A 450399-nucleotide genomic window follows, 5' to 3' on the forward strand; every position below is an offset into this window, starting at 1 on the left:
AAGCCGTTGACCGAGACGGAGAAACCGAACCCGAAGTCCTCGCTGAACCACGGGATGATCATGAAGATCAGGTACGCGACGACGCTGCCGGCCACCACGTAGTCACCCAGGGACAGCTTCTTCGGGTCGAAGCCCACCGAACCGCCCGTCCCGGCCGGCCGGCCGTGCGGGTGCTGCCCGTACGGCTGCTGCTGCCCGTAGCCGGGCTGCTGCACGTAGGGCGGCTGGGGCTGCCCGTAGCCGGGCTGCTGCGGGGGCTGGGGCTGCCCGTAGCCGGGCTGCTGCGGGGGCTGGGGCTGCCCGTAGCCGGGCTGCTGCGGGGGCTGAGGCTGCCCGTAGGGCTGCTGCGGGGGCTGAGGCTGCCCGTAGGGCTGCTGCGGGGGCTGCGGCTGGCCGTAGCCCTCCGGCGCCTGGCCGTAGCCCTGGGGCGGCTGGCCGTAACCCTGGGGCGGCTGGCCGTAGCCCTCCGGCGTCGGCGAGCCGGACGGCTGCTGGCCCTGCCCGTACCCCCCGGGCTGCGACGGGGGCTGACTGGACGTCATCGTTCGGCTCTCCTCAGTAGTTGCTTTCCGCGTCGCGCATCGTGGTCGCACCGGTGCGGCGGGCGCAACACCGCCGCGCCCCGGTATACCCCCACGAGGGGAGACGCACCGGGCATCAGTCGAACAGCGCGGCGCACCGGCCGCGCAGCTCCTCCTGCGCACGTCCCCCGCAGGTGCTGCCGTACTCCTCGTAGGCGCTGCCGACGTCGGCCTGCAGGTAGAGGTCGTCGCACGCCGCCAGGGAGCCGTCCGCGCAGTCGTCGGCGAGCTGGTCCAGGCCGAACTCGAACTGCGGGTCGGACGGCTCGATCGGCAGGGGCACCGACGAGTCCCCGGGCGAGAACGCCTGCCCGGTGACCGGCTCGGCCGAGCCCGTGACGACCAGCGCCGCCCCGGCCACGGTCGCGACCACGAGGACCGCACCGGCCGCCACCCAGCCGGGTCCGCGGCCGACGACGGCGTCCGGGCCCGCACCGGCGGGGCGGGCGAGGACCCGGGCGACCGCCCGCTCCGCCGCCCGGCGCTCCCCCGCCCCGTACCAGCGCCGGGACGGGCCGGCACCGGCGAGGACGACGACCGCTCCGCCGGCGAGGACGAGCAGGGCACCGATCACCGTGCGGGCCACATCCCGGTCCTGCAGCAGCTCGGTGACCACGACGACGGTGGCCAGCACCGCCAGGCCGAGCGCCGATACCGCCAGCAGGCGCCCGCCCCGGCCGCCCAGCGCCGCGGCTCCGCCTCCGACCAGGCCAGCGACCGACGGCACGGCGAGGAGCGCGGGCAGCAGCTCGGCGTCGTGCCGCCACCAGCCGGCCTCCCCGAGCAGGTCGCCGAGCCCACCGGTGGCGGCGGCCAGCAGCACGGCCACGACCAGGAGGAAGCTCAGCCCGGCCGCGACGAGCAGCGTGGGCGGTGGGACCGGTGCGGCCGGCCGGCCCGGTGCGGGTGGGCGCAGGTTCACCACGCACCCCCGACCGGGGCGGTCACCGGGCGCTGCGCGGCCCGGTCGGCCAGCGGCGCGACGAGCAGGGCCACCAGCCCCGGCAGGCCGGCGATCAGGGCCAGGGTGGCCAGGACCCGCCCGGCGCCGGTGGCGGCGACCTCGGGGTCCTCGGCCGCGACGCGCACCAGGTCGAGGAAGTGCCCGGCGTAGCCGAGGACCAGCCAGACGACGCCGACCGTCACCGAGACGGCGAGGACGGCGGCCGCACCCGCGACGGTCCGCAGCCGCACCGACCACCGGGCGACGGCGGCGAGCACGGCGGCCGCCAGGAGCAGCACCGCGGCGGCGACCATCGGCAGGCCGAACTCCGGCGCCGGGAGGAAACCGGCCCCCGCGCCCCCCCAGCCGGTGGACGAGTAGCGGACCTCGCCCTCCCGGGCGACCGAGACCAGGTCGAGGAACGGGGCCAGCGCCAGCAGGGTGCCGCCGACCAGGAGCAGCCCCGCGGCGACCAGCCGCAGCACGCCCGCCACGTCCACCGAACGGCGCGGCAGCACGGGGCCACCGCCCCCCGGAGGCGCCGACGCGGCCCAGGCGACCGGGGACGGCGGCGCCGCCGGCTGCCCCCAGGGACCGGGCGCGCTCACCGGGCGCCCCACGGCACGTCGGCCGGGACGCCGGCCGGTGCCGGACGCATCCCCACCGTCGCGAGGACCGCTGCCCGGCCACGCCGCGCCGTCAGGGCGGCCGCCACGGCCAGCAGCGCCCCGGCCCCGGCCGCGCCCGGCACCGGCCCCCACCAGGTGGCGAACTCCTCCTGCGCGACGCCGAGGGCGAAGTCCGCGGAGCCCACGGCGACCTGCACCCCGGTCACCCCGGCGAGCAGCCCCCCACCGGCCAGGGCGAGCAGCTGCGCTGCCGTGGCCCACCGACCCGGCAGGTCGGCCCGCGCCCCCAGCAGCGCGGCCAGGGCGGCGGCGGTCAGCAGCAGCACGGCCGACGTCACCGGCCCGGTCCAGACGAGGGAGGGCCAGGCCCACGGGTCGCTGCCGTCGTAACCGGTGAGGACCTCGCCGCCGGCGACGCGCACGATCGACTCGGTGGCGCCCTCCTCGGCGGATCGCACCGTGCTCAGGCTCAGCCCCAGCGCCAGCGTTCCGGCGAGCGCGGCCGCGACCGCCAGGCCGGCCGACACCTGCCGCACCGCCACCGGGCGGAGCACCCGCACGCCCTGGGGCGAACCCTCCTGCCCCGCGACCGTCATCGCGCTCCTCCGCGCCGCACTGCACATCCCTCGATCCGGCCTGCGCACCGGTCGGCGCGAACCGAGGTCTTCCTACCCGGCCCGGGTGACACGGCCGGCCCGGCACGCCGCTCGCTACCGAGACGACGCGGGTCCGACTCCCCCGATCGGGGAAGCCGGACCCGCGTTGCGGTCCCGCGTGCTCAGGCGCCGGGTCGATGCGGCGCCTCTCGCTCAGGCGCCGACGATCTCCCGCATGAGGCGGGCGGTCTCCGACGGCGTCTTGCCCACGCGCACACCGGCGGCCTCGAGGGCCTCCTTCTTGGCCTGCGCGGTGCCGGCCGAGCCGGAGACGATGGCGCCGGCGTGGCCCATCGTCTTGCCCTCGGGCGCGGTGAAGCCGGCGACGTAGCCGACGACCGGCTTGGTCACGTTGGCCTTGATGAAGTCCGCGGCCCGCTCCTCGGCGTCGCCACCGATCTCACCGATCATCACGATGGCCTCGGTCTCCGGGTCGTCCTGGAAGGCCTGCAGGCAGTCGATGTGCGTGGTGCCGATGACCGGGTCGCCACCGATGCCGACGGCGGTGGAGAAACCGATGTCCCGGAGCTCGTACATCATCTGGTAGGTCAGCGTGCCGGACTTGCTGACCAGCCCGATCTTGCCCTGCTGGGTGATGTTGGCCGGGATGATGCCGGCGTTGGAGCGCCCGGGGCTGATCAGGCCGGGGCAGTTCGGGCCGATGATGCGGGTCGAGCCGCCCTGGGCGTGCGCCCAGAAGTAGGTCGAATCGTGCACCGGGATGCCCTCGGTGATGACGACGGCGAGCCCGATCTGGGCGTCGACGGCCTCGATGACGGCGTTCCTGGCGCCGGCCGGCGGCACGAAGATGACGCTGACGTCGGCGCCGGTCTCCTTCATCGCCTCGGCGACGCTGCCGAACACCGGCACGGCGGCGCCCTCGAAGTCGACCTTCTGGCCGGCCTTCTTGGGGTTCACGCCACCGACGATCGACGTGCCCGAGGCGAGCATGCGCTGGGTGTGCTTGCGCCCCTCGGAGCCGGTCATGCCCTGGACGATGACCTTGCTGTTCTCGTTGAGGAAGATCGACATCTCTCTGGTGTCCTGTCTGAGTAGAAGGACCTCGCCCTCCTCACCCCTCGCACGCTCGGGGCGAGCCTCTGGACGAGGCCGAAAGACGATTAGGCGGCGGCGAGCTCGGCGGCCCGGCGCGCGGCGCCGTCCATCGTGTCCACCAGGGTCACCAGCGGGTGGTTGGCCTCGGCGAGGATCCGCCGGCCCTCCTCCACGTTGTTGCCGTCGAGCCGGACGACCAGCGGCTTGGTGGCCTCGTCGCCGAGCAGCTGCAGGGCGTGCACGATGCCGTTGGCGACCGCGTCGCAGGCGGTGATGCCGCCGAAGACGTTGACGAACACGCTCTTCACGGCGGGGTCGGACAGGATGATGTGCAGGCCGTTGGCCATCACCTCGGCCGAGGCGCCACCGCCGATGTCGAGGAAGTTGGCCGGCTTGACGCCGCCGAACTCCTCACCGGCGTAGGCGACGACGTCCAGCGTGCTCATGACCAGGCCGGCACCGTTGCCGATGATGCCGACCTCGCCCTCGAGCTTGACGTAGTTGAGGTCCTTCTCCTTGGCCGCGGCCTCGAGCGGGTCGGCGGAGGCGGTGTCCTCCAGCTGCTCGTGGCCGGGGTGCCGGAAGCGGGCGTTGTCGTCGAGGGTGACCTTGGCGTCGAGCGCGAGGACGGTGCCGTCGGGGGCCTTGGCCAGCGGGTTGACCTCGACCAGCGTGGCGTCCTCCTTGCTGAAGACGTCCCACAGCTGCACCGCGATGGCGATGACCTGGTCGCGCACCTCGGCCGGGAAGCCGGCCGCGTCGACGATCTCGGCAGCCTTCTGGGTGTCGACGCCGACCGTGGCGTCCACGGGGATGCGGGCCAGCGCCTCGGGCTTGCTGACCGCGATCTCCTCGATCTCCATGCCGCCCTCGACGCTGGCCATGGCCAGGAAGGTGCGGTTGGCGCGGTCGAGCAGGTAGGAGAAGTAGTACTCCTCGGCGATGTCGCTGGCCTGGGCAACCATCACGCGGTGCGTGATGTGGCCCTTGATGTCCAGCCCGAGGATGTTCTGGGCGTGCTCCCGGGCACTCTCGGCGTCGTCGGCCAGCTTGACGCCGCCGGCCTTGCCGCGGCCGCCGGTCTTCACCTGCGCCTTGACGACGACGGGTGCGGCGATCTCCCGTGCGATCGCCTCCGCCTGCTGGGGGGTCTCGGCGACACCGCCGGGGAGAACGGGCACGCCGTGCGAGGCCAACAGGTCACGGGCCTGGTACTCGAAGAGATCCACGAGCAGTCACCGTAGCCCGCCGGTAACCGCCTCGCCGCCCCGGCGTTCGAGCGGTGGGCGGCATCACACCCGACCGGGTGCCGGCGTGGCCCGGTGGCGCGGAGCCCTCTGCTGACGACGGCGCTGCTCAGGCGCGCGCACGCGGTCAGCGGCGGACGGCCCCGGGACCGACCCGCTCGCGCAGCCAGCCGGCGATGTCCGCCACCGGGGCGGCCGGGGGGAAGAGCCGGGTGAGGCCGGGCAGCGCCATCCCGGTGTCCTCGCCGCCGCCGAACACGACCACGTCGTCGTCCACGCCCCGCTCGCGCATCAGCTCGGCGAGCCGGGCCAGCAGGGCGGCGGGCTCCGCGGGCAGGACCGGGAGGCCGACCGCGTCGGCGTCCTCCTGGACGAGGGTGTCGACGATCTGCTCGGGGGTCTGGTGGCGGCCGGCGTAGACGACCTCCATCCCGGCATCGCGCAGCGCACGGGCCACGGTCTCGGCCGCCCGGCCGTGCCCGTCCTCCCCCGGCGTGGCGATCACCACCCGGATGCGTTCCTCACCCACCCGGCCACCCTAGGCAGCAGGCGGGTGCGGCTCCCGTCAGCGCGGGCGGTGCACACGCTGGGCCAGCACGGTGAGCGCGGTGTACCCGAGGCCGGCCAGGAGCAGGCCGACCCCGGGCAGGGTCCACTCCAGCTCCGCGGAGACGGCGGCATCGCGCAGGCCCGCGAGCCCCGCGGCGAGGACGACGGCGGTGATGGCCAGCAGCCCGCCGACCGCCGCCAGCCGGGGCCGCAGCGAGGGGGCCAGCACCGAGCACAGCACGATGGCCCCGGCGAGCAGCAGGCCGCCGAGCAGCGCGAGCCCCGGCCGCTCCAGCAGGCCCTGCGCCCCCTCCTGCTCGACCACCGTCTGCAGGCCGGTCGACGGGTCGGTGACCAGCCGGTCGGGCACGTCGGCGGCCGGCAGGACGAGGCAGAGCACCGTGCCGACGCCGAGCAGCGCGGCGGCCCCCGCCAGCGCCGGGCGGGCGGGGTCGAGCGACCCGCCGTCCTCCATGACCGTGCGCCCCCACGACGCGAGGGCGAGCGCTCCGGCGAGCACGGTGAGCGCGAGCCCCACGGCGCCGAGCACCCAGCCGGGACCGATCTCGACCGAGCTGGTGAGCACCCGGCGGCCCGCGAGCACCTCGAGGCCGGGGCGGACGGTCGAGGTACTGGCCCGGTACAGCTCGATGAGCAGCAGGCCGAGCGCCAGCGCACCGCCCACGCCGGCGTACGCGAGGCCGAACCGGGGGACCCGGCCAGCGGCCAGCCCTGCCCCGACCAGCGCGCCGGCCACCGGCACGACGGCGGCGGCGAGCACGCTGCCGACCCCGGTCCCCAGCGAGACCTCCTGGCCCCCGACGACGAGGTAGGTCGGGAAGACGGCGACCAGGCCGGCCAGGCCGGCCAGGACCAGCAGCGCCCCCGCGATCCGCGCAGCCACCGGCGCTCCGCCCACGACCAGCTCGTCCCGCGGCGCGGGGCGGGTCGGAACGGCCGCGCGCGGCGAGCGCCGGGCCGTCGCCGTCCGGCCCCGTCCGGCACCGGCGGCGGGTCGGTTGCGGGTGGGCCCCTCACTGCGGCTGGCCACGGTCCCCTCCTCGGATGGGTCACGGATCGGCCTCGATCGGCCCGGCTGGACGACGGCTGTGTGACGACTGACACACCCGGGATTTACGGTTCGGTGAACCGGGCATTACCCGGAGGTGTCGCCGCAGGCCCGAGTCGAACCCCAGCTCCGCCGACGGCCCTGAACGGGAAGGGACGAACGATGCGTCCGCTCAGCGATCCGGGCTCGGATCCAGCGTCGCACACCGCGGACGCCGGGCCGGGGTCGCCACCAGGCTCTCGGCGCTCACTGGTCACCCGCGCCGCACTGACCGGTGGGATCACCGAACTGGCCCTCGTCGGGGCGCACGCGCTCATGTACCCGCTCGGCACCCGCACCGAGCAGTTGCGGCCCGATCCGCGCCGCCGGCCCGGCGAGCAACCGCCGAGCGTCCGCGCACTCTTCGCCGCCGACCCGCTGGCCGCCCGGGTGCCGGTCGTGCTCGTGCACGGCTTCATCGACAACCACTCGATCTTCGCGGTGATGCGCCGCGGCCTCCGCCGTCGCGGGTTCGCCCACGTCTGCTCCTGGAACTACAGCCCGCTGCTCGGCGACGTCGCCCGCGGTGCCCGTGACCTCGGCGCGCACCTCGAGCGGATCTGCGAGCAGACAGGGCATGACCGCGTGCACGTCGTCGGGCACAGCCTGGGCGGCCTGATCGCCCGCTACCACCTGCAGCGCCAGGGCGGCGACCGGTGGATGGAGTCCCTGGTGACCCTGGGGACCCCGCACCAGGGCACGCTGCTCGCGCACCTGGTGCCCTCGCCGCTGATCCGCCAGCTGCGGCCGGGGTCCCGGGTCCTGCGGGAGCTGGACGAGCCGGCCCCGGGCGTCCGCACACCGGTGACCGCGATCTACAGCGACCTGGACCAGGTGGTGCTGCCGACCACCGCCGGGCGCTGCGACCACCCGCACCTGCGCGTCCGCAACGTCCTCGTCCGCGGGGTGGGCCACATGTCCCTCCCGTTCCACCGCTCCGTGGTCGACGAGGTTGCCGCGACACTGGCCGGGCTGCGCCCCCACGGCGGGACCGCGCCGGCCCCTCTCGCGGTCGCCTGACCGCCTGACCCGCCACCCGGCTGCCGCAGCACTGCGGCGACCGGGCATGGGCTGCGCCACAGCGCCCGCACACCCGACCCAGCTCACACCGTGCAGACAAAGCGATACGGAGTGTCGCTGACGGGCGGCGACCTGACCGATCGTTACGGTCCGATCACGGCACCGGTAACCACCGGCGGGCGTCGCAGCACCGGACACCCTCGCCGCCGTCGCTCCCCTGGCGGGTTGCCCTCGGCACCCCGGCGGAGGCGCCGAGGGAAGGGGCTCCGGTGACACCGCAGACTGGTGCCGCGCTGCTGGAGCGGCGCGGGACCGACCGCGACGTCACCGCATCGGCGGCCCCGGCGCCCCGCACCGCCGTCCGCCCGCCGGCCCCCGCGGACGCCGGACCGACGCCCCCCGCGCGGCGGCGCGGCGTGCCCCGCCCGCCCGGCAGGCGCGGCCCGCTGTGGCTGGCGGCGCTGGTCGCCGGAGCGCTCGTCGCCGCCCTGCCCAGCACCATGACCGCCGAGTCCACGCCGGTGGCCGCCGGCGCCGCCGACTACGGCCTGGGCGTCGCCTCCGACCTCGGCGTGACCGGGGACATGGAGGACGCCAGCGTCCGCCAGGGCATCACCGAGGCGCAGGCCCGGGTGCGGCTGGAGGAGCTCGCCGCCTCCCGCGCCGCCCGCACCCCCGCCACCGTGCTCCCGGCCCAGGGCCGGCTCACCACCTGCTTCTGCATGCGCTGGGGCTCCATGCACTACGGGCTCGACCTCGCCGGCCCGCTCGGCACGCCGATCTACGCCTCCACCGACGGCGTGGTCATCCGGGCCGGCCGCGCCTCCGGCTACGGCAACGCGGTCTACATCCAGGACGCCGACGGCAACGTGCACATCTACGGCCACATGCGCTACTACGACGTGCAGGCCGGGGACCTGGTGCGCGCCGGGGACCAGATCGCCAAGATCGGCAACGAGGGCTTCTCGACCGGGCCGCACCTGCACTACGAGATCCACCGCGGCGGCATGACCGGCCGGCCCATCGACCCCCAGGAGTGGCTGGCCGAGCGCGGCGTCCACATCTGACGGCGCTACTTCACTTCGAGTTCTCCCAGGCGGCCATCGCCTCGTACATCCCCCGGCCGTAGAGGTAGGTGCCCACCGACCGCTCGAGGTCGCTGACGAAGGCGTGCAGCTGCGCGTCGGGTTCGGCCCAGTCGAAGCCGCCGGTCCCGTCCTCGTCACGGCCGTCGAGCGAGGTGATCGCCGTGTGGATCAGCGAGGCCACGTCGTCTCCCGGTCAGCAGGCGCCAGAGCGCCCCACTCCACCAGGGAGTGCTACAGCTTCACCAGCGGGGCGTAGCGCAGCACCAGACGCTTCGTGCCGCCGGAGCCGAAGTCGACGGTCGCCTGAGCCTTGTCGCCGATGCCGTTGACCTCGACGACCGTGCCGAGCCCGAACGCGTCATGGCTGACCCGGTCGCCCACCTCCACCGAGATCACCTGACGGTTGCCTGCACCGCCCCGCAGCCCCCCGGTGGACAGGCCGGTGGCCGCCACCCGCCGCTGCGCCGAGGAGTACCCGGTCGACGGTGCGGGCGCCGGCTCCTTGCCGGCCCACTGCACCGTGTCCCCGGGCAGCTCGTCGAGGAACCGCGAGGGCGGGTTGTAGGCCGGCTGGCCCCAGCTGGTGCGCACCTGGGCGCGGGAGAGGTGCAGCCGCTCCTGGGCGCGGGTGATGCCGACGTAGGCCAGCCGGCGCTCCTCCTCGAGCTCCCGCGGGTCGCCGAGGGCGCGCAGGTGCGGGAAGACGCCGTCCTCCATCCCGGTGAGGAACACGACCGGGAACTCCAGCCCCTTGGCGGTGTGCAACGTCATCAGCGTGACGACGCCGGCCTCGTCCCCGGCGACCGGGATCTGGTCGGCGTCGGCGACCAGCGACACCTGCTCGAGGAAGTCGGTGACCGTGCCGCCGGGGTTGGCCGCCTCGAACTCCGCGGCGACCGAGATGAGCTCGTTGAGGTTGTCGACCCGGCCCTCGTCCTGCGGGTCGGTGCTCGCCTGCAGCTCCGTGAGGTACCCGGTGCGGTCCAGGATGCTCTCCAGCAGCGCGGCCGGGCCCGACCCGGTCTCCGCCAGGTGCTCGAACTCCTCGAGCAGCGCGACGAACTCGCCGATCGCCTTCTGCGACCGGGTGGCCAGGCCGGGCACCTCCGCGGAGCGGCGCAGCGCCGAGGCGAAGGCGATCCGCTCCCGGTCGGCGAAGCCCTCGACGCAGGCCTCCGCCCGCTCCCCGATGCCGCGCTTGGGCGTGTTGAGGACCCGGCGCAGGCTCACCACGTCGGCAGGGTTGGCGACCACCTTGAGGTAGGCCAGCGCGTCGCGGACCTCCTTGCGCTCGTAGAAGCGCACTCCACCGACCACCTTGTAGGGCATGCCGACGCGGATGAACACCTCCTCGAAGACGCGGGAGGCGTTGTTGGTCCGGTAGAAGACGGCGATGTCCTTGGGCTGCGCCTTGCCCTCGTCGACCAGCGCGTCGATCTGCTCGGCGACCCAGGCGGCCTCGTCGTGCTCGTTCTCGGCGACGTAGCCCTCGATCAGCTCGCCGTCGCCGGCGTCGGTCCACAGGTTCTTCGGGCGGCGGCCGGTGTTCCTGGAGATGACCTGGTTGGCCGCCCTGAGGATGCGCTGGGTGGAGCGGTAGTTCTGCTCCAGCAGGATCGTCGTGGCGTCGGGGTAGTCGCGCTCGAACTCGTCGATGTTGCGGATCGTCGCGCCGCGGAAGGCGTAGATGGACTGGTCGGCGTCGCCCACCACGCACAGCTCGGCCGGCGGCACCGGGCCCTCCCCCGTGCCGACCAGCTCGCGGACCAGCACGTACTGGGCGTGGTTGGTGTCCTGGTACTCGTCGACCAGCACGTGCCGGAAGCGCCGGCGGTAGTGCTCGGCGACGTCGGGGAACGCCTGCAACAGGTGCACCGTCGTCATGATCAGGTCGTCGAAGTCCAGCGCGTGCGCCTGACGCAGCCGCTGCTGGTAGAGCCGGTAGGTCTCCGCGAGCACCTTCTCCGGCGCCGTCTGCGGGACGTAGCTCTCCTCGTCGATCAGCTCGTTCTTCAGGTTCGAGACCTGCGCGGCGAGGCTGCGGCCGGGGTAGCGCTTCGCGTCGAGGTCCAGATCGCGGGCGACCATGGTCATCAGCCGGACCGAGTCGCCCTGGTCGTAGATCGTGAACGAGGACTTCAGGCCCAGCTTGGCCGCCTCGGCGCGCAGGATGCGCACGCACATCGAGTGGAAGGTCGACACCCACATCGCCCGGGCGCGGGGCCCGACCAGCGCGGCGACCCGCTCCTTCATCTCGCCGGCGGCCTTGTTGGTGAAGGTGATCGCCAGCACCTCACCCGGCTGCACGCCGCGAGCGCCCAGCAGGTAGGCGATCCGGTGGGTGAGCACGCGGGTCTTGCCGGAGCCGGCGCCGGCGACGATGAGCAGCGGGCTGCCCTCGTGGGCGACGGCCTGGCGCTGCGGGCCGTTGAGCCCGGCGAGCATGCGGTCCAGTTCCCGCCCCACGGAACCGGAGGCGGAGCGCGGCAGCGCCTCCGTACCTGGGAGGGACTTCTGGGCACCGGGAAGGGCCTGCTGGATGCTGCTCATGACCCGCCCACTGTATGTCGGGCGGCCGACGAACCCGGCCCCCTCCGACCAGGCGCCACAGCGGTCCCGAGCGGCGCGCCCGACACACCGATCGGGGGCGGGGGTGGCGCTCGGCCCCCCGTCGTGCCAGACTTCCTGCCGTGCTCGCCTCGTTCAGCTTTTACTACGGCCACCGGGTTCCGGTGTCCGTCACCGCTGGCTGAGCACACGCCGCAACAGACGCCCCGGGCCCGAAGAGCCCGGGGCGTTTCTCGTTCCCGGGGTCCGAGAGCCTTCCGAACGCCCCGGAGGACCACCGCCATGACCAGCACGCTCGCCACCGACGCCGCTGCTTCCGCCGACGAGCAGATCGCCGGGCTGCGCGAGGAGATCGACGACTGCGACGCCGAGATCATCCGGCTGGTGCAGCGCCGGCTGGCCGTCTCCCAGCAGATCGGCGAGCTGCGGCGCGCCGCCGGCGGGACCCGCCTGTCGCTGTCCCGCGAGCAGAAGGTGCTGGCCCGCTTCCAGGCCGCCCTCGGCCGTGACGGCGCGACCCTCGGGATGATGCTGCTCCGCCAGGGCCGCGGCCGGCTCTAGAAGGACCCCGTCCTCCCCACCCGAACTGGCCCGCGGTCGGACCGTGGGCCCGCATGACGGCCGCCTAGGCTCCATCGGGTGACCGCATCCCTGTCCCGGAAGCCCGCCGAGCACGTCGAGCGCGCGCTGTGCGTGCTCGCCCACCCCGACGACGTCGACTTCGGCAGTGCCGGCACCGTCGCCACCTGGACGGCGGCGGGCACCGAGGTCACCTACTGCATCGTCACCGACGGTGACGCGGGCGGCTTCGACGACACCCCGCGGCACGAGATGGGGCCGCTGCGCCGGGCCGAGCAGGAGGCCGCCGCCGCAGCGGTCGGCGTGAAGGAGGTCCGGTTCCTCGGTTACCCCGACGGCCGGCTCGAGCTGACCCTCGACCTGCGGCGCGACATCGCCCGGGTGATCCGGGAGGTGCGCCCGCAGCGGGTGCTCACCAGCTCGCCGGAGCGGTTCTACGAGCGGATCGGCGCCAGCCACCCCGACCACATGACCGTCGGCGAGTCCACCCTGCGGGCGGTCTACCCCGACGCCCGCAACCCGTTCGCCTTCCCCGAGCTGCTCGCCGACGAGGGCCTGGAGGCGTGGACGGTCGACGAGGTGTGGTTGACCGCCAGTCCGCGCGCCGACCACGTCGTCGACGTCACCGACGTGGTGGAGCTGAAGTTCGCCGCGCTCAAGAGCCACGTCAGCCAGGTCGGGCACCTCGACGACCTCGAGGGGTTCGTCACCGGCTGGATGCGCGAGACCGCCCGCCGCCTGGGCCTGCCCGAGGGCCGGCTCGGCGAGGCCTTCCACGTCGTCCACACGGCATGATCCGGAGGGGCAGAAATGGCCATTTCTGCCCCTCCGGGCACGGATCAGAGCAGGCGGTTCGTGGCCGCCCAGCGGGTGAGCTCGTTGCGGTTGGACAGCTGCAGCTTGCGCAGCACGTTGGACGCGTGGGACTCCACCGTCTTCACCGAGATGAACAGCCGCGAGCCGATCTCCCGGTAGGTGTAGCCGCGGGCCAGCAGCTGCATGACCTCCCGCTCGCGGGCGCTGAGCAGGTCCAGCCCGGGATCGGTGGCGTCCTCGGGTTCCGGGGCGGACGCCGAGGTCGCGGCGAAGGCGTCCAGCACGAACCCGGCCAGCCGCGGGCTGAACACGACGTCGCCGTCGGCCACCCGGTTCACCGCGTCGCGCAGGTCCGGCCCGGAGATCGTCTTGGTGACGTAGCCGCGGGCGCCGGCCCGGATGACGGCGATGACGTCCTCGGCGGCGTCGGACACCGACAGGGCCAGCCAGCGCACCTCCGGCAGCTCGGCCCGCAGCGCCTCCAGGACCGCCCGGCCGCCACCGCCGGGCAGGTGCACGTCGAGCAGGACGACGTCCGGCACGGTGGCCCGGATGCCCTCGATCGCGCCGGAGACATCGGCGGCCTCGCCGACCACGGCGACGGCGTCCCCCAGCTCGGTGCGCACGCCGGACCGCACCATCGCGTGGTCATCGACGAGGAACACCCGCGTCCTCCCGGGCGAGTGCGCGAGCTCACTCATGCAGCGGCCTCCCTGGGCAGGAACAGCTCCACCTCGGTCCCCTCCCCCGGCGCCGAGCGCACGGTCGCCGTCCCGCCGAGCCGGGCCAGCCGGCCGGTCACCGAGTCCCGCAGCCCGCGCCGGTCGGCCGGCACCGCCGCCGGGTCGAACCCGGCGCCGCGGTCGCGGACGAACACCTCGACCCGTGCGGGGGTCACCTCGGTGTACAGGTCGGCCGACGTCGCGCCCGAGTGCTTCGCCGCGTTCACCAGTGCCTCCCGGGTGGCGGCGCCGAGGGCGACGAGCGCGTCGTCGACCGGGGCGTCCCCGACGACGACCGACTCCACGGTGAGCGCGTGGTCGGCCTCCACCTCGGCGACCATCCCCGCCACCAGCGACGCCCACGTGCCTTCGGTGGCCTTCTCCGGCTCGTAGAGCCAGATCCGCAGCTCCCGCTCCTGGCTGCGGGCCAGCCGGGCGACGGCCGTCGGGTCCTCGGCGTGCCGCTGGATGAGCGCGAGGGTCTGCAGCACCGAGTCGTGCAGGTGGGCGGCGACGGCGGCCCGCTCCTCGGACCGGACGCGGGCGGTGCGCTCGGCCTCCCGGGAGGCGAGCAGCCGGCGCCACAGCGGGGCGGTGGCCAGGGTGATGCCGACCAGGATCACCAGCGTCGCGGCGAAGCCGTTGCGGGCGTTGGCCAGCTGCCCGGTGGTGGCCAGCAGCAGGACCAGCCCGGCCACGCCGAGCAACACGCCACCCGCGAGCACCCAGCGCACCCTCGGGCGGGCCAACGTGCGGTCGGTGTCCAGCTGCCGCCAGATGACCGCCAGCCCGACGCCGACCAGCAACAACGGCAGGACGAGGCTGCCGCTGCCCCAGCTCGACAGCTGGGTCACCAGCACCAGCGCCCCGAGGCCGAGCAGCCCCAACCCCAGAGCCTGCCGGCGGGTGGGTTCCTCGGCCTCCCCCGGCACCACCGGCGAGGCCTCCACGTCGGCGACCGGCATGAAGAACCACAGCAGCGCGTAGGCCACGACGCCGATCCCGGTGGCGGCGAGGACGACGAAGGCCACCCGGACGACCAGCGGATCGGCACGCAGGTGGATCGCCGTCCCCGCGGCCACCCCGGCCAGCAACCGCCCGGAGCGCGGCCGCACCAGCGGCGGCCGCAGCGGCACGAGGGCGGTCGTCGTCACGGCACTGATCGTCGCACCGGCCCACCCTGCCCCGACACCGGTGATCCCCCGGGAGGGCGGACCAGGGTCGGATGGGGGCGTTCCCTGATGGATCCGGGCGCCCGGTGGCGGCAGGGTCGGTGCCATGACATCCGCACCTCCTCCCGCTCCGCCGTCGCCGGACCCACCGGCGACCGCGTACCCGCCGCCGCCCGGGCCGCCGGAGCGGTCGCCGCTGCGGCGCAGCCGCACCGACAAGGTCATCGGCGGCGTCTCCGGCGGCCTGGCCGAGTACAGCGGCATCGACGCGCTGCTCTGGCGGGTCGGCTTCGTCGCCCTCGCGCTGGCCGGCCCCGGCGTCCCCGTCTACCTGCTGCTGTGGATCTTCATGCCGGCCGGGACGACCGGCGCCGGCGAGCACGAGCGGCGCGCCGCCCGCTGGGCCGGGCCGCGCTCGGCGGTGCCGGGGCTGACCCTCGCCGGGCTGCTCATCGCCGTCGGTCTGCTCGCGGCGCTCACCCGGCTCACCGGCTGGGACGTCGGCCCCGTCGGCTTCTTCGGCACCGCGCTCCTGGTGGTAGGCCTCGGCCTGGTCGCCGCGGCCTTCTCCGGCGGACGGCGGGCCAAGGGCGGCCTGATCGCGCTCGGCGTCGTCCTCTCCGTGGCGCTGCTCGCCTCCACGGCCGACTGGAGGCACGTCGACGGTGACGTGGGCGACCGCACGTACCGCCCGCTGACCGCCGCCGACGTCCGCCCCTCCTACGACGGCGGGGTCGGCGACGTCACCCTCGACCTGTCCGACCTCGACGACCTCGGGGCCCTCGACCACCCGGTGACCACGCGGCTGGACGCCGGCGTCGGCGACGTGGAGGTCCTCCTCCCCCGCTCGGCCGACGTCCGGATCACCGTGGACAGCGGGATCGGTGACGTCGACATCCTGGACGGCAGCTCCGACGGCGGCTTCTTCCCGGGCAGAGGAGCGTCCTGGTCCGACGACAGCAGGGAAGAGATCGTGCTCACCATCGACGCCGGCATCGGCAACGTGGAGGTGGACCGTGGCTGACTACAGCGAGTTCCCGACGACGCCCACGGCCTGGCAGGAGCAGGCCTGGCAGGACGTCACCCCGCTGGAGACCGAGGACCCGCCGCAGCCGCACCGTCGCGGTGTCGACCTCACCGCCCTCGTCCCGGGCCTGGTGTTCGTGGTCCTGGCGATCGCCGTGATGGTCGGGGCGGTCCTGCCCTTCGACCTCCTGTTCGACGGGGGCCTGCTCTGGCTGGTGCTGATCGGCGGTGGCCTCGCGCTGCTGGTCACCGAACTACGCCGGGCCCGCCGCCGGCGGCGCTGACCCCGCGGGAGGGCGGAACGGGCGGAGGGCCGGGGAGCGATGCTCCCCGGCCCTCCGCCGTGTCAGGAGGCGATCCGGGCGAGGAACGCCAGGGCCCGGGACCACAGGAGCTCGGTGGCCGGCTCGTCGTACTCGGCCGGCAGGCTCGGGTCGGTGAACAGGTGGCCGGTGACCGGGTGGTCGACGAGCTCGACCGGGCTGCCGCTGCGCCGGACGTCGGAGACGAAGGCGTCCACCCACTCCGGGGAGCGGAGCGGGTCGCGCTCGCCGTAGTGGAGCTGCACGGGGACGCCCCCGGGCCAGGCGTCGGCGCCGAGCACCGCGAGCGGGAGGGCGCCGGAGAAGAGCAGCGCGCCGCCGCAGCGGCGCTGCGTGGCCACGTGCTCGGCCATCCCCGCGCCGTTGGAGAACCCCGCGGCGACGAACCCGTCGGGCAGGTCGCGGACGGCGTCCAGCGCCTGCTGCATCAGCGCCGGGAAACCGATCCGCTCGACGTACGCGGAGGCCTTCGCGTAGTCGTCGAACACCTGCCCGTCGCACTGGTCGACGACGAGCACGTCGTGGCCGGCGGCCCGCAGCCGGGCGGCGGCATCGGTGATGCCGGGGCGGACCCCGAGGGCGGAGTGGAAGAGAGCGATGGAAGCCATGGGAGGAGCGTGGCCGCTCCCTGGTGACACCGTCCTGTCACCGACTCCTGCGAGAATTGCGCCGTGAACCGCACCGACCGGTTGCACGCCCTCAGCGAGGAGCTGCGCCGGGCCGGGCCGCGCGGCCGGACGGCGGAGCGGCTGGCCCGGTGGCTGGAGGTCTCGACCCGGACGATCAAGCGGGACGTCGCCGCGCTGCAGCAGGCCGGGCTGCCGATCTGGGCGACGTCCGGCCCGGGGGGCGGGTACGTGCTCGATGCCGCCGCCACCTTGCCTCCGGTCAACCTCACGCCGGCCCAGGCGGTGGCGGTCGCCGTGGCACTGGCCGGAGCGGAGGACGCACCGTTCGCCGCCGACGGCCGGGCGGCGCTGGAGAAGGTGCTCGACGTCCTGGGCCCCACGGCTCGGCAGGAGGCCGAGCGGCTGGGCGGGCGGGTGTGGGTTCGCGCCCGGCAGCACACCCGCCCGGGGCCGGCAGCGGTCGTCGAGGAGGCACTGGTGCGACGCCGGGTCGCGGCGATCACCTACCGCGATGGAACCGGCCGCGTGTCCCGGCGCCGGGTCGAGCCGCAACTGGTGGCCCGCACGCAGGGCCGCTGGTACGTGCTGGCCTGGTGCCGCGCCCGGGACGCGCCGCGCTGGTTCCGCTGGGACCGCATCGAGGCCGCCGACCTCACCACGGAGACCGCCCCCGAACGCGATCCAGCGGTGTTCGGCACCCCGCCGGCAGACGCCCACGCCGTCCGGCGGCCGACGATCTAGCGGGGACTCACTCCCACTCGATGGTGCCCGGCGGCTTGCTGGTCACGTCGAGGACGACGCGATTGACCTCGGGCACCTCGTTGGTGATGCGGGTCGAGATCTTCGCCAGCACGTCGTAGGGCAGCCGCGTCCAGTCGGCGGTCATCGCGTCCTCGCTGGACACCGGGCGCAGCACGACCGGGTGCCCGTAGGTGCGCCCGTCGCCCTGGACGCCCACCGATCGGACGTCGGCCAGCAGCACCACCGGGCACTGCCAGATCTCGCGGTCCAGCCCGGCTGCGGTGAGCTCCTCGCGGGCGATCGCGTCGGCCCGACGCAGCACGTCCAGGCGCTCCTGGGTGACCTCGCCGACGATGCGGATGCCGAGCCCCGGGCCGGGGAACGGCTGCCGCCACACCAGCGACTCCGGCAGCCCCAGCTGCAGGCCGACCTCGCGGACCTCATCCTTGAACAGCGCCCGCAGCGGCTCGACGAGGGTGAAGGTGAGGTCCTCGGGGAGCCCACCGACGTTGTGGTGGCTCTTGATGTTCGCCGTCCCGGTGCCGCCGCCGGACTCGACGACGTCGGGGTACAGCGTGCCCTGCACGAGGAAGTCGACGGTCTCCCCGTGCGCCTGCGCATCGGCGACGACATCGAGCGCGGCCTGCTCGAAGACCCGGATGAACTCCCGGCCGATGATCTTCCGCTTCTCCTCCGGGTCGCTGACCCCGGCGAGTGCCGAGAGGAACTGCTCGCGGGCGTCGACCACCCGCAGGTCGGCGCCGGTGACGGCGACGAAGTCCCGCTCGATCTGCTCGGTCTCGCCCTCCCGCATCAGCCCGTGGTCGACGTAGACGCAGGTCAGCCGGTCACCGATGGCCCGCTGCACCAGGGCGGCTGCCACGGCGGAGTCCACCCCGCCCGACAGCGCGCACAGCGCCCGGCGGTCGCCGACCTGCACGCGGATCCGCTCCACCTGCTCCTCGACGACGTTGGCCATCGTCCAGGTCGGCTCGAGGCCGGCGATGTCGAAGAGGAAGTGCTCGAGCACCGTCTGCCCGTGCGCGGTGTGCCGCACCTCCGGATGGAACTGCACCCCGGCGAGCTTGCGGTCGACGTCCTCGAACGCCGCGACCGGCGCGCCGGTGGAGGTGGCCGTGACGGTGAACCCGGCCGGGGCCTGGGAGACGGCGTCCCCGTGGCTCATCCACACCGACTGCTCCACCGGCAGCGAGCCGAACAGCTTGCCCGGGGTGGTGACCGTCAGCGGCGTGCCGCCGTACTCGCGGTCGCCGGTGTGCGCCACGGTGCCACCCAGGCTCTGCGCCATCGCCTGGAAGCCGTAGCAGATGCCGAAGGCCGGCACCCCGCCCTCGAAGAGCGCCGGGTCGACCTGCGGAGCGCCCTCGGCGTACACGCTCGAGGGCCCGCCGGAGAGCACGATCGCCGCCGGCTTGCGGGCGAGGATCTCCTCGGCCGGGACGTCGGACGGGACGATCTCGGAGTACACCCCGGCCTCCCGGATGCGCCGGGCGATCAGCTGGGCGTACTGGGCGCCGAAGTCGACGACGAGAACGGTCGGGAAGTCCATCAGTCCGACCGGCCCCCCAGCACGAGGTCGACCCGCTGGAACTCCTTGAGGTCCCGGTAGCCGGTCTTGGCCATCGTGCGGCGCAGCGCCCCGAACAGGTTGGTCCGCCCGTCGGCGCTGTGCGCCTCGCCGAGCAGCACGTCGTGCAGCGACCCCACCGGGTCGACCGGCGCGGAGGTACCGCCGCGTGGCAGCCGCGGATGGGCGGCGACCGAGTCCCACCAGACGCCGCCGCCCGGCGCCTCGGCCGCCGCGCGCAGCGGCTCGCCCAGCTGCACGGCGTCCGCCCCGCAGGCCAGCGCCCGCGCGATGGCGCCGCTGGTCTCGATCCGGCCGTTGGCGATGACGTGCACGTACCGGCCGCCGGTCTCGTCCAGGTAGTCGCGGCGAGCCGCGGCGGCGTCGGCGATGGCGCTGGCCAGCGGCACCCGGATGCCCATGACGGTGTCGGTGGTGGAGTAGCTGTCGGCGCCCACGCCCACGATCACGCCGGCCGCGCCGGTGCGCATCAGGTGCAGGGCGGTCTGGTAGTTCGCCGCCCCGCCCACGATGACCGGGACGTCGAGGTCGGCGATGAACTCCTTGAGGTTGAGCGCGTCTCCGGAGGTGGTGACGTGCTCGGCGGAGACGATCGTGCCCTGGATGACCAGCAGGTCCACCCCGGCAGCCAGCACCGTGGGAGCCAGCTGCAGCGTGTGCTGCGGGGAGACCCGGACGGCGGTGGTGACGCCGGCCTCGCGGATCTCCTTGACCCGGGTGGTGACCAGGTCCGGCTTGACCGGCTCGGCGTAGACCTCCTGCAGCAGCGCCACCGGCGGGGCGCCGTCCCCGGCCGCCTCCCGCAGTCGCCGGTAGACCGGCTCCGGGTCGTCGTAGCGGGTCCACAACCCCTCGGCGTTGAGGACGCCCAGGCCGCCGGCCTGGCCGACGGCGATCGCCGTCGCCGGGCTGACGACGGCGTCCGAGGGGCTGGTCACCAACGGGAAGTCGAACCGGAAGGCGTCGATCTGCCAGGCGGTGGAGACGTCATCGACGTCCCGCGTGCGCCGCGAGGGGACGATGGAGACCTCGTCCAGGTCGTAGCCACGGCGGGCGGAGCGGTTCAGCCCGATGTCGACGGTGTCACGCATGTTCATGGTCAGCGCCCCCGGTAGTTCGGGGCTTCGATGGTCATCTGGATGTCGTGCGGGTGGCTCTCCACCAGCCCGGCCGAGGTGATCCGGGTCAGCTGGCCGCGGTCCTGCAGCTCGGCCACTGTCCCGGCCCCCGCGTACCCCATGGAGGCGCGCAGGCCACCGACGAGCTGGTGGGCCACGCCGGACAGCGGGCCGCGGTAGGGCACCTGGCCCTCGATCCCCTCGGGGACGAGCTTGTCGTCGGAGAGGACGTCGTCGGCGAAGTACCGGTCCCGGCTGAAGGACTGGTTGCCCCGCTTCTGCATCGCGCCCAGCGAGCCCATGCCGCGGTAGGTCTTGAACTGCTTGCCGTTGACGAAGATCAGCTCGCCCGGCGCCTCCTCGACGCCGGCGAACAGGCCGCCGATCATCACCGTGTCCGCGCCGGCGACCAGCGCCTTGGCGATGTCCCCGGAGTACTGCAGCCCGCCGTCGGCGATGACCGGCACCCCGGCCGGCTTGGCGGCCAGCGCGGCCTCGTAGATGGCGGTGACCTGCGGGACGCCGACGCCGGCGACCACCCGGGTGGTGCAGATCGAGCCCGGGCCGACGCCGACCTTGACCCCGTCCACCCCCGCGTCGATGAGGGCCTGCGCTCCGGCGCGGGTGGCGATGTTGCCGCCGACCACCTGCACCGGGAAGTCCTTCTTCACCCGGGCCACCATGTCCAGCACGGCCCGCTGGTGGCCGTGGGCGGTGTCGACCACGAGCACGTCCACGCCGGCCTCGACCAGCAGGCCGGCCCGCTTGTAGGCGTCCTCGCCCACGCCGAGCGCGGCGCCGACCATCAGTCGCCCGTCGGCGTCCTTGGTGGCGTCGGGGTACTGGTCGCGCTTGACGAAGTCCTTGACGGTGATCAGCCCGCGCAGCCGGCCGGCGTCGTCCACCAGCGGCAGCTTCTCGATCTTGTGCCGGCGCAGCAGGTCCAGCGCGGTGTCCGGGTCGACCCCCACCGGCGCGGTGACCAGCGGCATCGGCGTCATGACGTCGCGGACCAGCCGCCGCTGGTCGGTCTCGAACCGCATGTCCCGGTTGGTCACGATGCCCACGAGGACGCCGTCGCCGTCGACCACGGGCGCGCCGGAGATCCGGTAACGGCCCGACAGCGCGTCGACCTCGGCGAGGGTGTTGTCCGGCGAGCAGGTGATCGGGTTGGTCACCATCCCGGCCTCGGACCGCTTCACCAGGTCGACCTGCCCGGCCTGCTCCTCCGCGGCGAGGTTGCGGTGCAGGATGCCGATCCCGCCGACGCGGGCCATGGCGATCGCCATGCGCGCCTCGGTGACGGTGTCCATCGCGCTGGAGACCAGCGGCACGGCCAGCCGGATCCCACGGGTCAGCCGGCTGGCGGTGTCCACCTCGGCCGGGACCACGTCGGACGCGCCCGGGATGAGCAGGACGTCGTCGTAGGTGAGACCGAGCGGGGCGAACTTCGCCGGCAGCTCAGGTACGAACTCGTCGGGCTGCATGGATGCGGCCACCCCTCCGCGATCGGGCCGGCACCCTCCTGGGCGCGCGGGGAACCGATGTCGATCGTAGGCGGCAGCACGTCAGGGGCGGTGTGATCCCCGTCAGAGCACTACCGTGGCAGGCGTGAGTTCGTTCGATGACGGCCCCGACTTCGGGGGCACCGACCGGCCGGGTCCGCCGCCGCTGACCATGGAGGAGCGGGCCGGTGTGCTGGACGACCTCGCCGAGCTCGAGGTGTTCCGCACGCTGCTGGAGCCCAGCGGGATCAAGGGCATCGTCGTCGACTGCCCCGACTGCGACGAGGAACACCACGTCGACTGGGCGCTGATGCAGGCCAACCTGCGCCAGCTGCTCGAGGAGGGGCAGACCGGCCGGCACGAGCCGCCCTTCGACCCGGACCCCGACGACTACGTCAGCTGGGACTACGCCAGCGGCTACGCCGACGGCGTGGCGGCGATGGCCGAGCGCGAGGAGCCGGGCTCCGGCCGCAGCGGCAAGCACGCCCGCGACGACTGAGCACACCGCGGTCCTCCGGACCGCGGTGCCACCGCGTCACCGTCACCGCTGAGCCTGCCCGGACCGCGGGGCGACTGTGGGAGTGCTGTGGGTGTTCAGCCCTCGGGCGGGCGGCCGGCGATCTGCCCGTTGCTCAGGCCGGTCGCCCGCAGGCCGAGCACCTCCCGCTCGCGGTCGGTGAGCCCGGGGAACGCGCCGAGCGCGTCACCGTCGGGGCTCAGGCGGGCCAGCGCACCACCGCCGACCCCGCGGCCGAGGATCGTCTCGCCGTCGGCCACGGCCTCCAGCGCGCGGATCTGGGCCCGGCTGGCGCCCCTGACCAGGTAACCGCGGGTGGCGGTGCGACATCGTCCAGCTCCGCGTGACGGCAGTTGGCGGTCACTGGTCACATGCGTGCCGGCCTCGGGCGACGCGACGGGTGAACTCACACCATCTCCAGCCGTGAGCAGTGCGGAACCTTCCACAGCATCTGGCCACCGCGGTCCCGTTTCGGAATCATCACGCCGGCCTTCGGGACAACCGGCGCACCGGTGCACAGGGAGAACGATGAACAGGACAGGATTCATGCGGTCGGCAGCGGTTGCCCGGCTGCCGCGGAGCGCGTGTTGAGCACGCCCGGCGGCTGGCCTCCGCCCGAGCAGCGCGGCCCTGGGTGGAACGCTCCACGCTGGGACGACCGGACGGCCAGCCAGGAGCCGCCGCCGGGTCTTGCGCTCACCATCGTGATCACGGTCCTGTTCGGGCTGTTCGGCCTCATCCCCGCCGCGCTTGCGGCCAGCCGGGCACGGAAGACGGGCCACTCGGAGAACCGCTACTGGATCGCGTTCGGCGTCAGCCTCATCGGATCGGTGGCCCTGTACATCGTCGCCGTCTTGGGGGTGCTCTCCCTCTTCGTGACCACCGTCGGGAGCTCCGACACCCCCAGCGCCTTCACCCCCGACTCCGTCCCCGCGCCCTCCACCGACTACATCCCCGCGCCGACCGCGACCAATGCCGACGGCACCGTGGCGTGCAACTTCATCCCCGACACGTCGGGCAACGTCAACATCATCGACGTGGGCACCCCGCCGGACGCGGCGCGCACGCCCACCACCGGCACCTCCACGCTGTTGATGAGCACCGGGCAGGGCGACCTCACGCTCACCCTCGACCGGGCCACCGCGCCCTGCGCCGTGTCCAGCTTCACCTTCCTGGCTCAGCAGGGCTTCTTCGACGGCAGCCCATGCCACCGGGAGGTCAACCAGGAGACCTTCGGTGTGCTGCAGTGCGGCGACCCGTCGGGCACCGGGCAGGGCGGGCCGAGCTACAAGTACGGCCAGGAGGTCACCGCCTCCACGGCCTATCCGCGCGGCACGATCGCGATGGCGAACAGCGGCCAGGTGAACTCCACCGGCAGCCAGTTCTTCCTGTGCTTCACCGACACGCAACTGCCCCCCGACTACACCGCCGTCGGCACCGTCGACGAGGCCGGGCTGGCCGTGCTGGACACGATCGCCGCAGCGGGCAACGACGGATCATTCGAGCCCAGCCCCGGCGGCGGCGCACCCAACATCCCCGTGGTCATCACGGCGATGACCACACAAGACTGACCGACTTCGCCAGGAGGCGAAGTGACCCGTCCCGGCTGAGGGCACCTCCGCAGCCGGGTGACAGCAACCGGCTGCGGCTCCTGGTGGCTGGCTGATCGGTGGAGTACGTGGCCAGATCGACCGGATGTCCCACCGAGGACGTTGGTGCTGACTAGAGCTGGGAAGTGCCAACTGAAGGTGGGAATCTCAACCGCGTCACTGCATCATGCCGCGACGGAAGCCGGTGGCCACCGCCTCGGCGCGGTCCTTGGCGCCCAGCTTGCGGAACAGCCGGCGGGCGTGGGTCTTGATGGTGTCCTCGGAGAGGTAGAGCTCCCGGCCGATCTGGGCGTTGCTCTTGCCCTGGCTCATGCCGGTGAGCACCTGCATCTCCCGCATCGACAGGCTGACCGGCGCGACCTCGCGCACGGTGGAGCGCACCGTCGTGGGCGTACTCCCCGCCAGCGGGGAGGCGCCGTTCCAGGACGAGAAGGAGCCCGGACCGCCGGATGACGCGCCGACCGAGGCCAGCGGGACCGGCTGGTGCGGGATCGCCGGCGCCGGACCCCGCCCGTCCACGCGCAGGCCCACCCGGGAGAGCCCCAGGCCCATCTCGAGGGCGGTGGCGTCCCAGCGCAGGTAGCCGCGGGCACCGACGGCGACCGCCGCGCGCACGGTCTCGGCGTCGTCGGGCGCGCCGAGGACGAGAACGGGCAGCCGCGGATGGGCCCGCAGCGCCTGGGTGGCGACGGTGAGCCCGGAGTCGGTGGCCCGCTGGGTGCCGATCAGGAGGACGTCGGGCATCCGGGTGGCCAGCCGGGCCATGAGCGCCGCGGCCTCGCCGATGACCTCCACCCGGCCGACGAAGGGCAGCGCCACGAGGCGGCCCGCGATGTCGTCCCGGACCCGGCGACGCTCGTCGTAGACCCACACGGTGGTGGCACCGTGGCCGGGAACGCGCATCCTGTCGTCGATCACGCCTGCTCCTCGCTCTCCCGGCCGCACCGCGCCTGCCGGGTCCCCACCGCCCGGGGATTCCCCCGGTCGGGTGTCGCTCGGGCGGGCGGGCCCCGTAAGGGGCCCCCGTCGCCGTCACCGTGGTCACACCGCGCACCCGACGGGTGACGGGGTGTCCCACGCCGGTGTTCGGCACGACCTGAGGCCACCTTGATCGACTGCGGCGGGTGGCGACAGCGGCTCTCACCCAGCAGGGGGAGGAGGGAGCCGGGAAAATGCGGGGTCGCTGTGTGTTTGATCCAGGGATCCCTCGGGCACCGGCCCCCTTGCAGCCGGACCGCCCCCTCCGGCTCGCACCGAGCCGAGGAGGACCGACATGGCCGACATTCGCCGACTCCCCACCCCCGTTGCGGAGGTCTGGGATTGGCAGCTGCACGGAGCCTGCCGTGGCGAGAGCACGACCCTGTTCTTCCACCCCGACGGAGAGCGCGGCCCCGCCCGGGCCCGGCGCCAGGCGGCGGCCAAGGCCGTCTGCGCCCGCTGCCCCGTCGTCGACGCCTGCCTCCAGCACGCGCTGGCCGTCCGCGAGCCCTACGGGGTGTGGGGCGGGATGAGCGAGGAGGAGCGGGCCCGGCTGATCGCCGCGGAGCCCGCAGCGGTCGCCGCGGGGGTCTGAGCCTCCCCACACACGTACGAGAGGGCCCGGTCCAGACGATCTGGACCGGGCCCTCGTCGTTCGGTGCTGGAGCGGCCTCCTTCAGGGCCCCGCCGCGAGCCTGCGAGTGGTGGGGCCCTGAGGGAGGTCCTTCGTCAGTGGCTGTGCCCGTGGCCGTGCGAGTGGCCGTGGGTGTGGTGCCCGCCGCCGGCGTGCTCGTGCTCCACCTCCGGCGCCTCGACGACCGCCGAGTCGGTGGTGAGCACCATCGCGGCGATCGAGACGGCGTTGTTCAGCGCGGCCTTGGTCACCTTGACCGGGTCGATGACGCCCTGGGCGGCCAGGTCACCGAACTCCCCGGAGGCAGCGTTGAAGCCCTGGCCGACGCCGGCCTCGCGCACCTTGGCGACCACGACCGGGCCCTCGAAGCCGGCGTTGGCCGCGATCCGGGACAGCGGGGCGTCCAGCGCCCGCTGGACCGCCCGGGCACCGGTCAGCTCGTCGCCGGTCAGGTCGAGGGAGTCGACGGCCGCGGCGGCGTGCACCAGCGCCGAGCCGCCGCCGGGGACGACACCCTCCTCCACCGCGGCGCGGGTGGCGGCGATCGCGTCCTCGATGCGGTGCTTCTTCTCCTTCATCTCGACCTCGGTCGCCGCACCGACGCGGATGACACCGATGCCGCCGGCCAGCTTGGCCAGCCGCTCCTGCAGCTTCTCGCGGTCCCAGTCGGAGTCGGTGGCCTCGATCTCGCGGCGGAGCTGCGCCACGCGGTCGCCGATGGCCTCGCCGGTGCCGCCGCCGTCGACGATCGTGGTGTCGTCCTTGGTGACGGTGACCCGCCGGGCGGTGCCGAGCACCTCCAGGCCGACCGAGTCGAGCTTGAGGCCGACGTCCTCGCTGACCACCTGGCCGCCGGTGACGACGGCGAGGTCGGTCATGAACGCCTTGCGCCGGTCGCCGAAGTAGGGCGACTTGACCGCGACGACCTTGATCGTCTTGCGGATGGAGTTGACCACGAGGGTGGACAGCGCCTCGCCCTCGACGTCCTCGGCGACGATCACCAGCGGCCGGCCGCCGGTGGACATCACCTTCTCCAGCAGCGGGAGCAGGTCGGCGAGGGCGCTGATCTTGCCGCTGACCAGCAGCACGAGCGCGTCCTCGAAGACGGTCTCCATCGCCTCCTGGTCGGTGACGAAGTAGGGCGAGAGGTAGCCCTTGTCGAACTGCACGCCCTCGGTGACGTCGAGCTCGGTGGAGAGGGTGTTGCTCTCCTCGACGGTGATGACGCCGTCCTTGCCGACCCGCTCCATGGCCTCGCCGATCAGCCGGCCGACCTCGGCGTCCTGCGCGGAGATCGTCGCGACGCCGGCGATGGCGTCCTGCTCGAAGACGGGGATCGCGACCTTGTCCAGGGCCGTCGAGACGGCGCCGGCAGCCGCGCGCATGCCCGCGCCGAGGGCCATCGGGTTGGCGCCGGCGGCGACATTGCGCATGCCCTCGTGCACCAGGGCCTGGGCCAGCACGGTGGCGGTGGTGGTGCCGTCACCGGCGACGTCGTTGGTCTTGGTGGCAACGCTCTTGGCCAGCTGGGCGCCGAGGTTCTCGTACGGGTCCTCGAGGTCCACCTCGCGGGCGATGGTGACGCCGTCGTTGGTGATGGTGGGCGCGCCGAACTTCTTGTCGAGGACGACGTTGCGCCCGCGCGGGCCGAGGGTCACCTTGACCGCGTCGGCGAGCTTGTCCACACCGCGCTCGAGCGCACGGCGGGCGTCCTCGTTGAACTTGATGATCTTGGCCATGGGGCCCTTCCGCTCAGGGGGAACTGGAGGGAGACGCCGACCGCCCCGGGACCCGGTCTTGATCGGGTCGCCGGGGCGGTTGCGTGCGAGCTCGCGAGCTCAGGATCGAGGAGAGGTCACTTCTCCACGACGGCGAGCAGGTCGCGCGCGGCGAGCACGAGGTAGTCCTCGCCGCCGTAGATGATCTCGGTGCCGCCGTACTTGGAGTAGATGACCACGTCGCCGACCTTGACGTCGAGCGGGATGCGGCTGCCCTTGTCGTCGATGCGGCCGGGGCCCACGGCGACGACCGTGCCCTCCGTCGGCTTCTCCTTGGCGGTGTCGGGGATGACCAGGCCGGAAGCGGTCGTGGTCTCGGCCTCGTTGGCCTGGACCACCACCCGGTCCTCCAGCGGCTTGATGTTGACCTTGGTAGCGGTCGTCACGTCGGCGACGCCCCCTTCGGTGTCGGACGGCTGGTGAGTACTGACGTAGTGGCACGAGTACGGGCCTGCCGTCGCGGGGGTCAGGCACCTGCCCGTGTCGATTTGGCACTCTACCCACGAGAGTGCCAGCCACTCAATAGCGGTCCCCGACCGGGTGACAGCACAGCTCCTCACACCGTGCGCCAGGCTGGGGCGGTGCCGCCCGAGCCCTTCTCCGATGCTCTCGCCCAGCTCCGATGGCTGCGGACGGCGGAAGGGACGGCCGCCGCGGCCCGGGCCGGGGCCCTGCTCGCCGAGGGCGCCGACCTGCTCCCCGGCCTGGCGCGGCTGCGCGCCGAGGTGGGGCCGGGGCACGCCGGGCCGGCCTGGGAGCTGGCCCGGCTGCGGGCCCGGGCCCGGCCGGTCTTCGGCGCCGACGCCGACCGCCTGTTCCTCACCGCCGACTCCCTCGAGCAGGCCGGCCGGCCCGCGCTGGCCGCGCGGCGGGCGGCCCGGTTGCTGGCCGGCAGCACCGGCTCGGTGGCCGACCTCGGCTGCGCGGCGGGCACCGACACGATCGCGCTGGCCCGGGGCGGGGCGCACGTGACGGCGGTGGACCGGGACCCGGTCGCCCGGGAGCTCACCGCGGCCAACGTCGCGGCGCTCGGGCTGGCCGACCGGGTCCGGGTGGTCGACGGCGACGCCGTCGAGCTGGTCGCCGCGGCCGCGGGCGGCACGGTGGCCGGCTGCGCCGCCGCGACCCTGGACCCCGCCCGCCGGGCGGGCGGGCGGCGGCAGCTCGACCCGGACCGCTGGTCCCCGCCCTGGTCGACGGTCGCGACGCTGCTGGAGCGGGTCCCGACGACGGTGGTCAAGGTGGCCCCCGGGCTCGACCACGACCGGGTGCCGGCCGGGATCGAAGCCGAGTGGGTGTCGGTCGGCGGATCGATCGTCGAGGCGCTGCTGTGGGGCCGCGGCCGCGCGGAGACCTGGCGCCGGGCCACCCTGGTGCGGGACGGCGAGGTGCGGGAGCTGACCGCGGGCGCCGACCCGGGGCCGGCGCCGGTGGGGCCGGTCCGCGCCTGGCTGCACGAACCCGACCCGGCCGCGATCCGTTCCGGCCTGGTCTCCCTGGTCGCCGCCGACCTGGGCGCGACGCTGGTCGACCCGACGATCGCCTACCTCACCTCCGACTCGGCGTCGGACAGTCCGTGGGTGAGCTCCTACCGGGTCGACGAGGTGCTGCCCTTCAACCTCAAGAAGCTGAAGGCGCTGCTGCGGGTCCGCGGCGTCGGGCGGGTCACCGTGAAGAAGCGCGGCTCGGCGATCGAGCCCGAAACCCTCGCCCGGCAGCTGCGCGGCCCGGGCGGCGGGACGGCGACCGTCGTCGTCACCCGCGTCGCCGGCGCCCCCACCGCCCTGGTCTGCGGAGTGGATTCGTCCGCGTGACGCGGACGAATCCACTCCGCTCAGCGGGTGACGACCTCGATCGGCAGCGAGCTGTCGGCGCCGATGTCCGGGGCGGACGGCGCGACGCCGGCCTCGACCAGCCGCGAGCCCAGCGCGGCCACCATCGCACCGTTGTCGGTGCACAGCCGCGGGCTCGGCACGCGCAGCACGATGCCGGCGGCGGCGCAGCGCTCCTCGGCCAGGGCCCGCAGTCGCGAGTTGGCCGCCACGCCCCCGCCCAGCACCAGGTGGTCCACCCCGGCGTCCTTGCAGGCCCGCACCGCCTTGGCGGTCAGCACGTCGGCGACCGCCTCCTGGAACGAGGCCGCCACGTCGGCCACCGGCACCGGCTCGCCCGCCCGCTGCCGGGCCTCCACCCAGCGGGCGACGGCGGTCTTCAGCCCGGAGAAGGAGAAGTCGTAGGGGGCGTCGCGCGGGCCGGTCAGCCCGCGCGGGAAGTCGATCGCGTGCGGGTTCCCCGCGCGGGCCGCCTTGTCGATCGGCGGGCCGCCCGGGAAGGGCAGGCCGAGCACACGGGCCACCTTGTCGAAGGCCTCCCCCGCCGCGTCGTCGATGGTCCGGCCCAGCGACTGCACCTCCTGGGCCAGGTCGGGCACCAGCAGCAGCGAGCTGTGCCCGCCGGAGACCAGCAGCGCCATGGACGGCTCGGCCAGCCGGCCGTGCTGCAGCTCGTCGACGGCGACGTGCGCCGCCAGGTGATTCACCCCGTACAGCGGCTTGCCCAGCGCCAGCGCGTAGGCCTTGGCCGCGGCCAGCCCGACCAGCAGCGCCCCGGTCAGCCCCGGGCCGGCGGTCACCGCGATCGCGTCCACGTCGGAGGCCTCCACCCCGGCCTCGGCCAGTGCCCGGTGCACCGTGGGCACCATCGCCTCCAGGTGCGCCCGGGAGGCGATCTCCGGGACCACCCCGCCGAAGCGCTCGTGCTCGGCCATCGACGTGGCCAGCGCGTCGGACAGCAGCGTCTGCCCGCGCACGAGGCCGACGCCGGTCTCGTCGCACGAGGTCTCGAACCCGAGCACGAGTGGCTCGCTCACGACTTCTCCCGTTTCATCACGACGGCATCGGTGCCGCTGGGCTGGTAGTAGCGCGGCCGGCGGCCGACCTCGGTGAATCCGCGCCGCCGGTAGAGGCCCTGGGCGACCTCGTTGTCGGCGCGGACCTCCAGCAGCACCACCGGGCTGCGCCGGTCGGCCTCGGCCAGCAGGGCATCGAGCAGCAGGGCGCCGATGCCCTCCCGCTGCCGGGCGGCGGACACCCCGATCGTGGCCACGTGCGCCTCGTCGTCGTAGGCGATCAGGCCCGCGTAGCCCACGACCCGGTCCTCGTCCTCGTCCTCGGCGACCAGGTAGTACCGGGTGTCGGTGCGGGCGAGCTCGTCGCGGTACATCGCCGCCGTCCAGGTGTCCGGCGCGAAGAGCTCCTCCTCCAGCACCAGCACGGCCTCGAGGTCGCCCGGCCGCATCGGCCGCAGCCGGGCGCTCACGCGGTGGTCACCGGCTTGTACGACGTCGGCGGGACGGCGTCGGGACGGCGGAGGTACAGCGGCACCGGCGTCGGGCGGGTGCTGGCCGACAGCCCAGCCGGGTCGGCCAGCTGCGCCGCGGCCGCCCGGAGCAGCCCCGCCGTCGTCACCTCGGCCGGCGTCACCGGCACCCCGAGCCGGTCGGCGAACCGGGCGTCGCCCACCACCGGGCCGGCCGGGGCGAGCTCCTCCGGGAGGCTCACCCCCGGGCCGTCGGCGCGCGTGCCGTCGGCGGCGTAGGTGGCCCAGTAGACCTCCTTGCGTCGCGCGTCGGTCACCACCGTGCGGGCGCCGGACCCGATCGCGTCGAGCGAGCAGACGCCGACCACCGGCCGGTCCCGGGCATCGGCCAGCGCGGCCGCGGTGACGACGCCGACCCGCAGGCCGGTGAACGGCCCGGGCCCGAGGCCGGTCACGACGGCGTCGAGGTCGGCCATCGACAGCCCCGCGTCCGCGAGCACCTCGGTGACGGCGACGGTGAGCAGCTCGGCGTGCCGGTTCCCCGAGGGGACGGCGCGCTCGGCCAGCACCTCCGCGGCGCCATCGGGCGACCAGCGCGCCAGACCGGCGACGAGCGTCGACGTGGCGGTGTCGAGAGCGAGGACGAGCACGACCGCCCAGCGTAGTTGCGTCCACGGGACGGCGCCCGCGTCGGGCATGATCCCCTGGCGCACCCGCCCCGACGGAGAGGATCACTCCATGACCGCCACCCTGCTGCTCGTCCACGGCGCCTGGCACGGCTCCTGGTGCTGGGAGCCGCTGATCGACGCCCTCGACGGTGTGCCGGTCCGGACGGTGGACCTCCCCAGCGTGGGCAGCGACCCCGGCGCACTGGGTTCCCTGGACGACGACGCGCAGACGGTCCGCGGCGCCCTGGCCGACATCGAGGGGCCGGTGGTCGTCCTGGGGCACTCCTACGGGGGCATCCCGATCACCGAGGCAGCCACGGCCGAGGCCGGTGTCGCGCACCTGGTGTACCTGTGCGCCTTCCAGCTCGACGTCGGCGACTCGCTGGTGGGCAGCCTCGGCGGGGAGGTGCCGCCGTGGCAGGACGTGCAGGAGACCCACGTCCGGGTCACCACCCCCGAGCCGGTCTTCTACAACGGGGTGGACCCCGAGCTGACCGAGCGAGCGGTGAGCCGTCTCGGGCTGCACTCGGTCAGCGCGCTCACCCAGCCGCTCAGCCGCGCCGCCTGGACCGAACTGCCCAGCACCTACATCGTGTGCGAGCAGGACCAGGCGATCCCCGTCGTCGCCCAGGAGGCGATGGCGCAGCGCGCCGGGGAGGTGCTGCGGCTGGACGCCGGGCACTCGCCGTTCCTGTCCCAGCCGAAGGAGCTCGCCGCGCTGCTGCGGCCGATCCTCGACCGGGCCGGCTGACCCCGGTTCAGCCGGACAGGCGCTGCTCCCAGCCGGGCCCGTGCGGCACGAGCAGCGCCGTCCGGACGTCGTCGTCGCGCCGCTCCAGCCGCACCTCGAGGTGCTCGTCGGCGAGCTGCTCGACCAGGCCCTGCCCCCACTCCACGATGGTGACCGACTCCTCGGTGGAGGCGTCCAGGTCGAGGTCCTCGACATCGGCGACGCCGCCCAGCCGGTAGGCGTCGACGTGCACCAGCGGCACCCGCCCGCCGCGGTGCACCCGGGCGATCACGAAGGTCGGTGAGGTCACCGCCTCCCGCACGCCCAACCCGGCACCGAGGCCCTGGGTGAAGGCGGTCTTGCCCGCGCCCAGCGGGCCCACCAGGACGACGAGGTCACCGGCGCGGACGACCTCGGCCAGCGCGGCGCCGAGGGCGCGGGTGTCCTCCGGGGTCGGCAGCACGTGCTCGCGCTTCACGGCAGGCTCTCCGCCACGGCCCTCAGGTCGGCCAGCAGCCCGGCCCGCGGTGCCCCGTTCGGGCCGAACCGGAGCGCCGCCGACGGGTGGTAGGTGGCCCACACGGCGCGGCCGTCGACCTCGTGCGCCCGGCCGCGGACCGCGGCGAGCGTGATGCGGCGGCCGAGGAACCACTTGGCCGCCGACAGGCCCAGCGCCACCACCACCGGCGGGTCGAGCAGCTCCAGCTGGCGGCGCAGCCAGCCGCTGCAGCGGGCGACCTCGGAGGCCTTGGGCGTCCGGTTGCCCGGCGGCCGGCACTTCACCACGTTGAGCACCGCGGCGTGCCCGCGGTCCAGCCCGGCCTCGGCCAGAAGCTCGTCGAGCAGCGCCCCCGACCGGCCCACGAACGGCCGGCCGGTGGCGTCCTCCTGCGCACCCGGCGCCTCGCCGACCAGCGCGAACCGCGCCCGCCCGCCGGCCGGGACGTCACCGACGACGACGTGCCGGCGGGTGGCGGCCAGCTCCGGGCAGGCGACGCAGGACCGGGCGGCCGCAGCGAGCGTCGGCCAGTCCGGGGCCGCGGCGGCGATCCGGGCAACTTCCTCGGCGGAGGCGCCGACGCCGGGGGAACGGGTCACCGGCCCACCAGGGCCGGGAGCCGGGCAGCCACCCCGCGGAGCAGGGCCGACAGCGCCGCGGTGACCTCCTCGGGCTTCTCGAGCAGCACCATGTGGCCGGCGTCGGGGACGACGACGTACTCGCAGCCGGGCAGGCGCTCCGCGATGCGCTCGCTGTGCGCGGGCGGGATGAGCCTGTCCGCGTCGCCGGTGAGCACCAGGGTGGGGATCCGCCGCAGCGGCTCCAGCGCGCCGGTGTGGTCCAGGCCGGCCAGCGCCGGGTAGAACTCGGCGATGACGTCCACCGGCGTGCCGGCGATCATCGAGTCGACGTAGCGGCCGAGCGCCGGATCGACGTCGGTGGAGGCGAACGACAGCGACCAGGTCACTGACGAGATCAGCTCGGCGGCCAGCCGGCGGGTCCGCTCGGCCAGCCCCGGACGGCGCCGCATGGTGAACGCCGCGATCGGCAGCACCGCCGCCCGCAGCCGGGTGAGCAGCTCCGGCATGCCGAAGTCCAGCTCGGCGAGGTTGCCGCTGGAGGTGGACAGCAGGGCGGTGGCGACCACCCGGGAGCCGAACAGCTCGGGCCGCAGGGCGGCCAGGGCCATGATCGTCATCCCGCCCATCGAGTGCCCGGCGAGCACGATGGGGCCTCGGGGCACCCGGGTCTCGAGAACCGTCGCCAGGTCGCGGGCCAGCTGCTCCATCGTGGCGTTCGCGGCGCTGCCGCGGCCGGAGGCGCCGTGGCCGCGGTGGTCGTAGAAGACCAGCCGCGCCGTGGGCCGGGAGCCGTTGGCGGTGGCGAGCGCGGTGGCCAGCGCGCGCCGCTGGAACGTCCACGACGCCATCGACAGCGTGTAGCCGTGCACGAAGACGACGGTCAGCGGCGCGTCGAGCGGGCCGATCTCCTCCACGGCCAGCTGCACGCCGTCATCGGCGTGCACCACCGTCGTCCGGTCGGCGCGGCGGGAGGCGTGGCCGAGCGGGTCCTCCTCGCGGAGCTCGGCGTCCGACCGGCCCGGAGGGAGTCCGGCGGCCGAGCCCAGCCGCTCGGCACCGACCCGGCGGGCCGCCGCCCGGCTGACCGCGACGCCGACCGCCGTGCCCGCGGCGGCCAGCCCGACGACGGCGCCCACGATCCCGGCCCGAGGGCGGGCGCGGCCCCCGGGCGTGCGCCCCGCCATCAGACCGCCCCGGCCGAGCCCACGTGCCGGCGCACGAAGCGCCCGCCGATCCGGCTCACGAGCTCGTAGTGGATGGTGTCGACCGCGTCGGCCCACTGCTGTGCGGTGGGCTCGCCGTCGGTGCCCGGACCCCACAGCACCACGGGGTCACCGGGCGCCACGGGCGCGTCGCCGACGTCGAGGACGAACTGGTCCATGCAGACCCGGCCGGCGATGACCCGCTGCCGCCCGCCGGCCAGGACCGGCGCCCGGTTCCCGCCGGCGCGCGGCACCCCGTCGGCGTAGCCGACCGGCACCACGGCCAGGGTCGTCTCCGCCTGCGGGACGTAGGTGTGGCCGTAGGAGACGCCGACGCCGGCGGGCACCCGCTTGGTGTGCATCACCCGCGCCTGCACGGTCATCGCCGGGCGGAGGCCGTGGACCGCGGGGTCCCCGCCCAGGGGGTCCAGCCCGTAGAGGGCGACGCCGGGGCGGACCATGTCGAACCAGGTGTCCGGCAGGGCCACGGTGGCCGCGGAGTTGGCCAGGTGCCGGCGGGCCTCGGTGAGGCCCGCCTCGCGGGCGACGGTCACCGCCTGCTCGAAGACGCCGACCTGCAGGCCGATCGTCGGGTGGGTGGGCGCGTCGGCGTAGGCCAGGTGGCTCCACAGGCCGACCACCTCCACCGCGCCGTCGGCCTGGGCGCGGGCCGCGGCGGCGACCAGCGCGGGCCACTCCTCCGGCGTCGCCCCGCCCCGGGAGAGCCCGGTGTCGATCTTCAGGTGCAGGCGGGCGGTCCGGCCGGTGGCCCGGGCGGCGGCGACGACCTCCGCCAGCCCCCACACGGCGTTGACCGAGAGCTCCACGTCGGCGGCCAGCGCGGCCGCGAAGTCCTCCCCCGGCCCGTTGAGCCAGGCCAGCACGGGCGCGGTGACGCCGGCGGCGCGCAGCGCGAGGGCCTCCTCGATGACGGCGACGCCGAGCGCATCGGCGCCGCCGGCCAGCGCGGCCCGCGCCGCCGGGACCATGCCGTGGCCGTAGCCGTCGGCCTTGACCACCGCCATCAGCGGCCGCCCGACCCGCCCGCGCAGCACCGCCGTGTTGGCGGCGATGGCGTCCAGGTCGACGACCACCTCCGCCCGATGTCCGTTCGTCACGCCCCCGAGTCTCCCAGGCCGCCGGTCGGCGCCCGGTACAGGCGGGCCAGTGTCCCGGGAAGCCAGCGGACCAGGTCGCCGGCGATCAACGGGCCCCGCTCGTCGGCCAGCTGCCCGGTGCGCCCGTGCACGTGCGCGGCCACCGCGGCCGCCTCGACCGCCGGCAGCCCCATGGCCAGCAACGCGCCGCCGATGCCGGAGAGCACGTCGCCGGTGCCCGCGGTGGCCAGCCACGGGGTGCCCGTGCCGTTGACGAAGGCGGTCCCGTCCGCGTCGGCGACCACCGTGGCGTCGCCCTTGAGCAGGACGACGGCGCCGAGTGCGGCGGCCAGCCGGCGGGCCGCCCCGACCCGGTCGGGCCCGACCTCCTGCCCGAAGCGGGCGAACTCGCGGTCGTGCGGGGTGAGCACGGTCGGCGCCCGCCGGTCGCGGACCAGCGCCGGCTCGCGGGCGGCCAGCGTCAGCGCGTCGGCGTCCACCAGCACCGGCAGGTCGGTGGCCAGCACCTCGGCCAGCACGCCCGCCGCGGCGTCGTCGGTACCCATGCCCGGTCCGACCACCCAGGCCTGCACCCGGCCGGCGTCCCCGGGCCGGCCGGCGGTGACGATCGCCTCCGGCCAGGCCGCCCGCACGCCGTCGGCCGCCGTCCCGGCGTAGCGGACCAGCCCCGGCCGGGTCCGCAGCGCCGCCCCGGTGCACAGGACGGCCGCCCCCGGGTACGTCGAGGAGCCGGCGACGACGCCGGTGACGCCCCGGGAGTACTTGTCGTCCTCCGGCGTCGGCGGCGGGATCCGTGCGGCGGCGTCGGCGTCGGTGAGCTGCCGCGTGCGCGGCGGCGGCAGGTGCTCGCCGAGGCCGATGTCGACGAGGTGGACCACCCCGGCGTGGTGGCGGCCCTCCCCCACCGCCAGGCCGACCTTGACCGCGCCGAAGGTGACCGTGTGCTGCGCCGGGAAGGCCGCGCCGGGCACGGCCCCGGTGCTCGCGTCCACACCGCTGGGGACGTCGACGGCGACCCGCAGGCCCGGACCGGCGACGGCCTGCGCGACGAGCGCGGCGGCCGGCGGGCGCAGCCCCCCGGTGCCGCCGATGCCGACGATGCCGTCGAGCACCAGGTCGGCCCGGTCCAGCCCGGTCGGCCCCTCGGTTCCCGCGATGCGGCCGCCCGCCGCGCGCAGGGCGGCCAGCCCGGCCGGGTGCGCCCGGTCGGGGTCGAGCAGGACCGCGGTGACCCGTGCGCCGCGGCGGCCGAGGTGGGCGCCGGCGAAGAGCGCGTCGCCGCCGTTGTTGCCGGCACCGACCAGCACGGTGACCCGCACCCCGACGGCGCGGCCGAGCAGCCGCAGGCAGACCGTCGCCAGCCCGGTGGCGGCCCGCTGCATGAGGGCCCCCTCGCGGGTCCGCGTCAGCAGGACCGCCTCCGCCGCCCGCACCTCGGCGGCGGTGTACAGGCCGATCATGCGGTCGGGTCCTGCCGGGCGAGCCCCTCGGCGATGACCACGGCCGAGGCGATGCCGCCGTCGTGGCTCAGCGACAGGTGCCAGGACGTGATCCCCAGCTGCGCCGCCCGCCCGGCGACCGTGCCGCGGACCTGCAGGTGCGGGCGGCCGTTCTCGCTGGTGACCACCTCGGCGTCGTGCCAGCGCAGGTCGCCAGGAGCGCCGAGGGCCTTCACCAGCGCCTCCTTGGCGGCGAACCGGGCGGCCAGGGACTCACCCGTGCGGGGGGCGCCGGACGGCGTCCGCTGCTCGGCCGCGGTGAACAGCCGGTCGCGCAGCGCCGGAGTGCGGGTGAGCGACTCGGCGAACCGCTGCACGGGCACGACGTCGATCCCGACCCCGATGATCACCCGCTCAGTCTGCCCTGGCCGGGCACCGCCCGGGTCAGGCCGGGCGCTCCAGCTCCTCGAGGAAGCCGCGGACGGCCGCGGTGACACCCCGCTCATCGCCATGGACGGACGTTGCCATGCGCAACCAGCGAGCAGGCGGCGGCCGGGTCAGCGGGGCCCGGTGCTCACGGCACCGTCACTCGACGGTGACGCTCTTCGCGAGGTTGCGCGGCTGGTCGACGTCGAAGCCGCGGGTGTCGGCGATCTCGCAGGCCAGGATCTGCAGCGGCACCGTGGTCACCACGGGCGTGAGCAGGGTCGACGTGCGCGGCACGCGGATGAGGTGGTCGGCGTAGGGGACGACGGCCTCGTCGCCCTCCTCGGCGATCACGATGGTCCGCGCCCCCCGGGCCCGGACCTCCTGGATGTTGGAGACCACCTTGCTGTGCAGCACGCTGCGGCCCCGCGGCGACGGGACGACGACGACCACCGGGGTGCCCTCGTCGATGACCGCGATCGGCCCGTGCTTGAGCTCGCCGGCGGCGAAGCCCTCGGCGTGGATGTAGGCCAGCTCCTTGAGCTTGAGCGCGCCCTCGAGCGCCACGGGGAAGCCCACGTGCCGGCCGAGGAACAGGATCGTGCCGGCGTCGGCCAGGGAGCGGCCGAGCTCCCGCACCGGCTCCATCTGGGTGAGCACCCGCGCCACCGCGTCGGGCAGCTGGCGCAGCTCGTCGACGATCGCGGCGACCTCGTCGACGTACTTGACGCCGCGGACCTGGGCGAGGAAGAGGCCGACCAGGTAGCAGGCGACGATCTGCGCCAGGAAGCTCTTGGTCGAGGCGACGGCGATCTCCGGGCCGGCGTGGGTGTAGAGCACCGCGTCGGACTCGCGCGGGATGGTCGAACCGTTCACGTTGCAGATCGCCAGCACGCGGGCCTTCTGGTCCTTGGCGTGCCGCAGCGCCATCAGCGTGTCCATCGTCTCGCCGGACTGGCTGATGACCACCACCAGCGTGGAGCGGTCGAGCACCGGGTCGCGGTAGCGGAACTCGCTGGCCACCTCGACCTCGACCGGGATGCGGGTCCAGTGCTCGATGGCGTACTTGGCGATCAGCCCGGCATGGAACGAGGTACCGCAGGAGACGACGAAGATCTTGTCGATGTCGCGCAGCTCCTGGTCGGAGAGGCGCACCTCGTCGAGGACCAGTTCGCCGTCGTCGCCCAGCCGGCCGAGCAGGGTGTCGGCGATCGCCTGGGGCTGCTCGGCGATCTCCTTGAGCATGAACCAGTCGTGGCCGCCCTTCTCGGCGGCCTCGGCGTCCCAGTCGACGGTGAACGCCTTCGGCTCCACCGGGGTGCCGGCGAAGTCGGTGACGGTGAGCCCGCGCTGCCGGTCGATCTCGACGACCTGGTCCTGCCCGAGCTCGCGGGCCTCGCGGGTGTGCGCGATGAACGCGGCGACGTCGGAGCCCAGGAAGTACTCGCCGTCCCCGACCCCGACCACCAGGGGGCTGTTGCGCCGGGACGCGACGAGGGTGTCGGGCTCGGCGACGTGCGAGGCCACCAGGGTGAAGGCGCCCTCGAGTCGGCGGCTGACCGCGCGCATCGCCTCGGCCAGCCGGCCGGGACCCTCCGGCGTCCGGGTGTACTCGGCGGCGAGCAGGTGGGCCACGACCTCGGTGTCGGTCTCGGAGGCGAACTCGACCCCGGCCGCCTCGCACTCGCCGCGCAGCGCGGCGAAGTTCTCGATGATCCCGTTGTGGATCACCGCCACCGAGCCGTCCGCGGACAGGTGCGGGTGGGCGTTGCGGTCGGTGGGCCCGCCGTGGGTCGCCCACCTGGTGTGGCCGATGCCGATGGTCGCCTCGGGCAGCGGCTGCTCGGCGAGCACCTTCTCCAGGTTGGCCAGCTTGCCGGCCCGCTTGGCCGTGGCCATCCCCTCACCGGTGAGGACGGCGACTCCCGCCGAGTCGTATCCCCGGTACTCCAGCCGGCGCAGACCCTCCAGGACGACGTCCCGGGCGTTCTGCGGGCCGACGTAACCCACGATGCCGCACATTTCACCGAGGGTACCGGGGGCAGCAGGACCGACCGGCCCTTGTCGCGAGACGCTCGCCTCAGTTGCAGGCGGCCACGACGTCGGCCAGCCGCTTGGCCACCTGGTCGGCCAGCTCCTGGGTGGGTGCTTCGACCATGACCCGCACCAGCTGCTCGGTGCCGGAGGGGCGCAGCAGCACTCGGCCGTCGTCCCCGAGCTCGGCCTCGCAGGCGTTGACCGCGTCGGCCACCGACTCGCTCTCGACCACGGCCAGCCGGTCGCGCACCGGCACGTTGACCAGCGTCTGCGGCAGCCGCTGCACCACCGAGGCGAGCTCGGCGAGCGACGCCCCGGTCGCACCCATCCGCGACAGCAGCGACAGCCCGGTCAGCAGGCCGTCGCCGGTGGTGGCGTGGTCGAGGAACACCAGGTGGCCGCTCTGCTCGCCGCCCAGGCTCAGCCCGCGGGCCCGCAGCGCCTCGAGCACGTACCGGTCGCCGACGGCGGTGGTGTGCACCGCGATTCCGGCGTCGCGCATCGCGTGGTGGAAACCCAGGTTGCTCATCACCGTGGCGACCACGGTGTCCCCGGCCAGCTCGCCGCGCTCCTTGAGGGCCAGCGCGCACACGGCCAGGATCGCGTCGCCGTCGACCGGGTCCCCGGCGGCGGTCACCGCGAGGCAGCGGTCGGCGTCGCCGTCGTGAGCGATGCCGAGGTCGGCACCGTGCGCCCGCACGGCCTCGGTGAGCGGGCCGAGGTGGGTGGAGCCGATGCCGTCGTTGATGTTCCAGCCGTCGGGCTCGCCACCGATGACGTGCACGGTCGCGCCGGCCCGGCGGTAGACCTCCGGTGCGCACACGGCGGCCGAGCCGTGCGCGCAGTCGACCACGAGGGTGAGGCCGGACAGCGGCTGCGGCACCGTCGACAGCAGGTGCTCGATGTAGGTCTCGGCGGCGGCGGGGAGATCACGCACGCGGCCGATGTCGGCACCGGTCGGGCGGGGCCCGCCCGGGCCGCCTGCGGTGACGGCCTGCTCGATCGCGGCCTCGACGGCGTCGGGCAGCTTGTGCCCGCCGCGGCTGAACAACTTGATGCCGTTGTCCGGCATCGGGTTGTGGCTGGCGGAGATCATCACGCCGAGATCCGCGCCGGTCTGCCCGGTCAGGTGCGCGACCGCCGGGGTGGGCAGCACCCCGGCCCGCAGCACCTCGGCACCGGCGCTCGCGAGACCCGCCACGACGGCGGCCTCGAGCATCTCCCCGCTGGCGCGGGGGTCGCGGCCGACGACCGCGACGGGACGCGAGGTCCCGTCGCGGTCGGCGAGCACGCCGGCGGCAGCACGTGCCACCGAGAGGGCCAACTCCGGCGTGAGGTCGGCGTTGGCCCGACCCCGGACGCCGTCGGTCCCGAAGAGGCGACCCACGGGCGTACCGGTCAGCGCTTCGAGTACTGAGGCGCCTTGCGGGCCTTCTTGAGCCCGTACTTCTTGCGCTCGGTGACGCGGGCGTCACGGGTGAGGAAGCCGGCCTTCTTCAGGGCCGGGCGGTCGTCGGGCTCGACCTCGACGAGCGCGCGGGCGATCGCCAGGCGCAGCGCGCCGGCCTGCCCGCTGACGCCACCTCCGTGGAGGATGCCCACGACGTCGTACTGCTCGGCCTTCTCCAGGATCACGAACGGCTCACGGATGAGCTGCTGGTGCACCTTGTTGGGGAAGTAGTCCTCGATGGTGCGCCCGTTGAGCCGGAACTGGCCGGTGCCGGGCAGCAGCCGCACGCGGACGATGGCTTCCTTGCGGCGACCGACGGTCTGCACGGGACGCCCGTCGGCGTCGGTCACGGTCAGTGCGCTGGTCACTGGGCCACCTGCTTGATCTCGTAGGTCTGGGGCTGCTGCGCGGCATGCGGGTGCTCGGGCCCGGCGTACACCTTCAGCTTCTTGAGCATCTGACGGCCCAGGCTGTTGTGCGGCAGCATCCCCTTGATCGCGCGCTCGATGACGCGGTCGGGGTGGGTGCGCAGCTGGTCGCCCACGGGGATCGTCTTCAGCCCGCCCGGGTGACCCGAGTGGCGGTAGGCCATCTTCGTGTCCCGCTTGGTGCCGGTCAGTGCCACCTTGCCGGCGTTGACGATGACGACGAAGTCGCCGACGTCCACGTGCGGGGCGTACTGGGGCTTGTGCTTGCCGCGAAGCAGGATCGCGGTCTGGCTGGCGAGTCGACCGAGCACCACATCGGTGGCGTCGATGACGTGCCAGGCCCGGGCGACCTCGCCGGGCTTGGGGGTGTACGTGCGCATGGCGCTCGTGTCCTCCGTCGTCGTGGGGAACGGCTGGTGGGATCGCCTCACCGAGCACGGGAGACGGTGCAGCACGCGCGGGCACCAGCCGGCTCCGCGCGCCAGCCGGACACGATACCAGCCGGGCCGCCGGGCCACCCCGACCGCGGATCAGCCCTCCGCCGCGACCTCGCGCAGCCGCCCCGTGGCGACGTCGTAGACGGTGCCGCAGATCTCGCGGGAGAGCAGGTAGGGGCTCGCACGGAGTCGCCGGATCGATTCCCGGACGTCCTCGTCGACGTCGGTGAACGCCTGCGCCGGCCATGGCGGCCGGTGCCCGGTGGCCTGCTCGACGAGGTCGGCGAAGGCGGTGTCGTCGGTCTTCTGGAGACCGCAGTCCGTGTGGTGCACGAGCACGATCTCGCGGGTTCCGAGCAGGTGCTGGGAGATGGTCAGCGAACGGATGGTGTCCTCGGTCACCACGCCGCCCGCGTTGCGGATGACGTGCGCGTCACCGACCGCCAGCCCCAGCAGCGGGAACAGCGGCATGCGCGAGTCCATGCACGCGACCACGGCCACCGCCCGCCGGGGCCGCACCGGCAACTCGCCGGCGAAGTTCCGCGCCCACTCCTCGTTCGCCGTCAGCATCTGCTCGTACTCGGCCACGCCCACCCCTCCCACTGGCAACTGCCCCGACCCTAACCAGGCCGGACGCGACCGGAGGGGCGGGATCAGGCGGCCCGGCGGCGGCGCACGAGGTCCCGGCCCAGCTGTCCCAGCACCACGACGTCGGCCACGCGCTGTCCCTCCCCGGTGCGTCCAGCGGCGATCCGTCAGGATGTGCCCCGTGCGCACGGTCGAGGAACACCAGGCGGTCGTGGCCGCGCTGCTGCCCGCGCTGCCCGCGGAGGAGGTCGCGCTGGGGGCGGCGCACAACCGGGTCCTCGCCCGGGACGTCACCGCGCAGGTGGCGCTGCCCGGGTTCGACAACTCCGCCATGGACGGCTACGCGGCCCGCTGGTCGGAGATCACCGGCACCCCGGTCCGACTGCCGGTCGCCGACGACATCCCGGCCGGGCGCACCGACGTCCGCCCGCTCGCGCCGGGCACCGTGCAGCGCATCATGACCGGCGCGCCGCTGCCTCCCGGCGCGGACGTGGTCGTGCCCGTGGAGCTGACCGACGGCCGCACCGACGTGGTGGAGATCCGCGACGTTCCCGCCGCCGGCAGCCACCTGCGGCACGCCGGTGAGGACATCGCCGCCGGCGCGGTCGCGCTGACCGCCGGGACGCCGCTGGGCGCCGCGCAGCTGGGCCTGGCCGCCGCCGTCGGCGCGCGCAGCCTGTGGGTCCGGCGCCGGCCCCGCGTGCTGGTGCTCTCGACCGGCAGCGAGCTCGTCGACCCCGGGACGCCGCTGCTGCCCGGGCAGATCTACGAGTCCAACTCGGCGCTGCTGGCCGCCGCGGTGGAGGACGCGGGAGGGACGGCGCGGCGGCTGCACTTCGTGCCCGACGACGTCGACCAGTTCCTCACCACCGTGCGCGCCGAGCTGGGTGGGCGGGGGGATGGCCCGGCCGACCTGCTGCTCACCAGCGGCGGGGTCAGCGCCGGCGCCTACGAGGTCGTGAAGGACGCCTTCGGGGACCTGGGCACCGTGGAGTTCGTCAAGGTGGCCATGCAGCCCGGCGGCCCCCAGGGGGCGGGCACCGTGGACGGCGTCCCGGTCGTCACCCTGCCCGGCAACCCGGTGAGCTCGTTCGTCTCGTTCGAGGTCTTCGTCCGCCCCGCGCTGCGCCGCGCGCTCGGCCACGCGGCGCCGGGCCGGCTGCGCGCCCCGGCGACGCTCACCGCGCCCCTGCGCTCCCCCGCCGGGAAGCGCCAGTTCCTGCGCGGGCGCTACGACGCCGGCCAGGTCTCCCAGGTCGGCGGGCCCGGGTCGCACCTGGTCGCGCACCTGGCCCGCGCCAACTGCCTGGTCGCCGTCCCCGAGGACGTGACGGAACTGCCCGCCGGCGCCCAGGTGGACGTCGTGCTGATCGAAGGAGCCCTCCAGTGAGCGAACGGCGTCTGACCCACGTGGACGACGCGGGTGCCGCCCGGATGGTGGACGTCTCCGCCAAGCCGGTCACTGCCCGCGAGGCCACCGCCGCCGGCCGGGTTCTGGTGAGCCCCGAGGTGGTGGCGCTGCTGCGCGGCGAGGGGGTGCCGAAGGGGGACGCGGTCGCGGTCGCCCGGATCGCCGGCATCGCCGGGGCGAAGCGGACGCCGGACCTCGTGCCGCTGTGCCATCCGATCGCCCTGCACGGCGTCACGGTCGACATCGTGGTCGCCGACGACGCCGTGGAGATCACCGCGACGGCCCGCACCGCCGACCGCACCGGGGTGGAGATGGAGGCGCTCACCTCGGTGGCCGTCGCCGGGCTCACCGTCATCGACATGGTCAAGGCCGTCGACCCGCGGGCCGCGATCACCGACGTCCGGCTGCTCGCGAAGTCCGGCGGCAAGAGCGGGGAGTGGCGGCGGTGAGCTCCGAGCTGCCCGAGGGCGCGCGGGCCGTCGTCGTCACCGCGTCCAATCGCGCCGCCGCCGGGGTGTACGAGGACCGCAGCGGGCAGGCGCTCGCCGAGGGCCTGCGCCAGCTGGGCTTCGCGGTCGAGGGACCGCACGTGCGCCCCGACGACGTCGCCGAGCTGGAGGTGGCGCTGCGCCAGGCGGTCGCCTCCGGGGCGGACGTGGTCCTCACCACCGGCGGCACCGGGCTCTCCCCCACCGACGTCACCCCCGAGGCGACCCGCGCCGTGCTCGACCGGGAGGCCCCCGGGATCGCGGAGGCGATCCGCAGGCACGGGGCGGCCGCGGTGCCGACCGCGGTGCTCTCCCGCGGCCTGGCCGGCACCGCCGGGCAGACGCTGATCGTCAACCTGCCGGGCTCTCCCGGCGGGGTGCGCGACGGCCTGGCGGTGCTGGGGCCGCTGCTGCCGCACGTGGTCAGCCAGCTGCGCGGCGGCGACCACTGAGGAAGGACCCCGCTGCCCCCCACCGCTCGCAGGCTCGCGGCGGGGCCCTGCAGCGGGGCCGAACGCTCACACACCGGTCAGGCGGTCCTCGCGGGTGTAGACGTTGCAGCCGTCGCCGCGCAGGAACCCGACCAGGGTGATGCCCACGTCTGCGGCCAGCTCGACGGCCAGGGACGACGGCGCCGACACCGCCGCCAGCACCGGGATGCCCGCCATCGCGGCCTTCTGGGTGAGCTCGAAGCTGGCCCGCCCGCTGACCATCAGCACGTGCCCGGCCAGCGGCAGCCGGCCCGCGCAGACCGCGTCGCCGATCACCTTGTCCACGGCGTTGTGCCGGCCGACGTCCTCCCGCAGGGTCACCAGCTCGCCGTCGGCGGTGAACAGCCCCGCCGCGTGCAGCCCGCCGGTCTTGTCGAACACCCGCTGGGCGGCGCGCAGCCGGTCGGGCAGTGCGAGCAGGGTCTCCAGCGGCAGCCGCGTGGCGTCCGCGGCGACGTCGTGCCGGGTCCGGGTGCGGATGGCGTCGATGCTGGCCTTGCCGCAGACCCCGCAGGAGCTGGAGGTGTAGAAGTTGCGGTCCAGCGCGGTGTCCGGCGGCTCCACGCCCGGGGCCAGGTCGACGTCCACCACGTTGTAGGTGTTGCGCCCGTCGGCGTCCACGGAGTCGCAGTACCGCAGCCCGAGGACGTCGTCGCTGCCGGCGATCACGCCCTCGGTGGCGAGGAAGCCGTGCACCAGGTCGAAGTCGTGCCCCGGCGTACGCATGGTCACCGCCAGCGGGCTCCCCGAGAGCCGGATCTCCAGGGGTTCCTCGGCCGCGACGACGTCCGGGCGCGTCGTGCGGGCCGCGCCGCGGATGCGCAGCACCGGCGTTCGGCTGGTCACTCGTCCCACGCACGGGACGCTACCGACCCGGAACCCCTACGGTCGTCCCGTGCCCACGCTGCCGCCGTACGCCGCCGTCGTCCTCGCCGGTGGCCGGGCGGCCCGGATGGGCGGGCAGGCCAAGCCGCAGCTCGACGTCGGTGGCCGGACCATGCTCACCGCCGTGCTCGCCGCCGTCGCCGACGCCGCTGCGCGGATCGTCGTCGGCCCGCCGCAGCCGGCGCCCCCCGACGTCGTCGTCGTCCGGGAGGAGCCCCCGCGCGGCGGCCCGGTCGCCGCGATGCGGGCCGGCCTGGCCCCGGTGGAGACCGAGGTGGTCGCGCTCCTGGCCGGCGACCTGCCGTTCGTCACGCACGGCCTGATCCAGGCGCTCCGCGAGCGGCTCACCGGCGACGGGGTGCTCGTCATCGACGACACCGACCGCGACCAGCTGCTGCTCGGCGTGTGGCGGACCGCGGCCCTCCGGCACGCCGTCGCCGACGTCTCCGGCCCGACGTCGGTGCGCAAGGTGCTCGCCCCCCTGGCGGTGCGCCGGCTGCACCCCACCGTCGCGCCGGGGCAACCGCCGCCCTGGACCGACTGCGACACCCCCGCCGACCTTGCGCAGGCACGGGCGGCCGCGGCCGCCGCGGTGCGCACGGGACGGGTAGCCCACCGCCCGCCCGGGTAGCTCACCGCCGTGCGCATCGTCATCGCCGGGGGCCACGGGAAGGTCGCCCGCCGCCTCGGCCGCCTGCTGTCCCGCAGGGGGGACACGGCCGTGGGGCTCATCCGCAACCCAGACCACGAGGCCGACCTCGTGGGCGACGGGATGGAGCCGGTCGTCCTCGACCTGGAGCACACCGTGACCCATGACGTCGCCGACGTGCTGATCGGCGCGGACGCGGTCGTGTTCGCGGCGGGCGCCGGCCCGGGCAGCGGCATCGAGCGCAAGCTGACCGTCGACAAGGGCGCGGCGCTGCTCCTCGCCGACGCCGCCGACCAGGCCCGTGTCCGGCCCTACCTGCTGGTGTCCTCGATGGGGGTCGAGCTGGCCCGCCACGGAACCCCGCGCGGGATGGACCCCGTCTTCGCCGCGTACCTGCAGGCCAAGCTGGCCGCCGAGGACCGGATCCTGCCCCGGCCGGAGCTGGACACGGTCGTGCTGCGGCCCGGACGGCTCACCGACGACCCCGGCACCGGCCGGGTCACGCTCGACCACGGGGTCCCGCCCGGCGAGGTCCCCCGGGACGACGTGGCCGCGGTCCTGCTGGCCTTCCTCGACGCGGGGAAGCGGGACGTGGTGGTGGAGCTGGTGAGCGGGTCCACCCCGATCAGCGAGGCCGTGGCAGCGGTGCCGTGAACGCGGGCGCCGGTCAGCCGCGACGGGCGCGGGTGAGGCGCGCGCGGGCGGCGAGCATGTCGTCGGGCGGGTAGTCGGGCGGGTAGTCGGACGGTCAGCCGGCCCACCAGGCTGCGCACCCATCGAGTGGCAGAAGGCGTCCGCCGACGCGGACACGGTGTATCAGCAGCCCGTCCCGCCGTCCCTCGGGGAGGCGGTCAGCGCGGCGGTGGACCGACAGGACGCCTTGGTGGTACACCTGTATCATCAAGGCTCTGGAGGGCTTCCATGACGACGATCGACCGTCCGTCCGGCTTCACCAGCGACCGCGGCCGCGCGAGGTTCCTCGCTGCTTACGACAGGGCGTTCACGGCGTTGTGGCCCGTTCCGGTGTCGGCCGAGGACGTCCCGACGTCGCTGGGAGTCGTTCGCGCCTACCGGGCGGGGCCGTCGGGCCCAGATCCCGTCGTCCTGCTCAGCGGAGCCGGAGGCAACGCCCTCGGGTGGTACCGCCACGTGGCCGCCCTGAGCGCGCACCGACCGGTGCTGGCCGTCGATCCGCTCGGGGAGCCCGGCCGCTCGGTGCCGAGCCAGGCACTAGCGGACGGCGTGACGGCGGCGCGCTGGCTGGACGAGGTGCTGGCTGCTGTCGGCGCCGAGCGGGCGCACCTGGTCGGATCCTCCTACGGCGGATGGATCGCCCTGGAACACGAACGGCACCTGTCGGGACGGGTGAGCGCGGTGACGCTCGTCGACCCGGCCGGCCTGGCAGACCTGAGCGGCCGGTTCTACCGCTGGGTGATCCTCGGCGGACTGTCGGTTCTGCTGCCACGACCACTGCGCCACCGGGCCGCCCGCGCGCTGGTCAACGGCACGCTGACGGAGGACGAGTTGATGCGCCTGGGGCTCGCTGCCCGCTCGTTCCGCCGCCGGCTTCCCGCTCCACCGGTGTGGACCGATCCTGACCTGGCAGCGATCACCACGCCCGTGCAGCTACTCCTCGGCGCGCGGAGCGCGTTGCACGACTCCACCGCCGTGGCTCGACGGATCGCCACGGTAGCCCCCTCATGGCGGACCGAGGTGGTGCCCGCGACCGGGCATGCCCTTCCTCTCGAGGCGCCCGGGCTCGTCGTCGCCCGCGTGCTCGCCTTCCACCCGACCCGCGCCGGCGACGATCTCCCCGACGAGCTGACGTGCTCCTGAACGCCGCTGTCCTCTCCGTGGCCATCGACGTCTTGGCGGTGGCGATCGCGCACCCGTCCGCCCCGCGCGAGCCATGGCTGCACCGGCTGGTCTGCGTCGTCCCGTTGTCCGCCATCGCCGGAACAGTGCTCGCCCTGGCCGCGGGCGCCTGATGCCCCGCCGGGTCGATCACGAGGAGCGGCGGGCCCACATCACCGCCGCCCTCCTCCGCATTGCCGGCACCCGAGGCCTGCAGGCGGTGTCCATGCGGGAGGTTGCCGCCGAAGCGGGGATCTCCCTCCGCCTGGTCCAGTACTACGTCAGCGACAAGCCGACCCTGCTGCGGCTGGGGCTCGATGAGCTCGCAGCACGCCTCGACCGGCGGATCCGAGAGCGAGCCGCCGCCCGCGGGGCCGGGTTGGCGCCGCGGGCGGTCCTGGAGGTGGTGCTGACGAGCATCCTGCCCGTCGACGAGGCGAGCCGACTCGATCGGATGGCATGGAGCGCGTACTTCGCGGTCGCGCTCACCGATCCCGCCCTGCTCGCCGGCGCCACCAACCATCCCGACGCGCTGGAGGACTGGTTGACCACCGTGCTCGTGCGCGCCCGAGACTCGGGTGACGTGAACTCCGGCCGGGAACCACGCACGGAGGTGGCCGCCCTGCTGGCCCTCACCAACGGACTGAGCGACAGTGTCGTGGGCGGCCAGCGCGACGCCGATGCCGCGCTCGCGATCCTCGACTACCAGCTGGATCGGCTGTTCGACCGGTCTACGCCGGCCTAATCTCCCGACGGGCGCGGGTGAGGCGCGCGCGGGCGGCGAGCATGTCGTCGGGCGGGTAGTCGACCCGCACCAGCGTCAGGCCCGCGGCCGGCGCGACCGGGACCTCCCCGGCCCGCTCGGCGCGGGCCAGCAGCGCGGCCGGCCAGTTCACCGGCCGGCGGCCCTCCCCCACCACGGTCAGCCCGCCCACCAGGCTGCGCACCATCGAGTGGCAGAAGGCGTCCGCCGACGCGGACACGGTGATCAGCGGGCCCTCCCGGCGGACGTCCAGGGCCAGCAGAGCGCGGACCGTAGAGGCGCCCTCCCGCCGCCGGCAGAAGGCGGCGAAGTCGTGCTCGCCGAGCAGCAGGGCGGCGGCCACCGCCATCGCGTCGGCGTCCAGGCGCCGCGGCCAGCCGACCGTGTCGGCGCGGCGCAGCGGCGGCGGGCCCTCGGGGGCGTCGGTGAGCCGATAGACGTAGTGCCGCGCCAGCGCGCCGAACCGCGCGTCGAAATCCGCCGGCGCCTCCTCGACGGCGGTCACCGCGATGTCGGGCGGCAGCACCCCCCGCAGCCGCCGCACCAGGCGCTCGCGCTGCGCCTCCCACACCGGCCGGGGGACGTCGCAGTGCGCCACCTGCCCGGTGGCGTGCACCCCGGCGTCGGTCCGCCCGGCCACGGTGAGCGCAACAGGCACGCGCAGCACCCGGCTGAGGCCCTCCTCCAGGTCCCCCTGCACGGTGCGCTGTCCGGGCTGCCGGGCCCAGCCGTGCAGCCCGGCACCGTCGTACTGGACGCGCAGGCGGAGACGGACGAGCCCGCCACCGGAGTCGGTGGCGGGCTCATCGGGGTGCTGCTGGATGTTCAGGGGGTCACTTGGGGTCGGGCGCGGCCTCGCCGCCGGGGGCCTGCCGGCCCGCGGTCGCGGCGTCCTGGCTCTCGGCGGCCTCGATCTCGGCAGCCGCAGCGGCAGCCAGCTCGGGCGAGAGGTTCGGGTCGGACACCACGCCCGACTCCGCAGCCGTCGGCTGGGGCTCGACGTCCTGGTCGTCCAGGCGCTCACCGTCCGGGAGGAAGACGTCGGCGGCCACCTCGTCGGTGGTGTCCGCGGAGGCGGCGCCGTCCGCGCTGTCGGCGCTCTCGGCCGACTCGAGGGCGTCGGCCGTGACCTCACCGGCGGCGGCCGCGGCGCCGGTGCCGGAGGCGAACCGGGTGCCACGGGCGCGCTCGGCCTCGCCGACCGCCTGCTGGCCCACGGTCAGCGCCTCGACCAGCTCGATGACCGCCATCGGGGCGTTGTCACCCTTGCGGGGGCCCACCTTGGTGATCCGCGTGTAGCCGCCGGGCCGGTTCTCGTACCGGGGACCGATGTCGGCGAACAGGTGGTGGACGACGTCCTTGTCGCGGATGACGGTCATCACCTGACGGCGGGCGTGCAGGTCCCCGCGCTTGGCGAAGGTGACCAGCTTCTCCGCGAACGGACGCAGCCGCTTCGCCTTCGCCTCGGTGGTGGTGATCCGCCCGTGCTCGAACAGCGAGGTGGCCAGGTTGGCCAGCATCAGCCGCTCGTGCGCAGGGGACCCGCCGAGACGGGGGCCCTTGGTGGGGGTGGGCATGTCGGTCCTTCCTCAGGCGGCCGGGCGGTGCGTGCCGGGCTGCATCATCCGTGGTGCTGTCGTCGCTTCAGTGTGGCTGTCCGGACGACGGCGCCGGACGGCGGGTCACCCCGCCGCCCGGCACCGGACAGCCGTGCAGCTCAGAGCTGCTCGGTCTCCTGGTACGAGCCCTCGCCGTACTCACCGGCGTCGCCGTACTCGGCGGTGCCGTGGTAGGCGTCGGTCTCGTAGCCCTCGTCATAGCTCTCCACCGAGGTGGGGATGAACCCGGGCGGGCTGTCCTTGAGCGCCAGGCCCATCGCCGCCAGCTTCATCTTGACCTCGTCGATGGACTTGGCCCCGAAGTTGCGGATGTCGAGCAGGTCGGCCTCGGAGCGGGTGACGAGCTCACCGACGGTGTGCACGCCCTCGCGCTTGAGGCAGTTGTAGGACCGGACGGTGAGGTCCATGTCCTCGATCGGCATCGAGAAGTTCGCGATGTCCGCGGCCTCGGCCGGGCTGGGGCCGACCTCGATGCCCTCCGCGTCGATGTTCAGCTCGCGCAGCAGGCCGAACAGCTCGACGAGGGTGGACCCGGCGCTGGCGATCGCGTCGCGCGGGGCGATGGAGGGCTTGGTCTCGACGTCGACGACCAGGCGGTCGAAGTCGGTGCGCTGCTCGACACGGGTCGCCTCGACGGCGTAGGTCACCTTGAGGACCGGCGAGTAGATGGAGTCGACCGGGATCCGGCCGATCTCCTGGCCCGGCTGCTTGTTCTGCGGCGCCGGCACGTAGCCGCGGCCCCGCTCGACGACCAGCTCGATCTCCAGCCGGCCCTTGCCGTTGAGGGTGGCGATGTGCAGCTCGGGGTTGTGGACCTCGACGCCCGCGGGCGGCGCGATGTCGGCCGCGGTGACCTCACCCGGGCCCTGCTTGCGCAGGTACATGGTCACCGGCTCGTCGGAGTCGGAGCTGACCACGAGACCCTTGAGGTTCAGGATGATCTCGGTGACGTCCTCCTTGACCCCGGGCACGGTGGTGAACTCGTGCAGAGTGCCCTCGATCCGGATGCTGGTGACAGCAGCCCCGGGGATCGAGGAGAGGAGGGTGCGGCGCAGCGAGTTGCCGAGGGTGTAGCCGAAGCCCGGCTCCAGCGGCTCGATGACGAACCGTGAGCGCTGCTCGGTGATCGTCTCCTCGGTCAGCGTCGGACGCTGTGCGATGAGCATGGGAGTTCTCCTTCAGGTCCTCCGGCGCCCGCCATATGACGCCGTGAGGGGGGTGGTGCGGGCTCCGGCGGACATCGGTCCGCCCGCCGGAGCCTTGGCCCCTTCGCAGGGTCCCGCGCCGCGCGAAGCGTGGCGTGGGGGGCGAAGGGGCCCTTTCGTTACTTCGAGTAGAGCTCGACGATCAGCTGCTCCTGGACCGGCGTGTCGATGACCTGCCGGGCCGGGACGCCGTGGACCAGCACGCGCAGCTGGCTGCTGATGACCTCGAGCCACGCGGGCACGGGGCGCTCGCCGGCGCGGGCCTGGGCGACCTCGAACGGCAGCATCCGCCGCGACTTCTCGGCGACCTCGATGATGTCGTTGGCGCTCACCCGGTAGGACGGGATGTCGACCTTGCGGCCGTTGACCCGGATGTGGCCGTGGCGCACCAGCTGGCGGGCCATGTCACGGGACTCGGCGAAGCCGGCCCGGTACACCACGTTGTCCAGCCGCGACTCGAGGATCTGCAGCAGGACCTCACCGGTCTTGCCGGACTTCTTGTTGGCCTCTTCGTAGTAGCCGCGGAACTGCTTCTCCAGGACGCCGTAGATGCGGCGCGCCTTCTGCTTCTCACGCAGCTGCAGCAGGTACTCGCTGTCCTTGCTGCGGCCCCGGCCGTGCTCGCCCGGCGGGTAGGGCCGGATCTCGATCGGGCACTTCGGGGACTCGCACTTGCTGCCCTTGAGGAACAGCTTCATCTTCTCGCGCCGGCACAGGCGGCAGTCGGCTCCGGTGTAACGGGCCACGTCAGGTACTCCTCGTTCGTCTCGTCAGTGGCCGGTCAGACCCGGCGGCGCTTCTTGGGGCGGCAGCCGTTGTGCGGCTGCGGCGTGACGTCCTGGATCTGACCGACCTCGAGGCCGGTGGCCTGGAGGGACCGGATGGCGGTCTCGCGACCGGAGCCGGGGCCCTTGACGAAGACGTCGACCTTGCGCATGCCGTGCTCCTGCGCCTTGCGGGCAGCGTTCTCGGCCGCCATCTGCGCGGCGAACGGCGTGGACTTGCGCGAGCCCTTGAAGCCGACGTGGCCCGCGGAGGCCCAGCTGATCACGTTCCCGCTCGGGTCGGTGATCGAGACGATCGTGTTGTTGAACGTGCTCTTGATGTGCGCGGCGCCGTGGGCGACGTTCTTCTTTTCCTTGCGGCGGACCTTCTTGGCGCCGGCCGCGGCGCGAGCCCTGGGAGGCATGTCTCTCCGGTTTCCTTCAGATCAGTGGCCAGATGCGCACGCGCCGCGCGCCGTCGCTCCCGCCCTCCCGGGTCGCTGCGACGGCGCGCGATGCGGCTTACTTCCTGCCGGCCTTCTTCTTGCCGGCGATGGTCTTGCGCGGGCCCTTGCTCGAGCGCGCGTTGGTGCGGGTGCGCTGACCGTGGACGGGCAGCCCACGACGGTGACGCAGCCCCTGGTAGCAGCCGATCTCCACCTTGCGGCGGATGTCGGCGGCCACCTCACGGCGCAGGTCACCCTCGACGCGGAAGTGCTCGTCGATGTAGTCGCGCAGCTTCAGCAGGTCCTCGTCGCTGAGGTCCTTGGCGCGCAGGTCCGGGCTGACGCCCGTTGCGGCCAGGGTCTCCTTCGCGTGGGCCTTGCCGATGCCGTAGATGTAGGTGAGCGCGATCTCCATCCGCTTCTCGCGGGGCAGGTCGACGCCGGCCAGTCGTGCCATGTCCAGGTACTCCCTCAGCCCTGCCGCTGCTTGTGGCGGGCGTTGTCGCAGATGACCATGACCCGGCCGTGCCGGCGGATCACCTTGCACTTGTCGCAGATCTTCTTCACCGACGGCTGGACCTTCACCGGTGCCGCCCCTCATTCCTCAGATCGTGTGCCGAGCGCACTCCACCCGGGAGGGGTGGGCGCGCAGCGGCGGTTACTTGTACCGGTAGACGATGCGACCGCGGGTCAGGTCGTAGGGCGAGAGCTCCACGACCACGCGGTCCTCGGGCAGGATGCGGATGTAGTGCTGACGCATCTTGCCGCTGATGTGGGCGAGCACCCGGTGCCCGTTCTGCAGCTCGACCCGGAACATCGCGTTGGGCAGCGGCTCGACGACGCGACCCTCGACCTCGATGGCCCCGTCCTTCTTCGCCATGCCCGACACGGCCTCCCTGACTCGATGGTGCTGACGGTCCTCCCGCGCACGCCGGAGCGGCTGTCACGCGTTCGGTTGTGTGCAGAACAAGTGGTGCAGGCGCTCTCGCGAGGGCGCCCTGCGCCGCGCGGCCACAGCGCGGCGACAGGACGGCGCGAACGCCATCGGCCACTGTACCCCGCCTCGGCGCGCCCCTCCAACCCGGGGTCGTGTGATCCGGGAAGCTGGAGCGCTGACCTGGGCGGGACGCTTCAGGTGCGGCGAGGCACCGACGCTCAGGTGCGGCGAGGCACCGAAGCTCAGGTGCGAGGCGTGATCCCGAAGGGAGCAAGCCCTGCCACGCCGCCGTCCTCGGCCGTGAGGACCCAGGGGCCCTCCGGCGTGATGGCGACGGTGTGCTCGAAGTGGGCCGCACGCGACCCGTCCTTGGTGACGACCGTCCAGCCGTCCTCGAGCTCCACGGTGGCCGGGTCGCCCACGGTCACCATCGGCTCGATGGCCAGCGCCAGACCGGGGACCAGCTTCGGCCCCCGCCCCGGCCGGCCGTAGTTCAGCACGTGCGGGTCCTGGTGCATCTCGGTCCCGATGCCGTGTCCGCCGTAGTGGTCGACGATCCCGTATCCGTGCTGCTCCGCCACGATCGTCTGCTCCACGGCGTGGCTGATGTCGGTGAGCCGGCCGCCGGCGATCGCCCGGGCCAGCCCGGCCCACATGGACCGCTCGGTGACGTCGATCAGCGCGGCATCCTCGGCCGAGGGCTCCCCCACCGTCACGGTGACCGCGGAGTCCCCGTGCCAGCCCTGCAGGATGGCCCCGCAGTCGATGGAGATGTTGTCCCCCAGGGCGAGCGTCCGGCTCTTGTTCGGGATGCCGTGCACGATCTCGTCGTTGATCGACGCGCAGATGCTGCCGGTGAACCCGTGGTAGCCGAGGAAGGAGGGCACCGCCCCCGCGCTCCGGATGTGGTCCTCCGCGATGGCGTCGAGCTCCCCGGTGGTGACCCCGGGACGGACGGCCGCGCGGACGGCCCCGAGGGCGCCGGCCACGACCAGCCCGGCAGCGCGCATGAGCTCGAGCTCGTGCGGCGTCTTGATCTGGATCATGCGTCCACTCCACTTCGCCAGCAGCGGGAGGCGGCTGAGGATGCCGGCCGTCATCTGCGGCGCCGTTCCTCAGCCCGCGCTCTGCTGCCCGGTCGGCCCGTCGGACTGCCGGGTCGCGGCGGAGCCACCCTGCCCGAGGGCGTTCATGGCCCGCTCGGTGACCTCGTCCACCGTCCCGATCGCGTGGATCCGGGTCAGCAGCCCTTGTGAGTCGTAGAACCCCGACAGCGGTGCGGTCTGTTCCCGGTACACCCCGAGACGGTGACGCACGGTCTCGGGCTTGTCGTCCTCCCGCTGCACCCACTCGCCGTCGACGAGCATCCGCCGGCCGGAGAGCCGGCGGACCAGCTCGTCCTCGTCCACGACGAGCTCCAGGACCGAGTCCAGCCCGTGCCCGAGCTCCTGCAGCGACTCGCGCAACTGCTCGGCCTGGGCGATCGTCCGGGGGAAGCCGTCGAGCAGAAAGCCGGCCTTGGCATCCGGCTCGGCGAGCCGGTCCTTCACCATCGCCACCGTGATCTCGTCGGGCACCAGGTCACCGGCGTCCATGTAGACCTTGGCCTGCCGGCCCAGCTCCGTCTCACCGCTCACGTTCGCCCGGAAGATGTCCCCGGTGGAGATGGCCGGCACGCCCAGCCGGCCGGCGATGATCTGGGCCTGGGTGCCCTTACCCGCTCCGGGGGGGCCGAGCAGCACGACGCGCACTACTTCAGGAACCCTTCGTAGTTGCGCTGGTTGAGTTGCGTCTCGATCTGCTTCACCGTTTCCAACCCCACTCCCACCATGATGAGCACCGCGGTCCCGCCGAACGGGAAGTTCTGGTTCTGCCCCTCCTGCGTGATGGAGAGGAACAGGTTGGGCAGCACCGCCACGAGCCCCAGGTAGATCGACCCGGGCAGCGTGATCCGGGACAGCACGTACTGGAGGTACTCCGCGGTCGGTCTGCCCGGCCGGATACCGGGGATGAACCCGCCGTAGCGCTTCATGTCCTCGGCACGTTCCTCCGGGTTGAACGTGATCGACACGTAGAAGTACGTGAAGAACACGATCAGGCCGAAGTAGAGGGCGACGTGGACCGGGCTGCTCTGGTCGATGATGTAGTTCTCGAAGAACTGCCGGATCCGGCCTGTGTCGTTGCCCTGCAGCTGGCTGATCAGCTGGGGCAGGTAGAGCAGCGAGGACGCGAAGATCACCGGGATGACGCCCGCCTGGTTGACCTTCAGCGGCAGGTAGGTCGACGTCCCGCCGTACATGCGGCGCCCGACCATCCGCTTGGCGTACTGGACCGGGATCCGTCGCTGCGCCTGCTCGACGTAGATCACCGCACCGATGATCAGCAGCGCGAAGGCGCACACGACGGCGAAGACGAACGCTCCGCGGGTCTGCAGGATCGCGCCGCCCTCGGCCGGGATGCGCGCGGCGATCGAGGTGAAGATCAGCACGGACATGCCGTTGCCGATCCCCTTCTCGGTGAGCAGCTCGCCCAGCCACATGATCAACGCGGTGCCGGCGGTCAGCGCGACCACGAGGACGACCGTCGTCCAGATGGACTCCGACGGGATGATGCTCTGCGAGCAGCCCGGGAACAGCTGGCCGCTGCGGGCCAGGGCGATGATGCCGGTGCTCTGCAGGATCGCCAGCGCAATGGTCAGGTAGCGGGTGTACTGGGTCAGCTTCGCCTGACCCGACTGCCCTTCCTTCTTCAGCTGCTCGAACCGCGGGATGACCACGACCAGCAACTGCACGATGATGCTGGCCGTGATGTACGGCATGATGCCGAGCGCAAAGACCGACAGGCGCAGCAGCGCCCCGCCGGAGAACAGGTTGACCAGCGAGTAGAGGTCGCGCTGATCGGATGCCTGGGCCTGCTCGAGACAGCTGTTGATGGCCTCGACGGAGACCCCGGGCCCCGGGACGGCGGCGCCGAGCCGGTACACGGCGATGATCGCCAGGGAGAACAGCAGCTTGCGCCGGAGGTCTGGCGTCCGGAACGCCGCGGCGAACGCCTGCAGCACGTGCCCTCCCCTGCTCGGTCGGATGAGGTTAGCAACGAGCCCGTCCAGCAGAGGCGCGGGACGGGCAGCAGTCGACCCCCGGAGGCACGAAAGCCTCCGGGGGTCGACGGCGTCAGATGCGGGTGATGCTGCCCCCGGCCGCGCTGATCTTCTCCGCCGCGGAGGAGGAGAAGGCGTGCGCGTGCACGTGGACCTCGATGCCGCCCAGGTCACCGGTGCCGAGCACCTTGACCGGCTGGCCCCGGCGGACGGCGCCGGCCTCGGCCAGCGAGTCCGGGTTGATGGACCCGCCCTGGGGGAACAGCGCCGCGATCCGGTCGAGGTTGACGACCTGGAACACGACCTTGTTCGGGTTCTTGAAGCCCGAGAGCTTGGGCAGCCGCATGTGCAGCGGGGTCTGGCCGCCCTCGAAGCGCGGGTTCGTGTTCCCCCGGGCTCCGGTGCCCTTGGTGCCGCGACCGGCGGTCTTCCCCTTCGAGCCCTCACCGCGACCCACGCGGGTCTTGGGGGTGTGGGCGCCCGGGGCCGGACGCAGGTGGTGGACCTTGAGAGTCATGAGATGTCCCTACTCAGCCGCGGTCAGCTGATCTCTTCGACGGTGACCAGGTGCGGCACCGTCGCGACCATCCCGCGGATCTCGGGACGGTCCTCCTGCACGACCGAGTCGTTGATCCGCTTGAGCCCCAGGGAACGCAGCGTCTGACGCTGGTTCGGCTTGGTGCCGATCGCCGACCGGATCTGGGTGACCTTGAGCTGCGTCATGTCAGACCCCCTGGCCCGCACGCGCCCGCAGCATCGCCGCCGGAGCGACGTCCTCGAGCGGCAGACCACGGCGGGCCGCGATCTCCTCGGGACGCACGAGATCCTTCAGCGCCTGCATGGTCGCGTGCACGATGTTGATCGGGTTGGAGGACCCGAGGCTCTTGGACAGCACGTCGTGGATGCCCGCGCACTCCAGGACGGCGCGCACCGGGCCACCGGCGATGACCCCGGTACCGGGGCTGGCCGGCTTGAGCAGCACGACGCCCGCGGCCGCCTCACCCTGCACCGGGTGCGGGATGGTGCTGGCGATGCGGGGCACCTTGTAGAAGTGCTTCTTGGCCTCCTCGACGCCCTTGGCGATCGCCGCGGGCACCTCCTTGGCCTTGCCGTAGCCGACGCCCACGGTGCCGTCGCCGTCGCCCACGATCACCAGGGCGGTGAAGCTGAAGCGCCGACCGCCCTTGACCACCTTGGACACGCGGTTGATGGCCACCACGCGCTCGATGAAGTTGCTCTTCTCGGCAGGTGCGCCGCCGGGCCCCCGCCCGCCGTCACGACGGTCGCGGCGGTCGTTACCGCCGCCGGCGCCGCCGCCGCGTCGCTGTGGTCCTGGCATCAGACGTCCCTCTCGATCTGCTTGTTCGCGGTGCTGCTCATCAGAAGTCCAGACCACCCTCGCGGGCGGCGTCGGCCAGCGCAGCGATCCGGCCGTGGTAGCGGTTGCCGCCCCGGTCGAGGACGACCGCGGAGATGCCGATGGCCTTGGCCCGCTCGGCGACGAGCGCGCCGACCCGGCGGGCCAGGGACGACTTGTCGCCCTCGGCGCCACGCAGGCTCGGGTCCAGAGTGGAGGCACTGGCCAGCGTACGGCCGACGGTGTCGTCGACCAGCTGCACGTGGATGTGCCGCGAGCTGCGGTTGACCACCAGGCGCGGACGCTCCGGCGTGCCCGAGACCCGCTTGCGCAGCCGCTTGTGCCGGCGCTGGCGGGCCAACCGCCGCGCGGTGCTGATGTCGGTGCCGACGGGCTTGTGGACCCGAGCGGACTTCTCTGCCTGAGTCATCACTTACCCGTCTTCCCGACCTTGCGCTTGATGACCTCACCCTGGTACCGCACGCCCTTGCCCTTGTAGGGGTCGGGGCGGCGCAGCTTGCGGATGTTGGCCGCGATCTGGCCCACCTGCTGCTTGTCGATCCCGGTCACCCGCAGGCGGGTCGGGGACTCGACGGTGAAGGTGATGCCCTCGGGGGCCTTCACCGGCACCGGGTGGCTGTAGCCCAGGGCGAACTCGAGGTCCGAGCCTCGGGCCTGCACGCGGTACCCCACGCCGACGATCTCGAGGGTCTTGGTGTAGCCCTCGGTGACGCCGGTGATCATGTTGGCGATGAGCGTGCGCGACAGCCCGTGCAGGGCGCGGCTCTCCCGCGCGTCGTCGGGCCGCGCCACCGTCAGGGTGCCGTCCTCGCCGCGCGCGACGGTGATCGGCGCCGCGACGGTGTGGGCCAGGGAGCCCTTGGGCCCCTTCACGCTGACCGTCTGACCGTCGATGGCGACGTCCACCCCACCGGGCACGGGAATCGGGAGTCGTCCGATCCGTGACATCTGCTCGCTCCCTTACCAGACGTAGGCGAGGACTTCCCCGCCCACGCCCTTCTTGTTCGCCTGCCGGTCGGTCAGCAGCCCGGTCGAGGTGGAGATGATGGCCACCCCGAGGCCGCCGAGCACCTTGGGCAGCGCGTTGGACTTGGCGTACACCCGCAGACCGGGCTTGGAGACGCGCCGGACGCCGGCGATGCTCCGCTCACGGTTCGGGCCGTACTTGAGGTCGATCACCAGCTCCTTGCGGGTGGTGCCGTCCTTCTCGACCTCGTTGACGGTCCAGCCGGCGATGTAGCCCTCCTGCTGGAGGATCTCGGCGATGTGCGTCTTCAGCTTCGACGACGGCATGATCGCGCTGTCGTGGTACGCCTGATTGGCGTTCCGCAGCCGCGTGAGCATGTCCGCGATCGGGTCGGTCATCGTCATGGGTGTCGTGCCTCTCTCGCCGCGGTTCCTCACGCGATTCTGCGCGGGCCTCTCGGCGATCGGTGGTGCTCTGGGTGGACCGCCCCGTCGGGTCAGCGCGCGGGACGGGCGCTGGGGACTACCAGCTGGACTTGCTCACGCCCGGGAGCTCGCCGGCGTGGGCCATCTCCCGCAGGCAGATCCGGCACAGGCCGAACTTGCGGAAGACCGAGTGCGGACGACCGCACCGCTGGCAGCGGGTGTAGGCGCGGACCGCGAACTTGGGCTTGCGGGCCGCCTTGTTGATCAGAGCCTTCTTGGCCATCTGTCTGTCTCCTCGCCCCGGCTCAGCGGGTGGTGGTCACGACGGGCTGGCCGGCGAACGGGAAGCCCAGCAGGCGGAGGAGCTCGCGACCCTCCTCGTCGTTCGTGGCGGTGTTGACCAGCGTGATGTCCATGCCCCGGGGACGGTCGATCTTGTCGACGTCGATCTCCCGGAACATCGACTGCTCGGTCAGCCCGAACGTGTAGTTCCCGTGCCCGTCGAACTGCTTCGGGTTCAGGCCACGGAAGTCACGGATGCGGGGCAGGGCCAACGACAGGAGCCGGTCCAGGAACTCCCACATGCGGTCACCGCGGAGGGTGACCTTGGCGCCGATCGGCATGCCCTCGCGAAGCTTGAACTGCGCGATGGACTTGCGGGCCCGCACCACGGCCGGCCGCTGACCGGTGATGGCGGTGAGGTCGCGGACCGCGCCGTCCATCAGCTTGGCGTCACGGGTCGCCTCGCCGACGCCCATGTTGACGACGATCTTCGTCAGCCGCGGGATCTGCATGACGTTGCTGTAGTTGAACTCCGCCTGCAGCGCCGGCGCGATCTGCTCGCGGTAGTGGGCGAGCATGCGGGGCAGCTCACGGGTGGGTGCGCTCATGGCCGTCAGAGGTCCTTACCGGTGCGCCGCGACACCCGGATGCTGCGGCCTTCCTCGTCCTTGCGGAAACCGACCCGGGTCGGCGTGCCCTCGGAGTCGATCACCATCACGTTGCTCACGTGGATGGGCGCCTCCTGGGTGACGATCCCGCCCGACTGGGCACCGCGCTGGGTGGAGCTGATCCGGGTGTGCTTCTTCACCCGGCCGACGCCCTCGACCAGGACCTTCTGGAGCTTGGGGTAGGCGGCGATGACGCGGCCCTTGGCGCCCTTGTCCTTGCCCGACAGGACGACGACCGTGTCGCCCTTCTTGACCTTCAGCTTCGACGGGGTCTTGTCCGCCATGATCACAACACCTCCGGGGCGAGCGAGATGATCCGCATGAACCGCTTGTCGCGCAGCTCCCGGCCGACGGGGCCGAAGATGCGCGTCCCGCGGGGGTCGCCGCTGTCGCGGATGATGACCGCGGCGTTCTCGTCGAAGCGGATGTAGGACCCGTCGGGACGACGGCGCTCCTTCACCGTGCGGACGACGACGGCCTTGACCACGTCACCCCGCTTGACCCCGGCACCGGGCAGCGCGTCCTTCACGGTCGCGACGATGACGTCGCCGATGCCCGCGTAGCGTCGCCCCGAGCCGCCGAGCACTCGGATGCAGAGGATCTCCTTTGCCCCGGTGTTGTCGGCGACCCGCAGTCGCGACTCCTGCTGGATCACGTTGCTACTCCCAAATCTCAGTGGTGACAGCCGGGCCGGAACGGTGAACCGGCTGTCCGGTACCTACGTGCGGACGCACCGGCAGCCTGCGCCGCCGGTGCGTCCGAACACGGGTACCGGGATGCGGCGCGCACCCGGAGGGGCGCCGGTCGTCCAGGGTACCTGGTCCTGGGACGGCCCCGGAGGGCCGCGTCCTACTTGGCCTTCTCGACGACCTCGACCAGCCGCCACCGCTTGGTGGCCGACGTGGGCCGGGTCTCCATGATCTGCACGCGGTCACCGATGCCGGCGACCTCCTGCTCGTCGTGCGCCTTCAGCTTGCTCGTGCGACGGATGACCTTGCCGTAGAGACCGTGCTTCACCCGGTCCTCGACCTCGACCACGATGGTCTTGTTCATCTTGTCGCTGACCACGAGTCCTTCACGGACCTTGCGGTAACCCCGCCCGGCCAGGCCGGGGCCGGTCGCGGCCTGCGTCTCCTGGGCCTCGCTCATGCCACACCCTCAGTCGGGGCGACCGAGAGGCCCAGCTCGCGCTCGCGCATGATCGTGTAGATCCGGGCGATGTCGCGGCGGACGGTCTGCAGCCGCCGGTTGTTGTCCAGCTGGCCGGTGGCCACCTGGAACCGCAGGTTGAACAGTTCTTCCTTGGACTCGCGCAGCCGCGTGGCGAGCTCCTCGGGGGAGAGCTCACGCAGCTCGGAAGCGGTCAGCCCGGCGGCCATCACACCTCTCCTTCACGAGTGATGAAGCGGCACTTCATCGGGAGCTTGTGGATCGCTCGGCGCATGGCCTCGCGGGCCACCGGCTCGGCGACACCGGAGAGCTCGAACATGATGCGTCCGGGCTTGACGTTGGCGACCCACCACTCGGGCGAGCCCTTACCGGAACCCATGCGCGTCTCGGCCGGCTTCTTGGTCAGGGGGCGGTCCGGGTAGATCGAGATCCAGACCTTCCCACCGCGGCGGATGTGACGGGTCATGGCGATACGAGCGGACTCGATCTGCCGGTTGGTGACGTACGCCGGCTCGAGGGCCTGGATGGCGTACTCACCGAAGTTGATCTCGGTTCCGCCCTTGGCCCGGCCCTTGCGACTCGGGTGGTGCTGCTTGCGGTGCTTGACGCGCCGTGGGATCAGCACGTGTCAGCCCTCCGTGTTCTGCGCGGCCGTGTTCTCGGCCGCAGCGGTGGCCTCGGCGCCTGCGGCGTCCGAAACGGTCTGCTCGGTCGCGACCTCACCAGAGGTCGCGGCCACGGTGGAGTCGGCGGGCTCGGCGGCGGGGCCGGTCGAGGACTCGGCCGCGGCGCGACCGGCCTCGGTCCCGCCGGCGGTCGTGCCCGACGAGCCGGAGCGGCGCTGCGGGCGCTGGGCCCGCTCGCGACGCTGCTGGCGGGCGGCGAGGGCCTCGAGGGCATCGCGCTCGGCACGCGAGCCGCTGACGTCACCCTTGTAGATCCACACCTTCACGCCGATGCGGCCGAAGGTGGTGCGGGCCTCGTAGATGCCGTAGTCGATGTTCGCGCGGAGCGTGTGCAGCGGCACACGGCCCTCGCGGTAGAACTCCGACCGGCTCATCTCGGTGCCGCCCAGGCGACCCGAGCACTGCACCCGGATGCCCTTGACCTGCGGGCTGCGCTGCGCGGACTGCATCGCCTTGCGCATGGCGCGGCGGAAGCTGACCCGGCTGGAGAGCTGCTCGGCGACGCCCTGGGCGACCAGCTGCGCGTCGGCCTCGGGGTTCTTCACCTCGAGGATGTTCAGCTGCACCTGCTTGCCGGTGAGCTTCTCCAGCTCGCCCCGGATCCGGTCGGCCTCGGCGCCGCGGCGACCGATGACGATGCCCGGACGGGCGGTGTGGATGTCGACGCGGACCCGGTCACGGGTGCGCTCGATCTCCACCTTGGAGATGCCGGCCCGCTCCATGCCCTTGGACATGAGCTTGCGGATCGCGACGTCTTCCTTGACGTAGTCCTTGTACAGCTTGTCGGCGTACCACCGGGACTTGTAGTCGGTGGTGATGCCGAGCCGGAACCCGTGCGGGTTGACCTTCTGACCCACTAGCGGGTCCCTCCCCTCGTGTTGCTGCTCTGCTGCTGGGTGGCCGGACCGGACTGGCCGGTGCGGCGACGCGCCTCGCGGGACTTGCCGGCCAGCTCGGCGCTGCCGCCGACCTCGGCGACCTCGACGGTGATGTGGCAGGTCCGCTTGTTGATGCGGAAGGCCCGGCCCTGGGCGCGCGGGCGGATCCGCTTGAGCGTGGGCCCCTCGTCGACATACGCGGCGCTCACGACCAGGGCGGCCGGGTCCAGCCGCAGGTTGTGCTCGGCGTTGGCGACGGCGCTGGCCACGACCTTCAGGACCGGCTCGCTGGCCGCCTGCGGGGCGTAGCGCAGCAGCGCCAGCGCCTCGTCGGTGGGCAGGTAGCGGATGAGGTCCACCACCCGGCGTGCCTTCATGGGGGTGACGCGGACGAACCGGGCCGTAGCCCGGGCCGCCGGCGCCTCCTGTCCCAACTGGGAAGTCATCGAAATCTCTCTCTACCTGGTCAGCCGCGCCGCGACCGGCGGTCGTCCTTGACGTGCCCACGGAAGGTGCGCGTGGGCGCGAACTCGCCGAGCTTGTGCCCGACCATGGCCTCGGTCACGAAGACCGGGACGTGCTTGCGGCCGTCGTGCACGGCGAACGTGTGCCCGAGCATGTCGGGGATGATCGTCGAGCGACGCGACCAGGTGCGGATGACGGTCTTGGTGCCCTTTTCGTTCTGCGCGTCCACCTTCTTGAGCAGGTGGTCGTCGACGAACGGGCCCTTCTTGAGGCTGCGTGGCATGTCTGTCGGACTCCTCTACCCGCTCAGCGCTTCTTGTTGGTGCGCCGGCGGCGCACGATCATGGCGTCACTGGCCTTCCGCTTGCGCGTCCGGCCCTCGGGCTTGCCCTTCGGGTTCACCGGGTGGCGACCACCGGAGGTCTTGCCCTCACCACCGCCGTGCGGGTGGTCCACCGGGTTCATGGCCACACCGCGGACGGTCGGGCGCTTGCCCTTCCACCGCATCCGGCCGGCCTTGCCCCAGTTGATGTTCGACTGCTCGGCATTGCCCACCTCGCCGACGGTGGCGCGGCAGCGCACGTCGACGTTGCGGATCTCGCCCGACGGCATGCGCAGCTGGGCCAGGCGGCCCTCCCGCGCGACCAGCTGGACGCTGGTGCCGGCCGAGCGAGCGATCTTCGCGCCCCCACCGGGACGCAGCTCGATGGCATGAACCACGGTGCCGACCGGGATGTTCCGCAGCGGCAGGTTGTTGCCCGGCTTGATGTCGGCCCCGGGGCCGCACTCGACCGTGTCGCCCTGCTTGAGGCGGGCCGGCGCGATGATGTAGCGCTTCTCGCCGTCGGCGAAGTGCAGCAGCGCGATGCGCGAGGTGCGGTTGGGGTCGTACTCGATGTGCGCGACCTTCGCCGGCACGCCGTCCTTGTCGGCCCGGCGGAAGTCGATCAGCCGGTAGGCACGCTTGTGCCCACCACCCTGGTGACGGGCCGTGACCTTGCCGTGGACGTTGCGCCCACCGCGCCCGTGCAGCGGCCGGACCAGCGACTTCTCGGGATGGTCGCGGGTGACCTCGGCGAAGTCGGCGACGCTGGAGCCGCGGCGGCCCGGCGTCGTCGGCTTGTACTTGCGGATGCCCATGGGTCTGGAGTCCCTGTCTGTTCTCTCTGGTCCGGTCTGTGGGTGCGGTGGGCGCGCGGCGCAATCGCCGTCAGGCGCCCGGACCGCCGAAGATCTCGATGCGGTCGCCGGGGGCGAGCGAGACGATGGCGCGCTTGGTGTCCTTGCGCTTGCCGAGCTTGCTGCCCTTGCTCCGCTTGCGCTTGCCCTGGCGGTTGATCGTGTTCACGCCGAGGACCTTCACCTGGAAGATCTGCTCAACCGCGATCTTGATCTGGGTCTTGTTCGCCTCGGGCAGCACGATGAACGTGTACTGGTTCTCGTCCAGGAGCCCGTAGCTCTTCTCCGAGATGACCGGGGCGAGCAGCACGTCCCGGGGGTCGCGGACGCTCATGCGTTCTCCTCAGCGTCATCGGTGGCGAGGTCCAGGTCGGTCGTGCCCTGAACCGGCTCGATCGACGGGATGGCGCCGGGGATGTCCGGCGTCGTCAGGTCGGGCTTCTCGATCTCGTGACCCTTGCCCTTCGCCGGCCCGGCGACGAACTGGGCGAGCGCGGCCTCGGTGAAGACGACCTCGTCGGAGACCAGGACGTCGTAGGTGTTGAGCTGGCCGGCCTCGATCAGGTGCACCTGCGGCAGGTTGCGCAGGCTGACCCAGTTGAGGACGTCATCGCGGTCGAGGACCACGAGGACTCGCTTGGCCTGGGTGATCCCCTGGATGGTCGCCAGCGCGGCCTTGGTCTTGGGCGCGTCGCCCTCCACGAAGGTGCTCACCACGTGCACCCGGTTCTCGCGGGCCCGGTCGGAGAGGGCACCGCGCAGCGCGGCCGCCTTCATCTTCTTCGGGGTCTTCTGCGAGTAGTCGCGCGGCTGCGGGCCGTGGACGGTGCCACCGCCCTCGAACTGCGGCGCGCGGGTCGAGCCCTGCCGGGCGCGACCGGTGCCCTTCTGGCGGTAGGGCTTGGCGCCACCGCCACGGACCTGACCGCGGGTCTTGGTCGCGTGCGTGCCCTGGCGCGCGGCGGCCAGCTGGGCCACCACGACCTGGTGCATGAGCGAGACGTTCGCCGCCGCGTCGAAGAGCTCACCGGGCAGCGTCACGCTGCCGGAGGTCTCCCCCGCCGGGGTGCGGACGTCGACCTGGCGGTCGGTCCGGGTCTGGGTCGACTGGGTCACTGGTTGTCACTCCCCACGGGGCCGCCCTTGACGGCCGAGCGGACGAGCACGAGGCCGCCCTTCGGGCCGGGGATCGCGCCCTTGATCAGCAGCAGCCCGCGCTCGGCGTCCACCTTGTGCACGTTGAGCGAGAGCGTGGTCGTCTTGACCGCGCCCATGCGGCCGGCCATGCGCAGGCCCTTGAAGACGCGACCGGGGGTGGATGCGCCGCCGATGGAGCCCGGCGACCGGTGCTTGCGCTGGGTGCCGTGTGCGGCGCCGAGGCCCTTGAAGCCGTGACGCTTCATGACACCGGCGGTGCCCTTGCCCTTGCTGGTGCCGATGACGTCGACCTTCGCGACGCCGTCGAAGACCTCAGCGGTCAGCTCCTGGCCGACCGTGTAGTCCGAGGCGTCCGCGGTGCGCAGCTCGACCAGGTGCCGACGCGGCGTGACGCCCGCCTTGGCGAAGTGCCCGCCCTCGGGCTTGTTCACCTTGCGCGGGTCGATCTCGCCGAACCCGAGCTGGACGGCGGAGTAGCCGTCGACCTCGGGGGTCCGGACCTGGGTCACCACACACGGGCCCGCCTTCACGACGGTCACCGGCACGATGCGGTTGTTCTCGTCGAAGACCTGGGTCATGCCCAGCTTCTCGCCGAGGAGACCACGGAATGTGCTCGCCATGTCTGCTGACTGCCCTTACTGGATGTTGACGTCGACCGAGGCCGGCAGGTCGATGCGCATGAGCGCGTCGACCGTCTTCGGCGTCGGGTCGAGGATGTCGATGAGGCGCTTGTGGGTGCGCATCTCGAAGTGCTCCCGCGAGTCCTTGTACTTGTGCGGGGACCGGATGACGCAGTACACGTTCTTCTCCGTCGGCAGCGGCACCGGGCCGACGACGCGCGCACCGGTCTTGGTCACCGTGTCGACGATGCGCCGCGCCGAGGCGTCGATCGCCTCGTGGTCGTAGGCCTTCAGCCGGATGCGGATCTTCTGTCCCGCCATCGCTGTCTTCTGCTCCTGCCGATCGGTGTTCGAGTAGCTGTGGGGGTCGGGCGACCCGGTGGACGGGCGGTGGCCGGCGTGCGGCCACCGCCCGTCGCGGGGACTTACTTGAGGATCTTGGTGACGCGACCGGCGCCGACGGTGCGGCCACCCTCACGGATGGCGAACCGCAGGCCCTCCTCCATGGCGATCGGCTGGATCAGCTCGACCGTCATCTCGGTGTTGTCACCCGGCATGACCATCTCGGTGCCGGCGGGCAGGGTCACGACGCCCGTCACGTCCGTCGTCCGGAAGTAGAACTGGGGACGGTAGTTGTTGAAGAACGGCGTGTGACGGCCACCCTCGTCCTTCGAGAGGATGTAGACCGAGCCCTCGAAGTTGGTGTGCGGGGTGATCGACCCCGGCTTCACCACGACCTGGCCGCGCTCGACGTCCTCGCGCTTGATGCCGCGCAGCAGCAGGCCGACGTTGTCACCGGCCTGGCCCTGGTCGAGCAGCTTGCGGAACATCTCGACACCGGTGACGGTGGTCTTGGTCGAGGACGGGCGGATGCCGACGATCTCGACCTCCTCGTTCACCTTGACGATGCCGCGCTCCACGCGACCGGTGACGACGGTGCCGCGACCGGTGATGGTGAAGACGTCCTCGACGGGCATGAGGAACGGCTTGTCGATCTCACGCTCCGGCTCGGGGATCGCGGTGTCGACGGCGTTCATCAGCTCCATGAGGCGGTCGCCCCACTCGGCGTCGCCCTCGAGGGCCTTGAGCGCCGAGACGCGGACCACGGGGACGTCGTCACCCGGGAACTCGTACTCGCTCAGCAGCTCGCGGACCTCCAGCTCGACGAGCTCGAGGATCTCCTCGTCGTCGACCATGTCGGCCTTGTTCAGCGCCACGACGATGTAGGGGACACCGACCTGGCGGGCCAGGAGGACGTGCTCCTTGGTCTGCGGCATCGGGCCGTCGGTGGCGGCGACCACGAGGATGGCACCGTCCATCTGCGCCGCACCGGTGATCATGTTCTTGATGTAGTCGGCGTGCCCGGGGCAGTCGACGTGCGCGTAGTGCCGGTTCTCGGTCTGGTACTCGACGTGGGCGATCGAGATCGTGATGCCGCGGGCCTTCTCCTCGGGCGCCTTGTCGATCTGGTCGAAGGCCGACGCCTCGTTGAGGTCCGGGTACTTGTCGTGCAGCACCTTGGTGATCGCCGCGGTCAGCGTGGTCTTGCCGTGGTCGATGTGCCCGATGGTGCCGATGTTGACGTGCGGCTTGGTCCGCTCGAACTTGGCCTTGGCCACTGGGTTCCTCTCTCCGTGTCTTCGCAGTCGTGCGCGTGCTCTGGGGTGGGCAGTGCCCGGGGTCGGCGGACGAGGTCGCCCGCCGACCTGTTACTCGCCGGTCGCCTTGGCGATGATCTCCTTGGCGACGTTGGCCGGGACCTCGGCGTACGAGTCGAACACCATGGTGTAGCTCGCCCGTCCCTGGGTGCGGCTGCGCAGGTCGCCCACGTAGCCGAACATCTCCGAGAGCGGGACCAGGGCCCGGACGACGCGGGCGCCGGAGCGCTCCTCCATCGCCTGGATGGTCCCACGCCGGGAGTTCAGGTCGCCGATGACGTCACCCATGTAGTCCTCGGGCGTGACGACCTCGACGGCCATGAGCGGCTCGAGCAGGGCCGGACTGGCCTTGCGTGCGGCCTCCTTGAAGACCATCGAGCCGGCGATCTTGAAGGCCATCTCCGAGGAGTCGACCTCGTGGTACTGGCCGTCGACCAGCGTGGCCTTGACACCCACGAGCGGGTAACCGGCGAGGACGCCGTACTGCATCGCGTCCTGGATGCCCTGGTCGACCGAGGGGATGTACTCCTTGGGGATGCGCCCACCGGTGACGGCGTTCACGAACTCGTAGGTCGGGCCGTCGCCGGTGACCTCGAGCGGCTCCACGGTGACCTGCACCTTCGCGAACTGACCCGAACCACCGGTCTGCTTCTTGTGGGTGTAGTCGTACTTCTCGACGGCCTTGCGGATCGTCTCCCGGTAGGCCACCTGGGGCTTGCCGACGTTGGCCTCGACCTTGAACTCGCGCCGCATCCGGTCGACGAGGATCTCCAGGTGGAGCTCGCCCATGCCGGAGATGACGGTCTGGCCGGTCTCCTCGTCCAGCTTGACCTGGAAGGTCGGGTCCTCCTCGGCCAGCTTCTGGATGGCGGTGCCGAGCTTCTCCTGGTCGCTCTTGGTCTTCGGCTCGATCGCGACCGAGATGACCGGGGCCGGGAAGGTCATCGACTCCAGGATCACCGGCTTCTGCGGGTCGCTGAGCGTGTCACCCGTGGTGGTCTGCTTGAGACCCACGACCGCGACGATCTGGCCGGCGCCCACGCCTTCGCGCTCCTCGCGCTTGTTGGCGTGCATCTGGTAGATCTTGCCGATCCGCTCCTTGCGGTCCTTGGTGCTGTTGAGCACCGGGGACCCGGAGGAGACCCTGCCCGAGTAGACCCGGATGTAGGTCAGCTTGCCGAGGTGCTGGTCGGTCTGGATCTTGAAGGCCAGGGCCGAGAACGGCTCGTCCTCGTCGGCGTGCCGGAGCACCTCGGTCTCGCCGTCGAGCGCGGTGCCGACGATCGCCTCGATGTCCAGCGGGCTGGGCAGGTAGTCGGTGACCGCGTCGAGCAGCGGCTGGATGCCCTTGTTCTTGAACGCGGTGCCGGTGAGGACCGGGTTGATCTGGGCACCGATCGTGGCCTTGCGGATCGCGCCCTTGAGCCGGTCGACGGAGATCTCCTCGCCGCCGAGGTAGGCCTCCATGAGCTCGTCGTCGGTCTCCGCGACGGCCTCGAGCAGCTTCTCGCGGTACTCGGCGGCCTGGTCGGCCAGCTCGGCCGGGATCTCCTCGACCGCGTAGTCCTCACCCATCTGCGTCTCGCCACGCCAGGTGAGCGCGCGCATCTGGACCAGGTCCACGACGCCGATGAAGTCGGCCTCGGCACCGATCGGCAGCTGCAGCACGACGGGGTTGGCACCCAGCCGCTCGACCATCATGTCGACGCAGCGGAAGAAGTCGGCCCCGGTGCGGTCGAGCTTGTTGACGAAGCACATGCGCGGGACGCCGTACTTCTCCGCCTGCCGCCACACCTGCTCGGTCTGCGGCTCCACGCCGGCGACCCCGTCGTAGACGGCCACCGCACCGTCGAGCACCCGCAGCGACCGCTCCACCTCGACGGTGAAGTCGACGTGCCCCGGGGTGTCGATGATGTTGATGTCGTAGCCGTTCCAGGAGCACTTCGTCGCGGCCGACGTGATGGTGATGCCGCGCTCCTGCTCCTGCTCCATCCAGTCCATCGTGGCCGCGCCGTCGTGGACCTCACCGATCTTGTAGTTGATACCGGTGTAGAAGAGGATGCGCTCGGTCGTCGTGGTCTTGCCGGCGTCGATGTGCGCCATGATCCCGATGTTGCGGGTCGTGGCGAGCTGGGCCTTCGTGTCGGCCATCTCTGTCTCCTCTTTGGTTCGGGTCCGCGTGCGGGTCGTCCAGGGGTGGCCCGGACTTCCCGCCGGCCGCGGGGGCTGGTTGGACCAGCCGGGTGGCACTTACCAGCGGTAGTGCGCGAAGGCCTTGTTCGACTCGGCCATCTTGTGGGTGTCCTCGCGGCGCTTCACCGCGGCCCCCAGGCCGTTGCTCGCGTCGAGCAACTCGTTCATCAGGCGCTCGGTCATCGTCTTCTCGCGACGGGCGCGGCTGTACTGGATCAGCCAGCGCAGGCCCAGCGTGGTGCTCCGCGACGGGCGGACCTCGACCGGCACCTGGTAGGTCGCGCCACCGACGCGGCGGCTGCGCACCTCGAGGGCCGGCTTGACGTTGTCCAGCGCGCGCTTGAGCGTGACGACCGGGTCGGTGTCGGTCTTGGCGCGGGCGCCCTCGAGCGCGCCGTAGACGATCGCCTCGGCGACCGAGCGCTTGCCGTCGACCAGCACCTTGTTGACCAGCTGGGTCACCAGCGGCGACTGGTACACCGGGTCGGCGACCAGCGGACGGCGCGGCGCGGGGCCCTTGCGCGGCATTAGCTCTTCTCCTTCTTCGCGCCGTAGCGGCTGCGAGCCTGCTTGCGGTTCCGGACACCCTGGGTGTCGAGCGAGCCGCGGATGATCTTGTAACGCACGCCGGGGAGGTCCTTCACCCGGCCGCCGCGCACGAGCACCATCGAGTGCTCCTGCAGGTTGTGGCCGACACCCGGGATGTAGGCGGTCACCTCGATGCCACTCGTGAGACGCACGCGAGCGACCTTGCGCAGCGCCGAGTTCGGCTTCTTCGGCGTCGTCGTGTACACGCGGGTGCACACGCCACGACGCTGAGGGGAGCCCTTCAGCGCCGGGGTCTTGGTCTTCTCGACCTTGTCCTCGCGGCCCTTGCGGACCAGCTGGTTGATCGTGGGCATGGGTGGCCTGGATCTCCTACCTGCGCTGGGTCGTGCTGTGGACGGTGCTCTGCTCTGTCGCGCCTCGGGTGCCGGTCCTGCTGGGGTCGGCCCGATCCTGCCCGTGGACCACCACCGGTCCCCGCGGTCGGGCGTGTCGCCTTCCCCGGGACCGGCCGGCGATTCGAACCGGATCGGTCGCCCCCCGCGACTCGGCGCCACCACCTGTCGGCAGGCGCACCGCGAACGGGAGCAGGCCCAGGGCACCCTGGGCACGGCTGACCACGATACCCGTGTGCCCGGACCCGGTCAAAGCCGGGTCCGCCACATGTCGACAGGCGGTGGTCAGCCTCACCCGTCGGGGCCGTGCACCCGGGTCAACGTCGCTGCCTCCGGGCTATTCCCGGGGGCCACAGACCCGGCGGGCGACCCCGGCGGTGGCGGCGAATGTACCGGTACCGGGCCCGGCGCGGGAGCCTCCACGCGTGACACCCCGGCGATCTCCCCGGTGGGGTCGGCGGCGGGCGTCAGACCCCGGCCCTACGGTCTGTGCCAGGACGCCCACCGATCGCCACCGGAGTACGCCGTGCACCTCGACCTCGCCCGGGAACTCAAGGCCCACCTCTCGACGCGGCTGGCCGCGTCCGCCGCGCCGGTGACGGCCAGCGACCTGGCCGGGCGGTCCTGGGCCCGCCCGGCCCTCGGGCTCGCGCCGGTCGCCCCGGGCCAGGCCCACCTGGCGATCCGGCTGAGCAACAAGGACGACGTCGATCCGCTGGTCGAGGGCCTCCCCGACACGGTGCTCGGGGAGCTCGACATCCGGGTCATCGGCGCCGTGCACGCGCTCTCCTCCCCCGGGCAGCTGCAGCAGCGCACCCGGCCGCTCCACCCGGGACTGTCGGTGGGCCACCCGGCGGTGAGCGCGGGGACGCTGGGCGGCTTCGTCCACCGCGGGGGGCGGTTGGCGCTGCTCTCGAACAGCCACGTGCTGGCAGCCAGCGGCGCCGCCGTCCTGGGGGACGCGGTGCTGCAGCCCGGAACAGCGGACGGCGGCCGGGGGAATACCGACCGGGTGGCCTCGCTGTCGGCCTTCGAGCCGTTCCGGGCCGAGGGCGGCGCCAACCTCGTCGACGCCGCGGTGGCCGACCTGGACGCCGAGGTGCCGGTGGAGCCGGGCCGGCTGCCCGGTGGTCCGCTGATCGGCGCGGTCCTGCCGGTGGACGACGTCGACCCCGACGTGCAGGTGGAGAAGGTGGGACGGACGACCGGGCACACCCTCGGGCGGATCACCGCGATCGAGGTCGACGGTGTGACCGTGCAGTACGACGACGCGGTGCACGTGTTCGACGACCAGGTGGAGATCGAGGGACTGGCGGGGGCGTTCAGCGCCGGGGGCGACAGCGGGTCGGTCGTCTGGCGCAGCGGGGACCGGGCTCCCCTGGGTCTGCTCTTCGCGGGCAGCGATACCGGCGGGAGCAACGGCGGCGGCGTCACGTTCGCCAACCCGCTGGCGACGGTGCTGGAGGTTCTCGGCCTGGAGTGGCTTCCCGCCTGAGGGTGGTCCGGGTCCGGCGGGGGCTGTCGCGCCGGGCGGAACCAGGGCACCATGGGGGCGGTGACCGCGCGTGCGAGGTCACCGCCGGCCCAGCGTCGGCACCCGCCACCGAGGAGGGTCCGTGACCGATCGCGCCTCCGCCAGAGCCGCCAAGAGTGCCCTCACCGAGCGACTGGCCGCCGATCCCGCCGTCGTCGGGGTCGGGCTGGCCCGCAGGGAGAGCGGGTACGTGGTCAAGGTGAACCTGGCGGATGCGGGCGCGGCCGGGCGCGTGCCCCGCGACGTCGACGGCGTCCGCGTGGTCACCGAGGTCGTCGGCGCCGTCCGCGCTGTCTGAACGCCCTGCGAGACCCGCGCGGCGCTGCCGTTAGCGTCGGTCCACGGCGCCAACAGGGGCGCCGTGGACGTCAGGAGTGGACGTGCGCATCGGCATCCAGGCCAGTTACAGCGGGGGGTTCCGCGAGACCGCCGCAGAGATCCGCGACCTCGAATCAGCCGGGCTCGACCTGGCGATGGTGGCCGAGGTGTACACCTTCGACGCGGTCAGCCAGCTGGGCTACCTCGCCGCGGTGACCGAGCGGGTCGAGCTCATGAGCGGCATCTTCCCGATCTACAGCCGTACCCCGGCGCTGACCGCGATGACCGCGGCGGGGCTCGACTTCGTCTCCGACGGCCGGTTCACCCTCGGGCTGGGCGCCTCCGGCCCGCAGGTGATCGAGGGGTGGCACGGGGTCCCCTACGACGCCCCGCTGCAGCGCACCCGCGAGATCGTCGAGATCTGCCGGCGGGTGTGGCGCCGCGAGCGGCTGGCCCACGAGGGGCCGAAGTACAGCATTCCGCTGCCGCCCGAGCAGGGCACCGGCCTGGGCAAGCCGCTGAAGCTGATCAACACCCCGGTGCGCGAGCGGATCCCGGTGCTGCTGGCCGCGATCGGGCCGAAGAACGTGCAGATGGCCGCGGAGATCGCCGAGGCGTGGGAGCCGATCTTCTTCGTGCCGGAGAAGGCGGCGTCGGTCTGGGGCGAGTCGCTGGCCGCGGGGCGGGCCAAGCGGGACCCCGACCTGGGTGACCTGCAGGTCGTCGTGGGCGTCCCGGTCGCGGTCGGGGAGGACGCCGAGCCGATGCTCGACCTGGTGCGCCCGCAGCTCGCGCTCTACATCGGGGGCATGGGGGCCCGCGGCAAGAACTTCTACAACGACCTGGCGCGCCGCTACGGGTACGAGGCCGAGGCGGAGAAGATCCAGGACCTCTACCTCGACGGCCGCAAGGACGAGGCCGCGGCGGCGGTGCCCGAGGAGCTCGTGCGCGCCGTCTCGCTGATCGGACCGGAGTCCCACGTGGCCGAGCGGATCGCTGCCTTCGCCGAGGCGGGCGTCACCACGCTGATGCTGCAGCCCCTCGACGCCAGCCGCGAGGGTCGGCTGCGCACAGTGGAGACGATGAAGAGGCTGGCGGGGTAAGCCATGACGTCGCCGTCCTCCGGATGACAGACGAAAGGGCCCCCAGGTCGTTCGACCTGGGGGCCCTTTCGTCACTGCCGGCCTACCTCAGGGTCCCGCCGCGAGCGTGCGAGCGGTGGGGGAGGTAGGTGCTTTTCAGCCCCGCCAGTCGTACTCCTCGAGACGCACGGCCTCGCCGGTGCCCTGACCGAAGACGTCGGGGCTGTAGTACTGCCCGTCGTCGTAGCCGGCCATCGTGTAGACGGCGGCCCGGGCCTCCTCGGTGGGCTCGACCGTGATGTTCCGGTAACGGCTGATGCCCGTACCCGCCGGGATCAGCTTGCCGATGATCACGTTCTCCTTGAGGCCGAGCAGGCTGTCGCTCTTGCCCTGGATCGCGGCGTCGGTGAGCACCTTGGTCGTCTCCTGGAAGGAGGCGGCCGACAGCCACGACTCGGTCGCGAGCGAGGCCTTGGTGATGCCCATGAGCACCGGGCGGGCCGAGGCCGGCTCGCCACCCTCGGCGACGACCCGACGGTTCTCGGTCTCGAACAGCGTCCGCTCCACCAGCGCGCCGGGCAGGAACTCGGTGGAGCCCGAGTCGATGATGGTCACCCGCTTCAGCATCTGCCGGATGATCACCTCGATGTGCTTGTCGTGGATCGACACACCCTGGCTGCGGTAGACCTCCTGCACCTCGCGGACCAGGTGCAGCTGCACCTCGCGCGGGCCCATGATCCGCAGCACCTCGTGCGGGTCCACCGCACCCTCGGTGAGCTGCTCGCCGACCTCGACGTGCTGACCGTCCTCGACCCGCAGCCGCGCACGGCGCGACACCTTGTCGTAGACGACCTCGTCGGAGCCGTCGTCCGGGATGATGGTGATCTTCCGGAACTGCTCGCCGTCCTCGATCCGGACGGTGCCGGCCAGCTCGGCGATCGGGGCCTTGCCCTTGGGGACGCGGGCCTCGAAGAGCTCCACCACACGCGGCAGACCGTGGGTGATGTCCTCACCCGCGACACCACCGGTGTGGAAGGTGCGCATCGTCAGCTGGGTGCCGGGCTCACCGATCGACTGGGCGGCGATGATGCCGACCGCCTCGCCGACGTCCACCAGCTTGCCGGTCGCCAGCGAGCGGCCGTAGCAGGTGGCGCAGGTGCCGAGCAGCGACTCGCAGGTCAGGACACAGCGGACCTTGACCTCCGAGACACCGGCGTCGACGAGCGCCTGGATCAGCACGTCCCCCAGGTCCTGACCGGCCTGCGCGATGAGCGTGCCGTCCTCGGCCACCACGTCGGCGGCCAGTGCCCGGGCGTACACGCTGGTCTCCACGTGCGCGTCACGGGTGACCGTGCCGTCCACGACGGTGCCGATCGGCATGATCACGCCGCGGTCGGTCCCGCAGTCCTCCTCGCGGATGATGACGTCCTGGGAGACGTCGACCAGCCGGCGGGTGAGGTACCCGGAGTCCGCGGTCCGCAGCGCCGTGTCGGCCAGGCCCTTGCGCGCACCGTGCGTGGAGATGAAGTACTCCAGCACGGACAGACCCTCCCGGAAGTTGGCCTTGATCGGCCGCGGGATGATCTCGCCCTTCGGGTTGGCCACCAGGCCGCGCATGCCGGCGATCTGGCTGATCTGCATCATGTTGCCTCGGGCACCCGAGTTGACCATGACCCAGACCGGGTTGGTGGTCGGGAAGTTCTCCACCATCGCCTGGCTGACCTCGGCCCGGGCGCGGGTCCAGATCTCGATCAGCTCGGCACGACGCTCGGCGTCGGTGATGACGCCGCGCTCGTACTGCTTCTCGATCTGGCGCGCCTCGGCCTCGTGCCGGTCCAGGATCTCCTGCTTGGCCGGCGGGGTGACCACGTCGTCGATGGCGATCGTGATCCCCGCGCGGGTGGCCCAGTGGAACCCGGCGGACTTGAGGGCGTCCAGCGTCGCCGCGACCTGCACCTTGGGGTAGCGCTCGGCGAGGTCGTTGACGATCGCCCCGAGCTCCTTCTTCGGCACCTGGTAGTTGACGAAGCGGTAGTCCTCGGGCAGCGCCTCGTTGAACAGCACCCGGCCGAGGCTGGTGAGCACGCGCGCAGGGGCGCCCGGCGCCCAGTCCTCCGGCTGCTCCCACGCCTCGTTGACCGAGCCGTTGTCGACGCCGAAGACCTCGTCGAGGCGGATCCAGGCCCGCTCCTGCAGACCCAGCGAGCCCTTGTCGTAGGCCATGATCGCCTCGGCCGCAGACGAGAAGGACGCCGGCTGACCACCGTCGGCCTCGTGCCGGCTGGGCACCAGGGTCGTCAGGTGGTACAGGCCCAGCACCATGTCCTGGGTCGGCGCGGTGATCGGGCGACCGTCGGCCGGGCTCAGGATGTTGTTGCTCGACAGCATCAGGATCCGGGCCTCGGCCTGCGCCTCGGCGGACAGCGGCAGGTGCACCGCCATCTGGTCACCGTCGAAGTCCGCGTTGAACGCGGTGCAGACCAGCGGGTGGATCTGGATGGCCTTGCCCTCGACCAGCTGCGGCTCGAAGGCCTGGATGCCCAGTCGGTGCAGCGTCGGCGCCCGGTTGAGCAGCACCGGGTGCTCGGTGATGACCTCCTCCAGCACGTCCCAGACGACAGGACGGGCGCGCTCCACCATTCGCTTGGCGGACTTGATGTTCTGCGCGTGGTTGAGGTCGACCAGCCGCTTCATGACGAAGGGCTTGAACAGCTCCAGCGCCATCTGCTTGGGCAGACCGCACTGGTGCAGCTTCAGCTGCGGGCCGACGACGATGACCGAACGGCCGGAGTAGTCGACGCGCTTGCCCAGCAGGTTCTGCCGGAACCGCCCCTGCTTGCCCTTGAGCAGGTCGCTCAGGGACTTCAGGGGACGGTTGCCCGGGCCGGTGACGGGCCGGCCGCGGCGGCCGTTGTCGAACAGCGCGTCCACGGACTCCTGGAGCATCCGCTTCTCGTTGTTCACGATGATCTCGGGCGCACCGAGGTCGAGCAGCCGCTTCAGCCGGTTGTTCCGGTTGATCACCCGGCGGTACAGGTCGTTCATGTCGCTGGTCGCGAAGCGGCCACCGTCGAGCTGCACCATCGGGCGCAGGTCCGGCGGGATGACCGGGACGCAGTCCAGCACCATGCCCATGGGCGAGTTGCGGGTCTGCTGGAAGGCCGCGACGACCTTCAGCCGCTTGAGGGCCCGCAGCTTGCGCTGGCCCTTGCCGCTGCGGATGGTCTCCCGCAGCGAGGCCGCCTCGGCGTCGAGGTCGAAGTCGGCCAGCAGCTTCTGCAGCGCCGCGGCACCCATGCCGCCCTCGAAGTACTCGCCGAAGCGGTCGCGCAGCTCGCGGTAGAGGCTCTCATCGGCGATGAGCTGCTTGACCTCGAGCTTGCGGAAGGTGTCGAGCACCTCCTCGAGGCGGTCGATCTCCCGCTGGGCGCGGTCGCGCAGCTGGCGCATCTCGCGCTCGCCGCCCTCGCGGACCTTGCGGCGCACGTCGGACTTGGCACCCTCGGCCTCGAGCTCGGCGAGGTCGGCCTCCAGCTTCTGCTGGCGGGCCTCCACGTCGGCGTCGCGGCGGGACTCGAGGTTGTGCTTCTCCGCGCTGATCTCGGCCTCGATGGTCGGGAGGTCGCGGTGGCGTGCCTCGTCGTCGACCGAGGTGATCAGGTAAGCGGCGAAGTAGATGATCTTCTCGAGGTCCTTGGGCGCCAGGTCGAGCAGGTAGCCCAGGCGCGAGGGGACGCCCTTGAAGAACCAGATGTGGGTGACCGGCGCGGCCAGCTCGATGTGGCCCATCCGCTCACGGCGGACCTTGGCCCGGGTCACCTCGACGCCGCAGCGCTCGCAGATGATGCCCTTGAACCGGACCCGCTTGTACTTACCGCAGTAGCACTCCCAGTCCCGGGTGGGACCGAAGATCTTCTCGCAGAAGAGACCGTCCTTCTCCGGACGCAACGTCCGGTAGTTGATGGTCTCGGGCTTCTTCACCTCACCGTGCGACCACTGGCGGATGTCGTCGCCGGTGGCCAGCCCGATGCGGAGCTCGTCGAAGAAGTTGACGTCGAGCAAGGGGACCCCTTTCCCGGGGCTCGTTACTGAACTTCTCTATGAATGTCTTGGCTGGAAGGCCCCCTCCGGGACCCCCTGGGCGTGCGCAGGGGGTCCCGGAGGGGTCCCTTCTCAGACGTCCTCGACGGACGAGGGCTCGCGGCGGGACAGGTCGATGCCCAGCTCCTCCGCGGCCCGGAACACCTCGTCGTCGGTGTCACGCAGCTCGATCGCCTGCCCGTCACCGGAGAGGACCTCCACGTTGAGGCACAGCGACTGCAGCTCCTTGAGCAACACCTTGAACGACTCGGGAATGCCCGGCTCGGGGATGTTCTCGCCCTTGACGATCGCCTCGTAGACCTTGACGCGGCCCAGGATGTCGTCGGACTTGATGGTGAGCAGCTCCTGCAGCGCGTAGGCCGCGCCGTAGGCCTGCATCGCCCAGCACTCCATCTCACCGAAGCGCTGGCCACCGAACTGCGCCTTACCACCCAGCGGCTGCTGCGTGATCATCGAGTACGGGCCGGTCGACCGGGCGTGGATCTTGTCGTCGACCAGGTGCAGCAGCTTCAGGATGTAGACGTAACCCACCGAGATCGGCTCCGGGAAGGGCTCCCCGGACCGGCCGTCGAACAGCCGGGCCTTGCCGGTGGGCTCGACCATCCGGTTGCCGTCGCGGTTCGGGGTCGTCGAGCTCAGCAGGCCGACGATCTCCTCCTCGCGGGCGCCGTCGAACACCGGCGTCGCCGTCCGGGTGCCCGGTGCGGCGGAGTGCGCGGCCTCCGGCAGGTTCTTCGCCCACTCCGGGTTGCCCTCGACCTGCCAGCCGGACTTGGCGACCCATCCGAGGTGGGTCTCCAGGACCTGGCCGACGTTCATCCGGCCGGGCACGCCCAGCGGGTTGAGCACGATGTCCACCGGGGTGCCGTCCTCGAGGAACGGCATGTCCTCCTGCGGCAGGATCTTCGCGATGACGCCCTTGTTGCCGTGGCGGCCGGCGAGCTTGTCACCGTCGGAGATCTTGCGCATCTGGGCGACGTAGACCCGGATCAGCTCGTTGACGCCGGCGGGCAGCTCGTCGCCGTCCTCGCGCGAGAACACGCGGACGCCGATGACCTTGCCGGACTCACCGTGCTTGACCTTGAGGCTGGTGTCGCGGACCTCGCGGGCCTTCTCACCGAAGATCGCCCGCAGCAGCCGCTCCTCGGGGGTCAGCTCGGTCTCGCCCTTGGGCGTGACCTTGCCGACGAGGATGTCGCCGGGGACGACCTCGGCACCGATGCGGATGATGCCGCGCTCGTCGAGGTCGGCGAGGACCTCCTCGGAGACGTTCGGGATGTCCCGGGTGATCTCCTCGGCACCGAGCTTGGTGTCGCGGGCGTCGACCTCGAACTCCTCGATGTGGATCGAGGACAGGACGTCGTCCTGCACGAGGCGCTGCGACAGGATGATCGCGTCCTCGTAGTTGTGGCCCTCCCACGGCATGAAGGCGACGAGCAGGTTCTTGCCCAGCGCCATCTCACCCTGGTCGGTGCACGGCCCGTCGGCGATGACCTGGCCGACCTCGACCCGCTGGCCCTCGTCCACGACGGGGGTCTGGTTGATCGAGGTGCCCTGGTTCGAGCGGCGGAACTTCAGCAGCCGGTAGGTCTGCCGGGTGCCGTCGTCGGCCATGACGGTGACGTAGTCGGCGGTCGAGTCCTCGACCACACCGGCCTTCTCGGCCACCACGACGTCGCCCGCGTCGACCGCGGCCCGCAGCTCCATGCCGGTGCCGACCAGCGGCGCCTCGCTGCGCAGCAGCGGGACGGCCTGACGCTGCATGTTCGCGCCCATGAGCGCGCGGTTGGCGTCGTCGTGCTCGAGGAACGGGATCATCGCCGTCGCCACCGAGGTCATCTGCCGCGGGGAGACGTCCATGTAGTCGACGTTCTCCGGCGCGAGGTAGTCGACCTCACCGCCCTTGGTGCGGACCAGGACGCGGTCCTCGGCGAACCGGCCCTGCGCGTCCAGCGGCGAGTTGGCCTGGGCGACGACGAAACGGTCCTCCTCGTCGGCGGTCAGGTAGTCGATCTGGTCGGTGACGGTGCCGTTCTGGACCCGGCGGTACGGGGTCTCGATGAAGCCGAAGGCGTTCACCCGGCCGTAGGCCGACAGCGAGCCGATCAGGCCGATGTTCGGGCCTTCCGGGGTCTCGATCGGGCACATCCGGCCGTAGTGGCTCGGGTGCACGTCGCGGACCTCCATGCCGGCCCGCTCACGGGACAGACCGCCCGGACCCAGCGCCGACAGGCGGCGCTTGTGGGTCAGGCCCGCCAGGGGGTTGGTCTGGTCCATGAACTGGGACAGCTGGCTGGTGCCGAAGAACTCCTTGATGGAGGCGACGACCGGCCGGATGTTGATCAGGGTCTGCGGCGTGATCGCCTCGACGTCCTGGGTGGTCATCCGCTCGCGGACGACGCGCTCCATGCGGGAGAGGCCGACCCGGATCTGGTTCTGGATCAGCTCGCCGACGGTGCGCAGGCGGCGGTTGCCGAAGTGGTCGATGTCGTCGACACCGTGGTCGGGCTCGCCGGCGTGCAGCCGCACGACGTACTCGATGGTGGAGACGATGTCGTCCTCGGTGAGCGTCAGGGTGCTCTGCGGCACCTCGACACCGAGCTTCTTGTTGACCTTGTAGCGGCCGACCTTGGCCAGGTCGTAGCGCTTCGGGTTGAAGAAGAGGTTCTCCAGCAGCGCCTGGGCCGACTCGCGCGTCGGCGGCTCGCCCGGACGCAGCTTGCGGTAGATGTCGAGCAGCGCCTCGTCCTGGCCGGCGATGTGGTCCTTCTCCAGGGTCGCCAGCACCGTGGGCGACCACTGGAAGTGCTCGCGGATGCGGTCCTCGGTCCAGCCCAGCGCCTTGAGCAGCACCGTGACCGGCTGGCGGCGCTTGCGGTCGATGCGGACGCCGACGGTGTCGCGCTTGTCGACGTCGAACTCCAGCCACGCACCGCGGCTGGGGATGACCTTGGCGCTGAAGACGTCCTTGTCCGACGTCTTGTCCAGGGCCTTGTCGAAGTAGACGCCCGGGCTGCGGACGAGCTGGGACACGACGACCCGCTCGGTGCCGTTGATGACGAAGGTGCCCTTGCGGGTCATGATCGGGAAGTCGCCCATGAACACCGTCTGGCTCTTGATCTCACCAGTGGTGTTGTTCATGAACTCGGCGGTGACGAACAGCGGCGCCGCGTAGGTCATGTCCTTGTCCTTGCACTCCTCGAGGGACGCCTTGACGTCCTCGAAGCGCGGGTTGGAGAAGGACAGCGACATCGAGCCGCTGAAGTCCTCGATCGGCGAGATCTCCTCGAGGATCTCGGCGAGGCCTCCGACGGCGTCGGCCTGCTCCTCGGGGGCGAGGGTGGCCCGCCACTCGGGGCTGCCGACGAGCCAGTCGAAGGAGGCGGTCTGCAGCGCCAGCAGGTCCGGCACCTCGAGCGGCTCCGAGATCTTGGCGAAGGAGACGCGGAGCGGGGCGCCCGGGATCTTCTGCTGGTCGGCCTCGCCGGTGCGGGGGCCGGCCTGGGGGGGCTGCTGGGTCTTGCCGTACGTGGTACCGGACTCGGTGGTGCTGGCGGAGATGCTGGTGGGGCGAGAGCCTGCCAAGATGCGTCCTTCCAAGGACCTCACGACGTGCGGGCGGTGGGTGCGGGTCGTCCTGGGTCGTCGTCGGTAATGGCGGGGCTGTCCACCTGCCTGCTGAGGGGTCCGGCGCGGGCGGTCGACGGGCGTCCGGGCGTGGTTCCCCCGGGCACCCCAGGCGACCCGTCTCGGCGGGCAAGCAGTCAGGGGGCAGCGCAACAGAGAACCCTACCCCTGCTCCGGGAGGCTGTCCACGTCGGGGGGTCCGTAGCGATCAGGACCACACCCGGAAAGGTCAGCCGCCCCGCAGCGGGGCGGGATGGGCCATCTCCACGATGACACGGCCATGATGCCAGCCGGACGGCGACCGGAGGGCTGCCACGCCGCGGCGTCGCGGCTCCCCGGTCCCGCCCGGCCGCTCAGCTGGTGGTCAGCAGGGTCAGCTCGCTGATCTTCCACTCCCCGTCGACCTGCACGATGTCGACCTGGACCGTCTGGGTGCACGACTGCGCACCCTCGGGTGTGACGGTGCACTCCGAGCCCTCCGGCGGCGCCTGGGTCCCGCTGTTCACCGACTCCACGACGTACTGGCCGAACACCACGAGGGTGGCCGCGGTCTGGTCGTCGTCGACCTGCTGCAGGCCGATGTCGAGGACCTCGTAGCGGGTGGTCGCCGAGACCTGCTCGTAGGTGTCGATGATCCCGCCCTGCAGGTCGGCCGCGTACTGCTCGCGGAGGTCGCCGGTCAGGACGTCCAGCTTGCCCTGCACGCTGCGCTCCGAGTCGCGGTAGTCGTAGGCGTAGAGCGCCTCGACGCCGCCGCGCGCCGCGTCGAAGACCTCCGGGCGGACGTACTGCGGCTCCGGGCGCTGCCACAGGAGCACGCCGAGGGCCACGGCGGCGACCCCGCAGAGGACGCCGAGCACCAGCGCCGCACGCGGCCGGCGGCCCGGCGGCGGCGCGGGGGCGGCCGCCGCGGCACGGGCGCCGGCCTGCTCGGAACGGCGTGTGCCGGCTGCGACCGTCCCGGGCCGGGGCGGGGAGGACGGCGCCGCCTGTTCCCGGCCGGCGGGGTCGGCGGCCCGCCGCGGGCGCGGGCTGGGGCGGGTGCCGGCGACCCGGGCGCGCGGGGCGGGCCGGGCGGAGGCGGACGGCCGCGGGCGGGGGGTGGGCCGGGGGCGCTCGTCGGGGGTCTCGGGCACCTGCCTCACCGCCCCGTGATCCCGGAGAGCAGCCAGCGGCCGTCCTCCCGCACCAGCTCGACCTGGATCCGGTAGCGCAGCACCTGGGCCTGGGGGCCGGCCGTGCTCTGCTGGGTGGACTGGATCACCAGCAGCACCGTCGCCTCGTCCTCCTCAGCGCGGGTGACGCCGGCGCCGACCACCTCGGTGTTGACCACGGCCTGGATGTCTGTGAGCTCCTGGCGCCGGTCCTCCAGCTGGGCCAGGGACTCCTCCCGCAGGTCGCCGGTGGCGACCCGGCGCACCTGCTCGATGTCGTCGTCGAGGGTGACGTAGTCGAAGGAGGTCAGGTCCACCACCCCGGACCGGGCTGCCTGCAGCGCCTCGACATAGCTGCCGGTGCGGACCGAGGACTCCGGCGCGGCGAACCGGGGCCACAGCAGGTAGCCCACCGCGGCCAGCAGCAGCACCAGCAGGACGGCGAGGACCGGGACCAGCGGCAGCGTCGGGCGGACCCGCCCGAGCGGCGCCTCGTCGGCGGCCTCGGCGGTCGGCTCCGCCTCGGCGGTCGGCTCCGCCGCGGTGTCCCGCTCCTTCGCGTCGGCCTCCTGCGGCCGGGTATCGCTCGTCACGCGGGTCATCCTCCCGGCTCCTCTCGGTGTCGCGGTCGTCGGCATGCCGGCTCAGCCCTGGGTGCGGGCGAACGGCAGGGCGTCGAGCAGGCCGCCCACCACCTCGTCGAGCACCCCGGTGAGCGGCGCCCCCGTACCGAGCGCGCCCTGCGGCCCCGGCGGGCCGAGCCCGCCGTCCCGCCCGATGTTCTGCGCGCCGCGGATGGAGCTCCCGGTCTCGTCGACGCCGTCGCCCGGGTCGGGGTCCACGCCGTCGACCACGTCGCAGCGCACGGCGTCGGCGTCCACGGCGGCGACCGCCCCCGGGCTGGGAGTCTGGCCGGTGGAGACGTAGCCGCTGACGCACGCGTGCGGAGCGCCGGCGTTGAGGACGAACCCGAAGTGCGCCCGCATGGTCCCACCGTCGTTGCGGACGACGGTGAAGCCGCCGGACACCACGTCCGGGTAGGTGGTCAGCATCTGCTCGACGCCGTCCAGCCGCGGGATGGTGACCCCGTTGAGGACGTCGAGGTTGCGGACCAGGGAGCCCAGCCCCGGCCCGGCGTTGTCGACCAGCTGCTGCAGCGCCGCGCCCGCGTCCGGCGCGTTCACCACGAGGCTGCGCAGGTCGGGGTCGATCTCCACCAGGGTGTCGGTGAGCAGCCGCAGGTCGGACGCCCACTGCTCGATCGCCGAGCGGCTCGCCACCTGGGTGTCGAGGACGGTCTGCCCATCGGTGATCAGCTGCAGCGTCTGCGGCAGGGACTGCTCGGCCCGGGCCAGCAGCAGGTCGCCGTTGTCCAGGAGCCGCCCCAGGTCGTCCCCGGCCCCGGCGAACGCCTGGCCCAGCTCCTCGACGACGATCCGCAGGTCCTCGGCGTCCAGCGAGGTGACCAGGTCGTCGACGTTGAGGAGCAGCTGCTCCACCGGGATCGGGATGGCGGTGCGCGACTGCGGGATGACCGCGCCGTCGGCCAGATAGGGGCCGTCGTCGGCGGCCGGGCGCAGGTCGACGTACTGCTCCCCCACCGCGCTGCGGGTGGCGACCACCGCGTCGGTGTCGGCCGGGATCGGCTCGGTGTCGGGATCGATGGTGAGGGTCACCCGGACGCCGTCGTCGACCAGCTCCATGTCGGTGACCCGCCCCACGGCCACCCCGCGGTAGGTGACCTGGGCATTGACGAAGATGCCGCCGGAGTCCTCGAAGTCGGCGGCCACCTCGTAGCCGTTGCCCAGCAGCAGCCGGTCCAGCCCCACGTAGTTGAAGCCGACGTAGGAGATGCCCAGCAGGGCCACCGCGGCGAAGGCGAGCAGCTGGAGCCTGGTCTTGCGGGTGATCACGGCAGGCCTCCCAGGATCTCGGGCAGGCCGGGCGGGCCGGCGCCGGTACCCGGGGACGGGACCACTCCCTCGAGGCCGCCGAGGCCGGGGGCGAGGGAGGTCGGCCCCGAGCCGCCCGGCGTCCCGCTGGCATTGCCCGGCGGGGCGCCCGGCGCCCCACAGCCGTCCCCCGCCAGGTCCTGCGGTTCGAGCTCGACCACCGCGCCGGTGGCCGGGTCGACGACGTAACGGCAGAGCAGCTCGCGCAGGTCGAAGTTGAGCGTCGCGGTCATGTTGGTGAACAGCCCGTAGCCGCCGGTGCGCAGGTCCGGCCGGTACTGCAGGGCCGACAGCGAGCTGGCCGGGAACGGGTAGGTGAGCAGCAGGTCCAGCGAGCCGGCCAGGTTCGGCCCGGCCGCGGCCAGCTGGCTGAGGATCGGCTGGAGGAGCTGCAGGTCGGCCACGGTGTCGGCCCCGGCCTGGTTGATGACCCGGGTGCCGACGTCGCCGAGCCGGGCCAGGCTGTCGAGCATCGAGACCAGCAGCTCGCGCTGGTCGTCGATGACGTCCAGGCCCGGGCCGAGGGTGTCCAGGGCGGTCTCGATCGTCCCGGTGCGCGCGGCCAGGCTCTCGGCGAGGGCGTTCACGCTGTCCAGGGCCCGGCCGATCTCCTCGCGCTGCTGATCCAGCCCGCCGATGAAGGTGTCCAGCTCCCGCAGCGTGGTGCGGATGGCGTCCTCCCGGCCCTCCAGGGCGTCCCCGAGCTCGTGACTGATCGTCTGCAGCTGGGCCAGCCCGCCGCCGTTGAGCACGAGGGAGAGAGCGCCGAGCAGCTCCTCGACCTCCACGTTGCGGTTGGTCCGGTCGAGGGGGATCAGCGAGCCGTCGCCGAGCTCGCCCTCGGCCGGCTCGTTGCCCGGCGCGGCCAGCTCCACGAACTTCTCGCCGAGCAGGGAGGACTGGCCGATCATGGCCACGGCGTTGGCCGGCAGCTCGACGTCCCCGTCGACCTCGACGGTGACCAGCGCGGTCCAGTCCTCGCCGAGCTCGACCGCCCCGACCCGGCCGACCGGGACGTCGGCCACCCGGACGCCGGCCTGCGGCACCAGGTCCAGGACGTCGGCGAACTCGATCTGCACCGTGTAGGGGTCCTCCCCGAGGTCGGCGCCCCCGGGCAGGTCCAGCGAGTAGGCGCCGCGGAACCCGCAGCCGGACAGCAGCAGCACGCCGGCGAGCAGGGCCGGGACCCGGCGGGCGCTCACTGCTGGCTCCCCGTGCTGATCGGCGGCAGGCCGATGAGCGGCGTGCCGCTGCCCCCGGGGACCGTTCCGCCGCCGAACACGCGGGTGAGCAGGTCCTGCAGGTCGGGGACACCGTTGCCGTCGACGTCGTCGAGGGTGCCGTCGTTGCCCGGGTCGCCGGAGAGCAGCCGGATGCAGATCTGCTCGGTGGGCGGCAGCGAGAGGAACTGGGTCAGGTCGGTGAGGTCCACCCCGGCGACCTGCAGCCGGCCGGCCTGGGCCAGCAGCTGGCAGACGACCACCTCGGGCGCGGTGGACCCGACCGAGTTGTCGCGGGTGTCCAGGGTGCCGTAGTCGGGGTTGTAGGCGCGCGCGACGTTCCCCAGGGCCGCGGGGGCCACGTCGAGCACCTCGGCCAGTGCCGCCCGCTGCTGCACCAGCACCAGGGTGACGTCGGCGAGCCGGTCGACGTTGGTGGTCAGCAGCGACGTGTTGGTCTGCACGAAGGACGCCACCTCACCGAGGGCCTGGGACAGCAGCGCGACCGCCGCGGCGAGGTCCTCCCGCTCGCCCTCGAGCTGGTCGGTGACCGCCGCCATCGTGTCGTTGAACTGGCCGACCTGGGCGTCGATCGACGCCAGGGCGCTGGTGAACGTCTGCAGGTTCTCGATCGAGTCGAACAGGCCGTCACGGTTCTCCGCGAGGGTCTCCACCGCCTGGGAGAAGCCGGTGAGGGTGCGGTTGAGCGCCGCCCCGTTGCCCTCCAGGTTGTCCGCGCCGACCTCCAGCAGGTCCGACAGCGCACCGTCGGCGTTGGCCCCCGTCGGGCCGAGCGCCGCCGACAGCTCGTCGAGGGCGCCGTAGACGGCGTCCAGCTCGACCGGGACGGCGGTGCGGTCGACGTCGAGCTCCGCGCCGTCGGCCATCGTCGGACCGCCGCTGTAGACGGGGGCGAACTGGACGTACCGGTCGGACACGAGCGAGGGCGCCAGGATGACCGCGTTCGCGTCGGCGGGGATGTCGTAGTCGTCGTCGACGAGCATCTCGACCCGGACGCGGTCGCCGCTCGGCCGCACGTCGGTGACCTCGCCGACGTCGATGCCGAGGATGCGCACGTCCCCGCCCGGGTAGACGCCCACCGCCTGGGTGAACCAGGCCGTGACCCGGTACTGGCCGGCGGGACGGAGCACCGTCCAGCCGAGCGCGCCGAGCAGGACGACGGCGGCGGCCAGCGCGATGCCGCGCTGCAACGGGCCTGTCACGGTGCCTCCCCGCACGAGACGGTCCCGCCGGGCAGCTGCGCGCCCCCGCCGCAGACGGCAGTGCCGACCGCCCCGGGGAGGAGGTTCTCCACGAAGCTGTCGAACCAGCGCCCGTTGCCCAGGGTGTTGGCGAACACGGTGACGAACGGCGCCAGGTTGGCCACCGTCTCGCCGAGCGCGGCCCGGTTGCGGAACAGGATGTCGGTGACCGTCGCCAGCTGCTGCAGCGCGGGGGTGAGCGCCTCGCGGTTGTCGGCGACCAGCCCGGAGAGCTGCTCGGCCAGCTGCTGGGTGCTGGTGAGGATGGCGTCGATGAGCTCCCGGCGCTCCTGCACCTCGGTGAGCAGGGTGTTGGCGTCGACGATCAGCCGGGTGAACTCGCCGTTGCGGTCGGCGAGGACCTGGGTGACGTCGCGGGTGGCGGAGAGCAGCTGCTCGAGCTCCGCGTCGCGGGAGGCGATCGTGTCCGACAGCCGGGCCAGGCCCTCCAGCGAGGTCTGCACCTCCTCCGGCGTCTCGGCGAAGGTCTCCGCGAGCACCTCGAACGAGCCGGCCAGCTGGGCGGTGTCGATCTCGTCGACCGTGGTCGAGAGGTCGGCGAAGGCGGCCACGACGTCGTAGGGGGACGCCGTCCGGTCCAGCGGGATCCGCTGGTCGGGGTCCAGCGGGGCGCTGCCGCGCGGGACCAGCGCCAGGTACTTCGCCCCCAGCACCGTCTCGATCTTGATCGCCGCCTGCGAGCGGTCGCCGACGAAGGCGTCGCGGACGCGGAACTCCACGGTGACCGCGCCGTCCTCCAGCGCCAGGCTCTCCACCTGGCCCACCTTGACCCCGGCCACCCGCACCGGGTCGTCCGGCTTGAGGCCGGCGGCCTCGGAGAACTGCGCCCGGTACACCGTCCCGCCGCCGATCAGCGGCAGGGACTGCGCGTTGAACGCCAGCAGCACCAGGGCGGCGATCACCGTGAGGCTGACCGCGCCGATCACGACCGGGTTGCGGTCGCGGAACGGCTTCGCGTTCCGGGCCATCAGCCGCACCCCCCGGCGCCGGTGGACAGGCCGCCCTCGGGGATCTCGCTGCCGGTGGTCTGCCCCGGCAGGACGACGTAGCCCGACGCCCCGCACATGTAGAAGTTGAACCAGCTGCCGTTGACCGCGGTCCGGGTGATCAGGTCGATCTTGGTCGGTGCGAGTTGCAGGAACCCCTCCAGGACGTCTCCGGTGTCGGCCAGGTTGCCGGCCAGGTCGCCCAGCGACGCGATGTCGGCGGCCAACGGCGGCCGGCCCTGCTCGAGCAGCCCGCTGGTGGCCACCGCCAGCTCGTCGACCGTCTGCAGCGAGTCGAAGATCGCATCGCGGTCCTCGGCCAGGCCGGTGACGAACTGCTGCAGGCTCACGACCAGCGAGGAGAGCTGCTCGTCGCGGGCGGCCACGGTGCCCAGCACCGTGGACAGGTTGTCGATCACGCTGCCGATGACCGCGTCCCGGTCGGCCAGCGAGGAGGTCAGCGAGGCCACGTGGCCCAGCAGGCTCTGCACGGTGCCGCCCTCGCCCTGGAAGACCTGGATGATCTCGAAGGAGAGCCGGTTGACGTCGTCGGGCGACAGCGCCTGGAACAGCGGCTGGAAGCCGCCGAACAGGGTGGTGAGGTCCAGCGCCGGCCGGGTGCGGGCCAGCGGGATGACCGCCTCCTCCTCCAGGGTGCGCCCGGCCGAGCCCTCCCCCTCCGTCAGCGCGATGTACCGCTGGCCGACGAGGTTGCGGTAGCGGATCGTCGCCTCCACCCCGGCCGGCAGCGGGATGCCGGCGTCCACCTCCAGGGCCACCTCGGCCACCGGGCGGTCGGTCGCGTCGCTCAGCTCGATGCCGGTCACCTGGCCGACGCGGACGCCGGCGATGCGCACCTCGTCGCCCTCGACCAGCCCGGCGACGTCGGTGAACTGCGCCCGGTACGCCCGCTGCTCGCCGTACCCGGCATTGGTGATCGTGGTGATGAGCACGTAGCTGGCCAGCACGGTGACCAGCGCGAAGACGGCCAGCTTGGTCAGCGGCCCCGCCAGCGACTTCACTGCCCCACCCCCGGCCCGCTCACGGGACCACCACCCGGGTCCCCCGCAGCAGCGGCGCCAGCGTGGCGGCGGAGAGGTCCGGGACGTCCGCGGGCTTCGCACCGGTCTGGTAGGCCAGCAGGCTCCGGACGAAGTCCAGCTCCGCCGTGGACCCGGCCAGGATCGACGGCAGCGAGGTCCCCGCCGTCGGGTTCGGCTCGCCCGCGCCCTCCGGGACGTCGTCGGGGTTGCGGCCGCCCAGGCAGACCGGGTTGCCGGTCCACGCGTTGTCCACCGAGTCGATGCCGTCCTCCGGCGGGGTCGGGCAGTGGTACTCGCCCCGCTCGGCCGCGGCGATCATCCCGTCGATGTCCTCCAGGCCCTGGCAGTCCGGGCCGGACCGGTCCAGGTAGGCCGGCTGGTCGCCGGGCTGGTACGGGTTCCGCGGCGGGAAGCTGACGACGATGTTCAGGTTCAGCGCCGGGTCGCCGTCCCCGCCGAACGCCTCGGTGATCATGGGATGGAACCGGGTGAGGCCTTCGAGCAGGCACGGGTAGACCGGCGAGTACTCCGCGAACAGGCCGAGCACCGGGCGCGACGTGGCGGCCAGCGAGATCAGGTTGCGCTCGTTGGTCTCGAGGAAGCCGGCGGCGGTGGCCGCGGAGCTGTCGCCCACGGTGAACGTCCGGCGCAGCTGTTCGGACTGGTCGACCAGCGTGGTGGCGGTGACCGCCAGGTTGTCGAGGACGGCGAGCAGGTCGTCGGCCGCCGCCTCGTAGGTATCGGCGAAGTCCGCCAGCCCGGTGATGTCGGCCTGCAGCTGCGGCAGGACGGTGTTGAGCTCCTCGACGTAGTCCCCGACCGAGGCCAGGTTCTCACCGAGGGAGTCCCCGCGGCCGCGCAGCGCGTCGGCGACCGCCCCGAGGGTGTAGCTCAGGTCCTGCGGCTCGACGGCCTGCAGCAGCGGCAGCAGGTCGTCGATCACCCGCTGGAGCTCGATCGCGTTCTCGGTGCGGTCCTGCTCGATGACGTCGCCGTCGGCCAGCCGCTCGGCCGAGGGCTGGTCGGGCAGCTCCAGGGAGACGTACCGCTCCCCGAACAGGGTCTTGGGCAGCAGCCGCGCGCTGACGTCGGCCGGGATCTCGTCCAGGTGCTCCGGCAGGATCGCCAGCTCGACGCTGGCACCGGCGGCGCTCGCCGACACCTCCCGCACCTCGCCGACGATGACCCCGCGCACCTTGACGTCGGACGCCTCCTGCAGCTGGTTGCCCACGGTGTCGGTCTGCAGCGTCACGCGGGCCACCTCGGTGAACGCCTTCTGGTAGAGCGCCACCGACAGGCCCAGCAGCAGGGCGATGACGACGAGGAACGCCACCCCCTGCAGCCGCCGCCGCACCACGACCGCTCTCCCCCCGCTCATCCGGCGATCCGGACCGTCGTCGTCGAGCCCCAGATCGCCAGGCTCAGGAACAGGTCGATGACCATCACGGCCACGATCGAGAAGCGCACCGCCCGGCCCACGGCCAGGCCCACGCCCGCCGGGCCGCCGCCGGCGCGGTAGCCGTAGTAGCAGTGGCTCAGGATGATCACGACGGCGAAGACGAGGACCTTCACGAACGACCAGAGCACGTCCTGCGGCGGCAGGAACAGGTTGAAGTAGTGGTCGTAGGTGCCGGCGGACTGACCGTAGGCCTGCGTGGTGATCGTGCGGGTGGCGAAGTAGCTGGACAGCAGGCCGATGACGTAGAGCGGGATGACGGCGATGAAGCCGGCGACGATGCGGGTGGTGACCAGGAACGGCAGCGAGGGCACCCCCATGACCTCGAGGGCGTCGATCTCCTCGTTGATCCGCATGGCGCCGATCTGGGCGGTGAAGCCGCAGCCGACCGTGGCCGAGAGCGCCAGTCCGGCCACCAGCGGGGCGATCTCGCGGGTGTTGAAGTAGGCCGAGAGGAAGCCGGTGAACGCCGAGGTGCCCAGCTGGTCGAGCGCGGCGTAGCCCTGCAGGCCGACCTCGGTGCCGGTGAAGAAGGACAGGAAGGCGATGACGCCGACGGTGCCGCCGATGACGGCCAGCGCCCCGGTGCCGAAGCTGACCTCGGCCAGCAGCCGGAACGTCTCCCGCTTGTACCGCCGCAGCGTGCGCGGGGTCCAGGCCAGCGCGCGGCCGTAGAAGCTCAGCTGGTCGCCGAGGTCCTCGAGGGTGTCCATCGGCCGCCGGTACACCGTGCCGACCAGCCGGCGCGCCCCCAGGCGCACCCGGTCCACCGGGGAGAGCAGCGCCATCACGCCCCCTTCGGGGGGACGAGCTGGAAGTACACGGCGGTCATCACGAAGTTCACCGCGAACAGCAGCAGGAACGTGATGACCACCGACTGGTTGACCGCGTCACCCACGCCCTTGGGTCCGCCGCCGGCGTTGAGCCCCTTGTAGGAGGCGACGATGCCGGCGATCAACCCGAACACCAGTGCCTTGATCTCGCCGGACCAGAAGTCCTCGACCTGGGCGAGGGCACCGAAGGAGGCCAGGTAGGCCCCCGGTGTCCCGCCCTGGAGGACGACGTTGAAGAAGTAGCCGCCCGCGACACCGACCACGCTGACCAGCCCGTTGAGCAGGACGGCGACGAGCATCGCGGCGAGCACCCGCGGGACGACGAGGCGCTGGATGGGGCTGATGCCCAGGACCTCCATCGCGTCGATCTCGTCGCGGATCTTCCGCGCCCCGAGGTCGGCGCAGATGGCCGAGCCGCCCGCGCCGGCGATGAGCAGCGCGGTGACGATCGGGCTGGCCTCCCGCAGCACCGCGAGCACCGACGCCGACCCGGTGAAGGACTGGGCGCCGAGCTGGCGGGTGAGCGACCCCAGCTGCAGCGCGATCACCGCGCCGAAGGGGATCGCCACGAGCGCCGTGGGAAGGATCGTCACGCTGGCGACGAACCAGGTCTGCTGGACGAACTCCCGCACCTGGAAGGGCCGCCGGGGCAGCGCGCGGGCGACGTCGAGGGCGAAGGCGAAGAGGTTGCCGCTGGCCCGCAGCGGCCGGGTCGGGGAGAGCTTCCCGTCCAGCAGACCCGGCGCCTTCGGCTCGTCCCCGGCGCTCACCACTGTCCCCGCGGACCCGGCAGCACGCTGGTCGGCGGCTCGTCGGGTGACCGGTGCCGGCCGGCGACGTCGGGGCTCGACGCGAACACGCCGGCGTCGGCCCGGGCCAGCAGGTCGGGGGGCAGGGATTCCCGGATCGCCGCGGCGGTGGCCGGGTCGAAGGTGTGCAGCATGCGCGCGACCCGCTCCTGGCGGCGGCGGACGGCCCTGCGCTCGGGCAGCCCCGGTGAGGGCTCCAGCTGCGGTGGGACGGCGTCCCCGCCGGTGGCGCCCTTGGGGCCGACGCCGTTGTGCTGGTCGCCGCCGCGGGCCGCCAGAGCGGCCATCTCGGCCTCGACCTGGGCGACGTCCTTCTCCTCGCTCATGCCGATCGGTCCCTCACGGCGGCCGTTGAGGAACTGTTGCACGACCGGTTCCTGCGAGGTGAGCAGCTGTTCCCGGGGACCGAACATCGCCAGGTGCTTGCGGTAGAGCAGGCCCAGGTTGTCCGGCACGGTGCGGGCGGTGCCGATGTCGTGGGTGACGATCAGGAAGGTCGCGTCGATCTGCGCGTTGAGGTCGACGATCAGTTGGTTGAGGTAGGCGACCCGGACCGGGTCCAGACCGGAGTCCGGCTCGTCGAACAGGATGATCTCCGGGTCGAGGACCAGCGCCCGGGCCAGGCCGGCGCGCTTGCGCATCCCACCGGAGATCTCCCCCGGCAGCTTCCCCTCGGCGCCGGCGAGGCCGACCATGTCCATCTTCTCGAGGACGATGCGCCGGATCTCCGTCTCGCTCTTCTTCGTGTGCTCACGCAGCGGGAAGGCGACGTTGTCGAACAGGTTCATCGAGCCGAACAGCGCGCCGTCCTGGAACAGGACGCCGAAGAGCCGGCGGATCTCGTAGAGCTTGGCCTCGCTGCAGGTGACGATGTCGGCGTCGCTCAGGATGATCGAGCCCTTCTCGGGCTTGAGCAGGCCGACCAGCGACTTCAGGAACACCGACTTGCCGGTTCCCGACGGCCCGAGCAGGACCGAGATCTCCCCGGGCGGCAGGGTGAGCGTGACGTCGCTCCAGATGTTCTGGCTGCCGAAGGACTTGGTCAGCCCCTCGACCTGGACCGCGACGCCCACCTTCGACCTCCCCTTGCTCCGGCCTCGTCGCCGGTCCCGCCCCGCTCAAGATCCGCAGGCCTCCGGCAGTCTGCGGCGTCCCGCCCCCTCCCGCACCTCAGGAGCGGGCAGCAACACCTACCAGCCAGTAACGAGACGCCGACCCGGAGGTTACGTGGGTCACGCGAAGAGGGTGACGCCGGTCGCGGGCGGGTCCCCCGAACGACGCAGGGGCCGCCCTCCGAACGGAGGACGGCCCCTGCGGGTCGTGCGAGGTGGTGCTCACCCGGCGAGCGCCGGGTGGGGGGTCACTTGATGGTGACGGTGGCGCCGGCGCCCTCGAGAGCGGCCTTGGCCTTCTCGGCGGTGTCCTTGTCGACCTTCTCCAGGACCGGCTTCGGCGCGCCGTCGACCAGGTCCTTGGCCTCCTTGAGGCCGAGCGAGGTCAGGCCGCGCACCTCCTTGATGACCTGGATCTTCTTGTCACCGGCGTTCTCGAGGACGACGTCGAACTCGTCCTGCTCGGGAGCCTCCTCAGCGGCACCGCCGCCGCCACCGGCGGCCGGGGCGGCCGCGACGGCCACGGGGGCGGCAGCGGTGACGTCGAAGGTCTCCTCGAACTGCTTCACGAACTCGGACAGCTCGAGGAGGGTCATCTCCTTGAACGCGTCGAGCAGCTCCGCGGTGGACAGCTTGGCCATGATCTCTCCTTCTGGGTCAGTCGTTGCTGGCCGCGGCGTCGCCGGCGGCAGCGTCGGTGTCGGGGGTGGTGTCAGCAGCAGCGGAGTCGGCGCCCTCGGCGGACTTCTTCTCCTGCAGCGCGGCGGCCAGGCGGGCGACCTGGGACAGCGGAGCCTGGAACAGACCCGCAGCCTTGGTCAGGTTGCCCTTCATGGCGCCGGCCAGCTTGGCCAGCAGGACCTCGCGCGGCTCGACGTCGGCGAGGGCGGTGACCTCGGCGGCGTTGACCGTGCGGCCCTCGACCACGCCGCCCTTGACGACGAGCAGCGGGTTGGCGCGCGCGAAGTCACGGATGGCCTTGGCCGCGTTCACCGGGTCGCCCTCGATGAAAGCGATCGCGGTCGGGCCGTTGAGCAGCGGGGCGAGGTCGGAGTAACCGACCTGCTCCGCGGCTCGCTTCGTCAGGGTGTTCTTGACGACGGCGTAGCTGCTGCCCTCACCGAGGGAACGGCGCAGCTGGGTCAGCTGGGCCACGGTCAGCCCGCGGTACTCGGTGAGCACCGCTGCGCTGGACGACTGGAACCGCTCGGTGATCTCCTCGATCACCGCGGCCTTCGCCTGCGTGGGCATGGGCCTCCTCTCGTCTGTCGGGCGACCACCGGCCGGCGCACCGGACGCGGCCGGCCCCGGAGACGAGGAACGCCCCGGCGCAGGGCGCACGGGGCGAGGGGCGTACGCACAGGCGTCCGCCGATCGAACCGTCCTCCTGCGCGGGTCGCCCGGAACTCCGGGACCTTCGATCACACGCGGACGTGCGACGACCAGCGGTCTTGGGGGGAACATCGGCCAGCATACGCCATGCCGCGGGGGGCGCCGCTGGGGCCGCCCGCACCCCGTCCCCTGGCCGCGGGAACGAGGCCCTGGACGCACGGAGGCCCCGCAGCGCACGCGCGCTGCGGGGCCTCCGGGGGCTGTCGCTCAGACGCTGGGCTCGTCCACCGTCAGGTTGCGGGTGCGGTTCGGGTCGACCGGGACGCCCGGACCCATGGTCGTGGAGAAGGTGACCTTCTTCAGGTACCGGCCCTTGGCGGACGACGGCTTGGCCCGCAGGACCTCGTCGAGCGCCGCGGCGTAGTTCTCGACCAGCCTGGCCTCGTCGAAGGAGGTCTTGCCGATCACCAGGTGCAGGTTGGCCTGCTTGTCGACGCGGAAGTTGATCTTCCCGCCCTTGATGTCGTTGACCGCCTTGGTGACGTCGGGGGTCACCGTGCCGGTCTTCGGGTTCGGCATCAGGCCGCGCGGGCCGAGGATGCGGGCGATCCGGCCGACCTTGGCCATCTGGTCGGGGGTGGCGATCGCCGCGTCGAAGTCCAGGAAGCCGCCCTGGATGCGCTCGATCAGGTCGTCGGAGCCGACCACGTCGGCTCCGGCGGCCTCGGCCTCGGCGGCCTTGTCACCGGTCGCGAACACGATGACGCGGGCGGTCTTGCCGGTGCCGTGCGGCAGGTTGACCGTGCCGCGGACCATCTGGTCGGCCTTGCGCGGGTCGACGCCCAGGCGCATGGCCACCTCGACGGTGGCGTCGTAGGCGGTCGTCGACGTCTCCTTGGCCAGCGTGGCGGCCTGGAGCGGGCTGTACAGGGTGTCGCGGTCGACCTTCTCGGCCGCGGCACGGAACTTCTTGCCGTGCTTCGCCATGGTGGTTCCTCTCCTCCGGCTCATCGGCCGGGAGTCGTGTGGTGTGCGGGCCTGGCCGGCCCTCCCACGAACGGCCCCCTGCAGGGTCCCGCCGCGAGCGTGCGAGCGGTGGGGGGGCAGGGGGTCCTTCTACTGGACCGTGATGCCCATCGACCGGGCGGTGCCGGCGATGATCTTCTCGGCCTCGTCGAGGGAGTTGGCGTTGAGGTCGGCCATCTTGGTCTGGGCGATCTCGCGGACCTGGTCACGGGTGACCGTGGCGACCTTGGTCTTGTGCGGCTCGCCGGAGCCCTTCTCCACACCGGCCGCCTTGAGCAGCATGCGAGCCGCCGGCGGGGTCTTGGTGATGAAGGTGAACGAGCGGTCCTCGTAGACCGAGATCTCGACCGGGATCACGTTGCCGCGCTGCGACTCCGTGGCGGCGTTGTACGCCTTGCAGAACTCCATGATGTTGACGCCGTGCTGGCCGAGCGCCGGACCCACGGGCGGGGCGGGGGTGGCCGCACCGGCGTTGATCTGGAGCTTGATGACCGCGGTCAACCGCTTCCTGGGGGGCATGACTTCCTTCTTCTCAGCAGATCAGGTCGGACGGGTGTGACCGGATCAGATCTTCTGGACCTGGTTGAACGACAGCTCGACCGGGGTCTCGCGGCCGAAGATGGACACGAGCACCTGCAGCTTCTGCTGCTCGGCGTTGATCTCGTTGATCGTGGCCGGGAGCGTGGCGAAGGGGCCGTCCATGACGGTGACCGACTCGCCGACCTCGAAGTCGACCAGGGCCGTCGGCGCCGCGGCCGCGGTCGCGGTCTCGGCGGTCTTGGCCGCCTGCGGCGTGGTGGCCGGGGCGAGGATCTTGACGACCTCGTCGAGCGTGAGCGGTGAGGGGCGGGAGGTCGCGCCGACGAAGCCGGTCACACCCGGGGTGTTGCGGACCGCCCCCCAGGACTCGTCGTTGAGCTCCATGCGGACCAGCAGGTACCCGGGGAACACCTTGCGGTTGACCTGCGTCCGCTTGCCGTTCTTGATCTCGGTGACCTCCTCGGTGGGCACCTCGATCTGGTAGATGTAGTCCTCCATGTCGAGGGACTGGATGCGGGACTCGAGGTTGGTCTTCACCTTGTTCTCGTAGCCCGCGTAGGAGTGCACGACGTACCAGTCGCCGGGCGCGATCCGCAGCGCCTTGCGCAGCGCCTCGACCGGGTCCTCGTCCTCGGCAGCCTCGTCCTCGGCGATGTCGCTGTCGGCGGCCGGGGCCACCAGCGGGTCGCCCGCGACGCTGTCGGCGGCGCCGGACTCGACCTCGGGCGTCGCGTCGGCCACCTCGGTGAGGGCGTCCTGGTCGGCGGTGTCGGAAGAACCCTCGGCAGCACCGGGCTCGCCCGCGCCGGTCTCCACATCCGCGGCGCCGCGGACGTCGAAACGGGCGTCGTCGAGGTCGATCGGCTCGACGTCGCTGTCGGTGTCGAAGGGCTCGCGGGGGTCGGTCACGGGTGTCTCTTCCTTGTCGGTGGCGTGCAGGCGCGGGTGGGCTCAGCCGAAGACGGCGAGCACGCCCTGGGCGAAGAGCAGGTCCAGGCCGGCCACCAGCGCCACGATGAAGGCCACGAAGACGATGACGACGGTCGTGTAGGTGATCAGCTCCTTGCGGCCGGGCCAGATCACCTTGCGCAGCTCGGCGACGACCTCGCGGAGGAAGCGAGCCAGGCTGCGCTTCTGCCGCACCTCGTCCGCGCGGGCCCGCTCGGCGGCCGCCCGGGACCGCGTCCCCGCCCCCTCGCGTCCGGCCGGCCGCGACGAGGTGCGGGCGGCCCGCCGGGACCGTGAGGGAGCGGGCTCGTCGGCCTCGTCGTCCGACGGGGCGGTGATCCGCCCGCGACGGCGAGCCGGGCCGGCGACGACCTTGTCCTCGTCGGCCTCGGCCTCCTCGGCCACGGCGTCCTCGGCCGCCTCCAGCTCCCTGGCGTCGTCGACGCCCGGGGCCTCGCGGTCGAGCTGCTCGTCGGTCAGCTCGGCGTCGGAGGCGGCGCGGGGGTCGCCCCCGCTCTCCGGCTTCTCGTCGCTCACTGCGCCTCGCTCGCCTCGTGGTGGTGGCCGTTGCTCTCGGGCCGTCGGACCGATGTGGTGCTGTCGTGTCGCTCCGCCGGCGGTCGGCCGGCGGCACGGGCAGGGGTGACAGGACTTGAACCTGCAGCCTGCGGTTTTGGAGACCGCTGCTCTGCCAATTGAGCTACACCCCTATGCCCCGGGCTGCTGCCCTGAGCCGGGCCCGGAACGGCATCGCCCGCCCACGCCAGCACCGAGCCCCGGGAGAGGGATCCGGGGCACGCCGGTAGCGGGGTCAGCTGCCCCAGGGTTGCCAGTGTACGTGACCGCCACACCCGACGGCCAACGGCACCGGAGCGGTGCGGTGGGACACCGACGAATCCCGGCCCGTCCCATGATCCCACCTGCAGCCGGAACAGCCCAGGGAGGACGAGGTGGGCGAGCGGCTCCTCGGCGGGCTCGACGGCTGGAGCTGCGTCGAGTTCGTCGCGTCGCCGTCGGTGGCGCACGTGCGGCTGCGTCCGGACTGCGAGGTTCCGGGAACGGACGCGACCGGGGCCAGCGCACTTTGACACGATGGGGCCATGACAGCCGTCTCCCCGTCGGAGCCCGCCGCCACCACCGCCGGCCTCCCGCCCGCGCAGCGCCGCGTCTCCCGCCGGATCGCCGCGATCGCCGAGTCCGCCACCCTGGCCGTGGACGCGAAGGCCAAGGCGCTCAAGGCCGCGGGCAAGCCGGTGATCGGCTTCGGCGCCGGCGAGCCGGACTTCCCGACACCGGACTACATCGTCGAGGCCGCCGCGGCCGCGTGCCACCAGCCGGCGATGCACCGGTACACCCCCGCGGGCGGGCTGCCCGCGCTCAAGGAGGCGATCGTCGCCAAGACCGCGCGCGACTCCGGGCTGCAGGCCACCCCGGCGAACGTGCTGGTGACCAACGGCGGCAAGCAGGCGGTCTACGAGGCCTTCGCGACGATGCTGGACCCGGGCGACGAGGTCCTGCTGCCGGCGCCCTACTGGACGACCTACCCCGAGGCCATCGCGCTCGCCGGCGGCGTGCCGGTGCCGGTCGTCGCCGACGAGCAGAGCGGCTACCTCGTGTCGGTCGCCCAGCTGGAGGCGGCCCGGACGCCGCGGACCAAGGTCCTGCTGTTCTGCTCGCCGTCCAACCCGACCGGCGCCGTCTACCCGCCCGAGGTCGTCGAGGAGATCGGCCGCTGGGCGCTGGACAACGGGCTGTGGGTGCTCACCGACGAGATCTACGAGCACCTCGTGTACGACGGCGCGACGGCTCCCTCGATGCCCGTGCTGGTGCCCGAGCTCGCCGACCGCTGCGTCGTCGTCAACGGCGTCGCCAAGACCTACGCGATGACCGGCTGGCGGGTCGGCTGGATCCTCGGGCCGGCCGACGTGGTCAAGGCCGCGACCAACCTGCAGTCGCACGCCACGTCCAACGTCGCCAACGTGTCCCAGGCGGCCGCCATCGCCGCGCTGACCGGCGACCTGTCGGCCGTGGCCACCATGCGCGAGGCGTTCGACCGGCGCCGCCGGACGATCGTGTCCATGCTGCGGGAGATCCCCGGCGTGGCCTGCCCCGAGCCGCGGGGCGCCTTCTACGTCTACCCCTCGGTGAAGGCCCTGCTCGATCGGCCCATCGCCGGGCGCACCGCCGCGAACAGCGTCGAGCTGGCCGAGATCATCCTCGAGGAGGCCGAGGTCGCCGTCGTCCCGGGCGAGGCGTTCGGCACCCCCGGGTACCTGCGCATGTCCTACGCCCTGGGCGACGAGGACCTGATCGACGGCGTGAGCCGCATGCAGCGGCTGCTGGGGTCGGCCGGCTGAGCCCGCGGCGCCGACCTCCCCGGCCGGATCAGGCGGGGAGGTCGGCCGGCTGCAGTGCACCGGCGGCCAGGAGGACGTCGAGCGCCGCGGGTAGCGCGTCGAGGGCCGCGGCGAGGTCCTCTGGCGTGGCCGTCGTCCAGGCGTTGACCTGCACGTAGCAGCGCAGCGCGGCGTCGAACGCCTCGGCCCCGGCCGCCTCCCGGGCGGCGACGAGCGCAGCGCCGCCCTTGCCGTAGACCCGGGTGAAGTAGGCGCCACTGCCGGGGAACCCGTCCATGGCCGACCCGACATCGCCGGGGGTCGCCAGCCTCCGGGCCACCTCGGCCTCGTCGACCGGGTCGGCCACCGACTCGGCGTAGCTGGCGAAGGCCTCGTCGAGCCAGGGATCGCGGAACTGCGAGTCCCCGACCATCCCGTAGAACCACATGTGCGCGACCTCGTGCAGCAGCACCAGCTGGTTGGCGCCGGCCAGGAGGATCGAGCTCGGGTACTCGATGCCACCGCCGAGCGAGGGGAGCAGCGGCACGGTGAGCGTGTCGTAGGGGAAGGCGCCGAAGCGCTCCTCCAGGGCGCCGACGGCCTCGCGCGCCCACCCGGCGAGGGCCTCCGCGCTCACCTCCGGGTCCGGCAGCACCCCCGTCGTCACCTCGACCCCGCTCCCCGTGGTGACCGTGGCGGTGGTGAACCGGCCCACCGCGACGCTGACGTCCCGGGCGACCGGCTCGGTGGAGGTCCAGGTCCGGCGGCCGTCGCGCACCGCGGTGGGCTCGGCCTGGTCGCCGGTCATGAGGACGGCCAGCTCCGCCGGCGCGGAGACGCTGATCCGGGTGTCGGCGACCGGGCTGCTGGCCGTCTCCCCCACGACGTCGACGAAGGGGTCGCGGGCCCAGCCCACGCCGGGCTCCCAGGCCAGCAGCGGCGCACCGCTGGCCCACCAGGACACCCCTTCGGCGCTGCCCACGCGCTCGAAGCCGGCCGCCCCGAGCGAGAGGGTGAAGTCCAGTGCGACCTCCGTGGACTCCCCGGATGCGAGCTCCCGGTCCAACCGCACCTCGTAGAGGCCCCCTGGAGCGGCCGCCCGCGCGGCGACGTACCCGCCCTCGGCGACGTCCTCGCCGCGCACCGCGTCCACGGCGAGCCGGTTGCCACCGGCGGCCGCGCCGGGGGCGTTGGGCACCAGCCGGAACACCAGCTCGCCGGTGGGCAGGTCGGGGGTGAAGACGACGGTCTCGGTGCCGGTGACCGTGCGCAGATCGTCATCGAGGCGGAAGTCCAGGCTGACGACCGGGCGGTCGGGGTCGGGCTCGGCCCGCCGCTCGCAGCTGCCGCCGGGCTCGGGGACGGCCGCGGACGGCGCGTCCTCGGCGGCGAGGGTGTCGACGAAGGAGGAGCCGCACCCGGGGAGCAGCAGCAGCGCCGCGGCCGCCAGGGCCGCCGGCCCCCGCGCGCTCATCCCAGCTGGACGGTCGCGCGGGCCAGGGAGAGCACCTTGTCGCCGCCGCTGGTGACGGTCAGGTCGACCCGGGCCCGGCCGTCCTCCCCCACGGCGCCGACCTTGCCGCGGACGGTGACCTCGGCGCCGACGCCGTCGTCGGGGACGAGCACCGGGCGGCCGAAGCGGACGTGGTACTCCACGAGCGCGGCGGGATCGCCGGTCCAGGCGGTCACCGCCCGCGCCGCCAGGGCCATGGTCAGCATCCCGTGGGCGATGACGCCGGGAAGGCCGACCTCGGTGGCGACCCGCTCGCTCCAGTGGATCGGGTTGAAGTCGCCGGAGGCACCGGCGTAGCGCACCAGATCCGCGCGGGTGACCGGGAACGTCTGCTCGGGCAGTTCGGTGCCCGCGGCGACGTCGGCGGCCCGCACCGTGGCGGTCATGCGCTCCCCCGGGCGACGAGCATCGACGTCGCGGAGCAGACCGGCTCGCCGTCCTCGGAGGCGACGTCGACCCGCGTGGTGAGCAGGTCGTTGCCGGCGACGCTGCGCACGGCCTCGATCACCGGAGTGGCCACCAGCCGGTCCCCGGCGCGGATGGGCCGGTGGTGGACGAACTTCTGCTCGCCGTGCACCACCCGGCTGTAGTCCAGGTCGACGTCGGGGTCCTCCACCACCACGCCGGCCGCCGAGAGGGTCAGCACGATGGCGAAGGTGGGGGGCGCGATGACGTCGGGGTGGCCGGCGGCGCGGGCGGCGTCGGCGTCCCGGTGCACCACATCGGTCGCGCCGACAGCGGCGGCGAACTCGGCGATCTTCTCGCGGCCGACCTCGTAGACGGCGGAGGGCGGGTAGCTGCGCCCGACCAGTGCCGGATCAAGCGCCATGCTCCCGCCCTCCCTACCGCGTGGGCCGCTGGATCAGCGGGTCTCGCGGTGCAGCGTGTGCTTGCGCTCCCTGGGGCAGTACTTCTTCAGCTCGAGCCGGTCGGGGTCGTTGCGCCGGTTCTTGCGGGTGATGTAGTTGCGGTTCTTGCACTCCTGGCAGGCCAGGGTGATCTTCGGACGGATGTCGGTGGCTGCCACGGGTGCTCTCCTAGCCTTGTGGGTCCGGGTCGGCCGACCCGGCGTGCGGGCAGGGCGCCCACACGACGACGGACCCCGGGATGCGGGGTCCGTCGAGAGTAGCGGTGACCGGATTTGAACCGGTGACACAGCGATTATGAGCCGCTTGCTCTGCCTGGCTGAGCTACACCGCCGGGATGACCGCGCGGCCCGGTCTCACGACAGGACCGGTTGGTCGGAGCCCCTTTACGGAATCGAACCGTAGACCTTCTCCTTACCATGGAGACGCTCTGCCGACTGAGCTAAAGGGGCGGGCTTTGAGCCGTCGTGAACTCTACCTGACGCGCCCGGGGGCCTGACGCAGGGGGTCCTACGGGTCTCAGGTGCGGACGAACAGCCGCCGGTGCGGTGCCCCCGGTGCGGCCGAGCGCACCCCGGTACGGGCCAGCAGCCAGCTCTCCAGCCGCTCGTCGGGCAGCGGCCGGCTGACCAGGAAGCCCTGCAGCTTGTCGCATCCCATCTCGGCCAGCAGGTTGCGGGTCAGCTCGTCCTCGACCCCCTCGGCGACCACCCGCAGGCCCAGGTTGTGCGCGAGCTCGATGATCGAGCGGGCGATGAACGACTCCCCCTGACTGGTGGACATGCCCAGCACGAAGGACTTGTCGATCTTCACCTCGTCGATCGGCAGCTGCCGGAGCTGGGACAACGAGGAGTAGCCGGTGCCGAAGTCGTCCATGGACAGCCGCAGGCCCAGTGCGTGCAGGTCGGCGAGGACGGTGCTGCTGCGCACCGAGTCGTCGACCACGCTGCCCTCGGTGAGCTCGAGGGTGAGCAACTCCCCCGGCACGCCGTGGCGGCGCAGGGCCCGGCGCACACGGTCGACCAGGTCGGGCTCGGTGAGGCAGCGCGCGGAGAGGTTCACCGCCACGGACAGGGCGATGTCCTGGTCCAGCCACCGGCGGCAGCGAGCGAGGGCCAGGTCGAGCACGTGGTCGGTGAGCAGGCCGATCCGGCCGATCTGCTCGGCCAGGTGGATGAAGTCGTCCGGCGCGATCGCCCCGTAGCGGGGGTGCGCCCAGCGGACCAGCGTCTCCACGGACACGATGTCGGAGGTCCGGGCGTCGATGATGGGTTGGAAGACGACGCTGATCTGCCCCTCGGCCATGGCCTGCTCGAGCTCGGTGCCCAGCTGCAGCCGGCGGAGGCTCTGCTGGTCCAGCACGGGGTGGTAGCTGGCCACGCCACCGGCCCCGGAGCCGGCGAGCAGGGCCACGTCGGCCCGCTGCATCAGCGTGCCGGCGTCGGCGCCGTGGACGGGCGCGGCGGCGACGCCGATGGAGAGCGTCACCTCCAGGTCCAGCCCGGCGACGCGGGCGCGGGTGGACGTCGCCTCGCGCAGCCGGCGCGCGGCGCGCTCACTGGCCGTCAGGGACAGCCCGGGCAGCAGGACGGCGAACTGCTCGCCCTCCATGCGGGCCACCAGGGCCTGCGGCGGCGCGTGCTCGCGAAGCAGGCCGGCGGTGACCAGCAGCAGCTCGTCGCTGGCCGCGTGGCCGAGCGTGTCGGTGACCTCGGTGTAGTTGTCCAGGGCGGCCAGGATCAGGCCGCCGCGGGCCGCGACCGGGTCAGCGGCCAGCAGCGCGTCGATCTCGGCGGCCAACCGCTGCCGGTTGGGCAGCCCGGTGAGCCGGTCGTGGTCGGCGTCGTAGCGGATCTGGGTGAGCAGCTGCTGCTGCCGGATCGCCGCGTTGACGTGGGTGATCATGGAGTCCAGCGCGGCGCGGTCGTCGTCGGCGAAGGAGACGACGTCGCTGCGACGGTCGCAGATCTCCAGGTACCCGGGCTCCCCCGCGGCCGTAGCCACCGGCGCGGCGAGCAGGTCACGGACGCCCCGACGGGCGAGCGCGGCCGCCTCCGGCTCGGTCGCCCGGCTCAGCGAGACCAGCACCGGCCCGTCGACGAGGCCGTCGGTCGCCCGCCGGCGGATCAGGTCGTCGGGGTCGCCAGGCCCGTCGTACCAGGTCCGGCCATCCCCGGAGACCACGACCAGGCGCGGCCCCTCGTCCAGGTACGGGGGCAGCCAGAGGGCTACCCGGTCGGCGTTGAGCAGCTCCTGGACCGCCTCGACGATCCGCAGCGCGCCGTCCTCGTCCGCGCATACCTGCTCCACCCGCCGGGCGAACTCGTAGACCTGCTGGAGGCTCTCGCTCTCCCGCGTGACCCGCGCGAACCGGCGGTAGAGCAGGCCGAGGGTCAACAGGACGGGGACGAGCAGCAGCCAGGCCCAGGCCGTGTGGTCCACCAGCAACGAGCAGGCCAGGCCGACGACGACCGAGATCGGGTAGACGACCAGCACCGGAACGAACAGACGCGCCAGCCTTGCCCGTCCGGGGTTGCCCTGGGTGATCGTGATCGCTGCGACGACGACGAGGGTGCCCACCGCGGCAGCCGGCAGGATGGCCACCAGGTAGGCGAGCCACGTGCCGGGATCGGAGAGAGGGCCCGCGGGCAGCTGGTCGAGGATCAGGACGGCGACGCCGACCTGCAGCACGGTGACCGCGATGTTGACGAGGATCTTGGCCACGACGGTCCGGTCACGGACGCTGATGACACCGATCGCCCCGGCCCATGCCACGGCCGTCCAGGCGCCATCCATCTGCACGAGCGAGACGACGAGCACGGCCTCGCTGACGGAGCAGTTGAAGGTGTGTGAGCGCACCTCGATGGGCAGGGTGAGCGACTCCGCCACGAGGAATGCGGCGAAGAAGGCCACGACCGTCCACGGCTGGACGGACCGGCCGGCCACGTCAGCCAGCAGGACGACGAAGGGCAGAGCGAGGGCGCTCACCCCAGCGGCGACCACATCAGGCTGCCGGAGCGCCGACCACCGCTGGGTCGTGCGCGTGTCCAGGTCGGCCACGGTCACCCGGTCTCTCGGGAAGGGGGAGGAACGGCGGCGCAGAGGCTAACAGCCTCAGGCAGTCGTTCCGGGGCGTCGGAAAGGCCGCCCATACCCGAAGGGGGTAGCCGGCCACCTGACCGGCTACCCCCTTCGAAAGCGCTGGGGATCAGCTCCAGCGGGTGCCGCGGCTCCAGCGGGTGCCACGGCTCCACCGGGTACCGCGAGCGGAACTCACGTGCGCATTCGTGCTCATGACGCCTCCTCAGGCATGACGGACTGCAACGTGCGGCAGTCACCCAGGCGCGGGGGCAGAGCGTCGTTCGGTACGGACCGCGCCGGTGAGATTGCTGCCCGTCACCCGTCTGGGGCAAGCACCCACGATCATGGGTGGGTGACGTGTCGCAATGTCGTCACTCTCTGCTACCTGAGATAGGCAGAACGTCACCCAGCAGTGTGTCCCCCGGGGGGCGCCGGGACGCGTGGGTGCGTGGGGGCCGGCGAGGCACGAGGGGCCGTCATCCACCGGCACCCGGGAGTGGCGTCCACAGGGCCGGCGCCGGTCATCGGCCTCGGAACCGGGCGGGTCCACAGCCGTCCACAGTGCCGTCCACAGATCGTGGACAGGGCGCGGCAGCCCCTACGCTGCCCCGCGTGCAACGGGACCGGCAGGCGACCGAGCGGGGCTCCACGCTGCCGCTGGTCCTGGTGTGCTGGCTGGTCGCGGCGTTCATGGCCGTCGGGGCGATCGCCGCCTCCGACGCCTTCCTGGAGCAGCAGGAGGTGCAGTCGATCTGCGACGGCGCGGCCCTGGCCGCGGCCAACGCCACGGACGAGAGCGTCCTGTACACGGCGGGGGTCGGTTCGGCCCTGCCACTGACCCGCGCCAGCACGCAGGCCGCCGTCGCCGACCAGCTCGCCGACGGCGGGACACGCCTGGACGCCTGGTCGGCCGAGACCGATGGCGCCGAGGTGACCGTCCGCTGCACCCGCTGGGTCCAGATCGCCTTCGGCTGGTTGTTCCTCGGCGGGCAGCCGCTCGAGCGGACCGCCGTCGCGAGCGCCCGGGCGCCGACGGCCCCCTAGCTACCGGAACGAGAACGGCCCCCGACCTCGTGCGAGGTCGGGGGCCGCATGTACCTGTGGCGGGTGAAGGATTCGAACCTTCGTAGGCTAAGCCGACGGATTTACAGTCCGCTCCCATTGGCCACTCGGGCAACCCGCCGTGGTGGTACCCGGAGAGCCTACAAGATGCCGGACGGCGACCTGCGCCGGTGGGTGGCGGGTGGACGAACCGAGAGGAGCACCACACATGGCCGACTCATCCTTCGACGTGGTGAGCAAGGTCGACCGCCAGGAGGTCGACAACGCGTTGAACCAGGCCGCCAAGGAGCTCGGCCAGCGCTTCGACTTCCGCGGCACCAACGCCACGATCGCCTGGGCAGGGGAGGAAGGCGTCACCCTGCAGGCCGACACCGAGGAGCGGGTCAGCGCCGCCCTCGACGTGTTCAAGGACAAGCTGGTCAAGCGCAAGATCTCGCTGAAGTCCCTCGACGCCGACGAGCCGCAGTCCTCCGGCAAGAGTTACAAGATCTCCGCACGCATCAAGCAGGGCATCGAGTCCGAGGTCGCCAAGAAGATCGCCAAGATCATCCGCGACGAGGGCCCGAAGGGCGTGCAGGCGCAGATCCAGGGCGATCAGCTGCGGGTGAGCGGCAAGAAGCGCGACGACCTGCAGGCGGTCCAGCAGCTGCTCCGGAACCAGGATCTCGACGTCGCCCTGCAGTTCGACAACTACCGCTGATCAGCGCTGTCCCAGCTCACGGGCCATCCGCTCCAGCCGGGCGATCCGCTCGGCCATGGGCGGGTGGGTCGAGAACATCGACGCCAGGCCCTGCCCCCGGAACGGGTTGGCGATCATCAGGTGGCTCTGGGTGACCAGCCGGTCGTCCGGGGGCAGGGGGCGCACCGCCGTCCCCCGCTCGATCTTGCGCAGGGCGCTGGCCAGCGCGAGCGGATCGTGGGAGAGCCGCGCCCCGGTCGCGTCGGCCTGGAACTCGCGGCTGCGGCTGACCGCCATGTGGATCAGCCCGGCGGCGACCGGGCCGAGCAGCATCAGCAGCAGCCCGCCCAGCGCGTTGCCGCCACCCCGGCCCTCGTCGGACCGCCCGCCGAACAGCGAGGCGAACATCGCCATGTGCGCCAGGTAGGTGATGACCGCGGCCATGGCGCCGGCCACGGAGCTGATCAGGATGTCGCGGTTGTAGACGTGGGCGAGCTCGTGCGCGAGGACGGCGCGCAGCTCCCGGCGGTCGAGCAGCTCGAGGATGCCCTGGGTGACGCAGACAGCGGCATTGCGCGGGTTGCGCCCGGTGGCGAAGGCGTTGGGCTGGGCGACCGGACTGACGTAGAGCCGGGGCATCGGCTGGCGGGCCTCGGTGGCCAACTCCCGGACGATCGCGTACAGCTGCGGCGCCTGCGTCTCGGTCACCGGAAAGGCCCGCATCGCGCGCAGCGCCAGCTTGTCGGAGTTGAACCAGGCGTAGCCGTTCATCGCGACAGCGATCACCAGGGCGATCAGCAGCCCGCTCCGCCCGCCGATCAGCGCGCCGGCGGCGAGGATCAGTCCGCCCATGAGACCGAGGAGGACCGCGGTCTTCAGTCCGTTGCTCCAGCGCTGCACGCCCGTCCCAACGTGGGCCGCGGGAACGCCGTTCCCGGGTTCGACCCCGGTCGCGGCCCCGGTCGCCGCTGGCCGCGACCGGGGTCACGGAATGGCAGCGCGGGGCGCAGAGTTGGCAGACGCAGGCGACCGGGCACATCGCCGGCCGGGCCGGCTGTGGCTCCCGTCATAGACCTGTAGATGAAACTGCCACGTAATCTCGGCCGGTGGAGGTACACCACTGATGACTGCGACCAACCCGCACCTCACCGACCCCGAGGCGGGCAGCTCAGCGCCCGGCGGACTGGTGAAGAGCGTCGTCGAGCTGGACCGGGTGGTCATCCGGCTGGCCGGTGACTCCGGCGACGGCATGCAGCTGACCGGTAACCGGTTCACCAGCGAGACCGCGTCCTTCGGCAACGACCTCTCGACGCTGCCGAACTTCCCGGCCGAGATCCGCGCGCCGACGGGGACCCTGCCCGGTGTCAGCTCCTTCCAGCTGCACTTCGCCGACCACGACATCATGACCCCGGGCGACGCCCCGGACGTGCTGGTCGCGATGAACCCGGCCGCGCTGAAGGCCAACCTGGCCGACCTGCCCGGCGGTGGGTTGCTGATCGTCGACTCCGACGAGTTCACCCCGCGCAACCTGGCGAAGGTCGGCTACGCCACCAGCCCGCTGGAGGACGGCTCGCTGGAGGGCTGGCAGACGGTGGCCGTGCCGCTGACCTCCATGACGCTGGACGCGCTGACCGGCTCCGGTCTGGGTAAGAAGGAGGCCGAGCGCAGCAAGAACATGTTCACCCTCGGCCTGCTGTCCTGGATGTACCACCGGCCGACCGAGGGCACCATCCGCTTCCTGGAGCGCCAGTTCCGCCGCAAGCCGGAGATCGCCGCGGCCAACATCGCCGCCTTCCGGGCCGGCTACAACTACGGCGAGACGACCGAGGCGTTCGCGGTCTCCTACGAGATCAAGCCCGCCCCGATGGCGCCGGGCCGGTACCGGAACATCTCCGGCAACCAGGCCCTCGCCCTCGGCCTGGTGGCCGCCGGACAGCGCGCGGGCCTGCCGCTGTTCCTGGGCGCGTACCCGATCACCCCGGCGTCGGACATCCTGCACGAGCTGTCCAAGCACAAGGCCTTCGGCGTGCGGACCTTCCAGGCCGAGGACGAGATCGCCGGGGTCGCCGCGGCGATCGGCGCGTCCTTCGGCGGGGCGCTGGGCGTCACGACGACGTCCGGCCCGGGGATCTCGCTGAAGTCCGAGGCGATCGGGCTGGCGGTGATGACCGAGCTGCCGCTGCTCGTCGTCGACGTGCAGCGCGGCGGCCCCTCCACCGGGCTGCCGACCAAGACCGAGCAGTCCGACCTGCTGCAGGCGATGTTCGGCCGCAACGGCGAGGCCCCCCTGCCGGTGATCGCGCCGCGCTCCCCCGGCGACTGCTTCGACGCCGCGCTGGAGGCCGCGAGGATCGCGCTGACCTACCGCACCCCGGTGATCCTGCTCTCGGACGGCTACCTGGCCAACGGCGCCGAGCCATGGGCGGTCCCGGCCGCCGACGCGCTGCCGGACCTGACCGGCGCGGTGGGGTTCGCCACCGAGCCCAACGGTGCCGACGGCGAGTTCCTGCCCTACCTGCGCGACCCGGAGACCCTCGCCCGGCCGTGGGCCATCCCCGGCACCGCGGGCATGCAGCACCGGATCGGCGGGCTGGAGAAGGCCGACAAGACCGGCAACATCTCCTACGACCCGGCCAACCACGACCTGATGACCCGGCTGCGCCAGGCAAAGGTCGACGGCATCGCGGCGAGCCTGCCGCCCACCGAGGTCGATGACCCCGACGGTGACGCGACGGTCGCGGTCATCGGCTGGGGTTCCACCTACGGGCCGATCGGCGCGGCCTGCCGGCGGATCCGCCGCTCGGGCCGGTCGGTGGCGCAGCTCCACCTGCGGCACCTCAACCCGATGCCGGCCGACCTCGGCGACATCCTGGCCCGCTACGAGCGGGTGATCTGCCCGGAGATGAACCTCGGGCAGCTGGCCCTGCTGCTGCGCGCCAAATTCCTGATCGACGTCGTCAGCCACACCCAGGTCCGCGGGCTGCCCTTCCGGGCGGCCGAGCTGGCCGCGGTGATCCAGGACGTCATCGACTCCACGAGCGGCACTCCGCTCGCCGCCGACCCCACCGGAGGAGCGGAATGAGCACCATCGATCTCGGCATGCCCGCCGACGGTCCCATCGCGGACGCCATCAGCGCGTCCGTGACGGCCCAGGGTGAGAAGCAGACCGCGCTGAAGGCCAAGGACTTCAAGACCGATCAGGAGGTGCGCTGGTGCCCCGGGTGCGGTGACTACGTCATCCTCAACGCGGTCCAGAGCTTCCTGCCCAGCCTCGGCATCGCCCGCGAGGACATGGTCATCGTCTCCGGCATCGGCTGCTCCTCGCGTTTCCCGTACTACATGAACACCTACGGGATGCACTCGATCCACGGCCGCGCGCCGGCGATCGCCACCGGCCTGGCCGCCTCCCGCCCCGACCTGTCGGTGTGGGTGGTGACCGGGGACGGCGACGCGCTCTCCATCGGCGGCAACCACCTGATCCACGCGCTGCGGCGCAACGTGAACATGACGATCCTGCTGTTCAACAACCGGATCTACGGCCTCACCAAGGGCCAGTACTCGCCTACCAGCGAGGTCGGCAAGGTCACCAAGTCCACCCCGATGGGCTCCCTGGACCACCCGTTCAACCCGGTGTCGCTGGCCCTGGGCGCGGACGCCACGTTCGTCGGCCGCGCGATGGATTCCGATCGCAAGGGCCTCACCGACGTGCTGCGGCAGGCCGCCGAGCACCAGGGCACCGCGCTGGTGGAGATCTACCAGAACTGCAACATCTTCAACGACGGCGCCTTCGACCTGCTCAAGGATCCGGCCACCGGCCCCCAGTGGACGATCCCGCTGGAGCACGGCAAGCCGCTGGTGTTCGGCCCCGAGGGCGCCTCCTGCGTGGTCCGCGACGAGTTCGGCGGCCTGCGGATCGCCGAGACCAGCCAGGTCGACGCCACCGAGATCGTGGTGCACGACGCGACCCGCGAGGACCCGTCGTACGCCTTCGCGCTGTCCCGCCTGTCCAGCCAGGACCTCCGCTACACCCCGATGGGCGTCTTCCGCGCCGTGCAGAAGCCGACCTACGAGGCGATGATGGCCGAGCAGCTCCACGCTGCCGGCACCGGGTCGCCGGCCGACCTCGACGCGCTGCTCGCCGGCGGCGACACCTGGACCGTGCAGGGCTGAGGCAGGTCGGGCTCCACCCCTGTCACGACAGGGCGCCCGGGAACGCACGTTCCCGGGCGCCCTTCGCGTTCCCCGGGCATCCCGGCAGGGCGCTCAGGAGCGCGGGCTCTCAGAACGTGGCGTGACCCGCAGCAGCCGGTCCGTGCCGTCCCCGTTGTCGGTGGTCACGTAGAGGGCGCCGTCGGTCCCCTGCTGCACGGTGCGGATGCGGCCGTAGGCGCCCTCGAGCTCGGGCACCCGGAACTGCTCCTGGAGGGTGCCGTCGTCGGCCAGCCGCAGGGCGAGCACGCCCTCCCCCCGCAGGAGGCCGAGCAGCAGCAGGCCGTCGTAGGTCTGCCACTGGTCCCCGTCGAGGAAGGTCGCGCCGGAGGGGGCGACCGTCGGGGCTCCCGAGGCCCAGGTGGGCGGCATGACGTCGGGCAGGGCGGGGTCCGTCATCGGCACGAACTCCCCGTAGCCGGGCCCGTGGGGGGCGAAGCCGCCGTTGCCGCCCGGCCGCAGCAGGGTGACCTCGTCGTCCCGGTCGGGGCCGTGCTCGGCGGCGAACACCTGGCCGGACCCGGGGCGCACGGCCAGGCCCTGGACGTTCCGGTGCCCGTAGGTGAACAGACGGGCCGCCGCACCGTCCTGGCCGGCGAACGGGTTGCCCGTGGCCGGCTCGCCGGTGGCCGGGTCGATCCGCAGCACCTTGCCGGCCAGCGTGCCGCGGTCCTGCGCGTTGCGGGAGTCGGCGTTGTCCCCGGTGCTCACCAGCAGGGCGCCGGTGGGGTCGAACCGCAGGCGGCACCCCCCGTGCCGGCCCGAGCCCTCGTTGACCGGGATGCCCCCCAGCAGCGGGTCGGCGACCCGGGTGGCCGCGCGCCAGTCGGGGTCGACGGTCCAGGCGACGACGGCGATCGAGGCGTCCCCGCCGTCACGCCGCCCCTGACAGGTGTAGAACCGCCGGTTGTCCGCGAACCCGGGGTCGAGCACCAGCCCCATCAGGCCGGTCTCCCCGCGGGCGAACAGGTCGTCGAAGTCGGCCTCGACCTCCTGCACGGTGCCGTCGGGCCGGACGGCGGACAGCCCGCCACCGCGCTCGTCGACGAGCAGGGTGCCGTCGGGGGCCTGGCCGACGTCCCACGGGTGGTCCAGGCCGTCGGCGAGCTCGGTGACCTCGAGGGCGGGCGGCGCGCTCGGGGAGGTCAGCGGTGGGGTGCTCACCGACGCCGACGTCGCGGCGGCCCGGCCGTCGGACCCGGTCCCGGTACAGCCGGCGAGCAGCAGGCTCACGGCGACCAGGCCGGTCAGGAGGCGCGGCACCCGCCCAGCATGCCCCCTCCCGGGCTCAGCTGGTGCGCGTGACGACGTACTCGCAGAGGGCCGAGAGCGCCTCGCGGACCGGCCCCTCCGGCACGCCGCCCAACCGGGCACGCGCGCGGTCGGCGTACTCGCGCAGCACCTCGGTGGTCCGCTCCAGCGCCGCCGAGGCGCGGAGCAGGGCCAGCGCCTCGGCGTGCTCGTCGTCGTCGGTGATCGGGCCGGAGACCAGTTCCCGCAGCCGAGCCTCGGCCGGGTCGTCGCCGGCCAGGGCGAACAGGGCGGGCAGCGTGGCCACGCCCTCCCGCAGGTCGGTGCCGGGCGACTTCCCCGAGGCGCCGTCCTGGCTGACGATGTCGAGGACGTCGTCGGAGAGCTGGAAGGCGACCCCGACCTCCTCCCCGAACGCGGTCAGGGCGGCCACGAGCTCGTCGTCCACCCCCGCGAAGGCGGCGCCGAACCGGGCGGAGGTCGCCACCAGCGAGCCGGTCTTGTCAGCCAGCACCTCGAGGTAGTGCGCGACCGGGTCGTCGCCGGGCCGGGCGCCGATGGTCTCCCGCAGCTGCCCGGTCACCAGCCGCTCGTAGGTGCGCGCCTGGACCCGCACCGCCTCGGGACCGAGGTCGGCCAGCAGATCGGAGGCGCGGGCGAAGAGCAGGTCGCCGGTGAGGATGGCGATGCTGTTGCTCCACCGGCTGTTGGCGCTGGGCGCCCCGCGGCGCACGGCCGCCTCGTCCATGACGTCGTCGTGGTACAGCGTCGCGAGGTGGGTGAGCTCGCAGACGACGGCCGCGCGGGTCACCTCGGGGAAGGTCGGGTCGCCCAGCTGCGCGGCCAGGAGGGCCAGCATCGGCCGGAACCGCTTGCCCCCGGCCGCCATGAGGTGGCCCGCGGCCTCCCGCACGAACGGGTGCTCGCTGTCGACGGCCTCGAGCAGGGCGATCTCCACGCGCGCCAGCCCCTCGGCGAGGCGCGCCCCGAGGTCACCGTCGGGCAGCCAGGGCCCGATGGTCGAGGCGGGGGTCGAGATCCGCTGCCAGGTCTCGACCGGAGTGGTCCCGTCCACGGTGGCGCTGGCTCCGGTCATCAACCGACGAAGATAGCCGCCTGCTCGGCGATATCGAGCACCGCCCCGGGCGCGATCCCCAGGACGAGGGTCGCCGTGACCGTCACGGCCAGCACGATCGTGGTCGGGAGGCCGGGGACGGCGACGGTCGGGCCGTCCTCCGCGGGCTCGGAGAAGTACATGAGCACGATGACCCGCAGGTAGAAGAACGCCGCCACCGCGCTGGCCAGGACCGCGACGACCACCAGCGGCCAGGCGCCGTCCTCGATCGCCGCCCGGAAGACGGCGAACTTGCCGGTGAAGCCGCTGGTGAGCGGGATTCCGGCCAGGGCCAGGAGGAACAGCGCCATCACCGCCGCGGTCAGCGGCGAGCGCCGGGCCAGGCCCGCCCACTGGGAGAGGTGACTGGCCTCGCCGTCGCCGTCCCGGACCAGGGTGAGGACGGCGAAGGCGCCGACCGTCGTGAGCCCGTAGGCGAGCAGGTAGAACATCGTGGCGGCCAGCCCGGACCCGCCGCCGTCCGGGGACAGGCCGATGACGCCGGTGAGCAGGAAGCCCGCGTGCGCGATCGAGGAGTAGGCGAGCATCCGCTTGAGATCGGTCTGGGTGAGCGCGAGTACAGCGCCGACGACCATCGAGATGATCGCGATGCCGTAGACCAGCGGCCGCCAGGTCCACTCGCTGGTACCGAAGGCGACGTAGAGCAGCCGCAGGATGGCGCCGAACGCGGCGACCTTCGTGCAGGCGGCCATGAACGCGGTGACGGGCGTGGGCGCGCCCTGGTAGACGTCGGGCGTCCAGGCGTGGAACGGGGCGACGCTGGCCTTGAACATCAGGCCGACGATCAGCAGGGCCAGGCCCAGGACCAGCAGGACGTCGCTGCCGCTCTCCGTGGTGGCGGCGCGGATGTCGGCCAGCCCGATGCTCCCGGTCGCGCCGTAGACCAGCGCCAGGCCGTAGAGGAAGAACGCCGAGGCGAAGGCGCCCAGGAGGAAGTACTTGACCGCCGCCTCCTGCGACAGCAGCCGCCGGCGGCGGGCCAGCCCGCTGATCAGGTACAGCGGCAGGCTGAGCACCTCGAGCGCCACGAACATGATCAGCAGGTCGTTGGCGGCGACGAAGAGCATCATGCCGCCGATGGCGAAGGTCGCCAGCGGGTAGACCTCGGTCTGCACCCGCGGGGCGGTCATCAGCTCGCGGTCGCGCGGGCTGCCGACCGGCACCGCCGCGGCGGCGACGAACGCCGAGCGCGCGGGGTCGAGGGAGCGCTCGGCGAACAGCAGGATCGCCAGCGCCCCGAGGCCGGTGATCGTGGCCTGCAGGAAGACCGCCGGCCCGTCCACGGCCAGGGCGCCGGCAGCGGTCACCTCCCGCTCCCCCGCCAGCAGCAGGCTGGTCACCAGGCCGCCGAGCGTCCCGACCAGCGCGAGGGTCACCTGCACGGCGTGGCGGCGCTCCCGCGGCCCGAACGCCTCGACGAGCACCCCGAGGCAGGCGGCACCGAAGACGAACAGCAGGGGCGCGAGCGCCGCCAGCGACAGGTCGGGGGCCTCGATCATCAGTCGGTCCCCCCGGCGTCGGTGGTGGCGGGCGCGATCCCGGCCGGGGCGGCGCCGACGTCCTGCATCGTGGCGGCGACCGCCGGCTCGATCAGGTCGATCAGTGGTTGCGGGTAGAAGCCGAGCACGATGATCAGGGCGACCATCGGGGCGGCTACGGCCATCTCCAGCCGGTCGAGGTCGCGGACCCGCAGCCGGGCCGGGGCGGGCGCGGTCAGGGTGGCGGTGGCACCGTCCGTACCAGCGGGCTCCGGCGTCCCGTCGTCCACGAGCAGCACGCCGCGCGGCGGGCCGTGCATGGTGCGCTGGTACACGATCAGCACGTACAGGGCAGCGAGGATCATGCCGAGCGTCGCCAGGACCGTGAAGAGCGGCACCGCCGGGAACGAGCCGACCAGCACGAGGAACTCGCTGACGAAGCTGTTGGTGCCCGGCAGCGCGAGCGAGGCGAGGCCGGCGATCAGGAACACCCCGGCCAGCCGCGGGGCCTGCGTGGCGACGCCCCCGTAGTCGCTGATCCGCCGGGAGCCACCGCGGGCGATCAGCATGCCGACCACCAGGAACAGCAGCCCCGTGGCGATGCCGTGGTTGACCATGTAGAGCACGGCCCCGGTCGCCGCCTCGGTGGTGAAGGCGAAGATGCCCAGGGTGATGAACCCGAAGTGCGCGATCGAGGTGTAGGAGACCAGCCGCTTCAGGTCGGTCTGCCCCATCGCCAGCAGCGCGGCGTAGAGGATCCCGGCGACCGCGAGCACCAGCACGAACGGCGCGAGGTCCCGGGCGGCGTCGGGGAACAGCGGCAGGCAGTAGCGGATGAGGCCGAAGGTGCCGACCTTGTCGAGGACGCCGACCAGCAGCACCGCGCCCCCGATCGGCGCCTCGGCACCGGCGTCGGGCAGCCAGGTGTGGAAGGGCACCAGCGGGGCCTTGATCGCGAAGGCGATGAAGAAGCCGAGGAACAGCAGCTTCTGCACGCCCGGATCGATGTCGAGCTGGCGCAGCGCGTCGAAGGCGAAGGTGCCCTGGCCCAGCTCGCTGGTGCTCACCACGTAGAGACCGATGACCGCGGCGAGCATGATCAGGCCGCCGACCAGGCTGTAGAGGAAGAACTTGATCGCCGCGTACTGCCGTCGCGGCCCGCCGAAGCTGCCGATCAGGAAGTACATCGGGACGAGCATCGCCTCGAAGAAGACGTAGAAGAGGAAGACGTCGGTCGCGGCGAAGACGCCGACCATCATCGCCTCGAGCAGCAGCACCCAGGCGAAGAAGGTGCGCATCGAGCGCCGGCCGGGTGCGGTGTCCCGCCACGAGGCGAGGACGACCACCGGGACGAGCACGCCGACCAGCAGCAGCAGCACCAGCGCGATGCCGTCCACGCCGAGGGCGAAGTCGACGCCGAAGTCCGGGATCCAGGACGCCGACATCGTCAGCTGGAAGCGCTCGCCGTCGGGGTCGAAGGCGACGGTGGCCAGCACCGCGAGCAGCAGGACGACGGCGCTGATGCCGAGGGCCAGCCGCTTGGCCAGCTCGTCGCTGCCCCTCGGCAACGCGGCCACGACCGCGGCGCCGACCGCCGGGACGGCGATCATCGCGAGCAGGAACGGGAAGTCAGTCACGCCGTCGTCGCCTCTCGTTCCGTGGAGGAGCCGCTCATCCGGCCGTCACCGCCAGCAGGGCGCCCGCGACGACGACCGCGCCGCCGAGCATCCCCAGGGCGTAGGAGCGCACGAACCCGGTCTGCGTGCGGCCCAGCCGGGACGACGAGCCGCCCAGCGCCGCGGCCAGGCCGTTGACCGCGCCGTCGACGCCGCGGTTGTCGAGGAACACCAGCGCCCGGGTGAGCCACTGGCCCGGGCGCATGAACAGCGACTCGTTGACCGTGTCCGCGTACAGGGCGCGGCGGGCAGCGAGGACCACCGGCGAGACCCGCGCCGGGGCGGTCACCGGCACCTCGCGCCGGCCGACGAACATCCACGCCGAGGCCACCCCGAGCAGCATCACGACGGTCACCAGCGCGCTGACCACCAGCGGCGCGACCACGTGCTCGGCCGCCTCGGGCCGGCCGAACACCGGGACCAGCCACTCCTCCAGCGGGAAGGCCACCACCAGCAGGTAGCCGGCCAGCACCGAGCCGAGGGCGAGCAGCACCATCGGCGCGGTCATCACCGACGGCGACTCGTGCGGGTGGACGCCCTCGTCCCACCGCGGCCGGCCGAAGAAGGTCATCAGCATCAGCCGGGTCATGTAGAAGGCGGTGAGCCCGGCGGCGAGGATCGCCACCCCGCCCAGCACGTAGCCCCAGCCGTCGCCCCGGTCGAACGCGGCCTCGATGATCGCGTCCTTGGTGTAGAAGCCCGACAGGAACGGGAAGCCGATCAGGGCCAGGTAGCCCAGCCCGAAGGTGACGAAGGTGATCCGCATCCGGGAGGCCAGCCCGCCGAACCGGCGCATGTCCACCGCGTCGTTCATGGCGTGCATGACCGACCCGGCGCCGAGGAACAGTCCGGCCTTGAAGAAGCCGTGGGTGAGCAGGTGGGCCAGGCCCGCGACGTAGCCGGCCGGCCCCAGCCCGACGGCCAGGAACATGTAGCCGATCTGGCTGACCGTCGAATAGGCCAGCACCTTCTTGATGTCGTCCTGGGCGCAGCCGACGATCGCCCCGATCAGCAGGGTGATCGCGCCGACGGCGAGGACGACGGCGCGGGCGGTCGGCGTCTCGTCGTAGATCGGGGCGCTGCGGGCGATCAAGTAGACGCCGGCGGTGACCATGGTGGCAGCGTGGATGAGCGCCGAGACCGGCGTCGGGCCCTCCATGGCGTCGGGCAGCCACGCCTGGAGCGGGAACTGGCCGGACTTGCCGCAGGCGCCCAGCAGGAGCAGCAGGCCGATCGCGGTGACCGTGCCGCCGGCCAGCGCCCCCACCGAACCGAAGACGCCGTCGTAGGTGACCGTGCCCAGCTGGGCGAACATCAGGAAGATCGCCAGGGCCAGCCCCACGTCGCCGACCCGGTTCATGATGAACGCCTTCTTCGCGGCGGTCGCCGCCGCCGGGCGCTCGTGCCAGAAGGCGATGAGCAGGTAGGACGCGAGGCCCACGCCCTCCCAGCCGACGTAGAGCACCACGAAGTTGTCGCCGAGGACCAGCAGGAGCATCGCGGCGACGAACAGGTTGAGGTAGGCGAAGAAGCGCCGCCGCCGCGGGTCGTGGGCCATGTAGCCGATCGAGTAGATGTGGATCAGCGCGCCGACGCCGGTGATCAGCAGCACGAAGACCGCCGAGAGCGGGTCGAACAGCAGGCCCACCGGCACGTCCAGCGATCCGGTCTCGATGAACGTCCACAGCTCGACCGAGACCGGCCGGCCGCCGGCGTCGGCCAGCTGCAGGGTGCACAGCAGACCGAGCACGAAGGCGGTCACGACCGTCCCGGTGCCCAGCAGGTGACCCCACCGGTCGGTGCGGCGGCCCCCGAGTAGCAGCACGGCGGCGCCGGCCAGGGGCAGGGCGATCAGCAGCCAGGACCAGGCGAGCAGGCCGTCGGCGGCCACGGTGTCCATCTACCGGCTCCCCGTCTCGTCAGTACTTGAGCAGGTTGGCGTCGTCGACCGACGCCGACCGGCGGGTCCGGTAGATCGACATGATGATCGCGAGGCCGACGACGACCTCGGCCGCGGCGACGACCATGACGAAGAACGCCATGACCTGGCCGTCGAGGGTGCCGCCGGCCCGCGCGAAGGTGACCAGGGTGAGGTTCACCGAGTTGAGCATCAGCTCGATGCACATGAACACGACGATCGCGTTGCGCCGCACCAGGACGCCGACCGCGCCGATGGTGAACAGGATCGCGGCCAGCACCAGGTAGTGCGTGAGCGTCATGGCTGACGGCCTCCGTCCAGGGGCGCCGGGTCGAGGGTGCCCAGCGCCGCATCGGGGCTGCCGAGCTGGGCCCGGCCGGTCGGACGCGGCATCTGGTCGACCTCCTGGGGATCGATCCCGGTGGCGAAGCTGTCCTCGGCCGGCCGGCCGTCGGGCAGCAGCGCCGGCGCGGCGACGGAGTTGGCGCGGGCGTGCACGCCCGGCCCGGGCAGGGTCTGCGGCCGGTCGGTGAGGAAGCGGGCCCGCGACAGCTCCTTCTGGGTGCGGCGGGTGCCCGGTTCCCGCTCGATGTGGGCGAGCACCATCGCGCCGACCGCGGCGGTGATGAGCAGCGCGCTGGTGACCTCGAAGGCGAGCAGGTACCGGGTGAACAGCAGCTGCGCGATCGCCTCGATGTTGCTGGTGTCCCCGCCCTGCACCGCGTCCAGGCCGGCGACCGGCAGGTCCCGGGTGGCCCGGGCGATGCCCGCGCCGACCAGCCCGGCGAAGCCGATGCCCAGCAGGATCGCCGCGACCCGCTGCCCCCGCAGGGTCTCCACCACCGAGTCGGAGGTGTCGCGGCCGACCAGCATGAGCACGAACAGGAAGAGGATCATGATCGCGCCGGTGTAGACGATGATCTGCACCGCGCCGAGGAACGGCGCCTCCTGGACGACGTAGAAGACGCCCAGCGCCAGCATCGTGTTGATCAGCCACAGCGCCGAGTGGACGGCGTTGCGCGAGAGCACCATGCCCAGCGCCCCGGCCAGCGCGAGCGGCCCCAGGATCCAGAAGACGACGGCCTCGCCGGTGCCGATGACGACGTCGTTCATGCCTGCTCCACCGGCCGTGCCGCCGCCCGCCCCGCCACCCCGAGGGCATCGGTGGGCTGGGCGGTGTCGGGCGTCCGGACGTAGTAGTCGCGCTCGTCGTCCCCGAGCCGCATGGGGTGCGGCGGGGCCTCCATGCCGGGCAGGAGCGGAGCCATGAGCTGCTCCTTGGTGTAGATCAGGTCCTGCCGGTTGTCGTCGGCGAGCTCGAAGTCGTTGCTCATGGTCAGCGAGCGGGTCGGGCAGGCCTCGATGCACAGCCCGCAGAAGATGCAACGCAGGTAGTTGATCTGGTAGATCCGCCCGTACCGCTCCCCGGGCGAGTAGCGCTCCTCCGCGGTGTTGTCCCCGCCCTCGACGTAGATGGCGTCGGCCGGGCAGGCCCAGGCGCACAGCTCGCAGCCGACGCACTTCTCCAGCCCGTCGGGGTGCCGGTTGAGCACGTGCCGCCCGTGGTAGCGCGGCTTGGTCACCTTGGGCACCTCGGGGTACTCCTCGGTGGTCACCTTGCGGAAGATCTGCGCGAAGGTGACGCCGAAGCCCTGGCCGGGTGCCGGCAGCCGGCTCGCCCGCTTGGCCGGGACATCGCCGCGGCGGGGCCGCTCGACCGCCCCGTTGGCGCGCGGGGACACGGCCCCGCGCCCGTCGCGCTCACTCATCGACGTCCTCCTCCGGGGTGGCGCCCGCACCGCGGCGGCCGGTGCCGACCACGCCGCCGGCGGCGACGGTCTCCCGGCTGCGCAGCCGCGGGGACGGGGGCACCTTCAGGTCCATGGGCGGGATGGGGAAGCCGCCCTCGGCGCGGCTGGGGCCACCGCCCCGGGCGGGCCGGTGCCGTGGCCCCGCCGGCGGCAGGACCTCCGGCTCGGCCTCGGTGGGGTGGATCGACCCGGCCGCCGCCTCACGAGCCGCGAGCCGGGTGGCGCGGTTGCTCGCCCGGCTGGCGATCAGCAACCCCGCCAGCACCAGCAGGGCGATCGGGACGCCGACGAACAGCGCCACCTCGCCGGTGGACAGGTCGGCCTCCCGGGCGACGGTGCGCATGGTGGCGACGGCGAGGATCCACACCAGGGCGGTGGGGACCAGCACCTTCCAGCCGAAGCGCATGAACTGGTCGTAGCGGAGCCGGGGCAGGGTGCCCCGCAGCCAGATGAAGACGAACAGCGCGGCGACGACCTTGAGGAAGAACCACAGCAGCGGCCACCAGCCGGTGTTCGCGCCGTCCCAGAGCGAGATCGGCCACGGCGCCCGCCAGCCGCCGAGGAACAGCGTGGCGGCCAGCGCCGAGACGGTGACCATGTTGATGTACTCGGCCAGGAAGAACAGCGCGAACTTCAGCGACGAGTACTCGGTGTGGAAGCCGCCGACCAGCTCGCTCTCGGCCTCGGGCAGGTCGAACGGGGCGCGGTTGGTCTCGCCCACCACGGCAACCACGTAGATCACGAAGGAGACCGGCAGCAGGATCGCGTACCAGCTCGGTCCGGTGAACTCCACTCCGGCCAAGGACAACCGGCTGCCGTCGGCCTGGGCGGCGACGATCTCCGAGGTGGACATCGTGCCCGCGTAGAGGAACACCGCGACGATCGACAGGCCCATCGCGATCTCGTAGCTGACCATCTGCGCGGCGCTGCGCAGGCTGCCCAGCAGCGGGTAGGTCGACCCCGAGGCCCAGCCGCCCAGCACGATGCCGTAGACGCCCATCGCCGAGCAGGCCAGCACCACCAGGACACCGATGGGGGCGTCGGTGAGCTGCAGGGGGGTCTGCTGGCCGAAGATGCTCACCGTCGGCCCGAGCGGGATCACCGAGAAGGCCAGGAACGCCGGGATGGTGGCGATGACCGGCGCGAGGAAGTAGACCGGCTTGTCGGCCAGCGCCGGCATGATGTCTTCCTTGAACGCCAGCTTCAGCCCGTCGGCGAGGCTCTGCAGGTAGCCGCGGGGGCCGACCCGGTTGGGACCGATCCGCTGCTGCATCCGGGCGACGACCTTGCGCTCGAAGACGATGGCGAACAGCGTCAGCAGCACGAGGACGGCGAAGACGCCGACGATCTTGATGAGGACGATCCACCAGACGTCGGTGCCGAAGTCCTCGAGGGTGGGCTGGTCGGCCGCGGCGAGCACGTTCATGCGGTACCTCCGGCGATGAGGCGGACGACCCCGCCGGGTGGGGTGCCCAGAGCCGCGCGGAGCTCGCTGCCGGGCGAGCGCATCGGCAGCCAGACGACCTGGTCGGGCATCTCGGTGACCCGCACCGGCAGGGTCACCTGGCCCATCTCGCCGCAGACGGTGACCCGGTCGCCGTCGGCCAGGCCGAGCCGGCGGGCCGCGTCCTTGCCCAGGCGGGCGACCGGTGGGCGGGCGGTGCCGGCGAGCTCGGGCTCGTCCCGCTGGAGGGTGCCGGCGTCGAGCAGCTGCCGCCAGGAGGCGAGCACCGCCTCGTCCTCGGCGAGCTCCGGGTCCGCCGGGGCGGGGACGTCCAGGCCGGCGCCGTCGGCGCGGCGCTGCGCCACCCCGAGGGCGGCGAGCTCCGCGCGGGCGACCTCGGGTGCGGGCAGCCGCAGGTCGACGTCCAGCGCGTCGGCCAGCCCCTGCAGCACGCGGCCGTCGGGCAGCTGGCCGGTGCCGTGCAGGGTGGCGTCGAAGGAGCGCGGCCGGCCCTCCCAGTCCAGGTAGCTGCCGGCCTTCTCCGGGGCGGCGGCGACCGGCAGCACGACGTCGGCGTGCGCGGTGACCGCGCTGGGGAACAGCTCGAGGCTGACCACGAACTGCGCGGCGGCCAGCGCGGCCTCCGCCAGCCGCGGGTCGGGGAGGTCGGCCGGGTCGACGCCGCCGACCAGCAGGCCGGCGAGCTCCCCGTGGGTGACGGCGGCCAGGATGCCGGTGAGATCGCGCCCGGGACCGGCCGGCAGCTCGCCGACGCCCCAGACGGCGGCGACCTCGGCGCGGGCGGCGGCGTCGGTGACCGGGCGCCCGCCGGGCAGCAGGGTGGGCAGCGCGCCGGCCTCGACCGCGCCGCGCTCACCGGCCCGCCGCGGCACCCACGCCACCCGGGCGCCGGTCGCCCGGGCCAGGGCGGCCAGCGCGGAGAACGCGCCAGGGGCCTCGGCCAGGCGCTCCCCGGCGAGCACGACGGCGCCGGGCTGCCGCAGCGCCTCGACCGCCGGGCCGCCCCAGCTGCCCTCGGCCAGCGCCGCGAGCGAGCGCGCCTCGGTGCCGGGCAGCGTGGTCAGCACCGTGGCCTGCAGCTTCTCCGCGGCCCGGGTGACGAAGGGGGCGAGGTCGAAGACCGGCAGCGTGCGGGTGCGCACCGCGCGGCGCAGCCGCAGGAAGACGATCGGCGACTCCTCCTCCGGCTCGAACCCGGCGAGCAGCACCGCCGGGGCGGCGGCGAGGTCTGCGTAGGTGACGGCACCGTCGTCCGGGCCGGCGCCGGCGACGTGGGTGGCGAGAAAGGCCAGCTCCTCGGCCGAGTGCGCGCGGGCCCGGGCGTCGACATCGTTGGTGCCCAGCGCCACCCGGGCGAACTTGGCGTAGGCGTAGGCGTCCTCGACGGTCAGCCGGCCGCCGGGCAGGACGCCGACCCCGCCGGCCTCCCGCGCGGCGCGCAGCCCCTCGGCGGCCACCGCCCAGGCCTCGGGCCAGGACGCCGGCTGCAGCACCCCGTCCCGGCGGACCAGCGGCTGGGTCAGCCGGTCGTTGGCCGTCGCGTAGCGGAACGCGAAGCGGCCCTTGTCGCAGTTCCACTCCTCGTTGACGGCCGGATCCTCGCCGGCCAGCCGGCGCAGCACCTTGCCGCGGCGGTAGTCGGTGCGCTGGGCGCAGCCGGAAGCGCAGTGCTCGCAGACGCTGGGCTCGCTGCGCAGGTCGAACGGGCGGGACCGGAACCGGTACTGGGCGCTGGTCAGTGCGCCGACCGGGCAGATCTGGGTGGTGTTGCCGGAGAAGTAGGACTCGAAGGGCTCGTCCTCGTAGACCGCGACCTGCTCCAGCGCGCCGCGCTCGAACAGCTCGATGAACGGATCGCCGGCCACCTGCTGCGAGAAGCGGGTGCAGCGGGCACACAGCACGCAGCGCTCCCGGTCGAGCAGGATCTCGCTGCTGATCGGCAGCGGCTTGGGGTAGGTCCGCTTGACGTCGACGAACCGGCTCTCGGCGCGGCCGTTGCTCATCGCCTGGTTCTGCAGCGGGCACTCCCCGCCCTTGTCGCAGACCGGGCAGTCCAGCGGGTGGTTGATCAGCAGCAGCTCCATCGTGCCCTGCTGGGCCTTGTCGGCCACCGGGCTGGTGAGCTGGGTCTTCACCACCATGCCGTCGGTGACCGGCATGGTGCAGGAGGCCACCGGCTTGCGCTGGCCCTCCACCTCGACCAGGCACTGGCGGCAGGCGCCGACCGGCTCGAGCAGCGGGTGGTCGCAGAACCGGGGGATCTGGACGCCGATCATCTCGGCCGCCCGGATGATCAGCGTCCCCTTGGGCACGGCGACGTCGAAGCCGTCGATGGTGCAGTGGACGGCGTCCGGGGGTGTGTGCGGACCGGGCGCTCCGGGCGGGACCGCGGGCGAGGGCTGGGGGCTCGTCGGGGTCAGAGTCACGAGGCAACTCCCACGGGCTCGATCGGGAGGCTGCGGCCGAGGCGCGCCTGCTCCTCCGGGGGCAGCAGGGCGACGTAGTCGTCCTTGAAGTACTTCAGCGAGCTGGAGATGCAGCTGGTCGCGCCGTCACCGAGAGCGCAGAACGAGCGGCCCAGGATGTTGTCGCAGGTGTCGACCAGCAGGTCGAGGTCGGCGGCCCGGCCGTCGCCCTCCACCAGCCGCTGCAGGATCTGCACCAGCCAGTAGGTCCCCTCCCGGCACGGGGTGCACTTGCCGCAGCTCTCGTGCGCGTAGAACTCGGTGAACCGCAGCGTGGCCTCGACGATGGAGTCGGTCTCGTCGAAGACCATCAGCGCGGTGGTGCCGAGCATCGAGCCCGCGGCCGCCACCGAGTCGAAGTCGAGCGGGACGTCGAGGTGCGCAGAGGTGAAGTACGGCGTCGAGGAGCCGCCCGGCGTCCAGAACTTCAGCTCGTGCCCGGGCCGGATGCCGCCGGCCATCTCCAGCAGCTCGCGCATCGTCGTCCCCATGGGGGCCTCGTACTGGCCGGGCCGGACGACGCGGCCGGACAGCGAGTAGATCTTCGGCCCGGGCGACTTCTCCGGGCCGAACTCCTTGAACCAGTCCGATCCGCCGCGGACGACGAACGGCACGGTGGCCAGGGTCTCCACGTTGTTGATGACCGTCGGCGCGCCGTAGAGGCCGGCGACGGCGGGGAACGGCGGCTTGAGGCGGGGCTGGCCGCGGTAGCCCTCGAGGGAATCCAGCAGCGCCGTCTCCTCGCCGCAGATGTAGGCGCCGGCGCCGGCGTGCACGATCAGCTCGAGGTCGTAGCCCGAGCCGAGGATGTCCGTGCCGAGGTAGCCGGCCGCGTAGGCCTCCTCGACCGCTGCGGTCAGCCGGCGGTGGGCGTGCACCGCCTCGCCGCGGACGTAGATGACCGCCAGGTGCGACCGGATCGCGTAGGCCGAGATGATCACGCCCTCGATCAGCGAGTGCGGGTCGGCCATCATCAACGGCAGGTCCTTGCAGGTGCCCGGCTCGCCCTCGTCGGCGTTCACCACCAGGTACTTGGGCATCGCCGCGGGCCCGGTGGGCGTCTCCCCCGGCTTGGGCTGCGGGATGAAGCTCCACTTCATGCCGGTCGGGAAGCCGGCACCGCCTCGGCCGCGCAGGCCGGAGTCCTTGACCAGGGCGACGAGCTCGTCGGGGGCCATCGTGAGGGCGGTGCGCAGCGCGGCGTAGCCGTCGAGCGACTCGTAGGTCGACAGCCGCCAGGACCGCTCGGCGCCCCAGCGGGTGGTGAGCACGGGGGTGAGGGGCATCGGGTCAGGCCTCCCTGGTGGCGGGGCCCTGCCCGGACGTCCCGGGCTCGGTCCCCGCAGGGGTCTCGGTACCGGCACGGCCGTTGCCGGTGTCGCGACCGGCCGGCTCCGGGGCGTCGCGCTGGGCCTGCTCGAAGCCGGCCGCTTCGGCCGCCGGGGCGCCGGATGACGAGGAGGCGGGGCGCGGCATGGGCGGCGCGGTCTCCCCCCGCTGCTCGGCCAGCCGCAGTCCCACGAGCGTCGGCCCGAGGCGACCCGGCGCGTCGACGGCGGCGCGGGCCGCGCCCTCGTCGGCGTGCTGGGAGAACCCGGCCAGCTGGCGGGAGACCCCGCGGAAGTCGGTCAGCGGGGCGCCGCGAGTGGGCAGCGGCTTCTCGCCGCGGCGCAGGGCGGCGACCAGCTCACGGGCGCTCTCGACGTCCTGCTGGTCGTAGAACTCGTAGTCGACGGTCACGACCGGCGCGTAGTCGCAGGCGGCCAGGCACTCGGCGTGCTCGAGGGTGATCGAGCCGTCGGCGGTGGTCTCGTCGTGGTGGACGCCGAGGTCGGCGCTGACCGCGTCGAAGATCCGCTGCCCGCCGAGGACGGCGCACAGCGTGTTGGTGCACACGCTGACCAGGTGCCGGCCGGTGGGGCGGCGCTTGTACATCGTGTAGAAGGTCGCGACCGCGCCCACCTCGGCCTTGGTGAGCCCGAGCTCCTCGGCGCACAGCGCGACGCCCTCCGGCGTCACGTAGCCCTGGTAGCTCTGCACCAGGTGCAGCATCGGCAGCAGGGCCGAGCGCGGCTGCGGGTAGCGGGCGATGATCTCCCGCGCCTCGAGCCGGGCCTGCTCGGTCAGCGGCGGCAGCGCGGCCAGCGTCTCCGGGCGGGCGTCCACGGGGCTCGAGTCGAGCCCGGTCACGGCGGTGCCGGGACCACTTCCGGGTAGGGCGCTCATCGGTCGCATCCCCCCATGACCGGGTCGAGGGAGGCGATGGCCGCGATGACGTCGGCGATCATGCCGCCCTCGCTCATCGCCGCCGTCGCCTGCAGGTTGACGAAGCTGGGGTCGCGCACGTGGACCCGCCACGGTCGGGTGCCACCGTCGCTGACCACGTGGTAGCCGAGCTCGCCGCGGGGGGACTCGATCGGCACGTAGACCTGCCCGGCCGGCACCCGGAAGCCCTCGGTGACCAGCTTGAAGTGGTGGATCAGGGCCTCCATCGACTGGCCCATGATGTGCTTGACGTACTCGGTGGAGTTGCCCATGCCGTCGGGGCCGAGCGACAGCTGCGCCGGCCAGGCGATCTTCTTGTCCTGCACCATCACCGGGCCCGGCTCCAGCCGGTCGAGCGCCTGCTCGATGATCTTCAGCGACTCGTTCACCTCGGCCATGCGGACCAGGTAGCGGCCCCACGCGTCGCAGGTGTCGGCGGTGGGCACCTCGAAGTCGTAGGTCTCGTACCCGAGGTAGGGCTCGACCTTGCGCAGGTCCCACGGCAGGCCGGCGGCGCGCAGCACCGGGCCGGTGACACCGAGGGCGACGCAGCCGGTGACGTCGAGGTAGCCGGCGTCCTTGAGCCGGGCCTGCCAGATCGGCTGGCCGGTGAGGAGCTTGTGGAAGTCGGCCACCCGGTCGGGCATGACCTGCAGGAACTCGCGGATGTGCTCGACCGCGCCCTCGGGCAGGTCCTGCGCCAGGCCCCCGGGGCGGATGTAGGCGTGGTTCATCCGCAGGCCGGTGATCTCCTCGAGCAGGTCGAGGACCATCTCCCGCTCGCGGAAGCCGTTGGTCATGCCGGTGAGCGCGCCCATCTCCATGCCGAAGGTGGCCAGCGCGACCAGGTGCGAGGCGATCCGGTTGAGCTCCATGACCAGCACGCGGATGGTCTGCGCCCGCGGCGGCGCCTCGACGCCCAGCAGCTTCTCCACGGCCAGGCAGTAGCCGGCCTCGTTGTACAGCGGGGCCAGGTAGTCCATCCGGGTCACGAACGTCGTGCCCTGGGTCCAGGTGCGGTACTCGGTGTTCTTCTCGATGCCGGTGTGCAGGTAGCCGATGACCACCCGCGCCTTGGTGACCGTCTCGCCCTCGAGGTCGAGCACCAGCCGGAGCACGCCGTGGGTGGACGGGTGCTGCGGGCCCATGTTGACGACGAGGCGCTCCTCGCCGTAGGCCTCGGTGCCCAGCGTCTGGTCCCAGTCGCCGCCGGTGACGGTGTAGACGCGGCCCTCGGTGGTCTCGTAGGAGCCGGCGTACGGATCGCTGGGGTCGTAGTCCTGATAGGTGGTGCTCATCGGTAGCTCCGCCGGGTGTCCGGGGGCGGGATCGTGGCGTCGTGGTACTCGACCGGGACCCCGCCGAGCGGGTAGTCCTTGCGCTGGGGGTGGCCGTCCCAGTCGTCGGGCATGAGGATCCGGGTCAGCGCCGGGTGGCCGTCGAAGACGACGCCGAACATGTCGTAGGTCTCCCGCTCGTGCCAGTCCGCGGTCGGGTAGACGCCGGTGACCGACGGGACGTGCGGGTCCTCGGCGGTCACCGCCACCTCCAGCCGGATGCGGCGCCGGTAGGTCATCGAGGTCAGGTGGTAGACGACGTGCAGCCGTGGCCGGCCGGCGGTCGCCGCCGGGCCGCCGCTGTCGAGGTAGTCGACGCCGGAGACGCTGCTGCACAGCTCGAAGCGCAGGGCCTCGTCGTCGCGCAGGGCCTGCACGAGGGGAAGCAGGTGCTCGCGGGCGACGAAGTAGGTGATCTCCCCGCGGTCGACGAGCACCCGCTGCACGGCGGCGTCGTAGGTGGCCTGCCCGACCGCCTCGGCCAGCGCGTCGGTGACCTCGTCGAACCAGCCGCCGTAGGGCCGGTCGGTGGAGTGCAGGGCGACGGCCCCGCCGGGCTCGACGCGGACCAGCCCGCCGAAGCCGGAGGTGTCGCCGCTGCCGCTGACCCCGAACGCGCCCTTCCGGAAGCCACCCGACGGCGCTGCCGCCCCCTGGCCGGCGTCCTGGCCGCTGCGGTCCCCGGGCCCGGTCACCGGTCGCTCCGGACGTAGGGCTCGGGCAGCAGGACCGCGTTCCCGCCGCGCTGCTCGATCGCGAACTGGCCGGTGCGCCGCTCGGCGGCGGCCCGCTCGTAGGCCGCGCGGGCGGCCTTGTCCACCCGGACGCTGGAGGGCATCTCGACGTGCAGGTCGGTGGCTGCGCCGTCGGCCTGCGCCTGGGCCAGCTGCCGCACCCGCTTGGGTCCCAGCGGCTCGTTCATGATCTTGTGGTGCAGCTTGAGGATGGCGTCGACGAGCATCTCCGGCCGCGGCGGGCAACCGGGCAGGTACATGTCCACCGGGACGATGTGGTCGACGCCCTGCACGATCGCGTAGTTGTTGAACATGCCGCCGGAGCTGGCGCACACGCCCATCGACAGGACCCACCGCGGCTCGGGCATCTGGTCGTAGATCTGCCGCAGGACCGGCGCCATCTTCTGGCTCACCCGGCCGGCCACGATCATCAGGTCGGCCTGGCGGGGCGAGGCGCGGAAGACCTCCATGCCGAACCGGGCCAGGTCGTAGCGGCCGGCACCGGTGGCCATCATCTCGATCGCGCAGCAGGCCAGGCCGAAGGTGGCCGGCCACAGCGACGACTTGCGGGTCCAGTTGACCAGCTTCTCCACCGTGGTCAGCAGGACGCCGCTCGGCAGCTTCTCCTCGAGTCCCATGTGTCAGCCCCCCGTCAGTCCCAGTCGAGCCCGCCGCGGCGCCACACGTAGGCGTAGGCGATGAACACGGTGCCGATGAAGACGACCATCTCGACCAGCCCGAAGACACCGAGTGCGTCGTTGGCGACGGCCCACGGGTAGAGGAAGACGATCTCGATGTCGAAGACGATGAACAACATCGCGGTCAGGTAGTACTTGACCGGGAAGCGGCCACCGACCAGCGGCTGGTCGGCCGGCTCGATGCCGCACTCGTAGGCCGCCAGCTTGGCCCGGTTGTACCGGCGCGGCCCCACGTACGGGGCGACGGTGACCGAGAACAGCGCGAACGCCGCGGCCAACGCGAACAGCCCGACGATCGGGACGTACATCGAGAGCATCAGCGGCACCCTACGGTGGCAGAGATCACAGGCTCGGCAGGTGATGACCCCGGACACAGCGTGTCGAGGCGGTCTCGATCGGTGAGGGCGCGCACGGTCAGACCGCCGGGGCCAGCCGGGTGAGGACGGCGACGGCGCGGTCGAACCGGTCGCCGTCCCGCCCGTCGGACAGGTTGCCCATGAGCCGCAGCGCGGCGTGCACCATGGCCGGCCGCGTGAGCCCGTGCGCGGTGGCGAAGCGGACCAGACCCGGCCGCCCCAGGAGGGCGAGGAATGCCGTGCCCAGCCGGTGGTGCCGCCCGTACTCCTCGCGCAGCCGGTCGGGGTAGCGGCGCAGCGCCGCCTCGCGGGCGGGTCCCTCCGGCCGGGCCAGCGCCTCGGCGGCCGCCTCGGCAGCCATCCGGCCGGTCTCCATCGCGTAGCTGATGCCCTCGCCGTTGAACGGGTTGACCGTGCCGGCGGCGTCGCCGGCCATCAGCAGCCCGCGGCTGTAGGCCGGCTGGCGGTGCAGGGCCATGGGGAGGCCGGCGCCCCGCAGCGGGGTGACCGCATGCTCCTCCCCGAACTGCCACTCCGCCGGCAGCGTGGCCAGCCACTCGCGGAGCACCACCCGCGGCTCGGCCCCGGTGCCGCGGCGGCGGTCGAGCAGGCCGAATCCGATGTTGGTGGTGCCGTCGCCCATGCCGAACGCCCAGCCGTAGCCGGGCATGGAGTCCGCGCTGGGGCCGGCAGCGGACAGGTCGAAGGAGATGTCGAGGTAGTCGTCGTCGGTGCGCGGTGAGCGCACGTACCGGCGGACGGCGACGCCCAGCGGGCGGTCCTCCCGGCGGACCAGGCCCAGCGCCTTGCCCAGCCGCCCGGACAGCCCCTCGGCGGAGACGACCAGCGGCGCCCGCCAGGTCGCCGGCTCCCTGCCCGGGCCGACGAGGGCCTGCACGCCCGCGACCCGGCCGGCGTCGTCGAGCAGCGGGCCGGTGACGGTGACCTCCTGCAGCACGCGGGCGCCGGCGGCCCCGGCGTGCGCGGCGAGCCGGGCGTCGAGATCGCGGCGGTTGCACACCAGGCTGTGGGCGGGCCAGGAGTCCAGCCTTGGCCAGTCGACCTCGATCACCTGGCCGCCGCCGGTGACCCGCAGGCCCCTGTGCCGGACCCAGCCGGCCGTGTCGACGCCCATGTCGGCCAGCGCCTTGACCCCGCGGGGGGTCAGCCCGTCGCCGCAGACCTTCTCGCGGGGGAAGCGCGCCTTCTCCAGGACCACCACGTCCAGGCCGGCCCGGGCCAGGTGCCAGGCGGCCGAGGAGCCGGCCGGGCCGGCGCCGACGACCACCACGTCGGCCCGCCGATCAGCGCTGTCCACACCCGCCCCCTCCCGGAGCTCCCGGGGACTTTGTGAATTGGTTCACAAAGTCTGCCGTCCCCACTCTAGGCCTGGATGTGACCTTGGTGACAAGTCCGGGTCGGGGAGACGCACGTCACAGTTCCGATACGGCCGGCCGCGCGCGTCGAGATCGACGGCCTGGTCGCCACAGCACGCGGGAAGCGCCGAGACCGGCGATCTCGGCGCTGCGGAAGGGGGTGGGTCAGTCGCGCGGCTTGCGGCCGCGGTGCAGGGCGACGATCCCGCCGGTGAGGTTCCGCCAGCCGACGTCCGCCCAGCCGGCCGACTGCAGCCGCGCGGCGAGCGCCGGCTGGTCGGGCCAGGCCCGGATCGACTCGGCCAGGTACCCGTAGGCGTCCGGGTTGCTGCTCACCGCCCGGGCGATCCGCGGCAGCGCGCGCATCAGGTACTCGGTGTAGACGGTGCGGAACGGGGTCCAGGTCGGGCTGGAGAACTCGCAGACGACGAGCGTGCCGCCGGGGCGGGTCACCCGCCGGAACTCGCGCAGCGCGGCGTCGGGGTCGGCCACGTTGCGCAGGCCGAAGGAGATGACGACGCCGTCGACGCTCTCGTCGGCCAGGGGCAGGGCCATGGCGTCGCCGGCCACCTTCGGCACCGGCCGGGCCGCCCCGGCCCGCAGCATGCCCTGGGAGAAGTCGCAGGCGACGGCGTGCACGCCGCCGGCCGCGAGCTCCACGGTGGACACCGCCGTCCCGGCGGCGACGTCCAGCACCGTCTGCCCCGGGCGGGCGCCGAGCGCCGCGCGGGTGGCCCGCCGCCACGAGGCGTCCAGCCCCCCGGAGAGGACCGTGTTGGTGAGGTCGTAGCGCTGGGCGACCCGGTCGAACATGGCCGCGACGTCCGCCGGCCGCTTGGCCAGATCCGCCCGCAGCCCCCCGGTGTGCGCGGCCTCTCCCCGGTCTCCCACGGCGGCGACGCTACCGGGCTGCCTAGGCTGGGCTGGTGACAGCGGCCGCCGTGACCTCCCCGGACGCTGCCGCACCGGTCGTCACGACCACCCCGGTGCCCGCCGCGCCCCCGCTGCTGGACCTGCTGCCGGCCGCCGGGGCGCTCTCCTGGGTGCGCCGCGGCGAGGGGCTCGTCGGCTGGGGGGAGGCGGCGCGGCTGGAGGTCTCCGGCCCCGGTGCGCTCGCCGAGGCGGCCGCCTGGTGGGACGGGTACAGCGGCGGCCTCGCGGTCGACGACCGGCTGGCCGTGCCGGGCTCGGGTCCCGTCGTGTTCGCCAGCATCGCCTTCGACCCCGTCGCCGGGACGTCGGTGTTCGTCGTCCCCCGGGTCGTGGTCGGCCGGCGCGACGGCGTCGCCTGGGTGACCACCGTCGGGGACGCCGACCCGGCCGAGGTTCTGGCCGCTCCCCCCGCCCCCCCGCCCGCGCCGCTCGGCCGGCTGCGCTACGCCGACGGCGCCCTGGACCCCGCGTCCTGGTGCTCGGCGGTCGAGGCGGCCGTGCAGCGGATCGACGCGGGTGACCTGGCCAAGGTGGTGCTCGCCCGCGACCTGCTGGTGACCGCCGACGCCCCGCTGGACCCGCGGCGGCTGCTGGCCCGGCTGGCCGCCCGGTTCCCCGACTGCTGGACCTTCGCCGTCGACGGCCTGCTCGGCGCGACACCGGAGCTGCTGCTGCGCCGCACCGGGCGGGAGCTGTCGGCCCGGGTGCTCGCCGGGACCGCCCCGCGCGGGGCCGGTGCCGACGACGACCGGCTGGCCGCCGCGCTGCTCGCCTCCGCCAAGGACCGCGCCGAGCACGCGCTGGCGGTGGACTCGCTGGTCGCGGCGCTGGAGCCCTACTGCGCGCGCCTCACCGCCCCGCAGGAACCGGAGCTGCTCACCCTCGCCAACGTGCGCCACCTGGCCACCGCCGTCACCGGCACCCAGTGGCGCGGCGGTCCGCACGGCCGCGCGGGGCTCCTGGAACTGGTCGGGGCGGTCCACCCCACGGCCGCGGTGTGCGGCACCCCGACCGCGGCCGCCGCGACGGTCCTCGACGAGCTCGAGAGCCTGGACCGGGGCCGCTACGCCGGGCCGGTGGGCTGGCTGGACGCCCGGGGCGACGGCGAGTTCGGCCTGGCGCTGCGGTGCGCGCAGCTGTCCGAGGAGGACCCGGCGTCCGCGCGGCTGTTCGCCGGCTGCGGGATCGTGGCCGGCTCCGACCCCGCCACCGAGCTCGCCGAGACGCAGGCGAAGTTCGCCGCCTTCCAGGCCGCCCTCGAGGGCTGAGCGGGCGATCGGCCGGGGTCAGCCGCCGCGGCTCCCCGCGGGGTGCTCGTCCACGCTCCCCGGGGCGGCCGTCAGCCCAGCGCCTCGGCCGTGACGGCGCCCAGCCGGACCGCCAGGTCCGCCTCCGTCCGCTGGTCGGTGCGGACGACGACCACCCGCGGGCCGCCCTTCGCCAGGACGTCCGGGAGGTCCGCCGCCTCCTCGAGGCGAACGGCCGGCCAGCCCAGCACGTCGGCCACCGCCACCAGGTCGCGGCCGTGCGGGGTGCCGAACACCCGCCGGTAGCCCGCCGCATGCTCCGGCCGGCCCGGCTCCAGCTGCGCGAAGATGCCGCCGCCGTCGTTGTCGGGCACCACCACGGTGAGGTCCGGCCGCGGTTCGCCGTCCCCACCCAGCAGGCCCTGCAGGTCGTGCAGGAACGTCAGGTCGCCCATCAGCGCGAACGCCGGCCCGCCGCCGGCCCGCTGGTGCGCCAGGGCCGCACCGACCGCGGAGGAGATCGTCCCGTCGATGCCGGCCACCCCGCGGTTGGCCAGCACGGTCAGCCCGCCGCGCGGCCGGGCCAGCCGGTCGACGTCGCGCACCGGGGTGGAGGACCCGAGGAACAGCAGCGCTCCGTCGGGCAGCTCCTCGACCAGATCGCGGGCGAGCCGGGCCGCGGTCAGCACCGGGCCGGCGTCGAGCAGCCCCTCGACGGCCTTCCCCACCCGCTCGGCGGCATCGGCCCAGGCCGCCCGCCACGCCGGGTCGGCCGGCGCCCCGGGGGCGGGCAGGGCGCCCACCAGCGCCGTCGACCGGCCCGCGTCCGGCCAGCGCGGGGCCGCGGCGACCGACTCCACCCGGATGGCGGGATCGGCCAGCAGCGCGGACACCGGCCGGGAGAGGGTGGGCCGACCCACGACCAGCACCCGCTCGGGGCGGTGCGCGGCCAGCCACCCGGGCACCCCGAGCAGCAGCGCGCCGCCGCGGACCGATGCCGCCCAGGCCCCGCTGCTCGGCTCGGCGAGGACCGGCCAGCCGCCCGCCGCGGCCAGCTCCGCGGCGGCCCGGCCGAGCGCCGGGGGCGCGTCGCCGACGAGGACGAGGGTGCGCTCGGGCCCGCCGTCGACGGTCGCAGCGGGGTGCGCGACCGATCCCGTCGTCCACGGCGCGCCGCCCGGCCGGCCCGCCCACGGCTCGGCGAGCTCGGGCCCGAGGGCGGCGCCGGGCAGCAGCGGCTCCCGAAACGGCAGGTTCAGGTGCACCGGCCCCGGATCCCCGGACAGCACCCCGCGGGCCACCAGCAGCGCCTTGGCCACCAGCGACCGCCAGTACCGGTTCTGCGCCGCCTCCCGGCCGGCCTCGGGGACGCCGACGTCGACGGCCGACCGGACCGCGGTCCCGTAGAGCCCGGGCTGCGCGATCGTCTGGTTGGCCCCCGTGTCGCGCAGCTCAGGCGGCCGGTCGGCGGTCAGGGCCAGCAGCGGCACGCCGGCGGCGTCGGCCTCCAGCACCGCGGCGTGCAGGTGCGCCGCCGCCGTCCCGGAGGTGGTGAGCACCGGCACCGGCCGGCCCGACATCTTCGCCAGGCCGAGCGCGAGAAAGGCCGCCGTCCGCTCGTCGATGCGCACGTGCAGCTGCAGCCGACCGGCCCGCTCCGCCTCGGCGAGCGCGAGCGCGACCGGCGCGGAGCGCGAGCCGGGCGCCAGGACGGCGTCGGTGACGCCGCCGCGGACGAGCTCGTCGACGAGCACGCGGGCGAACGCGGTGGACGGGTTCATGAGGCGACCACCGCGGCCAGCCGGGCCCTCCACCGCGCCCGGGTGACCGGGTCGGCGGCGACCTCCTCGAGCCGGTCGGGCTCGACGCGGGTGACCGGGAGCGCGCCGTCGACCGGCAGCAGCGGGGAGCTGGTGACGTCCTCGGCGAGCAGCGCGACGGTGGCCAGCCCGCAGGCGAAGGGCAGCTCCGGCAGCGCGGCGGCCAGCGCGACGCCGGCGGCGATCCCGACCGAGGACTCCAGCGCGGAGGAGACCACGCAGGGCAGGCCGTGCGCCTCGGCCACGCGCAGCGCCGCCCGCACGCCGCCGAGCGGCTGCACCTTCAGGACCACGACATCGGCCGCTTCCCGCAGGTCCACCCGCAGCGGGTCATCGGAGCGCCGGACGCCCTCGTCGACGGCGACCCGGACGTCGACCCGGCGGCGCAGCGCCGCCAGCTCGGCGAGCGTGGCGCACGGCTGCTCGACGTACTCCAGGCCCATCCGGTCCAGCGCCCGGATGCGGGCGACGGCGGTGTCGACGTCCCACGCGGCGTTGGCGTCCACCCGGATCGCGCCGTCGGGGCCCAGCGCGTCGCGGACCGCCTCCACCCGCGCGAGGTCCTCCTCCGGCGTCTGCCCGGGCTCGGCGACCTTCACCTTCGCCGTGCGGCACCCGGAGGCGGTGACGATCCCGTGGGCCCGCGCCGGCTCCACGGCGGGGACGGTGACGTTGACCGGCACCGAGGCGCGCACCGGCGCCGGCCAGCCGGCCAGCGCGGCCTCCTCCGCGGCGGCCCACCAGCGGCGGCTCTCGGCGACGTCGTAGTCCCAGAACGGGGAGAACTCGCCCCATCCGGCCGGTCCGCGCACCAGGACGCCGTCGCGGACGGTGATCCCCCGGAAGCGAGTGCGCATCGGCACCCGGTAGACCCGCGCCTCCGGCGCCGGCCCGGTGCCGCCGGCGGGGGCAGGGATCACGCCCGACAGCCTAGATCGGCAGGCCCGTACCCTTGCCCCTCGTGGCCAGGCACCTCACCCTCGTGCCCGCCGCCGAGCTCTCCGAGGTCGACGTCGCCGCCGCCCTGGACGGGAACCGCCCGCTCGCGGTGCTGCCCGCCGGCCCTCCGGCCGCAGTGGACGCAGCGCGCGCCGTGCTGCGGCCCGACGAGCCGCTGGAGGACGGCGCCGACCTCGTCGTCGTCACCTCCGGTTCGACCGGGACCGGCCGCGGGGTGCTGCTGCCGGCGGCGGCGCTGCGGGCCTCCGGCGAGGCGACCCTGCGGCGTCTCGGCGGGCCGGGCGGCTGGCTGCTGGCGCTGCCGGTGTCGGCGATCGCCGGGCTGCAGGTGCTGTGCCGATCCCTGCTCGCGGGCACCAGCCCCACCGTGCTCGGCCCGGGCGAGCACCTGGCCGACGCGGTCGCCCGCATGCCCCGCGGACGGCGCTACACCGCCCTCGTGCCCACCCAGCTGCGCCGCCAGCTGGACGCCGCACCGGACGGGCTGCGCGCCTTCGACGCGGTGCTCGTCGGCGGGGCGGCCACCGATCCGGCGCTGCTGCAGCGGGCGCGCGGCGAGGGAGTGGCCGTGGTGACCACCTACGGCATGACCGAGACCGCCGGCGGCTGCGTGTACGACGGCCGGCCGCTGGACGACGTGCAGGTGCGGGTGCGCGACGGCGTCGAGCTGGCCGGCCCGGTGCTGGCGTTGGGCTACCGGCTCGACCCGGCCGGCACCGCCGCCGCCTTCGGTCCCGACGGCTGGTTCCGCACCCGCGACGCGGGCGCGCTCGACGCCGAGGGCCGGCTCACCGTCGCCGGCCGGCTGGACGAGGTGATCATCACCGGCGGGGTCAACGTGGCCCCGCCCGCGGTGGAGGGTGCGCTGCGCACCCATCCCGCCGTCCTCGACGCCGTCGTGTTCGGCCGCCCCGACCCGGAGTGGGGGCAGCGGGTCGTCGCCGCCGTCGTCCCCGTCCCGGGGGCGGTGCCCGACCTGGCGGTGCTGCGGCCGTGGGTGACCGAACGGCTCGGTGGGCCGGCCGCCCCGCGGGAGCTGCACCTCGTCGCCGCCGTCCCCACCCTGCACACCGGCAAGCCCGACCGCCGCGCCGTCGCCGCGGCGCTGCTCCAGGAGGCGCACTGACCGTGGCCACCCCCGCCCAGTGGCTGGCCGGCGCCCGCCCCCGCACGCTGCCCGCCGCGCTCGCGCCGGTGCTCGTCGGCACCGGCGCCGCCGTGGCCCTCGACGGCTTCCGGCTGGTTCCCGCGCTGCTGGCGCTGCTGGTGGCCCTGGCCCTGCAGGTGGCGGTCAACTACGCCAACGACTACTCCGACGGCCGGCGCGGCACCGACGCCCAGCGGGTCGGGCCGATGCGGCTGGTCGGCTCCGGCGCGGCGACCCCGCGGCAGGTGCTGCTCGCGGCGGGGGCCGCGTTCGGGCTCGCCGCCCTCGCCGGGCTGGCGCTGGCCGCGCTCTCCAGCTGGTGGCTGGTCGCCGTCGGCGCGGTCTGCATCGTGGCGGCCTGGACCTACACCGGCGGTCCGCTCCCCTACGGCTACCGGGCGCTGGGCGAGGTCTTCGTCTTCGTGTTCTTCGGCCTCGTGGCGGTCGTGGGGACGACGTTCGCGCAGACCGGCTCGGTCGACGCGCTGGCCGTCGCGGCGGCGGTGCCGATCGGCCTGCTGTCGGTGGCGCTGCTGGTGGTCAACAACCTGCGCGACCTCGACGGCGATGCGGCCGTGGGCAAGCGCACCATGGCGGTGCTGCTCGGCGACCGCGGCACCCGCCTCGCCTACGCGGCTCTGCCGGTGGTCGCGTTCGCCGTGGTCGTCGGGATCGGGCTCGAGCGGCCATGGGCGCTGCTGGCGCTGCTCGCCGTCCCCCTCGCCGTGCCGCCGGTGCGGATCGTGCTGACCGGAGGCCGCGGGCCGGTGCTCATCGCCGCGCTGCAGGGCACCGGCCTGCTCACCCTCGCCACCGGCGTCCTGCTGGGTGCGGGCCTCGCGCTGAGCGGCTGACCCGCGCTCGCAGAGGTCAGGAGCCGTCGCCGGTGAGGCGCTCGGTCAGGTTCTGCTTGGCCTGCCTGCGGGCGACGCTGCGGGCGGCCAGGCCCTCGGTCAGCCGCTCGCGAGAGGGCCGCAGCAGCAGGTAGGACACCGGCATCGACAGCAGCAGCCCGAACAGCAGGCCGGGGAAGCCCTCCAGCCCGAGCCACCACAGCAGCAGCACCAGCGCGGCGGCGATGGCGAAGCGGCCCACTGTGTAGATGACCAGCCAGGGGGCGATCCGCGGCGGGGTCGCCGGCCCCCCGGTCGGCGCCGCTGGCACGCCCTTCTCAGGCTTCTCGGCCATGCCGGCCCTCCCACTTCGTCGACAGCACAACGGTCGTGCGGGTGCGCGCGACACCCCTGATCCTGTTCAACGCGCTGAGGGTCGCCTCCAGTGCCGGGATGTCGCTCACGCGGACCTTCAGCACGTACCCCTCGCTGCCGGCCACCCGCCAGCAGTCCTCGACCTCGGGCATGGCGTGCAGCGCCTCCTCGATGCCGGTGTCGTCGACCGCGTCGCTCTCGATGACGCTCACCAGCGCGGTCACGTTCAGCCCCAACGCCGACGGATCGACGATCGCCCGGTAGCCGGTGACGACGCCGGCCGCCTCCAGCTTGCCCACCCGCTCGTGCACCGCCGGGGACGAGAGCCCCACCTGCCGGGCCAGTTCCGCGTAGCTCGCCCGCCCGTTCGCGCGCAGGAGATCGATCAGCTGCCGGTCAACGGTGTCGATGGCGCTCTCCGTTCTCGCGCGGGGGGCGGCGGGATCCCCGCCGTCCGGTCGAGTATCACCGCGGACGTACGCTGGACAGCACTCGGGCTCGACGGACGAGGGGGTGTGGCGAGTGGCGTTCCTGGTGGTGCTGGTGGTCGCGGTCGCCGTGGTGGTCCTGGTGATGCGCGCCGCATCTGCCGGCGGTCCCGGCGGGAGCTTCGGCCGGCCGCCGCGGCCACGCCAGCCCCGGCCGCCGCGCAGTTCCCGGCCGGTGGCCCCCGACGACGACCCCGAGTTCCTGCGGGAGCTCGAGCGGCGCAGCCGTCGGGACGGCGGCTCGCCGGCGTAACGGCCCGTCGCCGAGGACGGGCTCCTCTTTTCAGGCGGCCCGGAAGAAGCGCCGCCAGCCGCGCGGGCGCGCCGGCGGCTCCGGCGGGGCCGGGACAGCGGAGTCGCGGGCCGGGGACATGTCCCCGGGCCAGCCCAGCCCCTCGTGCGTGGTGGACGTGCCCGGCCAGCCGAGCCCGCTCTGCGTGTCCTCGCTCTGCAGCTGACCGTGGCGGCGGGCGGGCAGGCCGGCCGGCCGCTGCTCCAGCGCGGCGGCGATGACCGGGTCGACGGCGGCGTCCTCGGCCGCCGAGTGCCTACCCACGGTCGCCCCCCCGACGCTGCGTCATGGGGGCATGGAAGCACGCGGTACCCGCCGCCGTCAGCCTCCCGTTCCTCACTCCGGGTGAGCTGTCACCCGGAGTGAGGAGGCGTCCCGCTCAGCTCACCCCGGCGTAGCTGTGCAGCCCGGTCGAGACCATGTTCACGTAGAGCAGGTTGAAGACCATGACGACCAGGCCCACGACGTTCACCCAGGCCGCGGGCCGCCCGCGCCACCCGGCCGTCGTCCGGGCGTGCAGATAGCCGGCGTAGACCACCCAGGCGATGAAGGCCCAGGTCTCCTTGGGGTCCCAGCCCCAGAACCGGCCCCAGGCGCTCTCGGCCCAGATGGCACCGGCGATGACCGCGAAGGTCCACACCGGGAACCCGAAGACGGCGGTGCGGTGGGCGACCCGGTCCAGGGTCGCCGCGGCCGGCAGCCGGGAGAGCACCGACGAGGACCCGCCGGTGGCGTCGTGCCGGACCCTCAGCAGGTACAGGACGCTGGCGATCCCGCTGACGAAGAAGACGCCGAAGCCGAGGATCGCGCTGCTGACGTGCACGGCCAGCCAGCTCGAGCGCAGCGCCGCGACCAGCGGGCCGGTCTCGGTGTAGAGGAACAGCCCGATCGCGACCAGGGAGAGCACCACCGGCGCGAGCACGAACGCGCCCATGGTGCGCACCCCCGGCACACGCACGGCCAGCACGACGAAGGAGACCACCCCGACGAGGACGACGGCGGTGGCGAACTCGTACATGTTGCCCCACGGCAGCCGGTCGGCGGCCATGCCGCGGGTGACCAGCACGGCGGCGTGGACCAGCGCCCCGAGGGCGGTGAGGGCCAGGCCGATCAGCCCCCAGCGGGAGCTGGGCGCCCGGCCCGCCCCGGGGATGGACGTTCCGTCCGGGCCCGCGCCGACCGCCGCCCCGACCAGCTCCCGGGCCGGCCGGCGGCCGAACGCGAGCTGCGCGGAGAAGGCCACGACGGCCACCGAGTAGACGGCGACGCTGATCGAGAACAGGGTGTCCGACAGGTCGGCCAGCGACTGGTCAACGCTCACTCGGGAGAGCCTCCGCTTCCGGGTGCGGCCCCGCCGGAGGACGGGGCGGGGGGTTCGGGGGAACGGGCAGCCAGCGCCGTCCGCAGCTCACCGGTCAGCTCCGCGAAGCGGGTGGCGCTCTCGCCGCCACCCCGGGTCAGCGAGCCGACCGTGAGCACGGTACCGCCGTCCTCGGCGGCCGCGCCGACGCGCGCGAAGAAGCGTTCGCGGCGGAGCAGCAGGAGCGCGAGCAGGCCCACCAGCAGGGCGATCGCCGAGACGAGCACCCACACCTGGCCGGGGTCGTGCGAGAACTGCAGGGCGGCGAACTGCGAGACACCGGTGAAGGTGATCGTCGTGCCGTCCGGCAGCGTCAACGACTCGCCGGCCGCCAGGTTGGCGCGGCCCACCTCGCTGAGGCTGCCCCGCTCGATCTGGCTGGCGTCGAGGGAGTAGACCGACTGCGGCAGCCCCGAGTCCAGGCCGAGGTAGCCCTGGTAGGCGATGATCGCCACCTGCGGGGCCAGGGCCCGTGGGTCGATCGAGGTGAGGATGCCGCCCTGCAGCACCCCCGTGGGGGCGAAGAACCCCTCGATGGCCAGCTGGTCGTCCACGCCGGCCCCGAGGTCGGGCAGCTTGAGCGCGCCTTCGCTGGACATCGTCGCCTGGTCGGCGGGGAGGAACGGTGCCGAGACGTCCTCGAACACCGTCCCGTCCGGCAGGGTCACCGTGAAGCGCGGGCTGTAGCCGTGGCCGGTGACGTAGACCCGGTCGCCGTCGATGCGCAGCGGGTCGTTGACGCCGATCGTCGTCGGCCGCCCCTCCTCGCCCGGGGCGCCGTAGGTGATGTCCGCGGTGAACGAGGCCGCGGTGAGGTTCTCCTCGTACTCGGCGCGGAAGTCCTCCAGGTCGACGCACAGCGGGGAGAGGTCGCTGCCCTCCACCAGCGGGCCGGCCGAGTAGGTGTCGTACTGCTGGAACGAGTTGCAGAAGCCCTGCCCCTCGGTGACCAGGATGCTGCCCTCGTAGCCCCACAGCTTGCCGCCGGCCAGCCCCAGCAGGAGCGCGACGAGGGAGAGGTGGAACAGGAGGTTGCCGGTCTCCTTCCAGAAGCCCTTCTCGGCCGACAGCTCCTCCCCGTCCCTGCCGGAGCGGCGGACGACGCGGAACCGGCGGACCCGCAGCTCCTCCTCGACCACGTCGAGGGTGGCCGGCCCGGCCAGCGGGGTGGTCAGCTCGGCGGAGTCGGGCAGCCGCAGCAGCCGCCGGGGGGCCGGTGGCGGAGCCGCGCGGAGCGCGCGGGCGTGCTCGACGGCCCGGGGCACCACGCAGCCGATCAGCGAGATGAACAGCAGCAGGTAGACCGCGGCGAACCACGGCGAGCTGAAGACGTCGAAGGCGTAGAGCCGGTCGAGCACCGGCGCGAGCGTGGGGTGCTCGGCGAAGTACTGCCGGACCGCGTTCTGGTTGAGCGTGCGCTGAGGCAGCAGCGAGCCCGGGATCGCGGCGAGCGCGAGCAGGAACAGCAGGATGATCGCCGTCCGCATGGCGGTCAGCCGCCGCCACCAGCGCAGCCACAGCCCGAGCGCGCGGCGGCCGGCCGAGGGGCGGGCGGGCGGTTGCGGGGCCGCGGCCGGGCGCGGCGGGGCCGTGATCGTCACAGGGAGGTCTCCGCGAAACCGGTCGCGGCCAGCCAGGAGCGCAGCCAGCCCATCATCTCCGTCCAGGCGCCGGTGACCAGCAGGAGCCCGACCAGCACCAGCAGCGCCCCCCCGACGCGGGTCACGCTGCGGGCGTGCCGGCGCAGGAACGACGTCGTCCCCAGGGCCCACCGCGCACCGAGGGCGACCAGCACGAACGGCACGCCCAGGCCCAGGCAGTAGGCGATCCCGAGGAACGCGCCGCGGCCGGCGGTGGCCTCGACATAGGCCAGCGAGTTGACCGCGGCCAGCGTCGGCCCGAGGCACGGCGTCCAGCCGAGGCCGAAGACGACGCCGAGCAGCGGCGCCCCGGCCAGCCCGGTGACCGGGCGGGCCGACAGCCGCGCGGTGCGCTGGAGGAGGGGCAGCCAGCCGAGGAAGGCCAGCCCCATGACGATCGTGACCACACCGAACACCCGGGTGAGCACGTCGGCGTACTCGAGCAGCAGCCGGCCGAGCCCGCCGAAGGCCGCACCGAACGCGACGAAGACCGTGGTGAACCCGAGGACGAACAACAGCGCGCCGAGCACCATCCGGCCGCGGGAGGAGCGCTCGTCGACGTCCGTGCGCACGGCCGTGGCCGTCGTACCGCCCCCGGCGGGTGCCGGCGCCGCGGCGCGGGCACCGGTGCCGGCCAGACCGGTCACGTACGAGAGGTAGCCGGGCACCAGCGGCAGCACGCACGGCGAGGCGAAGCTGACCACCCCGACCAGGGCGGCCACGGCGGCCGCGACCAGCAGGGGGCCGTCGGTGACCAGGCCGCTGAAGGTCTCCCCCATCGCTCAGTCCCCCTCCGCCAGCAGCCGGTCGAGCATCGCGCGCAGGTCGTCCTGAGCGACCTCGCCGGTGTACACCGCGGCCACCCTCCCCTGCCGGTCCAGCACGATGGTCGAGGGGATCGCGTTGGCCGGGTAGTCCCGGAACGCCAGCGCCACCTCGCCGCGCGGATCGAAGATCGAGGGGAACTCGATGCCCTCGCTGTCGACGAAGGCCTGCGCGAACTGCTCGCTGGTCTCCTTGACGTTGAGGCCGAGGAACTCGACGCCCCGGTCACGGACGTCGGCGTAGACCGCCTGGAACTCCGGCGTCTCCACCCGGCAGGGCGGGCACCACGAGCCCCAGAAGTTGAGGACGGCGATGTTCCCGGACAGCTCGCCGGAGTCGAAGGTGCCCCCACCGAGCAGGGTGCCGCCGAACTCGGGGGCAGCGGCACGCTCGCCGTCGGGGATGACCTCGCCGGCGGGCGTGCCGGCGACGAACCGGAACTCGCCCCCGTTGTTGACGTCGACGGCGTCGGCGCCGGTCGAGCAGCCGGCGAGGAGCAGGGCCCCGGCCAGGGCGCCGAGCAGCCGCCGCCTCATGCGCCGGGCACCGCGTCGGGGTCGGTCGCCCCCGCGGGCTCCGCGTAGGACAGGCCCGCGAACCGGTCGCCCTCGTAGCGCAGCGAGGTGACGCTGGCCAGGCCGCACTGCCGGCGACGCGGGTCGTGCACGTAGCGGCGGCCCTCCAGGTGCAGCCGCAGTGTCCAGATCGGCAGCTGGTGGCTGACCAGCACCGCCGCGGACCCGCGGGCGGCGTCCCGGGCGGCCTCCACCGCGGCGAGCATGCGGGCGGCGATCTCCACGTACGGCTCGCCCCACGAGGGGCGGAAGGGATTGCGCAGCTTCCACCAGTGCTGCGGCATGCGCAGGGCACCGTCCCCGACGCCGACCCGCAGGCCCTCGAAGGCGTTACCGGCCTCGATCAGCCGCTCGTCGATCGTCACCGGCAGCGACAGCTTCTCGGCGATCGGCGCGGCGGTCTGCTGGGCCCGCTCCAGCGGGCTGGACACCAGGCATGTCACGCCCTTGCCCACGAGCCACTCGGCGGCGGCCAGTGCCATCGCCTCGCCGGTCTCGGACAGCCGGTAGCCGGGCAGCCGGCCGTAGAGGATCTTCTCCGGGTTGAAGACCTCCCCGTGGCGCAGCACGTGGACGACGGTCGTCTCCGCCATCAGCTGCTCACCTCGGCCGGGTCCTCGGCACGGCGGGTCGCCGCGGGCTCGACCGCGGCGGCGGCGCGGGCCGCGGCCGGCAGGGCGGCGAGCACCCGCTCGACGGCCTCGTCGTCCAGGGCGGCGCTGACGAACCACGCCTCGAACGCCGAGGGCGGGAGGTACACCCCGCGGGCGAGCATGGCGTGGAAGAAGGCGGTGTAGCGGGCGGCGTCCTGGGACCGGGCGTCGTCGTAGTTCCGCACCTGGCGCTCGTCGGGCACGAAGAACACCGAGAACATCGACCCGGCCTGCTGCACGCGGTGCGGCACACCCGCGGCGAACAGCGCGGCGCTGGCCGCACCGCGCAGGGTGACCGCGACCTCGTCGCAGCGGGCGTAGACCTCGTCGGTGCAGTGCCGCAACGTGGCCAGCCCGGCGGCGACGGCCACCGGGTTCCCCGACAGCGTGCCCGCTTGGTAGACCGGCCCGGCCGGGGCGAGATGGTCCATGAGGTCCGCCCGGCCGCCGAAGGCCGCCGCGGGCAGGCCGCCGCCCATGACCTTGCCGAAGGTGAACAGGTCGGCGTCGACCGGGTCCAGGCCGTACCAGCCCGAACGGGAGACCCGGAATCCGGTCATGACCTCGTCGAGGATCAGCAGCGCGCCGTGCTCGGCGGTGATCCGCCGCAGCGCCTGGTTGAACCCGTCCAGCGGCGGCACGACGCCCATGTTGCCGACCGCGGCCTCGGTGATCACCGCGGCGATCCGGTCGCCGCGCTCGGCGAACACCGCCTCCACGGCGGCGACGTCGTTGTAGGGGAGCACGACGGTGTCGGCGGCGGCGCCGGTGGTGACGCCGGGGGTGTCGGGCAGCCCCAGGGTGGCCACCCCGGAACCGGCCGCGGCCAGCAGCGCGTCGACGTGGCCGTGGTAGCAGCCGGCGAACTTGACCACCAGCGGGCGGCCGGTGACCCCGCGGGCCAGCCGGACCGCCGAGAGCACCGCCTCGGTGCCGGAGTTGACCAGCCGCACCCGCTCGACCGGGGGCATCCGGTCGATGATCTCCTCGGCCAGCTCCAGCTCGCCCTCGGTGGGCGCGCCGAAGGACAGCCCGCGGCGGGCCGCGGCGGTGACCGCCTCGACCACCGCGGGGTGGGCGTGGCCGAGGATCAGCGGCCCCCACGAGGCCACGAGGTCGACGTAGCGGCGGCCGTCGGCGTCGGTGATCCACGGGCCGGAGCCCTCGACCATGAACCGCGGGGTGCCGCCGACCGCCTGGAACGCGCGGACCGGGCTGTTCACCCCGCCGGGGATGAGTTTCCGCCCGCGGGTGAACAGGTCGGCCGAGACCGGGGCCTCGTAGTCGTACGGGAGGCTGTCCAGCGAGGTCACGAGCCCAGTGTCCCCTTCCCTGCTGAGGAGCTGTCGGGGGTCCCGCCCGCGCCTGCCGCGAGCAGCGCGGTGGTGAGCGCGGCCGGATCCCGGCTCGGGACGAGTACGGTGCGCCCGTCGACCATCCGTAGCGGCAGCCCCGAGCGCCCGCGCGGCACCGACCAGCCCCCGCCGAGGACGGGGGCACCGGCGTCCACACCCGCCGTGCCGGCAGCGACCGCGCGCAGGTGGGCGGCGTCGACGTCGGCCAGCAGCACCCGCTCCCGGCCGACGGTGAGCGCCGGCTCCGCGTCCTCGGCGTCCACCCGGACGGTCCATGCGCGCCGGGCCGAGAGCACCCCGGCCGCCACGATGCCGAGGACGGCGAGCAGCGCCAGCGCCCAGACCAGCGGCGGCACGTCCGGACCGGGCAGCACCAGGTCCAGGACGACGAAGAACCCGAGCGCCCCGGCGACCAGCCAGAACGGCCGCCAGGAGCCCCCGGGCTCGACGTACGAACTCAGCGGAGCCAGCGCGCTGCCTCCACCGCCCAGTAGGTCAGCACGGTGCCCGCGCCGGCCCGCCGGATCGCGGTGAGCGTCTCGAGGATCGCCCGCTGCCGGTCGACCCAGCCGTTGGCCGCGGCCGCCTCGACCATCGCGTACTCGCCGCTGACCTGGTAGGCGCTGACCGGGACGTCGACGGCGTCGGCCACCCGGGCGACGATGTCCAGGTAGGGCAGCGCCGGCTTGACCATGACGGCGTCGGCGCCCTCGGCGAGGTCCTGCGCCACCTCGCGCAGCGCCTCGTCGGCGTTGGGCGGGTCCATCTGGTAGGTCGAGCGGTCGCCGAACTGCGGGGCGCCCTCGGCGGCCTCGCGGAACGGCCCGTAGAAGCCGGAGGCGTACTTCGCGGCGTAGGCGAGGATCGGCGTCTCGGTGAACCCGGCGGCATCCAGCCCGGCGCGGATCGCCGCGACCTGGCCGTCCATCATCCCGCTGGGGGCCACCACGTGGGCGCCGGCCCGGGCCTGGGCGACGGCGACCGCGGCGTAGCGGTCCAGCGTCGGGTCGTTGTCGACGACGCCCGCGGGGGTGACGACGCCGCAGTGCCCGTGGTCGGTGTACTCGCACAGGCACAGGTCGGCCATCAGCACCAGCTCGTCGCCGAGGTCGGCACGCAGCTGCTGCAGCGCGACGTTGACGATGCCGTCGGCCGCGTCGGCCTGCGAGCCGATCGGGTCCTTCTCGGCGGGGATGCCGAAGAGCATCAGCCCGCCGATGCCGGCCTCGGCCGCCTCGTGCGCGGCCTTGCGCAGCGAGTCGGTCGTGTGCTGGACGACGCCGGGCATCGAGCTGATCGGCACCGGCTCGGAGATGCCCTCCTTGACGAACACCGGCAGCACGAAGTCGGCCGGGGCCAGCCGGGTCTGGGCGGTGAGGCGCCGCAGCGCGGGCGTCGACCGGAGCCGACGCCCGCGCGCGAAGCCCGCGCTCACTTGGAGTCCCCGTCCTCCGCCTCGCGCAGCGAGAGGGCGTACTCGGCCAGGGCGTCCACCAGCGGGGCGACCGCGGCGGTCTCCGGCTGGACGTCGACCCGCAGGCCGAACTCCTGCGCGGTGGCCGCGGTCTGCGGGCCGATCACCGCAACGACGGTCTTGGCGTGCGGCTTGCCGGCGATGCCGACCAGGTTGCGCACCGTGCTCGACGAGGTGAAGCACACCGCGTCGAAGCCGCCGCCCTTGATCGCCTCGCGCACCGGGGCGGGCGGCGGGGCGGCCCGGACGGTGCGGTAGGCCGTCACGTCGTCGACCTCCCAGCCGCGCTCCACCAGACCCGCGGCGAGGGCCTCGGTCGCGATGTCGGCGTGCGGCAGCAGCACCCGGTTGATCGGGTCCAGCACGTCGTCGTACTCCGGGAAGTCGGCCAGCAGGCCCTGGCTGGACTGCTCGCCGGTCGGCACGAGCTCCGGGACGATGCCGAAGTCGCGGACGGCCTGGGCGGTCTGCTCGCCGACGCAGGCGACCTTCACGCCGGCGAACGCGCGCGCGTCGAGGCCCAGGTCGGTGAACTTCTCGCGCACGGCCTTCACCGCGTTCACCGAGGTGAACACGATCCAGCCGTAGCGGCCGGTGACCAGGCCCTTGATCGCGCGGTCCATCTGCGCCGGGCTGCGCGGCGGCTCGACGGCGATGGTCGGCACCTCGACCGGGACGGCGCCGTAGGCGCGCAGCCGGTCGCTCATCTCACCTGCCTGGTCCTTGGTGCGCGGCACCAGCACCCGCCAGCCGAACAGCGGCCGGCTCTCCCACCAGGACAGCCGCCCGCGCTTGTCGACGACGGCGCCGACGGTCGCCACGACCGGCCCGGCGAAGGCGTCCAGCCCGGCGGTCTTCTCGGCGACGGCGGCGAGCTTGGCCACCACGCTCTTCTGGCCGGTGCCCGAGCCGCCGGTGGTCACCACCACGGGCGTGGACCCGGACAGCCCGCCCTCGACCAGCCGGGCAGCGGCGTCGGGGAGGTCCTCGGCGTTGCCCTGCAGCACCAGCGGCGCCCCGAGGCCGGTGGCGGCCGTGGCCAGCGCGGTCAGGTCGACCTCGCCGCCGCGCAGGTCGGCGGTGAGCGAGGTGCCGCCCAGCGCCACCCCGGCGAACGCCGGCACGGCGGTGGACGGGGCCACACCCGGCACGACGTCGAAGCCGACCGAGGTGCGGCCGACGGCCAGCACCTCCTTGACGGCGGCGTCGGAGGTGAACGGGTCACCGGCGACCAGGCGGACGACGGTGTCGCCGTGCTTGGCCGCGGCGACGGCGGCCTTGGCGATCTCGGCCGGCTCCCCGGTGACGGAGGTCAGCTCGAGGTCCGGGCGGTCGGCCCGGACGGCGTCCTGGAGGTTCTGGGGGACGTCGGGGTCGACCAGGATGGCGCCGGCGTCGGCGAGGGCCGCGGTGGCCCGGGCGGTGAGCATCCCGGGATCACCGGGGCCGGCACCGACGAAGACGACCTTGCCGGCCGCCCCGTTCTGCTTGCGGAAGCGCGTCATCGCGTGCTCCTGTCTAGGGCCCGGAAGGGCTCGTGTGCGGGGGTTCGAGGGGCCGGGGCGGACTGCCCGGCTTGGAGGGAGGAGGTCATCGGGATGCGGCCATCAGCTCGGCCGCGCCGCGATCGAGCAGCTCGGCGGCCAGCGCGCGCCCCAGTCGCTCGGCGTCCTCGGGCGGGCCGGTGAGCGAGCCGCGGACCCCGTCGCTGCCGTCGAGGGCGGTGACGGAGGCGCGGAGGAACAGCTCCGCCCCGTCCTCGCCCTCGGCCAGCTCGGCGTAGGCGGCCACCGGCGCGCTGCAGCCGGCCTCGAGCGTGGCCAGGGTGGTCCGCTCGGCGAGCACGCAGGCCCGGCTGGCGGCGTCGTCCAGCGCGGCGAGCAGCTCCCGGGTGCGGGCGTCGTCGGTGCGGCACTCGACGGCGAGTGCGCCCTGGGCCGGGGCCGGCAGCACCTGCAACGGGTCCAGGGTCTCGGTCACCGCGGCGAGCCGGCCCAGCCGGGAGAGCCCGGCCCGGGCCAGCACCACCGCGTCGAGGTCGCCCGGCGCCACCCGCCCCATGCGGGTGTCGACGTTGCCCCGGATCGGCACGACCTCCAGGCCGAGGCCGAGGGCGCGCAGCTGCGCCACCCGCCGGGGGGCGCCGGTGCCCACCTTCGCGCCCGGCGGGAGCTCGCCGAGGGTGAGCCCGTCGCGGGCGACGAGCGCGTCGCGCGGGTCCGCCCGCCGCGGGACGGCGGCCACGGTGAGCCCCGGCTCGGGCTGGGTCGGCAGGTCCTTGTAGCTGTGGACGGCGACGTCGACGGTGCCCTCGAGCAGCGCCTGGCGCAGCGCGGCGACGAAGACGCCGGTCCCGCCCAGCTGCGCGATGGGGGCCGCCGAGCGGTCACCCTCGGTGCTGATGTGCACCAGCTCCACGGGGACGCCGCTGGCCGCGGTGATCGCGTCGGCCACCGTCTGCGACTGGGTGTGCGCGAGCTGGCTGGCCCGGGTGCCCAGGCGCAGGGTCGCGGTGCTCGTGCTCGTGCTCCAGCTCATGCGCCACCTCCCGGGCGCAGCTCCTCGGGGTCGACGGTGACGGCCTCGGCGAGGTTGGTCCGCTCCGGGGCGACCTCCGCGTCGATGCCCAGGCCGAACAGGGCTCGCAGCGCGTCGGCGTAGTCCACCCCGCCCGGGGTGCTGGCCAGCTCCTTGACCCGCACGGTGGGCTCGTGCAGCAGCTTGTCGACGACGCGGTGCACCGTCCGGGCCACCTCGAGGCGGGCCTTGGCGTCCAGATCGGGCAGCCGGGTGGAGAGCCGCAGCAGCTCGGCGTCGACCACCCCGGCCGCCTGGCTCCGCAGCGCGGAGACCGTGGGGGCGACGGCGGCGGCCTGCCGCTCGGCGCGCAGCAGCGCGGTCTCGGCCTCGATGAGGGTGTGCGCCGCGGCGATGTCGTCGATGGCCACGCCGCCGGCGACCGGGTGCTCGCCGGCGGCCGAGCGCTCGCCCTGCAGGAGGGCCAGATCGACCACGTGCACACCGGGCAACCCGGCCACCCCCGGGGCGACGTCGCGCGGCAGCGCCAGGTCGATGACGACCAGCGGCCGGTCCGGCCGGCCGGTCATCGCCTCGGTGACCGTCTCGGTGCCGACGACCAGCCCGCGCGCCCCGGTGCAGGTGACCAGCACGTCCGCGGCGGCGAGCTCGTCGGGCAGCCGGGACAGCGCGGCCGCGCGGCCCTCGACGGCGGTGGCCAGCCGCTCGGCGTGCGCCGGCGTGCGGCTGCTCACCGTCACCGCGGCACCGCGGCGGGCCAGCGTCGTGGCGGCCAGCGCGCCCATCGACCCGGCGCCGACGACGAGCACCGAGCGCCCCGGGAGCGGGCCGATCCGGTCCTCGGCGCGGTCGAGCGAGACCGAGACGAGCGAGGCGCCGGCCCGGTCGATGCCGGTCTCGGTGTGCACCCGCTTGCCCACGCGCAGCGCCCGCTGGGCCACCGGGTGCAGCGCCCGGCCGACCGTGCCCTGCTCGCGGGCCATGGCGTAGGCGTTGCGCAGCTGGCCGAGGACCTGGGTCTCCCCCACGACCATGGAGTCCAGGCCGGCGGCCACGGTGAACAGGTGCGTGACGGCCTGGTCCTCGTAGTGGACGGTCACGTAGGGCGAGAGCTCCTCGACCGTCGCGCCGGCCTGGCGGGCCAGCACGCGGCTGACCTCGGCGACGCCGCCGTGGAACCGGTCGACCTCGGCGAAGACCTCCACCCGGTTGCAGGTGGCCAGCACGATCGCCTCGCTGACGTGGTCGGTCCCGACCAGCTCGTGCAGCGCCTTGATCGTGTCGTCGGCCCCCATGGCGAACTGCTCGAGCAGGGCCACGGGCGCGGTCTGGTGGCTGACGCCCACCGCGAGCAGACTCACGCAAGCACCTCCACGGTCGGGGCGGCGACGCCGCGCTGCTGCCCGAGGAACGCCAGGACCTGCAGCTCCACGGAGAGATCCACCTGGCGCACGTCGACCCCTGCGGGCGCGGACAGCGCCAGCGGTGCGAAGTTCAAGATGCTCCTCACCCCGGCCGCGGCCAGCCGGTCGCACACCGACTGCGCGACCTCGGCCGGTGTCGCGATGACCCCGATGGTCGCCGCGGTCCCGGCCACCACCTCGTCGAGCTCCTCGATCGGCCGGACGGGCTGCCCGCCGATGCGCTGGCCGACGCGGGCCGGCGCGGCGTCGAACAGCCCGACGAAGCGGAACCCGCGGCTGCCGAAGCCGGCGTAGTCGGCCAGGGCGGTGCCGAGGTTGCCGATCCCGACCAGCACGCAGGCGCGGGAGCGCTCGACGCCGAGCACCCGGGCGATCCGGTCGCGGAGAGTGGCCACCTCGTAGCCGACACCGCGGACCCCGCAGGGCCCCAGGTGGGAGAGGTCCTTGCGCAGCCCGGCCGGGTTGACGCCGGCGGCCGAGGCGAGCTCGCCGGAAGAGACGGAGCTGCGACCGCCGTCGGCCAGGCCGGTGAGCACCCGGAGGTACACGGCCAGGCGGGCGACGGTGGCCTCCGGGATCCGGGGCCGCGGCTGGTTCACGGGCCTACTCCACAGCGGTCGCGCCCGTACGTCCGGCGGGTGCCGGCGGCGGTGGTCGACATCGGGAACCCGGGCGGGATGCCGCCCGGTGTCAGCCACGGTAGCCGCTTGTGAACGCAGGAACAAAGTCGCTGGGGAGCCTGAGGCTCTCAACCCAGCGCGGAGGCGGCCTGCTGTGGTGGAGACCATACCTGGCGTCCCCTGGAACGACCCGGTCGGGTGACCCGGCCTGGCCTCAGGGGAGGCCGAGGTCGCGGCGCAGCCGCGGCACGTCGACGGTGAAGTAGGAATGCTCCCGCCCGTCGAGGAGGACGACCGGCACGCGGTCACCGAACTCCGCCTGCAGGTCCGGGTCGGCGTCCACGTCGACCGGCACGGGGGTCAGCCCGGCCTGGGCGGCGATCGGCCCGAGCACGGCGGCGGCCTCCTCGCAGAGGTGGCAGCCCTGCCGGGTGATCAGCTGCAGCCGGGCCGCGGGCTCACTCATCGCCGCCTCCGTCGGTGGGCACGGGCCCGGGGATCGCGTCCTCCGCACGGCTGAGGCCGAGCTCCCGCAGCCGGGCGTGGCTGACCTTCCCGGTCAGCGAGTGCGGCAGGGCGGCCAGGACGTGCATCGACGTCGGCACCTTGTACCGGGCCAGGGACGCCGCCGCGTGCGCGCGCAGCTCCTCGAAGGTCGCCCGCAGTCCCGGACGGAGCGCCACCACCGCGCGCACCGCCGAGCCGGTGCGCGCGTCGGGCACGCCGATCACCGCGCTCTCGGCGACCGCGGGGTGGGTGTCGAGCACCCGCTCCACCTCCGCCGGGTAGACGTTGAAGCCGCTGACCAGGACGAGGTCGCTGCGCCGGTCGACCAGGTGCAGATCGCCGTCCTCGTCGGCGTAGGCCAGGTCACCGGTGGCCAGCCAGCCGTCGGCGTCCGGGGCGTCGGCGCCGTCGGGCCAGTAGCCGGAGAACAGGTTGGCCCCGCGCACCCAGATCTCCCCCGGGCCGTCGTCGGCGGCCACCGGCTCGTTCTCACCGGCCGCCGAGTGCACGGCGGTGTCGCGCAGCTGCAGCTCGACGCCGGGGATCGGGCCGCCGACGCAGCCGGGCTTGGCCCGGCCGGTGGCCAGGGTGCTGGCCACCACCGGGCTCGCCTCGGTGAGCCCGTACCCCTCCCACACGGTGACCCCCGCGCGCTCGCGCATCGCCGTCCAGACCTCCGGGGGCAGCGGCGCCGCGCCCGAGGAGGCCAGCCGGACGGCGGCGAAGGCCCCGCGCAGCTGCGCGTCGGAGCCGGCGGCGTCGGCCGCGGCCAGCCACGCCTGGTACATCGGGGGAGCCCCCGGGACGGCGGTCACCTGCTCCTCGGCCATCACCGCCAGGGACCCCTGCGGGTCGAAGCCGTCCACGAGCACCGCGCAGGCACCGGTCGCCGCGACCAGGCCGAACCCGGTGTTGAGCCCGTAGACGTGGAACAGCGGGAGCGCGATCAGCACCCGGTCGTCGGGGCGGACCGGCGGCGGGTCCATCGCCAGGCACTGCGCCTGGTTGGCGCGCAGCGCCGCGGTGGTGAGCATCGCGCCGCGCGGGCGGCCGGTGGTGCCGCTGGTGTAGGCGAGGAAGGCCAGGGCGTCGGGCCTCTCGGCGCGCGTGGGTGGCTCCCCGTCGCCGGACGGCGGGCCGACCGACACCGGCACCCCTGCCACCGGCGGCCGGTCGGCGCCGGCGACCAGCAGCGTCGCACCGGAATCGCGCAGCACGAAGTCGAGCTCGGTGTCGGTGTAGGCGGTGTTCACCGGGACGACGACCAGCCCTGCCCGCAGCGCGCCGAGGACGGCGCCCAGCCAGTCCACCCCGTTGGGCAGCTGCACCGCCACCCGCTCCCCCGGCTCGAGGCCGGCGGCGACGTAGCCCGCCGCCGCCCGGTCGACCTCCGCGTCCAGCTCGGCCCAGCTCAGCCGCCGTCCGCCCGTGACCACGGCCGGCGCGTCGGGCCGGTCCCGGGCAGCCGCCCGGACGAGCGTGGACAGCGACGGGCCGACCTCGGACACGGGCACCTCCTCCGTTGCAGCGCGAACGGCCCGGTCCATCGGGCATGCGCAGCGGGCGACCGCCGCGGGCTGGGCGGTTGGCGTGGACGGGCTGCGACGATGTTGTCACCATGGGCGCAGCCCCGCAGCATCGCGCTCGGTCACCAGCCGGGTGCGCAGGGACAGCGCCGGTCGCGGCGTGCCGCGGGCAGACAAGGAGGTCGGACGCCCGCATGCGACAGTCGCGCCCCGTGGACGAGCGGCCGCCCGCCGCCGTCCCCGCCGGGTCCGACGGGCGCCGACCCCGGCCCGTGCCGCGGCCCCGCCCCACCCCGCACCCGCGGCCGGCCACCGAGCAGGTCCCGGCCCCCGAGCCCGCCCCCGAGCCGGCCGCCCCGGTGGACGCCGGCGCCGAGGAGGAGGTCGGGGTCGCCGAGGAGCTGGCCGCGCTGGAGGACGCCGTCCCCCCGCCGCCGGTGGACGTGTGGGCGCTGGTCCGCCAGGCCCAGGCGGGCGACGCCGAGGCGTTCGGCCGGCTGTACGACCACTACGTGACCGTCGTCTACCGGTACGTCTACCACCGGGTCGGCGACCGGGCGCAGGCGGAGGACTTCACCAGCGAGACCTTCGTCCGGGCGCTGCGCCGGATCGACTCGCTGTCCTTCCAGGGCCGCGACGTCGGCGCCTGGCTGGTCACCATCGCCCGCAACATCATCCGCGACCACGTGAAGAGCAGCCGGTTCCGGCTCGAGGTCACCACGGCCGACATGCGCGACGCCGACCGCGCCACCGACGGCCCCGAGGACGCCGTGGTCGCGAGGCTGACCAACGAGCAGCTGCTGTCCTGCATCCGCCAGCTGGGCAGCGAGCAGCAGGAGTGCATCTCGCTGCGGTTCCTGCAGGGGCTCTCGGTGTCGGAGACGGCTGCCGTCATGGGCAAGAAGGACGGCGCCATCAAGGCGCTCCAGCACCGCGCCGTCCGGCGGCTGGCCGCGCTGCTGCCGGAGGGCCTGCGATGAAGGCCACTGTTGTTACCCGCCGGTACCCCGTAACGGGGGCGTCGGACCCGTCGTTTCCGGGGTGGTTGCGCCGCATCGGACGGCGCGGCCACCCTGCCGGCGACCCCGTCGCCCGACCGACCGGAGGCATCAGGTGAGCACGGACGACGGCGCCGCGCCCGCGGGCACCCGCCGCGCCGCCGTGGCTGACCGCGAGGACGCGGTGGTGGCGCGCCTGCAGGCGCTCGCCGCCGACCTCGACGACCGGCCGGACCCGGCGTTCCGGTCGGCGACCCGGGACCGCCTGGTGGCGATGGCTGCCGTCCGCACGCCCGAGCCCGCGCGGCGGTCGCCGCTGCGGCGGCTGCTGGCGGCCCGGGCCGACGGCGGGCCCGCACCCGCGTGGCGCATCCGGCTGACGGCCGGCCTGGCCGGGGCCGCGCTGACCGTCACGGCGCTGGGCACCCTGGTCGCCCTGGCCACCGGCGCCGGTCCGGGCGACGTCCTCTACGGGCTCAAGCGGGGGACCGAGCAGACCCAGCTGGCGCTGGCCGGCGACGACCGCGGCCTGACGCTCCTGCAGTTCGCCGCCACCCGGCTCGACGAGCTGGCGGCGCTCCCGGCCGACGGCCCCGCCGACGTGGCCGTCGGCGTGCTGGACGCCATGGACGCGCAGACCACCGAGGGCGTCGCGCTGCTGACCACCGAGGCCGTGCGCGCGGCGGACGTCGCGCACGTCGACGAACTGGCCGGCTGGGCTGCCGGGCAGAGCTCCGAGCTGGCCGAGGTCCGGCCCGGCGTGCCCGCGGGGGCCGACGCCGCCGCGCAGGAGTCGGCCGATCTGCTGGCCGCGGTCACCGCGCGCGCCGCGGAGCTGCGCACCGCCCTGGACTGCCCGGCCGGCCCGGCGACCGAGGGCATCGACCGGCTCGGGCCGATGCCGGCCGCCTGCGTCGCGGAGACGCCGGAGGCCCCGCCACGCCCGGCCGGTGCGCCACCCTCCGGGGCGGGCGAGCTGTTCACCACGGCCGCCCCCCCGCCGGCGGGTGCCGCCTCGACCCCGCCGTCCGCCCCCGCGCCGGAGACGCCACCCGGCGGGGGCGGGACCGGCACCTCGGGCGCCGCGCCGACCCCCGATGCCGGCCGGCCGGCCGGCCCACCGTCGACCGCGCCGGCGCCCGCCGTCCCGCTGCCCGGGGGCGGCGGCCTGCCGCTGCCCCCGCTGCCCCTGCCGACGGAGCCTCCGGCTCCCCCGCCGACCCCGACCCCGCCACCGCCGATCGACACCCGCCTGCCGATCTGCCTCCTGCCGCTGATCTGCTGAGCCCCCGACCGCGTCCGCCCGGCGGCGCCACTAGGGTCACAGGCAGCTGCTGCCGCCCCATCCGTTCCACCGACCGCCCGGCGCCGGCCGGGTCTGGAGGAGGTCGTCGTGCCGCGACTGCCGCTCCGCGGCCGCCGGGGACAGCTCCCTGCGGACCTGCCGGACGAGGAGACGCGGGCGCACGTCGCCGGCGCCGCCTCGGCCGCCGCGGCCGAGGTCGAGCCCGCGCCGGCCGTCGTTCCCGACCGCACCGCGGCCGCGTTCTTCGACGTCGACAACACGATGATGATGGGCGCGTCGCTGTTCTGGTTCGCCCGCGGGCTGGCCGCCCGTGACTACTTCCGCGCCCGCGACCTGGCGCTGTTCGTCTGGCAGCAGGCCAAGTTCCGGATCGCCGGCAACGAGAGCACCGACGACATGCACACCATCCGGGAGAACGCCCTGGCCTTCGTCGCCGGGCGGCCGGTCGACGAGATCGTGGCGGTCAGCGAGGAGATCTACGACGAGCTAATGGCCGACCGGATCTGGGCCGGCACCCGGGTGCTCGCCCAGCAGCACCTGGACGCCGGGCAGCGGGTCTGGCTGGTCACCGCCACCCCCGTCGAGCTGGCCACGATCATCGCCCGCCGGCTCGGCCTCACCGGCGCCCTGGGCACCGTCGCCGAGGTGGTCGACGGGCAGTACACCGGGCGGCTGGTCGGTGAGCTCATGCACGGTGAGGCCAAGGCGGAGGCGGTGCGGGCCCTGGCCGAGCGCGAGGAGCTGGATCTGTCCCGGTGCACCGCCTACAGCGACAGCTCCAACGACCTGCCGATGCTCACCCTCACCGGTACCGCCGTCGCGGTGAACCCCGACACCGAGCTGCGCGCGGTCGCCCGGTCCCGCGGGTGGGAGATCAAGGACTTCCGCACCGGGCGCAAGGCCGCCAAGATCGGCGTCCCCACGGTGGCCGCCGCGGCGCTCTCCGGGGGCGTGGTGGGCGGCGCGCTGGCCCTCCGCCGCCGCAACCGCTGGCCGTGGTGACGTGCTGGAACGGCCCTCGTCAGGGGCCCGCGCCGAGCGAGCGAGGCGTGGGGGGATGAGGGTCCTTCGTCAGCCCCAGACGGAGCTGCGCTGCAGCAGGAGCCGGTAGATCGACTGCTGGATCGTCTCGCGCACCTGGTCGGTCAGGTTGAACACGAGCATCGGGTCCTCGGCGGCGGCCGGGCCGTAGGAGGCCGTCTCGATCGGCTCGCCGAACGCGATCAGCCACTTCGACGGCAGCGGGACCAGGCCCAGCGGACCCAGCGCGGGAAAGGTGGGCGTGAGGGGGAAGTACGGCAGGCCGAAGAGCCGGGCGAGGGTCTTGGCGTTGCCGATCATCGGGTAGATCTCCTCGGCGCCGACGATGGCGCACGGGATGATCGGCGCCCCGGTGCGCAGCGCCGCCGTGACGAAACCACCCCGGCCGAACCGCTGCAGGGTGTAGCGGTCGCGGAACGGCTTGCCGATCCCCTTGAACCCCTCGGGGAAGACGCCGACCAGCTCACCCTCGGTCAGCAGGCGCTCGGCGTCCTCGTTGCACGCCAGCGTCGAGCCCATCTTGCGCGACAGCGACCCGATGAGCGGCAGGTCGAAGACCAGGTCGGCGCCGAGCAGCCGCAGCCGCCGCCGCGCCGGGTGGTCGTCGTGCAGCGCCACCGTCGTCATGAGCGCGTCGACCGGCAGGGTGCCCGAGTGGTTGGCCACCACCAGCGCACCCCCGGTGTCGGGGACGTTCTCCACCCCGTGGGTCTCCACCCGGAACCAGCGCGAGTACAGCGGGCGCAGCAGCGGCAGCAGGACGTGGTCGGTGAGGTCGGGGTCGAACCCGAACTCGTCGGTCTCGTACTCCCCGGTCAGCCGGCGGGCGAGGAAGTCCAGGCCGCCGGCGACCTGCTCCTCCCAGCTCCCCGTCGACGGCGGTGGGACGTGCGGTTCGTCGTCGTCGGGCCGCAGCGGGATGACGCGGGCCTCAGGCATCGCGCACCGCCTGCAGGTTCGGGGTGGCGGGGGCCGGCCGCAGCTGGCCGCCGAGGGAGTCCACCGTGGCGCCCACCCGCTCGACACCCCCCTGCACCCGCGCGGTGGCCCGGCGGACGAGGTCCGGGGGGATCACCGGCGGCACGGTGGCGGCGTAGTCGGCCAGCGCCTCCGCGGTCGTGTAGCGGGGGGTGTAGCCGAACTCCTCGCGCAGCACCCGGGTGTCCACGACGCGGCCGAAGTTGAGGAACCGCATCTGCTCCGGGGAGTAGTCCACCCAGCCGAACCGGCGGGTGAGCCGCCCGATCGAGCCCAGCGTCGGCGCGGGCAGCGGCAGCTGCAGCCGGCCGAGACGGCGGATGACCTGGGACAGGAGCAGGGTGCCCTCCCCGCCGACGTTGACGGTGCCGGCGAAGTCACCGGTGGTGGCGCGGGTCAGCACCGCGAGCGCATCGTCCTCGTGCAGGAGCTGCACCCGCGCGTCGTAGCCCAGCGCCGTGGGCACCAGGGGCATCCGCAGGAAGGTGGTCAGCAGCGAGTCGATCCGCGGGCCGATGAAGTTGGTGAAGCGGAGAGCCGCCACGCCGACGTCCGGGCGGCGGCGGGCGAAGGACCGCACGTAGCCCTCGATGTCGACGCTGTCCTTGGCGAAGCCGCCCGAGGGGACCCGGCGGGCCTGCATGGTCTCGGTGAAGACGGCGGGGTCGCGCGAGGAGGCGCCATAGACGGCGCTGGAGGACTTCAGCACGAACCGGCGCACCGAGGGCGCCCGCTGGCAGGCCGCGAGGAGCTGCATCGTCCCGATGACGTTGAGCTCCTTCATCGGCCCTCGCCCACCGGAACCGGCGGGCGTGGAGCTGATGTTCATGTGCACGACCGTGTCGACCGCGGCCGTGGTGATGACCTTGCCGATCAGCGGGTTGCGGATGTCGGCCCGCACGAACTCGGTGCGGCCGAGCCGGCCGAGCAACTCCGGCGACGGGGGGACGGTGTCCACCCCGATGACCCGCTCGATGGCCGGGTCGTGGGCGAGCTCGGCCGCCAGCGCCCCGCCGAGCCACCGGCTCACGCCGGTGACCAGCACGACCGCGGGCGGCACGAGCGTCAGCTCACTTCTTGTTGCGCCGCTGGACGCGAGTCTTCTTCAGCAGCTTGCGGTGCTTCTTCTTCGCCATCCGCTTGCGGCGCTTCTTGATGACCGAACCCATGCCCTGTGCTCCCGATGTCTCGCCGCGCGGCGTCCACCGCTGACCGGGAGGTCAGGCCGGGCGCCGCGCAAGGTGTTCAGCTCGCGTGCGACGGCCCGGACCGGATCGGCCTTTGCGTCGCTCGGCGACCGAGCGTACCCGGCGCCTCCACGGCCACGCTGCCGCGGGAAGGGGACCGGTGAACGAGTCTCCCCCGACGGGGGAGGGATGAACTCAGGCGATGTCGGTGTAGGCGTCGCGCAGGTAGTCCTGCACGGCGCGCTCGGGCACCCGGAAGGAGCGGCCGACGCGGACGGCGGAGAGCTCGCCGGCGTGCACGAGGCGGTACACGGTCATCTTCGAGACGCGCATCATGCTGGCCACCTCGGCCACGGTCAGGAAGGTGACCGCCGCGCGGGGCGCGGGGACCGTCGGGCGGCCGACGGGCATGGCGGCCGGGTGGGCCGGAGCGACGGGGCGGGCCATGGTGGCGGCCGAGACGGGCCGGCCGACCGGTCGAGGACCGGGCACGCCCGGCCGGGCGTAGGCGGTGGCAGTGGCGGTGCGCTGAGGCATGGTCATGACTTCATCTCCGGACCTAGCACGTGTCGGGCGCCGGCTTCCCCACCGACTACGGGACACGCACGTGCTGATACAGAGCGTAGGGGGACGGGCGTGACAGAAGCGATGGAAGAAACGAACAGGCGGACCGGTCCGTCCTGGGCAGAACTACACCTATGTAGGCAGGTCGATTTGTGTCCCGGCGCGTCGAGGACGACATGTTCGGGTCCGGTCACGGATCGTCGATATGTCGGCGCCTTCCCGCGGTATGTTCAGCGGTCCTTCGCGTCCCGCCCCAGCTCCACCGAACGGGCGTGCGCCGCCTCGATCGCGGCGATGAGTGCCGCCCGGACACCGTGCCGCTCCAGCTCGCGGATGGCGGCGATCGTCGTCCCCCCGGGACTGGTCACCGCCTCCCGGAGCTGCACCGGGTGCTCGCCGGAGTCGCGCAGCATCACGGCGGAGCCGAGGGCGGTCTGCACGATGAGGTCCGCGGCGAGCGCGCGCGGCAGCCCCAGCAGGATCCCGGCGTCGATCATCGCCTCGACCAGGTAGAAGAAGTACGCCGGCCCGCTGCCCGACAGCGCGGTGACGGCGTCCTGCTGCGCCTCCGGCACCCGGCGGACCCGGCCGACGGCGGCCAACAGCGCCTCGGCCTCGTCCAGGTGCGCCTCGTCGGCGTGCGCCCCGGCCGAGAGCACGCTCATCCCCTCGTCGACCAGCGCCGGGGTGTTCGGCATGACCCGGACCACCGGCACGCCGTCGGGCAGCGCCGCCTCGATCGTGCCGGTCGGCACGCCGGCGGCCACGGAGACGACCAGATGACCGGGGTCCACCCGCCCGGCCAGCAGCCCGAGCAGCGTGCCGATGTCCTGCGGCTTGACCGCCAGCAGCAGCACGCGGCAGCGCGCGGCCGCCTCCGCCAGGTCGAGGACCGGCACGCCGTAGCGCGCCGACAGTTCGGCCGCCCGCTCGGGACTGCGCTCGCAGACGACGATGCCGTCGGGCCCGCCGCGGCGGACCAGCCCGGAGAGCAGGGCCTCCCCGATCTTGCCGCCGCCGATGATGGCCAGCCCCTGCCGGCCGGCAGCCGCCGTGCTCTCCTCGCCGGCACCCGGCTGCGGCGCCGTCGCACTCCCCTGCGCGCTCACGACCGGCCCGCCAGCCGGCGCAGGACCGCCGCGGCGGCACCCTCGCCCGAGGGCAGCGCGACCCGCACCCCGTACCCGCCGGCGACCAGCCGGCGCTGCTCGTCGGTGCGGACTCTCCACGGCATGACGTACTCCCAGGTGTCGGGTGCTCGCTCGTTCCAGGCGGCGCGCTCGCCGGCGATGGCGACCAGCCGCGGGTCGGTGGTGCCGATACCGGGGCGCCCGCCTCCGGCCATCAGCACGTTCAGGCAGCGCACGAAGGCCAGGTCGGCGGCCGCGCCGCGGCCGCCGGTCAGCCGCACGGGACCCTCGGCCAGGGCCCGGCAGTCCTCCTCGGCGCCCGGCCGGTCCGCCGGCACCACCACCCCCGCGCCGGGCAGCCGCGCGGCCAGCGGCCGTACCAGCTCACCGGCTCCGGCCAACGCCACCCCCAGCCCCGCCTCCCGGGCGGCGCCGGCGAGCGCGACGGCAGCGGGCACGCCGAGCCGCTCCACCGGCACGGTCAGCTCGCACCGGGCGGACAGCCCGGCGGCGGACACGCGGCCGACCAGGTCGCGCAGCTCGGCAGCGGGATCGGCGGCGCCGGCGGCCGGCACGTGCTCGAGGGCCACCGCGCGCCCGGAGGCGGTGAGCTCGCCGGCCACCCGGACGGCGTCGTCGACCCGCGGACCGGCTCCGGCGAGCGCCGCGAGGGGACGGCCGAGGAGACGGCGCACCGGGACGGAGGGTTGCGCGCGCACGAGGCGAACCGTAGTGCCGGCGCCGCCGGGGGGTTGCAGGGTGTGCCGCCCGCGGGGGCGGGGTAGCCGCGGCCGCATGGCTGGAGAACTGAACGGGATGAAGGTGGCCGTCCTCGCGACCGACGGGGTCGAGCAGGTGGAGCTCGACCGGCCGTGGCAGGTGCTGGAGGAGGCCGGCGCGGAGCCGGAGCTGGTCTCGCTGGAGTCCGGGTCGATCACCGCCTACGACCACATCGACCCGGCGGACCGGAAGAAGGTCGACGCCGTCGTGAGCGAGGCCGACCCCGACGAGTACGCGGCACTGGTCCTCCCCGGCGGCGTCATCAACGGCGACTTCATCCGGGCCGACGCCGACGCGGTGGCCTTCGTGACGGCCTTCTTCGAGGCCGGCAAGCCCGTTGCCGCGATCTGCCACGCCCCGTGGGTGCTCGCGGAGGCCGGCGTCGCCCGGGGCCGGCGCATGACGTCGTGGCCCTCGCTGCAGACCGACCTGCGCAACGCCGGTGCCGAGTGGGTCGACGAGGAGGTCGTCGTCGACGGCACCCTGCTCACCAGCCGCAGGCCCGACGACCTGGACGCGTTCGGCGTCGCGATGGTCGAGCTGTTCGCCGCCGGGCCGGAGGAGGCGGCCGGGTGAGCGGCCTCAGCCGCTGCTGGTGATCAACCCGGCGGCCGGGGCGATGCTGAGCAGGGTGCCCGCGAACACCAGGACTGCGACCAGCCGGACGGTGACCGGTTCGCGGTCGTGCCGCTGCCGCCACGCCCCGACCCCGGCCACCAGCCCCGCCACGGCCAGCGGCGCGAGAACGACGGCCGCGTAGGGCAGGAGGTCCCAGAGGACGGTGAAGAGGAAGTAGATGCCGACGCCGGCGCCGAGGGCCACGACCAGCTCGCCGCCGAAGCGCAGCCAGGCGAGGGCGCCCTCCTTGGGGGCGAGCGTCTCCTCCTCGAGCAGCGGCGCGTCGTCGTCCCGGTTGACGGGGATGGGGCCGGTGCCGTCGGCGGTCGCCGCCGCCGGGCCGCTCGGGCCGGCCGTGGGCACGCCCGGCTTGCGGGAGGGGCGCAGCCCCGGGATCGCCGCCGTCGACGGCTCGACCGGCCCGCGGCGCCGCTTCGCCGCCGCCGCGGCGGAAGGCGGGGCGTCCCCGGCCCGGTCGGAGGCCCGCCGGCCGAACGTGGGCCGCTCGCCCATCCGGCCGGTGTCGCTGCCCCGGTCGGTGTCGCTCACCCGTCCGGTCTCGGCCTCGCGGTCCCCGCCGGAGCCCCGCTGCCGGACACCGGTGTCGCCGGTGTCGTCCCAGCGCCGGCGCCGGCCGCGCGTCGGCGACTCGACGCCGGCCTCGCGCAGGATGTCGGCCAGCGGCCGCCCGCCGGTCTCCGGATCCCGTCGGGTGGTGTCGCGGTCCTTGGCCGAGCTGGTCATTCCTGTTCCCCCAACGTGTCCAGCCGACGGAGGATGACGCCCTCCCGCAGTGCCCACGGGCAGATCCGGACGGACGGTACGTCGAGCGCCCGCATGGCCGCGCGCGCCACGACGGCGCCGGCCGGAACCTGGTGGGCGCGGTCCGGCGACACGCCCCGCAACTCGGCCAGAGCGCCGGACTCGATGCGGGAGACGAAGCCGATCAGCTGGCCCAGCCCGTCGAGGGTCAGCTCCCGGGGCACCCGCAGCCCGGCGGAGTACGGCGCCGCCCCGGTCAGGCGGGCCAGCGTGCGGAAGGTCTTGCTGGTGGCCGCGACGAGGTCCGGCGGGCCGTCGGCCAGGAGCTTCTTGGCGGCCGGGCGCAGCAGGTCGGCGGCGTACGCGTCCAGCTCGTCGAGCGCGGCGAGGTCCGGCCGCCCTCCCCGGTGAGCCGCGGGGAGGTAGCGGCGGGTCATCCGCCCGGCCCCCAGCGGCAGCGACAGGGCGACGTCGGGGTCCTCGTCGAACCCGCTGGCCAGCTCCAGCGAGCCCCCGCCGATGTCGAGGACCAGCAGCCGGCCGGCGCTCCAGCCGTACCACCGCCGGACGGCGAGGAAGGTCAGCCGGGCCTCCTCCTCGCCGCTGGTCACCTGCAGGTCGACCCCGGTCTGCGCCCGGACCCGCTCGAGCACCTCCAGGCCGTTGTCGGCCTCACGGATGGCGGAGGTGACCATCGCCACCACCTCGTCGCAGCGGTGCGCCGCGGCCTGCTCGCAGGCGCTGCGCACGGCCTTCACCAGGGCCTTCTCCCCCTCCTTCGACAGCAGGTTGTCCGGGCCGACGTGCTCGGCCAGGCGCAGCACCTCACGGTCGTCGTGCATGGGCGTGGGGTGGGCACCCCGGTGGGCGTCGACGACCAGGAGGTGCACGGTGTTCGAGCCGACGTCCAGCACCCCGAGTCGCATGCCGCCAGTCTGCCCGGCCCCCTCGCGACCGGTCGCGGGGGTGCCCGGAGCCCTGGAGCGGTGCCTACGCTGGTCCGGTGGAGGACGTCCCGCCCGAGGTGCCGCTGGACTTCGCGCGCGAGTGGGTGGAGTTCCCCGACCCGGCCGACCCCCGGCACATCGTCCGCGCCGACCTGACCTGGCTGGCCTCGGCCTGGACCTGCATCTTCGGCCGCGGATGCGCCGGCGTGGTGGCCGGCCGGCCGGACGACGGCTGCTGCAGCCACGGCGCCTTCTTCGCCGACGAGGACGACCTCGCGCGGGTCACCTCGGCGGTGGCCGACCTCGCCGATGAGGACTGGCAGCTGGCACCGGTCGGTCGCCGCGCCTGGACGGAGCAGGACCGGGCCGAGGAGGGGCAGGCCGCCGAGGAGGGCGTCCGGTCGTTGCGCACCCGCGTCGTCGACGGCGCCTGCGTGTTCCTCAACCGGCCGGGCTTCCCCGGCGGCGCCGGGTGCGCCCTGCACCGCATGGCCCTGCGCGAGGGCCTGCACCCGCTGGTGACCAAGCCCGACGTGTGCTGGCAGCTGCCGATGCGGCGGGAGCAGGAGGAGGTCGAGCGGCCCGACGGCACGAAGGTGCGGGTCTCGACCATCGGCGAGTTCGACCGCCGCGGCTGGGGCGCCGGTGGCCACGACCTGCACTGGTGGTGCACCGGGTCTCCGGCCGCGCACGTCGCCGCCGAGCCGCTGGTCCTCACCTACGCCGCGGAGCTCACCACGCTCCTCGGCGCACCGGCCTACGAGGAGCTGCGCCGGCTGACCGAGGCCCGGCTGGACCACGGGCTGGTCGCGCCTCACCCGGCCAGCCCGGCGCCGGTGCCGGTGCCGGTGCCGGTCGTCCTGCACCGCCGCCGGCCCGGAGCGGGTCCCCCGTTCGAGGTGCGACCGCACTGAGGGCGCCCCCTGCGGCACTACCCTTCCCCGGAACGGACCGATGACCGGACGGCGGGGACTGTGAACGAGGGACGCGCGACCGCTCGGGCCGGGGCCGGAGCCCCGGGGGCCGACGCCCGTCCCGACAACGCCTTCGTCGCGCTCGTCCGCATTCCCGCGTTCCGCCGGTTGTGGGCGGCGATCACGGTGTCCAGCCTCGGCGACTGGCTGGGCCTGCTGGCCACCACCGCGATGGCCCAGCAGCTCACCCGGGACCAGTCGGTGGCGGTGCAGGGCGCCGCCATCTCCGGCGTGATCCTGACCCGCCTGCTGCCCGACCTGCTGCTCGCCCCGCTGGCCGGTGCGCTCGCCGACCGGCTGGACCGGCGGACCACCGCGATCATCGGCGACCTGCTCGCGCTCACGCTCTACCTGTCGATCGCGTTCACCTACGAGCTGACCTGGCTCTACATCGCCCAGTTCCTCGTCGAGGCGGTCGGGCTGTTCACCAACCCGGCCAAGCAGGCGATGCAGGTCGCGATCGTGCCGCGCGAACGGCTGGCGGTCGCCAACCAGGTCATGCTCTTCTCGATCTACGGGGCGGTCCCGATCGCCGCCGTCCTGTTCGCCCTGCTGTCCACCGCGAGCCGGATCTTCCCGGACGGCGGCGACGCGGGCAGCGATGCGCAGGCGGCGATCGTCGTGGCCCTGGTGTTCAACGCGGCCACCTTCGGGGTGACCGCGCTGACGATCCTGCTCTCCCGCCCGCTCATCCCGGGCACCGCGCCGGACCGCGACGAGCAGCGCAACGTCTTCTCCCTGGTCGCCGAGGGCGTCTCCTTCCTGCGCGAACGGCCCCTCATGCGGGCGCTGTACGTCGGCGTCCTCGGGGCCTTCGGCGCGGGCGGGCTGACCATCGGTGTCGCCCAGCTCTACGTGGCCACCCTGGACGCCGGTGCCGCCGGGTACGGGATCATCTTCGGCACCGTCTTCACCGGCCTGGCGCTGGGCATGCTGATCGGCCCGCGGATCCTGCCCACCGTGCCGCGGCGCACCGTCTTCGCCCGCGCGATCGGCCTGGCCGGCCTGGCGCTGATGAGCATGTCGCTGCTGCGGGAGTTCGTGCTGGCCGCCGGCGCCGCCTTCCTCGTCGGCCTGTTCGCCGGGGTCGCCTGGATCATCGGCTACACGCTGATCGGGTTCGAGGTCGAGGACCGGCTGCGCGGGCGGGTCTTCTCCTTCGTCGTCTCCTCGGTGCGGATCGTGCTGCTGCTGGCGGTCGCCGTCGGGCCCGGCCTGGCCGGCCTGCTCGGCACGCACGACGTGCAGTTCGGGGATCTGGAGCTGACCGTCACCGGTCCCGGGCTGACCCTGCTGATGGGCAGCGCGCTCGCGCTGCTGGTGAGCGTCTACGCCACCCGGCAGGTGGCGGCCTCCGGCCGCTCCCGCACCCGGTTCCGCGACCTGCTGCGGCTGCTGTGGGGCAGCTCCGACCTGCTGTCGGCCTCGGCCAGCGGCGTCGGGCTGTTCATCGTCGTCGAGGGCGCCGACCGGGAGCTCACCCGCCGCTACACCGCCGATCTCGCCGCGGTGCTGCGCGACTCCGGGTGCCCGGTCCTGGTCACCTCCGAGCCCAGCGACACCCGGCTGGGCCGGGATGTGCGCGGCCTGCTCTACCCCCCGCCGCCCGGCTCCGGGATCGGCGGCCCGACGCCCGGCGCCGACGACGGCCGCCCGGTGGGCCCCTACACCGCGGCCCTGCTGGCCGCCGCCGACCGGGCCCAGCACGTCGCCTCGGTGATCCGCCCGGCGCTGGAGCAGCGCCAGGTGGTGGTGAACTCCCACTACGTGGACACCTCGATCGCCTTCCACGGGGCCGGTCAGGGACTGGACGCCGACCGGATCTTCCGCACGTCCCTGTGGGCGACCCGCGGGCTGCTGCCCGACCTGACCGTGGTCGTGGACTCCCCGGTCACCGCCGCGCCGCACGGCGTCGACGGCGACGCGGTGCGCAAGGCATTCCTCGCCCAGGCCGAGGCGGCACCGGATCGGTACGTCGTCGTCCCCGGGGAGCTGCTGGACCCCACCGGGGACGCCGGGCTGGTCTCGCCCGTCGTGCGCCGGCGGCTCACCAGCCTGCTCGCGCTGCGCTACCCGGCCGCCGCAGAGGGCCCCGCCGGCGCCGCGCAGCCGCCGGTCGCCGCCACGCCCGGCGCGGGCGACTGAGCGCGGGGCGCCTCAGGCAGCCCGGTCCCCCGATGCGGCGCGGAAGGTCTGCCGGTAGGCCCGCGGCGAGACGCCGCGACGGCGGGTGAACTGCTCGCGCAGGCCGGCGGCGGTGGCGAAGCCGACCAGCCGGGCGATCTCCTCGACCGGCGCGTCGCTGTTCTCCAGCAGCGCCTCCGCGGCCGCCAGCCGCTGGCCGAGCAGCCAGGCGTGCGGCGTCGTCCCGGTGGTGGCCTTGAACCGGCGGGCGAAGCTGCGGGGGCTCATCAGCGCCCGGCGAGCCAGGGTGTCCACGCTGATCTCCTCGGCCAGGTGGGCGACCGCCCAGTCCAGGACCGCGCCCAGCCGGTCGTCCTCGCATGCGGCGACCGGCGTGTCGATGAACTGCGCCTGCCCACCGTCCCGGTGCGGCGGCACGACCATCTCGCGGGCCAGCGCGTTGGCCGCGGCCGCGCCCCACTCCCGGCGGACGACGTGCAGCAGCGTGTCCACGCCCGCCGCGGTGCCCGCCCCGGTGATCAGCCGGCCGTTGTCGACGTAGAGGACCGTGGGGTCCACGTGCACGGCGGGGTACCGGGCGGCCAGCTCCCCGGCGTACTTCCAGTGCGTCGTGGCGCGCAGGCCGTCGAGCAGGCCGGCCTCGGCGAGCACGAAGGCACCCGTGCACTGGCTGATCATGAGCGCCCCGCGCGCGTGCGCCTCACGGAACGCGTCGAGCAGCGGGGGCGAGGGGACGCGGGTGAACAGCTCCCAGGCGGTGATCGTGACGATGTCGGAGGCGGCCAGCCGGTCGAGGCCGTGCTCGACCGTGACCGGGATGCCGGTGTCGGTGCGGACGACGCCCGGCCGCTCGGTGACCAGGCCGAAGTCGAACCGCGGCAACCCCATGGCACGCCGGTCGTAGCCGAAGACCTCCACCGCGACGCCGAGGCCGAAGCTGCCCACCAGGCCGTCGGCGACGAGGGTGCTGACGACGAGCGGACGGGACGTTCCTGCCATGCCGACATGATGGCAGGAACGCCGCGATAGTGGTCGGTCCTGCCACTCGTGCGGCGGGAGACCGGCGCGCACGCTTCCTCCATGTTGCTGATCACCTGCCCCGTGACGAGGACCGACGAGCTGGTCGCCGACCGGCGCATCCGCTCGGTGGTCAACCACCCGACGCACATCGCCCTGCACGTCGAGTGCCCCTGCGGCGGCGTGCACGTCTACCGCACCGGCCGCCGGTGGGAGGACCGCCGCCGGGCCGCCGCGCAGGCCCCGCCGGCTCACCCTGCGCGCGACCTCGTCGACGCCTAGGGGCGAACACATGGACGAACTGCAGGAGGAGACCGGCCGGGGGGTGAGCGCCGTCGTCAGGCTTCGAGCTTGTAGCCCAGCCCGCGCACCGTCACCAGGTACTTGGGGTTGGCCGGGTCCGGCTCGATCTTGGCCCGCAGCCGCTTGACGTGGACGTCGAGGGTCTTGGTGTCGCCCACGTAGTCCGACCCCCAGACCCGGTCGATGAGCTGGCCGCGGGTGAGCACCCGGCCGGCGTTGCGCAGCAGCATCTCCAGCAGGTCGAACTCCTTGAGCGGCAGCGCGATCGGGTCCCCCTCCACCGCGACGACGTGCCGCTCGACGTCCATGCGGACCGGGCCGGCCTCCAGCGCCGCCTCGGCGGGCACGTCCACCTCCCCGCGTCGGCGCAGCACCGCGCGGATGCGGGCCACCAGCTCGCGCGCCGAATAAGGCTTGGTGACGTAATCGTCGGCCCCCAGCTCCAGGCCGACGACCTTGTCGATCTCGGAGTCCTTCGCGGTGAGCATGATGATCGGCACGCCGCTCTTCGCGCGCAGCGCACGGCACACCTCGGTCCCCGACAGGCCGGGCAGCATGAGGTCGAGCAGGACGATGTCCGCCCCGGCGCGGTCGAACTCGGCCAGCGCCTGCGTCCCGCTGGCCGCGACGACGGGCTCGAACCCCTCCCGCCGCAGCATGTAGGCGAGCGCGTCGGAGAACGACTCCTCGTCCTCCACCACCAGCACTCGGGTCATGACCGTCCCTTCGGGGAGTCGGCGGGCACAGCACCGCCGGAGTCGGGCGCGGATCCCGCTCCGCGGGCGGGGAGAGCCACCTCGGGCGGCGTCACGACCACCGCCTCGGGCGGGGTCGCCTCCCCGGCGGGCGCGGGCCGCCCGGCGAGCGGGATCCGCAGGGTGAACGTGGAGCCGAGGCCTTCCTCGCTCCAGACGCTGATGGAGCCGCCGTGGTTGCTGGCCACGTGCTTGACGATGGCCAGGCCGAGACCGGTGCCCCCGGTGCTGCTGGCCCGCGACTGGTCGACCCGGTAGAAGCGCTCGAAGATCCGCACGCGGTCCTGCCGCGGGATGCCGATGCCGCTGTCGGTCACGGTGATCTCGGCGAACCCCGAGCGGGCGCGGGCACCGACGGCGATGCGGGTGCCCGCGGGGCTGTAGGCGACGGCGTTGGCCAGCAGGTTGGTCACCGCCGTGGCCAGCTGGGACTCCACCCCGCGCACCACCAGTCCGCCCTGGCCGCCCGCGGCGATGTCGATGTGCTTGGCCGCCGCGGCCAGCTTGGTGCGGTCGACCGCCTCGGCGACGACGGTGTCCACCTCGACGGGCAGCAGCTCGGGCAGCGGTTCCCCGCCCTGCAACCGGGAGAGGTCGATCAGCTCGCGGACCAGCCGGGTCAGCCGGTCGGCCTCGTGCCGCATCCGGGCGGCGAAGTGCTGCACGATCTCCGGGTCGTCGGCGGCGTCCTCGACCGCCTCGGCCAGCAGGGACAGCGCGCCGACCGGCGTCTTCAGCTCGTGCCCGACGTTGGCGACGAAGTCGCGCCGGACCGCCTCCACCCGGCGGGCCTCGGTGACGTCCTGGAGGACCAGCGCCACCGGCGCCGGCGCCGGGCCGCTCTCCAGCCGCATCCCGTGCACCCCCACCAGCCGGGGGCCACCGCCCACCAGGGCGCCGGACAGCGGGATGTCGGCGCGCCGCCGGCCACCGGTCCGCACCGCGCGGGCGTGCTCGACCAGCTCGGGGACCAGCAGCCGGGTGTCGCGCACGATGCCGAGGGCACGCGCGGGCGGATTGGCAAGCACCACCACGTCGTCGGCGTCGAGCAGGACGACCGCCGGGTCCATCAGGTCGATCAGCCGCCGGGACAGCACCGCCTCGGCGAGGGTGGTGTCCGGCTGCGGAACGGCCTCCGCCACGGCGGAGCGGAAGCGCAGCAGGACGGTGGCGACCAGGACGCCACCGACGACCAGGCCCACCACGAGGGCGACCGTGGGGCTCACAAACCCGATGCTAGGCCGCAGGAAGGCCCGCACCTCCCCCGTCCGAGTGGTGCTACCGACACGTACCGACACTGTTCACGTTCCCGTGCCCACCCGTTCACCGATGCGTCCCGACGCCGCGGCGCGACGGATCTACCCTCGACGTGAACGCGCCGGGGCATGAATGTCGACGGACTCCGGGCGCAGGTGACACGACCGGCCCCCGGCCGGCCGACGAGGAGGACGACGGTGCGCGACAGTTACCGCGAGGAGCTCGACGACATCCGGGCCTGCCTGGTGGAGATGGCCAACTCGGTCGGCTCCCAGGTGAGCCTGGCGACCACAGCCCTCCTCGACGCCGACGTCACCGTCGCCGACCGCGTGATCGCAGGCGACGCGCCCCTCGACGCCACCCGGGAGAGCATCGAGCAGCGCTGCTTCAACCTCATCGCCCGGCAGGCCCCGGTGGCCACCGACCTGCGCGCCATCATCACCGCGATGCGGATCGCCAGCGATCTCGAGCGGATGGGCGACCTCGCCGAGCACATCGCCAAGGTGGCGCGGATGCGCTTCCCGGACTCCGCGGTGCCGCAGGAGGTTCGGCCGGTCTTCCTGGAGGCCGGGCACGTCGCCGAGACCCTGGTGACCAAGGCCGGCACCGTCATCGCCAAGCGCGACGTCGAGGCCGCGCTGGAGCTCGAGGACGACGACGACGCCATGGACAAGCTGCACCGGCAGCTGTTCCGCGAGGTGCTCTCCGACGTCTGGCCGCACGGTGTCGAGACGGCCATCGACATCACGCTGCTCGGCCGGTACTACGAGCGTTTCGCCGACCACGCGGTGAGCGTGGCCCGGCGGGTGGTCTTCCTGGTCACCGGCGAGCGCCGGGTGACCACCGCGCCGTAACTTCTGTCGCCCTCCGGCTGCCCGGCCCCCATGACAGGCCAGGGGCCCTCTCCCGCGTTCGGGAGAGGGCCCCTGGCCTGTGTTCGGGCTACTTCTTGCCCTGGTTCTTGACCGCCTCGATCGCGGCCGCGGCAGCCTCCGGGTCGAGGTACTCCCCGCCGGGCTTGACCGGTCGCAGGTCGTCGTCCAGGTCGTAGCGCAGCGGGACGCCGGTGGGGATGTTGAGCCCGACCACCTCGTCCTCCCCCATGCCGTCGAGGTGCTTCACCAGCGCCCGGAGGCTGTTGCCGTGCGCGGCGACCAGCACGGTGCGGCCGGCGCGCAGGTCCGGGACGATCGCGTCGTACCAGTACGGCAGCATGCGGACGACGACGTCGGCCAGGCACTCGGTGGCCGGCCGCACCTCCGGCGGCAGCATCGCGTAGCGCGGGTCGCCGTCCTGGGAGTACTCGCTGCCGGGCTCGATGGGCGGCGGCGGGGTGCTGTAGGAGCGGCGCCAGACGGTGAACTGCTCCTCGCCGTACTCGGCCAGCGTGGCGGCCTTGTCCTTGCCCTGCAGGGCGCCGTAGTGGCGCTCGTTGAGCCGCCAGGAGCGCTTGACCGGGATCCACTGCCGGTCGGCCGCGGCGAGGGCCAGCTCGGCGGTGCTGATCGCCCGCTTGAGCACGGAGGTGTGCGTGACGTCGGGCAGCAGGCCGTGCTCGGCGAGGAGCTCCCCGCCGCGGGCCGCCTCGGCCCGGCCCTTCTCCGAGAGCGGGACGTCCACCCATCCGGTGAACAGGTTGGCCTTGTTCCACTCGCTCTCACCGTGGCGGAGCAGCACCAGCGTGCCGGGCGGGGTCGTCGTCACGCCGGTCATCCTGCCCGACGCGGGCTCACGCGGTGACCAGTGGCCACACGAGCCACAGCTCGAAGGCCGCCGGGGGCAGCAGACCGGCCAGCAGCCAGGGGCTGCGCACCGGGCGGCCGGCGCCCCACCGCAGAGCAGCGACGACGGCGGTGCTGCAGCCGACCGCCACGCCCAGCCACAGCACCACCGCGGCGACGTCGAGGACCACCAGCTGGGCGAAGACCAGCTGCACCGCGCAGAGCACGAGCGGGTAGACCAGCGCCGAGGCCGCCACGATCCCGACGAGGACCTGGACGAAGCTCTGGTGCACGGGGCCCTGCTGCATCGCCGTCCACGCTAGCGTCCGGCGAACCGGCTCGGGGCAGGATCGGGGCATGACCGCCGTGCGCCGCTGGGCCGCTGAGCTGGCTGCCTGGACGATCGACCCGGAGATCCTCGCCGCCGCCCCGGAGTCCCCGTACGGCTTCCCGCCCGGGCTGTTCGGCGGCGTCCGCCGTCCCGGCCGGACCGTCGACACCGTGCGCGCCGCGGCGCCGGCCAGCGTGCTCGACGTCGGCTCCGGGGGCGGCGCGGCGAGCATCCCGGCCGGGGCGGCGCAGCTGCTGGCGGTGGACCAGTCGGCGGAGCTGCTCGACCGCTACCGGTCAGCGGCCGGGAGCACGCCCGTGCGGACCTGGTGCGGCCGGTGGCCCGACATCGCCGCAGAGGTGCCGGCGGCCGACGTCGTCGTCGCCGCGGACGTCGTCTACAACGTGCCCGACATCGCCGAGTTCGTGGCCGCGCTCACCGACCACGCCCGCCGCCGGGTGGTCGTCGAGCTCAGCGACCGGCACCCGTGGACGTCCATGGGCGCGCTGTGGCGGCACTTCCACGGGCAGGAGCGCCCCGGCGGACCGACCGCGGAGCTCTTCGGCGAGGTGCTCGCCGAGCTCGGGATCGCGGCGGAGTCGGCGACCGAGCCCCGGCCGGGCCCCTGGGAGGACGCCCCGGCGGACGTCGTCCTGGCCTTCACCCGGCGCCGGCTGTGCCTGCCGGCGTCCCGGGAGGCGGAGGTCGCCGAGGCGATGCGCCGGTTCCACGACGGCCGACCGCGCACCTCGACGACGTACTGGTGGCCCGGGACCGCGTCCTAGGCGCGCCGGTCGGGGGCCGCGGCCGCGGCGTCCGCGCGCCGGCGCCCGGGCAGCCAGGTGAAGACGACGGCGGCGGCGACCAGGGCGGCGGTCGCGGTACCGATCGCGGTGAGGTGCATGGCGGAGACGAAGGCGTCCTGGGCGGGGCCCACCAGCCCGGTGGCGGCGGCCGCGGCCTCCTCGTCCCCACCGGCCCGCACCTGCCCGACCGCCTCCAGGGTGGCGACGATCGAGGAGCTGGCCTCCGCCCGCAGCTCCGCCGGGAGGACGTCGACCTGGTCGCCCAGGCGGGCCGCGTAGGCCGAGGCGAGCACCGAGCCGAGGATCGCGACGCCCAGCGCGCCCCCGACCTGGCGCACGGAGTTGTTGACCGCGGCGCCCGCGCCGGCCTTGTGCCGCGGGACAACCGACATGATCGACTCGGTCGTCGGGGCCATCACCGCCCCCATGCCCAGCCCCTGCACCGACAGCAGGGCGATCAGCAGCCACAGCGGCGCGGTCCCGTCGAGCAGCTGGAAACCGAGGAAGGAGACGGCAATGAACAGGAACCCGCTGCCGACGACCGCCTTGGCCCCGAACCGCTCGGCCAGCCGGGAGCTCTGCGGGGCCATCAGCGACATGCCCAGCGCCGTCGGGATCAGCGCCGCCCCGCTGGCCAGCGGGTTGTAGCCGAGCACACCCTGCAGGTAGTAGACGAGGTAGAACGTCGCGCCCATGAGGGCGAAGAAGTTCAGGCCGAGCGCGGCCGCGGCGGCGGAGAACGCCGGGTTGCGGAACAGCGAGACGTCGAGCGCGGGGTGCCTGGAGCGCTTCTGGAGCCAGACGAACAGGACCAGCAGGGCCACCCCGCCGAGCAGGGGGACGAGGACACCGGGCGAGGTCCAGCCGGCCCCCGAGCCGCCGTGGATGATGCCGTAGACCAGCCCGGCGAGCGCGACGATCGAAAGCAGCACACCGGGGACGTCCAGCTTGCCCGGCGACGGGTCGCGCGACTCGGGGACGATCAGCAGGATCCCGACCATCGCCAGCAGGGCCACGGGGACGGCGATCAGGAAGATCGCTCCCCACCAGAAGTGCTCGAGGACCGCCCCGCTGGCCAGCGGGCCGCCGGCGACCGCCAGCCCCGCGGCGCCGGCCCACACCCCGATGGCGCGGCCGCGCTCGCCGGGCGGGAAGACGTTCGTGATGACGGCGAGCGTGGCCGGCTGCACCGCCGCGCCGCCGACGCCCATCACCGCCCGCCACAGGATCAGCTCCTCCGGACTGCTGCTGAACGCGCCGAGCAGGGAGGCGAGCGTGTAGACCGACAGCCCGATGAGCAGGACCCGGCGCCGGCCGATGCGGTCACCGACCACGCCCCAGGAGAAGAGCAGCCCGGCGAAGACGAGGATGTAGGCGTCGATGGCCCACTGGAGCTCGCTCTGGCTGGCGCCCAGCTCCCGCTGCAGGGTCGGGATGGCGACGTTGAGGGTGGTGTTGCCCATGATCACCACGAGCAGGCAGACCGTCATGGTCGCCAGAACCCACCAGCGCCGGGCATACCCGGGGGGCTCCTCCGCGGAAGCCGCCCCGGTGGTCGTGCGGTCGGTCGCCGTCACGCTCCGCCGTCCGGCGGTGCGCCGGGTCCTGGTCGCCGGGTCGGGTCGGCGAAGGCGGCGAAGGCCTCCAGGTTGCGCAGGGACTCCCCGCGCTTCACCCGCCACTCCCACTCCCGGCGGATCGAGGTGCCGAAGCCGATCTCGAGCATGGTGTTGAAGTGGTCGTCGGCGTAGCTGAGCACCGCGCCGAGGACGCGGTCGAGCTCCTCCGGCGTGACCGCGGCGTGCGGCAGCCGGCCGGTGAGGTAGACGTCGCCCACGCTGTCGATGGAGTAGGCGACCGCGTACATGCGGGCGTTGCGCTGCAGCAGGAAGGTCCACAGCTGCTCGCGGTTCTCGTCGGGCTGGCGGCAGACGAACGCCTCCACCCGCAGCGCGTGCTCGCCGACGATCAGCCCGCAGACGGTCTTGAGCTTGTTCGTGCCGGGCAGGTCGACCAGCCAGCGGCCGGGGGTGGGGTGCTCGTGGACGAGCTCGCCCTCGCGCAGGGTCTGCTCGATGACCGCGTCGAGCTCGGCGACCGGGCGCGTGCCGCTCACCGCGCCACCTGCGCGCCGAACGGCCGCACCGCGCCGAGGGCCCACGCCGGGCGGGGCAGCGTGCCGCCGACCCCGCGCCGGGCGGCGGCGGACATCTCCTCCGCGGCGGCGGTGTAGGCCGCCACCAGCGAGTCGACCGTGCGTTCCCACGAGAAGGCCGCCGCATGCCGGCGGGCACCGGCCGACAGCAGCTCGCGACGGGCGAGCACGGCGCGGATCGCCGACGCGTAGTCGGCCGGGTCGCGGCCGTCGACCAGCACCCCGGAGACGCCGTCGCGGACGGCTGTGGTGAGCCCGCCGACGGCGGAGGCGACCACCGGGGTCCCGCAGGCCTGCGCCTCGAGCGCGACCAGGCCGAAGGACTCGTTGTGGCTGGGGACGACGGCGACGTCGGCGGCCCGGTAGTGCTCGGCGAGCCGGTCGGCGTGCTGGGGCGGCAGGAAGGAGACCAGGTCGGCGATGCCGAGCGTGGACGCGAGCTGCTCGAGCTGCCGGGGCGCCTCCAGCCCGGCACCGCTGGGCGCGCCGATGACGTGCACCCGGAGCCGGCCGCGCAGCGCGGGCTCGTCGGCGAGCATGCGCGCGGCCGCCTCGAGCAGCAGGTCGGGGGCCTTGAGCGGCTGGATACGGCCGACGAAGAGCAGCACCACGGCGTCCTCGGCGATGCCCAGAGCGCGGCGAGCCGTCGTCCGGTCGCCGGGCACGAAGCGGTCGAGGTCGACACCGGGCGGGACCACGAGCGTGCGCCGCGGGTCGGCGGCGTAGTGGTCGACCAGCTGGCGGGCCTCGTCAGAGGTGTTGGCGATCAGCCGGTCGGCCTCGGCGACCACCTGCTCCTCGCCGATCACCCGGGTCCGCGGCTCGGGCCGGTCACCGGCGGCCAGCGCCGCGTTCTTGACCTTGGCCAGGGTGTGCGCGGTGTGGATGAGCGGCACGCTCCACCGGTCCCGCGCCAGCCACCCCACCTGCCCCGACAGCCAGTAGTGGGAGTGGACGACGTCGTAGTGCCCCGGCTCGTGCTGCGCCTCCTCACGCAGGACGGCGGCGGTGAAGGCACACAGCTGGGCGGGCAGCTCCTCCTTGCCGAGGTCCTCGAAGGGGCCGGCGGGCACGTGCCGCACCGTCACCCCAGGGCTCATCTCGACCACCGGCGGCAGGTCGCTGGAGGTGGCGCGGGTGAACACGTCGACCTCGATGCCGCGCGCGGCCAGCCGGCGGGACACCTCGACGATGTAGACGTTCATGCCGCCGGCGTCACCGGCCCCCGGCTGGTCCAGCGGGCTGGTGTGCACCGAGAGCGTCGCCACGCGCGCAGGCGTGGCCGCCCGGGGACGACGGCGAGCGGCCACGTCCGACCTCCCGCCCTGGCTCCGTCCTGCGGGCGCCGCACGAGGGCACCCTCCCGACCTTCAATCCTGCAACAACGCCAGGATGAGTCTCATGCCCGGCCCCTCTGCAGCTCACTCGTCCGGATACCGCCCCCTCCCCGGCGCCGGCCGCACCGCCGTCGTCACCGGCGCCTCCAGCGGCATCGGGGCGGCCACGGCCACCCGGCTGGCCGCCGAGGGTTTCGACGTCGTCCTCGGGGCGCGGCGGATGGACCGGTTGGCGGAGCTGGCCGCCGCGATCGGCGCCCGCGCGCTGCCGCTGGACGTCACCGACCCTTCATCGGTCGCCGCCTTCGCCGACGCCCTCGACCGGGTGGACGTGCTGGTGAACAACGCCGGCGGCTCCTTCGACGCCAAGCCGGTGGCCGAGGCCGACCTGGACTCGTGGGCGCGCACCTACGAGGTCAACGTGCTGGGCACCGTCCGGCTCACCCGCGCGCTGCTGCCGGCGCTGATCGCCTCCGGCGCCGGTGACCTGCTCTTCGTCGGCTCGACGGCCGGGCTGATCAGCTACGAGGGCGGCGCCTCGTACACCGCGGCCAAGCACGCGGTGCACACGCTGGCCGAGACGCTGCGGCTGGAGCTGTGCGGCGAGCCGGTGCGGATCATCGAGATCGCGCCCGGGATGGTGCGCACCGAGGAGTTCTCGCGCAACCGGCTCGGCTCGGCCGAGGCCGCCGATGCCGTCTACCGCGGGGTGCGCGAGCCGCTGGTCGCCGAGGACATCGCCGACTGCATCGCCTGGTCGCTCACCCGCCCGCACCACGTCAACATCGACCTGATGGTGGTCCGCCCGCGCGCGCAGGCGGCCCAGCACAAGGTCTTCCGCGAGTAGAGGGACTCCCTCCTCCGCACCCCTCGCACGCTCGGGGCGGCGCCCGGGAGGGGGCCCAGGCTAGGGCTGGACGGCGGTCGGTTCCCTCACCAGCTCGACGCCGAAGCGCTGCCGCACGGTCGCGACGATCGTGTCGGCGAAGGCGAGCAGCTCGGCGGCGGTCGCGCCCTCCTCGGTGGTGAGCGCGAGGCTGTGCCGGGACGACGTCCCCACGTGCCCCTGCCGGGTGCCGCGGCCGAACCCTGCGTGCTGCACCAGCCAGGCTGCGCTGAGCTTGACCTGCCCGTCCCCGGCGGGCCAGCTCGGGCAGCCCTCGACCGCCCGCGCCGCCGGGATGACCGGGTTGGTGAAGAACGACCCGGCGCTGCGGCTGTCGGGGTCGGCCGGGTCGAGCACCATCCCCTTCCCGCGGCGCAGCTGCAGCACCGCGGTCCGGACGTCGGCCAGCGGGGCGCTCGCGCCGAGCTCGACGCCGAGCGTGCGGGCGAGCTCGGCGTAGCCGACCGGCCGGGAGCGCTCGCCGGGCTCCAGCTCGAAGGTGACGGTGAGGACGACGAAGCGGCCCGGCTCGCGCTTGAGCCGGCTGTCGCGGTAGGCGAACCCGCACTCGGCGGGCGACAGGGTGCGCTCGGCCTTCTCCGCCCGGTCGTAGACGCGGACCGCGGTGATGGCCTGGGCGACCTCCTGGCCGTAGGCGCCGACGTTCTGCACGGGGGTGGCGCCGGTCGAGCCGGGGATGCCGGACATCGCCTCCAACCCGGCGAGCCGCTGATCGACGGTGAACGCCACGAGGTCGTCCCACGGCTCCCCGGCCTGCACCTCCAGCCGGGAGCCGGCGCGCTCGACGCCGCCGCTGCGGATGAGGACCACGTCCCCGGGCCACCCCGCATCGGGGGCGACGAGGTTGGACCCGCCGCCGAGGACGAGCAGCGGCCGGCCGGCCTCGTCGGCGTCCCGCACGGCGTCGACCAGCTCCGCCGCGTCGGTGACCTCGACGAGCCGGTCGATCGGGCCGCCCACCCCCAGCGTGGTGAGCTCGGCGAGCCGGGCGTCGCGTCGGACCTGCACCCGCCCACGCTAACCGGGGCTAGGCTCTGGACCGGTGAGCGAGGCAGGAGGCGGAGACCACAAGCGCCGGGCGGTGCTCGCTCCCCGGAAGGCGAACCCGCGGCTGGCCGCCGGGCGGGCGCGTGCCCTGGGCCTGCCGACGCGCGGTACCACCAACACCAATCGGCTGCGCCGGGTCGACCGCTGGGTGGTGGCCACCCAGATTCCCCGGCTGCGGGACGCCGCCCGTCCCCTCGTCGTCGACCTCGGCTACGGCTCCTCGGCGGTGACCACGCTGGAGATGGCCGACCGGCTCGGGCCCGAGGTGCACGGCCTGGAGGTGGTCGGCCTGGAGATCGACCCGGCGCGGGTGGCGGCGGTGGCGGCCGACCGGGACCCGCCGCGGGTGGACTTCCGGGTAGGCGGCTTCGAGCTGGCCGGGCTGCGGCCGGTGCTGGTGCGGGCGTTCAACGTGCTGCGCCAGTACGACCTGGAGTCGGCAGCGCACGCCTGGGAGACCATGCGGGCCGCGCTGGGCCCGGGCGGCCTGCTGGTCGAGGGCACCAGCGACGAGTGGGGCCGCCGCGCGGCGTGGGTGGCGCTGGACGCCGACGGGCCGCTGACCCTGACGCTGTCGGCCCGGGTGACCGATCTCGGTTCGCCGTCGGACCTCGCCGAGCGGCTGCCCAAGGCGCTCATCCACCACAACGTCCCCGGCCAGCCGGTCCACGAGTTCCTGCGCGCCCTGGACGCGGCGTGGGCCTCCGCCGCGGGCCTGTCCACCTTCGGCGCCCGCCAGCGCTGGACGGCGGCCGTCGAGGCCCTGGCCGAGCAGGGCTGGCCACTGGTCGGGTCCACCCGCCGCTGGAAGCACGGCGAGGTGACCGTGCGCTGGTCGGCCGTCGCCCCGGTCTGAACCGCCGCACCGAACCGGCTGGAGGCGACCGGCGCGCACCTGCTGCGCCGGCTCTGGGCCGCCCGGCCGAGGTGCTCGTCGGGGGCGACCCGGCGGCCGAGCTGCTCCTGCGGGGACGATGACTCCCCGTGGCACGTTCACAGCGCACCGAACCCGTCCTCCCGCCCGGGCCCACCGAGGTCGACGGCGGCACCGCCGAGCTCCTGGGGGACGCCGACCGGGACGGCTCGTGGGTGCTCCTGGTGAACGACACTCCCCAGTCGCACGTCGACCTCGACGACCCGGCGCACCTGGAGTTCGAGTACGTCCGCCGGATGGGCCACGTCCTCGACCTGGTGGCCGAGGAGGGGCAGCCGATCGACGCCGTCCACCTGGGTGGCGGCGCCCTCACCCTCCCCCGCTACGTCGCGGTGACCCGCCCCGGCTCCCGGCAGCGGGTGGTCGAGATCGACCAGCGGCTGACCGACCTGGTCCGCGCCCACCTGCCGCTCCCGCGCGGCGCCCGCATCCGGGTCCGCGCCGCCGACGCCCGCGCCGGCCTCGAGGCGCTACCGGCGGCCTCCGCCGACGTCGTGGTCAGCGACGTCTTCGCCGGCGCCCGCACCCCGGCACACCTGACCAGCGTCGAGTACGCGGCGCAGGCCCGGCGCGTGCTGCGCCCGGGCGGGGTCTTCGTCGTCAACGTGGCCGACGGACCGCCGCTGCGGTTCGCCCGCTCGCAGGTGGCGACGCTGGGCGCGGTCTTCCGCTCCGTCTGCCTGCTCGCTGAACCCGGCGCCCTGCGCGGCCGCCGCTTCGGCAACGCGGTGGCCGTCGCCTCCGATGCCGCGCTACCGATCCCCGCGCTGGTCCGCCGGTGCGCCTCCGACCCCATGCCCAGCCGGGTGGTGGAGGGCGCGGACCTGGTCGCGTTCGCCGGCGGGGCCCGACCGGTGCACGACGCCGACGCGGTCGCCTCGCCCGAGCCGCCGGAGGGTGTCTTCAGCCGCTGAGCGCAGCCTGGAACGCCGCCGGCGCCCCGCGACCGCCTGGACGGCAACGCCGGTCAGCGGCCAGCCGTGGACGGCGGCCGAGCAGCCCCGGGGTGGCGGTGCCGAGCCCGTCGACGTCGGCCGCGGTGAGGTCGCCCGGAACCGCACGCAGGAGCATGGCCGGAACCGTAGGGTCGGCACCATGACCTCGCCCGCGCGCCGTCCCCCGCTCCGCCGTGACACCCGGCACCGCGTGATCGCCGGCGTCTGCGCGGGCCTGGCCCGGCGCTACGGCCTGTCGGTGACCGCCCTGCGGCTGGCGTTCGTGCTCTCCTGCATCCTGCCCGGACCGCAGTTCATCGCCTACCTGCTGCTGTGGGTGCTCATCCCGGCCGACAGCCGGTGACGACGACGGCCGGCGGTCTCACCAGCTGCTGCCGCCCCGGCGCAGCCCGCGGACGGCGGGCCGTACGTCGACGAGGTAGACGATGGCCGCGATGACGGCCGGCAGCCCGAGGAAGCTCATGGGCCCCTGCCAGAGGATGACCAGCACCGCCAGTCCGGTGATCGCTCCCCAGGCGGGCTTGGTGAGCTTCCCCGTCGCGACGTAGCCGGCGGCCGGGCGGATCAGCGCGTCGATGAAGGCCCACGCGGTCAGCGCCAGGGCTCCGTAGAGGAGGACGAGGTAGACGACCCCGTCGAAGGACGGCATGCCCGAAGGGTACTCGCCGACACCCTGGGGCGAGAGCAGCGCGCAGCACCGGTTCGGCACCGCGCCCAGGTCAGGGCGGGTTCCGAACGCCGCAGGGCCCCCGAGCGCGGTGCGGCTCGGGGGCCCTGCGGCGGGTGCGAGGGTCAGTCGTCGGTCTTGGCGGGCACCGCGGTGGGGTCGGTGCGCTTGGCCGTGCGGGCACGGGTGACCCGCGCCGAGGTCGTGGCCTTGTTGCTCTTGCGGGCCGCCGAGGGCTTCTTGGCCGGCTTGGCCGGGGCGGGCTCCTCGGCGACGGTGAGGGTCGACGTGGCCGCCTCGGCCGCGGAGGAGGTCTTCTCCTCGACCCGGTCCACGGCCTTCGTCACCTTCGCCGAGGTCTTCTGCGCCCGCGAGGTCACCTCGTCGGAGGCCTCGCTGACGGTCTCGGCCGTCTCCTCGAGGATGTCCTCGAGCCGGTCCTCGACCGCGTCCACGGCGCGCTCGGCGCGGCTGACCACCGTGCGGAACCCGGGCTGGCGGCGCAGCTCCTCGACCACCTCGGCGCCGCGCACGGCGAGGGACTCGATCGTGGCCACCGCCTGGGTGCGGGCCACGCTGACCAGGCCGGTCACGGTGCCCACGACCGCGTCGGGGCGGACGGCGGCGGCCACGTGCTGCGCGGAGGTGCGGGCGGACTGCACGGCGCCGCGGGCGCGGCCGGCGGCCTCCCCGGCACGGGTGCGGGCCTCCTTGGCGGCCAGGTCGGCCTGGACCTGGGCCTCGCCGGGCAGGGCCTCGGCCCGCTGGACGAGCGAGCCGACGACGGAGCGGGCGCGCTCGACGGCCAGGTCACCGGCGCCGACGGCGGCCAGCAGGGCGGTCTTGTTGCGGACGGCGACGGTCTCGCCGACGTGCTTGAGGGTCTGGGTGGCGGTCATGCCGACTCCTTCGATGCGCGGGAGGGAGAGGTCTGCGGTGCGGGGTGCTCGGTGGCGGAGCTCGCGGTGTGCTCCCGGACGTAGGTCTCGTAGAGCTCGAGCAGGACGGCCTTGTGCCGCTCGGAGAGCGAGGGGTCGGAGCGGATCGCCGCCACGGTGTCCGGGTTGCCGGACCGGCGGTCGAGGATCCCGGCCTGCTCGTAGAGCGTCTCGGCCGAGATCTTCAGCCCCTTGGCGATGGCGGCCAGGATCTCCGCCGAGGGCTTGCGCAGCCCCCGCTCCACCTGCGACAGGTACGGGTTGCTCACCCCGGCCGTGCGGGCGAGCTCCCGGAGGGACACCCGGGCGGCGTTGCGCTGCTCCCGGATGAACTCCCCGACCTGCGTGCTGGTCGCGGAGACCTTGGACCGCTCCGCGGCCACCGTCTCCGCGACGTTGCCCGCCAGTTGGTCCACCTTCTCTCGGACGGTGGTCACCTGGTCGCGGACGAATTCCCCGGGCGTCTGCACGGGTCCGACGCTAGCGCCGGCTGCTAACTCTTGCAAGCGGTAGAGCAAGCACTTCCGGGGTGAGACGGCTCACATCCGCGCGGTTCGGCTCAACCTTCCAGCAGCGCGGCCGCGAGCACCTCGCCGACCACGCCGTCCCCACCCGACACCGGCGTCAGCGCCCACCGGGCCAGCTGCTCGGCCGGGACGCCGAGCCGCCGCAGCCCGGCGCACAGGGCCGGCATGCGGCCGCGGTCGCCGCCGTCGTCCAGCTTGAGCGCCACCGCACCGCGGCCGGGCAGCGCAGCCACGTGCACGCCGTCGGCGCCGCCCTTGACCAGCAGCCCGCCCACCGCGCGCATCAGCTCGGTGTCCTCCCGCCCCGTGCCGGCGACGAACCACGGGGCGGCCCGCATGGCGTCGGCGACCGCCCGCTCGGGGCTCCCCGGCGGCGCCTCGACCAGCGCCAGCACGCCGCGGGCCAGGCCGCTCAGCGGCAGCGCGTGCTGGGGCGCGCCGCAGCCGTCCACGACGACGGCGGCCACCGGCGACTCGGCGGTCTCGGCCAGCCGGGCCTCGATCGCCTGCTGCAGCGGGTGCGCGGGGTCCAGGTAGCCGTCGATGGGCCAGCCGGCCGCCACGCAGGCCGACAGCATCGCCGCGTGCTTGCCCGAGCAGTTCATCGCCGGCCGCTCCGGCGCCCGCCCGGCCATCAGCCAGGCGGCGCGCGTGCCCTCGTGCGAGGGCAGGGCCGGCGGGCAGCCCAGGGCGTCGGGGGTCAACCCGACGGCGGCCAGCATCCCGGCGACCAGCTCCCGGTGGCCGTCCTCACCGGAGTGCGAGCCGGCACCGATCGCCAGCTCCTCGCCGGAGCGGGGCGCCCAGCCGGCTGCCAGCAGCGCGGTCGCCTGTACCGGCTTGTTCGCCGAGCGAGGCAGCACCGGCCGGTCGACGTCCCCGGCGGCGAGGAGCACGCGCCCGTCGGCACCGACGGCGACCAGCGCGCCGCGGTGCACCGACTCGAGGAACCCCGCGCGCCACACCTCGACCATCACGGGGCTCTCGGGCCAGGAAGTCACCCGGCCCCCTTGCAGGGGCCCACCGCGAGCGTGCGAGTGGTGGGGGGCAAGGGAGTCCTCTTTCAGTGCCGGCCCTCGGCGGCGAGCAGCGCCGCGACGTCGGCCTCGCCGTCCTGGTACCGGCGGCCGAGCTCGGCGGCCAGCCCGTCCATGACCCGCTGGACGCCGCGGCGCCGCTCCGACAGCGAGCCCTCGGCGGTGGCCAGGGCGCGCGCGGCCCGCTCCAGGTCGGCGTCGGCCAGCTCGGGGACCGCCGAGAGGTCCACGCCCGGGGTCAGCGCGTTCACCCAGGACTCGTACTCCTCGGGCGCGGCCGGCTGCACCGTCTGGTGCCGGCCGAGGCCGTGCGCGGGGCCGCGGCCCTTCTCCGCGAGGATCTCCGGCAGCAGGTCGACCAGCGAGCGGCCGTCGTCCTCGGCGCGGCGCTGCAGCTCGCGGCGGACGATGTCCAGCCGGCCCTGCAGCAGCCGGCGGGTGTAGGAGAGGTTGACCTCCTCCTGCTCGGCCTGGCGGCGCAGCCGGCGGACGTCGGCCATCGGCCGCTGCACCGCGGCCTCGAGGAAGCCGGGGTCGAGCAGCGCGTCGACGGCGGCGCCGCCGGCGGGGATCGGTTCGCGGGTCACGGAGATGCCTCCACGGGAGTGCGCGGCGAGATGCCCAGCAGGGTGCGGGCGTCGCTAGTACTCATCGGCGGGCGCTGCGCGATCCGGGCAAGTCCGGCCGCGCGGGCCACCAGTTGCGCGTTGTCCCGCACCGGCTCGCCGGGGGCGTAGGTGAGCGTGTCCTCCATGCCCACCCGCAGATGCCCGCCGGCCGACAGCGCCGCGAGCATCACCGGCAGCGAGGTACGACCGACCCCGGTCGCGGCGAAGGTGGCGCCGGCCGGCAGGAAGGGCAGGCACGCGGTCAGCGCCTGCGCGGTGCCGGGCATCCCGCCGGGCACCCCCATGACGAGGTCGGCGTGCACGTGGCCGCCGTGCGGCGGGCCGTGCCGGTCGAGCAGCCGGGCCAGTGTGGCCAGGTGGCCGAGGTCGAACACCTCGTACTCCGGGACGATGCCGCGCTGCTGCATCTGCGTGTGCAGCTCGACGATGAGGTCCCAGGGGTTGCTGAACACGTCGCGGCCGAAGTTCACCGTGCCCAGCGAGAGCGAGGCGGCGTCGGGCGCGGCGTCGAGGACGGCCAGCCGGGCGTCGAACGGGTCGGTCACCGCTCCGCCGGTCGAGAGCTGGACGACGAGGTCGGTGGCCTCCCGGACAGCGGCGACCACCTCGCGCACGTACCCGAGGTCGAGGGTGGGCCGGGTCTCGGCGTCCCGGATGTGCAGGTGGATCACCGCCGCGCCGACCGCCTGGCAGTCCCGCGCGGTGGCCACCACCTCCTCGACGGTCACCGGCAGCGCCGGGACGTCGGCCTTGGCGGACTCCGCCCCCGTGGGAGCGACCGTGATCAGCGTGCCGGCGGGGAAGCCAGTCGGGGTCACCGGGGGATGGTGGCAGATCGGACGGCCCGCACGCGATCCCGCGCGGCCGCCCGGGAGTCGTCGAGCTCGGCCGGGGCGTCGTCCGGGTCGATCGCCGCCCGCGCGCCGCCGGCGGTGAGCTCGGCGTCGGTCTTCACCGACTGCTTGACCAGCGCCAGCCCGACGACGCCCAGCTCGTGGTGGCGGACGACGGTGCCCAGCCGACCCACCTCGCGGGCGCCGGCGGAGACCGGCGTGCCCGGCGCCGGCAGCTCCTCGCTGAGCCCGTCGAGGTGCAGGAGGACCAGCCGCCGGGGCGGCCGGCCCAGGTTGTGCACCCGGGCCACGGTCTCCTGGCCGCGGTAGCAGCCCTTGTCCAGGTGGACGGCGGTGGTCAGCCAGCCGGTCTCGTTGGGGATCGTGCGGTGGTCGGTGTCCACGCCGATGCGGGGACGGCGGGCCTCCACCCGCAGCGCCTCGAAGGCGTCGAGGCCGGCCGGGGTCGCACCCGCCTCGCGCAGCGCCTGCGCGCGGGCGGCCAGCTCGGCGCGGGGCACGAGCAGGTCGACCGCGTCGGCGCCGTCCCCGAGCGGCGGCATGCGGCGCACCCAGCCCCCGCCGTCCGTGGCGGCCACCGCGTACGGCGCCGGCGGGAGCGGCAGGCCGGCGGCGGCCAGCACCTCGCCCGCCCGCGGCCCGACCAGCGACAGCAGCGCCCACTCGCCGGTGACCAGGGCCGGCTCCACGCGGAGCATGAAGCGCATCCGGTCGAGGAAGTCCCGCAGCGCCGCGCCCGTGCCCGGCTCGACGTCGGCCCAGGTGGTGCCGCCCAGCTCGGCCAGCACCAGGTGGTGCTCGACGTGTCCGTTCGGGGACAGCAGCAGCGCCTCGGTGCCGGCGCCGTCGGCGAGCCGGTCGAGGTGCTGGCTGGTGAGGCTGTGCAGCCAGGAGAGCCGGTCGGCGCCGGGGACGGTCAGCACGTCCCGGTCGCTGCGATCGACCAGCCCGGCGCCCTCGGCGAGCGCGCGCTGCTCGCGCAGCGGGTCGCCGTAGTGGGCGGGGACGGACCCGTCCTCCACCGGCACGGCACCGGGTAGCGACAGGAGGGGTGAGGCGGTCATGAGTGCTCCGTTCCGGCTCGTCCGCGGCAGGCCCGGCACGTCCCGGACAGCGCGACGTGTCCCACGTCGAGCTGGAAACCGAGATCGGCGGCCAGACGTTCCGCCGCGGCGGCGAGCAGCGCCGGGTCGGCCGAGGTGATCTCGCCGCACCCCTGGCAGACGACGTGCAGGTGGGGGTGCTCGGCGGCGTGGTAGACCGGCGCGCCCTTGCCCAGGTGGGTGTGCCACACCAGGCCCAGCCGCTCGAGCAGCTCGAGGGTCCGGTAGACCGTGGAGGTGTCCGGGGCGGCCCCGTCGGGGCCGGCCTCCTCGCGCAGCCGCGCGCCGATGGCCTCGGGAGTCGCGTGCTCCAGCGCAGCGACGGCGGCGAGCACCCGCTGCCGCTGGGTCGTCAGCCGCAGGCCGCGGGCCCGCAGGCGCTCGGCCAGCGGCGCGGCCAGCTCAGGTCCGTGCCGGTCTGCCACGCGGCCGAGCCTATGCCTGCGCCAGTTCCCGCAGTTGGGCGAGCAGATCGGCGTAGGCGGTCACCGGCACGCCGTCGACCGAGGCGCCGGGCAGCCCGGTGACGCCGTCGATGCCGCCGGCCGCGCCGGCGACCTCGAGCAGCGCGGCGTCCACCGCCGGGTCGAGCAGCGCGGCCAGCGCCGCGGCGTGCCGGGGGACCAGCACCGCCAGCGCGGCGACCAGCGCGGAGCACCCCCAGTTGGAGGTGCCCGCCACGGTGAGAGCGTCCACCGGCACGCGGCAGGCGATCCGCGCCCCGTGCGCCACCGCGGCGGCGACCACCTCGGCCGGCACGTTGCCCATGCCGATCTCGTTGCCGCCGTCGCCGACCGCGCCGGTGACGGGCCCGGGCACGGCGAAGGCCGCGTGCAGCGGCGCGGTGGACGGCGTGATGTCCACCGCCCGCATGGTCATCACCCGTCCCGCGGCGTTGGGCCCCAGCCGCTCGACCGCCACCAGGACCGCCGGTTCGAGCGCGGCGACCGCACCGGCCACCGCGGCCTCGCCGGCATCGGCCGGCACCACCCGCAGCCGGCCGGCGCCCAGCACGCCCAGGCAGGCGCCGGTCACCACCGCGCAGGGCTCGTCGGTGAGCACGACCGGCTCGGCCCCCAGCAACGCCAGCGCCCGCGCGAGGACGGCCGTCCCGACCGGGCCGTCGGTCTCGGCGGCCGGGGTCGGCGCCCAGGCGATGTGCACGCCGGTGACCAGGCCCACCCGGGCGCCGGCGGCCCCGGCGGCGGCCAGGGCGCCCGCCAGCCGGGCGAGCTGGCCGCGCACCGCCGCGCCCAGGGCGGTGACGTCGCGGGCACCGGGCCGCAGCACCGCCCCCTCGATCACGGCCAGCCGCCGCGCGACGCTCACGTGACCGGCGGGCGGCCCTCCGCGAGCACCCGCCGCAGCGGGCCGAGGTGGGCCTCGGGCACCGCGTGCTCGCCGCGGGGCTCCAGGAAACCGGCGACCGTGGCCCCCGTGACCGCGGCGAAGGAGGCCGCCTCACCCCCGAGCTCGCGCACCACCGGGCACCCGCCCCACGCCCGGCTGCCCGCCAGGTGCGCCATGGCAGCGGCGCTCTCGGCCCGCTCCCCCACGCAGTCGAAGGGCTTCTCCGTCGCCCACAGCCGGCGGAATCCGCCGGCCAGGGAGAGGTCCTCCAGCGGGTTGCCGCCGAACATCTCGACGGCCGCGTCCGGCGTGAGGAAGACCGCAAAGCACAGGAAGGTGAACAGGCACTTGTCGCAGTGCAGGCACCACCGCTGGGTCGCCTCGCCCCCCAGGTGCCGCTGCGTGTAGGAGCGGTTGCAGCTGAGGATCTCGCCGCGCAGGCCGGGCAGGTTCGCCACCGCGGCGACGGTCGCCAGCTCCGACAGCTGGCGGGTGAGGCTGAAGTAGCCGACGCCCAGCTCGCCGGCGGCCGCGGCGAACAGCCGCTCGAATTCGTAGGACTTCGAGTACTGGTGGTTCACCCGGGCGCCGTCGATCTCCAGCGTCTCCTCGTCGGCGGAGCGCTCGTTGGCGAACACCACCGGGTCGAAGCCGCCCAGGACGGCGACCAGCGTCGAGATCGCCGAGTTGATCGCGGTCACCGGCACGTGCCCGTTGAGCCCGCCGTCGGCCGTCCGCACGGCCAGCAGCGGGTCCAGCCGCCGCCGCACGCCGATCAGCGGCACCCCGGCGGCGCGGGCGACGTCGCGCTGGGCGTCGGTCGGGTTGATCGCCAGCGCGGTGGCCGGGGAGACGACCACCAGCGCGAGCGCGGAGTCCTTGCCGCCGCCGACCGGCAGCAGCGGGCCCCGCCCGCCGCCGCCCGCGAGCGCCGGGACGTCGTCGGTGAGCTCGACGTCCCACTGCACCGCGTGCGGCACCGGCAGCCGGTTCACCGCCGCGAACTCGCCGAGCCCGTGCGTGTAGGCGGCCTCGGCGACGGCGTACTGCGCCTTGGTGAGGGGACGGCCGACCGCGACCCGGCCCGGTGCCCGCAGCTTGTAGTAGCTGGTGCCCATGACCAGGTGCACGAGGTCGAGCGCCGCGTCGAGCCGGGCGGGATCCGCGGCCCCGAGCAGCTCGGTGTCGAGGGTCAGCCGCTCGGTGAACACGTCGCCGGCCAGCTCGTAGGAGAACGCGGCCTCCCCGGTGGCGAGCTCCAGGGAGCGGTCGGCGACGACGAAGACCTCGTCAGACACGCTGCGCTCCGGCGTCCGCGAGGATCTGCTCATAGGTCCGTGCCAACTCCTCGTAGTTGCGGTAGCGGTTGTAGCTGGGCGCGCCCGGCGAGAGCAGCACGATCCCGTCCTGCGGGGCCGTCGCGATCGCCTCGGCCACCGCGTCGGCCAGGGACGCGGTCTCGGTGACCGGAGGAGGCACCCCGGCGGAGGCCGCTGCGGCACGGATGTCGGCGGCCAGACGGGCGCCGGTGTCGGGGATGGTGACCACCCGCACCGCCCCCTGCCGCGCGACGACGCTGCCGGCCAGGTCGCGGAAGTCCAGGCCGCGGTCCTGGCCGCCGGCGATCAGCGTGACGTGCCGCGGGGCCAGCGCGTCGAGCGCGGCCAGCACCGACACCGGCGTGGTGCTCAGCGCGTCGTCGATGAAGGTCACACCGCCCAGCGTGGCCACCGGCGAGAGCCGGTGCGGCAGCGCGCGGAACTCCGCGACGGCGGTGCGCACCGCGTCGCGGTGCCCGGCCAGGTCCACGCCCATCCGGACGGCCGTGGCCAGCGCGACGTGCACGTTGGCCACGTTGTGCAGCCCGGGCAGGTGCTCGGGCCGGAACTCCGCCAGCCGCGCCCGGGGGACGACGTCGGCCGGGTCGACCAGCTGCGCGGGGTCGAGATACTGCTCCGCGATCCCGCGGGCCTGCGGGCCGACCACCACCGACGCGGGGCCGCAGCCGGCGAAGAGGTGCAGCTTGTCCCGGTAGTAGGCCTCGACCCCGCCGTGCCAGTCGAGGTGCTCGGGAGCGAGCGCGGTCACCGCGCCGCAGCCGGCGAAGTGGTCCACCGCGGCGGCCTGGTAGCTGGACACCTCGACCACCAGCGACGTCCCGTCCGGAACGGCCTGGTCGAGGAGCACGTCGAGCAGCGGTGTGCCGATGTTGCCCGCGTGCACCGCGGGCCGGCCGGCGGCGGTGAGCACCGCGGCGGCCAGCGCGCTCGTCGTGCTCTTCCCCTTCGTGCCCGTGACGCACAGCGTCGGCACCGACCGGGCGGCGAACTCGGCGAGCGCGACGCCGGTGCCCGAGGCGAACGTCGTGCGGGCGGCGAGGGCCCGCGCGTCCTCGCGGTAGGGACTGATCCCCGGGGAGCGGAAGACGACGTCGCACCCGGCGAGCGCGGCGACGTCGGAGCCGGCCTGCACGCCCGGCGGCAGGTCGGCGGCGGCCGGCGGCGCCGCGTCGACGACGACGATCCCGGCGGCTCCGGCGCAGACGGCGGCCCGGACGGCGGCCCGGCCCTCCCGGCCGTGGCCCCAGACGCCGACCCGGCGCCCGGCGAGCTCGGCGAGCCTCACCGGCCGCTCCACGGCGGTACCGAGCGGAGAGCCACGGCGCCCACTGTACGGAGCAGCGGGCGGAGCCGACGCCGCGCGCGGGCGGCCGCCGGTAGGGTTCGTGGACGGTGCGCCGGGAAGTCTGGTCGGCAGTGGATCAACCGACCCCACCGCCTGGAGCTGCCCCCGTGACGACCCCCACCCGCCTCTTCGGCCGCGGTTCGTGGCCCGAGACCCGCCGGATTGCGGAGGTGCTCCGCAAGGAGACCGTCGGCGGCGCGCTGCTGCTGGGAGCCGCGGCGATCGCGCTGGTGTGGGCCAACTCGCCCTGGGCGGAGAGCTACGAGGCCCTGCGCGACACCCGGGTGGGCCCGGCGCCGCTGCACCTGGACCTCGCGCTGGGCACGTGGGCGGCCGACGGCCTGCTGGCGATCTTCTTCTTCGTGGCGGGGCTGGAGCTCAAGCGGGAGTTCGTCGCCGGCGACCTGCGCGAGCCGCGCCGGGCGGCGCTGCCCGTGGCCGCGGCGATCGGCGGCATGGCGGTGCCGGCGCTGTTCTTCGTCCTGCTCAACCTCGGCCGGGACGACGGCGCCCTGCGCGGCTGGGCCATCCCCTCGGCCACGGACATCGCCTTCGCCCTCGCCGTCCTGGCGGTGATCAGCACCCACCTGCCCAGCGCGCTGCGCACCTTCCTGCTCACCCTGGCGGTGGTCGACGACCTGCTCGCGATCGTGGTGATCGCGATCTTCTACACCGAGGACCTCTCGGTCGCCCCGCTGCTGCTCGCGCTGGTGCCGCTGGCCCTGTTCGGCTTGCTGGTCCAGAAGCGGGTGCGCTCCTGGTTGCTGCTGCTGCCGCTCGCGGCGGGAACCTGGGTCCTCGTGCACGAGTCCGGCGTGCACGCCACGGTCGCCGGGGTGCTGCTGGCCTTCACGGTGCCGGTGGTGCGCAGCGCGGCCGCGGGCGGCCCGGACGCCGGCCCGGGCCTGGCCGAGCACTTCGAGCACCGGCTGCGGCCGCTGTCGGCCGGGGTGGCGGTCCCGGTGTTCGCGTTCTTCTCCGCCGGGGTGGCCGTCGGCGGCCTCTCCGGGCTCGGCGCCTCGGTCACCGACAGCGTCGCGGTGGGCATCGCCGTCGGCCTGGTGGCGGGCAAGGCGATCGGCATCAGCGCCTCCACCTGGCTGGTCTCCCGGTTCACCCGCGCCCAGCTCGACGAGGCGCTGGGCTGGCCCGACGTCCTCGGGCTGGCCCTGCTCGGCGGGATCGGCTTCACCGTCTCCCTGCTGATCACCGAGCTCGCCTACGGCGCCGGGTCGGAGACCTACGAGCACGCCAAGGTGGGCATCCTCACCGGCACGCTGGCGGCGGCTCTGCTGGCCAGCGTCGTGCTCCGACTGCGCAACCGCCGCTACCGGCGCCTGTACGAGGAGGAGCAGGTCGACCGCGACGCCGACGGTGTCCCCGACGTCTACCAACGGCCTTCCGCCGAGGGCTGAAAATCCGCGTTGCCGGGGCCGGCCGGGGCGACGTACCGTCGAGGTACACGAGAAGGGAGGTGGTCCGGATCTTGCTTGCTTATCGGACTCGTGAGGTGGCTGTCCGCTAGCCGCCGTCTGTGATGGGCCGCCCGTTCGGAGTGGAATCCGAACGACGGCACGATCGCCCGTCCGCCGTACGGCGGCGAGCGAGAACCGGACAGTCACCCGACCCCCGGGCCGCCGACCGTTGTCCAGTCGGCCCGCGTGCTGCTTCCCTCGTTCGTGGAGGGAGAGCGCCGCGGAGCAGCCCGGGGGTTGTCCGTTCTCCGGGGAGGCCGCCGTGCAGTTCGCCGGCCGCCCCGTCGAGATCGACGTCTCCGCCGGCGCCTGGATCGCCGAGGCGGTACGCCCCTTGGGGGAGCACGTCGTCGGCGGCCTCGTGCCCCCGGTCTTCGCCGCCTACGCCCGCGTGTTCCACCCCGCGGCCCGCTACGACGGGCTCGTCGACGTCGACGTCGCCTGGGCGGAGGTCGCCGCGGCCAACGGCACCCGCGCGCACCCGGCCATGGAGTGGGGCTCGATCACCGGCGCGATGGAGTTCTTCGAGGCGGCCGACCAGTCGCCGCTCTGGGACGGCGCCCCGGCCCGCGGCCACCTGCCGGAGACCGTGGCGCACCGGCTGGCCGGGGTGCTGGCCCGGCACACGACCACCCCGGCCGACTGCTTGTTCGGCGTGTGGTCCGGCTTCGCCGAGCTGGTCGCCGACCACCCCACGCTGGCCCTGCCCGGGCGCGAGCACTGGCTGGTCCGGGGGCCGATCGGCCTGGCGGCGGCGAACCTCGCGCGGGAGCCGGCCGAGCAGAGCGCGAACCTGTGGTGGCCGGCCGACCGCGCGTGGTTCGTGGCCACCGACATCGACCTGGTGACGACCTACGTCGGCGGCAGCCGGGCCTGCGTCGACGAGCTGCTCGCCGCCGAGGGGCTGGAGGCGGCGGAGGTGCTCCCGACCCAGCGGATCAACTGGGACGCAGACACGCTCAACCCCCTGCCCCTCGACGGCCCCGCCTGAGCGGTCATTCGCGGGTGCACGACGGCTCCCGCCGGGCGGGGGATCACCGCTGGGCGTGGCCGTTGTTCGCCGGCTTCGCGGCGCACAACATCGAGGAGGCAGCGACGATGCGCGCCTTCCTCGACGGGGACGCCGGCGGGCTCGGCGCGGCCCTCGGCCTCGGGCCGCACCTGCTGCCCGCCTGGCTGGTCGCGGTCACGCTGGTGACCGTCGCCGCGCTGGTCGTCGTCCTGGCCGCGACCGGACAGCGGCCCCGGCCGTGGGCCCGCGAGGGGGTCACCGTCCTCGCCGTCGTCATGGTGGCCAACGTGCTCGTGCCGCACGTGCCCGCCGCGCTCGCCACCGGGGGCTACGTGCCCGGCCTGCTGACCTCGGTGCTGCTCGCCCTGCCGCTGGGCGCGGCGTTCCTGGTCCGGGACCGGCGCCGCCGCGGCTGATCGACCACCCGGGCCGCCCCGGCTACAGCAGCGCCAGCTCGGCGGCGAGGTCGTCGAGGCCGAGCGAGCCCTGCGACAGCGCGGCCATGTGCCAGGCCTTGAGGTCGAAGCCGTCCCCGCGGGCCCGACGCGCCGCCTCCCGGCCGGCCAGCCAGGCCCGTTCCCCCAGCTTGTAGCTGATCGCCTGCCCCGGGATGCCGAGGTAGCGGACCAGCTCACTGTCGAGGAAGGCGAGCTCGGCGCCGGAGTGCTCGCCCAGGAAGGCGCGCGCCAGGTCCGGTGTCCACGGCCGGCCCCGGTGCCCGGCGAGCGCGCCCTCGGCGTCATCGGGGACGGGCAGTCCCAGGTGCACTCCGATGTCGATCACCACCCGGACCGCCCGCAGCTGCTGCGCGTCCAGGAAGCCCAGCCGCGTCGCGGGATCGGGGAAGTAGCCGAGCTCGTCCATCAGCCGCTCGGCGTAGAGGGCCCAGCCCTCGACGTTGGCCCCCACCGAGCCCAGCGAGGCCTGGTAGGTGGACAGCTGCCCCGAGACGTGGACCCACTGGGCCAGCTGCAGGTGATGGCCCGGGACGCCCTCGTGGTACCAGATCGAGACCAGGTCCCAGAGCGGGAAGCGGGTGCGCTCGAGCGTCGGCAGCCAGGTGCGACCCGGCCGGGAGAAGTCCTGCGCCGGCCGGGTGTAGTACGGCGCGGCGGCGCTGCCGGGCGGGGCGATCATCGCCTCCACCCGGCGGACCGGCTCGGCGAGGTCGAAGTGCGTGCCGTCCAGCTCCGCGATCGCGTCGTCCATCATCGCCTGCAGCCGCGCGCGGATCGCCTCCACGCCCTCGACGGCCGGACCGTTGAGCGCCAGCCAGCGCATCGCCTCCATCGGCGTCGCGCCGACCAGGACCTTCTCGGCCTCGGTGCGCTGCTCGGCGAGGATCCGCCGGTGCTCGGCCCAGCCCCAGGCGTAGGCCTCCTCCAGCCCATCGCCGGCGCCCAGGTCGGAGCCGGTCCAGCGGCGGGCGTGCAGCGCGTAGCGCTCCCGGCCGACGGCGTCCGGCGTCCCCTCCGTCCGCGGGCCGTAGTCCTCGCGGAGGAAGTCGCGCATCTCGGCCACCGCCTGGTCGGCGGCCCGGGCGGCGGCGTCGAGCTCCGGGCGCAGCGCGTCGGGACCGTTGGCCACGAACCCGCCGAAGTACGGCAGGAGCAGCCACTCCTCCAGCTGGGCCACGACGGTGCGCACCTGGCGCGGTGCGACGAGCAGACCCCGGCGGGCGCCCTCCTCCAGGGATGCGCGGTAGCCGCGGTAGGCCTCCGGGACACGGGCCATGCGGCGGCCGATGACCGCCCAGTCCTCCTCGGTCGCGGTGGGCATGAGGGAGAAGACCTGGCGGACCGAGTGCACCGGGCTGAACAGGTTGGACAGCGCCCGCAGCCCCTCGCCGGCCTCGTGGACCGCCAGCTCGGACTCCAGCCGCTCGCGCAGCAGCCGCGCGCAGCGCCGCTCGACCGGGTCCTCGGCCAGCGACGGGTCGGCGGCCAGCACCCGGTCCAGCTCGGCGAGGGTGTCGCGGACCAGCTGCGCCTCGGCCTCGAGCCCGGCGGGGCTGTAATCGGGCAGCCGGTCGTCACCGGGGCGGGCCCCCAGCGAGGTGGCGACGATCGGGTCGAGCTCGCAGACCGCGTCGACGTACCGGTCGGCCACCTGGCGGGGGGTGCCGGGCTGGGCGGAGCGACCCGACGTGCGCGCCGGCCCCGTCACCGGAGGCGCTCCAGACGGGCGGACATGGTCGGGCGGAGCTGCTCGTCGGCCCCGGCGCGGTCGATGGCGTACATGAGCGCCCCCTCGACGATGCCGTACAGCCGGACCGCCCGCGTCACGTCGGGCGCGTCCGGCGTGCGGGCCAGGACGTCGGTGGCCAGCTCCCAGCTGGTCGTCGTCCGGGCGGAGCCGACGTAGAGCTCGACCAGGCCCTCGGGGCTGGCCACCAGCAGCTCCACGTCGTCCTGGCCGCGGGGCCGCCAGAACCCGGACTCCCGGACGGCCGGGCCGACGACCTTCCCGTCGTCGGTCAGCCGCCAGGTGCGCGACTCGTAGGCGAGGAACGCGCGGCCGTCGTGGCTGAACCGCATCCACTGGCCGAACCGGTGGTCCCCCTCGGCGCCGGCGGCCTGCCCCTCCCCGTGCCACTCCCCCAGCAGCGGGAGGACGGCGAGCAGCTCCTCGGAGACCTCCGGGCCCGAGCGGACGTCGACGGTGTCCGGGACCGGCAGCTCGGTGGCCTCGCTCATCGGCGGGCCCCCTTCGGACGGCGGGAGAGCCGGCGGGCGCCGAGGCCGCAGCTGAGCGCGGCGAGCGACGCCAGGGCGACGAGGACCCAGGCAGCGACCATGCCGTCCACCGTAGGGCCCCGGCGGGCCCGGAACCTCAGGCGGGAGCCGGCACCGCACCCGCCGTCGCCGCCATGACGTGCGCCCACGGGGTCGCGGTCAGCCCGAAGGTGGCCGTGGTGGCGGTCGCGTCGACGACGAACTCCTGGTCGAACTGGTGCCGGACGTCGACCACCTCCCGCATCATCGGGGAGACCAGCCCGAGCCCGCGCAGCAGCGCCCACGGCAGGCCGCTCACCGGCACCGGCGGCACGCCGAGCGCGCCGGCGAGGTCCCCGATCGCCTGCCGTTGGGAGCGGGGTGCGGCGCTGGGCACGTGCCAGGCGCGACCGAGGGCCCGCTCGTCGGTGCCGAGGGTGGCCAGGACGGCGGCCACGTCGGGCAGGTACGCCCAGCTGCGGGGGGCGTCGGGGTCCCCGACCACCCACGCCCGCCGGCCGCGGCGCAGGGCGGGCAGCTGGCGGACCAGGTGCGAGTGCTGGGCCGGCACCTGCGGGCCGACGAAGTCCGCGGCGCGCGCCTCGGCCACCCGGACCCGCCCGGCCTGGTGCGCGGCCAGCGCCTCCCGCCACATCCCGATCCGCACCCGCCCCTTGACGTCGGTGGCGGCCAGCGGGTCCTCCGGGCTCATCGGCCCGCTCGGCCGGCCGTAGACGTAGAGGTTGGACATCGTCACCAGCACCGCGCCGGTGCGCTCGGCGGCCGCGAGCAGGGCCGCGGCGACGGGCGGCCAGTCGGTGGCCCAGCGGTGGTAGGCGGGGTTGACCGCGTTGTACAGGGCGGTCGCGCCGCGGGCGGCGCTCGCCACCGCGTCGGCGTCGGCCGCGTCCACCCGGCGGTGCTCGATCGCCTCGGTGGACGCGCCGCCGCTGCGGGAGAGCACCCGGACCCGGTGCCCCCGTTCGGCGAGCAGCTGCGCCGTCGTCGCCCCGACCGCGCCCTTGCCCACGATCACGTGCAGTGCCATGTCCGTTCCTCCGATCTCGATGTGAGAGCAGTGCTCTCTGTCGAGATCAACAGTCGCAGTCCTGCTCAACCCTGTCAAGAGCAGTGCTCACACTTGCGTGCGGTGATCTCTCAACGGCAGGATGGCGGTCGTGCCCCCTACCGCCCGCGAGCGCGTCCGCGCCGAGCTGACCGCCGAGATCACCGCCGCCGCCCGCCGGCAGCTGGCCGAGGTCGGGGCCGCCGCCCTCTCCCTGCGGGCGGTCGCCCGGGAGCTGGGCATGGCCTCCTCGGCGCTCTACCGCTACTTCCCCAGTCGTGACGACCTGCTGACCCGGCTGATCATCGACGGCTACGACGCCCTGGGTGCCGCCGCGGAGGCCGCCGACGACCCGGCCGCGCCGCCGCGGGAGCGGTGGCTGGCCGTCTGCCGCGCCGTGCGCGCCTGGGCCCGGGAGCACCCGCACGAGTACGCGCTGCTCTACGGCTCACCGGTGCCGGGCTATGCCGCCCCCCGCGACACGGTTCCGGCCGCCTCCCGGGTGGGTGTGGCGCTCGGCCGGGTGCTCGGGGACGCCGCCCGCGCCGGCGCCCTGCCGGATACCGACGGTGAGCGCGACCCCGGCCTGGTGAGCGAGGAGGCGGTGGCCGTCCTCGGGGGCGAGCACCCCGCGCTCGACGAGGCGGTCCGGGTGCGCGCCCTGCTGGCCTGGAGCGCGCTCTACGGCACCCTCAGCTTCGAGCTCTTCGGCCACTTCGCCGGGTCGGTCCAGGACGCCGACCGCTATTTCGACCGCGCGATGGGCGAGCTGGCCGGCCTCATCGGGCTGTAGCCGCCCGGAAGCGACGGGTTCCTCCTCGTCATCCGGTATCACCGTCATCCGGCATCACCGAGCGTCCGGGCGAGTGGCATGGTCGTTCTCGACCCCGGCGGGCTCCGGCGCCGACCCGGCAGCCGTGATCACGGCCCGGCCCGCGCCTGACGGCGGATCTCGACACCCGACACTCGATCTGGAGGACACGACGTGGCATTGCTCGACGACGGTGCATGGCAGGGCAAGGTCTGGACGGGGGCCTGGACCGACGGGTCCGGCGGCACCTACGACGCGGTGGAGCCGGCGACCGGCGACGTGCTCGCCCCCGTCGGCAAGGCGACCCCGGAGGACGTGCACACCGCCGTCGAGCGGGCGGTGGCCGCGCAGCGGGCGTGGGCGGCGCTGCCGTTCGAGGAGCGGGCCCGGGTGCTGCGCCGGGCCGGTGAGGTGCTGGAGGCCAACGCCGAGGAGATCAAGGGCTGGCTGGCGCGGGAGTCCGGGGCGATCCAGCCCTTCGGCGACTTCCAGGTGCACACGTCGGCGGCCGAGTGCTACGAGGCCTCCGCGCTGCCGTCGCACCCGTACGGCGAGCTGCTGCGCAGCGGGTCGCCGCGGCTGTCCTTCGCCCGGCGGGTGCCGGCCGGGGTGGTCGGGGTGATCGCGCCGTTCAACGTGCCGACCATCCTGGCCATCCGGGCGGTGGCCCCGGCGCTGGCGCTGGGCAACGCGGTCATCCTCAAGCCCGACCCGCGCACGGCGATCTCCGGCGGGGCGATGTTCGCCCGCGTGTTCGAGGAGGCCGGGCTGCCGGCCGGGGTGCTGCAGGTGCTGCCCGGCGGCGCCGACGTCGGCGAGGCGCTGGTCGTGGAGCCGGCGGTGCGGATCATCGCCTTCACCGGCTCCACCCGGGCCGGCCGCGCGGTGGGCGCCCTGGCCGGGCAGCACCTCAAGCGGGCGCACCTGGAGCTGGGCGGCAACTCGGCGCTGATCGTGCTGCCCGACGTCGACGTGGCCGCCGCCGCCTCGGTCGGGGCGTGGGGCACCTTCTCCCACTCCGGGCAGATCTGCATGGCCACCAGCCGGCACCTGGTGCACGCCGACATCGCCGAGGAGTACACCGCGGTGCTCACCGAGAAGGTGGCCAAGCTGCCGGTCGGCGACCCGTTCCGGGAGCAGGTCGCGCTCGGCCCGCTGATCGACGCCGGGCAGCGCGACCGGGTGCACGGCCTGGTCACCGCCAGCGTCGAGGGCGGGGCCACGGTGCGCACCGGCGGCACCTTCGAGGGGCTGTTCTACCGGCCCACCGTGCTCGGCGACGTCCCGGTCGCCGCCCCGGCCTACACCGAGGAGATCTTCGGCCCGGTCGCCCCGGTCACCCCGTTCAGCAGCCTCGACGAGGTCGCCGCGCTGGCCGCCGGCACCGAGTACGGGCTGAGCCTGGGCATCCTCACCCGCGACGTGTACGCCGGGCTGCAGCTGGCCGAGCGCATCCCCTCCGGGCTGGTGCACATCAACGACCAGACGGTCAACGACGAGGCGGTGGCCCCCTTCGGCGGCGTCGGCGCCTCGGGCACCGGCTCCCGGCACGGCGGCCCGCAGGCCAACATCGAGGCGTTCACCGAGACCCAGTGGGTCACCCTCCGCGGCGACCTGCCCGCCTACCCCTTCTGACCGACCGACGCAGGACCAGGGGCCCCCGGACGGTGTTCACGACAACCGTCCGGGAGGTCCCCTGTTCGGCGGGGTCGACTATCACGGCGTCCTGAGCTGCGACAACGCCCGGATCGGGGGGATTCCAGAGTCCTTCGGCCCTACGTGAGGCTGGCGCTCATTCGACGGGCCACCGTCGCGGACGCCGACGTCCGCGGCGGGGGGGACGGTGCCCACGAACCGAGGAGTGCCGATGCACGTCCGCAGTGCCCGACTCGTCCTGGTCGCCACCGCCGTGGCCGCCACGACCCTCTCCCTGGCCGGCCCGGCCCTCGCCGACGACGGCGACCGGGGCAGGGGGAAACCCGGCTTCAGCATCCAGGAGGCCGTCGACAAGGCCCGCCCCGGTGACACCATCCACATCCCGTCCGGCACCTACGACGAGAGCGTCGTCATCTCCACCGACGGCATCACGCTGCGGGGCCGCAACGTGGTGATCGAGCCGCGCACCGCCGACCCCACGCCGTGCGACGAGGCGCCCCGCGTCTCCGGGATCTGCATCACCGACGAGGTCCTCTTCCCCACCGACCCCGAGGGTGAGGTCGAGGTGGTCGACGCCGTGAGGAACGTGACCATCCGCGGCATCACGGTCACCGGCGCCACGGGCGACGGGCTGGTCGGCCTCGGCACGGAGAACCTCGACGTCCGGGACAGCGCGTTCAAGGACAACGGCGGCTACGGCGCGGCCAGCTTCGTCGGCAAGGGCACGACCTTCGAGAACAACACCGCCAAGGGCAACCACGAGGCCGGCTTCTACGTCGGTGACAGCCCGGACTCGGGCGCAGAGGTCAAGGGCAACTACTCCGCGGACAACGAGCTCGGCTTCTTCTTCCGCAGCGCGAGCGACGGGGAGGCGCGCCGCAACGTCGCCGAGGGCAACTGCTTCGGCGTGCTCGTGCTCGCCGACGCGCCCGGCCCCGCCGCCGACTGGGAGATCCGGGACAACAAGGTCCGCAACAACAGCAAGGTCTGCGCCGACCCCTCGGGCAGCGGCGGGTTCCTGAGCGGGGCCGGAATCCTGCTGCTCGGCGCCACGGACTTCGAGGTCCGCGACAACACGGTGACCGGCAACGTCTCGAAGAGCGAAGGTCCGAGCCTGGCCGAGGGCGGGATCGTCGTGAGGACCGGTTTCGGCGGGACAGCGCCCACCGGCACGATCGGGGACAACCGCGTCCGCGACAACGCGCCGGCCGACCTGGTGTGGGACGAGAGCGGGGACGTCGAGTTCGACGACAACCGCTGCCGGACCTCCCTCCCGGACGGTCTCTGCGACTGACGGCGCACCGCCGCGACGGCGCCCGCTCCGGCTCCGGGCCGGGGCGGGCGTCGCCGTGTCCGGGCCGGCGCCCGGCCGGAACAGCACGGCGCCCGCCCCGGCAGGAACCGGGACGGGCGCCGCTGCGCGGGCCCCGTCCCGGGGCCCGCCCTGAGCGTGCGAAGGGCGGGGAGGCCGGGGCCCTTACCCGATCGCGACCGTGGTCTCGTTGAGGCCGACGTCGGCGGTGAGCACGCGCTCGCCCTTGCCGATCGGCGCCAGCGAGCGCAGCTTCCACTGCCCGGGGGCGGCGAAGAACCGGAACTCCCCCTCGGGACTGGTGACGACCTCGGCGGTGAACTCGTCGGTCTCGTCCAGCAGCCGCACGTAGGCACCGGCCACCGGGGCACCGTCGTGCCAGACCGAACCCTGGATGACCGTCTGGGTGGTCAGGTCGATGCCCGCGAGGTCACCGCCCTGCTTCGGGGCTCCGCACATGTCAGCTCACTTCTCGATCGGGACGCCGACGAGCGAGCCGTACTCGACCCAGCTGCCGTCGTAGTTCTTCACGTCGGACTTGCCGAGCAGCTCGCGCAGCACGAACCAGGTGTGGCTCGAGCGCTCGCCGATGCGGCAGTAGGCGATGGTCGCCTTGCTGTCGTCGTAGCCCTGCTCGTCGTAGAGCGCGGCGAGCTGCTCGTCGCTCTTGAAGGTGCCGTCCTCGTTGGCCGCCTTGCTCCACGGGATGTTGATCGCGGTCGGGACGTGCCCGCCCTTCTGCGCCATCTCCTGCGGCAGGTGCGCCGGGGCGAGGATCTTGCCGGAGAACTCGTCGGGCGAGCGGACGTCGACGATGTTCTTGTTGCCGATCGAGGCCACGACCTCGTCGCGGAAGGCGCGGATCGACAGGTCCGGGTCGCTGGCCCGGTACTGCGTGGTCGGACGCTCGACGACGTCCTTCGACAGCGGGCGCCCGTCGAGCTCCCACTTCTTGCGGCCGCCGTCGATGAGCTTGACGTCCTGGTGGCCGTAGAGCTTGAAGTACCAGTACGCGTAGGCGGCGAACCAGTTGTTGTTGCCGCCGTAGAGGATCACGGTGTCGTCGTTGCTGATCCCGCGGGAGGACAGCAGCGCCTCGAAGCCGGCCTTGTCGACGAAGTCGCGGCGCAGCGGGTCCTGCAGATCCTTCTTCCAGTCCAGCTTGACGGCACCCTCGAGGTGGCCGCCGTCGTAGGCGGTGGTGTCCTCGTCGACCTCGACGAAGACGAGGCCGGGCCGGGCGAGATTCTCCTGCGCCCAGTCAGCGGTGACGAGCACGTCGGTGCGGCTCATGGGGGTGTTCCTCCCTGTGGTGGTCGGTGTGCGGATCAGGCGGTGCGCGCCGGCATCAGCCGGCGGACGGTCAGATAGAGCTCGCAGCCGAGGCAGAAGCCGGTGACCGCGTTGAGCAGGGCCGCCACCAGCGCGAAGCCGGTGGCGACGGCACCGAGCAGCGGCGCGCCGAGCAGGTACCCGGCGGCGCCGACGACGGTGAAGAGGAGCCCGACCAGCTGGGCGAAGCGCGGGGGCGCCTCGGGTTCCCGGTCACGGACCGGGCCCAGCCGCGGGGCGACGAGGGTGCGGAAGAGGACCGCGTAGGGCGCGTACCGCAGACCGGCGAGCCCGCCGGCAGCGAAGACGGCCGCCTGGGCGGCGACCAGCCAGCCGCCGGCGGTCAGCAGGGCGACGGCGAGGACGACGGAGGTCACCGCGGCGGCGAAGCGCGGGCCGCGGGTGTCGATGAGTCGTGCCGGTGCAGAGGGCATGGAGAGGGCTTCCGGACGGCGGTCAGGGCGCGTCTGGGCGAGTCGCGCTCGCCCTCAGGAGGCCGGACACAGGCAGCTGCCGACGCGGCACAGGTCGACTGTGCGGCGCGAGGTCAGCAGGATGTGCACGGCGCGAGGGTAACGGATCACCCGCCCCACCCGTCCCGGGCACCCGTGTGGGCGTCGACCAACGCGGTCAGCTCCTCGGCCCGCGGCGCACCGCTGCTGCGGCCGAGCAGGCTGCCGTCCCGGCGCAGGTAGAGCAGCGTCGGCGTCCGCCGGACGTCGAGCGCGCGGACGGCGTCGAGGTGGCTCTCGGCGTCCACGTCGACGTAGGCCAGCCCCGGCCGGGTCGCCTGCAGCTGCTGCAGCCGCGCCCGGGTGGCCCGGCACGGCCCGCAGAACGCCGTGGAGAACTGGACGACGGTCAGCTCGGCGTCGGCCGGCCGCACGCCCAGCTCCTCGAGCACCGCGGTGGGGATCGTGTCCGCCTCCTCGCCGTCCGCGCCGCGCAGGGCGCCGTTCCTCGTCCGCGCCCACCGGACCGCGGCCACCGTCACCGCCAGCGCGACGGCCAGCACGACAGCTCCGGTGACGCTCACGCCGGCACCAACCCGCGCGGTTCCGGGGGCTATTCCCCGGCCTCAGCCGCGCAGGACGGTGTCACGGGCCTCGACGGTGACCTGCACGCCGTCCTCGGCCGGGCGCACGCCGGTCAGCTGCAGGCCGAAGGGGAGCTCCGGGAGGGGATGGCGCAGGTCGAGCTGGCTGCTCGCCTGGTCCACCAGGAAGCCGGGCAGCTCCACGCCGGCGCCGGAGGCCTGCTGGACGTCGACGACCAGGTCGCCGCCGTCGAGGGACACGGTCCCGGCCGCGGTGAGCGGCAGGGTGAGGCCGGCGAGCTCGACGGTCCGGGTGATCCGCAGCCCGTCGCCCACCCGGGTCAGCGTGGTGTCGCCGCCCAGCTGCTGCGCCAGCAGCTCGTAGGAGAGCGTCGCCGTCCCGTCGACCCGCGCGACCGGCACCTCCGCCACCGAGCCGGACAGCACGTCGGACAGCGGCACCTGCACCCCGCGCAGCGTGACATCGGCGCGGGTGCCCTCGGGCTGGCCGAGGTCGTCGGCGGTCAGGGAGAGCCGGACCTCGTCGTACTCGCCGCCCACGGCCTGGGTGAGGAAGGGGAACCCGCCGATCTCGACGTCCGGTTCGCCCGCCAGCCCGCCCCGGTCTGCGACCACCCGGGCCACCTGGTCCTCGGCGATGCCCACGCCGACCCGGTCGGCCACCACGGCCAGCCCCAGCAGCAGGAGCAGGACCACCAGGAGCGCGCGCACCGCCGGCCCCTCAGAGGGCGTTCTGCAGGAGGAGGGAGAAGATCACCGGCGCGCAGGCGGCGACGGGCAGCACGGCCTGCAGCAGCGGCGTCGCCCACGCCGAGCGGGCCCCCTCGGCCGCGATGTAGCCGGCGGCCAGCCCGATCAGCGCGGCGACGGCCGCGAGCACCAAGCCGGAGAGCAGCCCCGGCAGGATCTCGGCCGGGGCCCCGCTGCCCTGCCGGGCCACCGCCACGACGACGCCGGCCAGCACCCCCGCCACCAGGCCCGGCACGACCGCGGGCCGGGGCAGCCCCGCGTCGACGAGCCGGCCGACGACCACCGTCGCGCCGACGACCAGCAGCGCCGTGGTCGCCGCGCCGTCGTCGCCGGCGGACCCCAGGAGGAGCAGCACCGCCAGAGCCGACACGCCGCAGATCAGCAGGACGATGCCGGCCAGGGAGCCGACCACCTCCCGCCGCGGGGCCGGGCGCAGCATCTGGTGCAGCACGGCGGCGAGGAAGCCCAGCCCCGGCACCGCCAGGAGCGCCCCGATCTCCGGGCGCTCGGGCAGCACCATCAGCACGTCGGCCCCGGCCGCCGCGGCGACGCCCAGCACGAGCGCGCCCCGCCCGGCGAGCACCCCGGTGGCCGGCACCCAGGCCGCCACCAGCGCCAGCTGGAGGACGGCGACCGCCGCCACCCGCCCCGGCTCCCCCAGGGCCTCCGGGAGGAGCACCAGCAGCGCGATCGCGACGGCGGCGGCGGCCGCCGTCGCCAGGAAGGCGCCACGGGGGAGCACGGCCGGCTCGGACGTGGCTGCAGTCACGGGTTGATCGTCGCAGAAGCCCAGCGGCCGATCCGTTCGACGAGCGGGCCGGTGGCGCCGCTCTCGGCGTGTCCGAAGCCCGGCACCAGCCAGGCGGTGGCCGCCGCGCCGGCCGCCCGGGCGAGGAGGCGGAAGTGCTCGACCGGGAAGTACTCGTCCCGCTCACCGTGCACCAGCAGCAGCGGGGTGGGCGCGATCCGGCTCACCACCTGCAGCGGCGCCGGCGGCGGGATGATCCACGGCTCGGCGAGGCGCAGCCGGACCAGCCGCGCGCCGACCCGCCGCCCGGTGCCGGTCTCCAGCAGCCAGTGCACCCGCCGCATCGGGGCGGTGTCCCGCACGTACCAGCGGCTGACCGCGCTGACGCCCACCACGGCGTCGGGCCGGTGCCGGCCCAGCGCGGCCTGGCGCAGGGCCACCCCGCCCCCCATGGACATGCCCACGGTGACCACCGCCTCGGCGCCGTCGGCGCGGGCCGCGGCCACCGCGGCGTCGAGGTCGAGCAGCTCGGCGTCGCCGCCCACCCCGGAGCTCCCGCCGGAGCGCCCGTGCCCGCGGAAGTCCAGGCCGCGGACCTCGCCGAACCGGCGCAGCCAGCCCGCCAGGCGCACGAACCCCGGCCGGGCGACGGAGTTGGTGAACCCGTGCGCGACGACGAAGGTGAGCGCGCGGGCGCCGTAGGCTGGAGGTGCCGGTAGATCCGCCGGCACGACGACACCGGAGAGCCGGACACCGTCCTCCGTGCGCACCGTCACGCGGCGCAGGTCGGCAAGAACGGATGGCGCCGGCAACACGTCGGTTATCCTGCTGTCTCACTCGACAGCGCTGTCGTGGGCCCTCGGACGACTCCGTCGTCCCCGGCTCCCCGGAGGAGACGACATGCGACTCGTGCTCATGACCGCGGCGCGCCAGGCCACCACCGAGGTCCTGCCGGCCCTCGGGCTGCTGGGCCACCAGGTGCGCGTGGTGGCGCCCGAGCTGTCCAGCCTGCTCGACGGCGACTCCGGCGACGTGGTCCTGGTCGACGCCCGCCACGACCTGATCCAGGCCCGCACGCTGTGCGGCCTGCTCGCCTCGACCGGGGTGGCCTCGGCGCTCGTCGCGATCCTGTCCGAGGGCGGGCTGGTCGCCCTGTCGGCCGACTGGGGCGTCGATGACGTGCTGCTCGACACCGCCGGCCCCGCCGAGGTCGACGCCCGGCTGAAGTGGGCCACGGCCCGCCGCCTGGCGGCCGCCACCCCGGTCGACGGCGGCGACGGCGGCATCACCAGGGCCGGCGAGCTGGTCATCGACGAGCACAGCTACTCGGCCAAGCTGCGCGGCCGCCCGCTCGACCTCACGTACAAGGAGTTCGAGCTGCTCAAGTACCTGGCCCAGCACCCGGGCCGGGTCTTCTCCCGCGCGCAGCTGCTCCAGGAGATCTGGGGCTACGACTACTTCGGTGGCACCCGCACCGTCGACGTCCACGTCCGCCGCCTGCGGGCCAAGCTCGGCGCCGAGCACGAGGCCCTGATCGGCACCGTGCGCAACGTCGGCTACAAGCTCGACCAGCAGGTCGCCGACGCCACCGCCGCGGCCGCGCGCGCCGACGCCGACGCCGAACTGGTCTGAGGCCGCCCTGAACGCCCAGCCCACCGTCACCGACCTCCCCCGGCTCGACGCCGCGGAGGTCGCCGGCGTCCTGGCCCTGCTGCGCGCCGCGACCGCCACCGACGGGGTCCGGCCGCTGTCGGAGGAGGCCGAGCTGCGCCTCCAGCACGGCGGGCACCCCGGCGGCCGGGACGTGCTGGTGCGCACCGCCGACGGCGAGCTGGCCGGGTACGCGCGGTTCGAGGGCGGGGACGGCACGGGCGACGCCGAGGCCGAGCTGGTGGTCGCCCCGGAGCACCGCCGGCGCGGGCTGGGCCGGGCGCTGCTGACCCGCCTCGAGGAGCTGGCCGGGCCCCGGCCGCTGCGCACGTGGGCGCACGGCGACCTGCCCGGCTCGGCCGCACTCGCCTCCGGGGCCGGCTACGAGCAGACCCGGGTACTGCTGCAGATGCGCCGCGACCTGACCGGCGTCGAGCCCGACCCGCGGCCGGCCCTGCAGGAGGGTGTCACGGTGCGCACCTTCCGCCCCGGCCTCGACGAGCGCGCCTGGCTGCGGGCCAACGCGCGCGCCTTCGCCAGCCACCCCGAGCAGGGCAGCTGGACGCTGGAGGACCTGCGGCTGCGCGAGGCCGAGCCGTGGTTCGACCCCGCCGGGTTCTTCCTGGCCTGGCGGGGCGACCCCGACACCGGCGGCACCCTGCTCGGCTCGCACTGGACGAAGGTGCACCCGCCCGGCGACGAGGGCCCGGAGGCGGTGGGCGAGATCTACGTGCTCGGCATCGACCCCGACGCCCAGGGCCTCGGGCTCGGCCGGGCGCTGACCGACGTCGGCCTGGCGCACCTGCGCGGTCAGGGGCTGGGCTCGGTCCTGCTCTACGTCGACGAGGACAACACCGCCGCTGTGGCCCTCTACGAGCGCACCGGGTTCTCCCGGCACGCCGTCGACGTCTCGTGGCGCCGCGCGGCATCCCGGCGCGGCTGACACTCACCCCCGGTATACGAGACCCGCCCGTCCGCCAGTCGACGCGCCCTGGGTTCACCAGGCCGACGTGACCTGGTTCTCACCCGCTCGGACAGTGGTCCTCGGTCGTTCACCCCGCGTTCACCGAGACAGCCGAAGGTGTCCACCTGGGCTCCCTACCGTCGGTTCTCGTCGGGTTGCTAGCCGCCCGCCGGCCCGTCCGCAGGGGACGTGGCCCGGGCACCAGTCGAAGGGCACTGAGTTGAACCTCAGCACCAGGTCGCGCGCCGTGGCTCTCTCCGCGGCGCTCGCCGGCACGCTCGCGCTCACCGCGTGCGGCGCCGCCAACGAGGACACCGGCGGCGACGGTGGCGCCGCCACCACTTCGGAGAGCCTCAGCGGCGACCTCGTCGGCGCGGGCGCGAGCAGCCAGCAGGCGGCCATGCAGGGCTGGCAGGCCGGCTACTCCTCCGTGCAGCCCGGCGTGAACCTCAGCTACGACCCGATCGGCTCCGGCGGCGGCCGCGAGCAGTTCCTGTCCGGCGGCACCGACTTCGCCGGCTCCGACGCCGCGCTCGACGAGGAGGAGCTCGCCCAGGCCAAGGAGCGCTGCGGCGCGTCCGGCGTCTTCGAGCTGCCGAACTACATCGCCCCGATCGCGGTGGTCTACAACCTCGAGGGTGTCGAGGAGCTCAACCTCTCCCCCGCGACGCTGGCCGGCATCTTCAACCAGCAGATCACCACCTGGAACGACCCGGCGATCGCCGCGGACAACCCCGACGCCACGCTGCCCGACCAGGCCATCACCCCGGTCAACCGCAGTGACGAGTCGGGCACCACCGAGAACTTCACCGAGTACCTGGCCGCGGCCGCCGGCGACGCGTGGTCGCACGAGCCGAGCGGCGACTGGCCGGTGCCCGGTGGCGAGGCCGCCCAGGGCACCTCCGGGGTGGTCAGCGCCGTCGGCGCCGGGCAGGGCACCATCGGGTACGCCGACCTCAGCCAGGCCGGCGACCTCGGCGTGGCCAGCATCGGCGTGGGCGATGAGTTCGTCGCCCCGTCGGCCGCGGCCGCCGCGGCGGTCGTCGAGAACTCCGAGCCGGTCGCCGGCCGGGGCGAGTACGACTTCGCCATCGAGCTCAACCGCGACACGACCGGCTCGGGCGAGTACCCGATCGTGCTGGTCAGCTACCACATCGGTTGCATCGAGTACGACGACCAGGAGACCGCCGCTCTGGTGAGGAACTTCATGGGCTACGTCATCAGCAAGGACGGCCAGCAGGCCGCGGCCGACTCCGCCGGTTCGGCGCCGATCTCCGACGGGCTGCGCGAGCAGGCCCAGCGCGCGGTCGACGCGATCACCGCTGGATGATTCCGAACGATCAGGTACCGGCCCGGGGCGCTGACCAGCGTCCCGGGCCGTTGCCCCGTCCGGCGACGGGCACGCTCGTCCCGGGCACGTCCCACCCGCAGGCCTCGGCCGACATCCCCACGGAGCAACGGTGACCGCCACCAGGACCCCGTCCGACCCCGCCGCCGGCAGGACCGTCCGCCGCCGCGGCGACCGGGTCTTCGCCGGCAGTGCCAAGGGCGCCGGCATCCTGATCCTCGTCATCCTCGCCGGGGTCGCGGCCTTCCTCGTCGCCGAGGCGCTGCCCGCCGTCACCGCGCCGGGCGAGGACATCCCCGGCGGCGAGGGGCTCGGCGCCTACATCGGCCCCCTGCTCTTCGGCACCCTGCTCGCGGCGGTCATCGCCCTGCTGGTCGCCACCCCCCTCGCCGTGGCGATCGCGCTGTTCATCGCCTACTACGCGCCGCGCCGGCTGGCGCAGGGGCTCGGGTACGTCGTCGACCTGCTCGCCGCGATCCCCAGCATCGTCTACGGCTTCTGGGGCATCTACTGGCTGGCCCCGCGGCTGGTGCCCTTCTACGAGTGGCTCGAGCGCAACCTCGGCTTCGTGCCGTTCTTCGCCGGCCCGACCTCCGCCACGGGCCGGACGATGCTCACCGCCGGCCTGGTCCTGGCGGTCATGATCCTGCCGATCATCAGCGCGATCTCCCGCGAGGTCTTCCTGCAGGTGCCCGCCCTGCACCGCGAGGCCGCGCTCGCCCTCGGCGCCACCCGCTGGGAGATGATCCGGATGGCGGTCCTCCCCTACGGCCGCTCCGGCGTCATCGGCGGCGCCATGCTGGGCCTCGGCCGGGCGCTCGGCGAGACCATGGCCATCGCCCTGGTGCTCTCGGTCTCCGGCGGCATCACCGTCAACCTGATCAGCAGCGGCAACCCGTCGACCATCGCGGCCAACGTCGCGCTGGAGTTCCCGGAGTCCTCCGGCGTCGACGTCAACACGCTCATCGCCAGCGGCCTGGCCCTGTTCGTCATCACCTTCGCCGTGAACATGCTCGCGCGCTGGATCGTCAACCGCCGGGCCGACTTCTCCGGAGCCAACTGATGAGCCAGACCTCCACCACGCCGGCCCCCGCCACCGGGCAGGCGCCGGCGCCGATCGGGCAGCAGCGCGGGCACCTGCCCCGCTGGGCGCCGTGGGCTTCCTTCGCCGGCGCGGCCGTGCTGGTCGTGCTGCTGGACCTGGCGTTCGGCCTCAACATCGCGCTCTACGTGCTCTACACCGTCGTCCTCGGGACGGTCGGCGTGTACGCGCTCACGCGCCTCGTCGAGGGCGCCCGCAAGGCCACCGACCGGCTGGTGACCTGCCTGGTCGTGAGCGCCTTCGGGCTGGCGATGGTGCCGCTCGTCTCGCTCGTGTACGAGGTGGTCGCCCGAGGGATCGAGCGCCTGGACGGCGAGTTCTTCGGCTACTCCCTCGTCGGCGTCGTCGGCGAGGGCGGCGGCGCCTACCACGCGATCATGGGCACGCTGGTGGTCACCGCGCTGACCGCCCTGATCTCGGTGCCGATCGGCCTGCTCACCGCGATCTACCTGGTGGAGTACGGCCGCGGCCGGCTCAAGCAGGCGATCACCTTCCTCGTCGACGTCATGACCGGCATCCCGTCGATCGTCGCCGGGCTCTTCGCCTACGCGCTGTTCGCCCTCTTCTTCGGGCCGGGTGTGCGGCTCGGGATCATGGGCGCGGTGGCGCTGTCGGTGCTCATGATCCCGGTCGTCGTCCGGTCGGCGGAGGAGGTGCTCAAGCTCGTCCCGAACGAGCTGCGGGAGGCCTCCTACGCCCTCGGCGTCCCCAAGTGGCGCACGATCGTGAAGGTCGTCGTCCCGACCGCGATCGCCGGCCTGGGGACGGGTGTCACGCTCGCCGTCGCCCGCGTCATCGGCGAGACCGCGCCGCTGCTGGTGACCCTCGGCATCGTCAACGGCACCAACTTCGACCCGTTCGACGGGCGCATGGCCACGCTGCCGGTGTACGCGTACTACCAGCTCACCCAGCCCGGCGTGCCCCCGCAGTTCGCGATCGACCGCGCCTGGACGGCGGCGCTCGTGCTCATCATGCTGGTCATGGGTCTCAACGTCGTCGCCCGCCTGATCAGCCGCTTCTTCGCCCCCAAGACCGGTCGCTGACCGGAAGCCGCCTGGAGGACCACCCGTGGCCAAGCGCATCGACGTCTCCGACCTGAACATCTACTACGGCAACTTCCTGGCGGTCGAGAACGTCACCGTCTCCATCGAGCCGCGCAGCATCACCGCGCTGATCGGCCCCTCCGGCTGCGGGAAGTCGACCTTCCTGCGGTCGCTCAACCGGATGCACGAGGTCATCCCCGGCGCCCGCGTCGAGGGCAAGGTCGTCATGGACGGGCAGGACCTCTACGCCCCGGACGTCGACCCGGTCGACGTCCGCCAGCACATCGGGATGGTCTTCCAGCGGCCCAACCCCTTCCCGACGATGTCGATCTACGACAACGTCGCGGCCGGCATCCGGCTGAACAACAAGAAGATGAAGAGGGCCGACCTGGACACCCTCGTCGAGCGCTCGCTGCGCGGCGCCAACCTGTGGAACGAGGTCAAGGACCGGCTCGACCGGCCGGGGGCCGGCCTCTCCGGCGGGCAGCAGCAGCGGCTGTGCATCGCCCGGGCGATCGCCATCGAGCCCGACGTCCTGCTGATGGACGAGCCGTGCTCGGCCCTGGACCCGATCTCCACGCTGGCGATCGAGGACCTGATGACGGAGCTCAAGGAGCGCTTCACGATCGTGATCGTCACCCACAACATGCAGCAGGCCGCGCGGGTGAGCGAGCAGACCGGCTTCTTCAACCTCAGCGGCGTGGGCCAGCCCGGCCGGCTGATCGAGTTCAACTCGACCGAGAAGATCTTCAGCAACCCCGACGAGAAGGCGACCGAGGACTACATCTCCGGCCGCTTCGGGTGAGCGCTACCTGATCGCCCCAGGGGCCGCCGCGGATCCTCCGCGGCGGCCCCGCTGCATCCGGTGCCCCGCATCCGGTGGACGCCGGCCTGCCGCGCGTGGTCGCGGCGCCCGGGGGTACCCCGACCACCTCGGCACCGATGAGGGGATGGTGGTCACCATGGTCAGTGAGGCCGAGATCGTGAAGTACCTGGGCACGGTGGACTTCCCGGCCACCCGGGACGAGATCGTGCAGGAGGCCGCGCGCCAGGGCGCGCCCGAGGAGGTGCTCAAGGCGCTGCGCCGGATGCCCCCGGTCGACTACCGCAACAAGGCGGAGGTCCTCCGGTCGGCGGCCGTCAAGGAGGAGCTGCCGCCCGCCGAGCACGCCGCCCGGGCGCGGGACCGCGTGCACCAGCGCATCGCCGAGCCGCTGCGGGAGCCGCACCCCGACAGCGGCTGAACCGGCTCCCCCGGTGCCGTCGTCACTCGCAGCCGACCGGGGCCGCGCTGGCCGCCGGCTCGGTGGCCGGCGCGGCCGGCGTGTCGGCCGGGGCATCCGGCGCCGGCGCCGCGGCCGGCGGCGCCCCGACCTCGACCGGCACGATGCCGGTGTAGCCCGGGCCGAGCACGAGCTGCACCGCCCCGCCGGTGGAGTTGCTGGCCTGCAGCACCGCCCCGGGGACGGCGGCCGCGACCGTGCGCGCCTGCTCCTCGGCGCCCGGGCCGTACCGGACGACGGTCTCGTTGACCGTCCCTCGCTCGTTGCCGACCTGGCCGACGCCGAAGCCCTGGGCACGCAGCAGGTCGGCCACGGTCGCGGCCAGCCCCGTGGTGCCGGTCCCGTTGAGGACGTCGACGGTGATCGCGGCGGGCTCGGCGGTGAGCGGCTGGGCCACCGGCTCGGCCGGGGCGGGCTCGGGCGCGGGCGCCGGCGGGGCGTCGGCGGCGGGACCGGCCGGCGGCGCGGTCATGGCCTCGGGCAGCCGCGCCTCGTCGATGACCCGGTCGAACAGCGCGCGGGTGCCGGCCCCGTCGAGGAGCACGTACGCCTGGTCGGAGCCCGCGGGGACGTAGCCGACCTGGGCGACGGGCAGCCCGGCGCGCTGGACGGCGTCGCCGGAGAGGTCGCCGAGGGTGCCGGCGAGCGTGCGCAGGTCCCCCAGGTTGGTCCCCTCGTCGACGGTGAGGGCGTCGGAGGCGCGGATGAGGAAGCGGGTGAGGGTGACCGGGTCCCCCAACGTGCCCAGCGACATCGCCCTCCGCAGGGTCGAGGTGAGCAGCAGCTGCGCGCGTTCGGCGACCGCGGCGCCGGTGACGTCCGAGCCGGCGTCACCGGGCGTCAGGTAGGCCGAGGCCTTCTCCCCCGACAGCTCGGAGGAGCCGGCGGGCAGCGGCGCGGCCGCGGCGGCCACGGCGGGTGAGAGCGCGGGCAGGCAGACCCCGACCCCGCCGAGCGCGTCGACCATCGCCGGCAGCCGGGTCAGGTCCACGCCGAGGTAGTGGTCGACCCGGAGGCCGGAGAGCTGCTGCACGGCGCGCACGGCGCACTCCGGGCCGCCGTCGAGCAGGGAGGCCGCGAACGCCTCGGACACCGGCTCGCGCAGCTCGCCGTCGGCCCGGACGCAGGCGGGCGTGTCCACCAGCGCGGTCGGCGGGATGCTCACCAGGACCGCGCGCTCGGCGTCGGCGCTGACGTGCGCGAGGAGGGGGGCGACGGCGGCAGGCCCGTCCTGGCCGGGCAGGCCGGTGCCGACCACGAGGTAGGTCGTCGCGCCCTCCTGCAGCTGGGGCGCGAGCACCTCCGGACCCTCGGGTGTCAGCGCCGCGACCCGCTGGATGCTCTGGTCGACGTAGAAGTACAGGCCCAGGTGGTAGGTCAGGACGACGCCCACGAGGACCAGCAGCCCGAGCGCGGCGCGGATCAGCCGCCGCCGGCCAGGGGTGCGGGCGGCCCGGCGGGCCGCCCGCCGCGCGCGGGGGCCGGGCGCGGGGAGCCGGCTCGCACCGGCCGCCGGTACGTCCCGCCCGGGGATCGGCGGCAGCGGGCTGATCGGCCGCGACGGTCGGTGGCCAGGGGGGGCGCCCAGCGGCGGGAAGAGCGGCACGGAGGCGCGTCCGGACGGCGGTGGTACCGGCGGGAGTCCGCTGCGCGGCGGCGCGGCGGGTTCAGCCGGTTCGGCCGGCGGCTCACGGTCCGCCCGCGGGGTCCCGGGTACCGGCGGCAGGCCGCGGCGGACGGCGGGCGCGCCCTCGGCGGGAGCCGGGACCGGCCGGGCGTCGTCCTTCGGAACCGGCGGCAGGCCCTTCCGGTGCGCGGGCGGCGCCTCTCCCGGGGCCAGGGGGATCGGGATCTCGCCGGTGCGGGCGGCCCTGCGGCGCCCCGACCCCCCGCCCTGGCGGGCGATCAACTGCTCGGCGGTGATCGGCTCGCGCTCGGGCGGCGCGGGCTCCTGGTCGGCGGGCCGGCGCCCGCGGAACCCCCCGGGGCCGCGGCCGTTCCCGTCGCTGCCGCGCGTCCGCTTGTCCGCCACCGGTGTGGACTTCCCATCGCTCGTGGCTCGTGCCGTGGTCTCCGCACCGGCGCAGAGGGCAGTGCCCGCACGCGCGCGCGGCGGGTCTCCAGGATACGGCTGCGGCGGCGCTTTCCCGCCCGACGCGCGGAGCTCACCGGGCAGGCCGTCGCACGCCGACGTACCGTCCACCGGGTGAAGCTGCCGTTCGTGCCGGGGCCGTCCGACGTGGTCTCCGCGGTGGACGGCGTCCGGGCGGGGATCTCCGACGCGCTCGCCCTCGTGCCGCGAGTGGTGACCTTGGTGACGCGGCTGGAGTCGCTGCTCGACCGGGTGGACGCCGCGGTCGACCGGGTGGAGGGCGTCCTCGACCGCGTGGACGGCGTGGTGACCGCGGCCGGGATGACCCAGCGCAAGGCCGCCCCGCCATCACCGCCGTCGACGAGACCCAGCGCAAGGCCGACGCCGCCATCACCGCCGTCGACGAGACCCAGCGCAAGGCCGACGCCGCCATCACCGCCGTCGGCGAGACCCAGCGCAAGGCCGACGAGGCGATCACCGCCGTCGGCAGCACGATCGGCCGGGCGGAGGGGGCGGTGACCGGCGCCGAGGGGCTGCTCGGCCGGGTGGACCCGCTGCTCGAGACCTTCGAAGGCCCGCTGCAGGCGCTCGCGCCGGCGGTGCGCCGACTGGCGGCCAGCGTCGAGCCGGACGAGGTGGAGGCCGTGGTGACCTTCATCGACCGGCTGCCGCAGCTGATGATCCACCTGGACGAGGACATCCTGCCGGTGGTGGCGTCGATGGGGAACGTCGGCAACGACGTGCACGACCTGCTGGACACGATGCAGGACCTGCGGCACGTGGTGAAGGGGTTCCCCGGGTCGCGGCTGTTCCGCCGGCGCGGCGCCGAGGAGGTCGCCGAGGACGAGGAGCGGGAGGCGGCCGGGGAGCTGGCGCCCGTGGCCGGCCAGGAGTCGGGGCGCCCCGGCTCCTGACCGGCCGAATCTCAGGTCTCGGTGGGGTAGCCCAGCGCGCGGACGACGTCGCCGATCCGCTCGAAGGTCTGGTCCGCCGGCAGACGCCGCAGCTCCGCGACGACGGCGTCCGGGGCGTAGTGCTCCTGAGCCTTCTCGACCAGTTGCGCGCCGGTGCTCGGGAAGTCGTGCCGGACCAGCCAGCGGGCCAGCTCGGCGCGGACGGCGACCGCTTCGGGGTCCATGCCGACCGGGGTGCCGCCCACCAGCGTGGCGTCGGGGGCGAGGTCGACATCGGGATCGCCCTCGGCGGGGGCCTCGACATCCCTCCACTCCTCGGCGCGGGTGCTGCGCTCGGCCCGGAGCAGGCCCTGGACCTCGTGCTCGAGCTCCTCGTCCAGATGCGGGCCGTGCTTGGTGCTGCGCGACGCCGCGCCGGCGAACTGGTTTCCGGTCTCGCTCACGGTCGTTCTCCTTGTCGTCGCGTCGGTTCACGTCCCGCACCCGTGCACGGGGTGCGGGCCGACGTCCCCCTGCCCCTGCCCGCGGGGCTCCCTGAGCACACATCACCCGTTCGGAACGCCGCATCACTCGTGCGAGCGCTGGCGATCCCGGCCCGGTCACGTAGCGTCAATGCCGACGGGAGCAACAGCGATCTCCCCCGCTCCGGCCGGGGAACGCAGTGACCCACAGTGATGAGGGTCCCGTCCTCGATCGCCGGCCCGGTCGACTCCATTCCCCCGGGGTCGGCCGGGCCGGCCCGTTCTACGCTGGCCGGTCGTGACCCCATCTGACGCTCCCCGCCCGGTCGACGTCCTGACCGTCGTCGCGGTCGCCGACGTCACGCCCTCGGTGCGCCGGATCCTGCTCTCGGGGACTCCCGCGGCGGCCGCCGCGGCCGGGCCGACGGTCTCCCTGCTGGTACCGCGGGTGGGCGACCCGGCGCCCCGCTGGCCGACGGTGGCCCGGGACGGGCGGATCGTCTGGCCCACCGGCATGCACGGGGTCGCCCTGCGCAGCTACACCGCCCGCCGGCAGGACCCCGACCGCGGGGAGGTGGAGATCGACTTCGTGCTGCACGGCGACGGCCCGGCCGCCGCCTGGGCCGCGGCCGCAGCCCCCGGGACGACGATCGCCAGCGCCGGCGGCGGGTCGATGGGCGAGCGGCCGGCCGGCTGGATGCTGCTCGCCGGGGACGAGACGGCCCTGCCGGCGATCAGCCGGATCCTCGCCGAGGCACCGGCCTCCACCCGGGGCGTCGCGCTGGTCGAGGTCGCCGACGCCGCGGAGGAGCAGCCGCTGCCCGGCCCCGAGGGCGTCGCGGTGCGCTGGCTGCACCGCGACGGCACCCCACCCGGCGAGAGCGCCCTGCTCGCCGACGCCGTGGCCGCCCTCGACCGGCCGGCGGGGGACGACGTCTTCGCCTGGGTGGGCGCCGAGTCGGCCGCCGTCCGGGCCATCCGGTCGGACCTGCGCGGCCGCTGGGGCCTCGGGCGGGCGCAGCACCACGCGATCGGCTACTGGCGGCGCGGCCGCAGCATGTCCCCTGCCGGGTGAGAGGCGTACAGACTTCTCACAGGGAGCGTCCAGGGCCGGCCCAGTCGCCACCGGCACTCTGGGCCGCATGACGACGGCAGCACGTTCGACGGGAGGGGTCGTGAGCGGCACCCGCAGCACCCCCGAGGCCCGGCTCCTGGTCGTGGACGACGAGCCGAACATCCGCGAGCTGCTGTCGGCCAGCCTCCGCTACGCCGGCTTCGAGGTGGCCACCGCCTCCGACGGGCAGCAGGCCCTCTCACTTGCCGCCTCGTTCCGCCCGGACCTGCTCGTCCTCGACGTGATGATGCCGGGTCTGGACGGCTTCGGCGTCGTCCGCCGGCTGCGGGAGAGCGGCCGGCACACGCCGGTGCTCTTCCTCACCGCGCGGGACGCGGCCGAGGACAAGGTGTCCGGCCTGACCCTCGGCGGCGACGACTACGTGACCAAGCCGTTCAGCCTGGACGAGGTGCTGGCCCGCATCCGGGCCGTGCTGCGCCGCAGCACCGGGATGCAGCGCGCCGCCGAGGCGCCGCGGCTGTCCTTCGCCGACATCGAGCTCGACGAGGAGTCGCACGAGGTCATCAAGGCCGGGGAGGTCGTCAGCCTCTCGCCGACGGAGTTCAAGCTGCTGCGTTACCTCATGGCCAACGCCGGCCGGGTGCTGTCCAAGGCGCAGATCCTCGACCACGTGTGGAACTACGACTTCAACGGCGAGGCGAACGTGGTGGAGTCCTACATCTCCTACCTGCGGCGCAAGATCGACACGACCGAGCCGCGACTGCTGCACACCATCCGGGGTGTCGGCTACACGCTGCGGCTACCGCGTGGAGCGTGAGCTGACGGGGCGCGAGGATCACAGCGAGGCGACCTGGACCTCGGGACGAGGAGCGGAACGCCCCGAGGAAGCGAACCGTGACGAGGTGGGACGGACCGTTCCCCGACCGGCCCGCGGCGTCCGGGTGCCGCTGCGGATCACGCTGGTGGCACTGCTGGTCGCCCTCGTCGGCGTCGCCCTGCTCGCGACCGGCTTCGCCGCGACGTCACTGCTCAAGGGCTACCTGCTGGGCCAGCAGGACGACCGGCTGCGCGCGGCCGTCCAGCAGAGCGAGCACGACCGGCGGATCCTCGACGCCTGCCAGAACCAGCGCTACGCGCTGCCCAACTCGGTCTACTACGCCTGCATCCCGCCGGGCACCGACGAGGTGACCACCCTCAACGGCCCGCCCGACGAGGGCGACCTGCCACAGGTGGACGGCGACGACCTGGGCGACGGCCACATGTCGGCCCCCGTGACCGTCCCCTCGGCCGACGGGCGGACCGACTGGCGGGTGATGGCCGGTGAGCTGCCCGGCGGCTACCGGCTGCTGGTCGGCACCGAGATGGAGGGCGACGAGGCCGCGATCGGCCGGCTCGTGTGGATCCAGGCCGTCGTCGGCCTCATCGTGCTCAGCGTGCTGGGCGTCGCCGGCTACGTGCTGGTCCGCAACAGCCTCCGACCGCTGGCCGAGGTCGAGCGCACCGCCCGGGCGATCGCCGCGGGTGACCTCTCCCAGCGCGTGCCCGAGGGTGACGAGCGCACCGAGGTCGGCCGGCTGACCACTGCGCTCAACGGCATGCTCGCCCGCATCGAGAGCGCCTTCCACGCCCAGCAGTCGTCGGAGGAGCAGGCCCGCGCCTCGGAGACCCGGATGCGGCGCTTCGTCGCCGACGCCAGCCACGAGCTGCGCACCCCGCTGACCTCGATCCGCGGGTTCGCCGAGCTCTACCGGCAGGGCGCGGTCACCAGTCCGGAGGAGACCCGGCGGCTGATGCAGCGGATAGAGTCCGAGAGCGCCCGGATGGGGTTGCTCGTCGAGGATCTCCTGCAGCTGGCCCGGCTCGATCAGCAGCGCCCGCTGACCCTCACCCCCGTCGATCTCGCCGAGGTGGCCGGGGACGCCGTGCACGACGCCCGGGTCCTGCAGCCGGAGCGCCCGCTGGCCCTGCACCTGGACGAGGGGCTCAGCGAGGTGCCGGTCGTGCTCGGCGACGAGGCCCGGCTGCGTCAGGTCGTGGGCAACCTGGTCACCAACGCGCTGGTGCACACCCCGGGGACCGCCCGGATCACCGTCTCCCTGTCCGACGAGCCGGCCCCCGGAGACGGCGCGGCCGAGGACGGCGGCGTCGTCGTCCTGCGGGTCGCCGACGAGGGCCCGGGCATGGCGCCGGAGGACGCCGAGCGGGTCTTCGAGCGCTTCTACCGGGCCGACCCGTCCCGGGCCCGCGCCGCGGGCGGCACCGGGCTGGGGCTGGCCATCGTGTCCGCGCTGGTGGCCGCCCACGGCGGGACCGTCGGCCTGGACACCGCCCCGGGGCGGGGCGCGACCTTCACCGTCCGGCTGCCGCGCTCGGGCCCGGGCGGGCCGGGGAGCTGAGCGGACCGTCCGCTCGTTACCGTCCGCTGGTGCACACCGATGCGGGCGGGCAGCCTTACGACGCCGATCTGATGGCCGCGGTGACCGAGCTGGGTGCGGCGCTGCGGGACCTGGTGGACGCCTCGGTGACCACCACCGTCCCCGCCGCCGAGCTGCGCGCTGCGGCCGCCGATGCGCGCGCGGTCACCGCCCGGCTGGCCGCTGCGCAACGTCCCCCGACCCAGCTGCCGGCCCTGGACGACCCGCTGGCGTTCCGCCGGGTCTACAGCCCGGTGAGCGGGGTGGGCAGCGCGCTGGCCCCCCCGCTGGTGATGCGCAAGGTGGGGACCGAGGTGGTCGGCGAGGCGGTTCTCGGGCCGGCCTACGAGGGGCCGCCCGGGTTCGTGCACGGCGGGGTGAGCAGCCTGCTCATGGACCAGCTGCTCGGCACGGCTGCGATCGCCGCCGGGCTGTGGGGCATGACCGTCCGGCTGGAGCTGGACTACCGGCGGCCGGTGCCGCTGTCGACGCCGCTGGTGCTGCGCGCCCGGGTCACCGAGGCGGCGGGGCGCACGTGCGTCGTCACCGGGACGATCGCGACCGCCGAGGCGCCCGACCGGACGCTGGTGGAGGCCCGCGGCGTCTTCGTCATGCCGCGGGAGGAGCTGCTCGCCGACTACTTCGGCGGGATCACCGACGCCACGGGCCGGCACACCCCACCCGGGCGCCCGACCGACGCCACCGCGCTCGCGGAGGAGGCATGAGCGACGTCGCGGTCGCGACCGCCGCCGCCCGCGCCGCCGCCGGCGTCCTGCTGGAGCTGCGTGCGGCCGGGAAGCTGTCCGGCCGGGCGCTCGGGGACGCCGGGGACGCCGGGGCCCAGCGCGCCCTGACCGCGGTGCTCGCCGCCGAACGCCCCACGGACGCCGTCCTGAGCGAGGAGGCGGCCGACGACCGGCGCCGGCTGACCGCCGACCGGGTGTGGATCGTCGATCCGCTCGACGGCACCCGCGAGTACGGCGAGGGCCGGCCGGACTGGGCGGTGCACGTGGCGCTGTGGGCCGGCGGCGAGCTCACCGCGTCCGCCGTCGCGCTGCCCGCCCTCGACGAGGTGCTCGTCACCGACCCGGCGCCGGCGGTACCGGGCACCGGCGGGGACCGGCTGCGCATCGCGGTGAGCCGCACCCGCCCCCCGCGGGAGGCCGACGTCGCCGCCGCGGCGCTCGGCGCCGAGCTCGTGCCGATGGGCTCGGCCGGGTTCAAGGTGACCGCGGTGGTCCGCGGCGAGGTCGACGCCTATGTGCACGCCGGCGGCATGTACCAATGGGACTCGGCCGCGCCGGTGGCCGTCGCGCGGGCCGCCGGGCTCACCGCCGTCCGGCTCGACGGCTCGCCGCTGGTCTACAACCAGCCCGACCTCGCGCTGCCCGATCTGCTGGTCTGCCGGCCGGAGCTGGCCGACCCGATCCTGGCGGCAGTGCGACCCAGGTCATAGGCCGTCGCCGGATGCATGACGGACACTGGAGGGGAATGTCGCCTGGACCGGTGGGGTTGGTGCTGGTTCAGGTCCTGCCCTCGATCCTCCGGAGCTCGATCACGTGACGACCCCTGACTACCGGCTCTCCCAGCTGGAGACGCTGGAGGCCGAGTCCATCCACGTGATCCGCGAGGTCGCGGCGGAGCTGGAACGCCCCGTGCTGCTGTTCTCCGGCGGCAAGGACTCCATCGTGATGCTCGAGCTGGCGCGCAAGGCGTTCGCCCCGGCCCGCATCCCCTTCCCGGTGATGCACGTGGACACCGGGCTGAACTTCCCCGACGTGCTGGAGTTCCGCGACAAGCGGGTCGCCGAGCTGGGCGTGCAGCTGATCGTCGCCTCGGTGCCCGACGCGATCGCCGCCGGCACGGTGAAGGAGGAGCCCAACGGCTCCCGCAACCGGATCCAGACCCCGGTGCTGCTCGACGCGGTCGAGGAGCACGGGTTCACCGCGCTGTTCGGCGGCGCCCGCCGCGACGAGGACAAGGCGCGGGCCAAGGAGCGGGTGTTCAGCTTCCGCGACGAGTTCGGCCAGTGGGACCCGAAGAACCAGCGCCCCGAGCTGTGGGACCTCTACAACGGCCGGATCCACCTCGGTGAGTCCATCCGGGTGTTCCCGCTGTCGAACTGGACCGAGCTCGACATCTGGCAGTACATCGCCCGCGAGGAGATCGCCATCCCGCCGCTGTACCTCGCCCAGGAGCGGGAGGTCGTCGAGCGGCAGGGGATGCTCTACGCGGTCAACGAATTCATCCGCCCACGCGAGGGCGAGCGGCCGTTCCGCGCCACGGTCCGCTACCGCACCGTGGGCGACGCGAACCTGACCGCCGCCGTCCGGTCCGAGGCGACCACGGTCGAGGAGGTCATCGCCGAGATCGCGGTGACCCGCATGACCGAGCGCGGCGCGACCCGCGGCGACGACAAGGTCAGCGACGCCGCCATGGAGGACCGGAAGAAGGAGGGGTACTTCTGATGACCGCCACCGACTCCGGCACCGCCGCCCAGCCCGTCGACGTCCACTCGGCGGCCGCCGAGCACGCCGCGGAGCTGGCCACCGCCCGCAGGGACATCCTGCGCATCGCCACCGCCGGCTCGGTGGACGACGGCAAGAGCACGCTGATCGGCCGGCTGCTCTACGACAGCAAGGCGATCTTCGAGGACCAGTACGAGGCCGTGGCCCGCGCCAGCAAGGGCGACCACGTCGACCTCGCGCTGCTCACCGACGGCCTGCGCGCCGAGCGCGAGCAGGGCATCACCATCGACGTCGCCTACCGGTACTTCTCGACCCCGCGGCGCACGTTCATCCTGGCCGACACCCCCGGCCACGTGCAGTACACCCGCAACATGGTCACCGGCGCCTCGACCGCCGACCTGGCGATCGTGCTGGTCGACGCCCGCAAGGGCATGGTCGAGCAGAGCCGCCGGCACGCCTTCCTCGCCTCGCTGCTGCGGGTGCCGCACCTGGTGGTGGCGGTCAACAAGATGGACCTCGTCGACTGGTCGGAGGAGACCTTCGACGCCATCGCCGACGAGTTCAGCGCCTTCGCGGCGAAGCTGAGCGTGCCCGACCTGACCGTCATCCCGATCTCCGCGCTGCACGGCGACAACGTGGTCAAGCACTCCCCCCGCACCCCGTGGTACGAGGGCCCGACGCTGATCCACCACCTCGAGCGCGTGCACGTGGCCAGCGACCGCAACCTCACCGACGCCCGGTTCCCGGTGCAGTACGTGATCCGGCCGCAGACCGATGCCCACCACGACTACCGCGGCTACGCGGGCACCGTGGCCAGCGGTGTGCTGCGCCCCGGCGACGAGGTGCAGGTGCTGCCCAGCGGCCTCACGACGACGGTCGCCGCCATCGACGGCCCGCGCGGCCCGGTGGAGGAGGCGTTCCCGCCCATGTCGGTGACCGTGCGGCTGGCCGACGACCTCGATGTCTCCCGCGGCGACCTCATCAGCCGGCCGGAGAACGCGCCGACCCCCACCCAGGACCTCGACGCGCTGATCTGCTGGATGGCCGACGAGCCGCTGCGGCCGCGGCAGCGGATCGCGATCAAGCACACCACCCGCACGGTGCGCGCGATGGTCAAGGATCTGGCCTACCGGCTCGACGTCAACACGCTGCACCGGGACACCGACGCCGGCGAGCTCGGTCTCAACGACATCGGCCGGGTGCGGCTGCGCACCACCCAGCCGCTGTTCGTCGACAACTACACCCGCAACCGGGTCACCGGGCGGTTCATCCTCGTCGACGAGGCCACCAACGCCACCGTCGGCGCCGGGATGCTCACCCCCGCCGGCTGAAACGGGACGCCGCCGGAACCTAGCGGTCCCGGCGGCGTCCCGGCCCCCTGCAGGGTCCCGCCGCGAGCGTGCGAGCGGAGGGGGGCAGGGGGTCCTTCTTCAGGCGGCGGCTGCGCCCGCGCCGGCCGCCTTCTCCAGCGCCCGGCGGGTGAGCAGCCGGGCCAGGTGCTGCCGGTACTCCGCGTCGGCGTGCATGTCCGCCGACGGCGAGGTGCCCTCGGCGGCCAGCGCGGCGGCCTCCTCGATCGACGCCCCGCGGGCCAGCGCCTCCTCGGTCGCGGTGGCCCGCACGACCGCACCGGCCATGTTCGCCAGCGCCACCCGCCCCTCGACCGCGGCGGCGGCGACGATCGGCCAGTCGTTGGCCCGCCGGGTGAACTTCTCATAGCCCCAGCCGGCCGACCCGGTGCGCGGCACCCGCAGCTCGACGACCAGCTCGTCGGGCTCCAGCGCCGTCTCGAAGAAGCCGAGCCAGAACTCGGTCACCGGGATCGACCGGCGCCCGTCCGGGCCCTGCGCGACCACACTGCCGCCCAGCGCCAGCAACGCGGTGGGCAGGTCGGACGCCGGGTCGCTGTGCGCCACGGTGCCGCCGATCGTGCCCCGGTGCCGCACCTGCGGATCGCCCACCTGGCTCGCCACATACGGGAGGATCGGCACCTCCGCCTGCGCCACGGGGTCCTTCTCCAGCTCGTGGTGCCGGGTGCCGGCGCCGATGGCCACCTCGTCGCCCTCGACGCGCACGTAGGACAGCCCCGGGATGCGGCCGATGTCGATCAGCACGGACGGCATGGCCAGCCGCAGCTTCATCAGCGGCAGCAGCGAGTGCCCGCCGGCGAGGATCTTGGCGTCGTCCCCGTGCTCGACCAGCGCGGCGACGGCATCCTCGACAGTGCCCGGACGCACCAGCTCGAACGGGCCGGGGATCATGCCTGCACCTCCTGCGCCTGCGGCACCTGACCGGCGGTGGGACCGGCCTGGGCGGCGGTGCGGACCGCCCGGACGATGTTGTGGTAGCCGGTGCAGCGGCAGAGGTTGCCCTCCAGCCCCTCCCGCACCTCCCGATCGCTGGGGTCGGGGTTGTCGGCCAGGACGCCGATGGCGGCCATCACCATGCCCGGCGTGCAGAAGCCGCACTGCAGGCCGTGCTCCTCGCGGAAGGCCCGCTGCACGGGGTGCAGCTCGCCGTCCGGGCCGGCCAGCCCCTCCAGGGTGGTCACCTGGGCACCATCGGCCTGCGCCGCGAGCACCGTGCAGGACTTCACGGTCAGGCCGTCGACGACGACCGTGCAGGCCCCGCACGAGGTGGTGTCGCAGCCGATGTTGGTGGCCTTGAGCCCGCACACCTCCCGCAGATAGTGCGCCAGCAGCAGCCGGGGCTCCACCTCGTCGGTGCGCTGCTGACCGTTGACGGTCATGGAGACCTTCATCAGTGGGTGCCCTCCTGCTGAGCCTGCTGGATGGCCCGCCACACCCTCATCGGCGTGGTGGGCATGTCGACGTGGCGGACGCCGAGGTGCGCGACGGCATCGATGACGGCGTTGTGGACGGCGGGGGTGGAGCCGATCGTCCCGGCCTCCCCGATGCCCTTGGCGCCCAGCGGGTTGATCGGCGTCGGCGTGGCCATGTCGACCAGCTCGAAGCTGGGCAGCTCGGTCGCCGAGACGAACGGGTAGTCGGCCAGCGTCGAGGTCTGTGGGTTGCCGTCGGCGTCGTAGAGGACCTCCTCGAGCAGCGCCTGCGCCACCCCCTGCGCGAAGCCGCCGTGCCGCTGCCCCTCGGCGAGCAGCGGGTTGACGATGACGCCGGCATCGTCGACCGCCACCAGCCGCTGCAGCTCGGCCTTGCCGGACTCGACGTCGACCTCGACGACGGCGACGTGCGCGCCGAACGGGAAGGTCGGCGCCGCGGCCTCGAACCGGGTCTGGACGACCAGCGGCTCCTTCTCGGCCAGCTGGGCGAAGGTGATCCCGGCGCCCGGGGTGCCGCGCACCGACAGCCCGGCGGAGGTGAGGTCGACCTGCAGGTCGGCCGGGTCGGCCTCCAGCTGCTCGGCGGCCCGCTGCTTGGCGACCTCGATGAGCTCGGTGGCCGCCTGGTGGACCGCGGCGCCGCCCTGCTGGAGGCTGCGCGAGCCCATGGTGCCGCCGCCGCGCGGGATGCGGTCGGTGTCGCCGTGGAGCACGGTGATCTTCTCGACCGGGATGCCCAGCTGGTCGCTGGCGAGCATCGCCCACGCGGTGGCGTGCCCCTGGCCGTGCGGCGAGGTGCCGGTGAGCACCGTCGCCGTCCCGTCAGGGTGCACCTCCAGCTCGGCGGACTCCGCCGCGCCCAGGCCGGTGTCGGCGCCGGTGATCTCCACGTACGTCGACAGGCCGATGCCCAGCTGCCGCACGTCCCCGCGCTCCCGCCGGCGGGTCTGCTCGGCGCGCAGTTCGGCGTACCCGGCGGCCTCGAGCGCCTTGTCCAGCGCCGCGACGTACTCGCCGCTGTCGTAGGTCGCGCCCGACGGCGTGGTGTGCGGCTCGGAGAAGGCCGGGACCAGGTTCTTCCGGCGCACCTCGGCCGGGTCCATGCCGATCTCCGCGGCGAACAGGTCGATCGACCGCTCCACCGCGGCAGTCGCCTCGGGGCGGCCGGCGCCGCGGTAGGCGCCGATCGAGGTGGTGTTGGTGGCGAGCGCCCGCGCCTGCGCGTGCACCTTCGGGAAGGCGTACGTGGCGGCGGCCATCAGCATGGTCAGGGTCGGCAGGATGATCCCGACCCGCGGGTAGGCGCCGCAGTCCTGGTCGACGACCAGGCTGTAGGCCTCGATGGTGCCGTCGCGGCGACCGCCGATCGTGACCACCTGGTCCTGGCCGCGGCCGTGCAGCATCCCGACGAGGTTCTCCGACCGGCTCTCGGTCCAGCGGACCGGGCGACCGGCCTGCTGGGCGAGCCAGGCGACGAAGGCGTACTCGGGGTCGGCGCCGATCTTCGCCCCGAACCCGCCGCCGACGTCCGGTGTCACCAGGTGCACCCGTGCAGGGTCCAGCCCCAGCCAGCCGGCGATCTCCCCCTTGGCCTGCTGCGCGCCCTGGTTGGTGCACCAGATCGTGACGCGGCCGTCCTCACCCCAGGCCGCGGCGGCGGCCCGGGTCTCCAGGGGCACCGGCGCGACGCGCTGGTTGACCATCCGCTGCGTGACCACGACCTCGCAGCCGACGAAGAAGTCCTCGGGGGCCGGCTCGCCGAAGGCGGCCATGACGTTCGTGCCGGCCTCGGGGAAGAGCAGCACCTCGTCCCGGGCGGAGTCCGCCGTGGTGACGACGGCCGGCAGCGGGTCGACGTCGACGGAGACCAACTCCGCCGCGTCCTCCCCCTGGTAGCGCTCCTCGGTCAGGACGACGGCGACGATGTCGCCGACGAACCGGACCGCGTCCGTGGCCAGCCAGGGCCGGATCATGGCCGGGGGCACCATGGGCAGACCGGCCGGGATCGGCGCGAGGTCGGTGCAGTCCTCGGCCGTGAAGACGGCGACGACGCCGGGCGCTTCCCGGGCGGCGGAGGCGTCGACCGAGAGCAGGCGCCCGTGGGCGACCTGAGAGCGGACGAAGGTGGCGTGCAGCGCACCGGTGAGCCGGTCATCGACCAGGTCGTCGGTGTAGGTCGCACCACGCGTGAGGAACAGCGGGTCCTCCGTGCGGACCACGCGGGTACCGAGGATGCTCATGCGCTCACTTTCCGTCGGTGAGTGATCGCGGCCACTATCGATGACCGGACACCCGTCCGCCAACCCCTTCCGTCTTGCGGAAGCTCTCGATCGTCCGCGCCGCGGGCCCCGCCCGCGGTGTGGTGAGCTGTCCGGGATGGACGGCGGGGTCGGGACGCGCTCCCGCGCAGCCGCACTGCTGCTCGTGTGCGCCGTCGTCGCCGTGGCCCTCAACCAGCGGCCGGCGGTCGTCGCCGTCGCCCCCGTGCTCGGCGACCTGCGTGCGGACACCGGGCTCTCCTCGGCGCTGGGCGGCCTGCTGACCACCCTGCCGGTGCTCTGCTTCGGCGCCTTCGCCCCCGTGGCGCCGCGCCTCGCGCGGCGGATCGGGCTGGAGCTCGCGGTGGCGGTCTCGCTTCTGCTGCTCGCGGCCGGCATCGCGCTGCGGCTGTTCCCGCCGGTGGCGCTGCTCTACGCGGGCAGCCTGCTCGCCGGCGCGGCGATCGCCCTGGCCAACGTGCTCATGCCCGCCTACGTCAAGCGGGAGGTCTCCCGGCCCGGCGCGGTCATGGGGGTGTACTCGGCGTCGCTCAACATCGGCGCGGCGGTCGGCGCCGCCGCGACCGTCCCGCTGGCCACCGCGTTCGGCTGGGACTGGCGCGTCGCGCTGGGCTCCTGGCTGTGCCTGGCGCTGGCGGCGCTGGCCCTGTGGCTGCCGGTGGCCGGGACCGGGCACGCGCGCCGCGCCGCCCGGGGCGACGTCCCGGGCGGGGGCTCGTGGGTGCTGCTCCGGCAGCCGCTGGCCCGCCAGGTGACTGCCTTCATCGGCCTGCAGAGCGTCCAGTTCTACTCGGTCGCGGCCTGGCTGCCGACGCTGCTCGCCGACTCCGGCGTCCCCGTCTCCCGCGGCGGGCTGCTGCTGGGCCTGGCCAACCTCGTGGGTGCCGCCGGCGCGCTGCTCGCCCCGGCCCAGGCCGGTCGGATGCGCACCCAGCGCCCGCTCGTGCTCGCCGTGGGGCTGGCGTACCTGGTCGGCCTCGGCGGCCTGCTCCTCGCGCCGGGGACCGCGACGACGGTGTGGGTGTGCGCCTTCGGGCTGGCCCAGGGCAGCGGCTTCGCGCTGGCCCTGACCCTGATCGTGCTGCGCAGCCCCACCCCCCTGACGGCGGCGCGGCTGGGCGGGGTCGCCCAGTGCCTGGGCTACCTCCTCGCCGCCGCCGGCCCGCTGGTGCTGGGCTGGCTGCACGACCTGACCGGCGGCTGGGCCTGGCCGGTCGGGCTGCTGCTGGTGCTCCTGGGGCCGATGACCTGGGCCGGCTGGGGGGCGGCCCGCGACGCCGTCGTCCGGACCGAGGAGGAGCCGGCGCTCAGCCCAGGGTGACCGGCAGGTGCTCGAACCCGCGCAGGGTCTGCAGCTCCCGGGCCCGGAACCCGCGGCGGCGCCGCCCCGGCGGTCAGCTGTTCGGGTCCGGCGCGGAGCTCGGGTCGCCGTTCCAGTTCTTGCCGGCCACGTCGGCGCGCTCGGAGGCGCTGTCGGTCTGCTCCGCGACGGCCTCGATCAGCTCCTCGTCGGAGAGACCCTCCCCGGCGGCTCGGGTCTTCCCGGTGGGCTCGCTCATGCCGGCTCTCCTCGGTGTGTGGTCGGACGGGTCCTCCACCTCGTCCCCGGGAGCCGCCGGAGGCAAACCAGGTCAGACGGGCATGCCCTGGCCCCTCGTTGGCCAGACCCACGGTCCCTGCTCAGGCGAGGAGCGCGTCGATCGCCTTGTAGACACGCTGCTCGGAGATCGCCCGCGGGGTACCGATGGAGTGGGCGAAGAGCCCCACCCGCAGCTCCTCGATCATCCAGCGCACCCGGGCGACCGGGTCGTCCGGCGCACCGGTGGCGGGCACCTGCCTCCGCAGCTGCTCGTACTCCGCCGTCACCGCCGCGACCTGGGCGCTCCACAGCTCGTCGCGGACCGCAGTGGCCGGGAGCTTCTCCAGCCGGTGGGCCATCGCCCTGAGGTAGCGCACCATGTCGGGCAGCCGGCGCCGTCCGGCCGCGGCCACGAAACCGCGGTGCAGCAGGCCGCCCATCTGCCGGCGCAGGTCGGCGACGGCCCGCTCGGGCACCCGCCGGCCGGGCGCGGCACCGATCGCGACGGCGACCTCGCGGGCCTGGGTGAGCACCGCCTCCACCCGGCCCACCGTGTCGGTGGTCAGCGGCAGCAGCTGCGCGCGGGCCGCCGTCACCAGCGCCGCGAAGGCAGCCTCGTCCCGGGGTGGGCCGCCGGCGGCGGCGATCAGCTCGTCGGCGGCCGCGTCCACGCAGTCGTCGACCAGCGCCGGGATCTCGCCGTCCGGGTTGAACTGCAGCGCCAGCCGCGTGCGCGGCGACAGCGACTTCACCACCTGCCGGGCCGGGGAGCCGGCGACCAGCACCAGCAGCCGGCGGGCACCCCGCCAGGTCAGCCGGGTCGCCTCCACCTCGGTGGCGACCACGCGGACGCCGACGGTCTCCCCCTCGTCGACCAGGGCGGGGTAGGCGGTGGCCACGTGCCCGCCGCGCCGGACCTCCACGGTGCGCGGCAGCTCCCCCAACGACCACTCGGTCAGCCCGGTGCGCTCGACGTCGGAGGCGGCCGCGGCCAGGCTCGCCCGGCTCTGCGGCGCCACCTGCGTGCGCAGCGCCTGCAGGTCCTTGCCGGTGGCCAGCGGGCGGTGCTGCTCGTCGATGACGCGGAAGGTGGCCCGCAGGTGGTCGGGCACCTGCTCGGGCGACCACGCCTCCGGCGGGACGACGACCGCGGCCGACCGCCGCAGCTCGCGCTCCAGGGCCGGCAGCAACGGCTCGGACGGCGCGATGCGGGGGAGCACCTCGCGGACCCGGTCCGGGATCGGCACCAGCGCGCGGCGCAGCTGCTTGGGCAGGGTGCGCAGCAACGCGGTGACCAGCTCCTCGCGCAGCCCGGGGACGGTGAATGCCAGCGACTCCCCCGAGGTGCGCTCGACGACGGTGTCGAGCACGGCGAGGGGGACGTCGACGGTGACGCCGTCCTGCGCGGTGCCCGGCGCGAACGCGTAGGACAGCGGCAGGGTGAGGCCCTGCGTCAGCGGCACCGCATCGGGGAAGTCCTCCGCCCGGACCTGACCGGCCGTGGCGGCGTTGGTCAGCATCTCCGGGGTGAGGGTCAGCAGCCCGGGGGTCTCCCGCCGGGCGGACTTCCACCACCGGTCGAAGTGCCGGGTGGACACCACCTCGGCCGGGAGGCGCGCGTCGTAGAGCTCGAACAGCGTCTCGTCGTCCACCCGGATGTCGCGGCGGCGGGCGCGCTCCTCCAGCTCGGCGACCCGCTGGATCGCCTGCTGGTTGTCGTGCCAGAACCGGTGGTGCGTCGTCCACTCGCCCTGCACCAGGGCGTGCCGGATGAACAGCTCGCGGGAGACGACGGGGTCGATCGAGCCGTACTGCACCCGCCGGCCGACGACCAGCGGGAGGCCGTAGAGGGTCACCCGCTCGGTGGCGACGACCGAGCCCCGCTTGGCGTCCCAGCGCGGCTCGGAGTACTGCCGCTTGACCAGGTGGTCGGCCAGCTGCTCGACCACCTCGGGGTCGACGCGGGCGACGGTGCGGGCGAACAGCCGGCTGGTCTCCACCAGCTCGGCGGCGACCACCCAGCGCGGCGGCTTCTTCGCCAGCGGCGTGCCGGGGGCGATCACGAAGCGGGCGTTGCGGGCGCCGAGGTACTCCCGGCTCCCCCGCCGAGACGAGCCATTGTGGCCACTGTGGCCCTTGGGGGGCTCGGCCTGGAGGCCCACGTGGGAGAGCAGCCCGGCGAGCAGGGCGGCGTGGATGCCGCGCTCGTCGGGCTCTGCGGCGGGCTCCCCGAGGGACATGCCCAGTCGCCGGGCGGTGCCGCGCAGCTGGCCGTGGAGGTCCTGCCACTCGCGGATGCGCAGGTAGTGCAGGAACTCGCGCTTCACGGTGCGCCGGAACTGGTTGCCCGAGAGCGCGTCCTGCTGCTCGGTGAGGTACCGCCACAGGTTGAGCAACGCCAGGAAGTCGGAGTGCTCGTCGGCGAATCGGGCGTGCATCTGGTCGGCGGCCTGCTGGTGCTCGGCGGGGCGCTCGCGGGGGTCCTGGATGGTGAGGCCCGCGGCGATGACCAGCACCTCCTCCAGCACGCCGCGCCGATCGGCCTCGACCACCATGCGGGCCAGCCGCGGGTCCAGCGGCAGGGCCGCCAGCGCCCGCCCGGTGTCGGTGAGCTTCCCGTGCTCGTCGAGAGCGTGCAGCTCCTCGAGCAGCGCGAGGCCGTCGGCGACCGCGCGGCGGTCCGGCGGGTCGATGAAGGGGAAGTCGGTGACCTCCCCGAGGCCGAGCGCGGCCATCTGCAGCAGCACCGAGGCGAGGCTGGTGCGCAGGATCTCCGGGTCGGTGTACTCCGGCCGGCTCTCGAAGTCCTCCTCGGTGTAGAGGCGGATCGCGATGCCGTCCGACGTGCGCCCGCACCGGCCCGAGCGCTGGCGGGCCGAGGCCTGGCTGATCGGCTCGATCGGCAGCCGCTGCACCTTGGTCCGCGCGCTGTACCGGGAGATGCGCGCGGTCCCGGGGTCGACGACGTACCGGATGCCCGGGACGGTCAGCGAGGTCTCGGCGACGTTCGTGGCCAGCACGATTCGCCGACCGGTGTGCGGGGCGAAGACCCGGTGCTGCTCGGCGGCCGAGAGGCGGGAGTAGAGGGGCAGGACCTCCACCGCCGGGAACCGGTCGGTGAGCACGTCGGCGGCGTCGCGGATCTCCCGCTCGCCGGCGAGGAACACCAGGATGTCGCCCGGGCCCTCGGCGACCAGCTCGTCGACGGCGTCGGCGATCGCGGTGACCTGGTCGCGGTCGGGGTCGGCGTCCGGGTCGTCCGGGTCGACCACCGGCCGGTAGCGCACCTCGACCGGATAGGTGCGCCCGCTGACCTCGACGACCGGCACCTCGGCGCCGTCGACGGAGAAGTGCTTGGCGATCCGGTCGACGTCGATGGTCGCGGAGGTGATGACCAGCTTGAGGTCGGGCCGCTTCGGCAGCAGCTGGGCCAGGTAGCCGAGCAGGAAGTCGATGTTGAGGCTGCGCTCGTGCGCCTCGTCGATGATGAGCGTGTCGTACTGCCGCAGCAGGCGGTCGCGGGCGATCTCGGCGAGCAGCACGCCGTCGGTCATGACCTTGACCAGCGTCGAGTCGCCCACCTGGTCGGTGAAGCGCACCTTCCAGCCGACGACGTCGCCCAGCGGCGTCTCCAGCTCCTCGGCGATCCGCTCGGCGACGGTGCGCGCGGCGATCCGGCGCGGCTGGGTGTGCCCGATCCGCCCGCGCACGCCCCGGCCCAGCTCGAGGGCGATCTTGGGCAGCTGGGTGGTCTTGCCGGAGCCGGTCTCGCCCGCGACGACGACCACCTGGTGCTCGCGCAGCGCGGCGGCGATGTCCTCGCGCCGGGCGCTGACCGGCAGCTCGGCGGGGTAGCGCACCGCGGGGACGGCAGCGCGCCGGCGGGCGATCACCTCCTCGGCGGTGGCGACGTCGGCGGCGATCCGGTCCCGCTGGCGGGCCCGCGCGTCGGCGTCCCGGGTGCGACGGAGCCCGTCGAGCCGCCGGCCCAGCCGGTGCGCGTCCTCGACGGTGAGCTCCGCGAGCCGCGCGCGCAGGTCGTCGGCCGGCCCCCGCCGGTCACCGGCGGGAGCTCCGGCCGGCCGCGTGCGGAGCTGGTCGGGCGGGGTCACGGGGGATGTCTCCTCGTCTGGGGGCAGGGCGGGACCCGGCGTGCGGGCAGCGGGCAGCCGCTCCAGGATCCCATCGACCCGGGCGGAACCGCGGTGAGCCAACTCACCTACGTGCACCCTGCAACTGGTTGCTTGCCACGAACAACCGCTTGTAGCGTGCACGTGTTCCCGCCCGCCGTCCCCCGGAGTCCCCCGTGCCCACTCCCCGGCCCGCATCCGGCCCCCCGGGTCCCGGCCCCGCGGGCGACCGGCCGTCCGAGCTGCGCACGCTCGGCGAGCAGCTCCCCCGGTTCATGCGCCTGGTGCACGCGCTCAAGAGCAGCCAGGCCGCGGAGAGCCGCGACCGCGCGGCGCTGGTCCTGCTCTTCCCGCTCGCCCGGCTCGGCCCCCTGCGCCAGGGCGCCCTCGCCGACCTCGTGCACGCCGACCCCTCCACGGTCAGCCGGCACGTCGCCACACTGATCGAGCGGGGCCTGGTGCAGCGGGTCGCCGACGAGACCGACGGGCGGGCCAGCCGGCTGGTCGTCACCGAGGCCGGTCACGCCGCGCTGGATCAGGTCCGCGCCGAGCGGGAGGCCCACCTCGGGCGGGTCACCGCCGACTGGACCACCGAGGAGCTCGCCACCCTCACCACGCTGTTCGGCCGCTTGCTCGACGGCGTCGCCGCCTCTCTGCCCACCGATCCCGCCGCTGCCCAACTCCCGAGAGAGACCTCATGAGCCAGAGCACCCGCACCCGCGCGGCCGAGCGGCGAGGCGCCCGCGCGGCGGCCGCCGCACCCGGCGCCGACGGCGCCTTCACCCACCGGCAGATCGTCACGATCCTGGTCGGGCTGATGGTCGCCATGTTCCTGGCCGCCCTCGACCAGACGGTCGTGGCCACCGCCATCCGGACGATCGCCGACGACCTGCAGGGCTACGACCTGCAGGCGTGGGCGACGACGGCGTTCCTGATCACCTCGACGATCGCCACGCCGCTGTACGGCAAGCTCTCCGACATCTACGGCCGGCGGCCGTTCTACCTGTTCGCCATCGCGGTCTTCGTCGTCGGCTCGGTCCTCTGCGGCCTCGCCACCACGATGTACCAGCTGGCCGCGTTCCGGGCGATCCAGGGGATCGGCGCCGGCGGCCTGATGTCGCTGGCCCTGGCGATCATCGGCGACATCGTGCCGCCGCGGGAGCGCTCCCGGTACCAGGGCTACTTCATGGCCGTGTTCGGCACCTCCAGCGTGCTGGGTCCGGTCATCGGCGGGTTCTTCGCCGGCCAGGACTCCCTGCTCGGGCTGGACGGCTGGCGCTGGATCTTCCTCATCAACGTCCCGCTGGGCGCCCTGGCCTTCATCGCCGTCTACCGCGTGCTGCACCTGCCGCACGAGCGGCACGACCACCGCATCGACTGGCCCGGTGCGCTGGCCCTGATCACCTTCCTCGTGCCGCTGCTGGTCGTCGCCGAGCAGGGCCGGACCTGGGGCTGGACGTCGTCCGGCGCCGTCGTCTGCTACGTGATCGGCGCGGTCGGCTTCGTCCTGTTCATCCTGGCCGAGCGCGCCTACCGGGACGAGGCGCTGCTGCCCCTGCGGCTGTTCCGCAACCGCAGCTTCGCCGTCAGCGGCATCGGCAGCCTCGTCATGGGCGCCGGCATGTTCGGCGGCCTGCTCCTGCTGCCCCAGTACCTGCAGATCGTGCACGGCTCCAGCGCGACCGTCGCCGGCCTGCAGATGATCCCGCTGGTGGCCGGCATCATGATCGGCGCGATGAGCTCGGGCATCGCCATCTCGAAGACCGGCAGGTACAAGATCTTCCCGCTGGTGGGCATCGCGCTGATGACCACCGCCCTGCTCTCGATGTCCTTCGTCGTCGACGCCGACACCTCGGTGTGGACCCTGGTGCCGTTCATGGTGCTGCTGGGCCTGGGCCTGGGCTTCAACTTCCAGCCGGTGATCCTGGCGGTGCAGAACGCCGTCTCGCCACGGGAGATGGGCGTGGCCACCTCGTCGGTGACCTTCTTCCGGCAGATGGGCGGCACGATCGGCACCGCGGCCTTCCTGTCGGTCTTGTTCAGCCGGCTGCCGGTGGACATCGACACGGCCGTCGGCGACGCCGTGGCGGCCAACCCCGCGCTCGGCCCGCAGTTCCAGCAGCTCGGCGGCGCCGGCAGCGACCTGTCGGACACCTCGTTCATCCAGGAGCTCCCCGACGCCCTGGCGCTGCCGTTCAAGGTCGGCTTCTCCAGCTCGATCGACCTGGTGTTCCTCATCGCGGCCTGCGTGGTGGCGCTCGGGTTCTTCGTGTTCCTGTTCCTCCCCCAGCTGGCGCTGAGCACCCAGTCGGGCATCCAGGCCCGCCAGGCCGCCGCGCAGACCGCGGGTGGGGACAGTGCGGACGCCGGCGAGCAGGCCACGCAGGCGGCCGGTGCCGCGGCGCCGACGTCCACCGCGCCGCCGGTGGGCCGCCCAGGAGACGCCACGCCGTCGTCCTGACCCCCCACCCCCTCCGCGATCGCGACGTTCCCGGGGGCGACACGCCGGCCGCACTGGCGCGTCGTTCCCGGGAACCTCACGATCGCGGGGAGTCCCGCCATCCGGAGGTTCCCGCACCGTGCCGCCGTCGTCGCTGATCCTGTCCCGCCGCGACCTGGAGTTCCTCCTCCACGAGTGGCTGGACGTCGAGTCGCTGCTCGAGCGCCCGCAGTACGCCGAGCACTCCCGCGAGACGTTCGACGCGGTGCTGGAGCTGGCCGAGCGGATCGCCACCGAGCACTTCGCGCCGCACAACCGCACGGCCGACGAGAACGAGCCCCGGATGGTCGACGGCCGGGTGGAGCTGATCCCCGAGGTCAGCCGGGCGCTGAAGGTGTTCGCCGACGCCGGGCTGATGGCCGGTGAGTTCGACGAGCAGTTCGGCGGCATGCAGCTGCCGCACGTCGTCGGCCAGGCGGTGTTCGCCTGGTTCAAGGCGGCCAACGTCGGCACGGCGGCCTACCCGTTCCTCACGATGGCCAACGCCCGCCTGCTGCTCGCCCACGGCAGCCGGGAGCAGATCGACACCTACGTCGGGCCGATGGTCGAGGGCCGCTGGTTCGGCACGATGGCGCTGTCGGAGCCGCAGGCCGGCTCCTCGCTCGCCGACATCACGACCCGGGCCGAGCGGCAGGACGACGGCACCTACCGGCTGACCGGCAACAAGATGTGGATCTCCGCCGGCGACCACGAGCTGACCGAGAACATCGTCCACCTGGTGCTCGCGAAGGTGCCCGGCGGCCCGCCGGGGGTGAAGGGCATCTCGCTGTTCGTCGTCCCGAAGTTCCTGGTGCGGGACGACGGCTCGCTCGGCGAGCGCAACGACGTCGTCCTCGCCGGGCTCAACCACAAGATGGGCTACCGGGGGACGACGAACACCCTGCTGAACTTCGGCGAGGGCGTGCACACCCCCGGCGGGCGGGCCGGCGCGGTCGGCCACCTCGTCGGCGAGGAGCACCGCGGCCTGACCTACATGTTCCACATGATGAACGAGGCGCGGATCGGCGTCGGGATGGGCGCGACCGCACTCGGCTACACCGGGTACCTGCACGCGCTGGAGTACGCGCGCACCCGCACCCAGGGCCGCCCGCCGACCGACCGCAACCCCTCCGCCCCGCCGGTGCCGATCATCGAGCACACCGACGTCCGCCGGATGCTGCTGGCGGCGAAGTCCTACGTGGAGGGCGGGCTCGCCCTCGGGCTGTACTGCGCGCGGCTGGTCGACGAGGAGCAGACGGCGGGGTCCGAGGCCGACCGGGCGCGGGCACACCTGCTGCTGGAGATGCTGACGCCGATCGCGAAGGCCTGGCCCTCCCAGTGGGGCCCGGTCGCCGACGACCTGGCGATCCAGGTGCACGGCGGCTACGGCTACACCCGCGACTACCCGGTCGAGCAGTTCTACCGGGACAACCGGCTCAACCCGATCCACGAGGGCACCAACGGCATCCAGGCGCTGGACCTGCTCGGCCGCAAAGTGGTCATGCAGGACGGCGCCGGGCTGCGCCTGCTCGCCGGGACGATCGCGGCGACGACCGCCCGCGCGGCCGGGACGGACTGGGCCGGGTTCGCGGTCGATCTCGACGCCGCCGTCGACCGGCTCACCCGGGTGACCGCGACCCTGTGGGGCGTCGGCGACCCGGCGGTGACGCTGGCCAACGCGAGCGCCTACCTGGAGGCGGCCGGGCACGTCGTGGTCGCCTGGCTGTGGCTGGAACAGGCCCTGGCGACGGCCGGGCGCACCAGCGACTTCCACGAGGGCAAGCGGGCGGCGGCCCGGTACTTCGCCCGGTACGAGCTGCCGACGGTGCACACCCGGCTGGACCTGCTGGAGTCGCTGGACCGCACCGTCCTGGACCTGCCGGAGAGCTGGCTGTAGACACGCCCGCGCCCCGCTGCTCCGGGGGGAACGGCGGGGCGCGCGGGTCGGCTCGGCTTCCCGGGTCAGGCGGCGCGAGCGGCTCCCATCGGCTCGGCCGCGGTGGCCGACCCGCGCGCCGCGGCACGCTGCTCGCGCTCGTAGCGGGCCGTCGTGGTGGTGCCCATCACGATCACCAGTGCGGTCAGGACCAGGAACCCGATCAGGGTCACAGCCGGCCACAGCACCATCGGTTCGTCCCCCTGCTGCTCTCGTCGGTGACCGCCGGGGCGACGACCCCTGCGGTGCCTCGTCGGGTCAGTGTTCCCCCGCCGGACAACGTCTCAATCGTCGAATGGTGAGGATCACCCGACCGAACGTGATCGACTTCACGTGCGTGGCTGCGGTGCGGGCCGGGCCGCCGACATCCCGGTCGCAGGAATGGAACCGGCTGGTCCGGGGCAGGGAGTGCCCGAGGCTCACTTCCCGCCCGACCGGAGGACGATCGATGGACCGCCGCAGCAGCTCGACGGCCGCCGGGGACACCCGGTTCTCCGGCAACACCGCCGGTGCCCCTGCACGCCGGGACGACCCCGCGCCCGACGACGACAAGGTCAGCGGCACCCGCGCCGACTACGCCCCGAGCGGGGCCACGGGCAAGGCCACCGCCGGCGGCACGCTGAAGCGCACCGTCACGGAGTTCAGCGAGGACAACCTCACCGACTGGGCGGCCGCGCTCACGTACTACGGCGTCCTGGCACTGTTCCCCGCCCTGATCGCACTGCTGTCCATCGTCGGCCTGCTGACCGATCCGCAGCAGCTCACCGACGCACTCACCGCCGTGGTGCCTGCGCAGGCCGCCGAGACGCTGAACCCGGTGATCGAGCAGATCGCGGGCAACACCGGTTCGGCGGGCCTCGGCCTGATCCTCGGTCTGGCCGGCGCCGTCTGGTCGGCGTCGGGCTACGTCGGTGCGTTCACGCGGGCGGCCAACGTCGTCTACGAGACACCGGAGGGGCGCAAGATCTGGAAGCTCAAGCCTCTCCAGCTGTTGGTCACGCTCCTCGGGATCCTGTTCGCCGCCGTCATCGTCGCCATGCTCGTGCTGAGCGGCCCTGTCGTCGATGCGATCGGGCAGGCCATCGGGCTGGGCGACACCGTGCTGACCGTCTGGAACGTGGCCAAGTGGCCGGTCATGCTCGTGGTGCTGGCGCTGATGATCGCGGTCCTGTACTACGCGACCCCGAACGTGCGGCTGCGCGGGTTCAAGTGGGTCAGCCCGGGCGCCGCGGTCGCCATCCTGGTGGCGATCGTCGCCTCGGCCGCCTTCGCCTTCTACGTGGCCAACTTCGGCAGCTACAACAAGACCTACGGGGCACTGGCCGGCGTGGTCATCTTCCTCGTCTGGTTCTGGCTGATCAACGTGGCCCTCCTCTTCGGCATCGAGCTCGACGCCGAGATCGAGCGCACCAAGGAGATGAAGGAGGGCGTGCCGCGGGCGGAGAAGGAGATCCAGCTGGACGCCCGGGCCGAGCCCAAGGACCAGCGCACCACCTGAGGCCGGTCCCGGCGACCTCGCGATCACCGGTCAGCGGCGTTCGAGCGGACAGCGGGGCGAACGCATGGTTGAGTGACGTGGGTCACTTCGCGAGCCAAGCGCAGCAGGGAGGCCGGCATGACCGGAGCAGCCCGGACGACGGAGGCACGCCCCCAGGACGGCGCGACGCAGGACCCCGACGACGCCGCGCTGGGCCTGGACATGCTGCTGGTGGACGCCGCCCGCGGGCCGCTGCGCCGGATGATCCCCCCGGCGCGGACGGTGCTGCGCTTCGGGGCGGCCCTGGCCCGCAGACCCCGCTCGGTGGCCCGGCGGGCGGGGACCCTGGCCGGGGACCTGGGACGGATCGCCATCGGCCGCTCCGACATCGCCCCCTCGCCGAAGGACAAGCGCTTCGCCGACCCGGCGTGGACCGGCAACCCGCTGATGCACCGGGCGGTGCAGGCGCACGTCGCCACCGCCCGGGCCGCGGCGGGCCTGCTCGACGACGCGAACCTCGACTGGCAGGACGACGAGCGGATCCGCTTCACCATGACCAACGTGGTCGACGCCCTCGCGCCGAGCAACGTGCCGGTGGTGAACCCGCTGGCCTGGAAGGCGGTCATCGACACCGGCGGGCGCAACGCCGTCGACGGGCTGCGGCGGATGGTGTCGGACCTGACGACGCCGCCGCGGGTGCCCTCGATGGTGGAGCCCGACGCGTTCAGCGTCGGCGAGGACCTCGCCGTCACCCCGGGAGCGGTGGTGCTGCGGACGCCGGTGTTCGAGCTGATCCAGTACCGGCCGACGACGGAGACGGTGCGGACCGTGCCGCTGGTCATCGTGCCGCCGACGATCAACAAGTACTACATCACCGACCTGGCGCCGGGCCGCAGCATCGTCGAGCACTACGTCGCCGGCGGGCAGCAGGTCTTCCTGATGTCCTGGCGCAACCCCGACGAGCGGCACGCCGACTGGGGCCTGGACACCTACGGGCAGGCCGTCCTCGAGGCGATGGACGCCGCCTCCGGGATCACCGGCAGCGACCGGGTGGCCCTGCAGGGGTTCTGCTCCGGCGGGATCATCACCGCGATGGTGCTCGCCCACCTGGCGGCCACCGGCCGGCAGGACCGGGTGCCCGCCGCGAGCTTCGCCGTCACCGTGCTCGACTGGGCCCACGCCGGCACCATCGGCGCGCTCATGGACCCCGAGGCGGTCAGGGAGGCGACGGAGAAGTCCCGGAAGAAGGGCTACCTGGACGGCGCGATGCTCGCCGAGGTGTTCGCCTGGCTGCGGCCCAACGACCTGGTGTGGAACTACTGGGTCAACAACTACCTGCAGGGCAAGCCGCCGCCGGCGTTCGACATCCTCTACTGGAACGCCGATACCACCCGTATGAGCGCCGCTCTGCACCGCGACTTCATCGACGTCGCCGTCGGCAACACACTGACCAAACCCGGGACGGCCACGATGCTCGGCTCGCCCGTGGACCTGGCCAAGGTGGAGGTCGACGCCTACGTGACCGCCGGCATCGCCGACCACCTGTGCCCGTGGCAGTCCTGCTACCGCACCACCCAGCTGCTGGGCGGGGAGAGCCGGTTCGTCCTCTCCACCAGCGGGCACATCGCCTCGCTGGTCAACCCGCCCGGCAATCCGAAGGCGAGCTTCCAGCTGGCCGAGCGGACACCGGCGGACCCGCAGGAGTGGCTGGACGCGGCGGAGAAGGTCCCCGGCTCGTGGTGGCCGGACTACGTCGCGTGGCTGGGCGCGCGGTCCGGGGACGAGGTCCCCGCGCCGGCGTCCCTCGGCTCCGACGAGCTGCCGCCGCTGGTGGAGGCCCCGGGCACGTATGTCTACGACAAGTAGGGCGTCGGCGCCGGGGCGGCCGTGCGGCCCCGGCGAGGCCGTCCGCACGGTGACCGCCTGCGGGCGCACGCTGCGGGTGGCGGTCCGGCCGGGCGAGGAGTCGGTACCCCCGCTGCTGCTGATGAACGGCATCGGCGCCAGCCTGGAGGTGCTGCAGCCCTTCGTCGACGCCCTCGCCCCGGGGCGCGCGGTGATCCGCTTCGACGTCCCCGGGGTGGGCGGCTCGCCGCGGCCCGTCCTCCCGTACCGGCTGGCCACGCTGAGCCCGGTGGTGGCCGGGGTGCTCACCCAGCTCGGTTACGAGGAGCCGGTCGACGTGCTGGGCCTGTCCTGGGGCGGCGCCCTGGCCCAGCACTTCGCCGTCCAGCACCGCCGGCGCTGCCGCCGGCTGGTGCTGGCGGCCACGGGCACCGGCACGCTGATGGTCCCCGGCCACCCCCGGGTCCTGTCGCGGATGCTGACCCCCCGCCGGCACCGGGACCGCGCGTACGCGACGGAGATCGCCGGGACGATCTACGGCGGCACGATGCGCACCGATCCGGAGCGGGCCGCGCAGGTGCTGCACTCGGAGACCCGGCTGGGCCCGCAGCGGGGCTACTACTACCAGCTGGCCGCGAGCGCCGGCTGGAGCAGCCTGCCGTTCCTGCGGCTGATCCGGCAGCCGACGCTGGTCATGGCCGGGGACGACGACCCGATCATCCCGGTGGTCAACGCACAGCTCATGGCGCGGCTGATCCCCGACGCGCGGCTGCACCTCTACCGCGGCGGGCACCTGGCCCTGGTCACCGAGGCGCCCGAGCTGGCGCCGGTGATCGAGCGCTTCCTCGCCTGAGGAGCGCCCGGCCGGGCTCACGCCTTGCTGTGCGCGCCGGTCATCAGGGCCGCAAGGTCCTCGGGGTGGAGGAAGGACGGCGGTGGCGGCGGGCCCCAGTTGAACAGTCCCTTGGCACCCTCGAGGACCTCCGGTGTCCACAGCTGGTCGTCGACGATGCAGTCCATGTCGGAGTAGTACTCGCTGAAGTTGCCCGCGGGGTCCTTCAGGTACCAGAAGAAGTTCGACCCGGCGTGGTGGCGGCCCAGGCCCCACACGTGCCGCCCGGGATCGTTCTCGAGCATCGCCATGGCGCCGCGGCCGACATCGTCGACGTCGTCGACCTGCCAGGACGTGTGGTGCAGGAAGCTCACCGGCGCCTGGAGCACCAGCACGTTGTGGTGGTCGGTGGAACAGCGCATGAACACGGCGGCGCCCTTGATCGCGTCGCTGATCTTGAAGCCCAGCCCGTCGACGAAGAAGGAGCGGGTCACCGCGAGATCGGTGGTCCCGAGCACGGCGTGACCGAGCTTGCGCGGCTGTACCGGCTCGGTGCGCAGCACCCCCGGGGCGCGCCGTCCCTGGCGCTCCAGGCGTCCCGGACCGTTGTAGGCGGTGGCCGGCACGGTCTGCTGCGTGACCCGCGGGGCCACCTCGACCGTGGCCCGGACGCCGGTGGCCTTCTCGGCCGCGGTGACGCTCTGCGCTTCTCGGGAGGCCTCGATGCCCAGCCGGTGGAGGTTGTCGGCGACCCGGGCGATGTCGTCGGCGTCATCGGCACCGATGTGCAGCTCCACGAGCCGGCGGGTGGGGGCCTGCACGATCCGCAGCTGGCGCCCGCCGTCGCGGGTGGTGAACCAGCCATCGGCCTGCGGGGTCAGGCCGAACTCGGTGTAGTAGGCGACGGTGTCCTCGACGTTGGGGACGCCGATGGTGACGGACGTGAGGCGGTGCAGGGCCACGGCGATGGCCTCCTGTCGGGTCGGCTCTGACCTGCGGGACCTTCAGTTGCCGGGGGCGGCGACGAAGCGCTGCCGGAGTTCACCGATGCCGGTGACGTAGCTGACGAGCTCGTCGCCGGGGGCGAGGAACCGCTGCGGGTCGCGGCCCAGGCCGACGCCGGCGGGGGTGCCGGTGAACAACACGTCCCCGGGCAGCAGCGGGAGCTTCTGGGAGAGCGTGGAGATCATGGCCGGCACCGAGAAGATCAGGTCGCGGGTGCGGCCCTTCTGCATCTGCTCGCCGTTGATCGAGCAGCCGAGCTCGAGGTCGTCCCGGTCGTCGAGCTCGTCGGTGGTGACCAGCCACGGGCCCATGGGGCCGAAGCCGGGCAGGGACTTGCCGAGGCTGAACTGCGGCGAGGGCCCGGCGCTCTGGGTGATCCGCTCGGACAGGTCCTGGCCGACGGTGAGCCCGGCGACGTGGTTCCACGCCTCGGCCTCGCTGACGTTGCGCGCCTGCTTGCCGATGACTGCCACCAGCTCGACCTCCCAGTCGGTGTGCCCGCCCCCGGGCAGCACCACCTCGGTGACCGGGCCGGTCAGGCAGGAGGCCCACTTGGTGAACATGACGGTGGGTGCGTCGGGCACCTCGAAGCCGGACTCGGCGGCGTGCTCGCTGTAGTTCAGCCCGATGGCCAGCACCTGCCGCGGCGCCGGTGCCGGGGCGCCCAGGTCCTCGACGGCGAACGGGGCGCCGGGCGGCAGGTCTGCGTCGGTGGCCCAGGAGACGAAGGCGTCCCACTGGTCGTAGACCGCCTGCGGGTCGGCGGCGAACCGCCCGCCGCTGGCCTGCTCGACGTCCACCGCGCCGGCGCCGTCAGCAGTGATCAGGACCAGGCGGCCGGACAGGTTGGCGATGCGCACGGGGATGAACTCCTCAGGTGGGTGGGGTGACGGGTGGAGGGTCGGTCAGACCAGCGGGGTGATGGTGTCCTCCACCCCGAGCAGGGCCTTGCCGTACACCTCGTAGCTCACCGCCGGGGAGACCACCGCGTGCCGGGCGGCCGTCGCCGAGTCCCGCCAGATCCGCTGCAGCGGGTTGACCTCGGCGAAGGAGGCGGCTCCGTGGGCGGAGAGCAGGATGTCGATGGCACGCGTGATGTTCTCGGCCACGTAACCGGTGTCCGAGCGGACCCGGGCACGGGTGAGAACGTCGGGGTAGACGCCGCGGGCCGCGGCCTCGTCGATGTCCGCAGCGGCCCGGTAGGCGTGCAGGTGGGCGGTGTCGATGAGCCGGGCGGCCTCTGCCACCTGGAGCTGGAAGGCTGTCGAGTCGGTCTGCGCGGCGAAGAACGTGTACGAGATGGGCTTGTTCGCGGCCTTGCTGATGACGTAGTCCAGCGCGGCCTTACCCATGCCGAGCTGGGGCCCGACCAGGACCAGCGCCAGGACCGGGACGAAGGCCGAGCGGTAGAAGGGCTCGGTGCCGGTGTGCTCGCTCGGGTACTCGCCGGCGATCGCGGGCGGCACGAGCATGACCCGGTGCTCGGGGACGAAGACGTCCTCGGCCACCAGGCAGTTGCTGCCCGAGGACTTCATCCCGGCGACGAACCAGGTGTCCTCCAGGTCCATGTCGCCCCGCGGGATGAGGGCCAGGCCCTGGTTGACGACCTCGCCCGCCTCGTCGGTGATCGGGATGCCGAGCACCGCCCAGGTCGCGTGCCAGGAGCCGGAGTTGTAGTACCACTTGCCGCTCACCCGCCAGCCGCCCTCCACCTTGCGGGTCTCGGCGGTCGGCGTGAGGACCCCGGAGACCTTGGCGTCCGGGTCGGCGCCGAACACCTCGTCCTGCGCCTTCTCCGGGAACAGGCTGGCCAGCCACGCGCAGACGTTGGTCAGCGTGAGCACCCACGCGGTGCCCCCGTCCGCCGCGCCCGTCGCGGCGGAGACGTCGAGCATGGTGCGCATCGAGGTCTCGTAGCCGCCGTAGCGCTTGGGCACGGCCAGCTTGAACAGCCCGGCGGTGGTGAGGGCCTGGATGCTCTCCTCCAGCACGCGCCGGTCCCGCTCCCCCTCCACGGCGTTCGTCGCCAGGAGCGGGTGCAGTTCCTTGACCCGTGCGACGAGCTCGGCGGCGCTGGGCGTCCCGCCGGTGTCGGCGGGGGTCTCCTGGACGGCGGTCATCTCGATCTCCTCGGTCAGGTCGTGGCGGCGGTCGTCACGACCGCGACCGGCGCGCACACCCCCGCGATGAGGTCCCGGAGCTGCTGTTCGAGCACCGCTCCCCCAATCCATCATGGTGAATTGCAGGAAGCCTGAGGGTGACCGTCGTCACGTGTCAAGACGTCTGCCACAATTCGGCATGATGGATTTTGCAGGGGCGCGAGCAGCCGGTCCCCCGGTGCCGGCGCGGGTACGGAGGCGCTGACGGTCATGGACGCTCCGGCTCTGCGGCGGGCCGACTGGGAGCCGCAGCCGACCGACCGGGCATCGGCCCCGACCCGGCCCGAGCGAGCGGCCGAGCAGCTGGCCGCCCTGGCTGCTGCGGTCGACCCCGGCGACCGCCTGGGCACGAAGGAAGAACTGCGCGCCCGGTGCGGCGTCTCCGTGGGCACGTTCAACGAGGCGCTGCGGCTGGTCCAGGCCCGCGGGGTCGTCTCCGTCCGGCCCGGTCCCGGCGGAGGCCTGTTCGCCAGCCGGCAGTCCCCCATGGTCCGGCTGGGCAACTCCGTGCTCGCCCTGGACGACGATGCCGCCTCGGTGGCCGACGCGGTACGGCTGCGCGACGCCCTCGACCCGCTGCTGGTGGAGGACGCCCTCCGCCACGCCTCCGCCTCCGACGTGGCAGCCATGCGCACCGAGTTGGAGCGCATGAAGGCGACCACCGCCGACCGGGACGGAACGGCGTTCGTACGCGCCAACTGGGCGCTGCACGCCCGGATCGCCGAGGTCAGCCCGAACGTGATCCTGCGGTCGGTCTACACGAGCCTGCTCGACATCATCGAGTCACACGTCCTGTCGGTGCAGCCGGATGAGGCGCACCCGCTGCCGGAGTACATCCGCAGCCGCTACGAGCTGCACGCGGCCCTGGTGGATGCGATCGCCGACCGGGATCACCGCAGGGCGCTGGAGCTCATCCATGAGCACAACACGACCATGGACGGCTCCGCGACCAGAGATGAGGCGACCACGGAGGAGCTGCCACGGTGACACCGCGCTCCGCCTGGCTCAGCGGGCGCCCGACGGCCACGTCATCCGCCGGGCGCCCGCAACTGCGCACGGGCTGATCTTTCGCGCTGGACCCCGTGTCACCAGGCCAGCGCGGACCACTGGGCGGCGGTGACGAGGTGGCAGCCGGTCGACCCGAACGGAGTGACCCGGAAGTCCATCTGGGCGAGGACGTCGGCGACCGCGCCGTTCATCGTCCGCTGCACCGCCGCGTCCACCTCGGCGCCCCGGACCTGCTGCAGGCTCATGCGGTCGTGCTGGCGCCAGCTGACGAGGATGCCCCCGCGGTCGGGGTCGGGGGTCAGGCACACCCCGCCGGCCGCACCGGCCCCGTCCGGGCCGCGCTCGGCGCAGTCGTGCAGCGGCAGGCCGGCCTCGACCAGCGCCGCGGTCACCTCCACCAGCAGCGTGGTCAGCGCGTCGGTGTCCGACAGCAGCCCGTCCCAGTCCTCGGCCACCCGGTCCAGCTGGCGCCCGAGCTGGGCGAGCCAGGCCCGCTCCTGGGGCAGCTGCCGCCGGACCAGCGTGCCGTCGGGTCGGCACACGCCGTAGACCGCGCGGACGTCGTCGGCCAGCCCGCTGGACAGGGCCGCCCAGTCCGCCTCGATCCGGTCCGGGAAGGGACCGGCCAGGACCGATGGGTCCGGCTGGTCCGGCTGGTCCGGCTGGTCACCTGACTCGTCGACCAGCCACCACGCCGAGGCCCGGTCCATGGCCCGCCGTCCCGCGGGGTGGGCGGCCACACCGGTCGCCGCCTGCTCGGGCCGCCGCGGCTGAGCCGGGGCGCCGCTGCGGGGGGGCTCCGCGGGCAGGCCGTCGCCCGGGCGGCCACCGACGGGGTGCTGTCCCGCTGCGGCCGCGACGGCCATCTGCTGCCGCTGGGCGTGCACGCGGTTGCGCTCGAACTCGAAGCGGGCGGTCGACCGCGTCCCCAGCGCGATGACCAGGGCGGCCAGCGCGAGGAAGCCCAGCACAGCCGCCGCCGGCCACAGCAGCGTCATCTCGAGTCCCTCACCAGGCACAGAAGGCTCCCTGCGGACCGGCGCCCCAGTCGGCCGCCCGCTTGACCCACACCTGGACCCGGTCCTTGAGCCCGGCATGGTGCGCATCGCTGCTCGCGCCGGCGGGCTCGAGCAGGTCCAGCAGGAGGCTCAGCCCCTCGTCCGCCGGGATGGGATCGACCTCGATCGAGGAACGGGGAATGGGTACAGAGGGCGCGCTCACGCAGGGTCTCCTCGGGAATGTTCCGTCGCGGCTGGGGAAGTGCCGGACAACCGAAAAACTAGGTCTCGGCGACCTGCGATCGGCGCCCTCGGACGGGGTAGGGACGGCCCCGTCACTGAATCGTTGCCGAGGGCCCGATCCGCGGTCGGTGACCCGTCCCTGCGCGCGATGCCTTGTCGACATCCCTACCGAATCCGAGCGTGCAGCGGCGACGGACGCCGCTGGATCACTCCCGCGACCCGTGGCGGCCCCGGCATGTCGCGCCGCCCTGCCGGGGACTCCGCGCTCAGACCGCTGCTGCCCGAGTTCATCGCAGCAACACCGCCACCGGCCAGTTCGTTGTCGAGCGAGACCCTTACGTCGACCCCTGAGCGCGCCGTGTCAACGTCGGCGGCGGGTCACCGCGTGTAGTAGACGTGCGCAGCGAATCGGCGAGGGGCGTGGTGCGGTGAGCGAGGAAACGGACGAGTCGTTCCGCTGGTTCGTCGTCGCCCACCGGCGGTCGCTGCTGCGCAGCGCGTTGCTGCTGACCGGTGACCGCGGGCACGCCGAGGACCTGGTGCAGACGGCGCTGCTCAAGTCCTACCGGCACTGGGACCGCATCAGCAGCCGGGGCGAGCCGGTCGCCTACGTGCACCGCGTGCTGGTCACCACCTCCACCAGCTGGTGGAGGCGCCGGTCGGCCACCGAGCAGGTGATGGACACGATCCCCGACCGGGCCGCCGGCCCCGATCAGCAGCGGGACGACGAGCTGCTGCAGGCGCTGCGAACGCTGCCCCCGCGGATGCGGGCGGTGGTCGTCCTGCGCTTCTACGAGGACCGCTCCGAGGCGCAGACGGCCGAGCTGCTCGGCTGCTCGGTCGGCACGGTCAAGACCCAGACCTCCCGGGCGATGGCCCGGTTGCGGGAGCTGCTGTCGGCCGCTCCCACCGAGCGAGAGGCGGTAAGGCAGTGAGCTTCGAGAGCGAACTGCGGAACCGGCTGCACGGAGCGGCCCGGCGGGCCGACGCCGAGTCCGACTACTACGAGGAGACGGCCGTGGCCGACAACGTCATCACCCGTCGGCGAGCCCAACGGCGCAACCGGGCCGCCGTGCTGGTCTCCGCCGCCGCCGTGCTGCTGATCGGTGTCGCGGTGCCGGCGATCGCCGGCCGGTTGCCGGCCGGCGCCCCCGTGGCCGGCCCCGCCCCCGTGTCGTCGGCCGCCCAGCAGACCGGTGAGCCGCCGTCCGCCACCAACGGGCCGGAACCGACCCCGTCGTCGGCCACGTCGTCACCTCCGGCGTCCTCGGGGGCGAGGGCCGGGTGCCCGTCGTCGGGGGAGTCAATCCCGGCCGGGACGAACAGCAAGCCGACGATCGACGTCGACGGCGACGGCCGGCCCGACACCGCGTTCTTCAGTGAACAGCCCGGCGCGCAGAACGGCTTCACGTTCGGCGTTCGCACCGCCAGCGGCGGCGTGGTCAGGTCCTCGATGGGCCTGTCAGGCAGCCCGGTCGAGCGCTCGGTGCTGTTCGCCGACGTCACCGGCCGCGGAGAGGTGATCGCGCTGGCAAGCGACGGGCGGCAGGTCCAGCTCTGGGCGGTGAGCACCTGCCGGCTCATCCCGGTGCAGAACGCGCAGGGGCAGCAGTACACCTTCGACCTGGGCTACAGCGGTTACGGCACCGGCGTCGGCTGCGCGGACGCCGACGGCGACGGCACGCGCGACCTGCTCGGTCTGAAGCTGGTCACCGACTCGGGCGGCAGTCCGACGTCGGTCGAGCGGACGATCATCGCGCTGAACGGGCCGCACGCCGCCAACGGCGCCCGCTCCATCGTGCCCGCGCCCACCGCGGCCGAGGCCGCGCGGGCCGGCTCGATCACCTGCGGCGACCTGACCATGGCGGCCGACGGGGTCAGCTCCGGGCACTGACGCCGTCGTCGCGCGCGACCGCCTGTGGACTGCCCCGGGACGCAAAACCGCAGGCCGGACTACCGCGGGAGGCTTCCGATACCCCTCCGGTGTCCAGATCCGCAAGGCCCCCGGATGCCATCCCCCCGCCGGTTCGTCCGACAGCGGGGCGCTCAGGGCGTTCTCCGCCCCGTCGCGCGCGTGCGCGCGCACGGCCTTGAACCGGGCGACCTCCTCGGGACTGTTGCCTTCGCTGTCCTGCTGGCTGAGTGACACGTAGGCTGCGGGACCACGGTGCCGACGTCGACCAGGGCGACGAGCGGGCGGGCGTGCAGCGGGATATCCGTGGTCAGCCCCTGCAGGAGAACCTGCTGGTCAGTACGGTGGGCCCCGTGGGGATCGAACCCACAACCCGCGGATTAAAAGTCCCAGCCCAGGCGTGACGGACGGTGCCGCATGATGCTGTCCGCGCTGGTCAGCGCCGCAACCAGTGCCGTCGGCCATCGCCGTCTCTCGCCTGCTTCCCCGCAGTCCGCGACCACAACGCGACCACTTGATGGCCCCAGCCGCCCGGCCTCATAGAGTGAGACGAAGCCAACAGTCCGTGAGCCGGGGGTAGTACGTGTACGACGGGGATCTGCAGGCGGACGTACAAGCCGCTCTAGGCACTTCCGAGCTGATCCCGCTGATCACCGGGGGGCAGAAGCTCGTCTTTACCACCGAACTCGAGGGCATCCCCGTCGTCGCCAAGGTGATCCTCGTTCCGGAGGGGCCCCACGCCGATGAGGTGCTCGAGCGAGCGCGGCGCGAAGTCGAGCTTCTGTCGACGGTTGAGTCGGAGTTCGTGGTCCGGGTGCTCTCGGAAGCCGTTGAGATCGGAGACCGTCCGGAAGCGGTGTGCTGGGTTGAGGAGTTCCTGGACGGCGACGACCTGAGGAACCTCGTGGGCACCTTTCCCTGGGAGCCCAGCGAGGTTTGGTCGCTCCTGCGCGATGTGGGAGCTGGCCTGGCGGCCTGCCATGAACTGGACGTGGTTCATCGCGACCTGTCGCCGGGAAATGTGCGACGTCGCGCAGACGGCCGGTTCGTCGTAATGGATCCAGGCTTCGCCCGGCATCTCACCAAGGCAGCCCTCACCGGCGTGTACCAGCCCGGGACTCCCGGCTACATGACTCCCGAGCACGTACCGGGCGGCCGCCCGACTCCCGCCAGCGACGTCTTCGGGCTGGGCATCCTCGCCTTTCAGGCGCTCACCGGCGCGGGCCCGATGCCGTACCGCGGCGATGAAGCTGAGTACTACCGACAGCTCCGTAACGGGCAAGCCCCGCCGGTGGCGAGCGTCCGGGCGGACGTCCCCGCCGACCTGGCCTCGGTCGTTGACAGGTGCCTCCAGCGGCAGCCAGCTCGTCGCTACCTCGACGCCCAGGAGCTCCTCGAGTCGCTTCCCAGTGCGAGCGACTCATGAGTGTCCTCATCCAAGATGGGCGTCGTGGCGGTCACCTGCGGTGGGTGACGCAGGCGTTGGCCGCAGGGCTGGCCGACGGAGTGATCATTAGCCCGTTCCACACTCCTCGCGTTTCGATACCGCGACACCAGGCGGGCGCCACCGTCAGTGCTGCGGTGATAGCCGCCGGCGGCGAGGCGGTTTTCGATGCCAGTACCCATGCGCGTTTGCTGCCCGGCAGCGACGACGTCCTCCACTACGACACCTGGCAGCTGTGGGGTCCATCGGGGATAGGGCTCGATAGTGACGCCAAGCGCCTTGAGCATCTTGAACGTGTGTTCGCGCGACAGCGCGAGATGTCGGTTCCTACCCTGGCGCCGACGCTGACCCTGGAAAGCCCGCTTGGCCAAGCTGCGGATGACGCGTTCCGCACCGCTGAGCTGGCACGAGGCTTGGATCCGGCCTGCTGGCAGACGCTGGCTGGGCGACGGTCCTTTTGGCGGGCCGGCTCGGACCTCGACGCGTATATCGGGCAATTGGCCTCGCTGCGCGCCCCCTGCTGGGCCCTGACTGTCGTGAACGACATCGTCGTCGACAACGTGCCAGACCTTGCAGACACCGAAGCCTTCTCAGGGCTGCTCCGCACCGTGCACTCCCTTTCCCAGCGAGCTCGCGTGATCATCTGCCACGCCGACTACGCCGGAGTGCCTGCGGTCGCCGCGGGTGCGAGTGACATCGGCGCTGGCTGGGATCGGGGGATGCGGTTCTTCGACCCCCGCTCGTTCCAGCTCACGACGCCTGGCATCCAGATTCCAGCTTCCTACGTGACACAAGGCCGGCTTGGGGCGGTGCTGCGCCGCGACACCGGTGATGCCATCGCCAGGCTCGGGGACGCCTTCGCGACCACGCTGCGAGGCGGCCCCATGCCAGCTGACGACACCGCTGAGCGTTCCCACCACTTGCGTCAGCTCCGAGATCTTGTGAACGCTGTGAGCGGGCACGGAGTCGCTCGACCGGGACGCATAGGGGAATTGCGCAACTTCTATGAGCGATCGATGGCCGACTTCGACAGCCTGCTCACGCGCCTGCCCCGGACGACTCTGCAGGAGAGCTCCCGGATGCGCTGGGTGGAGCAGCCGTACAGGGCACTCAAGGCCTACGCCGAGGCTGAAGGCCTTTGGTTATGAGCGTTCCTAAGTACGCGGCGGGGACGATGGAGAAGCCCCTGCCAGCGCAGCTATGACGTGCTCACTCGCCCAAAGACGACGGGCGAGCTCAAGGCGTCTGACCCGCGGACGGACCAGCCATCGTGCGCCAAGCGCAAGCCCCAAACCGAGGTCTGCGGCTTGCGCCATCGCCCGTGACCGGTCGCGAGGGAGGCGCCGGACGACCGTTGCGGATGCATCGGCCCACGCCCCATAGCGGAGTGCTTGACCTAGACCGCCGGACCAGTCGTCAACCTTGGCCTCCAGCGCATAGATCCGGCCCACAGGTTGGATCTCGGGAGCGCGCAAGACGCAGCCGCTCGCGGTCTCGACTAGAGCGCCGCAGCCGATCAACCGTGCGATCCGTCGCCGGACGCTCCGCTCGTCAGCCTCCAGCCTGCGACTCAACGCCGAAGCCGACAGGGCCTGCCTTGGGGACGCAGCTGCAGCCAGTCGAACATCGCCCCAAGACAGCAAGGGAGGACACGCGTACTCAAGGCGAGTCGCCAACCGCGGCGTCATCGGGACAGCGACGAGATCGGGAAGCCCCGCCGGGCCAGGCATCTCAGCGATGACGGTGACGCCCCGTCCGGCCCCAGGGAGTCGTGCGGCCAAGTCGCGGAGGTCCGGATCAAGCTCACGTTCCGCGGTGGGCATGAACCGACGACCAGGCCGATCGCGGCGACTCGTTGACTCCTGAACGCGAGACATGACCGGCTCACGAACAGGCCGAGGCACCACGCTGACAGGCACTCACTCATTATCGGCGAAGGGACGACGACTCTGACCGCCTGGGCCGCGCCTGGAACGATCGGCATGATCGCGGTGGACCCGAAGTGGCGAGGAAGCCCAGCCGCGTACCGACTGCTGAAGGCAGCAAGCGACTACTTCGCTCCGGCCCCACTCCGGCACGACGGCTCCCTGTCAGCTATAGGGGCAAGGCTGGCGGAGCGACTGAGGATTGAGCGCGATCCCGGCACAATCGGCAAGTCGGTCGCGGACATGAGCCCCTCCGTCGATGAAGCGCGGGCCATGGATGCGCTACGACGGGCGCGCGGGGAGCGGGTGCCCGTCTTCTTTCCTCCGCAGGCGTCAGACGACTAGGGCCGCGAATTCACTTGAACGCAACACGAGGGACTCGTCTGCTCAGCTGGTGAAGCTGCAGCGATCTCGCTCCTGAGCGGCGGTCGCGCTAGCGCCCAGCCGGCCCTGTCCTCGGCCTCAGGCAGCGGTGTCCATCAGCGGCCCCCTGACGACGCCACTAACGTCCGCCAAGTGACGCGACCCGAGCCCCTGCCCGACCAGTGGTATAGCCGCGACCTCCTCGTGCTCCACGAGGTGGCCCACGCCTTCGCCGACGACCCTCAGGCGACACCCGAGGCCTCCGACATCGCCGAGTCGTTGAACCTCGACGAGGACCTCGTGGGGCTCATCGGCGAGAGCCTCAAGGAGGCCGGATACGTCGACGGCATCAGCACGGCTTCGGACGGCATCATCATCTTCACCAAGCTCACCCCGGCGGGCCGGCGGGAGGTCGGCCTCTGGCCCTCCCCCGATACCGCTGCCGACCGACTGATGGCCTCCCTCGAGCAAGCCATCGACCGAGCCCAGGGCGAGCAGAAGACGCGCCTGCAGAGGGTCAGGGACGGCCTCTCGCAAGCCGGCCGTGACGTCGTCATCGGCATCGCCACCGGCGTCGCCACGGGCCAGCTCGGCGGCTGACCCAACCGCCGGTGAGCCGACGTAGCGTCCCCGACATGGAGAACCCACCACGCAGTCGCAACGATGACCGAAGCCTTGGCGGTCCTCATCGACCAGTTGCGTGAGGACCTGGTCCCGAAGAACATGCCCTGAGCCGGTGACTCGGAGATGGCGGAACGGCAGCCCACGGCTCTGCGGTGGCAGCACGTAATACGCCCCGTCGCTGAGCAGCAGCTCCGGTAGCCGGATGCGAGCAGGAAGATGCTGCGACCACACCGCGACCACACCGCCCATAACCGCAGGTCAGTCGGTGCGCCTGCGGAGGGCTAATCCGCAGGCGCACACCGAGTTCCGGGAGTTCCGGGACAGGCCCACGCGCGCACGTGCGCGACACCGCGGCCGTCACGCGTCTCCACCCGCCAGCGCCCGCAGCCGGGTGGAGACGATCCGCAGGACCCCAGGGTCGGTCAGGTCATGGCCGAGATCGGTGAGTGCACCCCGCAGCGCATCAGCGACCAGCCGGCCCTGCTCCTGCGCCAGCCTGACCCGACGCTCCTCGATCCCCGCCGACAGCGCCGCCGTCATGACCGCGACCAGGTGCTTGCGCTCCCGCTCGTACAGGTCCAGCAGAACGTTCGCCCCAGCCCGCTCCACGCTCTTCCACTCCTGGCCCTTCTCGCCGGCGCCCTCGCGGTACTCCGTGCGACCCCAGGTCAGCTCCTGCTGCTTGAGCTCCTGGATCCGCTCCCGCAGCCACGCCACGTGCCCGGCCGTCCACTGGATCTCGTCGACCAGGGCCTGCGTCGGCGACACCTCGACCGGCAGCCCATAGGTCACCGCCGCGGCGTGCAGCGTCGCCTGCCGCTCCCGCCGCTCGGCCTCGGCCCGCACCCGCGGCGCCTTGCCCCCGTGCATCGAGCAGACCATCCCGCCGACGATCGGCGCCCGCTTGCACTGCTCCCCCGACTGCTTGCTCCGGGCCACACACCGACGACGTCCATGGGGTTCGAGGGCGGCCAGCCCCTCCATGCGGTGTCGGCCGCGCGGGCTCATCGGCTCTCCTGGCTGGTGGTGTGGGGCTGTCCGTCGTGGGGTGCTGGCTGTCCGTGTCCGCTCCCTAAGGGAGGAGCGAACGGACGGACATGTCCGCGGGGTGCGGACAGTCGCGGACATGCGGACATCACTGGGTGTCTCCCTGGATGTAGAAGGGCCGGGCGTCGGTCCCGGTGTCGATGAGGGCTCCGGCTTCGACCAGCTCGTTTAGGGAGCGGTGGAAGGTGGCGGAGGGCATCGAGGCGACGTTGCGGAGGTCGGCCTTGGTGGCTCCGGTGGCGCCGAAGGCGGACATGAACACGGACATGAGGTCGCGCGCCTTGGCGTTCATGTCCGCGGCGATCGCGGACACGATGACGCCGCTGTCGAGGACGGGGTTGAGGCGCAGTTGGAGGGTGTCCTCGCGGGGGCCGTCCTTGCGCTTGGTGCGGCTCAGCTTCATGAGACGGGCGTCGCCTTCGGTGGTGTAGACGGTGTCGACGCCGGCCTCGAGGGCGGAGGATCCGCGGATGGTGGCGCGGTCCTTGCCGGTGTGGTGGGCGACGGCGATGGTGCCGCCATTGGTGGCGTCGCGGAGGCGGTAGAGGGCGTCGACGGCGATGCCCATGTCCTTGGCGCTGTTCTCGTCGGCGCCGACGAGGCAGCGGGCGAGGGTGTCGAGGACGACCAGGGAGCGGCCGGCGGCAAGCTGGCAGAGCTCGGCGACGGCCTGGGCGTCGAGGAGGTTGATCGGCTCGGGGAGGACGGCGAGCTGGTCGTCGGGGATGTCGCGGTGCCAGCCGTACTCCCAGGCGGTTAACCGGGGGTGGAGGCCGTGGGCGCCTTCGGCGGCGACGTAGAGGACTGCGCCCTGTTCGACGGGTCGGCCCATCCATGGTCGGCCGGTGGCGATGCTGGCAGCCCAGTCCTGCAGGACGAAGCTCTTCAGCGAGCCGAAGTGGCCGGCGATGACGGCGACGGTGCGCCGGTCGATCGTGCGGTCGATGAGGGGTTCGGGCTCGGGGAGCTGTGCGAGGGCGCCGCGGGTGAGCAGGCGCTCGCCGAGGGGTGGCTTGGTCCGCGGTGGTGTTGCGGCCGTGGGCTGCTCATCGGGTGGGTGCTCGGGTGGCGAGACGTCGGCCCAGGGATCGGCCGTTGCGTCCTGGATCCACCGCGGTTCGGCGCGGGCTGCGGTCATGCGGCGACGACTAGTCCTCTCGGTTCGGTGAGGGCCCGGTGGCGGGCGCGGACGGCGTCGACGGCGGCCTGCTCGGCGTGAGTGAGTCGGTCGAGCTCGTCGGGGTCGGCGTGGCCGGCGACCTGGGCAAGCCGGGTGGCCATCTCGACGGTGCGGCGGCGCCAGGCCTGCTCGAGGGCCTGGGCGGCGTACCAGCGGACCGAGGCGGGGTTGTTGCGGGCGCGGTGGTCCATCAGCCGCATGAGGACGCCGGCGAAGGTCTTGATCTGGTGCTCACCGGCGGCGCGCTCCTCGCTGATGGCGAGTGCCAGGACCGCGGCCGGGTCGGGGCTGACTCCGGCGTCGCACAGCTGGTCGATGAGCTGGTGCACGAGGCGGATCGCGTGGTTCGCGATGTCGTCGGGGTGGAGGAGGTCGACGACCGGGCGGGCCCGGGTGTGGTCGAGCGCCATGAGGGCGGCGACGAACGCCTCTTCGGCGGTGTGTACCGGCGGGCGGGTCACTCGTCGACCTGCTCGATGATGATGTTGCGCCGGTCCTTCTCGGCCTGCTTGAGCAGCGCGGGGAGGTAGCGGATCGGGGCCATCCTGCACTTCTGCAGGTGCTCCCACTGCCGGCGGTCGACTCCGCAGCGGTTGAAGAGGCTGGGGACGCGCTGGCCGTGGACTCGGATGGTGCCGCGTCGGGGCTCGAAGATCAGGGTGTCGGCGTCGGCGTCGGCGTCGGCGTCGGCGTCGGCGTCGAGCGAGTCTCTCGACAGCGGTGAGAGCATGTTGGTCGGCTCCAGGTGACTCTGGGGTCTGGTGGTGGGCGGCCGGGTCTGTGGCGGACCCGGCGCCCCTGTCAGAGGCCGGAGACCGGCCGCAGGTTCGGCGGTGACGTCGTCACCGCGGATCGCGGGCTGTCAGCAGCCGGCTCGATGCCGAGGGCGGCCAGCAGGCCGTCGGGGCCGCCGGTGACCACGCGGTAGCGCGAGCCCAGGCGGACGACGCGGGCGGGGAACTGGCCGGCGCGGACGAGCTGGTACGCGAGCGTGCGTCCGCAGGACAGGGCACGTGCCGCGGTGACGACGTCGACGGTGGCTGGCAGCGCGGCGAGCTCGGCCTGGGTCATGGCGCTCATGCCGCTGCGTCCCGGAGTGCCTCGAGCAGGTCGCGGTAGGCGATGGCCCGTTCGCGGCGGGGCGCCACGATCCCGCGCTCCCAGCGGTGGACCGTGACGGGCGAGACCTGCAGCTCTGCCGCCAGATCGGCGAGCGAGACCCGGGCGTCGGTCCGGATGCGCCGTCGCACTGCCGGCGGGGGCAGTTGAGCCGCCTTGATGCTGTCGACCAGGCTCATGGAGAACTCCCTCTATCGGTGCAAGCTCAGACTTGCGCCGATGAGATTCCCCGTGGAACGGCCTTGCGTCAAGTCCAGCACGCTCAGACTCTGGATGTGCACTAGTAGGCGCAACGGCAGTGTTCGGATACGGTCACACCCGTGAGCGACCTCCCGACCGCCCCTGACCGCTTGGTCATCTCGTTGGCAGCGGACGACAAGGAGTGGCTCAGCCTGCGGCACGGCACTACCGGCTGGGCCGCCTACCGATCCGAGCGCCCCAGCAGCGAAAAGGCGCTCTTCTTCGTGCGCTTCGGCCTGGACCGCGAGGAGCCCAGCGAGGCGCTGATCGTCGTCCGCGAGGTGCTGATCTCGTTCTCCGGCGGGGCAGTGGCCTCCTCCCGGGTCCTCCGGGAGCTCCCCCTGGCGCGCATGGAGCAGGCCGTGAACCAGCCGGCCTGGCGGGACAAGGTGCTGCAGCGGCTGCCGAACTGGAACGCGGTGCAGATCCCGTTCCCCGAGGACCCTGGGCCCTCCGGCATTGGATGGTGGTTGGCCCACCCGCACCCCTACGCCTCCCCCAAGATCACCGTGGACGTCCCGGCTGGCCGTAGCCGGCCCGACGAGTTCTACGAGGCGGTCGCCCGCGGGTTCGGCTACCTCGCCTCGGTGAGCAAGCGACCAGCCCAGGAGATGGCTGAGGCGAATGGCGTGCCAGTGACGACCGTCCACGGCTGGGTCAAGGAGGCACGGCGCCGCGGCTTCCTGCCCGCCGGCGAACGCTCGAGGAAGGGAGGTGCCGCATGAGCGCCGACCGCCGCGGCCGGGTCTACCGCCGCTGCTCCTGCCGGGGCGAGGACGGCCGCCAGCTCGGCCAGGCCTGCCCGCGCCTGGCCACCGATGGCAAGCACGGCACCTGGTACTTCGCCGTTGACATGCCCGCCGAGGGCCGGAAGCGCCGCACCATGCGCCGCGGCGGCCACGCCACCAAGGCGGCCGCGAGCCGGGCCCTGGCCGACATCGCCAACCGGACCGCGCAGGGTGTGCGCGTCGACGACCGGGAGACCGTCGCTGCCTTCCTGGCGCGCTGGCTGCAGGTGAAGGCCACCGAGGCGAAGGCGACCACGCTGCGCTCCTACCGGGCGCACGTCGACAACGTCATCGTCCCAGCGATCGGGCACGTACCGATCGAGCGGCTCCGCGCTGAGCACGTCGAACAGCTCCTGGTCGACGCTGCCGCCGGTCGCGGCCCGGTGACCGTCCGGCGGATCCACGCGACGCTGCGGTCGGCGCTGAGCTACGGGGTCAAGACGCGCCGGCTGCCGTTCAACGTGGCCAGCAACGTCACCCCGCCGAACGGGGCCCGCCCCGAGGTGCAGCCGTGGTCAGCCGGCGAGCTCGTGACCTTCCTGCGGCACGTCGAGACCGACCGGCTCGGCCCGCTGTTCGAGGTCATCGCCGCTACCGGGCTGCGCCGCGGCGAGGCGCTCGGCCTGCGCTGGACCGACCTCGACCTGGCCAACCGCACCGCGCGGATCCGGCAGACCGTCGTCGACGTCGGCGGCCGGCTCGAGTTCTCCACCCCCAAGACGCGGTCGTCTGAGGCGACCGTGCCGCTCACCGAGCGCGCCGTCCAGGCGCTGCTGCAGTGGCGGCTCGGGCAGGACATCGACCGGCAGACCTGGGGCACCGCCTACGAGGATCACGGCCTGGTGTTCGCCCGGGAGAACGGCGCCCCGCTGCGGCCGGAGTACGTCACCCGCCGCTTCGTCGCGCTCAGCCAAGCCGCCGGCCTGCGCCAGGTGCGGCTGCACGACCTCCGGCACGGCGCGGCGTCCCTGCTGCTCGCCGCCGGCGTCCCCATGGCGATCGTGTCGAAGATGCTCCGGCACTCCTCCATCGGCATCACGGTCGACACCTACGGCCACCTGTCCGAGGACACCGCTCGGACCGCGTCGGACGCCATGGCGGCGGCGCTGGAGCGGGCCTTCGAGACCACCGCCGCGGCAGCTCGCGACCACGCTGCGACCACAGGGGGGTCCGTGGGCGCCGCACAGGGCGTTGACGTGGACGAACCTGCAGGTCAGAAGGGTGGGCCCCGTGGGGATCGAACCCACAACCCGCGGATTAAAAGTCCGCTGCTCTGCCAGTTGAGCTAGAGGCCCGGTGGGTGCAGATGACCCTCCAGACAACCCACGAGACAACGCGTGAGAGATCTGGGGCCGTCTGCGGCCCGACGCGAGGCTACCGCCGGCGCCGAGTGCCACCACGAGCAACGCACGGCCCGGCGTGCAGCGCCGCCTAGTAGAGCCGCTCCCGGAGCCGACGGGCCAACTCCCGCGCGTCGGCGCGGGCCCGGTCTGCCCGGGCGGCCGGGGTGTCGGCGGGTGCCGCCGATGACGACGTGGGGGGCGGGTCCGATCCGGGCAGGCTGGTAGCCAGGCGGACGGCGAACCCGGTCACGGTCCAGAACGCCTCCAGCGTGTCGCAGGCCTGCCGGACCAGCCACAGCCCCGCCCCAGCAGGTGGGACGCCGTCGCCCGGCGGGGTGCAGCCGGCCAGCGGGTCGTCGAACCCGTCCCCGCGGTCCGTGACCGTGCACTCGAGCCGGGTCGGCGTCGCCCACAGCCGGAAGGCGACCGGTGGGCGCCCGTGCCGCAAGGCGTTGAGGAGCACCTCGGCGACCGCCGCAGCGAAACGGCTGCGCAGCTGCCCGGGGTCGCCTGAGCCGTCCAGGGCGGCGCGCACTCGCGCGCGCAGCTCCGGCAGCCGGCCGACATCGGTCAGGTCTGCCAGCTGGAGCGTGGGCGGGATGTCTTCCGTTCGCCCCGCCCGGGTGGTCGGGGTCCGGCGCAGGACGGTCGCGGGGTCCACGTAACGGTGATTGGGCACGGGACCCGCGGGGGTCATCAGCGCGGGATGGGTCTCCTCGACGCCTTCGCAGATCGCGTCGGACAGCTCGCGTCGGTCGTAGGCGCACACGCTCGACAGCGGCAGCGGTCCCAGTGCGACGTTGAAGATCGCCTCGCAGCGGTGCCACTCGTGCCATTCGTCACCGGCCTGATCGACCGGGATCTCGCCGAGCAGCCGCACTCCGGAGGCCCCGGCCACCAGCTGGCGGCGGACCACCCGGCGGAGCGTGGCGATCACCTGCGAGGTCCGGGTGTAGATCCCCTCCCGCGGCAGGACGAGGATGCGGTCGTCGTGACCGAGGGCCTCGGCCAGCAGGGTGCTGCTCTCCTCCCGGCAGGCGAGCACGACCGCCTCGCCGGCGGCCAGCCCGTCGGCGAAGAACGGCACGACCGCGGACGCCAGGTCCTCGGCGGAGCGGCAGAGGAGCGCGGCGTGCAGGTGGGCTGGTCCGGTGATGGAGGTCATCGCTCACCCCCCACCAGGTGCATGCCGGGGAGCTCGTCGACCTCCAGCATGCGCATCGCGAGCTCGACCGGCGGTTGCAGGGCGACGAGCACGACGTGGCCGCCCGACGACCGGTAGTAACGGGTGGCGTCGTCGAGCCGCCAGCACGAACCGGCGTCGACGTAGGTGACCTCGCCCAGGTCCACCCACAGCACCTGCGACCGGTGACGGCTCGCGGCGCTCAGCACCGCAGTGAAGACGTCGGTGTTGGTGGCGTCGACCTCTCCGTGCAGTGCCAGCCCGTCCAGGTCCCGGCTGGTGGAGAAGGACGACTGGTGCACGCCGGACAGGTGCGTGGCGACTGCGTCGTCCAGCCACGTGCCGGTGGTGGTCGCCTCGGAGTACTGGCACATCGCGCTCATCGGCAGGTCGCCGACGAGCGCGTCGAGCTGTTGCTCGACACCGTGGACCCCGCTGGGTGAGAGGACGCTCAGCGCCGCCCGCACCTCCGCCGAGATGCGCACCGCCGGGAACCCCTCGGCGAGCGCGCGCTCCACGACCACGCGCTGGCCCTCCGGCGGATAGAACTCCTCCGGCGGCAGCACCACGAGCTGCCCCTCGCCGACGGCGGCGGCAACGTCCACACCCCGCGCCTCCAGCACCGGGACCAGCGCGACCTCCGGCATGAGCGGAAGCTCGGTGTAGATGATCTTCTCGCCCAGCTCCAGCCCACGACGAACCCAGGCGATCAGACCGGCCAGCCGCTCGCCCTCGGTCCGGTGCAGCAGCAGGACGTGCCCGTCCCACTCGGTGCCCGGAGCGTCCCGGACATCCCCCACAGGCCAACGCTAGCGTGGAGCACGCCGCTCAGGAGAAGGACGAGACGCCGACGACCGCCCGGAAAGGCGCCGTTCCGGAAGTGGTGCTGCTGCGCTCCACCGAGGAACGGCGCCCGTGCCGAAAGCCCGACGATCACGATGCGCCGGCGAGGCGAAGCGGCAGGTCCAGGCGTCTTCTGCATCCACCAGAGGCCCGGTGGGTGCAGAGAACCCTCCTACTCCCGGCCCCGCCGGAGGTCCAACATTCTCCCCGGAACGCGGAGTGGGCGCCCGGAACCCGGGTACCGGGGGCACATGCGCCCGAACGGTCGCGCCGGTTCCGCTGCGAGTCGTCGTCCACGGGGCCATGTGTGCTGCGTGTACGACGATGTCGGCAAGTTCCGCCGCCGTCTGACCGCCTTCTTCGCCGCCGGACTGCGCGCCGGTTGCCGGGTGACCTACGTCGGCCTCGGTGGCGCGGAAGGGTCGCGGGCGGACCTGGTGGGGCTGCCCGACCTCGATCGGCGGCTGGCCGACGGGTCGGTCCGGATCCTGTCGCTCCAGGACGTGTACGGGGACGCCCACACCGTCGACCCCGACCGGGTGGTCGGCCTCTACGCGGCCGCGACCGAGCAGGCCCTGGCCGACGGGTTCCGCGGCCTGCGGGTCGCCGCGGACGGCTCGGAGCTGGTCCGCTCACCCGCGCACCTGGACGCGTTGGCTCGGTACGAATTCCTGGCCGACCGGTACATGGCCGACCATCCGCTGTCAGCGCTGTGCGGCTACCGGCTCGACCTCGGGCACGAGACCGTGAACGAGCTGGCGTCGCTGCACGCCACCGGCTCCTCGGGAGGAACGGGCTTCACGCTCTTCGGCTGCGCGGACGGCGCCATCGGCCTCGGGGGGGAGTACGACCCGACCAGCGTCACGGTGCTCCGGCGGCTCCTGACCCGCATCCGGGCGGGAGTCGATGACGGGACCGTCGTCATCGACATGGCCGACGTCGAGTACGTCGACCACCGGCTGCTGCTGACGCTCAGCGCCCACGCACGGGAGCAGGGGGTGGCGTTGTCACTGCGCTCGGCACCGCCGTTCACGACCCGGCTGATGGAGCTGCTCGCCGCGTCCTGCCTGCAGCGCGCAGAGGAAGGGACGGACACATGAGGACCGGACCAGCGCGCGGCTCTACCGGGAACTTCCACGAGGCGGGGTTCTACGGCTCGGATCATGAGTTCCTGGCCCTGATCCACCCGTTCGTGACCGGCGGGCTGGCCGCCGGGGAGCCGGTGGTGATCGGCTACGACGAGCGCAAGTGCGACCTGCTCCGGACGGCGCTGCCCCACCCCGAGGCTGTCACCTTCATCGCCGACACCAGCCTGTACGCCACGCCGGCGCGCGCCATCGAGGCCTACCGGCAGCAGTTCGAGAAGCACGTGGCGGCCGGCGCCGAGCAGATCCGGATCGCCGGCGACGTCCCGCACGAGGGCAACGGCGGTCGGTTCGCGGGCTGGGACCGCTACGAGTCCGCCGTGAACGTCGTCTGGCAGGACTACCCGGTGTACAGCCGCTGCCTCTACGACGCCACCACCGTGGCCGACCCCGTGCGCGACGTCGTCGAGCGCACCCACCGCCGGCTCGTCATCCCCGACGGCGGTGCCGTCCCGAGCCCGCGCTACCAGGAGGCTCCCGAGTTCGAGGCCCTTCCCCCGACGGCCGATCCGCTGGAGGCGACCGTCCCGAGCGTGCGCCTGGGCGATGCGTCGCTGAAGCGGACCCGGCGCCTTGTCTGCGAGGCCGTGCGGGAGCGGCTCGACCCCGCCGCGTGCGACGCGGTCATGTTCGCGATGTCCGAGGCCGTCATCAACGCCCAGTTGTACGGTCGCCCGCCGGTCGGGGTGCGGGTCTGGACGGCACCGGGCCGGGTCGTCGTGCGCGTGCACGACGCCGGCCCCGGCCCCTCCGACCGGCTCACCGGCCTCGTTCCCGCACCGGAGGGCACGTCGGGCGCCGGGCTCGGGCTGTGGCTCAGCCACCAGCTGCCCGACGTCGAGGTCGGCCTGCTCACCGACGGCGAGGGGTTCACCGTCCGGCTGCGAGCCGGGGCGCCATCCGACACGTCCGGAGACGCCGCCGGCGGCGGCCTGCGCGCCGGGACGCTGCACGGCGCCCCGCCCGGCACAGGCACCGTGCACGTGATCGACGGGGATGGCTCGTCGCTGTGCGAGATCGTCGACGCGGCCGACCTCCACCCCCTCGACGGCCTGGGCTGGCCCGACCTCCCGGCCGGTCAGCAGTGCCCCCGCTGCCGGCTGGTCATCGACGTCGACGACGGCTCGCCCCGGCGGTAGCCACTCTCCCGGCCGGAAGCCGGCGCCGGCCGCTGCTGCTCGCCGGCCCGCTGGTGGACCAGCGGAGCCTGACCGACGTCCGCCCCCAGGAACGGACCTCGGCATCGACGAAGTAGGCACCTCACTGCCACCTCCGGCAACCAGACGTCCCGACCGTCGCACGACGATGTCCGGGATCGGCGCACCCGGCTACCACCACTCGGCAGACCCCGCCCGCCCTGCGGCTCGTTCCCTCAGAGGACGTCGAAGACCAGCAGCAGGAGCAGGGTCAGCAGAGCCGACACCGCCAGCGAGCCGAGGCAGCCCAACCGGCTGGAGAAGAGGAAGAACACGCTCGGCTGGGTGCCCTGGCGAGCCCGCCCCGAATCGGAACCTCACGTTCGGTGTTCTAGCTCACGGCGTTTCACCCGCTCAGGGGATGCCGGGATGCAGTATCGCTTACCTAGCGTGATTTCCGGCCGAACGGGTTCCCGCAGCCCGATGGCCCCTCGTGCTCCGGTCCGGCCGTTCCGTTCCCCCCGGGACGGCCGGACCGGATCCCACGGTCAGCCCCGCATGGGCGCGCGACCAGCTCCTGGCGCACCGCACGCGGGAGCCGTCGTGCCGCCGCCGGCGCGGCGCGGGACTTCCCGGCCCGGGAGACCTACCGCTGGTGGGCCGGCAGCCGGGCCAGGACTCGGCCGGCCTCCATGCGGACCTCGAGCTTCTCCTGCGGATCGGCCGACGGTCCACGGCGCGGGTGGCCGGTCGCCAGGTCGAACGCCGACCCGTGCAGGGGGCAGACGAGGCACTCGTGCCCGCGAATCTCCGCCACCGCGCCCTCGTGGAGCGGGCCGGACAGGTGCGCGCACGTCCCGATGAACACGTCCACCCGGGTTCCCCGCCGGACCGCGGCCAGGGGCACCGCGACACCGTTGCCCCGCCCGGTGCGCAGCACCGGCCGCCGCTCGGGCAGGTCGTCGAGCGGGCCGAGGTCGATCCAGTCGGGAGCCAGCGCCCGGGCCGCGGTCGCCGCGTGCGACGCCCCGGAGGACTCCGCGTAGGCCATGTGGCCGCCGATGGCGGCCGCCCCCGAGGCGACCCCGAGCCCGGCGTAGGAGAGCACACGGCCGAGCGTCCCCCGCCCCCGGCTACGGGCGGCCAGCGAGCTCACGTACAGCCCGAGCGCGACGCTGTTGGCCACCGCGTGCAGCGCGCCCAGCCGGCGGACCCCCGAGCTCTGCTCCGACCAGTCCGCCGCCCCGGTCAGCGCCGCGGGGACGGCGGCGGCGACCCCGGTGCCGATCAGCACCGTCGCCGCGGGCCGCAGCGGGGGTAAGGCGTCGAGCAGCCCGGCGGACAGCCAGCTGCCGACGGGAACCTGCGCCAGCACCGGGTGCAGCGGGTGGCCGAGCCAGGTGCCGTGCAGGACGTCCTTGACCGCCTGCGGGAGTGTCGACTGCACGGCCTGCCGGGCCGGCTCGATCGCCTTGTCGAAGGTCGTCACGTCCGCGACCCGGTCCAGGATCCCCAAGAGGCTCATGACCACCCGGTACCCGTTCCGGACGGCGACGATGCCGCGTGATCGGTCCCACACACACCCGGGTGGGCGACACGGGAATATCAGCTCGCCACCAGGGGATTGCCCGGAGCACCCTGGACAACTGCACCGTGCCCCCGAGAGGACCCTCGTGACCTGCCCTTCGCTGCTGTGCCGCCGCTCCGCGGCTGGTGACCTGGTCGGCGTCCTGGCCGCCCGGGTGCGCGCGGAGGACACCCTGGGTCAGTTCTGCCGGTTCATCCTCGTCGGGGGCGCCACCACGCTGGTCTACGCCGCGCTCTACGTCGCCCTGCGCGACCTGGGGTACCTGCCGGCGCACCTGCTCGCGACCGCCGCCTCGACCGCGCTGGCCAACGAGATGCACCGCCGGCTCACCTTCCGGGCCGAGGAGCGGGTGCACTGGTTCACCGCCCAGTGGGAGGCCGGCGGCATCACGGTCCTGGGCCTGGTCGGCACGAGCACGGCGCTCGGCCTGCTCGACTCGATGACCGGCACGGCGCCCGTCCTCGCGCAGGTGGCCCTGGCGGTCGCGGTGACCGCGCTGATCGGCCTGATGCGGTTCGTGGCGCTGCGCTGGATCTTCCGCTCCCCGGTGGCCGACCCCGCCTGACCTGCGTCGCACGGCGCCGGGGACGCCCGCTCACTAGCCTCGGAGTGATGAGCGAGCCGAGCCGCCCCGGCCCCGCACGTCGCTCGCGGCTGCTGCGCACCGCCCGCCGCTGGACGGTGCGGCTGGTCGTCGCGCTGGCCGGCGCGCTGCTCGGCGTCCTGCTGCTCGGCCGCGTCGAGGCCCCCATCGGCCCCTTCGACGCGACGGTGGCCCTCCGCCCCGCCGGTGGCGGCGCCCACCTGGACATTCCGCCGCTGGGCGCGCTGGAGGTCGACGCCTACGACGGGCCGCTGCAGCTGGACCTCCAGCTCCGGCGGGTCGACGAGGTCCGCGCGGAGGCACTGGCCACCAACCCGGTGCTGCTGGACGGCGTGGTCGACCAGGTGAGCGAGGACCTGCGGGACGCCGTCGTGAAGGTGTCCTGGATGACCGCCCTGGCCGCGGTCGCGGGCGCCGCCGGCGCGTCGCTGCTACTCCTCCGCCGTCCCCGTGAGGTGTTCCTCACCCTCGGCGTCGCCACCGGGCTGGTCGCCGGCACCGCCGGCCTGGCCGCGGCCACCTGGCGGCCGCAGGCACTGTCGCAGCCCACCTACACCGGGCTGCTGGTCAATGCGCCGAGCCTGATCGGCAGCGCGCAGGAGATCGTGGCCCGCTTCGACGCCTACCGCGCCTCCCTCGAGGACCTGGTGGCCAACGTCGGCACCCTCTACTCGGCCCTCTCCGCCCTTCCCGCCCCCGGCGGGACCGACGACACCGTCGCCCTCCTGCACGTCTCCGACCTGCACCTCAACCCGGCCGGCTTCGACCTGGTGCGGCAGGTCGCGACCCAGTTCGACGTCGACGGCATCCTCGACACCGGGGACATCACCGACTGGGGCAGCGAACCGGAGAACAGCCTGATCACCGCGGTCGGCACCCTGGACGTGCCGTACGTGTTCATCCGCGGCAACCACGACTCCGCCGTCACCGGCGGGCTGGTCGCCGCGCAGCCCAACGCCACCGTGCTCGACGACTCCGAGGTCACCGTGGCCGGCATCTCCGTGGTGGGGACGCCGGACCCGCGGTTCACCCCGGACAAGGACGCCACCGGCGACCCCGGGTCCCTCGAGCAGAGCGGCGAGGAGCTGGCCGAGATCGCCGACGGGCTGCCCGAGCCCCCGGCGATCGCCATGGTCCACGACCCCCGGCAGGCGCCGCCGCTCGACGGCGCCGTCCCGCTGGTGCTCGCCGGGCACACTCACGAGCGGGAGGTGACCGAGCTGGAGGAGGGCACCCGCCTCATGGCCCAGGGGTCGACCGGGGGCGCGGGGCTGCGCGGGCTCCAGGGGGAGTTCCCCGAGCCGCTCACCTGCACGGTGCTCTACCTGGATCGAGCGACCGGAGCGCTGACCGCCTACGACGACGTCACCCTGGGCGGGCTCGGGGAGACCGAGGTCACCATCGAACGGACCGTCGTCGGGCCGCCGGCCCCGGACAACGGCGAGACCGGCACCGACGGCGGCACCGAGCCCACGGGCACCCCGGCCTCCCCGACCGGCTGACCGTCCGGTCCTAGGCTCGCCGCATGGTCTCGAAGACGACGTCGAAGCGCGCCGGCCGCCTGTCCACCGGCACCCTCGCCGGCGCCCTGGTGCTGCTGCCGCTGGGCGCGTGCACGTTCGGCTCGGACACCGTCTCCTGCAGCACGAGCTCCTGCACGGTGACGCTGAGCGGGAACGACGCCGAGGTGGAGATCCTCGGCACCACCCTGGCCTTCGGCGGCGTCCAGGACGGCCGGGCGACGCTGAGCGTGGGCAACGCCAGCGTCTCCTGCGCGGAGGGGGAGACCGTGTCGGCCGGCCCCCTGTCCCTGGAGTGCACCTCGGTGCAGGACGACTCCGTGAAGCTGACCGCCAGCCTGGGCTGAGCGACCTCAGCTCGGGTCGGCGACCTCCAGCACGATCCGGGTGGGGCCCTCCAGCGCGTAGACGCGGAAGGGCACCTCCTCGGTCGTCCCCACGAACGCGACCGAGGTGCCCTCGAAGGTGGCGTCCCAGGCGACCTCGGTGACCGTGTCGGTGTCGGTGCCGGACAGCGGATCCGGTCCGGTCCACTCGTCCGCGCCGGTGTCGTAGGGGTAGCCGACGCCGGTCAGCGTGACCTGCAGGACCGTCCCGCCGGCGACCGCGACCGGTTCGCCGCTGCCCTGGGAGATGGCCTGGTCGACGTATCGGACGTCCCAGCCGGGCGTGCCGGTGCCCTCGACCTCGAAGACCACCCGGTCGAAGCCCTCGTGCCCGCCGGTCCGGATGTCGGTGACGGTGACCAGTGAGTCGGCCGACGGGTCGGCGCTGTCCGGCTCGGCGTTCGCCGGGAACGCGGGCGCGTCACCACCCTCGGCCGCCCCCTCGCCGCTGCCCCCCGACGGCGTGCCGCCCTGGGTGCTCTCCGCGGCCGGCGCCGAGCCCGCGGTCCCCGACGACGAGGCGGTGGCGGTGTCGCCGTTCCCGCCGCACCCGGCCAGCAGGCCGGCGGCGAGGAGCAGGGAGGGCAGGGCGACGGCGGTACGACGGCGGCTCACCCCCCGAGGGTGACACCTGCGGGGTCGCGCAGCCGCGAGGACGGCCCCGTGTCGCCCAGTTGGGTGCCCGCGTCGCCCGGGTTCCCCGTCGCCGGGAGCGGACACGCCGCACCCCACCGCCCCGCGCACGCCGGCACTCGCCGCTGACCAGCGCGGATATCATCGGAGGGTCCGCCGGGCGGGCCGCTGGGGCACCCCCCGTCACGAGCCCTCCGTGGAGCATGTATCGTTCTCGTCGCCCCCGGCAAGCACGAGCCCCCATCGTCTAGCGGTCCAGGACGCCGCCCTTTCAAGGCGGTAGCACGGGTTCGAACCCCGTTGGGGGCACGCACGACACGCAGTACCAGCACGACCAGCAAGGCCCTGTAGCGCAGTTGGTTAGCGCGCCGCCCTGTCACGGCGGAGGTCGCGGGTTCGAGTCCCGTCAGGGTCGCTCTCCGGTGGAGACACCGGGAGGGGCAGGTAGCTCAGTCGGTACGAGCGCTCGCCTGAAAAGCGAGAGGTCGGCGGTTCGACCCCGCCCCTGCCCACACCAACGTCCTCCCTCCGTCGCGGTCCGGCCTCGTGGGCCGGGACCGCTGCCACGGTGGTTTCTCCTGAGGGCGCTCTCTCCGAGCCCGAACGCGGCGGTCGGCAGGGCGTACCGTCCTCCCAGGGAGCCGCTCAGGCTTCCGATGAGGGAGCTCACCATGGCCGACAAGTCCCCCCGGCACACGACGTCGAAGAAGCCGGGCAAGTCGATCAAGGAGAAGCGCAGCGAGCGCAAGGCCAAGGCCGACACCACATCGCAGATGGAGCGGCTGACGCACGACAAGAAGCGCTGAGCGGCGCCCGGCTCCCGACGTCCCCCGTCAGGCGCGGTCGGCGACCACCTGCGTGTACACCTGCTCGTGCACGGCCTGCACCGCGGCGCGCTGCTCGGCCCGCCAGGCCCGGTCCGCCGGGCGCGGCGCCGGCCGGGTCAGCGCGGCAGCGACGGCCGCGTCCAGGGACACCGGGTCGAAGCCCCGCTCCTCGTCGTTGCCGTAGGTCACCACATCCGCCCACTGATCGGCGAACCACCCGCAGGTGGGCGCGACGACCCGCGTCCCGACGTCCCGGCAGATCTCCAGATCCCGGGAGTGGGTGCCGCAGCGCTCCGGCAGGACGGCGACGTGCAGCTCCTGCAGCTGGCCGACCCAGCCGTCCGCCTTGCGCGGCAGCACCTCCAGGCGGTCGCCGGCGCCGATCGGCACGGGCGGCTCGACGCCGTCGTCGAGGAACACCCGCAGCCGGCCGCCGCCGTTCACCGCCCCGGAGAGGGCGGCCCGGACGAGCCCGGCCGGATCGGGCACCGCCGGGCCCGGCGCGCCCAGCGCCAGGCCGACCAGGCCGCGCTCGGCACCCAGGTCGGGCACCGGCGTCGCCACCGAGGGGTGGGCGACCACGATGGCCGTCCGGCCGAAGCGCTCGGTGATCTCCTCGGCCGCGCCGGGGGTCAGGGTGAGCACCACCTCAGCGGTGGCCAGCAGCGCCGCGAGGTGGGCATCGTGCCGCCGCGCCGAGGGCTGCGCCGGGTCGCGCAGCTGGTGCACGGTCGTCACCAGGGGGACGCCGGTCCGGCGCACCGCCTCGGTCCAGCTCACCATCTCGTCCTCGGGGAGGTGGCCGTAGCCGGTGTGCAGGTGGACGACGTCGACATCGTCGGCATGCGCGGAGAGGTAGGCGGGGTCCAGCCACGGGCTCGGGACGTGCGCCGGGCCGACCCGCTCGACACCGGCGGGCAGGACCGCGTCGACGTAGGGGTCGGTGTGCGGCACGGTCACCACTCGGAGCCGCCGGGAGGCCGGCGCGTCGTCACTTCTCACGCGGTCGTACTCCTCCTGCTGCCGCGCTCTGCGACGGCAGGGGCGCTTCTCCGGGACGGATCGGGGGATCGGAACCCTACGACTACCCATCATCCGCGCGTCAAACCCGTGACGTCACACCGGGTGATCGCGTCCACCCGTTCGGGTCACGACGCCGGTTACCGAGGCGCCTCCGCCAGGGCCGCGAGGGGGGCGCGCACCCGCGTGATCGCCGGCGCGCCCTCCCCCTCGGCCGACGCGACCCGCCTCACCGAGCCCGCGCGCACGTCCCGGCGGCGACCACCCCCGGGGTGCTGAGCGGAGGAAGCCCCGAGCGTGAGGGCGCAACTGTGTTGATCCCCCAGTGACTGGTGTGACGGCGGTGTCGTGATCCGGCAGATCCTGTGCAATGGTCTGCTCACGTTGGGAGGCATTCGCCTGTGACACGGACCGGTCCGGCCCTTACGTTCGGTGCATGTTCACGACGCTTGCGGTGATCGGTGGTCTTCTCGTCGGGTTGATCGGCCTGCTCGCGCTCATCGTCAGCCTGAGCGCCCGGCCGGCACCGAGCCGCGGCTCGGTGCCGGCCGGGAACGCGGACTGGGTCGCCGCCACGGGCCGGCGGCACCCCGACGCCTGGACGGCGCCGGTCGCCTCCACCTCGGAGTTCCCCGCGGTCCGCTGACCGCCCCTGGTTCCGGCGTCCCGGCGGCTGCGGGCAGCGCGCCGCCGGGACGCTCCGGGCGTGTCGCCGCGCCCAGCTCCCTGTGCCGGAACGCGGCCGTGCGTGAGGATTCGGGTCGCGTCGACCCGCTCCCCCGGGTCGCCCGGCGCCGGCGAGGTCGCACATGGCACGGTTGGATCCCCAGCGACGCCCCCGTCCCCGGCTGCGCGCCGCCGGACTGCTGCTCGGGGTCCTCCCGCTCGCCGGTGCGCTGCTCGCGTCACTGCTCCTGCCCTGGATCGTGGGCCCGGGGCTGGCGGCCGGCCACACGGCGTCCCTGCTGGAGCCGCTGCCCGTCGAGCTGACCGACGCCACCCCGGTGGGCAGGTCCACCGTGCTGGCCGCCGACGGGTCGTTGATCACGTACTTCTACAGCCACAACCGGACGCCGGTGCACGCCGGGCAGATCGCCGCGGTGATGAAGCAGGCGATGGTCGATGCCGAGGACACCCGCTTCTACGAGCACCGCGGCCTGGACGTGCAGGGCACGCTGCGCGCGCTGGTCACCAACCTCTCGGCGGGCACGGTGCGCGAGGGCGGCTCGACGATCACCCAGCAGCTGGTCAAGCAGACCCTGCTGCAGACGGCCACCACCCCCGAGGAGCGGCAGGCGGCCACCGAGCAGAGCCTGGGCCGCAAGCTCCGGGAGGCGCGGCTGGCACTGGCCCTGGAGGAGAAGTACTCCAAGGAGGAGATCCTCACCCGCTACCTGAACATCGTGTACTTCGGCGAGGGCGCCTACGGCGTGCAGGCCGCAGCCCAGGCCTACTTCGGCGTGCCCGCCGCCGACCTGACCCTGGCGCAGGCGGCCATGCTGGCCGGCCTGGTGCAGACCCCGACCGCCGACAGCCCGCTGGCCGATCCGGACCGCGCCCGCGAGCGGCGCAACGATGTGCTCGAGCGGATGGCGCGGCGGGGGCACATCACCGAGCAGCAGGCGGCGAAGATCGAGCCCGAGCCGGTGCGGCCGGCCCCCGGCCCCGCCCCGCCCAACGGCTGCGTGGGCGCGGTCATCGGCGGCTTCTTCTGCGACTTCCTCCAGCGCCACCTGGTGCAGAACCTCGGGATCTCCCAGGAGCAGCTGGAGAACGGCGGGCTCACCATCCGGACGACCCTGCGCCCGGACCTGCAGGCCGCCGCCGACCGGGCGGTCCTGGGCAACCTGCCGATGGGGGATCCGCTCGCGGCGACGTTCACCGCGGTGGAGCCGGGCACCGGCAAGGTCCTGGCGATGAGCGTCAACCGGCGGTTCGGCTACGACGCCGCCGACCCGGCGCAGGAGTCGGTGAACCTCAATGTCGCCGCCAGCCAGGGCGCCGGCTCCACCTACAAGGTGTTCGTGGCCGCCGCGGCGCTCGAGCGGGGGATCCCGCCGTCGAACGTCATCACCGCGAGCGAGCCGTACGTCTCCCGGGTGTACCGCAACGGCACCGCGCCCTACGTCGTCGACAACGTGGGCGACAACTACCCGCCCACCCTCACCCTGGAGGAGGCGCTGATCCGCTCCTCCAACACCTACTTCGTGGCCCTGGAGGACCAGCTGGGCAGCGTGGAGGGGCCGGTGCGGGCGGCCCAGCGGATGGGGCTGTTCTCCCTGGACCCGGTGGCCGACACGATCATCGCCCAGCGCCGCGGCTCCTTCACCCTCGGCCCGGAGGCGACCAGCCCCCTGGCACTGGCCAGCGCCTACTCCACCCTGGGCGCGAACGGCACCCAGTGCGTGCCCACGCCGGTGACCGAGGTGTTCGACGCGAACGGGCAACCGGTCACCGACTCCAGCGGCACCCCGATCCCGATCGGCTTCACCTGCACCCCGGAGGCGGTGCCCTCGGCGGTGGCGACCACGCTCAACCAGATCCTCGTCGGCGACACCGCGCTGCCGATCGGCACCGGCACCCGGGCCGCCATCCCGGGCCACCAGATCGCCGGCAAGACGGGCACCAGCCAGGACCGGTTCTCGGTCGCGTTCGTCGGCTACACCCCCCGGTACGCCGCCAGCGTGATGGTGTTCAACCCGAAGCGGAACCAGGACGTCGGCGGGTTCGGCGGCGGCCGCGGGGCGCAGATCTGGCACGACGCGATGCTGCCGATCGTGTCCGCCCAGCCGCCGGCGCCCTTCCCGCCGCCGGGCATCCCCCTGGGCCCGCCACTGGGGCCGCCGCCGGGCTGACCCGTCGCGGCCGGCCGACACGCTGCGCCGGCTGATCGGGCTGCCGGCCCGCGACCGCCACCGGTGGACCGACGACGTGTGGAGGGCCGACGCCCCCCGGTGGAGTGCGCCCGCTCTCGGGACACGGTGCACCGCTCCGCGCCGGCCGGCTGGGCCGCGTCCGACCCGTGTGAGCCCGACTCAGCCGGTCATGAGCTCGGCGGCCCGCTCGCCGAGCATCACCGCGGTCGCCGCCGGCCCGCGCGAGGTCACCCGGGGCATGACCGAGGTGTCGACGACGCGCAGCCCATCGACCCCGCGGACCCGCAGGTGCTGGTCGACCACCGCTCCGTGGTCCGACACCGGGCCCATCCGGGCGGTGCCCGCCAGGTGCACCGCCGTGGCCAGGTGCCGCCGGATCCACCGGTCCAGCTGCCGGTCGTCACCGAGCACGTCGTCGGGCAGCCCGGTCCGCTCGGCCACCAGCGGTGCCAGGGACGGCGTCCGCAGCAGCTCCGCGGCCAGCCGCACCACCTCCCGCATCCGGCGGCGGTCGGACTCCTCGGTCAGGTAGCGGTACTCGATCCGCGGCGGCACCGCCGGGTCGGCGGAGACCAGGGACAGCTGCCCCCGGCTGTCCTCCCGCTGCAGGGCCACCCCGAGGAACAGGTCGTCGCGCCGCCTGCCTGCGTCCAGCAGCCGGTGCAGGGAGGCACCGCGCACGGCCCGCAGCGTGCGCGCCGGCCGGCGCAGCACCTCGGCGACGCCCCCGAGCCGCGCACCGGCCGACCGGTCGAGCATCACCCGGCTGAACGGCTTGAGCCACGGCAGGACCTCCAGGTCGCCGGGCACCGCCGAGCCCTCGGCCGTGAGGTTCAGGACGCTGTGCAGCGGCAGCAGGCCGCGCGGCATCGGCAGCGGGCGCGCCGGGCGGTAGGTGACGTAGAGGTCGGGGTGGTCGGTGAACTCCGCGCCCACCCCGGGGACGTCGGCCACCACCTCGATGCCGGCCTCCCGCAGCCGATCGGCCGGGCCGATGCCGGAGAGCAGCAGCAGGTGCGGCGAGCCGACGGCGCCGGCGCTGAGCACCACCTCGCCGGCGCGGACGACGCCGTCCGCCGTCTCCACGCCGACCGCCCGGCCGTGCTCGACGACGACCCGCCGCACCGTGACGTCCCCGCGCACGGTCAGGTTCGGCAGCTGCCGGCGGGGCGAGAGGTAGGCCATCGCCGTGTTGACCCGGGTGCCGCCGACCACGTTGAACGGGATCGGCCCGAAGCCGGGGGCGCCGTCGGCGTTCTTGTCCGGCTCGGCCGGGAAGCCCAGCTCCGCGGTGGCCGCGCCGAACGCCTCGACCAGCGGGTGGCCGCCGGGCCGGCGGGTGACCGGAACCGGCCCGGCAGCGCCGTGCCCGGCCCGGGCGCCGTACTGCGCGTCGGCCTCCAGCCGTACGAACGCCGGCAGCACCCGCTCGTAGGACCACAGATCGTTGCCGGCGGCGGCCCAGCCGTCGAAGTCGGCCCGGGTGCCGCGGATGAAGTAGGTGCCGTTGAGCGCGCTCGAGCCGCCCACCACCCGGCCGCGGGGCACGGGGAAGGTGACCTCCTCGGAGAGCACCCCGGTCAGGTTCCAGTTGGCCGGGTGGCCCGGCACCGCGGCGCCCATGGCCGCGGCGTCGGTGAGCACCCGCGGGAAGTCCTCCGGGCGGGCGTGGTCGGCCCCCGCCTCGAGCAGCAGCACCCGGCGCCCGGCGTCGGCCAGCCGCGCGGCCAGCGGCGCCCCGGCCGACCCGGCACCGACCACGACGACGTCCCAGTCCCCGGCCTCAGCCACCTGCCAGACCGAGGGCCTCCGGGAGGTCCAGCCGGCGGACCTTGCCCGTCGAGGTGCGCGGCAGCTCATCCACCGGGTGCAGGCTCTTGGGCCGCTTGGCCGGGCTCAGCCGCGCCCGGGCCCAGGCGTCCAGCTCCGCGGGGTCGGCGGTGCCCACGTAGGCGGCCACCACCCGCTGGCCCCACTCCTCGTCCGCGATGCCGACCACGGCGCTCTCCACGACCCCGGGGTGGGTGTCGAGGACGGCCTCCACCTCGGCGGGGTAGACGTTCACCCCGCCGGAGATGACCAGGTCCTCGCGGCGGCCGTCCAGCCACACCGTGCCGTCGTCGTCGACCCGGCCGAGGTCCCCGACGGTGACCCGGTCGCCGCGCCAGGCGGCCGCGGTCTTCTCCGGCGCCCGCCAGTACTCGAACCGGGCCCACCGCGGCACCGCGCACCACAGCTGGCCGCGCGCGTCGGTCGAGAGCTGCCGCGCCGGGCGGGCCCGGCCGACGCTGCCGGGGTGGGCGAGCCAGTCCTCCGGCGAGCAGACGGTGAACTGGGCCTCGGTGGAGCCGTAGAACTCCCAGACGCTGCCGGGCGGCGCGGCGTCGAGGACGGCGCGCTTGAGCGGCTGCGGGCAGGGCGCCCCGGCGTGCACCAGCCGGCGGAAGGAGGACCACTCCACGCCGCCGTGCGCGAGCAGCCGCTGCAGGTGGGTGGGCACGCAGAAGGCGGTGGTCGGCCGCAGCGTCGCGATCGCCTCCGCGGCGCGGCCGACGTCGAACGGCCCCGGCAGCAACACCTCCCCGCCGGCCAGCAGGGTGTGCACAGCGAAGCGCAGCGGCGCCGAGTGGTGCAGCGGGGAGAGCACCAGATGCCGGTCACCGGGGACGAAGCCCCAGAGGTCGATCTCCTCGACGGCCAGCGCGCGGGCGTCGTCCTCGGCCAGGACGCCCGACCACACGCCCTTGCGCCGGCCGGTGGTCCCCGACGTGTAGTGCATGGGCCGGGCCAGCGGGACGTCGGCGAGCTCGGCCTCCTCGCGGCCGGTGAGCAGCCGGTCGGGCTCGCTGCCGAGGTCGAGGGCCGGGTCGGCGTCCGCGGCGAGCGCGGCCCGCTCGGCCTCCGGCAGCGCCGGGTCCAGCACGACCGGCACGATCCCGGTGCGCAGGGCGCCGAGGACGGCGGCGAGCAGGGCCGGCGAGGCCGCAGCCGACACCAGCAGCCGGTCGCCCGCGCGCAGGCCCGCGCCGCGCAGCGCCGCGGCCGCCCGCCGCTGGTCGCGCACGCTGTCGGCGGCCCGGACGACGGCGACCCCGCTCATGACAGCCGCACCCGGCCGTCGAGCGGGCCCTCCACGACCCCCTCGGCGAGCAGTTTCGCCAGCGTCGCCCGGGTGGACTGCGCGGCGGCCGGCCACACGGTGCGCGGCACCTCCGCGTACACCGTCGCGACCAGCTCGCCGACGGTGCGGGCGCCCTCGCGCAGGGCGGCGAGCAGCTGCCCCTCCCGCATCGCGCGGTGCGCCAGGTAGTAGTCGAGGACGGCGCCCGGATCCTCGGTGAGCTCGGGGCCGTGCCCGCAGTACAGCGCGCTCGGGCCCAGGGCGTGCACCCGGCGCAGTGATTCCAGATAGGCGAGCACGTCGCCCTCGGGATGGGTGACCACCGACGTGCCGCGGCCCAGCACGTGGTCGCCGATCAGCACCGATCCGGACTCCAGCCGGAAGGCCAGGTGGTCGGCGCAGTGCCCGGGGGTGGGGACGACGCCGATCGTCGTCCCGGCCAGGGCCAGCTGCTCCCCCGGGGCCAGCACCCGCCCGCCGGGCCCGGCGACCCGCGGGTCGGCGGCGGCGACCCGGGCACCGAACCGCGCGGCCCAGGGCAGCGCGGCCTCGGCGTGGTCACCGTGGTGGTGGGTGACCAGGACGGCGGTGCAGCGGGCGTCCCGCTGCGCGAGGGCCGTCTCCACCGCGGCCAGGTGCACCGGGTCGTCGGGGCCGGGGTCGACCAGCACGGCCTGCCCGCTGCCGGGGGCGCCCACCAGGTAGGTGTTGGTGCCGTCGAGGGTCATCGGCGAGGGGTTGGGGGCGAGCACCCGGGTGACCAGCGGCTCCAGCACCGCCGTCCGGGGCATGGCCCCGGGCTCCGGGAGGTCCCATGTCGCGCGCGGGTCAGCCGGGACGTCCACGGCTGGCACGGTAGCGGCGGCGCCCGGCGCCGGCGCGACGGGCGGTCAGCAGCCGCTGATCTCCACGCCGCGGGCGCGCAGCCACGGCGCGGGGTCGACCGCCCCGCTGTACATGCCACCGTTCGGGTGTACCTCGAAGTGCAGGTGCGGGCCGGTGGACTGGCCGCGGTTGCCGACCTCGGCGATCGGCTCGCCGGCCACCACGCGCTCGCCGGCACGGACGTAGTAGTCGTTCACGTGGCCGTAGACGGTCACCGCGCCGTCGTCCCCGCGGATGTAGACGGCGAGGCCGAAGCCGGTGGCCGTGCCGGCCCGCTCGACGATGCCGGAGTGGGCGGCGTAGATCGGCGTCCCGATCGGGGCGGCGATGTCGACGCCGGCGTGCAGGGCACCCCAGCGCCAGCCGTAGCAGCTGGAGGTGCGGCCGGAGGTGGGCTTGACGTACGGGCCGGAGCCACCCGAGCCCGCCGAGGCGGCGGCGCTCCCGCGCGACCCGCTGCTGGCCGACCGGGCCGCGGCCGCGGCCGCAGCCGCCTCCTCCGCGGCGCGGCGTGCGGCCGCGGCCGCGGCCGCCTCCTCGGCGGCCTTCTGGGCCTGCCACTGCTGGTAGGCGTTGCGGGCGCCCTGCAGCTCGAGCAGCTGGATCTCGGCGGCCTGCAGCTGCTGCTCGTACTCGGCCCGCTGCGCGGCGACCTGGTCGTAGGCGCTCTGCTGAGCGGCCAGCTGGCTGTCGGCGGCGAGCTTGGCGGCCTCGGCCTCGGCCTCGGCGGTGGCCATCCGGTCGCGGGCGGCGCGGGCGGCCGAGTCGGCGTTAGCCTGCTGCACGCGGGCGATCTCGAGCTGGCCGAGGACGTCGATCTGGTTGGCCGAGACGTAGTCGAGCATCGCGGCCCGCTCGATGAGCTGGGCCGGCCCCTCGGCGTCGAGCAGCACGGCCGCGCCGGAGAAGGTGCTGCCGTTCATGTAGCTGTCGCGGGAGAAGCCGGCGATCCGGCCCAGGGCCGCGTCCACGGCGTCCGCGGCCACCTGCAGCTCCGCCGCGGTCCGCTCCGCCTCGGCCTGGGCCAGCTCGAGGGCCTCCTCGGCGGCCAGGTAGGCGGCGCCGGCGGCCTCGGCCTGGACCGTGAAGCGCTCCAGCTCGGCCCCGGACTCGGTGACGAGGGCGGCGAGGCGCCCCACCTCGGCGGCAGCGGCGTCCTGCGCGGACTGCGCGGCACCGAGCTCACCGTCGGTCGGGTTGGGGGGCGGGGGCGGGACGGCCCCGGCGGGTGCGGCGGCCCCCAGCAGGACCGCGCCGGTCACGATCCCCGCGAGGAGGGCCCGTGCGACCCCGGACGCGGCCGACGATCGCCGGCGACGACGGCACTGCTGCATGTCGCTCCCTGGAGAAGAGGGCGTGGAACCGGCGCAGCCTGGCATCGTGACGGTCGGCGACCAAGTCACCACGCGGCACAGTGGTCACACTGTGACCATCCGGCGCCGGTTCCACATCTATCCCTCTTGTTCTCGTCACCCGGACGGATGACCTTGAGGGCTGGCGCCCGCCTTTGTGCAGACCGGGCCGTTGCGTTCCTGCCGCGGGCGCGGCCGGGGCGGCGAACCGGGGTCAGGGAGCGGGCGCGGCGGCGCCAGGGGTGACGAGGATCATGCTGATCGCAGGCCCCTCCGTCGCCGGCTCAGCGGCCGACGAGGGTGGTCTCGAAGTCGTACCGGGACGCGCGGTACAGGTGCTGCCCGAACTCGATGGCCGCGCCCTTGTCGTCGAAGGCCGTGCGCTGCATCGTGAGCAGGGCGGCGCGCGGCGGCTCGTCGAGCAGCCGCGCCTCCTCCGTGCGGGCCAGCCGGGCGCCGATGCGCTGGTGCGCGACCCGCAGGTGCACCCCCTGGCCGCGCAGGTACTGGTAGAGCCCCCGCTCGGAGAGCTCCTCCACCGTGGGGGCGAACCGCCCCGGCAGGTGGTTGGTCATGAGGGCCAGCGGCTCCCCGTGCGAGCGCCGCAGCCGGCGGAGGACGACGATCTCCGCACCCTCGGCGAGGTCCAGCTCTCCGGCCACGTCGGCCGGCGCCGGCCGCCGCTCCAGGGAGAGCACCTCGGTGGTCGGAGCCTCGCCGGCCCGGGCCAGGTCGTCGTAGAGGCTGGTCAGCTCCACCGAGCGGCGCACGTGCGGCTGGATGACCTGTGTGCCCACGCCGCGCTTGCGGACCAGCAGCCCCTTGTCGACGAGCTCCTGCACGGCGCGCCGCACGGTCGGCCGGGAGAGGCCGTGCCGCTGGGCGAGCAGGATCTCGTTCTCCAGCCGCGATCCCGAGGGCAGCTGACCGCCGGCGATCGCCCCCTCGATCGCCTGGGCCAGCTGGAAGTACAGCGGGGTGGGACTGGAGCGGTCGATCTCGAAGGTGGGCGCGGCCGCCACTGAGCTCCTCCTTCGCAGGGCCCTCGCCGGCCCAGACCCTCGTCGGCCACCGGCGATACGCGCCCAGCATCGCACGCCGGGCCCGCGCCATGATCCGTCGCCTTGATGACAGTATGTCAGGACAAATCATTGACAGCCCCGTGTGTGCCGGAGCACAGTTCGACAGGCACGCAGCGCGGCCCGGAGCCGGGCCCCGCGCCGGTCGCGGAAGGACGGTGGCCCGTCGTGGAGCACCCCCTGGACGTGCCGGCCCTGGGCCGCAGCGGGGTCGACGTGTACCCCCTGCAGATCGGCGTCGGGCTGGAGGACGTGGAGACGTTCGGCAAGTACCTCGGCGGCAGCGCGGCCAACGTCTCCGTCGCCGCCGCGTGGGAGGCCCGCGGCCGCCGCGGGCACACCGTGCTGGACCTGGACTACCGGCCGATGTTCTGGTCCTCCCCCGAGGAGGCGGGCGCGCAGGTCCGCGGCTCGTTGCCGCACGTCACCGTGGCGGTCGGCAACCGCGAGGAGTGCGCGGTCGCGGTCGGCGAGACCGATCCCGACCGCGCGGCCGGGGCCCTGCTGGAGGCCGGTGTCGAGCTCGCGGTGATCGCGGCCGAGATCGAGGCACTGGTCGCCGTCGGCGCTCCCCGCCTGGAGGACTCCCGTGCCTGAGCCCGCCCCCGCCACCGACGTGCTGGACCGCGCCGCGCCGTGCCGGAGCTACGCCGAGATCACCGAGCTGCGCAGCCGCGATCCCGAGGCCGTCGGCCGGGCGCTGGCCGCCCGCGGCCGGCGCGAGGCCTTCCTGCCCGCGGACGGCCGGCTCATGCTGGTCGCAGCCGACCACCCGGCCCGCGGCGCGCTCGCCGCCCAGGGCCGGCCGCTGGCCATGAGCAGCCGCACCGAGATGCTCGACCGGTTGCGGACCGCCCTCGCCCGGCCGGGCGTCGACGGCCTGCTGGCCACCGCGGACGTCGCCGAGGATCTCCTGCTGCTCGGCGCCCTCGAGGACAAGATCGTCGTCGCCTCGATGAACCGCGGCGGCCTGGCCGGAGCCGCCTTCGAGCTCGACGACCGGATGACCGGGTACGACGTCGAGGGCGTGGTGGCCGCCCGCTTCGACGCGGCCAAGATGCTCAACCGGATCGACCTCGAGGACGCCGGCACCGTCGCGATGCTCGAGACGACCGGGCGCACCGTCACCGCGCTGGCCCGGGCCCGGGTCGTGGCCATGCTCGAGCCCTTCCTGTCCCGCCGGATCGACGGCCGGGTGGTCAACGACCTCGGCGCCGAGGCGGTGATCCGGTCCGTGCACGTCGTCCAGGGGCTGGGGGCCACGTCGGCCTACACCTGGCTGAAGCTGCCCGTGGTCGCCGGGATGGCGCGGGTCATGGACGCCACGACCCTGCCGACCCTGCTGCTGGGCGGCGACCCCACCGACGCGCCCGAGGAGACCTACGCGAGCTGGCAGGACGCCCTGGGGCTGCCGTCGGTGCGCGGCCTGGTGGTCGGGCGGACCCTGCTCTACCCCCCGGACGACGACGTCGCCGCCGCCGTGGACACCGCGGTGTCCCTCGTCCACTGAAAGGTCTCCCGATGAAGGTGTGGGGCGACGGCCCGCCTGGTCTCCGCGGTGTCCACGCTGCCGAGCACGCAGGAGGCCCGCACCGTCTACGAGCGCGCGAAGGCCGCGCAACGGCCCTCCCTGCGCCCGGCCCAACCCTGACCGCCCCGTCCCAGGAGGAGGACCGCATGAGCACGGACAGCCAGGTGGCGCCCGCCCAGCCGCAGCGCACCGGCCGGAGCCGGATCCGGATCGGGTCGGCGCCCGACTCGTGGGGCGTCTGGTTCCCCGACGATCCGCAGCAGGTGCCGTGGCAGCGCTTCCTCGACGAGGTCAGCGCCTGCGGCTACGAGTGGATCGAGCTGGGCCCCTACGGCTACCTCCCCACCGACCGGGCCCGGCTGGCCGACGAGCTCGGCGCCCGCGGCCTGCGCGTCTCGGGCGGGACGGTGTTCGAGCACCTGCACCGCCCCGACTCCTGGGACGACGTGTGGGCGCAGGTGCGCGGCGTCGCGGCGCTGACCGCGGCGATGGGCGGCACCCACGTCGTCGTCATCCCCGACACCTTCCGCGACCAGAAGACCGGAGCCGACATCGAGTCCCGGCACCTCTCCCTCGAGGCCTGGCGGGCCAAGACCACCGGCGTGGACCGGCTGGGCCGCGCGGTGCGGGAGGAGTACGGCCTGTCCATCGCCTTCCACCCGCACGCGGAGACGCACGTCGGCCACCAGTCCGACATCGAGCGGTTCCTGGCCGACACCGACCCGGCGTACGTGCCGCTGTGCCTGGACACCGGGCACGTCAGCTACTACCGGGGCGACAACCTCGACCTGATCCGCCGCTATCCCGAGCGGATCGGCTACCTGCACCTCAAGCAGGTGGACCCGGTGGTGATCGACGAGGTGCTGGAGAAGGACATCGTCTGGCCCGAGGCGGTGCGGCGGGGGGCGATGACCGAGCCGCCGAACGGCGTGCCCGCCTACCCGCCGCTGTTCGAGGCCCTCGAGGAGCGGGGGCTGGACGTGTTCGCGATCGTCGAGCACGACCTCTACCCGTGCGATCCCGACGTGCCCCTCCCCATCGCCCGGCGCACCCACCGCTACCTCGGCAGCTGCGGGTTCCCGTCGCTGGAGATCGGCCGCCCGACGGGCTCCCGGGAGGCGCAGGCATGACCACCACCGAAACCCGCGCCGGTGTCCTCCCGGCGATGGCCGAGGTCCCCGCGGCCGAGCTGCGGGTGGCCGTGCTCGGCGTCGGGATCATGGGCGCCGACCACGTGGCCCGCCTGCACAGCCGGGTCTCCGGCGCCCGCGTCGTCGCGGTCAGCGACGCCGCCGCCGACCGGGCCGAGCAGATCGCCGCCACCGTGCCCGGGTGCCGGGTCATCCCCGACCCGCTGACCGCGATCGCCGACCCGGGCGTCGACGCCGTGGTCGTCGCCAGCCCCGGCCGGTTCCACCAGGAGCAGGTGCTGGCCTGCATCGCGGCCGGCAAGCCGGTGCTGTGCGAGAAGCCGCTGACCATGGACGCCGACAGCTCGCTGGCCGTCGTCCGCGCCGAGGACGCGTTCGCCGCCCGCACCGGGCGGCGGCTGGTGCAGGTCGGCTTCATGCGCCGCTTCGACCCCGAGTACGCGCAGCTGCGGGCGCTGATCGCCGCGGGGGAGCTCGGGGAACCCCTGCTGGTGCACTGCGCGCACCGCAACGCCACCGTCCCGCCGCACTTCACCAGCGAGATGATGATCAGCGACTCGGTGGTGCACGAGGCCGACGTCGCCCGGTTCCTGCTCGACGAGGACATCGCGGCGGTCACCGTGCTGCGGCCCCGGGCCAGCCGCCACGCGGTGCCCGGCCAGTCCGATCCGCTGCTGGTGCTGCTCGAGACGACGAGCGGCCGGCTGATCGACGTCGAGTGCTTCGTGAGCACCGGCGTCGGCTACGAGGTGCGCACCGAGGTCGTCGGCGAGGACGGCAGCGCGATGATCGGCCTCGACCTCGGCCTGGTCCGGCACGCCGCCGGGGGCTCCGGGGCCGCCCGGGCCACCGGCATCGCCCCGGACTTCCGGCAACGCTTCGGCCGCGCCTACGACATCGAGCTGCAGCGCTGGTCCGACGCCGCCCGCCGCGGCGGGATCGACGGGCCCGGCGTGTGGGACGGCTACGCCGCCTCGGCCGTGTGCGCGGCGGGCGTGACGGCGCTGCGCTCGGGCCGGCGCACCGAGACCCGGCTGGTGCAGCGATGAGGATCGCCCTGGACCCGCAGATGCTGCCGGTCTCCGAGCGCGAGGGCGTGAAGCCGGGGGGCGAGCAGGCCCGCGAGTCCGGCACCCGGACGCTCGCCGCCATCCGCGAGCTGGTCGCCACGCACTTCCCCGACGACACCACTCCCTGAGCAGCGAGAGAGGCCCCCATGCCCACCGCCATCCCGCACTGGATCGACGGCGCCCGCCGCGAGGGCGCCGGCGGCCGCACGGCCCCGGTCACCGACCCCGCGACGGGGGAGGTGACCGGGTCGGTCGCCCTCGCCGACCCCGCCGAGGTGGACGCCGCGGTGGCCGCGGCCACCGCGGCCTTCCCCGGCTGGCGGGACACCTCACTGTCCCGGCGCACCGCCGTGCTCTTCCGCTTCCGCGAGCTGCTCAACGCCCGCAAGCCGGAGCTGGCCGCGCTCATCACCGCCGAGCACGGCAAGGTCCTCGACGACGCCCTCGGCGAGGTCTCCCGCGGCCAGGAGGTCGTGGAGTACGCCTGCGGGATCCCCTCGCTGGTCCGCGGCGGGTTCACCGAGAACGCCTCGACCGGCGTCGACGTGCACTCGGTGCGCCAGCCGCTGGGCCCGGTGGCGGTGATCAGCCCGTTCAACTTCCCGGCGATGGTCCCGATGTGGTTCTTCCCGATCGCGATCGCCACCGGCAACACCGTCGTCCTCAAGCCGAGCGAGAAGGACCCCTCCGCCTCGCTGTGGATGGCCGAGCTGTGGAAGGAGGCCGGGCTGCCCGACGGGGTGTTCAACGTGCTGCAGGGCGACAAGGTCGCCGTCGACGGCCTGCTGGAGCACCCCGGCATCCGCGGGATTTCCTTCGTCGGGTCCACCCCGATCGCCCGCTACGTCTACGAGACCGGGACGAAGGCCGGCAAGCGGGTGCAGGCCCTCGGCGGGGCGAAGAACCACATGATCGTGCTGCCCGACGCCGACCTGGACCTCGCCGCCGACGCCGCGGTGAACTCCGGTTTCGGCTCGGCCGGGGAGCGGTGCATGGCGATCAGCGCGGTGGTCGCGGTCGGCGGCGTCGGCGACGACCTGGTCGACCGGATCGCCCGGCGCACCGCCACGCTGCGCACCGGCGACGGCCGCAAGGGCGCCGACATGGGGCCGCTGGTCACCGGCGAGCACCGCGACCGGGTGCGCTCCTACGTCGAGGCCGGGGAGGAGGCCGGCGCCAAGCTGGTCGTGGACGGCCGGGAGGTCCGCCCGGACGGGGCCGAGAACGGGTTCTGGCTGGGCCCCACGCTGCTGGACCACGTGCAGCCGCACATGAGCGTCTACACCGACGAGATCTTCGGCCCGGTGCTCTCGGTGCTGCGGGTGGACTCCTACGAGCACGCCCTCGAACTGGTCAACAGCAACCCCTACGGCAACGGCACCGCGATCTTCACCAACGACGGCGGGGCGGCCCGGCGGTTCCAGAACGAGGTCGAGGTCGGGATGATCGGGATCAACGTGCCGATCCCGGTGCCGATGGCGTACTACTCCTTCGGCGGGTGGAAGAACTCGCTGTTCGGCGACTCGCACGCGCACGGCGCCGAGGGCGTGCACTTCTTCACCCGCGGCAAGGTGGTCACCAGCCGCTGGCTCGATCCCAGCCACGGCGGCCTCGACCTCGGCTTCCCGCAGAACGGCTGAGACGGACCGGCGCCGGCGAGACAGGTCTCCGCCGGCGCCGGTCCCCCCGTCTCAGGGGCTGAAGGCGGCGCGGAAGCGGTCGAGCGCCGCCGCGGGATCCCCGGAGGCCCAGCCCTCCAGGGCGACGACCCCGGTGTAGCCCAGGCGGTGCAGCGCGGCGGCGATCGCGGGGTGGTGGATCTCCCCCGTGCCGGGCTCGCACCGCCCGGGGACGTCGGCCACCTGGACCTCCCCGATCAGCGGCAGCGCCCGCTCGACGAGCTGCACGAGGTTCCCCTCGCCGATCTGCGCGTGGTAGAGGTCGAGGTTGAGCCGCAGGTGCGGGCTCCCGACGGCCTCCACCAGCGCGATCGTGTCGGCCGCCCGGGCGAACGGGGTGCCCGGGTGGTCGACGGCGGTGTTGAGGTTCTCCAGCGTGAAGACCCGCCCCGCCCGCTCCCCCAGCTCCGCCAGGCGCTCGAGCGTGCGCGCAGCGGTGAGCCACATCGCCGGGGTCACCCGCTCGGCGGGCACCACCGGCAGTCCCCGCCCGTCGAGCCCCGTCCCGTGCACGTTGAGCCGGGGGCAGTCCAGCTGCTCGGCCACCTTCAGCGACTCCGCGGCCGTGCGCAGCAGCTCCTCGGCACCGTGCGGGTCGGCCAGGGTGCCGCTGACGTAGCCGGTCATCGACGAGAACGCGGCGCCGGTCCGCACCAGCGCATCGACGTCCTTGGTCGTCCAGTCCCAGATCTCCACCTCGAAGCCGAGGCCGGCGATCCGCCGTACGCGCTCGGTGAACGGGAGGTCGAGGAAGAGCATCTCCGCGGACGCCGCCAGCCGGTAGGAGCTCACTTCTCCACCTCGTCGATCCGGACCGGCCGCCCGGCGCGCACCGACTCCGCCGCGGCCAGCGCGATGGCCAGGGCGGCGCGGGCGTCCTCCCCGGTCACCGGCGCCGGTCCCCCGCTGCGCACCGCCTCGACGAACGCGCCCAGCTCGGCGGTGTAGGCGTCCCGGAAGAGCTCCTGGTCACCTCGGACGGTCTCGACGACCCGCCCGGCCGGGCCGGAGAAGGCCAGCCCGCCGCGGCGGCCGTCGCCCATGGTCGCCATGCCGCCGGAGCCGAGCACCTCCCCGCGGACGTCGTAGCCGTAGGCGGCCTCGAAGCAGGCCTCGGCGACGCCCATCGCGCCGTCGTCGAACCGGAGGACGACGACGGCGGTGTCGAGCAGCCCGCGGTCCCGCCACCCCGGTTCCACCAGCGCGTCGGCGACCGCGTGCACCTCGACGACCTCGGCGCCGGGGTGGAGGAAGCGCAACGTGTCGAAGTCGTGGATCAGCGTCTCGAGGAAGATCGTGTCCGGCGGGACGCGCGCGGGGTCGAATCCGCCCGGATCGCGGGTCAGCGACCGCAGCAGCCGGGGCGTGCCCAGCGTGCCGGCGTCCAGCAGTACGCGGGCGGCCCGCCAGTCGGGCGCGAACCGCCGGTTGAACCCGACCTGCAGGACCACCCCGGCCGCGCGGACGGCGTCGATGGCCCGGTCGGCGTCGGCGAGGGTGGCCGCCATCGGCTTCTCGCAGAACACGTGCCGGCCCGCCTCCGCGGCGGCGACCACCAGGGCCGCGTGCGTCCGGGCGGGCGACGCGACGACGACGGCATCCACCGCCGGGTCCTCCCACACCCGGGCCACGTCGGCGTAGCCGCGGCCGGCACCCAGCGCCGCGGCCAGCCGCTCCGCCGCTCCGGGTGCCGGATCGGCCACCGCGACCAGCCGCGCCCCGGGCAGCCGCCGGACCACCGTCTCGCCGTGGAAGGAGCCCATCCGCCCCGACCCGATCAGCGCCACCCCCACCGGCGCGCTCACAGGTCGAGCACCAGACGCGCGGTGCAGGCCCGGGAGACGCAGATCATCATGCAGTCGCCGGCCTGCTGCTCCTCGGGGCTGAGCACCGAGTCGCGGTGGTCGGGGGTGCCCTCGAGGACGCCGGTCTCGCAGGTGCCGCAGGTGCCCTCGGCGCACGAGGAGAGGACGGCGATGCCGGCCTCCTCGACCACCTCGAGGATGGAGCGGTCCGGCGGCACGGGCAGGGTCAGCTCGCTCTGCGCGAGCACCACCTCGAACGCCTCCGTGCGCGCCGGCTCGGCCAGCGGCCTGGCGGTGAACCGTTCCACGTGCAACGAACCGGCCGGCCAGCTCGCGCACCGGTGCTCGACGGCCGCGAGCAGCGGCTCGGGTCCGCAGCAGTAGACCCGCGTGCCGTCGGCAGGCGTGCCCAGCAGCGCGTCGAGGTCGAGCAGGCCGGTCTCGTCCTGCGGCCGCACGGACACCCGGTCGCCGTACCGGGCGAGCTCGTCGAGGAAGGCCATCGAGTCCCGCCGACGGCCGCCGTAGACCAGCCGCCAGTCGGCACCGGCGGCCTCCGCCGCGGCGATCATCGGTAGCAGCGGCGTGATACCGATCCCGCCGCCGATGAACAGGTACCGCGAGGCGTCGACGAGCGGGAAGTTGTTGCGCGGCCCGCGCACCCGGACGACGTCGCCGACCTGCAGCCGCTCGTGCACGTAGACCGAGGTGAGGCCGTCGGCCTCGCGGAAGACGCCCAGCCGCCACACGTGGTGGTCGGCGGGATCGCCGCAGAGGGAGTACTGCCGGGTCCGCATCCCGTCGAGCACCAGGTCGACGTGCGCGCCCGGCGTCCACGGCGGCAGCGGCTGATCGGCCACCTCGCGCAGCGTCAGGACGACGACGCCCTCGGCGCCCTCCCGCTTGCCCTCCACGCGGACGTCGGCCTCGAACTCGGAGCCGACGAGGGTCACGCTGGTGGTCCGGTGCTGCACGGTCTCGACGTGCGGCCGGCTCGCGGTCGGGGTCATCGCTGCTCCCGGGGGGTCGTGGCGGCCGGCACCGGGAACGACAGCGGCAGGTGCGACCAGACGTACATGTTGGGCGTGGTGGCGTAGCGCACCGGCGGGCCGGCGAGGGTGTAGTCGCCGAGGACGGGCAGCGCCTCCTCCAGCGCGACCCTCGCCTCCAGCCGGGCCAGCGGGGCGCCGAGGCAGCCGTGCCGGCCCTCCCCGAACCCGAGGTGGCGGAACCGGCCGCGGGTGACGTCGAAGGACTCCGGGTCGGCGAACTGGCGCTCGTCGCGGTTGGCCGCGCCGTAGACGAGGACCACCCGGCCGCCCTCCGGGATGGTCACGCCGTGCAGGGTGACCTCGCGGGATGTGGTGCGGCCGACGAGCTGGAGCGGGCTGGAGTGGCGGATCGTCTCCTCGACCGCGGCCGGGAGCAGGGCCGGGTCCCGCTGCAGCAGCGCCCGCTGGTCGGGGTTGTCGGCGAGCAGCTTGAACAGCGAGCCGGTGAGCCCGGCGGTGCTCTCCACCCCGCCGAGGAAGAGCACCATCATCAGGCCGAGGATCTCCGAGGCCGGCTCGAGGTGGTCGTCCGCGAACGGCACGCCGTCGATCTCGGCGCGGACCAGCTCGCTGACGACGTCCTGCCGCGGACGGGCGCGCCGGTCCTCCAGCAGCCGGATGAAGTAGTCCCGGATGCCCTCGGTGGCCGCCCGGGCGACCGGGGTCAGGCTGGGGTCGCCGGGACGGCGGTCCTTGAGCTCGTGCACCCAGCGGTCGAGCTGGGCCCGGTCCCCCTCCTCGGCGCTGGGCAGGCCGAGCACGGCGAAGAAGACCTCGTTGGGCATCGGCCAGGCCAGCTCCTGGGCCAGGTCGACCTCGCCCCGGTCCCGCCACCTCGCCACGAGCCCGCGCACGACCTCGCGGATGGCGTCCTCGCGGGCCGCGATCCGGCGGGGCAGGAAGTGCGGCTGCACGACCCGGCGGATCTGGTCGTGCCGCGGGTTGTCGATGTCGGGCAGGAATCCCGGCCCGCTCTGGTCCTTCGCGGTGTCGTCGATGTCGATGCCCTCGTAGCTGAGGAACGTCTCCGGGTCCGTCGCGGCCGCCCGGACGTCCTCGAACCGGGAGAGCGCCCACCAGTTCCACCTCTCGCTGCGGAACACCGGCGCCTCGTCCCGCATCCACCGGTACACGGGGAACGGGTCGGCCTGGAACTCCGGGCTGAACGGGTCGTACTCCATCGCCGTCGGTGCACTGGTCACGGTCTGCTCCGGGGGTGGGGGACGGGGTGCGGCGGGTCAGATCCCGCGTGCGGCGTCGAGGAGGGTCCGCGCGGCAGTGCGCAGCCCCTCGATCGGGTCGAGCTCCTGGTCCTCGTGCTCGATGGCGACCGCCATGCCGGGGTCCACCTTCTGCAGCGCGGCGAGGAACCGGGTCCCGGTCGTGCAGGACGGCGGTGCAGCACCGAGCTTCATGGGTGGAGCCCTCCTCGCGCAGGGCCGGGAACGATCCCGAGAACAGCGCTTAAAGCGCTTTAAGATAAGGGTGAATCATCCGAGCGGTAGGCGCTTATGTCAAGACATGGGAGCGGGATGAACGAAACGGGAGAGAGACGGCGGCCGCGGCTGGCGGACGTCGCGGCCGAGGTGGGCCTGTCGCCGGCGTCGGTATCGCTCGTCCTGCGCGGCGCGCACGGCCCGAGCGCGGCCACCCGGGAACGCGTGCTCGAGGCCGCCGCCCGGCTGGGCTACCGCGCCGACCGCGCGGCGAGCCTGCTCGCCCGGCGCCGGAGCCGGCTGATCGGCGTGATGATGGACGTCCGCAGCGACTACCACGGCGAGCTGGTCGAGGACGTCCACGAGGCGGCCGAGCAGCACGGGTACGACCTCGTCCTGAGCACCCTCACCCGCACCCGGGACGAGCGGCGGGCCGTCGAGACACTGCTGGACTCGCGGTGCGAGGCGCTCGTCCTGCTCGGTCCGGACGCACCGGCCGCCTGGCTCGCGGAGCTGGACCGCCAGCTCCCGGTCGTGGTGGTAGGGCGCGCGCTCGGCTCCCCCGGCGTCGACGTCGTCCGGGCCGCGGACGACGAGGGGGTGAGCCGGGCGGTGGACCACCTGGCCGGGCTGGGGCACGCGGACATCGCCTACGTCGACGGCGGAGCCGGGGAGATCGCCGCCGCCCGGCGGGGCGGGTACCGGCGCGCGATGCGCCGGCACGGCCTGCGCGACCGCGTCCGGGTCGTCCCCGGTGACCACGCGGAGGAGGCCGGCATCCGGGCGGCCGCCGTCCTGACCGCGGGGAGCCCGCGGCCCACGGCGGTCGCGACGTTCAACGACCGCGTCGCCGTGGGGCTGCTCGACGCGCTCAGCCGGGCGGGCATCGCCGTCCCCGGCGAGATCTCGGTCGTGGGCTACGACGACAGCCCGCTGTCCCGCCTGGCGCACGTGGACCTCACGACGGTCAGCCAGAACGCGGCGGGGCTCGTCGAGCACGCCGTCGCCGCCCTCGTCGAGCGGCTGGACGGCGGCCGGACCGAGCACCGCGAGGTCGTCCTGGCCCCGCGCCTGGTCGTGCGGTCGACGACCGGACCACCGGGCCGACCGCCCCGGTGAGGCGGACCGGTGGCGGAGATCAGCGCTCCAGCTCGTGCGAGAGGGCGGCGAGCTCCTGCCCGCCGGCCATCTCGGTGGTGAGCTCCTCCAGGGTGACCTCGGAGCGCTTCTTGTCCAGCACCCGGCGGCCGAGCTTCAGGATGATGAAGTGGTCGCCCACCAGGTAGGCGTGGTGCGGGTTGTGGGTGATGAAGACGACGCCCAGCCCGGCGTCGCGGGCGGCAGCGGTGTACTTGAGGACGACGCCGGACTGCTTGACGCCGAGCGCCGCCGTCGGCTCGTCGAGGATCAGCACCCGAGCCCCGAAGTACACCGCCCGGGCGATCGCGACGCACTGCCGCTGCCCACCCGACAGCGTTCCGATCGGCTGGTTGATGTCCTTGACGACGATGCCCATCTTCTGCAGCTCGGCGTCGGCGATCTCCCGCATGGCCTTGATGTCGAGCGGGGCCAGCGGGTAGCTGCCCTTGCGGATCTCCGAGCCGAGGAAGAAGTTGCGCCAGACCTCCATGAGGGGCACCACGGCCAGGTCCTGGTAGACCGTGGCGATGCCGTGGTCCAGCGACTCCCGCGGCGAGCCGAAGTGGACCTCCTTGCCGTCCACCTTGACCGTGCCCTCGGTGTGCGGGTGCAGCCCAGAGATGATCTTGATGAGGGTGGACTTGCCGGCTCCGTTGTCACCCAGCACGCAGGCGACCTCCCCGGCGTTGACCGTCAGGTTGATGCCCTCCAGCGCCCGGATGGCGCCGTAGCTCTTGCCGCAGCCGTCCATCTCGACCAGCGGCGTGCCGGCCTTCAGGTCGCGGGCGGCGTGTTCGGCCAGGGTGTCGGTCACGACGTCATCTCCTCTGGGCCGCGTAGTTCTTGATGTACAGGTTGACCATCACGGCGAGCAGCAACATCACGCCCAGGAAGGTCCGGAACCAGTTCGGGTCCCAGCCGGCGTAGACGATGCCCTGGGTGGTCATCCCGAAGATGAAGGCACCGAGCGCCGAGCCGACGGCCGAGCCGTAACCACCGGTGAGCAGAGCGCCGCCGACGACCGCGGCGATGATGTAGATGAACTCGTTGCCGACGCCGAGGCCGGCCTGCACCGTGCTGAAGTTGAAGAGCAGGTGCATGCCGAGGAACCAGGCCAGGAACGACACGCCCATGAACAGGCCGATCTTGACCCTGCGGACGGGCACGCCGACGGCACGAGCGCTGGCGGCGTTGCCGCCGGAGGCGGTGATCCAGTTGCCGGTGCGGGTGCGCAGCAGCAGCCAGGTGCCGACGGCCACGAACACCAACCACCACAGCACGGTGACCTTGACGGTCATGAACCCGAGCGGGACGTCGCTGGCGAAGATGGCCCTGGCCTGGTCGAACCCGTCGAGGTTGCTGGTGTTGGGCGTGGCCACGGTGCCGGTGACCAGCTTCGTGACGCCGAGGTTGACGCCCTGCAGGATGAAGAAGGTGCTCAGCGTGATGAGGAAGCTGGGAATACCGGTCCTCACCACCAGGTACCCGTTGACGAACCCGATGACCAGGGCGATCAGCAGGCTCACCACGACGCCGACCCACATGTTCAGGCTGAACTGGTAGCAGATCATCGCCGAGGCGAGCGCGGTCGTGGTCACCGTGACACCGGCGGACAGGTCGAACTCGCCACCGATCATCAGCAGCGCCACACCGACCGCGACGATCCCGATGGTCGAGGAGGCGTAGAGGACCGTCGCCAGCGCCGGCAGGGTCCGGAACGGCGGGGCGATGGCGTAGAAGAACGCGAAGATCACGATCGCCGCGGCCAGCGCGCCGACCTCGGGGCGGGCGAGCACGCGGGACACCAGGGATCGTTCGGCGCGCCCCGGAGGCGGAGCCGGGGGCGCGGCCGACGGTTTCGTCACCACGGATGAGCTCATGGACTGCTCCCAGCGAATGCGGGGGAGCCGGGTGACCCGGCTCCCCTCGGGGGACTACCGGGTGTTGTTGTTCGCGTACTCGACGATCGGGCCGATGTTGCTCTGGTCGACGACCGACGGACCGGTCAGGACGGGCCCCCCGCCGCCGATGTCGTTGCCGTTGGTGAGGTTCAGCCACAGCGCCGTCACGGCCATGTAGCCCTGCACGTAGGGCTGCTGGTCGACCGAGAATGCGATGCCGCCGTTGTCGATCTGCTCGGCGACGTCGGCGTTCAGGTCGAAGGTGGCGATGGACGCCTGGCTGCCGGAGTCGGTCTTGGACTGCTGGGCGGCGAGGGCGATGTCGGCGCCCAGAGTCACCACGTTGGCGATCGAGGCGTCCTGCTGGAGCTTGGCCCCGATGGTCTGCTGCACCGCCGGCAGGTCCCGGCCGTTGACGTAGAGGACCTCGGTGTCGGGGAAGGTCTTCGCCACGCCGGCGCAGCGCGCCTCGAGCTGGACCTGCCCCTGCTCCTGGATCACGCAGACGGTGTGGCCGGGGTTCTCCTGGGCGATCTTCGAGCCCACCGTCTGGCCGGCGAGGTCCTCGTCCGAGCCGAAGTACATCGGGATCCCGAACCGCTCGTAGTCGGTGATGCCGGCGTTGAACGCGACCGTCGGGATGCCCGCCTCGATCGCCTTCTGCACGTTCGGACCGATGGCGTCAGGAGTGGGCAACGTGGTGGCCAGCCCATCCACGTCGCTGTCGATCGCGTTCTGGATCAGCGTCGCCTGCTCGCCGGCGTCCTGGTTGTTGGAGTAGTTCAGCGTGATGCCGTGATCGCTCGCGGCCTGCTCGGCCCCGGCGCGGATCTTGTCCCAGAAGGTGTCACCCGGCGCCTCGTGGGTGACCATCGCGATGGTGAACTCCTCGCCGCCACCCCCCGCGTTCTGCGCGCCCCCCTCGCTGCTGCACCCGGCCACCACCAGGGCGAGAGCACCGGCCCCGGCCAGCACCTGCAGCGGCTTCCCGACTCGTCTCATCGAGTGTTCCTCTCGTCGTGCGACCCACCGGGAGGGCAAGCCGCGGGGATGGGCGTGCGGGGGTGGAACGGGAGAGCGGGACGACGATCGGCACGTGGCTGCAGGCATCGTCCAGCGCCCGCGCACGCGGGGGAAGCGGTTCGGTGCCGACGGCGACGGCGCCGGCGCTCGACGCGCTGCGGAACGGAAGGGCCGGCTGCATCGGGCGCCATCGCCTCTCCTCTCGGCATCCGCGACCAACGCACGGAGGCCCACGATCACCCGGAGCACGGAAGGTGCGACGCTCCATATGTCCGGACAAACTGACATGAGGAATGTGGCACGGGCCACATTTTCCGTCAACACCCCGGCGGGCCGGCTCAGTTCGCGGGGACGTCGACCCAGGCCCCGATAGCGGCCGAGCGGGCCATCGCCTCGAGGACGACGGCGGTCCGGACGGCGTCGCCGAGCTCGGCGCCGTGCGGGCGGTCGTCGGCGATCGACCGCAGGAACTCCGCGGCCTCGATGACCTTGAGGTCGTCGAAGCTCATGGCCATGCCGGAGCCGGGCTGGAAGGCCGCGTACGCCCCGGCGCCGGGGCCCACGTACACGGCGCTGACCGGCTGGTCCTGGTAGAGCCCACCGCGGCTGACCCCCAGCTCGCCCATGCGGCGGAAGTCCCAGAAGAGGGCGCCGGCCGTGCCGTGCACCTCGAAGCCGTAGCTGTTCTGCTCCCCGACGGCGACGCGGCTGGCCTCCAGGACGACCCGCGCCCCCGACACCGTGCGCAGCAGGGCGGAGACGTAGTCGTCGTTCCCCACCCGCCCCCGCGCGCCCCCCGCGGCGCGGACGTGCCCGGCCGTGGCGCCCGTCGGGCGGGCCCGCTCCGGGATGAACACCGCGGCGTCCGCGGTCAGTGCGGCGATCTCGCCCAGCAGGTACCAGGTCAGGTCGACCGCGTGCGAGGCCAGGTCGCCGAGCACCCCGCTGCCACCGCGGCCGGCCTCGTACCGCCAGGTCAGCGCGCCGTCCGGGTGGGCCGCGTAGTCGCTGAAGAAGCGGAAGCGCGCGTGCGTGACCTCCCCGATCTCACCGGCGGCGATCATCTCGCGGGCGGCGGCCACCGCGGGGGCGTGCCGGTAGTTGAACCCGACCGCGCTGCGCACGCCCGCCTCCCGCGCGGCTGCGGTCACCGCCCGGGCATCCTCGGCGGTCAGGCCGACCGGCTTCTCGATCCAGACGTGACGGCCGGCCCGCGCCACCTCCTCGCCGATCTCGCGGTGCAGGAAGTTGGGCGCCGTGATGCTGACCGCCGTCACGCGCGGCTCGGCCAGCACGTCCCGCCAGTCGTGGGTCACCGATTCGAAGCCGAACTGCGCCGCCGCCTCCTCCGCGCGGCCCGGCACCTCGTCGGCGACGGCGACCAGCTCGGGGAGGACCGGCAGCTCGGGGAAGTGGTGCCGCACGCGGGCGTAGGCCTGGGCGTGCACGCGCCCCATCCAGCCGAAACCCACCACCGCCACGCCGAGCGGACGGAAGCCGCGCGTCACGGCGCGGGACAGTAGGTGGCGCGGGAGGGGCGCGGACGCCGGGGCCCACCCCCGGGGGCCGACCGGCGGAGCGTCGTCATCCTCCGTCGTCCGCCGCACCACGGACCGGCATCGACGCAGGAAGGAACCGCCATGTCCCGGAAGCCGCCCATCGGTGCGGCGCTCCAGCGCGAGCTGCTGCACTTCCTCCGTCCCCCGTCCCGGCGGCTGGCGCAGCAGGTGAGCGAGCAGGTGCGGCCCCGGCTGTCCGTGGTCGCCCGGAGCTCGTCCGGCCGGCCGGCGGACGAGGTGCGGGCCGCCCTGGAGGAGGTGGTGCGCTCGGCCGGCGCCACTCCCGACCTCGAAGCGCTCACCGAGTTCGCGGAGCAGATCGAGGCGGGCCACAACCCGTTCGAGTAGCGGCCCATCCCCGGGGTGCTCCGAGTCTGCGAGGACTTCCAGGGACGGCTCCTTCTAGGCTCGCCGTCGTGGACGTTCTCGGCTCCGGCCACGAACAGGTCGTCTTCTGCTCCGACCCGGCGTCCGGGCTGCGGGCGGTCATCGCCATCTATTCCACGGCCCTGGGCCCCGCGCTGGGCGGCACGCGGTTCTACCCGTACCCGAGCGAGGAGGCCGCCGTCGCCGACGCGCTGGCCCTGTCGAAGGCCATGGCCTACAAGAACAGCCTGGCCGGCCTCGACCTCGGCGGCGGCAAGGCCGTCGTCATCGGCGATCCGCAGACCGCCAAGACCGAGCCGCTGCTGCGCGCCTACGGCCGCTTCGTGGAGTCGCTGGGCGGGCGCTACCTGACCGCGTGCGACGTCGGCACGACCAACGCCGACCTGGACGTCGTCGCCCGCGAGACCCGCTTCGCCCACGGGCGGTCGGAGACCTACGGCGGCTGCGGCGACTCCTCGGTGCTCACCGCCTTCGGCGTCTTCCAGGGCATGCGCGCGGCCGCCCAGCACCGCTGGGGCAAGCCGTCGCTGGCCGGGCGCACCGTCGCCGTCGCCGGTGTCGGCAAGGTGGGCGGCTGGCTGGTGGACCGGCTGGTCGAGGAAGGCGCCGACGTGGTGGTCACGGACGTGGACGCCGGAGCCGTCGAGCGGGTCCTGGCCAGGCACCCCGGGGTCGACGCGGTGGCCGACACTGCGACGCTGGTGCGCACGCCGGCGGACGTCTACGCCCCGTGCGCCCTCGGCGGCGCCCTGGACGACGAGACGGTGGCGGTCCTCGACGCGGAGATCATCTGCGGCGGCGCGAACAACCAGCTGGCCCACCCGGGCATCGCCGAGCAGCTCGTCCGGCGCGGAATGCTCTACGCGCCGGACTACCTGGTCAACGCCGGCGGGGTGATCCAGGTCGAGGACGAGCGCCACGGCTCCTCCGCCTTAATTCCCGGCGGTGGGGGTGGGTTCTCCTTCGAGCGGGCCCAGGCCAAGGCCGAGCGGATCTTCGACACCACGCTGCGGGTGCTCCGGGCCGCCGACGAGCAGGGCATCTCCCCCGCGGCGGCCGCCGACCGGCTGGCCGAGGAACGGATGGCGAGCGTCGGCCGGCTCGCCACGATTCGAGTTCCGGCCCGCGGCTGGTAGCCGCCCGGCGCCTGCCTCACCTCCGCCATGGGCCAGGTGACCGGGAGGACGACGACTTGGCAGAACCCGCACCAGGCTCGTCACGTGGCTCACGTCCGTGAAGGCGGCTTTAGGGACAGGCGCCGCTCGACCGTCGCAGGTTGCATCGGCGCCTCATGGCATCCACTCCGGGTTGTATTCCGGGTGATCGGCGTATGGCACGGCCATGAAGCGGAGGACCAGGCCGAGCGCTTCCACAGCGCCCAGACGCTCTGATGGCGTGGGATCGTCGCGTGCTGTCGCGGTGACAGCGTCCTGGGCGCTTCTGTGGGCTGAGAGAATCCGCCGCTTGGCGTCGCACTCGGCGAGCACGCGCTCAGGGTCGTTTCGAACGATGTGACGAGCCGACGCCTGATCCATCAACTGCTTCCACGGGCCACAGGCCACAGGGACGCTGGTTCCATCGAGGAAGACCGCATCCCCCGCGCCGCTCCAGTACCAACCGGCGGTCTCGCGGGAGTCGATCACCTTTACCGCCGCGCGGGCTGCTGACTCGTCCTCGGTGATGCGAGCCAGAAGGAATGCGGGGAGGTTCTCCACGCGCCGATCTTCCCGCGATCCCCCGCGTGAACCAACGTGTCCCTAAGTGGGCCGCTACGGGACACCCAGGGCGCGCCGCAAAGGCGGCGTGAGGGACACCGGGCGGTACCGCACGAGCGGCTCCCGCGAACCGTCGATAGGCCGATGAGGAACCCTGTGCGGGTGGACAACTCATCGCCAGACGTCCGCATCGCCTTCTTCGGCGACTCCTACACGGCCGGGGTGGGGGATCCGTCGGCTCTCGGGTGGGTGGGGCGAGTCCTCGCCCGCGCCCGGACAACCGGCTGGAACCTCACCGGCTACAACCTCGGCGTCCGCCGCGAGACCACCCCCGACATCCAGCGCCGGTTCATTCCGGAGGCGCTGCCGCGCCTGCGGGACGGTGACGTCTTCGGCGTCGTCGTCGGCAGCGGCATCAACGACACCACCGTCGCCTCCGGCTGCCGCCGCGCCACCATTGCGGACACGGTGGCCGCTCTCGACCAGATCCTCGATGATGCCGCCGCGGCACACTGGTCCGTACTGGTCATCGGTCCCGCGCTGATCGACGACCCGCAGCAGAACGAACGCATCGAGGAGCTCTCCCAGGTCCTGGGCAAGCGGTGCGCCGACCGCGGCGCTCTCTACGTCGAGATCGCCGCATCGCTCATAGGAGACGAGGACTGGATGTCCGAGGTGGCGTCGATCGACGGCGCGCACCCGGGGGCGTCCGGGTATTCGCGGCTGAGTGAGCTGATCTGGCCTGTTTTCCTGCACTGGCTGACTGGACTACAGGCAGGGACAGCCACCCGGTAGCGCATGTTGCCGGCGGCAGCTTCTTGGACGTCTTGCGTCAAAGGCCCGGCAATCGTCCCTCTGTCCCTAAATGGGCCGTTTAGGGACGGCCGGCCAGGCTCCTATCCACCGGGTAGACACCGGCCCGGCACACCTTCGTCAGGCGACCGGCCTTGCCGGTGGCCGCCTCGGCGGCGGCCCATTCGGTGACCTCCGCCCCTGGGCGTGGCCGACGGCCGAGCGCCGCCCACATCCCTCGACTGGAACGACGGGTACAGGGGCTCTTGGGGCTCCTGGGGCTCCTGGGGCCAGCAGTCCCGGCACGCCGACGGTGGCGGGCGTCATGTGCCCCACGATCAAGTGCATGACTACTGCTGTGTGGATCGAGTCGCTGCACAACCTGCACTGCCCGACGTGCGAGTCCCGGCTCGTCGAGCACGCCGGCCGCTTCGACGTCATCGGGCGGCCGGACCCCGGGTACACGGCGGACCCCCGGACGTTGATGTGCCCGTCGGGGCACGTCCTGCCCGACGACCAGCACGCCCTCTATGAGCACCGCGACAACCGGGGCTACCCGCAGGAGGCGACAACGAGAGAGGTCCGCGCGCCGCGCTGACCCCCTGCCCTTCTCCCAGCACCAGCAAGGACCGGCTGCGCTACGCCCCGTCGTTCCAGCTGGGGGATGGTGGGCGCGCGCGCCGACCATCCCCCAGCGCGCAGACCGTGGCCGACTCCGCAGCGCAACGGGCGGGGCGTGTCACCCGGGTGCGGGCGGGGACAGTCCCCTGCCGGAGGGGGACCGTCAGTCGACCGGACGTCCCCCTCGGCGCGGGCAATGTGTCTCAACGATTTAGACACGGGGTGTAGCGGGATTGATCGCTTTCGGTGACCTTCGGCCCTTCGGCCGTACTCGTGCCCGGGACCAGCATGGAGGGCGGCCCCACCGGCCTGGATCCCGAGAGGACGGACCCCATGGACACGATGACCGGCGGCAGCACACGCATCGACCTCCTCGGCGGCTGCACGGCCGAGGTCGAGGTCCACGACCCCGGCGACGGGCCGCCCCGAGTCATCGCGACCGTCGACGAGTGGCCCATGCCCCCGGCCCAGGCCCGGCAGCTCGCCCACGCCCTGCTCGCCGCCGCCGATCACGCCGTGGCGGCGACCTGACCCCGCTGACCCCCTCCCCCCGGCGGGGACGGGGGCCGGCGAAGCATCATGGTGTCGGGCATGACCACCCTGGTGCAGATGACACCAGGATGCTTGCGGCCGACACAGGGACGGTCCCGGTGCGACCCCGCGGTCAGCACGACGGCCCTGCCCGTGCCTGCACGTAGGGGCCGCCCCGGCCCCGCGGACAAGGAAGACGCGGGGCCGAGGCGGCCGGGGTCGGGCCCGTCGGCGCTGGGCGTGGGGTCGAGGCGGAAGGGAACGACCCGCCCCCTCGCCGCGACGGCCGCCAGGCTCCGCCGCGGCGAACCACGCCCATAGATTCCGGCCCGCGCTCCGGACTGAGTCCGGCATGAAAGGCGCGTGGGCGGCCGGTGACTTTGACGCCCCGTGGGCCCGAGGATTCAGTAGTCGACCACGGGCAGCCCCCACCAGTCGCCGGCGTCCGGGCCCCCGATCCGGATGACCGCCTCCGGCACCAGCCGGCCGGTGGCCGCCGCCGCGGCGTACTGGTGGTGCCAGCAGGCCTCCCGCAGCTTGTCGTGCTCACAGCGAGTGGCGTCGAACTGGGCGACGTCCGCCGCGTCCGTGCCGGCCGCGGCGTCCGCCCGGGTGGCCGTCAGGTTCACGGCCGGATCCCGGAGACGACGCAGAAGCTGGCCGGCCTGGCGACGGCGATGTCACCCCTCCACCAGACCAACACGCCAAGTTCCCCGGTGGTGGCGAATGCCTCCGTCAACAGCGTGACCTGCAGGTCGGTGCGAACCCCGATCAGCAGGTTCCTGTAGTCCCCGACGATCACGTCGGAGGCGTCGGAGTTGGCACCGGCGGTGAGGTCGTTGGGCACCGTCGACGTCTCCAAGCGGGCCACCCCGTCCAGGTAGTCCGGCGCCCGCAGAGGCTGCCCGTCGCTGGCCTTGAGCTTGGCGAAGCTGCGGCCGGTGCGCGGCGAGAAGATCGCCGCGGTGGGCTCTTCGTTCACGTCACGAAGGCTTCCGACGGCGTCGATCAGGACGTCGTAGCTGGTGGGCGCCGCCCCGTTCGCCCCGCCGAACGCGGTCGTCTGGATGCCGGGGGTGGCCTTGATGCCCCTGGGCTCCGGGGCGGTGCCGGAGCCCAGGAGCGCGACCTTGTCCACGGTCCTCGCGACGACGGCCGCGAAGGCCTGGACCAGCAGGTCGTCGGCCTCGGGGGCGTCCTCCAGCAGTTCCCTGGTCACCTTGGTCAGGCCGGCCAGGGACCGGGCGGTGAGCCGCACCGTGCCGATCACGCCGTCCGACGGCGGGATGGCCGCGCCTTCCTGACGCCAGGCGACCGACGGGTCGCCTTCCCAACGCGGCACGTCCACGACGCGGGCGGCCATCGGAAACACCCGTGCTCCCGCACGCATCACCTGAGTCGCGGCCCTCGCCTTGTCGATCACGGACGCGCTGAGCAGCGTCGGGAGGAGGTACCCGCCCGCCGCCGGGGTCGCCCCGGTCATCGAGCGCTGCTCGGCCTCGGCTCCGGTCCAGTCGCCCGTCGCCACGCCGCGAAGCCACTTGCGGAGGCTCAGCTCCTGCTGTTCGTGCTCGGCCGGCACCAGCCCCTGCGCGCGGGCGAAGCCCCGGAAGCTCTGGCCCTCGCCCAGCGGCTCCCCGTCCCGGTACTCCCCCACCGACCCGGCCCGGAGCCGGCGGGCGGCGCCGGCGTGGGACAGCGCGAGCAGCTCGTCCTGCTGACCGAGCTCGGCCAGCCGGGCGGCGTACTCGCCGATCTCGCGGGTCAGCGCCCGGAACTGGGCGTCCTCCGCGGCGGAGAGGTTGGTGCGGCGTTCGGCCTCGACGGCGTCGACGATCCGCTGCCGCCGGGCGACCGCGTCGTCGTGACGCTGCCGCAGCCGGGTGATGATCTGGTCGCTCATGGTGATCTCGCTCTGCGTGAACGGGTCATCCCTCGGCGGCGTCGTTTGTCGACGCGGCTGCGGCGGCGCGGCCGGAATGGGGCGGCCGGGTGCTGCGGGGCGCGCAAGCTCGCACGAGGGCGGTGACCAGGTGCAGCGGCGCGGATCTCCGGCTGGGACGGCGCGGCCGGGATGGGCGGCCGGGTGTCCCGGGGCGGCACGAACCGGGTGCTGCGGCGTGATCGGAGCGGCCCCCTCGCCGCGACCCATGCCAGGACCGCGAGGACGACCGCCTGTCAGAAGCGTAGCCGAGGCCGCCGACAGAACCGCGCTACAGCACGTCGTCGAGCGGCACCAGCTCGGTCAGCGGAACCCGGATGATCTCGCGGTCGGCGATGAACGCCGCCAGCGCGGGCACCGGCGCCTCCACGCCGAGGAAGTACGTCCGCCCGGCGGCCAGCGCGGCGAGCAGGTGGTCAGCGTCCGGCCGGGCGCTCACCGCGGCCATCATCTGCTCAAACAGGTCGCGCATGACTCGGGTGTCCAGGGTGTTCATGATCCCTCTCCTGAGGTCGGCGATACCCGTATGTCCAGGTCCGTCCAGTGTGGCCAGAGCCGCCGACACGGCCCCCTCGCGCGCACGCCCGTGCGTGCGCCCGCCCGCACACACGCCCGCACACGATGGCGGGGGGTCAAACGGGGGGATGTCCACCTACCGGCGGGGCGGTCGGGGTGACCCCCGCGAAGATCGACACCCCCTTCCCCGTGGCGTCACGGCTGCCAGCTCGCGGGCGGTTCGGGGGCGCCGCGGCGGCGGGGGTCGGGCCGGCAGCGGGGACAGCGGCCATCACGACGGGCCGCTCGCCAGGTGAGCCGCTCGGTGAGGCATGCGCGGCAGTGCAGGCCGGACACTGCGGGCGCTGGCCGCGGCGGTGGCTCGGGCTCGGTCTCGGTCTCGGTCTCGGGCGGCCGGTACCCGCGGTGCCCGGCCTTGGCCCCGCCGCGGCGGCCGGGTCGTCGCCGCTCGGATGTCGTCGCCTCGACGCGCTGCTGCTCGACCTGCGGCTGCTGTTCACGTTGCTGCGGCTGCTCACGCTGCTCACGCGCTGGCCGCGTCGTCTGATCTCCGGCGGCGAAGCGGGCTCGGAGCCGGTCGACGTCGGCGCTGTCGATCGGCTGCGGCTCAGCGCGGATGGCTGCCGCGGCTGCTGTCTGCCTACTCCGGTTCGCGCGGGATCTCATCGTGGTCCTCTCGCTGGTGTGTGGACGGACGTGGCCTCGACCGGCTCAGCGCCACCAGGCGTTGTTCGCCACCCCGAACACCGGGGATGGCCCGTCGGGCGGGCCTGGGGGCGCTGGGCGGCTGGCGGGGTCAGCGCCTCGCGCCGGGGGTGGGGCGGCGCCGGGCCGGGGAGGGCCCAGCGTGGCGTGGGATGCAGAAGCGGGCCACCGGGTATCCGGGGCCGGTGTCGAGGGCGACCCACCCGGCCGCCACCAGCGCCGACAGCGCTCGCCGGACGACCCGCGCCGGGATCTGCGCGGCCTCGGCCAGCAAGCGAACGGGGGGCATCGCAACATCGGTCGCGTCGTCGTCGGCGGCGAAGCACGACAGCTGCGCGGCGACCACCACGACCGGGCCCGGCAGGCCGGACACCTTCACTCGTGAGCGCCACGTCCCCCGGGGGACGCCCCCGGGGAACCCCTCCCCGGGGGGGCTCACTCGGCGGCCTCCGGGGAGGTCTGCTGCGGGAGCTGCTGCTGCAGCTCGATGTCGGGATCCGGTTCGGGCAAAGGCAGCTGGCCGCGGACCGGCTCGACCGGGCGCAGGCGGTCCTCCGGCCGCCGGCGGGCGCGGCCCTTCCGCCGGGGACTCGTGGTGGTCATGGCGGTCTCCTTCTCTTCGGGTGGGCGGTGCTGCCCGCCGCGGTCGTCGGCGGGCGATCGTCGGGCTCGATGTCGGGATCCGGCTCGGGGGGTACTCACGACTGATCGCGGGCGTTGGGGTGGCATTGCCGGCAGCGCTGGGCGAGGCCGTCGGGGGTCTCGCGCAGCCGGGTGCGTTCGTCGCACTCCCCGCACCACGGGGGCCGGGGGGGCGGCCTGTCGGCCTCGGCCTGCTGCCGCTCGTGCCGCTCGCGGGCCCGCATGCAGGCGACGCATGACACTTCAACGAAGTCGTCGTAGGCGTGCTTGTCGCAGTGCCGGGGATTCGGGGTGGGGGGAGGCGTCGCGCGCGTCTCCCCTTCTTGTACTTCTTCATGACTATTTGGGCGGCACCTGGTGCCGGTGTTCCTGTCGTGAAATGCCGGTGTTCCTGTCGTGAAATGCCGGTGTTCCGGCACCTGATCACCGGCATGCGGTGCCGCTGTTCTGCTCCGATCACCGGCACGCGGTGCCGCTGTTCCGTTCGGATCACCGGTATGTGGTGCCGCTGTTCCCGCGGGCAGGGCGAGCCGGTACACATCGGCCACGGCCCGCCGGCCGAGGGCCGACCCGCTGCTCTCGCGGACCAGCCACCCCCTGTCGCGGAGGGTGGCCAGCGCGGCCCGGGTGGCTCGCTCCCCGAGCGCACACTCGCGGGCAAGCAGCGCGACGCCGGGGAACACCCGGCGCCCGTGCCGGTCCGCGTGCGTCGAGGCCGTGAGGCCGACCAGCCTCACCGTGGCCGTCAGCTCGCCGTCGCCCCGGAGCGCGAGTTGCCATCGGAAGCGGTCGACGGTCATCGGCCACCTGGCCTCGTACCGGAGAGCGCCGCCGGGACCGGGGACGTCGTACCCTGACGGGCGGGCCGAGGGGGCTCGTGCTTCACCGGAGCGCCGTCGACTGGCCGGTCGGCGGCGTTCTTCACGTCCGTCTGACCGGCACGGCGCGGAGTGCGGCGGTCATGCGGCGCCCGCCGGTCTGCGGGCGGGCGGCCGGAGCAGGACTCGGAGGCGTTTCCGCTGCGCGGCGGTGAGCTTGGGGGCCTCGGTGGCGATCCGCTCGGCCCAGGCGTCGAGGTCGCCGTCGGGCGCCCGCGGCTCGACGGTCATGTCTCGTCGTCCTCGGGCTCGGCGAGGAGCATGTCGGCCAGGCGGCGGCGGGTCTCAAGCGGCAGGTGCGGCCACGTCGTCGTGATCCGCTGGATGTACTTGGTCGCGGCCTGGGTTCGGTGGGCGACGTGCGCGGGGGTGACTCGGGCGCGGGCGTCGGTGCTCATCGGCGGTGTGCTCCACGGGTCATGGATTCAGGGCGGCGAACCCCGTTCGAGCACCTGTTCGAAACATCCCCTCATCGAGAGGGGACATACGGTTCCCTGTTGGGTCCGCTGGCCCCACTCGACCACGCCGCGGGCACCGTTTCGGGTCCTGTGCAGACGCGTGTATTGACACTCCTGGCCGCCATTTCCGCGGCGACCAGGACAAACAAAAAGGCCCCCTCGGAAACGTTCCGAAGGGGCCTTGTGTGGGTGGGGCGTCAGGCGCGCCAGACGACCCGAATCGTGTCCGGGTCGAACGGGCGCCGGCCGGGGCGACCGGGGAGCAGGACGACCCGGCACAGGGCGTCGATGACGGCCCGCCGGGCGCCGAGGTCCAGCGCCAGAAAGGCCTCGGGCGGGCTCTCGGCGGACACCACGGCGGCCACCCGCGATCTCGCCGTCACGGCGGCCAACCGACGGTTGACCCGGTCCAGCTCACCCTTCCGACGGGCCTTCTGCTCGCGCATCACTCGGGCGCTGATCTCGCCGTCGCCGTAGTCGTTCTCGATGCGCTTGATCTTGGCGCGGAGGACGCTGGCCTTGTCGGTCAGCCGGGCGACCTCGGGGTCGTCGGCCGCCAACAGGTCGGCGACGTCGGGTCGGCGCAGGCGCTTTTCCACGACGAGCAGGACCGCCTCGTCGATCGGGTCGGCGAGCCGCGTGAGGTGCTTCTTTCGCCGGCACGAGTAAATCCGCTCGCCCGCGGCCCGGTACCGCGACTGGACGTCGGAGTCGATCCCCTCGGCGTCGCACTTGCCGCAGCGGAACAGCCCGGCGCCGAGCCACTTGCGGGCGGTCGACCCGCCGGACGTCCGGCGCTCCGCGGCGGTCAGCAGCGCCTCCGCCTGCCGCAGCGTGGCCTCCGGCACGATCGCCGGCCAGGTCCCCGGGCCGGTCTCCTCGCCGCCGTAGGCCCGGATCGCGGCGTAGCGCGGGGAGAGCAGGAGCTTGCGGACCGCGGTGGGCTCCCACTCGCGCCCCAGCGTGGTCCGCAGCCCGCGGCCGCCGTTCAGCCCCTCGGCCCCGTCCGGGCGACGCTCACCATTGAGGTACCTGGCGATGCTCGCCAGCGACGAGCCGGCGAGCAGCATCTTGTACGCCTGGCGGACGGCGGCGGCCTCGTCCTCGACCAGCGTCATGCCGCCCTTGGCGTAGCCGAACGCCCTTCGACGCGGGGGCCGCCCCTGCTCGACCGCCTGCACCTCCGACAGGTGCTGCCTCTCTCCCTTCTGATCTGCCTCGAAGCGGGCCATGCTGGCGAACGTACGGGCAGCGAGCTTTCCCTGCGGGGTCTCGAAGTCGAGGTCGCCCTGCACGGTGATCACGCGCACCCCCAGGGGTTCGCACAGGTCGATGAGGTCCTCCAACTCGACCGGCCGGCGGAGCAACCGGTCGAGCGCCCACGCGACCACCACGTCGATGTCGCCCCGTTCGATCCGGCGCAGCATCTCGTCATAGATGGGGCGCTTCCGGCGCTTGCTCGCGCTGGTGTGGTTCTCGGGGAAGATCAACGAGGGGTCCACGGTCCAGCCTCGGCGCTCGGCGTGGGCAGTGCAGGCGGCGCGCTGCCGGTCGATCGCGCGCCCCTCCTCATCGTCGCGGTAGCGGCCGGGGTCATGCGACTGCCGCAGATAGAGGGCGACACGCACCGGGGCATCCACTGGGGCAAACGCACTGCGGGACCGGGTGCGACGGGGGAGTGTGGCGGTGGTCACGAGTTAAATAGTAGTAGTAGAGCCGACGGCTGACACGGGTTCTCCTTCGCCCGCGCCGAGGCCAAGACCGAGCGCATCTTCGACACCACCCTGCGGGTGCTCCGGGCCGCCGACGAGCAGGGGATCTCCCCCGCGGTGGCCGCCGACCGGCTGGCCGAGGAGCGCATGGCGCGCGTCGGCCGGCTGGCGACGATCCGGCTGCCCCGCTGACCTCGGCCCTTCGCCCCGCCCGAGTCGCCGGCGGTGGACTCTCCCGGCGACGACCACCTCGACGGCGGCCCTGTGAGCTTCCTCGCCGCCGGCGGCCGAACCAGGCCGGCCGGGGCCACGCCGGAGCGGCAGTGCACGGCGCTGGCCGGTCATAACCCCAGGTGAATCGGCCGATCCCGGCCCGCGGCACGGGCCGGCGGCACGGGCCGGCGGCCCCCGGTAGGGGGACAGCGGGGGGAGACCCGTGCTCGTCGTCGATCGGTGTCGTAAGCTCGGTGCAGACACAGTCACTCAGTCGGGGTCGCCACGCGGGCCGTTCAGCCCGGAGCCGGGCTCCCGCACTCCGTAATGAGGGGGTCGAGCCGATGGGGCGCGGCCGAGCGAAGGCCAAGCAGACACGCGTGGCCCGTGAGCTCAAGTACAGCTCACCGAACACCGATCTCTCCGCTCTGCAGCGGGAGCTGGCCGGTTCACCGTCTCCGTACACCCCGTCCCGGGTGGGCACGGACGACGACGAGGACGACGAGTACACCGACCGGTGGGCGGACGACGACACCGACGACGACTGGGCCACCAGCCGTTGATCCGGGTCTGAGCCGCACGGTCTGACCACGACGACACCGCGACCCCCTCGGGGGCCCGCGGTGTCGTCGTGGTGCTCGGTGTCGTCGTGGTGCGCCACCCCCGCCGGACGGTTCGCGCGAACCGTCCGGGATCAGCGGTAGGTGCCGACCGGTCGGGCGGCGGCGTCCCCGGTACGGGGGCGGACGGTGCCGGCGACCCAGGCCGGGACGCCGCGCTCGTCGAGCGCCGCCACCACGTCGTCGGCGACGTCGGGGCTGACGACCCCGACCATGCCGACGCCGCAGTTGAACGCGCGCTCGGACTCCTCGCGCGGCACCCCGTGTTCCTCCAGCAGCCGCACCGCGGGGGGCAGCGCCCAGGTGCCACGGTCGAGCACGGCCTCCAGCCCATCGGGGACGATCCGCGCGGTGTTGCCGGCCAGCCCGCCGCCGGTGATGTGCGCGTAGGCGTGCACGCCCGCGACGCCGAACCGCTCCACCAGCGCCAGGCAGTCCCGGGCGTAGATCCGGGTGGGCTCGAGCAGCACCTCCCCCAGCGGGCGGTCCAGCCCCGCGGGGGTGGCAGCGAGGTCGAGGCCCGCGGCCGCGACCACCCGGCGGACCAGCGAGTAGCCGTTGGAGTGGAAGCCGCTCGAGGCCATCGCCACGACGACGTCGCCGTCGCGGACCCGCTCCGGGCCCAGCACGGCGTCGGCCTCGACGACGCCCACCGCGGTGGCGGCGAGGTCGTAGTCGTCGGGCGCCATCAGGTCGCCGTGCTCGGCGGTCTCCCCACCGACCAGCGCCGCGCCGGCCCGGGTGCACCCGGCCGCGATGCCGGTGACGATCGCGGCGATCCGCTCGGGGACGACCCGCCCGCAGGCGACGTAGTCCTGGAGGAACAGCGGCTCGGCCCCGCACGCCACCAGGTCGTCGACGACCATCGCGACCAGGTCGATCCCGACGGTGTCGTGCCGGTCCAGCTGCCGGGCGAGGGCGATCTTCGTGCCGACGCCGTCGGTGGAGGAGGCCAGCAGCGGCGTGCGGTACTTCGCGGTGTCGAGCGCGAACAGCCCGGCGAACCCGCCCAGCCCGCCGACGACCTCCGGGCGGTTGGTCTTCTCCACCGCCGTCCGCATGAGCGTGACGGCCCGCTCCCCGGCGTCGATGTCGACACCGGATGCGGCGTACGTGAACGGCTTCTCGCTCACGGGCGGCCCAGCGCGTCGTCGGCACCACCGGGCACGGTGGCGCTGCCGGCCTGCTGGCCGGTCCAGCCGCTGACCGCCCGGGTCTCGTCCACGCGGCGCCCGATGCCCTCGAGCACGTGCTTGCCGAGTACCTCGGGCTCCCCCAGGGGGATCGGGTACCTGCCGGTGAAGCAGGCGGTGCACAGCCGGCTGGCCGGCTGCTCGGTGGCGGCGATCAGCCCGTCCTCGGAGACGTAGCCGAGCGAGTCCGCGTTGATGGAGGCGCGCACGCCGTCGACGTCGAGGCCGTTGGCGATCAGCTCGGCACGGCTGGCGAAGTCGATGCCGTAGAAACACGGCCACTTCACCGGCGGCGAGGCGATCCGCACGTGGACCTCGACGGCGCCGGCCTCGCGCAGCATCCGGATCAGCGCCCGCTGGGTGTTGCCGCGGACGATCGAGTCGTCGACGACCACCAGCCGCTTGCCGCGGATGACGTCGCGCAGCGGGTTGAGCTTGAGCCGGATGCCCAGCTGCCGGATCGTCTGGCTGGGCTGGATGAAGGTGCGGCCCACGTAGGAGTTCTTGACCAGGCCCACGCCGTAGGGGATCCCGGAGGCCTCTGCGTAGCCCACCGCCGCCGGGGTGCCGGACTCGGGGACCGGGATGACCAGGTCGGCCTCGACCGGGTGCTCCTTGGCCAGCCGCCGGCCGATCTCGACCCGGGCCGCGTGCACGCCGCGGCCGCCGATCGTCGTGTCCGGCCGGGCCAGGTAGACGTACTCGAACACGCAGCCCTTGGGCTCGGCCGGGGCGAAGTGCTGGCTGCGCAGCCCGTCCTCGTCGATCGCGATCAGCTCGCCGGGCTCCACCTCGCGGACGACGGAGGCGCCGACGATGTCCAGGGCCGCCGTCTCGCTGGCCACCACCCAGCCGCGCTCCAGCCGGCCCAGCACCAGCGGGCGCACCCCCTGCGGGTCGCGAGCGGCATAGAGGGTGTTCTCGTCCATGAAGGCGAAGCTGAAGGCGCCGCGCAGCTGCGGCAGCACCTCCATCGCCGCGGCCTCGACCGAGAGGTCCTGGTGGGCGGCGATGAGCGCGGTCACCAGGTCGGAGTCGGTGGTGGAGGCGAACGCCCCGGGCACCCCGGCGTCGGCGGCCCGGCTGGCCAGCTCGGCGGTGTTCACCAGGTTGCCGTTGTGGCACAGCGCCAGGCCGGTGCCGGCCTCGGTGGTGCGGAAGGTGGGCTGGGCGTTCTCCCACGTGGAGGCACCGGTCGTGGAGTACCGGGTGTGGCCGACCGCCAGGTGGCCGCGCAGGCTGCCCAGGGTCGGCTCGTCGAAGACCTGGCTGACCAGCCCGAGGTCCTTGTAGACCACCACGGAGGTGCCGTCGGAGACGGCGATGCCCGCGGCCTCCTGGCCGCGGTGCTGCAGAGCGTAGAGACCGAAGTAGGCGAGCTTCGCGACCTCTTCCCCCGGCGCCCAGACGCCGAAGACGCCGCAGGCGTCCTGGGGTCCGGGAGAGTGGGGATCGAGATCGTGCGTCAGCCGTCCATCACCGCGAGGCACCCCTCGAGACTACCGGCGTTACGTCCGGCTCCCCGGCCGGGCGGGGTGGTTCGCGCCACCCCGCCCGGCCGGGTCCGGCTCAGTGGACGTTCTGCAGCTCGGCGGCGATCGTCGTGTCGTCGCCGTGGCCGGTCTTGACCACGGTGTCCCCGTGCAGCGTGAGCAGCCGCGACCGGATGGAGTTCAGGATCGTCGGCTTGTCGCTGAACGAGCGCCCGGTGGCACCGGGCCCGCCGCAGAACAGGGTGTCGCCGGTGAACACCGTGTCCAGCTCGGGCGCGTGCAGGCAGGTGCTGCCCGGGGAGTGCCCGGGGGTGTGCAGCGCCGTCAGCGTCGTCCCGGCGATCTCGAAGCGGGTGCCCTCGGCCAGGTCGTGGTCGGGGGCGGCGTCCGGGTGGACGACGTCCCACAGCATCCGGTCGGCGGGGTTGAACCAGATCGGCGCGCCGGTGGCCTCGCGGAGCGCGACCGCGGCGGTGATGTGGTCGTTGTGCCCGTGGGTGAGCACGATCGCCCGCACCGTGCGGCCGCCGATGGCCTCGAGGATCGGGGCGGCGTCGTGCGGGGCGTCGACGACGATCACCTCGTCGTCGTCCCCGACCAGCCAGACGTTGTTGTCGACGTCGAAGTCCTGCCCGTCGAGGCTGAAGACCCCGCTGACGACGGTCTTGTCGATCCGGGCGGTCACTTGAACACGACCACGCTGCGCAGCACGTCGCCGTGGTGCATCTTCTCGAAGGCGGCCTCGACGTCGTCGATGCCGATGGTCTCGCTGACGAACTCGTCCAGCGGGAAGCGGCCCTGCAGGTACAGGTCGACCAGCGTGGGGAAGTCGCGGCTGGGCAGGCAGTCGCCGTACCAGGAGGACTTGACCGCCCCACCCCGGCCGAAGATCTCCAGCAGCGGCAGCTCGATCTTCATGTCCGGGGTCGGGACGCCGACCAGCACGACCCGGCCGGCCAGGTCGCGGGCGTTGAAGGCCTGCTCGAACACCGCCGGGTGGCCGACGGCGTCGATGGCGACGTCGACGCCGAAGCCGTTGGTGTGACCCTTGATCGCCTCGACGGCGTCGGTGTTCCTGGAGTTGACCGTGTGGGTGGCGCCGAACTGCTTGGCCCACTCCAGCTTCCGGTCGTCGATGTCGACGGCGATGATCGTGGTCGCGCCGGCCAGCTTGGCCCCGGCGATCGCGGCGTCCCCGACGCCGCCGCAGCCGAACACCGCGACGCTCTCGCCGCGGCGCACGGCGCCGGTGTTCATGGCGGCACCGGCGCCGGCCATGACACCGCAGCCGAGCAGGCCGGCGGCCGTCGGCGGAGCGGCCGGGTTCACCTTGGTGCACTGGCCGGAGTGGACCAGCGTCTTCTCGGCGAAGGCGCCGATGCCCAGCGCGGGGGTCAGCTCGGTGCCGTCGGCCAGCGTCATCTTCTGGGCGGCGTTGTGCGTGTTGAAGCAGTACTGCAGCTCGCCCCGGCGGCAGGCGCGGCACTCGCCGCAGACGGCACGCCAGTTGAGGACCACGTAGTCGCCGACGGCGACGTTGGTGACGCCCGCCCCGACGGCGGAGACGACGCCGGCGGCCTCGTGGCCGAGGAGGAACGGGAACTCGTCGTTGATCCCGCCCTCGCGGTAGTGCAGGTCGGTGTGGCAGACGCCGCACGCCTGGACGTCCACGACGGCCTCACCCGGACCGGGATCGGGAACGATGATCGTCTCGACGGTGACCGGTGCACCCTTGCTGCGGGCGACGACGCCCTTTACCTCGTAGGCCATGCAGGGAGCCTATTCCGGGCCTCCTGCCGCTTCGGGGAGTGGGATCCCCTGGCTGGTGGCCGTGGCCGCCGGGCCCCCGATCCGGATCGACGACGACCCGTTCGCCGAGCGCCCACCGCCCCGCGGACGTAGCCTTCCGGGGGGCCGGGACCCCGGACACGAACCCTGTCCCCAGGGGGAATCCGGCTGACCGACCCGACCCGGAGGTCCGCCCGTGGCTGTACCGAGCTTCCTGGCCCGTGAGCGCATCGTCGCCCGTCCCGGCTTCAACCGGTGGCTGATCCCGCCGGCCGCGCTGGCGGTGCACCTGTGCATCGGGCAGGCCTACGCCACGAGCGTCTACAAGAACGCCCTGGTCGAGCACTTCGACACCAGCCTGACCGCGATCGGGATCATCTTCTCGATCGCGATCGTCATGCTCGGGCTCTCGGCGGCGGCCTTCGGTACCTGGGTGGACCGGAACGGGCCCCGGGCAGCGATGGTCACCTCGGCCCTCTTCTGGGTCTCCGGCTTCCTGGTCGGGGCCCTGGGCATCTACACCCGGCAGCTGTGGCTGGTGTACCTCGGCTACGGCGTGCTGGGCGGCATCGGCCTCGGCATCGGCTACATCTCGCCGGTGTCCACGCTGATCAAGTGGTTCCCGGACCGGCCCGGCCTGGCCACCGGCATGGCGATCATGGGCTTCGGCGGAGGCGCGCTGGTCGCCGCACCCTTGTCGCGGCAGCTGATGAGCTTCTACGACCCCGACTACGACCCGAGCGTCTCCGGCTCGGTGCCGGACGGCAGCGCCGTCGGGGCGCTGTTCCTCACGCTGGCCGCCGTCTACTTCGTCTACATGATGTTCGGCGCCCTCATCATCCGGGTGCCGGCCGACGGCTGGCGGCCCGCGGGCTGGGACCCGTCGATGGTGAAGCAGAAGGCGCTGGTCACCACCGAGAGCGTGTCGGCCCGCAACGCCATCCGGACGCCGCAGTTCTGGCTGCTGTGGATCGTGCTGTTCTGCAACGTCACCGCGGGGATCGGCATCCTGGAGCAGGCCGCGCCGATGATCCAGGACTTCTTCCGCCGCGGGGACACCTCGCTGGTGACCGCCGCGGCCGCCGCCGGCTTCGTGGGCCTGCTGTCGCTGTTCAACATGGGCGGCCGCTTCGTGTGGTCCACCACCTCGGACTACATCGGTCGCAAGCCGATCTACATGATCTACCTCGGCCTCGGCATGCTCCTCTACGTCGGCCTGGCCACCCTCGGCACCACCGCCACCTGGCTGTTCGTGGTCTTCGCCGCGGTGATCATCAGCTTCTACGGCGGGGGGTTCGCCACGATCCCCGCCTACCTGCGCGACCTGTTCGGCACCTACCAGGTCGGCGCCATCCACGGCCGGCTGCTCACCGCGTGGTCCGCGGCCGGTGTGGCCGGGCCGCTCATCATCAACGGCGTGCTCGACACCCGGGGCACGCCCGGGCAGCTGGTCGCCGCCGACTACCGGCCGGCGCTGTTCATCATGGTCGGCCTGCTCGCCGTCGGGTTCGTCGCCAACCTGATGGTGCGCCCGGTGGCCGCCAAGTGGCACGAGCCGAAGCGGGACGCCGCCGCATCCCGCACCGCCGAGAGGAGCGCCGCCCGATGACCACCCCGCCGCAGCAGCAGCCCACGCACACGCCCGTCGCCCTGATCGCGTTCGCCTGGACGCTGGTCGGCATCCCGCTGGTCTACGGGCTGTACAACACGGTGAAGGCGGCGCTGCCGCTGTTCACCGGCTGAGTCACCGTCGTCCTACCGGACGCCACCGCGACCACGTGCCGTCCCCGTCAGGTGCCGCGGCGCAGGGCTGCCAGAGGCAGGTACGCAGAGAGGTCGGCGCGGTTGCCGCTGGCGGTCAGCCGGCCCTCGGCGACCGCGGTGGCCCAGTCCAGCCGGCCGCTGGCCAGCCGCAGCCAGGCGATCGCGTCGGTCTCCACCACGTTGGGCGGGGTCCCGCGGGTGTGCCGCGGCCCGGGCACGCACTGGACGGCGACGTGCGGCGGCACCCGCAGCTCCACCGCCCGGCCGGGCACCTGCTGGGCCAGCCAGCGCGCGGAGGTCTTCACCGCGGCGCCGACCACCGCGCGGGGCGGCTGCTCCGCCCCGCCCTCCAGCCAGGGCAGCGTGGGGGCCAGTGCGGCCCGCAGCTCCTCGGCGGAGATGGGCGCGGCCATCAGCTGCTCGGGACGGTCCCCGCCGGAACGGTGCCCACCGCGTCCTCGGGCGCACCGAACAGCGCGGGGAGCGTCGTGCTCCAGGCGGCGCGCAGCTCGGCCAGCGGCAGCTCGAGCAGCCCCTCGACCGTCAGCACCTCGCCGCCCGTCGTCCCCAGCTCGGTGACGCTCACCCCGGCCTGCCCGGCGGCCCGCCGCACGGCCGCGGCGTCGGTCGTGGTGACGACGACGCGGGCGGTGGACTCGCTGAACAGCGCGGTGAACGGGTCGTCGCCGACGCCCAGGCGGGCGCCGACGCCGTGCCGCAGCGCCGACTCGGCGAGGGCCTGCGCCAGGCCGCCGTCGGCCAGGTCGTGCGCGGAGGTGACCAGGTCCTGGTGGGCCAGCGCGGCGAGGAGCTCACCCAGCGTCCGCTCGGCGCCGAGGTCGATCGCGGGCGGCCGGCCGCCGAGGTGGCCGTGCACGACCGACGCCCAGGCCGAGCCGCCGAACTCCGGCCTCGTCTCGCCGAGCAGGAGCACGGTCTCCCCCGCCGCCCGCCAGCCGGTGGGCACCCGCCGGCGGACGTCGTCGTGCACGCCCAGCACGCCGATGACCGGGGTGGGGTTGATCGCGACGTCCCCGGTCTGGTTGTAGAGGCTCACGTTGCCGCCCGTGACCGGCAGCCCGAGGTCCCGGCAGGCGTCGGCCAGGCCGCGCACCGCCTCGGCGAACTGCCACATGACCTCGGGCTCCTCCGGGGAGCCGAAGTTGAGGCAGTTGGTGACCGCCAGGGGGCGGGCGCCGGAGACGGCGACGTTGCGGTAGGCCTCGGCGAGGTTCAGCTGCGCGCCGGTGTAGGGGTCCAGCCGCGCGTAGCGCCCGTTGCCGTCGAGGGAGAGCGCGATGCCGCGGTGGGTCTGCTCGTCGATGCGCACGACCCCGGCGTCGTCCGGCTGGGCGAGCACGGTGTTGCCGCGGACGTAGCGGTCGTACTGCTCGGTGACCCAGGACTTGTCCGCGCCGTCCGGGCTGGCGACGACGGCCAGCCAGTGGGCGGTGAGCTCCTCGGGGGTCTGCGGGCGGGGCAGCGCGGCGGGGTCGTCGGCCTGCAGGGCGTCCAGGTCGGCCGGACGGCGCATCGGCCGCTCGTAGACCGGGCCCTCGTGGGCGACGGTGCGCGGGGGGACGTCGACGATCCGCTCGCCGTGCCAGTCGACGGTGAGCCGGTCGCCGTCGGTGACCTCACCGATGACCGTGGCCAGCACGTCCCACTTGCGGCACACGGCGAGGAAGGCGTCGACCTTGGCGGGCTCGACGATCGCGCACATGCGCTCCTGCGACTCGCTCATCAGGATCTCGGCCGGGGTGAGCGTGGAGTCCCGCAGCGGGACGGCGTCCAGGTCGATGTGCATGCCGCCGGTGCCGGCGCTGGCCAGCTCGGACGTCGCGCAGGACAGGCCGGCGCCGCCGAGGTCCTGGATGCCGGTGACGAGGTCCTGGGCGAAGATCTCCAGGCAGGCCTCGATGAGCAGCTTCTCGGTGAACGGGTCGCCCACCTGCACGCTCGGCCGCTTGGCCGGGCCCTCGGCGTCGAAGGTCTCCGACGCCAGGACGCTCACGCCGCCGATGCCGTCGCCGCCGGTGCGGGCGCCGAACAGGATGACCTTGTTGCCGACGCCCTCGGCCTTGGCCAGCCGGACGTCCTCGTGCTTCATGACGCCGACGCACAGCGCGTTGACCAGCGGGTTGCCGGCGTAGCAGTCGTCGAAGAGGACCTCGCCGCCGATGTTGGGCAGGCCCAGGCAGTTGCCGTAGCCGCCGACGCCGGCGACGACGCCGGGCAGCACGCGGGCGGTGTCGGGGGCGTCGGCCCGGCCGAACCGGAGGCTGTCCATGACCGCGACCGGCCGGGCGCCCATGGTGAGGATGTCGCGGACGATGCCGCCGACGCCGGTGGCCGCGCCCTGGTAGGGCTCGACGTAGCTGGGGTGGTTGTGCGACTCGACCTTGAAGGTGACCGCGTAGCCGTCGCCGACGTCGACCACGCCGGCGTTCTCGCCGATGCCGACCAGCAGCGCCTCGCTCTTCGGCAGGTCGCCGAACTGCCGCAGGTGCACCTTCGACGACTTGTAGGAGCAGTGCTCGCTCCACATGACCGAGTACATGGCCAGCTCCGCGGTGGTCGGCCGGCGGCCGAGGATGTCGCGGATGCGGGCGTACTCGTCGTCCTTGAGGCCGAGCTCGGCCCAGGGCTGCTCCTCGTCGGGCGTCGTCGCCGCCCGCCCGACGGTGTCGACCTGACTCATGCGGAGACGACCGCCTTCAGAACGCTGGTGAAGAAGCCGAGCCCGTCGGTGCTCGGGCCGGTGAGGTCCTCGACGGCGTGCTCGGGGTGCGGCATGAGCCCGACCACGCGACCGTTCTCGCTGCTCACCCCGGCGATGTCGCGCATCGAGCCGTTGGGGTTGCCCTCGACGTAGCGGACGGCGACCCGCCCCTCGCCCTCCAGCCGGTCCAGGTCGGCGTCGGCGGCCACGTAGCGGCCCTCGCCGTTCTTGACCGGGACGACGATCCGCTCGCCGGGCGCGTAGGACGCCGTCCACGCGGTGTCGGCGCGCTCGATGCGCAGCGCCTGGTCGCGGTTGCGGAAGTGCAGGTGGCTGTTGCGGGTCAGCGCGCCGGGCAGCAGGCCGGCCTCGCACAGCACCTGGAAGCCGTTGCAGATGCCGAGCACCGGCATCCCGGCCCGCGCCCGGTCCATGACCTCCTGCATCAGGGGCGCGCGGGCGGCGATGGCCCCGGCGCGCAGGTAGTCGCCGTAGGAGAAGCCCCCCGGCAGGACGATCGCGTCGACGTCCTTCAGGTCGTGGTCGGCGTGCCACAGGGCGACGGGCTCGGCGCCGGCCAGGCGGACCGCGCGGGCGGCGTCGACGTCGTCCAGGGAACCCGGGAAGGTGATGACACCGATGCGCACAGCGCTCTCTCTCAGTCGTTCGGGAAGTGCAGCTCGACGTCCTCGATGACCGGGTTGGCCAGCAGCGTCTCGGCGATCTTCCGGAGCTCCGCCTCGTCCGGGGTGCCGTCGACCTCGAGGACGAAGTGCTTGCCCTGGCGCACGCTGCGGACGCTGTCGTGGCCGAGCCGGCCCAGCGCTGCGAGTACCGCCTGCCCCTGGGGGTCGGAGATCTCCGGCTTCAGGACCACATCGACGACCACTCGAGGCACGACACCGAGCGTACCGGGGCCGCTCGGGCCGCCGACCGGCGCGCGGGTGATGCTCGTCTCGCCCCCCTGCCGCCGGGGAGGGCGGGGGCAGAGGTCAGTGGAACGTGGTGCCGGTGAGCCGCTCGTAGGCGGCGACGTACCGCTCGCGGGTCGCCTCGACCACGCCGTCGGGCAGCTCCGGCGGCGGCGAGACGCGGTCCCAGCCGGACGACGTCAGCCAGTCGCGCACGTACTGCTTGTCGAACGAGGGCTGCACGTCCCCGGGCGACCACGTCGTCGCCGGCCAGAACCGGGACGAGTCGGGGGTGAGGACCTCGTCGCCGAGCACCAACGCGTCCGAGCCCGGCGCGACCCCGAACTCGAACTTGGTGTCGGCCAGGATGATCCCCGCCTCGCGGGCGATCTCCGCCCCCCGCCGGTAGAGCGCCAGGGTCAGCTCCCGCAGCTCCTCGGCGCGCTGGGCCCCCACGGCGGCGACGACGGCGGCGAAGTCGATCGCCTCGTCGTGCTCCCCCACCTCGGCCTTCGTCGACGGGGTGAACACGGGCGAGGGCAGCTGCGAGCCCTCGACCAGCCCCGCGGGCAGCGGGACGTCGCGGATCGAGCCGGTCCGCCGGTACTCCGCGGTGCCCGAGCCGGACAGGTAGCCGCGCGCCACGCACTCCACCGGCAGCATCGACAGCCGCCGGACCAGCATCGCCCGGCCGGCGACCTCCGCGGGCACGTCCGAGGCGGACACCAGGTGGTGCGAGGCCCCGAACGAGGACAGCACCGGCGCCAGCTGGTCGAACCACCACACCGACAGCTGCGTCAGCACCCGGCCCTTGTCCGGGATCGGCGTGGGCAGCACGTGGTCGTACGCGGAGATCCGGTCGGAGGCCACCAGCAGCAGCCGGTCGGGGCCGGCGTCGTAGATCTCGCGCACCTTGCCGCGGGCGAGGAGCGGCAGGTCCGGGCCGCTCATGCGAGGCGGGCCACGCGCTCGAACAGCGGGTCCAGGTGCTCGACGTACCGCTCCGGCCGGCAGATCTCGTCCAGTCGGGCCTCGTCCAGCGCGACCCCCGACTCCTTCGCCCGCGCGCGGAGGGTCTCCCGGAACGGCGTCCCGGTGTTCCACGTCTCCATGGCCGCGGACTGGACCAGCGCGTAGGCGTCCTCGCGGGACAGCCCGCTCTCGACCACCTCGAGCAGCACCGACGAGGTGTAGATCAGCCCGCCGGTGGACTCCAGGTTGGCCCGCATCCGATCGGCGTCGACCACCAGGTTCTCCACCAGGCCCGTGGTCAGGTGCAGGAGGTAGTCGGTGGTGATCGCCGCGTCGGGCAGGAACACCCGCTCGGTGGAGGAGTGCGAGATGTCCCGCTCGTGCCAGAGCGGGATGCCCTCCATCACCGGGACGACGGCGGCCCGCACGACGCGCGCCAGGCCGGCGATCCGCTCGGAGCGGATCGGGTTCTTCTTGTGCGGCATCGCGCTCGAGCCCTTCTGGCCCGAGCCGAAGGCCTCCGACAGCTCCCGCACCTCGGTCCGCTGCCCGTGCCGCACCTCCAGCGCGACCGTCTCGCACACCGTCGCGATGATCGCCAGCGCCGCGACCCACTCGCTGATCGAGTCGCGCAGGACCACCTGGGTGGAGGCGTCGGCCGGCCGCAGCCCCAGCGCCTCGGCGACCTCGACCTCCACCGACGGGTGGATCAGCGAGTACGTGCCGACGGCGCCGGAGATCGCGACGACGCCGACCCGCTCGCGGGCCGCGCGCAGCCGGTCGCGGGACCGGGCGGCGGCGAAGGCGATGTCGGCGACCCGGTGGCCCCACACGTCCGGCTCGGCGTGCACGCCGTGGGTACGGCCCACCTTGATGGTGTGCCGGTGGGCCAGCGCGTGGTCGCGCAGCACCGCCACCAGCCGGTCGAGCCGGGCCAGCAGCAGGTCGGTGGCCTCGGTCAGCTGCACGGCGAGCGCGGTGTCCAGCAGGTCCGACGACGTCATGCCGTGGTGCACGTAGGCAGCGGCGGACCGGGGCTCGGTGTTGTCGGCCCACGCCGTGAGGAAGGCGATGACGTCGTGCTGCGTCGTCTCCTCGATCTCGGCCACCCGCTCCGGCGTCGGCGGCGGGGCGTTGCGCACCGGCTCGACGACGTCGACGGGTACCCGCCCGGCCGCGGCGTGCACCTCGAGCACGAGGGTCTCGACCCGGCACCACAGCTCGTACTTGTGCTGGTCGCTCCAGACCCGGCCCATCTCCGGCAGGGTGTAGCGCTCGATCATCGGGGTACCGCCTGCTTCCGGTCAGCTCGTCGCACCACGGGAACAGTCTCCCGTAGAGCTAGCGTGCTCATGAACAGGCCCCAGAGCCCGGCGGAGGTGCGCGATGCTGCGACGGGCGGCCCACCGGGCGAGTTCCCTGGTCGGGCGTGCGCGCGAGCGGATCCGCGCCGCCGAGCAGGACCCGCACGCCTGGCCCGAGCACGACGGGCGGGCGATCCTCGTCCACGACCGCGACGACGACCACGCGCCCGCCGGGCCCCCGCCGCCGGGGGACGACGGCCGGCCGCCGTTGGGCAGCCCGGAACCGGGAGCCCCCGACCTCGACGGCTCGCTGGGGCCGGGTGGGGTCAGCGGGCCGCCGGCCGGGGGGCGCCCGCACCGCTCCGGCCCGCACGCCCGCCGGCTCACCGGCGCCGGCCGGCGTCCCGATGACGACGTCGTCCCCACCGGGCTGCGCGTCGCCGCGGCCTGGTCGTGGCGGCTGATCGTCGTCCTCGCCGGCATCTTCGCGCTGCTCTACGCCGCCGCGTACGTCGCCGTCGTCGTCGTGCCGGTGTTCGTGGCGCTGCTGCTGTCGGCCATGCTGCAGCCCGGGGCCGCCGCGCTGGTCCGGCACGGCTGGCCGCGGTCCCTGGCCGCGCTGGCCATGCTCGTCATCGGCCTGGGCGTGGTCGCCGGGATCATCACCCTGGTCGTCGAACGGTTCATCGCCGGCTTCTCCGACCTCGCCGACCAGGTCAGCCAGGGCCTCACCCAGATCCGCGACTTCGTCGTCGACACCTTCCCGGTGTCCCAGCGCCAGATCGACGAAGCGGTCACCGCTGCACAGGGCGCCCTCGTGGCCAACCAGGACACCCTCACCTCCGGGGCGATCACCACCGCGGCGACCGTGGGGGAAGTGTTCACCGGCATCGTGCTGGCGCTGTTCACCCTGTTCTTCTTCCTCAAGGACGGCCGGTCGCTCTGGCTGTGGCTGGTCGGCCTGTGCCCGGCCGACGCGCGGGCCTACATCGACGAGGCCGCCCGCCGCTCGTGGCGCACGCTGATCTCCTACGTGCGCGCGACGGTGGCCGTGGCGCTGGTCGACGCGATCGGCATCGGCGTCGGCCTGGCGATCCTGGGCGTGCCGCTGGTCATCCCGCTGGCCGCGCTGGTGTTCCTCGGCGCGTTCATCCCGATCATCGGGTCGTTCCTCGCCGGGTCGGTCGCCGTGCTGGTGGCGCTGGTCTCCAAGGGGCCGATCACCGCGCTGATCGCGCTGGCCATCGTGGTGCTGGTCATGCAGCTCGAGGGGCACGTCCTGCAGCCGCTGCTGCTCGGCCGCGCGGTGCGGGTGCACCCGCTGGCCGTCGTCCTGGCGATCGCCGCCGGCCTGCTGGTGGCCGGCATCTTCGGTGCGCTGATCGCCGTGCCGACGGTCGCCTGCGCCAATGTGGCCGGCACCTACCTGTCCCGCCGGCACGACGGCCCGCGGCCGCCCGAGCCGCGCCCGGAGCGGGCGCGGCCGGCGGTCACTGCGGAGTAGGCAGGCCGATCCGCCCCTCCACCGCGGCCAGCGCGATGTCGGTGCGCCAGTGCGCGTCGGCCAGCCAGACCCCGGCCACCCGCTCGTAGGCCCGCCGCCGGGCCGCGGCCAGGTCCTCGCCGACCGCGGTGACTGCGAGCACCCGCCCCCCGGAGGAGCGGACCGTCCCGTCCGCGTCCACCGTGGTGCCGGCGTGCAGCACGCCCTCGGCGTCGGCCCCGGTGACCGGGTCGCCCGTGCGCGGCTTCTCCGGGTAGCCGGGAGCGGCGACCACCACCGTGACCGCGGCGCCGGACCGCCAGCGCAGCGGCGGGTGCTCGGCCAGCGTCCCGGTGGCCGCGGCCTGCAGCAGCCCGGCCAGCGGGGTCTCCAGCAGCGGGAGCACCACCTGGGTCTCCGGGTCGCCGAAACGGGCGTTGAACTCCACGACCCGGACGCCGCGCGAGGTGAGCGCCAGGCCGGCGTAGAGCAGCCCGGAGAACGGCTCCCCGCGGCGGGCCATCTCATCGACCGTCGGCTGCAGCACCGTGGCCAGCACCTCGTCGACCAGCCCCGGCGGCGCCCACGGCAGCGGCGCGTAGGCGCCCATGCCGCCGGTGTTGGGTCCGCCGTCGCCGTCGTCGCGCCGCTTGTGGTCCTGCACGGGCACCAGCGGCAGCACCGTCGTCCCGTCGGTGACCGCGAACAGCGACACCTCGGGACCGTCGAGGTACTCCTCGACCAGCACCGCCCCGCCGGCGTCGAGCACCCGCCGGCCGTGCGCGACGGCGGCGTCCCGGTCGGTGGTGACGACGACGCCCTTGCCCGCGGCCAGCCCGTCGTCCTTGACCACGAACGGTGCACCCGCCTCGTCCAGCGCCGTCTCCAGCTCCGCCGGGCCGCCCACCGGCCAGGACCGGGCGGTCGGCACCCCGGCGGCGGTCATCACGTGCTTGGCGAAGGACTTGCTGCCCTCCAGCTGGGCGGCCTCGGCCGACGGGCCGAAGCAGGCGATCCCGGCATCCCGGACGGCGTCGGCCGCGCCGGCGACCAGGGGCACCTCGGGCCCGATGACGACGAGGTCCGCGCCCCAGCCGGTGGCCAGCGCGGCGACCGCGGCCGGGTCGGCCACGTCGACCGCCGCCGGCTCCGCGATCGCGCGGGTGCCCGCGTTGCCCGGCGCGCAGGCCAGGGCGCTCACCGCGGGGTCGTCGTTCAGAGCGACGCACAGGGCGTGCTCCCGGGCTCCGGAGCCGATCACGAGCACGCGCACGGACAGCAACGCTACCCAGCTAGGACCAGCCCGTCCGTGGCCGGTTCGGTTGATCGCGCAGCGACCGGGTGAACGCCCGCACCCGGGCCCGCTCCCGCGCGGCGGCCCGGGCGTCGGCCCGCAGCGCCTGCCGGTGCGCCTCGGCCTGCAGCTTGCGCCAGGCGGTGTAGCGGGCCGGGTCGAGCCGGCCGTCGGTGAGCGCGGTGGCGACGGCGCAGCCGGGCTCGGTGCGGTGGCCGCAGTCGCGGAAGCGGCAGCCGGCGGCCAGCTCGGCGACGTCGGCGTAGGCCGTGTCGACGCCCTCGTCGTCGGCGAGCCCCAGCTCGCGCAGGCCGGGGGTGTCCACGAGCACGCCGCCGCCGGGCAGCAGGTGCAGCTCACGGGCGGTGGTGGTGTGCCGGCCACGGCCGTCGTCCCGGATCTCCCGCGTGCCCGCCACGGCGCGCCCGGTCAGCGCGTTGGCCAGGCTGGATTTCCCGACCCCGGACGGGCCCACCATGGCCGCCGTCCGGCCTGGGCCGACCACGGCACGGACGGCGCCGAGGCCGGCGCCGGTCACCGAGCTGACCGGCAGCACGCCGACGCCGAGCGCGCCCTCGGCCACCTCCTGCACGGCGGCCGGGACGTCGGCGCACAGGTCGGCCTTGGTGAGGACGACGACCGGTGTCGCTCCGCTCCCCCAGGCGGCGGCCAGGTAGCGCTCGATGCGCCGCAGCCGGGTCGCCCCGACCATCGCATCCACGACGAGCACCGCGTCGAGGTTGGCGGCGACGACCTGCGCCGCGGAGCTGCGCCCGGCCGCCACCCGGGTGAACGACGTCCGGCGGGGCAGCACCGCGACGGCCAGCTCACCCCGCAGCGCCACCCAGTCGCCCACGGCCGGACCGGTCCCCTCGTGCAGGGCCGCCCCGGGGTGGGCCCGCAGCTCACCCTCCGCGGTGAGCACGGTGAGCCGGCCGCGGTCGACCCGGGCCACCCGCCCGGGCGCGCAGCCGGCGGGGAGCTCGGCACCCCGGTCCGCGCGCCAGCCCAGCGCTGTGAGGTCACTCACAGAGGGGATGCTCCCGCTCAGCGCGGGGGCCTGTCGCCCGAATTGTGGGCGACCTGACGGCGCGCGTTCGCCACCTGGACACCTTGCTCGGGTGTTGTGGGGTTCATGCACTCGACCGAGTTGCTGGACGTCCGCCCGGCGACCGGCCTCCCCAGTCCCGTGGTCGTCGGCCACCGCGGCGCACCCGCGTACCGGCCCGAACACACCCTCGCCGGCTTCGAGCTGGCCATCGAGATGGGTGCCGACCTCGTCGAGCCCGACGTCGTGGTCAGCCGGGACGGCGCCCTCGTCGTCCGGCACGAGAGCGAGCTGTCCCGCACGACCGACATCGCCGGCCGCCCCGAGTTCACCGACCGGCGGACCACCCGGCGGGTCGACGGAGCGGCCTGCACCGGCTGGTTCGCCGAGGACCTCACGCTGGCCGAGCTGCGCACGCTGCGCGCGGTCGAGGGCCTGCCGGACCTGCGCCCGCTGAACACCGCCTACGACGGGGAGTGCGGCATCCTCACCCTGGAGGAGGTCGTCGAGCTGGCCCGCAGCCGGTCGACGGCCGCCCGGCGGATCGAGGTGCTCGTCGAGCTCAAGACCCCGGCCGGCGCGGCCTCCGCGGGCTCTGAGCTGGCCGCCGTCGTCGCCGACGAGCTGCGCCGGCTCGACGCGGCCACCGCCGACGGGCCGGTCGTCGTGCAGTCCTTCGACGCGGCGACGCTGCGCCGCCTGCGCGCCGCCCTGGGGGACGGCGGGCCGCGCATGGTGCAGCTGGTCGACGACGGCGAGCCGCACGACCCGATGGTCTCCCCGGCCGGGCTGCGGGCGATCTCCACCTACGCCCAGGGGGTGGGCCCCAGCCGGGACCGCATCCTGCTGCGCGACGCGGAGGAGGCGCTGCACGGCGTCTCCCACCTGGTCAGCGACGCCCACCGCGCGGGGCTGGGGATCTACGTGTGGACCCTGCGCCCGGAGAACGTGTTCCTGCCCCGGCACCTGCGCGCCGGTACCGATCCAGCAGCGCCCGGGGACGCCGAGAGCGAGGCCCGGCTGCTGCTGGCGCTGGGCGTCGACGGCCTGATCACCGACGCCCCCGACGTCGCCGTCCGCGCCCGGCAGGCGATCACACCGCCGTCCTACCGGACGGCAGCGCGACCGACCGCCGTCCCCGGCCTGAGCTGAGCGCGCCGGTGTTCCGCGGCGAGGGGCCCCGGAACACCGGGCAGCCGCCCGCTCAGTCGATCAGGTCGCGGATGACGACGTTCTCGTCGCGGCCCGGACCGACACCGATCACGCTGATCCGGGCGCCGGCGAGCTCCTCCAGCCGGCGCACGTAGGCCTGCGCATTGGCCGGCAGCTCGTCGAAGGTCCGGCAGTTCCGGATGTCCTCGGACCAGCCGGGCATCTCCTCGTAGATCGGCGTGGCGTGGTGGAACTCGGTCTGCGTCATCGGCATCTCGTCGTGCCGCACGCCGTCGACGTCGTAGGCCACGCAGATCGGCACCGTCTCCAGGCCCGACAGGACGTCGAGCTTGGTGAGGAAGTAGTCGGTGATGCCGTTGACCCGGGCGGCGTACCGGGCGACCACAGCGTCGAACCAGCCGCAGCGGCGGTCCCGACCGGTCGTGACGCCGACCTCGCCGCCCTGCTTGCGGAGGTACTCGCCGTGGGCGTCGAACAGCTCGGTCGGGAACGGGCCCGAACCCACGCGGGTCGTGTAGGCCTTGAGGATGCCGACCACCCGCTGGATGCGGGTCGGGCCGATCCCCGAGCCGGCGGCCGCCCCGCCCGACGTCGGGCTCGAGGACGTCACGAACGGGTACGTGCCGTGGTCGACGTCCAGCAGGGTGCCCTGGGAGCCCTCCAGCAGCACCCACTCCCCGGCGGAGAGCGCCCGGTCCAGCAGCAGGCGGGTGTCGGCGATCCGGTGCTTCAACTGCTCGGCGTAGCCGGCGTACTCCTCGACCACCTCGTCGACGTCGATCGCCTTGCGGTTGTAGACCTTGACCAGGACCTGGTTCTTCTCCTGGAGGGTCCCCTCCAGCTTCTGCCGGAGGATGGAGAGGTCCAGCAGGTCCTGCACCCGGATGCCGGTGCGGGCGACCTTGTCGCCGTAGGCGGGGCCGATGCCGCGGCCGGTGGTGCCGATCTTGCGCTTGCCCAGGAAGCGCTCGGTGACCTTATCCAGGGCCCGGTGGTGCGGCATGATCAGGTGCGCGTCGGCCGAGATCACCAGCCGCGAGGTGTCCACCCCGCGCTCCTCGAGGCCCGCGAGCTCCTCGATCAGCACCTGCGGGTCGATGACCACGCCGTTGCCGATGACCGGCGTGCAGCCGGGCGTCAGGATCCCGGACGGGATCAGGTGGAGGGCGTACTTCTCCCCGTCGGGGGTGATCACGGTGTGGCCGGCGTTGTTGCCGCCCTGGTACCGCACCACGTAGGGCACGCGGCCCCCGAGCAGGTCGGTGGCCTTGCCCTTGCCCTCGTCGCCCCACTGGGCGCCGATCAGCACGACTGCCGGCATCGGGTCTCGATTCCCCTCGCTTCTTGACACCGGCGGTGGACCGGCTGGCAGGTGGGAGGGTATCCGCATGTCGTCCGTCGAGTTGGATCTGCGCGGCCTCGACCCCGGGCGGGCACCCGCCCGGGAGACCGTCGCACCGGCCGCCGACGCCGATGCGCTGCTGGTCCGCGGCCCGGTCGCGGCCCTCTCGGCGGTGCTGGCGGTCCTGCACCGTGCTGGCCGGACCGGCACGGCCCCGGTCTCCTGGGAGCCGGCCGACGACCCGGCGTCCACCGGGCTGGCCCGGGCCCTGGGGGTGGGCAGCGGCAGGGAGCGGGAGCTGCCCCTCGTGCGCGACGACCACGGCGGTGTCCTGCTGCACCACGGCCGGATAGAGGCCGATGCCGGCGAGCGCCGCCGCCCCCTGGTCCACCGGCTGGGCGCGCAGGCGTACAACGACGACCAGAAGGTCGCCGACGGGCTGATCACCCGCATCGACGTCCGGCCCGACTGGCGGGCGGTGGACACCCTCCTGGTGGGGGTGATGACGTTGCCGCTGCGGCCGACCCGGCGCAGCAGCGGGCGCGCGGTGCAGATCGCCTGCGACCCGGCCCGGGTGGTCCGCGACGGGGTGCCCTACCCGCGACCGGTCAGCCGGTGGACCTGGTACGCCGATGACCGGGTGCGCTGGCGGCTGCGGCCCTGACCCCTTCCGGGGGCGCTGTGGCCCGGCCGGGCCGGTCAGGGACACTGGGCGGACGTACTGCCGAGGAGTTCTGCTGCCGACGCCCCGCCCCCGCCGGTGACCACCGAACGCCTGCCCTCGTTCGGCCCCCGCGCGGCCACCGTTCCCACTGCCCGCGGACGGAGGCTGCTCGAGCGGGCGCTGGCCCACCCCAGCCTGGCTGCGGTCGCCGGCCTGGTCGTGGTGGTGCTCTTCTTCGGCCCGGTGGCACCGGGGCTGCTCAGCAGCGCGGGCCTCGCCGGCGTGCTGGACTCGGCCGCGCCGCTCGGGATCGGCGGCGTCGCCGTCGCCCTGCTGCTGATCTCCGGCCAGTTCGACCTCTCGATCGGCATGATCGCCGCCGGCAGCGCCCTGGTCACCGGGCTGCTGGTCGAGCACGCGGGCTGGGACATCTGGCCCGGGCTGCTGGTCTCCCTGGCCGCAGCGCTGCTGGTAGGGGTGGTCAACGGCTGGCTGGTGGTCGCCACCGGGCTGCCCAGCTTCCTGGTGACCCTCGCGACGTTCCTCGTTCTGCAGGGGACCGCGCTGGCCGGCACCGGCTCGCTCACCGAGTCGGTGCGCCTGGACGGCCTCGACGCGGCGGAGGGCTGGTCGTCGGCGGAGGCGGTGTTCGGGTCGGCGATCGGGCTCGGTGACGGACGCTTCGGGATCTCGCTGCTGTGGTGGCTCGGGCTCACGGCGTGGGCCGGCTGGGTGCTGTGGCGCACCCGGTTCGGCAACGCCGTCTTCGCCGTCGGCGGCGCCCGGCAGGCCGCCCGCGAGCTGGGCGTGGCCGACCGGCGGACGACGATGGTCCTCTACGGCTGCACCGCGGCCGCGGGGTGGCTGATCGGCACCCTGGACGTCGTCCGGCTCGGCGGCGTGCAGGCCACCACCGGGCTGGGGACGGCGGTCGAACTCGTCGTCGTCGCGGTCATCGGCGGCTGCCTGCTCACCGGCGGGTACGGGTCGGTGGTCGGCGCGGCGGTGGGTGCGCTGGTCTACGCGACCGCCGGCCAGGGCGTGGTCCTGGCCGGCTGGGAGCCGCGCTGGTTCGAGGTGTTCCTGGGCGTGCTGCTGCTGGTGGCGCTGCTGGCCAACGGAATCGTCCGGGGCCGGCTGCGCCGGGTGCCCCTGTCGTGAGTGACGCGTCGGCCGGGACGACGGTGCTGGAGCTGCGGAACCTCGGCGTGCACCGCGGCGGCGTGGCCGCGCTGCACCGGGTGAACGCCACCTTCCGGGCCGGCGAGATCACCTGCGTGCTGGGTGAGAACGGTGCGGGGAAGTCCACGCTGGTCGCGGTGCTGTCCGGGCTGCTCCGCCCTGACGAGGGCGAGCTGCTGCTGGGCGGGCGACCGGTGACGTTCCGGTCCGCGCGGGCCGCCCGGGCGGCCGGGGTCGCCACGGTGTGGGAGGACCTCGCCGTCGCCCCGCTGCTGTCGGTGTGGCGGAACTTCTTCCTGGGTGCCGAGCCCACCCGCGGCGTCTGGCCGCTGCGCCGGCTGGACCTGGACGCGGCGCGGGAGACCACCGTGCGGGCCCTGGCCCGGGTGGGTGTCCCCGGGATCGACCCCGACCGGCCGGCCACGGCGCTGCGGGCCGGGGAGCGGCAGAGCCTGGCCATCGCCCGCGCCCTGCACTTCGGCGCCCGGGCGCTGGTCATCGACGAGCCGACGGCGCCGATGACGATCGCGCAGCACACCGTGCTCGCCGAGGCGGTGCTGTCGGCCCGGGACGAGGGGCTGGCGGTGGTGGTGGTGACCCACAACCCCCGCTACGCGCACCTGATCGGGGACCGGTTCCTGCTGCTGGCCCGGGGGCACGTCGCCGGCGACCTGACCCGGAAGGACGTCGATGCCGACGTCCTGCTGCGGCTGATGGCCGGGGGGCGGGAGCTGACCGCGCTGACCGCACGGCTGCGCGCCCTGCACCCGGAGCTCGACGAGCGCTGAGCGCGTACGCCGGGCTCCGGGCGCAGGGCGCGGATCAGGTGAAGATGCTCACCCCGCCGGGTCCGACCAGCAGGCCGACGACGATGAGCACGATCCCCCACAGCAGCTGCTTGCGGACGATCGCGAGGATGCCGGCGATCACGAGAACGACGGCGATGATCCAGAGCAGGGTTCCCACGGTGCACCTCCGGCGACGGGCGTCCTGACGGGACACCGATGACGCAACGGGGTGTAGCCGCCGTCATGGGGCGCTAAACGCCGGTCGGTGACGTTCCGTCACCGACCGGCGGACCTCAGGGCGACGCCCGGGGTCAGGCCGCGAGCGTGGGATCGCAGTCGCGCAGCAGCTGGGCGCACCGCTCCTGCTCGTCGGTCTCGCCGATGGCCTCGGCGGCCCGGGCCAGGACCGTCACGCAGCGCAGGAATCCGCGATTGGGCTCGTGCGACCACGGAACCGGCCCGAAGCCCTTCCAGCCGTTGCGCCGCAGCGCGTCCAGGCCGCGGTGGTAGCCGGTGCGGGCGTAGGCGTAGGCCTCGATCGTCCGGCCGCCGTCGAGGGCCTGCTCGGCCAGCGCCGCCCAGGCCGCGCTGACCGTGGGGTGCCCCGCGGCGACCTCGGCGGGCGGCGTGCCGGCCGCGAGCGCGGCGTCGGCCTCCGGGGCCGCCGGCAGCAGCGTCGCCGGCGGCTCCCCGAGCAGGTTGCGGTGCGCGTGGCTCATCAGGCGGCCTGCGACTGGCCGGCCGACAGCAGGTCCTCGCACGCCTGGAGCACGCGCTCGGCCATGCCCGTCTCGGCCTTCTTCAGGTAGCTGCGCGGGTCGTAGGCCTTCTTGTTGCCGACCTCCCCGTCGATCTTCAGCACGCCGTCGTAGTTCTTGAACATGTGGTCGGCGATCGGCCGGGTGAAGGCGTACTGGGTGTCGGTGTCGATGTTCATCTTCACCACGCCGTAGGAGATGGCCTCCCGGATCTCCTCCAGCAGCGAGCCGGAGCCGCCGTGGAAGACCAGGTTGAACGGCTTGCTGCCCGCGGGCAGGCCGAACTTCTCGGCCACGACCTCCTGGCCCTCCTTGAGGATCTCCGGGCGCAGCTTGACGTTGCCCGGCTTGTACACGCCGTGCACGTTGCCGAAGGTCGCGGCCAGCAGGTAGACGCCCTTCTCGCCCAGGCCGAGCACCTCCGCGGTGCGGATGAAGTCGCCGGGGGCGGTGTAGAGCTTGTCGTTGATGTCGTGGGAGACGCCGTCCTCCTCGCCGCCGACGACGCCGATCTCCACCTCGAGGACGAGCTTGGCCTTGCGGCACTCCTCGAGCAGCTCGGCGGCGATCTGCAGGTTCTCCTCCAGCTCGATGGCCGAGCCGTCCCACATGTGCGACTGGAACAGCGGCGCCTGGCCGGCGGCGACCCGCTCCTGCGACAGCGCGATCAGCGGGCGGACGTAGCCGTCGAGCTTGTCCTTGGGGCAGTGGTCGGTGTGCAGGGCCACGTTGACCGGGTACTTCTCGGCGACCACGTGGGCGAACTCGGCCAGGGCCACCGCTCCGGTGACCATGTCCTTGACCTTGGTGCCGGAGGCGAACTCCGCGCCACCGGTGGAGAACTGGATGATGCCGTCGCTGCCGGCGTCGGCGAAGCCGCGCAGGGCCGCGTTGACCGTCTCCGAGGAGGTGCAGTTGATCGCCGGGTAGGCGAAGCCGCCCTCCTTGGCCCGGTTGATCATGTCGGCGTAGACCTCAGGGGTCGCGATGGGCATGCGAGGCACTCCTTGCATCGGGAACGGCGCTTGCTCGAGGGCCAGTATCCCGCCGGGCCGGTGCGCCGCGACACCCGCTACTCCTCGCCGAGCGGCCCCTCGGGGGCGACCCGGAGCCCCAGGGCGGTCACCAGGACGACGGCCTGCGCGACGTCGACCACCGCGCCGCCCAGCTCGACCCCGCGCGGATCCACCGCCGCCAGGTCCGATCCCCGCAGATCCGCTCCGCTCAGGTCGGCCCCGTGCAGCTCCGCCCCGGACAGGTCCAGGTGCCGCAGGGTGGCACCGGTGGCGCGGGCGGCGGTGAGGTCGGCCTCGCGCAGGCGCGCCCCGGTGAGGGTGGCCCGGGACAAATCGGCGCCCGGTAGACCGACGAACGACCAGTCGCCGCCGGTCACCGTGAGCAGGTCGAAGGAGCACCGGTCGAACACCGAACCGACCAGCTTGCAGTCGACGAAGGTGGCCGAGAAGAACGAGCAGCCGGTGAACGTGCAGTTCAGGAACGCGGCGGCGGTGTGCCGGGACAGGTTGAACCGGCAGTCCCGGAACGTGCACCCGGTGAAGACCGCGCCGTCGTCGGTGGTCTCGGAGAGGTCGACGCCGACGAAGGCCACCCCGGCGTGCTCGCGCCCGGAGAGGTCCTCGCCGTACCAGTCCGCGCCCCGGACCTCGGTCTCCGACGGCGCCGCCACGGCGGTCAGCCCTGCTCGACCCGGCTGACCACCCGCGCGGCGACCAGCACCGGGTCGTAGGTCGGGGAGAACGGCGGGGCGTAGGAGATGTCGGAGCCGGCGAACTCCTCGGCGGTCATCCCGGCCCAGATGGCGGTGGCCAGGATGTCGATCCGCTTGCCGCTGCCCGCCCCGCCGACGATCTGCGCGCCGAGCAGCAGACCCGACCCGTGCTCGGTGATCAGCTTGACCGCGATCTGCTCCGCGCCCGGGTAGTAGCCGGCCCGCGTCGTCCCCTCGATGGTCTCGCTGCGGAAGTCGTACCCGGCCTGCTCCGCCTGGCTGGTGCACAACCCGGTCCGGCCGATCTCCAGCCCGCCCACGGTGGTCACCGCGGTGCCCAGCACGCCGGCGAAGTGGGCCGCCCGGCCGCCGATGACCGAGCCCGCGACCCGCCCCTGCTTGTTGGCGTGCGTGCCGAGCGGCACGTACTGGGCCTCCCCGGTGATCCGGGAGAAGGTCTGCGCGCAGTCGCCGGCCGCGAAGACCTCCGGGTGGGAGCGGCTGCGCTGGCTGCGGTCGACCTCCACGGCCCCGGTCTCGCCCAGCCGCAGCCCCGCCTCCCGGGCCAGCGCGACCTCCGGTCCCATGCCCAGGCCGAGGACGACGAGGTCGCAGGGGTAGCTGCCGGCGTCGGTGCGGACCGCCCGCACCACCCCGTCCGCGTCGGTCTCGATCTCCCGCACCGGCTGATTGGGCTGCACGTCGATGCCCATGTCGCCCATGGCCTTGCAGACCCGCTCGCCCATGTCGGCGTCCAGCTGGCCCATCGGCAGCGGATCGGCCAGGACGACGGTGACCGACAGCCCGCGCTGGTGGAGCACGTCGGCCATCTCCAGGCCGATGTACCCGCCGCCGAGGACGACGACGCGGCGGGCCCCGGCGGCGATCGCGGCGCGGATGTCGGCCCCGTCGGCCAGCCGGTGCACCCCGTGCACGCCCTCGGCGTCCAGGCCCGGCACCGGCGGGCGCAGCGGCCGGCCGCCGGTGGCCACCACGAGGGAGTCGTAGCCCAGCGTCTCGCCGGCGCTGGTGCGCACCGTCCCGGCGTCCAGGTCGATCGCCTCGGCGCGCGTGCCGGTCCGGACGTCGATCTGCTGCGCGGCGAACTGGCTCGGGGTGCGGGCGATCAGCCGATCGCGGTCGGGCACCTGCCCCCCGACCCAGTAGGGGATGCCGCAGGCCGAGTAGGAGACCTCGGGGCCCTGCTCGAGGACGGTGATGGCCAGGTCGGAGGCGGCGCGCAGCCGCCGGGCCTGGGCGGCCGCCGACATGCCCGCCGCGTCACCGCCGATGACGACCAGCCGGTCTGCGCTCATGGGATCAGCGTGGCACCCGGCGCAGCACCTTGCCGGGATTGAGCAGCCCGGCCGGGTCGAGCGCGGCCTTGATCGACCGGTGCACCTCGAGGGAGACCGGGCCGATCTCCCGCTCCAGCCAGTCGACCTTGAGCGAGCCGACACCGTGCTCACCGGTGATCGTGCCGCCGAGGGAGAGCCCCAGCTCCAGGATGTCGTCGAAGGCGGCGAACGCGCGGTCCCGCTGGCCCTCGTCGGACGGGTCGAAGCACACCGTGGGGTGCATGTTGCCGTCGCCGGCGTGCCCGACGACGCCGACGGTGAGCCCGCGCGCGGTGGCGACGGCGTCGCAGCCGTCGAGGAACTGGGCGATCCGCGACCGGGGGACGGCGACGTCGTCGATCAGGGTGGTGCCGAGGCGCTCCAGCGCCGGCAGCGCCATGCGCCGGGCGGCCAGGAGCAGGTCGCCCTCGGCGGGGTCGTCGGTGGTGTGCACGAACTCGGCCCCGGCGTCCCGGCACAACTGGGCCAGCGCCTCGATCTCGCGGGCGGCGGCCTCCCCGCCGGTGTCGGACTGGGCGACCAGCAGGGCGTGCGCGTCCCGGTCGAGGTCGGCGCGCAGCAGGTCGTCCACCGCGCAGATGCAGGTGTTGTCCATGACCTCCAGCAGGCTGGGCACCAGCCCGCTGGTGACCACCCGCTCGACGACCTGCCCGGTCTGCGCCGTGGTGGCGAACGTGGCGGCCAGGGTGACCGGCCGCTGCGGCGCGGGACGGAGCGCGACGGTGGCCTCGGTGATCACGCCGAGCGTGCCCTCCGACCCGACGAACAGCCGCGCGAGGTCGTAGCCGGCGACGCCCTTCACGGTGCGCCGGCCGGTGCGCAGCACCCGGCCGTCGGCGAGCACCACCTCCAGCCCCAGCACGTAGTCGGTGGTGACGCCGTACTTCACGCAGCACAGGCCGCCGGAGTTCGTGGAGAGGTTGCCGCCGATCGTGCACCAGTCGTAGCTCGAGGGGTCGGGCGGGTAGAACAGCCCGGACCCGGCAACGGCGTCGCGCAGCGCCTTGTTGACCACGCCGGGCTGGACGACGGCCAGCCGGTCGGCCGGGGACACCTCGAGGACGGCGTCCATCCGGGTCATGACCAGGGTGATCCCGCCGTCGACGGCGTTGCTCGCCCCGGCCAGGCCGGACCCGGCGCCGCGGGGCACCACCGGGATGCCGTGGCGGGAGGCGATCTGCATGACCGCGACGACGTCGGCGGTGCGGCGCGGGAGCACGACGGCCGCAGGAAGGCCGGCCTCGGCGAGCATCGCCTGGTCGCGGGCGTAGGACGCCGTGACGTCGGGGTCGGTCAGGACGCTGTCGGCGCCGAGGGCGTCGGTCAGCTCGCCCACCCAGGCCGTCGTCACCGTGGTCATCGCCACACCGTAACGACGCCGTTGCGCGGACGATCAGGTGCGCTGATCGTCCGGCGGGTCACTCGAGGCCGAGGTCGGCCAGGGTGAACGCGGCCCGGTACTCCAGGCCGGCCTTCTCCACGGCCGCCCGCCCGCCGCGGTCGACGATGACGGCCACCGCGACCGGCTCCGCGCCGGCCTCCCGCAGCGCCTCCACCGCGGTGAGCGGGCTGCCGCCGGTGGTGGAGACGTCCTCGACCACCAGCACGGTGCGGCCCTCGACGTCGGGACCCTCGATCCGCCGCTGCAGCCCGTGCGCCTTGCCCGCCTTGCGGACGACGCAGGCGTCGAGAAAGCCCTCCCCGGCGGCGGCCGCGTGCAGCATCGCCGTGGCCACCGGGTCGGCACCGAGGGTGAGCCCCCCGACGACGTCGTAGCGCAGGTCGGCGGTCAGCTGCCGCATCACCCGCCCGACGAGCGGGGCACCCTCGTGATGCAGCGTCAGCCGGCGCATGTCGATGTACCAGTCGGCCTCCCGGCCGGAGGAGAGCGTGACCTTCCCGTGCACGACGGCCAGGTCGAGGATGAGCTCGAGCAGCCGGTCGCGGTCGGGCAGCGTGGCGGGGGCCGTCATGCGCCCGACCCTACTGAGGGCGGCCGGGCGGCCCCGCCGGCCGTCACGGCGCCGGTGCGAGCACCTGGTCGACGAGGTAGAGGGTCGCGTTCGCGACCGGCACGTTCCCGCAGATCACCGTGGCGTCGGCCGCACCGACGAGGGTCTGGTCGGCCGACACGGTGAAGGTCTCCCCCTCCCCCTCGATCGTGATCCGGTCGTTGTTGAGCGTGGTGTGCGTGCCGGCCAGCTCCCCGGGGCCCAGCCGGCCGGGGATGACGTGGTGGGTGAGCACCGCGGTCAACCGGGGCGTGTCGACCAGCAGCGCGTTCAGCGCGTCGGCGGGCACCGCCTCGAACGCCGGGTTGGCCGGGGCCAGCACGGTGACCTCGGGGGTGGTGTTGAGGGTGTCCACCAGGTTGGCCGCCTGCACCGCCCTCACGAGCGCGGACAGCGCCGGGTTGTTGGCCGCGGCGGCCGCCACCGGGTCGTCGGCCATCCCGGCGATGCTGCCCTCGCCGTCGGGCGGCAGGAACTGGCAGCCGGCGCCGAAGGGACCCGTGGGCACCGGCGCCGCGCTGGTCTCCGGCGCCAGGGGGACGGCGCTGGCCGGGGCGCTGGTCCCGGCGCTCTGCTCGGCCGGCTCGTCGGAGGTGCAGCCGGCCAGCGGGACCAGCAGGGCGAGGGCCAGCACGGCGCGGGCCGGGGTGCTTCTCACGACAACGGGCTCCTTCGGTCGACCGCGCGACATTCTCCCTGCCGGGCGACCGGCCGCCGGGGCGGGCGCCTCAGGTGGCGGTGACGTCGATCGCGTGCAGCCCGGTGGCGCCGGCGGGGAACGGCTCGGTGACCACGTCGGTCTGCACCTCGCCGTCGGCGCCGGTGGCCCGGACGGCGAGCCGGTGGACACCGGGGGCGAAGTCGTGGGGCAGCACCCACTGGCGCCAGACGTCGGCGTCCACCTCCGGGGAGAGGTCCGCGGGCAACCACCCGCCGTCGTCGACCCGGACCTCGACCGCCGCGATCCCGCGGGTCTGCGCCCAGGCCACCCCCGCGATCGCCCGGCGCCCGGCCGGGAACCGGTCGCCGGCCGCGGGGGTGTCGATGCGGGAGGAGATCCGGATCGGCCCGGCGGCGGCCCAGCCCCGCTGGACCCAGAACGCGTCGAAGGCGGCGAAGGTGGCCGCCTCGATGCCGACGAGCCACTTGCAGGCCGACACGTAGCCGTAGAGGCCGGGGATGACCATCCGCACCGGGAAGCCGTGCTCCACCGGCAGCGGCTCCCCGTTCATGCCCAAGGCGAGCATCGCGTCCCCGACGTCCAGCGCCGCGCGCGTCGGCGCGCCGATGGTCATCCCGTCGCCGGACCGGCAGACCAGCTGGTCGGCGGCGGTGGAGACGCCGTGCTCCCGGAGGAAGGCGCCGAGCGGGACGCCGAGCCAGCGCGCGGTCCCGGCCAGCCGTCCCCCGACCTCGTTGGAGACGCAGGTGAGCGTGGCGTCCCGCTCGATCAGGTCGTCCCGGTCGAGCAGGTCGCGCAGCGTGTGGGTGCGCGGGGCGGCGACCATCCCGGTCACCGCCAGGCGGTACTCCGCGGGCCGGATCTGCGGCACGGTCAGCGCGGTGTCGATCCGGTAGAAGTCCCGGTTGCCGGTCACCAGCGGGGTCAGCCCGTCGACCCGCCGCGCCAGGTCGGCACCGGGAGGCCGGGGCGGCGCGGGCGAGGCGGGCGCGGGCAGCGTGAGGCCGGACCGGTCACCGGCGACGTCGAGGCGCTGCTGCAGGAACCGGCCGCTCCCGCCGGCGACCAGCGCGGCACCGGCGGTGAGGAGGAACCGGCGGCGGTCCAGCCCGGCGCCGGCGCGGCCCTGCGCGGCCGGCGGCGCCGTCAGCGGGTCGGCGAGCAGCCGCAGCGCGAGCACCCCCGCGCCGGCCCCCACCAGCGACGGGAGCACGTCGAGCGGGCTGCCGGCCGGACCGGTCAGCGCCGCCACCGCCCCCAGCCCGCCGAGGAGCACCACCCCGGCAGCGCCGGCGCGCGGATGCCGCAGCGCCAGGACGCCGAGCCCGGCCGCGCAGCCCGCGACGAGCAGGACGGTGCCCCCGACGAGGACTGTCTTGTCGGCGCCCCCGAAGGTGGCGATCGCCCAGCGCGTGACCGGCCCGGGCGCCCGCGCGATGACGACGTCCCCGACGGCGACCACCGGCGAGGACGGCGGGCCGACCAGGCCGGCGGCGAGCTCGGCCGTGCCCAGCGCCACCGCCGCGGCGAGCAGCCCGGCCAGCGCGGCCGGGCCGCGGCGCGCGTCGAGCGCCGGTCCCGCCGGCCGGTGGCGCCCGCCGGGCGCCGGGCGCCTCATCCCCCCGGCCGCACGCCCGCGGGTCGGGTCAGCGCAGGCCGGCGCTGCGCCGCTGGCCCATGGCGCGGTACCACTCGCTGGACCTGCGCTGCGCCAGCAGCGCGATGCCGACGATGGCCAGGAGCATCTGGAACACCGACAGGCCGGTGAGGAAACCGGTCGTGGGCTGGGCGAGCGCCGAGAGCCCGCTGATGACGCTGAGGGCGCCCAGCACGAACAGCACGATCCGCGCCCAGTTGCGCCCCTGCCAGGCGAACCAGATGAACAGCGCCTCGAGCGCCACGAACAGCAGGCCGATCACGGCGCTGACGGTGAGCACCGCCTGGATCGTGTCCTTCGACACCGACACCCCGGACCGGGCGAGCTCGTCGTCGATCAGCGAGTCGAAGCTCGCGAAGACGATGATCGAGCCGACCAGGCCCAGGACGAGGTTGGCGACGAACGCGCCCACACCGAAGCGCACCGAGTCCGGCCGGGGCGGCACCGGCTGCGGGCCGGGGCCGGGCGCCGACGGCGCCGGCGCGTAACCGCCTGGGTACTGCTGACCAGCGGGGTACTGCTGACCAGCGGGGTACTGCTGGCCGCCGGGGTACTGGTGCGGCGGGGGTGGCGTCTGCCACCCCTGCTCCGGGGGCGGCGCCTGCCCGCCCGGTGGCGGCGCCTGCCAGCCCTGGTCGGGAGGAGGCGGCTGCCATCCCCGCTGCGGGTCCTCGCCGCTCTGCCCTGACGTCATCGTGCGCTCCCTGGTCGGTCCGCCGGTCTCTGCTGCGATGATCACCCCCGTTCGGGGTCCCGGCCAGTGCCGACGGTCGATCGAGACCCGATCGAGGTGACGAACCGACGCCGTGGGCCCGCCGTCCCCGGTGGGGACGGCGGGCCCGCGGGTGCAGCGTCAGCCGCGGGCGACGGTCAGGCCGCCCTCACCCCCGCCGGTGAAGTCGTCCGGGGCGTCGACGACGACCTCGTCGCCGTCCCGGATGTCACCGGCGAGCAGCGCCTTGGCCAGCTGGTCGCCGATCGCCGACTGCACCAGCCGGCGCAGCGGACGGGCACCGTAGACCGGGTCGAACCCGTTGATCGCCAGCCACTCGCGTGCGGCGTCGGTGACCCGCAGCGTGAGCCGGCGGGCGGCCAGCCGGCGGGCCAGCACGCCGACCTGGATGTCGACGATGCCGGTGAGCTCGTCGCTGCCCAGGGCGGAGAAGACCACGACATCGTCGAGCCGGTTGAGGAACTCCGGCTTGAAGTGCACCCGGACCACCTCGAGCACCGCCTCCCGGCGTCGCTGCTCCTCGACCGATTGATCGGCGATCAGCTGCGAACCGAGGTTGGAGGTCAGGATCAGGATGGTGTTCCGGAAGTCGACCGTGCGGCCCTGGCCGTCGGTGAGCCGGCCGTCGTCGAGGACCTGCAGGAGCACGTCGAACACGTCGGGGTGGGCCTTCTCCACCTCGTCGAGCAGCACGACGGTGTAGGGCCGCCGCCGCACCGCCTCGGTGAGCTGGCCGCCGGCCTCGTAACCGACGTAGCCGGGCGGGGCGCCGACCAGCCGGGCCACCGAGTGCTTCTCGGAGTACTCGCTCATGTCGATGCGGACCATCGCCCGCTCGTCGTCGAACAGGAACTCCGCCAGCGCCTTGGCCAGCTCGGTCTTGCCGACGCCGGTCGGCCCGAGGAACAGGAACGAGCCGGTGGGCCGGTCGGGGTCGGCCACGCCGGAGCGGGCCCGGCGGACGGCGTCGGAGACGGCGCGGACGGCGTCGGGCTGGCCCACGACCCGCTTGCCGAGCTCGTCCTCCATCCGCAGCAGCTTCTGGGTCTCACCCTCCAGCAGCCGGCCGGCGGGGATGCCGGTCCAGGCCTGCACGACCTCGGCGATGTCGTCGGGGCCGACCTCCTCCTTCAGCATGGAGTCCCCGGTCTCCACCGACGCCTCGGCCTCGGCCAGCGCCTTCTCCAGCTGGGGCAGCCGGCCGTAACGCAGCTCGGCGACGCGGGCGAGGTCGCCGTCCCGCTCGGCGCGCTCGGCATCGGTGCGCAGCCGCTCCAGCTCCTCCTTGATCTGCTGGATGCGGACGATCGCGCCCTTGTCCTGCTGCCAGCGGGCGGTCAGCTCGTCGAGCTGCTCCCGCTTGTCGGCCAGGTCGGCACGCAGCGCGACCAGCCGCTCGAGGGAGGAGGCGTCGTCCTCCTTGGCCAGCGCCATCTCCTCGATCTCCAGCCGGCGGACGGCGCGCTCGACCTCGTCGACCTCGACCGGCCGGCTGTCGATCTCCATCCGCAGCCGGCTGGCCGCCTCGTCGACCAGGTCGATGGCCTTGTCCGGGAGGAAGCGGGCCGTGACGTACCGGTCCGACAGGGCGGCGGCGGCGACGATGGCGGCGTCGGTGATCCGGACGCCGTGGTGCACCTCGTAGCGCTCCTTGAGCCCGCGCAGGATGCCGATGGTGTCCTCGACGCTCGGCTCGCCGACGTAGACCTGCTGGAAGCGCCGCTCGAGCGCGGCGTCCTTCTCGATGTGCTCGCGGTACTCGTCCAGGGTGGTGGCGCCCACCATCCGCAGCTCGCCGCGGGCAAGCATCGGCTTGATCATGTTGCCGGCGTCCATCGCCGAGTCGCCGGTCGCCCCGGCCCCGACCAGGGTGTGCAGCTCGTCGATGAAGGTGATGATCTGGCCCTCGGACTCGGTGATCTCCGAGAGGACGGCCTTGAGCCGCTCCTCGAACTCACCGCGGTACTTGGCCCCGGCGACCATGCTGGCGAGGTCGAGGGCCATCAGCCGCTTGCCCTTGAGGCTCTCCGGGACGTCCCCGGCGACGATCCGCTGGGCCAGGCCCTCGACGATCGCGGTCTTGCCGACGCCGGGCTCACCGATGAGCACCGGGTTGTTCTTGGTCCGGCGGGACAGCACCTGCACCACGCGGCGGATCTCGGTGTCCCGGCCGACGACCGGGTCGACCTTGCCGTCGCGCGCGCGAGCCGTGAGGTCGACGGCGTACTTCTCCAGCGCCTGGTAGGTCGCCTCGGGGTCGGGGGTCGTGACCTTCTTGTTCCCGCGGACGGTCCGGAAGGCAGCCAGGAGCGCGTCGCGCGTGGCCCCGGCGCCGGTCAGCACCGCACCGGCCTCACCGCCGGCGTCGGCCAGGCCGACCAGCAGGTGCTCGGTGGAGACGTACTCGTCACCGAGCGCACCGGCCTGCTCCCCGGCCAGGTTCAGCACGCGCAGCAGGTCGCGGGACGGCGAGGGTGCCGGCACGGTGGCGCCACTGACGCTGGGCATCCGGCGCAGGGCCGCGTCGGTCTTCGACCGGACGTCGGCGGGGTCGGCCCCGACCGCCTTCAGGAGCGGGCCCGCGACGCCGTCGTTCTGCTCCAGCAGGGCGGCGAGCAGGTGCGGGGGCTCCAGGGCGGCCTGACCGCGGTCGACGGCCAGCCGCTGCGCGGCTGCGATGGCTTCCTGGGAACGGGTGGTGAGCTTGCTCTGCATGGTCGCTGGGGACGGTCCTCTCCGGGAGGGGCCGGGGACCCGGCCAGGGTTCTCGCCCGGACCAACGTCGGCGAGGTTGAGTCTGTTCCACTCAACCTCGCTGCGCCGCCTCGATGCAAGGGCGAGGTCGCCTCCCCGCCCGGGGGCAGCGCACCGCCGAGGGCGGCGGGGACCGGCGGCCTACACTCCCGGAGATGACCCGTCTGCCCGCACCGAGCGCGGTCCTCGAGGACCAGATCTGCTTCGCGCTCTACGCCGCCTCCCGGGCAATGACGGCGCGCTACCGCCCGTTGCTCGACGCGATCGGGCTGACCTACCCCCAGTACCTGGTGATGCTGCTGCTCTGGGAGACCGACCACCAGACCGTCGGCCAGCTCGGTACCCGCCTCTCCCTCGACAGCGGCACCCTCTCCCCCCTGCTCAAGCGGCTCACCACCGCGGGGCTGGTGAGCCGTCACCGGCGGGTGGAGGACGAGCGCTCGGTGTCGATCTCGCTCACCGACGCCGGCCGTGCGCTGCGGGAGAAGGCCGACGCCATCTCCGGGGAGATCATCTGCGCACTGGACCTCGACCGCGAGGAGTTCGCCGACCTCAAGGCGAAGCTCGAGCTGGTCACCGCACGCGTCAGCACGCCCTGATCCGCACCGACGTGAGGATTGCGCACAACCGACCCGGGTAGGGCGAGGGCACACGTCCCGAGCGGAGGAGATCCCATGCCCACGCGCACCGCACGCACCGCCTGGAACGGCACCCTGCAGGAAGGCTCCGGCCAGGTGGAGCTCTCCAGCTCCAAGGTCGGTACCTACGAGGTCTCGTTCCCGAAGCGCACGGCCGAGAATGCCGACGGCACGACCAGCCCCGAGGAGCTGATCGCCGCCGCCCACTCCGCCTGCTTCGCGATGGCGCTGTCCAACGAGATCGGCAAGGCCGGCGGCACCCCGCAGGCGCTGGAGGTGTCCGCCGACGTCACCCTCGGCCAGCGGGACGGCGCACCGGCGATCACCACGATCGCGCTCACCGTCCGCGGCGAGGTCGAGGGGCTGGACGCGGCCGCGTTCGAACAGGCCGCCCAGGCCGCCAAGTCCGGCTGCCCGGTGAGCAAGGCGCTGGCCGGCGTCGACATCACCCTGGACGCCGCGCTGGACTGAGAAGGGACCCCCTCCCGCCTCCCGTGGCACGCCCGGGGAAGCCCCGGAGGGGACCGCCGTGGTCTGCGGGTGTCAGCGACCCCGGCGCAGCTGCTCGTCGCCACTCTCGGTGCGCAGCGCCACCTCGCGGATGAACCGGATGGCGACCACGGCCACCACCGCGACCACGGCGGAGACGAGGAAGATCCGGCCCGTGGCGTCGCCGTAGGAGATGCGGATCAGGGACTGGATCGCCGGCGGCGCGTCGGCCAGGCTGGCCAGCCCGACCGCACCCGAGCCCTGAGCGGGCTGGGCGGCTTGGGGCACGCCGCCCAGGCCCTGCGCGATGAGGTCGTCGACCCGCGCCGTGAGCACCGCGCCGAGCGTCGAGACACCGACCGTCCCGCCCAGGCTGCGGAAGAACGCGACCGCCGAGCTGGCCGCGCCGAGGTCCTGGGCGGCGACGGTGTTCTGCACCGCGAGCACCAGGTTCTGCATCGTCATCCCGATGCCGACGCCCAGCACGAACAGGAAGACCCCGAGGACGGCCACGTCCGTCTCGTGGTCGACGGTCGCCAGCATCCCGAACCCGGCGACGACGAGCAGCGAGCCGGCCACCAGGTAGCGCTTCCAGCGGCCCGAGCGGGTGATCAGGATCCCCGAGACGGTGGAGGAGAGCAGCAGCCCGGCGACCATCGGGATGGTGAGCAGGCCGGCCACCGTCGGCGAGTAACCGCGGGAGATCTGCAGATACTGACCGAGGAAGACCGACGAGCCGAACATCGACGTACCGATCGCGATGCTGGCCACGATCGACAGGGTCGTCGTCCGGTCGCGGAACAGCCGCAGCGGCACGATCGGCTCGGCGGCCCGCAGCTCGACGAGCACGAAGGCGGCGATGGCCAGCAGCCCGCCGGAGACGAACAGCGCGGTCTCGACCGACCACCACGGGAAGGTCCCCCCGGCGAGGGTGACCCAGATGAGCAGCGCGGAGACGCCGGCGGTGAGGAAGGTCGCGCCGAGGTAGTCGATGCGCACCTTCCGCCGGGTCACCGGCAGGTGGAGGGTCCGCTGCAACAGGACCAGGGCCACCGCGGCGAAGGGCACCCCGACGTAGAAGACCGAGCGCCAGCCCAGCCAGCTGGTGTCGACCAGCACGCCACCGATCAGCGGGCCGCCGACCGTCGCCGCGGCCATGACCGCACCGATCAGACCGGAGTACCGGCCCCGCTCGCGGGGGCTGATCATCGCCGCCATCGCGATCTGCACCAGCGCCTGGATGCCGCCGAGCCCCAGTCCCTGCAGCACCCGCCAGGCGATGAGGGTCTCCACCGACTGGGCGAGACCGGCCAGCATCGATCCGACGATGAAGATCACGATCGACAGCTGGATCAGCAGCTTCTTGCTGAACAGGTCGGCGAGCTTGCCCCAGATCGGCGTCGAGGCGGTGGACGACAGCAGGGTCGCGGTGACCACCCAGGTGTACTGCCCCTGCGTGCCACGCAGCTCGGTGATGATCGTGGGAAGCGCGTTGGCGACGACGGTCGAGGACAGGAACGCCACGAACATCGCCAGCAACATCCCGGACAGCGCCGAGAGGATCTGCCGGTGGGTCATCCCGCCCTGCTGCTCGACGGGGGCGACGTCCACCGGGGGCGCCGCCGGGGCGGTCCCGGCGCGGCGGTCGAGGGTGCTGGTCACTGTTCTCCTGGAGGGCTGAGGAGGCGAAGGAGGCTCGGGGCGGGGCCGGTCACGACGGCGCCCGTGCGGCGGGCGCGGCGACGACGGCGCGGTCGAGGTCACCGGCGAGCCGCTCGAGCAGCCGGCCCAGCTGGCGGGCGTCCTCCTCGTCCCAGTCGGCCAGCGCGGCCGCGGCCCACTCGCACCGCAGCGCCCGCGTGGCCGCGAGGGCCCGGGCACCGGCCTCGGTGAGGTGCAGGAGGACGGCACGACCGTCGGCCGGATCGGGACGCCGCTCGACGTAGCCCGACCGCTCGAGGGTGGCCAGCTGGCGGCTGGCGACGGAGACGTCGACGCCGGCCCGGGCGGCCAGCGCGCTGGACCGCTGCTCGCCGCCCTGCTCCAGGGGGACCAGGAGCGCCCAGCCGAAGGAGGGCAGCGGGCCGTTGATGGCGTCGGCGGCGCGGACGCTCAGGTGGCGCCCGGTGCGGACGATGCGGGACAGGCCGGCGGTCAGCCGGTCACGGGTACCAGGAGAGATGGACACGGGAGAACCTCGTCACAACGTTGCTTGCAGACAGCAACCATAGCCTCAGTTGGTTGCTGCCAGCAACTGATGTGACGACGCACGCATCCACTACCGGGTGGCGGACTCCTCGCCGTCGGCCGCGTCGCGGGCCTCGCCCACGCGGTTGAGCCGGCCCAGCAGGTCGGCGAGCGTGGCGACGTCGGCGGCGGGCCAGTCCGCGAGGTCGGCCTCCCAGCGGGCCCGGCGGGCCGCCCGGATGCGGGTCAGCCGGCTCGCCCCCTCCTCGGAGGTGCGCAGCACCTGGGCGCGCCCGTCGGCAGGGTCGGCCTCCCGGGTGACCAGGCCCAGGGCGACCAGCGAGGTGATCTGCCGGCTCACCGTGCTCTTGTCCAGCCCCAGCCGCAGGACCAGCTCGGTGGCCCGCAGCGGCCCCAGGTCCTGCAGCAGGGCGAGCAGGCCGTAGGCCGCGCCGTCGAGGTCGGGATGCAGCTCCCGGGAGAGGCGGTCGGAGATGGCGCGGGAGCGGCGCAGCAGCAGGCCGATCTCCCGCTCGAGGTGCACGTAGGCCTCGTGCGCGTCGACGGCCCGGCCCGAGTGCCCGGCGGTCACCGGGGGTCCCGGGGTCGCCAGACGACGAGCGCGGAGCTGGAGGGGCGCAGTGGCACCAGGTCGCCGCCGTAGCCGGCACGGGCGGCGGCCTCCGCGGCCATCCGCCGGTTCTCGCACACCTCCAGCGCGGTCAGCAGCTCGTGCACGCGCTGCTGCAGCGCCTCCACCTGCGACTCGAGGTCGATGATCCGCTTGATGCCGGCCAGGTTGACGCCGTCCTCCTGGGACAGCCGCTGGACCTCGCGCAGCAGGGCGACGTCCCGCGGGCTGTACCGGCGGCCACCCCCGGCCGTGCGCCCGGGGCTGACCAGGCCGAGCCGGTCGTACTGCCGCAGCGTCTGGGCGTGCATGCCGGCCAGCTCGGCGGCGACGGAGATGACGAAGACCGGGGCGTCCTCGGCCAGCGCCCGTCCGGCGTCGTGGCGGTCGCGGTCGTCCCCGGCCGGGGCGTTCACCGCGCACCCCCGGACTGCACCGCGGCGGTGATCCGCGGCCGCGGGTCACCCAGCTCGGCGTCGAGCACCTTGATCGCCTCCTCGGCGGCGGGGCTCAGCCGTTTGGGGACGGCCACCTCGACCGTCACCAGCAGGTCACCGGCGCGGCCCTTGGCCGACACGCCGCGCCCCCGCACCCGCAGCGTCTGGCCGCTCGCCGTCCCCGCCGGGACCTTGAGCGAGACGTTGCCGTCGAGGGTCGGCACGGTGAGCGTGGTGCCCAGGGCCGCCTCGGCGAAGGTGATCGGCACGGTGAGCGTGAGGTCGTTGCCCTTGCGGGCGAACAGCTCGTGACCGGAGACGTGCACGACGACGAACAGGTCACCGGCCGGCCCGCCGCGGCGGCCGGGCGCCCCCTTGCCGGCCAGCCGGATGCGCTGGCCGTCCTGGACCCCGGCCGGGATCCGCACCGTGATCGTGCGGGTCTGCGTGGTCACCCCGTTGCCGGCGCAGGTCGGGCAGGGGTCGTCGACCACCTGGCCGGTGCCGCGGCAGTTGCGGCACGGCTCGGAGAAGGCGAACGCCCCCTGGCTGCGGCTGGTGACGCCGGCGCCCTGGCACACCGGGCACGTGTGCGGGCTCGTCCCCGGCCTCGCCCCGCTGCCGTGGCAGGTCGGGCAGGTGCCCGGGCTCTGCATGCGCAGCGGGACGGTGACGCCGAGGACGGCCTCGTCGAAGGAGAGCGTCGCCTCGGTCTCGACGTCCTGGCCGCGGGCCGGGCCGGACGCCGCCTGGCTGCGGGCCCGCGCCGAGCCGGCCCCGCCGCCACCGCCGAACAGCCCGCCGAAGAGGTCACCCAGCCCACCGGCGCCGGGGCGCCCGCCGCCCGCGGCACCGAAGAGGTCCCCGAGGTCGAACGGCTGGCCGCCGCCGGCCCCGCCCGGGAATCCACCGGGGAAGCCGGCCCGGGCGCCCGCGCCACCCGCCCCGAACAGCCGGCGGGCCTCGTCGTACTCGGCCCGCCGCTTCGGGTCGGAGAGGACGTCGTAGGCCTCGGAGACCTCCTTGAACCGGGCCTCGGTCTCGGCGTTCCCCGGGTTCTTGTCCGGGTGGAGCTCACGGGCCAGCTGCCGGTAGGCCTTCTTGATCGCCGCGGCGTCGGCGTCCTGGGGGACGCCCAGCGCCGCGTAGTAGTCCTTCTCGATGAAGTCCCGGGTGCTCATCGGGCGCCCCCCTCCTGTCTCAGTCGGACGCAGATGATCCGGCCGCCGGGCCGTCGGCCGTGGCGCCGTCGGGCGTGACACCGTCGGGAGCAGCGGCGGCGATCGGGCTCTCGGGGTCGGTGACCGCGACCATCGCCGTCCGCAGCACGCGGTCCCCGCGGCGGAAACCCTGGCGCAGCACCGTGGTCGCCGTCGGGACGTCGACCTCGGTGGAGGTGTCGTGGATGACCGCCTCGTGCAGCGACGGGTCGAACGGGTCGCCGGCCACGCCGAACGCCTCCACGCCGAGGCCGTCGAGCAGCCCCAGGACGCGGTCGGCGACCACCTTGAAGGCGCCGGTCAGGTCGCCGTGGTCCCGCGCCCGCTCGATGTCGTCGACGATCGGGAACAGCTGCGCGGCGAACCGCTCGGCGGCCTGGTCCACGACGAGCGACCGGTCCCGGTCCACCCGGCGGCGGTAGTTGGCGTACTCGGCGGTGACCCGCTGCAGGTCCTCCGTCCGCTCCGCCAGCTGGCGGGACAGGTCGTCGTCCGCCGCTTCCGGCTGCTGGCCGGGAACGGTCTCGTGCTCGGTCATCTGCTCCCCTGCTGCCTCCGCGCCCGTGCGGGCGCCGGCCGGCTGCTCGCCGGCCGGCTCCCGCACGGTGCCGCTCTCCGGGTCGATGCGCCGCTTGTCACGGATGACGACGCGCGGCTCCTCTTCCCCGCCGGTCATCGGCGATCGGTGTCCTCGTCGACGATCTCCGCGTCGACCACGTCGTCGTCCGACGCGGACGCCGACGGACCGGCCTGGCCGTCACCGGGCGCCCCGGCACCCGCCGCCCCGGCGGCGTTCGTCTCGGCCTGCTGGGCGTAGAGGGCGCCACCGACCTCCTGCGAGACGCGGGCGACCTTCTCCTGCGCGGCCTTGATCGCGGCGATGTCGGACCCGCCGAGGGCCGAGCGCAGCTCGGTCAGCGCCTCGCCGAGCTCCTCCTTCTTGTCGGCGGGGATCTTGTCGCCGTTCTCCGCGAGGAACTTCTCGGTCTGGTACTGCAGCGACTCGGCCAGGTTGCGGGTCTCGGCCTCCTCGCGGCGCTTCCGGTCCTCCTCGGCGTGCGCCTCGGCGTCCTTCATCATCCGCTCGATGTCGTCCTTGGGCAGGGCCGAGCCGCCGGTGATGGTCATCGACTGCTCCTTGCCCGTGCCGAGGTCCTTGGCGTGGACGTGCACGATGCCGTTGGCGTCGATGTCGAAGGCCACCTCGATCTGCGGGACGCCGCGCGGCGCCGGGGGCAGACCGGTCAGCTCGAACATGCCGAGCTTCTTGTTGTAAGCGGCCATCTCGCGCTCGCCCTGGAAGACCTGGATCTGCACGGAGGGCTGGTTGTCGTCGGCCGTCGTGAAGATCTCCGAGCGCTTGGTCGGGATCGTGGTGTTGCGCTCGATCAGCTTGGTCATGATGCCGCCCTTGGTCTCGATGCCCAGGGACAGCGGGGTGACGTCGAGCAGCAGGACGTCCTTGACCTCACCGCGCAGGACGCCGGCCTGCAGCGCGGCGCCGACGGCGACGACCTCGTCGGGGTTGACGCCCTTGTTGGGCTCCTTGCCACCGGTCAGCTCGCGGACCAGGTCGGTGACGGCCGGCATGCGGGTGGAGCCACCGACGAGCACGACGTGGTCGATCTGGCCGACCGAGATGCCGGCGTCGCGGATCGCCTGGTTGAACGGGGCCCGGGCGCGGTCGAGCAGGTCCTGGGTCAGCCGCTGGAACTCGGCGCGGGTGATCGTGACGTCGAGGTGCAGGGGGCCCTCGGCGCCGGCGGTGATGTAGGGCAGGTTGACGTTGGTCGACTGCGCGCCGGACAGCTCGATCTTGGCCTTCTCGGCGGCCTCGCGGAGCCGCTGCATGGCCAGCTTGTCCTTGGACAGATCGATGCCGTTGGAGGCGTTGAACGTCTGCACCAGGTGCTTGACGACGCGCTCGTCCCAGTCGTCACCACCGAGGTGGTTGTCACCGGCGGTGGCCTTCACCTCGATGACGCCCTCGCCGATCTCCAGCAGGGAGACGTCGAAGGTCCCGCCACCGAGGTCGAAGACGAGGATGGTCTGCTCGGTCTCGCCCTTGTCCAGCCCGTAGGCCAGCGCGGCCGCGGTCGGCTCGTTGACGATGCGCAGGACGTTGAGGCCCGCGATCTCACCGGCCTCCTTGGTGGCCTGGCGCTGGGCGTCCTCGAAGTAGGCGGGGACGGTGATGACCGCGTCGGTCACCGGCTCACCGAGGTAGGTCTCGGCGTCCCGCTTGAGCTTCTGCAGCACGCGGGCGCTGATCTCCTGCGGGGTGTAGCGCTTGCCGTCGATCTCCGGCGACTTCCAGTCGGTACCCATCTCGCGCTTGACGGAGCGGATGGTGCGGTCGACGTTGGTGACCGCCTGGTTCTTCGCCGACTGGCCGACGAGGACCTCGCCGTTCTTCGCGAAGGCGACGACGGAGGGGGTGGTGCGCGAACCCTCGGAGTTGGCGATGACCGTCGGCTCGCCGCCCTCGAGGACGGTGACGACGGAGTTGGTGGTGCCGAGGTCGATACCGACCGCTCGAGCCATGGAGATGGCCTCTCTTCCGTGTGTACCGGGATGTTCTGCTGTGTCCCAAGGAGCCGAGTACCCGAGTTGCGCGTGGGTCACTCAACTTTCCTGCCCAGCCTAACGGCACCTCGCGGCTTCGTGTTCCCGGGCTCGGTGGTTTCGAGGCGTCGGAGCCGCCGTGCACCGCGGCTCTCGCGGCTGCGGAGCGGCTCTCGCGGCTGCGGAGCGGCTCTCGCGGGTGCCGTCCACAGCTCGACGGGAACGCCCGCGCCGGCGTCCCGATCCGGCGAGACTGCCCGGATGCACCCAGCCCTGCGCGCCCGGACCGAGGGGCGGTACGGGCTCTTCACCACGGCGGAGGCGGTGGCCGCCGGCTACGCGCACTCGGCGATCCGGGACCTGACCGGCTCCGGCCGCTGGGTCAGGCTGCGCCGGGGTGTGCTGGTCGCCGCGGCCGACCTCGAGCGCGCCGGGCGGCGCCGGGCCGGCTGACGAGCGCCGCCGCACATCCGCGAGAGCCGCCCTGCACGGTGGCTCCGGCGGATGCACGGTGGCTCCGGCGCAAGGCATGCCCGTCTGGTTACCCGCGAGTAGCCTGAGCGCGCGCAGCTATGGTGCGATCCACTGCGGGCAGCCGTGCCCGCACGCGATCCGCGCGCCGGCCGGGCCGGTGCGGATGGCGGCGCGCACCGAGAGACAAGCGTCGTCGCCGACTGGCGGACGTGAGCGACCGACGCCGCCAGGCGTATCCGGGAGGAAGAGCATGACGGGCCCGTTGCAGATCGTCCTCGGGACGATCAGCGTCCTGTTCCTGATCGTGGCCTCGGTGATGGCCTACCGGGCGGTCCGCGCGATGATCCGGATCATCAGAACCGGCCAGCCGGACGACACCCGCTTCGGCCCGGTGAAGACCCGGCTGAAGACGATGCTGGTCGAGTCCCTCGGCCACACCCGGATGCTCAAGTGGTCGACCATCGGCGTCGCCCACTGGTTCGTCTTCGTCGGCTTCTACGGCCTGTTCCTCACCCTGGTCGAGGCCTTCGGTGAGGTGTGGAACCCGGCCTTCCACCTGCCGCTGATCGGCGAGTGGGGGCTGTGGAACCTCTTCGCCGACATCATCGGCACCGGCACGATCCTCGGGATCCTCTACCTGGTCTACCGGCGGCAGAAGGACCACCCGCGCCGCCAGGGGCGCACGAGCCGCTTCGCCGGCTCCAACGAGGGCCGCGGCTACTTCGTCGAGGCCGTCGTCTTCACCGTCGGCGTCTGCATCCTGCTCATCCGGGCGTTGAAGGTCTCCTCCGATCTCACCGACGCCCCCGGCTGGTCGCACCCGGTCTCCGGCCTGGTCGCCAACCTGCTGCCCGACAGCCCCGACCTGCTCAGCGTCGTCGCGTTCGTCAAGATCGTCGTCTCGCTGGTCTGGCTCGTGGTGATCAGCCGGATCCTGAACATGGGTGTCGCGTGGCACCGGTTCAGCGCGTTCTTCAACATCTACTTCAAGCGGGAGGCCGACGGCGGCGTCGCCCTGGGCCCGCTGCAGCCGATGACGTCGGCCGGCAAGCCGATCGACTTCGAGGATCCCGACGAGGACGCGATCTTCGGCCGCGGCAAGATCGAGGACTTCACCTGGAAGGGGATGCTGGACTTCACCACCTGCACCGAGTGCGGGCGGTGCCAGAGCCAGTGCCCGGCGTGGAACACCGGCAAGCCGCTGTCGCCGAAGATGATGATCATGGACCTGCGGGACCACCTGTACGCCAAGGCCCCGTACCTGCTCGGCGAGAAGACCGCGAGCGAGACCGCGCCGGACTACGACGTCCTGCGGCCCAGCGACGAGCAGGTCTGGTCCTCCGGCTACGCCCGCATCGAGGGCACCAACGATGCCCAGGCCCACCGGCCGCTGGTCGGCACCCTCGAGGAGGGCGGGGTCATCGACCCCGACGTGCTGTGGAGCTGCACCAACTGCGGCGCCTGCGTCGAGCAGTGCCCGGTCGACATCGAGCACGTCGACCACATCCTCGACATGCGCCGCTACCAGACCCTCATCGAGTCCAGCTTCCCCTCCGAGGCCGGCGTGATGCTGCGCAACCTGGAGAACCGGGGCAACCCGTGGGGGGTGGGCGGCAACGTCCGCGAGGAGTGGATGAAGGAGCTGGACTTCGAGGTCCGGCAGGTCGACGGCCCGCTGGAGGCCGACGTCGAGTACCTGTTCTGGGTCGGCTGCGCGGGCGCCATCGACGACCGCGCCAAGAAGGTCACCAAGGCCGTCGCCGAACTGCTGCACACCGCCGGCGTCGAGTTCGCCGTCCTCGGCTCCGGGGAGACCTGCTCGGGTGACCCGGCCCGCCGGATGGGCAACGAGTTCGTCTTCCAGATGCTGGCCCAGGAGAACGTCGAGACCCTCAACGGCGTCTTCGAGGGCCGCGTGCCGGGGATGCGCAAGATCGTCGCGACCTGCCCGCACTGCTTCAACTCCCTGGGCCGGGAGTACCCGCAGCTCGGCGGCCACTACGAGGTGGTCCACCACACCCAGCTGCTCGGCCAGCTGGTCGAGGAGGGGCGGCTGACCCCGGTCACCCCGGTCGACCGCAAGGTCACCTACCACGACCCGTGCTTCCTCGGCCGGCACAACAAGGTCTACACGCCGCCGCGGGAGATCCTCGACAGCGTCCAGGGCCTCTCCACCCAGGAGATGCACCGCTGCAAGGACCGCGGCTTCTGCTGCGGCGCCGGCGGTGCGCGCATGTGGATGGAGGAGAAGATCGGCAAGCGGATCAACGCCGAGCGCACCGAGGAGGCCCTCGAGCTCGACCCCGACGTGATCTCCACCGCCTGCCCGTTCTGCATCACGATGCTGTCCGACGCGCTGAACACCAAGAAGCAGAACGGCGAGGCCAAGGAGCACGTCGAGGTGCTCGACGTCAGCCAGATCCTGCTCCGCTCCCTGGCCCCCGTCGGCGCGCCCGGCACCGGGTCCGGCCCGGAGGTCGGCACCGCCTCCGACGACGTGGCCGGCACCGGGTCGGCCGCTACCGAGCACGGGGCGCAGAGCTGACCCGCCGCTGAGGAGCACCGACGGACGCCGCCGACGACACCTCGTCGGCGGCGTCCGCCGTTCCGGGCGGGCGCGGGCGGGCCGGGGTAGAACACCGCGGTGCTGCTGCAGCTGCGGGTCACCGTCCCGCCCGACCGCACCGAGCGGGTGCGCGAGCTCCTCGAGCGGGACCCGGGCACCGCGCACCTCGCCGTCCTGCCCGGAGCCGCCCTCTCCCCGCCCGGCGACCTGGTGCTCGCCGACGTCGCCCGGGAGTCCGCCGACGGCCTGGTCGACGCCCTGCGCGCGCTGCACGTCGACCGGGACGGCGGGATCAGCATCGAGGCGGTCGACGCCGCGGTCTCCCGGGCCGCGGAGCGGGCCGAGCGGGCGGCGCCCGGGGAGGGCGCGGACGCCGTCGTCTGGGAGCAGGTGGTGCGGGAGACCGCGTCGGAGTCCACCCTCTCCGTTTCCTACCTGGCCTTCCTCACCATCGCCACGCTGCTGGCCGGCATCGCGATCGTCAACGACTCGGCGGTCCTGGTCATCGGCGCGATGGTGCTCGGCCCGGAGTTCGGGCCCCTGGCGGCGCTGGCCGTGGCGCTGGTGCACCGACGCCCGCCGATCGCGCGGCAGGCCGCCCGGGCGCTGCTCGTCGGCTTCGCCGCCGCGATCCTCGCCACCACGGCGATCGCGCTCGCCGCCCGGGGGCTCGGCTGGCTCGACCCCGGGCTGCTGACCGCGGACCGCCCGCAGACCGGCTTCATCACCGCCCCCGACCGCTGGTCGGTCGTCGTCGCGGTGCTGGCCGGCGTCGCCGGCGTCCTGTCGCTGACCTCGGCCAAGAGCGGGGCGCTCGTCGGGGTGTTCATCTCGGTCACCACCGTCCCGGCCGCCGCCGACATGGCGCTCGCCCTGGCCCTCGGCGGCGGCGCGGAGTTCGCCCACGCAGCCACCCAGCTCGGCGTCAACCTCACCGGCATCCTGGTCGCCGCCCTGGCGACGCTCGGGGTGCAGCGGGCGGTGTGGCGCCGCGTCCCCCGCGCGCGGCCCCGGCCAGCGCTGCGCCACACCGTTGCGCCAGGAAACCACCCGGCGGACACCGTCGCGAACCCCGGGAGGACCATCAACGGGTGACCCTCACCGCCCCCACCGACACGGCCGGGAGCCGGGCCGCCGAGCGACGCCGTGGCCTGACCCTGATCGCGGTCGCCATCGTGCTCACCGGCTTCAACCTGCGGACGGCCGTCAACAGCGTCGGCCCGGTGCTGGAGGAGATCGAGCGCGGGCTGGGGCTCTCCAGCGGGCTGGCCGGGCTGGTCACCACGATGCCGGTGCTGTGCTTTGCCGCGATCGGCTTCGCCGGCCCGCCGCTGGCCGCCCGCTTCCGCGACGGGCACGTGCTGGCCGGCGCCCTGCTGGCCATGGCCGCCGGGCTCGTGCTGCGCGCCGCCGCCGGCACGTTCTGGTTGTTCCTGGTGGGCACCGTGCTGGCGATGGTGGGCGGCGCCCTGGGCAACGTGCTGCTGCCGAGCCTGGTCAAGCGGTACTTCCCCACGCGGACCGGCCTGCTCGTCGGGGCCTACAGCGTGGCCATGGCCGCCGGCGGGGCGATCGCCTCCATCGCCGCGGCCCCGCTGGCCGCCGCCACCGGCGCCGGAGGGTGGCGCTGGGCGCTGGGCGTGTGGGCGGTGCTCGCCCTGGTCGCGGCGCTGCCCTGGCTCGCGGTGCCGGCTCGCCCGGGGGCCGCCCGCGGGCCGCACGCGGGCGTCCGGATGCGGTCGCTGGTGCGCAGCCCGATGGCGCTCGCGCTCGCCCTCTTCTTCGGCATGCAGTCGATGCAGGCCTACGTGCTGATCGGCTGGACGGCGCAGTACCTGCGCGATTCCGGGCTGTCGGCGGCCACCGCCGGCCTGCTGCTGGGCATCAACACCGTCGTCGTCATCCCGCTCAACGCGGTCGTCCCCTCGCTGACCGTCCGCCCCCACCTGCAGCGCCCGCTGCTGGCCGCGTTCGGGGTCTGCTATGTCGTCGGCTGGCTGGGGCTGATGCTGGCCCCGACCACGCTGCCCTGGCTGTGGATGGGCGTGCTCGCGCTCGGCATGGGGACCTTCGCGATGGTGCTCACGCTCATCGGGCTGCGCGCCCGCACGCCGGAGACCACCGCCGCGCTGTCCACCGTCGTCCAGGGCTGGGGCTACCTGCTGGCCGGCGCCGGCCCGCTGCTGGTCGGGGTGCTGCGCGGCCGCACCGGTGGGTACGCCGGCATGTTCGCCGTCGTCCTCACCGGGGTCGTGGTGCTGATGGCCTCCGGCTGGCTGGTCACTCGCGCGCGGTACGTCGACGACGAGGTGCCGGGCTGGACCTCACCGGCCCCCCACGGCGACGGCATCGAGGTGGCCGGCACCGAGCCGCCGGTCACCGTGCACGTCACGGAGCCGGACGGCGGGTCTCCGCGCGGGTGAAGTTGCGGAAGGACCGCGACGGCGTCGGGCCGCGCTGGTCCTGGTAGCGGGAGCCGTACACCGCCGAGCCGTACGGGTGCTCGGCCGGGCTGGTCAGCCGGAACAGGCACAGCTGGCCGATCTTCATGCCCGGCCACAAGGTGATCGGCAGGTTGGCCACGTTGGACAGCTCCAGCGTGATGTGCCCGGAGAAACCGGGGTCGACGAAGCCGGCCGTCGAGTGGGTAAGCAGCCCGAGCCTCCCCAGCGAGCTCTTCCCCTCGAGCCTCGCTGCGAGGTCGTCGGGGATGCTGACCACCTCCAGCGTCGAGCCGAGCACGAACTCGCCGGGGTGCAGCACGAACGGCTCGTCGCCGTCGGGCTCGACCAGCGTGGTGAGGTCGTCCTGCTGCTGCGCCGGGTCGATGTGGGTGTACCGGGCGTTGTTGAACACCCGGAAGAAGCGGTCCAGCCGGACGTCGATGCTCGAGGGCTGCACCAGGCCCTTGTCGTAGGGCTCGATACCGAGCCGCCCCTCGGCGATCGCAGCGGTGATGTCGCGGTCGGACAGCAGCATGGCGCGGAGTCTAGGGAGGCTCCTCCCGCACGCCTTCCGGGGAACCTGCGCGCCCGAATACGAAACGGCCTGTTCCGGCTACATCCGCTGCCGGTTCCTGCCGAAGACACCAGAGCACCGTCGGACCCCGCAGGAGGAGCACCCGTGCAGGACACCCTTCCCGCGCCGCCGCGCGCGCGGCACGCCGTGCGGCCGACGGGGGAGGAACGCACCTTCGGGACCGACGAGCTGATCGTGTCCAAGACCGACCCGCGGGGCGTGATCACCTACGCCAACGACGTCTTCCTGCGGGTCAGCGGCTACACGGCCGACGAGGTGATCGGGCAGCCGCACAACCTGATCCGCCACCCGGAGATGCCCCGGGCGGTGTTCGCGCTGCTGTGGGGAGCGCTGGCACAGGGCCAGGAGATCTTCGCCTACATCAACAACCTCGCCGCGGACGGCGCGCACTACTGGGTGCTGGCCCACGTCACGCCGTCCTACGGGCCCGACGGCCGGGTCCTCGGCTACCACTCGAACCGGCGGCGTCCCTCCCCCCGGGCGGTCGCCGAGGTCACCCCGTTGTACGGCCGGCTGCGCGCCGAGGAGCGGCGGCACCCCCACGCCAGGGCGGCGGTGGCCGCCTCCTCCCGGCTGCTGGAGGAGGTCGTCACCGAGCGGGCCGACTCCTACGAGGAGTTCGTCTGGTCGGTCATCCACCGTGAGGAGCGCTGACATGGGACGCGGCACCCGTCGCAGCGACGCCGCGGAGCTGGCCGTCTACCGCGCCTTCGTGCGCCAGCTGACCGAGACCTGCGACGCCGCCGCCCGCGGCGACCTGGAGGCCCGGAGCAGGCTGGCCCCCGGACCGGCGGCCGTGCCGGAGCTCGCGGCCCTGCACCACGGCGTCAACCGGGTGCTCGACGTCTCCGACGCGTTCGTCCGGGAGTCCTCCGCCGCGCTGAGCTCCGCGGCGCACGGACGGTTCCACCGCCAGGTGCTGCTCACCGGCCTGGCCGGCGCCTACCGCCGGGCCGCCATCGACATCAACGCCGCCCGCGACGCCATGCAGGAGACCGCCGGCCGGGTCACCGAGGCGCAGGCCTCGCGGCTCGGGCTGGCCGACGAGTTCGAGTCGGTCGTGCTGGCGATGTCGGAACAGGTGGCGACGGCCTCGACCCAGGTCAGCGCGTCGGCGTCGGGGTTGACCGACGCCGCCTCGGCGGCGAGCGCGGAGGTGGGTGCCGCGCAGCAGACGATGTCCTCGCTCACCCGCTCGTCGGCCGAGATCCGGGAGATCATCGCGATGATCGACGCGGTGGCCGCGCAGACGCGGCTGCTGGCCCTCAACGCGACGATCGAGGCCGCCCGCGCCGGGGAGGCCGGCAAGGGCTTCGCCGTCGTCGCCTCCGAGGTCAAGGACCTCGCCGACCAGACCGGCCGGGCCACCGAGCGGGTCACCGCGCAGGTCGAGCAGATCCGGCAGGCCGCCGAGGACGTCGCCGCGGTCATGACCAACGTCGGCTCGACCGTGACCGAGATGAACGGCCTGGTCGCCGGCATCGCCGCCGCGGTGGACGGCTCGGCCTCCCTGGGCGCCGACGGCGCCGACGTCACCGGCCTGTCCCGGATGGCCGAGCGGCTGCGGTCGGAGGCCACGGGGTTCCTCGGCGAGATGCGCCGCTGACGCGGGGAGGCCACGACCGGCGCCCGTGAGAGTCGCCTCCCCGGCTCTCCAGGAGGCCTCACCGACGGCGGAAGGCCGCGCTCGGCGCCGGCGTCCGCGAGGGCCTCGCTCAGGTGCCGACGTAGGCCGCGAGGTGTTCGCCGGTGAGGGTGGAGCGGGCGGCGACGAGGTCGGCGGGCGTGCCCTCGAAGACGATCCGGCCGCCGTCGTGGCCGGCGCCGGGGCCGAGGTCGATGATCCAGTCGGCGTGCGCCATGACCGCCTGGTGGTGCTCGATGACGATGACCGACTTGCCGGAGTCGACGAGCCGGTCGAGCAGGCCGAGCAGCTGCTCGACATCGGCGAGGTGCAGGCCCGTGGTCGGCTCGTCGAGGACGTAGACGCCGCCCTTCTCCGCCATCTGCGCGGCCAGCTTGATCCGCTGGCGCTCACCGCCGGACAGCGTGCTGAGCGGCTGGCCGAGCGTGAGATAGCCGAGCCCGACGTCGGCGAGCCGGTCCAGGATCGTGTGCGCGGCCGGCGTGCGTGCCTCGCCCTCGCCGAAGAAGACCTCCGCCTCGGTCACCGACATCGCGAGCACCTCGGCGATGTTCCGGCCGCCCAGCGTGTACTCCAGGACCGACGCCTGGAACCGCCTGCCCTCGCACTCCTCGCAGGTGGACTCGACGGTGGCCATGACGCCCAGCTCCGTGTAGATGACGCCGGCGCCGTTGCACGCCGGGCAGGCCCCCTCGGAGTTCGAGCTGAACAGCGCCGGCTTCACCCCGTTGGCCTTCGCGAACGCCTTGCGGATCGGGTCGAGCAGCCCGGTGTAGGTCGCCGGGTTGCTCCGTCGTGAACCGCGGATCGCACCCTGGTCGACCACCACCACGCCGTCCCGGCCGGCCACCGAGCCCTGGATCAGCGAGCTCTTGCCCGAGCCCGCCACCCCGGTGAGGACGACGAGGACCCCGAGCGGGATGTCGACGTCGACGTCCTGCAGGTTGTGCGTGCTCGCGCCACGGACCTCGAGTGCCCCCGACGACGAGCGCACCGAGTCCTTCAGCCGCGCCCGGTCGTCCAGGTGCCGGCCGGTGATGGTGTCGCCGGCCCGCAGCCCGTCGACGGTCCCCTCGAACACCACCTCGCCGCCTCCGGTCCCGGCGCCCGGGCCGAGGTCGACGACGTGGTCGGCGATCGCGATCGTCTCCGGCTTGTGCTCCACGACCAGCACGGTGTTGCCCTTGTCCCGCAACTGGAGCAGCAGGCGGTTCATCCGCTCGATGTCGTGGGGGTGCAGGCCGATCGTCGGCTCGTCGAAGACGTAGGTGACGTCGGTGAGCGACGAGCCGAGGTGCCGGATCATCTTGGTGCGCTGCGCCTCACCGCCCGAGAGCGTGCCCGCCGGCCGGTCGAGCGACAGGTAGCCCAGCCCGATCTCGGCGAACGAGTCGAGCAGGTGCTGGAGGCCGGTGAGCAGCGGGGCCACCGACGGCTCCTCGAGACCCCGGACCCAGTCGGCGAGGTCGCTGATCTGCATCGCGCAGACGTCGGCGATGTTCTTGCCCGCGATCCTCGACGAGCGGGCCTCCGTGCTGAGGCGGGTGCCGTCGCACTCCGGGCAGGTCGTGAACGTCACGACTCGCTCCACGAAGCGCCGGACGTGCGGCTGGAGCGACTCGACGTCCTTGGAGAGCATCGACTTCTGGACCTTCGGGATCACGCCCTCGTAGGTGAGGTTGATGCCCTCGACCTTGATCTTGGTCGGCTCCTTGTACAGGAGGTCCTGCATCTCCTTCTTGGTGTACCGGCCGATCGGCTTGTCCAGGTCGAGGCCGATGCCCATGAACAGGCGGCCGTACCAGCCGTCCATGCTGTAACCGGGCACCATCAGGCCGCCCTCGTTCAGCGACTTCGTCTCGTCGTACAGCGCCGTGAGGTCGAAGTCGTTGAGCGCGCCCATGCCCTCGCACCTCGGGCACATGCCGCCCTGGTAGACCGCGTCGCGCACCACGGCCTTCTCGACCCGGCCGCCCTTCTCGGTGCTCATGACCCCGCTCGCCCTGCGCGTCGGCACGTTGAAGGCGAACGCGGTCGGCGGACCGATGTAGGGCTTGCCCAGGCGGCTGAACAGGATGCGCAGCATCGCGTTCGCGTCGGTGGCGGTGCCGACCGTGGAACGGGGGTTGGCGCCCATCCGCTCCTGGTCGACGATGATCGCCGTCGTCAGCCCCTCGAGCAGGTCGACCTCGGGGCGGGCCAAGGACGGCATGAAGCCCTGGAGGAACGCGCTGTAGGTCTCGTTGATCAGCCGCTGCGATTCGGCGGCGATGGTGTCGAAGACCAGCGAGCTCTTGCCCGAGCCGGAGACGCCGGTGAACACCGTCAGCCGGCGCTTCGGGATCTCGACGCTGACGTCCTTGAGGTTGTTCACGCGCGCGCCGTGCACACGGATCAGATCGTGGCTGTCGGCATCGTGCAGCGCAGGCGACTGCGTGTCCGTCCTCGTGGCCATGCTCTTCGTCTCCATCTGTCGGGCGGGCCCGCCTTCGGGGTCTCCATCGGCGTCACCTGGTGCGATCTGACCGGCTTCGAGCAGAACGTCTGGTTCTCCTCGGGCGGCGCGGTCGTGGCAACGGTCTGCTGTCTACCTGACGGCGGTGTCGGTCGGAGTGGGGCGACACCCGTCCGGCTGACGCCGGCCGGGGTCACGCTCGGCGCAGGAACCGGGGCATCCACGCCGGGACACGGCGCGCGGAACTCTCGAGAACCTCGACCTCCGACCTGCACCCGAAGCGGCCGCGGCACCGGGCGTGCTCCAGCGGACGTCGCAGCGGAGACACTTCAGGGCACCCGGGGCGTCGCCCCGCGCTGGGACCACGACAGGGGCCTCCCTCACGTCGCTCCGACCGACGCCCCGTGTACTCTCTTGCACGATGCTCGCCCGCGAGGCCGGTCCCGTCCTCGCAGATGAGAGCATCACTGCGGGTGTAGTTCAATGGCAGAACATCAGCTTCCCAAGCTGACAGTGCGAGTTCGATTCTCGTCACCCGCTCCACGCAGAACCGCAGGCGATGCGGCCTGTTCACCCCTCCTGGGCCTCCCGCCAGGCAGCCAGGCATGACCGTGGTTGGCCACCCGTCAGGTCATGCGGAAGTCATCAGGCGTGGCGTCCGCGCTGGTCAGGGCTCCGCTGACAGCCTCCGGGCATGACCACCGCGGCACTCATCGTCCTGACCATGGGCGTCAGCGTGACCTTCGTTGGCAACTCCCCCGAAGAGATTCGCGGCTTCATCGACGACCCTGCTGTCCCCAAGTAGCGACGAACAGCCAACGAGGTGCTGATGGAACTGCAGCGGACGGTGGAAGCGGAACGCGGTACTGCAGCCCACCCCGCCGAGCGCGGCCCAACGCCCGCCATCGACGGTGCCCGCACTCCGGCGGCCGGTGGCGCCGGACGGGGTGGGGAGGGTCCCTCTTCCGCCGCTCCGGCGCCCCATCGGGGGGCATAGCAGCTCACGCGCGCCGCGCAGCTGCCGCAGCGGGCAGGGAGATCGCGGGTGAGGTCACGAGCGTTGGGCATTCCCTTTGCAGGCGACCCGTAGTCCCGTCGTCCTGGATGCAGCTCGAAGTGGCACTCGGTACGCCCGACGACTGGCGCCGATCCGGGTGACCGGTCGCGCATAGGCGGACCCTCACCGTGCGGTTGCGGACCGCGGCTCCTCGACAGGTCCCGCCGCGAACACCAGCGAGGCGACGAGGAACCACACGATGCCGAGCAGACCCATCAGCCCGGCGGGGCCGACCGGCAGGAAGGCGACGACGAGCAGCGCCAGCAGCACCACGTTGAACCAGAGGAATGACCGGGGGAAGACGCCGTACCGGAGGTGAGCGAGGAGGGTGGCAATCACCATCACCAGCGGCGCCACGGGGAGCTGCTCCGTCGTCACCACGCCGGCGGCGAAGACGCCTCGTGCGGTGACCGCGTCGTCGGCGGCCTCCAAGCTCGCGAGGACGACGTAGTCGCCGGCGTGCCGGAGGGCCACCATGACGTAGAGCAGGCCACCGGCGACGCCGATGACGGCGACCCACTCGGATGCCCGTCGGAACTGGAGCCAGACCGACCCGAGGAAGACCGCGGCCGACACCGCGCCCAGCGTGATGATCACCGCTCCGAGGCTCAGCTCCCCCGCGTGCTCTCGGAGCGCCTGCACCAGTGCCAGGTCGGACAGGGAGGCGTCGATCCCGTTCCCGCTCACGTCCGCGATGAAGTCACCGGCCACGAGGAGGACGACCGACGCCGCCCCTGTGAGCGCCACGACTCGCTCGAGCCGTCCCGCGCGCCGGACCTGAGGAGGTGCGGTCTCATCGGCCATGACGACTCCTGCCACCGGAGCGGGTCCTGGGCGGCCGCGGGCCCGACCGCGCGGCGGAGCGTACTGGGCCGAGGCGGATCAGGGCGGGCTCAAGCCCGCCGAACCGGAGCGGGCACTGGTCCCGCAGGGGGCGCGACGGAGGTCGCAGACGTCAGGGACACCCCTTCCTTGGCACTCGCCCATAGGAGTGCGGGGTGTGGTGGGTTATCGCTTGACGAAGTCGGGGCACCCTCGGTTCTGAGAGTCCAGCAGGCGTGCGGCCTTGACCGCGTGCGGTCACGCACGTGTGACACGCTGAGCGCCGACCGACCGGCCGGACGGGTGCGCAGGTCGCGCCCCCGGTCGACCGCGCGGGTCCCGTCACTCGCTCCCGACCCACCGCCGAGCGGGAGGTTCCGGTGTCCGCACCCCCGTCGCCGGCCGTCCGTGCCGACGTCGTCACCCGCCTCCGCGGTGCGGGCTGCGTCTTCGCCGAGGACGAGGCGGAGCTGCTGCTCGCCACCGCCGCCACACCGGCCGAGCTCGACACCCTGGTCGCCCGCCGGGTCGCCGGCGAGCCGCTGGAGCTGATCGTGGGCTGGGCGGAGTTCTGCGGCCTGCGCATCGCCGTGGCGCCCGGGGTCTTCGTCCCCCGCCGCCGCACCGGCTTCCTCGTCGGGCGGGCGGCCGCGCTGCTGCGCGGGGCCGGCTCCCCCGTTGTCGTCGACCTCTGCTGCGGCACCGGCGCGGTGGGCGTCGCGCTCGCCACCGCCGTCGGCGGGGCCGAGCTGCACGCCGCCGACATCGACCCCGTCGCGGTGCGCTGCGCCCGGGCCAATGTCGCGGCGGTGGGCGGCCGGGTCTACGCGGGCGACCTGTACGACGCGCTGCCGGAGCCGCTGGCCGGGCGCGTGGACGTGGTGGTGGCCAACGCACCCTACGTGCCCGCCGCGGAGATCCCGCTCATGCCGCCGGAGGCCCGGGACCACGAGCCGCGGACGGCCCTCGACGGTGGCGCCGACGGCCTGGACGTGCAGCGTCGGGTCGCCACCGGGGCGCTGCGCTGGCTGACCCCCGGCGGCGCCCTGCTCATCGAGACGAGCGCCCGCCAGGCACCGCGGACGAGAGACGCCGTCATCGCCGGGGGCCTGCGGGCGGAGATCGCCCGCTCCGCCGACCTGGACGCCACCGTCGTGATCGGGAGGTCACCCGACCACTGAGCAGCGATCCGTGTTCGTCAGATCACTGTGCGTTACGGCACGCTCGGTAATGAATCGGAACGGGTCAGTAACGCCCCCGCCAGGGGGCACCCGGGCCCTTGGTCCCTGCCGCCCCCCGAGGGAGAGCGCCACGATCGTGGCATGACCGACGGACACCGGTTCAGCAGCGAGCCGGACGAGCACGACCCCTCCGGCGCCTCCGCCGACGAAGGGGCCTCCGGCGGTGTGCCGCTGCGGCCGGTCGAGTCGGTCCGCCTGCCTCCCCTCCTCCCCCGGCGGCAGCACCCCTGGCTGATCGTGGACCTCGACGACTCGCCGCGCAGCCACGGCGCCCTGGTGTGGGCGCTGCGCGAGGCCGCCCGCCGGGAGGCAACCGTCGTCGCCGTCGCCGTCATGGACGAGGCGGACGACGATCCGCTCGGCTTTCTGTCCCGCCACGCCCGGCGCACCCCGACAGTCGCCCTCGAGCGGCTCGAGGCCCAGGTCCTGCGGGCGATCGCCGAGACCGGGGTCATCGGCCGCACCCGGACCGCGGTCCTCGACCGGCCGATCTTCGAGGCGCTGACCGGAGCCGCCCACGGCGCCGACCTGGTGGTCGTGAACTCCGGGGGGAAGGCGCTGCTGCGGCACGCCGTTCCGCGCCCGCCCACCCGCCGCCTGGCCCGCGGCGCCTGATGGAGGCCGGAATCCCCGCATCCTTCAGCCCCTACGCAGACCCCGGTGGTCGGGCCGTGCCCCCGCCCGACCCCGGGGTCCGGAACTCCACGCCGGCCGCGATCCCCGTGCTCGCCGCCGGCGTGCAGGCCGCTGCCCGCAGCGCGCACGTGGAGCGGACCCTGCGCGAGATCGTCACCATCGCGGTCGACCGCGCCGACGCGACCTACGGCGCCCTGGGCGTGCTGCGCAGCGACGGCCGGTCCTTCGACCGGTTCGTCGTCGTCGGGATGGGCGTGGAGGACCAGCAACGCATCGGCCGGTTCCCCACCGGGAACGGCGTCCTCGGGTTGCTGATCCAGAAGCCGGTCCCGCTGCGCCTCGACGACCTCACCGCGCACCCGGCCGCCGTCGGCCTGCCGCCCGGTCACCCTCCGATGCACACCTTCCTCGGCGTTCCGGTGCGGGTCCGCGGGCGGGTCTTCGGACACCTCTACCTCACCGAGAAGCGCACCGGCGAGCCGTTCAGCGCGGCCGACGAGGAGGTGATCTCCGGCCTGTGCGACGCGGCCGGCCTGGCGATCGAGGGCGCCCGGCGGGTCGAGCGGGCCGAGCACCGGCGCGCGTGGGCCCAGGCCGGGAGCGACATCGCCACCGCGCTGCTGTCCGGCGCCGACCCGGACAGCGTGCTGCGGTCGATCGCCCAACGGGTCGCCTTCCTCGCCTCGGCCGATGTCGCAGGCGTCCTGGTGCCCACCCCGGGGGACGCCGACTCGCTGACCGTGGTCGCCGCCGTCGGCCTGGACGAGGAGATCGTCCACGGCCTGCGGGTGCCCCTGATCGACAGCCAGCTGGGCGTCGCGCACCGGTCCGGCGTCCCCCGGCTGCTCGTGGACGCCACCTCCCAGGCCCCGGGCGGGAAGCGCGCCCCGGTGCTCGGCGAGCTGGTCGCCGGCTACGGCCCGGCCCTGTTCATCCCGCTCGGCGGCGGGCCGGCGCTCGGCACGGTCGTGGCGATGCGGCTGCGCGGCCGGCCCCCGTTCGAGCCCGACACCCTGGAGCTGGCCGCGGCCTTCGCCGGCCAGGCCGCCGTCGCCCTCGAGCTGGCCCGCACCCAGCAGCGCGAGCGCCGGTTGCAGGTCGAGGCCGATCGCGACCGCATCGCCCGCGATCTGCACGACCACGTCGTCCAGCGCATCTTCGCCACGGGCCTCGCGCTGGACCGGATCAGCCGGTCGCTGGAGGAGACCCAGCCGGAGGTCGCTGCGCGGCTCGCCGAGCGCGTGGACGAGCTCGACGACACGATCGCCCGCATCCGTTCGGCGATCTTCGAGCTCCACCAGGCCGAGGACGGCTCCCCGACCGCGGTGCGCCGGCGCATCTCCGACGTGGTCCGGTCGATCACCGACGGCCACGGGCTGCTGCCCGACGTGCGCCTGCGCAGCAGCGTCGACGACCTGCCGCCCACCCTCGTGACCGACGTCGTCGCCGTCGTGTGCGAGCTGGTCACCAACGTCGTCAAGCACGCCTCCGCGACCCGGGTCACCGTCAACGTGAGCGTGGACGGCGAGGTGAGCGTCGTCGTCACCGACGACGGCATCGGGCTCCCGGCGATCACCGTGCGCAGCGGGCTGGCCAATCTCGCCGACCGGGCCGAGCGGTTCGGCGGGCGGCTGACCGCCTCCACCGGCCCGTCGGGCACCGAGATCCGCTGGGTGGTGCCGCTGCCCCGCCAGTGACGGCCCTCAGCTCGACGGGCCCGGGCGGTCCCGCAGCTCGGTGGCCAGGATGGCGGCCTGGGTGCGCCGCTCGAGGCCCAGCTTGGCCAGCAGGTGGCTGGTGTAGTTCTTCACCGTCTTCTCGGCCAGTCCCATCCGGGTCCCGATCTGCCGGTTGGTGAGGCCCTCGCCGATCAGCTTCAGCACCGTCCGCTCCTGGTCGGTGAGCACGGCCAGCCGCCGGTCCTGCTCGGCCGGGCGCCGGCGGCGCTCCTCCCCGCCGACCGAGCCGGCCTCCGGGCCGAAGAGCGTGCCCCCGCCGGCGACGGTGCGCACGGCGGAGACCAGCGCCGAGCCGCGCACCTGCTTGAGCAGGTAGCCGGAGGCGCCGGCAGCCAGCGCCGAGGAGACCGCCTCCTCGTCGGAGTAGCTGGTCAGCACCAGGCAGCGCAGCCCGGGCACCTGCTCGCGCAGCCGGCGGCAGACGTCGGCGCCGTCCCCGTCGGGCAGCCGCATGTCCACGACGGTGACGTCGGGCCGGACGGCGGGGACCCGGGCCAGCGCCTCGACGACCGAGCCCGCCTCGCCCACCACGCGGATGCCGGGATCGTCCTCGAGGAGCTCGGCCACGCCCCGGCGCACCACCTCGTGGTCGTCGACGAGGAAGACCCGCACCGCGACATCCGGCTCCACGCAGCACCCCCGACCTGTGACCTGGCGCACGCAGGCTAGTGGGCCGGCGGGCGGCGTGGGGGCTGTTCCGGAACGGGAGCCGGAGGGTCAGGCCGGCAGGAGGAGGGCGGCGTAGAGGGTGAGGCCGGGGCCGAACGCCATCGCCACGACCGGGCCGTCGACGTCGGCCAGCTCCTCGAGCACCAGCAGCACCGTCGCCGAGGAGCAGTTGCCGTGCTCGGCCAGCACGTGCCGGGACGCGGCCAGCTGCTGCTCGGCCAGCCCGAGCTCGTCACGGACGACGTCCAGGATCCGCGGCCCGCCGGGGTGCACCGCCCAGCCCGCGACGTCCCCGGTCCGCAGCCCGGCGCCGGTGAGCAGCTCGTCGACCACCTCGCCCACGTGCCGGGCCAGCACGTCGGGCACCCGCGGGGAGAGCCCCATGCGGAAACCGAGGTCGGTCACGTCCCAGGTCATGTGGTCGGCGGTGGACGCGTCGGTGCGGACCACGACGTCGGCCAGCCGCCGCCCCCGCCCGGCGCCGGGCTGCAGCACCACGGCGGCCGCGGCGTCGGAGAACAGGGCGTGGGCCACGACCTGCTCGAGGTCGGCCTGCGCCGGCTGCACGTGCAGGCTGGTCAGCTCGCAGCAGAGGAGGACGGCGGGACGGGACCGGGCGGTGACGTAGTCGCCGGCCGCGGCCAGCCCGGGGATCGCCGCGTAGCAGCCCATGTGGCCGACCAGGAGACGCTGCAACCCGGGCGGCATGCCCAGGTCGCCGGCCAGCCGGATGTCCAGACCCGGGGTGGCGTAGCCGGTGCAGGTGGCGACGGCGAACAGGCCGACGTCGCCGGGCGCGAGGCCCGCGTCGTCCAGCGCCGCGGCCACGGCCTGCTTGCCCAGCGGCAGCGCCTCCTGGAGGTAGCGCTGCATCCGCGCGGCGGTCCCCCAGCCACTGATGTCCTCGTCGATCGGGTTGGCCACCGCGTGCCGGCGGCGCACGCCCGAGGCGGCGAAGATGCGCCGGGCCGCCCGCACCCCCGCGTAGTGCCCGGCGAAGAAGCCCTCCCACAGGTCGTCCTGGTCCAGGGCCGCAGGGAGGGCCGAGCCCGCCCCGGTCACCACGGCGTTCACCAGAGCTCCGGGGCGCTCGGGCTCGGCGTCATCACCCGACCGTACGGGCAGGTCGGACCCCCCGCCCGGCCGCCGGACGCGGCCGGGCTCATCTCTTGCGGCCGTAGCCGGCGAACAGCACCGCGGTGGTCGGCAGCCGCTTGAGCCGCACCGCCGGCCTCCGGCCCCGCCGCCAGGCGATGGTGTCCCGCAGCGACGGGCGCAACCCCACCAGGTGCAGCTCCAGCCCCAGCCGGTCCGCGGCCGCCCGCAGGCGGCGGCGGTCGACGAACAGCCGGGGGTCGTGGATGCCCGGGGGCGGGCCGCCGGGCAGGCGCTCGAAGATGCGCACCGCGATCAGCTCGGCCAGCCGGGTCGCGGCGATCGCGTCGATGACCAGCGTGCCGCCCGGCCGCAGGAGCCGGGCGGCCTCGGCCAGGACGGCGACGTCGTCCTCGACGTGCTCGAGGATCTCCCCGGCGACGACGACGTCGGCGCACCCGTCGGCCAGCGGCACGGCGAGGACGGAGGCCTGCACCGGCAGCATCCCGTGGTCGCGGGCGAGCTCGAGGCCGGGCCGCCCGAGGTCGACGCCGACGTGCCGGTAGCCCAGGCGCGCGGCGTGCGGCCCCATCAGCCCGCCGCCGCAGGCCAGGTCGACCAGCAGCGCCCCCGGGTGCGGCGCCGGCGGGATGTGCTCGGCGCGGGAGGCGGCCAGCCAGTGCAGCATCGCGAAGCCGCCGCTCGGCTCCCACCACTGGTCGGTGAGCAGGTCGTACTGCGCCGGGTCGTTGCGCCGCAGCTCCCCCGCGGTCACGGCGCCGGAACGCTTTCCCGGGGCGGGGCGGTGGTCACCGCGCCATGATCGCGGGGCGCGGCGGCGTCGGCATCTGGTACTGCTGGGGCCCCGCCGCCCCCCGCCCCGGAGGTCCCCGTGTCCGTCACCGTCGTCGGCAGCCTCAACGAGGACGTGCTCGTGCGTGTGCGGCGGCTGCCCGGCCGCGGCGAGACCGTCATCGGTCTCGACACCGTGCTCGCGCCGGGTGGCAAGGGGGCCAACCAGGCGGCCGCCGCCGGCCGGCTGGTTCCCGGCGTGGCCATGGTCGGGCGGGTCGGTGCGGATCCGGCCGGCGACCGGCAGCTGGCCGCGCTGACCCTGGCCGGCGTCGACGTCACGCACGTGGACCGCGCCCCGGAGGCGCCCACCGGCAGCGCCACCATCCCGGTCGAGGAGGACAGCGGGGAGAACCTCATCGTCGTGGTGCCCGGCGCCAACGCCGAGCTGCAGCCGTGGGACGCCGAGGTGGAGCCGGTCCGCCGGGCGGAGGTGGTGCTGCTGCAGCTGGAGGTGCCCCTGGCGACGGTGGCCGCAGCCGCGGCGGCCGCCACCGGCATCGTCGTCCTGACCCCCGCCCCGCCGCGGCCGCTGTCCGCGGAGCTGCTGGCGCGGGTCGACGTGCTCGTGCCGAACGAGCACGAGCTGGTGCAGCTGACCGGCGCGGAACCCGGCGAGCGGACCGCGGCGGAGCTGGTGCAGCTGGCCCGCTCGCTGGGGCCGCGCACCGTCGTGGTCACCCTCGGCGCCCGCGGGGCGCTGCTGGTGCCCGACGGCGGCCCGGCGCTGCTGCAGGCCCCGCCGCCGGTGCGCGCCGTGGACACCACCGGCGCGGGGGACTGCTTCTCCGGCGCCCTGGCCGCCGCCCTCTCCGGAGGTGCTGCGCTGCCCGAGGCGGTCGGGTCCGCCGTCACCGCCGCGGCGCTGTCCACGACCGGCCCCGGCGCCCGCGGCGCGCTCCCCGACGCGGCGGCGGTGGCCGCCCTGCGGCCGCACCTGCCGGCGGCCACCGCCGTGGGGTGAACCCCGGGGCTGCGTGGTTGGGCGGTGGGCTTTCCGGGCACCCCCGCCGGCGAGCGACCGGCCGAGGAGGACCCGCGATGACCGAACCGGGGCGCACGCCGCACACCGCCGAGCGGGCCGAGGGGGACCCGCCGGAGGACCACGAGGCCGGCGGCCGCACGCCGCACCCGGAGGACCCGGCCGAGGGCGGGGACGTCGAGCCGGGCGCCGAGCACGAGGCTCCCTGACACCCCTGCTCTCCGCGGGACGAGGCACCGGGCCTTGCGCAGCGTGACGAACCTCTCACCCGTTCGGCTACAGATCACTGGTTCGGGGCTGTTTCAGCGCCACCCCCGCGGGGGACGCTGGGCGCCATGGAGGACACGCAGCGCGATTACCGAGTAGCCGCCGACACCACGACCGAGGGCCGGGGGGACGAGACGGAGGCCCCCGAGGCCTCCGCGGTGCCGCTGGCGCGGCTGCTGGCCAACCCCCGCCGGGTGCGCCGGGACTGACGCCCACGGGGATCGGAGAGGTCGCCGGGCGGTCACGCGTCGCCACACCAGCCTCACCGATCCCCGGCGCCCCGGGCTGCCCGGCCGCCTCTCGTTACTCAGCGCAACCATCCGCCGGGTGATCCCGGCGTGCCGCGAACTGCTCCGTCACGGGCTGATGCACCATCGCCGACGTGACCGCTCCAGCCTTCGCCCTCGCCGCCGACGACGCCCCGCTCCCCGTCCGCCGCAGCCGGGCGGAGCGGCAGGCCATCGTCCTCGACACCGCCGAGCGGCTCTTCGCCACCCGCAGCTCGCGCAGCGTCGGCATGGACGAGCTGGTCCGCGAGACCGGCCTGGGCAAGATGACGGTGTACCGGCTCTTCAAGAGCAAGGACGACCTCGTCGGCGCCTACCTGGCGCGCAAGGCCGCCACCGTGCTGGGTTTCATCGACGCCGAGCTGATCCGCCTCCAGGGCGACCCGCGGGCCGCGCTGCTGTCGGTGGTCGACGCCGTGGAGCGCGACGTGACCCGCACCGGTTTCCGCGGCTGCCCGTTCACCAACGTCAGCAGCGAGTACGACGACCCCCAGCACCCCGCCCGCAGCGCCGCGGCCGACTACAAGTTCGAGCTGCACGCGCGGCTGGAGCGCCTGGCCGAGCAGGCGGTGCCCGGCGCCGGTGAGGACCTCGCCGCCCAGGTGCACCTGATCATCGACGGCATGTATCTCTCCGGCGGGCTGCTGGGGCCCGACGGGCCGGCCGCGCACGGCCGGCAGCTGGCCGAGCGGCTCATCGACGCCGCCATCGCCGCCTCCTGACCCCCTCCGCCGGGCGCGGGGTGGTCACGCACCCCACGATGGAGGCGTGAGCAGCGACCGCAGCCGTCCCGATCTCGACGACACGACGGTGGAGGGCCTCGGCAAGCTCTCCGAGGCCCTGGAGACCATCGAGCAGGCCCGCGGCCAGCTGTACGGGTTCCACCAGCACTCCGGAAAGGCCGACCTGCTACTGCAGGACGCCGTTGAGCTGTTCCGCAAGGCCGGGCACACCCGACTGGCCGACGACCTCGACCGCGACCTGGTCGGCCGCAACGTGATCGCCGACCGGTGGACCTTCCAGATCGTCGAGGACTACGACGCGAACTACTGGTCGGTGTTCCGGGCCTTCGACGAGCGCGCCCGCGACGAGCTGGCCGGCGGTGACCGGCACGTGTACGAGGCCCGGATGAAGCAGCGCGAGCGCACCGAGGGCCACCCGAACCACCAGGCGGGTCCCGCGCTCGCAGAATGACCCGGGCCGGGCCCCAGCAGGGACCCGGCCCGGTGCCGGCAGGTGCGGCTCTCAGCCCAGCGGCGCGAGCCGGCCCACGACGTCGGTGGCCGCCTCGTAGGCCTTCCCGACGTCCAGCAGCCTCGCCTCGTCGAACGGGCGGCCCATCACCTGCATGCCCACGGGCAGGCCGGCCGGGTCGAAGCCGACCGGGAGGGCCAGCGTCGGCTGCCCGGTCAGGTTCGCCGGCGAGGTGAGCCGGACCATCGCCAGGTCCACCGACTCCGTGCTGCCATCCGGCCAGGTCACCTCCATGTCCTCGACACGGGGCGCGACGAACGGGAGGACCGGGGCCACGAGGACGTCGATGTCGGTGAACATCTCGGCCCAGGCCCGCTGCATGAGCGTGCGCACCCGCAGCGCCTTGATGTAGTCGGTGGCCAGGAGCAGCTCGCCCACCTCGAGCTGCACCCGCGTCTCGGGGCGGTAGAGCTCGGCGCTGCTGCGCAGGGACTCCTGGTGGTAGGCGGCCGCCTCCGGCGTGACGATGCCCCATTCCGCGGCCAGGATCTGGTCCGGGTAGGGGATGGTCACCTCCCGCACCTGGGCACCGAGGCCCACCAGCACGTCGATCGCCGCGCGCACCCCGCGCTCGACGTCCTCGTGCACGTGCTCGAAGAAGTAGTTGGTCGGGACGCCGATCCGCAGACCGGTGACGTCGCCGGTCAGCCCGGCCGTGTAGCCCGGCACCGGGACGTCGACCGACGCGGGGTCGAGCGGGTCGTGCCCGGCGATCGCGTCCAGGACGAGCGCGCAGTCCTCGACGTTGCGGGTCAGCGGCCCGACGTGGTCCAGGGACCACGACAGGGACGCCACACCCCGCCGCGAGGTCCGGCCGTAGGTCGGCTTGAGGCCGACGGTGCCGCAGAAGGAGGCGGGGATGCGGATCGACCCGGCGGTGTCGGTGCCCATGCCGACCATGCAGGACCCGGCCGCGACGGCTGCCCCCGACCCGCCGCTGGACCCGCCGGGGATGCGGCTGACGTCCCACGGGTTGCGGGTCGTGTGGGTGCGCCCGCCGTAGGCGAACTCGTGGGTGTGGGTCTTGCCGACCATCACCATCCCCGCCTCGAACAGCCGGGTGACGGCGACCGCGTCGACGTCCGGGACGTGGCCGGCGCGGACCTTCGAGCTGGAGGTGGAGGGCACACCGGCGGTGTCGTACAGGTCCTTCACCCCGAGCGGGATGCCGTGCAGCGGCCCCCGGTACCGGCCCGCCGCGATCTCCTTCTCCGCGGCGACCGCCTGGTCGCGGGCGAGGTCGGCACTGACGTGCGCGAAGGCGCCGAGCGCCCCCTCGGTGGTCTCGATGCGGGCGAGCACGGACTCGGTCAGCTCCACCGGCGACAGCCGGCCGGCCGCGATCTCCTCCGCCGCGGCGGTGAGGGAGAGCTCGAACGGTTCCACGGTCAGCCCTCCCAGCGGGCGTCGAAGGCGGTCGCCGGCGGCGTCTCTCCCAGGGGGACGGCGTCCAGCCGGTCGAGGATGGCGTACATCGCCTCGAGCGCCTGGCCGACCGGCTGCTGCCGGTCGGCGCCCAGCTCGAGGCGGGCGGCGAGCGCCATCGCCTCGGCGGAAAGGGCGCGGGGGATCGGTGTCACGGGCAGCTCCTGGGGTCGGAGGGGCGAGGAGTGCGAATGGTTCGGACGTCAGCCGACGACGAGCAGGTCGGTCAGCCGGGAGGGGTCGGCGCGCAGCTCGGCGGCCGGGGCATCGAGCACGATGCCGCCCTTGACCATCACGACGATGCGGTCGCAGAACCGCAGCGGGATCTCCGGTCCCTGCTCGACCAGGACGACGGCCACACCAGATGCGGCGACGGTGCGCAGGGCCGCGATCGAGTCGTCGACGACGGAGGGCTGCAGCCCCTGGGAGAACTCGTCGACGGCGATCAGCCGGGAGCCGGCGAGCACCGCCCGCGCCAGTCCCACCTGCTGCTTCTGCCCGCCGCTGAGCGTGCCGGCAGCCTGATCGGCCCGCTCGTCGAGCAGCGGGTAGACCGCGCGGACGTCGACCGGCGGGCGGTATCCCCGGCGGGCGGCCAGCCGCAGGTTCTCGGCCACGGTCAGGTCGGCGAAGACCCCGCGGTCGTCGGGCATGAGGGTGCAGCCGGCGCGGGCCAGGAGCTCCGGCCGGCCCGACGGCACGGCCACGCCGTCGATCCGGACCTCCCCGGAGAACACCCGGCACAGCCCGAACAGGCTCTTGAGCAGCGTCGTCTTGCCGACGCCGTTGCGCCCCAGCACCCCGACGATCTCCCCGGGCTCCACCCGCAGGGAGAGGTCGTTGACGATCCGGGTGTCCTTGTAGCCGCCGGTCAGCGCGTGCAGTTCGAGCATCAAGCCACCCCCAGGTAGGCGCGCCGCACCTCGTCGTGTGCGGACACCTCCTCCATCGAGCCCTCGACCAGGATCCGGCCGTCGGCCAGGACGACGACCCGGTCGGCCAGCTCCCGGACGATCTCCATGTCGTGCTCGACGGCCACGAGGGTGCAGCCGGTGCGTTCGGCGACGTCCCGCAGCGTGCGGGCCAGCGCGATCGAATCCTCGTGCGACAGCCCGGCCGCGGGCTCGTCGAGCAGCAGGATCCGGGGACCCCAGCTGAGCACCATCGCCAGCTCCAGTGCCCGCCGGTCGGCCAGCGAGAGCTCCCGGGCGGGCGCGGCGTCGGCCTCCAGGAAGCGGTCGTAGAGCGGTAGCGCCACCGGCGGCTGGACCGCCTCGGCCCGGGCGATCGCCAGGTTCTGCGCCGGCGTCAGGTCGAGGAAGACGCTCGGGACCTGGAACAGCCGCCCCAGTCCCAGGCGGGCCCGCTCGTGCGGCGCCCAGCCCGTGACGTCGTGCCCGGCCAGCTGCACGCGACCGCGCTCGGGGAGGTGCTCCCCGGCCAGCACGCCGAGGAAGGTGGACTTCCCGGCGCCGTTCGGGCCGATCAGGCAGATCACCTCGCCGCTGCCCACCCGCAGGTCGATCCCCTTGATGACGGGGACCGGCCCGAAGTCCTTCTCCACGTCCTGCGCGCTGACGGCCGGCGCCGCGCCGTCGACCGGCGGGAGCGCCCGGGCCGGGCCGGCGGGCCCGGCCAGCACCGCGCCGCCGGCGGCCTTCTCCCGGACCGGCCGGCGCAGCAGCGTGCGGGCCAGCCCGGCGAGGCCCTCGGGGGCGAAGCGCACCACCACGAGGAACAGCACGCCCATCAGCAGCAGATACCAGCTGCCGAGGACGTCACCCAGCGTCTGCTCCCCGAGCGTGACCAGGCCGGCGCCCAGGAAGGCCCCGGAGATGGTGCCCAGCCCGCCGACGGCGAGCCAGACCAGCACCTCGGTGGAGAGCACGATCCCCGCCGCCGACGGCGAGACCAGGCCCATGACCGGCGCGGCGATCGCGCCGGCGACCGCGCTGACGGCGCCGCTCACCGCCAGCGCTGTCGTCTTCACCCGCCGCGGGTCGATGCCCAGGTGCTCGGCCCGCTGCTGGTCGGCGCGGATGGCGAGGAACCGCCGTCCGAGCCGACCGCGGAGCACGACGAGCCAGACGAGGACCACGGTCCCCAGGACGATGGCGGCGGTCCGGTAGTACGTGCCGACGACGCCGTCGCCGGTGAACACGACCAGCCCGTTGGTGCCGTTGGTCAGCGAGGTCCAGGAGCGGGCACCCTGGCTCATGACCAGGGTCATCGCCAGGGTGAGCACGGCCATGGTCGCGGGCATGGCCCGCCGGCCGAGCCCGGCCAGGCCGACGAGCACGGCGACCACGACCGCCGCGGCGACGCCGGCCGTCCCGCCGAGGACCATCGGGACGTCGTGGGCCGCGGCGATCGCCGAGCCGTAGGCACCGAGGCCGAAGAAGGCGGCGTGCCCGATGCTGACCACGCCCGCCCGCCCCCAGGCCACGTCCAGACCGAACGCGAACAGGCCGTAGACCAGTGCGAGGGTGAGCAGGGCCAGCGGGTAGGGCAGCAGGACGAAGGGGGCTGCGGCCAGGGCCAGGACCGCGGCGGCGAGCGCCGCCGCGTGCCCGGCCCCGACCCGCTGCCGGAGCGCAGAGATCACGCGCAGTCCTTGGTCTGCTCGTCCGGGACGACGCCCAGCTCCTCCTCGACCGTGTAGGCGCCCCCGTCGATCGTGGTGAGGAACATCGGGGCCTCGATCACGTGGTCGGTCGCGTCGAACCGCACGGTGCCGGTGAGGCCCTCGTACTCCAGCCGGCCCATCTGCTCGCTGACCGCGTCGGCGTCCTTGGAGCCGGCCCGCTCGAAGGCCTCGGCGATGAAGCGCATGCCGACGTAGGCGTTGCCGGCCACCCCGGAGATCGGTGCCTGGGTGTCGTAGGCCTCCTGGTAGGCCTCCACGAAGGCAGCATTGGCCTCGGTCTGCACCTGGTCGCCGTAGCGGACGGTCTGCGTCCGGCCGTCGAGCAGCTCCCCGAGCGCGGGGTAGAACTGCTGGTCGACCGAGACACCGGTGAGGCCGCGACCCTCGAGCAGCCCGAACTGGTCGGCCTGCTTGACGAAGGACACCGCGTCACCGCCGACCACCGCGGAGAGGATCCAGTCGGGGTCGCTGTCGGCCAGCTTGGTGATGACCGGCTGCCAGTCCGACGTACCCAGCGGCGAGTACTCCTCGGCGACGACGGTCCCGCCGGCCTCCTCGACCAGCTGCCGGGCCACCTCGTGGTAGGTCCGCGGGAAGACGTAGTCGTTGCCGACCAGCGCGACGTTCGGTCCGAACTGCTCGACCATCTGCGGCACGAGGTCGGTGAGCAGCTGGGTCGGCGTCTCGCCGAACGGCCAGAAGTGCGGGCTGCAGAAGTCCAGGGCGGTGGCGATCGCCTGTGACATCGGGACGCCGGCCTGCGCGGCGACGTTCGCAGCGGCGATCGTGGTGTCGTCGGTGATCGTCCCGAAGATGTAGTCGACCTGCTCCTGCTGGACCATCCGCTGGGCTGCCTGGGTGGCGGTCGCGGGGTCGGCCTGGTCGTCGATGAACACGACCTCGACCGGCTGCCCGAAGACCCCGCCGTCGGCGTTGATGTCCTCGATGGCCAGGTCGAAGCCCTGCTGCATCGCGATCCCCTCGGGGGCCGCGGGCCCGGTGATCGGTGCGAGGAAGCCGATCTTGAGCGGCTCCTGGTCGGCGGCTGCGGTGTCCCCGCCGCCGCCGACGGACCCGCCGCACGCCGACAGGGCGAGCAGCACCGCGGTGCCGCCGGCGACGGCCAGGCGTCGACGGGGGCCGGTCAAGCGACGTTCCGCGTTCTTGTGGACCACGAGGGCAACCTCCAGGACAGGCCCGCGGGGCGGGCGGCGATCAGGACGACGAGAGCGGCGAAGAACAGCAGCTCGGCGACGGTCTCGGTGAGGTACCGGCGCAGGAGTGAGGAGAGGAGCGCTACGACGAACGCCCCGACGATCGGGCCGGTCAGCGAGCCGAGCCGGCCGACGAGGACGGCGAAGAACGCGGGGGCCAGGAAGGCGACGCCCATCCCGGGCGTGAGCCCGAGGGTGGGGCTCTGCAGGGCGCCGGCCAGGACGGCCAGCAGCGTGCCGACGGCGAAGGTGCCGGCGATCATGAGCCGGGGCGGAATGCCGAGCACGGCCGCCATGTCCCGGTTCGCGATCGACGCGCGCAGCTTCAGCCCCAGGCTGGTCCGGTAGACCACGAGCAGCGCGAGGACCACCACGGCCAGCGACACCCCGGTCACCACCAGCCGGTAGGTCGGGAAGGGCGTGCCCAGGACGACGGTGCTGCCCTCGATCGGGGCCTCGACCGACCGGGGGGTGGCCCCGAAGATCGCCTCGGCCAGCTGGCGCAGGACGATGCCCAGCCCCCACATGGCCAGCAGGGTCGCCAGCATCCCCCGGCTGTAGAGCCGGCGCAGGATCGCCCACTCGGCCGCCAGGCCCAGGACGACGGCGAGCAGGACGGCCAGGAGCACGCGGAGGGGGAAGGGCACCGGCGTGAGCGCGTACATGACGTAGGCGCCGACCATCACCAGGTCGCCGTGGGCGACGTTGACGACCCCCAGCTGGCCGAACACCAGGCCCAGGCCCAGCGCCAGCAGCGCGTAGAACCCGAAGAGGTTGGCCGTCGACAGGACGAAGGAGACCAGCGAGTCCACTACCGCCCGCCGTTCCGCGGCGCGGCGTCACCTGGCTGCTGCATCGAAGCGGTCCACCTCGCGTTCACCCGGCCGGGTGCGGGCGGCAGCCGCTCCCCGGTGTCCTGTCTGCCGCCCACGTCCGGATCGAGTGCCGGTGACGGTCTGTGCGAGGAGTCTGTGGAGCCGCTCGTGCCGATGCAGCAAAGCGGAAACAATGCGTGTCTAACATCCCACTTCCCTGATACGGCGGCCTTTGAGACGGGAGCGGGAGCCATGGCGCGCAGCGATGCGGCGGAGAACGTCTCGCGGTTGCTGCGTGCTGCGCGAGACGCAGTGGCCGCGGACGGGCCCGGGGTCGGCGTCCGGGTCATCGCCGAGCGCGCCGAGGTCGGGGTGAGCACGTTGTACCGGCACTTCCCGGACAAGGGCAGCCTCATCGACGCGGTGTCGGTGCACCGCTGGGCGACCATGGACGGGCTCGCCCGCCGGCCGCTCGCCCGCGAGGGGTCGCTCTCCCGCATCGTGCTGCTGCTCGACACCTTCTCCCGGATGGTCTCCGCCGACCACGGCTTCATCGAGTCCACCGGCATCCGGGTGGGCCGACTGCCCGCCGCCGCCATCAGGGGCCCGAAGACCGCGTTCGACGAGGCGCTGGCCGGGCTGTGGGTGCGCGCCCAGCAGGAGGGCCAGGTGCACCGCTACGCCGACCCCCGCGACCTGATCGAGCTGACCGGTGCCATCCGGGAGCGCACCCGACGGCCCGCGCAGCTCCGCCTCCTGGTGCAGGGGGTCTGCGTGCAGCCCGAGGCGGGCACCGCCCTGCTGACCGACTCCCTGCGCGCCCCGGACCCGGGCTACCTGTGACGATCGCAGGACGGCCCGGACAGCCCCTCCCCCGGTAGCACCGGCCCGGGCTCCCCACCGGCGGAGAGCGAGCCCGACGCGCGCCGCTGAGGACGAACGGACCTGCGAAGGACACCACCGCCCCCCACACTCGGGGACGTGACCACTCCGGATCCGCACCGCGCCCCCACCGACGGGCCGTTCAGCCCCGACCCGGTCACCGGTCCGCTCGCCGACGACACCCCGGGGACTCGCCCTCCGCCCGCACCCGCCGCGGCGCCGGTGCGGGAGCGGCACGCCGGGCGCGCCATCGGCCGGACCCTGGCCCTGGCGCTGCTGCTGTTCGTCACCGTGCTCCTGGTGCTGTTCGTCGTCTTCAACACCCAGACCGTCGAGATCAGCCTCGTCTTCGGCAACGTCCAGGCGCCGCTGGTGCTGGCCCTCGTCGTCGCGGCCGCCCTCGGCGGGCTGCTGGTCTGGCTGGCCGGGCTGGCCCGGCGCGCGCGCCGCAGCCGCAGCTGAGCTCGGTCCTCACCCTCGGTGGGCGTGTCCGAGGGTGCGGTGTTGCTCCCGCTACTCGCCGGTAATAACGTTTGTTACCGGCGAGTAGGACTCGCCCTCCGACCGGCACGCACGGGAGCCCAGCCAGATGAGCCATTACACCGCCAACCTCCGGGACCTCGAGTTCAACCTCTTCGAGTTCCTGGACACCAAGGACCGCTTCGGCACCGGCCCCTTCGAGCAGATGGACGCCGAGACCGCGCGCGGTGTGCTGGCCGAGATCCGCCGGCTCGCCGAGGGCCCGATCGCGGAGTCCTTCGTCGACGCCGACCGCAACCCGCCCGTGTTCGACCCGGCCACCCACTCGGTGACGCTGCCCGAGTCGTTCAAGAAGTCGGTCCGCTCGCTCAGCGAGGGCGAATGGTTCCGCCTGGGCCTCACGGGGGAGTTCGGCGGCTTCGGCGCACCGAACACGCTGGCCTGGGCGGCCTTCGAGATGGTCCTGGGCGCGAATCCCGCCGTCTTCATGTACGGCTCCGGCCCGGCGTTCGCGCAGGTGCTGCACGACCTCGGCACCGAGGAGCAGAAGAAGCTGGCCCAGCTCATGCTGGACAAGGACTGGGGCGCCACCATGGTGCTCACCGAGCCCGATGCGGGTTCCGACGTCGGCGCCGGCCGCACCAAGGCGGTGCAGCAGGCCGACGGCTCGTGGCACATCACCGGCGTGAAGCGGTTCATCACCTCGGCCGAGCACGACCTGAGCGACAACATCATCCACCTGGTGCTGGCCCGCCCCGAGGGCGCGAAGGCCGGCACCAAGGGGCTGTCGCTGTTCGTCGTGCCCAAGTTCCACGTGGATCTGGAGACCGGTGAGCTCGGCGAGCGCAACGGCGTCTACGTGACCAACGTCGAGAAGAAGATGGGCCTCAAGGTCTCCACGACCTGCGAGGTGACCTTCGGCGACGCTCCCGTGCCGGCCCAGGGCTGGCTGGTCGGCGAGGTGCACGACGGCATCGCGCAGATGTTCAAGATCATCGAGTACGCCCGGATGTTCGTCGGCACCAAGGCGATCGCCACGCTGTCGGCCGGCTACCAGGTGGCCCTCGACTACGCGAAGAACCGCGTACAGGGCGCCGACCTGACCGCGACCAGCAAGGACGCGCCGCGGGTCACGATCACCCACCACCCCGACGTCCGCCGCTCGCTGATGCGGCAGAAGTCCTACGTCGAGGGCATGCGTGCGCTCTACCTGTACGCGGCGAGCTTCCGCGACCAGGTCGTCCAGGCCGAGGCGGAGGGCACCGGCGACAGCGAGGAGGCCACGCTGGCCGAGCGGGTCAACGACCTGCTGCTGCCGATCGTCAAGGGCTACGGCTCGGAGCGGGCCACGGAGCTGCTCACCTCCGAGTCGCTGCAGACCCTGGGCGGCTCGGGCTTCCTGCAGGACTACCCGATCGAGCAGTACATCCGCGATTCCAAGATCGACACCCTCTACGAGGGGACGACCGCGATCCAGGGCCAGGACTTCTTCTTCCGGAAGATCGTCAAGGACGGCGGCGTCGCCCTGACCTGGCTGGCGAGCCAGATCCAGGCCACGATCGACGCCGAGGCCGGCAACGGCCGGCTCAAGGAGGAGCGGGCGCTGCTGGCGACCGCCCTGCAGGACGTCCAGGGCATGCTGACCGCGATGTTCGGCCACCTCACCGAGGCTCAGCAGGACATGCGGTCGGTCTACAAGGTCGCGCAGAACACCAGCCGGCTGCTGCTGGCCGCCGGTGACCTGATCACCGCCTGGCTGTTGATCCGCCAGTCGGAGGTGGCGCTGGCCGCGCTGGCGGGCGACGTCAGCGAGAAGGACCGCTCCTTCTACGAGGGCAAGCTCGCCGCCACCCGGTTCTTCACCACCCAGGTGCTGCCGAAGCTGACCGCCGAGCGCGTGATCGTCGAGAACACCGACAACGCGCTCATGGAGGTCGACGAGGCCGTCTTCTGACGAAGGACCGTGAGTCGGGCCGGCGGCCGTCTCCCCACCCGGGAGGCGGCCGCCGGCCGTTTCCCGGGACGGGAGCGCGGGCATGGGCCTCGGGACGACGACGTCCCCGACAACGGGCCCGGCACCCGGACCCGTCCCCGAGAGGAGGGAACCGATGAGCCAGCCCGACCCCACCGGTTACCGCGAGGGCGCGATCTCCGACGCCCCGGACAGCGGCAACCTGGTCGGCGGCGTACCCGGCGAGGACCGCGCCGACCGCGGTACGCGCGACACCACCCTCACCACGGACGACGAGGCCCAGCGCGACGAGGAGGCGGTCCGGCCGGGCAACGAGCCCGACTGAGACCGGACCCCTCCTGGGCCTCCTCGCAGGCTCCGGGACGCCGAGGCGGGAGCCTCCTACCCTGGGCGGGTGCCCGCCGTCCCCACCCGCCTGCCCGCGGAGGAGTGGACGGCGCGGGCGGCGGCTCACGAGGAGCGGATCGAGCGCTGGACGGCGCCGCACCGCGAGCGCCGCCGCCGCGGGGCGACCCACCCGGTGCTCGACTTCCTCTTCACCTACTACTCCGAGACGCCGAGCCGGCTGCGCCGGTGGCACCCGGGGCCGGGCACCGCGCTCGCGCCGTCGTCCGCCGGGCCGGCTCCGCACGCGGGGTGGCGCTGGTACGCGGCCGACGACGACGGCGGGGTGCGTCTGGACACCGCCGCCTACCTCGCCGAGCGCCGGGAGGCCGTGCGGTTCGTCCGGGATCTGCTGACGGCCACCGCGTCCCGGGCGCCCTTCACCGGCTGCTTCGGGCTGCACGAGTGGGCGATGGTCTACCGCGCGGACGAGCGTCGGCACCCGCTGCCGCTCCGTCTCGGGCAGGCCGGCACCGACGCGGTGGTGGAGGGTCACCCGATCCGCTGCACGCACTTCGACGCGTTCCGGTTCTTCACCCCGGCCGCCGTGGGGCTCAACCGCGTGCAGCCCACGCGGGAGACGCAGCCGGCGCTGGAGCAGCCGGGCTGCCTGCACGCGACCATGGACCTCTACAAGTGGGCCTACAAGCTCTCCCCCGCCGTCCCGGGGGAACTGCTCGCCGACTGCTTCGAGCTGGCGGTCGACGTGCGCGGGCTGGACATGCGGGCCTCGCCCTACGACCTGCGGGCGCACGGGTACGAGCCGGTCGCGATCGAGACCCCCGAGGGCAGGGCCGACTACGTCGCGGCGCAGCGGGAGTTCGCCGCCCGCGGCGCCGCGCTGCGGAGCCGGCTGACCGACGTCTGCGACCGGCTCCTCGTGGGCTGACCGGCGGGCCGGAGGTCGCGTTGTCGGCAGGTCGTACGGTCGGGGCGTGACCTCCACGCGCACGGACCGCTGGTTGCGGCTCGACGGGACGACCAACACCCGCGACCTGGGCGGGCTCCCGACCCACGACGGCGGTACCACGGTGCCCGGCCGCATCCTGCGCAGCGACAACCTGCAGACCCTCAGCGACGCCGACGTCCGGCGGCTGGTTGAGGACGCGCGGCTGCGCGAGGTCATCGACCTGCGGACCACCGCAGAGGTCCTGCTCGAGGGGCGCGGCCCGCTGCGCGCGGTGCCCGCGGTCACCCACCGCCACTTCAGCCTGCTCCCCGAGCGCGGCCACCACACCGACGTCTTCGCCGTCGAGGAGGCCGACCTGCCCGAGCCGCCGGCCGACTGGGTCGAGACGGTGCTCCCCCGGCAGACCGCCGAGCACGACCGCGAGGAGCTCCCGGCGGTGCGCTCCTACCTCGGGTACCTGGCGCACCGGCCGGAGAACGTCCTGGGTGCGCTGCGCGCCCTGGCCGCCGGCGCGGACGGCGCCGCCGTCGTGCACTGCGCGGCCGGCAAGGACCGCACCGGCGTGGTCGTGGCCTTCTCCCTCGCCGCGGCCGGCGTGCCGCACGAGGAGATCGTGGCCGACTACGCCATGACCGCCGACGTCATCGACGCGCTGGTGGCCAAGCTCGCCGCCTCGCCGACCTACGCCGAGGACATGGTGCGGCGCGACGTCGCGAGCCACACCCCACGGGCCGAGACGATGGACCGGCTGCTCGCGCTGCTCGACGAGCGGCACGGCGGGCCGCTCGGCTGGCTGACCGAGCACGGCTTCGGTGCGGACGAGCAGGAGGCGCTGCGCGCCCGCCTGCGCGGCTGAGCCCCGCGGCTCAGCGGCCGGCGCCCTCGCCATCGCGCCGGCCGGCGTGCTTGTGCCGGTACATCGCGGCGTCGGCGGCCCGCAGGAGGGCATCGGCACCCCCGGGCCCGCCGCTGTGCACGGCGACCCCGACGCTGGTCCCGACGGTGACCTCGATCCCGTCCAGCCGGAAGGTCTCGGCGAAGCAGCCGAGCACCCGGGCGACGACCCGCTCGGCGTCCGCGGGCTGGATCAGCACGGGCAGGAGCACAGCGAACTCGTCACCGCTGAGCCGCCCCACCGTGTCGCCGGGGCGGACGGCGGAGCGCAGCCGGGCGGCCACCTGGCGGAGCAGCTCGTCCCCGGCCGCGTGACCGAGGGAGTCGTTGATCTCCTTGAACCGGTCGAGGTCGCAGAACAGGACGCCGACGTGGCCGTCCGCGGGCACGTCGGCCAGCGCCGTCTCCAGGCGGTCGAGGAACAGCACCCGGTTCGGCAGCCCGGTGAGCGCGTCGTGCATCGCCTGGTGGCGGACCGTCTCCAGGAGGCGGGCCTTCTGCAGCGCCGTGGCCGCCTGGTCCCCGACGCCGCGCAGCCGGGCCAGCGCGTCGCCGTCCAGCCGCTCCGGCGACCGGCCGGTGGCCCACGCGGCGGTGGCCACCCCGAGGAACGCCCGGCCGGCCAGCAGCGGTACGGCCACCACGTCGGTGATCCCCTGCGAGAGGAGCAGCCGGCGCAGCGGCGGGCTGGAGGTGGCCGAACTGAGGAAGAGCGGCTCCCGGTCGGCGAGCATGCCGACCAGCTCGGGGAGGTCCTCGGCGGGCATGGCGCTGCCCAGCAGCTGCTCGCGCGCCGCGTCGGGCACCCCGGTCACCGCGGTGGGGTGCAGGCAGCCGGTCGCGGGATTCCACAGCATCAGCGCGGCGGAGTCCGAGCCGACGACGGCGGGCAGCGCCTCGGCGACCACCGCGCACACGGCGGCGGCGTCCTCGGCCTGGGCCAGTTCGTGGGCCAGGGCGAGCAGCGCGCCGGCGCGGTGCGCCTCCTCCCGGGAGGACTCCAGTGCGATCAGCAGGTCCAGGGCGCCGGCGGCGTGGCCGGCGTAGGCGGCGAGCATCTCCCGGTCCCGGCCGCTCGCGCCGTCCCCGGGGCGGTAGACGGCGGCGAGCCGGCCGTGATGACGCCGGGCGGAGGTGATGTCGACGGCCATCACGTGGGGTCCCGGGTCCGTCCCGGCGAGCAGGGTGGCGGCCAGGGCATCCACCTGCTCCTGCGGGAGACCGGAGCCGTGGACGAGGGGCGGGCCACCGGCCGGATCGGCGACGGCCAGCACGTGGGCGGGTGCGAGGACGGCCTCGGCGGCGCGGGCCACGATGCGCTCCAGGGCCGTGTCGACATCGCCGCTGCTGACCAGGTCCGTGGCCGCGGACTGCAGGATGCGCACCTGGTCGCGGAGGGCCAGCAGCTCGAGTGCTGAGTCCGGGGACCGGCGTCGCCAGCGCCGGCCGCGACGCTCGTAGGTCAGCCGGAAGACGCACGCCGGGTGCCCGTCGGCCTGGCACTCCTCGTGCCGCACGTCGGCCGGCGGCAACCCGAACGCCGTGGGCACCATGCCGAGCAGGCCCTGCAGGCAGTCGCAGTGCAGGCGCGAGGGGGGATAGCCCTCGAGGAGGGTGGCGCGGATCGTGGCGCGCCCGCTCCCGGCCGCCACGGTCTCCACGGTCGAGGCGGTGAAGAGGGTGGCGACGGTGCGGGCGATCTGCCGGTACACCTGCCGCGGTGAGCCCAGGGACCGGATCAGCAGCACCAGCGCCGGGTTCATCCCGTGGGCCAGCGCCTCCCGGCCCACCCGCAGCATGGTGGCGGGGTCGCCGAGGACCTCGGTCGCTGCAGCGGACAACCGGATCCGGGTGTCGTAGCTGGTCCAGTACGACGGTCGGGCGAGGTCCTCGGCGCGGTGCCGGACGCCGGCCCGGCGCAGGGTCTCCGCGACCGCGGCGTCTCCGCCCTGCGCGCGGACGTAGCCGAGCAGCAGCCCGGTCGTGACCCCGGAGGTCTCGCGGGGCTCCGCCGGGGTGCTCATCACGCTCCCGCTCCGCGAGCGCGCCCGCCGCAGGGCCGGTCCGATGTCCTCACGCGAAGTGGAACGGCAGGCCGAGCTGGTCGATTGAGCCAGCCGACCCGAACGGGGTACGCGCCGGCGCGGATCGGTGGGCTCCTGCCGAACAGGGCTTGCGCGGTGGGAGGGCGTCGAGGTATGAAGTCGTTGATACCCCCCAGGGGTATCAACGGTATTCAGTGCGGAGCGAGGAGAGTCCCGATGACGGCGACCGCGCACGACCACTCCCACCACCCGCAGCACGGCGCCACCGGCGGGAAGACCTCGTGGGCGACCGCCGCGTCCGCCACGCTGCACTGCCTCACCGGCTGCGCCATCGGCGAGATCCTCGGCATGATCATCGGCACCTCGATCGGGCTGCACGACGCGGCCACCGTCGCGCTGTCGGTGGCCCTGGCCTTCGTCTTCGGCTACGCGCTGACGATGCGCGGCGTGCTGCGCGCCGGCCTGCCGTTCCGGCGGGCCCTGCAGGTGGCCCTGGCCGCCGACACGGTCTCGATCCTGGTGATGGAGGTGGTCGACAACGCGGTCGTGGTGTCGGTCCCCGGGGCCATGGAGGCCGGCGTCACCAGCGCGGTGTTCTGGTTCGCGCTCGCCGGTGGACTCGCCGTCGCCTTCGTCGTCACCCTGCCGGTCAACCGCCGGCTGATGAGCCGCGGCAAGGGCCACGCCGTCGTCCACGGCCTGCACTGACCCCGGACGGCATGCGACCCCGGTCTCCGCAGGAGGCCGGGGTCGCCCGTGTCCACGCTCTCCTCGGCGTCCCCGCGCGCGCAGGAGGGCCCAGGAGGGGTCGCTTCTCAGCGAGCGGAGAAGTCGCTGGCGTTCGCCATCGTCAGCAGCTCGTCGCGCATCGCCGGGCTGCCGCTGCGGGCCAGGGCGCGCTCGAGCGCCCGCCGCGTCCGCACCGCCTGCCGCCGCTGCCGGGCCTCACGCGCCGGCCAGCACCGCCCGCGCGGCCGCCCGGGCCCCCTGCGGGTCGTCGGCGCCCAGCGCGCCCTCGGCGGCCCGCCGGCAGGTCGCCAGGTCCGCGGTGGCCAGGCGGGCTCCCACGCCGGCCACCGAGGAGGCCGCGCACGACAGCGAGGTGACCCCCAGGCCGACGAGGACGCAGGCCAGCAGCGGGTCGGCGGCGGCCTCCCCGCAGACCCCCACCGGCCGCTCGGCCCGCTGGCCGGCGGACGCCGTGGCCTCCACGAGCGCCAGCAGCGCCGGCTGCCAGGGGTCGGTGAGGTCGGCCAGGTCGGCGGAGAGCCGGTCGGCGGCGAGGGTGTACTGCGAGAGGTCGTTGGTGCCGATCGACAGGAAGTCGACGTGCTCGAACAGGCGGTCGGCCAGCAGCGCCGCCGAGGGCACCTCGACCATCACGCCCGGGACGAGGCCGCGCTCGCGCACCAGGGCCGCGAACGCCGCCGCCTCGGGGGCGGTGGCCACCATCGGGGCCATCACCCACGGCTGCGTCCCGGTCCGCCGCGCCGCCTCGGCGATGGCGTCCAGCTGCCGCTCCAGCAGGCCGGGGCTGCGGCGGGCGACGCGCAGCCCGCGCACCCCGAGCGCCGGGTTGGCCTCGTCGGGGGCCGTGGCGAAGGCCAGCGGCTTGTCCGATCCCGCGTCCAGCGTGCGGACGACGACCTTGCGGCCCTCGAACGCGGCGAGCACCTCCGCGTACCCCTGCGCCTGCTCGTCGATCGACGGCTCCGCGGCCCGCCCGAGAAAGGCCAGCTCGGTCCGCAGCAGCCCGACGCCCTCGGCGTGCGCCGCGGCCGCGGCCCGCGCACCGGCGCCGTCCTGGACGTTGGCGAGGATCGCGACCGGGACGCCGTCGCGCGTGCTGCCCGGCCCGCGGTAGCCGGCCAGCGCCGCGGCGGCACGGCGGGCCTCGGCGACGCGGGCGTGCGCCTCCTCCGGGTCCGGGTCGACGGTCACCGTGCCCTGCTCGCCGTCCACCAGGACCGTCGCGCCGGCGGGAACGCGCTCGAGGCCCTCGACCCCGACCACGCAGGGCAGGCCCAGCTGGCGGGCGATGATCGCCGTGTGGCTGGTGGCGCCGCCCAGCCGGGTGACCAGCCCGAGCACGTGGGCCGCGTCGAGGCCGGCGGTGTCGGCCGGCGCGAGGTCCTCGGCCAGCAGAACGGAGGGGATCTCCGGGCGGGGCACGCCCGGCTCCTCCTGGCCGGTCAGCTCGGCGACGATCCGGTCCCGGATGTCGCGGACGTCGGTCACCCGCTCGGCCATGAGCCCACCCAGGCCGGTGAACAGGTCCACGAACTGCTGCGCGGCCCGGACGGTCGCCCGCTCCGCCGGCACACCGGCGGAGATCTGCTGCTCGACCGCCGACAGCAGGCCGCGGTCGCGCGCCAGCCCGGCCGTGGTCGCCAGCACCTCCGCGCTCACCCCCGTCGCGGCCTCCGCGCGCTGCGCGAGACGGCCGGCCACGACCTCGGCGGCGGCGGCGAACCGGGCCGCCTCCGCCGCGCGCGCCTCCTCCGCGACCACCGATCCGTCATCCTCGGGCAGCCGGACGGCCCCGGCCGGGCGGACCGCGGGACCGAACGCCACACCGGGGACCACGGGGGTGCCGGTCAGCACCGCAGGCCCACCGGCCGGGACGGGCGCGGCCGGGTCGAACGCAGGAGCGGACATGAGGACCTCGCTGTCGGGTGAGAGCCCCGAGAGGGACACGTACGGTCGGACGGCGTCGTGCGGTGACCAGCGTCACGAAAAACTCTTGACTTGTCAACACAGTCGGACGTAGAACAACACCAACACAGATGCAATCCCACATGGGCAGGCATGCGAGACGGAGGGCCGCCGTGTACGCCGAGGAACGCCAGCAGGCCATCGCCGGGCTGGTCGCCGACCGCGGCCGGGTCGCGGTGACCGCGCTCGCCGAGGGGTTCGGGGTCACCACCGAGACCGTCCGCCGCGACCTGGCCCTGCTCGAGCGGGCCGGCATGCTGCGCCGGGTCCACGGCGGCGCGGTGCCCCCCGGCACGCTCACCTTCGTCGAGACGGCCCTGGGCGAGCGGCACGGGACGCGCAGCGAGCAGAAGCAGAAGATCGCCGCCGCCGCGGCGGACCTGCTGCCCGACAACGACGGCAGCCTCCTCCTGGACGGGGGCAGCACCACCGCCACGCTGGCCGAGCTGCTGCCCGGCGGCCGGCGGCTGTTCGTGGCGACGAACTCCGTGCCCATCGCGGCCCGGCTGGCCGGAGCGCCCGGCCTGTCCCTCCACGTGCTGGGCGGCCGGGTCCGGGGGATCACCCAGTGCGCGGTCGGCGAGCCGGCTGTGGGCGCGCTGGCCGAGCTGCGCGTGGACGTCGCCTTCCTCGGGACCAACGGGATCAGCGCCGAGCACGGGTTCACGACGCCGGACGAGGCCGAGGCCTCGGTCAAGCGCGCGATGGCCCGCGCAGCCCGGCGCGTGGTCGTGCTCGCCGACAGCAGCAAGCTGGGGCGCGAACACCTCGTGCGGTTCGCGGCGACGGCCGACGTCGACGTGCTCGTCACCGACGGGGACGCCTCGGCCGCCGACATCGCGCGCCTCGAGGACGCCGGCATCGAGGTGGTGGTCGCATGAGCACCCAGGCCGCGCCGCCCTCCGGGCGGGTCGTCACCCTCACCGCCAACCCGAGCCTGGACCGCACGCTCACCCTCCCCGGGCCGCTCGAGCGGGGCGGTGTCGTCCGCCTGGCACCCAGCGCCACCGAACCGGGCGGCAAGGGCGTCAACGTGGCGCGGGCGATCGCGGCCGCGGGTGGGGACGTGGTCACCGTGCTGCCGGCGGCCGACGACGACCCGATCGTCGCAGCCCTGCACCGGCTCGGCCTCCCGCTGGCCACGGTGCCGGTGACCACGCCCGTGCGCACCAACTACACGCTGGCCGAACCCGACGGCACCACCACGAAGCTCAACGAGCCCGGCGCGGCGCTGGACCCCGACACGCGCACCGCGCTGGCCGCCGTCCTGCACCGGTACGCCCAGGGCGCCCGCTGGGTGGTCCTCTCCGGCTCGCTGCCCCCGGGCACCCCGGTCGACTGGTACGCCGACCTGGTCCGCGCGCTGCGGGACACCGGCGCGCGGATCGCCGTCGACACCTCCGAGGCCCCGCTCCTGGCCCTGCTGACCGCCGGCCCGGACGCCGTGCCCGACCTGCTCAAGCCCAACGCCGAGGAGCTCGCCCAGCTGGCCGGGGTGCCCGAGGCCGAGCTGGTCGCCGATCGGGACGCCGCGCTGGCCGCCGTCGGCACACTGCACGAGCGCGGCGTGGCGGAGGTGCTGCTGACCCTCGGCGCGGAGGGCGCGCTGCTGTCCTCCGCGGAGGGCGTCTGGTCGGCCGCGCCCCCGCCGATCGCCGTCCGCAGCACCGTCGGCGCCGGCGACTGCAGCCTCGCGGGCCACCTGCTCGCCCACCTCGCGGGCGCCCCGCCCGCCGAGCGGCTGCGCTTCGCCGTCGCCTACGGCGCGGCCAGCGCGTCGCTGCCCGGATCCGCCGTTCCCACCCCGGCCCAGGTGGACGGTCCAGCAGTTCGGGTCACCGCCGGCCTGTCCGGCTCCACCACCCCGCCCAGCACCGCCCCCGTCCCGGCCGCCGGCCGGGACGTCCGCTGACGCCTCCGGGAGAGGTCCACCATGCCTCCACTGATCACCACCGATCTGGTCGCGCTCGACGCCGACCTGGGTGCCGACAAGGGCACGGTCGTGCGCCGGCTGGCCGAGCTGGTCGCCGCCGCGGGCCGGGCGACGAGCGCCGAGGCGCTGTACGCCGACGCCATGGCCCGTGAGGCGCAGGCCCCGACCGGGCTGCCCGGCGGCATCGCCATCCCGCACTGCCGCTCCGAGGCGGTGACCGAGGCGTCCCTGGCCTTCGCCCGGCTGGACCCGAAGGTGGACTTCGGCGCGCCAGACGGGCCGGCCGACCTGGTGTTCCTCATCGCCGCCCCGGCGCACGGGGACGCCGACCACCTCACACTGCTGACCGCCCTGGCCCGGGCGCTGGTCCGGCCGGAGTTCGTCGCCTCGCTGCGGTCGGCCACCTCGGCCGAGGAGATCGTGCGCCTGGTCGAGGAGGTCGTCGCGCCCGAACCGGCCGGGGTGGCCTCCGCCTCGGCCCCGGCCCCCGCCGCTGTCGCTGTCGCCCCCGAGCCCAGCGTCGCGTCGGCTCCCGAGACGCGACGGAAGAGCATCGTGGTGGTGAGCGCCTGCCCGACGGGGATCGCGCACACCTACATGGCCGCTGACAAGCTGACCGCCGCCGGCGAGGCGGCCGGCGTGGACGTGCACGTGGAGACCCAGGGCTCGTCCGGCTCCACCCCGCTGGCGACCGAGGTGATCCGCGCCGCCGACGCGGTCATCTTCGCCGTGGACGTCGGCGTCAAGGACCAGGACCGCTTCGCCGGGAAGCCGGTCGTCCAGTCGGGGACCAAGCGGGCGATCAACGAGCCCGACGTCATGGTGCGCGAGGCGCTCACCGCGGCCGAGGACCCGAATGCCCGCCGGGTCGCCGGTGGCGGCGGTGGCGGTGGCGGTGGCGGTGGCAGCGCCGGCGGGGGCGGGGGCGGGGGCGGGGGCGTCCCGAGCGGGGCCGGCAAGCCGAGCACCGGCGCGGAGATCCGCCGCTGGCTGCTCACCGGTGTGAGCTACATGATCCCGTTCGTCGCCGCAGGCGGTCTGCTCATCGCGCTCGGCTTCCTGCTCGCCGGGTACCCGGTGGCGAACACCAACCCGGAGACCGGGCAGTCCTGGGCCCTCACGTGGGTCCTCAACAACACGCTGTTCGACCTGCCGACCAGCACCGTCGAGCACCTCAACGGCGGACTGCTCGGCTACCTCGGGGCCGTGCTCTTCCTGCTGGGCAGCCTGGCGTTCAGCTTCCTGGTGCCCGCGCTGGCCGGCTACATCGCCTACGCGATCGCCGACCGGCCGGGCATCGCGCCGGGCTTCACCGTGGGCCTGGTGTCCGTCACCGTGGGCGCCGGCTTCATCGGCGGCCTGATCGGTGGTGTGATCGCCGGCTTCGCGGCGCTGTGGCTCAGCCGCCTGAAGGTCCCGACGTTCATGCGCGGGCTGATGCCGGTCGTGATCATCCCGCTCGGTGCGACGCTGATCGCCGGCGGGCTGATGGCCATCGTCCTCGGCCGGCCGCTGGCCGCCGCCGTCAACGGGCTGACCGACTGGCTCAACGGCCTGACCGGCACGTCCGCGATCCTGCTCGGCATCATCCTCGGCCTGATGATGGCCTTCGACATGGGCGGTCCGGTCAACAAGGCCGCCTACGCGTTCGCCACCGCCGGGCTGGCCAGCTACATCGCCGACCCGGGCACCAACACCGGCCCGCTGGTGATCATGGCGACCGTGATGGCCGCGGGCATGGTGCCCCCGATCGCCCTGTCGATCGCGACGTTCGTCCGCCCGAAGCTGTTCACCCCCGCCGAGCGGGAGCAGGGCAAGGCCGCGTGGCTGCTGGGGCTGGCGTTCATCACCGAGGGCGCGATCCCGTTCGCCGCAGCCGACCCGCTGCGGGTCATCCCGTCGATCATGATCGGCTCGGCGACCACCGGTGCCATCGTGGCCGCGGCCGGTGTGCAGGCGCAGGCTCCGCACGGCGGCATCTTCGTGTTCTTCGCGATCAAGGGCTTCCTGATCTGGCTGCTCGCGATCGTGATCGGCGCCGTCATCGGCGCGGCGGCGGTGATCGTCGCCAAGGGCATCGGCCGGAAGAAGGCCGAGGAGGTGCCCGAGGACGCCGTCGACCTCGAGCACGCCCACCCCGCCACCCACCCGGCCGCGCCCGCCACCCAGCCGGCCCGGGCCTGACCCGGCAAGCTGCACGTGGCAGTTCGTTCGGCGCCCGTTCGTTCCCAGCAGCGAGGATGAGGACCCATGCCCAGTCAGACCGTCACCGTCGGCTCCCGGGTCGGGCTGCATGCCCGCCCGGCGGCACTGATCGCCGAGGCCGTCGGCAAGGCCGGCGTCCCGGTCACCCTGGCCACGCCGGGCGGCAACCCGGTGGACGCCGGATCCCCCCTGATGATCATGACTCTCGGCGCCAAGAAGGGCGCGGACGTCGTCGTGACCACCGATGACCCCGCCGTGCTCGCACAGATCGCGGACCTGGTCGCTCAGGACCTCGACGCCGAATAGCAAAGGCCCCGCTGCCCCCCACCCCTCGCACCTCGGGGCGGGACCCTGCAGCGGGGTCCTTACCGGCGCCCGTCCCCTGCAGAAGGGGGCGGGCGCCGTCTCGTCGTTCCTCAGGCCGTGATCATGGGGCTGTGGTCGCCCCGCGCGGCGAGTCCCGCCGTGTCGGGCGCGACAAGCCCATGATCACGGAGGGGCGTGGGGCGTCAGCTGGGGCGCTCGACGTCCCCCCGCCAGGCGCCGGTCTCGGTGCCGCGGCTCTCGATGAACTCCTTGAACCGCTTCGCGTCGGCCTTCACCTGGCGGTCGTCGAAGCCCAGCGCCGCACCAGCCTTCTCGAGGATGCCCTCGGGCTCCCAGTCGATCTGGATCATGACGCGGGTCCTGTTCTCGTCGAGCCGGTGGAAGGTGACCACCCCGGCGTGCCTGGCCTCGCCGTCGGTGCTGGTCCAGGCCACCCGCTCGTCGGGGTGCTGCTCGGTGATCTCCGCGTCGAACTCGCGCTTCACGCCGTCGATGCTGGTGACCCAGTGGGTGTGCCGGTCGTCGATCTGGGTGATCCGCTCGACCCCGCCCATGAACTGGGGGAAGGACTCGAACTGGGTCCACTGGTCGTAGGCGACCCGGATCGGGACGTCGACGTCGACGGATTCCTGCACGCTGGCCACGGGAGTCCTCCTCTGCTCGGAAACTCGGTCAGGCAGGCCCTACCCGTGCGATCGGCAACGGACACGTGTCACCGCAGGCTCGCGGCCAGGCTCCCCCGCACCGGCCGCCCCTGGGACAGCAGCAGCATCTGCGCCAGGTGGTAGGCATCGGGCTGACCGGCCCACGTCCCCGCGGCGACCTCGCCGGACGGCGTCAGCTCGTGGTGCCAGCTCCCGGTGACCGGATCGGCGAACCGCTCCTCGCCGTGCGCCCGCCAGCGCCCGGCCAGCGTGCGGTAGCGCTCCTCCCCGGTGACCTGTCCCAGCACCGCGGCGGCCGCGATCGCCTCGCAGAGCACCCAGTGCATGCGCGCACCCACCACGACCCGGTCGTCCCAGTCCAGCGTGTACGGGAAGCCGTCGGGCCCGTCGGCCGCCCAGCCCCGCTCCACCGCGGCATCGAACAGCGCGACGGCGTCGTCGAGCAGCCAGCCCGGTGGTCCGGAGAGGGCGGCGCGGAGGTGGAGGCAGAGCCGGGCCCACTCGAACTGGTGCCCGATGGTCACGCCGTACGGCCGGAACGGGTGGGCCGGCTCGTCGCGGTGGTACTCCGGCAGCGGCGTCCAGCCGGAGGTGAAGTGCTCGGGCAGCCGCCAGTCCCGCTCGCGCGCCCAGCCGTGCACCACCCGCTCGGTGCTGCGGAGGGCCTGCTCGCGCAGCCGGGCCGCCCGCCGGTCGTTCCCGAGCGCGTCGGCGGCGGCCAGCGACGCCTCGACCCCGTGCATCGTGGCGTTGACCCCGCGGTAGTCCTCGCAGCGGTGCCACGCACGGTCCCACGCCTCGACCGGCAGGCCGGCCGTGTCGTCCCAGAACCTCGTCCGCCAGACCTCGAGCGCGTCGTCGAGCAGGTCCCGGCCGCCGGGAACGCCGGCGGCCGTGGCCGTCGACCCCGCGAGGACGACGAAGGCGTGCACGTAGGCGGACTTCGTGTCGTCCTCCGCCGTCGCCCGCCAGCCTCCCCGCTGCCGGTCACGCAGCGCCCCGTCAACCAGCGCCTGCACCCCGTGACGGACCAGTTCCCCCGCTCCGGGCCGGCCCAGCAGCTGGGCCAGCCCGAGGACGTGGGTCATCCGCGCGACGATCCAGGTCTCCAGCGGCCGGCCGCGGACCACCCGCCCGTCGTCCCCGAGGTAGCCGAACCCGCCGGGCACCGCGGAGCGCTCGGCGTGGTCCAGCAGCCGCCGCAGGTCCGTCACGCGGTCAGAAGGCCAGCGCGGTGCCGGGGTCGGAGAGCAGGGTGCCGACGTCGGCGAGAAAGCGGCTGCCCAGCTCCCCGTCGATGATCCGGTGGTCGAAGGAGAGCGCCAGCTGGGTGACCTGCCGCGGCTTCACCTTGCCCTTGTGCACCCACGGCATCTCCCGCACGGCCCCGAAGGCCAGGATCGCCGCCTCGCCGGGGTTGAGGATGGGCGTGCCGCTGTCGACGCCGAACACCCCGACGTTGGTGACGGTGATCGTGCCGCCGCTCATGTCCTCCGGGGCGGTGCGTCCGGCCCGGGCGGTCTCGGTGAGCTCGGTCAGGGCGCCGGCCAGCTCGGCGAGGGAGAGCCGGTCGGCACCCTTGACGGTGGGCACCACCAGCCCGCGGGGGGTGGCCGCGGCGATGCCGAGGTTGACGTAGTCCTTGACCACGATCTCCTGCGCGGCCTCGTCCCAGGAGCTGTTCACCATCGGGTGGCGGCGCACGGCCAGCACGAGCGCCCGGGCCACGAACAGCAGCGGGCTGATCTTCAGGCCGGCGAGCTCGGGACGGGCGGCCAGCCGCGTGCGCAGCTTCATCATCCGCGTGACGTCGACGGTCAGGAACTCGGTGACGTGCGGGGCGGTGAACGCGCTGGCCACCATGGCCGCGGCGGTGTGCTTGCGCACGCCCTTGATCGGGATCCGCTGCTCGCGGACGGGCTCTCCGGCGCGGACCGGAACGGCGGCGCCGGACGCCGCTGCCTGCACGTCGGCGCGGGTGATGAGACCGCCCGCGCCGCTGCCGGTGAGCGTGGTCAGGTCCACGCCGAGGTCCTTGGCCAGCTTGCGGACCGGCGGCTTGGCCAGCGGCCGGAGCCGGCCCTGCCCGGGCGGGGCGCCGACCGAGGGCGCGGCGGCCTCGCCCAGCGCGTGCGCCTCGGCCTGCCGGCCCACCTCCAGCCCACCGTGCCGGACCGGCTTGACCGTGGCGTCCGGCGCCGTGCTCAGCAGCGGCGGGTGCGCGGGGGCGGGCTCCGCCCGCGGCGCCGGGGCGGTCGCGCGGGCCGCGGCGTCGGCGCCGCTGCGGCGCGGGCGCCGCCGGGCCTCGGTGGTGCGCGGCCCGTAGCCCACCAGCACCGCGGTGCGTCCGCCGGGCGCCGCGCCGCCGATCAGCCCGGCCGTGGGCTCGGCGACGTCGGCGGGCTCCTCGCCGGCTGCGCCTCCCCCACCCTCCCCACCGATGTCGATGGTGATGATCGGCGTGCCGACGTCGACGGTCTCACCGGCCTCGTGCAGGAGCGCGGTGACCGTCCCCGCCCACGGCGAGGGCAGCTCGACGGCCGCCTTGGCCGTCTCCACCTCGCACAGCGGCTGGTTGACCGTGACCGGGTCCCCGACGGCGACCAGCCACTGCAGGATCTCGCCCTCGGTGAGGCCCTCGCCGACGTCGGGCAGCTTGAACTGCTTGAGCGCGCCCATCGGTCAGAACCCCATCGCGCGGTCGACGGCGTCCAGGACCCGGTCGAGGTCGGGGAGGTACTCCTCCTCCAGCTTCGCCGGCGGGTAGGGGGTGTCGTAGCCCCCGACCCGCAGCACCGGAGCCTCCAGGGAGTAGAAGCACGTCTCGGTGACCCGGGCGGCGATCTCCGCGCCCAGGCCGAGGGTCACCGGCGCCTCGTGGACGACGACGCAGCGCCCGGTGCGCCGCACCGACTCGAACACCGGGTCCAGGTCCAGCGGGGAGAGGGTGCGCAGGTCGATCACCTCGAGGGAGCGGCCCTCCTCGGCGACGGCCTCGGCCGCCTGCAGCACCGTCTTCACCATCGGCCCGTAGGCCAGCACGGTGACGTCGTCGCCGCCGCGGACCACCCGGGAGGCGAACAGCGGATCGGGCGTGGCGTCGGTGTCGACCGCTGCCTTCTCCCAGTACCGCCGCTTGGGCTCGAGGAAGACGATGGGGTCGGGATGGGCGATCGCCTGCTGGATGCCCCAGTAGGCGTCGACCGGGTTGCTGACCGCGACCACCTTGAGCCCGGCGGTGTGCGCGAAGTAGGCCTCGGGGCTCTCGCTGTGGTGCTCGACGGCGCCGATGCCCCCGCCGAACGGGATGCGGATGACGATCGGCATGGCCAGCTTCCCGCGCGAGCGGGCGTGGATCTTGGCCACCTGGGTGACGATCTGGTTGTAGGCGGGGAAGACAAACCCGTCGAACTGGATCTCGCAGACCGGGCGGTAGCCGCGCATCGCCAGGCCGACGGCGGTGCCGAGGATGCCGGCCTCGGCCAGCGGGGTGTCCACAACCCGGTCCTCGCCGAAGTCCTTCTGCAGGCCGTCGGTGATCCGGAAGACCCCGCCGAGCCGGCCGATGTCCTCGCCCATGAGCACGACCTTGGCGTCGTCCTCCATCGCCCGGCGCAGGCCGAGGTTGAGCGCCTTGCCGATGGTCAGCGTCTCGGTGCTCATCAGCGCTCGCCCCCCTCGAACGACTCGTGGTAGGCCACGAACGCGGCCCGCTGCTGCGCCAGGTGGGGCGTCTGCTCGGCGTAGACGGAGTCGAACATCGCGGTGGCGGGCGGGTCGGGCATCTCCACCGTGCCGCTGCGGATCCGGGTGGCCAGCTCGTCGGCCGCCCGCTCGACGGAGTCGAAGAAGTGGTGGTCGGCGATGCCGCTGCGGGACAGGTGGACCTTGAGCCGGGCGATCGGGTCGCGCAGCTTCCACTCCTCCAGCTCACTGGCCAGCCGGTAGCGGGTGGGGTCGTCGGAGGTGGTGTGCGCGCCCATCCGGTAGGTGAACGCCTCGATGAACGTCGGCCCCTGGCCCTCCCGGGCGGCGGCCAGGGCCGCCCGCGTGACCGCGAGGACGGCGAGGACGTCGTTGCCGTCGACCCGCACGCCGGGGAAGCCGAACCCGGCGGCCCGCTGGTAGAGCGGCACCCGGGACTGCCGCTCCAGCGGCACGCTGATCGCGTACTGGTTGTTCTGGCAGAAGAAGACGACCGGCGCGGAGAAGCTCGCCGCCCAGATCATCGACTCGTTGACCTCGCCCTGGCTGGTCGCGCCGTCGCCGAGGAAGGCCAGGACGGCGGTCTCCGCGCCGTCCCGCTGGACACCCATCGCGTACCCGGTGGCGTGCAGCGTCTGCGCGCCGATGACCACGGTGTAGAGGTTGAAGTGCGTCGCCACGGGGTCCCAGCCGCCGTTGTCGACGCCGCGGAACAGGCTGATCACGTCGAGCGGGTCGACGCCGCGGGTCCAGGCGACGCCGTGCTCCCGGTAGGTCGGGAAGGCCATGTCGTCGGGCTGCAGCGCCCGGCCGGCTCCGATCTGGGCCGCCTCCTGGCCGAGCAGCGAGGCCCAGATGCCCAGCTCGCCCTGGCGCTGCAGCGCGGTGGCCTCGACGTCCCAGCGGCGGACCAGCACCAGGTCGCGGTACAGGCCGCGAAGCTCGTCGTCCGAGATCGACAGCGAGTACTCGGGGTGCTCCACCCGCTCGCCCTCGGGGGTCAGCAGCTGGACCAGATCCGGCTGCTGCGGCAGGTGGGGGGCCTCGGCCCCCGGGATCGGGTCGACCACCTCGGTGGTCACCGAAGACAGGCTCACGGTCTCTCCTCGCCGTCGGCCGCAGCTGCCGGGGTCACCGGCGGAGCTGGGTCACTGGACGTCTCGCGGCACGGGGGTGTGGTGCCACTCACACATCGTGGCACGACCGCCCCGTCGAGGAGAAGATCATCGACCGTCGAGAATGCGCAAGGGTGCCACTCGAAACTGCGCACATTGCTCGGTACTAGGACGTCCAGCTATGTCAGACTGCCAACGTGCCAGCCGTCGACGCCACCGACGCCCGCCTGGTGCAGGCCCTCTCCGAGGACCCCCGGGCCAGCGTCCTCGCGCTCTCCCAGAAGCTCGGGCTGGCCCGCAACACGGTGCAGGCGCGCCTGGCCCGGCTGGAGAGCAGCGGCGCGCTCGCGCCCTACGAGCACCGGGTCCGCCCCGAGGCGCTGGGCTACCGGCTGAGCGCCTACGTGACCGTGCTGGTGGTGCAGCGCAGCCTGTCCGACGTCGGTGAGGCGCTGAGCCACATCCCCGAGGTGCTCGAGGTGACGGCGCTCTCCGGCGTGGCCGACCTGCTGGTGCGGGTGGTGGCGCGGGATGCCGACGACCTGTGGCGGATCACCGAGCAGGTGCTCGCGATCCCCGGCGTGCAGCGCACCGACACCGCGCTCGCGCTGCGCCGACTGGTCGAGCACCGGGTGGCCCCGCTGCTGGAGCGGGCGGCCGGCACCGAGTAGCGCGCCGGGCCGCCCGCCGTGCCGGGTCACCGGTTGATGGTCACGGCACCATGACGGCCCGCCCGCGGACCTCACCGCGTTCGAGCTTCGCGTACGCCTCCGCGACATCGGCGAGCGGGAAGACCTGCGTCTCCGCCGTGACGTGCCCCGCCCGGGCGAGGGCCACCACTTCGGCCAGCTCCTGGTGGTTGCCCCAGAACGGCACCACCGCGCTGGTCTCCACAGGCATCTCGGTGACCGGATTGCCCGGCGTCGGCCGGAAGGTCAGCTCGCCCTGGCCGAGCCCCACCAGAGCGAGGCGGCCTCCCCGGCTGACGACCGCGCGCGCGGTGTCGAGAGTCGGGGTGACGCCGACGAAATCGAGGACGACGTCCGCTCCATCGGGGAACGGTCCCACGATCTCGCGGATGTGCTCGACGGCATCGGGACCGGACCGGACGGTGTGCGCGGCGCCCAGCCGGGCTGCCAGCTCCAGGGCGGCATCCTCCACGTCCACCGCGATCACGGAGACGCCCGTCGTGGCCGCGAGGATCTGCACGGCCATGTGCCCCAGGCCGCCGACCCCGATCACCACACAGTGCGTCCCGGGCCGAAGCGCATCCCGGCACAGCTCGATGGCGTGGTAGGCCGTCAATCCGGCGTCCGCGAGAGGAGCAGCCTGCGTGAGGTCGAGATCGCCCGTGCGGACCAGATGGGTCTCGGGCACCACCACGTAGTCCGCCATGCCACCGTCGCGCGTGAGGCCCAGGCCGTCGAACCCGACGACGCGGCACCGGTTCTCCAGTCCGAGGACGCATGCCCGGCAGCGACCGCACCCGAACAGGGCATGGACGACGACGGGTTCACCGATGTCCCACCCGCTCACGCCGGAGCCCAGGCTCTCGACGTATCCGGCGACCTCGTGGCCGAGCGTGAGGGGAACCGGGAACGCGCCCGGTGGAGCCGCGAGGATGCCGAGGTCCGAGTGGCAGGCGCCGCTGGCTCCGACCCGCACGAGCACGTCCCCGAGGCCGGGCTCAGGCACGGGGATCTCGGTCAGCTCGGCCCGGTGCGGACCCGTGTAGCGATATGCACGCATGGTCACCGTTTCTACCTTCCGCTCATCGTGGACAGGGATCGATTCGCCTCGGCCTGCATCGGGGATGCCCGGCCCTCCCAGCGAGGTCGAGGCGACGAGGAGTCATCGCGGTGCTCCTGCCCGTCCTCTGCCGGCCGGTGCCGCGCTGATCGGGTGTGCGCACCGGGGGCCTCCGGGTAGAGCGCGGCCATGGGCATGCGCACCCCCGTGAGGACGATCGGCAAGGGACGACGCAGCATCGGCGTGCTCGGCTGGGCCCTCCGCGGCGCGGCCGCCGGGGCGGCGGGCACCACCGCGCTCGACGCCGTGACCTACCTGGACATGGTGGTGCGCGGCCGCGGGGCCAGCACCACGCCGGAGCGGACGGTGGAGACGCTGGCGGAGAAGGCGCACGTACCGATCCCCGGCGAGGGCGAGACGCGCCGGAACCGGGTGCAGGCGCTCGGCGCGCTGACCGGTTTGGTGGCCGGGGTCGGCATCGGCGTCGCCGTCGGACTGGTGCACGCCGCCGGCGTCCGCACCCGGCCGCTCGCCGGCACGCTGCTCATCACCGGCGGCGTCCTGGTCGCGACCAACGGGCCGATGACCGTCCTCGGCGTCACCGACCCGCGCACCTGGTCGGCGGCCGACTGGATCAGCGACCTGGTGCCGCACCTGGCCTACGGCGCCGTGGTGAAGACGACGATCGACGCCTTCGACCGGCGGTGACCCGCCCGGCAGCCGGGCCTCAGTGCCGCCAGCCGCGCTGGTCCACCCCGCCGGGCACCGGCGCGGTCGGGTCGTACGGGACGCGGGTGAACACGAAGGTCCCCAGGTCCAGGTGGTCCTCGGCGATGCGCAGCGGCTCCCCGGCGTAGTAGCCGTCCAGCCCCACCCAGGTGCCGTCCGGACGGCGGGCGAACCGGCTGGCCCGGCCGGCCCGGCCCGGCATCGGCCCCAGGTGCAGCAGGCCGCCCGGCAGGGCGCGCAGCAGGTACGGCGCCGGGCCCCAGAACCAGACGCCGAGGGTGTCCAGCGGGACGGGGGACGGCGAGGGCGTCCAGGGTTGGACGACGTGCGGCTCGGCGGCGCGCAGATCGGCCAGCAGCCCGGGCAGGAGCGGGTCGAGGCCGCTGGTCGTGTTGGCCAGCGAGACCGCACCGGCCCGCTCCTCGCGGTCGACGAACACGCCGGCGAGGAAGCCGGGCATGGACCCGCCGTGACCGATCAGGGTGCGGCCGTCGATGCGCAGCACCTGCAGCCCGAGCCCGTAGGCCGACCAGCCCGGCGCCGACGGGTCCACGCCGGCGGGCACGGTCATCTCCTCCAGCGTGGCCGGGTCGAGCACCTCGCCGGTGTCGCCGAGCAGGAAGACGGCGAACCGGGCGAGGTCGGCCAGGGTCGCCCACAGCTGCCCGGCCGCAGCCATCACGCCGGCGTCGTGCTCGGGTTCGGGCAGGACGACGTCGGCCCACGGGTGCACGGCGTGGCCCTCGGCGGCCGGGGCGACCGGCCGCGGCGTCGTCCGGGTCATCCCCAGCGGCGCCAGGACCTCGTCACGGACGACGTCCTCCCAGGCCCGCCCGCGCAGCCGGGCCACCAGCTCGCCGAGCAGCCCGAAGCCGAGGTTGGAGTAGTGGAACCGGCGGGCGGCGCCGAGGACGACGTGCTCGTCGGCCAGCCCCAGGTCCTCCAGCGACCCGCCCGGGGTCCGCTCCCACCAGCCGCCCGGGCTCTCCGCGGCGGCGCCGGCGACGTGGGCCAGCAACTGGCCGACCGTGCGGTCGCCCAGCGGTGTACCGGGCACGTGCCGCTCGAACGGGTCGTCCAGGTGCAGCCGGCCCTCGTCGCGCAACCGCATCACGGCGATCGCGGTGACCGTCTTGCTGATCGAGCCCAGCCGGTACTGGACGTCGGTGTGCGGCTCGGGCACTGCACCGCGGCCGGCCGACCAGGCCAGCCCGGCCTCCCGGACCACGCCGGCCACCAGGCTGGGGGCCCTGCCGTCGCGCTGCACCCGGGCGGTGCGGGCGAGCAGGGTGCGGGCGGTCGAGGGCAGGACGGGATCGTGCATGACCGGAGACCGTAGTCAGTTCTGGGCGAGGACTCCGCGCGCCGGGAGCCGGCCCGCGCGCTGCGCCCAGCGCTCGAACCAGACGGTGGCGAAGGGCGGCACCGAGGCGGCCAGCGCCAGCAGCAGCGTGCCCGGCGACCAGCGCAGCACCCGGGCGGCGACCAGGGCGACGAGGCAGTAGAGCAGGAAGATCCCGCCGTGGATCGGGCCGAACACCTGCACCCCCACCTCGGAGGACTGCGCGATCCACTTCACGTACATGCCGATCAGCAGGCCCAGCCAGGACAGCGCCTCGGCGACGGCGACGACGCGGAACGCGGTGGCGACGGTGCGGGGGTTCATCGGGAGCGGGAGTCCTCCGGTCGACGACAGGTCCGCAGCCTCCAACGGCGGCACGCCCCGGATGGTCCCGACCGCGGAGTGTGACGCTCCCCGCACGTGGCAGGGTCTGCGGGCGTGCGAGGTCTGGCGCGGCGGGAGTTCTGCCTGGTGCTGCTGCGCCGGATGGCCGACCTCCGCCCCGACCTGGTGGCCGACGCGCTGCCCCGGCTGGGCGCCGACCGCACCGAGGCGCACGCCGCGCACACCCGGTGGCAGGCGCTGCAGCACTCCCGCCGGGCGCCGCGCGGGCTGGCCCTGCGGACCGCCGTCCTCGGCCCGGCCGAGGCCGTCGAGCCGCGACGGTTCGGCGACCTGGAGCTCGTCGTCCGTCGCTGGCCGCTGCCGCTGTGGCCGCACCTGCGCTGGGAGGTGCTCTCCGGCCCGGGCGGTGCGGTGCTGCACGAGCACCTCGTGCGCGCGGCCGGCTCGCCGGTCCCCGCGGCCGCCGCGGGCCGGCTGCGGGTGTGGGAGCACGTGCTGGACGACGTCGTGGGCCTGCCGGGGGCCGTGAGCGTGGACCCGGGCGTGGTGACCCGCTGGGAGGTGCGGCTGCGCACCGGCGTCCGCGCGCGGTTCGTCTGGGGGCTGCTGCAGGAGGTCGGCTCGGGGCCACCGCGCTGACGGCCGCCTCCGGCGCCCGCGCTGGCGTCAGCCGATGCGGTTGAACTTCGGCGCGGTCCCCATGGTGTCGACGCTGGCGACCTTGACGACGTCGCCGGAGGTCGGCGCGTGCACCATCTGGCCGTTGCCGATGTAGATGCCGATGTGGCTGACCGGGCTGTAGAAGGCGACCAGGTCACCGGGGCGGGCCTCGGCCCGGGAGACCGGCGTCCCCGTGGCCGACTGCATCCGGCTGGAGTGCGGCAGGCTGATCCCGGCGGCGCGGAAGGCGTACTGGACCAGCCCGGAGCAGTCGTAGGAGCCGGGGCCCGAGGCGGCCCAGACGTAGGGCTTGCCCCGCTGGGCCATGGCCGTGTTGATCGCGGTCTGGATGGCCGAGCCGCTGGCGGCCACGGGCGCCGGGGCCGGGGCCGGGGACGTCGCCGGAACAGCCGGGGCCGGGGACGTCGCCGGAGCAGCCGGGGCCGGGGCGGACTCGGTGCGGTCGGCGCGGCTCGCGCGGCTGCTCTCGGCGTCGCCGTGCGCGGTGGCCGCCGCGGCGAGTGCGGCCCGCCGCTCATCGGCGGACAGCCGGGCGTAGTCGGCCTGGTAGGCGGCGATCTGGGCCTCGAGATCGGCCTGCTGGGCGGCGACGGCGTCGTACTGGGCCTGCGCCTGCGCGGCCGCCTCGTCGGCGGCCGTCCGCGCCTGCGCGGCCGCCTCGCCGGCGGCCACCGCCCGCCCGAGCAGCACGTTCTGGTGGCCGGCGACGGTCTCCAGCAGCGTGATGCGGTTGACGAACTCGTCCGCGGAGCCGCTGGTCATCAGCGCCTGCAGGGAGCCCATGCTGTCGCCGGTGAAGGCGCTGCGGGCGATGCCCCGCACCTGCTCCTGCGCTCCGGTGACGGCGGCCTGGGCGTCGGCGACCGCGGCGGCGGCGGTCTCCGCGGCGGCCTGCTGGGCGCGCAGCACCTCGCGGGCCTCGTTGAACTCCTCGGTGATGACCTCGAGCTCGTGCCCGCGGGCCGCGACGAGGGCTGCGGCCTCGCTCGCGGTGCTGGGCTCGTCGGCGCTCGCGGCCCCGGGGACCAGGGCGATGCCGACGGCTCCGGCGAGGACGAACGCGGACCGGCGCCAGGCGGCGCGACGGGCGGGCACGCCGAGGACGGCGGCGCGAGGGGTCGCCATGGTGTGGCGGCTCTCCGTTCTTCCACGGGCCGCCTACCGAGTTAGCTGACGGGTTCGGGCGGGAAGTCGCCCGGCGCACCCGGCTCAGGCCGTGCGCGCTTCACCCCGGTGCTGCGGTGGGTCCCCGGCCCGGCGTCCCTCATCGAGGGGCCGGCTCGGCGGCATCCGGGGAGTGTCACCCAGGCTGGTGACGGAACGCCCCGCCGGACGCACTCACCGTAAGGGCCGTGACGCTGCCGTGACAATTACCTGGATGTGATTTGGTGGACTCTCACCTCCACTCCGCCCAGCGCACGAGGTGGGCGGGAGGCGTGGGACGGGAGTGACGCCCGGCCACCCCCGACCGGAGGGGAGAACCGGTTCGTCACCGGTTACGGTCCGCCGGTGAGCACGCGCAGCAGGTACGACGCCGTCGTCGTGGGGGCCGGGCACAACGGGCTCGTCACGGCCGCCTACCTGGCTCGGGCGGGCTGGTCCGTCCTCGTCCTCGAGCGGCTGGAACAGTTGGGCGGCGCCGCGGTCAGCCAGCAGGTCTTCCCGGGCGTCGACGTCCGGCTGTCGGCCTACTCCTACCTGGTCAGCCTGCTCCCGGACCGGATCGTGGCCGACCTGGGCCTCGACCTCACGCTGGCCGACCGCGCGGTGGCCTCCTACACCGCCGTCCCCGAGGGGCCTGGGCTGCTGGTGGAGCGCGACGAAGGGCCGGCGACCGCGGCGTCCTTCCGCGCGCTCACCGGCTCCGACGCCGAGCTGGCCGGCTGGCGGCGGTTCTACGGCCGGGTGGCCACCCTCGCCGAGGACCTCGCGCCCACCCTCACCGAGCCGCTGCTCTCCCCCGCCGAGCTGACCGGCCGGCTGCGCGACCCGCAGCTGTGGCACGACCTGAACGAGCGTCCGCTGGCCGACGTGGTGGCCGACGAGCTCACCCACGACGTCGTCCGCGGGGTGGCCCTCACCGACGGGCTGATCGGCACCTTCGCCGACGTCCACGCCGCCGACGGGCTGGCCGGGCGCTGCTTCCTCTACCACCTCGTGGGGAACGGCACCGGCCGCTGGCGGGTGCCGGTCGGGGGGATGGGCGCGGTCACCGGCGCCATGGCGGCCGCGGCCCGGGGCGCCGGCGCGGAGCTGGTCACCCGGGCCGCGGTGACCGCGCTGGAGCCCCGCGCCGACGGCGTCACCGTGCACTGGACCGACGACGACGGGACCGCGCACGCCGTCGACGCCGGCCAGGTGGTCTGCGGCGCGGCACCCGCCGTCCTGGAGCGGCTGACCGGCGCGACGCCCGGGCCGACGGCCGACGGCGCCCAGCTGAAGATCAACATGGTGCTGACCCGCCTGCCCCGGCTGCGCTCGGGCATCGACCCGGCGGTCGCCTTCGCCGGCACCTTCCACGTCGACGAGGCCGCCGCGCAGCTCGACGCCGCCCACGCGCAGGCGGCCGCGGGCCGGCTGCCCGACGTCATCCCGTTCGAGGTGTACTGCCACTCGCTGTCCGACCCGTCGATCCTGGGGCCGGCCGAGCGGTCGGCGGGCTACCAGACGCTGACCCTGTTCGGCCTGCACACGCCGGCGGGGCTGTTCCGCGCCGACCCCGTCGGCACACGGCGGGAGGCGGTGCGGCGGGTGCTCGCCCAGCTCGACGCGCGCCTGGAGGAGCCGCTGCTGGACTGCCTGGCCCGGGACGCCTCCGGCGCGCCGTGCCTGCAGGCGGCCTCGCCGCTGGACGTCGAGGCGTCGCTGGCCATGCCCGGCGGGCACATCTTCCACGGGGACCTGTCCTGGCCGGTCGCGGCGACGCCGGAGCAGGTGGGCACCTGGGGCGTGGCGACGGCGCACCCGCGGATCGTGTCGGCGTCGTCGGGCGGCACGGTGCGCGGCGGGGCGGTGAGCGGCCTGGGGGGCTACGCGGCGGCCCGCGCCCTGCTGGACGGCCGCTGAGCCCGGGCCGCCGTCCGCCCCCGGCAGGACGGCAGCCCGGGGAAGCGGAACTACTTGAGCATGAAGCCGGCGTCCACCGGGATGGTGGAGCCGGTGATCCACTTCGCCTCGTCCGAGCAGAGGAACGCGACGACTGCCGAGACGTCGGTCATGGGCATCGAGTTGACCGGCATGAGGTTGAAGCGCATGGCGTTGCCGAGTTCCTCGTGCTCCTCCAGCCACTTCGGGAAGTAGTCGTTGTTCGACATCGGCGAGTCGACGCCGGTCGGGTGGATGGTGTTGACCCGGATCATCTCCGGCGCCAGCTCGCGGGCCAGCGTCCGCATCAGGCCCACGATCCCGTGCTTGGCCGCCGTGTAGTGCGTGCAGCCGGCGACGCCGCGCAGGCCCGCGATGGACGACGTGATGATGATCGAGCCGCCGTTGCCACCGGCCCGGATGTGCGGGACGACCGCCCGGCAGGCCTTGAAGACGCCGGTCAGGTTGATGTCGATCATGTCGTCCCACTGCTCATCGGTGAGCTCCCACGTGGTGTCCGACAGGCTCAGGATCCCGGCGTTGGCCAGCAGGAAGTCGATCCGGCCGAACTCCGCCATCGCGGTGTCGGCCAGGCGCTGCATGTCGGCGGTGCTGCGGACGTCGGCCTCGACGGCGACGCACCGCCGGTCGTACTTCTCCACCTCCGCGACGGTCTGCTCCATGTCTCCGGGGCGCCCGGTCGCGAACGGCACCGAGCCAACCTGCTCGGTGATGTCGCAGATGACGACGTCAGCGCCCTCGCTCGCCAGCCGCACTGCGTGGGAGCGGCCCTGACCGCGCCCGCCACCGGTGATGACGGCGACCGTGCCGTCCAGCTTGCCCATGACAGGACTCCTCTCGGTACGCCGCTTCTGTGCGGCGGTCGGCGTCGACCAGTGGGTGAGGGCTCTCCAGGCGGCAGGGCACCGCGGAGGTCGTGCAGGACGCCGACCCCCGCACCGGGAGCCGGGCGCCGGCTCAGCGGGTCATGCGACAAGGAGGGGGGAGAGAGTCCGGTGGGCGACCTGCAGGCCGGTCTCCACCCGGGCCTCGGTCCCGCCCCACACCGGGTCCTCGTGCTCGACGGAGAGCACCCCGTCGAAGCCGCCCTCGTAGAGCGTGTCGACCAGGCGGCGCCAGTCGACCTGGCCGAGGCCCGGGACGCGGTAGCGCCACCACCCGACGTCCCACGGGTCCTCGCGGACGACAGCCCTGCCCGGCCACCCGTACCGGTTGCGCCGCTCCGGGAACACCTCGATGTCCTTGGCCTGGGCGTGCGCCACCCGGTCGACGTAGGGGCGCAGGGCCTCGACCGGGTCGATGCCCATCCACACCAGGTGCGAGGGGTCGTAGTTGAGGTACAGCCCCAGGTCGAACATCCACTCCCACAGCTCCGGGGAGTAGGCGAGGTTCCCCGGGTAGCCGTCGGGGTGCCAGCCCTCCATGACACAGTTCTCGATGACGATCTTGACGCCGCGCTCCCCGGCGCGCTCGACCAGCGGCGCGAAGACCTCCCCGGCCATACGCAGGTTCTCCGCGACCGACCGGCCCGGGTCCCGGCCGACGAAGGTGCCCACGGTCGGCACTCCCAGCAGCGCGGCGGCGTCGATGCACGCGGTGACGTGCGCGTTGACCGCCTGACGTTCAGCGGGGTCGGGGTGGAGGTTGTTGTCGTAGTAGGCGAGGGAGGACAGCGTCAGACCGTGCTTGTCGAACAGCGCACGGACCCGCTCCGCGTCCGCGGCGCCGAAACCGACGACATCGACGTGGGTCGCCGTGAACGGCCTGTCGCCCAGGGCGGGCCAGGCTGCCACCTCCAACGCCGCGTACCCCTGGTCGGCGGCCCACTCCACGAGCTCCTCGAGGGTGCGGCCGGGCAGGCAGGCGGTCAGGAAACCGAGCTTCACGAAGGTCCTCCACCCAGGTACGGGACGGGTCGCAAGGGGAGAATTCTCGAGCGGGGGAAGCAGTAGGACCGCTTTCACTCCACCCGCTTTAGCCGGTGCAGTGGGTATGTTGTGCTTCGCTCATGCAGAAGTCAAGGTGTGAGCGAGGAAGGAGGGGTGGCAGTGACCGACGGACCGGTGGGGATGGCCGTCCGTGCCCCCGTGAGCACCGACCAGCTCGACGGGTTGGTGACCGTGCTGGACCTGGTGCGGGGCGGCCGCGCGCGCTCCCGGCCCGAGTTGGCCCGCGCCTCCGGCCTCGGTCGCGGGGCGGTGACCCAGCGCGTGACCCAACTGCTCGACAGCGGGCTGCTCGAGGAGAGCGAGCTGGGCCGCTCCACCGGCGGGCGCCCTCCGCGCGAGCTCGCCGTCCGCGCCCAGGCCGGATTGGTCCTCGTGGCCCCGTTGGGCGCGACCCACGTCGCGGCTGGGGTCACCGACCTCACCGGCCGGCTGATCGCCCACGTGCAGGAGCCATGGAGCATCGCCGCCGGGCCGGACGCCGTCCTCACCCGGGTCGAGGAGCTGTTCCGGGAGCTGCTGGCCCGGGACACGGTGCCCCGGGCGCCGGTCTACGGCATCGGCATCGGCCTGCCCGGACCGGTCGAGTTCGCCACCGGCACCCCGGTGAACCCGCCGATCATGCCCGGCTGGGACGGCTACCGCGTGCGCGCCCGGCTGGCCAAGCGGTTCGACGTCCCCGTGTGGGTGGACAACGACGTGAACCTGATGGCCCTGGGGGAGCTCCGGACCGGCGCTGCGCAGGCCGAGCGCAACGTCGTGTACGTGAAGATCGGCACCGGCATCGGTGCGGGCCTCATCTCCGACGGCCGGCTGCACCGCGGCGCCAAGGGGGCCGCCGGCGACATCGGGCACGCCACCGTGGACGTCGCCAGCGGCGTGGTCTGCCGCTGCGGGAACGTCGGCTGCCTGGAGGCGCTGGCCGGGGGCGCCGCGCTGAGCCGGGACGGGACGACGGCGGCCACCGAGGGCCGCAGCCCCTACCTGCGCGCGGTCCTGGACGCCCAGGGGCAGATCGGCGCGTCCGACGTCGCGGCCGCCGCCCAGCACGGGGACACCGTCGCGCTCGAGCTGCTCACCCGGTCGGGACGGCTGGTCGGGGAGACCGTCGCGACGCTGGTGAACTTCTTCAACCCCTCGCTGGTCCTGCTCGGCGGCGGCGTCGCGCTGGCCGGCGACGTCATCCTGGCCGCCATCCGCCAGGCCGTGTACCAGCGGTCGCTCCCGCTCGCGACGCGGGACCTGCGCATCGACCGCTCGCTGCTTACCCCCGACCCCGCGCTCCCCGGGGCGGCGCACATGGTCCTCGACGAGCTGTTCAGCCGGCAGCGGCTGGGCCGCTGGCTGCCCGCCGGATCCCCGGCAGGCTTCCCGGAGCTCGCCGAGGAACGGACCGCCTGACGACGTCTCCAGGCGACCCCGCGCGATCGTGCAGTCATCGGGGCCTCCACCCTCGGCCGACAGCCCGATGAGCGCACGACGATCAGGAGAAGGGCCCGGCGCGCCCACCCCGTTCAGGCTGGGAGCTCCACCCAGCTGCCCGTCGCCGCCGCCTCCACGACCGCCGCCGTCACCCGGGCCGCCCGGAGCCCGTCGGTGAACGTCGGCAGGCCGATGACCTCGCAGCCGCGCACCGCGGCGATGACGTCGGCGACGAAGGCGTTGAAGCAGTCCTGGTAGCCCTGCGGGTGCCCGGCCGGCAGCACGGCGTACCGAGCGGCGGCCGGGGACAGCAGCTCGGGGTCCCGCCGGACGACCCTCTCCTCGGCCACGCCCCCGATCCGCAGTGTCTCCGGGTTCTCCTGGTCGAAGCCGTAGGAGGCCTCCGTGCCGTCGAACGAGAACGTCAGGCCGTTCTTGCGGCCGGGCGAGACCTGGCTGACGACGACCGAGCCGAGGGCTCCCCGGTCGGTGCGGAAGAGCACGCACGCGCCGTCCTCGGTCGCGACCGGCTCCCCGCCCCGCGTCTCGTGCGCCCGGGCGGTGCTCGCGTTCAGTGCGGTGATCCGGTGGCCGGTGACGAACTCCATCAGATCGCACCAGTGCACGCCGATGTCGGCGAACGCCCGTGACGCCCCGCCCTGGGCGGGGTCGACCCGCCAGTTGGTCGCCGCGGCCGCCGCCAGCCAGTCCTGCAGGTAGGCGCCGTGCAGCAGCCACAGCCGGCCGGCGTCGCCGCGGGCGATGCGTTCCCGTGCCTCGCGCACCGTCGGGTAGAAGCGGTAGACGAACGGCACCGCGTGCACCCGGCCGACCTCGGCCGCCAGCGCGGTCAGCCGCTCGGCATCGGCCGGGGTGAGCGCCAGAGGCTTCTCGCAGACCACGTGCTTGCCCGCGTGCAAGGCCCGCTCGGCCATCGGCAGGTGCAGGTGGTTGGGCGTGCAGACGCTCACGACGTCGACGTCGGGACAGGCCACCAGCTCGCCGACCGACGCGGCCGGACGCTGCGCCTGCAGCAGGGGGGCGAACTGCTCCGCACGCGCCGGCGAGCTGCCGGCCACGCGGGTGACCACCCCGCCGGCGGCGCGGACGGCGTGCGCGTGGACGCGCGCCATGAACCCCGTGCCGACGATGCCGAAGCGGACCGGGGCGCTCACTTCCGCCGCGCCAGGGCGACGGCGAGGATGATGATCGCCCCGCGGACCACCTGCTGCTGGCTGGTCTCCAGGCCGGCGAGGATCAGCCCGTTGTTGATCAGGCTGATCATCAGCGAGCCGAACAGCGTGCCGATCACCGACCCGGCCCCGCCGAACAGGCTCGTGCCGCCGAGGATCACCGCGGCGATCGCGGACAGCTCGTCCCCGGCCCCCCACTGGAACCGGCCCGACTCCAGGCGGCCCGCGTAGAGCATGCCGGCGATGGCGGCCACCACGGAGGCCAGCAGCATCACCTGGAACTTGACCCGCCGGGTCCGCACCCCGCTGAACTCGGCCGCCGTCCGGTTCCCGCCGGTGGCGAGCACCTGGCGGCCGAACCGGGTCTTGGCCAGCACCACCGCGCCGACGGCGACGAACAGCGCCATCCAGACCAGCAGGCCGGGGATCGGCCCGAAGTTCCCGCCCCCGAAGACCAGGTTGTAGGTCTGGTCCAGGATCGGCTGCGGGGCCGAGTCGGTGATCCACTGGGCGACGCCGGCCGCGATGCCCAGCATGCCCAGGGTCACCAGGAACGACGGGATGTTGAGGAAGGCCACCAGGCTGCCGTTGACGGCGCCGACGACCACGCCGACCGCCAGCCCGGTGAGGATCCCCGGGACGAGCCCCCACGCGGCGATGCCCATCGCGGTCGCCACGCTCGCCAGCCCCGCGACCGAGCCGACGCTCAGGTCGATCTCAGCGCAGGCGATGACGAAGGTCATGCCCACGGCGATGATCGAGATGGTCGCCGCCTGCCGGAAGATGTTGAGCAGGTTGTTCGTCGAGAGGAAGCCCTGGTCGCCCAGCGTGACGGCGAAGGCGATGAAGACGACGACGAACCCGATGTAGATGATGTAGCGCCGCCAGTCGAGCCTCGCGAGCAGCGACCGGGACGCCGAGGTCGCGGCCGGCGCCTGGGTGGCCGGGCCGGTAGTCGTGGACATGGCTCAGGCTCCTTGGACGGCGAGTTGGAGGGTGTTCTCGTCAGGGATGTCGGCCCGGTCCAGCACCCGGTGGACGGCGCCCTCCCGCAGCACGACGACGCGGTCGCTGACGGCCAGCAGCTCCGGGTACTCCGAGGAGATGACCAGGACGGCCATGCCCTCGTCGGCGAGGTCACGGATGGTCTGCAGGATCTCGTTCTTGGTGCCGATGTCCACGCCGGCCGTGGGCTCGTCCATCACCAGGACGGCGGGGTCGGTGCCCAGCCACTTGGCGATGACCACCTTCTGCTGGTTGCCCCCCGAGAGCAGCCGCACCGCCCGGTCGGGGTCAGCCACCTTCACCGCGAACCGCTCGATCAGGCCGCGGGCCAGGGACCGACCCTTGCGGTCGTCGACCAGCGGGCCGCGGCGCATCCGGTCCAGCAACGGGAGCGTCAGGTTCTCCCGCACCGAGTGCTCGAGCACCAGCCCCTGGGCCCGCCGGTCCTCCGGGATGAGCGCGATGCCCGCGGCGATCGCGTCCGTCGGGCCGGCCAGCCGCAGCTGCTCGCCGCGGAGCACGATCGACCCGCTCTGCACCGGGTCGATCCCGAACAGCACGCGGGCCAGCTCGGTCCGCCCGCTGCCCATGAGCCCGGCCAGCCCGACGATCTCGCCGCGCCCGACGGTGAAGGTGACGTCCCGGACACGGGGCCCGGCGGTCACCTCCCGCAGCTCCAGGAGCGGCTCGCGCGCGCCGTCGTCGGCCGACCGCTGCCGGTAGGCCAGCTGGCCCTCGATCTCCTTGCCGACGATCCCCTCGACGATCTGCTCGGGGGTGAACTCCGACAGGGGCTCGGTGAGCAGCCGCCGGCCGTCGCGGAGGATCGTGATCCGGTCGGCGATCCGGTACACCTCGTCCATCCGGTGCGAGATGTAGATGACCGAGATCCCGCGCTCGGTCAGCCGGCCGACCAGCTCGAAGAGCACGTCGGCCTCGTGCTTGGCGAGGCTGGCCGTGGGCTCGTCCATGATCAGCACGCGGGCGTCCTGGGACAGCGCCTTGGCGATCTCGGTCAGCTGCCAGTACGCCGTCCCCAGGTCGCCGACGACCGCGCGCGGGTCGACGTCCACCTCCATCTCGGCGAAGACCTCCCGGGCCCGCCGCACCGCCTCGCGGTCGCGGATGAGCCCGCCGCGGCCGAGCGGCTCGACGCCCAGGGCGATGTTCTGGGCCACGGTCAGCGTCGGGACCAGGCTGAACTCCTGGAAGACCATCCCGATCCCCGCGGCGCGGGCGTCGTGGATCGACGACAGGCGTACCGGCCGCCCGTCGATCTCGATCTCCCCCGCGTCGAGGCCGTAGACCCCCTGCAGGATCTTCATCAGGGTGGACTTGCCGGCGCCGTTGCCGCCGGCAAGCGCGTGCACCTCACCCCGGAGGACCTCGAAGTCCACGTCGTCGAGGACCCGCACCCCGTCGAAGGACTTGCAGATCCCCCGCATGCGCACCGCGGCGGCCCGGCCCTCCGGCCGGGCCGCCGCGGTCTCCCCCACCGAGCTCATCGGCCTGGGCTCAGTCGGCGAAGGAGTCGGTCAGGTCCGCGGGCGGGTCCTGCCGGTAGACCTCCTGCCAGGCCTCCAGCACGTTGTCGTGGTCGACCGGGAGGGCCGGAAGCGCGACGTAGGGCGGGGTCTGCGCCCCCAGCAGCGACAGCGCGGCCAGCCGGGCCTCGGTGACCCCCTGGTCGTAGGGCCGCTGGGCACCCAGCCCCACGACCAGCTGGTCGCGGGCGAGGGCGAGGGCGACGTTGAGCCCCAGGTCCTCGGTGGCGATCTTCAGGTCCGTGCGGCCGGCCGCCCGGGCCGCGGCCATGACGCCCTCGGCCGGGACGTCCCAGACGGCCCAGATGCCGTCCAGGTCGGGGTTCTGGCTGAGCATCGCGTTGGCCACGGCCTGGGCGTCACCGGCGAAGTCCGGGCCGGCGATGCCCTGCTCGGCGACGATCTCGACGTCCGGGTAGTCCTCCTGGATCGTCTGCTTGAAGCCGTCGAACCGCTGCTTCGTCACGAAGAAGTCGGCCTCGTGGTAGATCAACCCGATCTGGCCGGAGCCGCCCAGGGCGCGCGCCATGAGGTGGGCGGAGATGACCCCGTTGCCGAAGTTGTCCGCGGACACCGCCGACACGTAGTCCTGCCCGGCGACGAACCCCTCGGGCACGTTGTCCATGAACACGAGCTTGGTGCCGGCCTGCGCCGCGGCGCGGTACGCGCCGGCGGTGGCGATCGGGTCGGTCGGGATCGAGACGATGATGTCCGGCTGCTGGGCCATCACCGTCTCGACGTCGGACACCTGCTGGGCCGGGTCGAAGTCGGCGTCGGTGGTGGCGATGACCTCGATGCCGAGCCGCTCGAACTCGGAGCGCAGGCCGTCGATCTGGGCCACGGACCAGTCGTCGCCGCTGTAGTGCATGACGATCGCCGCCGTCGCGCCCAGGGCCTGGACCTGCGCCACCTGCTCGTCGGTCAGCTGGACGTCCTCCGCCGAGGCCGGCTGCTCACCGTTGGGCCCGGTGCTCAGCACCTGCCCGGTGACCTCCGCCAGGGCGGCCTCGGCCCGGTCGACGGCCGCCTGGTCGACCTCCCCGCCACCGGGGTCCGAGGCGCCCTCCGAGGCCGGCGAGCAGGCGGTGAGGACGACGGCCGCGAGGGTGGCCAGCAGGACGGGAGCGGCGCCCGGGCGCCGGGTGGGACGACGTCTCATGTCGGTCTCCAAGGTGGACGGGGGGTGCGGACGGCGGTGCGGGAGCCGGCCGTGCCGGACCGGCACGGCGCTGCGGCGACGGGCCGGGACCGGTCAGGCGCCGAGGTCGTCGAGGAGCTTCTGGAGGTAGGCGCGGCTGGCCTCGGCCGCCTCACGGGGATCGCCGTCGTAGGCGTCGAGCTCGACCACGAGCCAGCTGTCGTAGCCCGCCTCGCGCACGGCGCGGACGATGTCCGGGAGGTCGAGCTCCCCCCGGCCCAGCGGCAGGAACCGCACCGTCCCGAGGTCGATGTCCTTGAGGTGCACATGCCGCAGACGGTCGGCGTACCGGCGGATCAGCGCCGCGGGGTCACCGCCGCCGGCCGCGAGGTGCGCGGTGTCCGGGCAGAACCCGATCCGCGTCCGCTCCATGAGCCGGTCGAGCTGGTCCGGGCTCTCCACGATGGTGCCCAGGTGCGGGTGGTAGCTGGCCTCCAGTCCGTGCTCGGCGGCGAGGTCCACCACGGTGTCGAGCCCGGCGGCCAGGCGGTCGTAGTCCTCGGCCGTCGTGCCGGCGGCCCGGCGGGCACCCCCGCCCACCACCAGGCGGGAGGCGCCGAACCTGGCGGCCAGCCGGCAGGCGGACTCGATGCGGTGCATCTCGTCGGGCAGCACGTCGGCGTAGACGAAGTTGGCGCCGGTGTAGACGCTGACCAGCTCGACCCCGGTGGCCGCGAGCAGCTCCGTGAGGACGTCGGGGCACTCGGCGTAGGCGACCAGGTTGCCGTCGAAGACCTCGACGCCCTCGTACCCGGCCGCGGAGATGTCCCGGACGGCGGCCTCGATCGAGCCGTGGGACAGGTAGTGGAGGTCCTTGATGCTGGTGACTCCCTGCGGGGCGCCGACGACCCCGCCCCAGGTGATGCTGTGGTAGCCGAGCCGCATCGCCGCGCCTTCCCTTCGGAATGTGACGGGCACACTAATGCTTGGCTCGTGCAGAAGTCAACGAGTCGGACGCCGAACCTGTGGCGCAGGCCACGGCGAGCGGAGACCGGCCGGACCTGGTGGCATGGCCCGGTGGACCTGCGGCGGGAGGCGAGCGGCCTGCTGACGGCCGTGCGGGCGCGGCTGCGCGGCCGGGACCTCGCCCTCGTCGCCGCCGGGCTCACCTTCTACGCCGGCATCGCGGTGGTGCCGCTGCTGCTGGTCGCGTTCGCGCTGACCGCGCTGCTCACCTCACCGGACACGGTGCGCGAGCTCAGCGCCCGGCTCGGCGACCTGCTCCCGCCCGAGCTGGGGGCGCCCGGGGCGCTGCGGGCCCTGACCGCGGCCGGGGTGGCGCTCGACCCGCTGGAGTTCGCGCTCGCCCTCCTGCCGCTGTCGCTGTACGGCGAGGGGTTGCGGCGGGCGCTGCTGCGGTTCGTCCCCCGCCGGGACACGCTGACCGGCTGGCGCGGCCGGCTCCTGGGGCTGCCGCTGGTGCTGATCACCCCGCTGCTGCTGTACCCGCTGCTGCTCGCCGCCTCGGCGATGGCCGACCTCACCGAGCGCGGCGTCCCGCTGGGCAGCCTGGCGGTCGGCTACTACGCCGTGCTGGCCGCGCTCACCGTGCCTCTGCTGTGGGGGTTCGGCGTGGTGGGCCCGGGGCACCTGCGCTGGCCGGCCCTCGTCGTCGGGGTGCTGTTCACCGCGGCCTGCCTGTCCGGCTTCCTGCAGGGGTTCGTGCTGTTCCTGGCCCTGCCCCTGGCGCTGGGGGCGCCGTTCGGCGGCCTGGACGTGGTCGGTGCGGTGGTGGCGATCAGCCTGTGGCTGTTCCTGCTGCACCTGGTCGTGATCGGCGGCTGGCTGCTGACCCAGTCCCTGGACGAGCGGCTGCGCGCGGGCGCACCGGGACGGGGCTCAGCGGGGGAACTCGGGACCCCAGGGCACCTGCGACGCGGGCAGCGGTGACACCGGGGCCGCGGGGGCGGGTGGCGGTGCCGGTCCGGGCTCGGGAGCCGGCGGCGGGACCGGTCCGGGCTCGGGGACCGGCGGAGGCTCGGGGGCGGGCTCGACGAAGTCCGAGCCGTTGCTGACCAGGATGGAGACCACCTGCCCGGGCACGGCCCGGCCCCCGCGCCGGGGGCTGGTGCCCAGCAGGGTGCCCTCCTCGCGATCGCTGTCGACCCGCACCGTGGAGTACTGGAAGCCGGCGTCGGTCAGCGCCGCCTGGCAGCCACGCACCGACGAGCAGCCGGGCACCGGGCGGGTGTTGCCGTTCTGGACCTGCGGGTCGGCCGGCGGGAAGTCGCTGCTGCCGCGCGCCTCCAGGACGGGGGCCATCGCGTCGTGCCAGATCGTCGCGCCCTTGCCGCCACCGAAGCCGCCGACGTCCTCGTTCCGCTTCGGGTTGAGCACCATGACGCTGGCGGTGATCTCGGGCGTGTAGCCGACGAAGGCGACGGAGAAGTTGTCCTGCGAGGTACCGGTCTTGCCGGCGATCTGGTGGCCGCGGACGTAGGCGCGGGTACCGGTCGCGCCCGGGTTCCCCGGCTCGACGTCCTTGCGCAGGATCTGGGTCAGCGTCGTGGCCACGCCCGGGGGGATCGCCTCCGGCGTGCAGCGGTCGCCGACCGGCAGCGGCTCCCCGTCGGCACCGCGGGCCGGCTCCCCGTGCCGGTCGAGGACCGCGGTCACCGGGACGACGTCGCACTGCGTGCCGCCGGCCGCCAGCGTCGAGTAGGCGCTGGCCAGGGCGAGCGGGCTGGTCGCCTCGGCACCGAAGGTGAACGAGCCGCGGTTCTCGTCGATGATCTGCTGCGGCAGGCCCGGGTCGCTGAACTGGAACAGCCCCATGGACTCGGCCATCCGGACCGGCTCCTCGACGCTGCCGAGGGCGTCCTCCAACGCGAGGAAGTAGGTGTTGGAGGACTGGTACAGGGCCGTGGTGAGGTCCAGCGTCGCCCGGTAGCGGCCGGCGTTCTCCACGTCGTAGGGCCGGCTGCCGTCGCGGTAGACCCGCGAGACGTAGGGGTCCGACGTCGTCAGCGTGTAGTACGAGGAGTACCCGCGGGCCAGCGCCGCGGCGGCGACGAACACCTTGTAGGTGGAGCCCGAGCCCTGGCTGGCGGCGACGTTGAGGTTGAAGGACTCCTGCACCGGGTCGGCCCGGTCGTAGCCGAAGATCCGGTTGACGCTCATCGCCAGCAAGTGGCCGGTCCCGGGCTCGACGGCGGTGAACATGCCGGCCAGCGAGTCGTCCATCGCCAGGGTGTTCAGGACGGCGGCGTCCCCGGCGCGCTGCAGCTCGACGTCCAGCGTGGTCTGGATGACGTAGCCGCCGTTGTCCAGCTCGTCCTGACTGAGCCCGAGCTCCTGGATCAGGTAGCGCTGCACGAAGTCGCAGACGAACGGGCCCACGCTGGCCTCGACGCAGCCGCGCCGCGGTGCGGGGGCGGGGGCCAGACCCAGCGGCGCGGCCTGGGCGGCCGTGGCGTCGGCGGCGCTGATGTAGCCCTGCTCGGCCATTCGGCCGAGCACCACGTTCCGCCGGGCGGTGGCCGCATCGGGGTTGGTGAAGGGGTCGTCGGTGGTGGGGCTCTGCGCCAGGCCGGCCAGCAGGGCCGCCTGCGGCACGTTCAGCGCGGCGGCGTCGACGCCGAAGAACGCCCGGGCGGCCGGTTGCACGCCGTAGGCGTTCTGCCCGAAGTACACGAGGTTCAGGTAGCGGGTGAGGATCTCGTCCTTGGAGTAGGTCTCCTCCAGCGCCAGGGCCAGCCGCGCCTCGCGCAGCTTGCGGCCCAGCGTCTGCTCGGTGGCCGCGCGGCGCTCCTCCGGGGTCGGCGCGGTCTGCAGCAGGGTCTGCTTGACCAGCTGCTGGGTGAGGGTCGAGCCGCCCTCCTGCACGCCGCCGGCGGCGAGGTTGGTGACCAGCGCCCGCAGGGTCCCCTGGACGTCGAGGCCGCGGTGGTCGTAGAAGCGCGCGTCCTCGATCGCGACCATCGCCTGCTTCATGACCTCGGCGATCGCGTCGCCGGCCACCGGGGCCCGGTTCTCGTCGTAGAAGTGGGTGATCGGCTCCCCGTTGGCGGCCAGCAGCACGGTGTTGCCCGGGGGCGTGTCGATGGTGAGCTCGGTCGGGAGGTCACCGAGCAGGCCGGTCGACCGCTGGGCGGCCACCGCCGGGCCGCCGACCCAGGGGAGGAGGAGTCCCGCGAGGAGCGCTCCGGCCACCACGATGCTGGCGGCCAACGCGAGCAGCGTCCTGGCCCGTGCGTCCGTGCGCAGGTCCATGGGCCCCCTTCCGTGGAGGAGCCCACTGGAACAGAGAACGGGCCGGTTCACAACCACCCGCGCCGGTCCGGTACCGAAGCGTGAGCTGCTCGGACGGGCCGCTCAGCGCTCGCCGGGCTCGACGATCTGCACCCGCACGGCCCGGAACTGACGGGGCGTCTCCAGCAGCACCGCCCGGGTGGGCTCGCCGACCTCCAGGCGCGGATTCCGCCGCAGCGCGGCCAGCGGCCCGAGCCGGGGATCGGCGAGGACGGCGTCGACGAGGCCCCGGTCGCCGCCGGTGAACAGCGCGGTCAGACCGCCGGCGTGCGGCAGCAACACCCGCGCCGCGGCGTCGGCGGCCGCGCCCACGACGGCGTCGGTCTGGTGGCCGCGGCGGCGGGCGAAGCGCTGCTGGGACCAGCCGCCGGCCGCCGTGCGCCCCTGCACCAGCCGGCTGTCCACCTTGGAGACGACGAGCTCCTCGCCGTCGAACACCCCGACCGCCCAGCGGCCGCGGCGGACCAGCAGCACGCCGGCGCGGTGCGGACGGCGGGTTGCGGCGGTGAACGCGGCGAGCAGGGCCGGGGCCGCGGGCCGCTCGAACGGCGCCCGGAGGGTGACCGTGGTGCTGTCCGCACAGGTGATCCGGACGGCGTCCCCGTCGTCGGCGACCTCGGTGAAGCTCCCGTGCCGGGCCGCGACGCCGTCGAGCCAGCGCCCCAGCCGCTCGGGCGGCACGCGCAACTGCCGGCCCCCGCCGGCCGCGGGCCGGGCGCGGGTCACCCGGCGGAGGAGCCCCGCGTGGTCGGCAGCCCGGCGGCGGCCCAGGCCTGGTAGCCGCCGATGACATCGGTGGCGCGGTGCAGACCGAGCGCGCGCAGGCTGTCCGCGGCGAGGCTGGAGGAGTAGCCCTCGTTGCAGAGCACGACCACCTCGACGTCGTACCCGGTGGCCTCGGGCAGCCGGGCATCGCTGGCCGGGTCGAACCGCCACTCGAGGACGTTGCGCTCGACGAGCAGCGCCCCGGGCACCTCGCCGTCGCGCTCCCGCTGGGCGGCCGGCCGGGTGTCGACCAGCACCGCGCCGGCGGCCATCCGCGCCTGCGCCTCGGTCGGTTCAAGCCGGGCGAGGCGGCCGCGCGCCTCGGCGAGCACCTCGTCGATGGAGCGGGCGTCAGCGGGTCGGGACATCGGAGCCTTTCTCATCGGGCCATCGCGGGGGCGGCCGCGTGCTCAGCGGGCACGTGCAGCACCCGCTGGAAGAGGAGGACGACGACCGCGGCGATCGCGGCGGCGGCGGTCGCGACCAGGAAGGCGGCGTTGGCGCCGAAGACATCGACGACCTTACCGGCGGCCGAGGCACCGATCGCCACGCCCAGCCCGAGCGCGGTCCCGATCCAGGTGAACGCCTCGGTCGTGGCCGACCGGGGCACCAGGAGCTCGGCGAGGGTGAAGGAGCTGATCAGCGACGGCGAGACGGCCAGGCCGGCGACGATCACGAACGGGATCATCACCCAGATGTTGTGGACCAGGACCAGCGGGACGGTCAGCACGGTCAGCGCCGCGAGGACGACGGCCAGCCGCGTGCGCAGCGGCGAGTGCCAGTGCACCACCCCCCAGCCGATGCCGCTGGCCATCGACCCGACGGCGAGGGCGGCGATCAGCACGCCGGACAGCGGCATCGCGCCGACCTCGTCGGCGAAGGCGACCAGGGCGATCTCCAGCGTGCCGAGGATGGCGCCGACCGCCGCGCCGACGACGAACAGAACCCGGATGCCGGGGCTGCGGATGGCGGACGGGCCGGTGCGCGCCGCGTGCCCGTGCGGGGGCGGCTCGGTGCGTCCCTGGGCGGCGAACAGCAGGCTGCCGACGACGGCGAGGGCGAAGGCGGTGACCACGCCGGAGGTGGCGTGCCCGGTCGTGGAGAGGAAGGTGACCAGCACCGGGCCGACGATGAACACCAGCTCGTCGACGACGGACTCCATCGCCAGCGCCGTCGGCAACCGGTGGGTGCCGCGCAGCAGGTGGGTCCACCGCACCCGGATCATCGAGGACACCGGCGGGATGCAGGCCCCGGCCAGCCCCGCGAAGACGAACACCGTCCACAGCGGCCAGTCCTGCTTGACCGCGGTCAGGAAGGCCACGCCGGAGACGACGAAGACCGCGAGCACCGGCAGCAGCGTGCGCCGCTGCCCGTGGGTGTCGGCCCAGCGCCCGATCAGCGGGCCGGAGAGCGCGGTGGTGACCGCGCCGGCCGCGGCGACGGCGCCGCCGAGGCCGTAGGACCCGGTCTCGTCGGCCACCAGCAGCACGCAGCCCAGGCCCACCATCGACAGCGGCAGCCGCCCGATGAACGCGGCCAGCACCATGGGCAGCGCGTGCGGCGTGCGCAGCACGTGCAGGTAGGGATTGGGCACGGTGGGCGGGGCCTGTCGTCGGGGTGTGCGGGACGGGCGTACTGCGGGTCACGCTAACCGACGTCGTCCGGTCCAGCCGGGCGACGCGCGATCGTCCCTGGTCGGGACGGACCCGGTCAGCGCCGAGGCCCCGCTCCGGTCGGCGTCGACCGGTGCGGGGCCTCGCAGGCCCCCTCCAGGGCACCGCCCCGAGCGTGCGAGGGGTGGGGAGGAGGGGGTCCTTTCTCAGCCGAGCCGGTGCTTGAGGATCTCCAGCTCGTCCCACATGGTGCTGGGCAGCTTGTCGCCGAACTTCTCGAACCACTCGGTGATCTGCGGGACCTCGGCCAGCCACTCGTCGCGGTCGACGGCGAGGGCCTTGCCCACCTGCTCCGGCGTCATGTCCAGGCCCGAGACGTCGAGCGAGTCCGCCGTCGGCACGTGGCCGATCGGCGTCTCCTCGGCGGCCGCGGAGCCCTCGAGGCGCTCGACGACCCACTTGAGGACCCGGCTGTTCTCGCCGAAGCCCGGCCACAGGAAGCCGCCGTCCTCGTCGCGGCGGAACCAGTTCACGTAGAAGATCCGCGGCAGCTTGGTGGCGTCGTGCTGCTTGCCGGTCTCGACCCAGTGGCCGAAGTAGTCACCGGCGTTGTAGCCGATGAACGGCAGCATGGCGAACGGGTCGCGGCGGACGACGCCGACCGCACCGGTGGCCGCGGCGGTGGTCTCCGAGGAGAGCGTCGCGCCCATGAAGACGCCGTGGTTCCAGTCCCGGGCCTCGGTGACCAGCGGGATCGTGGTCTTGCGGCGGCCGCCGAAGAGGATCGCCGAGATCGGCACGCCCTTCGGGTCGTCGTACTCCGGCGCCAGGATCGGGCACTGGGTGATCGGCGTGCAGAACCGGCTGTTCGGGTGGCTGGAGGGCTCGTCGCTCTCCGGCGTCCAGTCCCGGCCCTTCCAGTCGGTCAGGTGCGCCGGGGGCTCGTCGGTCATGCCCTCCCACCAGATGTCGCCGTCGTCGGTGAGGGCGACGTTGGTGAAGACCGAGTTGCCCTTCTCGATCGTGCGCATCGCGTTGGGATTGGTGTCCCAGCCGGTGCCCGGCGCGACACCGAACAGGCCGTACTCGGGGTTGAGCGCGTAGAGCCGGCCGTCCTCGCCGAAGCGCATCCAGGCGATGTCGTCGCCGAGGGTCTCGACCTTCCAGCCCGGGATGGTGGGCTCGAGCATCGCCAGGTTGGTCTTGCCGCAGGCGCTCGGGAAGGCCGCCGCGATGTAGTAGACCTTCTGCTGCGGGCTGGTCAGCTTCAGGATCAGCATGTGCTCGGCCAGCCAGCCCTCGTCGCGGGCCATCACCGAGGCGATGCGCAGCGAGTAGCACTTCTTGCCCAGCAGCGCGTTGCCGCCGTAGCCGGAGCCGTAGGACCAGATCATCCGCTCCTCGGGGAACTGGACGATGTACTTGGTGGCGCTGCAGGGCCACGGGACGTCGGCCTGACCCGGCTCGAGCGGGGCGCCCACGGAGTGCATGGCCGGGACGAACGGGCGGTCGGTGCCCATCGCCTCGAGGATGTGGCTGCCGATGCGGGCCATGACGCGCATGGAGACGACGACGTACTCGGAGTCGGTGAGCTCGACACCGAACATCGGGTTCTCGGCCTCGACCGGACCCATGCAGAACGGGATGACGTACATCGTCCGGCCGCGCATGCACCCGCGGTACAGCTCGGTCATGATCGACTTCATCTCGTTCGGGTCCATCCAGTTGTTGGTGGGACCCGCGTCGGCCTCGTCGACCGAGCAGATGAAGGTGCGGTCCTCGACGCGCGCCACGTCACTGGGGTCGGAGGCGCACCAGAAGGAGTTGGGCTTGGCCTCCAGCCGGGTGAAGGTGCCGGCGGCGACCAGCTGCTCGGTGAGGCGCTCCCACTCCTCGTCACTCCCGTCGACCCACACGACCCGGTCCGGAGTCGTCAGCTCGGCCATCTCCTGCACCCACGCCAGCAGCCGGGCGTGCGTGGTGGGGGCATTCTCGAGACCGGGTGTGGTCACGGAAGTCACGGCGTCTCCATCCTCTGGGTACGCCGGGCGGAACACGCCGGCGTTGGTGCAATCTGCGCTGAGGCTGTCACCGGCCCACCGGTGAACGACGGGTGGCGAGCCGGTCGCGACAGACTACAAGCGGGAACATTCCCCTGTAACCGTGAGAGATGTTACGTATAGGACGTCTACCTTGCGGGCCGGAAGACCCTGGCGGGGCCCGCCGGTCAGCCGGCCGCGGTCCCCCCGTACCCCGGGCCGACCTCGGCGAGGAAGGCGTCCCAGTCGGCGGGCTGGGGGCGGCCGGAGACCTCGGCCTCGAGCTTGTCGAGGTACCAGTGCCATCCGGTGGCGACGTCGGGGATCCCGTGCTCGGTGCGGAAGTCCTGGGTGAACAGCAGCGTGGTGCGGTCGCCGTCGGTGGACAGGTCCAGCTCCACCCGCCAGTACTCCTCGCCCGCCCAGTCCAGCACCAGACGGCGGGGCGGGTCGCACTCGAGGATCGTCATCCGCTCGCCGACCGGCTCGTCCTCGAAGGTCATGGTGAACACGCCGGTGCCGCCGGGACCACGGTCGCCGTCGTAGGTGCCGATCCAGCGCGCCAGCCGCTCCGGCTCGGTGAGCGCCGCCCAGACGTCCTCGATCGGGTCGGGCCACGATCGGCGGAAGCGCAGCCGGCGGGTGCCGTCCGCGCGCTCGGCGATCTCCCCGCGGCGGGTGTCGAGGTCCTCGGTCATGTCGGCTCCCCACTCGTCCGTGCCCGCCGGCCGCGGGCGATCTCGGTGTCCAATGCGTCGAACCGCTGGGCCCACAGGTCGCGGTAGGGCTCCAGCCAGGCGTCGAGCTCCCGCAGCGGGCGTGGGTCGAGCGCGTAGAGGCGCCGCCGCCCATCCTCCCGGCAGGTGACCAGGCCGGCCTCCCGCAGCACGCGCAGGTGTCGGCTGATCGCCGGCCGGCTCACCCGGAACCGGCCGGCCAGCTCGCCGGCGGCCAGCTCGCCCTGGGCCAGCAGGCCGAGCAGCTGCCGGCGGGTCGGGTCGGCCAGCGCCGCGAGCGCTTCCACGGTGAGACGTGTAACACATCGGTTACGTTTTCGGTCAGGGATTCGGCGTCGGCCGCGGCGGGCAGGCACGGCTCATGAGGGTCACCGATCCCGATGTCCCGGACCCGCTCAACGATCCGCGCGCCCGACAGGCCGACCCCGGCGCCTACGGCCAGGGCGAGGACCTCGCCTCGACCGCGGACGACCCCGCGGTCACCGGCGAGGAGGAGCTGGCCGCCGGGCGGACCGAGACCGACGACGCCGGGGGTGGGGACGTGACCGGCGGGGCGGTCCCGGAGTCGCCGCCGCCGCACTGAGACCGGGCGGTCCGTTTGCCGCCCCGCCGTCCGGGCACCCCTCGGGCCCCGAACGGCTCGGACGACCTGGAGGGCTGCGATGACCAGCGGTGGCACGGACTTCGCCGACGTCACCTACGACCTGATCTCGGTCCAGTACCACGCGCTCAAGGCGGGGAAGCACAACGACCAGTACATCCGCGACGCGGAGGGCGCCGGCCTGGACGACGTCGCGGGCTTCTTCCGCGAGATCCAGGAACAGGACGCGGCCCGCGCCCGGCGCTGCCACGAGTTCCTGCGCCGGCTGTCCGGCACCGAGCAGGGCGGTCCGGCGACGCGCTAGCGGACCGACCCTGCCGGGCGCCGACCGGACACCGAACGCACGGGCAGGATGGGCGGCGTGATCCAGACGCCGCTCACCCGCAGGTTCGATCTCCGCACCCCGGTCGTCGGGGCCCCGATGGCCGGGGTGGCCGGCGGGGCGCTGGCCCGCGCGGTCTCCGCGGCCGGCGGGCTCGGGATGATCGGTGTGGGCAACGCCGCCACGCCGGAGTTCGTCGCCGAGCAGGCCGCGTTGCCCGCGGCCGACGAGCTCCCGTTCGGCGTCGGGCTGATGGCCTGGGTGCTCGCCGACCACCCGGAGCTGCTGGAGGCGACCATCGCCGCGCGGCCGTCGCTGGTGTCGATCTCCTTCGGCGACCCGGCGCCGTTCACCGGCCCGTTGCACGAGGCCGGCATCGCCGTCGCGACGCAGGTCAACACGGTCGCCGACGTGGAGCGGGCGCTGGCGGCGGGTGTCGACGTCCTGGTGGCCCAGGGCACCGAGGCCGGCGGGCACACCGGGCACCGGGCGACGCTGCCGCTGCTGCAGGAGGTGCTCGCGCTGGCCGACCGGCCGGTGCTCGCGGCCGGCGGCATCGCCACCGGCCGGGGCATGGCCGCCGCGCTGGCGGCCGGCGCCGCCGGGGTCTGGATCGGCACGCCGCTGCTGGCCTGCCCGGAGGCGCTCAACTCCCCCGCCGCCCGGGCGCGGGCCTGCGCCGCCGCCGGGGAGGACACCGTGCTCACCCGGGCGTTCGACGTCGCGCAGGGGCTGGCCTGGCCGGAGCGCTGGCCCGGCCGTGCCCTGGTCAACGACTTCAGCCGGACCTGGCACGGCCGGGAGGGCGCGCTCGCCGGGGACGCCGCGGCGCGGGCCCGCGTGGTCGAGGCCCGCGCGACCGGCGACCTGGACGCGGCGCCGCTCTACGCCGGCGAGGCGATCGGCCTGGTCACGGCCGAGCGCTCCGCCGGCGACACCGTCCGGGAGATGGACGCCGAGGCGCAGCGAGCGCTGCGCGCAGCGGCGTCCCTGCTGGACTGAGAAGGAACCCGAATCAGGACGGACGGGGTCCGCTTCAGACCGCGCAGCTGTCGTCGGTGCAGCCTTCCGCGGCCGGCACCGTGACCAGCGGGTGGGCGTCGGCCCAGGCCCGCTCGAGGATCTGCAGCAGCAGCTCGGCCGGCTGGGCGCCGGCGGCACCGTACTTGCGGTCGACGACGAAGAACGGGACGCCGGTCGCGCCGAGCGCCTGCGCCGTCCGGCCGTCCTCGACGACCGCCGGGCGGAACCGGTGGTCACCCAGCGCGGCCCGCACCTCGGCCTCCTCCAGGCCCACCTCGGCGGCGAGCCCGACGAGGGAGTCGACGTCGAAGACCGAGCGCCCCTCCTCGAAGTGGGCGTGCAGCAGCCGCTCCTTCATCGCGCCCTGGAGGCCGCGCTCGGCGGCGAGGTGGATCAGCTCGTGCGCGAGCAGCGTGTTGCCGCTGATGCCCTCGGCGAGGTGGTACTCCAGGCCCTCACCGGCCGCGGTCTCCTCGACGTGCCGCATCATCGCCTGCATCTCCTCGACCGGCCGCCCGTACTTGGCGGCCAGCGACGGCAGGGTCGCGTGCGTCTCGCCCTCGGGGATGGTCGGGTCGAGCTGGAAGGAGCGCCAGACGACCTCGACCTGGTCGCGGTGCGGAAACTTCTCGAGCGCGGTCTCGAGACGGCGCTTGCCGATGAAGCACCACGGACAGACGACGTCGGACCAGACCTCTACCTGCATGCCCGGCGCAACCTCCCCACACCGGACGTCATTCCTTGTGCGTTCGACTCTTCCCACTGGTACCGGTGGGGTCCAGGAAGACGTACCGGACGCCGGGGTGCCGGGCGACCAGTCGGCGCTCGGCCTCGTCTGCGGTGCGCTCGATGTCGGTCGAGGTCGCGTCGTCGGCGAAGTCGACCTTGGCCGCCACGACCAGCTGGCCGGGGCCGATGACCGAGGTGACCAGGAGCGGGACGTCCTCGACGTGCGGTAGGGCGGCGATCTCGCGCCGCAGCTCCTCTTCGATCTGCGGGGAGGCCGCCTGACCGATGAGCAGCGAGGCGTTGGCCCGGGCCAGCGCGTAGGCCACCCCGAGCAGCAGCACACCGATCGTCACCGCTGCGAGGCCGTCCCAGAGCGGGTCGCCGGTCAGGTGCTCCAGGAAGAGCCCCAGCGCGGCCAGCACCAGGCCGATCAGGGCCGCGCTGTCCTCGAACGTCACCGCCTTGACGGTCGTGTCGGTGGTGGTGGCCAGGTAGCGGCCCGGGCTGACCCGCAGCCGGCGGGCCGCGCCCCGCACCTGGCGGACCGCTTTCAGCCACGAGAGCCCCTCGAGGACGAACGACACCGCCAGGACGACGTAGGAGATCCGCGGGTCGCCCTGCTCCTCGCCGCCGACGATCGTCGCGATGCCCTGCCAGATGGAGAAGCCGGCACCCAGGGTGAAGGTGGCCAGCGCGGCGAGGAAGGCCCAGAAGTAGGTCTCCCGGCCGTAGCCGAAGGGGTGCTTGTCATCGGCGGGGCGGTTGCCGCGCTTGAGGGCGACGAACAGCAGCACCTCGGTGATGGTGTCGGCGAGCGAGTGCGCCGCCTCCGAGAGCATCGCCGAGGAGTGGCTGATCAGGCCGCCGATCAGCTTCGCGATCGCGATGCCGAGGTTGGCGATCCCGGCGACGACCACGGTGGCGGTGCTCTCGCCGCCCGAGCCGTGCTCGGGGCCGCCGACGTCGCCCTGCACCGGCGGCGCCGGCGGCCCCGGTGTGACGACGGACCGCTCGGACGGCGCCCCGGGCATGGTCATGGCCGCTGCCGTGCCCCACGCGGCGCCGGTCAACCCTCCGCCGACGCGGCGGCTCAGCCGGTCAGGGGGACGGCACCTGGCCGCGGGGGTCGTGCCGAGTGGGGCCCGGAGGGTTCCGCGCAGGCGCGACGATGCGGCTCAGCCGGTCAGGGGGACGGCACCTGGCCGCGGTGTCGTCCGGAGGACGACGATGTCACCGCACACCGACGAGGTCGACGACGAAGACGAGCGTGGCCCCCGGCTTGATGACCCCGCCGGCGCCACGGTCGCCGTAGGCCTTGTGCGGCGGGATGGTGAGCCGGCGCCGGCCGCCGACCCGCATGCCGGTGATGCCCTCGTCCCAGCCCTGGATGACCATGCCGACGCCGAGCCGGAACTCCAGCGGGTCGCCGCGGTCCCAGGAGGCGTCGAACTGCTCGCCGCCGTCGTGGGTGACCCCGACGTAGTGGGCCTGCACCAGGCTGCCCGGCGTGGCCTCCGCGCCCTCGCCGACGACGAGGTCCTCGACGACCAGGTCGGCGGGCGCGGGGCCGGTGGGCGGCTCGACGTCGGGGCGGGTCGGTTCGGCCACGGTGGGTCTCCTCGGGTGGCTGGGGATGCCGGGCGGTCCCCGACACGCTCTCCCCATCCAAACAGCGGTTCCGCGACCCCGCCGACCGGGCTAGCGTCGGCCCGCGTGATCGACCACCTGGCGCTCCAGGTTGCGGACGTCGAGGCCGCGGCCAGCTTCTACACCCGGGTCTTCGCGGCACTCGGCGTCCGGGAGACGACGCGGCTGGACACCCCGACCGGTCTCCGCGTCGCCCTCGGCGGTCCCGACGGCGTCCCGAAGCTCTGGTTCGGTCCGCTGGTCGACCAGGGCGACCGCCCGGTGCACCTGGCGCTGGCCGCCCCGTCCCGGGACGCGGTCGACCAGGTGTACTTCGCGGCCCGCAAGGCTGGTGCCGAGATCCTGCACGAGCCGCAGGTCCGGCCGGAGTACCACCAGGGCTACTACGCGGTCTTCTTCCGCGATCCGGACGGCAACAACGTCGAGGCCGTGCACCACACGTTCCCGTCCGCCTGACGGCGGACAGGGGCGCGGAGCCAGGCCCCTGGCCTCGCCGTGACCGGATGCGGCCGGGCATCGGCCGTGCTGGGCTGGGCGCATGCCCGTCGAGCCCGCCCCCGATCAGCCGGCGTGGTGGACCCGCGCCGTGGTCTACCAGGTCTACCCCCGCTCGTTCATGGACTCCGACGGCGACGGCATCGGCGACCTGGGCGGGCTCCTGCAGCGGCTGGACCACCTGGAGGACCTGGGGGTCGACGTCGTCTGGCTGTCCCCGATCTACCCCTCGCCGCAGGCCGACAACGGCTACGACATCAGCGACTACCAGGACGTCGACCCGCTGTTCGGCGACCTGACGCAGCTGGACCAGCTGATCGCGGCGCTGCACGAACGCGGCATGAAGCTGGTCATGGACCTCGTGGTGAACCACACCAGCGACGCGCACCCGTGGTTCCTGGAGAGCAGGGCATCCCGGACGTCTCCGAAGCGGGACTGGTACTGGTGGCGGCCGCCGCGGCCGGGGATGGCGGCCGGAACGCCGGGGGCGGAGCCGACCAACTGGCACTCGTTCTTCTCCGGGTCCACCTGGGAGCTGGACGAGGCCAGCGGCGAGTACTACCTGCACCTGTTCGATCGCAGGCAGCCGGACCTGAACTGGGAGAACCCGGAGGTCCGGCAAGCGGTCTACGCGATGATGCGGTGGTGGCTCGACCGCGGGGTCGACGGCTTCCGCATGGACGTCATCAACATGATCAGCAAGGACGTCACGCCGGACGGTGAGCTGCACGACGGCCCGCCGCTGCCCGGGCTGGCCTACGGTGACGGCTCGGCCTCCTACCTGTGCGGCCCGCGGATCCACGAGTTCCTGCAGGAGATGCACGCCGCGGTCGTCGCCGGCCACGAGTCGACGCTCCTGCTGGTCGGCGAGATGCCCGGCGTCACGGTGGAGCAGGCCCGGCTGTTCACCGACCCGGCTCGGCGCGAGGTGGACATGGTGTTCCAGTTCGAGCACGTCGGCCTCGACCACGGCGTCTCGAAGTGGGACCACCGCCCGCTGCGGATGCGCGACCTCAAGGCGTCCTTCGGCCGCTGGCAGGCCGGGCTGGCCGAGGCCGGCTGGAACTCCCTCTACTGGGACAACCACGACCAGCCGCGGGCGGTCTCCCGGTTCGGCGACGACTCCCCGCGGTACCGGCGCGACTCGGCCACCTGCCTGGCCACGCTGCTGCACCTGCACCGGGGGACGCCGTACGTCTACCAGGGCGAGGAGCTCGGGATGGCGAACGCCCCGTTCGACAGCCTCGACGACTTCCGCGACATCGAGTCGCTCAACCACTACGCCCAGGCGGTGGCGGCCGGCGAGGACCCGGCGCAGGTGCTGGCGGCGCTGCGCCGGACGAGCCGGGACAACGCCCGGACGCCGGTGCAGTGGGACGCCTCGGAGCACGCCGGCTTCACCACCGGCAAGCCCTGGCTGGCGGTCAACCCCGACCACGTCCGGTGGAACGCCGCGGCCCAGCGCCGGGACCCGCGCTCGGTGCTCGCCCACCACAAGCGGCTGATCGCGCTGCGGCACGAGAACCCGGTGGTGGCGCTCGGGGACTTCACCATGCTGCTGCCCGACCACGACGACGTGTACGCCTTCACCCGGAGCCTGGACGGCGAGACGCTGCTCGTCGTCTGCAATCTCGGCGGGCACGAGCACCGCCTGGCCGGGCTGCTGCCCGAGGCGGTCGGCGCGGAGCTGGTGCTGGGCAACCTGCCCGACGGCCCCCCCGCCGTCCTCCGCCCCTGGGAGGCCCGGGTGCTGCGCCCCACGTGAGGGAGGTCAGCCGTTCCAGTCGACGAGCTGGACGACGACGCCGTTGGGGTCCTGGACCTGGAACGCCCGCTCGCCCCACTCCTCGGTGGTCAGCGGCATGGTGATCGGTACGCCCTCCGCCTGCAGCCGGCCCAGCTCGCCTTCGAGGTCGTCGACGACGAAGGCGAGGATCAGCCCGCCGGCGTGGCGGTCGCGCTGGCCGGCCGGCATGGTCGGCAGGCCCCGGCGGACGAAGACGACGTTCATGCCGGCGTCGTCGCGGGTCAGCGAGGCGAAGCCGTCGGCGGCCATCTCCTCCCGGAAGCCGAAGTGGTCGACGAGGAAGGCGCTGGCGCCCGGCACGTCGTCGACTGTCAGGGAGACGGCGGAGGCGGTGATGCGCATGGGGGCTCCTGACGACGGCGCGGACTACGTACAGCGTACGGCGTCGTCAGGGGGTGGGGAGCGGGACGACGTCCGCCGGCTCGGCCGGGCGCCGGTCGAGCGGGTGGGCGAGCTCGTCGGCGGGCAGCCGGGCGGCGAGGATCGCGACCACCGCCAGCACCGGCGGGACCAGGCCGGCCACCAGGAAGGTCGCGGTCAGCCCGATCCCCTCGCTGACCGGCCCGGCCAGGGCCATCGACAGCGGCAGGAACGCCGTCGAGACGAAGAAGTCCAGGCTGGAGACCCGGCCGAGCAGCGCCGGGGGGACCCGCCGCTGCAGCAGCGTGCCCCAGATGACCATGCCCGCCTGCGAGGTGGCGCCGGTGACCAGCCCGGCGGCGATCATCACGGCCAGCGAGGTCGTGGTGCCGAAGACGACCATCGGCAGGCAGCCCAGCCCCCACAGCAGGTTCATCACCGTGAGGTAGCGCCGGGGCAGCCGGAGGGAGGCGAGCACCGTCGACCCGAGGGCCCCGCCGATGCCGAACGCGGCCAGCACGAGGGCGTGCTCGAGCGGTCCCCCGCCGGCGCGGTCCTTGATCGCGAAGGGCGCCAGCACCTCGAAGGGGCCGAGCATCACCAGCAGCATCAGCGAGGCGAACACCAGCGTGGCCAGCAGCCAGGGCGTGCGAACCATGTAGCCGAAGCCCTCGCGCATGTCCGCGACCAGGCCGCGCACCGGGTGCGCCGGCGCCGCACCGGGGTCCCGCCGCACCGGCGTCGCGGGCAGCAGGCCCACGCAGACGGCCGCCCCCAGCGCCGTGGCGGCGGTGAGGACCAGGGCCACGCCGGGGGACGTCGCGGCGATCAGCCCGCCGGCCACGGCCGGGCCGGTGGCCAGGTAGAGCACCGGCCGCATGGTGCCCTCGAGTCCGTTGGCCGCCAGCAGCATGTCCTCGGGGAGCAGCGCCGGCACCAGCGCGGAGTACGCCGGGTAGTAGAGGCCGTTGGCCGCGCCCCCGGCCAGGGCGACGGCAGCCAGCTGCCACAGGGTCAGCAGGCCGGTCAGCGAGAGCGCCGCGACGAGGGCGATGCTCACCGTCTGCACCAGCGCGACGGCCAGCAGGATGTGCCGCTGCGGGATGCGGTCGGCGAGCGCGCCGCCGAGCAGCGTGCTGGCCAGCATCCCGCCGGCGCTCAGCCCGGTGACCAACGAGAGCTGCGCGGGGCCACCCTTCAGCGCGACCACCTGCCACACCACCGCAACGGTGAACGTGCTGTTGGTCAGCAGGGAGAGCCCCAGCGAGGCGGCCAGCCGGCGGTAGCGGGGGTAGCGCAGCGGTTGCAGCGCCCGCGGCAGGCCGGCCATCACACTCCCCGTCGTCCCGCCCCCCGAGGTGCCGGACGGCGGGGCCATCCTGCCTGCCGCCGCCGCCCGGCCGCGCGCAGATATCACCGACGGCGTCCGAGCGGAGTGGATCCGTGCGCGTTACGCGGAGGAATCCACTCCGGTCAGGCGAGCGGGGAGCGCGGGAGGAGGCGGTCGCTGATGATCCGCCGCTGGATCTCGCTGGTGCCCTCGAAGATCGTGGTCAGCCGGGCGTCGCGCCAGTGCCGCTCGACCTGCCGCTCGGTGGTGTAGCCGTTGCCGCCGTGCAGCTGCATGGCCTGGTTGGTCACCCGAACGGCCATCTCGGTGGCCTCGAGCTTCACCATCGAGGCCTCCTTCTCGCACGGGACGCCGAGGTCGAGCAGGTGGGCCACCTGCCGGTAGAAGGCGCGCGACTGCTCGACCTGCGCGGCCATGTCGGCGACGGCGAAGCGCAGCGCCTGGAAGTCGCCGATCGGGTGGCCGAACTGCTCGCGCTCCTGCAGGTAGAGCAGCGAGTCCTCGAGCGCCGCACGCGCCAACCCCACGGCGCGGGCGGCGGTGTGCACCCGAGCGGTGTTGAGGAACTTCTGCGCCTCGGCGAAGCCGGCCCGCTTGGCCGCATCACCCTCCTCGTCGCTGGCCGCCGCCTCGTCGATGACGTTGCCGGCCGGAATGCGGACGCCGTCGAAGGTCAGGTCCCAGGTGAGGAACCCGTGGTAGCCGACCTTGTCGATCGGGTAGCCGGAGAGCCCCTCGGGGAACTCGCCGCGCTCCTTCTCCAGCAGCAGGTTCACCAGCCCCTTGGAGCGGGACTCCCCCGGCTCGGGGTCGCGCTCGCGCACGAGCACCTGGATGAAGTCGGCGGCCTTCGCGTTGCCGCACCACCGCTTGCGGCCGGTGACGACCCACTCGTCGCCGTCGAGGACGGCGCGGGTCGAGACGCCGGCCAGGTCGGACCCCGCGTCGGGCTCGGACAGCGCGATCGCGCCGATCCACTGCCCGCGGGCACTGCGGCGCAGCAGCTCGTGGCGGCGGTCGGCGTCGGCCACCGCCGTCCCCAGACCCTGCGAGCGGGCCAGGATGCTGGCCGTCGACATCCACGCGCGAGCCAGTTCCTCGCTGACCATGCAGTACTCGAACACGCCCAGGCCCAGGCCGCCGCACTCGGCCGGAACCGTGATGCCGAAGTAGCCGAGCTCGGCCAGCCGGGCCAGCAGCGACGACGGGATCTCGCCCTTCTGCGGGTCCAGCTCGTTGGCGACCGGCAGCACCTCGTCCATCGCGAACCGGCGGGCCTGCTCCTGCAGCTTCTCCCGCTCCGGCGTGTGCCACGGCGGCAGCAGCGCGGGCGGTTGCGGCTCCAGGACGTCGTCGGTGGACTCGTCAGCGCGCTGGGTCGACGTCATCGTCGGTCGTCTCTCCTCGACAGAGGCGGATGATCACGTACACCTTGGCGGCTGGGGATGCCCGCCGCACGCCGTCCTCACCCGCACCGTGAGCGGCCTCACGGTGGCCGGCCGTGCGCGGTCGAGGTCGACCCCGCCCCTGTCGAGAGAACCCGCTGGTGCGCTGGACCGCCGCCGTACCGCCCCTCGTCGCCCTCGCGGCGCCGAGCGGGCCGGGGGCCGCGGGCCGCGGGCCGCGGGCCGCGTCAGCGAGCCGCCCGCTCCCGGGCGAGGGCGATGTCGCGGGCCTGCTCCCGCCCGGCCGGGGGCGGGCCCGGGTGCCAGGACGGCACGAAGGGCAGCTCCCCGCGTCGGGCGGCCAGAATCAGCCGCTGCGCGGTGTCGACGGCTCCCTGCACGAGCCGCGCCGGCCGCAGCTGCTCGGCCCTGAACACCCGCTCGCGCATGGACGACGGCGGGGAGTTGCGCGTGGCCATCGCGTACGCGGCGTCGACGGCGTCGCGACCGTCGAGGTAGTCGTCGGCGTGCTCGTACCAGTTCATGCTGCCGCGGGCGTGCCGCTGGACGCGCTCCAGGTTCGGGCGGGCCCGGTGGTCGAAGTCGCGCAGCGCCGCGGCCAGGTCCCCGGGGAAGTCGTCGAGGCTGCGCACCAGCTCCACCGCGTCGATCACCGCCAGCCGGGTGCCGGACCCGATCGTGAAGTGCGTGGTGTGCGCGGCGTCGCCGATCAGCACGACGTTGTCGTGCCACCAGGTCCGGTTGGAGACCTCCTTGAACCGCAGCCAGCGGGCCGGCTCGCCGCGGGACTGGCTGATCAGGGAGTGGCCCTGCAGGGACCGCTCGAAGATCTGCGCCAGCAGCCGGATGCCGTCGTCCTCGTCCCGCTCGTCCATGCCGAGCGCCCGCCAGGTCGTCTCCGTGCACTCGACGATGCAGGTGCTGACCGTGCCGCTCGACGGGTAGGCGTGGAACCACAGCCAGCCGGCGGGGGTCTTCTCGAAGGCGAACACGAAGCTGGGGAACACCATGTCGGTCCCCAGCCAGATGTAGGGGTTGGCGCCCGTCTCGACCCGGGTGCCGAAGTGGTCGCCGTGCAGCTGCCGGGTCCGGCTGCCCGCACCGTCGGCGGCCACGATCAGGTCGGCGTCCGCGAACGGGGTCAGGTCCTCGACCGGGTGGTCGTACTCGACCGTGACGCCGAGCCGGCGCGCGCGGTCGACCAGCGTCTCGAGGAACTCGGCACGCTGCATGGCGAAGCCGTACCCCCCCAGGTGAGCGACCCCGCCGCTGACGTGGATCTCCTGGTCCTTCCACAGCGTGGAGGCCCGGCGCAGCGCCCGCCCGCTCTCCGGGTCGTTGACGTAGAGCAGGTCGAGCATGTCGTCCCAGTAGACGACGCCCCAGCCGTACGTCGCGCCCTGCGGATCCCTCTCGAGGACGGTGATGTCCCGGCTGGGGTCGCTCCGCTTCGCCGAGATGGCGAAGTACAGGCCGGCTGGGCCGGCACCGACGCAGACGATCTTCATCGAGGTCCTCCGGGGGGCGCGATGCGGTGGGGATCGGGGCCCGGCCGGCCGTCGTCCTCCTCGCCGGACCCCCAGGGGACCGGCGCGGGCTGCTGCAGCCACGGCGGCGGGCCGTCCGGGAACGGTTCGTCCCACTCGCCGTCCGCCCAGGGCGGGGGGCCGACCGGTTCCGGCTCGGGGTGCCGGTGCCGGCCGCCGGCCGGTGCGCGGCGCAGGGCGTGGCGCAGCGAGTACAGGTGGGCGTAGCCGTTGCCCGCTTGCAGCAGCTCCTCGTGCGAGCCGGATTCGATGATCCGCCCGTGCTCCAGGTGCACGATCTGGTCGGCCTCGGCGGCGGTCAGCAGGTCGTGCGAGATGACGATCGTGGTGCGGCCGGCCATCAGCCGGCGCATCGGACCGAGGATCCGCTCGGCGGCCTGGGCGTCGAGGCTGGCGGTGGGCTCGTCGAGCAGCAGGATCGGCGCGTCGCGCACCATGGCCCGCGCGATGGCCACCCGCTGCCGCTGGCCGCCGGAGAGCAGCCGGCCGCGCTGGCCGACCCGGGTGTCGTAGCCCTCGGGCAGCCGCACGATGAACTCCTCGGCGTCGGCCGCCCGGGCGGCGCGGACGATCTCCTCGTCCGTGGCGTCCGGCCGGCCGGCGCGGATGTTGTCCGCGACGCTGGCGTCGAGCAGCAGGGTCTCCTGCAGCACGATCGCGATGTTGGCCCGCAGCTCCGCGGGGTCCAGGTCGCGCAGGTCGTGCCCGTCCAGGGTGATCCGGCCCGCGGTCGGGTCGAACAGCCGCAGGAGCAGCCGGGCGAGGGTGGACTTGCCGGCCCCGCTCACACCGACCAGGGCGGTCGTCGTGCCGGGGTCGGCGCTGAAGCTGATGCCGTGCAGCACGTCGTCGGCCGTGCCGGGGTAACGGAAGTCGACGTCCTCCACCCGGATCCGCCCGGCCGCCCGGCCGAGCGGCACCGGGTGCTCGGGCGCCCGCACCTCGGCCTGCTGGTCGAGCAGCTCGATGATGCGCTCGGCGCCGGCGGCCGCGGCGAAGACGACGGTGGACAGCTGCCCCAGGGCGCTCACCGGGCCGTAGAGCAGGGACAGCGCGAGCAGGAAGGCCAGCAGGTCGCCCAGGGTCATGCGGCCGGAGCTCAGCTGCCAGGCCCCTGCCCCGACGATGGTGATCACGCCGACGACCTGCACGAGGTCGACGAACGGGGTGAACAACGCGCCGATCCGGGTGGCCCGCAGGGCCGCCGCGACGCTGCCCAGCGACTGGCCGGTGAACCGGCCGACCTCAGCCTGCTCCCGGCCGTAGGCCTGGACCAGTGGGGCGTTGCCCAGGCTCTCCTCGACGACCGTGGCGATCGATCCGCTGCGCCGGCGGACCTCGCCGGAGGCCGCCTTGATCCGGCGGGCGAAGATGCGGGTGATCAGCCAGAACACCGGGATGACGGCCATCGAGATCAGGGCCAGCTGCCAGTCCAGCACGAACAGCAGGCCGGCGAACACGACGATCTTCAGCGCCGACAGGACCAGCGCGGCGACACCGGAGAGGATGAGGCTCTCGATCGCGATGACGTCGCCGGTGAGCCGGCTGATGATGTCGCCGAGCCGCCGCCGGTCGAAAAAGCCGATCGAGAGCGTCTGCAGGTGGGCGAAGACCGACGTGCGCAGCCGGTGCAGGAAGCTCTCCCCCGTCCACGCCGTGAGGTAGGCGCCGACGAAGCCGAGGATCCCCGTGCCCAGGGTGATCGCCAGGTAGGCGGCCGCGAGCGGCGCGAAGGCACTGAAATCGCGGGGCACGAGGACGTTGTCGACCAGCAACTTGGTCAGCCAGATGCCCAGCCCCTCGAGCGCGGGCCCGACGCTGCCGAGCACCATGCTGACCAGCAGCCACCAGCGCAGCGGCCGGGCGTAGGGCCAGAACCGCCGGAAGATGTCGCGGACGGCGACCGTCGGCGCGGCCTCGACCAGCGCCTCGTCCTCCGGCGAGCCCGGGCTCACCAGCGTGCGCGTGATGTCCCACACGGGCACCACCTCGTCTCCGGAGCCGGCCGGATTCCCCGACGGCCCCTCGTAGAGGGGTGGCCCCCCGCGCCGAGCGCGGAGGGCCACCCGCCGGACCGCAAGGGTCTGGCTGGATGGAACAGACGGGTGTCAGTCGTCGTCGTGCTTCCACCCGTGGCGGCGGTGCCAGCCGCCCCAGCCGCCCCAGCCGCCCCACCAGCCCCACCAGCCCCAGTGGTCCCGGCCGTGGCGCCAGCCACCCCACCAGCCGCCCCAGTGGTCGTCGTCTCTCCACGTCATGATCTCGGTCCTTTCTCGGATTCTCCTGATGAGGCATGCCGCCTCGGAAAAGCACTCCGACTGATCCGGACCCCCCGCGAGATGCTGAATTTCGACTCAGCCGGGATCGACACTCTTTGCGTTGGCGGTAATCCCTCCCCCTGAGATGTGCGTGGTGGAACCCCCACGAATGTGCGTGGAGGTCTGCTGGTGGAGGCCTACCGCGGCCGGCCACGCTGGAGGAGGCAGCCGACGGTAGGCATCGGGACGGCACGCGACGGTTGATCGACCGCCCACGGCCGCGGGGCCGTGGGGAAACCTGGGCGCGTGCGTGACCCGCAGGCGCTCGCCTGGGTCACAGAGGAAGTAGACGCTCGGCGGGACCGGCCGATCGCGCAGTGGTCGCGCGGCTCCGGCAGGGGCGGGCGGCATGGACCACGTACTCGGTGTCGCTGGGCCGCTCCCAGGGTGCGATCGCGACGTCGTCGGTCGCACCCACTCACCCGCTATCCCGCGGTGGGGCTGTTCACCTCCTCGGCGGTGGAATGCAGAGAACAGTAGTTGAAGGTGCGGCCCACGCATCGCCCTGAAGCCCGAAACCGGCACGAGTTCGGGCGTATCCGGAGAACCGCCGCGCGGCGTCACACCCCGCGAGCAGTCGGGCAGCACAGTGCTCGGGGAATGGCGCCGCCCCAGGGCCGGAAGGCCCTGGGGGATTCCCGCCCAAGGCACCTACCGCCGCGGTTCAGCTCATCGCCCGGAGGCCGCGCTGCACCGCCGTGGCCCCCTCGGTGAGCCGGGCGCCGGCCTCGGGCAGCAGCCGGCCGTCGGCGTCGAGCAGGTCCCGCCAGCTGCGCAGCGGTACCCAGCCGAGGAGCTTCTCGGCCTTGGTGCTGGAGATGCCCGAGGCGTCCGGGCGGGCGACCGGCCGCAGCTCGACGGCGTCGCCGAAGTGCCGGCGGACGAGCTCGTGCAACGGCAGACCGTTGGCGTTGTCGGCGGCGGCCGCGTACAGCACCTCGTGCCCGGTCGTGTCGCCCGCGACCGCGGCAGCCAGCAGGTCGGCCAGGTCGTCGACCACGACGTAGGACCAGAACGAGGCGCTCCGGTCGGCGCCCTGGGCCCGCACGATCGGCCCCACGTTGCGCTCGATGTTGCCCTCCCACTGCACCCACGTCGGCCGGATCGAGAAGGCGGTGAGGTCCGAGCGGGCCACGGCGGCGTCCATCAGCTTCTCGCCGAACCACTTCGAGAGGGCGTAGGGGTCCTGCGGGGCGATCGGGTGCCCCTCGTCGATCGGCGCGTACTGGGCGTGGAAGTAGCGCCGGGGATAGGAGAACCCGGGCACGGTCTCGCTCGAGATGTGCACGAACCGGCCGACTCCGCTGCGCTCGGCCGCCTCGAGCGTGTGGTAGGTCGCCATGAGGTTGGTGCCGAAGATGACGTGCGGTGGGTTCTTCGCCGGGCTCGGGATGGCGGCGGCGTGCACCACCGCCTCGTGGCCGGGCACGACCGCGGCCGCGTGCCCGGCATCGGTGAGGTCGGCCTGGACGTACCGGACCTCGCCGGCGCGCTCGTAGACCGGCGGCTGCCGGTCTACCGCGGTGATTTCGTGCCCGTCCCGCATCAGCCGGTCCACAGCCGCCGCGCCGACCTTGCCGCGGGCCCCCGTCACCAGGATGCGCATGCCTCGGGATACCCCTCACGCCCGATCCCGCACCCGGCCCGCGGCGTGTCGCCGGCCGACCCGCCGGCGCGGCACCGAGGACTACCGTCGTCCGCACCAGCTGGCCGGCGTCCGGAGAGGGGCGGGGCTGATGGCGACGTTCGTGCTCGTGCACGCCGCCTGGTTCGGCGGCTGGTGCTGGCGGAGGCTCGCGCCCCGGCTCCGGGCAGCCGGGCACGACGTCCTCACCCCGACCCTCACCGGGCTCGGTGAGCGCGCGCACCTGCTCGACCACGGGATCGACCTGCTCACGCACGTCGAGGACGTCGTCAACGTGCTGGTCTACGAGGACCTGGACCGGGTCGTGCTCGTGGGCAGCAGCTCCGCGGGGATGGTGATCACCGGTGTCGCCGACCGGGTGCCGGAGCGGGTGGCCGAGCTGGCCTACGTGGACGCCTTCGTGCCCGAGGACGGCCAGTCCCTGTTCGACCTGATCGGGCCGGAGCACCGGGCAGCGATGGAGGAGCTCGTCGCGACAGAGGGCGACGGGTGGCTGCTGCCCCGGTTCGCGCCACCGCCGTGGGAGGAGATCCTGCCCCGGCTCTGGGAGATCACCGACCCGGCCGAGCTGGCGTGGCTGGTGCCCCGGCTGCGCGCGACACCGGTCGGGCACTTCACGCGGGCGCTGCGGCTGGGAGACCCGGCGGCCCGGGCGCCGACCCGCAGCTACGTCCGCTGCGTGCGCTTCCCGCACGCGGGGCTCGACCGGTTCGCGGAGCGGGCACGGGAGAGTGCGGACTGGCGGCACCGCACGCTGGACTGCTCCCACATCCCGCACGTCACCTGCCCCCGGGAGCTGGCCGCCGTCCTGCTCGAGCTGGTGCCGAGCGACCGCGCGGGGGTGCCCGCCGGGAGGTGAGCGGGACGGCGCCGCTCAGCGGGCGCCGCGGGCGTGCGCCAGTGCGACGTAGTGCTCGACGGCGGCCGGGTCGTCGACCGCGCCGACGTTGAGGGCCGTGGCCGGGTCGACCCCCTGGAAGAGCCGCTTGAGCGGCACCTCGAGCCGCTTGCCGGTGCGGGTGCGCGGGACGGCGGGCACCACGAGGATCTCGTCGGGGACGTGGCGGGGGCTGGCCTGGCGGCGGATGGCATCCGTGATCGCGGTGCGGAGCTCGTCGGTGAGCTCCTCCCCCGGCGCCAGCTGGACGAACAGCGGCATCCAGTAGCTCCCGTCGCGCTGCTCCACGCCGAGGACGACGCAGTCCACGAGCTCGGGGATGGATTCGACGGCGGCGTAGATGTCCGCCGTCCCCATGCGGACGCCCCCGCGGTTGAGCGTGGAGTCCGACCGGCCGGTGATGATGCAGGTGCCCCGCTCGGTCACCTCCATCCAGTCGCCGTGCCGCCAGACGCCGGGCCAGGGCTCGAAGTAGGCCTCGCGGTAGCGCTGCCCCTGGGGGTCGTTCCAGAAGTGGAGCGGCATCGAGGGCATGGGTGCGGTGACCACCAGCTCACCGAGCTCCCCGACCACGGGCTCGCCCCGCTCGTCCCAGGAGGCAGCGGCGACGCCGAGCATCGGCCGTTGCAGCTCGCCGGCGGTGACCGGCAGCAGCAGCGAGCTGCCGATGAAGCCGGTGGCGACGTCGGTCCCGCCCGAGAGCGACCCCAGGAAGACGTCGGGCTTCACCGCGTCGTACACCCACGAGAAGGCCGACGCGGGCAGCGGCGATCCGGTGGAGCCGATGGACCGCAGCGCCGACAGGTCGTGGGCGTCACCGGGCCGGAGGCCGGCCTTCTCGCAGGCGGTGAGGTAGCCGGCGCTGGTGCCGAGGTAGGTGAGCCGGGTCTGTGCGGCGAGGGCGAACTGGGCGTCGATCCCGGGGTACGCGGGGGCGCCGTCGTGGACCACCACGGTTGCACCGCACAGCAGCGCCGAGGTGGCGATGTTCCACATGATCCAGGCGGTGGAGGCGTACCAGTAGAAGCGGTCGCCGGGGCGGACGTCGCCGTGCAGGGCCAGCTGCTTGCACTCCTCGAGAGCGACCCCGCCGTGCCCGTGCACGATGCCCTTGGGCAGGCCGGTGGTGCCCGAGGAGTAGACGATCCACAGCGGGTGGTCGAACGGCAGCGGCTCGAAGCGCGGCTCCTGCTCGTCGGCGACCGCCTCCGCCCACGGCAGGGCACCCATCGGCACCTCGTCCGGGAAGAGCCGCGGAACGGCGATCGTGGCCCGGATGCCGGGCAGGGCGCTGCGCAGTTCGGTGACGACGTCGCGGCGGTCGTACTCCCTGCCGTTCCATCGGTAGCCGTCGACGGCCACGAGCACGGTGGGCTCGATCTGGGCGAAGCGGTCCAGCACGCTGCGGGTGCCGAAGTCCGGCGCGCAGGAGGACCAGACGGCCCCGATGGAGGCCGCGCCGAGGAAGGCGACGACCGCCTCCGGCACGTTCGGCAGGTAGCCCACGACCCGGTCGCCGCGCTGCACGCCGAGCCGGCGCAGGGTGGCGGCGAAGGCGCCGACCCGGGCCCGCAGCGCCGCCCAGCTCACCTCGACGGGCTCGCGGTCCTCGGCGACGGCGATCAGCGCCGGGGAGTCGGCGGGCACGGTGCCGTCCACCGCGTGCCGGAGCGCCTGCGCGGCGTAGTTCAGCGTGCTGCCGGGGAACCAGACGGCGCCGGGCATCTCCCGCTGCGGGAGGACCTCCTCGTCGGGGACGCCGGGCAGCACACCGGTCCAGCCGGCGACGTCGCCCCAGAACTGGTCGAGGTGCTCGACCGACCAGCGCCAGATCGCGTCGTAGTCCGGGGGGTCACCGAAGTCCAGGCCGCGCCGCTGCGCGACCTCAGCGGCGAATTGCGCGAGCCGGGTGGCCCGCATCGATTCCGGCGTCGGCCGCCAGAGGACCGTGGGCTCGGCTGAGGTGTCGCTGGTCACACGGGCACCTTGCCACCCCGGTCCCGAGCCCGGCGGCCACCGATGTGCGCTGAGCGTGGTCTCACCACCCCGCGAGACCACCCTGGGCGCACAACGGCGTCGCGAGCCGGGGCGGCAGAGGGGTGACCGGAGGAGCGCCGACCTCGGGAGGCCAGCATGATGGCGTCGATGAGCGAGCCGGACAACGTCGAGCGGAACGTCCTGGGCGGGCTGCTGGAACCGTGCGGCGTCGATCCGATGACCGGCTTCTACCGCACCGGCTCGTGCAGCAGCGGCCCCGACGACGTCGGCAGCCACACCGTCTGCGCCGTCGTGTCGGCGGAGTTCCTCGAGATGCAGCGCCGGCTCGGCAACGACCTGACCACCGCGCGTCCGGAGTACGGGTTCCCCGGGCTGCGGCCGGGCGACCGCTGGTGCGTCGTCGCCGTACGGTGGCTGCAGGCCTACCAGGCCGGGGCGGCCGCGGCCGTCGTCCTGGCCGCCACCCACGAGCGCGCGCTCGAGATCGTGCCGATCGAGGCGCTGCGGCAGCACGCCGTCGACGTCCCCGACGACCTCAGCGGCCTCGAATGACCCGGCCACGCACACCCTGAGGAGAACGAACGCCCATGAGCGACCTGCTGGAGCTCCCCGTCACCACGCTGCAGGGCGAGGCCACCACGGTCGGCGGCCTGACCGGCGGGCACGCGGCGCTCGTGGTCAACGTCGCCAGCCAGTGCGGCCTGACCCCGCAGTACAGCCAGCTCGAGGCGCTGCAGCAGGAGCTCGGCCCCCGTGGCCTCACCGTCCTGGGCGTCCCCTGCAACCAGTTCGCCGGGCAGGAGCCGGGCACCGCCGAGGAGATCGCCGGGTTCTGCTCGACCACCTACGGCGTCACCTTCCCGTTGACCGAGAAGCTGCAGGTCAACGGGGCCGGCGCACACCCGCTCTTCCAGCGGCTGACCGAGGCGCCCGACGCCACCGGCGAGGCCGGCGACGTCCAGTGGAACTTCGAGAAGTGGCTGATCGACGGCAACGGCGAGGTCCGCGCCCGGTTCCGGTCGCGCACCCAGCCCGACTCCCCCGAGGTCCGGCACGCGATCGAGGAAGTGCTCTCCCGATGAGCGACGCCGACCTGCGCTTCTGGTTCGACCCGGTCTGCCCGTTCGCCTGGATGACCAGCAAGTGGGTCCGCCAGGTCACCAGGCAGCGGCCGTACCGCGTGGAGTGGCGGCTGATCTCCCTGCGGCTGCTCAACCGGCACGTCGACTACGACGCCCAGTTCCCTCCGGAGTACGAGGCCGGGCACACCGCGGGGCTGCGCCTGCTGCGGGTCGCCGCCCGCGCCCGGGCCGAGCACGGCCCGGACGTCCTGGACCGGCTCTACGCCGCGATGGGCGCCCGGATCTTCGAGGCCGAGCAGGTGCGGGGCGAGGAGCAGCGCGGCCGGAAGGAGTTCGTCGAGCCGATCCTCGCCGAGGCCGGGCTGCCGACGAGCCTGGCCGACGCCCTCGACAACGAGTCCTGGGACACCGAGATCCAGGCCGAGACCGACGAGGCGTTGCGCCTGACCGGCAAGGACGTCGGAACGCCGATCCTCCAGTTCGGGCCGCCCGCGGGCCCGGCGTTCTTCGGCCCGGTGATCAGCCGGCTGCCCGGTGACGCCGAGGCCGGGGAGCTGTGGGACCACGTCGTCGCCCTCGCCCGGTTCCCGGGTTTCGCCGAGCTCAAGCGGAGCCTGCGCGAGCAGCCGCAGCTGCCGGCGTTCGGGGTGCGGCCCGGTGAGGTCGGCCGACAGGAGGACTGGCACGGCGGCAGCCGCCGCCAGCACCGCTGACCTGGGACTGGACAGCCCAGCTAAGGTAAGGCTCCCCTATCTGGCCAGCTGTCCCGGGAGCCGCTCGTGTCGCCGACGACCACCGCTGCCCGGGGCATCCCGGACAACGTGGCGGCGCCGAGCCGGCACGGCCGCCTGACCCGGCGGCGCTCCCGGCTGCTCGGCGTCCTCGGGCTGCTCGTGCTCGTCGCGCTGGCGGCGATGGTGAGCATCGCCGTCGGCACCCGCTCGATCGGCCTGGGCACGGTGTGGCAGGCCCTCACCGACCCGGGCCTGGGCGGCGAGGAAGCGGTGATCATCCGCGAGCTGCGGCTGCCCCGCACCGCCCTGGGACTGCTCGTCGGCCTCGCCCTGGGCGTGGCCGGCGCCCTGGCCCAGGGGCACACCCGCAACCCCCTCGGCGACCCCGGCCTGCTCGGCGTCACCGCCGGCGCCTCGCTCGCCGTGGTCCTCGCCATCTGGCTCCTCGGCATCAGCACTCCGGCCGGTTACGTCTGGTTCGCCTTCGCCGGGGCGCTGATCGGCACGGTCCTGGTCTTCGTCCTCGGCTCGGTCGGCCGCGGCGGGGCCACCCCGGTGACGCTCGCCCTGGCTGGCGCCGCGCTGTCGGCGCTCCTCTACGCCCTCGTCCGCGCGATCCTCGTCAGCGACCAGCAGAGCCTCGACAGCTTCCGCTTCTGGGTGGTGGGCGCGCTGGCCGGCCGCGGGGCCGACATCGCCTGGCAGGTCGCGCCGTTCATCGTCGCCGGCCTCGTGCTCGCCCTGCTCAACGCCCCCGCGCTGGACCTGCTCGGCCTCGGCGAGGACGTCGCCCGCGGGCTGGGCCAGCGCATCTGGCTCGCGCGCGCCGTCGGGCTCGCCGCGGTCACGTTGCTCTGCGGCGCGGCCACCGCCGCCTGCGGGCCCATCGCCTTCGTGGGGCTGGTCGTGCCCCACGCGGTGCGCATGGTCACCGGCCCGGCCCACCGCTGGCTCGTCCCCTGCTCCGGGCTGCTGGGCGCGGCGTTCCTCCTGGCCGCCGACGTGCTCGGCCGCGTCGTGGCCCGCCCCGGCGAGGTGCAGGTCGGCATCGTCCTCGCGCTGCTCGGCGCGCCGTTCTTCATCGCGCTCATCCGCCGCCGCCGGCTGGCCGGCCCGTGACGGCCACCGCACCGCGCACCGGCGCCCCGGCCGACCGCGGCCGGGCCGTCGTCCGGGTCGGCCCGGTCTCGGGGCGCTTCCGCTGGCGGCACCTGGCCGTCCCGGCCGTCACCGCGGTCGTCGTGGTGCTGCTGAGCGCGGTCAGCCTCGGCCGCGGCGACTTCCCGATCGGTGTGGGCGACGTGCTGCGCACCCTCGTGGGCCTCGGCGAGGGCACGCAGGAGTTCATCGTCCTCGAGCTGCGCGCACCGCGGATCGTCGTCGGCCTGCTCGTGGGCGTCGCCCTCGGGCTGGCCGGCGCCCTGTTCCAGACCTTCGCCCGCAACCCGCTGGCCTCCCCCGACATCATGGGGATCACCCAGGGCGCCTCGGTCGGTGCGGTCGCGGCGATCGTCCTGGCCGGCACCTCGGGCACCGGGGCGCTGCTCGGCGGGCTCGGTGTCCCGCTCGCCGCGCTCCTCGGCGCCCTGGCCACCGGCGCGCTGCTGTTCGTCCTCGCCTGGCGCACGGGCATCGACGGCTACCGCCTGGTGCTGGTCGGCATCGCCCTGTGGGCGGTCGCCTCCGCGCTGACCGACTGGCTGCTCACCCGCGCCGAGGTCACCGACGCCACCGCGGCCTACGTGTGGATCACCGGCTCGCTCAACGCCCGGACCTGGGACCAGGCGGTCACCCTGGCGCTCTCGCTCGCGGTCCTGCTCCCGCTGGCGCTGGCGGCGACCCGGGCCCTGGGCGTCCTCCAGTTCGGTGACGACACCGCCCGCGGGCTGGGCGTGCGGCTGGCGACCACCCAGGCCGCCGTCGTGCTGCTCGCCGTCGCGCTCACCGCCGTGGCGGTGGCCGCGGCCGGCCCCGTCCAGTTCGTCGCGCTGGTGGTCCCCCAGATCGCCGTCCGGCTCGCCGGGGGTTCCCGCCCCCCGCTGCTCGCCTCGGGCCTGCTGGGCGCCGGGCTGGTCGTCGGCGCCGACCTGCTGACCCGCACCGTCCTGCCCCAGGCCCTGCCCGTCGGCATCCTCACCGCCGCCATCGGCGCCCCGTACCTGCTCTGGCTCCTCGTCCGCGGAAGGCGGCGATCCACGCTGTGACGACCACCCTGCACCCACCCGCGACGTCGATCGGACCGGTCCGTCTCGCCGCCGAGTCGGTCCGCCTGGCCTACGACGACCGGGTCGTCGTCCGCGAGCTGGACCTGCAGCTCGCCGACGGCTCGTTCACCGCGATCGTCGGCCCCAACGGCTGCGGCAAGTCCACGCTGCTGCGCGCGCTGGGCCGGCTGCTGCGGCCGGTCGAGGGCCGGGTCCTGCTCGACGGGCACGCCATCGAGAGGACGCCGACCCGCGAGGTGGCCAAGACGCTCGGCCTGCTCCCCCAGACCCCGGTCGCGCCGGAGGGGCTCACCGTGGCCGACCTGGTGGCCCGCGGCCGCCACCCGCACCAGTCCTGGCTCAGGCAGTGGTCGCGGGGCGACGAGGCCGCCGTCGCCGAGGCGCTGGCCTGGACCGACATGAGCGAGCTGGCCGACCGCCCGGTCGATGCCCTCTCCGGCGGCCAGCGGCAGCGGGCCTGGATCTCCATGGCCCTGGCCCAGGGCACCGACCTGCTGCTGCTCGACGAGCCGACGACCTACCTGGACCTCTCCCACCAGATCGACGTCCTCGAGCTGGTCGCCCGGCTGCACACCGAGCGCGGGCGGACGGTCGTCGTCGTGCTGCACGACCTCAACCTCGCCGCGCGCTACGCGCAGCGGCTGGTCGCCATGAAGGACGGCGTCCTGGTGGCCTCGGGCACGCCGGCCGAGGTGCTCACCGAGGAGCTGCTCGCCGACGTCTTCGACCTCGAGGCGCGGATCGTGCCCGACCCGGTTGCCGGGACGCCGATGGTGGTGCCGGTCCGCCGGCTCCGCTGAAGGAGGACCCCCTACCCCGGCCCCGTCCAGGGCACCGCCCCGAGCCTGCGAGGGGTGGGAGGACGGGCTCCTTCTTCAGCTGGCGAGCCCCTGCCGCCAGTAACCCATGAACGCCACCGCGCCGCGGGGCACCCCGAGGTCGCCGACCAGGCGGCGGCGCAGCTGCTTGACCACCCCGGCCTCCCCGGCCAACCAGGCGTAGCAGCCCGCCGCGGCATCGGTGTCCGGGACCTCCCAGAGCAGGTCGCCGTCGTCGACCTCCTCGGGGGCCTCACCGGGCGCCGCCGCGACACCCAGCGCGCACAGCGCGGCGTGCACTGCGGGCACCAGCAGGGACCCGCGGGCGGCCCCCTCCCGGGGCAGCCAGCGCACCGTCACGCCCGGCGGCAGCACGAGGTTCAGCGCGTCCGCGGCCTCGGGCACCTCGAGGAGGGCCTTCACGCGGCGCGGACCGTCCCCGAGCGCTTCCAGGATCGCGCACACCGCGGGCACGGCGGTCTCGTCGCCGGCCAGCAGCAGCGAGCGGGCCGCCGTGGGCGGAGCCCACTCCACGCCCCACGGCCGGCCCCGCCCGGGCCGGTCCGGACCCAGCACCACGACCCGGTCCCCCGGGACGGCCGACGCCGCCCAGCGCGCGGCCGGGCCGGCGTGCCCGTCCTCGATCCCGTGCAGGACGACGTCGACGTCGAGCTCGGCGCGCTCGGGGCGGACCGCCCGCACCGTGTAGGTGCGGATGTGCGGCCGCTGGTCCTCGGGCATCGCGCAGTACTCGACGTACCAGTCCGACCCGTGCGCCATGAGCCGGCGCAGCCCGTCGGCGTCCCGCGCCAGGACCAGCTTGAACCGCTGGTCGTCGCCCGCGGCGCCGAAGCCGGCGAGCTCGGGGCCGGTGAGCGTGAGGCGCACGAAACTCGGGCTCAACCGCTGCACCGCGGCCACGGAGACGTCGAAGAAGGCCCACTCCGGGGCGGTCGCGACCTCCGGCTGCGCGGTGAGGGTCATGCGGCGTCTCCGATCTCGGCGCTCGTGCGGCGCGGGTTAGGCGAGGCTAACCTGAGCACCCCCGCCGAGGGAAGGCCCCCGGCCCGTTCAGGAGGGGGCGACCGTCTCCGGCACCGGGGCGGTCGCGGGCCTCGCCCGCGCCGTCTGGGCGAGCCCGATCCCCACCAGCACGACCAGCCCGCCGAGCACCTGCCAGCCGGTGAGCACCTGCTCCACCCACAGCCAGGCGACGATCGAGGCGAGCACCGGCTCCACGGTGGCGACCAGCCCCGCCGTCGTCGGCGACAGGTGCCGCAGCGCGGCGATGGACAGCCAGAAGGGCACCATGGCCCCGAGGACGACGATCCAGGCGACCAGCACCCACAGCGGGAGCGCCAGCGAGCCCAGCGACACCGGCACCCGCTGGCCCAGCACGCCGGCGTCGAACTCCCACCAGGGCGCCGCGACCGACCAGAACAGCCCGGCGGCCACGAAGCTCCAGCAGGTCAGCGCCACCGGGTCGCGGGTGACGGTGCCGCGCTCGCCCATGAGGTAGTAGGTGGTGAGACACAGGGCGGCCCCGAGCGCCGCGCCCACCCCGAGGGCGTCCAGCGACCCGCCGCCTCGCCAGACCTGGGCGACGAGCACCAGGCCCGACAGCGACAGCAGCAGCGCCAGCCACAGCCGGCTGCGCACACGCTCGCCGCGGACCAGCCAGACGTAGAGGGCGATGAACACCGGCGCGGTCATCTCGAAGACCAGCGCGATGCCGACCGGCAGCCGGCCGATCGCCACGTAGTAGAGGAACTGGGTCAGCGCCACGCCGACCACCCCGAAGGCGGCCAGGAACGGCACCTCGCGCCAGCGCAGGCGCAGCCGCCGCGGCCGGGTGAGGGCCAGCACGACCAGCAGGCCGACGGCGGCACCCGTGCAGCGCAGCGCGGTCAGCCGGGTGGGCTCGATGCCCGCCTCCAGCGCGAGCGTCGAGACCGTGCCGTTGACGGCGAAGAACCCCGCGGCGACGAGCGTGGCGGCGTATCCGAGAGCGGGCCGGGGCACGGACGGAATGTAGTCCCCGTCAGGCCCCGTGCCACCTACCGGTCACTGCGCGGCGGCCGGGTCCATCCACATGCCCTCCCAGACGTTGCCGTCCGGGTCGGTGAAGCTGCGCCCGTACATGAAGCCGTGGTCCTGCGCCGGCATCCACGGCGTACCGCCGGCGGTGTTCACGAAGATCATCCGCACGATGCGTCGCTCCCGTCATGGAGAGGCCCGGTCGGCCCCGTCACTGGGTAGGACGGGGCCGACCGGGGGAACTCATCGGCGGGACCGGGAGGGCCGGTCAGTCGGAGCGGTCACCGGGCACCGGCGAGCCGACGTCGGCCACCCCGCGCCCTCGGTTCTCCGTGCGGCGACGCACCGCGGCGACCGGCGTGCGGGCCGCCCCGGTGTCCCCGACGCCGTTGCCAGCGGTATCGGGCGCGGGCTCGACCACCAGGACGAAGTCGTCGCCGTGCCGGGTGATCCCCTCGACGACGGCCTGCTCGACGGCCTCGGCCGCCACCGTGTGCCGCAGCATCATCGGATCGGACCGCACGTCCTTGGCCAGCGCTACCGCGAGCCCGACCATGACCAGCGCGAAGGGCAGGGCGGCGATGATCGTGAGGTTCTGCAGCCCGGTCAGCGCCTCGTCGCCGCCGACCAGGAGCATGACCGCGGCCACCGCGCCCATCACCGCGCCCCAGAAGACGACCGTCCGCCGGCTCGGGGCCAGCGTGCCGCCCTCCGACAGCGAGCCCATGACGATCGAGGCGGCGTCCGCCCCGGAGACGAAGAAGATCGCCACCAGCGCCATGACCACCACCGTCATGACCGTGGCCAGCGGGAATTGGCCGAGCACGCCGAACAGCTGCCCCTCGGCGGTCGCCTGCCCGGCGACGTCCACACCGTCGCGCTGCGCGGCGATGCCGGCGCCACCGAAGATGACGAACCACACCAGGGTCACCACGCTCGGCACCAGCAGCACGCCGGAGACGAACTGGCGGATGGTGCGGCCCCGGCTGATCCGGGCGATGAAGACGCCGACGAACGGCGTCCAGCTGATCCACCAGGCCCAGTAGAAGACCGTCCAGCCGCGCAGCCACGCGGCCGTGGCGTCGCCGCCGACGGCCTCCGTGCGGGCGGCCATCTCCGCCAGGTCGGCGAAGTAGCTGCCGATCGCGGTCGGCAGCAGGTTGAGGATGAACACGGTCGGGCCGACGACGAAGACGAAGACGGCCAGGACCACGGCCAGCACCATGTTGATGTTCGACAGCCACTGGATGCCCTTGGCGACACCCGAGACCGCGGAGGCCACGAATGCCGCGGTCAGCACCGCGATGATCGCGACCAGCACGCCGTTGCCGACGTCCCCGGCCCAGCCGAGGATCTCCATGCCGCTGCCGATCTGCAGCGCGCCCAGGCCGAGCGAGGCCGCCGACCCGAAGAGGGTCGCGAAGATCGCCAGGACGTCGATGAGCTTGCCCGCCGGCCCCTCCGTGCGCCGCTCGCCGAACAGCGGGGCGAACGCGGAGCTGATCAGCTGGCGACGGCCGCGGCGGAACGTGCCGTAGGCGATCGCCAGCCCGACGACGGCGTAGATCGCCCACGGGTGCAGCGTCCAGTGGAAGAGCGTGGTCGCCATCGCCGTCTGCACGGCCTCGGGCGTCTCGGCCCCGACGGTGCGCGGCGGCGGGGAGACGTAGTGCGAGAGCGGCTCGCTGACGCCGTAGAACATCAGCCCGATGCCCATGCCGGCGCTGAACATCATCGCCACCCAGGACACCGTCCGGAACTCCGGCGCCTCGTCGTCCCGGCCCAGCGGGATGCGCCCGTACCGGCTGACCGCCAGCCACAGCACGAAGACGACGAACGCCGAGGCCAGCAGGACGAACAGCCAGCCGAGGTTGCTCTCGATCCAGGTCAGGGCCGAGCCGCTGGCGCTGCCCAGGTTCGACGGGGCGAGGAAACCCCAGGCGACGAAGGCGAGGGCCAGGGCCGCGGAGATGCCGAAGACGACCTTGTCCAACCGGCCCTTCTCGTCGGCGACAGGCGGGGGCGGCTCGGCGATAGCCGGGTGCGGGTCACCGCAGGGGGCGTCCACAGGGGTCTGGCCCGGGGCGACGTCGACTGCGAAGTTCTCGTTCCGCCCGGGGACGGGGGTGGTACTTGTGCTCACAGGCAATCCGGCGCCCAGGGTGCGGCGCCCCCTCCGTTCACTTGATGACACGGTGTAATCCCACGGGTTGTCCTCACCAGGAGCCATGGGGCGACTATCCACAGTCATGTCGCTTTGCGATTGGCGCAACTGGACGTGACGTGGAGCACATTGCTGTCACGTTCACCCGACGGATCGCCGGTGCTGAGCGCCTCACAGGGCGGGTACCCGTGACGAGGATCACTAGGCACCGCCGCGGCGCCGGCCGGGCCGACCGGGAGGAGACCCATGAGCACGGAGCGACCGCGGTGGTCCGACCGTCGCCGTCGCACGCTGCTCGGGCTGGCCGGCGGTGCGCTCGCCGGCGGCCTCGGGGCGGTCGCGCTGCCGGCCGAGTACGGCGTGACGGCGGGGTTCCTCGCCGCGCTGTGCGCCTTCCTCCTCGTCGCCGCCCTCGTCGTCTTCGTCGCCGTCCCCGGCCCGGACACGCCGCGCGCCCTGCTCCACCTCACGCCGCTGGCCGGGGCCGTTCTCGTCGTCGCGGTGCTGCTCGTGCTCGCCAACCCGGCCGGCTCGCTGCGGTGGCTGTGGATCGTCGCGGCGGTGCTGGCCGCCGGCTGGACCGCGGTGGCGGTCCGGGAGACCCGCCGGTCCGGCAGGTGACCGGTCGGCAGACTGCAGGCATGGACCTGCCCGCTGCCCTGTACCTCCCCGAGGACGGCGTCTTCCTCGCCACCGAGCTCACCATCGGCCCCTGGGACCCCGCGTTCCAGCACGCCGGCCCCCCGGCGGCGTTGCTGGCCCGCGAGGTCGAGCGGGCCGGCCGCATCCCCGCCGGGCAGACCGTGCGGCTGGCCTACGACATCCTCGGCCCGGTGCCGGTGGGCCCGGTGCGGGTCACCGCCCGGCTGCTGCGCCCCGGCCAGCGCATCGAGCTGGTCGAGGCCGAGCTGACCGCGGACGGGGCGGACCGGCCGCTGATGCGCCTGACCGCCTGGCGGATGCGGGTGCGCGAGGCCGCCGGCACCCCCGAGCCGGCGCCGGCGCTGCCCGACCCGCAGCGGAGCCGGCCGGAGACGGCCGACTTCTTCACCACCGACGTCGCCTACCACCGGGCCCTGGAGTGGCGGTTCGCGCACGGGTCGTTCAACGCACCCGGCCCCGCGGCGGCCTGGACCCGCCCGCTGTGCGCGCTCGTGGACGGCGAGCCGATGACCCCGCTGCAGCACCTGCTGGTCATGACCGACGCGGCCAGCGGCGTCTCCGCCGTCCTGGACTGGACCCGGGCCACCTTCGCCAACGTCGACCTGTCCGTCGCGCTCGTCCGGCCGCCGGCCGGCGAGTGGCTGGGCCTGGACGCGGCCACCACCCTGGGCCCCTCCGGCGCCGGCCAGTGCTTCGCCGACCTCTACGACGCCGCCGGCCGGATCGGCCGCTCCACGCAGTCGCTGTTCGTCGAGCCCCGCTGACCCCCCGAGCCCGCGGGCTCGGCCCCACGGGCATCGACCCGTTCCGACCGGCGAGGCTGACCACTGCGTTTGGCATTCGGGCGCCGCGACGGTCAGGCTGGTGAACCGATGGCTCCGTTGACCGAACTTCTCAACTGGCTCGCCGGCCGCGGGCTGGAAATCGTGCTGATCATCCTCGGCTCGGTGCTGCTGGCCCGCCTCGTCGCCTGGGTCAGCACCAAGTTGACCGACCGGATCGACGCCCGCGCCACCGGCGGCGACGCACTGGTCCGCTCCGAGGCGGCCAAGCACCGCCACTCGCTGACCCAGGTGATCTCCTGGACGTTGATCGTGCTGATCTACGCGGTCGCGGTCTTCTTCGTGCTGGACCGGCTCGGCGTCCCGATCACCGGCCTGGTAGCCCCGGCGACCGTGCTGGGCGTCGGCCTCGGCTTCGGCGCGCAGCGGATCGTCGGCGACGTGCTGGCCGGCTTCTTCCTCATCACCGAGCGGCAGTACGGGTTCGGGGACGTCGTCGAGATCGCCGTCGTCGGCGGCGGGGACCCGGCCACCGGCACCGTCGAGGACGTGACCCTGCGGGTGACCCGGCTGCGCTCCCCCAACGGCGAGGTCGTCACCGTGCCCAACGGGCAGATCGTCAAGGTGGTCAACCTGTCCCGCGACTGGGCGCGCGCGGTCATCGACGTGCCCGTCCCGACGTCCATGGACGTCAACCGGGTCAACGAGATCCTGCGCCAGGTCGGCGAGGACGCCTTCCGCGACCCGGCCATGCGCCCGCTGCTGCTCGACCCGCCCAGCGTGATGGGGGTGGAGACCATCGACCTCGACCAGGTCCACGTCCGCATGGTGGCGCGCACGCTGCCCGGCAAGCAGTTCGAGGTGGGCCGTGACCTGCGGGCCCGCATCGTGCACGCGTTCCGCCGGGAGGGCATGCAGGACATGCCCATCCCGACCACGGACGCCTCCACCGTGGCGCTCACCGGCGTCCCCGGGGACGGCGCCCGGTGAGCCCTCGGCACCGCGACACCACCGAGGTCCCCGTGGCCGCCGCCGCCCCGCCGTCCGCCCGGACCGGCTGGTGGTCCAAGGTCCCCCACCACTTCGGCCGCGCACGGACCTCGACCCTCGTGCTGGCCGTCCTCTTCCTCGCCGTCGGCCTGCTCTACCTCTACGTCAAGCCCGAGGTGACCGGGGTCGGGACCACCGTCGACACCCCGGCGGAGACCACCCCCGCGCCGGCCCCGGAGCCCACCGGGCCGGCCGAGCCCACCGGGACGACGGAGCCGACGGAGCCGACCGGGCCGACCGGGCCGACCGGGCCGACCGGGCCGACGGAGAGCTCCGAGCCCTCGGCGCCGACCACCACGCCGCGGGCGCCGACGACCACCCCCGAGCCGACGGCGCCCGGAGGGACCACGGAGCAGGAACCCACGACCTCCCCGTCCGAGCCGACGACGACCCGCGCCCCGGCGCTGCCGACGACCACGGAGGCCCCGGAACCGACACCGACCGGCACCTCGGCGCCGTGACCGCCGACACGACCTCCGCGCACAACGCTCCCCGCCGCGCCACACGGGCGGTGCGCAGGGCAAGATCAGCGAACTGCATTCGTGGAGGGAGACACTCCGTGGCCATCCGAACCCTGACCCGGCGCGGGCGGGCGACCGTCGCGGCACTCGCCGGCGCCACCCTCGTCCTCGCCGGCTGCGGCGACGACTCCGGTGGGGGCGGTGACGGCGGCACCGGCAGCACCGGCGGAGCGGCAGCCACCGGCGAACCGCTGCCGACGGTCGAGGCCGACGAGGCCCTGGCCGCCCGCGTGCCCGCCGACATCGCCGAGGACGGCCAGACGATCGTCGGATTCGACGTCGACCTGTTCCAGCTGGTGGCGCAGAAGCTGGGCCTGGACGCGCAGTTCCAGACGGCCGACTTCGGCTCGATCATCGCCGGCGTCGGCTCCGGGCGGTACGAGGCCGGGGTCTCCTCGTTCACGATCAACCCCGAGCGGCTGCAGCAGGCCAACATGGTGAGCTACTACAACGCCGGCACGCAGTGGGCGACGAAGCAGGGCAACCCGGAGGACGTGGACCCGGACAACGCCTGCGGGCTCTCCATCGCCGTGCAGCG

General features: G+C 73.9%; 460 protein-coding genes, 9 tRNA genes, 2 pseudogenes and 1 riboswitch (1 of these 472 only partly in view). Of the genes and pseudogenes, 164 read left to right on the top strand and 307 right to left on the bottom strand.

The features are described 5' to 3' along the window. From BMZ50_RS23875 to BMZ50_RS00040, 8 genes are all read right to left on the bottom strand, one after another. A partial coding sequence (locus BMZ50_RS23875; protein WP_425431975.1) for a hypothetical protein occupies positions 1-542 on the bottom strand: 542 nt, incomplete at its 3' end. 115 nt (positions 543-657) lie between these two features. Then, positions 658-1503, bottom strand: a complete 846-nt coding sequence (locus BMZ50_RS00010) for a hypothetical protein (protein WP_143087036.1) — start codon at positions 1501-1503, stop codon at positions 658-660. Continuing rightward, positions 1500-2042 carry a hypothetical protein gene (locus BMZ50_RS00015; RefSeq protein WP_091319424.1) on the bottom strand — a complete coding sequence of 181 codons (543 nt, stop codon included), beginning with the start codon at positions 2040-2042 and terminating at the stop codon, positions 1500-1502. The genes BMZ50_RS00010 and BMZ50_RS00015 overlap by 4 nt, the downstream gene beginning before the upstream one ends. An 86-nt stretch (positions 2043-2128) precedes the next feature. Further along, entirely contained in the window at positions 2129-2749 is a 621-nt protein-coding gene (locus BMZ50_RS00020) for a hypothetical protein (RefSeq protein ID WP_091319427.1), read from the bottom strand. A 213-nt stretch (positions 2750-2962) separates the two neighbouring features. Continuing rightward, positions 2963-3841: a succinate--CoA ligase subunit alpha gene (gene sucD / locus BMZ50_RS00025; RefSeq protein ID WP_091319430.1), complete on the bottom strand. Its 879-nt coding sequence runs from the start codon at positions 3839-3841 to the stop codon at positions 2963-2965. Positions 3842-3930: 89 nt separating this feature from the next. Next, positions 3931-5094 (bottom strand): ADP-forming succinate--CoA ligase subunit beta, encoded by a 1164-nt coding sequence (gene sucC, locus BMZ50_RS00030; protein ID WP_091319434.1) that lies wholly within the window; start codon positions 5092-5094, stop codon positions 3931-3933. Positions 5095-5239: 145 nt separating this feature from the next. Next, entirely contained in the window at positions 5240-5641 is a 402-nt protein-coding gene (locus BMZ50_RS00035; protein WP_091319438.1) for a cobalamin-dependent protein, read from the bottom strand. A gap of 36 nt (positions 5642-5677) precedes the next feature. Beyond that, a complete protein-coding gene (locus tag BMZ50_RS00040) occupies positions 5678-6712 on the bottom strand; it encodes a hypothetical protein (protein WP_245753194.1) in 1035 nt (344 codons plus the stop codon). Between the two features lie 180 nt (positions 6713-6892). Here BMZ50_RS00040 and BMZ50_RS00045 point away from each other — a divergent pair, with 180 nt between their 5' ends. Continuing rightward, a complete protein-coding gene (locus tag BMZ50_RS00045) occupies positions 6893-7789 on the top strand; it encodes a lipase family alpha/beta hydrolase (protein WP_091319442.1) in 897 nt (298 codons plus the stop codon). Between the two features lie 269 nt (positions 7790-8058). Continuing rightward, positions 8059-8856 carry a M23 family metallopeptidase gene (locus BMZ50_RS00050; protein ID WP_091319446.1) on the top strand — a complete coding sequence of 266 codons (798 nt, stop codon included), beginning with the start codon at positions 8059-8061 and terminating at the stop codon, positions 8854-8856. Positions 8857-8866: 10 nt separating this feature from the next. On the opposite strand, the gene BMZ50_RS00055 is transcribed toward BMZ50_RS00050, so the two are convergent. Together BMZ50_RS00055 and pcrA are read right to left on the bottom strand one after the other, a co-directional pair. Beyond that, positions 8867-9058, bottom strand: coding sequence for a dihydrofolate reductase family protein (locus tag BMZ50_RS00055; protein WP_091319450.1), 192 nt, complete (start codon positions 9056-9058; stop codon positions 8867-8869). 50 nt (positions 9059-9108) lie between these two features. After that, positions 9109-11427, bottom strand: coding sequence for a DNA helicase PcrA (pcrA, locus tag BMZ50_RS00060; RefSeq protein ID WP_091319453.1), 2319 nt, complete (start codon positions 11425-11427; stop codon positions 9109-9111). Positions 11428-11727: 300 nt separating this feature from the next. Here pcrA and BMZ50_RS00065 point away from each other — a divergent pair, with 300 nt between their 5' ends. After that, positions 11728-12006, top strand: coding sequence for a chorismate mutase (locus BMZ50_RS00065; protein WP_091319457.1), 279 nt, complete (start codon positions 11728-11730; stop codon positions 12004-12006). A 78-nt stretch (positions 12007-12084) separates the two neighbouring features. Beyond that, a complete protein-coding gene (locus BMZ50_RS00070) occupies positions 12085-12819 on the top strand; it encodes a PIG-L deacetylase family protein (RefSeq protein WP_091319460.1) in 735 nt (244 codons plus the stop codon). Positions 12820-12863: 44 nt separating this feature from the next. Here the strand turns inward: BMZ50_RS00070 and BMZ50_RS00075 are convergent, their stop codons facing one another. Next, positions 12864-13541, bottom strand: a complete 678-nt coding sequence (locus BMZ50_RS00075) for a response regulator (protein WP_091319464.1) — start codon at positions 13539-13541, stop codon at positions 12864-12866. Beyond that, complete coding sequence (locus BMZ50_RS00080) at positions 13538-14716, bottom strand: ATP-binding protein (RefSeq protein ID WP_091319467.1); 1179 nt, start codon at positions 14714-14716, stop codon at positions 13538-13540. The genes BMZ50_RS00075 and BMZ50_RS00080 overlap by 4 nt, the downstream gene beginning before the upstream one ends. 124 nt (positions 14717-14840) lie before the next feature. Here BMZ50_RS00080 and BMZ50_RS00085 point away from each other — a divergent pair, with 124 nt between their 5' ends. Both BMZ50_RS00085 and BMZ50_RS00090 read left to right on the top strand, forming a co-directional pair. Next, positions 14841-15758, top strand: a complete 918-nt coding sequence (locus tag BMZ50_RS00085; protein ID WP_091319471.1) for a PspC domain-containing protein — start codon at positions 14841-14843, stop codon at positions 15756-15758. Next, entirely contained in the window at positions 15751-16044 is a 294-nt protein-coding gene (locus BMZ50_RS00090) for a hypothetical protein (RefSeq protein WP_091319473.1), read from the top strand. The genes BMZ50_RS00085 and BMZ50_RS00090 overlap by 8 nt, the downstream gene beginning before the upstream one ends. Positions 16045-16106: 62 nt before the next feature. Here the strand turns inward: BMZ50_RS00090 and BMZ50_RS00095 are convergent, their stop codons facing one another. Then, the gene (locus tag BMZ50_RS00095; protein WP_091319476.1) at positions 16107-16691 is read right to left on the bottom strand and encodes a dienelactone hydrolase family protein; all 585 of its coding nucleotides are present in this window, start codon (positions 16689-16691) and stop codon (positions 16107-16109) included. A 63-nt stretch (positions 16692-16754) separates the two neighbouring features. On the opposite strand from BMZ50_RS00095, the gene BMZ50_RS00100 reads away from it, so the two are divergent. Next, complete coding sequence (locus BMZ50_RS00100) at positions 16755-17453, top strand: helix-turn-helix transcriptional regulator (RefSeq protein ID WP_091319479.1); 699 nt, start codon at positions 16755-16757, stop codon at positions 17451-17453. Between the two features lie 7 nt (positions 17454-17460). Here BMZ50_RS00100 and guaA read toward each other — a convergent pair whose 3' ends face one another. From guaA to guaB, 3 genes are read right to left on the bottom strand one after another with little or no spacing between them, the layout of a single operon-like run. After that, entirely contained in the window at positions 17461-19023 is a 1563-nt protein-coding gene (guaA, locus tag BMZ50_RS00105; protein ID WP_091319483.1) for a glutamine-hydrolyzing GMP synthase, read from the bottom strand. Continuing rightward, positions 19023-20159 (bottom strand): GuaB3 family IMP dehydrogenase-related protein, encoded by a 1137-nt coding sequence (locus tag BMZ50_RS00110; RefSeq protein ID WP_218146029.1) that lies wholly within the window; start codon positions 20157-20159, stop codon positions 19023-19025. Before BMZ50_RS00110 ends, guaA begins: the two co-directional genes overlap by 1 nt. A gap of 2 nt (positions 20160-20161) precedes the next feature. After that, the gene (gene guaB / locus BMZ50_RS00115) at positions 20162-21667 is read right to left on the bottom strand and encodes an IMP dehydrogenase (protein WP_091319486.1); all 1506 of its coding nucleotides are present in this window, start codon (positions 21665-21667) and stop codon (positions 20162-20164) included. A 124-nt stretch (positions 21668-21791) separates the two neighbouring features. Here guaB and BMZ50_RS00120 point away from each other — a divergent pair, with 124 nt between their 5' ends. Next, positions 21792-22184 carry a DUF5319 family protein gene (locus BMZ50_RS00120; protein WP_091319489.1) on the top strand — a complete coding sequence of 131 codons (393 nt, stop codon included), beginning with the start codon at positions 21792-21794 and terminating at the stop codon, positions 22182-22184. A 95-nt stretch (positions 22185-22279) separates the two neighbouring features. Here BMZ50_RS00120 and BMZ50_RS23500 read toward each other — a convergent pair whose 3' ends face one another. Continuing rightward, on the bottom strand, positions 22280-22612 hold the full coding sequence (locus BMZ50_RS23500; RefSeq protein WP_143087037.1) for a helix-turn-helix domain-containing protein: 333 nt from the start codon (positions 22610-22612) through the stop codon (positions 22280-22282). 294 nt (positions 22613-22906) lie between these two features. On the opposite strand from BMZ50_RS23500, the gene BMZ50_RS00130 reads away from it, so the two are divergent. Further along, complete coding sequence (locus BMZ50_RS00130; protein ID WP_245753195.1) at positions 22907-23773, top strand: peptidylprolyl isomerase; 867 nt, start codon at positions 22907-22909, stop codon at positions 23771-23773. Positions 23774-23968: 195 nt separating this feature from the next. Here BMZ50_RS00130 and BMZ50_RS25135 read toward each other — a convergent pair whose 3' ends face one another. Beyond that, complete coding sequence (locus tag BMZ50_RS25135; RefSeq protein ID WP_143087038.1) at positions 23969-24730, bottom strand: response regulator transcription factor; 762 nt, start codon at positions 24728-24730, stop codon at positions 23969-23971. Positions 24731-25085: 355 nt separating this feature from the next. On the opposite strand from BMZ50_RS25135, the gene BMZ50_RS00140 reads away from it, so the two are divergent. Further along, positions 25086-25385, top strand: a complete 300-nt coding sequence (locus BMZ50_RS00140; RefSeq protein WP_091319496.1) for a WhiB family transcriptional regulator — start codon at positions 25086-25088, stop codon at positions 25383-25385. A gap of 134 nt (positions 25386-25519) precedes the next feature. Here BMZ50_RS00140 and groL read toward each other — a convergent pair whose 3' ends face one another. Together groL and groES are read right to left on the bottom strand one after the other, a co-directional pair. Then, the gene (gene groL / locus BMZ50_RS00145; protein WP_091319501.1) at positions 25520-27163 is read right to left on the bottom strand and encodes a chaperonin GroEL; all 1644 of its coding nucleotides are present in this window, start codon (positions 27161-27163) and stop codon (positions 25520-25522) included. 116 nt (positions 27164-27279) lie between these two features. Beyond that, positions 27280-27588: a co-chaperone GroES gene (gene groES, locus BMZ50_RS00150; protein WP_091319505.1), complete on the bottom strand. Its 309-nt coding sequence runs from the start codon at positions 27586-27588 to the stop codon at positions 27280-27282. Between the two features lie 195 nt (positions 27589-27783). On the opposite strand from groES, the gene BMZ50_RS00155 reads away from it, so the two are divergent. After that, positions 27784-29016, top strand: a complete 1233-nt coding sequence (locus tag BMZ50_RS00155) for a class I SAM-dependent methyltransferase (RefSeq protein ID WP_091319508.1) — start codon at positions 27784-27786, stop codon at positions 29014-29016. A 20-nt stretch (positions 29017-29036) separates the two neighbouring features. Here the strand turns inward: BMZ50_RS00155 and tsaD are convergent, their stop codons facing one another. From tsaD to tsaB, 3 genes are read right to left on the bottom strand one after another with little or no spacing between them, the layout of a single operon-like run. After that, the gene (gene tsaD / locus BMZ50_RS00160; RefSeq protein ID WP_091319511.1) at positions 29037-30071 is read right to left on the bottom strand and encodes a tRNA (adenosine(37)-N6)-threonylcarbamoyltransferase complex transferase subunit TsaD; all 1035 of its coding nucleotides are present in this window, start codon (positions 30069-30071) and stop codon (positions 29037-29039) included. Beyond that, a complete protein-coding gene (gene rimI / locus BMZ50_RS00165) occupies positions 30068-30520 on the bottom strand; it encodes a ribosomal protein S18-alanine N-acetyltransferase (RefSeq protein WP_218146030.1) in 453 nt (150 codons plus the stop codon). Before rimI ends, tsaD begins: the two co-directional genes overlap by 4 nt. After that, a complete protein-coding gene (gene tsaB, locus BMZ50_RS00170) occupies positions 30517-31170 on the bottom strand; it encodes a tRNA (adenosine(37)-N6)-threonylcarbamoyltransferase complex dimerization subunit type 1 TsaB (RefSeq protein WP_091320940.1) in 654 nt (217 codons plus the stop codon). Before tsaB ends, rimI begins: the two co-directional genes overlap by 4 nt. Positions 31171-31258: 88 nt before the next feature. On the opposite strand from tsaB, the gene BMZ50_RS00175 reads away from it, so the two are divergent. Continuing rightward, complete coding sequence (locus BMZ50_RS00175; protein ID WP_091319516.1) at positions 31259-31939, top strand: alpha/beta fold hydrolase; 681 nt, start codon at positions 31259-31261, stop codon at positions 31937-31939. Positions 31940-31946: 7 nt separating this feature from the next. On the opposite strand, the gene tsaE is transcribed toward BMZ50_RS00175, so the two are convergent. The 11 genes from tsaE to BMZ50_RS00230 form a co-directional block, all read right to left on the bottom strand. Then, a complete protein-coding gene (gene tsaE / locus BMZ50_RS00180) occupies positions 31947-32396 on the bottom strand; it encodes a tRNA (adenosine(37)-N6)-threonylcarbamoyltransferase complex ATPase subunit type 1 TsaE (RefSeq protein WP_091319520.1) in 450 nt (149 codons plus the stop codon). Next, positions 32393-33016, bottom strand: coding sequence for a uracil-DNA glycosylase (locus BMZ50_RS00185; RefSeq protein ID WP_091319523.1), 624 nt, complete (start codon positions 33014-33016; stop codon positions 32393-32395). The genes tsaE and BMZ50_RS00185 overlap by 4 nt, the downstream gene beginning before the upstream one ends. Further along, the gene (locus tag BMZ50_RS00190; RefSeq protein ID WP_245753197.1) at positions 33013-34134 is read right to left on the bottom strand and encodes an alpha/beta fold hydrolase; all 1122 of its coding nucleotides are present in this window, start codon (positions 34132-34134) and stop codon (positions 33013-33015) included. The genes BMZ50_RS00185 and BMZ50_RS00190 overlap by 4 nt, the downstream gene beginning before the upstream one ends. Before the next feature lie 47 nt (positions 34135-34181). After that, positions 34182-35318, bottom strand: a complete 1137-nt coding sequence (gene alr / locus BMZ50_RS00195; RefSeq protein WP_091319532.1) for an alanine racemase — start codon at positions 35316-35318, stop codon at positions 34182-34184. Then, positions 35315-36778 carry an NAD(P)H-hydrate dehydratase gene (locus BMZ50_RS00200; protein WP_091319535.1) on the bottom strand — a complete coding sequence of 488 codons (1464 nt, stop codon included), beginning with the start codon at positions 36776-36778 and terminating at the stop codon, positions 35315-35317. Before BMZ50_RS00200 ends, alr begins: the two co-directional genes overlap by 4 nt. Beyond that, on the bottom strand, positions 36775-37167 hold the full coding sequence (locus BMZ50_RS00205) for a holo-ACP synthase (protein ID WP_091319539.1): 393 nt from the start codon (positions 37165-37167) through the stop codon (positions 36775-36777). The genes BMZ50_RS00200 and BMZ50_RS00205 overlap by 4 nt, the downstream gene beginning before the upstream one ends. Before the next feature lie 175 nt (positions 37168-37342). Continuing rightward, complete coding sequence (glmS, locus tag BMZ50_RS00210) at positions 37343-39205, bottom strand: glutamine--fructose-6-phosphate transaminase (isomerizing) (protein WP_091319544.1); 1863 nt, start codon at positions 39203-39205, stop codon at positions 37343-37345. 58 nt (positions 39206-39263) lie between these two features. After that, entirely contained in the window at positions 39264-40607 is a 1344-nt protein-coding gene (glmM, locus tag BMZ50_RS00215; RefSeq protein WP_091319547.1) for a phosphoglucosamine mutase, read from the bottom strand. A gap of 11 nt (positions 40608-40618) precedes the next feature. Continuing rightward, the gene (gene rpsI / locus BMZ50_RS00220; RefSeq protein WP_091319551.1) at positions 40619-41038 is read right to left on the bottom strand and encodes a 30S ribosomal protein S9; all 420 of its coding nucleotides are present in this window, start codon (positions 41036-41038) and stop codon (positions 40619-40621) included. Continuing rightward, positions 41035-41478, bottom strand: coding sequence for a 50S ribosomal protein L13 (gene rplM / locus BMZ50_RS00225; protein ID WP_091319555.1), 444 nt, complete (start codon positions 41476-41478; stop codon positions 41035-41037). Before rplM ends, rpsI begins: the two co-directional genes overlap by 4 nt. A 150-nt stretch (positions 41479-41628) precedes the next feature. Further along, positions 41629-42123, bottom strand: a complete 495-nt coding sequence (locus BMZ50_RS00230; protein WP_091319558.1) for a beta-class carbonic anhydrase — start codon at positions 42121-42123, stop codon at positions 41629-41631. A 172-nt stretch (positions 42124-42295) separates the two neighbouring features. Here BMZ50_RS00230 and moeA point away from each other — a divergent pair, with 172 nt between their 5' ends. Genes moeA through BMZ50_RS00245 form a run of 3 tightly spaced genes read left to right on the top strand, consistent with a single transcriptional unit; the run spans position 42296 to position 44474 of the window. Further along, entirely contained in the window at positions 42296-43513 is a 1218-nt protein-coding gene (moeA, locus tag BMZ50_RS00235; RefSeq protein ID WP_245753199.1) for a molybdopterin molybdotransferase MoeA, read from the top strand. Beyond that, entirely contained in the window at positions 43510-43983 is a 474-nt protein-coding gene (moaC, locus tag BMZ50_RS00240) for a cyclic pyranopterin monophosphate synthase MoaC (protein ID WP_091319563.1), read from the top strand. The genes moeA and moaC overlap by 4 nt, the downstream gene beginning before the upstream one ends. After that, positions 43980-44474, top strand: coding sequence for a MogA/MoaB family molybdenum cofactor biosynthesis protein (locus tag BMZ50_RS00245; RefSeq protein WP_091320942.1), 495 nt, complete (start codon positions 43980-43982; stop codon positions 44472-44474). The genes moaC and BMZ50_RS00245 overlap by 4 nt, the downstream gene beginning before the upstream one ends. A 66-nt stretch (positions 44475-44540) precedes the next feature. On the opposite strand, the gene fdhD is transcribed toward BMZ50_RS00245, so the two are convergent. Then, positions 44541-45368, bottom strand: coding sequence for a formate dehydrogenase accessory sulfurtransferase FdhD (gene fdhD / locus BMZ50_RS00250; RefSeq protein WP_091319567.1), 828 nt, complete (start codon positions 45366-45368; stop codon positions 44541-44543). A 40-nt stretch (positions 45369-45408) separates the two neighbouring features. Between fdhD and mobA the strand changes: the two genes are divergently transcribed. The 5 genes from mobA to BMZ50_RS00270 all read left to right on the top strand — a co-directional run bounded on the left by mobA (position 45409) and on the right by BMZ50_RS00270 (position 48646). Continuing rightward, the gene (gene mobA / locus BMZ50_RS00255; RefSeq protein ID WP_091319570.1) at positions 45409-46029 is read left to right on the top strand and encodes a molybdenum cofactor guanylyltransferase; all 621 of its coding nucleotides are present in this window, start codon (positions 45409-45411) and stop codon (positions 46027-46029) included. A gap of 9 nt (positions 46030-46038) precedes the next feature. Continuing rightward, positions 46039-46701: an NAD(P)H-binding protein gene (locus BMZ50_RS00260; RefSeq protein ID WP_091319574.1), complete on the top strand. Its 663-nt coding sequence runs from the start codon at positions 46039-46041 to the stop codon at positions 46699-46701. A 267-nt stretch (positions 46702-46968) separates the two neighbouring features. Further along, positions 46969-47883 carry an alpha/beta fold hydrolase gene (locus BMZ50_RS00265; RefSeq protein WP_091319577.1) on the top strand — a complete coding sequence of 305 codons (915 nt, stop codon included), beginning with the start codon at positions 46969-46971 and terminating at the stop codon, positions 47881-47883. Next, positions 47874-48035 (top strand): hypothetical protein, encoded by a 162-nt coding sequence (locus tag BMZ50_RS23885; protein ID WP_177212570.1) that lies wholly within the window; start codon positions 47874-47876, stop codon positions 48033-48035. The genes BMZ50_RS00265 and BMZ50_RS23885 overlap by 10 nt, the downstream gene beginning before the upstream one ends. Further along, the gene (locus BMZ50_RS00270) at positions 48035-48646 is read left to right on the top strand and encodes a TetR/AcrR family transcriptional regulator (protein WP_091319579.1); all 612 of its coding nucleotides are present in this window, start codon (positions 48035-48037) and stop codon (positions 48644-48646) included. Before BMZ50_RS23885 ends, BMZ50_RS00270 begins: the two co-directional genes overlap by 1 nt. Here BMZ50_RS00270 and truA read toward each other — a convergent pair. From truA to rpsL, 36 genes are all read right to left on the bottom strand, one after another. Then, complete coding sequence (gene truA / locus BMZ50_RS00275) at positions 48633-49493, bottom strand: tRNA pseudouridine(38-40) synthase TruA (RefSeq protein ID WP_091320943.1); 861 nt, start codon at positions 49491-49493, stop codon at positions 48633-48635. The two genes, BMZ50_RS00270 and truA, sit on opposite strands and share 14 nt — an antisense overlap. A gap of 4 nt (positions 49494-49497) precedes the next feature. Next, positions 49498-50241 carry a 50S ribosomal protein L17 gene (rplQ, locus tag BMZ50_RS25140; protein WP_091319582.1) on the bottom strand — a complete coding sequence of 248 codons (744 nt, stop codon included), beginning with the start codon at positions 50239-50241 and terminating at the stop codon, positions 49498-49500. A gap of 140 nt (positions 50242-50381) precedes the next feature. Further along, positions 50382-51449, bottom strand: coding sequence for a DNA-directed RNA polymerase subunit alpha (locus BMZ50_RS00285; RefSeq protein WP_091319586.1), 1068 nt, complete (start codon positions 51447-51449; stop codon positions 50382-50384). A gap of 158 nt (positions 51450-51607) precedes the next feature. After that, on the bottom strand, positions 51608-52234 hold the full coding sequence (gene rpsD / locus BMZ50_RS00290) for a 30S ribosomal protein S4 (RefSeq protein WP_091319590.1): 627 nt from the start codon (positions 52232-52234) through the stop codon (positions 51608-51610). 35 nt (positions 52235-52269) lie between these two features. Beyond that, positions 52270-52677, bottom strand: coding sequence for a 30S ribosomal protein S11 (gene rpsK / locus BMZ50_RS00295; protein WP_091319594.1), 408 nt, complete (start codon positions 52675-52677; stop codon positions 52270-52272). 97 nt (positions 52678-52774) lie between these two features. Beyond that, positions 52775-53155, bottom strand: coding sequence for a 30S ribosomal protein S13 (gene rpsM, locus BMZ50_RS00300; protein WP_091319598.1), 381 nt, complete (start codon positions 53153-53155; stop codon positions 52775-52777). Between the two features lie 14 nt (positions 53156-53169). Beyond that, a complete protein-coding gene (gene rpmJ, locus BMZ50_RS00305; RefSeq protein WP_012950458.1) occupies positions 53170-53283 on the bottom strand; it encodes a 50S ribosomal protein L36 in 114 nt (37 codons plus the stop codon). A gap of 73 nt (positions 53284-53356) precedes the next feature. Further along, entirely contained in the window at positions 53357-53578 is a 222-nt protein-coding gene (gene infA / locus BMZ50_RS00310; RefSeq protein WP_012950459.1) for a translation initiation factor IF-1, read from the bottom strand. 299 nt (positions 53579-53877) lie between these two features. Beyond that, on the bottom strand, positions 53878-54735 hold the full coding sequence (gene map, locus BMZ50_RS00315; protein WP_245753201.1) for a type I methionyl aminopeptidase: 858 nt from the start codon (positions 54733-54735) through the stop codon (positions 53878-53880). A gap of 15 nt (positions 54736-54750) precedes the next feature. Beyond that, positions 54751-55377 (bottom strand): adenylate kinase, encoded by a 627-nt coding sequence (locus tag BMZ50_RS00320; RefSeq protein ID WP_342708001.1) that lies wholly within the window; start codon positions 55375-55377, stop codon positions 54751-54753. An 8-nt stretch (positions 55378-55385) separates the two neighbouring features. Continuing rightward, positions 55386-56696: a preprotein translocase subunit SecY gene (gene secY / locus BMZ50_RS00325; RefSeq protein WP_091319605.1), complete on the bottom strand. Its 1311-nt coding sequence runs from the start codon at positions 56694-56696 to the stop codon at positions 55386-55388. Positions 56697-56808: 112 nt separating this feature from the next. Next, positions 56809-57252 (bottom strand): 50S ribosomal protein L15, encoded by a 444-nt coding sequence (rplO, locus tag BMZ50_RS00330; RefSeq protein ID WP_091319608.1) that lies wholly within the window; start codon positions 57250-57252, stop codon positions 56809-56811. A 23-nt stretch (positions 57253-57275) separates the two neighbouring features. Further along, positions 57276-57458, bottom strand: a complete 183-nt coding sequence (gene rpmD / locus BMZ50_RS00335; RefSeq protein ID WP_091319612.1) for a 50S ribosomal protein L30 — start codon at positions 57456-57458, stop codon at positions 57276-57278. A gap of 1 nt (position 57459) precedes the next feature. Continuing rightward, on the bottom strand, positions 57460-58074 hold the full coding sequence (gene rpsE / locus BMZ50_RS00340; protein WP_072919083.1) for a 30S ribosomal protein S5: 615 nt from the start codon (positions 58072-58074) through the stop codon (positions 57460-57462). Between the two features lie 40 nt (positions 58075-58114). Next, complete coding sequence (gene rplR / locus BMZ50_RS00345) at positions 58115-58522, bottom strand: 50S ribosomal protein L18 (RefSeq protein WP_091320946.1); 408 nt, start codon at positions 58520-58522, stop codon at positions 58115-58117. Further along, the gene (gene rplF, locus BMZ50_RS00350) at positions 58522-59061 is read right to left on the bottom strand and encodes a 50S ribosomal protein L6 (RefSeq protein ID WP_091319615.1); all 540 of its coding nucleotides are present in this window, start codon (positions 59059-59061) and stop codon (positions 58522-58524) included. The genes rplR and rplF overlap by 1 nt, the downstream gene beginning before the upstream one ends. A 12-nt stretch (positions 59062-59073) precedes the next feature. Next, the gene (gene rpsH, locus BMZ50_RS00355) at positions 59074-59478 is read right to left on the bottom strand and encodes a 30S ribosomal protein S8 (protein WP_425431979.1); all 405 of its coding nucleotides are present in this window, start codon (positions 59476-59478) and stop codon (positions 59074-59076) included. 124 nt (positions 59479-59602) lie between these two features. Beyond that, positions 59603-59788 carry a type Z 30S ribosomal protein S14 gene (locus BMZ50_RS00360; protein WP_091319621.1) on the bottom strand — a complete coding sequence of 62 codons (186 nt, stop codon included), beginning with the start codon at positions 59786-59788 and terminating at the stop codon, positions 59603-59605. 22 nt (positions 59789-59810) lie between these two features. Continuing rightward, entirely contained in the window at positions 59811-60395 is a 585-nt protein-coding gene (gene rplE, locus BMZ50_RS00365; RefSeq protein ID WP_091319625.1) for a 50S ribosomal protein L5, read from the bottom strand. Positions 60396-60400: 5 nt separating this feature from the next. Then, positions 60401-60739, bottom strand: a complete 339-nt coding sequence (rplX, locus tag BMZ50_RS00370; RefSeq protein WP_177212571.1) for a 50S ribosomal protein L24 — start codon at positions 60737-60739, stop codon at positions 60401-60403. A 2-nt stretch (positions 60740-60741) separates the two neighbouring features. After that, on the bottom strand, positions 60742-61110 hold the full coding sequence (rplN, locus tag BMZ50_RS00375) for a 50S ribosomal protein L14 (protein ID WP_012950472.1): 369 nt from the start codon (positions 61108-61110) through the stop codon (positions 60742-60744). A 194-nt stretch (positions 61111-61304) separates the two neighbouring features. After that, positions 61305-61604, bottom strand: a complete 300-nt coding sequence (gene rpsQ / locus BMZ50_RS00380; RefSeq protein ID WP_091319631.1) for a 30S ribosomal protein S17 — start codon at positions 61602-61604, stop codon at positions 61305-61307. Next, positions 61601-61834: a 50S ribosomal protein L29 gene (gene rpmC, locus BMZ50_RS00385; protein WP_091319635.1), complete on the bottom strand. Its 234-nt coding sequence runs from the start codon at positions 61832-61834 to the stop codon at positions 61601-61603. Before rpmC ends, rpsQ begins: the two co-directional genes overlap by 4 nt. Then, positions 61834-62250 carry a 50S ribosomal protein L16 gene (rplP, locus tag BMZ50_RS00390; protein WP_091319639.1) on the bottom strand — a complete coding sequence of 139 codons (417 nt, stop codon included), beginning with the start codon at positions 62248-62250 and terminating at the stop codon, positions 61834-61836. Before rplP ends, rpmC begins: the two co-directional genes overlap by 1 nt. 3 nt (positions 62251-62253) lie before the next feature. Next, entirely contained in the window at positions 62254-63168 is a 915-nt protein-coding gene (gene rpsC, locus BMZ50_RS00395) for a 30S ribosomal protein S3 (RefSeq protein ID WP_091319643.1), read from the bottom strand. Beyond that, the gene (rplV, locus tag BMZ50_RS00400; RefSeq protein ID WP_091319647.1) at positions 63168-63635 is read right to left on the bottom strand and encodes a 50S ribosomal protein L22; all 468 of its coding nucleotides are present in this window, start codon (positions 63633-63635) and stop codon (positions 63168-63170) included. Before rplV ends, rpsC begins: the two co-directional genes overlap by 1 nt. 20 nt (positions 63636-63655) lie before the next feature. Further along, complete coding sequence (gene rpsS / locus BMZ50_RS00405; RefSeq protein ID WP_091319651.1) at positions 63656-63937, bottom strand: 30S ribosomal protein S19; 282 nt, start codon at positions 63935-63937, stop codon at positions 63656-63658. 23 nt (positions 63938-63960) lie between these two features. Further along, the gene (gene rplB / locus BMZ50_RS00410; RefSeq protein ID WP_091319654.1) at positions 63961-64794 is read right to left on the bottom strand and encodes a 50S ribosomal protein L2; all 834 of its coding nucleotides are present in this window, start codon (positions 64792-64794) and stop codon (positions 63961-63963) included. A 70-nt stretch (positions 64795-64864) separates the two neighbouring features. Beyond that, on the bottom strand, positions 64865-65167 hold the full coding sequence (rplW, locus tag BMZ50_RS00415; RefSeq protein WP_091319657.1) for a 50S ribosomal protein L23: 303 nt from the start codon (positions 65165-65167) through the stop codon (positions 64865-64867). Continuing rightward, positions 65164-65949 carry a 50S ribosomal protein L4 gene (rplD, locus tag BMZ50_RS00420; protein WP_091319660.1) on the bottom strand — a complete coding sequence of 262 codons (786 nt, stop codon included), beginning with the start codon at positions 65947-65949 and terminating at the stop codon, positions 65164-65166. Before rplD ends, rplW begins: the two co-directional genes overlap by 4 nt. Next, positions 65946-66611 carry a 50S ribosomal protein L3 gene (gene rplC, locus BMZ50_RS00425; protein WP_091319663.1) on the bottom strand — a complete coding sequence of 222 codons (666 nt, stop codon included), beginning with the start codon at positions 66609-66611 and terminating at the stop codon, positions 65946-65948. The genes rplD and rplC overlap by 4 nt, the downstream gene beginning before the upstream one ends. A 15-nt stretch (positions 66612-66626) precedes the next feature. Then, positions 66627-66932, bottom strand: a complete 306-nt coding sequence (rpsJ, locus tag BMZ50_RS00430; protein ID WP_014742859.1) for a 30S ribosomal protein S10 — start codon at positions 66930-66932, stop codon at positions 66627-66629. A 104-nt stretch (positions 66933-67036) separates the two neighbouring features. Continuing rightward, positions 67037-68230 (bottom strand): elongation factor Tu, encoded by a 1194-nt coding sequence (gene tuf / locus BMZ50_RS00435; RefSeq protein ID WP_091319666.1) that lies wholly within the window; start codon positions 68228-68230, stop codon positions 67037-67039. Positions 68231-68320: 90 nt separating this feature from the next. Beyond that, positions 68321-70420: an elongation factor G gene (gene fusA, locus BMZ50_RS00440; protein WP_091319669.1), complete on the bottom strand. Its 2100-nt coding sequence runs from the start codon at positions 70418-70420 to the stop codon at positions 68321-68323. Between the two features lie 99 nt (positions 70421-70519). Beyond that, on the bottom strand, positions 70520-70990 hold the full coding sequence (gene rpsG / locus BMZ50_RS00445) for a 30S ribosomal protein S7 (protein WP_091319672.1): 471 nt from the start codon (positions 70988-70990) through the stop codon (positions 70520-70522). Beyond that, on the bottom strand, positions 70990-71364 hold the full coding sequence (rpsL, locus tag BMZ50_RS00450; RefSeq protein WP_012950487.1) for a 30S ribosomal protein S12: 375 nt from the start codon (positions 71362-71364) through the stop codon (positions 70990-70992). Before rpsL ends, rpsG begins: the two co-directional genes overlap by 1 nt. 565 nt (positions 71365-71929) lie before the next feature. Here rpsL and BMZ50_RS00455 point away from each other — a divergent pair. The 3 genes from BMZ50_RS00455 to BMZ50_RS00465 all read left to right on the top strand — a co-directional run bounded on the left by BMZ50_RS00455 (position 71930) and on the right by BMZ50_RS00465 (position 74358). Continuing rightward, positions 71930-72898, top strand: a complete 969-nt coding sequence (locus BMZ50_RS00455) for a chymotrypsin family serine protease (protein WP_091319676.1) — start codon at positions 71930-71932, stop codon at positions 72896-72898. A 121-nt stretch (positions 72899-73019) separates the two neighbouring features. Continuing rightward, a complete protein-coding gene (locus BMZ50_RS00460; RefSeq protein WP_091319679.1) occupies positions 73020-73235 on the top strand; it encodes a hypothetical protein in 216 nt (71 codons plus the stop codon). Between the two features lie 82 nt (positions 73236-73317). Beyond that, a complete protein-coding gene (locus BMZ50_RS00465; protein ID WP_091320949.1) occupies positions 73318-74358 on the top strand; it encodes an LLM class F420-dependent oxidoreductase in 1041 nt (346 codons plus the stop codon). Positions 74359-74493: 135 nt separating this feature from the next. Here BMZ50_RS00465 and BMZ50_RS00470 read toward each other — a convergent pair whose 3' ends face one another. From BMZ50_RS00470 to BMZ50_RS00565, 20 genes are all read right to left on the bottom strand, one after another. Then, a complete protein-coding gene (locus BMZ50_RS00470; RefSeq protein WP_091319684.1) occupies positions 74494-78399 on the bottom strand; it encodes a DNA-directed RNA polymerase subunit beta' in 3906 nt (1301 codons plus the stop codon). A gap of 111 nt (positions 78400-78510) precedes the next feature. After that, positions 78511-82023, bottom strand: a complete 3513-nt coding sequence (gene rpoB / locus BMZ50_RS00475; RefSeq protein WP_218146031.1) for a DNA-directed RNA polymerase subunit beta — start codon at positions 82021-82023, stop codon at positions 78511-78513. Positions 82024-82418: 395 nt separating this feature from the next. Continuing rightward, on the bottom strand, positions 82419-83201 hold the full coding sequence (locus BMZ50_RS00480; protein WP_143087039.1) for a hypothetical protein: 783 nt from the start codon (positions 83199-83201) through the stop codon (positions 82419-82421). Positions 83202-83206: 5 nt separating this feature from the next. Then, on the bottom strand, positions 83207-83812 hold the full coding sequence (locus tag BMZ50_RS00485; RefSeq protein ID WP_143087040.1) for a hypothetical protein: 606 nt from the start codon (positions 83810-83812) through the stop codon (positions 83207-83209). 51 nt (positions 83813-83863) lie between these two features. Next, positions 83864-85132 (bottom strand): MCE family protein, encoded by a 1269-nt coding sequence (locus BMZ50_RS00490; RefSeq protein ID WP_091319693.1) that lies wholly within the window; start codon positions 85130-85132, stop codon positions 83864-83866. Continuing rightward, positions 85129-86373 (bottom strand): MCE family protein, encoded by a 1245-nt coding sequence (locus tag BMZ50_RS00495; RefSeq protein ID WP_091319696.1) that lies wholly within the window; start codon positions 86371-86373, stop codon positions 85129-85131. The genes BMZ50_RS00490 and BMZ50_RS00495 overlap by 4 nt, the downstream gene beginning before the upstream one ends. Continuing rightward, positions 86370-87614 carry an MCE family protein gene (locus BMZ50_RS00500; RefSeq protein ID WP_091319699.1) on the bottom strand — a complete coding sequence of 415 codons (1245 nt, stop codon included), beginning with the start codon at positions 87612-87614 and terminating at the stop codon, positions 86370-86372. The genes BMZ50_RS00495 and BMZ50_RS00500 overlap by 4 nt, the downstream gene beginning before the upstream one ends. After that, positions 87611-88642: an MCE family protein gene (locus BMZ50_RS00505; RefSeq protein ID WP_091320953.1), complete on the bottom strand. Its 1032-nt coding sequence runs from the start codon at positions 88640-88642 to the stop codon at positions 87611-87613. Before BMZ50_RS00505 ends, BMZ50_RS00500 begins: the two co-directional genes overlap by 4 nt. After that, entirely contained in the window at positions 88642-89682 is a 1041-nt protein-coding gene (locus BMZ50_RS00510) for an MCE family protein (RefSeq protein ID WP_091319702.1), read from the bottom strand. Before BMZ50_RS00510 ends, BMZ50_RS00505 begins: the two co-directional genes overlap by 1 nt. A gap of 19 nt (positions 89683-89701) precedes the next feature. Further along, on the bottom strand, positions 89702-91081 hold the full coding sequence (locus BMZ50_RS00515) for an MCE family protein (RefSeq protein WP_091319706.1): 1380 nt from the start codon (positions 91079-91081) through the stop codon (positions 89702-89704). Next, positions 91078-91947, bottom strand: a complete 870-nt coding sequence (locus BMZ50_RS00520; protein ID WP_245753204.1) for an MlaE family ABC transporter permease — start codon at positions 91945-91947, stop codon at positions 91078-91080. Before BMZ50_RS00520 ends, BMZ50_RS00515 begins: the two co-directional genes overlap by 4 nt. Further along, on the bottom strand, positions 91947-92762 hold the full coding sequence (locus BMZ50_RS00525) for an MlaE family ABC transporter permease (RefSeq protein WP_245753205.1): 816 nt from the start codon (positions 92760-92762) through the stop codon (positions 91947-91949). The genes BMZ50_RS00520 and BMZ50_RS00525 overlap by 1 nt, the downstream gene beginning before the upstream one ends. Next, on the bottom strand, positions 92759-93874 hold the full coding sequence (locus tag BMZ50_RS00530; RefSeq protein WP_091319710.1) for an ABC transporter ATP-binding protein: 1116 nt from the start codon (positions 93872-93874) through the stop codon (positions 92759-92761). The genes BMZ50_RS00525 and BMZ50_RS00530 overlap by 4 nt, the downstream gene beginning before the upstream one ends. A 287-nt stretch (positions 93875-94161) precedes the next feature. Then, positions 94162-94554 carry a 50S ribosomal protein L7/L12 gene (gene rplL / locus BMZ50_RS00535; RefSeq protein WP_091319714.1) on the bottom strand — a complete coding sequence of 131 codons (393 nt, stop codon included), beginning with the start codon at positions 94552-94554 and terminating at the stop codon, positions 94162-94164. 16 nt (positions 94555-94570) lie between these two features. Then, a complete protein-coding gene (rplJ, locus tag BMZ50_RS00540) occupies positions 94571-95164 on the bottom strand; it encodes a 50S ribosomal protein L10 (protein ID WP_091319718.1) in 594 nt (197 codons plus the stop codon). A gap of 348 nt (positions 95165-95512) precedes the next feature. After that, complete coding sequence (gene rplA, locus BMZ50_RS00545) at positions 95513-96232, bottom strand: 50S ribosomal protein L1 (protein ID WP_091319722.1); 720 nt, start codon at positions 96230-96232, stop codon at positions 95513-95515. A gap of 129 nt (positions 96233-96361) precedes the next feature. Next, a complete protein-coding gene (gene rplK / locus BMZ50_RS00550; RefSeq protein WP_091319726.1) occupies positions 96362-96790 on the bottom strand; it encodes a 50S ribosomal protein L11 in 429 nt (142 codons plus the stop codon). A 45-nt stretch (positions 96791-96835) separates the two neighbouring features. After that, on the bottom strand, positions 96836-97720 hold the full coding sequence (nusG, locus tag BMZ50_RS24920) for a transcription termination/antitermination protein NusG (protein WP_091319729.1): 885 nt from the start codon (positions 97718-97720) through the stop codon (positions 96836-96838). Positions 97721-97762: 42 nt separating this feature from the next. Continuing rightward, positions 97763-98296, bottom strand: coding sequence for a preprotein translocase subunit SecE (gene secE, locus BMZ50_RS00560; RefSeq protein ID WP_091319733.1), 534 nt, complete (start codon positions 98294-98296; stop codon positions 97763-97765). A gap of 100 nt (positions 98297-98396) precedes the next feature. Further along, a tRNA-Trp gene (locus BMZ50_RS00565) sits at positions 98397-98469 on the bottom strand. Between the two features lie 240 nt (positions 98470-98709). Between BMZ50_RS00565 and BMZ50_RS23890 the strand changes: the two genes are divergently transcribed. Both BMZ50_RS23890 and BMZ50_RS00570 read left to right on the top strand, forming a co-directional pair. Continuing rightward, positions 98710-98847 carry a hypothetical protein gene (locus tag BMZ50_RS23890; RefSeq protein WP_177212572.1) on the top strand — a complete coding sequence of 46 codons (138 nt, stop codon included), beginning with the start codon at positions 98710-98712 and terminating at the stop codon, positions 98845-98847. 12 nt (positions 98848-98859) lie between these two features. Then, a complete protein-coding gene (locus BMZ50_RS00570) occupies positions 98860-100116 on the top strand; it encodes a pyridoxal phosphate-dependent aminotransferase (protein ID WP_091319737.1) in 1257 nt (418 codons plus the stop codon). Between the two features lie 28 nt (positions 100117-100144). Here BMZ50_RS00570 and BMZ50_RS00575 read toward each other — a convergent pair whose 3' ends face one another. The 7 genes from BMZ50_RS00575 to BMZ50_RS00605 form a co-directional block, all read right to left on the bottom strand. After that, entirely contained in the window at positions 100145-101569 is a 1425-nt protein-coding gene (locus BMZ50_RS00575; protein WP_091319740.1) for a gluzincin family metallopeptidase, read from the bottom strand. Next, a complete protein-coding gene (locus BMZ50_RS00580; protein WP_091319743.1) occupies positions 101566-101994 on the bottom strand; it encodes a MaoC/PaaZ C-terminal domain-containing protein in 429 nt (142 codons plus the stop codon). Before BMZ50_RS00580 ends, BMZ50_RS00575 begins: the two co-directional genes overlap by 4 nt. Further along, the gene (locus BMZ50_RS00585; RefSeq protein ID WP_091319745.1) at positions 101991-102437 is read right to left on the bottom strand and encodes an FAS1-like dehydratase domain-containing protein; all 447 of its coding nucleotides are present in this window, start codon (positions 102435-102437) and stop codon (positions 101991-101993) included. The genes BMZ50_RS00580 and BMZ50_RS00585 overlap by 4 nt, the downstream gene beginning before the upstream one ends. Before the next feature lie 33 nt (positions 102438-102470). After that, positions 102471-102635 (bottom strand): 50S ribosomal protein L33, encoded by a 165-nt coding sequence (gene rpmG, locus BMZ50_RS00590; RefSeq protein WP_091319749.1) that lies wholly within the window; start codon positions 102633-102635, stop codon positions 102471-102473. Between the two features lie 99 nt (positions 102636-102734). Further along, positions 102735-102808 (bottom strand) — tRNA-Met (locus tag BMZ50_RS00595). A 45-nt stretch (positions 102809-102853) separates the two neighbouring features. Next, a tRNA-Thr gene (locus BMZ50_RS00600) sits at positions 102854-102926 on the bottom strand. A gap of 67 nt (positions 102927-102993) precedes the next feature. Beyond that, positions 102994-105462, bottom strand: coding sequence for a putative bifunctional diguanylate cyclase/phosphodiesterase (locus BMZ50_RS00605; protein ID WP_245753206.1), 2469 nt, complete (start codon positions 105460-105462; stop codon positions 102994-102996). 705 nt (positions 105463-106167) lie between these two features. Between BMZ50_RS00605 and BMZ50_RS00610 the strand changes: the two genes are divergently transcribed. After that, the gene (locus BMZ50_RS00610) at positions 106168-106599 is read left to right on the top strand and encodes a pilus assembly protein TadG-related protein (protein WP_091319754.1); all 432 of its coding nucleotides are present in this window, start codon (positions 106168-106170) and stop codon (positions 106597-106599) included. A 57-nt stretch (positions 106600-106656) separates the two neighbouring features. On the opposite strand, the gene BMZ50_RS00615 is transcribed toward BMZ50_RS00610, so the two are convergent. Then, positions 106657-106738, bottom strand: a tRNA-Tyr gene (locus BMZ50_RS00615). Positions 106739-106825: 87 nt separating this feature from the next. On the opposite strand from BMZ50_RS00615, the gene BMZ50_RS00620 reads away from it, so the two are divergent. Next, on the top strand, positions 106826-107317 hold the full coding sequence (locus tag BMZ50_RS00620) for a YajQ family cyclic di-GMP-binding protein (RefSeq protein WP_091319758.1): 492 nt from the start codon (positions 106826-106828) through the stop codon (positions 107315-107317). Here BMZ50_RS00620 and htpX read toward each other — a convergent pair whose 3' ends face one another. Then, positions 107318-108196: a zinc metalloprotease HtpX gene (htpX, locus tag BMZ50_RS00625; RefSeq protein WP_091319761.1), complete on the bottom strand. Its 879-nt coding sequence runs from the start codon at positions 108194-108196 to the stop codon at positions 107318-107320. Positions 108197-108419: 223 nt separating this feature from the next. On the opposite strand from htpX, the gene BMZ50_RS00630 reads away from it, so the two are divergent. Next, on the top strand, positions 108420-110378 hold the full coding sequence (locus BMZ50_RS00630) for a 2-oxoacid:acceptor oxidoreductase subunit alpha (RefSeq protein WP_218146032.1): 1959 nt from the start codon (positions 108420-108422) through the stop codon (positions 110376-110378). Next, complete coding sequence (locus BMZ50_RS00635; protein ID WP_091319765.1) at positions 110375-111466, top strand: 2-oxoacid:ferredoxin oxidoreductase subunit beta; 1092 nt, start codon at positions 110375-110377, stop codon at positions 111464-111466. Before BMZ50_RS00630 ends, BMZ50_RS00635 begins: the two co-directional genes overlap by 4 nt. Before the next feature lie 93 nt (positions 111467-111559). On the opposite strand, the gene BMZ50_RS00640 is transcribed toward BMZ50_RS00635, so the two are convergent. From BMZ50_RS00640 to BMZ50_RS00725, 18 genes are all read right to left on the bottom strand, one after another. Continuing rightward, positions 111560-112768, bottom strand: a complete 1209-nt coding sequence (locus BMZ50_RS00640) for a PQQ-dependent sugar dehydrogenase (protein ID WP_091319769.1) — start codon at positions 112766-112768, stop codon at positions 111560-111562. Between the two features lie 25 nt (positions 112769-112793). Continuing rightward, on the bottom strand, positions 112794-113852 hold the full coding sequence (locus BMZ50_RS00645; protein WP_091319773.1) for a polyprenyl synthetase family protein: 1059 nt from the start codon (positions 113850-113852) through the stop codon (positions 112794-112796). Further along, positions 113852-115390 (bottom strand): NADH-quinone oxidoreductase subunit NuoN, encoded by a 1539-nt coding sequence (nuoN, locus tag BMZ50_RS00650; protein WP_091319777.1) that lies wholly within the window; start codon positions 115388-115390, stop codon positions 113852-113854. The genes BMZ50_RS00645 and nuoN overlap by 1 nt, the downstream gene beginning before the upstream one ends. After that, positions 115390-117006, bottom strand: coding sequence for an NADH-quinone oxidoreductase subunit M (locus BMZ50_RS00655; protein WP_091319781.1), 1617 nt, complete (start codon positions 117004-117006; stop codon positions 115390-115392). The genes nuoN and BMZ50_RS00655 overlap by 1 nt, the downstream gene beginning before the upstream one ends. A 34-nt stretch (positions 117007-117040) precedes the next feature. Then, positions 117041-118945 (bottom strand): NADH-quinone oxidoreductase subunit L, encoded by a 1905-nt coding sequence (gene nuoL, locus BMZ50_RS00660; protein ID WP_177212573.1) that lies wholly within the window; start codon positions 118943-118945, stop codon positions 117041-117043. A gap of 19 nt (positions 118946-118964) precedes the next feature. Beyond that, entirely contained in the window at positions 118965-119264 is a 300-nt protein-coding gene (gene nuoK / locus BMZ50_RS00665; protein ID WP_091319785.1) for an NADH-quinone oxidoreductase subunit NuoK, read from the bottom strand. Further along, positions 119261-120076, bottom strand: coding sequence for an NADH-quinone oxidoreductase subunit J (locus tag BMZ50_RS00670; protein WP_091319788.1), 816 nt, complete (start codon positions 120074-120076; stop codon positions 119261-119263). Before BMZ50_RS00670 ends, nuoK begins: the two co-directional genes overlap by 4 nt. Further along, positions 120073-120732 (bottom strand): NADH-quinone oxidoreductase subunit NuoI, encoded by a 660-nt coding sequence (nuoI, locus tag BMZ50_RS00675; protein ID WP_245753208.1) that lies wholly within the window; start codon positions 120730-120732, stop codon positions 120073-120075. Before nuoI ends, BMZ50_RS00670 begins: the two co-directional genes overlap by 4 nt. Continuing rightward, positions 120725-122200 carry an NADH-quinone oxidoreductase subunit NuoH gene (gene nuoH, locus BMZ50_RS00680; RefSeq protein ID WP_091319791.1) on the bottom strand — a complete coding sequence of 492 codons (1476 nt, stop codon included), beginning with the start codon at positions 122198-122200 and terminating at the stop codon, positions 120725-120727. The genes nuoI and nuoH overlap by 8 nt, the downstream gene beginning before the upstream one ends. Further along, positions 122197-124665 (bottom strand): NADH-quinone oxidoreductase subunit G, encoded by a 2469-nt coding sequence (locus BMZ50_RS00685; protein ID WP_091319795.1) that lies wholly within the window; start codon positions 124663-124665, stop codon positions 122197-122199. The genes nuoH and BMZ50_RS00685 overlap by 4 nt, the downstream gene beginning before the upstream one ends. Then, the gene (gene nuoF / locus BMZ50_RS00690; RefSeq protein WP_091319798.1) at positions 124662-125990 is read right to left on the bottom strand and encodes an NADH-quinone oxidoreductase subunit NuoF; all 1329 of its coding nucleotides are present in this window, start codon (positions 125988-125990) and stop codon (positions 124662-124664) included. The genes BMZ50_RS00685 and nuoF overlap by 4 nt, the downstream gene beginning before the upstream one ends. A gap of 4 nt (positions 125991-125994) precedes the next feature. Further along, positions 125995-126930: an NADH-quinone oxidoreductase subunit NuoE gene (gene nuoE / locus BMZ50_RS00695; protein ID WP_091319802.1), complete on the bottom strand. Its 936-nt coding sequence runs from the start codon at positions 126928-126930 to the stop codon at positions 125995-125997. Further along, entirely contained in the window at positions 126927-128267 is a 1341-nt protein-coding gene (locus tag BMZ50_RS00700) for an NADH-quinone oxidoreductase subunit D (protein ID WP_091319811.1), read from the bottom strand. Before BMZ50_RS00700 ends, nuoE begins: the two co-directional genes overlap by 4 nt. Continuing rightward, the gene (locus BMZ50_RS00705) at positions 128264-129001 is read right to left on the bottom strand and encodes an NADH-quinone oxidoreductase subunit C (RefSeq protein WP_091319817.1); all 738 of its coding nucleotides are present in this window, start codon (positions 128999-129001) and stop codon (positions 128264-128266) included. The genes BMZ50_RS00700 and BMZ50_RS00705 overlap by 4 nt, the downstream gene beginning before the upstream one ends. After that, entirely contained in the window at positions 128998-129678 is a 681-nt protein-coding gene (locus BMZ50_RS00710; RefSeq protein ID WP_091319821.1) for a NuoB/complex I 20 kDa subunit family protein, read from the bottom strand. Before BMZ50_RS00710 ends, BMZ50_RS00705 begins: the two co-directional genes overlap by 4 nt. A 14-nt stretch (positions 129679-129692) precedes the next feature. After that, positions 129693-130055 (bottom strand): NADH-quinone oxidoreductase subunit A, encoded by a 363-nt coding sequence (locus tag BMZ50_RS00715; protein WP_218146033.1) that lies wholly within the window; start codon positions 130053-130055, stop codon positions 129693-129695. Positions 130056-130152: 97 nt separating this feature from the next. Continuing rightward, a complete protein-coding gene (locus BMZ50_RS00720) occupies positions 130153-131412 on the bottom strand; it encodes a geranylgeranyl reductase family protein (RefSeq protein WP_091319826.1) in 1260 nt (419 codons plus the stop codon). 223 nt (positions 131413-131635) lie between these two features. Beyond that, positions 131636-132361: a demethylmenaquinone methyltransferase gene (locus BMZ50_RS00725; RefSeq protein ID WP_091319829.1), complete on the bottom strand. Its 726-nt coding sequence runs from the start codon at positions 132359-132361 to the stop codon at positions 131636-131638. A 35-nt stretch (positions 132362-132396) separates the two neighbouring features. Here BMZ50_RS00725 and BMZ50_RS00730 point away from each other — a divergent pair, with 35 nt between their 5' ends. Continuing rightward, positions 132397-133671 (top strand): isochorismate synthase, encoded by a 1275-nt coding sequence (locus BMZ50_RS00730; RefSeq protein ID WP_091319832.1) that lies wholly within the window; start codon positions 132397-132399, stop codon positions 133669-133671. Positions 133672-133742: 71 nt separating this feature from the next. On the opposite strand, the gene menD is transcribed toward BMZ50_RS00730, so the two are convergent. Both menD and BMZ50_RS00740 read right to left on the bottom strand, forming a co-directional pair. Further along, on the bottom strand, positions 133743-135431 hold the full coding sequence (gene menD / locus BMZ50_RS00735) for a 2-succinyl-5-enolpyruvyl-6-hydroxy-3-cyclohexene-1-carboxylic-acid synthase (protein ID WP_091320969.1): 1689 nt from the start codon (positions 135429-135431) through the stop codon (positions 133743-133745). Further along, positions 135428-136390 (bottom strand): o-succinylbenzoate synthase, encoded by a 963-nt coding sequence (locus BMZ50_RS00740; protein WP_245753210.1) that lies wholly within the window; start codon positions 136388-136390, stop codon positions 135428-135430. The genes menD and BMZ50_RS00740 overlap by 4 nt, the downstream gene beginning before the upstream one ends. A 41-nt stretch (positions 136391-136431) precedes the next feature. Here BMZ50_RS00740 and menE point away from each other — a divergent pair, with 41 nt between their 5' ends. After that, positions 136432-137556 carry an o-succinylbenzoate--CoA ligase gene (gene menE, locus BMZ50_RS00745; RefSeq protein WP_091319839.1) on the top strand — a complete coding sequence of 375 codons (1125 nt, stop codon included), beginning with the start codon at positions 136432-136434 and terminating at the stop codon, positions 137554-137556. A 2-nt stretch (positions 137557-137558) separates the two neighbouring features. Beyond that, positions 137559-138431, top strand: a complete 873-nt coding sequence (locus BMZ50_RS00750) for a 1,4-dihydroxy-2-naphthoate polyprenyltransferase (RefSeq protein WP_091319842.1) — start codon at positions 137559-137561, stop codon at positions 138429-138431. Positions 138432-138447: 16 nt separating this feature from the next. Here the strand turns inward: BMZ50_RS00750 and BMZ50_RS00755 are convergent, their stop codons facing one another. Together BMZ50_RS00755 and BMZ50_RS00760 are read right to left on the bottom strand one after the other, a co-directional pair. Then, positions 138448-138765 carry a DUF4229 domain-containing protein gene (locus BMZ50_RS00755; protein WP_091319845.1) on the bottom strand — a complete coding sequence of 106 codons (318 nt, stop codon included), beginning with the start codon at positions 138763-138765 and terminating at the stop codon, positions 138448-138450. Then, the gene (locus tag BMZ50_RS00760; protein ID WP_091320971.1) at positions 138749-139195 is read right to left on the bottom strand and encodes an Lrp/AsnC family transcriptional regulator; all 447 of its coding nucleotides are present in this window, start codon (positions 139193-139195) and stop codon (positions 138749-138751) included. The genes BMZ50_RS00755 and BMZ50_RS00760 overlap by 17 nt, the downstream gene beginning before the upstream one ends. Positions 139196-139307: 112 nt before the next feature. Between BMZ50_RS00760 and BMZ50_RS00765 the strand changes: the two genes are divergently transcribed. Continuing rightward, positions 139308-139526: a hypothetical protein gene (locus BMZ50_RS00765; RefSeq protein ID WP_091319848.1), complete on the top strand. Its 219-nt coding sequence runs from the start codon at positions 139308-139310 to the stop codon at positions 139524-139526. A 30-nt stretch (positions 139527-139556) separates the two neighbouring features. On the opposite strand, the gene BMZ50_RS00770 is transcribed toward BMZ50_RS00765, so the two are convergent. The 15 genes from BMZ50_RS00770 to BMZ50_RS00840 all read right to left on the bottom strand — a co-directional run bounded on the left by BMZ50_RS00770 (position 139557) and on the right by BMZ50_RS00840 (position 154044). Then, positions 139557-139829, bottom strand: a complete 273-nt coding sequence (locus BMZ50_RS00770; RefSeq protein WP_091319864.1) for a hypothetical protein — start codon at positions 139827-139829, stop codon at positions 139557-139559. 115 nt (positions 139830-139944) lie between these two features. After that, a complete protein-coding gene (ccsB, locus tag BMZ50_RS00775; protein ID WP_091319866.1) occupies positions 139945-140886 on the bottom strand; it encodes a c-type cytochrome biogenesis protein CcsB in 942 nt (313 codons plus the stop codon). Next, positions 140883-142526 carry a cytochrome c biogenesis protein ResB gene (resB, locus tag BMZ50_RS00780; RefSeq protein WP_091319869.1) on the bottom strand — a complete coding sequence of 548 codons (1644 nt, stop codon included), beginning with the start codon at positions 142524-142526 and terminating at the stop codon, positions 140883-140885. The genes ccsB and resB overlap by 4 nt, the downstream gene beginning before the upstream one ends. Further along, positions 142523-143344: a cytochrome c biogenesis CcdA family protein gene (locus BMZ50_RS00785; protein ID WP_091319872.1), complete on the bottom strand. Its 822-nt coding sequence runs from the start codon at positions 143342-143344 to the stop codon at positions 142523-142525. Before BMZ50_RS00785 ends, resB begins: the two co-directional genes overlap by 4 nt. 3 nt (positions 143345-143347) lie before the next feature. Then, complete coding sequence (locus BMZ50_RS00790; protein WP_091319874.1) at positions 143348-143926, bottom strand: TlpA family protein disulfide reductase; 579 nt, start codon at positions 143924-143926, stop codon at positions 143348-143350. Next, on the bottom strand, positions 143923-144558 hold the full coding sequence (locus BMZ50_RS00795; RefSeq protein WP_091319876.1) for a histidine phosphatase family protein: 636 nt from the start codon (positions 144556-144558) through the stop codon (positions 143923-143925). Before BMZ50_RS00795 ends, BMZ50_RS00790 begins: the two co-directional genes overlap by 4 nt. Continuing rightward, a complete protein-coding gene (hemL, locus tag BMZ50_RS00800; protein ID WP_091319879.1) occupies positions 144558-145931 on the bottom strand; it encodes a glutamate-1-semialdehyde 2,1-aminomutase in 1374 nt (457 codons plus the stop codon). The genes BMZ50_RS00795 and hemL overlap by 1 nt, the downstream gene beginning before the upstream one ends. Then, positions 145928-146347 (bottom strand): hypothetical protein, encoded by a 420-nt coding sequence (locus BMZ50_RS00805; RefSeq protein ID WP_245753212.1) that lies wholly within the window; start codon positions 146345-146347, stop codon positions 145928-145930. The genes hemL and BMZ50_RS00805 overlap by 4 nt, the downstream gene beginning before the upstream one ends. An 83-nt stretch (positions 146348-146430) precedes the next feature. Further along, positions 146431-147408, bottom strand: a complete 978-nt coding sequence (hemB, locus tag BMZ50_RS00810) for a porphobilinogen synthase (protein WP_091319882.1) — start codon at positions 147406-147408, stop codon at positions 146431-146433. Next, the gene (locus BMZ50_RS00815) at positions 147405-148952 is read right to left on the bottom strand and encodes a uroporphyrinogen-III synthase (protein WP_091319886.1); all 1548 of its coding nucleotides are present in this window, start codon (positions 148950-148952) and stop codon (positions 147405-147407) included. The genes hemB and BMZ50_RS00815 overlap by 4 nt, the downstream gene beginning before the upstream one ends. Before the next feature lie 85 nt (positions 148953-149037). Further along, positions 149038-149985, bottom strand: a complete 948-nt coding sequence (gene hemC / locus BMZ50_RS00820; protein WP_091319888.1) for a hydroxymethylbilane synthase — start codon at positions 149983-149985, stop codon at positions 149038-149040. Continuing rightward, positions 149982-151346, bottom strand: a complete 1365-nt coding sequence (locus tag BMZ50_RS00825) for a glutamyl-tRNA reductase (RefSeq protein WP_091319890.1) — start codon at positions 151344-151346, stop codon at positions 149982-149984. The genes hemC and BMZ50_RS00825 overlap by 4 nt, the downstream gene beginning before the upstream one ends. Then, complete coding sequence (locus tag BMZ50_RS00830; RefSeq protein ID WP_091319892.1) at positions 151343-152008, bottom strand: redox-sensing transcriptional repressor Rex; 666 nt, start codon at positions 152006-152008, stop codon at positions 151343-151345. The genes BMZ50_RS00825 and BMZ50_RS00830 overlap by 4 nt, the downstream gene beginning before the upstream one ends. Positions 152009-152243: 235 nt before the next feature. Continuing rightward, complete coding sequence (locus BMZ50_RS00835) at positions 152244-152495, bottom strand: glutaredoxin family protein (RefSeq protein WP_091319894.1); 252 nt, start codon at positions 152493-152495, stop codon at positions 152244-152246. After that, a complete protein-coding gene (locus tag BMZ50_RS00840) occupies positions 152488-154044 on the bottom strand; it encodes an AMP-binding protein (RefSeq protein ID WP_091319897.1) in 1557 nt (518 codons plus the stop codon). Before BMZ50_RS00840 ends, BMZ50_RS00835 begins: the two co-directional genes overlap by 8 nt. Before the next feature lie 230 nt (positions 154045-154274). Between BMZ50_RS00840 and BMZ50_RS00845 the strand changes: the two genes are divergently transcribed. The 3 genes from BMZ50_RS00845 (at position 154275) to BMZ50_RS00855 (ending at position 157368) form a co-directional block, all read left to right on the top strand. Next, on the top strand, positions 154275-155042 hold the full coding sequence (locus BMZ50_RS00845) for a sigma-70 family RNA polymerase sigma factor (RefSeq protein WP_245753214.1): 768 nt from the start codon (positions 154275-154277) through the stop codon (positions 155040-155042). A gap of 133 nt (positions 155043-155175) precedes the next feature. After that, positions 155176-156345, top strand: coding sequence for a DUF5667 domain-containing protein (locus BMZ50_RS00850; protein WP_091319904.1), 1170 nt, complete (start codon positions 155176-155178; stop codon positions 156343-156345). Between the two features lie 108 nt (positions 156346-156453). Then, complete coding sequence (locus BMZ50_RS00855) at positions 156454-157368, top strand: HAD family hydrolase (RefSeq protein WP_091319907.1); 915 nt, start codon at positions 156454-156456, stop codon at positions 157366-157368. A 69-nt stretch (positions 157369-157437) separates the two neighbouring features. Here BMZ50_RS00855 and BMZ50_RS00860 read toward each other — a convergent pair whose 3' ends face one another. The 6 genes from BMZ50_RS00860 to BMZ50_RS00885 all read right to left on the bottom strand — a co-directional run bounded on the left by BMZ50_RS00860 (position 157438) and on the right by BMZ50_RS00885 (position 161985). Next, positions 157438-158346 carry a lysophospholipid acyltransferase family protein gene (locus tag BMZ50_RS00860; protein ID WP_091319910.1) on the bottom strand — a complete coding sequence of 303 codons (909 nt, stop codon included), beginning with the start codon at positions 158344-158346 and terminating at the stop codon, positions 157438-157440. Further along, a complete protein-coding gene (locus tag BMZ50_RS00865; RefSeq protein ID WP_091319913.1) occupies positions 158339-159445 on the bottom strand; it encodes an NAD-dependent epimerase/dehydratase family protein in 1107 nt (368 codons plus the stop codon). The genes BMZ50_RS00860 and BMZ50_RS00865 overlap by 8 nt, the downstream gene beginning before the upstream one ends. 10 nt (positions 159446-159455) lie before the next feature. Continuing rightward, positions 159456-159554 carry a 30S ribosomal protein bS22 gene (locus BMZ50_RS00870; RefSeq protein WP_012854759.1) on the bottom strand — a complete coding sequence of 33 codons (99 nt, stop codon included), beginning with the start codon at positions 159552-159554 and terminating at the stop codon, positions 159456-159458. Between the two features lie 213 nt (positions 159555-159767). After that, on the bottom strand, positions 159768-160115 hold the full coding sequence (locus BMZ50_RS24625; protein WP_245753216.1) for a helix-turn-helix domain-containing protein: 348 nt from the start codon (positions 160113-160115) through the stop codon (positions 159768-159770). Between the two features lie 251 nt (positions 160116-160366). Beyond that, positions 160367-161245, bottom strand: a complete 879-nt coding sequence (proC, locus tag BMZ50_RS00880) for a pyrroline-5-carboxylate reductase (protein WP_245753218.1) — start codon at positions 161243-161245, stop codon at positions 160367-160369. Beyond that, positions 161242-161985 (bottom strand): hypothetical protein, encoded by a 744-nt coding sequence (locus tag BMZ50_RS00885; protein WP_091319915.1) that lies wholly within the window; start codon positions 161983-161985, stop codon positions 161242-161244. Before BMZ50_RS00885 ends, proC begins: the two co-directional genes overlap by 4 nt. Positions 161986-162061: 76 nt before the next feature. On the opposite strand from BMZ50_RS00885, the gene BMZ50_RS00890 reads away from it, so the two are divergent. Continuing rightward, positions 162062-162622 (top strand): type 1 glutamine amidotransferase domain-containing protein, encoded by a 561-nt coding sequence (locus BMZ50_RS00890; RefSeq protein WP_091319920.1) that lies wholly within the window; start codon positions 162062-162064, stop codon positions 162620-162622. 6 nt (positions 162623-162628) lie between these two features. Here BMZ50_RS00890 and BMZ50_RS00895 read toward each other — a convergent pair whose 3' ends face one another. After that, entirely contained in the window at positions 162629-163408 is a 780-nt protein-coding gene (locus BMZ50_RS00895) for a DUF5336 domain-containing protein (protein WP_091319921.1), read from the bottom strand. After that, positions 163405-164352, bottom strand: a complete 948-nt coding sequence (locus BMZ50_RS00900; RefSeq protein WP_091319922.1) for a Ppx/GppA family phosphatase — start codon at positions 164350-164352, stop codon at positions 163405-163407. The genes BMZ50_RS00895 and BMZ50_RS00900 overlap by 4 nt, the downstream gene beginning before the upstream one ends. 77 nt (positions 164353-164429) lie before the next feature. Here BMZ50_RS00900 and BMZ50_RS00905 point away from each other — a divergent pair, with 77 nt between their 5' ends. Then, entirely contained in the window at positions 164430-165287 is an 858-nt protein-coding gene (locus BMZ50_RS00905; protein ID WP_091319923.1) for a DUF3109 family protein, read from the top strand. A 60-nt stretch (positions 165288-165347) separates the two neighbouring features. Continuing rightward, complete coding sequence (locus BMZ50_RS00910) at positions 165348-167492, top strand: bifunctional MFS transporter/dTMP kinase (RefSeq protein WP_091319926.1); 2145 nt, start codon at positions 165348-165350, stop codon at positions 167490-167492. A 12-nt stretch (positions 167493-167504) separates the two neighbouring features. On the opposite strand, the gene BMZ50_RS00915 is transcribed toward BMZ50_RS00910, so the two are convergent. Then, entirely contained in the window at positions 167505-168491 is a 987-nt protein-coding gene (locus BMZ50_RS00915) for a helix-turn-helix domain-containing protein (RefSeq protein ID WP_091319929.1), read from the bottom strand. 81 nt (positions 168492-168572) lie between these two features. Between BMZ50_RS00915 and BMZ50_RS00920 the strand changes: the two genes are divergently transcribed. Then, positions 168573-168791, top strand: coding sequence for a hypothetical protein (locus tag BMZ50_RS00920; RefSeq protein ID WP_091320980.1), 219 nt, complete (start codon positions 168573-168575; stop codon positions 168789-168791). A gap of 56 nt (positions 168792-168847) precedes the next feature. On the opposite strand, the gene BMZ50_RS00925 is transcribed toward BMZ50_RS00920, so the two are convergent. Together BMZ50_RS00925 and BMZ50_RS00930 are read right to left on the bottom strand one after the other, a co-directional pair. Next, complete coding sequence (locus BMZ50_RS00925; RefSeq protein ID WP_091319947.1) at positions 168848-169528, bottom strand: response regulator transcription factor; 681 nt, start codon at positions 169526-169528, stop codon at positions 168848-168850. Then, the gene (locus BMZ50_RS00930) at positions 169525-170793 is read right to left on the bottom strand and encodes a sensor histidine kinase (RefSeq protein ID WP_091319950.1); all 1269 of its coding nucleotides are present in this window, start codon (positions 170791-170793) and stop codon (positions 169525-169527) included. Before BMZ50_RS00930 ends, BMZ50_RS00925 begins: the two co-directional genes overlap by 4 nt. A 228-nt stretch (positions 170794-171021) precedes the next feature. Here BMZ50_RS00930 and phoU point away from each other — a divergent pair, with 228 nt between their 5' ends. Further along, a complete protein-coding gene (gene phoU / locus BMZ50_RS00935) occupies positions 171022-171678 on the top strand; it encodes a phosphate signaling complex protein PhoU (protein WP_091319953.1) in 657 nt (218 codons plus the stop codon). An 88-nt stretch (positions 171679-171766) separates the two neighbouring features. Here the strand turns inward: phoU and BMZ50_RS00940 are convergent, their stop codons facing one another. Both BMZ50_RS00940 and BMZ50_RS00945 read right to left on the bottom strand, forming a co-directional pair. After that, entirely contained in the window at positions 171767-172528 is a 762-nt protein-coding gene (locus tag BMZ50_RS00940; RefSeq protein WP_245753220.1) for a phosphoglyceromutase, read from the bottom strand. Positions 172529-172553: 25 nt separating this feature from the next. Next, entirely contained in the window at positions 172554-172853 is a 300-nt protein-coding gene (locus BMZ50_RS00945) for a hypothetical protein (RefSeq protein ID WP_091319960.1), read from the bottom strand. Between the two features lie 49 nt (positions 172854-172902). Between BMZ50_RS00945 and BMZ50_RS00950 the strand changes: the two genes are divergently transcribed. After that, positions 172903-173661, top strand: a complete 759-nt coding sequence (locus BMZ50_RS00950) for a class I SAM-dependent methyltransferase (RefSeq protein ID WP_091319963.1) — start codon at positions 172903-172905, stop codon at positions 173659-173661. On the opposite strand, the gene BMZ50_RS00955 is transcribed toward BMZ50_RS00950, so the two are convergent. Genes BMZ50_RS00955 through mshA form a run of 3 tightly spaced genes read right to left on the bottom strand, consistent with a single transcriptional unit; the run spans position 173658 to position 177105 of the window. After that, a complete protein-coding gene (locus BMZ50_RS00955; protein ID WP_091319967.1) occupies positions 173658-175259 on the bottom strand; it encodes an MFS transporter in 1602 nt (533 codons plus the stop codon). The two genes, BMZ50_RS00950 and BMZ50_RS00955, sit on opposite strands and share 4 nt — an antisense overlap. Further along, positions 175256-175798: a type III secretion system chaperone family protein gene (locus BMZ50_RS00960; protein WP_218146035.1), complete on the bottom strand. Its 543-nt coding sequence runs from the start codon at positions 175796-175798 to the stop codon at positions 175256-175258. Before BMZ50_RS00960 ends, BMZ50_RS00955 begins: the two co-directional genes overlap by 4 nt. Beyond that, complete coding sequence (gene mshA / locus BMZ50_RS00965; RefSeq protein ID WP_245753222.1) at positions 175795-177105, bottom strand: D-inositol-3-phosphate glycosyltransferase; 1311 nt, start codon at positions 177103-177105, stop codon at positions 175795-175797. The genes BMZ50_RS00960 and mshA overlap by 4 nt, the downstream gene beginning before the upstream one ends. Positions 177106-177238: 133 nt before the next feature. Between mshA and BMZ50_RS00970 the strand changes: the two genes are divergently transcribed. After that, positions 177239-178021, top strand: coding sequence for an SDR family oxidoreductase (locus tag BMZ50_RS00970; RefSeq protein WP_091319973.1), 783 nt, complete (start codon positions 177239-177241; stop codon positions 178019-178021). 60 nt (positions 178022-178081) lie between these two features. Here the strand turns inward: BMZ50_RS00970 and BMZ50_RS00975 are convergent, their stop codons facing one another. Beyond that, positions 178082-179089 (bottom strand): UDP-N-acetylmuramate dehydrogenase, encoded by a 1008-nt coding sequence (locus BMZ50_RS00975; protein ID WP_091319977.1) that lies wholly within the window; start codon positions 179087-179089, stop codon positions 178082-178084. 34 nt (positions 179090-179123) lie between these two features. Between BMZ50_RS00975 and BMZ50_RS00980 the strand changes: the two genes are divergently transcribed. Together BMZ50_RS00980 and BMZ50_RS00985 are read left to right on the top strand one after the other, a co-directional pair. Beyond that, on the top strand, positions 179124-179984 hold the full coding sequence (locus BMZ50_RS00980) for a class I SAM-dependent methyltransferase (RefSeq protein WP_091319981.1): 861 nt from the start codon (positions 179124-179126) through the stop codon (positions 179982-179984). 128 nt (positions 179985-180112) lie between these two features. Continuing rightward, positions 180113-180976 (top strand): spermidine synthase, encoded by an 864-nt coding sequence (locus BMZ50_RS00985; RefSeq protein ID WP_091319984.1) that lies wholly within the window; start codon positions 180113-180115, stop codon positions 180974-180976. Here the strand turns inward: BMZ50_RS00985 and BMZ50_RS23895 are convergent. After that, the gene (locus tag BMZ50_RS23895) at positions 180966-181133 is read right to left on the bottom strand and encodes a hypothetical protein (protein ID WP_177212574.1); all 168 of its coding nucleotides are present in this window, start codon (positions 181131-181133) and stop codon (positions 180966-180968) included. The two genes, BMZ50_RS00985 and BMZ50_RS23895, sit on opposite strands and share 11 nt — an antisense overlap. Before the next feature lie 24 nt (positions 181134-181157). Between BMZ50_RS23895 and BMZ50_RS00990 the strand changes: the two genes are divergently transcribed. Next, positions 181158-181361, top strand: coding sequence for a PspC domain-containing protein (locus BMZ50_RS00990; RefSeq protein ID WP_091319987.1), 204 nt, complete (start codon positions 181158-181160; stop codon positions 181359-181361). Between the two features lie 18 nt (positions 181362-181379). Here the strand turns inward: BMZ50_RS00990 and BMZ50_RS00995 are convergent, their stop codons facing one another. The 11 genes from BMZ50_RS00995 to murD form a co-directional block, all read right to left on the bottom strand. Further along, a complete protein-coding gene (locus BMZ50_RS00995; RefSeq protein ID WP_091320983.1) occupies positions 181380-181667 on the bottom strand; it encodes a DUF2516 family protein in 288 nt (95 codons plus the stop codon). 143 nt (positions 181668-181810) lie between these two features. Further along, entirely contained in the window at positions 181811-182584 is a 774-nt protein-coding gene (locus BMZ50_RS01000) for a hypothetical protein (protein ID WP_091319990.1), read from the bottom strand. Further along, positions 182581-183093: a helix-turn-helix domain-containing protein gene (locus tag BMZ50_RS01005; protein ID WP_091319994.1), complete on the bottom strand. Its 513-nt coding sequence runs from the start codon at positions 183091-183093 to the stop codon at positions 182581-182583. The genes BMZ50_RS01000 and BMZ50_RS01005 overlap by 4 nt, the downstream gene beginning before the upstream one ends. A gap of 89 nt (positions 183094-183182) precedes the next feature. Further along, positions 183183-184151, bottom strand: coding sequence for an asparaginase (locus BMZ50_RS01010; RefSeq protein ID WP_245753224.1), 969 nt, complete (start codon positions 184149-184151; stop codon positions 183183-183185). 62 nt (positions 184152-184213) lie between these two features. After that, on the bottom strand, positions 184214-184774 hold the full coding sequence (locus BMZ50_RS01015; RefSeq protein WP_091319997.1) for an RsiG family protein: 561 nt from the start codon (positions 184772-184774) through the stop codon (positions 184214-184216). Beyond that, positions 184771-185634 carry a beta-keto acid cleavage family enzyme gene (locus BMZ50_RS01020; RefSeq protein ID WP_091320000.1) on the bottom strand — a complete coding sequence of 288 codons (864 nt, stop codon included), beginning with the start codon at positions 185632-185634 and terminating at the stop codon, positions 184771-184773. The genes BMZ50_RS01015 and BMZ50_RS01020 overlap by 4 nt, the downstream gene beginning before the upstream one ends. Beyond that, positions 185631-186734 carry a CAF17-like 4Fe-4S cluster assembly/insertion protein YgfZ gene (gene ygfZ, locus BMZ50_RS01025; protein WP_091320003.1) on the bottom strand — a complete coding sequence of 368 codons (1104 nt, stop codon included), beginning with the start codon at positions 186732-186734 and terminating at the stop codon, positions 185631-185633. The genes BMZ50_RS01020 and ygfZ overlap by 4 nt, the downstream gene beginning before the upstream one ends. After that, on the bottom strand, positions 186731-187198 hold the full coding sequence (locus BMZ50_RS01030; protein ID WP_218146036.1) for a Fur family transcriptional regulator: 468 nt from the start codon (positions 187196-187198) through the stop codon (positions 186731-186733). Before BMZ50_RS01030 ends, ygfZ begins: the two co-directional genes overlap by 4 nt. Before the next feature lie 10 nt (positions 187199-187208). Further along, positions 187209-188102: a glutamate cyclase domain-containing protein gene (locus BMZ50_RS01035; protein ID WP_091320007.1), complete on the bottom strand. Its 894-nt coding sequence runs from the start codon at positions 188100-188102 to the stop codon at positions 187209-187211. Next, positions 188099-189421 (bottom strand): MurL-like N-terminal domain-containing, encoded by a 1323-nt coding sequence (locus BMZ50_RS01040; RefSeq protein ID WP_091320011.1) that lies wholly within the window; start codon positions 189419-189421, stop codon positions 188099-188101. The genes BMZ50_RS01035 and BMZ50_RS01040 overlap by 4 nt, the downstream gene beginning before the upstream one ends. Then, positions 189414-190748, bottom strand: coding sequence for a UDP-N-acetylmuramoyl-L-alanine--D-glutamate ligase (gene murD, locus BMZ50_RS01045; RefSeq protein WP_177212575.1), 1335 nt, complete (start codon positions 190746-190748; stop codon positions 189414-189416). Before murD ends, BMZ50_RS01040 begins: the two co-directional genes overlap by 8 nt. Before the next feature lie 167 nt (positions 190749-190915). On the opposite strand from murD, the gene nhaA reads away from it, so the two are divergent. The 3 genes from nhaA to BMZ50_RS01060 all read left to right on the top strand — a co-directional run bounded on the left by nhaA (position 190916) and on the right by BMZ50_RS01060 (position 193711). Further along, positions 190916-192223: a Na+/H+ antiporter NhaA gene (gene nhaA / locus BMZ50_RS01050; RefSeq protein ID WP_091320019.1), complete on the top strand. Its 1308-nt coding sequence runs from the start codon at positions 190916-190918 to the stop codon at positions 192221-192223. 322 nt (positions 192224-192545) lie between these two features. Continuing rightward, on the top strand, positions 192546-193274 hold the full coding sequence (locus BMZ50_RS23900; protein WP_091320022.1) for a hypothetical protein: 729 nt from the start codon (positions 192546-192548) through the stop codon (positions 193272-193274). 14 nt (positions 193275-193288) lie between these two features. After that, the gene (locus tag BMZ50_RS01060; protein WP_177212576.1) at positions 193289-193711 is read left to right on the top strand and encodes an HXXEE domain-containing protein; all 423 of its coding nucleotides are present in this window, start codon (positions 193289-193291) and stop codon (positions 193709-193711) included. A 22-nt stretch (positions 193712-193733) separates the two neighbouring features. Here the strand turns inward: BMZ50_RS01060 and BMZ50_RS01065 are convergent, their stop codons facing one another. From BMZ50_RS01065 to BMZ50_RS01075, 3 genes are all read right to left on the bottom strand, one after another. Then, positions 193734-195461, bottom strand: coding sequence for a DUF885 domain-containing protein (locus BMZ50_RS01065; protein WP_091320026.1), 1728 nt, complete (start codon positions 195459-195461; stop codon positions 193734-193736). Beyond that, complete coding sequence (locus BMZ50_RS01070) at positions 195458-195991, bottom strand: heme-binding beta-barrel domain-containing protein (RefSeq protein ID WP_091320035.1); 534 nt, start codon at positions 195989-195991, stop codon at positions 195458-195460. The genes BMZ50_RS01065 and BMZ50_RS01070 overlap by 4 nt, the downstream gene beginning before the upstream one ends. A gap of 136 nt (positions 195992-196127) precedes the next feature. Further along, complete coding sequence (locus BMZ50_RS01075) at positions 196128-197057, bottom strand: NAD-dependent epimerase/dehydratase family protein (RefSeq protein WP_091320040.1); 930 nt, start codon at positions 197055-197057, stop codon at positions 196128-196130. A gap of 121 nt (positions 197058-197178) precedes the next feature. On the opposite strand from BMZ50_RS01075, the gene BMZ50_RS01080 reads away from it, so the two are divergent. From BMZ50_RS01080 to BMZ50_RS01090, 3 genes are all read left to right on the top strand, one after another. After that, positions 197179-197868: a TetR/AcrR family transcriptional regulator gene (locus BMZ50_RS01080; protein ID WP_091320044.1), complete on the top strand. Its 690-nt coding sequence runs from the start codon at positions 197179-197181 to the stop codon at positions 197866-197868. Between the two features lie 192 nt (positions 197869-198060). After that, complete coding sequence (locus BMZ50_RS01085) at positions 198061-199521, top strand: benzaldehyde dehydrogenase (RefSeq protein WP_091320047.1); 1461 nt, start codon at positions 198061-198063, stop codon at positions 199519-199521. A 232-nt stretch (positions 199522-199753) separates the two neighbouring features. Next, complete coding sequence (locus BMZ50_RS01090) at positions 199754-200836, top strand: right-handed parallel beta-helix repeat-containing protein (RefSeq protein WP_091320050.1); 1083 nt, start codon at positions 199754-199756, stop codon at positions 200834-200836. Between the two features lie 183 nt (positions 200837-201019). On the opposite strand, the gene BMZ50_RS01095 is transcribed toward BMZ50_RS01090, so the two are convergent. The 7 genes from BMZ50_RS01095 to BMZ50_RS01125 form a co-directional block, all read right to left on the bottom strand. Continuing rightward, entirely contained in the window at positions 201020-201313 is a 294-nt protein-coding gene (locus tag BMZ50_RS01095) for a DUF1416 domain-containing protein (protein WP_091320053.1), read from the bottom strand. A gap of 6 nt (positions 201314-201319) precedes the next feature. Next, on the bottom strand, positions 201320-202147 hold the full coding sequence (locus BMZ50_RS01100) for a sulfurtransferase (RefSeq protein WP_091320056.1): 828 nt from the start codon (positions 202145-202147) through the stop codon (positions 201320-201322). A 35-nt stretch (positions 202148-202182) separates the two neighbouring features. Beyond that, positions 202183-202620, bottom strand: a complete 438-nt coding sequence (locus BMZ50_RS01105) for a DUF4395 domain-containing protein (protein ID WP_091320059.1) — start codon at positions 202618-202620, stop codon at positions 202183-202185. Between the two features lie 146 nt (positions 202621-202766). Continuing rightward, positions 202767-203222: a thioredoxin family protein gene (locus tag BMZ50_RS01110; protein WP_245753226.1), complete on the bottom strand. Its 456-nt coding sequence runs from the start codon at positions 203220-203222 to the stop codon at positions 202767-202769. A gap of 42 nt (positions 203223-203264) precedes the next feature. Next, positions 203265-203954, bottom strand: coding sequence for an LmeA family phospholipid-binding protein (locus BMZ50_RS01115; RefSeq protein WP_091320063.1), 690 nt, complete (start codon positions 203952-203954; stop codon positions 203265-203267). A gap of 10 nt (positions 203955-203964) precedes the next feature. Then, positions 203965-204762, bottom strand: coding sequence for a hypothetical protein (locus BMZ50_RS01120; RefSeq protein WP_143087042.1), 798 nt, complete (start codon positions 204760-204762; stop codon positions 203965-203967). Next, complete coding sequence (locus tag BMZ50_RS01125; RefSeq protein WP_218146038.1) at positions 204759-205517, bottom strand: serine aminopeptidase domain-containing protein; 759 nt, start codon at positions 205515-205517, stop codon at positions 204759-204761. Before BMZ50_RS01125 ends, BMZ50_RS01120 begins: the two co-directional genes overlap by 4 nt. Positions 205518-205641: 124 nt before the next feature. Here BMZ50_RS01125 and BMZ50_RS01130 point away from each other — a divergent pair, with 124 nt between their 5' ends. The 7 genes from BMZ50_RS01130 (at position 205642) to BMZ50_RS01160 (ending at position 212092) form a co-directional block, all read left to right on the top strand. Further along, positions 205642-206373 carry a winged helix-turn-helix transcriptional regulator gene (locus BMZ50_RS01130; RefSeq protein ID WP_091320075.1) on the top strand — a complete coding sequence of 244 codons (732 nt, stop codon included), beginning with the start codon at positions 205642-205644 and terminating at the stop codon, positions 206371-206373. 7 nt (positions 206374-206380) lie between these two features. Continuing rightward, positions 206381-207334 carry a mycothiol synthase gene (gene mshD / locus BMZ50_RS01135; protein WP_091320079.1) on the top strand — a complete coding sequence of 318 codons (954 nt, stop codon included), beginning with the start codon at positions 206381-206383 and terminating at the stop codon, positions 207332-207334. 268 nt (positions 207335-207602) lie between these two features. Then, the gene (gene pstS, locus BMZ50_RS01140; RefSeq protein ID WP_245753228.1) at positions 207603-208685 is read left to right on the top strand and encodes a phosphate ABC transporter substrate-binding protein PstS; all 1083 of its coding nucleotides are present in this window, start codon (positions 207603-207605) and stop codon (positions 208683-208685) included. Positions 208686-208815: 130 nt separating this feature from the next. Next, on the top strand, positions 208816-209766 hold the full coding sequence (gene pstC / locus BMZ50_RS01145; RefSeq protein ID WP_091320087.1) for a phosphate ABC transporter permease subunit PstC: 951 nt from the start codon (positions 208816-208818) through the stop codon (positions 209764-209766). Further along, positions 209766-210848, top strand: a complete 1083-nt coding sequence (gene pstA, locus BMZ50_RS01150) for a phosphate ABC transporter permease PstA (RefSeq protein ID WP_091320090.1) — start codon at positions 209766-209768, stop codon at positions 210846-210848. The genes pstC and pstA overlap by 1 nt, the downstream gene beginning before the upstream one ends. Positions 210849-210873: 25 nt before the next feature. Then, the gene (gene pstB / locus BMZ50_RS01155) at positions 210874-211653 is read left to right on the top strand and encodes a phosphate ABC transporter ATP-binding protein PstB (RefSeq protein ID WP_091320093.1); all 780 of its coding nucleotides are present in this window, start codon (positions 210874-210876) and stop codon (positions 211651-211653) included. Positions 211654-211810: 157 nt separating this feature from the next. Then, a complete protein-coding gene (locus BMZ50_RS01160) occupies positions 211811-212092 on the top strand; it encodes a DUF2795 domain-containing protein (protein ID WP_091320994.1) in 282 nt (93 codons plus the stop codon). A 22-nt stretch (positions 212093-212114) separates the two neighbouring features. Here BMZ50_RS01160 and BMZ50_RS01165 read toward each other — a convergent pair whose 3' ends face one another. Further along, on the bottom strand, positions 212115-214163 hold the full coding sequence (locus BMZ50_RS01165) for an LCP family protein (RefSeq protein ID WP_091320097.1): 2049 nt from the start codon (positions 214161-214163) through the stop codon (positions 212115-212117). A 575-nt stretch (positions 214164-214738) separates the two neighbouring features. Between BMZ50_RS01165 and BMZ50_RS24630 the strand changes: the two genes are divergently transcribed. After that, positions 214739-215137 carry a hypothetical protein gene (locus BMZ50_RS24630; protein ID WP_143087044.1) on the top strand — a complete coding sequence of 133 codons (399 nt, stop codon included), beginning with the start codon at positions 214739-214741 and terminating at the stop codon, positions 215135-215137. Between the two features lie 11 nt (positions 215138-215148). Here BMZ50_RS24630 and BMZ50_RS01175 read toward each other — a convergent pair whose 3' ends face one another. After that, positions 215149-215580, bottom strand: a complete 432-nt coding sequence (locus BMZ50_RS01175; protein WP_091320100.1) for a DUF2795 domain-containing protein — start codon at positions 215578-215580, stop codon at positions 215149-215151. Positions 215581-215896: 316 nt separating this feature from the next. On the opposite strand from BMZ50_RS01175, the gene BMZ50_RS01180 reads away from it, so the two are divergent. The 7 genes from BMZ50_RS01180 (at position 215897) to BMZ50_RS01210 (ending at position 222886) form a co-directional block, all read left to right on the top strand. Next, entirely contained in the window at positions 215897-216673 is a 777-nt protein-coding gene (locus BMZ50_RS01180) for a siderophore-interacting protein (protein WP_091320103.1), read from the top strand. Between the two features lie 100 nt (positions 216674-216773). Next, positions 216774-217490, top strand: coding sequence for a response regulator transcription factor (locus BMZ50_RS01185; RefSeq protein WP_091320107.1), 717 nt, complete (start codon positions 216774-216776; stop codon positions 217488-217490). A gap of 85 nt (positions 217491-217575) precedes the next feature. Beyond that, positions 217576-219069, top strand: a complete 1494-nt coding sequence (locus BMZ50_RS01190) for a sensor histidine kinase (protein WP_218146040.1) — start codon at positions 217576-217578, stop codon at positions 219067-219069. A gap of 29 nt (positions 219070-219098) precedes the next feature. Then, positions 219099-219812, top strand: coding sequence for a PaaI family thioesterase (locus BMZ50_RS01195; RefSeq protein ID WP_091320110.1), 714 nt, complete (start codon positions 219099-219101; stop codon positions 219810-219812). Then, positions 219809-220543 carry a 3'(2'),5'-bisphosphate nucleotidase CysQ gene (locus BMZ50_RS01200; protein ID WP_091320113.1) on the top strand — a complete coding sequence of 245 codons (735 nt, stop codon included), beginning with the start codon at positions 219809-219811 and terminating at the stop codon, positions 220541-220543. The genes BMZ50_RS01195 and BMZ50_RS01200 overlap by 4 nt, the downstream gene beginning before the upstream one ends. 103 nt (positions 220544-220646) lie before the next feature. Further along, the gene (gene cysD / locus BMZ50_RS01205; RefSeq protein WP_091320117.1) at positions 220647-221555 is read left to right on the top strand and encodes a sulfate adenylyltransferase subunit CysD; all 909 of its coding nucleotides are present in this window, start codon (positions 220647-220649) and stop codon (positions 221553-221555) included. Next, positions 221555-222886 (top strand): sulfate adenylyltransferase subunit 1, encoded by a 1332-nt coding sequence (locus BMZ50_RS01210; protein WP_218146041.1) that lies wholly within the window; start codon positions 221555-221557, stop codon positions 222884-222886. Before cysD ends, BMZ50_RS01210 begins: the two co-directional genes overlap by 1 nt. A 99-nt stretch (positions 222887-222985) precedes the next feature. Here BMZ50_RS01210 and BMZ50_RS01215 read toward each other — a convergent pair whose 3' ends face one another. Genes BMZ50_RS01215 through BMZ50_RS01225 form a run of 3 tightly spaced genes read right to left on the bottom strand, consistent with a single transcriptional unit; the run spans position 222986 to position 226598 of the window. Beyond that, entirely contained in the window at positions 222986-223816 is an 831-nt protein-coding gene (locus tag BMZ50_RS01215; RefSeq protein WP_091320121.1) for an FAD binding domain-containing protein, read from the bottom strand. After that, positions 223813-224316 carry a (2Fe-2S)-binding protein gene (locus BMZ50_RS01220; protein ID WP_091320129.1) on the bottom strand — a complete coding sequence of 168 codons (504 nt, stop codon included), beginning with the start codon at positions 224314-224316 and terminating at the stop codon, positions 223813-223815. Before BMZ50_RS01220 ends, BMZ50_RS01215 begins: the two co-directional genes overlap by 4 nt. After that, the gene (locus tag BMZ50_RS01225) at positions 224316-226598 is read right to left on the bottom strand and encodes a xanthine dehydrogenase family protein molybdopterin-binding subunit (RefSeq protein WP_091320132.1); all 2283 of its coding nucleotides are present in this window, start codon (positions 226596-226598) and stop codon (positions 224316-224318) included. The genes BMZ50_RS01220 and BMZ50_RS01225 overlap by 1 nt, the downstream gene beginning before the upstream one ends. A 136-nt stretch (positions 226599-226734) precedes the next feature. Between BMZ50_RS01225 and BMZ50_RS01230 the strand changes: the two genes are divergently transcribed. Beyond that, positions 226735-227958 carry an MFS transporter gene (locus BMZ50_RS01230; protein WP_091320137.1) on the top strand — a complete coding sequence of 408 codons (1224 nt, stop codon included), beginning with the start codon at positions 226735-226737 and terminating at the stop codon, positions 227956-227958. 73 nt (positions 227959-228031) lie between these two features. Here the strand turns inward: BMZ50_RS01230 and BMZ50_RS23910 are convergent, their stop codons facing one another. After that, positions 228032-228196 (bottom strand): hypothetical protein, encoded by a 165-nt coding sequence (locus tag BMZ50_RS23910; RefSeq protein WP_177212577.1) that lies wholly within the window; start codon positions 228194-228196, stop codon positions 228032-228034. A gap of 121 nt (positions 228197-228317) precedes the next feature. Further along, on the bottom strand, positions 228318-232328 hold the full coding sequence (hrpA, locus tag BMZ50_RS01235; RefSeq protein WP_091320141.1) for an ATP-dependent RNA helicase HrpA: 4011 nt from the start codon (positions 232326-232328) through the stop codon (positions 228318-228320). Positions 232329-232522: 194 nt separating this feature from the next. Between hrpA and BMZ50_RS01240 the strand changes: the two genes are divergently transcribed. The 3 genes from BMZ50_RS01240 (at position 232523) to BMZ50_RS01250 (ending at position 236722) form a co-directional block, all read left to right on the top strand. Next, complete coding sequence (locus BMZ50_RS01240; RefSeq protein WP_245753230.1) at positions 232523-233047, top strand: MarR family winged helix-turn-helix transcriptional regulator; 525 nt, start codon at positions 232523-232525, stop codon at positions 233045-233047. Then, positions 233044-234807 (top strand): MDR family MFS transporter, encoded by a 1764-nt coding sequence (locus BMZ50_RS01245; protein ID WP_091320145.1) that lies wholly within the window; start codon positions 233044-233046, stop codon positions 234805-234807. Before BMZ50_RS01240 ends, BMZ50_RS01245 begins: the two co-directional genes overlap by 4 nt. A gap of 118 nt (positions 234808-234925) precedes the next feature. Further along, a complete protein-coding gene (locus BMZ50_RS01250) occupies positions 234926-236722 on the top strand; it encodes an acyl-CoA dehydrogenase (RefSeq protein ID WP_091320149.1) in 1797 nt (598 codons plus the stop codon). Between the two features lie 65 nt (positions 236723-236787). On the opposite strand, the gene BMZ50_RS23915 is transcribed toward BMZ50_RS01250, so the two are convergent. After that, a complete protein-coding gene (locus BMZ50_RS23915; RefSeq protein WP_177212578.1) occupies positions 236788-236952 on the bottom strand; it encodes a hypothetical protein in 165 nt (54 codons plus the stop codon). 257 nt (positions 236953-237209) lie between these two features. Between BMZ50_RS23915 and BMZ50_RS01255 the strand changes: the two genes are divergently transcribed. The 3 genes from BMZ50_RS01255 to phaZ all read left to right on the top strand — a co-directional run bounded on the left by BMZ50_RS01255 (position 237210) and on the right by phaZ (position 240936). Beyond that, a complete protein-coding gene (locus tag BMZ50_RS01255) occupies positions 237210-238259 on the top strand; it encodes a YihY/virulence factor BrkB family protein (protein WP_091320152.1) in 1050 nt (349 codons plus the stop codon). Positions 238260-238376: 117 nt separating this feature from the next. Then, complete coding sequence (locus tag BMZ50_RS01260; protein ID WP_091320155.1) at positions 238377-240104, top strand: PHA/PHB synthase family protein; 1728 nt, start codon at positions 238377-238379, stop codon at positions 240102-240104. Between the two features lie 49 nt (positions 240105-240153). Next, complete coding sequence (phaZ, locus tag BMZ50_RS01265) at positions 240154-240936, top strand: poly(3-hydroxyalkanoate) depolymerase (RefSeq protein ID WP_218146042.1); 783 nt, start codon at positions 240154-240156, stop codon at positions 240934-240936. 17 nt (positions 240937-240953) lie between these two features. On the opposite strand, the gene BMZ50_RS01270 is transcribed toward phaZ, so the two are convergent. Genes BMZ50_RS01270 through BMZ50_RS01280 form a run of 3 tightly spaced genes read right to left on the bottom strand, consistent with a single transcriptional unit; the run spans position 240954 to position 244040 of the window. Further along, the gene (locus tag BMZ50_RS01270) at positions 240954-241877 is read right to left on the bottom strand and encodes a VOC family protein (protein ID WP_091320161.1); all 924 of its coding nucleotides are present in this window, start codon (positions 241875-241877) and stop codon (positions 240954-240956) included. Between the two features lie 42 nt (positions 241878-241919). Beyond that, entirely contained in the window at positions 241920-242780 is an 861-nt protein-coding gene (locus BMZ50_RS01275) for a fumarylacetoacetate hydrolase family protein (protein WP_091320166.1), read from the bottom strand. Positions 242781-242825: 45 nt separating this feature from the next. Continuing rightward, the gene (locus BMZ50_RS01280) at positions 242826-244040 is read right to left on the bottom strand and encodes an acyl-CoA dehydrogenase family protein (RefSeq protein WP_091320170.1); all 1215 of its coding nucleotides are present in this window, start codon (positions 244038-244040) and stop codon (positions 242826-242828) included. A 249-nt stretch (positions 244041-244289) separates the two neighbouring features. Between BMZ50_RS01280 and BMZ50_RS01285 the strand changes: the two genes are divergently transcribed. Next, positions 244290-245066, top strand: a complete 777-nt coding sequence (locus BMZ50_RS01285) for a FadR/GntR family transcriptional regulator (protein WP_091320174.1) — start codon at positions 244290-244292, stop codon at positions 245064-245066. 98 nt (positions 245067-245164) lie between these two features. Here BMZ50_RS01285 and BMZ50_RS01290 read toward each other — a convergent pair whose 3' ends face one another. Further along, positions 245165-246106 (bottom strand): hypothetical protein, encoded by a 942-nt coding sequence (locus BMZ50_RS01290; RefSeq protein WP_245753232.1) that lies wholly within the window; start codon positions 246104-246106, stop codon positions 245165-245167. Continuing rightward, positions 246096-246308 carry a hypothetical protein gene (locus tag BMZ50_RS01295; protein WP_091320182.1) on the bottom strand — a complete coding sequence of 71 codons (213 nt, stop codon included), beginning with the start codon at positions 246306-246308 and terminating at the stop codon, positions 246096-246098. Before BMZ50_RS01295 ends, BMZ50_RS01290 begins: the two co-directional genes overlap by 11 nt. Before the next feature lie 448 nt (positions 246309-246756). Here BMZ50_RS01295 and BMZ50_RS24635 point away from each other — a divergent pair, with 448 nt between their 5' ends. The 5 genes from BMZ50_RS24635 (at position 246757) to BMZ50_RS01320 (ending at position 252572) form a co-directional block, all read left to right on the top strand. After that, positions 246757-247263 (top strand): SigE family RNA polymerase sigma factor, encoded by a 507-nt coding sequence (locus BMZ50_RS24635; protein ID WP_245753235.1) that lies wholly within the window; start codon positions 246757-246759, stop codon positions 247261-247263. Next, positions 247260-248222, top strand: a complete 963-nt coding sequence (locus BMZ50_RS01305; protein WP_091320189.1) for a hypothetical protein — start codon at positions 247260-247262, stop codon at positions 248220-248222. The genes BMZ50_RS24635 and BMZ50_RS01305 overlap by 4 nt, the downstream gene beginning before the upstream one ends. 601 nt (positions 248223-248823) lie before the next feature. Continuing rightward, the gene (locus BMZ50_RS01310) at positions 248824-249666 is read left to right on the top strand and encodes a serine/threonine-protein kinase (protein ID WP_091320193.1); all 843 of its coding nucleotides are present in this window, start codon (positions 248824-248826) and stop codon (positions 249664-249666) included. 44 nt (positions 249667-249710) lie between these two features. Further along, positions 249711-250832, top strand: a complete 1122-nt coding sequence (locus tag BMZ50_RS01315) for a hypothetical protein (protein ID WP_143087045.1) — start codon at positions 249711-249713, stop codon at positions 250830-250832. A gap of 1293 nt (positions 250833-252125) precedes the next feature. Continuing rightward, positions 252126-252572, top strand: a complete 447-nt coding sequence (locus tag BMZ50_RS01320; protein WP_091320201.1) for a hypothetical protein — start codon at positions 252126-252128, stop codon at positions 252570-252572. Between the two features lie 381 nt (positions 252573-252953). Here BMZ50_RS01320 and BMZ50_RS01325 read toward each other — a convergent pair whose 3' ends face one another. The 6 genes from BMZ50_RS01325 to BMZ50_RS01350 form a co-directional block, all read right to left on the bottom strand. Beyond that, the gene (locus BMZ50_RS01325; RefSeq protein WP_091320205.1) at positions 252954-253535 is read right to left on the bottom strand and encodes a hypothetical protein; all 582 of its coding nucleotides are present in this window, start codon (positions 253533-253535) and stop codon (positions 252954-252956) included. A 196-nt stretch (positions 253536-253731) separates the two neighbouring features. Next, positions 253732-254781, bottom strand: coding sequence for an AAA family ATPase (locus BMZ50_RS01330; protein ID WP_091320209.1), 1050 nt, complete (start codon positions 254779-254781; stop codon positions 253732-253734). Further along, positions 254778-255284, bottom strand: coding sequence for a hypothetical protein (locus tag BMZ50_RS01335; RefSeq protein WP_091320212.1), 507 nt, complete (start codon positions 255282-255284; stop codon positions 254778-254780). Before BMZ50_RS01335 ends, BMZ50_RS01330 begins: the two co-directional genes overlap by 4 nt. Continuing rightward, entirely contained in the window at positions 255281-255553 is a 273-nt protein-coding gene (locus BMZ50_RS01340; protein ID WP_091320214.1) for a hypothetical protein, read from the bottom strand. The genes BMZ50_RS01335 and BMZ50_RS01340 overlap by 4 nt, the downstream gene beginning before the upstream one ends. A 71-nt stretch (positions 255554-255624) precedes the next feature. Further along, on the bottom strand, positions 255625-255903 hold the full coding sequence (locus tag BMZ50_RS01345; RefSeq protein ID WP_091320223.1) for a hypothetical protein: 279 nt from the start codon (positions 255901-255903) through the stop codon (positions 255625-255627). Beyond that, positions 255900-256121, bottom strand: coding sequence for a helix-turn-helix domain-containing protein (locus BMZ50_RS01350; protein ID WP_091320228.1), 222 nt, complete (start codon positions 256119-256121; stop codon positions 255900-255902). Before BMZ50_RS01350 ends, BMZ50_RS01345 begins: the two co-directional genes overlap by 4 nt. 141 nt (positions 256122-256262) lie before the next feature. Between BMZ50_RS01350 and BMZ50_RS01355 the strand changes: the two genes are divergently transcribed. After that, entirely contained in the window at positions 256263-256907 is a 645-nt protein-coding gene (locus BMZ50_RS01355; RefSeq protein WP_091320232.1) for a hypothetical protein, read from the top strand. 158 nt (positions 256908-257065) lie between these two features. After that, positions 257066-257974: pseudogene (locus tag BMZ50_RS25175) on the top strand (tyrosine-type recombinase/integrase); the annotation flags it as partial. Between the two features lie 218 nt (positions 257975-258192). Here the strand turns inward: BMZ50_RS25175 and BMZ50_RS01375 are convergent. The 3 genes from BMZ50_RS01375 to BMZ50_RS01385 all read right to left on the bottom strand — a co-directional run bounded on the left by BMZ50_RS01375 (position 258193) and on the right by BMZ50_RS01385 (position 260296). Further along, a tRNA-Lys gene (locus BMZ50_RS01375) sits at positions 258193-258265 on the bottom strand. A gap of 136 nt (positions 258266-258401) precedes the next feature. Then, positions 258402-259478: a sensor histidine kinase gene (locus tag BMZ50_RS01380; protein ID WP_091320243.1), complete on the bottom strand. Its 1077-nt coding sequence runs from the start codon at positions 259476-259478 to the stop codon at positions 258402-258404. After that, positions 259475-260296, bottom strand: a complete 822-nt coding sequence (locus tag BMZ50_RS01385) for an MEDS domain-containing protein (protein ID WP_091320247.1) — start codon at positions 260294-260296, stop codon at positions 259475-259477. The genes BMZ50_RS01380 and BMZ50_RS01385 overlap by 4 nt, the downstream gene beginning before the upstream one ends. Positions 260297-260653: 357 nt before the next feature. Here BMZ50_RS01385 and BMZ50_RS01390 point away from each other — a divergent pair, with 357 nt between their 5' ends. Further along, positions 260654-261439: an MEDS domain-containing protein gene (locus BMZ50_RS01390; protein WP_177212579.1), complete on the top strand. Its 786-nt coding sequence runs from the start codon at positions 260654-260656 to the stop codon at positions 261437-261439. Continuing rightward, on the top strand, positions 261436-262623 hold the full coding sequence (locus BMZ50_RS01395) for a sensor histidine kinase (protein WP_091320255.1): 1188 nt from the start codon (positions 261436-261438) through the stop codon (positions 262621-262623). Before BMZ50_RS01390 ends, BMZ50_RS01395 begins: the two co-directional genes overlap by 4 nt. A 643-nt stretch (positions 262624-263266) precedes the next feature. Here the strand turns inward: BMZ50_RS01395 and BMZ50_RS01400 are convergent. Then, on the bottom strand, positions 263267-264145 hold the full coding sequence (locus BMZ50_RS01400; protein ID WP_091320259.1) for a Rieske (2Fe-2S) protein: 879 nt from the start codon (positions 264143-264145) through the stop codon (positions 263267-263269). A 148-nt stretch (positions 264146-264293) separates the two neighbouring features. Between BMZ50_RS01400 and BMZ50_RS01405 the strand changes: the two genes are divergently transcribed. Genes BMZ50_RS01405 through BMZ50_RS01415 form a run of 3 tightly spaced genes read left to right on the top strand, consistent with a single transcriptional unit; the run spans position 264294 to position 266679 of the window. Continuing rightward, a complete protein-coding gene (locus BMZ50_RS01405) occupies positions 264294-264773 on the top strand; it encodes a GtrA family protein (protein WP_218146043.1) in 480 nt (159 codons plus the stop codon). A 47-nt stretch (positions 264774-264820) separates the two neighbouring features. Beyond that, positions 264821-266314, top strand: a complete 1494-nt coding sequence (locus BMZ50_RS01410; RefSeq protein WP_091320262.1) for a metallophosphoesterase — start codon at positions 264821-264823, stop codon at positions 266312-266314. Positions 266315-266337: 23 nt separating this feature from the next. Beyond that, positions 266338-266679, top strand: coding sequence for a hypothetical protein (locus BMZ50_RS01415; protein ID WP_091320266.1), 342 nt, complete (start codon positions 266338-266340; stop codon positions 266677-266679). A 6-nt stretch (positions 266680-266685) separates the two neighbouring features. Here BMZ50_RS01415 and BMZ50_RS01420 read toward each other — a convergent pair whose 3' ends face one another. Next, positions 266686-267333, bottom strand: coding sequence for an AMIN-like domain-containing (lipo)protein (locus tag BMZ50_RS01420; protein ID WP_091320269.1), 648 nt, complete (start codon positions 267331-267333; stop codon positions 266686-266688). 254 nt (positions 267334-267587) lie between these two features. Here BMZ50_RS01420 and BMZ50_RS01425 point away from each other — a divergent pair. The 4 genes from BMZ50_RS01425 (at position 267588) to BMZ50_RS24925 (ending at position 268157) form a co-directional block, all read left to right on the top strand. Further along, positions 267588-267660, top strand: a tRNA-Glu gene (locus BMZ50_RS01425). Between the two features lie 32 nt (positions 267661-267692). Further along, a tRNA-Asp gene (locus BMZ50_RS01430) sits at positions 267693-267766 on the top strand. A gap of 23 nt (positions 267767-267789) precedes the next feature. Then, a tRNA-Phe gene (locus BMZ50_RS01435) sits at positions 267790-267863 on the top strand. Positions 267864-268022: 159 nt separating this feature from the next. After that, the gene (locus tag BMZ50_RS24925; protein ID WP_281245379.1) at positions 268023-268157 is read left to right on the top strand and encodes a hypothetical protein; all 135 of its coding nucleotides are present in this window, start codon (positions 268023-268025) and stop codon (positions 268155-268157) included. A gap of 27 nt (positions 268158-268184) precedes the next feature. On the opposite strand, the gene BMZ50_RS01440 is transcribed toward BMZ50_RS24925, so the two are convergent. Further along, on the bottom strand, positions 268185-269180 hold the full coding sequence (locus BMZ50_RS01440; RefSeq protein ID WP_091320271.1) for a glycosyltransferase: 996 nt from the start codon (positions 269178-269180) through the stop codon (positions 268185-268187). A 454-nt stretch (positions 269181-269634) separates the two neighbouring features. On the opposite strand from BMZ50_RS01440, the gene BMZ50_RS01445 reads away from it, so the two are divergent. Together BMZ50_RS01445 and BMZ50_RS01450 are read left to right on the top strand one after the other, a co-directional pair. Beyond that, the gene (locus BMZ50_RS01445; RefSeq protein ID WP_091320274.1) at positions 269635-269844 is read left to right on the top strand and encodes a hypothetical protein; all 210 of its coding nucleotides are present in this window, start codon (positions 269635-269637) and stop codon (positions 269842-269844) included. A gap of 163 nt (positions 269845-270007) precedes the next feature. After that, positions 270008-272053 carry a transglycosylase domain-containing protein gene (locus tag BMZ50_RS01450; protein WP_091320278.1) on the top strand — a complete coding sequence of 682 codons (2046 nt, stop codon included), beginning with the start codon at positions 270008-270010 and terminating at the stop codon, positions 272051-272053. 180 nt (positions 272054-272233) lie between these two features. On the opposite strand, the gene BMZ50_RS01455 is transcribed toward BMZ50_RS01450, so the two are convergent. The 5 genes from BMZ50_RS01455 to BMZ50_RS01475 form a co-directional block, all read right to left on the bottom strand. Then, positions 272234-273865 carry a GMC family oxidoreductase gene (locus tag BMZ50_RS01455; protein WP_245753237.1) on the bottom strand — a complete coding sequence of 544 codons (1632 nt, stop codon included), beginning with the start codon at positions 273863-273865 and terminating at the stop codon, positions 272234-272236. Then, a complete protein-coding gene (locus tag BMZ50_RS01460) occupies positions 273858-275174 on the bottom strand; it encodes a class I adenylate-forming enzyme family protein (protein WP_091320285.1) in 1317 nt (438 codons plus the stop codon). The genes BMZ50_RS01455 and BMZ50_RS01460 overlap by 8 nt, the downstream gene beginning before the upstream one ends. Then, the gene (locus BMZ50_RS01465) at positions 275171-276040 is read right to left on the bottom strand and encodes an MBL fold metallo-hydrolase (protein ID WP_091320289.1); all 870 of its coding nucleotides are present in this window, start codon (positions 276038-276040) and stop codon (positions 275171-275173) included. The genes BMZ50_RS01460 and BMZ50_RS01465 overlap by 4 nt, the downstream gene beginning before the upstream one ends. A 45-nt stretch (positions 276041-276085) precedes the next feature. Further along, a complete protein-coding gene (locus tag BMZ50_RS01470; RefSeq protein ID WP_245753239.1) occupies positions 276086-277342 on the bottom strand; it encodes a M23 family metallopeptidase in 1257 nt (418 codons plus the stop codon). Positions 277343-277716: 374 nt separating this feature from the next. Beyond that, a complete protein-coding gene (locus tag BMZ50_RS01475; protein WP_091320295.1) occupies positions 277717-278454 on the bottom strand; it encodes a GntR family transcriptional regulator in 738 nt (245 codons plus the stop codon). A gap of 225 nt (positions 278455-278679) precedes the next feature. On the opposite strand from BMZ50_RS01475, the gene BMZ50_RS01480 reads away from it, so the two are divergent. From BMZ50_RS01480 to BMZ50_RS01500, 6 genes are all read left to right on the top strand, one after another. Beyond that, positions 278680-279108, top strand: a complete 429-nt coding sequence (locus BMZ50_RS01480) for a carbohydrate kinase family protein (RefSeq protein ID WP_218146044.1) — start codon at positions 278680-278682, stop codon at positions 279106-279108. After that, on the top strand, positions 279101-280021 hold the full coding sequence (locus BMZ50_RS01485; protein WP_218146045.1) for a Cgl0159 family (beta/alpha)8-fold protein: 921 nt from the start codon (positions 279101-279103) through the stop codon (positions 280019-280021). The genes BMZ50_RS01480 and BMZ50_RS01485 overlap by 8 nt, the downstream gene beginning before the upstream one ends. A 167-nt stretch (positions 280022-280188) precedes the next feature. Beyond that, positions 280189-281172: a sugar phosphate isomerase/epimerase family protein gene (locus BMZ50_RS01490; RefSeq protein WP_091320298.1), complete on the top strand. Its 984-nt coding sequence runs from the start codon at positions 280189-280191 to the stop codon at positions 281170-281172. Then, positions 281169-282242: a Gfo/Idh/MocA family protein gene (locus BMZ50_RS01495; protein ID WP_091320300.1), complete on the top strand. Its 1074-nt coding sequence runs from the start codon at positions 281169-281171 to the stop codon at positions 282240-282242. Before BMZ50_RS01490 ends, BMZ50_RS01495 begins: the two co-directional genes overlap by 4 nt. Further along, positions 282239-282391: a hypothetical protein gene (locus BMZ50_RS23920; protein WP_177212580.1), complete on the top strand. Its 153-nt coding sequence runs from the start codon at positions 282239-282241 to the stop codon at positions 282389-282391. Before BMZ50_RS01495 ends, BMZ50_RS23920 begins: the two co-directional genes overlap by 4 nt. Positions 282392-282409: 18 nt before the next feature. Then, positions 282410-283903, top strand: coding sequence for a CoA-acylating methylmalonate-semialdehyde dehydrogenase (locus BMZ50_RS01500; protein ID WP_091320302.1), 1494 nt, complete (start codon positions 282410-282412; stop codon positions 283901-283903). Positions 283904-283954: 51 nt separating this feature from the next. On the opposite strand, the gene BMZ50_RS01505 is transcribed toward BMZ50_RS01500, so the two are convergent. The 4 genes and pseudogenes from BMZ50_RS01505 to BMZ50_RS23530 form a co-directional block, all read right to left on the bottom strand. Further along, entirely contained in the window at positions 283955-284734 is a 780-nt protein-coding gene (locus tag BMZ50_RS01505; RefSeq protein ID WP_091320306.1) for a TIM barrel protein, read from the bottom strand. Further along, entirely contained in the window at positions 284731-285747 is a 1017-nt protein-coding gene (locus BMZ50_RS01510) for a Gfo/Idh/MocA family oxidoreductase (RefSeq protein WP_245753241.1), read from the bottom strand. Before BMZ50_RS01510 ends, BMZ50_RS01505 begins: the two co-directional genes overlap by 4 nt. Beyond that, positions 285744-288001, bottom strand: a pseudogene (locus BMZ50_RS25340) (cytochrome P450). The gene BMZ50_RS01510 and the pseudogene BMZ50_RS25340 overlap by 4 nt, the downstream one beginning before the upstream one ends. Positions 288002-288037: 36 nt before the next feature. Further along, positions 288038-288214, bottom strand: coding sequence for a hypothetical protein (locus tag BMZ50_RS23530; protein WP_143087049.1), 177 nt, complete (start codon positions 288212-288214; stop codon positions 288038-288040). A 117-nt stretch (positions 288215-288331) separates the two neighbouring features. On the opposite strand from BMZ50_RS23530, the gene BMZ50_RS01525 reads away from it, so the two are divergent. Continuing rightward, positions 288332-289354, top strand: coding sequence for a LacI family DNA-binding transcriptional regulator (locus BMZ50_RS01525; protein WP_218146046.1), 1023 nt, complete (start codon positions 288332-288334; stop codon positions 289352-289354). 19 nt (positions 289355-289373) lie between these two features. Here the strand turns inward: BMZ50_RS01525 and BMZ50_RS01530 are convergent, their stop codons facing one another. The 4 genes from BMZ50_RS01530 to BMZ50_RS01545 form a co-directional block, all read right to left on the bottom strand. After that, complete coding sequence (locus BMZ50_RS01530) at positions 289374-290189, bottom strand: ATP-binding cassette domain-containing protein (RefSeq protein WP_091320317.1); 816 nt, start codon at positions 290187-290189, stop codon at positions 289374-289376. A gap of 4 nt (positions 290190-290193) precedes the next feature. Next, positions 290194-291180, bottom strand: a complete 987-nt coding sequence (locus BMZ50_RS01535; protein WP_245753243.1) for an ABC transporter permease — start codon at positions 291178-291180, stop codon at positions 290194-290196. A 129-nt stretch (positions 291181-291309) separates the two neighbouring features. Further along, positions 291310-292278 (bottom strand): substrate-binding domain-containing protein, encoded by a 969-nt coding sequence (locus tag BMZ50_RS01540; RefSeq protein WP_091320324.1) that lies wholly within the window; start codon positions 292276-292278, stop codon positions 291310-291312. 359 nt (positions 292279-292637) lie between these two features. After that, positions 292638-293807: a Gfo/Idh/MocA family protein gene (locus BMZ50_RS01545; protein WP_245753245.1), complete on the bottom strand. Its 1170-nt coding sequence runs from the start codon at positions 293805-293807 to the stop codon at positions 292638-292640. A 132-nt stretch (positions 293808-293939) separates the two neighbouring features. Here BMZ50_RS01545 and BMZ50_RS01550 point away from each other — a divergent pair, with 132 nt between their 5' ends. Then, entirely contained in the window at positions 293940-294206 is a 267-nt protein-coding gene (locus BMZ50_RS01550) for a hypothetical protein (protein WP_091320327.1), read from the top strand. A gap of 68 nt (positions 294207-294274) precedes the next feature. Then, positions 294275-295381, top strand: coding sequence for a Leu/Phe/Val dehydrogenase (locus tag BMZ50_RS01555; RefSeq protein ID WP_091320331.1), 1107 nt, complete (start codon positions 294275-294277; stop codon positions 295379-295381). 153 nt (positions 295382-295534) lie between these two features. Here BMZ50_RS01555 and BMZ50_RS01560 read toward each other — a convergent pair whose 3' ends face one another. Further along, the gene (locus BMZ50_RS01560) at positions 295535-295960 is read right to left on the bottom strand and encodes a DUF6221 family protein (protein WP_091320335.1); all 426 of its coding nucleotides are present in this window, start codon (positions 295958-295960) and stop codon (positions 295535-295537) included. Positions 295961-296122: 162 nt separating this feature from the next. Between BMZ50_RS01560 and BMZ50_RS01565 the strand changes: the two genes are divergently transcribed. From BMZ50_RS01565 to BMZ50_RS01575, 3 genes are all read left to right on the top strand, one after another. Beyond that, positions 296123-296755: a GDSL-type esterase/lipase family protein gene (locus BMZ50_RS01565; RefSeq protein ID WP_177212582.1), complete on the top strand. Its 633-nt coding sequence runs from the start codon at positions 296123-296125 to the stop codon at positions 296753-296755. A gap of 343 nt (positions 296756-297098) precedes the next feature. Continuing rightward, positions 297099-297350: a hypothetical protein gene (locus BMZ50_RS01570; RefSeq protein WP_143087050.1), complete on the top strand. Its 252-nt coding sequence runs from the start codon at positions 297099-297101 to the stop codon at positions 297348-297350. A 356-nt stretch (positions 297351-297706) separates the two neighbouring features. Continuing rightward, on the top strand, positions 297707-297904 hold the full coding sequence (locus BMZ50_RS01575; protein WP_091320346.1) for a hypothetical protein: 198 nt from the start codon (positions 297707-297709) through the stop codon (positions 297902-297904). 404 nt (positions 297905-298308) lie between these two features. Here the strand turns inward: BMZ50_RS01575 and BMZ50_RS01580 are convergent, their stop codons facing one another. From BMZ50_RS01580 to BMZ50_RS01600, 9 genes are all read right to left on the bottom strand, one after another. Then, the gene (locus BMZ50_RS01580) at positions 298309-298533 is read right to left on the bottom strand and encodes a hypothetical protein (RefSeq protein ID WP_091320348.1); all 225 of its coding nucleotides are present in this window, start codon (positions 298531-298533) and stop codon (positions 298309-298311) included. Next, complete coding sequence (locus BMZ50_RS01585) at positions 298530-299807, bottom strand: phage major capsid protein (protein ID WP_177212583.1); 1278 nt, start codon at positions 299805-299807, stop codon at positions 298530-298532. Before BMZ50_RS01585 ends, BMZ50_RS01580 begins: the two co-directional genes overlap by 4 nt. 310 nt (positions 299808-300117) lie before the next feature. Further along, on the bottom strand, positions 300118-300342 hold the full coding sequence (locus BMZ50_RS01590; RefSeq protein WP_091320354.1) for a hypothetical protein: 225 nt from the start codon (positions 300340-300342) through the stop codon (positions 300118-300120). 816 nt (positions 300343-301158) lie between these two features. Further along, positions 301159-301440 carry a GntR family transcriptional regulator gene (locus BMZ50_RS01595; protein ID WP_143087051.1) on the bottom strand — a complete coding sequence of 94 codons (282 nt, stop codon included), beginning with the start codon at positions 301438-301440 and terminating at the stop codon, positions 301159-301161. A 62-nt stretch (positions 301441-301502) separates the two neighbouring features. Beyond that, positions 301503-301670, bottom strand: a complete 168-nt coding sequence (locus BMZ50_RS23925) for a hypothetical protein (protein WP_177212584.1) — start codon at positions 301668-301670, stop codon at positions 301503-301505. 95 nt (positions 301671-301765) lie between these two features. Continuing rightward, positions 301766-302509, bottom strand: coding sequence for a helix-turn-helix domain-containing protein (locus BMZ50_RS23535; RefSeq protein ID WP_143087052.1), 744 nt, complete (start codon positions 302507-302509; stop codon positions 301766-301768). A gap of 159 nt (positions 302510-302668) precedes the next feature. Next, positions 302669-302818, bottom strand: coding sequence for a hypothetical protein (locus tag BMZ50_RS23930; protein WP_177212585.1), 150 nt, complete (start codon positions 302816-302818; stop codon positions 302669-302671). Beyond that, positions 302815-302985 (bottom strand): hypothetical protein, encoded by a 171-nt coding sequence (locus tag BMZ50_RS23935; RefSeq protein WP_177212586.1) that lies wholly within the window; start codon positions 302983-302985, stop codon positions 302815-302817. Before BMZ50_RS23935 ends, BMZ50_RS23930 begins: the two co-directional genes overlap by 4 nt. 257 nt (positions 302986-303242) lie before the next feature. Beyond that, on the bottom strand, positions 303243-304673 hold the full coding sequence (locus tag BMZ50_RS01600; RefSeq protein WP_177212587.1) for a recombinase family protein: 1431 nt from the start codon (positions 304671-304673) through the stop codon (positions 303243-303245). 641 nt (positions 304674-305314) lie between these two features. Between BMZ50_RS01600 and BMZ50_RS01605 the strand changes: the two genes are divergently transcribed. Further along, positions 305315-305533 (top strand): DUF3073 domain-containing protein, encoded by a 219-nt coding sequence (locus BMZ50_RS01605; protein ID WP_091320367.1) that lies wholly within the window; start codon positions 305315-305317, stop codon positions 305531-305533. Between the two features lie 131 nt (positions 305534-305664). Here BMZ50_RS01605 and purM read toward each other — a convergent pair whose 3' ends face one another. The 4 genes from purM to BMZ50_RS01625 all read right to left on the bottom strand — a co-directional run bounded on the left by purM (position 305665) and on the right by BMZ50_RS01625 (position 310046). Beyond that, on the bottom strand, positions 305665-306723 hold the full coding sequence (gene purM / locus BMZ50_RS01610; protein ID WP_091320370.1) for a phosphoribosylformylglycinamidine cyclo-ligase: 1059 nt from the start codon (positions 306721-306723) through the stop codon (positions 305665-305667). Beyond that, on the bottom strand, positions 306720-308273 hold the full coding sequence (purF, locus tag BMZ50_RS01615) for an amidophosphoribosyltransferase (protein ID WP_091320372.1): 1554 nt from the start codon (positions 308271-308273) through the stop codon (positions 306720-306722). The genes purM and purF overlap by 4 nt, the downstream gene beginning before the upstream one ends. A gap of 79 nt (positions 308274-308352) precedes the next feature. Further along, complete coding sequence (locus BMZ50_RS01620) at positions 308353-308961, bottom strand: MBL fold metallo-hydrolase (RefSeq protein ID WP_091320376.1); 609 nt, start codon at positions 308959-308961, stop codon at positions 308353-308355. Next, positions 308958-310046, bottom strand: coding sequence for an S-(hydroxymethyl)mycothiol dehydrogenase (locus tag BMZ50_RS01625; protein ID WP_091320379.1), 1089 nt, complete (start codon positions 310044-310046; stop codon positions 308958-308960). Before BMZ50_RS01625 ends, BMZ50_RS01620 begins: the two co-directional genes overlap by 4 nt. A 214-nt stretch (positions 310047-310260) precedes the next feature. On the opposite strand from BMZ50_RS01625, the gene BMZ50_RS01630 reads away from it, so the two are divergent. After that, positions 310261-311673 (top strand): OFA family MFS transporter, encoded by a 1413-nt coding sequence (locus BMZ50_RS01630; RefSeq protein WP_091320383.1) that lies wholly within the window; start codon positions 310261-310263, stop codon positions 311671-311673. Further along, positions 311670-311807, top strand: a complete 138-nt coding sequence (locus tag BMZ50_RS23940; RefSeq protein WP_177212588.1) for an MFS transporter small subunit — start codon at positions 311670-311672, stop codon at positions 311805-311807. The genes BMZ50_RS01630 and BMZ50_RS23940 overlap by 4 nt, the downstream gene beginning before the upstream one ends. A 47-nt stretch (positions 311808-311854) precedes the next feature. Here BMZ50_RS23940 and BMZ50_RS01635 read toward each other — a convergent pair whose 3' ends face one another. From BMZ50_RS01635 to purB, 6 genes are all read right to left on the bottom strand, one after another. Then, positions 311855-312241 carry a sterol carrier family protein gene (locus tag BMZ50_RS01635; protein WP_091320387.1) on the bottom strand — a complete coding sequence of 129 codons (387 nt, stop codon included), beginning with the start codon at positions 312239-312241 and terminating at the stop codon, positions 311855-311857. Beyond that, positions 312241-314529 (bottom strand): phosphoribosylformylglycinamidine synthase subunit PurL, encoded by a 2289-nt coding sequence (gene purL, locus BMZ50_RS01640; RefSeq protein WP_091320391.1) that lies wholly within the window; start codon positions 314527-314529, stop codon positions 312241-312243. Before purL ends, BMZ50_RS01635 begins: the two co-directional genes overlap by 1 nt. Next, positions 314526-315197 (bottom strand): phosphoribosylformylglycinamidine synthase subunit PurQ, encoded by a 672-nt coding sequence (gene purQ, locus BMZ50_RS01645; protein ID WP_091320395.1) that lies wholly within the window; start codon positions 315195-315197, stop codon positions 314526-314528. The genes purL and purQ overlap by 4 nt, the downstream gene beginning before the upstream one ends. An 11-nt stretch (positions 315198-315208) precedes the next feature. Further along, complete coding sequence (purS, locus tag BMZ50_RS01650; protein WP_091320399.1) at positions 315209-315448, bottom strand: phosphoribosylformylglycinamidine synthase subunit PurS; 240 nt, start codon at positions 315446-315448, stop codon at positions 315209-315211. Between the two features lie 94 nt (positions 315449-315542). Next, complete coding sequence (locus BMZ50_RS01655) at positions 315543-316412, bottom strand: phosphoribosylaminoimidazolesuccinocarboxamide synthase (protein WP_091320403.1); 870 nt, start codon at positions 316410-316412, stop codon at positions 315543-315545. Then, complete coding sequence (gene purB, locus BMZ50_RS01660) at positions 316409-317716, bottom strand: adenylosuccinate lyase (RefSeq protein ID WP_091320407.1); 1308 nt, start codon at positions 317714-317716, stop codon at positions 316409-316411. Before purB ends, BMZ50_RS01655 begins: the two co-directional genes overlap by 4 nt. 103 nt (positions 317717-317819) lie before the next feature. Between purB and BMZ50_RS01665 the strand changes: the two genes are divergently transcribed. Then, positions 317820-319241: an AI-2E family transporter gene (locus BMZ50_RS01665; protein WP_091320412.1), complete on the top strand. Its 1422-nt coding sequence runs from the start codon at positions 317820-317822 to the stop codon at positions 319239-319241. Here BMZ50_RS01665 and purD read toward each other — a convergent pair. Further along, a complete protein-coding gene (gene purD, locus BMZ50_RS01670; RefSeq protein ID WP_091320416.1) occupies positions 319228-320493 on the bottom strand; it encodes a phosphoribosylamine--glycine ligase in 1266 nt (421 codons plus the stop codon). The two genes, BMZ50_RS01665 and purD, sit on opposite strands and share 14 nt — an antisense overlap. 19 nt (positions 320494-320512) lie before the next feature. Then, positions 320513-321544, bottom strand: a complete 1032-nt coding sequence (rsgA, locus tag BMZ50_RS01675; protein WP_091320420.1) for a ribosome small subunit-dependent GTPase A — start codon at positions 321542-321544, stop codon at positions 320513-320515. A 105-nt stretch (positions 321545-321649) separates the two neighbouring features. Here rsgA and BMZ50_RS01680 point away from each other — a divergent pair, with 105 nt between their 5' ends. Beyond that, the gene (locus BMZ50_RS01680) at positions 321650-322714 is read left to right on the top strand and encodes a glycerophosphodiester phosphodiesterase family protein (RefSeq protein WP_091321011.1); all 1065 of its coding nucleotides are present in this window, start codon (positions 321650-321652) and stop codon (positions 322712-322714) included. 52 nt (positions 322715-322766) lie between these two features. On the opposite strand, the gene BMZ50_RS01685 is transcribed toward BMZ50_RS01680, so the two are convergent. Further along, positions 322767-324056, bottom strand: coding sequence for an adenylosuccinate synthase (locus BMZ50_RS01685; protein ID WP_091320423.1), 1290 nt, complete (start codon positions 324054-324056; stop codon positions 322767-322769). Between the two features lie 67 nt (positions 324057-324123). Between BMZ50_RS01685 and BMZ50_RS01690 the strand changes: the two genes are divergently transcribed. From BMZ50_RS01690 to BMZ50_RS01700, 3 genes are all read left to right on the top strand, one after another. Continuing rightward, positions 324124-324741, top strand: coding sequence for a hypothetical protein (locus BMZ50_RS01690; RefSeq protein ID WP_091320426.1), 618 nt, complete (start codon positions 324124-324126; stop codon positions 324739-324741). A 96-nt stretch (positions 324742-324837) separates the two neighbouring features. Beyond that, positions 324838-325902, top strand: a complete 1065-nt coding sequence (locus tag BMZ50_RS01695) for an ABC transporter permease (RefSeq protein WP_177212589.1) — start codon at positions 324838-324840, stop codon at positions 325900-325902. Beyond that, a complete protein-coding gene (locus tag BMZ50_RS01700) occupies positions 325899-326711 on the top strand; it encodes an ATP-binding cassette domain-containing protein (protein WP_091320429.1) in 813 nt (270 codons plus the stop codon). Before BMZ50_RS01695 ends, BMZ50_RS01700 begins: the two co-directional genes overlap by 4 nt. A 34-nt stretch (positions 326712-326745) precedes the next feature. On the opposite strand, the gene BMZ50_RS23945 is transcribed toward BMZ50_RS01700, so the two are convergent. The 11 genes from BMZ50_RS23945 to clpB all read right to left on the bottom strand — a co-directional run bounded on the left by BMZ50_RS23945 (position 326746) and on the right by clpB (position 338355). Continuing rightward, entirely contained in the window at positions 326746-326889 is a 144-nt protein-coding gene (locus BMZ50_RS23945) for a GPGG-motif small membrane protein (RefSeq protein ID WP_177212590.1), read from the bottom strand. A 133-nt stretch (positions 326890-327022) separates the two neighbouring features. Beyond that, entirely contained in the window at positions 327023-327430 is a 408-nt protein-coding gene (locus BMZ50_RS01705) for a DUF3151 domain-containing protein (RefSeq protein WP_091320432.1), read from the bottom strand. Then, positions 327430-328464, bottom strand: a complete 1035-nt coding sequence (gene fbaA / locus BMZ50_RS01710) for a class II fructose-bisphosphate aldolase (RefSeq protein WP_091320434.1) — start codon at positions 328462-328464, stop codon at positions 327430-327432. Before fbaA ends, BMZ50_RS01705 begins: the two co-directional genes overlap by 1 nt. 77 nt (positions 328465-328541) lie before the next feature. After that, positions 328542-329156, bottom strand: coding sequence for a pentapeptide repeat-containing protein (locus BMZ50_RS01715; protein WP_245753248.1), 615 nt, complete (start codon positions 329154-329156; stop codon positions 328542-328544). A 5-nt stretch (positions 329157-329161) separates the two neighbouring features. Beyond that, positions 329162-330514: an FAD-dependent oxidoreductase gene (locus BMZ50_RS01720; protein WP_091320437.1), complete on the bottom strand. Its 1353-nt coding sequence runs from the start codon at positions 330512-330514 to the stop codon at positions 329162-329164. Positions 330515-330518: 4 nt separating this feature from the next. Further along, positions 330519-331916 (bottom strand): FAD-binding oxidoreductase, encoded by a 1398-nt coding sequence (locus BMZ50_RS01725; protein WP_091320440.1) that lies wholly within the window; start codon positions 331914-331916, stop codon positions 330519-330521. 58 nt (positions 331917-331974) lie between these two features. Continuing rightward, on the bottom strand, positions 331975-332529 hold the full coding sequence (gene pyrE / locus BMZ50_RS01730; RefSeq protein ID WP_218146047.1) for an orotate phosphoribosyltransferase: 555 nt from the start codon (positions 332527-332529) through the stop codon (positions 331975-331977). 43 nt (positions 332530-332572) lie between these two features. Continuing rightward, on the bottom strand, positions 332573-333226 hold the full coding sequence (locus BMZ50_RS01735; RefSeq protein WP_245753249.1) for a fasciclin domain-containing protein: 654 nt from the start codon (positions 333224-333226) through the stop codon (positions 332573-332575). 70 nt (positions 333227-333296) lie between these two features. Beyond that, positions 333297-334868: a molybdopterin-dependent oxidoreductase gene (locus tag BMZ50_RS01740; protein ID WP_091320447.1), complete on the bottom strand. Its 1572-nt coding sequence runs from the start codon at positions 334866-334868 to the stop codon at positions 333297-333299. Between the two features lie 28 nt (positions 334869-334896). Further along, positions 334897-335601, bottom strand: a complete 705-nt coding sequence (locus BMZ50_RS24640) for a hypothetical protein (protein WP_245753251.1) — start codon at positions 335599-335601, stop codon at positions 334897-334899. 159 nt (positions 335602-335760) lie between these two features. Beyond that, positions 335761-338355, bottom strand: a complete 2595-nt coding sequence (clpB, locus tag BMZ50_RS01750; RefSeq protein WP_091320455.1) for an ATP-dependent chaperone ClpB — start codon at positions 338353-338355, stop codon at positions 335761-335763. A gap of 194 nt (positions 338356-338549) precedes the next feature. Between clpB and BMZ50_RS01755 the strand changes: the two genes are divergently transcribed. Beyond that, the gene (locus BMZ50_RS01755) at positions 338550-338993 is read left to right on the top strand and encodes a MarR family winged helix-turn-helix transcriptional regulator (RefSeq protein WP_091320458.1); all 444 of its coding nucleotides are present in this window, start codon (positions 338550-338552) and stop codon (positions 338991-338993) included. 75 nt (positions 338994-339068) lie between these two features. Further along, on the top strand, positions 339069-339503 hold the full coding sequence (locus tag BMZ50_RS01760) for an OsmC family peroxiredoxin (protein WP_091320463.1): 435 nt from the start codon (positions 339069-339071) through the stop codon (positions 339501-339503). Between the two features lie 72 nt (positions 339504-339575). Here the strand turns inward: BMZ50_RS01760 and BMZ50_RS01765 are convergent, their stop codons facing one another. The 7 genes from BMZ50_RS01765 to dnaK form a co-directional block, all read right to left on the bottom strand. Continuing rightward, complete coding sequence (locus BMZ50_RS01765) at positions 339576-341183, bottom strand: MDR family MFS transporter (RefSeq protein WP_245753253.1); 1608 nt, start codon at positions 341181-341183, stop codon at positions 339576-339578. Between the two features lie 49 nt (positions 341184-341232). Beyond that, entirely contained in the window at positions 341233-341709 is a 477-nt protein-coding gene (locus tag BMZ50_RS01770) for a MarR family winged helix-turn-helix transcriptional regulator (RefSeq protein WP_091320466.1), read from the bottom strand. 90 nt (positions 341710-341799) lie between these two features. Beyond that, the gene (locus tag BMZ50_RS01775; protein ID WP_091320470.1) at positions 341800-342300 is read right to left on the bottom strand and encodes a MarR family winged helix-turn-helix transcriptional regulator; all 501 of its coding nucleotides are present in this window, start codon (positions 342298-342300) and stop codon (positions 341800-341802) included. Continuing rightward, positions 342297-342755 (bottom strand): heat shock protein transcriptional repressor HspR, encoded by a 459-nt coding sequence (locus tag BMZ50_RS01780; RefSeq protein ID WP_091320475.1) that lies wholly within the window; start codon positions 342753-342755, stop codon positions 342297-342299. Before BMZ50_RS01780 ends, BMZ50_RS01775 begins: the two co-directional genes overlap by 4 nt. Continuing rightward, positions 342752-343957, bottom strand: coding sequence for a molecular chaperone DnaJ (gene dnaJ, locus BMZ50_RS01785; protein WP_091320478.1), 1206 nt, complete (start codon positions 343955-343957; stop codon positions 342752-342754). Before dnaJ ends, BMZ50_RS01780 begins: the two co-directional genes overlap by 4 nt. Before the next feature lie 19 nt (positions 343958-343976). After that, on the bottom strand, positions 343977-344672 hold the full coding sequence (gene grpE, locus BMZ50_RS01790) for a nucleotide exchange factor GrpE (protein ID WP_091320481.1): 696 nt from the start codon (positions 344670-344672) through the stop codon (positions 343977-343979). Next, complete coding sequence (gene dnaK / locus BMZ50_RS01795; protein WP_091320485.1) at positions 344669-346540, bottom strand: molecular chaperone DnaK; 1872 nt, start codon at positions 346538-346540, stop codon at positions 344669-344671. The genes grpE and dnaK overlap by 4 nt, the downstream gene beginning before the upstream one ends. Before the next feature lie 282 nt (positions 346541-346822). Here dnaK and BMZ50_RS23550 point away from each other — a divergent pair, with 282 nt between their 5' ends. From BMZ50_RS23550 to BMZ50_RS01815, 4 genes are all read left to right on the top strand, one after another. Further along, positions 346823-347014 carry a type IV toxin-antitoxin system AbiEi family antitoxin domain-containing protein gene (locus tag BMZ50_RS23550; RefSeq protein WP_143087053.1) on the top strand — a complete coding sequence of 64 codons (192 nt, stop codon included), beginning with the start codon at positions 346823-346825 and terminating at the stop codon, positions 347012-347014. 271 nt (positions 347015-347285) lie between these two features. Then, positions 347286-349580 (top strand): (Fe-S)-binding protein, encoded by a 2295-nt coding sequence (locus BMZ50_RS01805; protein WP_091320492.1) that lies wholly within the window; start codon positions 347286-347288, stop codon positions 349578-349580. A 99-nt stretch (positions 349581-349679) separates the two neighbouring features. Further along, entirely contained in the window at positions 349680-350696 is a 1017-nt protein-coding gene (locus tag BMZ50_RS01810; RefSeq protein WP_218146048.1) for a DUF389 domain-containing protein, read from the top strand. After that, positions 350693-352024 (top strand): MFS transporter, encoded by a 1332-nt coding sequence (locus BMZ50_RS01815; protein WP_091320496.1) that lies wholly within the window; start codon positions 350693-350695, stop codon positions 352022-352024. Before BMZ50_RS01810 ends, BMZ50_RS01815 begins: the two co-directional genes overlap by 4 nt. Here the strand turns inward: BMZ50_RS01815 and dcd are convergent. After that, positions 351990-352580 (bottom strand): dCTP deaminase, encoded by a 591-nt coding sequence (gene dcd, locus BMZ50_RS01820; protein WP_091320499.1) that lies wholly within the window; start codon positions 352578-352580, stop codon positions 351990-351992. The genes BMZ50_RS01815 and dcd overlap by 35 nt on opposite strands. A 144-nt stretch (positions 352581-352724) precedes the next feature. On the opposite strand from dcd, the gene BMZ50_RS01825 reads away from it, so the two are divergent. Both BMZ50_RS01825 and BMZ50_RS01830 read left to right on the top strand, forming a co-directional pair. Beyond that, positions 352725-353294 carry a PAS domain-containing protein gene (locus tag BMZ50_RS01825; RefSeq protein ID WP_091320504.1) on the top strand — a complete coding sequence of 190 codons (570 nt, stop codon included), beginning with the start codon at positions 352725-352727 and terminating at the stop codon, positions 353292-353294. A gap of 1 nt (position 353295) precedes the next feature. Further along, a complete protein-coding gene (locus BMZ50_RS01830) occupies positions 353296-354246 on the top strand; it encodes a methyl-accepting chemotaxis protein (RefSeq protein ID WP_091320507.1) in 951 nt (316 codons plus the stop codon). Between the two features lie 109 nt (positions 354247-354355). Here BMZ50_RS01830 and BMZ50_RS01835 read toward each other — a convergent pair whose 3' ends face one another. Continuing rightward, positions 354356-356740, bottom strand: a complete 2385-nt coding sequence (locus BMZ50_RS01835) for an ATP-binding cassette domain-containing protein (RefSeq protein WP_091321023.1) — start codon at positions 356738-356740, stop codon at positions 354356-354358. Between the two features lie 469 nt (positions 356741-357209). Between BMZ50_RS01835 and BMZ50_RS01840 the strand changes: the two genes are divergently transcribed. Further along, a tRNA-Gly gene (locus BMZ50_RS01840) sits at positions 357210-357283 on the top strand. Positions 357284-357920: 637 nt separating this feature from the next. Here BMZ50_RS01840 and BMZ50_RS01845 read toward each other — a convergent pair. After that, positions 357921-358601: a hypothetical protein gene (locus BMZ50_RS01845; protein ID WP_143087054.1), complete on the bottom strand. Its 681-nt coding sequence runs from the start codon at positions 358599-358601 to the stop codon at positions 357921-357923. Between the two features lie 398 nt (positions 358602-358999). On the opposite strand from BMZ50_RS01845, the gene BMZ50_RS01850 reads away from it, so the two are divergent. The 3 genes from BMZ50_RS01850 (at position 359000) to BMZ50_RS01860 (ending at position 362193) form a co-directional block, all read left to right on the top strand. Continuing rightward, entirely contained in the window at positions 359000-359800 is an 801-nt protein-coding gene (locus tag BMZ50_RS01850; RefSeq protein ID WP_091320514.1) for a putative protein N(5)-glutamine methyltransferase, read from the top strand. A 141-nt stretch (positions 359801-359941) separates the two neighbouring features. Further along, positions 359942-360475, top strand: coding sequence for a universal stress protein (locus BMZ50_RS01855; protein WP_091320518.1), 534 nt, complete (start codon positions 359942-359944; stop codon positions 360473-360475). A 56-nt stretch (positions 360476-360531) separates the two neighbouring features. Further along, positions 360532-362193 carry a GAF domain-containing sensor histidine kinase gene (locus BMZ50_RS01860; protein ID WP_245753255.1) on the top strand — a complete coding sequence of 554 codons (1662 nt, stop codon included), beginning with the start codon at positions 360532-360534 and terminating at the stop codon, positions 362191-362193. Between the two features lie 6 nt (positions 362194-362199). Here the strand turns inward: BMZ50_RS01860 and BMZ50_RS01865 are convergent, their stop codons facing one another. From BMZ50_RS01865 to BMZ50_RS01875, 3 genes are all read right to left on the bottom strand, one after another. Next, the gene (locus BMZ50_RS01865) at positions 362200-362865 is read right to left on the bottom strand and encodes a response regulator (RefSeq protein WP_091320525.1); all 666 of its coding nucleotides are present in this window, start codon (positions 362863-362865) and stop codon (positions 362200-362202) included. Between the two features lie 87 nt (positions 362866-362952). Beyond that, positions 362953-363978 carry a type III polyketide synthase gene (locus tag BMZ50_RS01870; RefSeq protein WP_245753256.1) on the bottom strand — a complete coding sequence of 342 codons (1026 nt, stop codon included), beginning with the start codon at positions 363976-363978 and terminating at the stop codon, positions 362953-362955. An 88-nt stretch (positions 363979-364066) separates the two neighbouring features. Then, entirely contained in the window at positions 364067-364774 is a 708-nt protein-coding gene (locus BMZ50_RS01875) for a methyltransferase domain-containing protein (RefSeq protein WP_245753257.1), read from the bottom strand. Between the two features lie 117 nt (positions 364775-364891). Between BMZ50_RS01875 and BMZ50_RS01880 the strand changes: the two genes are divergently transcribed. The 5 genes from BMZ50_RS01880 to BMZ50_RS01890 all read left to right on the top strand — a co-directional run bounded on the left by BMZ50_RS01880 (position 364892) and on the right by BMZ50_RS01890 (position 367581). After that, positions 364892-365815, top strand: a complete 924-nt coding sequence (locus BMZ50_RS01880) for a ribokinase (protein WP_091320531.1) — start codon at positions 364892-364894, stop codon at positions 365813-365815. Between the two features lie 77 nt (positions 365816-365892). Next, positions 365893-366042, top strand: coding sequence for a hypothetical protein (locus tag BMZ50_RS23950; RefSeq protein ID WP_177212591.1), 150 nt, complete (start codon positions 365893-365895; stop codon positions 366040-366042). A 126-nt stretch (positions 366043-366168) separates the two neighbouring features. Continuing rightward, a complete protein-coding gene (locus BMZ50_RS23955; RefSeq protein WP_177212592.1) occupies positions 366169-366309 on the top strand; it encodes a hypothetical protein in 141 nt (46 codons plus the stop codon). A 173-nt stretch (positions 366310-366482) separates the two neighbouring features. Beyond that, a complete protein-coding gene (locus BMZ50_RS01885; RefSeq protein ID WP_091320535.1) occupies positions 366483-367109 on the top strand; it encodes a TetR/AcrR family transcriptional regulator in 627 nt (208 codons plus the stop codon). Positions 367110-367155: 46 nt separating this feature from the next. Then, positions 367156-367581, top strand: a complete 426-nt coding sequence (locus BMZ50_RS01890) for a hypothetical protein (protein ID WP_091320538.1) — start codon at positions 367156-367158, stop codon at positions 367579-367581. Between the two features lie 51 nt (positions 367582-367632). Here BMZ50_RS01890 and BMZ50_RS01895 read toward each other — a convergent pair whose 3' ends face one another. From BMZ50_RS01895 to BMZ50_RS01920, 6 genes are read right to left on the bottom strand one after another with little or no spacing between them, the layout of a single operon-like run. Continuing rightward, the gene (locus BMZ50_RS01895; protein ID WP_091320541.1) at positions 367633-369027 is read right to left on the bottom strand and encodes an amidase; all 1395 of its coding nucleotides are present in this window, start codon (positions 369025-369027) and stop codon (positions 367633-367635) included. A 2-nt stretch (positions 369028-369029) separates the two neighbouring features. Further along, positions 369030-369221: a hypothetical protein gene (locus BMZ50_RS01900; protein ID WP_091320545.1), complete on the bottom strand. Its 192-nt coding sequence runs from the start codon at positions 369219-369221 to the stop codon at positions 369030-369032. Positions 369222-369269: 48 nt separating this feature from the next. Continuing rightward, positions 369270-369959 carry an ABC transporter ATP-binding protein gene (locus BMZ50_RS01905; protein WP_091320549.1) on the bottom strand — a complete coding sequence of 230 codons (690 nt, stop codon included), beginning with the start codon at positions 369957-369959 and terminating at the stop codon, positions 369270-369272. Further along, positions 369959-371671, bottom strand: a complete 1713-nt coding sequence (locus BMZ50_RS01910) for a branched-chain amino acid ABC transporter ATP-binding protein/permease (protein ID WP_091320553.1) — start codon at positions 371669-371671, stop codon at positions 369959-369961. Before BMZ50_RS01910 ends, BMZ50_RS01905 begins: the two co-directional genes overlap by 1 nt. Beyond that, entirely contained in the window at positions 371668-372861 is a 1194-nt protein-coding gene (locus tag BMZ50_RS01915; RefSeq protein ID WP_177212593.1) for a substrate-binding protein, read from the bottom strand. The genes BMZ50_RS01910 and BMZ50_RS01915 overlap by 4 nt, the downstream gene beginning before the upstream one ends. Then, entirely contained in the window at positions 372858-373739 is an 882-nt protein-coding gene (locus BMZ50_RS01920) for a branched-chain amino acid ABC transporter permease (protein WP_091320557.1), read from the bottom strand. Before BMZ50_RS01920 ends, BMZ50_RS01915 begins: the two co-directional genes overlap by 4 nt. Positions 373740-373994: 255 nt before the next feature. Here BMZ50_RS01920 and BMZ50_RS01925 point away from each other — a divergent pair, with 255 nt between their 5' ends. The 6 genes from BMZ50_RS01925 to BMZ50_RS01950 all read left to right on the top strand — a co-directional run bounded on the left by BMZ50_RS01925 (position 373995) and on the right by BMZ50_RS01950 (position 379226). Beyond that, positions 373995-374585, top strand: a complete 591-nt coding sequence (locus tag BMZ50_RS01925; RefSeq protein WP_177212594.1) for a TetR/AcrR family transcriptional regulator — start codon at positions 373995-373997, stop codon at positions 374583-374585. A gap of 138 nt (positions 374586-374723) precedes the next feature. Further along, positions 374724-375086, top strand: coding sequence for a lipopolysaccharide assembly protein LapA domain-containing protein (locus tag BMZ50_RS01930; RefSeq protein WP_091320564.1), 363 nt, complete (start codon positions 374724-374726; stop codon positions 375084-375086). Between the two features lie 127 nt (positions 375087-375213). Continuing rightward, positions 375214-377058, top strand: a complete 1845-nt coding sequence (locus BMZ50_RS01935; protein WP_091320567.1) for an acyl-CoA dehydrogenase — start codon at positions 375214-375216, stop codon at positions 377056-377058. Positions 377059-377212: 154 nt separating this feature from the next. After that, positions 377213-377401, top strand: coding sequence for a hypothetical protein (locus BMZ50_RS01940; protein WP_091320570.1), 189 nt, complete (start codon positions 377213-377215; stop codon positions 377399-377401). 69 nt (positions 377402-377470) lie between these two features. Further along, a complete protein-coding gene (locus BMZ50_RS01945; RefSeq protein ID WP_091320574.1) occupies positions 377471-378349 on the top strand; it encodes a 3-methyladenine DNA glycosylase in 879 nt (292 codons plus the stop codon). 46 nt (positions 378350-378395) lie between these two features. After that, positions 378396-379226, top strand: a complete 831-nt coding sequence (locus tag BMZ50_RS01950; RefSeq protein WP_091320578.1) for a tyrosine-protein phosphatase — start codon at positions 378396-378398, stop codon at positions 379224-379226. A 10-nt stretch (positions 379227-379236) separates the two neighbouring features. Here BMZ50_RS01950 and BMZ50_RS01955 read toward each other — a convergent pair whose 3' ends face one another. Further along, entirely contained in the window at positions 379237-381288 is a 2052-nt protein-coding gene (locus BMZ50_RS01955; protein ID WP_091320582.1) for a diguanylate cyclase domain-containing protein, read from the bottom strand. 237 nt (positions 381289-381525) lie between these two features. On the opposite strand from BMZ50_RS01955, the gene BMZ50_RS01960 reads away from it, so the two are divergent. Continuing rightward, positions 381526-382017 carry a DUF4396 domain-containing protein gene (locus BMZ50_RS01960; RefSeq protein WP_091320586.1) on the top strand — a complete coding sequence of 164 codons (492 nt, stop codon included), beginning with the start codon at positions 381526-381528 and terminating at the stop codon, positions 382015-382017. Between the two features lie 237 nt (positions 382018-382254). Here the strand turns inward: BMZ50_RS01960 and BMZ50_RS01965 are convergent, their stop codons facing one another. Further along, positions 382255-383967 carry a putative PEP-binding protein gene (locus BMZ50_RS01965; protein WP_091321029.1) on the bottom strand — a complete coding sequence of 571 codons (1713 nt, stop codon included), beginning with the start codon at positions 383965-383967 and terminating at the stop codon, positions 382255-382257. Positions 383968-384137: 170 nt separating this feature from the next. Between BMZ50_RS01965 and BMZ50_RS01970 the strand changes: the two genes are divergently transcribed. The 4 genes from BMZ50_RS01970 (at position 384138) to BMZ50_RS01985 (ending at position 388468) form a co-directional block, all read left to right on the top strand. Continuing rightward, positions 384138-384905, top strand: coding sequence for a DeoR/GlpR family DNA-binding transcription regulator (locus BMZ50_RS01970; protein ID WP_091320589.1), 768 nt, complete (start codon positions 384138-384140; stop codon positions 384903-384905). Continuing rightward, entirely contained in the window at positions 384902-385936 is a 1035-nt protein-coding gene (locus BMZ50_RS01975) for a 1-phosphofructokinase family hexose kinase (RefSeq protein ID WP_091320594.1), read from the top strand. Before BMZ50_RS01970 ends, BMZ50_RS01975 begins: the two co-directional genes overlap by 4 nt. A gap of 21 nt (positions 385937-385957) precedes the next feature. Further along, positions 385958-388141 carry a PTS fructose transporter subunit IIABC gene (locus BMZ50_RS01980; RefSeq protein WP_091320597.1) on the top strand — a complete coding sequence of 728 codons (2184 nt, stop codon included), beginning with the start codon at positions 385958-385960 and terminating at the stop codon, positions 388139-388141. Positions 388142-388207: 66 nt separating this feature from the next. Beyond that, the gene (locus tag BMZ50_RS01985; protein WP_091320604.1) at positions 388208-388468 is read left to right on the top strand and encodes an HPr family phosphocarrier protein; all 261 of its coding nucleotides are present in this window, start codon (positions 388208-388210) and stop codon (positions 388466-388468) included. A gap of 203 nt (positions 388469-388671) precedes the next feature. Here BMZ50_RS01985 and BMZ50_RS01990 read toward each other — a convergent pair whose 3' ends face one another. The 5 genes from BMZ50_RS01990 to pdhA all read right to left on the bottom strand — a co-directional run bounded on the left by BMZ50_RS01990 (position 388672) and on the right by pdhA (position 393956). After that, positions 388672-389133 (bottom strand): SRPBCC family protein, encoded by a 462-nt coding sequence (locus BMZ50_RS01990; protein WP_091320610.1) that lies wholly within the window; start codon positions 389131-389133, stop codon positions 388672-388674. Between the two features lie 68 nt (positions 389134-389201). After that, positions 389202-390368, bottom strand: coding sequence for an AGE family epimerase/isomerase (locus BMZ50_RS01995; RefSeq protein WP_091320614.1), 1167 nt, complete (start codon positions 390366-390368; stop codon positions 389202-389204). Positions 390369-390372: 4 nt separating this feature from the next. Beyond that, the gene (locus BMZ50_RS02000; RefSeq protein WP_091320617.1) at positions 390373-391833 is read right to left on the bottom strand and encodes a dihydrolipoamide acetyltransferase family protein; all 1461 of its coding nucleotides are present in this window, start codon (positions 391831-391833) and stop codon (positions 390373-390375) included. A gap of 3 nt (positions 391834-391836) precedes the next feature. Continuing rightward, positions 391837-392817 (bottom strand): alpha-ketoacid dehydrogenase subunit beta, encoded by a 981-nt coding sequence (locus BMZ50_RS02005; protein WP_091320621.1) that lies wholly within the window; start codon positions 392815-392817, stop codon positions 391837-391839. After that, positions 392817-393956, bottom strand: coding sequence for a pyruvate dehydrogenase (acetyl-transferring) E1 component subunit alpha (gene pdhA, locus BMZ50_RS02010; RefSeq protein ID WP_091320624.1), 1140 nt, complete (start codon positions 393954-393956; stop codon positions 392817-392819). Before pdhA ends, BMZ50_RS02005 begins: the two co-directional genes overlap by 1 nt. 215 nt (positions 393957-394171) lie before the next feature. Between pdhA and BMZ50_RS02015 the strand changes: the two genes are divergently transcribed. Then, a complete protein-coding gene (locus tag BMZ50_RS02015; protein ID WP_091320628.1) occupies positions 394172-394645 on the top strand; it encodes an Lrp/AsnC family transcriptional regulator in 474 nt (157 codons plus the stop codon). A 40-nt stretch (positions 394646-394685) separates the two neighbouring features. On the opposite strand, the gene BMZ50_RS02020 is transcribed toward BMZ50_RS02015, so the two are convergent. Beyond that, positions 394686-395723, bottom strand: a complete 1038-nt coding sequence (locus BMZ50_RS02020) for an NAD(P)-dependent alcohol dehydrogenase (RefSeq protein WP_091321031.1) — start codon at positions 395721-395723, stop codon at positions 394686-394688. Between the two features lie 189 nt (positions 395724-395912). Here BMZ50_RS02020 and BMZ50_RS02025 point away from each other — a divergent pair, with 189 nt between their 5' ends. Further along, on the top strand, positions 395913-396431 hold the full coding sequence (locus tag BMZ50_RS02025) for a hypothetical protein (protein ID WP_091320631.1): 519 nt from the start codon (positions 395913-395915) through the stop codon (positions 396429-396431). A gap of 19 nt (positions 396432-396450) precedes the next feature. On the opposite strand, the gene BMZ50_RS02030 is transcribed toward BMZ50_RS02025, so the two are convergent. Beyond that, the gene (locus BMZ50_RS02030; protein ID WP_091320635.1) at positions 396451-397776 is read right to left on the bottom strand and encodes a serine hydrolase domain-containing protein; all 1326 of its coding nucleotides are present in this window, start codon (positions 397774-397776) and stop codon (positions 396451-396453) included. Between the two features lie 15 nt (positions 397777-397791). Beyond that, positions 397792-398118, bottom strand: a complete 327-nt coding sequence (locus tag BMZ50_RS02035; protein WP_091320638.1) for a DUF3817 domain-containing protein — start codon at positions 398116-398118, stop codon at positions 397792-397794. Between the two features lie 114 nt (positions 398119-398232). Here BMZ50_RS02035 and BMZ50_RS02040 point away from each other — a divergent pair, with 114 nt between their 5' ends. Beyond that, complete coding sequence (locus BMZ50_RS02040) at positions 398233-398778, top strand: hypothetical protein (RefSeq protein WP_091320642.1); 546 nt, start codon at positions 398233-398235, stop codon at positions 398776-398778. 27 nt (positions 398779-398805) lie between these two features. Here the strand turns inward: BMZ50_RS02040 and BMZ50_RS02045 are convergent, their stop codons facing one another. Further along, complete coding sequence (locus BMZ50_RS02045; protein WP_091320646.1) at positions 398806-399945, bottom strand: C40 family peptidase; 1140 nt, start codon at positions 399943-399945, stop codon at positions 398806-398808. A gap of 15 nt (positions 399946-399960) precedes the next feature. Then, positions 399961-400116: riboswitch (cyclic di-AMP (ydaO/yuaA leader) on the bottom strand. 213 nt (positions 400117-400329) lie between these two features. Here BMZ50_RS02045 and BMZ50_RS02050 point away from each other — a divergent pair. Beyond that, on the top strand, positions 400330-401886 hold the full coding sequence (locus BMZ50_RS02050; protein ID WP_091320650.1) for a phytoene desaturase family protein: 1557 nt from the start codon (positions 400330-400332) through the stop codon (positions 401884-401886). 50 nt (positions 401887-401936) lie between these two features. Here the strand turns inward: BMZ50_RS02050 and BMZ50_RS02055 are convergent, their stop codons facing one another. Then, positions 401937-402749 carry a mycofactocin-coupled SDR family oxidoreductase gene (locus BMZ50_RS02055; RefSeq protein ID WP_091320654.1) on the bottom strand — a complete coding sequence of 271 codons (813 nt, stop codon included), beginning with the start codon at positions 402747-402749 and terminating at the stop codon, positions 401937-401939. Positions 402750-402890: 141 nt separating this feature from the next. Continuing rightward, complete coding sequence (locus tag BMZ50_RS02060) at positions 402891-403811, bottom strand: sugar phosphate isomerase/epimerase family protein (RefSeq protein WP_091320657.1); 921 nt, start codon at positions 403809-403811, stop codon at positions 402891-402893. Positions 403812-403973: 162 nt separating this feature from the next. Between BMZ50_RS02060 and BMZ50_RS02065 the strand changes: the two genes are divergently transcribed. Continuing rightward, positions 403974-405272, top strand: coding sequence for an ROK family protein (locus BMZ50_RS02065; RefSeq protein WP_218146050.1), 1299 nt, complete (start codon positions 403974-403976; stop codon positions 405270-405272). Positions 405273-405385: 113 nt separating this feature from the next. Here BMZ50_RS02065 and BMZ50_RS02070 read toward each other — a convergent pair whose 3' ends face one another. The 5 genes from BMZ50_RS02070 to BMZ50_RS02090 form a co-directional block, all read right to left on the bottom strand. Continuing rightward, the gene (locus BMZ50_RS02070; RefSeq protein ID WP_091320661.1) at positions 405386-406468 is read right to left on the bottom strand and encodes a Gfo/Idh/MocA family protein; all 1083 of its coding nucleotides are present in this window, start codon (positions 406466-406468) and stop codon (positions 405386-405388) included. Then, positions 406465-407451, bottom strand: coding sequence for an ABC transporter permease (locus BMZ50_RS02075; protein ID WP_091320664.1), 987 nt, complete (start codon positions 407449-407451; stop codon positions 406465-406467). The genes BMZ50_RS02070 and BMZ50_RS02075 overlap by 4 nt, the downstream gene beginning before the upstream one ends. A 3-nt stretch (positions 407452-407454) precedes the next feature. Beyond that, positions 407455-408996: a sugar ABC transporter ATP-binding protein gene (locus BMZ50_RS02080; RefSeq protein WP_218146051.1), complete on the bottom strand. Its 1542-nt coding sequence runs from the start codon at positions 408994-408996 to the stop codon at positions 407455-407457. A 10-nt stretch (positions 408997-409006) separates the two neighbouring features. Then, on the bottom strand, positions 409007-410194 hold the full coding sequence (locus BMZ50_RS02085; RefSeq protein WP_091320667.1) for a substrate-binding domain-containing protein: 1188 nt from the start codon (positions 410192-410194) through the stop codon (positions 409007-409009). A gap of 93 nt (positions 410195-410287) precedes the next feature. Then, a complete protein-coding gene (locus BMZ50_RS02090; protein ID WP_091320671.1) occupies positions 410288-411118 on the bottom strand; it encodes a sugar phosphate isomerase/epimerase family protein in 831 nt (276 codons plus the stop codon). A 132-nt stretch (positions 411119-411250) separates the two neighbouring features. Between BMZ50_RS02090 and BMZ50_RS02095 the strand changes: the two genes are divergently transcribed. Further along, positions 411251-412123 carry a YihY/virulence factor BrkB family protein gene (locus BMZ50_RS02095; RefSeq protein ID WP_177212595.1) on the top strand — a complete coding sequence of 291 codons (873 nt, stop codon included), beginning with the start codon at positions 411251-411253 and terminating at the stop codon, positions 412121-412123. Here the strand turns inward: BMZ50_RS02095 and BMZ50_RS02100 are convergent. From BMZ50_RS02100 to BMZ50_RS02130, 7 genes are all read right to left on the bottom strand, one after another. Next, positions 412073-414445 (bottom strand): penicillin-binding protein, encoded by a 2373-nt coding sequence (locus tag BMZ50_RS02100; RefSeq protein ID WP_091320675.1) that lies wholly within the window; start codon positions 414443-414445, stop codon positions 412073-412075. The two genes, BMZ50_RS02095 and BMZ50_RS02100, sit on opposite strands and share 51 nt — an antisense overlap. Positions 414446-414547: 102 nt before the next feature. Continuing rightward, positions 414548-415210 (bottom strand): acVLRF1 family peptidyl-tRNA hydrolase, encoded by a 663-nt coding sequence (locus BMZ50_RS02105; protein WP_091320678.1) that lies wholly within the window; start codon positions 415208-415210, stop codon positions 414548-414550. Continuing rightward, entirely contained in the window at positions 415207-415617 is a 411-nt protein-coding gene (locus tag BMZ50_RS02110; RefSeq protein WP_177212596.1) for a rhodanese-like domain-containing protein, read from the bottom strand. The genes BMZ50_RS02105 and BMZ50_RS02110 overlap by 4 nt, the downstream gene beginning before the upstream one ends. 11 nt (positions 415618-415628) lie before the next feature. Next, a complete protein-coding gene (locus tag BMZ50_RS02115; protein ID WP_091320681.1) occupies positions 415629-416843 on the bottom strand; it encodes an MFS transporter in 1215 nt (404 codons plus the stop codon). 225 nt (positions 416844-417068) lie between these two features. Continuing rightward, on the bottom strand, positions 417069-418883 hold the full coding sequence (locus BMZ50_RS02120) for a phosphoenolpyruvate carboxykinase (GTP) (RefSeq protein WP_091320686.1): 1815 nt from the start codon (positions 418881-418883) through the stop codon (positions 417069-417071). Positions 418884-419089: 206 nt separating this feature from the next. Beyond that, positions 419090-419599, bottom strand: a complete 510-nt coding sequence (locus BMZ50_RS02125; RefSeq protein WP_091320689.1) for an SRPBCC family protein — start codon at positions 419597-419599, stop codon at positions 419090-419092. Further along, positions 419596-419925 (bottom strand): ArsR/SmtB family transcription factor, encoded by a 330-nt coding sequence (locus BMZ50_RS02130; protein WP_091320692.1) that lies wholly within the window; start codon positions 419923-419925, stop codon positions 419596-419598. The genes BMZ50_RS02125 and BMZ50_RS02130 overlap by 4 nt, the downstream gene beginning before the upstream one ends. Before the next feature lie 74 nt (positions 419926-419999). Between BMZ50_RS02130 and BMZ50_RS02135 the strand changes: the two genes are divergently transcribed. The 3 genes from BMZ50_RS02135 to BMZ50_RS02145 all read left to right on the top strand — a co-directional run bounded on the left by BMZ50_RS02135 (position 420000) and on the right by BMZ50_RS02145 (position 421563). Further along, a complete protein-coding gene (locus BMZ50_RS02135) occupies positions 420000-420221 on the top strand; it encodes a hypothetical protein (protein WP_091320695.1) in 222 nt (73 codons plus the stop codon). A 79-nt stretch (positions 420222-420300) separates the two neighbouring features. After that, the gene (locus BMZ50_RS02140; protein ID WP_091320698.1) at positions 420301-420543 is read left to right on the top strand and encodes an acyl carrier protein; all 243 of its coding nucleotides are present in this window, start codon (positions 420301-420303) and stop codon (positions 420541-420543) included. 48 nt (positions 420544-420591) lie between these two features. Continuing rightward, positions 420592-421563 carry an NAD(P)H-dependent flavin oxidoreductase gene (locus BMZ50_RS02145; RefSeq protein ID WP_245753258.1) on the top strand — a complete coding sequence of 324 codons (972 nt, stop codon included), beginning with the start codon at positions 420592-420594 and terminating at the stop codon, positions 421561-421563. A gap of 34 nt (positions 421564-421597) precedes the next feature. On the opposite strand, the gene BMZ50_RS02150 is transcribed toward BMZ50_RS02145, so the two are convergent. The 3 genes from BMZ50_RS02150 to BMZ50_RS02160 all read right to left on the bottom strand — a co-directional run bounded on the left by BMZ50_RS02150 (position 421598) and on the right by BMZ50_RS02160 (position 423921). Continuing rightward, positions 421598-422290 (bottom strand): DsbA family oxidoreductase, encoded by a 693-nt coding sequence (locus BMZ50_RS02150; protein ID WP_091320705.1) that lies wholly within the window; start codon positions 422288-422290, stop codon positions 421598-421600. Between the two features lie 28 nt (positions 422291-422318). Further along, positions 422319-423350, bottom strand: coding sequence for a cation diffusion facilitator family transporter (locus BMZ50_RS02155; protein ID WP_091320708.1), 1032 nt, complete (start codon positions 423348-423350; stop codon positions 422319-422321). A gap of 193 nt (positions 423351-423543) precedes the next feature. After that, positions 423544-423921, bottom strand: coding sequence for an FKBP-type peptidyl-prolyl cis-trans isomerase (locus tag BMZ50_RS02160; protein ID WP_091320711.1), 378 nt, complete (start codon positions 423919-423921; stop codon positions 423544-423546). A gap of 105 nt (positions 423922-424026) precedes the next feature. Between BMZ50_RS02160 and BMZ50_RS02165 the strand changes: the two genes are divergently transcribed. Together BMZ50_RS02165 and BMZ50_RS02170 are read left to right on the top strand one after the other, a co-directional pair. Continuing rightward, on the top strand, positions 424027-424416 hold the full coding sequence (locus BMZ50_RS02165) for a VOC family protein (RefSeq protein ID WP_091320714.1): 390 nt from the start codon (positions 424027-424029) through the stop codon (positions 424414-424416). 82 nt (positions 424417-424498) lie between these two features. Next, positions 424499-426220, top strand: coding sequence for a glycoside hydrolase family 13 protein (locus BMZ50_RS02170; RefSeq protein ID WP_091320718.1), 1722 nt, complete (start codon positions 424499-424501; stop codon positions 426218-426220). A gap of 6 nt (positions 426221-426226) precedes the next feature. Here BMZ50_RS02170 and BMZ50_RS02175 read toward each other — a convergent pair whose 3' ends face one another. The 7 genes from BMZ50_RS02175 to BMZ50_RS02200 form a co-directional block, all read right to left on the bottom strand. Then, entirely contained in the window at positions 426227-426604 is a 378-nt protein-coding gene (locus BMZ50_RS02175) for a VOC family protein (RefSeq protein WP_091320721.1), read from the bottom strand. Positions 426605-426650: 46 nt separating this feature from the next. Beyond that, positions 426651-427952 (bottom strand): MFS transporter, encoded by a 1302-nt coding sequence (locus BMZ50_RS02180; protein ID WP_091321041.1) that lies wholly within the window; start codon positions 427950-427952, stop codon positions 426651-426653. A 143-nt stretch (positions 427953-428095) separates the two neighbouring features. After that, complete coding sequence (locus BMZ50_RS02185; protein ID WP_091320725.1) at positions 428096-429361, bottom strand: acyl-CoA dehydrogenase family protein; 1266 nt, start codon at positions 429359-429361, stop codon at positions 428096-428098. A gap of 245 nt (positions 429362-429606) precedes the next feature. Next, entirely contained in the window at positions 429607-430887 is a 1281-nt protein-coding gene (locus BMZ50_RS02190) for an FAD-dependent monooxygenase (protein ID WP_091320727.1), read from the bottom strand. After that, positions 430884-432905 (bottom strand): ABC transporter ATP-binding protein, encoded by a 2022-nt coding sequence (locus tag BMZ50_RS02195; RefSeq protein WP_091321042.1) that lies wholly within the window; start codon positions 432903-432905, stop codon positions 430884-430886. Before BMZ50_RS02195 ends, BMZ50_RS02190 begins: the two co-directional genes overlap by 4 nt. Before the next feature lie 129 nt (positions 432906-433034). Further along, complete coding sequence (locus BMZ50_RS23960; protein ID WP_177212597.1) at positions 433035-433184, bottom strand: hypothetical protein; 150 nt, start codon at positions 433182-433184, stop codon at positions 433035-433037. A 724-nt stretch (positions 433185-433908) separates the two neighbouring features. Then, on the bottom strand, positions 433909-434850 hold the full coding sequence (locus BMZ50_RS02200; RefSeq protein ID WP_091320730.1) for an NAD-dependent epimerase/dehydratase family protein: 942 nt from the start codon (positions 434848-434850) through the stop codon (positions 433909-433911). A 130-nt stretch (positions 434851-434980) separates the two neighbouring features. Between BMZ50_RS02200 and BMZ50_RS02205 the strand changes: the two genes are divergently transcribed. Next, positions 434981-435748, top strand: a complete 768-nt coding sequence (locus BMZ50_RS02205; protein ID WP_091320734.1) for an alpha/beta fold hydrolase — start codon at positions 434981-434983, stop codon at positions 435746-435748. A gap of 15 nt (positions 435749-435763) precedes the next feature. On the opposite strand, the gene BMZ50_RS02210 is transcribed toward BMZ50_RS02205, so the two are convergent. Next, complete coding sequence (locus tag BMZ50_RS02210) at positions 435764-437764, bottom strand: acetoacetate--CoA ligase (RefSeq protein ID WP_091320738.1); 2001 nt, start codon at positions 437762-437764, stop codon at positions 435764-435766. A gap of 168 nt (positions 437765-437932) precedes the next feature. Between BMZ50_RS02210 and BMZ50_RS02215 the strand changes: the two genes are divergently transcribed. From BMZ50_RS02215 to BMZ50_RS02240, 6 genes are all read left to right on the top strand, one after another. Then, the gene (locus tag BMZ50_RS02215; protein ID WP_091321043.1) at positions 437933-438337 is read left to right on the top strand and encodes a DUF2237 family protein; all 405 of its coding nucleotides are present in this window, start codon (positions 437933-437935) and stop codon (positions 438335-438337) included. Between the two features lie 35 nt (positions 438338-438372). Next, on the top strand, positions 438373-438867 hold the full coding sequence (locus tag BMZ50_RS02220; protein WP_091320741.1) for a glutathione peroxidase: 495 nt from the start codon (positions 438373-438375) through the stop codon (positions 438865-438867). Further along, complete coding sequence (locus BMZ50_RS02225) at positions 438864-439580, top strand: mycothiol-dependent nitroreductase Rv2466c family protein (protein WP_091320744.1); 717 nt, start codon at positions 438864-438866, stop codon at positions 439578-439580. The genes BMZ50_RS02220 and BMZ50_RS02225 overlap by 4 nt, the downstream gene beginning before the upstream one ends. 66 nt (positions 439581-439646) lie before the next feature. Next, the gene (locus tag BMZ50_RS02230; RefSeq protein ID WP_245753259.1) at positions 439647-440720 is read left to right on the top strand and encodes a FecCD family ABC transporter permease; all 1074 of its coding nucleotides are present in this window, start codon (positions 439647-439649) and stop codon (positions 440718-440720) included. Next, positions 440717-441805: a FecCD family ABC transporter permease gene (locus BMZ50_RS02235; protein WP_091320748.1), complete on the top strand. Its 1089-nt coding sequence runs from the start codon at positions 440717-440719 to the stop codon at positions 441803-441805. Before BMZ50_RS02230 ends, BMZ50_RS02235 begins: the two co-directional genes overlap by 4 nt. Continuing rightward, positions 441802-442626, top strand: a complete 825-nt coding sequence (locus BMZ50_RS02240) for an ABC transporter ATP-binding protein (protein WP_245753260.1) — start codon at positions 441802-441804, stop codon at positions 442624-442626. The genes BMZ50_RS02235 and BMZ50_RS02240 overlap by 4 nt, the downstream gene beginning before the upstream one ends. Positions 442627-442701: 75 nt before the next feature. Here BMZ50_RS02240 and BMZ50_RS02245 read toward each other — a convergent pair whose 3' ends face one another. From BMZ50_RS02245 to BMZ50_RS02260, 4 genes are all read right to left on the bottom strand, one after another. After that, positions 442702-443628: a siderophore-interacting protein gene (locus tag BMZ50_RS02245; RefSeq protein ID WP_091320762.1), complete on the bottom strand. Its 927-nt coding sequence runs from the start codon at positions 443626-443628 to the stop codon at positions 442702-442704. A gap of 87 nt (positions 443629-443715) precedes the next feature. Next, positions 443716-444666 carry an EamA family transporter gene (locus BMZ50_RS02250; protein WP_091320765.1) on the bottom strand — a complete coding sequence of 317 codons (951 nt, stop codon included), beginning with the start codon at positions 444664-444666 and terminating at the stop codon, positions 443716-443718. A gap of 42 nt (positions 444667-444708) precedes the next feature. Next, a complete protein-coding gene (locus tag BMZ50_RS02255; RefSeq protein WP_245753262.1) occupies positions 444709-444852 on the bottom strand; it encodes a VOC family protein in 144 nt (47 codons plus the stop codon). A gap of 97 nt (positions 444853-444949) precedes the next feature. Continuing rightward, positions 444950-446824 (bottom strand): BCCT family transporter, encoded by a 1875-nt coding sequence (locus BMZ50_RS02260; protein ID WP_245753264.1) that lies wholly within the window; start codon positions 446822-446824, stop codon positions 444950-444952. A 267-nt stretch (positions 446825-447091) separates the two neighbouring features. Here BMZ50_RS02260 and BMZ50_RS02265 point away from each other — a divergent pair, with 267 nt between their 5' ends. The 5 genes from BMZ50_RS02265 to BMZ50_RS02285 all read left to right on the top strand — a co-directional run. Next, entirely contained in the window at positions 447092-447466 is a 375-nt protein-coding gene (locus tag BMZ50_RS02265) for a hypothetical protein (RefSeq protein ID WP_091320769.1), read from the top strand. 20 nt (positions 447467-447486) lie between these two features. Continuing rightward, positions 447487-448272 (top strand): thioesterase family protein, encoded by a 786-nt coding sequence (locus tag BMZ50_RS02270; protein WP_091320771.1) that lies wholly within the window; start codon positions 447487-447489, stop codon positions 448270-448272. Positions 448273-448380: 108 nt separating this feature from the next. Beyond that, complete coding sequence (locus BMZ50_RS02275; protein WP_091320773.1) at positions 448381-449280, top strand: mechanosensitive ion channel family protein; 900 nt, start codon at positions 448381-448383, stop codon at positions 449278-449280. Beyond that, positions 449277-449801, top strand: coding sequence for an Rv3103c transmembrane domain-containing protein (locus tag BMZ50_RS24930; RefSeq protein ID WP_177212598.1), 525 nt, complete (start codon positions 449277-449279; stop codon positions 449799-449801). The genes BMZ50_RS02275 and BMZ50_RS24930 overlap by 4 nt, the downstream gene beginning before the upstream one ends. A gap of 98 nt (positions 449802-449899) precedes the next feature. Further along, on the top strand, positions 449900-450399 hold the 5' portion of the coding sequence (locus BMZ50_RS02285) for an ABC transporter substrate-binding protein (protein ID WP_218146053.1). 388 nt of this gene lie beyond the right edge of the window; the window shows 500 of its 888 coding nt (coding positions 1-500); it begins with the start codon at positions 449900-449902; the stop codon falls past the right edge of the window.

The sequence above is a fragment of the Geodermatophilus ruber genome (assembly GCF_900114385.1).
GTDB classification, from domain to species: domain Bacteria; phylum Actinomycetota; class Actinomycetes; order Mycobacteriales; family Geodermatophilaceae; genus Geodermatophilus; species Geodermatophilus ruber.

Coding starts and splice junctions, on each gene's coding strand:
- BMZ50_RS00020 (WP_091319427.1), bottom strand. CDS start 2,749: ATGACGGTCGCGGGGCAGGAGGGTTCGCCCCAGGGCGTGCGGGTGCTC.
- sucD (WP_091319430.1), bottom strand. CDS start 3,841: ATGTCGATCTTCCTCAACGAGAACAGCAAGGTCATCGTCCAGGGCATG.
- BMZ50_RS00045 (WP_091319442.1), top strand. CDS start 6,893: ATGCGTCCGCTCAGCGATCCGGGCTCGGATCCAGCGTCGCACACCGCG.
- pcrA (WP_091319453.1), bottom strand. CDS start 11,427: ATGAGCAGCATCCAGCAGGCCCTTCCCGGTGCCCAGAAGTCCCTCCCA.
- BMZ50_RS00065 (WP_091319457.1), top strand. CDS start 11,728: ATGACCAGCACGCTCGCCACCGACGCCGCTGCTTCCGCCGACGAGCAG.
- BMZ50_RS00075 (WP_091319464.1), bottom strand. CDS start 13,541: ATGAGTGAGCTCGCGCACTCGCCCGGGAGGACGCGGGTGTTCCTCGTC.
- BMZ50_RS00085 (WP_091319471.1), top strand. CDS start 14,841: ATGACATCCGCACCTCCTCCCGCTCCGCCGTCGCCGGACCCACCGGCG.
- BMZ50_RS00095 (WP_091319476.1), bottom strand. CDS start 16,691: ATGGCTTCCATCGCTCTCTTCCACTCCGCCCTCGGGGTCCGCCCCGGC.
- guaA (WP_091319483.1), bottom strand. CDS start 19,023: ATGGACTTCCCGACCGTTCTCGTCGTCGACTTCGGCGCCCAGTACGCC.
- BMZ50_RS00110 (WP_218146029.1), bottom strand. CDS start 20,159: ATGAACATGCGTGACACCGTCGACATCGGGCTGAACCGCTCCGCCCGC.
- guaB (WP_091319486.1), bottom strand. CDS start 21,667: ATGCAGCCCGACGAGTTCGTACCTGAGCTGCCGGCGAAGTTCGCCCCG.
- BMZ50_RS00140 (WP_091319496.1), top strand. CDS start 25,086: ATGGCCGACATTCGCCGACTCCCCACCCCCGTTGCGGAGGTCTGGGAT.
- groL (WP_091319501.1), bottom strand. CDS start 27,163: ATGGCCAAGATCATCAAGTTCAACGAGGACGCCCGCCGTGCGCTCGAG.
- BMZ50_RS00175 (WP_091319516.1), top strand. CDS start 31,259: ATGACCGCCACCCTGCTGCTCGTCCACGGCGCCTGGCACGGCTCCTGG.
- BMZ50_RS00200 (WP_091319535.1), bottom strand. CDS start 36,778: ATGATCGGCCTGTACACCGCCGCCGAGGTGCGGGCGGCGGAGGCGGTC.
- glmS (WP_091319544.1), bottom strand. CDS start 39,205: ATGTGCGGCATCGTGGGTTACGTCGGCCCGCAGAACGCCCGGGACGTC.
- rplM (WP_091319555.1), bottom strand. CDS start 41,478: ATGCGCACGTACACCCCCAAGCCCGGCGAGGTCGCCCGGGCCTGGCAC.
- moeA (WP_245753199.1), top strand. CDS start 42,296: ATGTGCCCCGTGCGCACGGTCGAGGAACACCAGGCGGTCGTGGCCGCG.
- BMZ50_RS00265 (WP_091319577.1), top strand. CDS start 46,969: ATGACGACGATCGACCGTCCGTCCGGCTTCACCAGCGACCGCGGCCGC.
- BMZ50_RS00270 (WP_091319579.1), top strand. CDS start 48,035: ATGCCCCGCCGGGTCGATCACGAGGAGCGGCGGGCCCACATCACCGCC.
- rplQ (WP_091319582.1), bottom strand. CDS start 50,241: ATGCCCACCCCCACCAAGGGCCCCCGTCTCGGCGGGTCCCCTGCGCAC.
- BMZ50_RS00285 (WP_091319586.1), bottom strand. CDS start 51,449: ATGCTCATCGCACAGCGTCCGACGCTGACCGAGGAGACGATCACCGAG.
- rpsK (WP_091319594.1), bottom strand. CDS start 52,677: ATGCCTCCCAGGGCTCGCGCCGCGGCCGGCGCCAAGAAGGTCCGCCGC.
- rpsM (WP_091319598.1), bottom strand. CDS start 53,155: ATGGCACGACTGGCCGGCGTCGACCTGCCCCGCGAGAAGCGGATGGAG.
- infA (WP_012950459.1), bottom strand. CDS start 53,578: ATGGCGAAGAAGGACGGGGCCATCGAGGTCGAGGGTCGCGTCGTCGAG.
- map (WP_245753201.1), bottom strand. CDS start 54,735: ATGACGGCCGGCATCCTCAGCCGCCTCCCGCTGCTGGCGAAGTGGAGT.
- rplO (WP_091319608.1), bottom strand. CDS start 57,252: ATGACTCTCAAGGTCCACCACCTGCGTCCGGCCCCGGGCGCCCACACC.
- rpmD (WP_091319612.1), bottom strand. CDS start 57,458: ATGACGCAGCTCAAGGTCACCCAGATCCGGTCGGCGATCGGCACCAAG.
- rpsE (WP_072919083.1), bottom strand. CDS start 58,074: ATGCCAGGACCACAGCGACGCGGCGGCGGCGCCGGCGGCGGTAACGAC.
- rplR (WP_091320946.1), bottom strand. CDS start 58,522: ATGACTCAGGCAGAGAAGTCCGCTCGGGTCCACAAGCCCGTCGGCACC.
- rplF (WP_091319615.1), bottom strand. CDS start 59,061: ATGTCACGGATCGGACGACTCCCGATTCCCGTGCCCGGTGGGGTGGAC.
- rpsH (WP_425431979.1), bottom strand. CDS start 59,478: ATGACCGACCCGATCGCGGACATGCTCACGCGGCTGCGGAACGCCAAT.
- BMZ50_RS00360 (WP_091319621.1), bottom strand. CDS start 59,788: ATGGCCAAGAAGGCTCTGATCAACAAGGCGGCCCGCAAGCCCAAGTTC.
- rplE (WP_091319625.1), bottom strand. CDS start 60,395: ATGAGCGCACCCACCCGTGAGCTGCCCCGCATGCTCGCCCACTACCGC.
- rplX (WP_177212571.1), bottom strand. CDS start 60,739: ATGGCGGACAAGACCCCGTCGAAGCTGAAGGTCAAGAAGGGCGACACG.
- rpsQ (WP_091319631.1), bottom strand. CDS start 61,604: ATGAGCGAGGCCCAGGAGACGCAGGCCGCGACCGGCCCCGGCCTGGCC.
- rpmC (WP_091319635.1), bottom strand. CDS start 61,834: ATGGCCGCCGGGCTGACCGCTTCCGAGCTGCGTGAGCTCTCCCCCGAG.
- rplV (WP_091319647.1), bottom strand. CDS start 63,635: ATGACTTCCCAGTTGGGACAGGAGGCGCCGGCGGCCCGGGCTACGGCC.
- rpsS (WP_091319651.1), bottom strand. CDS start 63,937: ATGCCACGCAGCCTCAAGAAGGGCCCGTTCGTCGACGACCACCTGCTC.
- rplB (WP_091319654.1), bottom strand. CDS start 64,794: ATGGGCATCCGCAAGTACAAGCCGACGACGCCGGGCCGCCGCGGCTCC.
- rplW (WP_091319657.1), bottom strand. CDS start 65,167: ATGAGCGTCCGCGACCCCCGGGACGTGCTGCTCGCCCCGGTCATCTCG.
- rplC (WP_091319663.1), bottom strand. CDS start 66,611: ATGGCGAGCACATTCCGTGGTCTCCTCGGCGAGAAGCTGGGCATGACC.
- rpsJ (WP_014742859.1), bottom strand. CDS start 66,932: ATGGCGGGACAGAAGATCCGCATCCGGCTGAAGGCCTACGACCACGAG.
- fusA (WP_091319669.1), bottom strand. CDS start 70,420: ATGGCCGACACGAAGGCCCAGCTCGCCACGACCCGCAACATCGGGATC.
- rpsG (WP_091319672.1), bottom strand. CDS start 70,990: ATGCCGCGCAAGGGCCCCGCGCCGCGCCGTCCGCTGGTCGCCGACCCG.
- rpsL (WP_012950487.1), bottom strand. CDS start 71,364: ATGCCCACGATCAACCAGCTGGTCCGCAAGGGCCGCGAGGACAAGGTC.
- BMZ50_RS00505 (WP_091320953.1), bottom strand. CDS start 88,642: ATGGCCCGGAACGCGAAGCCGTTCCGCGACCGCAACCCGGTCGTGATC.
- BMZ50_RS00515 (WP_091319706.1), bottom strand. CDS start 91,081: ATGAGCGGGGGGAGAGCGGTCGTGGTGCGGCGGCGGCTGCAGGGGGTG.
- BMZ50_RS00520 (WP_245753204.1), bottom strand. CDS start 91,947: ATGGCGCTGCTCTCCCCGGTGGACCGGGTGCGCCTGGGGGCGCGCCGG.
- rplL (WP_091319714.1), bottom strand. CDS start 94,554: ATGGCCAAGCTGTCCACCGCGGAGCTGCTCGACGCGTTCAAGGAGATG.
- rplJ (WP_091319718.1), bottom strand. CDS start 95,164: ATGCCCACGCAGGCGAAGGCCGCGGTGATCGAGGAGATCACCGAGCGG.
- rplA (WP_091319722.1), bottom strand. CDS start 96,232: ATGGCGAAGCACGGCAAGAAGTTCCGTGCCGCGGCCGAGAAGGTCGAC.
- rplK (WP_091319726.1), bottom strand. CDS start 96,790: ATGCCCCCCAGGAAGCGGTTGACCGCGGTCATCAAGCTCCAGATCAAC.
- BMZ50_RS00570 (WP_091319737.1), top strand. CDS start 98,860: ATGACAGCCGTCTCCCCGTCGGAGCCCGCCGCCACCACCGCCGGCCTC.
- BMZ50_RS00575 (WP_091319740.1), bottom strand. CDS start 101,569: ATGAGCGCGCGGGGGCCGGCGGCCCTGGCGGCCGCGGCGCTGCTGCTG.
- BMZ50_RS00580 (WP_091319743.1), bottom strand. CDS start 101,994: ATGACCGCCACGGTGCGGGCCGCCGACGTCGCCGCGGGCACCGAACTG.
- BMZ50_RS00585 (WP_091319745.1), bottom strand. CDS start 102,437: ATGGCGCTTGATCCGGCACTGGTCGGGCGCAGCTACCCGCCCTCCGCC.
- BMZ50_RS00620 (WP_091319758.1), top strand. CDS start 106,826: ATGGCCGACTCATCCTTCGACGTGGTGAGCAAGGTCGACCGCCAGGAG.
- BMZ50_RS00630 (WP_218146032.1), top strand. CDS start 108,420: ATGACTGCGACCAACCCGCACCTCACCGACCCCGAGGCGGGCAGCTCA.
- BMZ50_RS00635 (WP_091319765.1), top strand. CDS start 110,375: ATGAGCACCATCGATCTCGGCATGCCCGCCGACGGTCCCATCGCGGAC.
- BMZ50_RS00645 (WP_091319773.1), bottom strand. CDS start 113,852: ATGACCGGAGCCAGCGCCACCGTGGACGGGACCACTCCGGTCGAGACC.
- nuoN (WP_091319777.1), bottom strand. CDS start 115,390: ATGATCGAGGCCCCCGACCTGTCGCTGGCGGCGCTCGCGCCCCTGCTG.
- nuoL (WP_177212573.1), bottom strand. CDS start 118,945: ATGGACACCGTGGCCGCCGACGGCCTGCTCGCCTGGTCCTGGCTGCTG.
- nuoK (WP_091319785.1), bottom strand. CDS start 119,264: ATGACGCTCACGCACTACCTGGTGCTGGCCGCGATCCTGTTCACCATC.
- BMZ50_RS00670 (WP_091319788.1), bottom strand. CDS start 120,076: ATGAACGACGTCGTCATCGGCACCGGCGAGGCCGTCGTCTTCTGGATC.
- nuoI (WP_245753208.1), bottom strand. CDS start 120,732: ATGAGTGAGCGCGACGGGCGCGGGGCCGTGTCCCCGCGCGCCAACGGG.
- nuoH (WP_091319791.1), bottom strand. CDS start 122,200: ATGAACGTGCTCGCCGCGGCCGACCAGCCCACCCTCGAGGACTTCGGC.
- nuoF (WP_091319798.1), bottom strand. CDS start 125,990: ATGCCCCTCACCCCCGTGCTCACCACCCGCTGGGGCGCCGAGCGGTCC.
- nuoE (WP_091319802.1), bottom strand. CDS start 126,930: ATGAGCGCCCTACCCGGAAGTGGTCCCGGCACCGCCGTGACCGGGCTC.
- BMZ50_RS00700 (WP_091319811.1), bottom strand. CDS start 128,267: ATGAGCACCACCTATCAGGACTACGACCCCAGCGATCCGTACGCCGGC.
- BMZ50_RS00710 (WP_091319821.1), bottom strand. CDS start 129,678: ATGGGACTCGAGGAGAAGCTGCCGAGCGGCGTCCTGCTGACCACGGTG.
- BMZ50_RS00715 (WP_218146033.1), bottom strand. CDS start 130,055: ATGCTCTCGATGTACGTCCCGATCGTCGGGCTGTTCGCGTTGGCCGCG.
- menD (WP_091320969.1), bottom strand. CDS start 135,431: ATGAACCCGTCCACCGCGTTCGCCCGCGTGCTCGTCGACGAGCTCGTC.
- BMZ50_RS00755 (WP_091319845.1), bottom strand. CDS start 138,765: ATGGCCGAGAAGCCTGAGAAGGGCGTGCCAGCGGCGCCGACCGGGGGG.
- BMZ50_RS00785 (WP_091319872.1), bottom strand. CDS start 143,344: ATGGGGGAGACCTTCAGCGGCCTGGTCACCGACGGCCCCCTGCTGGTC.
- BMZ50_RS00790 (WP_091319874.1), bottom strand. CDS start 143,926: ATGAGGCGGCGGCTGCTCGGCGCCCTGGCCGGGGCCCTGCTCCTCGCC.
- BMZ50_RS00795 (WP_091319876.1), bottom strand. CDS start 144,558: ATGGCGGAGACGACCGTCGTCCACGTGCTGCGCCACGGGGAGGTCTTC.
- BMZ50_RS00815 (WP_091319886.1), bottom strand. CDS start 148,952: ATGACGCGCTTCCGCAAGCAGAACGGGGCGGCCGGCAAGGTCGTCTTC.
- hemC (WP_091319888.1), bottom strand. CDS start 149,985: ATGAGCTGGAGCACGAGCACGAGCACCGCGACCCTGCGCCTGGGCACC.
- BMZ50_RS00835 (WP_091319894.1), bottom strand. CDS start 152,495: ATGAGTGAGCCCGCGGCCCGGCTGCAGCTGATCACCCGGCAGGGCTGC.
- BMZ50_RS00860 (WP_091319910.1), bottom strand. CDS start 158,346: ATGCCTGAGGCCCGCGTCATCCCGCTGCGGCCCGACGACGACGAACCG.
- BMZ50_RS00870 (WP_012854759.1), bottom strand. CDS start 159,554: ATGGGTTCGGTCATCAAGAAGCGCCGCAAGCGGATGGCGAAGAAGAAG.
- BMZ50_RS24625 (WP_245753216.1), bottom strand. CDS start 160,115: ATGACCATGCCTCAGCGCACCGCCACTGCCACCGCCTACGCCCGGCCG.
- BMZ50_RS00890 (WP_091319920.1), top strand. CDS start 162,062: ATGGCTGGAGAACTGAACGGGATGAAGGTGGCCGTCCTCGCGACCGAC.
- BMZ50_RS00895 (WP_091319921.1), bottom strand. CDS start 163,408: ATGACCAGCTCGGCCAAGGACCGCGACACCACCCGACGGGATCCGGAG.
- BMZ50_RS00900 (WP_091319922.1), bottom strand. CDS start 164,352: ATGCGACTCGGGGTGCTGGACGTCGGCTCGAACACCGTGCACCTCCTG.
- BMZ50_RS00915 (WP_091319929.1), bottom strand. CDS start 168,491: ATGGCAGGAACGTCCCGTCCGCTCGTCGTCAGCACCCTCGTCGCCGAC.
- BMZ50_RS00920 (WP_091320980.1), top strand. CDS start 168,573: ATGTTGCTGATCACCTGCCCCGTGACGAGGACCGACGAGCTGGTCGCC.
- BMZ50_RS00925 (WP_091319947.1), bottom strand. CDS start 169,528: ATGACCCGAGTGCTGGTGGTGGAGGACGAGGAGTCGTTCTCCGACGCG.
- BMZ50_RS00945 (WP_091319960.1), bottom strand. CDS start 172,853: ATGCAGCAGGGCCCCGTGCACCAGAGCTTCGTCCAGGTCCTCGTCGGG.
- BMZ50_RS00950 (WP_091319963.1), top strand. CDS start 172,903: ATGACCGCCGTGCGCCGCTGGGCCGCTGAGCTGGCTGCCTGGACGATC.
- BMZ50_RS00970 (WP_091319973.1), top strand. CDS start 177,239: ATGCCCGGCCCCTCTGCAGCTCACTCGTCCGGATACCGCCCCCTCCCC.
- BMZ50_RS23895 (WP_177212574.1), bottom strand. CDS start 181,133: ATGCTCCTGCGTGCGGTTCCGGGCGACCTCACCGCGGCCGACGTCGAC.
- BMZ50_RS00990 (WP_091319987.1), top strand. CDS start 181,158: ATGACCTCGCCCGCGCGCCGTCCCCCGCTCCGCCGTGACACCCGGCAC.
- BMZ50_RS00995 (WP_091320983.1), bottom strand. CDS start 181,667: ATGCCGTCCTTCGACGGGGTCGTCTACCTCGTCCTCCTCTACGGAGCC.
- BMZ50_RS01000 (WP_091319990.1), bottom strand. CDS start 182,584: ATGACCGCCACCCAGACCCTCAAGCACGTCGGCGAGACCGTCGCCGTC.
- ygfZ (WP_091320003.1), bottom strand. CDS start 186,734: ATGACCGCCTCACCCCTCCTGTCGCTACCCGGTGCCGTGCCGGTGGAG.
- BMZ50_RS01070 (WP_091320035.1), bottom strand. CDS start 195,991: ATGAGCGAGGCCACCGAGCTGCCGGTCCCGGACACCGTCGACGTCCGC.
- BMZ50_RS01075 (WP_091320040.1), bottom strand. CDS start 197,057: ATGGCACTGCACGTGATCGTGGGCAAGGGCGCGGTCGGGGCGACGACG.
- BMZ50_RS01080 (WP_091320044.1), top strand. CDS start 197,179: ATGGCGGTCGTGCCCCCTACCGCCCGCGAGCGCGTCCGCGCCGAGCTG.
- BMZ50_RS01090 (WP_091320050.1), top strand. CDS start 199,754: ATGCACGTCCGCAGTGCCCGACTCGTCCTGGTCGCCACCGCCGTGGCC.
- BMZ50_RS01095 (WP_091320053.1), bottom strand. CDS start 201,313: ATGTGCGGAGCCCCGAAGCAGGGCGGTGACCTCGCGGGCATCGACCTG.
- BMZ50_RS01100 (WP_091320056.1), bottom strand. CDS start 202,147: ATGAGCCGCACCGACGTGCTCGTCACCGCTGACTGGGCGCAGGAGAAT.
- BMZ50_RS01105 (WP_091320059.1), bottom strand. CDS start 202,620: ATGCCCTCTGCACCGGCACGACTCATCGACACCCGCGGCCCGCGCTTC.
- BMZ50_RS01130 (WP_091320075.1), top strand. CDS start 205,642: ATGCGACTCGTGCTCATGACCGCGGCGCGCCAGGCCACCACCGAGGTC.
- pstA (WP_091320090.1), top strand. CDS start 209,766: ATGAGCCAGACCTCCACCACGCCGGCCCCCGCCACCGGGCAGGCGCCG.
- BMZ50_RS01160 (WP_091320994.1), top strand. CDS start 211,811: ATGGTCAGTGAGGCCGAGATCGTGAAGTACCTGGGCACGGTGGACTTC.
- BMZ50_RS01200 (WP_091320113.1), top strand. CDS start 219,809: ATGAGCGACGTCGCGGTCGCGACCGCCGCCGCCCGCGCCGCCGCCGGC.
- BMZ50_RS01210 (WP_218146041.1), top strand. CDS start 221,555: ATGACCGCCACCGACTCCGGCACCGCCGCCCAGCCCGTCGACGTCCAC.
- BMZ50_RS01215 (WP_091320121.1), bottom strand. CDS start 223,816: ATGATCCCCGGCCCGTTCGAGCTGGTGCGTCCGGGCACTGTCGAGGAT.
- BMZ50_RS01220 (WP_091320129.1), bottom strand. CDS start 224,316: ATGAAGGTCTCCATGACCGTCAACGGTCAGCAGCGCACCGACGAGGTG.
- BMZ50_RS01225 (WP_091320132.1), bottom strand. CDS start 226,598: ATGAGCATCCTCGGTACCCGCGTGGTCCGCACGGAGGACCCGCTGTTC.
- BMZ50_RS01230 (WP_091320137.1), top strand. CDS start 226,735: ATGGACGGCGGGGTCGGGACGCGCTCCCGCGCAGCCGCACTGCTGCTC.
- BMZ50_RS23910 (WP_177212577.1), bottom strand. CDS start 228,196: ATGAGCGAGCCCACCGGGAAGACCCGAGCCGCCGGGGAGGGTCTCTCC.
- BMZ50_RS01245 (WP_091320145.1), top strand. CDS start 233,044: ATGAGCCAGAGCACCCGCACCCGCGCGGCCGAGCGGCGAGGCGCCCGC.
- BMZ50_RS23915 (WP_177212578.1), bottom strand. CDS start 236,952: ATGGTGCTGTGGCCGGCTGTGACCCTGATCGGGTTCCTGGTCCTGACC.
- BMZ50_RS01255 (WP_091320152.1), top strand. CDS start 237,210: ATGGACCGCCGCAGCAGCTCGACGGCCGCCGGGGACACCCGGTTCTCC.
- BMZ50_RS01260 (WP_091320155.1), top strand. CDS start 238,377: ATGACCGGAGCAGCCCGGACGACGGAGGCACGCCCCCAGGACGGCGCG.
- BMZ50_RS01280 (WP_091320170.1), bottom strand. CDS start 244,040: ATGACCGCCGTCCAGGAGACCCCCGCCGACACCGGCGGGACGCCCAGC.
- BMZ50_RS01285 (WP_091320174.1), top strand. CDS start 244,290: ATGGACGCTCCGGCTCTGCGGCGGGCCGACTGGGAGCCGCAGCCGACC.
- BMZ50_RS01330 (WP_091320209.1), bottom strand. CDS start 254,781: ATGACCGCAGCCCGCGCCGAACCGCGGTGGATCCAGGACGCAACGGCC.
- BMZ50_RS01340 (WP_091320214.1), bottom strand. CDS start 255,553: ATGCTCTCACCGCTGTCGAGAGACTCGCTCGACGCCGACGCCGACGCC.
- BMZ50_RS01345 (WP_091320223.1), bottom strand. CDS start 255,903: ATGAGCGCCATGACCCAGGCCGAGCTCGCCGCGCTGCCAGCCACCGTC.
- BMZ50_RS01350 (WP_091320228.1), bottom strand. CDS start 256,121: ATGAGCCTGGTCGACAGCATCAAGGCGGCTCAACTGCCCCCGCCGGCA.
- BMZ50_RS01380 (WP_091320243.1), bottom strand. CDS start 259,478: ATGACCTCCATCACCGGACCAGCCCACCTGCACGCCGCGCTCCTCTGC.
- BMZ50_RS01395 (WP_091320255.1), top strand. CDS start 261,436: ATGAGGACCGGACCAGCGCGCGGCTCTACCGGGAACTTCCACGAGGCG.
- BMZ50_RS01400 (WP_091320259.1), bottom strand. CDS start 264,145: ATGAGCCTCTTGGGGATCCTGGACCGGGTCGCGGACGTGACGACCTTC.
- BMZ50_RS01410 (WP_091320262.1), top strand. CDS start 264,821: ATGAGCGAGCCGAGCCGCCCCGGCCCCGCACGTCGCTCGCGGCTGCTG.
- BMZ50_RS01415 (WP_091320266.1), top strand. CDS start 266,338: ATGGTCTCGAAGACGACGTCGAAGCGCGCCGGCCGCCTGTCCACCGGC.
- BMZ50_RS24925 (WP_281245379.1), top strand. CDS start 268,023: ATGGCCGACAAGTCCCCCCGGCACACGACGTCGAAGAAGCCGGGCAAG.
- BMZ50_RS01445 (WP_091320274.1), top strand. CDS start 269,635: ATGTTCACGACGCTTGCGGTGATCGGTGGTCTTCTCGTCGGGTTGATC.
- BMZ50_RS01450 (WP_091320278.1), top strand. CDS start 270,008: ATGGCACGGTTGGATCCCCAGCGACGCCCCCGTCCCCGGCTGCGCGCC.
- BMZ50_RS01460 (WP_091320285.1), bottom strand. CDS start 275,174: ATGAGCGGGGTCGCCGTCGTCCGGGCCGCCGACAGCGTGCGCGACCAG.
- BMZ50_RS01490 (WP_091320298.1), top strand. CDS start 280,189: ATGAGCACGGACAGCCAGGTGGCGCCCGCCCAGCCGCAGCGCACCGGC.
- BMZ50_RS01495 (WP_091320300.1), top strand. CDS start 281,169: ATGACCACCACCGAAACCCGCGCCGGTGTCCTCCCGGCGATGGCCGAG.
- BMZ50_RS23920 (WP_177212580.1), top strand. CDS start 282,239: ATGAGGATCGCCCTGGACCCGCAGATGCTGCCGGTCTCCGAGCGCGAG.
- BMZ50_RS01500 (WP_091320302.1), top strand. CDS start 282,410: ATGCCCACCGCCATCCCGCACTGGATCGACGGCGCCCGCCGCGAGGGC.
- BMZ50_RS23530 (WP_143087049.1), bottom strand. CDS start 288,214: ATGAAGCTCGGTGCTGCACCGCCGTCCTGCACGACCGGGACCCGGTTC.
- BMZ50_RS01525 (WP_218146046.1), top strand. CDS start 288,332: ATGAACGAAACGGGAGAGAGACGGCGGCCGCGGCTGGCGGACGTCGCG.
- BMZ50_RS01540 (WP_091320324.1), bottom strand. CDS start 292,278: ATGAGACGAGTCGGGAAGCCGCTGCAGGTGCTGGCCGGGGCCGGTGCT.
- BMZ50_RS01550 (WP_091320327.1), top strand. CDS start 293,940: ATGTCCCGGAAGCCGCCCATCGGTGCGGCGCTCCAGCGCGAGCTGCTG.
- BMZ50_RS01570 (WP_143087050.1), top strand. CDS start 297,099: ATGACTACTGCTGTGTGGATCGAGTCGCTGCACAACCTGCACTGCCCG.
- BMZ50_RS01575 (WP_091320346.1), top strand. CDS start 297,707: ATGGACACGATGACCGGCGGCAGCACACGCATCGACCTCCTCGGCGGC.
- BMZ50_RS01585 (WP_177212583.1), bottom strand. CDS start 299,807: ATGAGCGACCAGATCATCACCCGGCTGCGGCAGCGTCACGACGACGCG.
- BMZ50_RS01590 (WP_091320354.1), bottom strand. CDS start 300,342: ATGAACACCCTGGACACCCGAGTCATGCGCGACCTGTTTGAGCAGATG.
- BMZ50_RS23925 (WP_177212584.1), bottom strand. CDS start 301,670: ATGACCACCACGAGTCCCCGGCGGAAGGGCCGCGCCCGCCGGCGGCCG.
- BMZ50_RS23535 (WP_143087052.1), bottom strand. CDS start 302,509: ATGACCGTCGACCGCTTCCGATGGCAACTCGCGCTCCGGGGCGACGGC.
- BMZ50_RS23930 (WP_177212585.1), bottom strand. CDS start 302,818: ATGACCGTCGAGCCGCGGGCGCCCGACGGCGACCTCGACGCCTGGGCC.
- BMZ50_RS23935 (WP_177212586.1), bottom strand. CDS start 302,985: ATGAGCACCGACGCCCGCGCCCGAGTCACCCCCGCGCACGTCGCCCAC.
- BMZ50_RS01605 (WP_091320367.1), top strand. CDS start 305,315: ATGGGGCGCGGCCGAGCGAAGGCCAAGCAGACACGCGTGGCCCGTGAG.
- BMZ50_RS01625 (WP_091320379.1), bottom strand. CDS start 310,046: ATGGCCTACGAGGTAAAGGGCGTCGTCGCCCGCAGCAAGGGTGCACCG.
- BMZ50_RS23940 (WP_177212588.1), top strand. CDS start 311,670: ATGACCACCCCGCCGCAGCAGCAGCCCACGCACACGCCCGTCGCCCTG.
- BMZ50_RS01635 (WP_091320387.1), bottom strand. CDS start 312,241: ATGGCCGCGCCCATCTCCGCCGAGGAGCTGCGGGCCGCACTGGCCCCC.
- purL (WP_091320391.1), bottom strand. CDS start 314,529: ATGAGTCAGGTCGACACCGTCGGGCGGGCGGCGACGACGCCCGACGAG.
- BMZ50_RS01655 (WP_091320403.1), bottom strand. CDS start 316,412: ATGAGCGGCCCGGACCTGCCGCTCCTCGCCCGCGGCAAGGTGCGCGAG.
- purB (WP_091320407.1), bottom strand. CDS start 317,716: ATGATCGAGCGCTACACCCTGCCGGAGATGGGCCGGGTCTGGAGCGAC.
- BMZ50_RS01665 (WP_091320412.1), top strand. CDS start 317,820: ATGCTGCGACGGGCGGCCCACCGGGCGAGTTCCCTGGTCGGGCGTGCG.
- BMZ50_RS01680 (WP_091321011.1), top strand. CDS start 321,650: ATGCACTCGACCGAGTTGCTGGACGTCCGCCCGGCGACCGGCCTCCCC.
- BMZ50_RS01685 (WP_091320423.1), bottom strand. CDS start 324,056: ATGCCGGCAGTCGTGCTGATCGGCGCCCAGTGGGGCGACGAGGGCAAG.
- BMZ50_RS01690 (WP_091320426.1), top strand. CDS start 324,124: ATGTCGTCCGTCGAGTTGGATCTGCGCGGCCTCGACCCCGGGCGGGCA.
- BMZ50_RS01705 (WP_091320432.1), bottom strand. CDS start 327,430: ATGAGCCACGCGCACCGCAACCTGCTCGGGGAGCCGCCGGCGACGCTG.
- fbaA (WP_091320434.1), bottom strand. CDS start 328,464: ATGCCCATCGCGACCCCTGAGGTCTACGCCGACATGATCAACCGGGCC.
- BMZ50_RS01720 (WP_091320437.1), bottom strand. CDS start 330,514: ATGAGCGCAGACCGGCTGGTCGTCATCGGCGGTGACGCGGCGGGCATG.
- BMZ50_RS01725 (WP_091320440.1), bottom strand. CDS start 331,916: ATGACCACGGTGACGACGGCCTGGGTGGGCGAGCTGACCGACGCCCTC.
- pyrE (WP_218146047.1), bottom strand. CDS start 332,529: ATGACGGCCCCCGCCACGCTGCCCGACCGCGACCGGCTGCTCGAGCTC.
- BMZ50_RS01740 (WP_091320447.1), bottom strand. CDS start 334,868: ATGAGGCGCCCGGCGCCCGGCGGGCGCCACCGGCCGGCGGGACCGGCG.
- BMZ50_RS24640 (WP_245753251.1), bottom strand. CDS start 335,601: ATGACGTCAGGGCAGAGCGGCGAGGACCCGCAGCGGGGATGGCAGCCG.
- clpB (WP_091320455.1), bottom strand. CDS start 338,355: ATGCAGAGCAAGCTCACCACCCGTTCCCAGGAAGCCATCGCAGCCGCG.
- BMZ50_RS01755 (WP_091320458.1), top strand. CDS start 338,550: ATGACCCGTCTGCCCGCACCGAGCGCGGTCCTCGAGGACCAGATCTGC.
- BMZ50_RS01760 (WP_091320463.1), top strand. CDS start 339,069: ATGCCCACGCGCACCGCACGCACCGCCTGGAACGGCACCCTGCAGGAA.
- dnaJ (WP_091320478.1), bottom strand. CDS start 343,957: ATGAGCACCCGGGACTTCATCGAGAAGGACTACTACGCGGCGCTGGGC.
- grpE (WP_091320481.1), bottom strand. CDS start 344,672: ATGACCGGCGGGGAAGAGGAGCCGCGCGTCGTCATCCGTGACAAGCGG.
- dnaK (WP_091320485.1), bottom strand. CDS start 346,540: ATGGCTCGAGCGGTCGGTATCGACCTCGGCACCACCAACTCCGTCGTC.
- BMZ50_RS23550 (WP_143087053.1), top strand. CDS start 346,823: ATGCACCCAGCCCTGCGCGCCCGGACCGAGGGGCGGTACGGGCTCTTC.
- BMZ50_RS01805 (WP_091320492.1), top strand. CDS start 347,286: ATGACGGGCCCGTTGCAGATCGTCCTCGGGACGATCAGCGTCCTGTTC.
- dcd (WP_091320499.1), bottom strand. CDS start 352,580: ATGCTGCTGTCCGACCGCGACATCACCGCTGCGATCGCCGAGGGGCGG.
- BMZ50_RS01830 (WP_091320507.1), top strand. CDS start 353,296: ATGGGACGCGGCACCCGTCGCAGCGACGCCGCGGAGCTGGCCGTCTAC.
- BMZ50_RS01835 (WP_091321023.1), bottom strand. CDS start 356,740: ATGGCCACGAGGACGGACACGCAGTCGCCTGCGCTGCACGATGCCGAC.
- BMZ50_RS01845 (WP_143087054.1), bottom strand. CDS start 358,601: ATGGCCGATGAGACCGCACCTCCTCAGGTCCGGCGCGCGGGACGGCTC.
- BMZ50_RS01855 (WP_091320518.1), top strand. CDS start 359,942: ATGACCGACGGACACCGGTTCAGCAGCGAGCCGGACGAGCACGACCCC.
- BMZ50_RS23950 (WP_177212591.1), top strand. CDS start 365,893: ATGACCGAACCGGGGCGCACGCCGCACACCGCCGAGCGGGCCGAGGGG.
- BMZ50_RS23955 (WP_177212592.1), top strand. CDS start 366,169: ATGGAGGACACGCAGCGCGATTACCGAGTAGCCGCCGACACCACGACC.
- BMZ50_RS01905 (WP_091320549.1), bottom strand. CDS start 369,959: ATGCTCGAACTGCACGCGCTGACCGGCGGCTACAAGGACACCCGGATC.
- BMZ50_RS01925 (WP_177212594.1), top strand. CDS start 373,995: ATGGCGCGCAGCGATGCGGCGGAGAACGTCTCGCGGTTGCTGCGTGCT.
- BMZ50_RS01935 (WP_091320567.1), top strand. CDS start 375,214: ATGAGCCATTACACCGCCAACCTCCGGGACCTCGAGTTCAACCTCTTC.
- BMZ50_RS01940 (WP_091320570.1), top strand. CDS start 377,213: ATGAGCCAGCCCGACCCCACCGGTTACCGCGAGGGCGCGATCTCCGAC.
- BMZ50_RS01955 (WP_091320582.1), bottom strand. CDS start 381,288: ATGAGCACCCCGGCGGAGCCCCGCGAGACCTCCGGGGTCACGACCGGG.
- BMZ50_RS01960 (WP_091320586.1), top strand. CDS start 381,526: ATGACGGCGACCGCGCACGACCACTCCCACCACCCGCAGCACGGCGCC.
- BMZ50_RS01965 (WP_091321029.1), bottom strand. CDS start 383,967: ATGTCCGCTCCTGCGTTCGACCCGGCCGCGCCCGTCCCGGCCGGTGGG.
- BMZ50_RS01975 (WP_091320594.1), top strand. CDS start 384,902: ATGAGCACCCAGGCCGCGCCGCCCTCCGGGCGGGTCGTCACCCTCACC.
- BMZ50_RS01980 (WP_091320597.1), top strand. CDS start 385,958: ATGCCTCCACTGATCACCACCGATCTGGTCGCGCTCGACGCCGACCTG.
- BMZ50_RS01985 (WP_091320604.1), top strand. CDS start 388,208: ATGCCCAGTCAGACCGTCACCGTCGGCTCCCGGGTCGGGCTGCATGCC.
- BMZ50_RS02000 (WP_091320617.1), bottom strand. CDS start 391,833: ATGGGCGCGCTCAAGCAGTTCAAGCTGCCCGACGTCGGCGAGGGCCTC.
- BMZ50_RS02005 (WP_091320621.1), bottom strand. CDS start 392,817: ATGAGCACCGAGACGCTGACCATCGGCAAGGCGCTCAACCTCGGCCTG.
- BMZ50_RS02020 (WP_091321031.1), bottom strand. CDS start 395,723: ATGCGTGCATATCGCTACACGGGTCCGCACCGGGCCGAGCTGACCGAG.
- BMZ50_RS02025 (WP_091320631.1), top strand. CDS start 395,913: ATGGGCATGCGCACCCCCGTGAGGACGATCGGCAAGGGACGACGCAGC.
- BMZ50_RS02030 (WP_091320635.1), bottom strand. CDS start 397,776: ATGCACGATCCCGTCCTGCCCTCGACCGCCCGCACCCTGCTCGCCCGC.
- BMZ50_RS02035 (WP_091320638.1), bottom strand. CDS start 398,118: ATGAACCCCCGCACCGTCGCCACCGCGTTCCGCGTCGTCGCCGTCGCC.
- BMZ50_RS02045 (WP_091320646.1), bottom strand. CDS start 399,945: ATGGCGACCCCTCGCGCCGCCGTCCTCGGCGTGCCCGCCCGTCGCGCC.
- BMZ50_RS02055 (WP_091320654.1), bottom strand. CDS start 402,749: ATGGGCAAGCTGGACGGCACGGTCGCCGTCATCACCGGTGGCGGGCGC.
- BMZ50_RS02075 (WP_091320664.1), bottom strand. CDS start 407,451: ATGTCCACGACTACCGGCCCGGCCACCCAGGCGCCGGCCGCGACCTCG.
- BMZ50_RS02080 (WP_218146051.1), bottom strand. CDS start 408,996: ATGAGCTCGGTGGGGGAGACCGCGGCGGCCCGGCCGGAGGGCCGGGCC.
- BMZ50_RS02085 (WP_091320667.1), bottom strand. CDS start 410,194: ATGAGACGTCGTCCCACCCGGCGCCCGGGCGCCGCTCCCGTCCTGCTG.
- BMZ50_RS02090 (WP_091320671.1), bottom strand. CDS start 411,118: ATGCGGCTCGGCTACCACAGCATCACCTGGGGCGGGGTCGTCGGCGCC.
- BMZ50_RS02100 (WP_091320675.1), bottom strand. CDS start 414,445: ATGGACCTGCGCACGGACGCACGGGCCAGGACGCTGCTCGCGTTGGCC.
- BMZ50_RS02110 (WP_177212596.1), bottom strand. CDS start 415,617: ATGTCCCGACCCGCTGACGCCCGCTCCATCGACGAGGTGCTCGCCGAG.
- BMZ50_RS02125 (WP_091320689.1), bottom strand. CDS start 419,599: ATGACCGAGGACCTCGACACCCGCCGCGGGGAGATCGCCGAGCGCGCG.
- BMZ50_RS02135 (WP_091320695.1), top strand. CDS start 420,000: ATGAGGGTCACCGATCCCGATGTCCCGGACCCGCTCAACGATCCGCGC.
- BMZ50_RS02140 (WP_091320698.1), top strand. CDS start 420,301: ATGACCAGCGGTGGCACGGACTTCGCCGACGTCACCTACGACCTGATC.
- BMZ50_RS02145 (WP_245753258.1), top strand. CDS start 420,592: ATGGGCGGCGTGATCCAGACGCCGCTCACCCGCAGGTTCGATCTCCGC.
- BMZ50_RS02150 (WP_091320705.1), bottom strand. CDS start 422,290: ATGCAGGTAGAGGTCTGGTCCGACGTCGTCTGTCCGTGGTGCTTCATC.
- BMZ50_RS02155 (WP_091320708.1), bottom strand. CDS start 423,350: ATGACCATGCCCGGGGCGCCGTCCGAGCGGTCCGTCGTCACACCGGGG.
- BMZ50_RS02170 (WP_091320718.1), top strand. CDS start 424,499: ATGCCCGTCGAGCCCGCCCCCGATCAGCCGGCGTGGTGGACCCGCGCC.
- BMZ50_RS02175 (WP_091320721.1), bottom strand. CDS start 426,604: ATGCGCATCACCGCCTCCGCCGTCTCCCTGACAGTCGACGACGTGCCG.
- BMZ50_RS02180 (WP_091321041.1), bottom strand. CDS start 427,952: ATGGCCGGCCTGCCGCGGGCGCTGCAACCGCTGCGCTACCCCCGCTAC.
- BMZ50_RS02185 (WP_091320725.1), bottom strand. CDS start 429,361: ATGACGTCGACCCAGCGCGCTGACGAGTCCACCGACGACGTCCTGGAG.
- BMZ50_RS02190 (WP_091320727.1), bottom strand. CDS start 430,887: ATGAAGATCGTCTGCGTCGGTGCCGGCCCAGCCGGCCTGTACTTCGCC.
- BMZ50_RS23960 (WP_177212597.1), bottom strand. CDS start 433,184: ATGACGTGGAGAGACGACGACCACTGGGGCGGCTGGTGGGGTGGCTGG.
- BMZ50_RS02200 (WP_091320730.1), bottom strand. CDS start 434,850: ATGCGCATCCTGGTGACGGGGGCCCGCGGCAAGGTCGGCGCGGCGGCT.
- BMZ50_RS02205 (WP_091320734.1), top strand. CDS start 434,981: ATGGCGACGTTCGTGCTCGTGCACGCCGCCTGGTTCGGCGGCTGGTGC.
- BMZ50_RS02215 (WP_091321043.1), top strand. CDS start 437,933: ATGAGCGAGCCGGACAACGTCGAGCGGAACGTCCTGGGCGGGCTGCTG.
- BMZ50_RS02220 (WP_091320741.1), top strand. CDS start 438,373: ATGAGCGACCTGCTGGAGCTCCCCGTCACCACGCTGCAGGGCGAGGCC.
- BMZ50_RS02225 (WP_091320744.1), top strand. CDS start 438,864: ATGAGCGACGCCGACCTGCGCTTCTGGTTCGACCCGGTCTGCCCGTTC.
- BMZ50_RS02245 (WP_091320762.1), bottom strand. CDS start 443,628: ATGACCCTCACCGCGCAGCCGGAGGTCGCGACCGCCCCGGAGTGGGCC.
- BMZ50_RS02265 (WP_091320769.1), top strand. CDS start 447,092: ATGAGCACGGAGCGACCGCGGTGGTCCGACCGTCGCCGTCGCACGCTG.
- BMZ50_RS02270 (WP_091320771.1), top strand. CDS start 447,487: ATGGACCTGCCCGCTGCCCTGTACCTCCCCGAGGACGGCGTCTTCCTC.
- BMZ50_RS02275 (WP_091320773.1), top strand. CDS start 448,381: ATGGCTCCGTTGACCGAACTTCTCAACTGGCTCGCCGGCCGCGGGCTG.